The organism is Ruegeria sp. CH6, from assembly GCF_056537005.1.
The window spans coordinates 225,942-675,760 of record NZ_JBQFQS010000001.1 but is presented as its reverse complement, the minus strand read 5'-3'; the positions used below and the strand labels follow the sequence as shown (position 1 = coordinate 675,760).

444 protein-coding genes, 8 tRNA genes and 1 other RNA gene (2 of these 453 cut by a window edge) are annotated in these 449,819 nt (G+C 56.3%); 201 read left to right on the top strand and 252 right to left on the bottom strand.

Going from position 1 to position 449,819, the window contains the following annotated elements; genetic code table 11:
* The 3 genes from preA to ACR0CW_RS03425 form a co-directional block, all read right to left on the bottom strand.
* On the bottom strand, positions 1-1,050 hold the 5' portion of the coding sequence (preA, locus tag ACR0CW_RS03435) for an NAD-dependent dihydropyrimidine dehydrogenase subunit PreA (protein WP_155143503.1). It extends 255 nt beyond the left edge of the window; only the first 1,050 of its 1,305 coding nucleotides appear in the window; it begins with the start codon at positions 1,048-1,050; the stop codon falls past the left edge of the window.
* Positions 1,051-1,115: 65 nt separating this feature from the next.
* Complete coding sequence (locus ACR0CW_RS03430; RefSeq protein WP_480786824.1) at positions 1,116-2,450, bottom strand: NAD(P)-dependent oxidoreductase; 1,335 nt, start codon at positions 2,448-2,450, stop codon at positions 1,116-1,118.
* A gap of 159 nt (positions 2,451-2,609) precedes the next feature.
* Complete coding sequence (locus tag ACR0CW_RS03425) at positions 2,610-3,242, bottom strand: cupin domain-containing protein (RefSeq protein WP_480786823.1); 633 nt, start codon at positions 3,240-3,242, stop codon at positions 2,610-2,612.
* 157 nt (positions 3,243-3,399) lie between these two features.
* On the opposite strand from ACR0CW_RS03425, the gene ACR0CW_RS03420 reads away from it, so the two are divergent.
* The 3 genes from ACR0CW_RS03420 to ACR0CW_RS03410 all read left to right on the top strand — a co-directional run bounded on the left by ACR0CW_RS03420 (position 3,400) and on the right by ACR0CW_RS03410 (position 6,476).
* Positions 3,400-4,395, top strand: a complete 996-nt coding sequence (locus tag ACR0CW_RS03420) for a hypothetical protein (protein WP_480786822.1) — start codon at positions 3,400-3,402, stop codon at positions 4,393-4,395.
* A gap of 73 nt (positions 4,396-4,468) precedes the next feature.
* The gene (locus ACR0CW_RS03415; protein ID WP_155143498.1) at positions 4,469-5,761 is read left to right on the top strand and encodes an O-acetylhomoserine aminocarboxypropyltransferase/cysteine synthase family protein; all 1,293 of its coding nucleotides are present in this window, start codon (positions 4,469-4,471) and stop codon (positions 5,759-5,761) included.
* Positions 5,762-5,765: 4 nt separating this feature from the next.
* Entirely contained in the window at positions 5,766-6,476 is a 711-nt protein-coding gene (locus tag ACR0CW_RS03410; protein WP_480786821.1) for a GNAT family N-acetyltransferase, read from the top strand.
* Positions 6,477-6,478: 2 nt separating this feature from the next.
* On the opposite strand, the gene ACR0CW_RS03405 is transcribed toward ACR0CW_RS03410, so the two are convergent.
* Positions 6,479-7,174, bottom strand: coding sequence for an SIMPL domain-containing protein (locus ACR0CW_RS03405; RefSeq protein WP_155143495.1), 696 nt, complete (start codon positions 7,172-7,174; stop codon positions 6,479-6,481).
* Positions 7,175-7,338: 164 nt separating this feature from the next.
* Here ACR0CW_RS03405 and ACR0CW_RS03400 point away from each other — a divergent pair, with 164 nt between their 5' ends.
* Both ACR0CW_RS03400 and ACR0CW_RS03395 read left to right on the top strand, forming a co-directional pair.
* On the top strand, positions 7,339-9,357 hold the full coding sequence (locus tag ACR0CW_RS03400) for a hypothetical protein (RefSeq protein ID WP_480786820.1): 2,019 nt from the start codon (positions 7,339-7,341) through the stop codon (positions 9,355-9,357).
* A complete protein-coding gene (locus tag ACR0CW_RS03395; RefSeq protein WP_480786819.1) occupies positions 9,350-9,988 on the top strand; it encodes a class I SAM-dependent methyltransferase in 639 nt (212 codons plus the stop codon). The genes ACR0CW_RS03400 and ACR0CW_RS03395 overlap by 8 nt, the downstream gene beginning before the upstream one ends.
* Here ACR0CW_RS03395 and hppD read toward each other — a convergent pair.
* Entirely contained in the window at positions 9,985-11,082 is a 1,098-nt protein-coding gene (gene hppD / locus ACR0CW_RS03390; protein WP_480786818.1) for a 4-hydroxyphenylpyruvate dioxygenase, read from the bottom strand. The two genes, ACR0CW_RS03395 and hppD, sit on opposite strands and share 4 nt — an antisense overlap.
* A gap of 146 nt (positions 11,083-11,228) precedes the next feature.
* On the opposite strand from hppD, the gene ACR0CW_RS03385 reads away from it, so the two are divergent.
* Both ACR0CW_RS03385 and ACR0CW_RS03380 read left to right on the top strand, forming a co-directional pair.
* Positions 11,229-11,684 carry an Lrp/AsnC family transcriptional regulator gene (locus tag ACR0CW_RS03385; RefSeq protein ID WP_155143488.1) on the top strand — a complete coding sequence of 152 codons (456 nt, stop codon included), beginning with the start codon at positions 11,229-11,231 and terminating at the stop codon, positions 11,682-11,684.
* Between the two features lie 19 nt (positions 11,685-11,703).
* Positions 11,704-13,587: a monovalent cation:proton antiporter-2 (CPA2) family protein gene (locus tag ACR0CW_RS03380; RefSeq protein ID WP_155143486.1), complete on the top strand. Its 1,884-nt coding sequence runs from the start codon at positions 11,704-11,706 to the stop codon at positions 13,585-13,587.
* Between the two features lie 31 nt (positions 13,588-13,618).
* Here ACR0CW_RS03380 and cobT (ACR0CW_RS03375) read toward each other — a convergent pair whose 3' ends face one another.
* A complete protein-coding gene (gene cobT / locus ACR0CW_RS03375) occupies positions 13,619-14,629 on the bottom strand; it encodes a nicotinate-nucleotide--dimethylbenzimidazole phosphoribosyltransferase (protein ID WP_170332848.1) in 1,011 nt (336 codons plus the stop codon).
* 79 nt (positions 14,630-14,708) lie between these two features.
* On the opposite strand from cobT (ACR0CW_RS03375), the gene cobS (ACR0CW_RS03370) reads away from it, so the two are divergent.
* On the top strand, positions 14,709-15,473 hold the full coding sequence (gene cobS, locus ACR0CW_RS03370; RefSeq protein ID WP_480786817.1) for an adenosylcobinamide-GDP ribazoletransferase: 765 nt from the start codon (positions 14,709-14,711) through the stop codon (positions 15,471-15,473).
* Here cobS (ACR0CW_RS03370) and ACR0CW_RS03365 read toward each other — a convergent pair.
* The 6 genes from ACR0CW_RS03365 to ACR0CW_RS03340 form a co-directional block, all read right to left on the bottom strand.
* On the bottom strand, positions 15,470-16,231 hold the full coding sequence (locus tag ACR0CW_RS03365; RefSeq protein WP_480786816.1) for an ion channel: 762 nt from the start codon (positions 16,229-16,231) through the stop codon (positions 15,470-15,472). The genes cobS (ACR0CW_RS03370) and ACR0CW_RS03365 overlap by 4 nt on opposite strands.
* A gap of 123 nt (positions 16,232-16,354) precedes the next feature.
* Complete coding sequence (locus ACR0CW_RS03360; RefSeq protein ID WP_155143480.1) at positions 16,355-16,867, bottom strand: CarD family transcriptional regulator; 513 nt, start codon at positions 16,865-16,867, stop codon at positions 16,355-16,357.
* Between the two features lie 281 nt (positions 16,868-17,148).
* Entirely contained in the window at positions 17,149-17,487 is a 339-nt protein-coding gene (gene fdxA / locus ACR0CW_RS03355) for a ferredoxin FdxA (protein WP_155143479.1), read from the bottom strand.
* Positions 17,488-17,551: 64 nt separating this feature from the next.
* Positions 17,552-17,923 carry an RNA-binding S4 domain-containing protein gene (locus tag ACR0CW_RS03350; protein WP_170332844.1) on the bottom strand — a complete coding sequence of 124 codons (372 nt, stop codon included), beginning with the start codon at positions 17,921-17,923 and terminating at the stop codon, positions 17,552-17,554.
* Between the two features lie 6 nt (positions 17,924-17,929).
* Complete coding sequence (locus tag ACR0CW_RS03345) at positions 17,930-20,755, bottom strand: helicase-related protein (RefSeq protein WP_480786815.1); 2,826 nt, start codon at positions 20,753-20,755, stop codon at positions 17,930-17,932.
* Positions 20,756-20,777: 22 nt separating this feature from the next.
* Positions 20,778-21,347: a tetratricopeptide repeat protein gene (locus ACR0CW_RS03340; RefSeq protein ID WP_209016008.1), complete on the bottom strand. Its 570-nt coding sequence runs from the start codon at positions 21,345-21,347 to the stop codon at positions 20,778-20,780.
* Positions 21,348-21,416: 69 nt separating this feature from the next.
* On the opposite strand from ACR0CW_RS03340, the gene ACR0CW_RS03335 reads away from it, so the two are divergent.
* The 4 genes from ACR0CW_RS03335 (at position 21,417) to ACR0CW_RS03320 (ending at position 25,064) form a co-directional block, all read left to right on the top strand.
* On the top strand, positions 21,417-21,707 hold the full coding sequence (locus ACR0CW_RS03335; protein ID WP_155143473.1) for an SCP2 sterol-binding domain-containing protein: 291 nt from the start codon (positions 21,417-21,419) through the stop codon (positions 21,705-21,707).
* A complete protein-coding gene (locus tag ACR0CW_RS03330; RefSeq protein ID WP_480786814.1) occupies positions 21,707-22,684 on the top strand; it encodes an alpha/beta fold hydrolase in 978 nt (325 codons plus the stop codon). Before ACR0CW_RS03335 ends, ACR0CW_RS03330 begins: the two co-directional genes overlap by 1 nt.
* Before the next feature lie 92 nt (positions 22,685-22,776).
* Positions 22,777-24,597 carry a M3 family oligoendopeptidase gene (locus ACR0CW_RS03325; RefSeq protein ID WP_480786813.1) on the top strand — a complete coding sequence of 607 codons (1,821 nt, stop codon included), beginning with the start codon at positions 22,777-22,779 and terminating at the stop codon, positions 24,595-24,597.
* Positions 24,594-25,064 (top strand): hypothetical protein, encoded by a 471-nt coding sequence (locus ACR0CW_RS03320; protein ID WP_480786812.1) that lies wholly within the window; start codon positions 24,594-24,596, stop codon positions 25,062-25,064. Before ACR0CW_RS03325 ends, ACR0CW_RS03320 begins: the two co-directional genes overlap by 4 nt.
* Positions 25,065-25,093: 29 nt before the next feature.
* Here ACR0CW_RS03320 and ACR0CW_RS03315 read toward each other — a convergent pair whose 3' ends face one another.
* The 3 genes from ACR0CW_RS03315 to ACR0CW_RS03305 all read right to left on the bottom strand — a co-directional run bounded on the left by ACR0CW_RS03315 (position 25,094) and on the right by ACR0CW_RS03305 (position 27,320).
* Positions 25,094-25,990, bottom strand: a complete 897-nt coding sequence (locus ACR0CW_RS03315; RefSeq protein WP_480786811.1) for a DMT family transporter — start codon at positions 25,988-25,990, stop codon at positions 25,094-25,096.
* 19 nt (positions 25,991-26,009) lie between these two features.
* The gene (locus ACR0CW_RS03310; RefSeq protein ID WP_480786810.1) at positions 26,010-26,279 is read right to left on the bottom strand and encodes a DksA/TraR family C4-type zinc finger protein; all 270 of its coding nucleotides are present in this window, start codon (positions 26,277-26,279) and stop codon (positions 26,010-26,012) included.
* A 66-nt stretch (positions 26,280-26,345) separates the two neighbouring features.
* Positions 26,346-27,320 (bottom strand): Gfo/Idh/MocA family protein, encoded by a 975-nt coding sequence (locus tag ACR0CW_RS03305; RefSeq protein WP_480786809.1) that lies wholly within the window; start codon positions 27,318-27,320, stop codon positions 26,346-26,348.
* A 164-nt stretch (positions 27,321-27,484) separates the two neighbouring features.
* Between ACR0CW_RS03305 and ACR0CW_RS03300 the strand changes: the two genes are divergently transcribed.
* On the top strand, positions 27,485-28,663 hold the full coding sequence (locus tag ACR0CW_RS03300; protein ID WP_480786808.1) for a dipeptidase: 1,179 nt from the start codon (positions 27,485-27,487) through the stop codon (positions 28,661-28,663).
* A gap of 80 nt (positions 28,664-28,743) precedes the next feature.
* On the opposite strand, the gene rpoH is transcribed toward ACR0CW_RS03300, so the two are convergent.
* Both rpoH and ACR0CW_RS03290 read right to left on the bottom strand, forming a co-directional pair.
* The gene (rpoH, locus tag ACR0CW_RS03295; RefSeq protein WP_480738813.1) at positions 28,744-29,640 is read right to left on the bottom strand and encodes an RNA polymerase sigma factor RpoH; all 897 of its coding nucleotides are present in this window, start codon (positions 29,638-29,640) and stop codon (positions 28,744-28,746) included.
* Positions 29,641-29,787: 147 nt separating this feature from the next.
* Complete coding sequence (locus ACR0CW_RS03290) at positions 29,788-30,822, bottom strand: RluA family pseudouridine synthase (protein ID WP_480786807.1); 1,035 nt, start codon at positions 30,820-30,822, stop codon at positions 29,788-29,790.
* Between ACR0CW_RS03290 and ACR0CW_RS03285 the strand changes: the two genes are divergently transcribed.
* Positions 30,821-31,123 carry a DUF6476 family protein gene (locus tag ACR0CW_RS03285; protein ID WP_155143457.1) on the top strand — a complete coding sequence of 101 codons (303 nt, stop codon included), beginning with the start codon at positions 30,821-30,823 and terminating at the stop codon, positions 31,121-31,123. The genes ACR0CW_RS03290 and ACR0CW_RS03285 overlap by 2 nt on opposite strands.
* A 481-nt stretch (positions 31,124-31,604) precedes the next feature.
* On the opposite strand, the gene ACR0CW_RS03280 is transcribed toward ACR0CW_RS03285, so the two are convergent.
* Positions 31,605-32,213 carry a TetR/AcrR family transcriptional regulator gene (locus tag ACR0CW_RS03280; protein ID WP_480786806.1) on the bottom strand — a complete coding sequence of 203 codons (609 nt, stop codon included), beginning with the start codon at positions 32,211-32,213 and terminating at the stop codon, positions 31,605-31,607.
* A 140-nt stretch (positions 32,214-32,353) separates the two neighbouring features.
* Between ACR0CW_RS03280 and ACR0CW_RS03275 the strand changes: the two genes are divergently transcribed.
* Positions 32,354-32,818, top strand: a complete 465-nt coding sequence (locus ACR0CW_RS03275) for a (2Fe-2S)-binding protein (protein ID WP_155143453.1) — start codon at positions 32,354-32,356, stop codon at positions 32,816-32,818.
* A 3-nt stretch (positions 32,819-32,821) separates the two neighbouring features.
* Positions 32,822-35,008, top strand: a complete 2,187-nt coding sequence (locus tag ACR0CW_RS03270; protein WP_480786805.1) for a xanthine dehydrogenase family protein molybdopterin-binding subunit — start codon at positions 32,822-32,824, stop codon at positions 35,006-35,008.
* Positions 35,009-35,153: 145 nt separating this feature from the next.
* Here ACR0CW_RS03270 and ACR0CW_RS03265 read toward each other — a convergent pair.
* Both ACR0CW_RS03265 and ACR0CW_RS03260 read right to left on the bottom strand, forming a co-directional pair.
* Positions 35,154-35,230 (bottom strand) — tRNA-His (locus ACR0CW_RS03265).
* Between the two features lie 47 nt (positions 35,231-35,277).
* On the bottom strand, positions 35,278-35,760 hold the full coding sequence (locus ACR0CW_RS03260; RefSeq protein ID WP_480786804.1) for a GNAT family N-acetyltransferase: 483 nt from the start codon (positions 35,758-35,760) through the stop codon (positions 35,278-35,280).
* Between the two features lie 79 nt (positions 35,761-35,839).
* On the opposite strand from ACR0CW_RS03260, the gene ACR0CW_RS03255 reads away from it, so the two are divergent.
* Complete coding sequence (locus tag ACR0CW_RS03255; protein WP_155143447.1) at positions 35,840-36,028, top strand: DUF6324 family protein; 189 nt, start codon at positions 35,840-35,842, stop codon at positions 36,026-36,028.
* A 4-nt stretch (positions 36,029-36,032) separates the two neighbouring features.
* Here the strand turns inward: ACR0CW_RS03255 and ACR0CW_RS03250 are convergent, their stop codons facing one another.
* The gene (locus tag ACR0CW_RS03250; RefSeq protein ID WP_480786803.1) at positions 36,033-36,464 is read right to left on the bottom strand and encodes an MmcB family DNA repair protein; all 432 of its coding nucleotides are present in this window, start codon (positions 36,462-36,464) and stop codon (positions 36,033-36,035) included.
* A gap of 113 nt (positions 36,465-36,577) precedes the next feature.
* On the opposite strand from ACR0CW_RS03250, the gene ACR0CW_RS03245 reads away from it, so the two are divergent.
* A complete protein-coding gene (locus ACR0CW_RS03245) occupies positions 36,578-36,898 on the top strand; it encodes an ArsR/SmtB family transcription factor (RefSeq protein WP_155143443.1) in 321 nt (106 codons plus the stop codon).
* The gene (locus ACR0CW_RS03240; protein WP_155143441.1) at positions 36,895-37,320 is read left to right on the top strand and encodes an SRPBCC family protein; all 426 of its coding nucleotides are present in this window, start codon (positions 36,895-36,897) and stop codon (positions 37,318-37,320) included. The genes ACR0CW_RS03245 and ACR0CW_RS03240 overlap by 4 nt, the downstream gene beginning before the upstream one ends.
* A gap of 214 nt (positions 37,321-37,534) precedes the next feature.
* On the opposite strand, the gene ACR0CW_RS03235 is transcribed toward ACR0CW_RS03240, so the two are convergent.
* From ACR0CW_RS03235 to ribB, 4 genes are read right to left on the bottom strand one after another with little or no spacing between them, the layout of a single operon-like run.
* Positions 37,535-37,840: a hypothetical protein gene (locus ACR0CW_RS03235; RefSeq protein WP_480786802.1), complete on the bottom strand. Its 306-nt coding sequence runs from the start codon at positions 37,838-37,840 to the stop codon at positions 37,535-37,537.
* A gap of 59 nt (positions 37,841-37,899) precedes the next feature.
* Entirely contained in the window at positions 37,900-38,382 is a 483-nt protein-coding gene (gene nusB, locus ACR0CW_RS03230) for a transcription antitermination factor NusB (protein WP_170332813.1), read from the bottom strand.
* Positions 38,379-38,930 (bottom strand): 6,7-dimethyl-8-ribityllumazine synthase, encoded by a 552-nt coding sequence (locus tag ACR0CW_RS03225; protein WP_480786801.1) that lies wholly within the window; start codon positions 38,928-38,930, stop codon positions 38,379-38,381. The genes nusB and ACR0CW_RS03225 overlap by 4 nt, the downstream gene beginning before the upstream one ends.
* A gap of 2 nt (positions 38,931-38,932) precedes the next feature.
* Positions 38,933-40,054 (bottom strand): 3,4-dihydroxy-2-butanone-4-phosphate synthase, encoded by a 1,122-nt coding sequence (gene ribB, locus ACR0CW_RS03220; protein WP_480738838.1) that lies wholly within the window; start codon positions 40,052-40,054, stop codon positions 38,933-38,935.
* A gap of 409 nt (positions 40,055-40,463) precedes the next feature.
* Between ribB and ACR0CW_RS03215 the strand changes: the two genes are divergently transcribed.
* Positions 40,464-41,561, top strand: a complete 1,098-nt coding sequence (locus tag ACR0CW_RS03215) for a phosphatase PAP2 family protein (protein ID WP_480786800.1) — start codon at positions 40,464-40,466, stop codon at positions 41,559-41,561.
* Here ACR0CW_RS03215 and ACR0CW_RS03210 read toward each other — a convergent pair.
* Positions 41,519-42,118: a riboflavin synthase gene (locus tag ACR0CW_RS03210; protein WP_155143431.1), complete on the bottom strand. Its 600-nt coding sequence runs from the start codon at positions 42,116-42,118 to the stop codon at positions 41,519-41,521. The genes ACR0CW_RS03215 and ACR0CW_RS03210 overlap by 43 nt on opposite strands.
* Before the next feature lie 151 nt (positions 42,119-42,269).
* Between ACR0CW_RS03210 and ACR0CW_RS03205 the strand changes: the two genes are divergently transcribed.
* The 3 genes from ACR0CW_RS03205 to ACR0CW_RS03195 all read left to right on the top strand — a co-directional run bounded on the left by ACR0CW_RS03205 (position 42,270) and on the right by ACR0CW_RS03195 (position 46,793).
* Positions 42,270-43,568 carry a capsule biosynthesis protein gene (locus ACR0CW_RS03205; RefSeq protein ID WP_480786799.1) on the top strand — a complete coding sequence of 433 codons (1,299 nt, stop codon included), beginning with the start codon at positions 42,270-42,272 and terminating at the stop codon, positions 43,566-43,568.
* Between the two features lie 87 nt (positions 43,569-43,655).
* Positions 43,656-44,789 carry a polysaccharide biosynthesis/export family protein gene (locus tag ACR0CW_RS03200; RefSeq protein WP_480786798.1) on the top strand — a complete coding sequence of 378 codons (1,134 nt, stop codon included), beginning with the start codon at positions 43,656-43,658 and terminating at the stop codon, positions 44,787-44,789.
* Positions 44,790-44,792: 3 nt separating this feature from the next.
* Positions 44,793-46,793 carry a capsular polysaccharide biosynthesis protein gene (locus ACR0CW_RS03195; RefSeq protein WP_480786797.1) on the top strand — a complete coding sequence of 667 codons (2,001 nt, stop codon included), beginning with the start codon at positions 44,793-44,795 and terminating at the stop codon, positions 46,791-46,793.
* Between the two features lie 8 nt (positions 46,794-46,801).
* Here the strand turns inward: ACR0CW_RS03195 and ribD are convergent, their stop codons facing one another.
* From ribD to ACR0CW_RS03170, 5 genes are all read right to left on the bottom strand, one after another.
* A complete protein-coding gene (ribD, locus tag ACR0CW_RS03190) occupies positions 46,802-47,902 on the bottom strand; it encodes a bifunctional diaminohydroxyphosphoribosylaminopyrimidine deaminase/5-amino-6-(5-phosphoribosylamino)uracil reductase RibD (RefSeq protein WP_170332801.1) in 1,101 nt (366 codons plus the stop codon).
* The gene (nrdR, locus tag ACR0CW_RS03185; RefSeq protein WP_155143426.1) at positions 47,899-48,369 is read right to left on the bottom strand and encodes a transcriptional regulator NrdR; all 471 of its coding nucleotides are present in this window, start codon (positions 48,367-48,369) and stop codon (positions 47,899-47,901) included. The genes ribD and nrdR overlap by 4 nt, the downstream gene beginning before the upstream one ends.
* Positions 48,370-48,490: 121 nt before the next feature.
* Positions 48,491-48,904, bottom strand: a complete 414-nt coding sequence (locus ACR0CW_RS03180; protein ID WP_480786796.1) for a secondary thiamine-phosphate synthase enzyme YjbQ — start codon at positions 48,902-48,904, stop codon at positions 48,491-48,493.
* 504 nt (positions 48,905-49,408) lie between these two features.
* Positions 49,409-49,954 (bottom strand): DUF4166 domain-containing protein, encoded by a 546-nt coding sequence (locus ACR0CW_RS03175; RefSeq protein ID WP_480786795.1) that lies wholly within the window; start codon positions 49,952-49,954, stop codon positions 49,409-49,411.
* 3 nt (positions 49,955-49,957) lie between these two features.
* Positions 49,958-50,449, bottom strand: a complete 492-nt coding sequence (locus ACR0CW_RS03170) for a thiol-disulfide oxidoreductase DCC family protein (protein WP_480786794.1) — start codon at positions 50,447-50,449, stop codon at positions 49,958-49,960.
* Between the two features lie 333 nt (positions 50,450-50,782).
* Here ACR0CW_RS03170 and ACR0CW_RS03165 point away from each other — a divergent pair, with 333 nt between their 5' ends.
* Complete coding sequence (locus tag ACR0CW_RS03165; RefSeq protein WP_480786793.1) at positions 50,783-51,811, top strand: helix-turn-helix domain-containing protein; 1,029 nt, start codon at positions 50,783-50,785, stop codon at positions 51,809-51,811.
* Positions 51,812-51,986: 175 nt separating this feature from the next.
* On the opposite strand, the gene rpoD is transcribed toward ACR0CW_RS03165, so the two are convergent.
* The 8 genes from rpoD to ACR0CW_RS03125 all read right to left on the bottom strand — a co-directional run bounded on the left by rpoD (position 51,987) and on the right by ACR0CW_RS03125 (position 63,191).
* Positions 51,987-53,975 (bottom strand): RNA polymerase sigma factor RpoD, encoded by a 1,989-nt coding sequence (gene rpoD, locus ACR0CW_RS03160; protein WP_170332793.1) that lies wholly within the window; start codon positions 53,973-53,975, stop codon positions 51,987-51,989.
* A gap of 114 nt (positions 53,976-54,089) precedes the next feature.
* On the bottom strand, positions 54,090-56,039 hold the full coding sequence (gene dnaG, locus ACR0CW_RS03155; protein ID WP_480786792.1) for a DNA primase: 1,950 nt from the start codon (positions 56,037-56,039) through the stop codon (positions 54,090-54,092).
* Between the two features lie 80 nt (positions 56,040-56,119).
* On the bottom strand, positions 56,120-56,416 hold the full coding sequence (locus tag ACR0CW_RS03150) for a hypothetical protein (RefSeq protein ID WP_155136102.1): 297 nt from the start codon (positions 56,414-56,416) through the stop codon (positions 56,120-56,122).
* A 33-nt stretch (positions 56,417-56,449) separates the two neighbouring features.
* Positions 56,450-56,995 carry a sarcosine oxidase subunit gamma gene (locus ACR0CW_RS03145; RefSeq protein ID WP_480786791.1) on the bottom strand — a complete coding sequence of 182 codons (546 nt, stop codon included), beginning with the start codon at positions 56,993-56,995 and terminating at the stop codon, positions 56,450-56,452.
* Positions 56,988-59,921: a sarcosine oxidase subunit alpha family protein gene (locus tag ACR0CW_RS03140; protein WP_480786790.1), complete on the bottom strand. Its 2,934-nt coding sequence runs from the start codon at positions 59,919-59,921 to the stop codon at positions 56,988-56,990. The genes ACR0CW_RS03145 and ACR0CW_RS03140 overlap by 8 nt, the downstream gene beginning before the upstream one ends.
* Positions 59,918-60,181, bottom strand: a complete 264-nt coding sequence (locus tag ACR0CW_RS03135) for a sarcosine oxidase subunit delta (protein ID WP_170332787.1) — start codon at positions 60,179-60,181, stop codon at positions 59,918-59,920. Before ACR0CW_RS03135 ends, ACR0CW_RS03140 begins: the two co-directional genes overlap by 4 nt.
* Before the next feature lie 48 nt (positions 60,182-60,229).
* The gene (locus tag ACR0CW_RS03130; protein ID WP_480786789.1) at positions 60,230-61,483 is read right to left on the bottom strand and encodes a sarcosine oxidase subunit beta family protein; all 1,254 of its coding nucleotides are present in this window, start codon (positions 61,481-61,483) and stop codon (positions 60,230-60,232) included.
* A gap of 277 nt (positions 61,484-61,760) precedes the next feature.
* Positions 61,761-63,191: a Glu/Leu/Phe/Val family dehydrogenase gene (locus tag ACR0CW_RS03125; RefSeq protein ID WP_170332783.1), complete on the bottom strand. Its 1,431-nt coding sequence runs from the start codon at positions 63,189-63,191 to the stop codon at positions 61,761-61,763.
* A gap of 419 nt (positions 63,192-63,610) precedes the next feature.
* Between ACR0CW_RS03125 and ACR0CW_RS03120 the strand changes: the two genes are divergently transcribed.
* Genes ACR0CW_RS03120 through ACR0CW_RS03110 form a run of 3 tightly spaced genes read left to right on the top strand, consistent with a single transcriptional unit; the run spans position 63,611 to position 66,472 of the window.
* Entirely contained in the window at positions 63,611-65,338 is a 1,728-nt protein-coding gene (locus tag ACR0CW_RS03120) for a pilus assembly protein TadG-related protein (RefSeq protein WP_480786788.1), read from the top strand.
* The gene (locus ACR0CW_RS03115; protein WP_155135486.1) at positions 65,335-65,898 is read left to right on the top strand and encodes a TadE/TadG family type IV pilus assembly protein; all 564 of its coding nucleotides are present in this window, start codon (positions 65,335-65,337) and stop codon (positions 65,896-65,898) included. Before ACR0CW_RS03120 ends, ACR0CW_RS03115 begins: the two co-directional genes overlap by 4 nt.
* Positions 65,885-66,472, top strand: a complete 588-nt coding sequence (locus tag ACR0CW_RS03110) for a TadE/TadG family type IV pilus assembly protein (protein WP_196223222.1) — start codon at positions 65,885-65,887, stop codon at positions 66,470-66,472. The genes ACR0CW_RS03115 and ACR0CW_RS03110 overlap by 14 nt, the downstream gene beginning before the upstream one ends.
* 3 nt (positions 66,473-66,475) lie before the next feature.
* Here the strand turns inward: ACR0CW_RS03110 and ACR0CW_RS03105 are convergent, their stop codons facing one another.
* The gene (locus ACR0CW_RS03105) at positions 66,476-66,958 is read right to left on the bottom strand and encodes a hypothetical protein (protein ID WP_480786787.1); all 483 of its coding nucleotides are present in this window, start codon (positions 66,956-66,958) and stop codon (positions 66,476-66,478) included.
* A gap of 147 nt (positions 66,959-67,105) precedes the next feature.
* On the opposite strand from ACR0CW_RS03105, the gene ACR0CW_RS03100 reads away from it, so the two are divergent.
* Positions 67,106-68,017, top strand: coding sequence for a pirin family protein (locus ACR0CW_RS03100; RefSeq protein WP_480786786.1), 912 nt, complete (start codon positions 67,106-67,108; stop codon positions 68,015-68,017).
* Positions 68,018-68,052: 35 nt separating this feature from the next.
* Here ACR0CW_RS03100 and ACR0CW_RS03095 read toward each other — a convergent pair whose 3' ends face one another.
* Positions 68,053-68,640: a TetR/AcrR family transcriptional regulator gene (locus ACR0CW_RS03095; RefSeq protein ID WP_480786785.1), complete on the bottom strand. Its 588-nt coding sequence runs from the start codon at positions 68,638-68,640 to the stop codon at positions 68,053-68,055.
* 101 nt (positions 68,641-68,741) lie between these two features.
* Between ACR0CW_RS03095 and ACR0CW_RS03090 the strand changes: the two genes are divergently transcribed.
* The 6 genes from ACR0CW_RS03090 (at position 68,742) to ACR0CW_RS03065 (ending at position 73,586) form a co-directional block, all read left to right on the top strand.
* Entirely contained in the window at positions 68,742-68,990 is a 249-nt protein-coding gene (locus tag ACR0CW_RS03090; protein ID WP_170332775.1) for a hypothetical protein, read from the top strand.
* 136 nt (positions 68,991-69,126) lie between these two features.
* Positions 69,127-70,413, top strand: a complete 1,287-nt coding sequence (locus ACR0CW_RS03085; protein ID WP_480738898.1) for a homoserine dehydrogenase — start codon at positions 69,127-69,129, stop codon at positions 70,411-70,413.
* A gap of 71 nt (positions 70,414-70,484) precedes the next feature.
* Positions 70,485-71,462: a class II fructose-bisphosphatase gene (gene glpX, locus ACR0CW_RS03080; RefSeq protein WP_155135498.1), complete on the top strand. Its 978-nt coding sequence runs from the start codon at positions 70,485-70,487 to the stop codon at positions 71,460-71,462.
* 98 nt (positions 71,463-71,560) lie between these two features.
* Positions 71,561-73,303, top strand: a complete 1,743-nt coding sequence (recJ, locus tag ACR0CW_RS03075) for a single-stranded-DNA-specific exonuclease RecJ (RefSeq protein WP_480786784.1) — start codon at positions 71,561-71,563, stop codon at positions 73,301-73,303.
* 109 nt (positions 73,304-73,412) lie between these two features.
* A tRNA-Glu gene (locus ACR0CW_RS03070) sits at positions 73,413-73,487 on the top strand.
* Positions 73,488-73,511: 24 nt separating this feature from the next.
* A tRNA-Glu gene (locus tag ACR0CW_RS03065) sits at positions 73,512-73,586 on the top strand.
* A gap of 71 nt (positions 73,587-73,657) precedes the next feature.
* On the opposite strand, the gene ACR0CW_RS03060 is transcribed toward ACR0CW_RS03065, so the two are convergent.
* The 10 genes from ACR0CW_RS03060 to ACR0CW_RS03015 form a co-directional block, all read right to left on the bottom strand.
* Positions 73,658-75,358, bottom strand: a complete 1,701-nt coding sequence (locus ACR0CW_RS03060; protein ID WP_480786783.1) for a Na/Pi cotransporter family protein — start codon at positions 75,356-75,358, stop codon at positions 73,658-73,660.
* A 4-nt stretch (positions 75,359-75,362) separates the two neighbouring features.
* Complete coding sequence (locus tag ACR0CW_RS03055; protein ID WP_480786782.1) at positions 75,363-76,136, bottom strand: inositol monophosphatase family protein; 774 nt, start codon at positions 76,134-76,136, stop codon at positions 75,363-75,365.
* Between the two features lie 3 nt (positions 76,137-76,139).
* Entirely contained in the window at positions 76,140-76,922 is a 783-nt protein-coding gene (locus ACR0CW_RS03050) for a DeoR/GlpR family DNA-binding transcription regulator (RefSeq protein WP_367646950.1), read from the bottom strand.
* 132 nt (positions 76,923-77,054) lie between these two features.
* Positions 77,055-78,896, bottom strand: coding sequence for a V-type ATP synthase subunit A (locus ACR0CW_RS03045; RefSeq protein WP_480786781.1), 1,842 nt, complete (start codon positions 78,894-78,896; stop codon positions 77,055-77,057).
* Positions 78,893-79,585 carry a hypothetical protein gene (locus tag ACR0CW_RS03040; RefSeq protein ID WP_480786780.1) on the bottom strand — a complete coding sequence of 231 codons (693 nt, stop codon included), beginning with the start codon at positions 79,583-79,585 and terminating at the stop codon, positions 78,893-78,895. Before ACR0CW_RS03040 ends, ACR0CW_RS03045 begins: the two co-directional genes overlap by 4 nt.
* A gap of 1 nt (position 79,586) precedes the next feature.
* Positions 79,587-80,264 (bottom strand): hypothetical protein, encoded by a 678-nt coding sequence (locus ACR0CW_RS03035; RefSeq protein WP_155139176.1) that lies wholly within the window; start codon positions 80,262-80,264, stop codon positions 79,587-79,589.
* Positions 80,264-80,707, bottom strand: a complete 444-nt coding sequence (locus ACR0CW_RS03030) for an ATP synthase subunit C (RefSeq protein ID WP_155139174.1) — start codon at positions 80,705-80,707, stop codon at positions 80,264-80,266. The genes ACR0CW_RS03035 and ACR0CW_RS03030 overlap by 1 nt, the downstream gene beginning before the upstream one ends.
* Positions 80,704-82,500 (bottom strand): V-type ATP synthase subunit I, encoded by a 1,797-nt coding sequence (locus ACR0CW_RS03025; protein WP_480786779.1) that lies wholly within the window; start codon positions 82,498-82,500, stop codon positions 80,704-80,706. Before ACR0CW_RS03025 ends, ACR0CW_RS03030 begins: the two co-directional genes overlap by 4 nt.
* Entirely contained in the window at positions 82,497-83,102 is a 606-nt protein-coding gene (locus ACR0CW_RS03020; protein ID WP_480786778.1) for a V-type ATP synthase subunit D, read from the bottom strand. Before ACR0CW_RS03020 ends, ACR0CW_RS03025 begins: the two co-directional genes overlap by 4 nt.
* Positions 83,080-84,441: a V-type ATP synthase subunit B gene (locus tag ACR0CW_RS03015; RefSeq protein ID WP_155139168.1), complete on the bottom strand. Its 1,362-nt coding sequence runs from the start codon at positions 84,439-84,441 to the stop codon at positions 83,080-83,082. The genes ACR0CW_RS03020 and ACR0CW_RS03015 overlap by 23 nt, the downstream gene beginning before the upstream one ends.
* 279 nt (positions 84,442-84,720) lie before the next feature.
* Here ACR0CW_RS03015 and ACR0CW_RS03010 point away from each other — a divergent pair, with 279 nt between their 5' ends.
* The 8 genes from ACR0CW_RS03010 to ACR0CW_RS02975 all read left to right on the top strand — a co-directional run bounded on the left by ACR0CW_RS03010 (position 84,721) and on the right by ACR0CW_RS02975 (position 92,288).
* Positions 84,721-86,460, top strand: coding sequence for an ABC transporter substrate-binding protein (locus ACR0CW_RS03010; protein ID WP_480786777.1), 1,740 nt, complete (start codon positions 84,721-84,723; stop codon positions 86,458-86,460).
* 82 nt (positions 86,461-86,542) lie between these two features.
* On the top strand, positions 86,543-87,592 hold the full coding sequence (locus ACR0CW_RS03005; RefSeq protein WP_480786776.1) for an ABC transporter ATP-binding protein: 1,050 nt from the start codon (positions 86,543-86,545) through the stop codon (positions 87,590-87,592).
* Position 87,593: 1 nt separating this feature from the next.
* Positions 87,594-88,670: an ABC transporter ATP-binding protein gene (locus tag ACR0CW_RS03000; RefSeq protein WP_480786775.1), complete on the top strand. Its 1,077-nt coding sequence runs from the start codon at positions 87,594-87,596 to the stop codon at positions 88,668-88,670.
* Positions 88,667-89,530 carry a carbohydrate ABC transporter permease gene (locus ACR0CW_RS02995; RefSeq protein WP_480738931.1) on the top strand — a complete coding sequence of 288 codons (864 nt, stop codon included), beginning with the start codon at positions 88,667-88,669 and terminating at the stop codon, positions 89,528-89,530. Before ACR0CW_RS03000 ends, ACR0CW_RS02995 begins: the two co-directional genes overlap by 4 nt.
* Positions 89,527-90,324, top strand: a complete 798-nt coding sequence (locus tag ACR0CW_RS02990; protein WP_480786774.1) for a carbohydrate ABC transporter permease — start codon at positions 89,527-89,529, stop codon at positions 90,322-90,324. The genes ACR0CW_RS02995 and ACR0CW_RS02990 overlap by 4 nt, the downstream gene beginning before the upstream one ends.
* Positions 90,325-90,332: 8 nt before the next feature.
* Entirely contained in the window at positions 90,333-90,740 is a 408-nt protein-coding gene (locus ACR0CW_RS02985) for a DUF2160 domain-containing protein (RefSeq protein WP_480786773.1), read from the top strand.
* A 68-nt stretch (positions 90,741-90,808) separates the two neighbouring features.
* Positions 90,809-91,204 carry a BlaI/MecI/CopY family transcriptional regulator gene (locus tag ACR0CW_RS02980; protein ID WP_480786772.1) on the top strand — a complete coding sequence of 132 codons (396 nt, stop codon included), beginning with the start codon at positions 90,809-90,811 and terminating at the stop codon, positions 91,202-91,204.
* Positions 91,191-92,288: a M56 family metallopeptidase gene (locus tag ACR0CW_RS02975; protein WP_480786771.1), complete on the top strand. Its 1,098-nt coding sequence runs from the start codon at positions 91,191-91,193 to the stop codon at positions 92,286-92,288. The genes ACR0CW_RS02980 and ACR0CW_RS02975 overlap by 14 nt, the downstream gene beginning before the upstream one ends.
* A 19-nt stretch (positions 92,289-92,307) precedes the next feature.
* Here ACR0CW_RS02975 and ACR0CW_RS02970 read toward each other — a convergent pair whose 3' ends face one another.
* Positions 92,308-93,645 (bottom strand): MATE family efflux transporter, encoded by a 1,338-nt coding sequence (locus tag ACR0CW_RS02970; RefSeq protein ID WP_480786770.1) that lies wholly within the window; start codon positions 93,643-93,645, stop codon positions 92,308-92,310.
* A gap of 525 nt (positions 93,646-94,170) precedes the next feature.
* Between ACR0CW_RS02970 and ACR0CW_RS02965 the strand changes: the two genes are divergently transcribed.
* Positions 94,171-96,651, top strand: coding sequence for a coiled-coil domain-containing protein (locus ACR0CW_RS02965; protein WP_480786769.1), 2,481 nt, complete (start codon positions 94,171-94,173; stop codon positions 96,649-96,651).
* A 30-nt stretch (positions 96,652-96,681) separates the two neighbouring features.
* Positions 96,682-97,737, top strand: coding sequence for a TAXI family TRAP transporter solute-binding subunit (locus ACR0CW_RS02960; protein ID WP_254436798.1), 1,056 nt, complete (start codon positions 96,682-96,684; stop codon positions 97,735-97,737).
* Between the two features lie 33 nt (positions 97,738-97,770).
* Here the strand turns inward: ACR0CW_RS02960 and ACR0CW_RS02955 are convergent, their stop codons facing one another.
* Together ACR0CW_RS02955 and ACR0CW_RS02950 are read right to left on the bottom strand one after the other, a co-directional pair.
* A complete protein-coding gene (locus ACR0CW_RS02955) occupies positions 97,771-99,519 on the bottom strand; it encodes an AAA family ATPase (RefSeq protein WP_480786768.1) in 1,749 nt (582 codons plus the stop codon).
* Positions 99,520-99,899: 380 nt separating this feature from the next.
* Positions 99,900-99,989 (bottom strand) — tRNA-Ser (locus ACR0CW_RS02950).
* 202 nt (positions 99,990-100,191) lie between these two features.
* Between ACR0CW_RS02950 and ACR0CW_RS02945 the strand changes: the two genes are divergently transcribed.
* The 8 genes from ACR0CW_RS02945 (at position 100,192) to ACR0CW_RS02910 (ending at position 107,668) form a co-directional block, all read left to right on the top strand.
* Positions 100,192-101,364, top strand: coding sequence for an SPOR domain-containing protein (locus tag ACR0CW_RS02945; protein ID WP_155139146.1), 1,173 nt, complete (start codon positions 100,192-100,194; stop codon positions 101,362-101,364).
* A 14-nt stretch (positions 101,365-101,378) separates the two neighbouring features.
* The gene (locus ACR0CW_RS02940; RefSeq protein WP_155139144.1) at positions 101,379-102,545 is read left to right on the top strand and encodes a D-alanyl-D-alanine carboxypeptidase family protein; all 1,167 of its coding nucleotides are present in this window, start codon (positions 101,379-101,381) and stop codon (positions 102,543-102,545) included.
* On the top strand, positions 102,542-103,168 hold the full coding sequence (gene tmk / locus ACR0CW_RS02935; RefSeq protein ID WP_209015790.1) for a dTMP kinase: 627 nt from the start codon (positions 102,542-102,544) through the stop codon (positions 103,166-103,168). The genes ACR0CW_RS02940 and tmk overlap by 4 nt, the downstream gene beginning before the upstream one ends.
* A gap of 7 nt (positions 103,169-103,175) precedes the next feature.
* The gene (locus tag ACR0CW_RS02930) at positions 103,176-104,297 is read left to right on the top strand and encodes a DNA polymerase III subunit delta' (RefSeq protein WP_480786767.1); all 1,122 of its coding nucleotides are present in this window, start codon (positions 103,176-103,178) and stop codon (positions 104,295-104,297) included.
* The gene (locus ACR0CW_RS02925; RefSeq protein WP_480786766.1) at positions 104,294-105,109 is read left to right on the top strand and encodes a TatD family hydrolase; all 816 of its coding nucleotides are present in this window, start codon (positions 104,294-104,296) and stop codon (positions 105,107-105,109) included. Before ACR0CW_RS02930 ends, ACR0CW_RS02925 begins: the two co-directional genes overlap by 4 nt.
* Positions 105,106-105,903, top strand: coding sequence for an MBL fold metallo-hydrolase (locus ACR0CW_RS02920; protein WP_480786765.1), 798 nt, complete (start codon positions 105,106-105,108; stop codon positions 105,901-105,903). Before ACR0CW_RS02925 ends, ACR0CW_RS02920 begins: the two co-directional genes overlap by 4 nt.
* Before the next feature lie 69 nt (positions 105,904-105,972).
* Positions 105,973-106,905, top strand: coding sequence for an AEC family transporter (locus ACR0CW_RS02915; RefSeq protein ID WP_480786764.1), 933 nt, complete (start codon positions 105,973-105,975; stop codon positions 106,903-106,905).
* Between the two features lie 67 nt (positions 106,906-106,972).
* Entirely contained in the window at positions 106,973-107,668 is a 696-nt protein-coding gene (locus ACR0CW_RS02910) for a CbiX/SirB N-terminal domain-containing protein (protein ID WP_480786763.1), read from the top strand.
* Positions 107,669-107,749: 81 nt separating this feature from the next.
* Here the strand turns inward: ACR0CW_RS02910 and ACR0CW_RS02905 are convergent, their stop codons facing one another.
* From ACR0CW_RS02905 to ACR0CW_RS02885, 5 genes are all read right to left on the bottom strand, one after another.
* Entirely contained in the window at positions 107,750-108,742 is a 993-nt protein-coding gene (locus tag ACR0CW_RS02905; protein ID WP_480786762.1) for a GGDEF domain-containing protein, read from the bottom strand.
* Entirely contained in the window at positions 108,739-109,326 is a 588-nt protein-coding gene (locus tag ACR0CW_RS02900; RefSeq protein ID WP_480786761.1) for a heme NO-binding domain-containing protein, read from the bottom strand. The genes ACR0CW_RS02905 and ACR0CW_RS02900 overlap by 4 nt, the downstream gene beginning before the upstream one ends.
* Positions 109,327-109,461: 135 nt before the next feature.
* Positions 109,462-111,021 (bottom strand): trimethylamine methyltransferase family protein, encoded by a 1,560-nt coding sequence (locus tag ACR0CW_RS02895; RefSeq protein ID WP_480786760.1) that lies wholly within the window; start codon positions 111,019-111,021, stop codon positions 109,462-109,464.
* A 120-nt stretch (positions 111,022-111,141) separates the two neighbouring features.
* On the bottom strand, positions 111,142-111,834 hold the full coding sequence (locus ACR0CW_RS02890) for an HAD family hydrolase (RefSeq protein ID WP_480786759.1): 693 nt from the start codon (positions 111,832-111,834) through the stop codon (positions 111,142-111,144).
* A gap of 28 nt (positions 111,835-111,862) precedes the next feature.
* Positions 111,863-112,147 (bottom strand): DUF3572 domain-containing protein, encoded by a 285-nt coding sequence (locus tag ACR0CW_RS02885; protein WP_480786758.1) that lies wholly within the window; start codon positions 112,145-112,147, stop codon positions 111,863-111,865.
* Between the two features lie 88 nt (positions 112,148-112,235).
* Between ACR0CW_RS02885 and ACR0CW_RS02880 the strand changes: the two genes are divergently transcribed.
* The gene (locus ACR0CW_RS02880; RefSeq protein WP_480786757.1) at positions 112,236-113,636 is read left to right on the top strand and encodes a diguanylate cyclase domain-containing protein; all 1,401 of its coding nucleotides are present in this window, start codon (positions 112,236-112,238) and stop codon (positions 113,634-113,636) included.
* A 5-nt stretch (positions 113,637-113,641) separates the two neighbouring features.
* Here the strand turns inward: ACR0CW_RS02880 and ACR0CW_RS02875 are convergent, their stop codons facing one another.
* From ACR0CW_RS02875 to ACR0CW_RS02860, 4 genes are read right to left on the bottom strand one after another with little or no spacing between them, the layout of a single operon-like run.
* A complete protein-coding gene (locus tag ACR0CW_RS02875; protein ID WP_480786756.1) occupies positions 113,642-114,115 on the bottom strand; it encodes a periplasmic heavy metal sensor in 474 nt (157 codons plus the stop codon).
* Entirely contained in the window at positions 114,112-114,465 is a 354-nt protein-coding gene (locus ACR0CW_RS02870) for a hypothetical protein (RefSeq protein WP_480786755.1), read from the bottom strand. Before ACR0CW_RS02870 ends, ACR0CW_RS02875 begins: the two co-directional genes overlap by 4 nt.
* Positions 114,458-115,072: an RNA polymerase sigma factor gene (locus tag ACR0CW_RS02865; RefSeq protein ID WP_480786754.1), complete on the bottom strand. Its 615-nt coding sequence runs from the start codon at positions 115,070-115,072 to the stop codon at positions 114,458-114,460. Before ACR0CW_RS02865 ends, ACR0CW_RS02870 begins: the two co-directional genes overlap by 8 nt.
* Before the next feature lie 6 nt (positions 115,073-115,078).
* Positions 115,079-115,606 (bottom strand): EF-hand domain-containing protein, encoded by a 528-nt coding sequence (locus ACR0CW_RS02860; protein ID WP_480786926.1) that lies wholly within the window; start codon positions 115,604-115,606, stop codon positions 115,079-115,081.
* Positions 115,607-115,757: 151 nt separating this feature from the next.
* On the opposite strand from ACR0CW_RS02860, the gene ACR0CW_RS02855 reads away from it, so the two are divergent.
* Positions 115,758-116,156, top strand: a complete 399-nt coding sequence (locus ACR0CW_RS02855; RefSeq protein WP_155147542.1) for a DUF983 domain-containing protein — start codon at positions 115,758-115,760, stop codon at positions 116,154-116,156.
* Between the two features lie 25 nt (positions 116,157-116,181).
* Entirely contained in the window at positions 116,182-116,883 is a 702-nt protein-coding gene (locus ACR0CW_RS02850; RefSeq protein WP_480786753.1) for an NUDIX hydrolase, read from the top strand.
* Between the two features lie 13 nt (positions 116,884-116,896).
* Here ACR0CW_RS02850 and ACR0CW_RS02845 read toward each other — a convergent pair whose 3' ends face one another.
* From ACR0CW_RS02845 to ACR0CW_RS02685, 33 genes are all read right to left on the bottom strand, one after another.
* Positions 116,897-118,564 carry a ribonuclease J gene (locus ACR0CW_RS02845; protein ID WP_480786752.1) on the bottom strand — a complete coding sequence of 556 codons (1,668 nt, stop codon included), beginning with the start codon at positions 118,562-118,564 and terminating at the stop codon, positions 116,897-116,899.
* Complete coding sequence (locus tag ACR0CW_RS02840; protein ID WP_155147537.1) at positions 118,561-119,340, bottom strand: type III pantothenate kinase; 780 nt, start codon at positions 119,338-119,340, stop codon at positions 118,561-118,563. Before ACR0CW_RS02840 ends, ACR0CW_RS02845 begins: the two co-directional genes overlap by 4 nt.
* Before the next feature lie 11 nt (positions 119,341-119,351).
* Positions 119,352-120,101: a biotin--[acetyl-CoA-carboxylase] ligase gene (locus ACR0CW_RS02835; RefSeq protein ID WP_480786751.1), complete on the bottom strand. Its 750-nt coding sequence runs from the start codon at positions 120,099-120,101 to the stop codon at positions 119,352-119,354.
* 54 nt (positions 120,102-120,155) lie between these two features.
* Positions 120,156-121,598 carry an NADH-quinone oxidoreductase subunit NuoN gene (gene nuoN, locus ACR0CW_RS02830; RefSeq protein WP_155147535.1) on the bottom strand — a complete coding sequence of 481 codons (1,443 nt, stop codon included), beginning with the start codon at positions 121,596-121,598 and terminating at the stop codon, positions 120,156-120,158.
* Positions 121,599-121,613: 15 nt separating this feature from the next.
* Positions 121,614-123,155, bottom strand: a complete 1,542-nt coding sequence (locus ACR0CW_RS02825; RefSeq protein ID WP_155147533.1) for an NADH-quinone oxidoreductase subunit M — start codon at positions 123,153-123,155, stop codon at positions 121,614-121,616.
* Positions 123,155-125,308, bottom strand: a complete 2,154-nt coding sequence (gene nuoL, locus ACR0CW_RS02820; RefSeq protein ID WP_480786750.1) for an NADH-quinone oxidoreductase subunit L — start codon at positions 125,306-125,308, stop codon at positions 123,155-123,157. Before nuoL ends, ACR0CW_RS02825 begins: the two co-directional genes overlap by 1 nt.
* 6 nt (positions 125,309-125,314) lie before the next feature.
* Entirely contained in the window at positions 125,315-125,620 is a 306-nt protein-coding gene (gene nuoK, locus ACR0CW_RS02815) for an NADH-quinone oxidoreductase subunit NuoK (protein ID WP_005984024.1), read from the bottom strand.
* A 4-nt stretch (positions 125,621-125,624) separates the two neighbouring features.
* Entirely contained in the window at positions 125,625-126,227 is a 603-nt protein-coding gene (locus ACR0CW_RS02810) for an NADH-quinone oxidoreductase subunit J (RefSeq protein ID WP_155147529.1), read from the bottom strand.
* The gene (locus ACR0CW_RS02805; protein WP_480786749.1) at positions 126,224-126,631 is read right to left on the bottom strand and encodes a carboxymuconolactone decarboxylase family protein; all 408 of its coding nucleotides are present in this window, start codon (positions 126,629-126,631) and stop codon (positions 126,224-126,226) included. Before ACR0CW_RS02805 ends, ACR0CW_RS02810 begins: the two co-directional genes overlap by 4 nt.
* Positions 126,631-127,320, bottom strand: a complete 690-nt coding sequence (locus ACR0CW_RS02800) for a DUF4259 domain-containing protein (protein WP_480786748.1) — start codon at positions 127,318-127,320, stop codon at positions 126,631-126,633. The genes ACR0CW_RS02805 and ACR0CW_RS02800 overlap by 1 nt, the downstream gene beginning before the upstream one ends.
* Positions 127,320-127,814, bottom strand: a complete 495-nt coding sequence (nuoI, locus tag ACR0CW_RS02795) for an NADH-quinone oxidoreductase subunit NuoI (protein ID WP_170331439.1) — start codon at positions 127,812-127,814, stop codon at positions 127,320-127,322. The genes ACR0CW_RS02800 and nuoI overlap by 1 nt, the downstream gene beginning before the upstream one ends.
* Before the next feature lie 3 nt (positions 127,815-127,817).
* Positions 127,818-128,444 carry a hypothetical protein gene (locus tag ACR0CW_RS02790; protein WP_480786747.1) on the bottom strand — a complete coding sequence of 209 codons (627 nt, stop codon included), beginning with the start codon at positions 128,442-128,444 and terminating at the stop codon, positions 127,818-127,820.
* Positions 128,444-129,478, bottom strand: coding sequence for an NADH-quinone oxidoreductase subunit NuoH (gene nuoH / locus ACR0CW_RS02785; RefSeq protein ID WP_155147520.1), 1,035 nt, complete (start codon positions 129,476-129,478; stop codon positions 128,444-128,446). The genes ACR0CW_RS02790 and nuoH overlap by 1 nt, the downstream gene beginning before the upstream one ends.
* Before the next feature lie 60 nt (positions 129,479-129,538).
* Positions 129,539-131,560 (bottom strand): NADH-quinone oxidoreductase subunit NuoG, encoded by a 2,022-nt coding sequence (nuoG, locus tag ACR0CW_RS02780; RefSeq protein ID WP_480786746.1) that lies wholly within the window; start codon positions 131,558-131,560, stop codon positions 129,539-129,541.
* Positions 131,561-131,563: 3 nt separating this feature from the next.
* Positions 131,564-131,968: a DUF5333 domain-containing protein gene (locus ACR0CW_RS02775; RefSeq protein WP_480786745.1), complete on the bottom strand. Its 405-nt coding sequence runs from the start codon at positions 131,966-131,968 to the stop codon at positions 131,564-131,566.
* A 98-nt stretch (positions 131,969-132,066) separates the two neighbouring features.
* On the bottom strand, positions 132,067-132,414 hold the full coding sequence (locus ACR0CW_RS02770) for a hypothetical protein (RefSeq protein ID WP_480786744.1): 348 nt from the start codon (positions 132,412-132,414) through the stop codon (positions 132,067-132,069).
* 76 nt (positions 132,415-132,490) lie between these two features.
* Positions 132,491-132,907, bottom strand: coding sequence for an MAPEG family protein (locus ACR0CW_RS02765; protein ID WP_480786743.1), 417 nt, complete (start codon positions 132,905-132,907; stop codon positions 132,491-132,493).
* Positions 132,908-133,238: 331 nt separating this feature from the next.
* Positions 133,239-134,537, bottom strand: coding sequence for an NADH-quinone oxidoreductase subunit NuoF (nuoF, locus tag ACR0CW_RS02760; protein WP_480786742.1), 1,299 nt, complete (start codon positions 134,535-134,537; stop codon positions 133,239-133,241).
* A 7-nt stretch (positions 134,538-134,544) separates the two neighbouring features.
* Entirely contained in the window at positions 134,545-134,772 is a 228-nt protein-coding gene (locus tag ACR0CW_RS02755; protein ID WP_155147510.1) for a DUF5337 domain-containing protein, read from the bottom strand.
* A 42-nt stretch (positions 134,773-134,814) separates the two neighbouring features.
* Entirely contained in the window at positions 134,815-135,933 is a 1,119-nt protein-coding gene (nuoE, locus tag ACR0CW_RS02750; protein WP_480786741.1) for an NADH-quinone oxidoreductase subunit NuoE, read from the bottom strand.
* On the bottom strand, positions 135,933-136,304 hold the full coding sequence (locus ACR0CW_RS02745) for a hypothetical protein (RefSeq protein ID WP_480786740.1): 372 nt from the start codon (positions 136,302-136,304) through the stop codon (positions 135,933-135,935). The genes nuoE and ACR0CW_RS02745 overlap by 1 nt, the downstream gene beginning before the upstream one ends.
* Positions 136,301-137,524, bottom strand: coding sequence for an NADH-quinone oxidoreductase subunit D (locus tag ACR0CW_RS02740; protein WP_196223495.1), 1,224 nt, complete (start codon positions 137,522-137,524; stop codon positions 136,301-136,303). Before ACR0CW_RS02740 ends, ACR0CW_RS02745 begins: the two co-directional genes overlap by 4 nt.
* A complete protein-coding gene (locus ACR0CW_RS02735) occupies positions 137,524-137,646 on the bottom strand; it encodes a hypothetical protein (RefSeq protein ID WP_256372809.1) in 123 nt (40 codons plus the stop codon). Before ACR0CW_RS02735 ends, ACR0CW_RS02740 begins: the two co-directional genes overlap by 1 nt.
* Before the next feature lie 7 nt (positions 137,647-137,653).
* On the bottom strand, positions 137,654-137,827 hold the full coding sequence (locus ACR0CW_RS02730; protein ID WP_010442775.1) for a hypothetical protein: 174 nt from the start codon (positions 137,825-137,827) through the stop codon (positions 137,654-137,656).
* Positions 137,827-138,432 (bottom strand): NADH-quinone oxidoreductase subunit C, encoded by a 606-nt coding sequence (locus ACR0CW_RS02725; RefSeq protein ID WP_155147502.1) that lies wholly within the window; start codon positions 138,430-138,432, stop codon positions 137,827-137,829. Before ACR0CW_RS02725 ends, ACR0CW_RS02730 begins: the two co-directional genes overlap by 1 nt.
* Before the next feature lie 11 nt (positions 138,433-138,443).
* Positions 138,444-138,977: a NuoB/complex I 20 kDa subunit family protein gene (locus ACR0CW_RS02720; RefSeq protein WP_113824919.1), complete on the bottom strand. Its 534-nt coding sequence runs from the start codon at positions 138,975-138,977 to the stop codon at positions 138,444-138,446.
* The gene (locus ACR0CW_RS02715; RefSeq protein ID WP_170332684.1) at positions 138,968-139,333 is read right to left on the bottom strand and encodes an NADH-quinone oxidoreductase subunit A; all 366 of its coding nucleotides are present in this window, start codon (positions 139,331-139,333) and stop codon (positions 138,968-138,970) included. The genes ACR0CW_RS02720 and ACR0CW_RS02715 overlap by 10 nt, the downstream gene beginning before the upstream one ends.
* A 187-nt stretch (positions 139,334-139,520) precedes the next feature.
* The gene (locus ACR0CW_RS02710; RefSeq protein ID WP_480786739.1) at positions 139,521-140,309 is read right to left on the bottom strand and encodes a crotonase/enoyl-CoA hydratase family protein; all 789 of its coding nucleotides are present in this window, start codon (positions 140,307-140,309) and stop codon (positions 139,521-139,523) included.
* Positions 140,310-140,318: 9 nt separating this feature from the next.
* Complete coding sequence (locus tag ACR0CW_RS02705) at positions 140,319-141,173, bottom strand: hydroxymethylglutaryl-CoA lyase (RefSeq protein ID WP_480786738.1); 855 nt, start codon at positions 141,171-141,173, stop codon at positions 140,319-140,321.
* Between the two features lie 75 nt (positions 141,174-141,248).
* A complete protein-coding gene (locus tag ACR0CW_RS02700; protein WP_480786925.1) occupies positions 141,249-143,180 on the bottom strand; it encodes an acetyl/propionyl/methylcrotonyl-CoA carboxylase subunit alpha in 1,932 nt (643 codons plus the stop codon).
* A 308-nt stretch (positions 143,181-143,488) separates the two neighbouring features.
* Positions 143,489-145,093 carry a carboxyl transferase domain-containing protein gene (locus tag ACR0CW_RS02695; protein ID WP_480786737.1) on the bottom strand — a complete coding sequence of 535 codons (1,605 nt, stop codon included), beginning with the start codon at positions 145,091-145,093 and terminating at the stop codon, positions 143,489-143,491.
* Complete coding sequence (locus ACR0CW_RS02690) at positions 145,093-145,590, bottom strand: hypothetical protein (RefSeq protein WP_480786736.1); 498 nt, start codon at positions 145,588-145,590, stop codon at positions 145,093-145,095. The genes ACR0CW_RS02695 and ACR0CW_RS02690 overlap by 1 nt, the downstream gene beginning before the upstream one ends.
* Positions 145,587-147,113 carry an AMP-binding protein gene (locus ACR0CW_RS02685; RefSeq protein WP_480786735.1) on the bottom strand — a complete coding sequence of 509 codons (1,527 nt, stop codon included), beginning with the start codon at positions 147,111-147,113 and terminating at the stop codon, positions 145,587-145,589. The genes ACR0CW_RS02690 and ACR0CW_RS02685 overlap by 4 nt, the downstream gene beginning before the upstream one ends.
* 136 nt (positions 147,114-147,249) lie before the next feature.
* Between ACR0CW_RS02685 and ACR0CW_RS02680 the strand changes: the two genes are divergently transcribed.
* Positions 147,250-147,855, top strand: coding sequence for an OmpW/AlkL family protein (locus ACR0CW_RS02680; protein ID WP_155147490.1), 606 nt, complete (start codon positions 147,250-147,252; stop codon positions 147,853-147,855).
* 53 nt (positions 147,856-147,908) lie between these two features.
* Here the strand turns inward: ACR0CW_RS02680 and ACR0CW_RS02675 are convergent, their stop codons facing one another.
* On the bottom strand, positions 147,909-149,072 hold the full coding sequence (locus ACR0CW_RS02675; RefSeq protein WP_155147487.1) for an isovaleryl-CoA dehydrogenase: 1,164 nt from the start codon (positions 149,070-149,072) through the stop codon (positions 147,909-147,911).
* Between the two features lie 192 nt (positions 149,073-149,264).
* Here ACR0CW_RS02675 and ACR0CW_RS02670 point away from each other — a divergent pair, with 192 nt between their 5' ends.
* A complete protein-coding gene (locus ACR0CW_RS02670) occupies positions 149,265-150,335 on the top strand; it encodes a Hint domain-containing protein (protein ID WP_480786734.1) in 1,071 nt (356 codons plus the stop codon).
* A 4-nt stretch (positions 150,336-150,339) separates the two neighbouring features.
* Here the strand turns inward: ACR0CW_RS02670 and ACR0CW_RS02665 are convergent, their stop codons facing one another.
* Together ACR0CW_RS02665 and ACR0CW_RS02660 are read right to left on the bottom strand one after the other, a co-directional pair.
* Positions 150,340-151,530: a DegT/DnrJ/EryC1/StrS family aminotransferase gene (locus ACR0CW_RS02665; protein WP_480786733.1), complete on the bottom strand. Its 1,191-nt coding sequence runs from the start codon at positions 151,528-151,530 to the stop codon at positions 150,340-150,342.
* A 39-nt stretch (positions 151,531-151,569) separates the two neighbouring features.
* A complete protein-coding gene (locus tag ACR0CW_RS02660; protein WP_480786732.1) occupies positions 151,570-152,241 on the bottom strand; it encodes an HAD-IA family hydrolase in 672 nt (223 codons plus the stop codon).
* A gap of 134 nt (positions 152,242-152,375) precedes the next feature.
* On the opposite strand from ACR0CW_RS02660, the gene glmU reads away from it, so the two are divergent.
* Genes glmU through ACR0CW_RS02640 form a run of 4 tightly spaced genes read left to right on the top strand, consistent with a single transcriptional unit; the run spans position 152,376 to position 156,786 of the window.
* Positions 152,376-153,728 (top strand): bifunctional UDP-N-acetylglucosamine diphosphorylase/glucosamine-1-phosphate N-acetyltransferase GlmU, encoded by a 1,353-nt coding sequence (gene glmU, locus ACR0CW_RS02655; protein ID WP_480786731.1) that lies wholly within the window; start codon positions 152,376-152,378, stop codon positions 153,726-153,728.
* 3 nt (positions 153,729-153,731) lie between these two features.
* On the top strand, positions 153,732-155,555 hold the full coding sequence (glmS, locus tag ACR0CW_RS02650; protein ID WP_170332658.1) for a glutamine--fructose-6-phosphate transaminase (isomerizing): 1,824 nt from the start codon (positions 153,732-153,734) through the stop codon (positions 155,553-155,555).
* 3 nt (positions 155,556-155,558) lie between these two features.
* Positions 155,559-156,101, top strand: a complete 543-nt coding sequence (locus tag ACR0CW_RS02645; protein ID WP_155147474.1) for a pyridoxamine 5'-phosphate oxidase family protein — start codon at positions 155,559-155,561, stop codon at positions 156,099-156,101.
* Positions 156,102-156,108: 7 nt separating this feature from the next.
* Positions 156,109-156,786, top strand: coding sequence for a DNA alkylation repair protein (locus ACR0CW_RS02640; RefSeq protein WP_480786924.1), 678 nt, complete (start codon positions 156,109-156,111; stop codon positions 156,784-156,786).
* On the opposite strand, the gene ACR0CW_RS02635 is transcribed toward ACR0CW_RS02640, so the two are convergent.
* A complete protein-coding gene (locus ACR0CW_RS02635) occupies positions 156,783-157,148 on the bottom strand; it encodes a hypothetical protein (RefSeq protein WP_480786730.1) in 366 nt (121 codons plus the stop codon). The two genes, ACR0CW_RS02640 and ACR0CW_RS02635, sit on opposite strands and share 4 nt — an antisense overlap.
* A gap of 141 nt (positions 157,149-157,289) precedes the next feature.
* On the opposite strand from ACR0CW_RS02635, the gene moaA reads away from it, so the two are divergent.
* Entirely contained in the window at positions 157,290-158,297 is a 1,008-nt protein-coding gene (gene moaA / locus ACR0CW_RS02630) for a GTP 3',8-cyclase MoaA (RefSeq protein ID WP_480739168.1), read from the top strand.
* Position 158,298: 1 nt separating this feature from the next.
* Positions 158,299-159,597 carry a 3-deoxy-D-manno-octulosonic acid transferase gene (locus ACR0CW_RS02625; RefSeq protein ID WP_480786729.1) on the top strand — a complete coding sequence of 433 codons (1,299 nt, stop codon included), beginning with the start codon at positions 158,299-158,301 and terminating at the stop codon, positions 159,595-159,597.
* Positions 159,598-159,659: 62 nt separating this feature from the next.
* Here the strand turns inward: ACR0CW_RS02625 and ACR0CW_RS02620 are convergent, their stop codons facing one another.
* Genes ACR0CW_RS02620 through ACR0CW_RS02600 form a run of 5 tightly spaced genes read right to left on the bottom strand, consistent with a single transcriptional unit; the run spans position 159,660 to position 166,243 of the window.
* The gene (locus ACR0CW_RS02620) at positions 159,660-160,823 is read right to left on the bottom strand and encodes a M20 aminoacylase family protein (protein WP_155147465.1); all 1,164 of its coding nucleotides are present in this window, start codon (positions 160,821-160,823) and stop codon (positions 159,660-159,662) included.
* A gap of 22 nt (positions 160,824-160,845) precedes the next feature.
* Complete coding sequence (locus ACR0CW_RS02615; RefSeq protein ID WP_480786728.1) at positions 160,846-162,009, bottom strand: M20 aminoacylase family protein; 1,164 nt, start codon at positions 162,007-162,009, stop codon at positions 160,846-160,848.
* 17 nt (positions 162,010-162,026) lie between these two features.
* Positions 162,027-163,193, bottom strand: coding sequence for a M20 aminoacylase family protein (locus ACR0CW_RS02610; protein WP_480786727.1), 1,167 nt, complete (start codon positions 163,191-163,193; stop codon positions 162,027-162,029).
* Positions 163,194-163,250: 57 nt separating this feature from the next.
* A complete protein-coding gene (gene argE / locus ACR0CW_RS02605) occupies positions 163,251-164,417 on the bottom strand; it encodes an acetylornithine deacetylase (RefSeq protein WP_480786726.1) in 1,167 nt (388 codons plus the stop codon).
* A 5-nt stretch (positions 164,418-164,422) separates the two neighbouring features.
* Positions 164,423-166,243 carry an ABC transporter ATP-binding protein gene (locus ACR0CW_RS02600; protein ID WP_480786923.1) on the bottom strand — a complete coding sequence of 607 codons (1,821 nt, stop codon included), beginning with the start codon at positions 166,241-166,243 and terminating at the stop codon, positions 164,423-164,425.
* 285 nt (positions 166,244-166,528) lie between these two features.
* Here ACR0CW_RS02600 and ACR0CW_RS02595 point away from each other — a divergent pair, with 285 nt between their 5' ends.
* The 4 genes from ACR0CW_RS02595 (at position 166,529) to ACR0CW_RS02580 (ending at position 173,898) form a co-directional block, all read left to right on the top strand.
* On the top strand, positions 166,529-168,235 hold the full coding sequence (locus tag ACR0CW_RS02595) for a peptide ABC transporter substrate-binding protein (RefSeq protein WP_480786725.1): 1,707 nt from the start codon (positions 166,529-166,531) through the stop codon (positions 168,233-168,235).
* Between the two features lie 94 nt (positions 168,236-168,329).
* Positions 168,330-169,337: an ABC transporter permease gene (locus ACR0CW_RS02590; RefSeq protein WP_155147457.1), complete on the top strand. Its 1,008-nt coding sequence runs from the start codon at positions 168,330-168,332 to the stop codon at positions 169,335-169,337.
* A complete protein-coding gene (locus ACR0CW_RS02585) occupies positions 169,330-170,310 on the top strand; it encodes an ABC transporter permease (RefSeq protein WP_155147455.1) in 981 nt (326 codons plus the stop codon). The genes ACR0CW_RS02590 and ACR0CW_RS02585 overlap by 8 nt, the downstream gene beginning before the upstream one ends.
* Positions 170,311-170,658: 348 nt before the next feature.
* Positions 170,659-173,898, top strand: a complete 3,240-nt coding sequence (locus ACR0CW_RS02580; protein ID WP_480786724.1) for a M10 family metallopeptidase C-terminal domain-containing protein — start codon at positions 170,659-170,661, stop codon at positions 173,896-173,898.
* A 200-nt stretch (positions 173,899-174,098) separates the two neighbouring features.
* On the opposite strand, the gene ACR0CW_RS02575 is transcribed toward ACR0CW_RS02580, so the two are convergent.
* The 5 genes from ACR0CW_RS02575 to ACR0CW_RS02555 all read right to left on the bottom strand — a co-directional run bounded on the left by ACR0CW_RS02575 (position 174,099) and on the right by ACR0CW_RS02555 (position 179,545).
* The gene (locus tag ACR0CW_RS02575; protein WP_480786723.1) at positions 174,099-175,376 is read right to left on the bottom strand and encodes a DUF3422 family protein; all 1,278 of its coding nucleotides are present in this window, start codon (positions 175,374-175,376) and stop codon (positions 174,099-174,101) included.
* Between the two features lie 107 nt (positions 175,377-175,483).
* Positions 175,484-175,840 carry a VOC family protein gene (locus ACR0CW_RS02570; RefSeq protein ID WP_480786722.1) on the bottom strand — a complete coding sequence of 119 codons (357 nt, stop codon included), beginning with the start codon at positions 175,838-175,840 and terminating at the stop codon, positions 175,484-175,486.
* Between the two features lie 84 nt (positions 175,841-175,924).
* The gene (locus tag ACR0CW_RS02565; RefSeq protein WP_480786721.1) at positions 175,925-177,379 is read right to left on the bottom strand and encodes an NAD(P)(+) transhydrogenase (Re/Si-specific) subunit beta; all 1,455 of its coding nucleotides are present in this window, start codon (positions 177,377-177,379) and stop codon (positions 175,925-175,927) included.
* A gap of 13 nt (positions 177,380-177,392) precedes the next feature.
* On the bottom strand, positions 177,393-178,964 hold the full coding sequence (locus ACR0CW_RS02560; protein ID WP_480786720.1) for a Re/Si-specific NAD(P)(+) transhydrogenase subunit alpha: 1,572 nt from the start codon (positions 178,962-178,964) through the stop codon (positions 177,393-177,395).
* A gap of 131 nt (positions 178,965-179,095) precedes the next feature.
* Positions 179,096-179,545, bottom strand: coding sequence for a methyltransferase family protein (locus tag ACR0CW_RS02555; RefSeq protein ID WP_480786719.1), 450 nt, complete (start codon positions 179,543-179,545; stop codon positions 179,096-179,098).
* Positions 179,546-179,842: 297 nt separating this feature from the next.
* Here ACR0CW_RS02555 and kynU point away from each other — a divergent pair, with 297 nt between their 5' ends.
* The gene (gene kynU, locus ACR0CW_RS02550; RefSeq protein WP_170331808.1) at positions 179,843-181,036 is read left to right on the top strand and encodes a kynureninase; all 1,194 of its coding nucleotides are present in this window, start codon (positions 179,843-179,845) and stop codon (positions 181,034-181,036) included.
* Here kynU and ACR0CW_RS02545 read toward each other — a convergent pair.
* Complete coding sequence (locus ACR0CW_RS02545) at positions 181,029-181,607, bottom strand: TetR/AcrR family transcriptional regulator (protein WP_480786718.1); 579 nt, start codon at positions 181,605-181,607, stop codon at positions 181,029-181,031. The genes kynU and ACR0CW_RS02545 overlap by 8 nt on opposite strands.
* A gap of 99 nt (positions 181,608-181,706) precedes the next feature.
* Here ACR0CW_RS02545 and ACR0CW_RS02540 point away from each other — a divergent pair, with 99 nt between their 5' ends.
* Together ACR0CW_RS02540 and ACR0CW_RS02535 are read left to right on the top strand one after the other, a co-directional pair.
* Positions 181,707-182,171, top strand: a complete 465-nt coding sequence (locus ACR0CW_RS02540) for a (2Fe-2S)-binding protein (protein WP_480786717.1) — start codon at positions 181,707-181,709, stop codon at positions 182,169-182,171.
* A 3-nt stretch (positions 182,172-182,174) separates the two neighbouring features.
* Positions 182,175-184,415 (top strand): xanthine dehydrogenase family protein molybdopterin-binding subunit, encoded by a 2,241-nt coding sequence (locus ACR0CW_RS02535; protein WP_480786716.1) that lies wholly within the window; start codon positions 182,175-182,177, stop codon positions 184,413-184,415.
* 73 nt (positions 184,416-184,488) lie between these two features.
* On the opposite strand, the gene ACR0CW_RS02530 is transcribed toward ACR0CW_RS02535, so the two are convergent.
* Entirely contained in the window at positions 184,489-185,268 is a 780-nt protein-coding gene (locus tag ACR0CW_RS02530) for a gamma-glutamyl-gamma-aminobutyrate hydrolase family protein (protein ID WP_155147431.1), read from the bottom strand.
* 175 nt (positions 185,269-185,443) lie between these two features.
* Between ACR0CW_RS02530 and ACR0CW_RS02525 the strand changes: the two genes are divergently transcribed.
* A complete protein-coding gene (locus tag ACR0CW_RS02525) occupies positions 185,444-186,397 on the top strand; it encodes a phosphatase PAP2 family protein (protein WP_480786715.1) in 954 nt (317 codons plus the stop codon).
* Positions 186,398-186,405: 8 nt separating this feature from the next.
* Here the strand turns inward: ACR0CW_RS02525 and ACR0CW_RS02520 are convergent, their stop codons facing one another.
* Together ACR0CW_RS02520 and ACR0CW_RS02515 are read right to left on the bottom strand one after the other, a co-directional pair.
* Positions 186,406-186,831, bottom strand: coding sequence for a GlcG/HbpS family heme-binding protein (locus ACR0CW_RS02520; RefSeq protein WP_480786714.1), 426 nt, complete (start codon positions 186,829-186,831; stop codon positions 186,406-186,408).
* Positions 186,832-186,893: 62 nt separating this feature from the next.
* A complete protein-coding gene (locus tag ACR0CW_RS02515) occupies positions 186,894-189,029 on the bottom strand; it encodes a malate synthase G (RefSeq protein WP_480786713.1) in 2,136 nt (711 codons plus the stop codon).
* Between the two features lie 217 nt (positions 189,030-189,246).
* On the opposite strand from ACR0CW_RS02515, the gene pepN reads away from it, so the two are divergent.
* The 3 genes from pepN (at position 189,247) to ACR0CW_RS02500 (ending at position 193,645) form a co-directional block, all read left to right on the top strand.
* Positions 189,247-191,799 carry an aminopeptidase N gene (gene pepN / locus ACR0CW_RS02510; protein ID WP_480786712.1) on the top strand — a complete coding sequence of 851 codons (2,553 nt, stop codon included), beginning with the start codon at positions 189,247-189,249 and terminating at the stop codon, positions 191,797-191,799.
* 27 nt (positions 191,800-191,826) lie between these two features.
* A complete protein-coding gene (locus tag ACR0CW_RS02505; RefSeq protein WP_480786711.1) occupies positions 191,827-192,255 on the top strand; it encodes a hypothetical protein in 429 nt (142 codons plus the stop codon).
* 130 nt (positions 192,256-192,385) lie between these two features.
* Complete coding sequence (locus ACR0CW_RS02500) at positions 192,386-193,645, top strand: hypothetical protein (RefSeq protein WP_480786710.1); 1,260 nt, start codon at positions 192,386-192,388, stop codon at positions 193,643-193,645.
* Here ACR0CW_RS02500 and ACR0CW_RS02495 read toward each other — a convergent pair.
* The gene (locus tag ACR0CW_RS02495; RefSeq protein WP_480786709.1) at positions 193,632-194,513 is read right to left on the bottom strand and encodes an NAD-dependent epimerase/dehydratase family protein; all 882 of its coding nucleotides are present in this window, start codon (positions 194,511-194,513) and stop codon (positions 193,632-193,634) included. The genes ACR0CW_RS02500 and ACR0CW_RS02495 overlap by 14 nt on opposite strands.
* A 150-nt stretch (positions 194,514-194,663) precedes the next feature.
* Here ACR0CW_RS02495 and gatB point away from each other — a divergent pair, with 150 nt between their 5' ends.
* The 3 genes from gatB to ACR0CW_RS02480 all read left to right on the top strand — a co-directional run bounded on the left by gatB (position 194,664) and on the right by ACR0CW_RS02480 (position 198,082).
* A complete protein-coding gene (gene gatB, locus ACR0CW_RS02490) occupies positions 194,664-196,175 on the top strand; it encodes an Asp-tRNA(Asn)/Glu-tRNA(Gln) amidotransferase subunit GatB (protein ID WP_480786708.1) in 1,512 nt (503 codons plus the stop codon).
* A gap of 149 nt (positions 196,176-196,324) precedes the next feature.
* Positions 196,325-197,581: a peptidase T gene (gene pepT, locus ACR0CW_RS02485; protein WP_480786707.1), complete on the top strand. Its 1,257-nt coding sequence runs from the start codon at positions 196,325-196,327 to the stop codon at positions 197,579-197,581.
* An 81-nt stretch (positions 197,582-197,662) separates the two neighbouring features.
* Complete coding sequence (locus tag ACR0CW_RS02480) at positions 197,663-198,082, top strand: DUF4177 domain-containing protein (protein ID WP_480786706.1); 420 nt, start codon at positions 197,663-197,665, stop codon at positions 198,080-198,082.
* 74 nt (positions 198,083-198,156) lie between these two features.
* Here ACR0CW_RS02480 and ACR0CW_RS02475 read toward each other — a convergent pair whose 3' ends face one another.
* Genes ACR0CW_RS02475 through ACR0CW_RS02465 form a run of 3 tightly spaced genes read right to left on the bottom strand, consistent with a single transcriptional unit; the run spans position 198,157 to position 199,993 of the window.
* A complete protein-coding gene (locus tag ACR0CW_RS02475) occupies positions 198,157-198,864 on the bottom strand; it encodes a hypothetical protein (protein WP_480786705.1) in 708 nt (235 codons plus the stop codon).
* A complete protein-coding gene (locus tag ACR0CW_RS02470) occupies positions 198,864-199,739 on the bottom strand; it encodes a hypothetical protein (RefSeq protein WP_480786704.1) in 876 nt (291 codons plus the stop codon). Before ACR0CW_RS02470 ends, ACR0CW_RS02475 begins: the two co-directional genes overlap by 1 nt.
* Positions 199,739-199,993, bottom strand: coding sequence for a BolA family protein (locus ACR0CW_RS02465; RefSeq protein WP_480739230.1), 255 nt, complete (start codon positions 199,991-199,993; stop codon positions 199,739-199,741). Before ACR0CW_RS02465 ends, ACR0CW_RS02470 begins: the two co-directional genes overlap by 1 nt.
* Positions 199,994-200,100: 107 nt before the next feature.
* On the opposite strand from ACR0CW_RS02465, the gene ACR0CW_RS02460 reads away from it, so the two are divergent.
* On the top strand, positions 200,101-200,727 hold the full coding sequence (locus tag ACR0CW_RS02460) for a J domain-containing protein (protein ID WP_155147403.1): 627 nt from the start codon (positions 200,101-200,103) through the stop codon (positions 200,725-200,727).
* 22 nt (positions 200,728-200,749) lie between these two features.
* Here ACR0CW_RS02460 and ACR0CW_RS02455 read toward each other — a convergent pair whose 3' ends face one another.
* The gene (locus ACR0CW_RS02455) at positions 200,750-201,394 is read right to left on the bottom strand and encodes a cation efflux transmembrane domain-containing protein (RefSeq protein WP_480786703.1); all 645 of its coding nucleotides are present in this window, start codon (positions 201,392-201,394) and stop codon (positions 200,750-200,752) included.
* Between the two features lie 64 nt (positions 201,395-201,458).
* Between ACR0CW_RS02455 and ACR0CW_RS02450 the strand changes: the two genes are divergently transcribed.
* Positions 201,459-201,869 carry a MerR family transcriptional regulator gene (locus ACR0CW_RS02450; protein WP_480786702.1) on the top strand — a complete coding sequence of 137 codons (411 nt, stop codon included), beginning with the start codon at positions 201,459-201,461 and terminating at the stop codon, positions 201,867-201,869.
* 51 nt (positions 201,870-201,920) lie between these two features.
* Here ACR0CW_RS02450 and ACR0CW_RS02445 read toward each other — a convergent pair whose 3' ends face one another.
* Positions 201,921-203,018 carry a hypothetical protein gene (locus ACR0CW_RS02445; RefSeq protein WP_480786701.1) on the bottom strand — a complete coding sequence of 366 codons (1,098 nt, stop codon included), beginning with the start codon at positions 203,016-203,018 and terminating at the stop codon, positions 201,921-201,923.
* Positions 203,019-203,347: 329 nt separating this feature from the next.
* Positions 203,348-204,340 carry a Hint domain-containing protein gene (locus tag ACR0CW_RS02440; RefSeq protein WP_480786700.1) on the bottom strand — a complete coding sequence of 331 codons (993 nt, stop codon included), beginning with the start codon at positions 204,338-204,340 and terminating at the stop codon, positions 203,348-203,350.
* A 296-nt stretch (positions 204,341-204,636) separates the two neighbouring features.
* Here ACR0CW_RS02440 and ACR0CW_RS02435 point away from each other — a divergent pair, with 296 nt between their 5' ends.
* The 9 genes from ACR0CW_RS02435 (at position 204,637) to ACR0CW_RS02395 (ending at position 213,459) form a co-directional block, all read left to right on the top strand.
* A complete protein-coding gene (locus ACR0CW_RS02435) occupies positions 204,637-205,242 on the top strand; it encodes a methyltransferase family protein (protein WP_480786699.1) in 606 nt (201 codons plus the stop codon).
* Positions 205,243-205,390: 148 nt separating this feature from the next.
* Positions 205,391-206,377 carry a cobaltochelatase subunit CobS gene (gene cobS, locus ACR0CW_RS02430; RefSeq protein ID WP_155147392.1) on the top strand — a complete coding sequence of 329 codons (987 nt, stop codon included), beginning with the start codon at positions 205,391-205,393 and terminating at the stop codon, positions 206,375-206,377.
* Positions 206,377-206,874, top strand: coding sequence for a hypothetical protein (locus ACR0CW_RS02425; RefSeq protein WP_480786698.1), 498 nt, complete (start codon positions 206,377-206,379; stop codon positions 206,872-206,874). The genes cobS (ACR0CW_RS02430) and ACR0CW_RS02425 overlap by 1 nt, the downstream gene beginning before the upstream one ends.
* The gene (gene cobT, locus ACR0CW_RS02420; protein ID WP_155147388.1) at positions 206,867-208,744 is read left to right on the top strand and encodes a cobaltochelatase subunit CobT; all 1,878 of its coding nucleotides are present in this window, start codon (positions 206,867-206,869) and stop codon (positions 208,742-208,744) included. The genes ACR0CW_RS02425 and cobT (ACR0CW_RS02420) overlap by 8 nt, the downstream gene beginning before the upstream one ends.
* A gap of 246 nt (positions 208,745-208,990) precedes the next feature.
* Positions 208,991-210,208 carry an alpha/beta hydrolase gene (locus ACR0CW_RS02415; RefSeq protein WP_480786697.1) on the top strand — a complete coding sequence of 406 codons (1,218 nt, stop codon included), beginning with the start codon at positions 208,991-208,993 and terminating at the stop codon, positions 210,206-210,208.
* A gap of 71 nt (positions 210,209-210,279) precedes the next feature.
* Complete coding sequence (locus ACR0CW_RS02410) at positions 210,280-212,070, top strand: aminopeptidase P family protein (RefSeq protein ID WP_480786696.1); 1,791 nt, start codon at positions 210,280-210,282, stop codon at positions 212,068-212,070.
* 63 nt (positions 212,071-212,133) lie between these two features.
* A complete protein-coding gene (locus tag ACR0CW_RS02405; RefSeq protein WP_155147382.1) occupies positions 212,134-212,478 on the top strand; it encodes a DUF427 domain-containing protein in 345 nt (114 codons plus the stop codon).
* A gap of 55 nt (positions 212,479-212,533) precedes the next feature.
* The gene (locus ACR0CW_RS02400; protein WP_480786695.1) at positions 212,534-212,965 is read left to right on the top strand and encodes a hypothetical protein; all 432 of its coding nucleotides are present in this window, start codon (positions 212,534-212,536) and stop codon (positions 212,963-212,965) included.
* Between the two features lie 38 nt (positions 212,966-213,003).
* Positions 213,004-213,459 (top strand): macro domain-containing protein, encoded by a 456-nt coding sequence (locus tag ACR0CW_RS02395; protein ID WP_480786694.1) that lies wholly within the window; start codon positions 213,004-213,006, stop codon positions 213,457-213,459.
* A gap of 38 nt (positions 213,460-213,497) precedes the next feature.
* Here ACR0CW_RS02395 and ACR0CW_RS02390 read toward each other — a convergent pair whose 3' ends face one another.
* The 17 genes from ACR0CW_RS02390 to ACR0CW_RS02310 all read right to left on the bottom strand — a co-directional run bounded on the left by ACR0CW_RS02390 (position 213,498) and on the right by ACR0CW_RS02310 (position 231,558).
* Positions 213,498-215,183: a chloride channel protein gene (locus tag ACR0CW_RS02390; RefSeq protein WP_480786693.1), complete on the bottom strand. Its 1,686-nt coding sequence runs from the start codon at positions 215,181-215,183 to the stop codon at positions 213,498-213,500.
* An 89-nt stretch (positions 215,184-215,272) separates the two neighbouring features.
* Positions 215,273-216,922, bottom strand: coding sequence for a DNA repair protein RecN (recN, locus tag ACR0CW_RS02385; RefSeq protein ID WP_480786692.1), 1,650 nt, complete (start codon positions 216,920-216,922; stop codon positions 215,273-215,275).
* A 36-nt stretch (positions 216,923-216,958) separates the two neighbouring features.
* A complete protein-coding gene (locus tag ACR0CW_RS02380) occupies positions 216,959-217,822 on the bottom strand; it encodes an outer membrane protein assembly factor BamD (RefSeq protein WP_155147370.1) in 864 nt (287 codons plus the stop codon).
* 125 nt (positions 217,823-217,947) lie between these two features.
* Positions 217,948-218,868: a UDP-3-O-acyl-N-acetylglucosamine deacetylase gene (lpxC, locus tag ACR0CW_RS02375; RefSeq protein WP_155147368.1), complete on the bottom strand. Its 921-nt coding sequence runs from the start codon at positions 218,866-218,868 to the stop codon at positions 217,948-217,950.
* 212 nt (positions 218,869-219,080) lie between these two features.
* Positions 219,081-220,706 carry a cell division protein FtsZ gene (gene ftsZ, locus ACR0CW_RS02370; RefSeq protein ID WP_480786691.1) on the bottom strand — a complete coding sequence of 542 codons (1,626 nt, stop codon included), beginning with the start codon at positions 220,704-220,706 and terminating at the stop codon, positions 219,081-219,083.
* A gap of 349 nt (positions 220,707-221,055) precedes the next feature.
* Positions 221,056-221,481: a hypothetical protein gene (locus ACR0CW_RS02365; RefSeq protein ID WP_480786690.1), complete on the bottom strand. Its 426-nt coding sequence runs from the start codon at positions 221,479-221,481 to the stop codon at positions 221,056-221,058.
* Positions 221,468-222,802, bottom strand: a complete 1,335-nt coding sequence (gene ftsA / locus ACR0CW_RS02360; RefSeq protein ID WP_155147583.1) for a cell division protein FtsA — start codon at positions 222,800-222,802, stop codon at positions 221,468-221,470. Before ftsA ends, ACR0CW_RS02365 begins: the two co-directional genes overlap by 14 nt.
* An 8-nt stretch (positions 222,803-222,810) precedes the next feature.
* Positions 222,811-223,818 (bottom strand): cell division protein FtsQ/DivIB, encoded by a 1,008-nt coding sequence (locus ACR0CW_RS02355; RefSeq protein ID WP_480786689.1) that lies wholly within the window; start codon positions 223,816-223,818, stop codon positions 222,811-222,813.
* On the bottom strand, positions 223,806-224,723 hold the full coding sequence (locus tag ACR0CW_RS02350; RefSeq protein ID WP_480739285.1) for a D-alanine--D-alanine ligase: 918 nt from the start codon (positions 224,721-224,723) through the stop codon (positions 223,806-223,808). The genes ACR0CW_RS02355 and ACR0CW_RS02350 overlap by 13 nt, the downstream gene beginning before the upstream one ends.
* Positions 224,724-224,832: 109 nt before the next feature.
* The gene (murB, locus tag ACR0CW_RS02345; protein ID WP_480786688.1) at positions 224,833-225,762 is read right to left on the bottom strand and encodes a UDP-N-acetylmuramate dehydrogenase; all 930 of its coding nucleotides are present in this window, start codon (positions 225,760-225,762) and stop codon (positions 224,833-224,835) included.
* A gap of 52 nt (positions 225,763-225,814) precedes the next feature.
* Positions 225,815-226,096, bottom strand: coding sequence for a hypothetical protein (locus tag ACR0CW_RS02340; protein WP_480786687.1), 282 nt, complete (start codon positions 226,094-226,096; stop codon positions 225,815-225,817).
* Positions 226,096-226,347 (bottom strand): DUF2484 family protein, encoded by a 252-nt coding sequence (locus ACR0CW_RS02335; RefSeq protein ID WP_170331744.1) that lies wholly within the window; start codon positions 226,345-226,347, stop codon positions 226,096-226,098. Before ACR0CW_RS02335 ends, ACR0CW_RS02340 begins: the two co-directional genes overlap by 1 nt.
* A complete protein-coding gene (locus ACR0CW_RS02330) occupies positions 226,344-226,592 on the bottom strand; it encodes a DUF2484 family protein (protein ID WP_480786686.1) in 249 nt (82 codons plus the stop codon). The genes ACR0CW_RS02335 and ACR0CW_RS02330 overlap by 4 nt, the downstream gene beginning before the upstream one ends.
* Before the next feature lie 348 nt (positions 226,593-226,940).
* Positions 226,941-228,347, bottom strand: a complete 1,407-nt coding sequence (murC, locus tag ACR0CW_RS02325; RefSeq protein WP_480786685.1) for a UDP-N-acetylmuramate--L-alanine ligase — start codon at positions 228,345-228,347, stop codon at positions 226,941-226,943.
* Positions 228,344-229,441 (bottom strand): UDP-N-acetylglucosamine--N-acetylmuramyl-(pentapeptide) pyrophosphoryl-undecaprenol N-acetylglucosamine transferase, encoded by a 1,098-nt coding sequence (locus ACR0CW_RS02320; protein ID WP_480786684.1) that lies wholly within the window; start codon positions 229,439-229,441, stop codon positions 228,344-228,346. The genes murC and ACR0CW_RS02320 overlap by 4 nt, the downstream gene beginning before the upstream one ends.
* On the bottom strand, positions 229,441-230,604 hold the full coding sequence (ftsW, locus tag ACR0CW_RS02315) for a putative lipid II flippase FtsW (RefSeq protein WP_155147354.1): 1,164 nt from the start codon (positions 230,602-230,604) through the stop codon (positions 229,441-229,443). The genes ACR0CW_RS02320 and ftsW overlap by 1 nt, the downstream gene beginning before the upstream one ends.
* Before the next feature lie 150 nt (positions 230,605-230,754).
* Complete coding sequence (locus tag ACR0CW_RS02310) at positions 230,755-231,558, bottom strand: arylamine N-acetyltransferase family protein (protein WP_480786683.1); 804 nt, start codon at positions 231,556-231,558, stop codon at positions 230,755-230,757.
* A 150-nt stretch (positions 231,559-231,708) separates the two neighbouring features.
* Here ACR0CW_RS02310 and ACR0CW_RS02305 point away from each other — a divergent pair, with 150 nt between their 5' ends.
* Complete coding sequence (locus ACR0CW_RS02305; protein ID WP_480786682.1) at positions 231,709-232,890, top strand: BaiN/RdsA family NAD(P)/FAD-dependent oxidoreductase; 1,182 nt, start codon at positions 231,709-231,711, stop codon at positions 232,888-232,890.
* Here the strand turns inward: ACR0CW_RS02305 and ACR0CW_RS02300 are convergent.
* The 10 genes from ACR0CW_RS02300 to mraZ all read right to left on the bottom strand — a co-directional run bounded on the left by ACR0CW_RS02300 (position 232,887) and on the right by mraZ (position 242,936).
* Positions 232,887-233,261, bottom strand: a complete 375-nt coding sequence (locus ACR0CW_RS02300) for a glycine zipper family protein (protein WP_155147350.1) — start codon at positions 233,259-233,261, stop codon at positions 232,887-232,889. The two genes, ACR0CW_RS02305 and ACR0CW_RS02300, sit on opposite strands and share 4 nt — an antisense overlap.
* A 106-nt stretch (positions 233,262-233,367) precedes the next feature.
* Positions 233,368-234,768, bottom strand: a complete 1,401-nt coding sequence (gene murD / locus ACR0CW_RS02295; RefSeq protein ID WP_480786681.1) for a UDP-N-acetylmuramoyl-L-alanine--D-glutamate ligase — start codon at positions 234,766-234,768, stop codon at positions 233,368-233,370.
* Between the two features lie 5 nt (positions 234,769-234,773).
* Positions 234,774-235,310, bottom strand: a complete 537-nt coding sequence (locus ACR0CW_RS02290; protein ID WP_480786680.1) for an AAA family ATPase — start codon at positions 235,308-235,310, stop codon at positions 234,774-234,776.
* Positions 235,307-236,389 (bottom strand): phospho-N-acetylmuramoyl-pentapeptide-transferase, encoded by a 1,083-nt coding sequence (mraY, locus tag ACR0CW_RS02285; protein WP_155147344.1) that lies wholly within the window; start codon positions 236,387-236,389, stop codon positions 235,307-235,309. Before mraY ends, ACR0CW_RS02290 begins: the two co-directional genes overlap by 4 nt.
* Positions 236,390-236,425: 36 nt before the next feature.
* Positions 236,426-237,820 carry a UDP-N-acetylmuramoyl-tripeptide--D-alanyl-D-alanine ligase gene (locus ACR0CW_RS02280; RefSeq protein WP_480786679.1) on the bottom strand — a complete coding sequence of 465 codons (1,395 nt, stop codon included), beginning with the start codon at positions 237,818-237,820 and terminating at the stop codon, positions 236,426-236,428.
* Positions 237,817-239,298 carry a UDP-N-acetylmuramoyl-L-alanyl-D-glutamate--2,6-diaminopimelate ligase gene (locus ACR0CW_RS02275; RefSeq protein ID WP_155147340.1) on the bottom strand — a complete coding sequence of 494 codons (1,482 nt, stop codon included), beginning with the start codon at positions 239,296-239,298 and terminating at the stop codon, positions 237,817-237,819. The genes ACR0CW_RS02280 and ACR0CW_RS02275 overlap by 4 nt, the downstream gene beginning before the upstream one ends.
* 21 nt (positions 239,299-239,319) lie before the next feature.
* Positions 239,320-241,107, bottom strand: a complete 1,788-nt coding sequence (locus ACR0CW_RS02270; RefSeq protein WP_480786678.1) for a peptidoglycan D,D-transpeptidase FtsI family protein — start codon at positions 241,105-241,107, stop codon at positions 239,320-239,322.
* A complete protein-coding gene (ftsL, locus tag ACR0CW_RS02265) occupies positions 241,104-241,472 on the bottom strand; it encodes a cell division protein FtsL (protein ID WP_170331727.1) in 369 nt (122 codons plus the stop codon). The genes ACR0CW_RS02270 and ftsL overlap by 4 nt, the downstream gene beginning before the upstream one ends.
* Complete coding sequence (gene rsmH / locus ACR0CW_RS02260; protein WP_480786922.1) at positions 241,469-242,464, bottom strand: 16S rRNA (cytosine(1402)-N(4))-methyltransferase RsmH; 996 nt, start codon at positions 242,462-242,464, stop codon at positions 241,469-241,471. The genes ftsL and rsmH overlap by 4 nt, the downstream gene beginning before the upstream one ends.
* Positions 242,465-242,468: 4 nt before the next feature.
* Entirely contained in the window at positions 242,469-242,936 is a 468-nt protein-coding gene (gene mraZ, locus ACR0CW_RS02255) for a division/cell wall cluster transcriptional repressor MraZ (RefSeq protein ID WP_367646937.1), read from the bottom strand.
* Positions 242,937-243,901: 965 nt separating this feature from the next.
* Here mraZ and ACR0CW_RS02250 point away from each other — a divergent pair.
* Complete coding sequence (locus ACR0CW_RS02250; protein ID WP_155147336.1) at positions 243,902-244,126, top strand: DUF1127 domain-containing protein; 225 nt, start codon at positions 243,902-243,904, stop codon at positions 244,124-244,126.
* Between the two features lie 406 nt (positions 244,127-244,532).
* On the opposite strand, the gene ACR0CW_RS02245 is transcribed toward ACR0CW_RS02250, so the two are convergent.
* Complete coding sequence (locus tag ACR0CW_RS02245; protein ID WP_480786677.1) at positions 244,533-246,929, bottom strand: ATP-dependent helicase; 2,397 nt, start codon at positions 246,927-246,929, stop codon at positions 244,533-244,535.
* 181 nt (positions 246,930-247,110) lie between these two features.
* Here ACR0CW_RS02245 and ACR0CW_RS02240 point away from each other — a divergent pair, with 181 nt between their 5' ends.
* From ACR0CW_RS02240 to ACR0CW_RS02225, 4 genes are all read left to right on the top strand, one after another.
* Positions 247,111-248,901 (top strand): sensor domain-containing diguanylate cyclase, encoded by a 1,791-nt coding sequence (locus ACR0CW_RS02240; RefSeq protein ID WP_480786921.1) that lies wholly within the window; start codon positions 247,111-247,113, stop codon positions 248,899-248,901.
* Positions 248,902-248,940: 39 nt separating this feature from the next.
* The gene (locus tag ACR0CW_RS02235) at positions 248,941-250,101 is read left to right on the top strand and encodes an alpha-hydroxy acid oxidase (RefSeq protein WP_480786676.1); all 1,161 of its coding nucleotides are present in this window, start codon (positions 248,941-248,943) and stop codon (positions 250,099-250,101) included.
* 121 nt (positions 250,102-250,222) lie between these two features.
* Positions 250,223-253,660, top strand: coding sequence for a pyruvate carboxylase (locus ACR0CW_RS02230; protein WP_480786675.1), 3,438 nt, complete (start codon positions 250,223-250,225; stop codon positions 253,658-253,660).
* Positions 253,661-253,738: 78 nt separating this feature from the next.
* Positions 253,739-254,122, top strand: coding sequence for an MAPEG family protein (locus ACR0CW_RS02225; protein ID WP_480786674.1), 384 nt, complete (start codon positions 253,739-253,741; stop codon positions 254,120-254,122).
* Between the two features lie 21 nt (positions 254,123-254,143).
* Here ACR0CW_RS02225 and ACR0CW_RS02220 read toward each other — a convergent pair whose 3' ends face one another.
* Positions 254,144-254,293, bottom strand: a complete 150-nt coding sequence (locus ACR0CW_RS02220; protein WP_480786673.1) for a hypothetical protein — start codon at positions 254,291-254,293, stop codon at positions 254,144-254,146.
* Positions 254,294-254,443: 150 nt separating this feature from the next.
* On the opposite strand from ACR0CW_RS02220, the gene ACR0CW_RS02215 reads away from it, so the two are divergent.
* From ACR0CW_RS02215 to ACR0CW_RS02200, 4 genes are all read left to right on the top strand, one after another.
* Positions 254,444-254,518, top strand: a tRNA-Gly gene (locus ACR0CW_RS02215).
* 36 nt (positions 254,519-254,554) lie between these two features.
* Positions 254,555-254,629 (top strand) — tRNA-Gly (locus ACR0CW_RS02210).
* A gap of 85 nt (positions 254,630-254,714) precedes the next feature.
* Complete coding sequence (locus ACR0CW_RS02205) at positions 254,715-255,581, top strand: GNAT family N-acetyltransferase (protein ID WP_480786672.1); 867 nt, start codon at positions 254,715-254,717, stop codon at positions 255,579-255,581.
* Between the two features lie 50 nt (positions 255,582-255,631).
* Positions 255,632-256,234, top strand: a complete 603-nt coding sequence (locus tag ACR0CW_RS02200; RefSeq protein WP_480786671.1) for a hypothetical protein — start codon at positions 255,632-255,634, stop codon at positions 256,232-256,234.
* Here ACR0CW_RS02200 and ACR0CW_RS02195 read toward each other — a convergent pair whose 3' ends face one another.
* Positions 256,235-256,474 (bottom strand): Lrp/AsnC family transcriptional regulator, encoded by a 240-nt coding sequence (locus ACR0CW_RS02195; protein ID WP_155147317.1) that lies wholly within the window; start codon positions 256,472-256,474, stop codon positions 256,235-256,237.
* A 163-nt stretch (positions 256,475-256,637) separates the two neighbouring features.
* Between ACR0CW_RS02195 and hisB the strand changes: the two genes are divergently transcribed.
* Positions 256,638-257,225 (top strand): imidazoleglycerol-phosphate dehydratase HisB, encoded by a 588-nt coding sequence (gene hisB, locus ACR0CW_RS02190; RefSeq protein WP_155147315.1) that lies wholly within the window; start codon positions 256,638-256,640, stop codon positions 257,223-257,225.
* Positions 257,226-257,864: an imidazole glycerol phosphate synthase subunit HisH gene (gene hisH / locus ACR0CW_RS02185; RefSeq protein ID WP_480786670.1), complete on the top strand. Its 639-nt coding sequence runs from the start codon at positions 257,226-257,228 to the stop codon at positions 257,862-257,864.
* Between the two features lie 4 nt (positions 257,865-257,868).
* Here hisH and ACR0CW_RS02180 read toward each other — a convergent pair whose 3' ends face one another.
* The gene (locus ACR0CW_RS02180; RefSeq protein ID WP_170331709.1) at positions 257,869-258,267 is read right to left on the bottom strand and encodes a DUF2147 domain-containing protein; all 399 of its coding nucleotides are present in this window, start codon (positions 258,265-258,267) and stop codon (positions 257,869-257,871) included.
* Positions 258,268-258,401: 134 nt separating this feature from the next.
* Here ACR0CW_RS02180 and hisA point away from each other — a divergent pair, with 134 nt between their 5' ends.
* Together hisA and ACR0CW_RS02170 are read left to right on the top strand one after the other, a co-directional pair.
* The gene (gene hisA / locus ACR0CW_RS02175; RefSeq protein WP_480786669.1) at positions 258,402-259,124 is read left to right on the top strand and encodes a 1-(5-phosphoribosyl)-5-[(5-phosphoribosylamino)methylideneamino]imidazole-4-carboxamide isomerase; all 723 of its coding nucleotides are present in this window, start codon (positions 258,402-258,404) and stop codon (positions 259,122-259,124) included.
* A gap of 4 nt (positions 259,125-259,128) precedes the next feature.
* Positions 259,129-259,608 (top strand): DUF2867 domain-containing protein, encoded by a 480-nt coding sequence (locus tag ACR0CW_RS02170; RefSeq protein ID WP_480786668.1) that lies wholly within the window; start codon positions 259,129-259,131, stop codon positions 259,606-259,608.
* 1 nt (position 259,609) lies between these two features.
* On the opposite strand, the gene ACR0CW_RS02165 is transcribed toward ACR0CW_RS02170, so the two are convergent.
* Positions 259,610-260,056, bottom strand: coding sequence for a DUF302 domain-containing protein (locus ACR0CW_RS02165; protein ID WP_480786667.1), 447 nt, complete (start codon positions 260,054-260,056; stop codon positions 259,610-259,612).
* A 117-nt stretch (positions 260,057-260,173) separates the two neighbouring features.
* On the opposite strand from ACR0CW_RS02165, the gene hisF reads away from it, so the two are divergent.
* The 3 genes from hisF (at position 260,174) to ACR0CW_RS02150 (ending at position 261,909) form a co-directional block, all read left to right on the top strand.
* Entirely contained in the window at positions 260,174-260,935 is a 762-nt protein-coding gene (gene hisF / locus ACR0CW_RS02160; protein ID WP_480786666.1) for an imidazole glycerol phosphate synthase subunit HisF, read from the top strand.
* The gene (locus tag ACR0CW_RS02155; protein ID WP_155147304.1) at positions 260,932-261,249 is read left to right on the top strand and encodes a phosphoribosyl-ATP diphosphatase; all 318 of its coding nucleotides are present in this window, start codon (positions 260,932-260,934) and stop codon (positions 261,247-261,249) included. Before hisF ends, ACR0CW_RS02155 begins: the two co-directional genes overlap by 4 nt.
* A gap of 84 nt (positions 261,250-261,333) precedes the next feature.
* Positions 261,334-261,909, top strand: coding sequence for a hypothetical protein (locus ACR0CW_RS02150; RefSeq protein ID WP_480786665.1), 576 nt, complete (start codon positions 261,334-261,336; stop codon positions 261,907-261,909).
* Positions 261,910-261,912: 3 nt separating this feature from the next.
* Here the strand turns inward: ACR0CW_RS02150 and ACR0CW_RS02145 are convergent, their stop codons facing one another.
* The 4 genes from ACR0CW_RS02145 to rlmB all read right to left on the bottom strand — a co-directional run bounded on the left by ACR0CW_RS02145 (position 261,913) and on the right by rlmB (position 264,205).
* Complete coding sequence (locus ACR0CW_RS02145) at positions 261,913-262,383, bottom strand: CoA-binding protein (RefSeq protein WP_480786664.1); 471 nt, start codon at positions 262,381-262,383, stop codon at positions 261,913-261,915.
* Positions 262,384-262,580: 197 nt separating this feature from the next.
* Positions 262,581-263,033 carry a YHS domain-containing (seleno)protein gene (locus ACR0CW_RS02140; RefSeq protein WP_480786663.1) on the bottom strand — a complete coding sequence of 151 codons (453 nt, stop codon included), beginning with the start codon at positions 263,031-263,033 and terminating at the stop codon, positions 262,581-262,583.
* 104 nt (positions 263,034-263,137) lie between these two features.
* Positions 263,138-263,419, bottom strand: coding sequence for a hypothetical protein (locus ACR0CW_RS02135; RefSeq protein ID WP_170331834.1), 282 nt, complete (start codon positions 263,417-263,419; stop codon positions 263,138-263,140).
* Positions 263,420-263,431: 12 nt separating this feature from the next.
* Positions 263,432-264,205, bottom strand: coding sequence for a 23S rRNA (guanosine(2251)-2'-O)-methyltransferase RlmB (gene rlmB, locus ACR0CW_RS02130; protein WP_480786662.1), 774 nt, complete (start codon positions 264,203-264,205; stop codon positions 263,432-263,434).
* Positions 264,206-264,321: 116 nt separating this feature from the next.
* On the opposite strand from rlmB, the gene ACR0CW_RS02125 reads away from it, so the two are divergent.
* Positions 264,322-264,405, top strand: a tRNA-Tyr gene (locus ACR0CW_RS02125).
* A 295-nt stretch (positions 264,406-264,700) separates the two neighbouring features.
* On the top strand, positions 264,701-265,540 hold the full coding sequence (locus ACR0CW_RS02120) for an EamA family transporter (RefSeq protein ID WP_209016239.1): 840 nt from the start codon (positions 264,701-264,703) through the stop codon (positions 265,538-265,540).
* Positions 265,541-265,569: 29 nt separating this feature from the next.
* Here ACR0CW_RS02120 and ACR0CW_RS02115 read toward each other — a convergent pair whose 3' ends face one another.
* From ACR0CW_RS02115 to ACR0CW_RS02085, 7 genes are all read right to left on the bottom strand, one after another.
* Positions 265,570-266,694, bottom strand: coding sequence for an alanine racemase (locus tag ACR0CW_RS02115; protein ID WP_480786661.1), 1,125 nt, complete (start codon positions 266,692-266,694; stop codon positions 265,570-265,572).
* Positions 266,691-267,938, bottom strand: coding sequence for a D-arabinono-1,4-lactone oxidase (locus tag ACR0CW_RS02110; RefSeq protein WP_480786660.1), 1,248 nt, complete (start codon positions 267,936-267,938; stop codon positions 266,691-266,693). Before ACR0CW_RS02110 ends, ACR0CW_RS02115 begins: the two co-directional genes overlap by 4 nt.
* 91 nt (positions 267,939-268,029) lie before the next feature.
* Positions 268,030-268,551 carry a DUF2478 domain-containing protein gene (locus ACR0CW_RS02105; RefSeq protein WP_480786659.1) on the bottom strand — a complete coding sequence of 174 codons (522 nt, stop codon included), beginning with the start codon at positions 268,549-268,551 and terminating at the stop codon, positions 268,030-268,032.
* 72 nt (positions 268,552-268,623) lie between these two features.
* On the bottom strand, positions 268,624-269,289 hold the full coding sequence (locus ACR0CW_RS02100) for an NnrU family protein (protein WP_480786658.1): 666 nt from the start codon (positions 269,287-269,289) through the stop codon (positions 268,624-268,626).
* A 108-nt stretch (positions 269,290-269,397) separates the two neighbouring features.
* Positions 269,398-271,464: an ABC transporter permease gene (locus tag ACR0CW_RS02095; RefSeq protein ID WP_480786657.1), complete on the bottom strand. Its 2,067-nt coding sequence runs from the start codon at positions 271,462-271,464 to the stop codon at positions 269,398-269,400.
* On the bottom strand, positions 271,461-272,513 hold the full coding sequence (locus tag ACR0CW_RS02090) for a quaternary amine ABC transporter ATP-binding protein (RefSeq protein WP_368669808.1): 1,053 nt from the start codon (positions 272,511-272,513) through the stop codon (positions 271,461-271,463). Before ACR0CW_RS02090 ends, ACR0CW_RS02095 begins: the two co-directional genes overlap by 4 nt.
* A gap of 9 nt (positions 272,514-272,522) precedes the next feature.
* A complete protein-coding gene (locus ACR0CW_RS02085) occupies positions 272,523-273,473 on the bottom strand; it encodes an ABC transporter substrate-binding protein (protein ID WP_155147283.1) in 951 nt (316 codons plus the stop codon).
* Positions 273,474-273,887: 414 nt separating this feature from the next.
* On the opposite strand from ACR0CW_RS02085, the gene ACR0CW_RS02080 reads away from it, so the two are divergent.
* The gene (locus ACR0CW_RS02080) at positions 273,888-274,550 is read left to right on the top strand and encodes a DNA-3-methyladenine glycosylase I (RefSeq protein WP_480786656.1); all 663 of its coding nucleotides are present in this window, start codon (positions 273,888-273,890) and stop codon (positions 274,548-274,550) included.
* Between the two features lie 42 nt (positions 274,551-274,592).
* Entirely contained in the window at positions 274,593-275,279 is a 687-nt protein-coding gene (locus tag ACR0CW_RS02075) for a hypothetical protein (protein WP_155147279.1), read from the top strand.
* Positions 275,280-275,282: 3 nt separating this feature from the next.
* On the opposite strand, the gene ACR0CW_RS02070 is transcribed toward ACR0CW_RS02075, so the two are convergent.
* A complete protein-coding gene (locus tag ACR0CW_RS02070) occupies positions 275,283-275,687 on the bottom strand; it encodes a c-type cytochrome (RefSeq protein WP_480786655.1) in 405 nt (134 codons plus the stop codon).
* 97 nt (positions 275,688-275,784) lie between these two features.
* Between ACR0CW_RS02070 and ACR0CW_RS02065 the strand changes: the two genes are divergently transcribed.
* A complete protein-coding gene (locus ACR0CW_RS02065; RefSeq protein ID WP_155147275.1) occupies positions 275,785-276,222 on the top strand; it encodes a DMT family transporter in 438 nt (145 codons plus the stop codon).
* Here ACR0CW_RS02065 and ACR0CW_RS02060 read toward each other — a convergent pair.
* Together ACR0CW_RS02060 and ACR0CW_RS02055 are read right to left on the bottom strand one after the other, a co-directional pair.
* A complete protein-coding gene (locus ACR0CW_RS02060; protein ID WP_480786654.1) occupies positions 276,206-276,892 on the bottom strand; it encodes an ABC transporter ATP-binding protein in 687 nt (228 codons plus the stop codon). The genes ACR0CW_RS02065 and ACR0CW_RS02060 overlap by 17 nt on opposite strands.
* Positions 276,885-278,171 (bottom strand): lipoprotein-releasing ABC transporter permease subunit, encoded by a 1,287-nt coding sequence (locus tag ACR0CW_RS02055; protein ID WP_480786653.1) that lies wholly within the window; start codon positions 278,169-278,171, stop codon positions 276,885-276,887. Before ACR0CW_RS02055 ends, ACR0CW_RS02060 begins: the two co-directional genes overlap by 8 nt.
* Positions 278,172-278,567: 396 nt before the next feature.
* On the opposite strand from ACR0CW_RS02055, the gene ACR0CW_RS02050 reads away from it, so the two are divergent.
* Positions 278,568-278,927, top strand: coding sequence for a hypothetical protein (locus ACR0CW_RS02050; RefSeq protein ID WP_480739402.1), 360 nt, complete (start codon positions 278,568-278,570; stop codon positions 278,925-278,927).
* A 125-nt stretch (positions 278,928-279,052) separates the two neighbouring features.
* Here the strand turns inward: ACR0CW_RS02050 and proS are convergent, their stop codons facing one another.
* Complete coding sequence (proS, locus tag ACR0CW_RS02045; RefSeq protein WP_480786652.1) at positions 279,053-280,393, bottom strand: proline--tRNA ligase; 1,341 nt, start codon at positions 280,391-280,393, stop codon at positions 279,053-279,055.
* A gap of 168 nt (positions 280,394-280,561) precedes the next feature.
* Here proS and ACR0CW_RS02040 point away from each other — a divergent pair, with 168 nt between their 5' ends.
* From ACR0CW_RS02040 to ACR0CW_RS02020, 5 genes are all read left to right on the top strand, one after another.
* On the top strand, positions 280,562-281,926 hold the full coding sequence (locus ACR0CW_RS02040; protein WP_480786651.1) for an FAD-dependent oxidoreductase: 1,365 nt from the start codon (positions 280,562-280,564) through the stop codon (positions 281,924-281,926).
* Positions 281,926-282,900: an isopenicillin N synthase family dioxygenase gene (locus tag ACR0CW_RS02035; protein ID WP_480786650.1), complete on the top strand. Its 975-nt coding sequence runs from the start codon at positions 281,926-281,928 to the stop codon at positions 282,898-282,900. Before ACR0CW_RS02040 ends, ACR0CW_RS02035 begins: the two co-directional genes overlap by 1 nt.
* 89 nt (positions 282,901-282,989) lie before the next feature.
* Complete coding sequence (locus ACR0CW_RS02030) at positions 282,990-284,063, top strand: AI-2E family transporter (protein ID WP_155147262.1); 1,074 nt, start codon at positions 282,990-282,992, stop codon at positions 284,061-284,063.
* Complete coding sequence (locus ACR0CW_RS02025) at positions 284,064-284,753, top strand: HdaA/DnaA family protein (RefSeq protein ID WP_480786649.1); 690 nt, start codon at positions 284,064-284,066, stop codon at positions 284,751-284,753.
* Positions 284,754-284,802: 49 nt separating this feature from the next.
* Positions 284,803-286,347: a Ppx/GppA family phosphatase gene (locus ACR0CW_RS02020; RefSeq protein ID WP_480786648.1), complete on the top strand. Its 1,545-nt coding sequence runs from the start codon at positions 284,803-284,805 to the stop codon at positions 286,345-286,347.
* A gap of 11 nt (positions 286,348-286,358) precedes the next feature.
* Here the strand turns inward: ACR0CW_RS02020 and ACR0CW_RS02015 are convergent, their stop codons facing one another.
* From ACR0CW_RS02015 to scpA, 6 genes are all read right to left on the bottom strand, one after another.
* Positions 286,359-286,748, bottom strand: a complete 390-nt coding sequence (locus tag ACR0CW_RS02015) for a hypothetical protein (protein ID WP_480786647.1) — start codon at positions 286,746-286,748, stop codon at positions 286,359-286,361.
* Between the two features lie 37 nt (positions 286,749-286,785).
* Positions 286,786-287,784, bottom strand: a complete 999-nt coding sequence (locus tag ACR0CW_RS02010) for an endonuclease/exonuclease/phosphatase family protein (RefSeq protein WP_480786646.1) — start codon at positions 287,782-287,784, stop codon at positions 286,786-286,788.
* A 4-nt stretch (positions 287,785-287,788) separates the two neighbouring features.
* Complete coding sequence (locus ACR0CW_RS02005; RefSeq protein WP_155145277.1) at positions 287,789-288,469, bottom strand: molecular chaperone DjiA; 681 nt, start codon at positions 288,467-288,469, stop codon at positions 287,789-287,791.
* Between the two features lie 45 nt (positions 288,470-288,514).
* Positions 288,515-289,003 (bottom strand): N-acetyltransferase family protein, encoded by a 489-nt coding sequence (locus tag ACR0CW_RS02000; protein WP_480786645.1) that lies wholly within the window; start codon positions 289,001-289,003, stop codon positions 288,515-288,517.
* Complete coding sequence (locus ACR0CW_RS01995; RefSeq protein ID WP_480786644.1) at positions 289,000-289,602, bottom strand: VOC family protein; 603 nt, start codon at positions 289,600-289,602, stop codon at positions 289,000-289,002. The genes ACR0CW_RS02000 and ACR0CW_RS01995 overlap by 4 nt, the downstream gene beginning before the upstream one ends.
* Positions 289,603-289,711: 109 nt before the next feature.
* Positions 289,712-291,838 carry a methylmalonyl-CoA mutase gene (gene scpA / locus ACR0CW_RS01990; RefSeq protein WP_480786643.1) on the bottom strand — a complete coding sequence of 709 codons (2,127 nt, stop codon included), beginning with the start codon at positions 291,836-291,838 and terminating at the stop codon, positions 289,712-289,714.
* A gap of 168 nt (positions 291,839-292,006) precedes the next feature.
* Here scpA and ACR0CW_RS01985 point away from each other — a divergent pair, with 168 nt between their 5' ends.
* Entirely contained in the window at positions 292,007-292,453 is a 447-nt protein-coding gene (locus ACR0CW_RS01985) for a DUF4174 domain-containing protein (protein WP_170331654.1), read from the top strand.
* A gap of 472 nt (positions 292,454-292,925) precedes the next feature.
* Here the strand turns inward: ACR0CW_RS01985 and ACR0CW_RS01980 are convergent, their stop codons facing one another.
* From ACR0CW_RS01980 to ACR0CW_RS01955, 6 genes are all read right to left on the bottom strand, one after another.
* The gene (locus ACR0CW_RS01980; protein WP_480786642.1) at positions 292,926-294,971 is read right to left on the bottom strand and encodes an ATP-binding protein; all 2,046 of its coding nucleotides are present in this window, start codon (positions 294,969-294,971) and stop codon (positions 292,926-292,928) included.
* A 117-nt stretch (positions 294,972-295,088) separates the two neighbouring features.
* Positions 295,089-295,292, bottom strand: a complete 204-nt coding sequence (locus ACR0CW_RS01975) for a hypothetical protein (RefSeq protein WP_155145288.1) — start codon at positions 295,290-295,292, stop codon at positions 295,089-295,091.
* 457 nt (positions 295,293-295,749) lie between these two features.
* Positions 295,750-296,103 carry a hypothetical protein gene (locus ACR0CW_RS01970; protein ID WP_155145290.1) on the bottom strand — a complete coding sequence of 118 codons (354 nt, stop codon included), beginning with the start codon at positions 296,101-296,103 and terminating at the stop codon, positions 295,750-295,752.
* Positions 296,104-296,239: 136 nt separating this feature from the next.
* Positions 296,240-296,602, bottom strand: coding sequence for a DUF6497 family protein (locus ACR0CW_RS01965; RefSeq protein WP_480786641.1), 363 nt, complete (start codon positions 296,600-296,602; stop codon positions 296,240-296,242).
* Positions 296,603-296,718: 116 nt separating this feature from the next.
* Positions 296,719-297,117, bottom strand: a complete 399-nt coding sequence (locus tag ACR0CW_RS01960) for a cupin domain-containing protein (RefSeq protein ID WP_480786640.1) — start codon at positions 297,115-297,117, stop codon at positions 296,719-296,721.
* Positions 297,118-297,163: 46 nt separating this feature from the next.
* Positions 297,164-298,696: an acyl-CoA carboxylase subunit beta gene (locus tag ACR0CW_RS01955; RefSeq protein ID WP_155145296.1), complete on the bottom strand. Its 1,533-nt coding sequence runs from the start codon at positions 298,694-298,696 to the stop codon at positions 297,164-297,166.
* A 181-nt stretch (positions 298,697-298,877) separates the two neighbouring features.
* Here ACR0CW_RS01955 and ACR0CW_RS01950 point away from each other — a divergent pair, with 181 nt between their 5' ends.
* Positions 298,878-300,083, top strand: a complete 1,206-nt coding sequence (locus ACR0CW_RS01950; RefSeq protein WP_480739430.1) for a multidrug effflux MFS transporter — start codon at positions 298,878-298,880, stop codon at positions 300,081-300,083.
* Positions 300,084-300,147: 64 nt separating this feature from the next.
* Entirely contained in the window at positions 300,148-301,548 is a 1,401-nt protein-coding gene (locus ACR0CW_RS01945; protein ID WP_155145300.1) for a helix-turn-helix domain-containing protein, read from the top strand.
* Between the two features lie 47 nt (positions 301,549-301,595).
* On the opposite strand, the gene ACR0CW_RS01940 is transcribed toward ACR0CW_RS01945, so the two are convergent.
* From ACR0CW_RS01940 to ACR0CW_RS01910, 7 genes are all read right to left on the bottom strand, one after another.
* Positions 301,596-301,835, bottom strand: a complete 240-nt coding sequence (locus tag ACR0CW_RS01940) for an HP1242/YdcH family protein (protein ID WP_155145303.1) — start codon at positions 301,833-301,835, stop codon at positions 301,596-301,598.
* Positions 301,836-301,935: 100 nt separating this feature from the next.
* A complete protein-coding gene (locus ACR0CW_RS01935; protein ID WP_480786639.1) occupies positions 301,936-302,583 on the bottom strand; it encodes a thermonuclease family protein in 648 nt (215 codons plus the stop codon).
* Positions 302,584-302,637: 54 nt separating this feature from the next.
* Positions 302,638-304,296: a choline dehydrogenase gene (gene betA / locus ACR0CW_RS01930; RefSeq protein WP_480786638.1), complete on the bottom strand. Its 1,659-nt coding sequence runs from the start codon at positions 304,294-304,296 to the stop codon at positions 302,638-302,640.
* A gap of 73 nt (positions 304,297-304,369) precedes the next feature.
* Positions 304,370-305,878: a choline-sulfatase gene (gene betC / locus ACR0CW_RS01925; RefSeq protein WP_480786637.1), complete on the bottom strand. Its 1,509-nt coding sequence runs from the start codon at positions 305,876-305,878 to the stop codon at positions 304,370-304,372.
* Entirely contained in the window at positions 305,875-306,447 is a 573-nt protein-coding gene (betI, locus tag ACR0CW_RS01920) for a choline-binding transcriptional repressor BetI (protein ID WP_155145311.1), read from the bottom strand. The genes betC and betI overlap by 4 nt, the downstream gene beginning before the upstream one ends.
* A gap of 95 nt (positions 306,448-306,542) precedes the next feature.
* Positions 306,543-307,451 carry a DMT family transporter gene (locus ACR0CW_RS01915; protein ID WP_480786636.1) on the bottom strand — a complete coding sequence of 303 codons (909 nt, stop codon included), beginning with the start codon at positions 307,449-307,451 and terminating at the stop codon, positions 306,543-306,545.
* A 40-nt stretch (positions 307,452-307,491) separates the two neighbouring features.
* Positions 307,492-308,091 carry a LysE/ArgO family amino acid transporter gene (locus ACR0CW_RS01910; protein WP_480786635.1) on the bottom strand — a complete coding sequence of 200 codons (600 nt, stop codon included), beginning with the start codon at positions 308,089-308,091 and terminating at the stop codon, positions 307,492-307,494.
* Between the two features lie 86 nt (positions 308,092-308,177).
* On the opposite strand from ACR0CW_RS01910, the gene ACR0CW_RS01905 reads away from it, so the two are divergent.
* The 3 genes from ACR0CW_RS01905 to ACR0CW_RS01895 all read left to right on the top strand — a co-directional run bounded on the left by ACR0CW_RS01905 (position 308,178) and on the right by ACR0CW_RS01895 (position 310,853).
* The gene (locus ACR0CW_RS01905; RefSeq protein ID WP_480786634.1) at positions 308,178-309,062 is read left to right on the top strand and encodes a LysR family transcriptional regulator ArgP; all 885 of its coding nucleotides are present in this window, start codon (positions 308,178-308,180) and stop codon (positions 309,060-309,062) included.
* A gap of 37 nt (positions 309,063-309,099) precedes the next feature.
* Positions 309,100-309,789 carry a nitroreductase family protein gene (locus ACR0CW_RS01900; RefSeq protein WP_480786633.1) on the top strand — a complete coding sequence of 230 codons (690 nt, stop codon included), beginning with the start codon at positions 309,100-309,102 and terminating at the stop codon, positions 309,787-309,789.
* A 107-nt stretch (positions 309,790-309,896) separates the two neighbouring features.
* The gene (locus ACR0CW_RS01895) at positions 309,897-310,853 is read left to right on the top strand and encodes a Hint domain-containing protein (protein ID WP_480786632.1); all 957 of its coding nucleotides are present in this window, start codon (positions 309,897-309,899) and stop codon (positions 310,851-310,853) included.
* 40 nt (positions 310,854-310,893) lie between these two features.
* On the opposite strand, the gene ACR0CW_RS01890 is transcribed toward ACR0CW_RS01895, so the two are convergent.
* Together ACR0CW_RS01890 and ACR0CW_RS01885 are read right to left on the bottom strand one after the other, a co-directional pair.
* Complete coding sequence (locus ACR0CW_RS01890) at positions 310,894-312,186, bottom strand: MFS transporter (protein ID WP_155145324.1); 1,293 nt, start codon at positions 312,184-312,186, stop codon at positions 310,894-310,896.
* 135 nt (positions 312,187-312,321) lie between these two features.
* Complete coding sequence (locus ACR0CW_RS01885; RefSeq protein ID WP_480786631.1) at positions 312,322-313,062, bottom strand: YebC/PmpR family DNA-binding transcriptional regulator; 741 nt, start codon at positions 313,060-313,062, stop codon at positions 312,322-312,324.
* A gap of 110 nt (positions 313,063-313,172) precedes the next feature.
* Between ACR0CW_RS01885 and ACR0CW_RS01880 the strand changes: the two genes are divergently transcribed.
* The 4 genes from ACR0CW_RS01880 (at position 313,173) to ACR0CW_RS01865 (ending at position 318,328) form a co-directional block, all read left to right on the top strand.
* The gene (locus ACR0CW_RS01880; protein WP_480786630.1) at positions 313,173-314,945 is read left to right on the top strand and encodes an SLC13 family permease; all 1,773 of its coding nucleotides are present in this window, start codon (positions 313,173-313,175) and stop codon (positions 314,943-314,945) included.
* 44 nt (positions 314,946-314,989) lie between these two features.
* Entirely contained in the window at positions 314,990-315,724 is a 735-nt protein-coding gene (locus ACR0CW_RS01875) for a glutamine amidotransferase (protein ID WP_480786629.1), read from the top strand.
* Between the two features lie 73 nt (positions 315,725-315,797).
* Positions 315,798-316,655 carry a bile acid:sodium symporter family protein gene (locus ACR0CW_RS01870; protein WP_155145332.1) on the top strand — a complete coding sequence of 286 codons (858 nt, stop codon included), beginning with the start codon at positions 315,798-315,800 and terminating at the stop codon, positions 316,653-316,655.
* 11 nt (positions 316,656-316,666) lie between these two features.
* A complete protein-coding gene (locus ACR0CW_RS01865; RefSeq protein ID WP_480786628.1) occupies positions 316,667-318,328 on the top strand; it encodes an FAD-binding dehydrogenase in 1,662 nt (553 codons plus the stop codon).
* 12 nt (positions 318,329-318,340) lie between these two features.
* Here ACR0CW_RS01865 and ACR0CW_RS01860 read toward each other — a convergent pair whose 3' ends face one another.
* The 3 genes from ACR0CW_RS01860 to ACR0CW_RS01850 all read right to left on the bottom strand — a co-directional run bounded on the left by ACR0CW_RS01860 (position 318,341) and on the right by ACR0CW_RS01850 (position 321,861).
* Positions 318,341-319,081 (bottom strand): YbaY family lipoprotein, encoded by a 741-nt coding sequence (locus tag ACR0CW_RS01860; RefSeq protein WP_480786627.1) that lies wholly within the window; start codon positions 319,079-319,081, stop codon positions 318,341-318,343.
* Positions 319,082-319,178: 97 nt separating this feature from the next.
* Positions 319,179-320,957, bottom strand: a complete 1,779-nt coding sequence (locus ACR0CW_RS01855) for an SLC13 family permease (protein ID WP_480786626.1) — start codon at positions 320,955-320,957, stop codon at positions 319,179-319,181.
* 91 nt (positions 320,958-321,048) lie between these two features.
* Entirely contained in the window at positions 321,049-321,861 is an 813-nt protein-coding gene (locus tag ACR0CW_RS01850) for a TIGR00282 family metallophosphoesterase (protein WP_480786625.1), read from the bottom strand.
* Positions 321,862-321,994: 133 nt separating this feature from the next.
* On the opposite strand from ACR0CW_RS01850, the gene ACR0CW_RS01845 reads away from it, so the two are divergent.
* The gene (locus ACR0CW_RS01845; protein ID WP_170331607.1) at positions 321,995-322,225 is read left to right on the top strand and encodes a putative hemolysin; all 231 of its coding nucleotides are present in this window, start codon (positions 321,995-321,997) and stop codon (positions 322,223-322,225) included.
* Between the two features lie 3 nt (positions 322,226-322,228).
* On the opposite strand, the gene ACR0CW_RS01840 is transcribed toward ACR0CW_RS01845, so the two are convergent.
* Together ACR0CW_RS01840 and mgtE are read right to left on the bottom strand one after the other, a co-directional pair.
* The gene (locus ACR0CW_RS01840) at positions 322,229-322,795 is read right to left on the bottom strand and encodes a 5-formyltetrahydrofolate cyclo-ligase (protein ID WP_209016133.1); all 567 of its coding nucleotides are present in this window, start codon (positions 322,793-322,795) and stop codon (positions 322,229-322,231) included.
* Positions 322,792-324,186, bottom strand: a complete 1,395-nt coding sequence (gene mgtE / locus ACR0CW_RS01835; protein WP_480786624.1) for a magnesium transporter — start codon at positions 324,184-324,186, stop codon at positions 322,792-322,794. Before mgtE ends, ACR0CW_RS01840 begins: the two co-directional genes overlap by 4 nt.
* A 139-nt stretch (positions 324,187-324,325) precedes the next feature.
* Here mgtE and guaD point away from each other — a divergent pair, with 139 nt between their 5' ends.
* Positions 324,326-325,621 (top strand): guanine deaminase, encoded by a 1,296-nt coding sequence (guaD, locus tag ACR0CW_RS01830; RefSeq protein WP_480786623.1) that lies wholly within the window; start codon positions 324,326-324,328, stop codon positions 325,619-325,621.
* Position 325,622: 1 nt separating this feature from the next.
* Here guaD and ACR0CW_RS01825 read toward each other — a convergent pair whose 3' ends face one another.
* From ACR0CW_RS01825 to ACR0CW_RS01815, 3 genes are all read right to left on the bottom strand, one after another.
* On the bottom strand, positions 325,623-326,957 hold the full coding sequence (locus tag ACR0CW_RS01825; protein ID WP_480786622.1) for an 8-oxoguanine deaminase: 1,335 nt from the start codon (positions 326,955-326,957) through the stop codon (positions 325,623-325,625).
* Between the two features lie 116 nt (positions 326,958-327,073).
* Positions 327,074-327,865, bottom strand: coding sequence for a histidinol-phosphatase (gene hisN, locus ACR0CW_RS01820; RefSeq protein ID WP_480786621.1), 792 nt, complete (start codon positions 327,863-327,865; stop codon positions 327,074-327,076).
* A 44-nt stretch (positions 327,866-327,909) separates the two neighbouring features.
* Positions 327,910-328,281 (bottom strand): helix-turn-helix domain-containing protein, encoded by a 372-nt coding sequence (locus ACR0CW_RS01815; protein WP_155145353.1) that lies wholly within the window; start codon positions 328,279-328,281, stop codon positions 327,910-327,912.
* Positions 328,282-328,615: 334 nt separating this feature from the next.
* Between ACR0CW_RS01815 and ACR0CW_RS01810 the strand changes: the two genes are divergently transcribed.
* A complete protein-coding gene (locus ACR0CW_RS01810) occupies positions 328,616-329,572 on the top strand; it encodes an NADPH:quinone oxidoreductase family protein (protein WP_155145355.1) in 957 nt (318 codons plus the stop codon).
* Between the two features lie 6 nt (positions 329,573-329,578).
* Here ACR0CW_RS01810 and ACR0CW_RS01805 read toward each other — a convergent pair whose 3' ends face one another.
* Complete coding sequence (locus ACR0CW_RS01805; protein WP_155145357.1) at positions 329,579-330,460, bottom strand: LysR family transcriptional regulator; 882 nt, start codon at positions 330,458-330,460, stop codon at positions 329,579-329,581.
* A 127-nt stretch (positions 330,461-330,587) separates the two neighbouring features.
* Between ACR0CW_RS01805 and ACR0CW_RS01800 the strand changes: the two genes are divergently transcribed.
* From ACR0CW_RS01800 to ACR0CW_RS01790, 3 genes are all read left to right on the top strand, one after another.
* The gene (locus ACR0CW_RS01800; protein WP_480786620.1) at positions 330,588-330,806 is read left to right on the top strand and encodes a DUF1127 domain-containing protein; all 219 of its coding nucleotides are present in this window, start codon (positions 330,588-330,590) and stop codon (positions 330,804-330,806) included.
* Positions 330,807-330,979: 173 nt separating this feature from the next.
* Entirely contained in the window at positions 330,980-331,759 is a 780-nt protein-coding gene (locus tag ACR0CW_RS01795; protein ID WP_480786619.1) for a Bax inhibitor-1/YccA family protein, read from the top strand.
* A 236-nt stretch (positions 331,760-331,995) separates the two neighbouring features.
* Positions 331,996-332,310 (top strand): GNAT family N-acetyltransferase, encoded by a 315-nt coding sequence (locus ACR0CW_RS01790; protein WP_480786618.1) that lies wholly within the window; start codon positions 331,996-331,998, stop codon positions 332,308-332,310.
* Positions 332,311-332,372: 62 nt separating this feature from the next.
* Here ACR0CW_RS01790 and ACR0CW_RS01785 read toward each other — a convergent pair whose 3' ends face one another.
* Together ACR0CW_RS01785 and rpmG are read right to left on the bottom strand one after the other, a co-directional pair.
* Positions 332,373-332,993 carry a hypothetical protein gene (locus ACR0CW_RS01785; RefSeq protein WP_480786617.1) on the bottom strand — a complete coding sequence of 207 codons (621 nt, stop codon included), beginning with the start codon at positions 332,991-332,993 and terminating at the stop codon, positions 332,373-332,375.
* Positions 332,994-333,093: 100 nt separating this feature from the next.
* Positions 333,094-333,261, bottom strand: coding sequence for a 50S ribosomal protein L33 (rpmG, locus tag ACR0CW_RS01780; RefSeq protein WP_007799108.1), 168 nt, complete (start codon positions 333,259-333,261; stop codon positions 333,094-333,096).
* A 296-nt stretch (positions 333,262-333,557) separates the two neighbouring features.
* On the opposite strand from rpmG, the gene ACR0CW_RS01775 reads away from it, so the two are divergent.
* From ACR0CW_RS01775 to ACR0CW_RS01765, 3 genes are all read left to right on the top strand, one after another.
* Positions 333,558-334,193 carry a DUF1326 domain-containing protein gene (locus ACR0CW_RS01775; RefSeq protein ID WP_480786616.1) on the top strand — a complete coding sequence of 212 codons (636 nt, stop codon included), beginning with the start codon at positions 333,558-333,560 and terminating at the stop codon, positions 334,191-334,193.
* Positions 334,194-334,206: 13 nt separating this feature from the next.
* Positions 334,207-335,049 carry a DUF2182 domain-containing protein gene (locus ACR0CW_RS01770; RefSeq protein WP_480786615.1) on the top strand — a complete coding sequence of 281 codons (843 nt, stop codon included), beginning with the start codon at positions 334,207-334,209 and terminating at the stop codon, positions 335,047-335,049.
* 66 nt (positions 335,050-335,115) lie between these two features.
* The gene (locus ACR0CW_RS01765) at positions 335,116-335,448 is read left to right on the top strand and encodes a GYD domain-containing protein (RefSeq protein WP_155145366.1); all 333 of its coding nucleotides are present in this window, start codon (positions 335,116-335,118) and stop codon (positions 335,446-335,448) included.
* Positions 335,449-335,455: 7 nt separating this feature from the next.
* On the opposite strand, the gene rnpB is transcribed toward ACR0CW_RS01765, so the two are convergent.
* From rnpB to gatC, 5 genes are all read right to left on the bottom strand, one after another.
* Positions 335,456-335,872, bottom strand: an RNA gene (gene rnpB, locus ACR0CW_RS01760) — RNase P RNA component class A.
* A 121-nt stretch (positions 335,873-335,993) separates the two neighbouring features.
* Entirely contained in the window at positions 335,994-336,680 is a 687-nt protein-coding gene (locus tag ACR0CW_RS01755; protein WP_480786614.1) for an N-acetylmuramoyl-L-alanine amidase, read from the bottom strand.
* Positions 336,664-337,377: a hypothetical protein gene (locus ACR0CW_RS01750; RefSeq protein ID WP_480739498.1), complete on the bottom strand. Its 714-nt coding sequence runs from the start codon at positions 337,375-337,377 to the stop codon at positions 336,664-336,666. Before ACR0CW_RS01750 ends, ACR0CW_RS01755 begins: the two co-directional genes overlap by 17 nt.
* Before the next feature lie 39 nt (positions 337,378-337,416).
* Positions 337,417-338,904 (bottom strand): Asp-tRNA(Asn)/Glu-tRNA(Gln) amidotransferase subunit GatA, encoded by a 1,488-nt coding sequence (gatA, locus tag ACR0CW_RS01745; protein WP_155145372.1) that lies wholly within the window; start codon positions 338,902-338,904, stop codon positions 337,417-337,419.
* 3 nt (positions 338,905-338,907) lie between these two features.
* Positions 338,908-339,195, bottom strand: coding sequence for an Asp-tRNA(Asn)/Glu-tRNA(Gln) amidotransferase subunit GatC (gene gatC / locus ACR0CW_RS01740; RefSeq protein WP_155145374.1), 288 nt, complete (start codon positions 339,193-339,195; stop codon positions 338,908-338,910).
* Positions 339,196-339,435: 240 nt separating this feature from the next.
* Between gatC and ACR0CW_RS01735 the strand changes: the two genes are divergently transcribed.
* The 3 genes from ACR0CW_RS01735 (at position 339,436) to ACR0CW_RS01725 (ending at position 341,168) form a co-directional block, all read left to right on the top strand.
* Positions 339,436-339,594: a hypothetical protein gene (locus ACR0CW_RS01735; protein ID WP_480739503.1), complete on the top strand. Its 159-nt coding sequence runs from the start codon at positions 339,436-339,438 to the stop codon at positions 339,592-339,594.
* 224 nt (positions 339,595-339,818) lie between these two features.
* Positions 339,819-340,382, top strand: coding sequence for a DUF4202 domain-containing protein (locus tag ACR0CW_RS01730; RefSeq protein ID WP_480786613.1), 564 nt, complete (start codon positions 339,819-339,821; stop codon positions 340,380-340,382).
* A gap of 96 nt (positions 340,383-340,478) precedes the next feature.
* The gene (locus ACR0CW_RS01725) at positions 340,479-341,168 is read left to right on the top strand and encodes an SGNH/GDSL hydrolase family protein (protein WP_480786612.1); all 690 of its coding nucleotides are present in this window, start codon (positions 340,479-340,481) and stop codon (positions 341,166-341,168) included.
* Between the two features lie 17 nt (positions 341,169-341,185).
* Here ACR0CW_RS01725 and ACR0CW_RS01720 read toward each other — a convergent pair whose 3' ends face one another.
* A complete protein-coding gene (locus ACR0CW_RS01720; RefSeq protein ID WP_480786611.1) occupies positions 341,186-341,842 on the bottom strand; it encodes a ceramidase domain-containing protein in 657 nt (218 codons plus the stop codon).
* 56 nt (positions 341,843-341,898) lie between these two features.
* Between ACR0CW_RS01720 and ACR0CW_RS01715 the strand changes: the two genes are divergently transcribed.
* Positions 341,899-342,591 carry a metal-dependent hydrolase gene (locus ACR0CW_RS01715; RefSeq protein WP_155145384.1) on the top strand — a complete coding sequence of 231 codons (693 nt, stop codon included), beginning with the start codon at positions 341,899-341,901 and terminating at the stop codon, positions 342,589-342,591.
* Positions 342,592-342,636: 45 nt separating this feature from the next.
* Here ACR0CW_RS01715 and ACR0CW_RS01710 read toward each other — a convergent pair whose 3' ends face one another.
* Positions 342,637-343,104, bottom strand: a complete 468-nt coding sequence (locus tag ACR0CW_RS01710; RefSeq protein ID WP_480786610.1) for a nucleoside deaminase — start codon at positions 343,102-343,104, stop codon at positions 342,637-342,639.
* Between ACR0CW_RS01710 and ACR0CW_RS01705 the strand changes: the two genes are divergently transcribed.
* The 15 genes from ACR0CW_RS01705 (at position 343,103) to ACR0CW_RS01635 (ending at position 360,106) form a co-directional block, all read left to right on the top strand.
* On the top strand, positions 343,103-343,981 hold the full coding sequence (locus ACR0CW_RS01705) for a pseudouridine synthase (protein WP_480786609.1): 879 nt from the start codon (positions 343,103-343,105) through the stop codon (positions 343,979-343,981). The two genes, ACR0CW_RS01710 and ACR0CW_RS01705, sit on opposite strands and share 2 nt — an antisense overlap.
* 175 nt (positions 343,982-344,156) lie before the next feature.
* On the top strand, positions 344,157-345,074 hold the full coding sequence (locus tag ACR0CW_RS01700; RefSeq protein ID WP_480786608.1) for a 5-bromo-4-chloroindolyl phosphate hydrolysis family protein: 918 nt from the start codon (positions 344,157-344,159) through the stop codon (positions 345,072-345,074).
* Between the two features lie 30 nt (positions 345,075-345,104).
* A complete protein-coding gene (locus ACR0CW_RS01695; RefSeq protein WP_480786607.1) occupies positions 345,105-346,295 on the top strand; it encodes a toxic anion resistance protein in 1,191 nt (396 codons plus the stop codon).
* A 6-nt stretch (positions 346,296-346,301) separates the two neighbouring features.
* The gene (locus ACR0CW_RS01690; RefSeq protein ID WP_480786606.1) at positions 346,302-347,264 is read left to right on the top strand and encodes a DUF2927 domain-containing protein; all 963 of its coding nucleotides are present in this window, start codon (positions 346,302-346,304) and stop codon (positions 347,262-347,264) included.
* Between the two features lie 22 nt (positions 347,265-347,286).
* Positions 347,287-348,435 (top strand): SPFH domain-containing protein, encoded by a 1,149-nt coding sequence (locus ACR0CW_RS01685; protein ID WP_480786605.1) that lies wholly within the window; start codon positions 347,287-347,289, stop codon positions 348,433-348,435.
* Positions 348,436-348,493: 58 nt separating this feature from the next.
* Positions 348,494-349,585 (top strand): TFIIB-type zinc finger domain-containing protein, encoded by a 1,092-nt coding sequence (locus ACR0CW_RS01680; RefSeq protein ID WP_480786604.1) that lies wholly within the window; start codon positions 348,494-348,496, stop codon positions 349,583-349,585.
* Positions 349,586-349,692: 107 nt separating this feature from the next.
* Positions 349,693-350,361 carry a nitroreductase gene (locus tag ACR0CW_RS01675; protein ID WP_480786603.1) on the top strand — a complete coding sequence of 223 codons (669 nt, stop codon included), beginning with the start codon at positions 349,693-349,695 and terminating at the stop codon, positions 350,359-350,361.
* A gap of 34 nt (positions 350,362-350,395) precedes the next feature.
* Positions 350,396-350,833 carry a D-aminoacyl-tRNA deacylase gene (gene dtd / locus ACR0CW_RS01670; RefSeq protein ID WP_480786602.1) on the top strand — a complete coding sequence of 146 codons (438 nt, stop codon included), beginning with the start codon at positions 350,396-350,398 and terminating at the stop codon, positions 350,831-350,833.
* Positions 350,833-351,936 (top strand): glycerate kinase type-2 family protein, encoded by a 1,104-nt coding sequence (locus ACR0CW_RS01665; RefSeq protein WP_480786601.1) that lies wholly within the window; start codon positions 350,833-350,835, stop codon positions 351,934-351,936. The genes dtd and ACR0CW_RS01665 overlap by 1 nt, the downstream gene beginning before the upstream one ends.
* Before the next feature lie 51 nt (positions 351,937-351,987).
* Complete coding sequence (locus ACR0CW_RS01660; protein ID WP_480786600.1) at positions 351,988-353,982, top strand: CocE/NonD family hydrolase; 1,995 nt, start codon at positions 351,988-351,990, stop codon at positions 353,980-353,982.
* Between the two features lie 124 nt (positions 353,983-354,106).
* Positions 354,107-355,690: an ABC transporter substrate-binding protein gene (locus tag ACR0CW_RS01655; protein WP_155145404.1), complete on the top strand. Its 1,584-nt coding sequence runs from the start codon at positions 354,107-354,109 to the stop codon at positions 355,688-355,690.
* Between the two features lie 15 nt (positions 355,691-355,705).
* A complete protein-coding gene (locus tag ACR0CW_RS01650) occupies positions 355,706-356,662 on the top strand; it encodes an ABC transporter permease (RefSeq protein WP_155145406.1) in 957 nt (318 codons plus the stop codon).
* A complete protein-coding gene (locus ACR0CW_RS01645; protein WP_155145408.1) occupies positions 356,659-357,474 on the top strand; it encodes an ABC transporter permease in 816 nt (271 codons plus the stop codon). Before ACR0CW_RS01650 ends, ACR0CW_RS01645 begins: the two co-directional genes overlap by 4 nt.
* A complete protein-coding gene (locus ACR0CW_RS01640; protein WP_155145409.1) occupies positions 357,471-359,108 on the top strand; it encodes an ABC transporter ATP-binding protein in 1,638 nt (545 codons plus the stop codon). Before ACR0CW_RS01645 ends, ACR0CW_RS01640 begins: the two co-directional genes overlap by 4 nt.
* Before the next feature lie 161 nt (positions 359,109-359,269).
* Positions 359,270-360,106, top strand: coding sequence for an alkaline phosphatase family protein (locus ACR0CW_RS01635; protein WP_480786599.1), 837 nt, complete (start codon positions 359,270-359,272; stop codon positions 360,104-360,106).
* A 42-nt stretch (positions 360,107-360,148) separates the two neighbouring features.
* Here the strand turns inward: ACR0CW_RS01635 and ACR0CW_RS01630 are convergent, their stop codons facing one another.
* The 4 genes from ACR0CW_RS01630 to ACR0CW_RS01615 all read right to left on the bottom strand — a co-directional run bounded on the left by ACR0CW_RS01630 (position 360,149) and on the right by ACR0CW_RS01615 (position 365,154).
* Positions 360,149-361,072, bottom strand: a complete 924-nt coding sequence (locus tag ACR0CW_RS01630) for an alpha/beta hydrolase (RefSeq protein WP_480786598.1) — start codon at positions 361,070-361,072, stop codon at positions 360,149-360,151.
* Positions 361,073-361,084: 12 nt separating this feature from the next.
* Positions 361,085-362,974 carry an acyl-CoA synthetase gene (locus tag ACR0CW_RS01625; protein WP_155145415.1) on the bottom strand — a complete coding sequence of 630 codons (1,890 nt, stop codon included), beginning with the start codon at positions 362,972-362,974 and terminating at the stop codon, positions 361,085-361,087.
* Between the two features lie 157 nt (positions 362,975-363,131).
* Positions 363,132-364,952 carry an ABC transporter transmembrane domain-containing protein gene (locus ACR0CW_RS01620; RefSeq protein WP_480786597.1) on the bottom strand — a complete coding sequence of 607 codons (1,821 nt, stop codon included), beginning with the start codon at positions 364,950-364,952 and terminating at the stop codon, positions 363,132-363,134.
* 128 nt (positions 364,953-365,080) lie between these two features.
* Positions 365,081-365,154 (bottom strand) — tRNA-Gly (locus tag ACR0CW_RS01615).
* Between the two features lie 306 nt (positions 365,155-365,460).
* Here ACR0CW_RS01615 and ACR0CW_RS01610 point away from each other — a divergent pair.
* On the top strand, positions 365,461-367,350 hold the full coding sequence (locus ACR0CW_RS01610; protein WP_480786596.1) for a PhoX family protein: 1,890 nt from the start codon (positions 365,461-365,463) through the stop codon (positions 367,348-367,350).
* A gap of 64 nt (positions 367,351-367,414) precedes the next feature.
* Here ACR0CW_RS01610 and ACR0CW_RS01605 read toward each other — a convergent pair whose 3' ends face one another.
* Together ACR0CW_RS01605 and ACR0CW_RS01600 are read right to left on the bottom strand one after the other, a co-directional pair.
* Complete coding sequence (locus ACR0CW_RS01605; RefSeq protein WP_480786595.1) at positions 367,415-367,981, bottom strand: tetratricopeptide repeat protein; 567 nt, start codon at positions 367,979-367,981, stop codon at positions 367,415-367,417.
* Between the two features lie 36 nt (positions 367,982-368,017).
* On the bottom strand, positions 368,018-368,494 hold the full coding sequence (locus ACR0CW_RS01600) for an Lrp/AsnC family transcriptional regulator (RefSeq protein ID WP_217353757.1): 477 nt from the start codon (positions 368,492-368,494) through the stop codon (positions 368,018-368,020).
* Between the two features lie 108 nt (positions 368,495-368,602).
* Between ACR0CW_RS01600 and putA the strand changes: the two genes are divergently transcribed.
* Genes putA through ACR0CW_RS01585 form a run of 3 tightly spaced genes read left to right on the top strand, consistent with a single transcriptional unit; the run spans position 368,603 to position 373,155 of the window.
* Complete coding sequence (gene putA / locus ACR0CW_RS01595) at positions 368,603-372,001, top strand: bifunctional proline dehydrogenase/L-glutamate gamma-semialdehyde dehydrogenase PutA (RefSeq protein ID WP_480786594.1); 3,399 nt, start codon at positions 368,603-368,605, stop codon at positions 371,999-372,001.
* A gap of 42 nt (positions 372,002-372,043) precedes the next feature.
* A complete protein-coding gene (locus ACR0CW_RS01590) occupies positions 372,044-372,787 on the top strand; it encodes a rhomboid family intramembrane serine protease (RefSeq protein ID WP_480786593.1) in 744 nt (247 codons plus the stop codon).
* Positions 372,784-373,155, top strand: a complete 372-nt coding sequence (locus ACR0CW_RS01585) for a GFA family protein (RefSeq protein ID WP_170331516.1) — start codon at positions 372,784-372,786, stop codon at positions 373,153-373,155. The genes ACR0CW_RS01590 and ACR0CW_RS01585 overlap by 4 nt, the downstream gene beginning before the upstream one ends.
* Here the strand turns inward: ACR0CW_RS01585 and ACR0CW_RS01580 are convergent.
* Entirely contained in the window at positions 373,131-373,970 is an 840-nt protein-coding gene (locus tag ACR0CW_RS01580; protein ID WP_480786592.1) for an IclR family transcriptional regulator, read from the bottom strand. The two genes, ACR0CW_RS01585 and ACR0CW_RS01580, sit on opposite strands and share 25 nt — an antisense overlap.
* A gap of 201 nt (positions 373,971-374,171) precedes the next feature.
* Here ACR0CW_RS01580 and bhcA point away from each other — a divergent pair, with 201 nt between their 5' ends.
* Genes bhcA through bhcD form a run of 4 tightly spaced genes read left to right on the top strand, consistent with a single transcriptional unit; the run spans position 374,172 to position 378,521 of the window.
* Positions 374,172-375,362, top strand: coding sequence for an L-aspartate--glyoxylate aminotransferase BhcA (gene bhcA / locus ACR0CW_RS01575; protein ID WP_480786591.1), 1,191 nt, complete (start codon positions 374,172-374,174; stop codon positions 375,360-375,362).
* 11 nt (positions 375,363-375,373) lie between these two features.
* Positions 375,374-376,345, top strand: a complete 972-nt coding sequence (gene bhcB / locus ACR0CW_RS01570) for a beta-hydroxyaspartate dehydratase BhcB (RefSeq protein WP_480786590.1) — start codon at positions 375,374-375,376, stop codon at positions 376,343-376,345.
* Positions 376,346-376,356: 11 nt separating this feature from the next.
* On the top strand, positions 376,357-377,520 hold the full coding sequence (gene bhcC / locus ACR0CW_RS01565) for a 3-hydroxy-D-aspartate aldolase BhcC (protein ID WP_480786589.1): 1,164 nt from the start codon (positions 376,357-376,359) through the stop codon (positions 377,518-377,520).
* Between the two features lie 14 nt (positions 377,521-377,534).
* Entirely contained in the window at positions 377,535-378,521 is a 987-nt protein-coding gene (gene bhcD, locus ACR0CW_RS01560) for an iminosuccinate reductase BhcD (protein WP_480786588.1), read from the top strand.
* 63 nt (positions 378,522-378,584) lie between these two features.
* Here the strand turns inward: bhcD and ACR0CW_RS01555 are convergent, their stop codons facing one another.
* Together ACR0CW_RS01555 and ACR0CW_RS01550 are read right to left on the bottom strand one after the other, a co-directional pair.
* Positions 378,585-379,370 (bottom strand): inositol monophosphatase family protein, encoded by a 786-nt coding sequence (locus ACR0CW_RS01555; protein ID WP_155145437.1) that lies wholly within the window; start codon positions 379,368-379,370, stop codon positions 378,585-378,587.
* Between the two features lie 108 nt (positions 379,371-379,478).
* Entirely contained in the window at positions 379,479-380,384 is a 906-nt protein-coding gene (locus tag ACR0CW_RS01550; protein ID WP_480739570.1) for a LysR family transcriptional regulator, read from the bottom strand.
* Between the two features lie 95 nt (positions 380,385-380,479).
* Between ACR0CW_RS01550 and metF the strand changes: the two genes are divergently transcribed.
* Together metF and ACR0CW_RS01540 are read left to right on the top strand one after the other, a co-directional pair.
* A complete protein-coding gene (gene metF, locus ACR0CW_RS01545) occupies positions 380,480-381,346 on the top strand; it encodes a methylenetetrahydrofolate reductase [NAD(P)H] (protein WP_155145440.1) in 867 nt (288 codons plus the stop codon).
* Positions 381,312-382,235 carry a J domain-containing protein gene (locus ACR0CW_RS01540; RefSeq protein ID WP_480786587.1) on the top strand — a complete coding sequence of 308 codons (924 nt, stop codon included), beginning with the start codon at positions 381,312-381,314 and terminating at the stop codon, positions 382,233-382,235. The genes metF and ACR0CW_RS01540 overlap by 35 nt, the downstream gene beginning before the upstream one ends.
* Before the next feature lie 60 nt (positions 382,236-382,295).
* Here ACR0CW_RS01540 and ACR0CW_RS01535 read toward each other — a convergent pair whose 3' ends face one another.
* A complete protein-coding gene (locus tag ACR0CW_RS01535; protein ID WP_480786586.1) occupies positions 382,296-382,814 on the bottom strand; it encodes a YHS domain-containing (seleno)protein in 519 nt (172 codons plus the stop codon).
* A 245-nt stretch (positions 382,815-383,059) separates the two neighbouring features.
* Here ACR0CW_RS01535 and yghU point away from each other — a divergent pair, with 245 nt between their 5' ends.
* Positions 383,060-383,938, top strand: coding sequence for a glutathione-dependent disulfide-bond oxidoreductase (gene yghU / locus ACR0CW_RS01530; RefSeq protein ID WP_480786585.1), 879 nt, complete (start codon positions 383,060-383,062; stop codon positions 383,936-383,938).
* Between the two features lie 65 nt (positions 383,939-384,003).
* Here yghU and ACR0CW_RS01525 read toward each other — a convergent pair whose 3' ends face one another.
* Both ACR0CW_RS01525 and ACR0CW_RS01520 read right to left on the bottom strand, forming a co-directional pair.
* Positions 384,004-384,792: an SseB family protein gene (locus ACR0CW_RS01525; protein ID WP_480786584.1), complete on the bottom strand. Its 789-nt coding sequence runs from the start codon at positions 384,790-384,792 to the stop codon at positions 384,004-384,006.
* Positions 384,785-385,372, bottom strand: a complete 588-nt coding sequence (locus tag ACR0CW_RS01520) for a uracil-DNA glycosylase family protein (protein WP_480786583.1) — start codon at positions 385,370-385,372, stop codon at positions 384,785-384,787. The genes ACR0CW_RS01525 and ACR0CW_RS01520 overlap by 8 nt, the downstream gene beginning before the upstream one ends.
* 236 nt (positions 385,373-385,608) lie before the next feature.
* Here ACR0CW_RS01520 and ACR0CW_RS01515 point away from each other — a divergent pair, with 236 nt between their 5' ends.
* The 4 genes from ACR0CW_RS01515 to ACR0CW_RS01500 are packed head-to-tail and all read left to right on the top strand — an operon-like array spanning position 385,609 to position 390,177.
* A complete protein-coding gene (locus tag ACR0CW_RS01515; protein ID WP_155145450.1) occupies positions 385,609-386,268 on the top strand; it encodes an ABC transporter ATP-binding protein in 660 nt (219 codons plus the stop codon).
* Complete coding sequence (locus ACR0CW_RS01510) at positions 386,246-387,826, top strand: KpsE/RkpR family capsule polysaccharide export protein (RefSeq protein ID WP_480786582.1); 1,581 nt, start codon at positions 386,246-386,248, stop codon at positions 387,824-387,826. Before ACR0CW_RS01515 ends, ACR0CW_RS01510 begins: the two co-directional genes overlap by 23 nt.
* A 5-nt stretch (positions 387,827-387,831) precedes the next feature.
* Positions 387,832-388,665 carry a 3-deoxy-8-phosphooctulonate synthase gene (kdsA, locus tag ACR0CW_RS01505; RefSeq protein WP_480786581.1) on the top strand — a complete coding sequence of 278 codons (834 nt, stop codon included), beginning with the start codon at positions 387,832-387,834 and terminating at the stop codon, positions 388,663-388,665.
* A gap of 15 nt (positions 388,666-388,680) precedes the next feature.
* Complete coding sequence (locus tag ACR0CW_RS01500; RefSeq protein WP_480786580.1) at positions 388,681-390,177, top strand: phosphomannomutase/phosphoglucomutase; 1,497 nt, start codon at positions 388,681-388,683, stop codon at positions 390,175-390,177.
* A 59-nt stretch (positions 390,178-390,236) separates the two neighbouring features.
* Here ACR0CW_RS01500 and ACR0CW_RS01495 read toward each other — a convergent pair whose 3' ends face one another.
* A complete protein-coding gene (locus ACR0CW_RS01495; protein WP_480786579.1) occupies positions 390,237-392,204 on the bottom strand; it encodes an AsmA family protein in 1,968 nt (655 codons plus the stop codon).
* A gap of 99 nt (positions 392,205-392,303) precedes the next feature.
* Here ACR0CW_RS01495 and rimO point away from each other — a divergent pair, with 99 nt between their 5' ends.
* Positions 392,304-393,692 (top strand): 30S ribosomal protein S12 methylthiotransferase RimO, encoded by a 1,389-nt coding sequence (rimO, locus tag ACR0CW_RS01490; RefSeq protein WP_480786578.1) that lies wholly within the window; start codon positions 392,304-392,306, stop codon positions 393,690-393,692.
* A 504-nt stretch (positions 393,693-394,196) separates the two neighbouring features.
* Here rimO and ACR0CW_RS01485 read toward each other — a convergent pair.
* Positions 394,197-394,553: a diacylglycerol kinase gene (locus ACR0CW_RS01485; RefSeq protein WP_480786577.1), complete on the bottom strand. Its 357-nt coding sequence runs from the start codon at positions 394,551-394,553 to the stop codon at positions 394,197-394,199.
* 142 nt (positions 394,554-394,695) lie between these two features.
* On the bottom strand, positions 394,696-394,884 hold the full coding sequence (locus tag ACR0CW_RS01480) for a hypothetical protein (protein WP_209016144.1): 189 nt from the start codon (positions 394,882-394,884) through the stop codon (positions 394,696-394,698).
* A 228-nt stretch (positions 394,885-395,112) separates the two neighbouring features.
* Between ACR0CW_RS01480 and ACR0CW_RS01475 the strand changes: the two genes are divergently transcribed.
* Positions 395,113-395,355, top strand: a complete 243-nt coding sequence (locus ACR0CW_RS01475) for a CDGSH iron-sulfur domain-containing protein (RefSeq protein ID WP_155145466.1) — start codon at positions 395,113-395,115, stop codon at positions 395,353-395,355.
* Between the two features lie 6 nt (positions 395,356-395,361).
* Here ACR0CW_RS01475 and ACR0CW_RS01470 read toward each other — a convergent pair whose 3' ends face one another.
* The 5 genes from ACR0CW_RS01470 to ACR0CW_RS01450 form a co-directional block, all read right to left on the bottom strand.
* A complete protein-coding gene (locus ACR0CW_RS01470) occupies positions 395,362-395,619 on the bottom strand; it encodes a DUF6455 family protein (protein WP_480786576.1) in 258 nt (85 codons plus the stop codon).
* Entirely contained in the window at positions 395,619-395,885 is a 267-nt protein-coding gene (locus ACR0CW_RS01465) for a DUF6455 family protein (RefSeq protein ID WP_480786920.1), read from the bottom strand. Before ACR0CW_RS01465 ends, ACR0CW_RS01470 begins: the two co-directional genes overlap by 1 nt.
* Before the next feature lie 15 nt (positions 395,886-395,900).
* A complete protein-coding gene (locus ACR0CW_RS01460) occupies positions 395,901-396,152 on the bottom strand; it encodes a DUF6455 family protein (RefSeq protein ID WP_480786575.1) in 252 nt (83 codons plus the stop codon).
* 69 nt (positions 396,153-396,221) lie between these two features.
* Entirely contained in the window at positions 396,222-396,590 is a 369-nt protein-coding gene (locus ACR0CW_RS01455; protein WP_480786574.1) for a YigZ family protein, read from the bottom strand.
* A complete protein-coding gene (locus ACR0CW_RS01450; protein WP_480786573.1) occupies positions 396,587-397,297 on the bottom strand; it encodes a M48 family metallopeptidase in 711 nt (236 codons plus the stop codon). The genes ACR0CW_RS01455 and ACR0CW_RS01450 overlap by 4 nt, the downstream gene beginning before the upstream one ends.
* Positions 397,298-397,416: 119 nt before the next feature.
* On the opposite strand from ACR0CW_RS01450, the gene ACR0CW_RS01445 reads away from it, so the two are divergent.
* From ACR0CW_RS01445 to ACR0CW_RS01435, 3 genes are all read left to right on the top strand, one after another.
* Entirely contained in the window at positions 397,417-397,668 is a 252-nt protein-coding gene (locus tag ACR0CW_RS01445; protein WP_155145476.1) for a hypothetical protein, read from the top strand.
* A 236-nt stretch (positions 397,669-397,904) separates the two neighbouring features.
* Positions 397,905-398,483, top strand: a complete 579-nt coding sequence (locus ACR0CW_RS01440) for a nitroreductase family protein (protein WP_480786572.1) — start codon at positions 397,905-397,907, stop codon at positions 398,481-398,483.
* Entirely contained in the window at positions 398,480-399,178 is a 699-nt protein-coding gene (locus ACR0CW_RS01435) for an EI24 domain-containing protein (RefSeq protein WP_480786571.1), read from the top strand. The genes ACR0CW_RS01440 and ACR0CW_RS01435 overlap by 4 nt, the downstream gene beginning before the upstream one ends.
* 3 nt (positions 399,179-399,181) lie before the next feature.
* On the opposite strand, the gene ACR0CW_RS01430 is transcribed toward ACR0CW_RS01435, so the two are convergent.
* Positions 399,182-399,448: a DUF1467 family protein gene (locus ACR0CW_RS01430; RefSeq protein ID WP_155145482.1), complete on the bottom strand. Its 267-nt coding sequence runs from the start codon at positions 399,446-399,448 to the stop codon at positions 399,182-399,184.
* Positions 399,449-399,470: 22 nt separating this feature from the next.
* Positions 399,471-399,875, bottom strand: a complete 405-nt coding sequence (gene mce / locus ACR0CW_RS01425; RefSeq protein ID WP_109313240.1) for a methylmalonyl-CoA epimerase — start codon at positions 399,873-399,875, stop codon at positions 399,471-399,473.
* 135 nt (positions 399,876-400,010) lie between these two features.
* On the opposite strand from mce, the gene ACR0CW_RS01420 reads away from it, so the two are divergent.
* Entirely contained in the window at positions 400,011-400,730 is a 720-nt protein-coding gene (locus tag ACR0CW_RS01420; RefSeq protein ID WP_480786570.1) for a response regulator, read from the top strand.
* A 210-nt stretch (positions 400,731-400,940) separates the two neighbouring features.
* Here the strand turns inward: ACR0CW_RS01420 and aspS are convergent, their stop codons facing one another.
* Complete coding sequence (gene aspS, locus ACR0CW_RS01415; protein WP_480786569.1) at positions 400,941-402,716, bottom strand: aspartate--tRNA ligase; 1,776 nt, start codon at positions 402,714-402,716, stop codon at positions 400,941-400,943.
* A 206-nt stretch (positions 402,717-402,922) separates the two neighbouring features.
* On the opposite strand from aspS, the gene ACR0CW_RS01410 reads away from it, so the two are divergent.
* A complete protein-coding gene (locus tag ACR0CW_RS01410) occupies positions 402,923-404,149 on the top strand; it encodes a class I SAM-dependent methyltransferase (protein WP_480786568.1) in 1,227 nt (408 codons plus the stop codon).
* A gap of 9 nt (positions 404,150-404,158) precedes the next feature.
* Here ACR0CW_RS01410 and ACR0CW_RS01405 read toward each other — a convergent pair whose 3' ends face one another.
* From ACR0CW_RS01405 to ACR0CW_RS01395, 3 genes are read right to left on the bottom strand one after another with little or no spacing between them, the layout of a single operon-like run.
* Positions 404,159-404,830, bottom strand: coding sequence for a CPBP family intramembrane glutamic endopeptidase (locus tag ACR0CW_RS01405; protein ID WP_480786567.1), 672 nt, complete (start codon positions 404,828-404,830; stop codon positions 404,159-404,161).
* Entirely contained in the window at positions 404,827-405,474 is a 648-nt protein-coding gene (locus ACR0CW_RS01400; protein ID WP_480786566.1) for an aminotransferase class IV family protein, read from the bottom strand. The genes ACR0CW_RS01405 and ACR0CW_RS01400 overlap by 4 nt, the downstream gene beginning before the upstream one ends.
* The gene (locus ACR0CW_RS01395; RefSeq protein ID WP_480786565.1) at positions 405,429-406,562 is read right to left on the bottom strand and encodes an aminodeoxychorismate synthase component I; all 1,134 of its coding nucleotides are present in this window, start codon (positions 406,560-406,562) and stop codon (positions 405,429-405,431) included. The genes ACR0CW_RS01400 and ACR0CW_RS01395 overlap by 46 nt, the downstream gene beginning before the upstream one ends.
* A 172-nt stretch (positions 406,563-406,734) precedes the next feature.
* Here ACR0CW_RS01395 and carB point away from each other — a divergent pair, with 172 nt between their 5' ends.
* Both carB and ACR0CW_RS01385 read left to right on the top strand, forming a co-directional pair.
* Positions 406,735-410,079 (top strand): carbamoyl-phosphate synthase large subunit, encoded by a 3,345-nt coding sequence (gene carB / locus ACR0CW_RS01390; protein ID WP_480786564.1) that lies wholly within the window; start codon positions 406,735-406,737, stop codon positions 410,077-410,079.
* 110 nt (positions 410,080-410,189) lie between these two features.
* A complete protein-coding gene (locus ACR0CW_RS01385) occupies positions 410,190-410,600 on the top strand; it encodes a VOC family protein (RefSeq protein WP_480786563.1) in 411 nt (136 codons plus the stop codon).
* Between the two features lie 19 nt (positions 410,601-410,619).
* Here ACR0CW_RS01385 and ACR0CW_RS01380 read toward each other — a convergent pair whose 3' ends face one another.
* From ACR0CW_RS01380 to ACR0CW_RS01370, 3 genes are read right to left on the bottom strand one after another with little or no spacing between them, the layout of a single operon-like run.
* Positions 410,620-413,661: an efflux RND transporter permease subunit gene (locus ACR0CW_RS01380; RefSeq protein ID WP_480786562.1), complete on the bottom strand. Its 3,042-nt coding sequence runs from the start codon at positions 413,659-413,661 to the stop codon at positions 410,620-410,622.
* Between the two features lie 11 nt (positions 413,662-413,672).
* The gene (locus ACR0CW_RS01375; protein ID WP_170331453.1) at positions 413,673-414,710 is read right to left on the bottom strand and encodes an efflux RND transporter periplasmic adaptor subunit; all 1,038 of its coding nucleotides are present in this window, start codon (positions 414,708-414,710) and stop codon (positions 413,673-413,675) included.
* Positions 414,707-415,174, bottom strand: coding sequence for a MarR family winged helix-turn-helix transcriptional regulator (locus ACR0CW_RS01370; RefSeq protein ID WP_155145503.1), 468 nt, complete (start codon positions 415,172-415,174; stop codon positions 414,707-414,709). The genes ACR0CW_RS01375 and ACR0CW_RS01370 overlap by 4 nt, the downstream gene beginning before the upstream one ends.
* Positions 415,175-415,339: 165 nt before the next feature.
* Here ACR0CW_RS01370 and ACR0CW_RS01365 point away from each other — a divergent pair, with 165 nt between their 5' ends.
* Positions 415,340-416,464, top strand: a complete 1,125-nt coding sequence (locus ACR0CW_RS01365) for a beta-ketoacyl-ACP synthase III (protein ID WP_480739619.1) — start codon at positions 415,340-415,342, stop codon at positions 416,462-416,464.
* Positions 416,465-416,647: 183 nt separating this feature from the next.
* Positions 416,648-417,466: a hypothetical protein gene (locus ACR0CW_RS01360; RefSeq protein ID WP_480786561.1), complete on the top strand. Its 819-nt coding sequence runs from the start codon at positions 416,648-416,650 to the stop codon at positions 417,464-417,466.
* A 255-nt stretch (positions 417,467-417,721) separates the two neighbouring features.
* On the opposite strand, the gene ACR0CW_RS01355 is transcribed toward ACR0CW_RS01360, so the two are convergent.
* A complete protein-coding gene (locus tag ACR0CW_RS01355; RefSeq protein ID WP_155137288.1) occupies positions 417,722-418,183 on the bottom strand; it encodes a hypothetical protein in 462 nt (153 codons plus the stop codon).
* 356 nt (positions 418,184-418,539) lie between these two features.
* On the opposite strand from ACR0CW_RS01355, the gene ACR0CW_RS01350 reads away from it, so the two are divergent.
* A complete protein-coding gene (locus ACR0CW_RS01350) occupies positions 418,540-419,118 on the top strand; it encodes a thymidine kinase (protein ID WP_155137246.1) in 579 nt (192 codons plus the stop codon).
* Here ACR0CW_RS01350 and ACR0CW_RS01345 read toward each other — a convergent pair.
* The 5 genes from ACR0CW_RS01345 to ACR0CW_RS01325 all read right to left on the bottom strand — a co-directional run bounded on the left by ACR0CW_RS01345 (position 419,115) and on the right by ACR0CW_RS01325 (position 422,324).
* Positions 419,115-420,065, bottom strand: coding sequence for a 2-hydroxyacid dehydrogenase (locus tag ACR0CW_RS01345; protein WP_480786560.1), 951 nt, complete (start codon positions 420,063-420,065; stop codon positions 419,115-419,117). The genes ACR0CW_RS01350 and ACR0CW_RS01345 overlap by 4 nt on opposite strands.
* Positions 420,065-420,403 (bottom strand): tRNA-binding protein, encoded by a 339-nt coding sequence (locus ACR0CW_RS01340; protein ID WP_368669505.1) that lies wholly within the window; start codon positions 420,401-420,403, stop codon positions 420,065-420,067. The genes ACR0CW_RS01345 and ACR0CW_RS01340 overlap by 1 nt, the downstream gene beginning before the upstream one ends.
* The gene (gene proC, locus ACR0CW_RS01335) at positions 420,396-421,211 is read right to left on the bottom strand and encodes a pyrroline-5-carboxylate reductase (protein ID WP_480786559.1); all 816 of its coding nucleotides are present in this window, start codon (positions 421,209-421,211) and stop codon (positions 420,396-420,398) included. Before proC ends, ACR0CW_RS01340 begins: the two co-directional genes overlap by 8 nt.
* Positions 421,212-421,250: 39 nt before the next feature.
* Complete coding sequence (locus ACR0CW_RS01330) at positions 421,251-421,751, bottom strand: type III secretion system chaperone family protein (RefSeq protein WP_155137255.1); 501 nt, start codon at positions 421,749-421,751, stop codon at positions 421,251-421,253.
* Between the two features lie 324 nt (positions 421,752-422,075).
* The gene (locus tag ACR0CW_RS01325) at positions 422,076-422,324 is read right to left on the bottom strand and encodes an accessory factor UbiK family protein (RefSeq protein WP_155137258.1); all 249 of its coding nucleotides are present in this window, start codon (positions 422,322-422,324) and stop codon (positions 422,076-422,078) included.
* 97 nt (positions 422,325-422,421) lie between these two features.
* Here ACR0CW_RS01325 and lgt point away from each other — a divergent pair, with 97 nt between their 5' ends.
* The 4 genes from lgt (at position 422,422) to ACR0CW_RS01305 (ending at position 426,644) form a co-directional block, all read left to right on the top strand.
* The gene (gene lgt, locus ACR0CW_RS01320) at positions 422,422-423,309 is read left to right on the top strand and encodes a prolipoprotein diacylglyceryl transferase (protein WP_480786558.1); all 888 of its coding nucleotides are present in this window, start codon (positions 422,422-422,424) and stop codon (positions 423,307-423,309) included.
* Positions 423,306-424,373 (top strand): class I SAM-dependent methyltransferase, encoded by a 1,068-nt coding sequence (locus ACR0CW_RS01315; RefSeq protein ID WP_480786557.1) that lies wholly within the window; start codon positions 423,306-423,308, stop codon positions 424,371-424,373. The genes lgt and ACR0CW_RS01315 overlap by 4 nt, the downstream gene beginning before the upstream one ends.
* Positions 424,370-425,128 (top strand): peptidoglycan editing factor PgeF, encoded by a 759-nt coding sequence (gene pgeF / locus ACR0CW_RS01310; RefSeq protein ID WP_480786556.1) that lies wholly within the window; start codon positions 424,370-424,372, stop codon positions 425,126-425,128. Before ACR0CW_RS01315 ends, pgeF begins: the two co-directional genes overlap by 4 nt.
* A 733-nt stretch (positions 425,129-425,861) precedes the next feature.
* Positions 425,862-426,644 carry a Hint domain-containing protein gene (locus ACR0CW_RS01305; protein ID WP_155137270.1) on the top strand — a complete coding sequence of 261 codons (783 nt, stop codon included), beginning with the start codon at positions 425,862-425,864 and terminating at the stop codon, positions 426,642-426,644.
* 118 nt (positions 426,645-426,762) lie between these two features.
* On the opposite strand, the gene ACR0CW_RS01300 is transcribed toward ACR0CW_RS01305, so the two are convergent.
* The gene (locus tag ACR0CW_RS01300) at positions 426,763-427,263 is read right to left on the bottom strand and encodes an Lrp/AsnC family transcriptional regulator (RefSeq protein WP_155137273.1); all 501 of its coding nucleotides are present in this window, start codon (positions 427,261-427,263) and stop codon (positions 426,763-426,765) included.
* A gap of 227 nt (positions 427,264-427,490) precedes the next feature.
* On the opposite strand from ACR0CW_RS01300, the gene trxB reads away from it, so the two are divergent.
* The 4 genes from trxB (at position 427,491) to ACR0CW_RS01280 (ending at position 432,561) form a co-directional block, all read left to right on the top strand.
* Positions 427,491-428,432 (top strand): thioredoxin-disulfide reductase, encoded by a 942-nt coding sequence (gene trxB / locus ACR0CW_RS01295; RefSeq protein ID WP_155137276.1) that lies wholly within the window; start codon positions 427,491-427,493, stop codon positions 428,430-428,432.
* A 4-nt stretch (positions 428,433-428,436) separates the two neighbouring features.
* On the top strand, positions 428,437-428,907 hold the full coding sequence (locus ACR0CW_RS01290) for an RES family NAD+ phosphorylase (RefSeq protein ID WP_480786555.1): 471 nt from the start codon (positions 428,437-428,439) through the stop codon (positions 428,905-428,907).
* Positions 428,908-428,958: 51 nt separating this feature from the next.
* A complete protein-coding gene (locus ACR0CW_RS01285) occupies positions 428,959-430,650 on the top strand; it encodes an adenylate/guanylate cyclase domain-containing protein (RefSeq protein ID WP_480786554.1) in 1,692 nt (563 codons plus the stop codon).
* 195 nt (positions 430,651-430,845) lie between these two features.
* The gene (locus ACR0CW_RS01280) at positions 430,846-432,561 is read left to right on the top strand and encodes a bifunctional sulfate adenylyltransferase/adenylylsulfate kinase (protein WP_480786553.1); all 1,716 of its coding nucleotides are present in this window, start codon (positions 430,846-430,848) and stop codon (positions 432,559-432,561) included.
* 123 nt (positions 432,562-432,684) lie between these two features.
* Here ACR0CW_RS01280 and ACR0CW_RS01275 read toward each other — a convergent pair whose 3' ends face one another.
* From ACR0CW_RS01275 to ACR0CW_RS01265, 3 genes are all read right to left on the bottom strand, one after another.
* Complete coding sequence (locus tag ACR0CW_RS01275; RefSeq protein WP_480786552.1) at positions 432,685-433,569, bottom strand: PhzF family phenazine biosynthesis protein; 885 nt, start codon at positions 433,567-433,569, stop codon at positions 432,685-432,687.
* Positions 433,570-433,678: 109 nt separating this feature from the next.
* Positions 433,679-433,903, bottom strand: a complete 225-nt coding sequence (locus ACR0CW_RS01270; protein ID WP_155144857.1) for a DUF1150 family protein — start codon at positions 433,901-433,903, stop codon at positions 433,679-433,681.
* Positions 433,904-433,906: 3 nt separating this feature from the next.
* Positions 433,907-434,320 carry an Hsp20 family protein gene (locus ACR0CW_RS01265; RefSeq protein WP_085821398.1) on the bottom strand — a complete coding sequence of 138 codons (414 nt, stop codon included), beginning with the start codon at positions 434,318-434,320 and terminating at the stop codon, positions 433,907-433,909.
* 164 nt (positions 434,321-434,484) lie between these two features.
* Between ACR0CW_RS01265 and ACR0CW_RS01260 the strand changes: the two genes are divergently transcribed.
* The 3 genes from ACR0CW_RS01260 to ACR0CW_RS01250 all read left to right on the top strand — a co-directional run bounded on the left by ACR0CW_RS01260 (position 434,485) and on the right by ACR0CW_RS01250 (position 436,334).
* The gene (locus ACR0CW_RS01260) at positions 434,485-434,709 is read left to right on the top strand and encodes a YdcH family protein (RefSeq protein ID WP_155144859.1); all 225 of its coding nucleotides are present in this window, start codon (positions 434,485-434,487) and stop codon (positions 434,707-434,709) included.
* 76 nt (positions 434,710-434,785) lie between these two features.
* Positions 434,786-435,274 carry a 5-(carboxyamino)imidazole ribonucleotide mutase gene (purE, locus tag ACR0CW_RS01255; RefSeq protein ID WP_155144860.1) on the top strand — a complete coding sequence of 163 codons (489 nt, stop codon included), beginning with the start codon at positions 434,786-434,788 and terminating at the stop codon, positions 435,272-435,274.
* On the top strand, positions 435,267-436,334 hold the full coding sequence (locus tag ACR0CW_RS01250; protein ID WP_480786551.1) for a 5-(carboxyamino)imidazole ribonucleotide synthase: 1,068 nt from the start codon (positions 435,267-435,269) through the stop codon (positions 436,332-436,334). Before purE ends, ACR0CW_RS01250 begins: the two co-directional genes overlap by 8 nt.
* A 12-nt stretch (positions 436,335-436,346) precedes the next feature.
* Here the strand turns inward: ACR0CW_RS01250 and ACR0CW_RS01245 are convergent, their stop codons facing one another.
* The 6 genes from ACR0CW_RS01245 to ACR0CW_RS01220 form a co-directional block, all read right to left on the bottom strand.
* Positions 436,347-437,498, bottom strand: coding sequence for an alpha-D-ribose 1-methylphosphonate 5-triphosphate diphosphatase (locus ACR0CW_RS01245; protein WP_480786550.1), 1,152 nt, complete (start codon positions 437,496-437,498; stop codon positions 436,347-436,349).
* Positions 437,495-438,268: an alpha/beta fold hydrolase gene (locus ACR0CW_RS01240; protein ID WP_480786549.1), complete on the bottom strand. Its 774-nt coding sequence runs from the start codon at positions 438,266-438,268 to the stop codon at positions 437,495-437,497. The genes ACR0CW_RS01245 and ACR0CW_RS01240 overlap by 4 nt, the downstream gene beginning before the upstream one ends.
* Before the next feature lie 38 nt (positions 438,269-438,306).
* Positions 438,307-439,149, bottom strand: coding sequence for a DMT family transporter (locus tag ACR0CW_RS01235; protein WP_155145039.1), 843 nt, complete (start codon positions 439,147-439,149; stop codon positions 438,307-438,309).
* A 190-nt stretch (positions 439,150-439,339) separates the two neighbouring features.
* The gene (gene groL / locus ACR0CW_RS01230; RefSeq protein ID WP_480786548.1) at positions 439,340-440,980 is read right to left on the bottom strand and encodes a chaperonin GroEL; all 1,641 of its coding nucleotides are present in this window, start codon (positions 440,978-440,980) and stop codon (positions 439,340-439,342) included.
* Positions 440,981-441,034: 54 nt separating this feature from the next.
* Positions 441,035-441,322, bottom strand: coding sequence for a co-chaperone GroES (locus ACR0CW_RS01225; RefSeq protein WP_155144864.1), 288 nt, complete (start codon positions 441,320-441,322; stop codon positions 441,035-441,037).
* 167 nt (positions 441,323-441,489) lie between these two features.
* The gene (locus ACR0CW_RS01220; protein WP_480786547.1) at positions 441,490-442,164 is read right to left on the bottom strand and encodes a DUF2161 domain-containing phosphodiesterase; all 675 of its coding nucleotides are present in this window, start codon (positions 442,162-442,164) and stop codon (positions 441,490-441,492) included.
* A gap of 134 nt (positions 442,165-442,298) precedes the next feature.
* Between ACR0CW_RS01220 and ACR0CW_RS01215 the strand changes: the two genes are divergently transcribed.
* The 9 genes from ACR0CW_RS01215 to ACR0CW_RS01175 all read left to right on the top strand — a co-directional run.
* Positions 442,299-443,279 (top strand): TraB/GumN family protein, encoded by a 981-nt coding sequence (locus ACR0CW_RS01215; protein WP_480786546.1) that lies wholly within the window; start codon positions 442,299-442,301, stop codon positions 443,277-443,279.
* A 110-nt stretch (positions 443,280-443,389) separates the two neighbouring features.
* Positions 443,390-444,310: a manganese-dependent inorganic pyrophosphatase gene (locus ACR0CW_RS01210; protein ID WP_480786545.1), complete on the top strand. Its 921-nt coding sequence runs from the start codon at positions 443,390-443,392 to the stop codon at positions 444,308-444,310.
* Between the two features lie 131 nt (positions 444,311-444,441).
* On the top strand, positions 444,442-445,518 hold the full coding sequence (locus ACR0CW_RS01205; RefSeq protein ID WP_480786544.1) for a DUF389 domain-containing protein: 1,077 nt from the start codon (positions 444,442-444,444) through the stop codon (positions 445,516-445,518).
* A gap of 87 nt (positions 445,519-445,605) precedes the next feature.
* On the top strand, positions 445,606-446,481 hold the full coding sequence (locus ACR0CW_RS01200) for a TIGR01459 family HAD-type hydrolase (protein WP_480786543.1): 876 nt from the start codon (positions 445,606-445,608) through the stop codon (positions 446,479-446,481).
* A gap of 102 nt (positions 446,482-446,583) precedes the next feature.
* Positions 446,584-447,027, top strand: coding sequence for a MaoC family dehydratase (locus tag ACR0CW_RS01195; protein WP_420584711.1), 444 nt, complete (start codon positions 446,584-446,586; stop codon positions 447,025-447,027).
* 134 nt (positions 447,028-447,161) lie between these two features.
* A complete protein-coding gene (locus ACR0CW_RS01190; RefSeq protein WP_480786542.1) occupies positions 447,162-447,935 on the top strand; it encodes a Stf0 family sulfotransferase in 774 nt (257 codons plus the stop codon).
* A 48-nt stretch (positions 447,936-447,983) separates the two neighbouring features.
* Positions 447,984-448,916 carry a bifunctional riboflavin kinase/FAD synthetase gene (locus tag ACR0CW_RS01185; protein ID WP_480786541.1) on the top strand — a complete coding sequence of 311 codons (933 nt, stop codon included), beginning with the start codon at positions 447,984-447,986 and terminating at the stop codon, positions 448,914-448,916.
* On the top strand, positions 448,913-449,386 hold the full coding sequence (locus ACR0CW_RS01180) for a YcgN family cysteine cluster protein (RefSeq protein ID WP_480739644.1): 474 nt from the start codon (positions 448,913-448,915) through the stop codon (positions 449,384-449,386). The genes ACR0CW_RS01185 and ACR0CW_RS01180 overlap by 4 nt, the downstream gene beginning before the upstream one ends.
* Positions 449,386-449,819, top strand: the beginning of a protein-coding gene (locus ACR0CW_RS01175; protein WP_480786540.1) for a threonine aldolase family protein. 601 nt of this gene lie beyond the right edge of the window; 434 of the gene's 1,035 nt are visible here — the first part of the coding sequence; the start codon lies at positions 449,386-449,388; its stop codon lies beyond the right edge, outside the window. Before ACR0CW_RS01180 ends, ACR0CW_RS01175 begins: the two co-directional genes overlap by 1 nt.

The window sequence follows — 449,819 nt, the reverse complement described above, 5'->3', positions numbered from 1 at the left end:
GCATTTGATGCACTGATCCTGATCGATCTTGGCCTTGGCCACGTAATTGAGGTTCAGATACTGCCAATCCGTCACGTTGGGGACTGCACGTCCAACAACTTCGGATACATTGCTATAGCCTTTCTCATCCATCCATTCGGACAGGCCAGCTGTCAGTTCATCAATGATCTTGAAGCCGTAAGTCATTGCAGCTGTGCAGACCTGAACGGTTCCGCAGCCCAAAGACATGAACTCTGCCGCATCACGCCATGTGGTGACACCGCCGATGCCGGAAATCGGCAGACCATGCGTTGCTTCGGCCCGTGCGATCTCGGAAACCATAGAAAGTGCGATGGGCTTGACGGCCGGACCGCAATATCCGCCATGGCTACCTTTGCCATCAATCGACGGCTCAGGGCTGAAGGTGTCCAGATTGACGCTGGTGATCGAGTTGATCGTGTTGATCAGCGACACCGCATCCGCACCGCCATTTCTCGCGGCAGCAGCAGGTTTACGAACATCGGTGATATTTGGCGTCAGCTTTACGATCACTGGGCGATCATAATATTTTTTGCACCACCGTGTGACCATTTCGATGTACTCGGGCACCTGCCCGACAGCCGAGCCCATTCCGCGCTCGCTCATCCCGTGCGGACATCCAAAGTTGAGCTCAATACCATCCGCGCCCGTCTCTTCGACACGCGGTAGGATCGCTTTCCAGGCTTCTTCTTCGCAAGGCACCATAATCGAAGCGATAAGCGCACGGTCGGGGTAATCCGCTTTGACCCGCGCCATTTCTTCGAGGTTCACTTCCAGAGGTCTGTCGGTGATCAACTCGATGTTGTTCAACCCGAGCAATCGCCGGTCTGCACCATAGATCGCGCCATAGCGTGGTCCGTTCACATTCACGACCGGAGGCCCTTCGGACCCCAGCGTTTTCCAGACCACACCGCCCCATCCAGCCTCGAATGCACGGCGCACGTTGTATTCCTTATCCGTCGGTGGCGCAGATGCCAGCCAGTACGGGTTCGGGCTTGAGATTCCCAGAAAGTTTGTTGTCAAATCAGCCATTTATCCGGCCTCCCTGATGCAGTTTTGCATCTTGAAAAATTGTGAGCATACTCAGCGGACGGCCACTACGCCGACAGGCTGGCATGTATATCCATCGCGGCGTCCCGACCCTCGGCCACTGCCGTCACGGTCAGATCATCTCCGCCAGCTGCACAATCACCGCCGGCCCATACACCCTCCAGCGACGTACGACCGGTTTCGCTGACAGCGATCTTGCTGCCATCAAGCGTCAGCCCTTCGGGTGCGCCCTCCAGCGTTTGTCCAATCGCTTTCAGAACCTGATCAGCCGGTACGCGAACAGTCTCACCTGTTCCGGTCAGGTTGCCATCGTGGCTTGCAGTATACTCCAGTTCAATCTCGGCCGCTGCACCATTTCCATGAACAGCCACGGGCTGCACGTTGCACATGATCCGAACCCCATGCGAAGCGGCCAGATCCTGTTCATATCGGCTGGCCCCCATGGCATCGCGGTCTCGGCGATAGGCAATGGTCACATGTTCAGCACCCAAAAGCTTAGATTTAACCGCGGCATCCACCGCAGTCATGCCGCCGCCAATGACAACAACATTCCGCCCGACAGGCAGATGCGCCAGATCACCGGCTTGTCGCACATCCGAAATGAACTCGACCGCGTGACGCACGCCATCCTTGTCTGCCCCCTGCGCCCGAAGTGCATTCACACCCGCAAGACCAATAGACAGGAATACCGCATCATAGTTTTCAAGCAGCCCGTCCAGCGAAATGGTCTCACCCAGAACTGATCCGGTTTCGATCGCGATACCACCGATTTTCAGCAACCAGTCCACCTCGGCCTGGGCGAAATCGTTCGTCGATTTATATGCTGCAATGCCATATTCGTTGAGCCCGCCCGGCTTGGGCTTGGATTCGTGAATGACCACATCATGTCCAAACATCGCCAGCCTGTGTGCGCAAGCCAGACCGGCTGGCCCTGCCCCGATTACAGCAACCGTCTTGCCAGTCGGTGCAGCACGCTCGAACGGATGTTCACCTGACGCCATTACATCATCGGTGGCAAAACGCTGCAGTCGCCCGATTTCGACCGGTTTGCCTTCGGCAGCTTCGCGAACACAGGCTTCTTCGCACAGTGTTTCCGTCGGGCAAACCCGGGCACACATGCCACCCAGAATATTCTGTTCGAGAATTGTGCGACCTGCCGCCTGCGGCTGCCCAGCCTGGATCTGACGAATGAACAGCGGGATATCGATGTCCGTCGGACAGGCTGTCACGCATGGCGCGTCATAGCAGAAATAGCAGCGATCTGCCGCAACGGCCGCTTCATGCGGCGCGAGAGGCGGATGCAGATCGGCAAAATTCGAGGTCAGCTCATCGCTGGAAAGCCGCCCGGATACGATACCGGGTGCCATCTGGCCCTGTGCCATCACTCTACTCCCTGTAGATATGTTTGTTATGCCCCCAGCTTGCCACAAACAAATTTTTTATCAATTGGTAAAATTTGTCAAATGGTCAAAAAATGAAAAAACCGGGCTGTTCGACCCGGTTTTCTGGCTATTCTGCCTGTTTATGATGCAGTAAGAGATCTAAACCATGCCATTCAGGTGCCCGGATTTGACCCACACGCGCGCACCTGCCACTCCGGCTACTGCTTTTGATTGCGTCCCGGGCGGCAATCGCAGCCAATCCCATCCGAAAAACTCTTCGCCATCTTCAGCAAAACTGCCTTCGACCACGAACACTTCCAACCCTTTGGTGGCATCCAAATCTATAGTCTCGCCTGCGGCCCAGTTCTGCACCTGTACGTCCTCGCGGTCATCCTTGAACAGACGAACAGTTCCCTCTCCATTTATCGAGCGGCGGATTTCAGTACGGTCATCCGGGTCAAACTGGTGCAGCTTAACCAGAATTGTCGCCCCTTCACTTGCAGACGGGGTATGAGAGGTGGTGGGGGGATTGCGGACATAGCTGCCAACGGGGAAATCTCCGGTTTCATCCTGAAAAACACCATCGAGGACAAGAAACTCTTCTCCCCCATCGTGGGTGTGCGCCGCAAAGGCACTGCCGGGTGCAAACCTTACAATCGTAGTCGCGCGCGCCACTTCATCCCCTATACGATCCAGCATCTTTCGCTCGACGCCTGCAGCCGGCGAAGCGACCCACTCATTGTCGTCGAAATGAACTGCCACTCGTTTGCTGAAATCCGCGTTGACCCGCATGGTCGACCTCCTGATCATTGGCTTGGTTAATACATGTCCCAAAATTTACGATTATCAATCCGTTTCGAAATACGGGTTTTGACGCCCCGGGCAGGTTGCTGTAGTCCCGTTTGAGCAATTAAGTGCAACAACAAGCACCCAATCGGAAAGCACGTGAATGCAGGCGCAACCCCCGAAGTTTAACATTATTATCGTCGGGCAAAACAACCGACTGCAATATGAGGCAGTCCTGTTTGCGGCCTCATTGCGTTATTCTTCGCCGAACTTCCAAGGTCGGCTGTTTGTCGCCGTTCCCCAACCCGGGCCGCGCTGGCATCACGATCCAAGCATCCAGAATCCCGATGTCCTCAAAGCGCTGAAACAACTGGATGCCGAGATACTGCCATTTGAATCGCAGGTATTCGGGGAAAGCTATCCATACGGAAACAAAATCGAATCTCTCAGCGCGCTTCCCGAGGGCGAGCCATTTGTTTTCTTTGACACCGACACGTTGATCACGGGTGAATTGGCCGACGTACCCTTTGACTTTGATCGCCCTGGTGCGTCTCTGAAGGTCGAGGGGAGCTGGCCCAAGCCGACCCTGTATGGGCCAAGCTATGAGGGCATCTGGAGCGCGTTGTATCGCAGGTTCGGGCTGGATCTGGAAAGCTCGTTGGATACCGATCAGCCCGAGGATTACTGGCGGCGCTATTTGTATTTCAACGCAGGCTATTTCTTCTACAAATGCCCGCGCTTGTTCGGAGAGCGCTTTCTGGAATATGCCCGCGTCATTCGCGATGAGAACATTCCCGAATTGACCGGACAGAACCTAGACCCGTGGCTGGATCAGGCTGCATTGCCTTTAGTCATACATTCCTTCGGTGGCGGGCGAGACGCCCTCCCCCCCGGTCTTCTCGATGGCTCTGTGAGTTGCCACTATCGACTGTTCCCTTTGCTCTACGCTCGCGAAAACGATCACGTAATTGATGTGCTGGAAACCGTCGCCGCACCGAACAAGATCAAGAAGGTTCTAAAGAACTATGATCCGATGAAGCGGCTGGTGATACAGGGCAAGGGTTCAAAGATCAGAGACATGTTCGATCGCAATAATCTGCCTCAGCGAGAGCAGGTCATACGAAAGGCGATCAAGGCCAAGGGGCTTTGGCTGCGCTGACGGGATCGTTGTGCGCGGACCAGCAATGCCCTAGAGATTCAGCAACGCGAAGAATCCAACGGGAGATTAAAATATGTCTGATGGCCCCACTTACGGCTTTGATACCCTGCAAATCCACGCCGGAGCCCGCCCTGATCCGGCGACCGGAGCGCGGCAGACACCCATCTATCAGACGACAGCGTATGTCTTCCGTGATGCCGAACACGCAGCCGCGTTGTTCAATCTGCAGGAAGTTGGATACATCTACTCCCGCCTGACCAACCCGACCGTTGCAGTATTGCAGGAACGTGTGGCGACACTTGAAGGGGGCGTTGGTGCGGTCTGCTGTTCCTCAGGTCATGCTGCGCAAATCATGGCCCTGTTCCCTCTGATGGGTCCGGGATGCAATGTTGTTGCCTCGACCCGTCTATACGGGGGCACGGTCACGCAGTTCAGCCAGACCATCAAACGGTTCGGTTGGGAAGCCAAGTTCGTGGACACGGACGATCTGGATGCCGTGAAAGCCGCAATTGACGAAAACACGCGTGCGGTTTTCTGCGAATCCATCGCCAACCCGGGCGGGTATGTCACCGACATTCGCTCACTGGCAGATGTGGCCGACGATGCCGGAATTCCGCTGATCGTCGACAACACCTCGGCCACACCATATCTGTGCCGCCCGATCGAACACGGCGCGACACTGGTTGTGCATTCGACCACCAAATACCTGACCGGCAATGGCACCGTCACCGGCGGCTGCATCGTGGATTCGGGCAAGTTCGACTGGTCGGCCAACGACAAGTTCCCATCCCTCAGCGAGCCTGAAACGGCCTATCACGGTCTCAAGTTTCACGAGACATTTGGCCCGCTTGCCTTCACCTTCCATGGTATCGCGATCGGATTGCGCGATCTTGGGATGACCATGAACCCGCAAGCGGCCCATTATACATTGATGGGCATCGAAACTCTCAGCTTGCGGATGGAGCGTCACGTAGAGAATGCTCAGAAAATCGCGGCTTGGCTCGAAGCAGATGATCGCGTCGATTATGTAACCTATGCGGGCCTGCCATCATCGCCCTATCATGATCGGGTCAAAAAGAATTACCCCAAAGGCGCGGGCGCTTTGTTCACCTTCGCCGTCAAAGGTGGTTACGACTCTTGCGTCAAACTGGTGAACGCGCTCGAAATCTTCAGCCATGTGGCCAATTTGGGTGATGCCCGGTCGCTGATCATTCACTCTGCATCAACGACGCACCGCCAGCTGTCACCGGAACAGCAAGAGGCTGCAGGCGCAGGCCCGAACGTGGTTCGCGTTTCGATTGGCATCGAAGATGCAGATGACCTGATCGCCGATCTGGATCAGGCCCTGTCCAAAGCCAGCGCCTGATACGATGGCAAAGCACGACACCAACGAACTGGGTCAACCTATCGGGTCGCCGGTATCGGGCGATTTCCCGCGCCCGACGCCACCATACACACCGATGGAAGGTCGGTTCTGCACCGTCGTGCCACTGGACATAAATCGGCATTCGCCCGGACTTTACCGGGCGTTTGCGCAAGACGCTGACGGTCACAATTGGACCTACCTGCCTTATGGGCCATTCGGTGCTGAGCTTGAGTTTGAAGACTGGGTTCGAGCCAACTGTGCCGATGCTGACCCGATGTTCCACACTGTACTGGATCGAGACGAGACGCCAGTTGGTCTTGCGTCATATCTCAGAATTGCACCGGCAGCTGGCTCAATCGAGGTTGGCCACATCCATTTCTCACCTCTCCTCCAACGCACTCCTATGTCGACTGAAACCATGTATCTGATGATGCGCCGGGTTTTTGATGAACTGGGCTATCGTCGGTACGAGTGGAAATGTGATGCGTTGAATGCCCCGTCTCGCAACGCGGCAGAACGTTTGGGCTTTACCTTCGAGGGCACATTCCGTCAGGCGACACACTACAAAGGTCGGAACAGAGATACTGCCTGGTATTCGATCATCGATAGTGAATGGCCACGTGTCCGGGATGCGTTCGAAACATGGCTTGAGCCCGACAACTTTGATGCGTCGGGCCAACAACGTCAGTCATTGATGGCCCGCGCACAGACGTAAGTTTATTCGGATATCTCGAAGACCATCGAGATATTGACCGAAACCCCAACTTCGCCGCCCGCCACCGGAACTGATCCTGCATCGGCAAAACTCATTTCGCGCATCTGCATCATTGGGCGCGCACCGCCGCCCTGATCCGTGATCGACACAACAGACCCCAATGTGATCCCGGCTGCTTGCGCAAGCTGTTCTGCCTTGGCGGTTGCATCGGCTACCGCCTCGGCACGCGCTTTGGCCTCCAGCGGTTTCGGTTCCTGCACATCAAAGCTGAGGCCGCCAAAATCGTTGGCACCGTCCCGAATCACGGCATCCATGATCTCACCCAGGTTACTCAGATCCCGCACCCGGACAAAAACGCGATTGGATGCTACAAACCCAGAGATTTTCGGGGCCTCACCGTCAGGATTGTGACGCCCTGCCCAAACCGGCGACAATGACAGATCACGGGTTTGCACATCGCGCGCCTCGATCCCCATGTCATTCAGCCGTGCCAAAATTTGAGCGACTGCGTCAGACGTCGCCTTCATTGCATCAGATGCCTGCGCATTCTCATTCGTCACGCCCAGGGTGATGGTCGCCATATCTGGTTCCGCCAACGCAGTTCCCGTTCCGCTAACGGTGATGCGACGTTCTTCCGCATGCGCCATCCCAACCGAGGTCGCCGCCATCATCGCGGCCAGAAAAGCAAGTGTCTTCAAGGTGATCCCTCCTTTTGCCTTATCCTATACATGGGTTGGCAAGCCTTTGCCGGACAAGGGGAGATTTTGCCTTTTCCTTTCCCTCGGCGGGTTCCTGCTTTAATCTCAGAGGGCAGACGCAAGCGCGTTTGCGCGAATTCTGACAAATATGGTTCTGCCAGATTATGAAACCCGCCTTCGCGCTGTCTTTTGATGATACCGGGATTACCTTACACCATCACTCAGATGGCGAATGGTTTTGTGTGGGAACTGTTCCGGTTGATGCACCTGATCTGAATGACCGCATGCAGGCGCTGCGCGAACAGGGATTCGCACTTGAGAATGACCTGAGCTGCAAAGTGGTCATTCCTTCAGATCAGGTAAAGTATCTCACCTTGGATGCTGAGGGCTTAAGCCCTGAAGATCTGGATCAGAAGGTGGCAAAAACCCTGACGTCCGAAACACCATATTCGCTGGCTGAATTGGAGTTTGCGACACAGCAGCAGGGAGACTCGGTCCGTATTGCGGCGGTGGCCAAGGAAACAATCGAAGAAGCCCGTTCCTTCGCGATGGGTCATGGATTTATCCCAACAACCTTCACCGCCAACGATCTGGAATCGAAAGAGGGTTCCATATCAGAGTATCTGCTTTCTGATGCTGCAAGGCTGACGGAGGCAAGCGCGGACTCAATCGAGTCGGAAACCTCACCCGAACCAACTGAAACCGTGCCGGTCATTCCGTCCGAACCGACCGAAACCACAAAAGCATCGCCTGTGTTGGAAGTCGAAAGCACTGATTCAGAAGATCCGGCTGCCCCAACTGCTCACCCAATCGCAGGAACTGCCGACCCGGACGTGTTTCGATCGCCAGAGATTACTTCTGATGTTCCTGCATCTGCCGGGACATCAACCAAACGTCCAAAGCAACTGATCCCTTTGGCCGCTGCTGTCGTCGCAGTTGGTGTGGCCGTAGGCGCATGGACTTTGACAGGCTCCGAAGGCGACGAAGCCGAAGCGATTTCGGATTTGTCACAGGAAGAGACACCTCAGGAACAGGTCGTCACAACCACCGAGCCCCAAGAAACCATTTCACCCCCCGTCCCCGAACCTGAAACGCAAATCGCTCTGCCGGCGGAAACAGAGCTCGAAAACGTCGCCCCCGATGAAGAACTGGAACTGACCGCGACTGACACTGCGATTCTGGAAGCCCTGAATATCGAACCTCAACCGGTCGAACAGGTCGCTCGGGATCCTGAGAGTGAAGAGGTCTTTTATGAAGTCACCGGGTTGGCTCCTACACCTCCGCAAGCACCGACCGCGCCATCGCTGGAGGAACCCGAAGAGCTTTACCTTGCCTCGATTGATCGTTCGGACCTGTCTCAGGATGCTGTCGCCCTGCCTCCTGTTGAGAGCTTTGATACCGATCTTCCGTTCGAGCAAGCCGGGCAATCCAGCGTCGCAGGTACCCGTTTCGAATTTGACGACCGGGGCTTGGTGATCCCTACCGCAGAGGGCACGCTGAACCCGGATGGCATCGTCGTGTATCTTGGTCGCCCTTCCAAAGTCCCGCCAGAAGTACCGGTGCGTTTCGAAACCGATCCTGATGTGATCGAGGAAGTCGATGTGTTGGCCGACACACGCCCCCGAGCCCGCCCCGGCGATCTGATTGAGCAATTTGAGCGGCAGCAACTTGGTGGGCGGTCTCTCGAAGAACTGGCCGTGCTACGCCCCAAGTTACGCCCCGAATCACTGCAAGATACGCCAAAGGTTGACCATACCCCAACAGCCTTGGCCGTTGTAAGAGTCCCTCGCCCTAAGATCCGACCAGCCTCAATCGCAGTGATTGCCTCGAGGAAAGCAAGCACAGGTACAGCCCCGTTGGGTTCGACGGCTGCTGTTGCACAATCGAGTGAAGAAGCTGGAACATTTCAGCCGAAATCCGTTGCACCCAAAATCCCGACAACAGCCTCTGTCGCCCGGCAAGCGACGCTGGACAATGCGCTGAACCTGCGAAAACTCAACCTGATCGGGGTGTATGGCACACCTGCAAATCGACGCGCATTGGTCCGGCTTCCCAGTGGACGCTACAAAAAGCTGAAAGTTGGGGACCGGGTCGATGGTGGCAAAGTAATCGCCATCGGTGACAGCGAACTGCGCTACCAGAAACGCGGGCGTAGTGTGACGTTGAAAATGCCTCGTGGCTGACTACGCGGATCAGGTCATCCATGGTTATGAGATTGAAGCGCCCTACCTGATTGAGGCTTATGGGCAGCTATGTCCCGAAGATGTTCTGGCACCAGTCGCTGAGTTTCTACCTGACACAGGCAAAGTGCTTGATGTCGGTGCGGGTATCGGCACAAACGCGGCATGGCTGGCTTCGCGCGGATGTCAGGTAGCAGCGGTAGAACCTGCCAAGACATTCCGGGATCATGGGCAAAACGGCTATCCGAGCAGGAACGTGTCATGGGACGATGGCAGACTGCCGACGCTCAGTGGCATAGGTTTCAGCAAAGGGGATTTCGATACCGTTCTTGCCATCGGGGTCCTTCATCATTTGGCACCTACCGATCAAGCAGTTGCCATCGAAACGCTTGCAAGCCTGCTGAAACTATCCGGACGCATGATCCTGTCTCTTCGACATGGTCCCTGCCCTGCATCTCGTCCCGGGTTCTCAGTATCGGCTGATCTGATCACGGAAGTAGCGGTGCAAAGCGGATTTGACGTACGCCATCGGTCTGAGACTGGATCTATCCAGCCAGCAAACCGGCGCGCCGGGGTCACTTGGACCTGGCTGGTGTTGGACGCGCCGGAGTTTCATTTGCAGCCAGGCTGTTAAGCAGCCGAGATTTCACCTGATTCAATCTGCTCGCGCTCGATGGATTCGAAAAGGGCTTTGAAGTTACCTTCACCGAAACCGTCATCGCCCTTGCGCTGGATGAATTCAAAGAAGATCGGGCCAATCACGGTCTTCGAAAAGATCTGGAGCAGAATCTTGGTCTCGCCTCCATCAACGACACCTTCGCCATCGATCAGGATACCGTGCTTCATCATGCGGTCTTTGGGTTCGTCATGACCCGAAACCCGGTCGAACGACATGTCATAGTAGGCTTCGTTCGGGCCGGGCATGAACTTCAGACCCTTCTCCGCAATCGCATCGGTGGATTCATAGATATCGTCACTACCAACCGCGATATGCTGAATGCCCTCGCCGTTGTACTTCTTGAGATACGCCACGATTTGCCCGGTTTCACCCCGATCCTCATTAATTGGAATGCGGATACGACCACACGGCGAGGTTAAGGCACGGCTGTATAGACCCGTGAATTTGCCCTGAATGTCAAAGAACCGGATTTCGCGGAAGTTGAACAGATCGCCATAGAAACGGAACCACTTGTCCATGTTTCCTTTGTAGACGTTGTGGGTCAGGTGATCGAGATAGTAGAAACCATCCCCGCGTGGCTTCGATTGCTTGAGCCACTCGAACTCCTGATTGTAGGGTGACGTTTCATAATACTGATCGATGAAGTAGATCAGCGATCCACCGATGCCTTTGATCGCTGGAACATTGATGGTCTTATCCGCGCCATCATAAGGTTCTGCCCCCTTTGAAATTGCGTGCTCATAAGCCTTTTGGGCATCGACAACACGCCAGCCCATCGCCGGGGCGCAAGGACCATGATCTGCGACGAACTTTGCGGCAAAGCTCTCGGGGTCGGCATTCAGGATGTAAGTCACATCACCCTGCTGCCAAAGCTCAACGGCGGGCTTATCCTTGTGATGCGCAACCAGTTCGAATCCCATCTTTGCAAACAAGTCACGCAGTTCCTGCGGTTCCGGGTGCGCGAACTCGACAAATTCAAAGCCATCGGTGCCGGCTGGGTTTTCTTCACTGATCGTTGATTTCGGGGCGTTATGCGGGAAAGGACCCATGGCGCGTCTCCTCCAAAACAGGAATTTCTTTGCTGATTCAAAAATACGCTTTAACTGGTGCTGTTTCTGCGCATTGTTTTCGTGTAATCTATGATTACGCGCGCGATTGCCGCACACATTGATAGAAAACCGGGAATTCTCCGCATATGCTGGATGCCACCGATACACGTCTGCTGTCAGCACTTCAAAAAGACGCTCACCTTACGGCACATCAATTGGGCGAATTACTGAATCTCTCGCCCAGTCAGGCGGGCCGCCGAAGACAAAGGCTTGAAGCTGATGGGTACATAACTGGATATGCCGCCCGTCTGGACCCACTCAAGCTGGGCTTGCAGGTTCAGGGCTTCATTCAGGTACATCTCGGCACGCATGGCCCTGACCAATCCGCAAGCTTTGCCCGTATGGTCGACAGCCGCAGTGAGATTACGAGCGCCTGGACGATGACAGGTGAGGCAGATTATCTGCTGCACGTCTACTGCGACGACCTTTCCGCCCTCAACCGCTTGCTTCATGAGGTGATCCTGCCGCATCCTGCAGTGGCGCGTGTGCAAAGCCAGATCGTCATGGACCAACTCAAGCGCGACGCCCCGTTGCCGACCTGAAAATCAAGAAAGAACCACTATGGAAGAATTCCTCTACCAAGCCACGATTTACCTGGCAGCGGCAGTCATAGCCGTACCTTTGTCGGCGCGCTTGGGATTGGGGTCCGTGCTGGGGTATCTGGCGGCGGGTATCGCGATTGGACCTATTCTTGGCTTGGTAGGTGCAGAAACCGAAAGCCTGCAGCATGTTGCAGAATTCGGCGTCGTCATGATGCTGTTCCTGATTGGTCTGGAGCTTGAACCGCGCGCCTTATGGGACATGCGTGACAAGCTGTTGGGCTTGGGCGGGCTGCAGGTGGCTATGTCTACCATCGTGATCGCAGCCGTTGCGATCTATACCGGACAACCCTGGTCTGTTGCGTTGGCGGTAGGCTTAACTCTGTCACTCTCATCAACTGCAATCGTTCTTCAAACCCTTTCAGAAAAGGGTCTGATGCAAACAAACGGCGGTCGAGCTACCTTTTCAGTGCTGCTGACACAGGACATTGCGGTCATTCCGATCCTTGCATTTCTGCCATTGCTGGCGCTGCCTGCCAGCATTCATATCGAGGATGATGGCTCGATCGACCGCGGTGGCGATGCGGCGCATGGCGCAGACGCACATCACGCCCTTTCGCTGGTCGAAGGTCTGCCCGGGTGGGCCGTTACTTTGGTCACAATCGGTGCCGTCGCTTTTGTTGTGCTCGCCGGCATCTATCTGACCCGCCCCCTATTCCGTTTCATCCACGCCACCCACCTGCGCGAGATGTATACCGCACTTGCCCTGGTGATTGTGGTCGGCATCTCGTTCCTGATGACCTTGGTGGGGCTCTCACCGGCTTTGGGCGCTTTTTTGGCGGGTGTCGTTCTGGCGAGCTCTGAATTCCGGCACGAAATGGAGAGTGACCTTGAGCCGTTCAAAGGCCTGCTGCTCGGGTTATTTTTCATCACCGTCGGGGCCGGTATCGACGTCGGTTACTTCTTTGCCGACCCGTTCGACCTGATCGGTTTGGCCCTGTTAGTTATTCTGGCCAAGGGCATCATCCTGTTTATCGTTGGCCGTGCGTTCAAGCTGCGGGGACGCGATCACTGGCTCTTTACACTTGGGCTGGCGCAGGCTGGTGAATTTGGATTTGTGCTGCTCGCCTTCTCGACACAACAGAATGTCATTCCGCCCGGACTGTCACAAAAGCTGCTGATGATCATCGCACTGACAATGCTGATCACGCCTCTGCTGTTCATCATCTACGATATGGTTTCTCGCTATATCGGAGACAGCAGCCCAAAGGTCGAGGCGGACACTATCGACGAAAAGGGACCGGTGATCATCGCAGGTATTGGTCGTTTCGGTCAGATCGTAAACCGGCTGGTGCAGGCGAGTGGCTTCAAAACGGTTGTTCTCGACCACAACATCGAGACGATCCAATTGATGCGGCGCTTTGGGGTCAAAGGGTTTCTGGGCGATCCCACTCGCCCAGAACTATTGCGCGCAGCAGGCATTGAAAAGGCTGCGGTACTGGTTGCAGCGATGGATGATCGCAAGCAGGTCACCCGCCTTGTCGGCTATGCGCGGCGCCAACGGCCCGATCTGCATATCGTGGCACGCGCACATGATCGTAACCACGTCTACGAACTGTATCAGGCTGGCGCAAATGACATCGTTCGCGAGATGTTTGACAGCTCATTGCGTGCGGGGCGCTATGTTCTCGAGAATATTGGTCTGAGTGAATACGAAGCCGCGCAGGCCGAGCAGACCTTCTACCATCATGACCGGAAATCGATCCGTGATCTGGCGGAACTATGGATTCCCGGGATGCCTACGGCTGAGAACAAGAAGTACATTGAGCGCGCCCAGAAACTTGAAAAGGATCTGGAAACCGCGTTGCTGGAACTGGCCGAAGAACACGCCAAAAAGTCTGCCTGACCCAAGGCGTTCCTTGGATCAGGACTGGCGTTTATCCGTCTGAAACACCTGCTTCAGCGAACGTTGCCATGCCTGAATGGCAGGCGACCGCACTTTTGACGATGTTGATGGCCAAGGCTCCGCCCGATCCTTCGCCCAGACGCAAACCAAGGCTCAGAAGGGGTTCCTTACCCAGTTTGGCCAAAACGGCACCATGGGCGCCCTCAGCGCTCTGGTGGCCTGCTACGGTGTGGTCCAGAGCGTTGTCCGAAACCTGCGCCAAACACGCCGCAGCCGCAGAACATATGAAGCCATCAAGAACAACAGGGATACGCAACACGCGTGCCGCGGCAATTGCTCCTGCCATGGCGGCAATTTCGCGCCCGCCAAGACAGCGCAGAACTTCCAGACCATCAGAGCTGCCATGCAGCGCCACACCTTCGGCCACAACCCGTGTTTTATTGGCAAGACCTGCATCATCGACACCAGTACCACGCCCGGTCCAATCAGCAGCATCACCGCCGAACAATGCACACGCGATTGCCGCTGCGGGGGTGGTATTGCCGATGCCCATTTCACCAACGACCAGAAGATCCGCCCCGGCGTCCACTGCGTTCCAGCCGGTACGCAGCGCTTCGAGCAACTCCTGCTCGCTCATCGCCGCTTCTTTGGTGAAATCAGCAGTCGGGCGATCCAGTTCAAGCGCATGCACATCCATCTTGGCACCTGCGGCTTTCGCAAGTTGATTGATCGCCGCACCACCGTGTTGGAAGTTCATGACCATCTGCACTGTCACTTCTGACGGAAACGCAGACACCCCTTGCGCCGTCACTCCGTGGTTTCCTGCAAACACGATGACTTGTGGCGACGAGATCTGCGGCCGGGCATCCCCACGCCAGCCTGCATACCAGATCGCCAGATCCTCAAGCCTGCCCAATGCTCCGGGTGGCTTGGTCAATTGACCATTGCGGTCTGTTGCGCCCTGCAGGGCGGACTCGTCAGGTCCAGGCGCCCCTTTCAGGGCTTCCCGGAACGTATTCAGATCATTCAGTTCGGGCAGCATTCAAAGCCTCGTTGCATCAGAGTGGTCCTGCGTGTTTAACCGAAGCAAGCAAACCGACAAGACCCTGAAAGGCCTGGGAGTGCACAAAAACGACACCACCCCGTTTTCCGCGTGGGATATTCCGCTGGCGCTGGTTCTGCTGACGCGTTTGCCGCTGCCACGTTTGCCTGAGCAGGTTTTTACCCGTCAGGCACAAGCGGCATGGGCCTTTCCCCTAAGCGGCCTGGTCGTTGGTTTGATTGCCTGCGCCATCGGCTGGTTGGCCATGGCCTTGAACCTACCTGTTCTGGCATGCGCGACCCTATTGGTCGCAGTACTGGTTGCCACGACCGGGGCCATGCATGAAGACGGGCTGGCGGATACCTTCGACGGGCTATGGGGCGGTTTCACCGTCGAACGCCGTCTTGAGATCATGAAAGACAGCCATATTGGTACGTATGGTGTGCTGGCGTTGGGTATCGCGCAATTGCTGCGCATATCAGCGGTCATGGTTTTGCTGAATAATGGCGCTTTGACCGGCATACTGGCAGCTTGCGTTGTTTCCCGTGCCTCGATGCCCTTGCTGATGAGCGCGTTGCCAAACGCCCGGAAATCGGGACTGAGTCACAGCGTGGGCGCGCCCTCATCCCTTGCCGTTGTTTCCGGGTTGGGGATAGCCGTAATTCTGGCATTGCTGCTGATTGGAAAGCTCGCGTTGTTACCAGCCCTGTGCGCACTAATGGCAGCTGGCATTCTGGCAGTCATCGCAAAGGCCAAGATTGGCGGTCAGACAGGCGATATTCTCGGCGCATCCCAACAGATCAGTGAAATCACGTTTCTACTTACCCTGGCAGCACTGATCTAAGCCACACCGCCGGTTTCAATACGCAAGGTCTCGCCACAGTGTTTGCAATGCACGGCGTCCGGATCATGCCTGTAAAGCCCGCAGCTGGGGCATTTGTGACGAACCTTTTGAGGCATGAAAATAGCCTGCGCGAGGCGTACGAATAGCGCAACGCCGACCACCATGATGAATACCGAGAACAGTTTACCCCCCGGGCTGGGCAGCGTGATGTCCCCGAACCCTGTTGTCGTCAGCGTCGCCATCGTAAAATACAGTGCGTCGATATAAGGCGTCTTGCTATCATCCGGAATGAAAAAAACCAGCACTGCTGTTGAAGTGGCAAATACAAAAACGAGCAGGTTTATCGCAGCTATCACAGCGTCTTCGTGAGTTCTGAAAAAACTGCTGTCCCTCCGAAGATCTCTGAGCAGATGATAGGAATGGATCAACCGCAGGGCACGCAATATCCTGAGGAACGCCAAGCTTCCAGTAAGGAACGGGTCCAGGATCAGGGAAACAATTACCACGATGTCAGCAAGGGTATAAATCTGCCGCAGCAGTTTCCATCTGTCTTTGGCGATCCACATTCGTGCAGAAAAATCCAAGAGGATTACCAGCCCTACGGCCCAACTTGCTGCGATCAAGCCAGGGCCGTGCGGCACATGCGCGGTTGCAACAAAGAATACGATCGTCGCTGCGTCAAACAGGATCAGAAGGTAGCGGAACCGGATCGAGATCGGTTCCTTGCCTATGTACAGGAATTTGACCGTTTGCTTCATCCAAGACCCGATTTCGGCTTCACCTTTCTGGAAAATAACGAAAAACCGTTTTCAGACCAAGCGACACGGTACAAAAAAGGCCGCCCCAAAACTGGAGCGGCCTCAAACTAAAGTGCAGCGATATCAGGCGGCAGCGCGCGACATCAGTACTTCGTCGACCTGCTTGGCAGCAGAGATTTCGTCGGCGCCGGAAACGGCAGCCACTTCACGCGTCAAACGCTCCAGAGCGGCTTCGTACAACTGGCGCTCGGAATAGCTCTGTTCGCGCTGGTCATCGGTGCGGTGCAGATCACGGACCACTTCGGCAATCGAGATCAGATCGCCCGAGTTGATCTTCTGCTCATATTCCTGAGCACGACGCGACCACATTGCGCGTTTGACCTTGGCTTTACCCTTGAGCGTTTTCATCGCCTGGCTGATCACATCCGGTGAGCTCAGCGAGCGAAGGCCGGATTCGGTCACCTTGTTGGTCGGCACGCGCAACGTCATCTTGTCTTTCTCAAAAGAGATGACGAATAGCTCAAGCGAGAATCCCGCAACTTCTTGTTCTTCGATCGAGATGATCTGACCCACGCCATGTGCGGGGTAGACAACATAGTCGTTCGGGCGGAACTCAAGCTTTTTCGACTTTGTCATTCACGTGTATCCTTGGTTGAAGAGCGGGACAGAGGCGACAAAAAACCACAAGCGGGACCGGTCAGGCCCCGTCAGGCGGCTATATTGTCAAAAATTTAGAACCCCAAAGCGAGCATACTTACGGAGCGCATCCCATCTCGGTCATCATGTAAGAGTTAAGTATATCACAAAAAAGCGACACCCGAAAGGTTACGCACTGGCAATTTTAGACAATCGCCACGTTTCCAACGGGTTACAGCACAATCGTGCCAGATTTAGGTCAATTTGACCTGGCGAATCGCTCAGCCGCCCTCGCCCGGCGCTTCGGAGAAGTACTTCTCCATCTTACCTTCTTCGCCATCACGTTCCTCAGCTTCTGGCAGAGGATCCTTTTTGGTAACGATGACAGGCCACTGTTCAGCGAATTTGCGGTTGAACTCGACCCACGTTTCCATCCCAGGCTCGGTATCGGGACGGATCGCATCTGCCGGGCATTCCGGTTCGCATACTCCGCAATCGATGCATTCATCGGGATGAATGACCAGTGTGTTTTCACCTTCGTAGAAACAGTCCACCGGGCAAACTTCGACGCAGTCGGTGTATTTGCAGGCGATGCAGTTTTCGGTGACAACATAAGTCATGGTTATTTCCAGTTTGCGGTTTGGCGTTTAGCTAATCCAGTCTGACCCTGTCTTCAAGATAGGATCAGCCTTCCTGGGTGCGAGAAAGATCAAGTGCCCGCCGATCTTTCTTGGTTGGACGACCTTTTCCCTCAAACCCCGGGTTCTTGGGCGGCGTGTCCTTCTTTTCCGTCATATCGAAGTACAACGTTTGCGCTTCGGGCGCTGGACCTCGTCGTTCCCCTAGTTTTTCGACGCGCACGACCCGGACGATGCGTCCTTGCGGAAAGGTCAGAACGTCGCCGGGCGCCACAGCCTGAGCTGGCTTCAGCACCCGGTTTCCGTTTACACGCACATGACCGCCGCTAACCTGTTTGGCAGCCAGGCTGCGGGTTTTAAAGAACCGCGCCTGCCACAACCATTTGTCAATTCGCAGCTTGGCCTGTGCTTCGGCCATAGTAGGTTAGTTTCCTTCTTTCAAACCCATAAGCGCCGCGGCGAAGGGGTTGTCAGGGTCGATAGCCTTCTCTTTTTTGGGAGGCCGCGACGAGAAAGTCTTGGCGCCTTGAGGCTTGCCACCCTTCTTGCCCTGCGGTTTACCACGCCCTTCCTGAGGTTTGCCTCGCGGTTTGCCTTTGCCCTGCCCCTGCCGCTGTTCGCGACGCGGACCACGGTTGGCCTGACGCTGACGGCCCCAGGTAAAGGTGTAGAACACTTCGACCTCAGGCTCATCGGATGCGGGAGCCTCAGCTGGTGTTTCGGCGCTTTCGGTGGTCTCAGCTGGTACTTCAGCGGGTGAAACGACTTCATCGGTCACGGCTTCAGCTGCCGATGTTTCCGCAGCTACGGATTGCTCCGCAGCTTCTTCCCCAGCGGGTTCAGGTGTCGCGGCCACTTCAGCCGGTACCGCTCTGGCCTTCTCACGCTCGCCCCGTTCGGCCTTGTAACCAAGTCCCTGCATCAAGTCAGCGAACTGCTCCAAAGTCATACCAGTGATGGACAACATGTCGGGCTTGGCTTCGAACCCGCCCCGGCTGTCTTCGGCGCGCAGCATGTCTGCCAGGCGTTCCAGCATGTCGATACGGATCGAACGTTCTCCCGCATCGCGGTAGCCGCACATTGTGTCGTAACCCTCGGGCGCACCTTTGGCGACCGGCACTGTGACCAGACCCGGAGGCGGTGCTTCGGGGAACTCCTGCAAACCGCCAGCCAGCGCCCACAGCACCAAACGCAGGCGCGTCGGAGCGGGTTTCAGCAGTAGCGGCATGAAGATCGTGAATTGTCCAAACCGAATGCCATGCTTGCGCAGCGCACCGCGGGCATCCTGATCCAGATCTTTGACCTCTTGCGCGACACCTGCACGCGGCAGCACGCCCAGCGCCTCGACCATCCGGAACGCAAATCCCTTGGCCAGACCGCTCAGCTCCTCATCACGCGACAGGTTCAACAGCGGCTCGAAAAGCGCTGCGATCTTGCGATCAATGAAATGTTGCAGGCGCCGCTGAACTTTCTGTTCAACTTCCGGGCCTGCAGCCTCATCCACAAATACTTCAACCACGGGCTTGAGCGGTTCGGCACCAGCAACCAGTTTCCCGACTGCGTATTCGCCCCACATCAGGCCGCCCTGATCAGTGAAATCAATTTCGGTATCGGGTGCATTGTAGAAGCGATCGGCACGCAGATGGAATTGCGGCGCGAGTGCTTGCAGGGATGCCGATTTGAGCGCTTTCGCCTCGGTTCCTTGCGCGCTTTTGTCCGGACTAAACCGGAACCCTTCCAGACGACCGACGAATTCACCTTCGACGGTCACTTCACCCTTGTCATTTACTTCGGCCAAAAGGGCCTCCTTCTGTTTGAGCCGGCGCAACAAAACGGACGTGCGCCGGTCCACAAATCTTTGAGTCAAACGTTCGTGAAGAGCGTCTGACAGCCTGTCTTCTACAGTGCGCGTTTCATCACGCCAATGAGATTCGTCACGCACCCAACCATTTCGTTGCGCAACATATGTCCAGGTGCGAATATATGCCAACCTTTTAGACAAAGCATCGATATCTCCGTCGGTTCTGTCGATTCGGCGGATTTGCCGCGCCATGAAATCATCGGGAATCGAGCCACGTTCGTGCAGGTGCCCATAGATCACCTCGAGCAAACCGGCGTGTTCGGCATGGCTGATGCCGCGAAAATCGGGGATTCGGCACACATCCCACAGCAAACGGATCGATGGGCCATCACTGGCACGCGCAGCGACCTCAGTTATCTGCGACAGCGATTTAAGCGCATTCAGATCATCAGCGGGCCTCGCTTTGATCAAATGTTCATCATTCGGACTGATCTCAAGCGAGTCGATCAACGCATCGATCGAACCAAATCGCAAAGCGGCATTCCGCCAGTTCAGCTTTTTCATCGGTGTGAACCGGCTGTCCATGATGGCCTGTGCAACACCTTCATCCAACGGAGGTGCCTCGCCCGTCACGCCAAAGGTTCCGTCAGACATGCCGCGCCCTGCCCGACCGGCGATCTGTGCCAACTCATTCGGGGCAAGCGGACGCATCCGTCGTCCGTCGAACTTGGTTAAGGACGAGAACGCCACATGATTCACATCGAGGTTAAGACCCATCCCGATGGCATCGGTGGCAACAAGATAGTCGACCTCGCCATTCTGATAGAGATCAACCTGTGCGTTCCGAGTCCGCGGGCTAAGCGCCCCCATAACGACTGCCGCCCCGCCCTTTTGGCGACGCAGCAATTCAGCGATGGCATATACGTTTTCCACGGAGAAACCGACAATCGCGCTGCGCGGTGGCATTCGGCTGATCTTTTTTGAACCGGCATAAACCAACTGAGACATGCGTTCGCGGCGAACAAACTGTGCCTCAGGCACCAGTGCCGCGATTGGGCCGCGCATCGTGTCAGACCCCAAAAACAGCGTCTCGTTGGTGCCGCGTGCACGCAACAGGCGGTCAGTAAAGACATGGCCGCGTTCAGGATCGGTACATAGCTGGATTTCGTCGATAGCTACGAAATCAGCGCCCATACCCTCGGGCATCGCTTCGACGGTACACACCCAATATTGGGTGCGAGGTGGAACGATCCGCTCTTCGCCCGTAACCAAAGCGACGACAGACGGCCCTCGGATGGCAACAATCTTGTCATACACCTCGCGCGCCAAAAGACGCAGCGGCAGGCCGATCACACCTGTTCGGTGCCCCAGCATCCGCTCAATCGCGTAATGGGTTTTACCTGTGTTTGTCGGGCCGAGAACGGCCACGATTCGGGATGACCCGTTCACCTTTGCCCCCTGCCCCGGACCTTTAGAGTGCTTTGCCTTCGATCTGAGGCTTCAGCCGATTCACGGCATTGGTTACTTCTTCGTGATGAGGATGTATAGACAATGCACGCGAATAGGCTTCGTACGCCTCTTCAGGCTGGCCGATCACTTCGAAAATCAAACCGAGGCCATAGATAGCTTCGTAATTATTGGGGTTTAGCGTCAGAGCATACTCAAGATCAGCAACGGCCATACCGAACCGTTCCAAACCAAAGAATGCTGATGCCCTAACATGCCAACCTTCGGCAAACTCAGGGGCGTGGTCGGTAAGCGCGGTCAGATGGTCAAGCGCGGCGTCTATATCCCCGTCATTCAGAGCCTCACGCCCTCTTTCCAGTAACAGATCCGCTGATGCGGAACCGGATTGCGACCATAGGGCCTGTAACTGCCGATCAATGCTGATAGCCTGTTCAGGCGTGGCTTGTGAGAGTTGTTCCAACAGCGCTGTCTCGTCCCGCGAATCCGCCTGTTGCGCGAAACAACTGGTGGAAAACGTGACTATGACGGCAAGTGCCGCAACGGTACCTTTGAGATTGGAGATTGCAATGCTCATAACAATGTTCAGTGTAGCGTTGCGACCGGGGATGTCCATTCACGGCGCACAAACAAAATGAGGAAGACCATGAGCGAGATTCTTGAAAAGGCGGCAGCCGCGCTGAACGAAAAACTGGCAGGCGGTGATTTCGACGCATCTGCCAAATTCGCCATCGCGGATCTGGGCGCTATCGTTCTGGATGCGAACGGCGCCCGCGTGAGCGACGAAGAAGCAGACGTAACCCTGAGCGCGGACGCAGATACATTCGAACAAATCCTCAGCGGTGACCTGAACCCGACTGGCGCGTTCATGTCCGGCAAGCTGAGCGTTGACGGAGACATGGGAATCGCCATGAAACTCGCCTCGGTGCTGGCCTGATGGAATTGTCGCCGGCCCCCTTTTTTGAAGATGTGGCCGGCGGTCCTGCCGGTGGCAAAGCCCATTGGCTGACGACATCGGACGGAAAGCGCATCCGTGTGGGCCATTGGATGCCCCAGGGTGAAGTCCAAGGCACGGTGATGATGTTCCCGGGCCGTACGGAATATGTCGAAAAATATGGCAACGCCGCTGGTGAGTTCACTGGTCGGGGATTTGCATTTCTGTCGATAGACTGGCGCGGTCAGGGTCTTGCTGACCGACTTTTGCACGATCATCGTATCGGCCACGTTGAACACTTCCCCGACTATCAGAAAGACGTTCAGGCCGTATTGGGTTTGGCACGCAACCTGGATTTGCCAAAGCCATGGTACGTCATCGGGCATTCGATGGGTGGGGCCATCGGGATGCGCGCGATTCTCGAAAACGATTGCTTCTCGGCTTGCGCCTTTACTGGCCCGATGTGGGGTATCTTTTTTACCCCCATCATGAGGCCGCTCAGTCGGCTGACCGCCTATTGGGGGCCACGTTTTGGATTGGGTGAACGAACACCACCGACGACTTCTTTGGAAAGCTATGTCGTTTCACAGCCTTTCGAAGGCAACGTACTGACCCGCGACCCGGAAATGTACAAAATGATGCAGGATCAGCTGGCCGCACACCCTGAGTTGGCCCTTGGTGCTCCATCTACCATCTGGTTGCGTGAGGCATTGGATGAATGCGCCTATCTGATGGCCCAGCCTGCCCCCAACATGTCTTGCCTGACCTATCTGGGCAGTCACGAACAGATCGTGGATCGAAAAGCGATCCGTGCGCGCATGGCAAACTGGCCTCTCGGCCGGTTGATCGAAATTCCAAATGGCGAGCATGAAGTCATGATGGAAGCCCCCGAGGTGCGCGGCCCGGTCTTTGAGGAGTTGGCGTCTCATTTCCTCTCCAGCCAGACTGAAAGTCAGCCTGAGGGGGCGGCGGCACGCTAACCCGGCTACAAGTCAGCACAAATCGACAGGCCGCTTGTGATCCTTGCGTCCTGTGCCTAGATGTTGCCCAAAGCAATTTTTCGAGGTGATCCATGCGCGACCTTCCCTTTCCCGTCCGTGACGCAAATGCCGCCGGGGGCGCCGACAATCTTGGCAACCTGCCGGAATGGGACCTGACAGATCTCTATACATCGGAAGACGCGCCCGAACTGTCTCGCGACCTGGATTGGCTGGAACAGGAATGCGCATCGTTTGCCGCAGATTACGAGGGCAAGCTGGCCGATCTGGATGCCGAAGGTCTGCTGACCTGCGTTCAGCGCAATGAGAAAATCAATTCCATCGCCGGCCGCATCATGTCGTTCGCTGGTCTGCGCTATTACCAGCTGACCACTGATGCCGAGCGTGCCAAGTTCCTGTCGGACATGCAGGAAAAGGTTACGATCTTCACCACCCCGCTGGTGTTCTTCACGCTCGAGATCAACCGTATCGACGATGACGTTTTGAAGGCCCATTTTGATGCCAACGCAGATCTGGCACGCTATGAGCCTGTCTTCCGCCGCATCCGCGCGATGAAGCCCTACCAGCTCTCGGATGAACTTGAGAAATTCCTGCACGATCTCGGCGTTGTTGGCGACGCATGGGAACGCCTTTTTGACGAGACCATCGCTGGCCTGACCTTCACAGTGGATGGCGAAGAGCTGAATATCGAAGGCACCCTGAACCTGCTGACCGAGCAGGACCGCGCCAAACGTGAGGCCGCCTCTCGCGAGCTGGCCAGCGTGTTTCAGGACAACATCAAGACCTTTGCCCGTGTCCACAACACACAGGCTAAGGAAAAGGAAATCGTCGACCGCTGGCGCAATATGCCGACAGCGCAGACCGGTCGTCACTTGTCTAACGATGTAGAACCCGAGGTGGTTGAGGCCCTGCGCGAGGCCGTCGTTGCCGCCTACCCAAAGCTTAGCCATCGCTACTACGAACTGAAGCGTAAGTGGCTTGGTCTGGACGTCATGCAGGTCTGGGATCGCAACGCGCCGCTTCCGATGGAAGACACCCGCATCGTGGGCTGGGACGAAGCCGAGAAAACCGTGATGAACGCCTATAACGCGTTCGACCCGCGCATGGGCGAAATCGCAGCACCGTTCTTTTCGAAAGGCTGGATCGACGCTGCTGTAAAACCGGGCAAGGCACCGGGCGCATTTGCGCATCCAACGGTCACCGAGGTGCACCCCTATGTGATGCTCAACTACCTGGGCAAACCTCGCGACGTGATGACACTGGCGCACGAACTGGGCCACGGCGTCCATCAGGTTCTGGCCGCTGATCAGGGAGAGATGTTGTCATCGACGCCGCTGACGCTGGCTGAAACTGCATCTGTGTTCGGCGAAATGCTGACTTTCCGCAAAATGCTGGATCAGGCTGAAACCCCGGAACAGCGCAAAGTGCTGTTGGCAGGCAAAGTCGAAGACATGATCAACACGGTTGTCCGCCAGATCGCTTTCTACGATTTCGAATGCAAGCTGCACGCGGCGCGTCGTGAGGGCGAACTGACGCCAGACGACATCAACGCATTGTGGATGAGCGTTCAGGCCGAAAGCCTTGGGCCCGCGTTCGAATTCATGGATGGGTACGAGACCTTCTGGGCCTATATCCCACACTTCGTCCACTCGCCCTTCTACGTCTATGCATATGCGTTCGGCGACGGTCTGGTGAATGCGCTCTATTCCGTTTACGCCAGCGGTTCGGAAGGGTTCGAAGACAAGTATTTCGAGATGCTGCGCGCCGGTGGATCAAAACACCACAAGGAATTGCTTGCCCCGTTTGGCCTTGATGCCAGTGATCCCAAGTTCTGGGATAAGGGCCTGTCCATGATCTCTGGCTTCATTGATGAGCTTGAGGCGATGGAGGGGTGAGAACACCCCTCGCCTTTTTCTTGGTGGCGGCCGCATCAAATGCGGCTGCTGACACACTACTTGGCTCTTGGGTATGCCGTAGCGACTTACAAAATGCTCGCTCACAAGTAGAGGTCAATATTCGTATCAATTTGAACTTTCTTCCGAACGGGAAAATGACAGAGGTTTTCCGGTATCATGCTGTACTACCAGAATCGGATTTGGAATCGACCGTATTGATCAAAACGGAAAAAGAGTGGTCATTCGTCTCGGGGCAACTTACGACCACTGTACAGAAAGTTCTCGCTGCTAATATAAAATCTGGCTCAGATGCAGCAGTACCAATTCCCCAAGACGATCTCCAAGAATATGTTAGCGACTCAGCTGCAACCAATAGTATTCAGTTTGATGGCAACAACAGGTTTATTGTGGCGACCACCGGTTCACTCTTCGAATGCAACCGCGAAAATTTCATGCAAATAGGATGAAAAGACTGTCATCTCCAGGTACACGCTGATCAGCTTTTTGCACTCGATTTAGTCGTGAGAAAAACAGCCAAGACGATCAACGCAGCACCTATTGCGGCCATTGGCGTGATGGATGCCCCCAGAAACAGTGCTGAATTGATGAAGGTGAACACCACCGAAGCGGCGAACATCAAAGTTGCAGTCAGGGTCGATACCCGCGCTGCCGCTTCGTACCAAAGGTAATAGGCCAGCGCCGTCGGTAACACGCCAAGAAGCACCAGAAAAACAACATCGTTTGCCGTCGGCATCTGAAATCCAAACAATGAAAGTGGCAACAGAATAACGCCTGAACAGATGAATATCCCAAACAGGAAATTCAAACGTTCAGGAGTGGATTCAGAGGCTCTCATGGCCCGACTGCTGGAAATCAGGAACACGGCCCAGCTCAATCCCGCACCGATTTCCATGAGGTCGCCAAACAAGGGCTCTCCCCCTCCCTGAAAATCGCGAAATACGGTCAGAAACACCCCGATTATGGCCAGCGCAGTCGCCAACACATCCGTCCTGCCAACTGGTGTGTCCGCAAAGAAATAGAGAAATACCAGAACGAAGAAGGGCGCTGTATTTTCCAGCACCATCGCGTTGGCGGCACCGGTATGCTCCAATCCGATGTGGAACAGAATGTAATTCACCACCGTCGACAACACAGCCAGACGAAAATTCCAATCCCCAAACCGGATCGAAACTGACGCCCCCATCGCACGCAACATGCAGTAGATTGCAAGCGCGGCGATGAACAGCCGGGTCGTTGCGATCTGCATTCCACCCAAATCGCTGGTCAGGTAGCGAACGATGACGCTGTGAGTACCCCACAGGAACGCAGCCAAAAAACCAAGAACCAAACCGTTTTGCAGGAAGGATACGTGCTTGGCAGGGTTATCTTGCAAAGAGCCGCTCCGCTGGAATTTACTTCAACTGGCTGTCTTTTGACCCGCGCCGATTGATGCCGCTGCGGGCTTTGAATGTTCCGTCGCGTTCCTGCTGACAATCCAGACACAGTTTCACACCGGGGATCGCATTGCGCCGCTTCTCGGGAATTGGCTCTTCGCATTCAGCACAATGGGTAAGGCTTTCGCCCACAGGGCGTTTTTGCGCCTGCATCCGTGAAAGCTCATCGGAAATTGACGCCTCAATCTGTTCACTTACCGCGCCATCGCGCGCCCAACCGCCAGCCATAGGGCACCTCCTAAATAGGTACCCGACAGGCTAGCCGAGCCTTGCCACCAAGCGCAAGTGAGTGGATCAGAGCGATACTGCCTGACTGAAAACCTGATCGATCATTTCTTGCGTTCCACGCGAGAACTCAAGCGGGCATGGATACTCCTCCCCCTCGCGAACCGACCTGCAAAACGCCTCGACCTGCAGTTTGTAGTGATCATCACCTGGGAAGCGCGTCACCAGAACCTCCAAACCTGGGCGATGCAGTTCAACCCGCGCCTCGCCAAAGACACGTGCGTTGAAAGGTGCTGTAAGACGGATCAGCCCGCCTTCACCATGAAACACCATTTCCTGATGTGGGTGCATTCTTATGGAGACATAGCTGGAATAGGTAAAATCGGGGAACTGCGCGCGGATTTCGGTGAAGATGTCGATGTCATCCTGCCAGCGGATTGCTGATTGTACCGAAACCGGCTCTTGCCCCATGGCAAAACGTGTACCGCCGATCACATAGACACCAATGTCACGCAATCCGCCCCCACCCGTTTCAGCGCGGTTGCGGATGTTTCCGGTATCTGCCCGGTTGTCGAAGCTAAAGGCTCCGGTGACGTGTACCAGCTTGCCGATCGCGCCGTCTGCAATCAGTTTTCTCACAAACTGCCACTGTGGATGGTGCACGATCATGTATGCTTCTGCTGCGAGCAGACCGGTCTGGTTCCGCTTTGCGATCAGCGTGTCAAACTCCGGCGCCGTCATGGTCATTGGTTTTTCACACAGAACATGTTTTCCAGCCTCAAGCGCCTTCAGGCTCCATTCGACATGCAGGTGATTGGGCAGCGGAATGTAGACAGCTTCGATTTCAGGGTCAGCCAACAAGGCATCATAGCTGTCATGCACCTGCAAATCAGGACAGAAGTCTAGGAATGGTTCGGCCTTCACGGGATCGGAAGTTGCCAGTCCTGCTAACCGCGCGCCACCTGCGGCGTGGATTGCTGGTGCCATGAACTGACGGGCAAATTTAGCTGCGCCAAGAATGCCCCACTGAACCGGTTTTTGCATGATATTCTCCCACGTGCGCTGGCAAAGTTTTTCGCTGCTTCCTTTTTAAAAATCGCAAAAGGACGCTGCGTCGGAACCTCTCTATCAACCAACCGACGCCAAGTCAGGCTTTTCTCGAAAATCTTCAGCCGTAAGCTGCCTTTACGTATTGGGAGGGATAACAGATGCGCAAATTTCTGAAATGGTTGGCAGCCATTGTCGTCTTGGCTGTGGTCGTAGGAGCAATCATATTCTTCGTGTTTCTGCCGCCTTACATCGAAGGCGCCCGGAACAATGTCATTGATCATGATCCCTATCCTGTATCGGATGACGCGAACGCGCTGCACGAAACACTGATTGTCGGCGATTTGCACGCAGATCCGCTCCTGTGGAGTCGCGATCTGACCGAGCGTGGAACACGAGGACAGGTTGATATTCCGCGCCTGATTGAAGGCAATGTAGCGCTGCAGGTGTTTACCGCAGTGACCAAATCTCCGGCCGGGCAAAACTACGAGGCAAACTCAGCAGAAGCATTCGACAACATTACCCTGTTGGCCATCGGCCAGCTCTGGCCCCTGCGCACATGGGACAGCCTGAAAGAACGTGCGATTTATCAGGCGGAAAAGCTGCATCAGTTCGAAGAAGCATCCGATGGTCACCTGAAAGTCATCAAGACCCGCGCAGATCTGGAAGAGGTTCTGCAGGCGCGCGCCAACGGAGAACAGGTTGTCGGAGGCATCTTGGGAATTGAAGGCGCCCATCCGCTTGAGGGCGATTTGAACAACCTCGACCCGATCTTCGACGCCGGTCATCGTGTATTCGGTCTGCAACACTTTTTTGACAACGAACTCGGGGGATCCCTGCATGGGCAAGCGAATTCGGGTCTAACTGAATTCGGGCGCGAGGTCGTAGCTGAGCTTGCGCAACGGCCTGTTGTCATCGATCTTGCTCACTCAAGCCCACAAGTGGCGCGAGATGTGTTGGATATGACTGATGTTCCTCTGATCGTAAGTCATGGCGGGTTGCATGGTTTCTGCCCAGTCAAACGCAACTATCCGGACGATCTGATGCAGGAAATTGCAGCAACCGGCGGTGTTATCGGCATGGGATACTGGGCGGATGTGACATGCGGTGATATTGCCCCGGCTGGAATTGCAAAGATGATCAAAGCGGCCATCGAAACGGTTGGGGAAGATCACGTTTCACTCGGATCAGATTACGACGGGTCGGTCGAGACGGCCTTTGACACTTCTGAACTTGCTGCCCTGACTTCAGCCCTGCTGGACGAAGGCCTGACTGAAGATCAGGTTCGCAAAGTCATGGGGGCAAACATGGTTCGGGTCTTTCGCCAGCAGCTCAACTGAACCCAACTTCCCCATTACATTTGCGCACTAAAAAAACCGGCCTGAAACATCCAGGCCGGTTTCTCTATTTGGGATATATCTCAAACAGTGCCGAGCATACCTTTTTCACGTGCAAGTTCGCGCATCTTTTTCTGAAGCTTTTCAAAAGCACGAACTTCGATCTGGCGAATCCGCTCGCGACTGACGTTGTACTGGTTGCTCAGCTCTTCCAGTGTGACAGGCTGATCCATCAGACGACGCTGAGTCAGAATGTCCTTTTCGCGGTCGTTCAGCACATCCAGCGCAGCAGTCAGCAACTCGCGACGTGCATCCAGTTCATCGCGCGCCTCGTAGTCGCCAGCCTGATCGGCATCTTCATCTTCAAGCCAATCCTGCCACTGCATGGTGCCTTCGCCTTCGGACCCTACAGTCGCGTTCAGCGAAGCATCCCCACCGGACATACGGCGGTTCATGCTGATGACTTCATCCTCGGTCACGCCCAGATCATTCGCGATCTGCTTGACGTTCTCAGGACGCAGGTCACCTTCTTCCAAGGCACCGATGCGGGCCTTGGCTTTGCGCAGGTTGAAGAACAGCTTCTTCTGTGCCGACGTGGTGCCCAGTTTGACCAATGACCACGACCGCAGGATGTACTCCTGAATCGAGGCGCGGATCCACCACATTGCGTAGGTTGCCAGACGGAAACCCTTTTCCGGATCAAAACGTTTCACGGCCTGCATCAGGCCCACGTTGGCCTCGGAAATCACCTCGGCCTGTGGCAGGCCATAGCCGCGATAGCCCATGGCGATCTTGGCCGCCAGACGCAGGTGTGATGTCACCATTTTATGCGCGGATTCAGTGTCTTGCTCTTCGACCCAGCGCTTGGCCAGCATGTATTCTTCTTCCGGCTCCAGCAGGGGAAACTTGCGAATTTCCTGCATATAGCGGTTCAGGCCGCCCTCAGGCGTCGGCGCGGGGAGATTTGCGTAATTTGCCATGTTTCATGTCCCTCCGACAAATGTTTATAGCTTTAACATAGGATATGGGTGTCATACCCGGTCCGTTCAAGAGGTGCTGCTTAACAGTCTGAAATTAAGCTTTGATAAAGGAAAGATAAGAAACTCTTACTCACGTCTGTTTGCGAATTATGACAGTGGTTCGCGCAGCTGAGCAATCAGATTTTCCATATCCGCAGGAAGTTCGGCCTCAAATCGCAAAACCTCGCCAGTTACCGGATGCTCAAAGCCCAAAACGGCGGCATGCAATGCCTGACGAGGGAATCCGCGCACAGCCTCAGCAGTAGCGGTGCTGAAGGCACGGGCAGCCAGCTTTCGCTTACCGCCATAGACGGGATCACCAACCAATCCATGACCGGCATGGGCCATGTGCACGCGTATTTGATGGGTGCGACCGGTCTCAAGCCAGCATTCAATCAGCGATATGGTACTTGGAGCACCAAACGTTTCGACCACGCGCGCTCGTGTGACGGCATGGCGGCCACCATGGAACAATACCGCCTGTTTTTGTCTGTCGGTCTTGTGCCGCGCTAGCTGAGTGGTCAGACGCATGATGTTTCCGGGCTCGAAACTGACGCCTTTCACACCGCGCAAGCGAGGGTCATTGGCATCCGGCACACCATAACAAATGGCGCGATAATAGCGCTCAGCAGTGTGTGCCTCAAACTGAGCCGCCAGACCCTGATGGGCCGCGTCAGATTTGGCAACCACCAGCAACCCGCTGGTGTCTTTATCGATACGATGCACAATACCGGGCCGCTTTACGCCGCCCACACCGGAAAGATCCTCACCGCAATGATGCAGCAGAGCGTTTACAAGTGTACCATTTGGTGAACCGGGCGCAGGATGCACCACCATACCAGCCGGTTTATTGACCACGATCAGGTCAGCGTCTTCGAACACGATGTCCAAAGGAATATTCTCGGGACCGATATGGCTATCTTCTGCCTCGGCTACCGTGATTACCACCAAGGCTCCTTCGGCAATCTTAGCTTTGGGATCGCGGACCTCTGATCCGTCGATAAAAACCGCACCATCTTCGATCAAGCGAACCAACCGCGTCCTGGACAGGCTTTCCTCGGCTGGCACATCCCGCGAAAGCGCCTTATCAAGGCGGGGCGGCGGAGCGGCCGCGATATGAAATTCAATCTGGCGAGTGCCCATGACTGTCCCTTCCGATCCCCAAGAACCGCAGGAAACGCCTCAGCTTCGCCTGCTGAGACGCATGGTCATGTTATTGACCGCGGTGATGATTGGCGGCGTTCTAGTGACATTTGCCTTGATTGTCATCCGCCTATCGGACCGGACACCCGCCCTGCCCGATCAGATCGAATTGCCGGATGGGGCCAAGGCGCAGGCACTGACCATTGGCAACAACTGGTACGCGGTCGTGACAGATGACAACCGCATTCTCATATTTGATAAAACGACAGGTCGTCAGAGGCAGGAAATCACGATCGAATAAAGCGGTGTCCCAAGGCCGATTGTTTCAGTTTTTCAAAGCCAATTTATGAAGCCGGCTGAAACGCCTCACACGCCGCGCGTTGAATAGCTTCGACACCTCCCCAGACAGTGGCCAAATCTCAGGCCAAACGGATGCAGGTCAGTATCATAAGTGACCGCGCGCCCGTGCGATCCTTTCGCACGCCGATAAATGCACCTCTATCTGATTTTACAGATGGTTCCCGTTCACAGCATTGTTCTGGTTCGGTAACTGCACCCGCCTTCTGCTCGAAAAGTCAGAGTTTACTGCCGCATTTTTTGCGAGCGCTCCTTCGACCTCGACACGACGGCTTTCAGATTGTCCAGCTTTTCCAAGAGCTTTCAGTACCTTCAAACAATACTACGTTGACAGCGGCGAGAACAGAACTGATCGGAAAGTAGTTCAAAGCAGGTTGATGCAAGTCGCCATGTATTCATGACGCAGAATGACCAATACCGTGGCTTCACGCGCTACCGCCGTACCGGCACATCATCATTTCGACACTGCTGTCTATTGTCGCCTTCATCTCGGAATGGCTCAGAACTGATCCGCTGAAGACCATGGGCCAGAAAGCCTTGGCCTTGATAAGACCAATGAATTCCTTCCCGGCCTGCTCTGGATCATCGATACTCAGTTGGCCGTCTTCGGCCGCATCGTTCAGCATCGAAATGAAGATAGATGTTTTGTCCAGCTTGCCTTGTGCAGCTGCCGCCAGTTCAGGATTGCGCATGGTTTCGCTGATGATCATACGCGACATGGCCATCACGTCCGGAGACATCAAAACACGCCCTTCGGCCCAAGCCAGCTCGGTCAGTTGCTCGCGAACATCACGCCCTTTCTGATAGCGAATCTCCAGCACTTCCGAAAAACGATTAGAAAGCTCGATCACGATCGATCGAAACAGGTTTTCCTTGCTTTCAAAATACTTATACAACGTACGCTTTGACACTTCGGCGCGTGCCGAAATGCGATCCATACTGGCTGCGACGAACCCCTTTTCCTGGAACTCTGCCACAGCCGCTTCGATGATCTGCGCGTGTTTCGACGCATTCGGAGCGTTGCATTCGTTCATGATCTCCACCTATAGACGTAATTCTCTTCGCTGGTCAAACCATGTGGTAAACTTATCAGTTTACAAACCCATATTCCGGGCTATTGTAAACGCGCCAGTTTACCGATTCAGGAAACCAGCGCGAACAGGAGAGTCCCCTCATGGCTTTGACTTTGAAACTGAATGGCGAGACCCACACGGTTGACGCCGAACCCGGCACGCCCCTGCTTTGGGTGATCCGGGATGAGCTTAAGCTAACCGGAACAAAATTTGGCTGCGGCGTAGCTTCGTGCGGCGCCTGCACCGTTCATATGGATGGCGAACCCATCAGATCCTGCCAGACCTACATCGAAGATGTCGAAGGTTCTGAAATCACGACCATTGAGGCCGTGGGCGAAGACAAGATCGGCGCTGCCGTTCAGCAGGCGTGGGTCGAACTGGACGTCGTCCAGTGTGGCTACTGCCAGTCTGGTCAGGTGATGTCAGCCGTTGGTCTCTTGTCCGAAAACCCGAAGCCATCGGCTGAGGAAATCGACGAGTATATGTCCGGCAACGCCTGCCGTTGTGCCACCTATCAACGTATCCGCGCCGGTATTCAGCGCGCATCAGATATTCTGGAGGCCTGATCAATGACCATCAACACATCTCGCCGCGGCTTCCTGAAAGGCGCAGCTGCAGCGGGGGCTGTCCTGCTGATCGGTGCGCGCACTGACGGGGCATTGGCCGCCGCCTCTTCTGACACTGCACAGCTAAACCCATTCGTGAAAATCGATGCCGATGGCACTGTGACAGCCATCGTAAAGCACTTTGAAAAGGGTCAGGGACCGGCAACCGGCCTGCCTACACTGATCGCCGAAGAAATCGGCCTGCGTATGGACCAGATCGAATACGAATTCGCGCCGTCCAACCCCGAGGTCTACAACAACCTGCTGTTCGGCCCCTTCCAGGGCACCGGCGGTTCAACCGCGATGGCAAATTCGTGGTTGCAATATCGCCAGGCGGGCGCTGCAGCGCGTGAAATGCTGATCGCTGCCGCTGCTGCCGATTGGGGCGTCGATGCATCCGGCATCACAATCGAGGAAGGCATCATCAAGGCAGGAGACAAGTCAGCCCCGATTGGTGACTTCGTTGCTGCGGCAGCTCAGTTGGAGCCACCGGCCGAACCTCGTCTGAAGGATCCGGCAGAATTCAAACTGATCGGGAACGAAGCTGTGCGCCGCAAGGATTCAGCAATCAAAGGTAACGGTCAGGCGATGTATGCCATGGATGTTCATCTGCCAAATCAGATGGTCGCCCTGATCAAACGTCCGGAATCGCGCGGTGGTCTTGTCACCGGCTTCGACGACAGCGCATCGAAAGATGTTAAAGGCTACATCAGCGCTGCTGTGCTTCCCAATCAGGCCGGTGTCGCCGTCTACGCCGAAAACACCTGGGCCGCCATTCAGGCACGAGACGCGCTGGAAGTAGAGTGGGACCTATCCGCTGCCGAAACGCGCGACTCGGATCAGATTGAGGCCGAGATCATGTCGGCACTGGATGCCGAGCCAACCTACAATGTGAACAACGCCGATGTAGCATCTGTTGCAGCCGCCATTGATGGCGCGGATACAGTTGTCGAAAAGACCTTCTACTTTCCGCTTCTGGCTCATGCACCGATGGAGCCGCTCAACTGCACGATCGAACAGACTGCAGATGGTAACATCGTACTGCACGACGGCAGCCAGATGCCGACAGGACCTCATATGGCGTATCAGCAGATCTTTGGTCTGCCGCCGGAGAAAATCCAGATCAATACGATGCTGGCTGGCGGATCGTTCGGGCGGCGCGCAACGCCGGATGCGGACTATCAGGTCGAAGCGGCGCTTGCCTTCGTCGTCACCGACCGTTCTCGCCCGGTCAAGCTCGTCTGGACGCGTGAGGACGATATCCGGAGCGGGTACTATCGCCCAGCCTTCGGCCACAAGGTCCGCATCGGCATTGATGAAGGTGGGAATATCGTCGGATGGCAGCATCAGGTCGCTGGACAGTCCATCATGAAAGGAACCGCATTCGAGTCGTTCGCGGTACATGACGGCGTGGATCACAGCTCGATCGAGGGTATCGCGGACAGCCCGTATCAGATCCCCGGAATGGCACTGGGATTAACCGACACCCCCAAGGCGACCTCGGTCCTGTGGTGGAGATCGGTGGGCCACACGCATACAGCTTATGTGATGGAGACCATGATGGATCTGGCAGCAAACGCGGCTGGCCGTGATCCGGTTGAATTCCGTCTGTCCCATCTGACGGATAGCGGTGACGCCGATCAGCAACGCAAAGCTGGTGTCCTGAAACTGGCAGCGGAAAAAGCCGATTGGGGCAACGTTCCCGAGGGACGATCGCAGGGCATCGCCGTGCATAAGTCGTTTGGTTCTTATGTCGCCGAGGTGGTCGAGGTTTCTGGCGATGCGGAAGAAGGCATTCGCATCGAAAAAGTGACTTGTGCCGTCGATTGCGGAATCGCAGTGAATCCCGATGTCGTGCGTGCCCAGATGGAAGGTGGCATCGGATACGGAATCGGCCATGTCATGCGTGATCAGATCACACTGACAGGTGGTTCTGTGGATCAGTTCAACTTCCCTGATTACGAGCCCCTGCGAATTGGTGATATTGCTGCGATTGACGTGCATATTATCCCATCAGCCGAAGCACCTACCGGCGTAGGAGAACCGGGCACTCCACCTTCTGCACCAGCTCTGGCCAATGCCATCGCCAAACTGTCAGGCGTGCAGGTGACCAACCTGCCAATGGCAGAAAACGGCGTCAGTTTCGCCTGATGCATCATCAACCGCGCCGTATCCAAGGATGCGGCGCGGTAATTCGTTGCCTCGAAAGTTCCGGCAACACCTACAATTTCCTCTAGAAGCAGAACTATACCGATCAAAGCCACGAGGCTTTGTGAGAGCGTTGATATTTGGGAGATGGTACCGCCTCCCTGGCTTGAACAGGGGACCTCTGGATCCACAATCCAGCGCTCTAACCAACTGAGCTAAGGCGGCACTTGTGAGGGGCGATGTACCCAACGCGCACGGGGAATGCAAGAGGATTAAAGCTGAATTTTCCAGCTTTGTTCGACAAGATCGACACCAAAGGAATGGACCGGTTTGCTCTCCATCAACTCCCAACCATTTGCTCTATATAGTGCACAAGCTGCCCGGTGACTTTCATGTGTCCAAAGGGCCATTTCCCGGTATCCCACCTGCCGGGCAAATCTCATGCAGGTCTCCAGCAGGCGCCTACCCAAACCCAATCCTCGCGCTTCGGGAACCAAAAGGAACAACCTCAATTTCGCGGTATTCTTACCGAGTGCGACGCAGAAAATGCTGCCCAGCCGCTCCCCTGCCCGCTCAGCGATCCATCCTTGTTCTCGCTTGGGGTCATGATCTGCAATGAACTCATCCAGAATACGCGCAACAAGGGGACCGAATGTGTGGTCAAATCCTTCATCCTGCGCATAAAGCGTGCCGTGCCTTTCGACCAGCCAAGGCGCATCATCGGCACGAAAAGGTCTGATTACGATATCATCCATGTTCCCATCAGACCCCATAGGCCGCTTGATTCTCAACCCGTTGCGCGCTAGCAGGAACGCTCAGTCCCCGGAGGCGAACATGAGCATCAACACCGAACGCGACATCGAAGCAAACCTGCAGATTGGTCCAACTGACCATGGCATGGTGCGCCTGTTCATCGAGGCGGACAATCTTGAAATCCCCATGGATTTCGACCCCGAAGAAGCCGAAGAAATCGCCGAGGAAATTCGTGCCGCTGCTCAGGCAGCGCGGGCCGTTAAAGACTGACATCTCAGACGCGGGGATCTCGCAGTGTTTGCAACCTGCGTGCCGCATCTGTTGCAAATTTCTGAATCATTTTCTTTCGGCGCGCCGGGGCCACTTTGGTCTCTGGTCCCATACGGATTATCTCTGCGTCATAGGCATCCGCAATGATCAGACCTGTTTCAGGCGGCAGCAGGTCCACCGGAAACTCGGTATCGACGGCCCAAAAGAATCGGTCACACCATTCCAGATAGCCCTGCCATTTGGAATCCGACTGATAATCAGCTCGACCGGATTTACATTCAATCACCCATAGCTCGCCTTTGGGACCCAGCCCCATTACGTCCACGCGCAAGCCGCGGGCAGGAACAAATTCTTCAATCGAAACATAACCATGGGTCGTCAGGTGTCGTGAAACACCTCGGGCCAGTTTTTGTCCAGGTTGCAGATCTAGCATCATCCCCCAAATGTGAACAATTAGTGAACAAAAATCAAGTCTCGACACCCTCTTGACATGATACCATTTAGTATCCCATTAATATGATACCAAATGGTATCTCAATGGGGTTTACCATGAATACACAGACCCAAAACGCGTTCCGCGCTCTTGCGGATCCAACCCGTCGGGACATCGTTCAGATGCTTGCGGTCGAGGATATGACCATCGCGCAACTGACAGATCGTTTCGATATGACCCGTGCCGCTGTCAAAAAGCACCTGACGGTACTGTCGGACGGCGGGCTTATTTCGGTGGAAGCAAGAGGCCGGGAACGCATCAACCGACTTGAACCAAAGGGCATGGCCCCTGTTCTGGACTGGCTCAGCTACTTTGACCAGTTCTGGGATGAACGCCTGGCCGATCTCAAGAAAGCTATTGAAGGAACCCAGAAATGACCCAAGCAGTATTGCAGAAATCGATCTTTTTACGCGCCACTCCGGAAACGGTATGGGATTATCTGACAAAGCCCGAGCGTTTGGCCGAGTGGTTTCACAAACCAGAGCGCCCACTTGCGACAGGACAAAAGCTTGAGATGTACGGGACAACCAGCGGCGACCTTCTGATCTGGGGTGAAGTACGCGAGGCGCGACCGCCGGAATATCTGGAATATACTTTCACAGTTAAACCGATGGGCGACGCCGTTAGCACCGTCAAATGGACACTGGAGCCCGTGGCCGGAGGTACGCGCCTAGGATTGGTGCACGAGGGCCTGCCTCAGGGCGCAGACGCATTTGGTCTGATCCTGTCGCTGGATAGTGGCTGGGATGAGCATTTCGTCAAAATGCGCACTGCCCTACACGAAACCGTTGATGCGTGACCCCTTGTGCAAACCCGCCGCACACCCTACTTAGGCGCGTGGCGGGTTCTGCCCTTCTCGTGACAGGCAGCATTCCGGTGGCCTTAAGCAATTCCGAGGGAGCTGGCTCTGTTCAGGTCCTGGCCTGATTACCTGGCGCCCACCTGTATATACAGGTCCTCGGGAATCAAAGCCCCACGGTTGACTGGTGGTCCCGCCACATTTTCCTTGAAAATCAGCGCGCTGATTTCGCCTCTTGCTTGACGACAGCCGGTTCAAAGTTGTGCACAACAGGCGATCCACGACGCGGTCCGCCGGGCTTTTCGGCCATGCTCATGATCTTGTAGCCGAACTGAACGCCAGCAAAAACGATCCCGTTCATGAACCAGATCATCGCCAACGCGATCAGTCCGATTTCAGAACTGGTGATCAGGTGACGTAGATTTGCGACGTTCAGGGCCAGTAGCACCCCGACAAACACAGCCGAGATAACAAAACCCCAGGCGACTTGCGTGATGTACAGGCGGATCAGTTTGGGCATGATGAACCTCATTGCGCTATGACATTCAGGTTAGCGCATATCTGGTTCGGGTAAAGGTGTCAGAATGCCTCGGGCTGCGCCTCACGCGCCATGTGATCCAGCACCGCGTTGACGAATTTCGGCTCTTTCCCTTCAGGGAAAAACGCGCGTGCGACGTCGACAAATTCTGTGATGACAACTTTGGGGGGCGTGTCGCTCTGTGTCAGCTCGGCCCCGGCTGCCCGGAACAGCGCGCGCAAAGTCGGATCAATCCGGGAAATCGGCCATTTCGCCACCAGCGCTCGGTCGGTCATCTGATCGATCGGCGCCTGATAGTTCACAGCATCATCCACAAGCTTACGGAAGACGCTGATGTCACCATCCAGCATTTCCTCACCCTCATAGACCGCGCCGAACCGGTGATCCAGAAACTCGTTTACAACCTGTTCGGTCGTTTGCCCGGACTGCTCCATCTGGAACAGGGCCTGCACGGCATAGAGTCGCGCGGCAGACTTCATAAGGCGTTTCTGATTGGCCGGCTTCGGCGCGTCTGTCTGGGTCATGCTGTCGTGGGTCCGTTGCTATCGCCCGCCACAAGGATGGACTCGGACGGCGGCTTGAATCCGACGCCCTTTTTGGAAGAGCCCCACTTACGGCTGAGCGCGATCAGATGCAAGGCCGCAGCAGCGGCTCCGCCACCTTTATTCATCTTTTCGGGATTTGCGCGGACTTCAGCCTGATCATCATTTTCGACGGTTAGGATACCATTGCCGATACACAGCCCCTGAAGGCCCATCAACTGGATCGCACGGCTTGAATCGTTACAGACCGTCTCGTAATGCGTGGTCTCACCGCGAATGACGCAGCCCAGCGCGACATAGCCGTCAAAGTTGCACTGGCGATCAGCCATCGCGATGGCAGTGGGGATTTCCAGCGCACCGGGCACTTCAACCACTTCGCATGTGCCGCCCGCCGCTTCGATCTCGGCCTTGGCACCAGCTACCAGATTGTCCGCAACGGCACGATAGAACGGCGCCACAACGATCAGCAGTTTCACCGGCTTGTCGAATGTCGGTGTCGGCAGCACGCCGTGTTTGTCTTGTTCAGCCACGATCAGTCATCCTTGAGAATTGAGCGGGTCCCCACAATCGACAACCCAAAGGCATCGAGGCCCAGATATACGGTTTCCGGCGAGTCGGTCAGCAATACGAGTTCCTGAATGCCCATCTTCGACAGAATCTGCGCACCCAGACCAGTTTGTTTAATAGTGCGCGGTCCTTCGTCATCCGCTGCATAAAGCGAGTTGCGCGGTTGGCGGAAGAGGCACACGACTCCACGCCCTTCGGCAGCAATCTTTTCCATTGCCCTCGGCAGTTCCTGCGGGGATTTCGGCCCGAGCCCCAGAATATCCGGTGCCTCATGCAGGGCGTGGGTCCGGGTCAGCACCGGCTCGGGCGTGGTGATGTCGCCCTTGATCATGACCACATGCTCAATGCCGTGTGTCTGATCGGTGAACAGCCGCATCTCCCACTCGCCGCCATATTCTGAGGTGACCATCTCACGCGATGTCTCAACCACGAGATTGTCGTTGCGGGACCGATAGCTGATCAGATCGCTGATCGTACCGATCTTCATGTCGTGTTCTTTGGCAAAAGCAACCAGATCGGGCAAACGCGCCATGGTGCCGTCAGGTTTCATGATCTCGCAGATCACACCCGAGGGGTTCAGCCCCGCCAGCCGCGAGATATCTACCGCAGCTTCGGTATGTCCTGCCCGAACCAGCACCCCGCCCCGTTTGGCCCGCAGCGGGAAAACATGCCCGGGTGTTGCGATCTGTGCCATGGTGTTCTGTTCATTGATGGCGGTCGCCACAGTCAACGCCCGGTCGGCAGCCGAGATGCCCGTAGACACGCCTTCACGGGCCTCGATGGAAACAGTGAACGCGGTCTCATGGCGGGACGAGTTGTTCACAGCCATCATCGGCAATCCCAGACTGTCAATCCGCTCAGCCGTCATCGGCAGGCAGATGAGCCCGCGGCCATGGGTAGCCATGAAGTTGATGGCATCCGCATCCGCAAACTCTGCGGCAATGACCAGATCGCCTTCGTTCTCACGATCCTCATGATCGACCAGAATGTACATCCGGCCTTTGCGTGCCTCTTCGATGATCTCTTCGATCGGGCTGATCGCATCGCGCAGCTGGGCCTCGACCGGTCCGGGTGTTTCAAAGCTCATTGGGCAGCCTTTCGCAGAGCATGTGTTGCTGCGCGGGATAGACCAGTACGGCGCCAAACACCAGACCACAGACGCAACGGCGGCATATGATCATTGTTTCCAATCGATGCCATCATCACGCGACCAGAGGCATGGGCATCGGACAAGCCCCCACCAGACATGCCGAATGCTCCACAAACGGAACAGTCCGGCAAATAGCAACCGCGCGCTGAACCATCTCTCAACCCAGAATTGGCGACGCATGAAATACTCTGGGTGCAATAGGTAGTGCCCGCAGTACTGTATTCTAAATGGAAACACAGCGTTCTCGCATGCCCCAGAATAGCCCAACTCTGGCCCTCGCCGGGCCAAAGTATGAACGCACCTTAGGCAGGCGTTCAAACTCGGTCGTCATGTGTGGGCATAATAGATGAATAGTGCTGATGTCTTTAACCAGCCATCTCAGGCAAATGGTCTGTTCTCATCTATCCTGCGGAATAGATTGCTATTGATCATAATAGCCCTCCACGTCATCGGAGGTGCCGTCATAAGCCACTTCGCAGGCCTGCCCTACTGGACCGTATTGGGCTTTAGTCTTGTCGAGATCGTGGGACGCCTGATCAAATATGCCATCGTTATTGGGGCTATATTCTTTGTCTTCAGGTTCGTATACGCCGCGATTTGGATCAGACCCGCAAAACCCATTCAATGGATGATGCAGGATACGCGCAAGTACATCGCCAGGAACATAACTCTGGTCGACGGCACCGTGTGTTTTTTGTCGATCGGCTTTTTGATTACCAGCTTCACCTGCCTGAAAAACATCATCGTCCTGATAAACCCGTTTTCGTGGGACCCATTCTTTGCTGAACTGGATCGAACCCTGCACGGTGGCTATGACGTTTGGCAGCTGTTGTGGCCAGTGTTCGGAAACACCACTCTGACGACGGTGCTGAATGTCGCCTATCATCTCTGGTTCGCGCTGATCTATCTGACCTTGTTTGCCGCCTGTTTTGACAAGCGAGACACGCAGCGCGGAATGACCTATCTGGTGGCCTTTGCTTTGGTGTTCATTGTTGGAGGCAACTTGCTGGCCACAGTCTTTGCATCAGTCGGTCCGGTCTACTACGAGCATTTCGGATTTGGGGACACCTACGCCCAGCAAATGCAAAATCTGTATGATCTTGATCGGATAAGCCCCGTCTGGGCCCTGCAGGTTCAGGAAAGGCTATTGGCCGAATTCAGCGGTGGGGGCGTGATAAAGGGCATATCTGCCATGCCCAGCATGCACGTGGCATCCAGCGTGCTCATGGCGCTTTTCGCCTTCCAATATTCTCGCTGGCTGGGCTGGGCATTTACGATTTTCGCCATCATGATCCAGATCGGATCGGTCCACCTAGCGTGGCACTATGCTGTCGATGGCTATCTCGGAGCGATAATCGCGTTGGCGTGCTGGTGGCTCGCCAACGCGTTGACCAAAAGGTATTATTCTGCGCCTGCGTTAGCACTTGCAAGCCGCGCGACATAACGTGCCAGAGTGTCAATCTCCAAATTGATCCGATCACCGACCGCGACATCGCCCCAGGTTGTGACCTCTTTGGTGTGTGGAATAAAGTTGATGCCAAACTCGCGGCCTTCCACGTCGTTCACAGTAAGGGATGTTCCGTTCAACGCCACAGATCCCTTGGGGGCGATAAAGCGGGCCAGATCAGCGGGGGCCCGCAGCACAACCCGTGTACTGTCCCCCTCGTCCTCTACCGACACCACATCAGCTACGCCGTCCACGTGGCCTGAAACGATATGCCCCCCAAGTTCGTCGCCAACCTTCAGGGCGCGTTCGAGGTTTACCCGCTTTCCAACCTGCCATTTGTCGAGATTGGTTTTTGAAACCGTTTCGGCACTGATCTGCACGTCGTACCAGTCATCACCCAGTGCGATGACAGTCAAACAGACGCCATCGCTGGCAATTGACGCGCCGATATCAATCGTTGCCGTGTCATAGTCGGTTCGGATCCGAGCCCGAAGATCGCCCTGCTGCTCCAGCTCGACGATTGTACCGATGTCGGTGACGATCCCTGTAAACATTCTGTTAACCCTCTGAGCCTAGCTTGTTCCCCATATCAACGCCGAGGTAAGGCCATGGCACGTACTGAGCAAGCCCCGGCTTGCCCGGAATGCCGTAAACAGGCATAATTTTATTAATAAACACGAAAAGATCAGAGTTCGAGCAGCAGAAATGCCCTTTGCACAGATCAATCCGGACAGCCGCGTGTTTCTGTTCTTGCAGGGACCACATGGTCCGTTTTTCAGCAAGCTTGGACGATCGCTACGCACCACCGGTGCAAAAGTGTTACGTGTCGGATTCAACGCAGGTGACGAGGCATTCTGGTTTGATCGAGATACCTACATCCCATACCGGAACCCACCCGAAGACTGGCCCGCGACGTTGACGGATCTCATCATCGCGAATGACGTGACTGATATTGTTTTATATGGCGACATCCGTCCCATTCACGCACGCGCTATCGAAATTGCAAAGTCACGGGGCATAACCGTTCACGTTTTCGAAGAAGGGTACCTACGCCCTTGGTGGATAACTTATGAGCGAGGTGGATCGAACGGCAATTCGCGCCTTATGGACCTGAGCGTTGAACAGATGCAGCTCGCTCTTGAACAATCCGACACGCAGACACCCCCGCCGCCTTCTCATTGGGGCGACATGCGCCAGCACATCTTTTACGGTGCTTTGTACCACGGATTTGTCATGTTCCTGAATCACAGGTACCGGAGTTTTCGCCCTCATCGCGAACTGCCGGTGTCCAAAGAATTCAGCTTGTATTTCAAACGCCTGGCCCTGATGCCCATTCATCGCTTGCAGCGCAGCTGGGCGACTGCCCGCGTCAGGCGGGGCGGTTTTCCCTATCACCTCGTGTTGCTGCAATTAGGTCACGACAGCTCGGTTCAGGCGCATTCGGACTATTCCGGCATGTCTGATTTTCTTGAGCAGGTCATTTCCGGGTTCGCTGAAGGTGCCCCGCTTCACCACCATCTGGTCGTCAAAGAACATCCATTGGAAAACCACCGCGAACCGCTGAGAAAACGCGTTCGCGAAATGGCAACAGCACATGGCATATCCAACCGGGTGCATTATGTGCCGGGCGGCAAGCTCGCCAAACTGCTTGATGACGCAAGTTCGGCAGTCACTGTCAACTCGACCGCCGGGCAACAGGTGTTGTGGCGCGGCATTCCGTTACGCATCTTTGGCCGGTCCGTTTATGACAAGCCCGAGTTTGTATCTCAGCAGTCAGTGGCAGAGTTCTTTGCGACCCCCTCAGCTCCTGACAGCGATGCATACAAGCGTTATCGACAGTTTCTTTTGGAAACCAGCCAGGTGCCGGGTGGCTTCTACTCCCGGCGCGGTCGGCGACAGTTGCTGCGTCGCGCCACAGATATGATGCTGCGCGCAAACGACCCATATCAATCCATGATGAACGATACAGCGGCCATGACGCCACAGTTGAAAATCGTTGAGTGACATTGGCAACCTGTCGCTGGATGTTGTGGGCTGAAACAGTTAGCCTGCCCAAAACAGGCAACCAAAGACGTTTGAGGAATATCGGCAGTGCAGCGCTTTGCAATCCGTTGGGTACGGGGAGTATCCTTTGTCGCCGTATGCGGCTTGCTGGCGGCGTGCCAGCTTCCAAAGTCCGGTCCAAACAAGAATGAAATTCTGGCGGGCTCCACTGCAAATGGCGGAAATGCATTTGTTGTCGAAGTGGATGACAGGGTCGCGAAAGCAACATCTGCAATCCCGCAATTTGGTTTTTCTTCCACATTTACAAGCGCGCAAAGTCTTACCGCAGATACAGTTCGTCCCGGTGACGTGTTAGGGCTTTCAATCTGGGAAAACGTCGACGACGGTTTGCTGACCAGCGATCTGGGCGGGGCAACCATCCTCGATCAGGTTCAGGTGGACAGCGATGGGTACATTTTTGTCCCCTACGCAGGCCGTCTCCGTGCAGCGGGCAACACGCCCGAGCAGCTGCGTGCCCTGATTTCCAGCAAACTTGATGAACAAACACCCGATCCGCAGGTTCAGGTGCGCCGCATTGCAGGCGACGGATCAACGGTATCTTTGTCGGGAACAATCGGTGCGCCCGGCATCTACCCGATCGAGCGCCCGAGCCGCACTTTGTCGGGCATGTTAGCTCAGGCAGGCGGTGTGGCAGTCGCCTCAGACATTGCCTTGGTCACCGTGATCCGCGGCAATCAACGCGGTACCATCTGGTACAATGACCTGTTCCGAAACCCCAAGAGCGACATCGCCCTACGCGGCGGAGATCGTATTCTTGTTGAACAAGATTCCCGTTCGTACATTGCCTTGGGTGCGACCGGCGGTCAGTCCCGCGTTGCCTTTGAAAGTCAGGATTTGTCCGCGCTGGAAGCTCTGGCACAGGTCGGCGGTCTGCAATCGTTGTCTTCTGACCCAACCGGTATCTTTGTCTTGCGAGACGAACGTCAGGATATCGCACGAAAAGTTATGGGACGACCCGACCTGCAGGGAGAGCAACGCATGATCTACCTGCTGAATCTTACAGCACCCAACGGGCTTTTTGTTGCACGCGACTTCGTTATTCGCGACGACGACACCATCTATGTAACCGAAGCGCCTTATGCACAGTGGACCAAGTCCATCTCACTCATTGCAGGTGGGTTGACGCCGCTGGCGAACGTAAAAACGCTGACAGGTAATTGATGGATGCATCCAGAGTTGGAACAGTCGGCCGGGAGTGAACGCTCTCGGTTGTTTGTTTATAATGGCGGTTTTCTGAAGCAGCGCCGGGTTCGCCGAATTCTGGCACTGGCAGGATACGATGTTCGGCTAGGCCTGCCAAAAGACGGCGATATCGTAGGGGTTTGGGGCAACAGCCCGACCGCGTATCGCGGATTGAATGTCGCGCAAAAGTACACAAGCCCAATTCTCCGTGTTGAGGATGCCTTTCTGAGGTCACTACATCCGGGGCGAGACGGAGAAGCACCACTTGGTTTGCTGCTTGACCGAAAAGGCGTGCACTTTGATCCAACCAGCCCGTCTGATCTCGAAAACCTGTTGTCAAAACACCCGCTTGATGACACGGCCCTGCTTAATCGTGCACGCGAGGCGATGGAGAGAATAGGTGAGCTTCATTTAAGCAAGTATTCAGCCTTTGACCTGACCCTCGCCCCTCCTGCCCCGGGTTATGTTCTGGTTGTGGACCAGACGCAGGGCGATGCAGCTGTCACTGCGAGCGGAGGTGATTACGCGAAGTTTCGCGAAATGCTGGTCATCGCTCAGGAGGAAAACCCCGGCGCGCGCGTGATCATCAAATCACACCCGGAAACACTTGCTGGACATCGCGCGGGGTATTTCTCTGATCAGGATCTGTCTGATCGCGTGTCGCTGTTACGCGATCCAATTAGTCCTTGGTCACTGCTGGAAGGTGCTGTTGGGGTTTACACCCTTTCTTCTCAACTCGGTTTCGAAGCAATACTGGCCGGTCATAAGCCCCGCGTATTCGGACAGCCGTTTTACGCCGGTTGGGGACTGACACAGGATCAGGATACTTTACCGAACCGCCGACGCACTCTGACTCGAGCGCAGCTATTTGCGGCGGCCATGATTTTGTACCCGACCTGGTACGATCCCTATCGGGACCAGCTTTGCGAAATCGAAACCGTACTGAACACGCTGGAGGCGCAAACAGGTGCCTGGCGGCAAGACTACAAAGGCTGGACTGCGTCCGGAATGAGACTGTGGAAGCGTAAACACCTCCAAAAGATGTTTGGACGGTACCGCAAGCTTCGCTTTACCAGCGGTCCAACTAGATCTTCCGAAAAGCCGCATATGGTTTGGGCCAGTCAGGATCGTGATGCAGAAGATATCGTTCGCATCGAAGATGGCTTTCTGCGATCTCGCGGTCTGGGTGCCAGTCTTGTACCACCCCTATCTCTGGTCACGGATGATCTCGGCATCTACTACGATCCAACCCGGCCCAGCCGGCTTGAAGAGCTGATATCCGCCCGGGAAACACTTCGCCCGGATCAGGAACAGCGCGCTGAGCGCCTTGTCGCCCGCCTGACATCATTGGGCTTAAGCAAATACAACATCGGCAGTTCAGTTCCGTCATTGCCCGAAGGGCATCGCATTCTTGTGGCGGGCCAAGTGGAGGATGACGCATCCATTCTGCTGGGCACCAATACAGTACGCACAAATTTAGATCTACTGCGCACTGTGCGCGAAGCGAACCCTGATGCGGTCCTGATCTACAAACCCCATCCCGACGTCGAAGCTAGCCTGCGCGACGGAAAAGTCGAAGCTCATGAATGGGCGGATGTCATCGCGACCGATGTCGACCCGGCGGTATTGTTGCCCGAGGTTCACGAAGTGTGGACCATGACCTCGCTGTTGGGGTTCGAAGCGTTACTGCGCGGCATCAAGGTGACAACCTTGGGCGCACCATTCTACGCTGGCTGGGGTCTTACAACTGATCTTGGATCTGTTCCCGCCCGACGAGGTGCTCGCCCCTCTTTAATGGGGTTGGTTCATGCATCCCTGATCGACTATCCGCGTTACTATGATCCCGTTACCCGTCAACCGTGCCCCGTCGAAGTGGCTGTGGATCGTCTTGCAGAAAGAAATTCGCCTCAGGCAGGTCCACTGAACCGACTTCTATCTAAGCTGCAGGGTGCATTGGCCACACACGCGCATATCTGGCGTTAGTTGGGTGTTCAGCGCGATGCGCGCCGCCAGCGATGCAGGATATCGCCACCGATCGCCTGCGTTTCAATCAACTCAAAGCGAGGGGCGCTTTCAAGCGTCTCCAGACCGAGTGATCCGACCGCAGGCAGACCCTCTGCACCGATGGTCAAACCAGCGCTGAACCCGACCAACTCATCGACAAGGTCATCAGCCAGTAGGGACGCGGCCAAAGCGGCTCCGCCCTCGCAGAACAACCGGGTCAACCCGGCTTGCCCGAGCTGTTGCAAGAGATCAGAGGCATCTATGTGATGATCACTCAGAGCACAGGGTATCAGACGTGCGCCCAGCCCTTCCCATGCACGTGCGCGTTCGGCATCGGGTGCCGGCCCATGGCATAACCAGACCGGAGTTTCCTTGGCTGTGCGAGCGAGTTGCCCCATCAAAGGCAGATCCAGATGCCGTGAGACCACGACCCGCACGGGTTGCTGAGACACGCCGAGATCGCGCACCGTCAGCGACGGATCGTCTGCGCGAGCAGTCCCCGCACCAACCATCACAGCATCATGTCGCGCACGCATCGCATGCACGGCACGCCTGGCCTGAGGTCCGGTGATCCATTGGCTATGACCAGTGGAGGTAGCGATCCTGCCGTCAAAGCTGCTTGCCAGTTTTAGCGTAACGAACGGACGCCCCTGTTCGGTTTTGAGGAAAAAGCCTGCAAGATCCCATGCGGCTTGCTCCATCAAGACGCCCGTTGTGACCTCGATGCCAGCATCGCGTAGCATCGTAAAGCCCTGCCCGGCTACACGCGGATCACTGTCTTCGATGGCAGAGACAACACGCGCCACCCCAGCATCAATCAGGGCCTGCGCACAGGGAGGTGTCTGTCCATGATGCGAGCAGGGCTCGAGTGAGACGTAGGCGGTTGCACCACGCGCAGCTTCGCCCGCCTGTGCCAAGGCCTCGGTCTCGGCATGTGGACGACCACCTGGCTGCGTCCAACCGCGTCCGATAATCCGACCATCACGAACGAGTACGCACCCGACGGACGGATTGGGCCAACACGTGCCTTGCCCGCGCCGCCCTAATGAAAGGGCCAACGCCATATATCGCTTATCAGTTTCGCTCACTCGTCCGTCGAAGGCTGCGGCGGGCGCAGTTCGTGGACAAACTCCTCGAAGTCATCGGCCGCCTGGAAATTCTTGTAGACACTCGCAAAGCGAACATAGGCTACGGTATCGATCCGCGCCAGCGCCTCCATGACGATTTCACCGATTTTGTTGGATGGAATATCCGTATCGCCCATGCTTTCAAGACGGCGCACGATACCAGAGATCATCTGATCAATCCGGTCCGGCTCAACCGGGCGTTTCTGCATGGAAATGCGGATTGATCGTTCCAGCTTGTCGCGATCAAAATCTTCGCGCTTACCGTTTGTTTTTATCACAACCAGATCGCGCAGTTGAACGCGTTCATAGGTCGTGAAGCGGCCTCCGCAAGCGGGGCAGAACCGGCGCCTGCGGATCGCGACGTGATCCTCTGCCGGGCGTGAATCCTTGACCTGAGTATCGATATTTCCGCAAAACGGGCAGCGCATCCGCCGTCTCCTCGTCCCTTGTTCCGCCTCTTTTTGTAAGCACTACGGCTGACTTATCCACAACTATAGGCGACCCGCTAGGATTTGGGTAGTCGGAATTTTTCAACGCAAGATAAAGGGGTCAGGCGAGGTGCGCTGCCACCTTGCGCGCATGAGGTGCGCTGCGGTGTTCAAACAGATAGATGCCTTGCCATGTGCCCAATACCGGCTGCCCTTTGACAACAGGAATCGACAACGAAACCGGCATCATTACCGCTTTGATATGGGCGGGCATATCATCAGGACCTTCATAGGTGTGCCGCAGATAAGACATTGAAGGATGATCCGAAGGCGGGACCAGACGCTCAAAAAATGCCTGCAAGTCCGACTGAACCTCAGGGTCAGCGTTTTCCTGTATCAGCAATGAACACGAAGTATGGCGGACGAACAGCGTCAACAGCCCGTCCCCACCGACCGAGTTCAGCCAAGCACGAATTTCCGCAGTAAACTCATAGAGTCTTGAACCGCGCGTTTGAACAATGAACTCGGTCTGCATTTCAGCCTTTTACCGATGATTTATCTGTCTATGAAGGGCCGGAGATTGCAACGCCCGTTTGCCCCTTGTACCGACATGCTGTCACCGGGTTGAAAACCGGCAGAGACGAAACTGCCCTGTTGCGGCGCGCCACCAGTTGGGGCCTTAAGCGTAAACTGTACAGCCGTGCGGCGGCCGGTGGTAACACTGGGACCGTAACCTCTCAGTACGTATATTCTCTGCTGCCATCCAGCACCCAGAGTTCGCCGTGCAAAATCAGCGGCAGCACACCAATAGCCATCCACATCTCTTCGAGTTCTTGGAATAACTTCAAAATCGGTGCTGTTGATCGCTTCTGTCCGATAACCGTTCGGGGCTGCACTTACCTCGATAGCTGCGCTCAGCGCCACCGCTGTGAGAACTGAAACTCTAACAATCTGTTTCATCATTAACATCTTTCCTATGTTGACCTGAAACAAAGACTAGTATGTCGCAATTATCAGGACAGTGAAGTTCACAATCATTTCAAACGTCGACCAGTTCCGCGTGAACCGGAGACAACCATCCCTGATATCTTATCAGCATGCCCAATCCGGGCACATCGGCTGAAACATCAAACCGAAATCGTCCCTCATCATCTTGCCATTCAACAGTATTGGAGCGCGGCAGAAGAAATCGCGGACACGGCACCCCAAGAACGTGAAGACGCAGAATTTCTATACTTAGTTTCTCACCACGCATGACGGGCTTCAACCAGATAGACAAAGCCCCGATCCGCTCATGCACACAGTCAAGGCGTGGGTCATAGGTCAGCTGAGATCGGGTTAAATGCGTGCCGAACTTCCGCTCCCAGATCCAGTTCTTTTCCTTGCTTACAACCTCGAGTGAGACTGGCGCGTCCTCTGATGCTGCCGGGAAACCACCAAGTCTGAGCAATAGTGAGATCACCCCCCTCTCACCACGTTCAATCCGGCAACGCCCAACATAAGCGCCTGCCCCACTGTGCAATTGTCTGACGGCGGGTGGAACAGGTTCGCCTGATGCAAGAGACACTAGAAACGGATCATGCATACTTCAGAACCCTTGCGGCACAAATCGGGACCTGATCGCCTGATCAGGCACTATGCAGGTGTCGTACCGACCGAAGAACTCATAACGATTTCGGGCAATTAAATTGTACAATGGATCTTTGAGAATTGACGGCAAGAAGCGACAAATAGAAAGCACCGGCCAAGGACCCGGCAGAACCCTCATGGCAGCGGCAAATGCATCCAGCTTTTGATAAACAACGCCCCTCACGATCACGAGATTGGTTTCGAAATCATCCATTGGCAAGCCCAGCTCTGAATAGAGTTTCTGTCCAACCGGGGATTGCGCCGTGGCAAAGCTAAACCGTTGGTTCTGGTCATGCTTCAGCATGAAGCGGAAAAAGCGCGAACACAAAACGCATTCGCCATCGAATACGATGAGGTCGTCTTTATAACCCGTTATGAGAGATAAACTTTTCGGCAATCCTGATCTCTGCTGCACTACACGCTCAGTCAAAACTGCCACGCCGGTCTGCACCCGGCAATGCGACATGTAGGGCTGCCAAGGCATTGTTTCTTTCAGAGTGGAGACGTGTCGGGGAGCTTCGGACCGGTGATGTCCAGAGCTCAGCCTAATCCCCAAAAGGCACCGACCCGACACATCCTTTCATTTAGGAACCTGACCGTGGATTCTCTTTCTCGAAACTGACAATGATTTGTGAGTATCGGTCAAAATGGCGCAGACACATGATTACCGGGGCTGACGCTCTGCGGTTCAGAGGGAGGAAAAACCACCTCTAACAAAGCCATGTGTCCAAATTTCTCAAACTTGCTAATATGATATCTGGTTAAACAGGGTTCAGACTTCACGATGGATGTCGATGTTTCCAGAATCCACATGCTGATCAAGGCGCTGAATGATCAGGCGCAGGATCAGCCACTTGTCAGTCAGGTCATGAAAAACAGTGGCCTGAAGCAGGAAGACATTGCCCCACCCGCAACTGTCTACAGCGCCCATGGCGAAGCACTGTTTGTCCGATACGCATGCGATGCATTGGATGACATTACATTCGGCGCCAGGTCTGGTTTGTTGGTTTCCTCCTCCTCCAGCCTGACAGCCTATATCAGCAAATACTCGCGCGATCTTCGCCAGGCCATGGAGAATGCAGGCCGGTTTCACAAGTTCATTGATCCGGCCATTGTTTTCAGCCTGCGTGTTTCAGGGAACTTCGCATCGCTGGAGGCTGACTGGAAAGACCCGAGCTTTGCCCGGTATCATCGGAGAACTGAATTTCTGATGTTCGCTGCGCTGGCGCGCATGCGCACGCTCACACAATCTAAAATCTACCCGATTGAGATTCGTTTTCAGCACGAGATCGGACATCACGAAGCGATTTATCAAAAGATCGACGACTTCCCGGTGGTGTTTGGTGCGGAAAAAATGGAGATCGTCCTACCGCTCTCTGCCCTCGACATTGGTATTCCCACGTATGACCCCAGCCTGCGCGCGCATTTGTTGGACTACGGGGAACGCCTGCTTGCTGAAAGCCAATCGACCAAGAACATGGTACGTGCACAAGTCGAGGGTCTGATTACACGTTCAATGCCGGGCCATGTCATTCCCGCCGAAGAAGCAGCAACCCGCCTGGGAATGAGCCCGAGAACACTGACACGCCGCCTGCAATCCGAGGGGACCGGCTATCGCGAGGTCGTGGAAGACCTACGATGCGATCTGGCTCAAACATTTATCAAAAACGGAATGACCCTGTCCGAGATCTCATACTCGCTTGGGTACGCTGATCAGGCAGCGTTTTCGAATGCCTTTAAACGGTGGACTGGACAAGCACCGAGCACATTCAAAAAACGGGTGAGCCACCCCATCAACGTGTCGAAACGGTAACCGGGGGTCATCAGCTAGAATGCCTCGCCCCGGCCAGCCCCATGAGTGGACAGGAGAGACATAAAACCGGGACAACTCAATGCCTTGTGAAATCTCGCCAAAGTGATGTCACAGATGGCCACATATTGGTGTTTGGCCAACAAAAAAAGGCGCCTCAGATGAGGCGCCTTTGTTTTTACTGATCCAGGAAAGATCGTAATTTGCGCGACCGGCTGGGGTGCTTCAGCTTGCGGAGCGCCTTCGCCTCGATCTGACGGATACGTTCGCGGGTCACGCTGAACTGTTGACCAACTTCTTCCAGCGTGTGGTCGGTGTTCATGCCAATGCCAAAACGCATCCGCAGAACCCGTTCTTCACGCGGGGTGAGCGAGGCCAGAACCCGTGTCGTCGTTTCCTTGAGGTTTTCCTGAATGGCGCTGTCCAGCGGCAGCACGGCATTCTTGTCCTCGATGAAATCGCCCAGCTGGCTGTCTTCTTCGTCGCCAATTGGCGTTTCGAGCGAGATTGGCTCCTTGGCGATCTTCATCACCTTGCGAACCTTCTCCAGCGGCATCTGCAGCTTTTCGGCCAGTTCTTCCGGCGTCGGTTCGCGGCCAATCTCGTGCAGCATCTGACGACCGGTCCGGACCAACTTGTTGATCGTCTCGATCATGTGAACCGGAATACGGATCGTACGGGCCTGATCCGCGATCGAGCGCGTGATCGCCTGACGAATCCACCAGGTCGCATAGGTCGAGAACTTGTACCCGCGGCGGTATTCGAACTTGTCCACCGCTTTCATCAGGCCGATGTTACCTTCCTGAATAAGATCAAGGAATTGCAGGCCACGGTTCGTGTACTTTTTGGCGATCGAAATCACCAGGCGCAGGTTGGCCTCGACCATTTCCTTCTTGGCCTGACGCGCCTCTTTCTCACCTTTCTGAACTTGCTGCACGATGCGGCGGAATTCAGGGATATCCAGACCGACATACTGACCGACCTGAGCCATGTCGTTGCGCAGCTCTTCAACTTTTGCAGTCGAGCGTTCGATGAACATCTGCCAGCCCCGGCCCGGCTTCTCGGCCATGTCGGCCAGCCAGTTCGGGTCCAGTTCGCGCCCGCGATAGGCATCGATGAATTCACGACGGTTGATACGGGCCTGGTCGGCCAGTTTCACCATCGAGCTGTCCAGCGACATAATTCGGCGGTTGATGCCATAAAGCTGGTCGATCAGCGCTTCTATACGGTTGTTATGCAGATGTAGACCGTTCACCAGTTCTACGATCTCGGCGCGCAGCTTCTGGTAAGTCGCTTCGTCTTTCTCGCTGAACGAATTGTCTTCATTCAGTGTGGCCGAAATCCGGCTGTCCTGCATCTCAGACAACATCGAGAAGTCGGTCGAGATCCGTTCCAGAGTGGTCAGAACCTGATCTTTCAGCGCGGCTTCCATTGCGGCCAACGACATGTTGGCCTGTTCGTCATCATCGTCGTCGTCATCGTTGTTCAGAGGGTTGCCGTCGGCATCCAGCTCAGGACCCGTATCCTTGGCTGGTTTTGCCGCCTGCACTGCCGAGGTATCCACAACGGGTTCTTCAACATCGCCGTCTTCGTCCATCTGGTTGCCAAATGTGGCCTCCAGATCGATGACATCACGCAGAAGAATATCTTCGGACAGCAATTCGTCGTGCCAGATGGTGATCGCCTGGAAGGTCAGCGGGCTTTCGCACAGACCGGCGATCATGGTGTTCCGACCGGCCTCGATCCGCTTGGCGATGGCAATCTCGCCTTCGCGGCTCAGCAGTTCGACCGAGCCCATTTCGCGCAGATACATGCGCACTGGGTCATCGGTGCGATCCAACTTTTCGGTGGCGGCACCAGCAAGTGCAACCTCACGGTTGCTTTCGGTTGTGACGAGTTCGGTCGAGCCTTTATTCTCTTCCTCCTCGGCCTCTTCATCTTCGATGATGTTGATGCCCATCTCGGACAGCATCGACATAACGTCTTCGATCTGTTCCGAGCTGACCTGATCAGGCGGCAGAACCTGATTGAGCTGGTCGTAGGTGATGTAACCTTTCTCGCGGGCCTCGGCGATCATCTTTTTGACCTGGGCCTGGCTCATGTCCAGCGAGATTTCCTGTTCCTGCTCTTCGGATTTGCGATCCTCAGTCGTGTCCTTGGCGGCCATTCAGTGCTCCTGCAGGGATGGGTGATTCGTTTGAACCGAATCATTAGCGCGAAGAAGTGATTCGGCTACCCGTTTACCCGTTTTTCTTTTCCAGTGCCTTACGAAAACACCACTTTACCGGCGTTTCCGTTCAAAATTGATACCCGACATGATCGCCGCAAACGCGTCTTTCTCGTCTCGGTTGATTCGCGCGCCATTGTCAGCGACATCGAAAACCGCCCTGTCTTCGTTCTGGCTACGGCTTGTGCGGTTACGTTCTTCGGCAGCCTGAGCCAACCGGTACGTCAGCGCCTCATCAGCCAGATCGGACAGTTCTTCCGCAGCTTCGGCAATCTCGGCATCCAACCCCCGGAGCGCTTTGATTTTTGCGAGTTCCTCGGCCAGCGTCATCTCGGCCTTTTCAACGTCGCCTGGTTTGAACACACAGGGGATTACTGCCACATGGCGAAGGCTCAACAGGTTTTCAAGGGCATGCGGGCCCATTGCTGCAATAATGTGGTCTTGCAGGTTGTCCGGATCGTCAATCGCATGCCGCAGTATGGCCTCGCGCAGCGCAGCATGATCGGGATCATGGCATTCCATTTCTTCCAGCTGATGTTCAAACTGAACAACTACCTTTGGGTTCAGTATTGCGATGGCCAGAATGGCTGCTTCACGCAGTTGAATGTCCGCATTCTCGGACGAGGCTAAGAATGAGGTCCTTGCCCCGGGCGACGCAGGTTGAGGTTGGGACTTCCAATTTCCGCGCGGCTGCCAGTTTCGGTTTTGCGATTGGCGCTGTGGCCGGAACAGCTGCCAGCGAAGGTCTTTTATCTCTTGTCCGTAGTGATTGCGGATAGAAGGATCGCGGATCAGTTTGATCTTTTCCCTCAGGGACTTGTCGAGAGCGGCCTTACGTTCAGGACTGTCAAAGACCTTTCCCTCAGTCTCACGCTGCCACAGCAGCTTGACCATGGGAATCGCACCTTCCAGAACCGTCTGAACAGCCCCTGCCCCCTCTGCCCGCAGCAGATCGTCAGGGTCTTTACCCTCTGGCATCAGCGCAAAGCGCAGCGATTTTCCCGCTTCCAGCAACGGCAACGCCAGATCGACCGCCCGCATCGCCGCGCGCAAACCCGCCGTGTCACCGTCCAACGCGATGATCGGTTCGTCTGAGATGCGCCAAAGCAGTTGAAGCTGATGTTCGGTAATCGCAGTTCCAAGCGGCGCAACAGACGCACCGAACCCGGCCTCGGCCAGCGCAATCACATCCATATAGCCTTCGGCGACAATCAACGGCTGGCCCTTGCCCGCAAACTGTCGCGCAGGCCCGTGATTATACAGGCTGCGGCCCTTATCGAACAATTCAGTCTCGGGTGAGTTCAGGTATTTGGCATTGTCGTTGGGGTCCATCGCTCGCCCGCCAAACGCAATGCAACGCCCGCGCGGATCCCGGATCGGGTAAATGATCCGGTTGCGAAACGTATCGTAGGGCTTTTTGCCTTTATTCGAAGGCTTAGCCAGTCCGGCACCAAGGATCAGATCCTCCTCGATGCTCTTGCCGCGCAGGTGATCCCAAAGCCCCTGCCAACCGTTAGGCGCAAATCCGATCTCCCAGCGATCCAGCGCCTTTTCATCCAAACCCCGGCGCGAGAGATAATCCCGCGCATCTGCCCCTGCCGCTGTTTTGAGCTGCAAGCGGAAGAACTGCGCCGCCTGCTCCATCACATCGGCAAGCTGACTGCGGCGATCTTGCTTTTCCTGCGCTTTTGGATCGCGCGCAGGCATAGGCATACCAGCCTCTCGGGCGAGGATTTCAACCGCTTCGATGAACGAAACGTTTTCGGTCTCTTTCACAAAGCTGATCGCGTCGCCTTTGGCGTGACAGCCAAAGCAATAGTAGAACCCTTTTTGGTCATCGACGTGGAATGAAGCGGTCTTTTCATGGTGGAAAGGACAAGGTGCCCACATATCCCCCTTGCCCTGATTGGACTTGCGGGCATCCCACGTGACTTTGCGCCCCACGACTTGAGACAGGCTCAGTCGGGTACGTAGTTCATCCAGAAATCCAGGGGGCAGTGACATGTATCAAACCTGACAGAAACAGAAACGCTCGCCAAGGGATTGACGAGCGTTTGTCCACAGCGAATTCGCAAACCTGTGGATTATTGCTGTAAACACAGCTCCAGCCAGGCAGCACCAAGGTCCTTTTTGCGCACATCGCGCATCTTTTGCTCATAGACCCAAGGCGTAATCAACGGAATTGCCGCGTTGTAGTTCTCGGGCCATGTAGGACCAGTTGCGGCGACCGCCTCGGCCACATCGCGTTCCTTGACCTTGTCGAGTCGTGCCTTTTGGACAGCAGCAACAACATCTGCCTGATACTGACAGCTTTGTTCCTTGGTCTCGGCAGCAGCCAGAGGTGTAGCCAGCAATGCAGCGGCAACGGCAATACGCAACATGGGGTTCTCCCGGAATCGTTTCTTTGCCGTAGCTTACCCTCGCGTGGCCACGCCTTCCATCGCCCTTTTCAAATCGTGAACCAATGTCTCAGCCATCGAGCGAAACACCATGATCTGAAACGCATTTTCACCGACACGCGTGATCGATGCCGTCATGTGAAACAACAGGCTGCGCACCGTATGACCGCGTTTGAAATGCCCAGACCTGAGATCAACAGGCACCAATCGCGCTAATACCTGCTCAGCCCGATCACCTTCCAGCCGGACAACCGCCCAGGCATCAGACTGATCCACCACAGCGGCATGTTTCTCAAGCGATGCATCCGGCTCTGGCCCTATCAGCATCGCATGAGAATGCCCGAGCCAGACCGCGCGTGCGCCAGACTTTCCTGTCGCACGATTGGCGGCGGGATATGCCATCCCATGCGCAGCCTTAAACGCATCGGACAGGGCCTTCTTCTGTCCCTTCAATGGCGAAACTGAAGTGATGGCACCGACATCCTCCTCGCTGACAGAAACCGATCCAACGGTCAGAGGCAAAAGACCGGCACAGGCTGTCTTGGCAATCAGCTTATCCACGAACGCGCCCTCCCTCGGGGTCAAAGAACACCGGATTTACCACTTCGCAAAGCGTGGTTACGCCACGCAGGTGATCCACCATTTTCACAACCTCGCCTTCGCGGTCTGGCCCATCCGCCAGAAACGCCAGCCCGATCATGGTTTCCAGCGTCGGAGAGTAACAAACCGATGTTATGTATCCCTGATCGCTGGTCCGCACGGGTTCGGCTTCTTCATTGTAAAGATGTGCCCCGGCCAGCAGTTGCCTGCTTTCTCCGATTGGCTTGAGGCCGACCAGTCGTTCGCGCCCCGCCTCTTCCAGACCAGGTCGCTCTGACATTGTTTTACCGATACAGTCTTTCTTCTGCGAAACCATCCGGCCCATACCGATGTCATAGGCGGTTGTGCGACCATGGATTTCCGCGTGCGTGATAAAACCTTTTTCGATCCGCAAAACGTTCAAGGCTTCCATACCATACAGGCCTCCACCCAGCGCCTCGGCCCGTTCAATCAGAATATCGAACAGGCTGCCTCCGTAGCGGGCAGGAACCGCTATTTCATAGGCATGTTCACCCGAGAATGAGATGCGGAACAAACGCCCTTTGACACCAAGCACTTCGACTTGCCCACAAGCCATGAAAGGCCAGCTTTCATCGTCAAGTATTTGATCTAAAAGGCCATTCAGCAATTCTCGTGATTTCGGTCCGGCAACAGCGAATTGTGCCCACTGTTCTGTAACTGACGTAAAGGACACATCCAGATCTGGGCATAAACCCTGATGCACAAACTCGAGATGTTTCATCACCTCACCCGCCGCAGCGGTTGTCGTTGTCATCAGGTAGTGGTTTTCACCCAATCGCGCAGTTGTGCCGTCGTCCATCACATAGCCGTCTTCGCGCAGCATCAGGCCATAGCGCACACGCCCGACCTTCAGCGTCGAGAACATGTTGGTATAGACGAAATCCAAAAACTTTCCCGCATCCGGGCCTTGAATATCGATCTTGCCCAGCGTCGAGACATCGCAGACACCGACCGCATTACGCACCTGTTTGACCTCACGATCACAGGATTCCCGCCAAGTGGTTTCGCCCGTTTTGGGGAAGTAGCTCGGCCGATACCACAATCCTGCCTCGATCATCGGAGCATTTCGAGCGACGGAGGCTTTGTGCGAAGTTGTAAAACGCTGAGGCTTGAAGCCCTCGCCTTCTGCACCAGCGCCATAGGCCCCGATAGCAATCGGCGAATATGGCGGGCGGAATGTGGTGGTTCCGGTTTCTGGAATGCCCCGCCCCGTCGCATCCGCCAAAATAGCCAGCGCTGCAACATTCGAGTTCTTACCCTGATCCGTCGCCATACCTTGTGTGGTGTAGCGCTTCATATGCTCTACCGAGCGGAAGTTCTCGGTTGCCGCCTGTTTGACGTCTTTGACTGTCACATCGTTCTGGAAATCCAGCCACGCGCGCCCTTTGCCCGGAACCGCCCAAAGCTGCGTGATCTCGTAAGACGCATCTTCTGCTGCAGGCAATGCCATATCCGGTGCTGTCAGACCAAGCCCTTCCAGCGCTTCACCCGCCGCAGCAATTCCCTCGCGCAAACAGGCCGAAGTCGAGAACGAACCGTTGCAGGCCCCTGCAATCGACATTCCGGGTACTGATCCAGGTGTCGGCACAAACGCTTCGATATCGCGCCGCCACGTGGGTCGCCCATTCATGTGGCAGGTCAGGTGCACCGACGGGTTCCAGCCTCCGGTCATGGCAAGACAGTCTGTGTGAATACGTTCCTCACCGCTTGGGCGCCGTACCGTAATGGATTCAAGCCCTTTTCGGCCCGAACTACCACAAACCTGAGCACCGCGCAGAACCTGATAGTCCTTCGACAGCGGAGCGTCATGACGGCTGTCGATCACGGCCGCAACATGAACACCGGCATCCAGCAAATCACGCGCAGTACGGTGAATGTCATCCGTATTGCCAAAGATCGTGACATTCCGACCCGCGCTGACACCCCAACGGTTCAGATAGGCCCGCACCGCGCCAGCGGTCATGATCCCGGGGCGGTCGTTGTCGCGAAATGCAACCGGGCGCTCCAACGCGCCAGCCGCCAGCACCGACCGCTTAGCCACAATGCGCCAATAGGTCTCCAACGGTGCGCCGTTCGGTCGACGCTCGGTATGATGCAGCACACGTTCAAGGGCGGCGAAAGTGCCCTGATCATAAGCGCCTGCAACCGTCGTCCGTGTCATCAGCCGAACGTTGTCCATCGACTTCAGTTCAGCCAAAACCTCGTCGGCCCAGACATATCCAGGCTTCCCATCGATTTCATAGGTTTCAGCCAGCAGACGCCCGCCCATCCGGTTACTTTCATCGGCTAGAATGACGTCAGCGCCAGCGCGCGCGGCGGTAAGTGCTGCCATCAGTCCTGCGGGTCCGGCACCAATAACGAGCATGTCGCAGAAGGCATAGGCGCTTTCATATTTGTCCGTATTGTCCTGCCCAGACAATGCACCCAGTCCGGCAGCGCGCCGGATCGCGGGTTCATAGACCTTTTCCCAAAAGCTCTTGGGCCACATGAAGGTCTTGTAGTAGAACCCCGCCCCCAAAAACGGGGCCGCCAGATCGTTGAGCGACAAAAGATCAAAGTTCAGGCTGGGCCAGCGGTTCTGACTGCGTGCCTCAAGACCAGGATAGACCTCCTGCATCGTGGCGCGCACATTAGGCTCCTGTGTCGGACCACTTCCAACTGTCATAAGCGCATTGGGTTCTTCGCTGCCCGCCGTCAAAACCCCACGCGGGCGATGATATTTGAAAGACCGCCCCATCAGTCGCTGCTCATTTGCAAGCAGAGCCGAGGCAAGTGTGTCGCCTTCAAACCCGGAATAGCTGATACCGTCAAAGACGAAAGGAACAGGCTTTGAACGATCAATCAGACCTTTACCATTGATCCTCATGATTTCGCCTCCGATGCCAGTTCAGTCTTCAGAACCTCATGCGTAACGGTGTCCCGGGTCACGACGATCCATGCCCCGCAGCCGCCTTCGTGGTACCAGAGGTCGCGCGTCACACCGGCTGGATTATCACGTAGATAAACGAAGTTATCCCATGCCTCTTCACCCGCGTCAGGCGCCGGGCGCTCAAGATCGACCGCTGCGCCGCGATAGTAAAACTCACGCCGGTCCCGTTCTCCGCAATGCGGACAGGTGATCCTCATGACCGCGCCCCTTGCTGTACTTTGTTGTGAAACTGCATCTACCCAACCTCAGTGCAGGTTATGCTGAGAGCCTTTGCCCTCTTCATCTATGATCCCACGCCCTGTCCGGAACCGATCCAGTCGAAAGCCAGTTGCATTCTCGTGGTACTGCCCCGTGGCGATCAGATGCGCGAACACGTTGCCCGATCCTGGTACGGCCTTGAAACCACCGTAGTTCCAGCCGCAATTCAGGTAGAGCCCCTCAATATGCGTTGTATCGATAATCGGAGAACCATCAGGCGACATGTCCATGATCCCACCCCACGATCGCAGAACCTTGGCCTTTGAGATCATCGGCATAAGCGTGACACCGGCCTCCATAACGCTTTCGACCGTCGGCAAATTGCCGCGTGCGGCGTAAGACGCGTAGAAATCAAGATCACCACCGAAGACAAGGCCACCCTTGTCCGACTGGCTGATGTAGAAATGCCCCATGCCGAAGGTGACGACGTGATCGATACAGGGCTTCAGCCCTTCGGTCACAAAGGCCTGCAAAACATGGCTTTCGACCGGCAGTCGCATTCCCGCCATCGCGGCCACCTGCCCCGAACGCCCAGCCGTTACCATAGCGACTTTCTTAGCCCGGATCGGACCGCGAGAGGTCTGCACACCACGAACCACACCGTTTTCGATGTCAATTCCAGTAACCTCGCAGTTCTGAATCAGATCAACACCACGTTGATCCGCCCCGCGCGCGTATCCCCATGCCACAGCATCGTGACGGGCGGTCCCACCACGCGCGTGATAAAGGCCGCCGTAAATCGGAAAGCGCAAATTGTCGTAATTGAGGTACGGCAGCATTGATTTCAGCTCGTCCCGCCCCAGCAATACGGCGTCGTCGCCCTGACTGATCATCATGTTTCCACGACGTGCAGCTGCGTCCCGCTGGCCGTCGGAATGGAACAGGTTGATGATGCCGCGCTGCGAATGCATGACGTTGTAGTTCAGATCTTCTTCCAGCCCTTCCCACAGCTTCAGCGAATGTGAATAGAACTCGGAATTTCCCTGAAGGAAGTAGTTGGCGCGCACGATCGTCGTGTTTCGACCAATGTTGCCGCCACCGATGTAGCCCTTCTCAAGCACCGCAACATTTGTCAGGCCATGTTCCTTGGCCAGATAATACGCGGTGCTCAGACCGTGACCGCCGCCGCCGATGATGACGATGTCATACTCAGCTTTCGGCTCAGGATCGCGCCAATGAGGCGTCCACCCTTTGTTACCAGTCAAACCCTCTTTGAGGACGCGTAAGCCGGAAAAACGCATTCAGATCTCCCTGCGAGTTCGTCGGCATCAAACCAACTCCCGAAAGCAGTAGCAATGCGGTGAAACGGTTCCGCCTCTGTTTTCGACAAGAACTTGTCTATCGGCGACCAAAAAAATGGGCATCACGACTTACGCTTTGCAAGTCAGCATCGAATGAAAGATATATAAATCTGATAGTTAACCACATCAGACAGTATTCTCTGCCTGGTGTTGCGCATAGTTCAAGAAAAACGACAATCGGCTCACCAATTCCAAGCCGATTGTCGCTCGTTTTCAGTTACAGACCTTTTGCGCGGTAGCTTTTCGACACGCGGTCAATCGCCACGATATAGGCAGCAGTCCGCAAATCATCGACGTCAGCCCGGTCATGCCAAACCTCGCTCATCGACTGATAAGCGATCCGCATGGTGTCATCGAGGCCTGACCGCACCAGTTCAAGCTCATCCGCACCTTTCAGATACTTGGCCTTAAAGTCCGGAGACATAGACCATGCATCGCCGAGGTAGCGATCAAGCCGTTCCAGTTCGCTGACGATCAGCTCATGCCGCGCCTCTTCCTGGCGACGCTGCATGCGACCGAACCGGATATGGCTAAGGTTCTTGACCCATTCAAAGTAGGAGACCGTCACACCACCCGCGTTGGCGTACATATCGGGGATAATAACGGTGCCCTTCTTGCGAAGGATCTCATCTGCACCCGCCGTCACCGGTCCATTTGCGGCCTCGATGATCAACGGTGCCTTGATGTTCTCTGCATTGGACAAGTTGATTACACCTTCCAGCGCCGCCGGGATCAGGATGTCACATTCCTGCTCCAGAACTGCACCACCTTCGGCGGTGTGGGTCGCATCCGGATAGTCTTTTACACCGCCATGTTTGACGATCCACTGGCGTACAGCCTCCACATCAATCCCGTCGGGATTATAGAGTGCACCATCCCATTCGATAATACCCACGATGCGAGAGCCGTCTTCTTCGCTCAGAAACTTGGCGGCGTGGTAGCCCACGTTGCCCAACCCCTGCACGATCACGCGCTTGCCATCCAGTTTCCCGGACATTCCCGCTTTCTTGACGTCCTCGGGGTGACGGAAAAACTCGCGCAAGGCGTATTGAATACCGCGACCGGTTGCTTCTACGCGCCCCGCGATACCGCCAGCATTCAACGGCTTACCGGTAACGCAAGCACGCGAGTTGATGTCCGTAGTGTTCATCCGAGCGTATTGGTCAGCGATCCAAGCCATTTCACGCTCACCCGTTCCCATATCAGGAGCAGGCACGTTCTGAGACGGATTGATCAGGTCACGTTTTGCCAGCTCATAGGCGAAACGACGGGTGATCTGCTCCAGTTCATGTTCTTCATACTGACGCGGATCAATACACAATCCACCCTTTGATCCACCAAACGGCGCTTCGACCAACGCGCATTTATACGTCATCAGCGCTGCAAGGGCTTCAACCTCATCCTGATTCACCGCCGTGGCATAGCGAATACCACCCTTTACCGGCTCCATATGTTCGGAATGAACAGATCGATAACCAGTGAAAGTGTGGATTTGCCCGCGCAGGCGAACGCCAAATCGCACGGTATAGGTGGCGTTGCACACCCGGATCTTTTCCTCCAGCCCCGGCGGCAGGTCCATCAGGGACGCAGCCCTGTTAAACATCAGATCAACACTTTCACGAAAGCTGGGTTCATTGATGGGCGTCATAAAATCCTCCGTGCAGGTAAATGACTTACATATTGACGTTTTGTCGCACCCCTAACGGATCACTGCAATCGCCAACTGCACTTTTTTTCATCAAAAAATAAACAACCCGTTTCGCCGCTTACCGGCGAGTCGCTGTGGTTAACAAATAGAAGCGCATTGTCCCTACCGACGAAACAAACGCACAGAGAGCGTGCGAACTAAAGCCAATTTCCATTCAATAATAGCAACATAGTGTCGAATCCGCCCAAATCTCGCCACGTTCCACATCTAAATTATTAAAGTTGCGAAGGTCTGGTTTCAGCGTGCCGTATCCGTGTGCGTGGCCGCCAAGGGGACTCGTTATGAGAAATTTTGATTGGAAGTCTAGATTCAATAAGCCCAGCCTGAAGAGCGCTCGCCCAAAATGGCTGGAGGCATTCATGGCGTCGGAAAGCGGCGCGATGACCATACTCACACTGTTCCTCATAATGATCGTTTTTGTTGCAGCAGGATTTGCCGTGGATGTCATGCGATATGATCGCGAGCGCGCCAAACTGCAGTATGCCCTGGACCGGGCAGTTCTTGCCGCTGCCGACCTTGATCAGGATTTGTGCCCGAAAGACGTTGTGAAAGACTACCTCAAAAAGGAAGGTCTGGATCAGTATCTGGTGGGAGAACCCATAGTCGAGCCGGAGACCTGCGGATCGCAAGCGGTGGTGCTTGAAGGCTATCGCCGCGTCGAAGCGAGCGCGAAGATGGACATCGAAATGCACTTCATGAAGTGGCGCGGTGTTGAAACAATCGCCAGCGTCGCGTCCAGCGTGGCTGAAGAGTCGATCGGCAACGTGGAAATTTCGCTGGTTCTGGACGTCTCGGGCTCGATGCGCGGCACCAAGCTGACCAACCTCAAGAAAGCAGCCAACAATTTTATCGACGAGATGATCAACAAGTCCGAGGACGGCAAATTGTCGATCTCGATCGTGCCCTATTCCGAACAGGTTGCGATACCCAGTTACCTGATGGATCTGCTTAAAACTGAAGGTGAAAACGACATCGCCAACTGTATCGACTTTAACAGCGGTGACTTCACAACAACAACTTTTGACAATTTTGACGCCAAAGATCCAAACAGCGGCCAAGTCGTCCGCGTTGGTACGCCAATTCCCAAAACACTTCACTTTACCGATTCAGGAAATGCAGACTATCGGCCCTCTAACGGCGTGGTAACAAGCTACACATGCTTGCCAAACACAGCCACGAGCCATCGTGAAATCACGATCATGCAAAAGGACGCTCAAAAGCTAAAGGATGAGATTGCCTTGCTGCAGGCGGATGGCTGGACATCTATCGATGTAGGTCTGAAATGGGGTCTGACGCTATTGGACGAGAGCTTCCGTTACCTGACCAATGAAATGTCCAAAGACGGTCATATCCCGACAGAGTTCAAAGCGCGCCCTGCACCAAACAAAAGTGCGGATACGCTGAAAGTTGTTGTGCTGATGACTGACGGGGCAAATACCAAGCAGCATTTGGTCCTCCCGCCATATCATCAGGGTACATCTGACGTCTGGTGGAATGCATCTGACGATATCTATTCCTTCTACGACCGCGATCAAAGCAACTATATTTGGCCTGATGTTGAGATGACGGAATACAACTCTAGCAGAGGTTGGTATTGGGCGAGAGACGAGCGTCAGGATCACGCCTATGGGGAAGGCAATAGGAAGTATATGCAATACCAATGCACATCTTACAGCAACGGTACCTGCTATTCGATGAACCGAAGCCGATCCAGAGAAAAGTCAGAAGGCACCGATGTTGTAGAGCTGTCGTGGCCAGACCTTTGGAAACGTACGACCAAGTATCGTATCTATCAGATGTTCTACGATGCTTACGGTTCAAGCTATGCCTATGACTGGTACTATGCTGCATCGGACGAACTCGATCAGCCGGACAAAGACCCGCGTGTCAGATCCCTGTGTGACAAAGCAAAGGAAGAGAAGGTCATCACGTTCTCAATCGCCTTTGACGCCCCAACAGCGGCTAAAAATCTGCTGAAATACTGCATCAGCGACGACGGTGCATATTACGAGGCATCCAATGAGGATATCGTTGACGTCTTTGCCTCGATCGGTTCGACAATTCAGAACCTGCGGTTGACCCAATGATCCGCCGCGCGACCATATGGCTGCGCCGGTTTCGGCGTCGCGAAGACGGCAGCGCCACGATTGAACTGCTGTTCTGGTTTCCCTTCTTTATCTGGGTAACCTACTCCGGCGTTGATCTGGGTTTAATGTCGTTCCATCACGCAAATCTCGAACGTGCGCTGGACGAAACCATCCGCGAAGTACGGCTGAACCGATTGCCTGCAGGCGAGACCGAGTGGAAGCATGACCTGCTCAAAGATATGATCTGTGACCGCGCTCGACTTCTTCCCGATTGCGGCGCTAACCTGTCTCTGGAGATGAAATCACTCGACCCCTTCTCTTCTTTGGCAGCGCAGAATTTGAATCAAACTCCACTTTGCGCGGACACGCCTGAGGAAGTCCGGAAACCTGAGGATCGGGTCTTTGAAGCGGGTGCATCCAACGAGTTGATGATCATTCGTGCATGTATGGAGGTTGCTCCCGTTTGGATCAGTACAATCCTGGGCCAGGGCGTCAGGGAGAATGCCAGCGGTCAATTCGAATTACATTCCACAACGGTATTCGTCCATGAGCCTGCTTAATAGTTCAATCGTCAGAAAACTACGGATCCACCTCAAGCGTTTCAAACGTAGCGAGGATGGCCTGATTACGATCGAAGCAGTGTTGATGGTGCCGGTCCTGTTCTGGTCTCTGACCGCATCCTACACGTTCTTCAACAGCTATCACCAAAGTGCGAGAAATCTGAAAGCCGCTTATGCAGTAGCAGATATCATCTCTCGTGAACGCGGCACCATTACGTCCACTTATGTCGAAACGCTGTATTCTTTGATGCAGAATATGGTCGAAGAGCGGTCTGACATGAACATGCGCATCTCATTCCTGCGCTACGACAAACCTGACAAGCGCCACTATGTCTTGTGGTCCTGCGCCCGAGGTGCTGACTTTACCACCAAGTGGGACAACGGCAACATTCATCAGCTCGAAGACCGTCTGCCCACTATGCCAGACAATGGCAAGATGATCGTGGTCGAAACAAGCAACCTCTATCGCCCGCCTTTCAAGCTGCTTGTCACGCGCCCGCCCTACTACATGAACAACTTTGTTTTCACGCACCCGCGTGTGTTCGACAACATCAACGCTGAGAACAACTGCTAAGGGTCATCCCCTTTCGGCGAGTATCGCGGACAGAATCTCTGACATGAATTTGGTTTCGGCGGCGGCGGTCATCCCGCCTACGCCGACCCGATGCCCCAGTCGCCACCAAAGGCCGGGTTCCCATCGGGCACCGGTTGACGTCTTGGTACGGATCAGAAATCCATTGGACGGCTTGAACGCGAAAACCCCGCGATCCACGCTCTCAATATCCTGCACATCTGCAATCTTGTGGCCGGAACCTGTTCTGATTTCCGATTGAGTCAATTCGATCCGGTCTGCGGTTGCAAACCACATGCGATAGGCCAGCCAGAACGCAGCCCCACCGACAACAATCAGGAACAATTGCCACCCCAATGCTGGGGGCGAGGCAAGCGCTACGTACAGAACCAACACCCCAACCGTTGTCAGCATCCCTACCCCAATCCAACGTCTGGGCGCGGATGCCTCAACTGTTGCCAGCACTTCGTCCTGCATAGTCGTCTCCATCTGATTTCCTTGTCGTTTAGCGACTTTTGCAGCCGGACAACAGACCTCGAAATGAAACGAACAAATTTGCACAGATGTAGTGCCCGAGTGCAAATTGACCGCACGATTGCACGAAATACATAGTGCTCGTACAAGCAGGAGGTCGCTATGTCCCTCAGACCAACATTAGAAACACGCAAAGCCGTTCCAACCATGGAGGGTGCAGGCGTCAAACTACACCGAGCCTTTGGATTTCAGGACCCTTCCGAGCTGGATCCTTTTCTTCTGTTCGACGATTTCAGAAACGAGCGGCCAGAGGACTATCAGGCAGGATTCCCCTGGCATCCGCATCGCGGGATCGAGACAATAACTTACGTGCTGTCAGGCACGGTCGAACATAGCGACTCGCTGGGCAATAGCGGTTCTCTGGGCGCAGGTGATGTCCAGTGGATGACTGCCGGATCAGGAATCCTGCATCAGGAAATGCCTAGCGGAAACACAAATGGCCAGATGCACGGGTTTCAGCTTTGGGGCAATCTTCCCTCTGCGCAGAAGATGACTGCTCCGCGGTACCAAGACGTTCAAAGCAAAGAAATCCCTGAGGTCACCGATGATGACGGTACTATAGTTCGGATCATCGTTGGGGAATTCTGGGGGCAAACCGGGCCAGTTGATGGGATTGCAGCTGATCCACAATATCTGGACATCTCAATTCCAGCGGGAGTGAAAAAAACTTTCCGCATAGACACTTACCGCCGGGCGTTTGCTTATGTTTTTGAAGGGCAAGCTGCGTTTGCCGATGCATCGCAACCAACTGGTATCCTTCTTGAAAAAGAAGTCGCGGGACAAGAAGTCAACATTCGCGATATGTCCGGCGACCGTACTCTGGTCCGATTTGGAACAGGGGATGAAGTCACGGTTCAGGCCGGGCCCGAAGGCGTTCGATTTCTGTTGATATCTGGTGCTCCGATCAATGAACCGGTGGCATGGCATGGTCCAATTGTCATGAACACGCGATCAGAACTGGAGAAGGCTTTTCGTGAATTGCGAAATGGAACTTTCATTCAGCCTGCGCACTAGAACCCGAATGCCCGGCCATCTTTGGTCGGGCATTTTCAGGATGTGACTGCTTTGCGCACCATATCCCAATAGATCAGCTCAACCTCATCCAACGACAATCGCCCACCCGACCGATACCATGTCATGACGCCGTTCAGCATGGCGATCACCGCCAGAGTGGCGATCTTGGTATCTGCGATCGAGAACAGGCCTTCTTGCTGACCCTCTCGCAGAACATTCTCCAGTGAGTCTTCGTAGCTGCGGCGCAGCGCTTCGATCTCGGTAAAGTTCTCGGGCGAGAGATTCCGCAGCTCCATATAAGCGATGAAAACCTCATCAGGCCGTTCAAGATGGAACCGGATATGAAAGCCCACGAACTGACGTAAAGCGCCAAGGGCATCTGGTTGTTTCTCCAGATCGTTGTAAGCCGCAAGCAGGTCTTGCATATGCTGCTGCATCAGGCGGAAGAGCAGGCTCTGCTTGTCTGGCGTGTAGTTGTACAACGCCCCCGCCTGTACACCGACTTCACCAGCGATCTGACGCATGGAAACCGCAGCATAGCCGTGCCGGGCAAAAAGCCTCAGCGCTGCCTGCCGGATACGCGGGCCTGTTATGTCAGAATGAGAACCTTGAGTACGTGCCATAAGGCCACCGTATATGAACAAATGTTCAGATAGAAGCCTGCTTGAACCAGCTTCGTAAAAGATGCATCACAGAACCCGGACGCATCCCCGAAAGGCTGGTCATGAAACACATATCTCTGCTGACCCTGTTACTGGCATTCGCCGGATGTACGGATATTCCCGAGTTGGAAGGGAAAGAGGCCCCATCCATCCGCAATGCGGCTTATCCCAAGCTCGTCCCGCTTGAGGAAACACTTGGCACCCCTGTTGATCCCGTCAGCGAGGCATCTGAGGTCGAAGAGGAACTGACCTCCCGCAGTGAAGAACTGGCTAAGAAAGCCGCAGCTCTACAGGCCGCTGAAATCAACTGACACACCGATTCTGACACAGAAAATTCACCGGCTTTGCTGGTGCATGACGCATTGCACCCCTGCCCCGAACCCGCTAAGGCAGCCTGCAAAGGACGTTTCGTCTAATACGGCAGATCGAGCGGAAAGGACCCACGGAATGACAAAGGCGCTGCGGCTTGGAATTGCGGGTTTGGGAACCGTGGGCATTGGTGTCGTGAAGATTGTACGCCGTCATGGCGATCTGCTGCAGGCGCGTACGGGCCGCCCCATCGAAATCGTTGCTGTTTCGGCGCGCGACCCAAACAAGGATCGCGGCGTAAGCCTGTCTGAATATGCTTGGGAAACCGATCCTGTGGCGTTGGCCAAACGGGATGACATCGACGTTTTCGTAGAGCTCATGGGCGGTGAAAACGGGCCGGCCAAAGCTTCGGTCGAGGCCGCACTTGCCAGCGGCAAGGATGTCGTGACCGCAAACAAGGCGCTGCTGGCGATCCATGGTCAGGAACTGGCTGAAACCGCCGAAGATGCTGGACGAGTGATCAGGTTCGAGGCAGCCGTCGCAGGCGGCATCCCGATCATCAAGTCCTTGACCGAAGGTCTGGCCGGTAACGAAATCACGCGCGTCATGGGTGTGATGAACGGCACATGCAACTATATCCTGACCCGCATGCAATCGCAGGAACTGGGCTACAACGCGCTGTTCGAGGAATGCGCCGAACTAGGTTACCTCGAAGCTGATCCCAACCTTGATGTAGGTGGTATTGACGCGGCGCACAAGCTGGCTCTGTTGTCCTCAATTGCCTTCGGGACAAAGCCGAACTTCGACGGCATTGAGATCGAAGGTATCCAGCATATCAGCCTCGATGACATCCATCAGGCCGCCGATATGGGCTATCGCATCAAGCTGCTGGGTGTTGCGCAACGCTCTGCCCGCGGCCTGGAACAACGGATGCAGCCCTGCCTTGTCCCAAGCGATTCACCTCTGGGTCAGCTCGAAGGCGGAACGAATATGGTCGTGATCGAAGGTGACGCTGTTGAACAGGTCGTTCTGCGCGGCCCCGGTGCCGGTGAAGGTCCAACTGCCAGCGCCGTTATGGGTGATGTCTGTGATCTGGCGCGTGGCCTGCAAATCTCGACCTTCGGCCGCCCGGCAAACACTCTGACAGAGGCGTTGCCAGCACGGACCGGCCTGCCCGCGCCTTACTATCTACGCCTTGCACTGTTGGACAAACCCGGTGCACTCGCCAAGGTGGCGGCAATTTTGGGCAACGCAGGCGTTTCAATCGACCGTATGCGCCAATACGCACATTCCGAAGCCACCGCACCAGTTCTCATCGTTACACACAAGACCACCCGCGCCACGCTGGATCTGGCGCTTGATGATCTCAGAACCACGGACGTTGTCTCGGGCGAACCTGTCGCACTGCGCATTGAACAGGTCTGAACTCTTGCAGCCTGCACCATGGGCGGGCTATGCCGGACATAATGTCTTCGCTGACCAAAGGATTACATCGCATGAACGCTGCCAAAACCGACTTTAACGACCGCATGCTGTCTCTGGGCCTCGCGCGGGTTGCCGAACAGGCGGCGCTGGCCTCAGCCTCGCTGGTTGGCCGAGGTGATGAAAAGGCTGCCGATCAGGCCGCCGTAAACGCGATGCGCGAACAGCTGAACCTGCTGGATATCTCTGGCGTCGTCGTCATCGGTGAAGGTGAGCGGGACGAAGCACCGATGCTGTATATCGGTGAAGAGGTTGGAACCGGCAACGGCCCCGGCGTTGATATCGCGCTGGATCCGCTGGAAGGCACCACGCTTACAGCCAAGGATATGCCAAACGCGTTGACCGTGATTGCAATGGGTCCGCGCGGCTCGATGCTGCATGCCCCTGACGTCTATATGGACAAATTGGCGATTGGTCCGGGCTTTCCCGAAAACGTCGTAAATCTGGACATGAGCCCGCGCGAACGTGTCGAGGCCCTGGCCAAGGCAAAGGGGTGCGAGCCTGCAGACATCACCGTTTGCATTCTGGAACGCCCGCGCCACGAGGCAATGATCGCCGAGGTGCGCGAGACCGGAGCATCGATCCGCCTGATCACCGATGGTGACGTCGCAGGCGTCATGCACTGCGCTGAAAGTGAAGTGACCGGCATCGACATGTACATGGGTCAGGGCGGAGCGCCCGAGGGTGTTCTGGCCGCTGCCGCACTGAAATGCATGGGCGGGCAGATCTTTGGTCGCCTGCTGTTCCGCAACGATGATGAACGCGGACGCGCAGCCAAGGCCGGGATCACCGATCTGGATCGCGTGTATTCGCGGGATGAAATGGTGACGGCGGACGTGATCTTTGCCGCAACTGGCGTAACTGGTGGTTCGCTGCTACCGCGCATCAAGCGCGAGCCGGGTTGGGTCGAGACAACCACCTTGCTGATGCGTTCGAAGACAGGTTCCGTGCGCCGCATGTCCTACCGCACTCCGATGTGGTCTCACGACTGAGGCTGATGGCTTGAACTCTCGCCTGTCGCGTGAGTATCTGTATTAGATCATAAGGCCGGGTCCGATTGGGTCCGGCCTTGTTTTATCGGGAGCAGACATTGAGCTTTCTTGGAGTTGAGCAGTCACTAACGGGGCGACGCTGGGTCGGCCCTTCCGCAGACGTTGAGCGGGCCGCGGAGATGCTTGTTCAGCAAGCCGACCTTCCTCGTGCTGTAAGTCAGGTATTGGCCCGACGCGGTGTACCGCCGATGGAGGCGCGCGGATTTCTGGAACCCAAGCTCAAGGAACTGCTGCCTGATCCGCGCACCCTCAAGGATATGGAAAAAGCCGCCGAACGGTTTATCCAAGCTGTCCGCGGCAGGCAGCGGATTGCGGTCTTTGCAGACTATGATGTGGATGGCGGCAGTTCCGCAGCACTGTTGATTGTTTGGCTGCGCCAGATGGGCCTGCAGGCCACTCTCTATGTTCCGGATCGTATCGATGAAGGATACGGCCCCAATGTACCTGCGATGCAGGAACTGGCGGCGTCTCACGACCTCATCATCTGTGTCGATTGCGGAACGTTGAGCCATGAACCCATTGCTGCTGCCAAAGGCGCGGATGTCATCGTCTTGGATCACCACCTTGGTGGAGAAACGCTGCCGGATTGCGTCGCGGTGGTGAATCCCAATCGACAGGATGAAAGCGGTGATCTGGGCTATTTCTGTGCAGCAGGCGTCGTGTTCCTGATGCTGGTCGAGGCCGGGCGCCAGATGCGCGAAGCCGGTATCAAAGGCCCAGACCTGATCTCGCTGTTGGATTTAGTGGCGCTGGCAACAGTGGCTGATGTTGCGCCACTGATAGGCGCAAACCGGGCACTGGTGCAGCAAGGCCTCAAGATCATGGCGCGCCGTCAACGCCCCGGTTTGGTGGCCCTGTCAGACGTGTCACGTATGGATTCCGCCCCCAACAGCTATCACCTTGGCTTTCTTCTCGGACCGCGTGTAAACGCCGGCGGGCGGATCGGTCAGGCGGATCTGGGCGCGCGGCTGCTCAGTACAAACTCAATGACCGAGGCCGAAGCCTTGTCGCAGCGGTTGGATGAACTGAACACCGAACGCCGTGACATTGAAAACGCCGTGCGCGCGGCCGCATTGGAACAGGCCGAAGAACGCGGGCTGGATGCACCTTTGGTCTGGGCGGCTGGTGAAGGCTGGCATCCCGGCGTTGTCGGAATTGTCGCCTCGCGTTTGAAAGAGGCCGCCAACCGACCCGCAATCGTCATTGGTTTCGATGGGGATGAGGGCAAGGGGTCCGGCCGGTCTGTCTCTGGTGTGGATTTGGGCGCGTCGATCCAACGGCTGGCGGCCGAAGGGCTCCTGGTCAAGGGCGGTGGCCACAAGATGGCAGCGGGCCTGACAGTTATGCGTGACAAGCTGGAACCAGCCATGGAGCGTCTGAGCGAACTGCTGGCCAAACAAGGTGCTGGTCAAGGCGGCCCTGTCGATCTGAAACTGGATGGCGCCCTCATGCCCGGTGCTGCAACCGTCGATCTGATTGAGCAGATCGAACAGGCCGGCCCGTTTGGAGCAGGTGCCCCTGCCCCACGATACGCGCTGCCTGACCTGCAGGTACGTTTTGCCAAGCGTGTGGGCGAATCTCACCTGAAACTCTCGCTATCCGATGGGATGAACGGCGGAATAGACGCAATCGCCTTTGGCGCTTTCGACGGCCCGATGGGAGAACGCCTGTCAAATCATGGTGGAGCCCGGTTCCATTTTGCTGGTCGGCTCGAGATAAATTCATGGGGTGGACGCCAGAATGTCCAGCTCCGGCTTGAAGACGCCGCCGAGGCGAATTGACAGCGATTCCAGACATAAATTCCATCTGGTAAAAAAGTTTCACATCCCTGCATTTTTCGGCTTGCGGGGGTTCGAGGTAAACCGTAAAAGGCCCTCCACAAGCCAGCGTGGCCCGTTCGTCTATCGGTTAGGACGCCAGGTTTTCAACCTGGAAAGAGGGGTTCGATTCCCCTACGGGCTACCACTTGTGCTTGTGCCATTATCAGATGGCCCGTTCGTCTATCGGTTAGGACGCCAGGTTTTCAACCTGGAAAGAGGGGTTCGATTCCCCTACGGGCTACCATTTTCCCAAACAATCTCGCAGAGTACGGATTTCTCCGGCGATATTGCCCGCCGGAAAAACTGTTCCTCACCCTAGTTATCGGCGCCGTTCAGATCCTCTTCAGCCATCTGAGGCAACTCCTCGATCAGGCGGGTCTCCAGCAACTGACCGTGGCGATAAAGGATCGGGTACGCAACAGCAGAGATATGGCTGTTGAACTCGCGAAACGCCCGCAAGGTTTCCAGATGAATATCGCTGGTCTCAAAGCTCTCGGTCGTACCGTGCTGTAGTCGCCGCAGGTGCCGCTTGCGGCTGTCTCTTTCAGCTCGCTTGATCTCGCTCTTTTCCAAGCTCAGAAGGCGAGCGCTTTCGAGGTCATCGGAAATCAGAACGTTCGAAGCCAGCTTCACATTGGCCAGAATGCTCTCATGCATCTGCAGCAGTTCGGACCAGCCTTCTTTTGAGAACGTGGCCCCCTTCTTACGCATTTCATCTGCCAACTGGGTAAGTCGCTTGGCCACAACGTCACCGGCTGTTTCAAGGCGGATGGCATATTCCATCATATCACGTGCGAGTTTGGCATTCTTTTTGCCAAAGCTATCGGTCGGGATCGTGGCGACAAATGCCCGAATTCCCGACAGGCATTCGTTCACATCGCCGTCCATCGCGCGCACGGCACGTATCTGATCCTTGTCACCCGACCGGTACAACTCGAGTGCTGGCCGGAACATGCCCTCAACCAGATCGCACATGCGCAGCAGCTCACGCTTGAGGCTGGAAACGGCCTGACTGGGGCTTCCGATGTTGCGAGGGTCCAACGCGCTTGCTGGGCGTGCCTGCTGAGCCAGATCAACACTGGTCTGCTGCTCTGGCAATAGACGCTCTGCCAGGGGCTGCAATCGTCCACAGATCGGCAAGGCGAGCAAAAGCAGCGATGCGTTGAACGCAAGATGCGCGCTGACCAGCATCTGCCCTCCACCAGGCGTATCCACCAGCCCCGACCGTAAGGCAAAGTTGCAGGCAAATAGTACGACGATCGCCCACGTGCCGCGCAGAACGAGGTTTGTGTAGGGTATTCTTCGGGCTGGCATTTCCATACCACGGCTCAGCCATACCGGAATGAAAGCCGACCCAAAGTTAGCGCCAAGGACAAGCGACAAACCTGCCTCGAACGGAATTGCTCCGATCTGGACAAGAGTGACACACATCAGGATCGCGGCCACCGAAGAGTGCATGACAAAAGCCAGCGCCCCGCCGACCAAAAAGGCAGTTATGTAGTCGCGGGCCAGATAGTCAGCAACGGCAGGCAGAAACGCGCTGTCACGAATGGGATCCATCGCCTCGCGCAGAAATCGCAGCGATATCAAGATAAAGGCGATCCCCATCAGAATGCGCCCTAACTGTCGGGCTTTCTTGGCTTCTGTTTTGACGAACAGATACCCGCCCACAGCCAACAGAAGTGGAACCAGCCAGTCCATTCGGAATGACAATATCTGAATAACCAACGCCGAGCCGAGGTCGCCGCCCAATACAATCGCCAGACCAACAGGAAAGCTCAGGAGTCCGCTCGCAGCAAAGCCAGACGTCAGCAACGCAACGGCGGCCGAACTTTGAAGGACAACGGCCATTGCAATGCCCACGCCCGAAGCCTGTACATAGTTCTGCTGCCCTGTCATGACGCGCTGGAAGGACGCGCCATAGCTGCGTTCAATCCCCGTACGCACCATCCGTACCGCAAAAAGCAGCAGCATGGTGGCACCGGCCAGTTGAATCAAAAAACTTACTATTGCCATCTTCTTATCCGTGGACGAGCTGCAACATCTGAGTATGCAGTTCCGGCGTTGCTGCCGAGATTACCTTGCCGTCTGAACTCAGATTCAAAGGCTTACCTTCCCAATCTGTCATAATGCCACCTGCAGCTTGAACCAGGGCCGAAACCGGCAGGAAGTCATAGGGTTGAAGATCGTAATCGATCACAGCATCCACATGCCCGGCTGCCAGCAAGGCGTGCGGATAGCAATCATAGGCAAAGCGGCGCGTTTGCCCCGATTGCATCAGTCGATCAAACACAGTCGGATGATCACGATGAAGCTTGTCGCCTTCATTCACATATAAAATCGCTTGTTCAAGCTGGGTCTTTTCCGAGACCGAGATACTCTCGCCGTTCAGTGTTGCACCCTGCCCCTGCACGCCAAGAAACACTTCATTCAGTGCAGGCATTGCGACGACACCCAGATCGGCAATCCCGTCAACGAGATGTCCGAGCAAGAAACCGAACAAAGGATGACCCGACAGAAAAGAACGGGTCCCGTCGATCGGATCGATTATCCACATCTCGCGCCGGTCGCCACCCTGAACACCGTGTTCTTCGCCCACGATCCCGTGATCAGGAAAGTGCTCCTGCAAGTATTCACGCACTTTGGCTTCGACAGCCTTGTCGGCCTGTGTCACCGGGCTTTCGTCCGCCTTGAACTCGATACCAAGGCGCCCGCGGAAATATTCGCGCGCGGTTTCTGATGCTATTTCCGACACACGCACCGCATGTGCCGCATGATCATTACGAACGAGCATCATCTATGCTCCACTTGCTTTTTGAGCTTTCACACCCCAGCCCTCTAACGCGCTGGCCAGCGCGCCTTTGGGAAGTTTGTCGGATACGAGCAGGTCAACATCCCGGGGGTCTGGGCCGACATAAGGGGCTGTTTCACCAAACTTGAAATGCGCCGTTGCGACTACGACCTGATCGGCATTTTCCGCAATCATTGCAGACAGTTCAGCCTCTGCAGCGCTGCGATACATGAAACCTTTTTCTGCCGAGACGGCATCTATACTTAGCAGCACCATGTCAAAGGCATATCGCTGTGCCTGTCTATGGGCGACGTATCCAAAGGTTCCACGTTCATCGCTCTGTAATTCACCACCCAACAGATGCACACGATTTCCGTTGGTTCCCGCCAGCGTCTGACCAATACCGATGGAATTGCTGACGATTGTCAGATTTCCGATCTGCCTCAACTCCTCGGCCACAAAAGCCGTTGTCGAACCGACATCCAGAAAGATGGTCATTCCGCTTTGCACCAGCTTCGCAACATGAACCGCAATTTGCCGTTTTTCATCTGAATGTTGCGATATTCTGCTGAAGAAACTGGGATCCCCCTGTGTTCCCGCCAGATACGCACCACCATGGACGCGCTCGACAGCACCAGTTTTGGACAGGGATTTGATGGTACGCCGGACCGTCTCTTCTGACACATCAAGGGTCTTTGCCAGTTCTGAATTTCGGGCTGTGCCGCCAAGTCGCCGCAGGACATCCAGCAGCTCCAATTCTCGGTGCGTATGAGGTGCGCGATTTTTCACAGGCGGCTCCAAATTCCCAAATATCCCCACATAAGGGCACATAATATGGTCAACAACAACCCGTATCCCGTGATTCAGGCATATCGCTGCCTGATCATCGCGCTGTTACCACATATTTGGTGAATTTTTGCTTCAGATGCCGAATTTTTCGCGGCAGAGTTCTTCGATCTGGGTCCAGATAGACTTGAACTCCGGCGTGTTTTCAGCGGCATAGTGGAAGTTCTTCATCAAACCTGTCAGCTGAGTAAAGACTTGACGCACCTCGGCCTTGTCCGCAAACCCAGCCTTTGACTGAGTAACGTCATAGACAAGCTTGAAGGTCTGTTTCTGTCTCTCAAGCGGGACGGTAGCATCCACCTTATCAAAGGCGTCTTGCTGCAGGTAAACCATATCAACAAACAGTGCTTTTTGCTGAGTCACGAAATCCTCAATCGTGACACCCTCTTCGCCCGTGACCTGCATCATTTGGTCGACCTGCTCACCCTTTTCGATGAGCGACAGCAAGTCCCGCACCTTTCCGGTCCAGCCCGGTTCGGCATTTTTGTCATACCAGTCGGAAAGCTGATCCAGATAGCGTGACCAGCTGAGCATCGGGTCCACCGCCGGGTAAAAGCGTTTGTAGGCGCGCTCGGATGACAATCCGAGGAAACATTTGACTGTGGACAACGTCGACTGAGTGACAGGTTCATCAAAGTTACCACCTGCAGGTGAAACTGTCCCGATCAGGGTCAGACTGCCCAGATCCCCATCATTTGTCTTCAACGCTCCGGCCCGCTCGTACAGTCCTTTGATCGAGCTCTCAAGATAGGCCGGAAACCCCTCCTCACCCGGGATCTCCTCAAGCTTGCCGGAAGTTTCCCGCATTGCCTGTGCCCATCGGCTGGTGCTGTCAGCAATCAAAAGCACGTCATAACCCATCTGGCGGTAATACTCGCCAAGTGTAATCCCGGTGAAGATCGAAGCTTCACGTGCCGCCACAGGCATGGACGACGTGTTACAGATGATGATTGTCCGGTCCATCAGGCTGCCACCAGATGTCGGGTCGGTCATCTTGGGAAACTCGGATATGGTTTCGACCACTTCGCCCGCGCGCTCACCGCAGGCCACCACGATTACGATATCCACTTTGGCATTTCGCGCGATCAGGTTCTGAAGAACGGTCTTCCCCGCCCCAAAAGGCCCGGGGATACAGGCTGTCCCGCCGCGTGCAATAGGGAAGAACGTATCAATCAGCCTCTGCGACGTCAGAACGGGCTCGGTTGGGTACAGCCTCTCTGACAATGTACGTTTCAGGATGTTCTCTGGCAGCGCCCGCCGAACCGGCCACTTCTGCGAAAGGGTTAGCGTGTGTTCCCCGCCCAGCTCGTCCTCTAAGCGGGCGACGATGTCGTGGATCGTCGCCGCGCCCTTCTGTACCCAGACCACTTTGTACTCACCTGCCCAATTGAACGGCAGCATGATCTTGTGGTTGAAACGACCCTCGGGAACTGTCCCGATACTGTCTCCGGCATTAACCGTATCACCAACCTTCACGGATGGCGTAAACGACCATTTCGCCTGATCATCCAGTGGGGCAACATCTGCACCACGCGGCAAGAAGGTTCCGAATTCGGCGGCAACTTTGGGTAAAGGAGACTGCAACCCATCGAACACCTGCCCCAGCAGGCCCGGCCCCAGCTCAACCGAAAGCAATTGACCAGACTGCTCAACCGGATCGCCGACCGCTACACCATCCGTACTCTCATAAACCTGCACATCCGCAGTATCGCCGCGCACCCGCAACACTTCGGCCTTGAGACGCTCCTGACGGCCACCGGGGCCTGCACGTGTTGGAAGGATGAACACGACTTCGTTCTTGACCAACTGTCCTGGCTGGCCCGAAGCATCCTTGTTGGCTTGAATCTGCACAAGGCCTTCCTGCACAGAAACAACGCGCGCGGTTGCGGTCTGGGTCGATGAGGTTGGGGCTGTCATGCGCTTACTCCCTCAAAATCAATATCGGTGACATTGGCCATCGCCTGTTGTGCCAGGGCCTCAAATCTCTTCGCCGCGTCTTCGGCATTACTTTGGGACCAGCGATCAAATATATTCCAGATCAACACGTAGATCGCGACCGCTTCGAAATCGAAGAAATGGCGGGCGGCGTGCCGTTTGAGCTGTTTTTGACTGACCGACAAAAGCAGCCTTTCCAGACCAAGCGGATCATCGCTTTCCAACAACTGATGTGCCTCTTTCACCCAAGGCATGGGTGTTTCCAATCGAAACCCCGGATCGCTCCAGTTCGCAGGAATGTGACGACTCCAGCGGCCCAATCCGAATGCGCCGGAAGGTGCCCCCTCACCCCGTTTACGCAGACGCATCGCAGCAATCACGGTACGCATTTCGATGCGCTCCATGAACAGCTTACGCAGTGTCGGTTGCGGGACCTCTTTGAGCGCCTGTTTACAACGCCCTATGGCCTGCGCATCCGTAACGTCCATGTCATAAGCGCTCCAGCTCAGCGCGTTTTCCAGCACCTTCAAGACACGCGCATCTTCAGGCTTCAAAGCCTTCAGGCGACGATCCAGCCTAAGACGTGACAACGGCGGCTGTTTAGCAATGAACAAACGCTCGGAACCCGGCAGGCTGCAGATCAGCGAGATATAGGCGTCGGGGTTTGACATCTCAGCGGATCACGCCTTCCAGCACTGCACGGAACCTCGGCTGCAGATGCTCCATCAACAACGAGGCTACCGCTTTGTCCGTCAGATCGAGCACAACACCCTGATCTTCGGCCCGAACGCGAATTCCCTCCTGCGTATCATCAGAAGCGTGCAGTTCTACGTTTTCCCGTAACATTTTGGCGGTCAGACCCAGCACGTACTTGGTCAATTTGCCCGACTGAATATCATCTGCGTTTTGCTTGATATCTTCCTGTGTCGCGACCTTGGCTGGCAGAATGACCTGAACCTTGCCATCCAGATTTGCGCCCTCAGCCGCTCGCCCAACGACTTCGAGGATCATCTGCTTCAGCAATTCCGGATCAGCCATGTCCTTGGTGACCAGCCGTTCGACATCTTCTTTGAAACGATCGGTCAATCCAGCTTTCATGGTCAGAACTGCATCTCGCATGGCGGTGTTCAGAGCTTCTTCGCCTGCCGCGCGATAATTGTCAGAATCTGACCGTGCCTTTTTCATGTAATCTTCGGCTTCGCGCTTGGCGTCCGCCACGATTCGGGCCGCCTCAGCCTTGGCGTCCGACCGCAGTTTTTCCGCCTCAGCCTGACCAGCCGCGACCCCATCATTGCGCAACTTGTCAATCAGGGCGTCGACACCATGAGAGATTGTGCCATCCTGTGCCATCAACTGATCCCCGCGCTGATCACCAGAGCGAAGACAAACGCAAACACTCCGAACCCTTCGATGATCGCTGCCGGAGCAAGTGCGAGACCAAAGATCTCGGGTTTCTCTTTGGTAGCATTGATCGCAGCCGCACAGGCACGCCCCTGCCAGATGCCACAATACATCAGTGCGATTCCCGACAAGATCCCAATCCCAAACAAACCGCCCGCGTTTTCGGGCGTTACGTCCCGGTTCAGCGTGAACATGATGACAATGCCATAGATCACCATCGTCGACGGAAAGGCCGAGACGCCAACAAACCGGCCATATCCCCCATCGGTTTCGGTCATCGCGCCAATACTGGCTTGTCCCGCGATGGCACAACCAATGGCACTTGCCGCAGCGCCCAGCGCCATCGGCGCGTAGATGCCCAGCCAACCCAATGTGACAACAAGCTCATTCATTCCTGAACCTCCTTGCGGGCAAACGGACGAAAGATAGTGCCCTCGTCCGGTAGACCCCATTTAAAGAATTCGATGTAATTGAGACGTAGCCCGTGAACGACGCCACTCATGATCGCGAGGGCGAAGTTGAGAACGTGGCCGATGATCAGGATCAGCAACCCGAACAAGATACCCGGCCCTTTGAGTGAATGCATCACCGATACGGCCAGATCGTTGAACGTGATTGCCAAAGAAGCCGATGCAAGGCCCAGCGCAAAGAGACGCATGTAGCTCAGTACATCGCCAAATGCACCCATAGCACCTGCCAGGCTTTGCAAGCCTTCGATCAGGCGCCACACCCAATCCGTTGGCTTTTTGATTTTGCGTTCGCTTGAGAACAGAACGATGGCAATCACACCTACGCACAGGATCGCTGCACCGGGATTTGGGGATTGGCCTTTCATATAGCTAAGCCAGAGGACAAAACCGCCGATCAAAGCAGCAATCCAGCCCAGATTAGCGACCGCCTTGCGTTGCCCCCATGCCGCACGTGCCGCCAGCGCATTGGCCAGGATCAGATGCAACACTCCAACGACGATCGAAACCATCATCATCGCACTGAAGTTATTGATATCCAGAACCTTAAGCTTGGCCCAGATCGAACCCGCATCCGGGGACGCCCCAAAGTAGCTGCCGACCATCACCCCATACAGAATGGTTGCACCTGAAATAATCAGCCCATAGCGACGCCATGATCTCAGAGATACCGTTGAGCCCATCCGCTTCCAGAAGAACAGCAGGCCAAGCAGGATAACGACCCCATAGCCAGCATCAGCGATAATCATCGCAAAAAAGATGGCAAACGAGGCTGATACGATCACACTCGGATCCCAATCCTTATAGCCCGGCACCTGATAAAACAGTGCCAGATCGACGGCAGCTGCGCGTTTGTCAGGTTGCTCCAACAGTGTTGGCGGGGTGTCGTCCGAAGTCGGCTCTTCGATCAGAACTGCCGATTTGTTGGCATTTGCCATATCCAGAACGGCGTCAACGCGATCTTCGGGAACCCAGCCCTGCAACGCGAACATTGCCTCTTCATCGCGAACCTTTTGAGTGGCATGGGCCAACTCAGCAGCACTTTCTGCCACCGAAAGATTGCGCCGCATCAATGTCAGGTATCGGGTCTGAGCAACTCGCTCAGCCTCCAGAGCTTCCAGAGCTATCTCTGCCTCTTCCAGTTGCGCTTCCAGTTCGTGGATCGGCAACGATCCCACATGCGTACGCGGTATGGGCAGGATGTCGTCATCGGGCTCATCCGGTGAGATCAGGACAGCGTAAAGAAACCTGTGATCCTCGTGCAGAACGGCCCAGGGAAGATCGACACTGGATAGTGCGTCGCGGTGTTTCTGCGGCAACTGATAGAACCACAATCGATTACCGGCCAACACATCCGTGGGCGGAAAGTCCAAATCACCCCATGGACGCACCTGCGCGATACGATGCGCCAGAAAATCCCGACGATCCATCATATCGCGGCTTCGCTGCATCAGGTCTCGTACGTCCTTGACGAATGCATCCATTTCAAAGTCGGGATCACGTTGTATCTGACGCCTCGGATCTGAAACCTCGGCCAAGAAACGCAGCGCCTTGTAGGCTTCTCTTGCGCCGCGCTCACTGATCTTCTCGGGTTCGTTGGGGGGCGGTGCAAGGGGCAGCACATGCATGCAGCCAAGATCCTGCAGTGCCTCAAGCGTCGCTGTCTTGTGCGCAGCAGGCCCGACCAATGACAGCTTTTTGAGCCGGGCAACCGTCATGTCAAAGCCTCCTGCGCATGTTTGCGCTTGGAAATCTTCGACCGGACCACAGCCTGCATCTGTTCGTCGCTCAGATAGATGCGGATTTTCTTGATATTGGCCTTGGCGCGCGGGATCAGAACCTTTTCAAACAGATTGACCCGCTGTGTTATTGTCGCCACCGCCTTATCGAATATTCTAACTCGTTCCTCAGCCACTTTGACCCGTAATCGAGCCTCGATCATGTCGTGCAGCAGGCTTGCAGTCGTATCCACCCAATGCGGTTTGGCCAGCGTTGAATATGGGCGCACTACGACCTCGATCCGGTCGAGATCAGGCATTTTGACCCCTACTACGTTGACCTCATTGACCTGGTAATCCTTGAGTTCAACCAACCCGTCCAGATCGATGCCGCGCTGAGCCAACATAGGCAGCTTTTCCCCGACCTGTCGGGCCAGTTCCTGAACTTCATCCTGTAACTTACGAACGTTTTCCCGTGCCTTTACACGTTCTGCCATCAACTGCTGGCGTTTCAGATCCAGCGACGGCAGGAACCGTTCATAGCTTTTCAGCTGCGTCTGCTCGCGTGCGAGCGACGATTTATTCAGCTGCAACCGCGCCATTGGCATCCTTCGGGAAATACTTGTCGATCAGGGATTGCTTCATCAGCAACTGTTCTGGTGCGAAACACTCGGCAAGAGTTTTCCAGCCCAGATCCAGGGCCTCCTCCAGTGGGATGGAAACGTTGATATCCATGAACCTGGTCCGAAACAGATCGCCGAATTTCAGCAACTGGTGGTCATAGTCAGACAGATCAAACGCCATCGCCTGCTTTTGCGCGGCATCACGGCTCTCTGAGTAGAACCGGATCATCGTGTTCATGATCTGCCCGTGATCTTCGCGTGTGGTCTTGCCAATCACATTCTGCTTTAGGCGCGAAAGGCTGCCAAATGGATCAATCACGCCAGAGTGCAAATAAAACTGGCCCTCGGTTATGTAGCCCGTGTTGTCAGGTACAGGATGGGTCACATCATTTCCGGGCATCGTCGTAACTGTCAGCACAGTTACCGATCCGCCCTTGGCATAATCGCAGGCCTTCTCGTACCGACGCGCAAGCTGGGAATAAAGGTCACCCATGTAGCCGCGCTGGGAAGGCACACGTTCCTGACTGATCCCGACTTCTTTCATCGCGTCGGCATAAGCGGTCATGTCGGTCATCAGAACCAGAACACGCTTACCCTCTTCCACCGCGAATTTCTCGGCGACCGCCAGCGCCATATCGGGTACCAACAGACGTTCAACCAAGGGGTCCATTGCCTGATTCACGAACATCACGGTTCTGGAAAACACACCTGCATCCTCAAACGAGGTCCGGAACGTGTGGTAGTCATCAAAGATCAAACCCAGCCCGCCAAACACGACAATATCGGCATCCGCCTGGATACCGATTCGGCTCAGAAATGCGTTGAACGGCTCGCCTGAGACCGAAAAAATCGGAATCTTCTGGCTCTCGACCAATGTGTTGAACACATCGATCATCGGCACATCGGTTCGGATCATCTTGTTGGGCACGGCCCGTTCGGCGGGGTTTACTGTCGGTCCACCGATATCGATCCGAGGCTCCGCAGAAAGATCAGGTCCGCCATCGATCGCAACGCCGGCGCCATCAAAAACGCGCCCCAATATGTTTGCGGAATACGGTGTCTGCATCGGGTGACCAAGAAACGATGCTGTCGCCTCGGTCGAGATCCCCTTGGTCCCCGAGAAGACCTGCAGGGTCACAACATCCCTATCAATGAAAATGACCTGAGCCAGGGTCTTTCGCCCATCAATGGTCTCGATCACGGCCAGATCATTGAACCGAACTTCCGAGTCGGCCGAGCCGTCGACGGGTACGCGAACCTTGATGGTGTCGCCGACAATTTCCAAAACGCGAGTGTACTTCAACAGACTTTGGGACATATCTTATCCTCATTAGTCCAAACGAATTTTTGCGAAATTAGCGCAGTGAAAACCCTTGATTATTCTGCTTAATTTCACGCTCAGCTTACAACGAATTCAATTATAAGCAAGCGAAGATGATTTGCCATGTTCGGGGGCTTTGAAACCATGATCAGGCTAGGCAAAGGCGCTCCAAAATTCATTTACTAAATTTTTAGTTTGACAGATGCGCAACAAATCGCTGATGCTGCCCGCCATCCGGTCCCCACCGGGTAACCATAATTTTTTGGGAGGAAACAGATGCGGAGACATCTACTTTCCGCAGTGGCGGCGGCTGCCGTCATTGCGGGGCACGGTTCTGCTTGGGCCGACGAAGCCGCAGCACAACGTTGGATCGACGACGAATTCCAGCCATCGACCCTGTCGAAAGACGAACAGATGTCGGAAATGCAGTGGTTCATCGAAGCTGCACAACCCTACGCTGGCATGGAAATCAACGTCCTGTCCGAGGGCATTCCGACCCACTCTTACGAATCCGAGGTTCTGACCAAGGCGTTCGAGGAAATCACCGGCATCAAGGTCAACCACCAGATCCTTGGCGAAGGCGAAGTGGTTCAGGCCGTACAGACTCAGATGCAAACCGGCCGGAACCTGTATGACGGCTACGTCAATGACAGCGACCTCATCGGCACCCACTCGCGTCTGCAGCTGGCCTACCCGCTGACTGACATGATGGAAGGCGACTGGGCGGCAACAACTTCACCGACATTGGACCTGAATGACTTCATGGGCATTCAGTTCACGACCGGTCCGGACGGCAAGCTGTACCAGCTGCCCGATCAGCAATTCGCGAACCTCTACTGGTTCCGTAAAGACTGGTTTGACGACGAAGCCAACAAAGCCGCGTTCAAAGAGAAGTACGGCTATGATCTGGGTGTTCCGGTCAACTGGTCAGCCTACGAGGACATTGCTGAGTTCTTCACAAATGACGTGAAAGAAGTCGACGGCGTGGCGATCTACGGCCACATGGACTATGGCAAACGCGCGCCTGACCTTGGCTGGCGCATGACCGACGCCTGGCTGTCAATGGCTGGTGCCGGCGACAAGGGTGAACCAAACGGTGTTCCCGTCGACGAATGGGGGATCCGCATGGAAGCGGGCACCTGTAACCCTGTTGGTGCGTCCGTCTCGCGTGGTGGTGCTGCAAACGGTCCGGCTGCGGTATACGCGATCCGCAAGTGGGATGAATGGCTGCGCAACTATGCACCGCCGGGTGCGGCGTCTTATGACTTCTACCAGTCGCTGCCAGCACTCAGCCAGGGCAACGTGGCCCAGCAGATCTTCTGGTACACTGCCTTTACGGCCGACATGGTGAAGCCGAAGTCCGAAGGCAACAACACCGTGGACGACGAAGGCACACCGCTGTGGCGTATGGCGCCCAGCCCGCATGGCCCCTATTGGGAAGACGGCCAGAAGGTTGGCTATCAGGACGTGGGTTCATGGACCTTCCTGAAGTCGACCCCCGAGGATCGTGCTCAGGCAGCTTGGCTCTATGCGCAGTTCGTGACCTCCAAGACTGTCGATGTGAAGAAGTCCCACGTGGGTCTGACCTTCATCCGCGACAGCTCGGTCAACCACGAGTCCTTCACCGAACGCGCACCCAAGCTGGGTGGTTTGGTCGAGTTCTACCGCTCGCCTGACCGTGTGGCATGGTCGCCGACTGGCATCAACGTGCCGGACTATCCGAAGCTGGCCCAGATCTGGTGGCAGCAGATCGGTGACGTGAACTCGGGTGCCTTTACACCGCAAGAGGCGATGGACCGTCTGGCCGAAGAGATGGACATCACCATGGCCCGTATGCAGGCCGCGGATGAAAGCGCCGGTGTTTACGGTGGCTGTGGCCCGCGCCTGAACGACCCGCAAGACCCTGCTTTCTGGCTGGAAAAAGCGGGCTCGCCCAAGGCCAAGCTTGAGAATGAAAAGCCGCAAGGCCAGACCGTCAACTATGACGAACTGGTTCAGCGCTGGCAGTCTCAGTAAGCCAATGAAACCCGGGGGTGCCGCATCAGGCACCCCCAGCTCAAGACCAGTGCACCGCACTGAAGGACCGGAACCCACGGACATGATCGAACTTCAAGACGCGACCAAAAGGGTCGGCAACGTCATCCATATCAAGCCCACAAACCTGACCCTTCAAACAGGCCACTTCAACGTGCTGCTGGGCGCGACGGGCTCGGGCAAGACCTCTCTGATCAAGATGATGGCCGGACTGGACCCGATCGCCTCGGGCAAGGTCCTGATGGATGGGCAGGACGTCACACGGCTGAATACGCAAAAGCGGAAAATCAGCCTCGTGCACCAGTTCTTCGTGAACTACCCACATATGACTGTATTCGACAATATCGCCTCGCCGCTGCGCGTGGCAGGCATGGCGCAATCCGAGATCGAAGGCCGCGTCGAAGAGGCCGCCGATCTGCTTCAACTGCGCCCGATGCTGCACCGCCGCCCACATGAATTGTCGGGTGGACAACAGCAACGCACCGCTCTCGCGCGTGCCATTGCAAAAGAGAGCCGCGCCGTCTTCCTAGACGAGCCGTTGGCCAACCTTGACTATAAACTGCGTGAAGAATTGCGCGAGCAGCTGCCCGATCTGTTTGCAGGTCGTGGCGCTGTGGTGGTTTATGCCACGTCAGAGCCCGAAGAAGCACTGCTACTGGGTGGATACACGGCCTTGATGGAAGATGGCCGCGTGACCCAATTCGGGCCGACCGCTGACATCTATCGCAACCCTGAGAACATCGCCGCCGCGCGGGTCTTTTCGGATCCGCCGATCAATGTCGCGCGCATCACTGTTTCTGGTGCTCAGGCGCAATTGGCTGGTGGAGGTGGCTGGACTGTCACAGACATGGCCGACGGAGATTACATGGTCGCAGTGCGGCCCCATCGGGTGACCCCGTTTCGCTCTTCCGATGATGATGTGGAGCTTACCGGCCGGGTGATTGTGACCGAACTGTCCGGTTCGGATTCCAGCGCCCATTTCCAACATGGCGATGATGCGTGGGTGTCGCTCGCCACGGGTGTGCATCCGTATCAGGTCGGCGAAGATCACAGCTTCTACATGAACCCGGCCCACTGCCGGTATTTCGGCCAAGACGGCAAAAGGGTGGCCTGACATGGCACAGATCAAGCTTTCAAACCTGCGACACAGCTACATGCCGACGCCGAAAGGCCCGGAAGACTATGCACTGAAGGAAATCGACGTGACTTGGCGCGATGGCGGGGCCTATGCTCTGCTGGGCCCTTCGGGCTGCGGCAAGTCCACGTTGCTGAACATTATCTCGGGTCTTTTGACGCCGTCCGAAGGACAGATTCTGTTTGACGATCGTGACGTGACCGCCCTGCCCCCCGACCAGCGCAACATCGCACAGGTGTTCCAGTTCCCGGTGATCTACGACACGATGACCGTGGGCGAGAATCTGGCTTTCCCACTGAAAAACCGGGGGGTCGACCCGGCGACAATCAAGCGTCGCGTCGATGAGATTGCCGAGATGCTTGACGTCACGGATATGCTGGGTACACGCGCCTCGGGTCTTAGCCCGGATAACAAACAGAAGATCTCGATGGGTCGCGGTCTGGTGCGAGACGACGTGAACGCAGTGATGTTCGATGAACCCCTGACTGTGATCGACCCGCATCTGAAATGGAAACTCCGCTCCAAACTGAAAGAGCTGCACCAACGCGTCAAAGCGACAATGATCTACGTGACCCACGACCAGACCGAAGCCCTGACCTTCGCGGATGAGGTCGTGGTGATGCAGGAGGGCGAAGTGGTACAGATCGGCACCCCGGTCGAACTGTTCGAACGCCCTCAGCACACGTTCGTTGGTCACTTCATCGGCTCGCCCGGCATGAACGTTCTACCCTGTGAGGCGAAAGGTGACCGCGCTGTGTTCGAAGGTCACGAGGTTATGTTGGAAGGCCCCACCCATGGCGACGGAGGTCGCACCGATCTGGGCATCCGCCCAGAATACGTGGGCTTTGGCGACGCGGGCATCCCGGCGCATGTGACTAAAGTTTCAGATATCGGTCGCCACTATGTGGTCAGCGCCATGGTCGGCAACACCGCCCTCAAGGCCGTGACCGAACACAGCGTGCCCGAACCCGGATCACAGGTCTTCCTGCAATTCAAACCTGAACAATCCCGCGTCTACCGTGACGGCTGGATCGCAACCGAGGAGCGGGCGCAATGAGAACGGAAAACCAAAGAGCATGGTTCTTTGTCCTGCCGGTGCTGGCGCTGGTCGCGTTCAACGCGCTGGTGCCAATGATGACGGTGGTGAATTACTCGGTGCAGGAAACCTTCGGCAACAACCAGTTCTTCTGGGAAGGACTGGGCTGGTTCGAACAGATCCTGCGTTCCGACCGCTTCCAAGCCGCGCTGGGTCGGCAATTCCTGTTCACCTTCCTGATCCTGATCATTGAGGTGCCACTTGGTATCATCGTGGCCCTGTCGATGCCGCGCAAAGGTTTCTGGGTGCCTGTCTGTCTGGTCCTGATGGCCCTGCCAATGCTGATCCCGTGGAACGTGGTCGGGTCGATGTGGAACATCTTCACCCTGCCCCAGATCGGTCTTCTGGGATACTTCCTGAATGACGTTCTGGGCATCAACTATGACATGACGCAACAGCCGCTGTCGGCCTGGATCACAGTCGTCGTGATGGATGTCTGGCACTGGACTTCGCTGGTGGTGCTGCTTTGCTACGCGGGTCTCGTCTCGATCCCGGACGCCTATTATCAGGCCGCCAAGATCGACGGTGCCAGCCCCTGGTCGGTGTTCCGCTACATCCAGCTGCCCAAGATGAAGACCGTCCTGACCATCGCCGTACTTTTGCGGTTCATGGATAGCTTCAACATCTATACCGAGCCCTTCGTTCTTACCGGCGGCGGCCCCGGCAACTCAACCACTCTGCTGTCGATCGACCTCGTGAAGATCGCGCTTGGACAGTTCGACCTTGGCCCTGCGGCCGCGATGAGCCTGATCTATTTCGCCATCACGCTGCTGGTCTCATGGCTCTTCTACACTCTGATGACAAAGGATGACGCGCAATGAAGATGCGATCCATCATCCCGATCCTCTATATCGCGTTCCTGATGCTGCCGATCTATTGGCTGGTAGCAATGTCATTCAAGACAACGAACGAGATCCTGTCGGGCTTTTCCCTGTTTCCCCAGACCTTTACGCTGGAGAATTATATCACGATCTTCACCGATCCAACGTGGTATTGGGGCTACATCAACTCGATCACCTATGTGACTCTGAACACTGTACTTTCGGTCTGTGTTGCCTTGCCTGCGGCCTATGCGTTTTCGCGCTATCGGTTTCTGGGTGACAAGCAGCTGTTCTTCTGGCTGCTGACCAACCGGATGGCCCCTGCCGCAGTCTTCGCCTTGCCGTTCTTCCAGCTCTATTCGTCGATCCACCTGTTCGACACCTATCTGGCCGTGGCACTGGCGCACACCCTATTCAACGTGCCGCTGGCAGTGTGGATCCTGGAAGGTTTTATGCGTGGCATTCCGAAGGAACTGGATGAGACGGCCTATGTCGACGGCTATTCCTTCCCGCGTTTCTTCGTGACCATCTTCCTACCCAATATCAAAGCGGGCGTTGGCGTCGCGGCGTTCTTCTGCTTCATGTTCTCTTGGGTGGAAATGCTGCTGGCCAAGACCCTGACAGCGGTCGAGGCGAAACCCATCGCCGCCGTGATGACCCGTACAGCTTCCAGTGCGGGATACGAACTGGGTCTACTGGCCGCCGCCGGAACCCTGACCATCATCCCCGGTGCCATCGTCATCTGGTTTGTCCGCAACTACATCGCGCGTGGTTTCGCGATGGGACGTGTGTGAGGTTCGATATGCGTAAACTTCTTCTCGCCCTCTCCTTTCTTGCCCCATCGACAGCTTTCGCTCAGGCCAAGGCCGGTTGGGGGAATGTCGGCCAACAAGAGGAAAAAGGGTTCTCTTGGACTGATCCGCTCTGGCCTGATTTCTGGATGGCCTGGACACCTGCAACTCTGGCCGTGTTCGTGGGCATCTTTTCGGCCATCGCCCTGATCGGTGTTCTCGAGGTTGTCAAATTCCGCGACGGGCTGGAACGCCGAGGTGTGTTGGGCCTTACAACAACTCTGGGCGACCGGTTGTTCATCACGCTGCTTGGCTCGGCCTATATCTTCCTCGCCTGGCTCGGGTTGGTGGGGCAACCGGTCTGGACGCCGCTTTTCCTGTCGATCGGATGGGGCGTTTTCGTGTTCTGGAAAGTTTAGGCTTTGCGTAAAGGCAAAAGGATGCTTGTCTGGCAGGCACACTAGGTAAAATGGCGACACCGAGATCAATGCGAAAAAGAAAGACGGGAAATCTTCTGACCGAGGTTGAACTTGAGTTCATGAACGAACTCTGGGTCCTCGGGCAAGGCTCGGTACGTGATGTCCTGGATCGTCTGCCGCCAGAGCGCAATCTGGCCTATACATCCGGTGCAACCATCCTGCGGATTCTCGACGAAAAAGGTTTTGTCGAGAGCCGCAAGGACGGCAAGACGCTGATTTACACGCCGCTTCTGGAAAAAGACAGGTATCAGGCAAGATCGCTTCAGAACCTTTCTCGCACTTTGTTTGACGACACACCCGCGACCTTGGTTGCGCGACTGGTCGATGATGCGGGGCTGAGTGAAACCGATTTGGAGGAAATTCGGGCACTGGTAGAGAGGAGACTGCAAAATGACAGCGGTTAAACCGGTTCTCGATGCGTATCTCGAATTGAACATAGTTCTGGCTATGTCGGCTGTAATCTGGCTGGCTGCGCGGGCAGCTTTGTCACGCACTGCGCTGGGCCATAGCTATATTGTGCAACTGCGCGCACTCAAGGCGCTATGTGTATGCGTGTTACTCAGTCCACTGTTGGCATTGGGTGCCACTTTAGTTGCCGGTCAGATCTGGCCCGGTCAAGCGGTTGCCTTTGGGGATATCGCTGTGGCTGCCTATCTGCGTGGCGACATTGCGATGCCCGCAACACAGTTCGAAACACTGCTGAATACACGCCAGCGTTGGATTGAACTGATCTTGTCCGGAGAGCACCGCCTGCTGACTGCGCTTATTGTGAGTGCCGTATTGCTCTCTGCCGTATTTGCCTTTCGGGCCTTCCGTGATGCACTGGCAATCCGGCACACTGTCCGAACCAGCTTTCTGTGGCGGCGTTCTGCCAAAGTAGACATCCGTCTTTCAGATCGCATCAGCGTGCCTTTTGCGGTTCGTGGATTGCGCCGACGCCATGTTGTTCTGCCAAGCCATCTTCTGGACACGCCACGCGACTTGCGGTTTGCCCTCGCTCACGAGTTGCAGCACGTTCGCGCGCATGATGTCGAATGGGAGTTGGGCTTTGAACTGCTGCGTCCGCTGCTATTTTGGAACCCGGCCTACCTGATCCTGAAGTATCAGTTCAGCCGACTGCGTGAGCTGGCCTGCGATCAGTCAGTCGTCACCCGCAAGGGTATCGATACACGCGACTACACTGCGTGTTTGCTGGATTACTGCGCTCGGACCGTGTCGCGCGGCAGCCCTCGTGTTTTGAATGTGGCACTGGTTTCGAGCGGAAAAGCAAAGCGCGTGCTGCGACAGCGGGTCATCGCGTTGGCTGATGCACCGTCAGCCCAATCTCATCTGCCAATGGCCTTTCTTGGACTGACGCTGGTTTTTGCGTTGCTTCTTGCTTTGGGTTCAGCCTCGATCAGGCAAACGCAGGACTGGAGCCATGATCGGCTGATGTTGTCGACCGTCGTCAATCTGGAACGGCTGGAAGCACGCAACCAAGGGAACTAATCGGCCAAACAGTATAGGCTCACCAGCCTCGACGCCCGAACAACGAATGCAGTCGGTTCTGCTCGGTAAATGGCTCGACCTCGGTTGGCCGTGACAGGTTCGAGACCACGCGTCCCACCAGAAACCAACCAATCCCGGCGAAGATCACGCCACCAAAGGCCTGCCCCAACAAAACTCCGGATGCCCCGCCCAGATACGAGCCGATGACGACAAAGATCCATGTTCCGATGGTGTGACGCCCCCAATTTATCCACGTGGAATAGATGGGGTGGCCCAGATTATTGAAACTGGCGTTGGTGACAAAAATGACCCCGTTAAAAAACGCAGCCAACGCCAGCGGTCCGCAGAACAGATAGATCAGTGTCCGCGTTTCACCCTGAGCCTCGAACAAATCCGCGATTGGGGCGCGTAGCAGAAACAGAACCGCTGCCATGATCAACACATATATCCCGGTGAACTGAACCCCGGCGTAAAAGGCAGACCTGACCCGGTCATACCGTCCTGCGCCAAAGTTTTGCCCTATGATCGGGCCAATGGCCCCGGACAACGCAAAAATGACCGAAAATGCGACGGGCAGCAGCCTGCCGATCACCGCCATACCTGCAACCGCATCTGTCCCATAGCTGGCGATTTCCCGAACCACGATCGCATTTCCAATCGGTGTTGCGATATTTGTTAGGATCGCTGGGAAGGCAATTGCACGAACCGCACCAAAGTCGTCAAACACCTGACGAGGTGATGGTCGCGCAAAGCCGTCGTGAACCTTCAAGGCAGGCAACAACGCAGCGCCCAACATTGTGATTCTCGCCAATACTGAGGCAATGGCAGCACCATCCAGTCCAAGTCCAACCGCAAAAATTAACACCGGATCAAGAACGGCGTTTACAATGCCACCATATATCGTTGCCATCATGGATCGACGAGCGTCCCCATGCGCACGCAGTACAGCCATGCTGGTCATGGCAGCGGCCATAACCCACATAGTTGGCAGAATGATCGAAACATAGCGGGACGCCAGTCTCAGAACCTCTCCCTCCGCACCAAGTAACGACAGTAAGAATTCGACATTCATCATCACCAGTGCTGAAAGCACCAAGCCAACTACGATACCCAGGATCGCGACGCTGGACCCGTAGTTTCGCGCCTGTTCAGGCCGCCCTGCCCCCAGTTCACGCGCAACTAACGCTCCGGCCGCGATGGACAGGCCGATATTGACCGCATTGGTAAAGAACAAAAGCGTACCGGCATAACCGACTGCCGCTGCAAGCGCGTCGTTACCCAACATCGAGATGAAGACCATATCAACGAAGTCCACGGCAAAGATCGCCATCAGTCCGATGCTGGTGGTCAACGACATTCTTACGACATGCCGCATTAGGCTGCCGTTTAGAAATACAGCGTGGTTTTCAGATTGGGTTGCCATTCTTGAGATGATTCCTCACTGCCCTGCTCGCAAGCACTCTGCAGAGGTTAACTTACCAACAGCAAGAGGTGCGACAGCTTCTTAGACGCTGTTTGCCATCCAGATCGGATTCATTGCGACCACATTGCCTGCCGAAGAGAGCCATGTCATGTCACATTCCTGGCCCAAAAAGTACAATCCGACGAAGTACATACTGATGACAGGAATTCTGTCTGAACAGATTGGCTCAGGCTTATGGGCGTCGGATTTATCTGATCTCAGCACCCTTAGTTTGCTCATGCTATGATGGCATTTTCTGCTGCTTCGCAGTGGCAGCAACCTATCTCAATGAGTTCCTGCAATGCTTACTCAGAGGACGTTTTGGCACATGAACGGGCGTCCCTGCATGCGGCCCAGATTCGACTTTTTGGCCAATTTGTGAGATGCTTACCTTGCCGTTTTTGTTTGGGGTGTGGGGGTATGTTCCAGCTTCGGCTGTATTGGGTATTGGTTTTTATTCTAGTGTTTGGCAATTGGGCGCCTGTTGTTTTTGCGCAAGGCACCGAAAAGCCTGCAATTAATTCTGAGGGTTCGAAGCAGACAGCCGCCTCGCTTCGACAAATCCTTGCGCTGCTGGAAGAAGAAATCGACCGGGCCCAGTCAACCAGAGACAACATACTCGAAGACATCACCAAAGCCGAAGATGATCTGACCGCGCTGCACGCCCAGATTGCGGAAGTCGATTCTGAGAGGTTGAACCATGCCTCGCGGATCGCCGAGCTGGAAGAAGCCCGGACCCTGCTGACAACTGAGAACGAGGCAAGCGAGGCCGCAATCGTGGCTCGGCAGGCAGAGCTTGTGGATCTTGAGACCAGCAAACAAGAAGCCAGCGTCAGGCTGGCGGAACTCAACGTTCAAATCGAAACCGCTGCAGCAGAGATCGGTAACCTTGAGCAACTGAAACTGGAAATGCGCGACGTAAAGAGCAAGATGGAAGCGGACCAGATGCTGGCCGATCAATTGACAGCAGATGTTGACGAGTTGACGCGAAGCCAACTTCAGGTCAGCGCCGAAGTGGATGCTCTGAACGAGACACTGATCGGGACCAAAGCCAGCCTGGAAACAGTCTCAACTGAACTTTCCCATGAACAAGGCAATCTGGAAACTCTGAAGGCAGCCGTAAGCGAGACGCAGGCTAAGCTTGAGGCGGACCGATCAGGCCTGTCAAAACTCCAGAAAGAAATCGTCGACGTCACGGCGGAACTCAAGCGCGTTCAGGACGCGGTGCAGTCGCGCAAACAAGAGAAAGAAGCGCTGGAGACACAGATCGTCAGTCGCAACAAAGAATATGAAAGCTTGGCTCAGCAAATCGAACAGACGCGCGCTGAAACAACTGATATCGAAGCAACCTCCCAAAAACTGACTCAACTGGCGCAACAGCGCCGCTCTGCCGAAGAAGACCTGAGCGATCTTATGCAGGAACTGGCAGCGACACAGGCTGAGTTCGAACAAACTGATGCTGCGCTGACAGAGCTGGCCGATCGCCGTGACACGATGTCCATCGAGCTTGCAACGCTTTCTGCCGTACGTTCGCGCGCTGAACTGGCTGCCCGTGCCGCAGAAGAAGGAAAGGCAGCTGCAGAATCCGAGCTGACAAAGCTGCAAACCAAGCTTGTTTCTTTGCAGGTGGAAATCACGAACCCCGGACGGGAACGTGCTGATCAAAAAGTTGTCGCAGAGGAAATTGTGCAAGCGCGCGCGACGCTTGAGGATTTGCAAACTGAAATCGCGAATGGGCAGTCTCAGCATTCCAAAGCACAGTCAGCTCTTGCAGAGTTGCAATCCCAGGCTTCATCTTCGCGAAGTGAGCTTTCCCAGAACGAGGCAAGGCTTAGCGAACTGACCTCCGAATTGCAGACGCTAGCTGACCAACTGCAGGAAGACGAGAAAACGAAAGCAGATCTGACTGCATCACTGGATGATTTGCGTAAAGAGCGAGATCGACTGGATGATGATATCGCCAGTTCCGGCGAAGAACTGTCTCAGTCCCGGCAAACAATCACCCAAGCCAACGCTACCCTTACAGAGTTGAAGACTGAAACAGAGGCTGTGACCAAAAAACGTGACCAAATGGTCGCCTCACTTCAGCAGACCAGCGAAGGGGTTTCGGCGGCGAAAGAGGAGTTGGATTCGCTTTTGGGTGAACTTGAATCCCGGCGCACAGAGCTCAGCCAGCTAAATACGGAAGTAGCACAGGCAAATGAGCAAACCGCCGCGACCAAGACCGCATCGCAATCTCTGGAAGAGATCAACACTCAGCTTGCCGACGCCAAATCCGAACTGAGTGAGATACAGCAGGAACTCGCACTCGCCCGTGAGGAACTGAACCGGCTGATCGCAGAGGCGAGCGAAGCCGAAGCACGGCGCGATGCAGCGGCGACTCAAGTTTCCGAACTCGAAGAGGAACGAGCAAAAGCTACACAGGAAGTCGAGAATGCTCGGGCACAGCACTTGGACAATCAGGCTGTTCTTTCGGAATCGGAAACGAATGCAGCCAACGCTCGGGCAGAACTTGATTCGTTGCGACTGCAGGCTGCGGCTTATCGTGACGAGCTTGCAAATCTGGCCGCCAGTCTGGAAGAACTGGAACGTCGTGCTGTCGAAGCGGATTCCAGATTTTCTTCGCTGACCGATGAACCGCAGGAGGATTTGACCTCGCCAGCTGCAGTCGATGCAGCGACCGGCTCCCTGCCCGTTCCAAACATAGGACAATCTACTGATGCCATTCGCGCCATACTGATTGGCGCTCCTGGGCTGAGCGATCTGCCGATACAAACACTTGATAGCCTTATTGCCGATCTCGCCAGCGGAACATGTGCTGTTGATGCACTGGAAGCCGCTACCGGTGAGATCAACCGGCAAACCCTGTTGCATTTGGTCCGGTCCGGAGAATTTTGCTGATTTTTTTTGTTATTTTCGAGGGAGGGTAAGATGAATTTATTCAAACTGGTTAATGTCCTCACCAGAACGGTGTTTCCAATGGTGCTGGGGCTGGCAATACCGGTATCCGCGTCGGCATTTGAGCGGAACATTCTGACCGGTGGCCCCACAGGAACATATATTCAGATCGGCGGCGACATGAGTGACCTTGCTTCCGCTTGTGGTATCGAACTCAATGTCCGCGAAAGTGCGGGATCGCTGGAGAATTTTCTGGGGGTTCGCAAGCGCCGCCACACCCAGCTTGGGATCGTACAGAGTGACGTTCTGGAGTACCTGAAGACCTATTCCAGTGAAGACCCCGAGATCGCCCGCGCGATTTTCGGCGTCCGCATTGCCTTCCCGCTGTATAACGAGGAAGTTCATATTCTTGCTAAGCGTGACATCAACTCCTTATCAGATCTTAACGGTCGCCGCGTGGCGGTTGGCGTAGAGGATAGCGGAACATTTCTGACCGCGTCACTCGTTCTGGATCTCGCTGGCGTGGTGCCTGCCGAGCGTCTCACCATCAATGCCGATACGTCACTGCAGATGCTGCTTGATGGTAGTATCGATGCGTTCTTCTACGTTGCCGGGGCGCCCACCAAGATTTTTCAAACCGATCAGATCGACCCTGAAAAGCTGCATCTTCTGTCGGTCACGGATCCTACTTTGGCAGCGGTTTACACTCCGTCAAAGATCGAGGCTGGTACCTACCCGTTCCAAACCGAAACCATCGACGTGGTCGCGGTAAAGGCCGTTTTGATGACATACGAATACGATCGCGCGCGTAACTCTTACCATCAGGAAAGCTGCAAAGCGGTCGCGGATGTGGCCCATCTGATTGCAAAAGAGTTTCAGACACTGCAGCAATCCGGCCATCCGAAATGGAATGACGTGGACCTGAATGACATACCGCCGGGCTGGAACATTTCGGAATGCGTCAATCTGGGGCTTAGCGAAGACTACGAACTTGCCTGCGGTCCCGTCGTGTCGTCGGGGCAGCCCAGTATCGAAAGCGAGGCAAACACCGCTTATCGCAACAGAATTTGCGCCGTAATCGGCTGTTGATCAATCGAGAAAGGCTCGGCAAAGCGGTAACGCCTAGTTCGCACTGATGTCTACCCAAGGCGATACCGCTTCTTGCCCGCCATGTTCATCAATCGCGGCAACACGCCATTGCTGCGCATCCGTCGGTACCATCAATCGCACCGCTGATAGCTCTAAATCTGGCACGTCGAGGATCACGCTTCCTTCTGGCGAGGCGACCTCGATACGGTAGGCAGACGGATCCGCCCCCTCCCCACTTGTCCAGACAAATTCAGCAACTCCGTCGGCCGACAAGTTCGAAAAAAGCTGCGTTGGTTCTGTCAACGCTCCACTCTCGTAGTTTGAGTGCAGATCGTTGAGCCGATCGACAGCGCCACCTATTTCCGGGGCAGCCATCTTGTACCAAGCCCTGGCCAACGCAAGGTCCACAGGCACGCCTTCACCCGTTTCGTAAATCTGGCCAAGATAATAAGCGGACCTATCATGCCCGGCTAATGCCGCTCGGGCATAGCTAGCGACCGCAGCATCGGCGTCAGTTCCCGCCAGCCGGAGCGCGGCTTGAAACAGGCCGCTGGCGCTGGGATCGACCTCAGCTATTACATCCGACAGTCTTGTGACACGTGCTTGGGCCTCGATAGCCTTCTGAATATCTCCACCGACCTCAACACTATTGCCAGCGGGATTGATTCCCGGAAGATTCTGCGGGGTTGCTTCGCTCTCTCCGATCAATGACGACCGATACTCATCAAAGCCGCTTGCTGACATCAACAGATATGCTGCGGTCGTAACCGTCGCCAACCCTAGCAGACCGGTCACAACTGCTGTGTTTCGGCCAAAAAAACTTGTGATCCCCTGTGTGTCATGAGGTTGGGAAAAACCTGCCTTAGTTGAGAACTGCGCATCAGTTCCAGCATGGTGAGCAATGGCTTGTGCACCTAAGCCCGCGGGCGCCAATGGGCTCAACCCGTTCGATGGAGGATCATCCGCGACCAACTTTCCGGGTTTATTGCTTCTGATGTTGGCAGCAATATTGCGAATGCACTCGCGATCTATTTCGGTCAGATTTCTCTCATCCATAAAATGGCGAATTCCATCGCAGATAATGTTTATTTTGGCAGGGATACCGTTCGTCTGCAGAAACATCTCTCTCACAGCGTCGTCCGTAAGACCGAGATCGCTGAAACCAAGCGCAACCAGATTTGCCCGCGCATATCCTCCCACATCTTCTTCGCTCATCACCTCCAGCATAAATGCAGGACCGGTGAGATCTGGCTGTGTATTCGACAAAATATCAGCTAGATTGGTGCTTCCAACGAGGACGAGCTTCAACTTGGGTCGTGTGCCCGCGCTTTCGTCGCACAGCGAACACAAATTACCGAGATATGTGTCAGTTAACTGGTCAGCATCGTCTACAACCAAAACCGGAAATCTCTGTGCTGCATGAAGCGAGCCCAAAAGACTCGTTAATTCGTTTTGATTGCTTTCAATATCATCGGAGCAAGTTCGCTTGGGGTCAAAAGCCAACAACGCGTCCGAGTGCACGTCACCCGTGAGGTGTCGAGGATCGAGAATTGCTGCGATTGTGAAGCCGGGGGTTTTTGCCGCGATCAATTCTTGAACCAGCCGGGTCCGCCCTGTTCCGGAGCGCGCCCCAAAAATCGTTAGCGGTGCGCGGCTCGTCGCTGCAAAACGCAGTCGTTCGAACGCTAGTTTATGAACTTGGCTCCAATAAATCTTCGCGGAGTTCTCTGGCCCGGACTTCGCGCCTAAAGATAGTTCCGGTTGCGCCTTGGTGCCTTCCATTTCCCCACTCGCTATAAATTCTTAAAAACTCACAAATCTGGCCCATTCTGAGTCGCGGACTTCGCCGCTCCCTAAAAACCGGGGGCGCATCCGTCGATACGGCAAAGATGTGGGTGTCTCACATCCTGCTCATTCTGAATCGTCAGTTTATTATTCTTGGTCGGCAGCGCCGGTTATTTTGCCGGAAAACACGAAAAAAATCTAGGATCGCGATGGTTGTGTTCCAAGCACGCAAATCACAAACGATTCGCGAAGCAAGTCCAGATCCTGAGAGCGCGAAACAGGAACAGGAGGTGGTCTTGGGACAATTTATCGGAAGAAACGCCAATATCGAGCGTCTTGGTGGCTAACTGTGGTCGTAAGCTTCGCCTAGTTTCTTATGGCGGGGAGACAGGGATTCGAACCCTGGGGACGCTCTCACGCCCAACGGTTTTCAAGACCGCCGCATTCGACCACTCTGCCACCTCCCCGCTGCGGGCAGGGTCTAAGGCCAAGTTGAAACGGTGGCAAGTCAAAAGAGGGAATTTTTGCCGAAGCCCGAGCAGCGGTCTTTCCATGCCACAGTACCCGCGTTATGATCCCGGCGAAAGGCCGCAAGAGACTGGCACAAGAACCAGTCGATCAGCGGTTGGGGCTGGGTGAACACAGCCCTTTCAGGCAAGGGATGACAAAATGAAGCGAGCGACAGGGACACGCTTTGGGCCGCATCGGCTAGCGGTTCTGGCAGTGACGTTGACGGCTTTAACTGCGTGTGACGAGGCGTTGATTCCTGGAAATACTTCAACCGATCCGGAATCCGATGAGGCGCAGGCAAACGACGGTACCGTCGAATTGCTACCGGTTCCGAGTGGACCACAACGCGATGTCGAAGCACCCGATGTCTTTCAAACAACCGAAGCAGGACTTTGGGATGGACGCCCATCACTGGGTGGTATCTGGGTAGCGCACCCCGATGCGAAACAGCCCGAACGTGTTCTGATCAAAAATACGGCCAACAACAAAAAAGTGACAGGTGCGTTGTTCCGCAGAGAACGGGACCTGCCCGGACCTGTGCTTCAGGTTTCATCTGCGGCCGCGAGTGAGTTGGGAATGCTGGCAGGGTCGCCGACGCGCTTGCAAGTTGTGGCGCTGCGCCGTGAGGAAACCGAACCGACACCGCCGCCTGCACCCGCCGAAACTGAAGAGAACGAGACCACAGGCGAGGATACTGCGGCAACAGCTGCAGACGCGACTTCGGACACACCAGTAGAAGCCGCCGAAAAGCCGGCCAAACGAAAATGGTGGCAAAAGAAAGAGCCTGAAAACACCGGTGCCGTCGCTGCTGGGGCAGCAGCCGGAGCTGCCGCCGTGGCAGCTTCAGGGGATGCAGCTTCAGGGGATACTGCTGCCGAAGCGGCAGAAGCCGTTGCAGAAACCGCATCTCCAACGGCCGCTCTGTCAGATGCCCCTGTTGCACCGCCGCCTGAAAAACCCGCAAAGCGGAAATGGTGGCAGAAAAAGAAACCAAACGAAATCACTGAAACCCCACTGGACCCGATCGCAGGCGCCGCAGCCGCGATTGAAGCATCCGAGCCAACTCCGGCTGCAGCCAGTACCTCGGGCACGTCAGCCTTGACCAAACCCTATATTCAGGTTGGCACCTTCGGAATCGAGGCCAATGCGAACAGTGCAGCCGACAAGATTCGCAGCAATGGTATGCTTGCCGAAGTGCGTGAGCTAAAATCGGGGGATAAACCCGTTTGGCGTGTGCTGGTCGGCCCAGCCATGACAAGAGCCGAGCGAAAGGCGATCCTCGGCGATGTGAAAGATCTCGGTTTTGCCGATGCCTTCACGGTGAAAAACTAGGAAGGAGGCTCCATATGCTTTCCTCATTACGATCAACTGCTCTGGCTTTTGGGTTGGCCCTTATGGCCCTTCCGGCACAAGCGTTCGACACCACAGCGCGTGCTGCCTATGTCATGGACCAGAAGACCGGCACCGTACTGCTGTCCAAGGATGCGGATCAGCCCCTGCCCCCGGCGTCCATGTCAAAACTGATGACGCTATATGTGGCTTTCGAAGCGTTGCGAGATGGTCGTCTAACTCTGGATGAAACTCTGCCAGTGTCCGAGCACGCCATGAGCTATGGTGGCTCGACCATGTTCCTGAATACGCAAGATCGAGTCCGGGTCGAAGATCTTTTGCGCGGCATTATCGTTCTGTCCGGCAATGACGCCTGCGTTGTGATTGCCGAAGCGCTCAGCCCCGATGGAACCGAAGCAGGGTTTGCCCGCTATATGACCCAACGCGCCAAGCAAATGGGCATGGATAACTCCAACTTTGCTAACTCGAATGGATGGCCAGCGGCTGGGCACATGATGTCTGTGCATGATCTGGCTGTTCTCGCGGATCGACTGATTTCGGATTTCCCCGAATACTACCCGCTGTTTTCCGAAGAGATTTTTGAGTTCGACGGTCGGGCGCCATCGAACGCACGCAACCGAAACCCCCTGCTGAAGCTGGATATCGGCGCTGATGGCCTGAAAACCGGCCACACGCAGGAGGCAGGTTATGGCCTCGTCGGGTCTGCCAAACAAGGGGACCGCAGGGTAGTTTTCGTTCTCTCTGGCCTGGACAGCACAGCCCGTCGCGCAGAGGAGGCTGAGGCCGTGGTTAACTGGTCGTTTCGAAATTTTGTCGAGAGGACAGTTGCCCAAGCCGACACGCCCATAGCAGAGGCCAAGCTGTGGATGGGCGCTCAGAAAACCGTTGGTCTGGTTCCGGAAGAGGATCTGAGCGTATTGTTCCCTGTTCTGACCGATCAGAATGTAGAGGCCGAAGTTGTTTATGAAGGCCCCATCAACGCGCCTGTCGCCAAAGGGCAGCAATTGGCTGAACTGGTGATCAGGCCCGAAGGTTTGCCAGAGATTCGTCGGCCACTGGTCGCAGCTCAGGACGTGCCGCAGGGTGGATTTGTCGTACGCCTGATGACGGTGGGTGGCATAGTACTCAAAGACGTTATCAATATCCCGCTGGAGTCGATGTGACGCGGCGGGGGTTGTTCCTGACATTCGAGGGAATCGACGGATCGGGCAAGTCTACTCAGGCACGTTTGCTGGCTGAGCACTTGCAGGAAGCAGGCCATGAAGTCGTTCTGACCCGTGAACCCGGTGGTTCGCCGGGGGCCGAAGAAATTCGCAGGCTGGTTCTTGAGGGAGATCCTGACCGTTGGTCGGCGGAAACAGAGATTCTGCTGTTCACCGCGGCCCGCCGCGATCATCTGGAACGCACGATTGAACCTGCCTTGGACGCGGGAAAGGTCGTGATCTGTGACCGGTTTGCGGACAGCACCCGCATGTATCAAGGCCTGTCACGCGGTGATCTGCGTGGGATAGTCGATCAATTGCACAGTCTGATGATCGGACGAGAGCCCGATATGACGTTGCTGATCGACATGGACCCGGAAACCGGCCTGTCACGCGCCAAAGGGCGGCAGGGCACCGAAGAACGGTTCGAGGATTTTGGCCCGGAACTACAACGGCAAATGCGCGCGGGTTTTCTGGCTCTGGCTGATGAATTCTCAGAACGTTTTCAGGTTGTGGATGGCAACCGGGACATGGACAGCGTTGCACAAGATGTGACAGATATCGTCTTGCAAGCCTTGCGATAGACGACGGATGAGCGACGATATTCCAACCCCGGATCAGGCGCCCGGCGCCCCCCACCCGCGCGAAACCGAGCAGTTGTTCGGACAAGATGCGGCCGAACAGGCGTTTCTCGACGCCTTTAACTCAGAACGGTTACATCATGGCTGGCTTCTGACAGGCCCAAAGGGTGTGGGTAAGGCGACACTTGCTTGGCGGATCGCACGTTTCCTTCTGGCGACACCTCCTACAGAAGAGAATGGGTTGTTTGGGGCCCCTCCTCCTGTGTCGTCGTTGAATATCGGCTCAGAACATCCCGTTTCGCACCGCATTCTGGCGGGCGCGGAACCCGGTTTGGCTGCGATCACCCGATCCTTGAATGATCAGGGAAAGCTACGGAATGAGATCGTAGTGGATGACATTCGCAAACTTGGTCGGTTCTTTGGCCTGTCGTCTGCGGATGGTGGTCGGCGGGTGGTCATCGTGGATTCGGCGGATGAAATGAACATCAGTGCTGCGAATGCGCTGCTGAAAATGCTCGAAGAGCCCCCGGCCCGAACAACGCTTTTACTGATCTCACACCAGCCATCGCGATTGTTGCCCACGATACGTTCGCGCTGCCGCACACTGCGCCTTTCGCCTCTTGGGCCAGAAGACATGCAAGCTGCGTTGACCCAGACCGGTGCTGAAGCACCAGCGCAGACAGATCATCTGGCCGCGCTCGCTTCTGGTTCAGTTGGCGATGCTGTCCGCCTGATCAATCTGGGTGGTTTGGAGATATACGCCGAACTGATGGCCATTCTGGGCACCCTGCCCCGGCTGGACCGGCAGCGCGCTTTGCTGCTGGCAGAAAGTGCCGCCCAACGCGGTGCGGCAGAACGCTTCGAGCTGCTTCTGACCTTGATTGATATCGCCTTGTCCAGATTGGCACTAACCGGAGCCACCGGCAGCCCGCCTGTTCCCGAGGCCGCCCCAAACGAGGCAGAGACACTGGCTCGCCTGTCCACCTCACCCCAAAAAGCCCGGCAATGGGCCGAAGCTGCGGCGCTGATCACGGCACGGGCGCGACATGGTCAGGCGGTGAACCTTGACCCTGCCGCTCTGGTCCTAGATACGGTGTTCAAGATACAGGAAACCGCCGGTCAGAGCAGATGAGCGATACCACAATTCCCCCGGAGATCACCGATAGCCATTGCCATCTGGATTTCCCGGATTTTGACGGCCAATTGAACGAGATTGTTACCCGTGCAGCCGAGGCCGGAGTGACTCGGATGGTCACAATCTGCACCCGGCTGCGGAATGAGCCAACTGTTCGGGCCATTGCCGAAAACCACGCACCGGTTTTTTATGCGGCGGGTACGCATCCGATGAGTGCGGCTGAAGAGCCAATGGCATCAGTGGAAGAGCTGGTTAACCTGGCAAAACATCCCAAATTCGTGGGTATTGGGGAAACCGGACTGGATTACCACTACACCGCAGAAAGTGCCGAGGTACAAAAAACATCGCTGCGCATCCACATTGAAGCAGCCCAACGCACAGGGTTACCGCTGATCATTCACGCCCGCGCTGCAGACGATGACATGGCGCGTATCCTGGCAGAAGAGCATCGCAACGCATCCTACACATGCGTCATGCACTGCTTTTCTTCCTCGGCCGAGCTTGCAAAAGCCGCGTTGAACCTGGGTTTTTATCTGTCGATGTCGGGCATAGCTGCCTTCCCCAAAAGCCAGGAACTACGCGACATATTTGCGATGGCTCCTGTTGACCGGGTTTTGGTTGAAACGGATGCGCCCTATCTTGCGCCCCCGCCATATCGCGGCAAGCGCAATGAACCTGCTTACACCGCTCATACTGCGCGCAAAGGCGCCGAGGTGTTTGGGATGGACTACCCCGAATTCGCTGCACAAACGCAGGCCAATTTTGACCGGCTCTTTGCAAAGGCCGCATCTTACAAGGTCGCTGCATGAGCGGTTTGCGCTTCACCATTCTGGGTTGCGGCTCGTCCGGTGGTGTCCCCCGTCTGGGTGGACATTGGGGCGATTGTGATCCGGCCAATCCAAGGAACATTCGCCGTCGCTGCTCGATGCTGGTGGAGCGGGATGGGCCGGACGGTACGACCTCGGTCTTGATCGATACCACTCCGGATATGCGCAGCCAGCTGCTGGACACCGGTACCGGGCGGCTGGATGGCGTCGTTTACACCCATTCGCATGCCGATCATGTCCATGGCATCGATGATCTGCGCATGATTGTCTTCAACATGCGGACCCGGGTTCCGGTCTGGGCTGATGGCGACACCCAAAACGCATTGCTCGGGCGTTTCGGCTATGCCTTCATACAGCCAGAGGGCTCTCCGTACCCGCCGATCCTGGATCTGAAATCCATCGACGGGCCGTTTGAAATTGATGGACCCGGTGGCCCGATTCCATTTCGTCCATTCAAGGTCAATCACGGATCAATCGACTCACTGGGTTTCAGGATGAACAATCTGGTGTATCTTCCTGATGTTGCTGAGATTTACGATGACGCCTGGTCGGAATTAGAAGGACTCGACTACCTTGTCATCGACGCGCTGCGCCGTACGCCGCATCCCACACATGCACATCTGGACAAAACACTGGAATGGATCGAACGCCTGAATCCCAAACAGGCCGTTCTGACCAACATGCACATCGATCTCGACTATGCCACGGTCGATGCTGAAACCCCTGATCACATCACCCCTGCTTATGACGGTATGGTGATCCATCAGCCATTATAGGCGGACCGCTGCGCGCTCCCGTCATATCTCCGTCTGCAGCGGACAAGTCAGACTGGCAGGGACGATAAGATGCTCCAAAGCCTGATCAACGTCATTCTGCCGGTCTTCCTTGTGATCGGTGCAGGATATGCTTCCACCCGTTTGGGCTATTTCAAGGAAATCCATATCGATGGGCTGATGAAGTTTACTCAGGGCTTTGCGATCCCATGCCTGTTGTTTCTTGCAATCGCTCACCTCGATCTAAGCGCCAGCTTCGATCCACGACTTTTGGTCAGCTTTTACACAGCAGCCGCCTTCTGTTTCACGGCTGGTATGTTTGGTGCGCGTTTGATCTTTAAACGCGACTGGGAGGATTGCGTTGCCATTGGTTTTTGCTGCCTCTTCTCTAACTCTGTTCTGCTGGGGTTGCCCATCACAGAACGAGCCTACGGCCCGGATAGCCTGACCGGAAACTACGCCATCATCGCCTTCCACTCTCCGTTTTGCTACGACGTCGGGATCACGGTTATGGAGGTCATTCGAAATCGCGGTCATGGAAGTGCACGCATGGTCAAATCCGTGTTTTCAGCGATGTTCAAAAACGCCCTCATTCTGGGCATCGCACTGGGGTTTCTAGTCAACCTTTCCGGAATGATCATCCCGGCCGTTGTGGATGAGGCTTTGGATCTGATCACGCGGGCCGCATTACCCGGCGCGTTGTTCGCATTGGGCGGAGTATTGGTCAAATACAAGCCTGAGGGGGATCTTGTAGCAATCAGTTTTGTCTGCTGCATCTCGCTGATCCTGCACCCGGCTCTGGTATGGATGTTTGGCTCTCTGACTGCTTTGCCGCAAGATCTGTTCCGCTCTGGCGTTCTTACGGCTGCGATGGCGCCAGGATTCAATGGCTATATATTCGCAAGTATTTACGGCCGCGCTAAACGCGTCGCGGCATCATCTGTGCTTATCGGTACAGGGGTTTCAATCCTCTCCGTATGGATGTGGCTAACTTTGCTGGGTTAGGGAAAAATCTCTGTTGACTATGAGCCAAAGCGGTACACTTAACGCTAAATTGTCAGGAGCTTAGCGTATGTCGCACGCTGTTATTGTTGCCCATGGTCAGCCATCTGATCCGGAGCCAGCCGAGGCTGCGCTGGCTGAGTTTGCTTCCGATATCTCAACGCTGGCGAAGCGGGTTTCCGTTCATTCGGCCACACTCGCTGCGCCGGACGCGCTGGAAGCCGTTCTCGACAGCTTGCCCGAAAACAGCGTGATATACCCGCTTTTCATGGCCAGGGGATGGTTCGTGACCAGTGCATTGCCCAAGCGTGTTGGGAATCGGACTATCAGGATACTTGATCCGCTGGGCATAGACCCGGATCTGCCTGATCTCGTTGCGAGCAGCGTACGGAACGCAGTTTCAGAACTTGGCTGGCAGACAGAGTCTACTGATCTGGTGATCGCGGCCCATGGCTCTGGTCGCAGCCGAAACCCGTCAGCTGTGGCCGGTGAATTTGTGGATCAACTGACCAAACGAATGCCATTTCAGAGCATGCGTCTGGGCTTTGTTGAGGAACTCCCATCGATTGCCGAAGCCGCCGCAAATACCGGGGATCAGGCACTTTGCCTTCCTTTCTTCGCCTGTAGAGGTGGGCATGTTTTAGAGGATGTCCCGGAGGAACTGAGTAAAGCGGGTTTCCGCGGGCAGACGCTGCCGGTGATAGGAGAATTGCCCCCAATCAAGCAGCATATTGCGGGAATTTTGGATAAGGCCTTTGCAACCTGACAAGAAATACCAAACTGGCGCCGCCAGATCGCAACTGAGCCAGTATTGCTCTGTTCTTCGCGTTGACCGCAGGGCTGAGTATCACAGCTGAGCGTTGCTAGGGACGGAGTAAAAACAGCTGCAGGAGCGGCCGCTTCTTTTGGCTTCGTACAATGCAAGGTCAGCCGCATGCAGTACCTCTGACACTTTCGGCACCTGAAACTGTGTTGACAATGCTATACCAATACTCGCGGAGACTTCGCAGGATGCGCCCTCGAATGATATCGGCTCCTGTAACCGAGAGATCAGACGCTCGGCAATCCGCACCAATATTTTGCGATCCATCAACCCCTTGAAGATCAACACAAATTCATCGCCACCCACCCTAGCGATAGTGTCGTCTCTGCGGGTTTCCTCCAGCATGATTTGTGAAGCCACCTTAAGAACCTGATCCCCTGCAGCATGACCAAACCTGTCATTGACCAATTTGAAGAAATCCAGATCCAGATGCATCAGCGCGAATGGCAATTTGGAAGCGATCAAATGCTCCAGAACATGATCCATTGCCCGTCTGTTTCTAAGACCTGTCAGCGTATCGGTAACTGCCTGTTCTTCAGCGGCTAACATAGCCCCCTGCAGTCGCAAATTCAGCGATCTAGACGCCTCCATAGCTGCTGATTTTGCTTCGACGAGGTATAGGAGCTCAATGGCCAGATCTGTGCCAGAGAAATCCGCACTGGTCAGAGCGTAGTCGCGAACAGCGTCCAGAATCGAAATCCCAAAAGACAGATTGATGACCGCACCGTTTCCGGTCGGCAATGGTGCAACCAACCCCTTGAGGGCAGTTCGTGGCTCATCATGAAATTTCAGGTGTACCTTTGTGCCCGCCATCGACATGAGTGCCGGAACCGTCGATACATTCCTTGGGCGCAGCAGCTCAAACAGATCAAGAAACCTCGTCCCTGTCATCTGCATATCAGGTCGTAACTTCTGCAACGTTGGCCCAACCTGTTGAATTTCCCCGTCCTTATTCAACAAAAGAAACATCGGGCACAGAGTTTCCAGGAGGGTTGCGAGATCGTTTTGCTCCATCATTGCTTGCGTGCCCCCAGATCAAACCGGCGTCCTTCGGAAAATGCACTTTCAAACAAAGACATCGAGATCACTTCGACGCCGTCCCTATCTCCGTCATGAGACAGCATAACCAATGCACCATAGTCATCCGCCATCGCCCGCAGGACCCCCACCATGACACTGGAGTAACCGGGCAACCCCGGATGGCATTTCAGTTCATATTCGGATGGTGAAAGCTCACACAATTCAAGCGCAGGCAAATTGAGATCGGAGACCGCCAGCCTGACCCGATCTGAGAGATCGTCCAGCGAATGCAGAAACTCGACATAGGTCACACCGCCGAACCTCAACAATCGGCGCAGCCCTTCCATATTTGGGTGTGAGACCAAGTACGTTCCCAAATCCTCAAGGAATTCGGATTTAGGGCGTTTTAGATCAGCACAAAGCGCATCAAGAACGCGGCTGGATAAGCCCTCTTCATAAACCAGCATCGCCTCGAATTCAGCAAAGCCCAATCCTGCTGCCTCAGTCGCGCGCAGCCAGCACGCACGACCATATGTTGCACAGACAAACGACTGTATCGCGCTGTTGATCAACCCGTGCATGGAACGCCTCACTCGAACACATGCACCACTTCAACCGACAAAGCTTAACAAATACCGAAGACAAGCTATGGATTGCAGTAAATGCCCTGCAATCTCAAATTGATACACCAATTGTTCCTGCGCTTGGCAAACAGATCAGAAGTCTGTGGGAGCCCCGCCTTCAGCCTTCCTTCGCGCAACAAAATCTGCCAGTTCCTCTCGCACAGCCTCGTCCATCGGCGGCGCCTCAAAGCTGCCTATGATTTCCTTGAACATGTAGTGCGCACGCTCAGCAGTCCAGATGCCGCCAGCCACTTCCCAACCTTCGTAATTCTTCCAGTCACTCAGGAAGGGTTGATAGAACGCCGTGGTATAGCGATCCTGCGTGTGTTGGATTCCAAAGAAATGGCCATCATTGCCAACTGAGCGGATCGCATCGAGCGCAATTTCGTCAGGACCGGTGGCGTTGATCTGCGGATCCATATAGCGCTGAATTTGCTGCAGGATTTCACAGTCCATGATAAATTTCTCGGGGCTGGCAATCAGCCCGCCCTCAAGCCAACCGGCGGCATGGTAAACCATGTTGGTCCCTGACTGGACAGCGGCCCACAGTGAATTGGACGTCTCCCACATCGCCTGTCCATCCGGCACATTGGCTGCGCAGACACCTGAAGAACGCATTGGAAGGCCATAATACCGCGCCATTTGTCCTGTCATCTGAGTGGATCGCATATATTCAGGTGTACCAAATGCGGGCGCACCGGACTTCATGTCTACATTCGAGGTGAAAGTACCGATCGCACATGGGATTCCAGGCCGTACATACTGAAATAGTGCAATTGCGCACAGACCCTCAGCCAGCGACTGCGCCACCGCGCCGGCCATGGTTACAGGCGCCATCGCGCCGGCAAGTGTAAACGGCGTCACGACAACGGCCTGACCACGACGGGCAAGGCGCAAACAGCCATCGATCATCGGATGGTCATGCTTCAACGGCGAGGTTGAATTGATGTTGGAATACATCCGCGGAGTCGCCTCGAATTCCTCATGACTCAGACCACCGGCGATGCGGACCATCTCCATCACATCCTCGACCCGCTCTTTTCCAAGGCAATAGGCGTGCATTACCTTATCCGTCAGGGTCAGTTTGTCATAGAGAACGTCCAGATGGCGGACACTTGCATGAATATCGACCGGTTCAACCGGATAACCGCCGGCAAAGTGGATGCAATTGAAATATTGAGTCAGCTTCAGTAAGTTCCGGCACATTTCACGGTTGCCCGGAACTTTCTTTCCAATCTCCATATCCCAATAGTTCGGGGGTGAAGACACGTTCCCGAACACCATGGTTTTACCACCGATTTCGATCGTACGGTCCGGGTTTCGGGGCGTGATCGTAAATTTACTCGGGGCCTTGCCAACCATTTCCATAACGAAGTCGCGCCCCATGCGAACGTTATCGCCATTCACGATGCACCCCGCCTCTCGCAGGATAGCTTTGGCTTCTTCGTTATAGAATTCGATCCCGATCTCTTCGAGGATGCGCATTGCCCCCTCGTGAATCGCTTCAACGCCTTCGGGACCCAATGGTTCGGTCGGCCGATCAATGTTCACTGGCGGGTTCCAGGGCATCTGCTCGATGACTTCGGCACCTCTGCGGGCTGCGGCTCCAGCACGGCCGCCGCCGCGGCGCCTGCGTGTCGTGTTGTCGGCCATTTACTCCTCCGGCATTTGCTATTTTTCAAGCAAGCCCCGAAGCGACAGGTTATGGCCGCTCTGTCTGCGACAGGTTGTGTCGGTTTTAATAGATGAAGCGCCGAAACCTGCCCCAGATGATCAGTTTTCTGCAAGCCATCCCGGAATATACCCGATATCGGGCAGCACGACATCCGCCATTGGGGCGAGATCTTCGGCGGTCGCAAGACCGGTCAGCACTCCAATCGTTGTCATACCCGCAGCGCGCCCGGCCTCCAGATCATGCAAGCTGTCACCCACCATCGCGATATTCGATGGATCGACACCTATATGTTCTGAAAATGCCAGCAATTGCCCTGGCCCCGGTTTGAACCCATGGCCGCTGTCATAGCCTGCGACAAAGTCGAAATGATCGCGAATGCCCACCGAGGCCAGATGCTCAAGCGCGGGCATTTCTCCATCATTTGTGGCCAGTCCCACCTTTTTGCCACTGTTTCGAAGTTCCTCGAAAAATGCAGTCAATGGCACCGCCGGAATTTGCGGGGCTTGAGCCGATTCCCTGTTCAGCATTCCTACGAGTTCATCCCGCGAAACATCTCCTAGATGCGGCAACAGCACCTCAGCAATCTCATCAACTGTACCTGCAATGACCACACTGTCCTCAGAGTACTGGCTATTGGCGAGATCGAAGCCGATGACCTGCCCCAGTTCAGCAGCTCGGGTCTCGTCACCTTCGGCAAGGCGCAACAGAACAGCGCGTCCAAATGCTCCCCAAGTCGCAGCGAAATCAAATAGAGTGCCGTCCTTATCGAACAAGAGGGCGTCAATTGGCATTCCTGGTGCTCCTACAAATGCACTGGGTTCAGGTCCAATGGACGTCTGAACCGCCGGATAACTGCATGCGGGCCTGACCGGGAAGATCATACGGCACCGCGTTGGCGTCACAAAAGTCCACGACCCACGAATCGTCAAGCATCAGAAAGTCCAAAACCGAAGACAAAAACTCGGGCTCGCCAGCCCTTTCGCGTAAATCATCGGTCGTCGCACCTGTTGCCCCCAGAAAAACCGGAAGCAGTTCTTCGTTGCCGACAAGCCAGCCAAGTACATATAGCGCCAGTGTTTCCGCGGATTCGGCTGAGATCGCCATCAACTAGCCTCTGATTGGAGTTTGGAAAGGGTTTATTAACCAGAGTCATAAACACTTTGCTAACGCGTGCAATCAACGGTGAACAACTATGTCCGTGCAGGGAACCATCCTTGTCCTCGACGGGGTATCGACCAATCGTATCATGCTGAAGGTTCAGCTGACAGCAGCGTGGTATCACGTCGTGCAGGGTGAAAAGCTCAATGGTCTTGGACCATTGCTTCGGCGAACGCGGCCAGACCTTGTTCTGACATCACAATCGCTACCCGACGGTTCGGCCTCTGACGTCAAAAAACTTATGCTCGCCGACCCCATGCTCAGGGATGTACCGGTGGTTGCAATCGCCCCACATAACGACAAGGCTGCGCGCCTTCGCGCCTTGTCTGACGGGCTGGATGATGTCCTGGCCTATCCTTTTAAGGACACTCTGCTGCTTGCACGAATTCGCAGCTTCTTGCGCATGCGGGCCGATATTCAGGACTTGAGGATCAAGGATGACCCACAAACTATGGGTCTCGCGGAACCCGCAGCTGCGCTGATATCACCACCCTCTGTTGATCAGATCGGCATAGTGACACAAAGCCACCGCACTAGCACACTTTGGCAACGTGCGTTGGCTACGAAAACACGTCACCAGTTGACCTGCCACACTCAATCAAACTTGAAAGGCATTTTGTCAGGTCAGGTTCCTGATGCGATTGTCGTCGAACTGGGTAACGATACCAACGGCCTGAATGTGCTGGCAGATTTGCGATCCCGCGTTACGACTCGACACACCGCTTTGATCGGGGTCCTGCCTGAGGAAGATGGTCAATTGGCAGCCGAGGCACTGGACATGGGGGCCGATGCGGTCTGCATGGGCGAGTTCTGTCCCCACGAACTGTCTCTGAGGGTCGATACACTGGTTGCCCGCAAGTCTCGTGATGATCAAATGCGCGCGTCGCTTCGAAAAGGACTAGCGGATTCATGGATCGATCCGTTGACCGGTCTGCACAATCGCCGATTTGCGATGTCTGCGATGGCGCAGATAGTTCGGCAATCGGTACAAGCCAAACAAGGGTTTGTGCTTATGTTGGCGGATCTTGATCACTTCAAGGCCATCAATGATCAACACGGTCATTCGGTCGGTGATCTGGTTCTGACCGAAACGGGCAAACGCATTCAGGATGCACTTGGCGAAACCGGATTTGTCGCACGTATCGGTGGCGAAGAGTTCATGATTGGAATTCCTGCCGTGACGAGGCAGGGCGCGATGCGCATGGCCGAGAGGATTTGTGATTGTATCTGTGAAAACCCTTTCCTGTTGCCGGGGCGCACGGCCCGGATCGAGGTTACAATCAGCATAGGCCTCAAGGTCGACGAACCTCCGTTCCCAACTGTCTCTGAGGATATGGAAACTGTCGAAGACCTGATGCAGAGTGCCGACAAAGCGCTCTATGCGGCCAAGAAAGCAGGCCGCAACCAAGTCCGTATGAGACAGAGCGCGGCCTGAACTGTTCAGTCTTTCTTCTTATGCCGATGTGGCCCGCGTTCTACCACTTCCTGCAGCCTTTCGGCATAAGCAATCCGCTCGTCGTCGCTCATTTCGACAACGCGCGACAACCATTGCTCTTGCAGAGCTTGCTGCAAATCGGCGGTCGATTGCGCCTGCTGCGCCAACAGGACCTGAACTGCATCAGGATCAAAGGGCACAGTGCGCAAGGCCTGGCTCAACGCTTCAAAGTCCTGCTTACGAGTGTTGGATCCCTTTTTGTGCAGATATGACAACTCACCTCGCAAAGCCTTGCGATCAGCCCCTGGTAACGCCCTGTAGAGAGCAGGCCCGAATCCGGGAGGCGTTTTTGCATGTTCACCACCGCGGAACCTTAGTGCGGTTCCCAGCACGACGCCCACCACCAACAGATTGAGGGCAAGAGAAACCGTCAGCAAAATGGGCATCCAGCGACGTTTTGGCTTGGAATTTTCGCTCATTCCGCATCCTCCAAATAGGCTGTATCCAGACCGAGATCAGCGACCAGATAAGCTGTTTCCTGCGAGATCAGGTAATTCGCAGGATCAGGCAGAAATGACGGTGCTGAAAAGCCGATCCAAACACCAGCAGCACTGGCTGCAAGCAGTCCTCCCATCCCCTGCCATCCACCTACGTTGTCAAACAGGTGCCACCATGATCTGCGTTTCGCCTCGGTTGGCGGCGCAAGCCGGCTCAACCGTACGGACTCAGCGTCTGTCATCATCCGAACAGCCAAATCATCAGGCAGCTGCGAACGCTCCTGTCGCGCCTGGGCGAACAAACGATCCAGTTCTGTATCATCGTCAGTCATTGTCATACCCCAGTTCATCTCGACGCCCGGCCAGTATTGCAGCCAGGGACCGTTTCCCACGCGCGGTCAGGCTCTCGACCGCTTCTACGGAAATGTCCATGATCCCAGCAATTTCGGGGTTAGACAATTCCTCGATATGCCTGAGGACCACGGCTTCCCTCTGCCGTTCAGGCAATTGCGACAAGGCGGACTGCAATGCATCTTTCCGCGCCTCATCCTGCATCTTTTCAACCACGCTTGCAGAGTCATCCTCTGGTTCAGCAACTTCATTCAAAGCGGCGTGGGTCTTTTTACGCCGAAGGTCCACACACAGGTTCAACGTAACCCGATACAGCCAGGTCGAGACCTTTGCCTGCCCCGGAACCCAGTCTGGCGCCATCTGCCAAAGGCGCATCATTGCCTCTTGCGCCACATCCTCGGCCTCAGCTTGATTGCTCAGCATCCTTAGCGCGACCGAGAAACTGCGTGGTCCAAGCCGGTCCGTCAGCAAACGGGCAGCACCAGCATCACCATCAGCAAATTGCCTCAGCAACATATCGTCGCTGAGTTCGGTCGCGGCGAACTGGTCGCCGCGAACCTCGTGCGGTGAGGAAGTCAGATCCTCCATCCTGCATCAGTTGCTGTCTGAATCCGCATTATCACGCTTCTTCTTGTGCCGACCCATCTTGTCTTTTGCATCGGCGAATTCCTGTTCCGAGATCGATCCGTTGCCATCTGCGTCGATCCGGTCAAACATCTTGCCGGCGCGGCGCGGTTTCGGCAGCTCGTCTTCGCTCAGGTAACCATCGCTGTTGGCATCATGCTTTTCAAACAACTTTGTCACGCGGTCACTGGCTTTTTTCTGGGCAGCCGCCTGCATCTCCTCGACACTCAACTGACCGTCACCGTTGGTGTCAGCATTGGTGAATCTCTGGGTGCGATGCGCCTGCATTTCTTCTTTGGTCACTTGACCATCACCGTTGGCATCAAGCTGCTGAAAAGTAACCGGCTCGCGATCGCCTTGCCCTTTCGCCAGGGCTGTTGTGCCCGTGATAGCAACTGCAGACAGAACGATAGCGGACATAAACGTTGCACTTTTCATAACATTCTTCCCTTTTTTGGCGGCCCAGTGCCGCTGCTCATACCTATTCAAACGCAGCACCAATGGATTTCCGTCGCCACCAGAGAGAATTTTTTGCAGATTTGTGTGAGAGCACGTGTTGCAGTCCACCCGCCGCAAAGCGACGCACCCCCCTTTTATACAGCCCAAAACAATAGCAGTATCAGCCCAATTCGAACGCGCGAGTATCAAGATGACAGATCAGACTATCGAAACCATTACGGAAGACGAACGTCCGACATGGCCAGCTGTAGTTAAAGGTTTCAAGTGCCGTTGCCCCAATTGCGGCAAGGGTAAGCTTTTGCACAGCTATCTGAAAGTAAACGACAATTGCTCGAACTGCGGTCAGGAATTGTTCCATCATCGCGCCGATGACGGACCGGCCTATCTGACCATTCTGATCGTGGGTCACTTGCTGGCGCCAGCGCTGCATGTCTCATATGTGCACTGGCGACCCGATCCTTTGACGATGGCCCTGATGTTCTCGGTTGGCTGCGTCGCACTGTCGCTGTACCTTCTGCCGAGGCTAAAGGGAGTCGTCGTTGCCTATCAGTGGGCACGCCGGATGCACGGTTTCGATAAAACCGACTGATCCCTTCCACCAGAGCGGAGGGGACATGACCATCGACAAGACCGCAATTCGCAATGCCGCGACTGTAATCGTTCTGCGCAACCGCCAGAGCGACCCAGCAATCCTGATGGGGCAGCGCGGCGCCTCTGCGGCCTTTATGCCGAACAAGTTTGTGTTCCCCGGCGGTGCCGTTGACCCGGCGGATGCCGAAGTTCCTTTGGCCACTGCCCTGCCCGAAATTTGCCATCAACGACTGGTTGAGAAATCACCGGAAGGATTGCAGAACGCTTTGGCAGCAGCTGCAATTCGCGAACTATGGGAGGAAACCGGATTGGTGCTGGGACAACCGGGCCAATGGTCAGGTGCCCTGCCAGCCGATTGGCAGTCTTTCGCAGACATGGGGTTTGTTCCTTCCGCCGAAGGTTTGCAATTCGTGTTCCGTGCAGTCACGCCACCGGGACGACCACGCCGCTTTGATGCGCGGTTCTTTCTAGTAGATGCCGAAGCCATTCAGGGCGATTTGGACGATTTCACCCATGCGTCGGACGAACTGTCCCATCTGCAGTGGATCAAACTGCACGAGGCGCGCAACTTCGATCTGCCTTTCATCACCGAGGTTGTTCTGGCCGAAGTTGCCGCGCGTGCTGCAGATCGCACCCCGCCGGAGACGGTTCCGTTCTTTTTGAACAACGAAGAGGCGAGCCTGTTTCTGCAGCTCAAGGGCTACCCGATGCCAGAGACCGGATAGCCGGCATGGTCGTTTAGCGCATCCTGCTGATAACGACAGTCACCTCGGGCTTTTTGCCGATTTCCACCTGTGCACTTTGGCGGGCAATCCGGCGCAAGCCTTCCTCCAGCTTGTCGTCATCGCGCAGAGTTTTTGCTTCTGCCCGCATGAGGAACTGGTTCATATCTTCTTCCAGCACTTCGATCAATGCTGCGCGCGAGGTACCAGTTTCAGGCAGTCCCATCGTGTCGCACCATGGCTCGCCCAGCGGTTCGTCTTCTTCATCCAGAATGACAGTGATCGTCACATGCCCGTTCAGCGCCATCCGAATGCGGTCGCGCACGACACCATCCAGCGCACCAATTTTGACGGTGCCGTCCAAATAGGTCCGACCCGTTTCAATATAATCGACGACTTGGGGCGCGTTGCCGGTCAGATCCAGCATCGTACCATTAACCGCCAGAATACCTGTTCGACCTGCAGCCTCGGCCAGCTTGGCGTGTTCGCGCAGATGGCGATGTTCGCCATGCATCGGGATCACCATCTGAGGGTCTACAAGAGCATGAACCTTTTCTAGGTCTGGACGGTTGGCGTGACCGGAAACGTGATAGAGACCCGAACTGTCATCTACGACATCCACACCCTTTTCGCTTAACTGGTTTATGATACGGATCACGCCGCGTTCATTTCCAGGGATCGTTTTGGAAGAGAACAGGAAAAGGTCACCATCCTTGACCTCAAGCCCGCGGTACTTTCCGCGCGCCAACTGCGCGCTCGCAGCACGGCGTTCCCCCTGACTGCCGGTCACGATCAACATCAGGTTTTGACGCGGCAAATCCAACGCCTCTTCTGCACTGATCACACGCGGAAAATCCGTCAGAATTCCTGTCTCAGTAGCTGCCTCAATCATGCGCCGCATAGCGCGCCCTAACAGAACAACCGAGCGGCCGGCCTTTGCCCCCGCCTCTGCCAGAGTTTTCACACGCGCCACGTTCGAAGCAAAGGTGGTCGCAATGACCATGCCCTCGGCCTCTTCAACCAACCTTGTGATTTCAGGTCCGACATCGGATTCCGAGCGCCCCGGATGTTTCGAGAAGACGTTCGTGCTGTCGCAAACTAAAGCCTTAACACCAGATTTTGCCACTTCGGCCCATAGATCCGGATCAAAAGGCTCGCCCACAATCGGGTCAGCGTCCAGCTTGAAGTCACCCGTATGCACAACCCGTCCACTTGGCGTGTCGATCACCAGCCCGGCACTTTCGGGGATCGAGTGCGAAACAGGCAGGAAACCAACTGTGAACGGCCCCGCCTCGATCTGCTCTGGCCAAGATGATGCTGTACGAACGGCTTCGACCGGATGGCCATGTTCATCCATTTTTCGGCGCGCGATATTCGCCGTGAATGCGCGTGCGTATACCGGTGCCCCAAGCGCCTCATAGCAATGCGCTATGGCACCAATATGATCCTCATGCGCGTGAGTGATAAAAATTGCCTCCAGACGATCGGCCCGCTCTTTCAGCCAGCTGATGTCCGCAAAGATGAGATCTACCCCCGGCGAGGTATCCATGTCGGGGAATGCCACACCGAGATCCACAAGGATCAAACGCTCCTGCCCCGGTTTGCCATAGCCATAAACATAGGCGTTCATGCCAATTTCGCCTGCGCCGCCCAGCGGCAGGTAGATCAGTCGTTCGCTGCTCATGTCGAGCCATTATCCTTGTTATAGCGATGTATCACGGTCAGACCGTGCATCGTCAGATCATCTTCGATTGCGTCGAACCCCACGTCGGCCTGATCGAACAAAGGCGCCAGCCCACCGGTTCCAACGACTTTCATCGGCATTCCATATTCAGCCTTGATGCGGGAAATCAGCCCCTCAATCAGCCCGGAATAGCCCCAATACACGCCGGACTGGATGCAGCCAACCGTATTTGTTCCAATCACTTTTTCCGGACGGGTGATGTCGATATGGGGCAACGCAGCGGCCCCCTGGTGCAGCGCCTCAAGGCTCAGGTTCACACCCGGTGCGATGATGCCACCAACATACGCCCCATCCGCCGCAACAACGTCGAAATTCGTGGCGGTTCCAAAGTCAACCACGACGACATTGCCACCATGGCGATCAAACGCACCGGCGGCATTTGCCAAGCGATCCGGGCCGGGCACTGTCCCTTCGTCGATACGGGGATTCACCGGCAACAGACATTCGGGTTTACCGACCACCAGAGGTCGACAACCAAAGAAACGATCCGCAAAAACGCGCAGGTTGAACACAACACGCGGTACGGTTGAGGCAATGATCACATCAGTGATATCCGCTTCGATCCCATAGTGTTTGACCAGCGTCGAGTACCACGTGAAATAGGCATCAGCAGTGCGCGCGTGGTGCGTCGAGGTACGCAGGGTGCACAGGAATGTCTCGCCGTCCCAGATCGAGAAAACGGTATTGGTGTTGCCGCAATCGATTGCCAGAAGCATCTGCGCCCCTTTCAGAAAAACACATCCGCCGCGGGAATGCTGACGCGGCCTTTGGCGGTGTTTAGGACAAGGTTGCCCCCTGCGTCCACCGTTTCAAAGGTCCCGACCGTTTCCGACGCTGCGGTACGCGCGGTTATGACCTCCCCCAACCGTGCCGCCCGCGAGAGCCAGGCAGTCCGTATTGGTTCGAAACCATAGGTGACAAACTGCGTCTCATACCGGGCATAAGCAGCCGCAAGTTCCGTCAAAAAGTCCTCGGGCGTGACATGCGCACCGGTTTCCGACAGTAGTGAGACCGGGCGGACAGCCCCAGCCTCGACCATGTCCGCACCCGGGGCTTCGGCCAGATTCACCCCGATCCCGATCGACAAATGTGAGACGCCTCGCCCCTGCCCGGTGCTTTCCAGCAGAATTCCTGCCAGCTTGCCACCATTCAGCAGGACGTCATTCGGCCATTTCAACGACAGACCACTGGCGCGACCTGTCACAGCGACGCATGCATCAAACAACGCAAGTGCAGCAACGAAGCTGCGAAGGGCAGCCTGCTCGGGGTTGCCCTGTGGACGTAGCAGCAATGTTGCAGCCAGGTTTCCCTTGGGGTTGGCCCATGCCCGTCCCCGCCGACCACGCGCCGCCGTCTGGTGATGGGCCATGATCCAGACTGGCCCCTGCGCAGTGGGCGCAATACGCGCAGCCTCGTTCAGGGTACTGTCCACCTCCTGCACAACGTGCAGTCCATATCCACTTGGCCAGTCGTTCATGTCAAAAAGGCCCGGTCCATTGACCGAGCCCCCTTTTGCTTGAGTTGGGTCGTTTTAGTTGACAAGTGTGACCGCCGCAGCCGCAGCTGCCCCTTCGATACCGAACTGATAGAATACACCGATCAACATCAGCGCTGCTGATCCCATCAGAGCGACCCACAGGACCGGAGAAGGATTGGTTTCAATCGGGTCTTCGTTTTCAGCACCGAAGTACATGTAGAAAACGATCCGCAAATAGTAGAACGCACCGATGACCGAAGAGATTGCAGAAACGATAACCAATCCGGTCAGACCAGCATCGATACCTGCTTGCCAGACGCCGAACTTGGCGAAAAAGCCCAGCATCGGCGGGACACCGGCGAGGCTGAACATCAGGATCAGAACCGCCAGAGCCTTGCCCGGATCGCGTTTCGCGAACTGGCGCAGCGCGTCGATATCCGTCACCGGCTTCCCGTCACGTTCCATCATCAGGATGAAGGCAAACGTACCGATGTTCATCGTGACGTAAATCGCCAGATACATCAGCATGGCCTTGATCCCCAGCTCGGTTCCTGCAGCAAGACCGATCAGGGCGTATCCCATATGTGCAATCGACGAGAAAGCCATCAGCCGCTTGATGTCCCGCTGCCCAATCGCGGCAACGGCGCCAAGCAGCATCGACAACACAGACAACAGCACAATCACCTGCTGCCAGTCCTGCACCACCCCTCCAAAGGCGTCATGCAGCAAGCGTGCAAACAGGGCCATTGCTGCCACTTTGGGTGCTGTCGCAAAGAAAGCGGTGATCGGCGTTGGCGATCCCTCATACACATCCGGTGTCCACATGTGAAACGGAACAGCCGAGACTTTGAATGCCAGACCCGAAATCAGGAAGATCAACCCGAACAGCAGCCCCAACGACACTTCGCCGTGATGAACTGTCTGGACGATGCCCGAAAACAGGGTGGTGCCAGTGAAACCATATACCAGCGACGCACCATACAGCAGCAGACCCGAGCTGAGTGCGCCCAGCACAAAATACTTCAGGCCCGCTTCGGTCGACTTCGCGCTATCGCGCCGCAGTGCCGCCACAACGTAGAGCGACAGCGATTGCAGCTCCAGCCCCATGTAGAGCGACATCAGATCACCTGCGCTGACCATCATCATCATGCCAACGGCTGCAAGTGCCACAAGCAACGGATACTCAAAGCGCAGCAGATCGCGGCGGGTCATGTAGTCTTGGCTCATCACCAGAACCGCCGCAGCAGAGAGCAGGATCGCCACTTTCGCAAACCGGGCGAACCCATCATCGACGAACATGCCGTTGAAAGCTACACGTGTACCGGCACCGTTTGTCACGATCCAGAAGGACAACAGCGCCATAAGGCCCGCTGTCGTCCAGACCAAAACAGGCGCCAGCGCATCCTTGGTTGTATAGACAGCCCCAAGCAGCGCCACCATCGCATAGATTGCCAGAACAATCTCTGGCAGGATTACATTCAGATCAGCTTGGATCATGTCTCCAAAGCTCCCTTAGTGCGAGGCGACCTGGGTCGCGGCCTCAGCCGCGGCCAGAGCCGTGTCGTAGTTCGAAATCAGCGCTGCGGTAGAGTTCCCGATCACATCCGTAACCAGAGATGGATATACCCCAAGCAGTATGGTCATCAGGATCAGCGGTGCGAAGATCAGCCGCTCACGCGAGCTCATATCGGTGATCGACTTGAGGCTTTCCTTGATCAGGTCGCCAAAGACCACCCGCCGATAAAGCCACAGTGCATATGCTGCCGAGAAAATAACACCCGTCGCCGCGACTGCGGTCACCCAAGTGTTAACCTGGAACGTGCCCATCAATGTCAGAAATTCGCCAATGAACCCGCTGGTACCCGGCAAGCCAACATTGGCCATGGTGAACAGCATAAAGACCAGCGCATAGGCGGGCATCCGGATCACCAGACCGCCATAAGCCTCGATATCGCGCGTGTGCATCCGGTCATAGATAACACCGACACAAAGGAAGAGCGCGGCTGAGATGAAACCGTGGCTGAGCATCTGGAAGATTGCACCATCGATACCCTGCTGATTGGCTGCAAAAATACCCATGGTCACAAAGCCCATATGCGCGACCGAGGAATAGGCAATCAGCTTTTTCATATCCTCCTGCACCAGCGCGACAAGTGAGGTGTAGACCACGGCGATCGCCGACATCCACAACACGACATCCGTCATGACCGCCGATCCTACCGGGAACATCGGCAGACTGAACCGCAGGAAACCATAGCCCCCCATTTTCAGCAGGATTGCCGCCAGCACGACCGAACCCGCGGTGGGCGCCTGCACGTGAGCATCCGGCAACCAGGTGTGAACCGGCCACATCGGCATCTTCACGGCAAAGCTGGCAAAGAAAGCGAGGAACATCAGGGTTTGCAGACCACCTACCACATAGATGCCCAGCACGCTGAACCCTTCAGACGAGAACTGATGGTGCATCAGTGCCTCGATATCCGTGGTACCCGCATCCGAGTACATCGCAACCATCGCCACCAACATCAGTACCGAGCCGAGGAAGGTGTAGAGGAAGAACTTGAAGCTGGCATAGATACGATCTTTGCCACCCCAGATACCGATGATCAGGAACATCGGGATCAGACCTGCCTCGAAGAACAGGTAGAACAGCACCAGATCCAGCGCCATGAATACGCCCAGCATCAGCGTTTCAAGCAGCAGGAAGGCGATCATGTACTCTTTGACGCGATCGGTCACTTCCCAGCTGGCCAGAATGGTCAATGGCATGATGAAAGTGGTCAGCAATACGAACAGGACGCTGATACCATCCACACCCATCTTGTATTTCAGCCCCATCAGCCACTGGCCTTCTTCCACCATCTGGAAGCCGGTGTTGGAGGGGTCAAAGTCCGTGTAGATCCCAATCGAGACCAGGAAAGTCACTGTCGTCGCCAACAGCGCGATCCACTTGGCGTTTTTCTGCGCCGCCTCGTCATCCCCATGCAGGAACAGCGCCATAAGAGCTGCCGCGATGGCGGGGATGAACGTAACAATGGAGAGGATATTATCCATTAGTGTGCGCCTCCGCCGATCGACATCCAGGTGACAAGGGCTGCGATGCCCAGAACCATCCAGAAGGCGTAAGTAAAGATGTACCCGGTCTGCGCCTTGCCAGCGAGACGGGTAAAGAAGGGAACAACCCCCATTGCTACTCCATTCAGGAAGCCATCGATCACGTTGCCATCGCCGCGCTTCCACAGGAAACGGCCCAACGCAACGGTTGGTTTGACAAAGACCGCATCGTAGATTTCGTCAAAATACCACTTGTTCAGCAGGAACAGGTACAGCGGACGCTGGTTTGCAGCCAGACGCGCTGGCAACGCTGTATTCTTGATGTAGAACCAGTAAGCGATGACAAAGCCCAGCAGCATCGCGGCAAACGGCGAAACCTTTACCCATTTCGGGGCCGCATGCGCGTCATCCAACACATGGTTGTCAGGAGCGATATAGATCGCGCCTTCGCCCGGCTCACCGGCGAATACGTAGTGGTGATAGCCCTCTTTCGCATCCTTGTCGCCATGCGCAGCGTCATCGGCATGGCTATCATCTGCATGGGCGGTATCGGCATGTGCCGCTTCGTCATCGTGCCCTTCGGCCTTGCCATGATCACCGGCTTCGGCATGTTCTGACGCTTCGGCGACCGGAATGCCGTAGAACTTACCAACTTTGTCTGCGTGACCAAAGAAGTTGCTGTACCAGATCATGCCGGCGAAAACCGCACCCAGAGACAGCACGCCCAAAGGCACAAGCATAACCATCGGGCTTTCGTGCGCGTGGTCATGAGTGTGCTTGTCTCCACGCGGCTCACCATAGAACGTCAGGAAGATCAGGCGCCAGCTGTAGAACGAGGTGAACGCAGCCGCGATCACCAACAGCCAGAAGCCATAAGCCGAACCACCCGCATATGCGCTCTCGATGATCGCATCTTTTGACAGGAACCCGGCGAACCCGATTGTCGTTAGCGGTATGCCCACGCCTGTGATCGCGAGTGTCCCGATCATCATGGCCCAGAAGGTATAAGGAATCTTTTTCCGCAACCCGCCATATTCGGTCATCTCCTGCTCGTGATGCATCGCGTGGATTACCGAACCGGCGCCAAGGAACAACAACGCCTTAAAGAAGGCGTGGGTGAACAGGTGGAACATGGCGGCCGAATACATGCCGACGCCAGCCGCAACAAACATGTAGCCCAACTGCGAACAGGTCGAATAGGCAATCACACGTTTGATGTCGGTCTGAACCAACCCGACAGTCGCCGCAAAGAATGCAGTAGTCGCGCCCAGTACGGTCACGAAACCAGCCGCGCCCGGTGCGAACTCGAACAGCGGAGACATCCGGCAAACAAGGAACACACCCGCAGTAACCATGGTCGCGGCGTGGATCAGCGCAGATACAGGCGTCGGGCCCTCCATCGCGTCCGGCAACCAGGTGTGCAGGATCAACTGCGCAGATTTACCCATCGCGCCGATGAACAGCAGGACGCAGATCACCTCAATCGCGGTCCACTCTCCCCAAAGGAAGTGCAACTTCTCTTCTGCAAGTGCAGGCGCTGATGCAAAGATGTCCGAGAAGTTGATGCTGTCCGTCAGGAAGAACAGCGCGAAAATCCCCAGCGCAAAGCCAAAGTCGCCGACCCGGTTGACGACAAACGCCTTGATTGCGGCCGCGTTTGCAGATGGCTTGCGATAGTAGAACCCGATCAGCAGATAAGACGCGACGCCGACGCCTTCCCAGCCAAAGAACATCTGAACCAAGTTGTCCGCCGTCACCAGCATCAGCATCGCGAAGGTGAAGAAGGACAGATAGGCAAAGAAGCGCGGCTTGTAGCTCTCGCCCTCACGCCACTGCGGATCGTGATCCATGTAGCCGAAGGAATAGAGGTGAACGAGCGCGGAAACAGTCGTTACCACGATCAGCATGATTGCGGTCAAACGGTCCAGGCGAACGGCCCAGCTTGTCGACAGCGATCCGCTCTCGATCCAGCGCATGATTTCGATCTGTTGTGTTACACCGTCGAACGAAAAGAAAACGATCCACGACAGCAGACAGGCCAGAAACAGCAGGCCTGTCGCAGTCCACATGGCGGCTTTCTCACCAATGAACTTCCAGCCGAACCCGCAGAGCAGCGCGCCCACCAGCGGGGCAAAGAGGATGGTGGTTTCCATGTTCTCTTACCCCTTCATCATATTGACGTCTTCAACCGCGATGGTGCCACGGTTGCGGAAGAAGCAGACCAGAATGGCCAGCCCGATCGCCGCCTCGGCTGCCGCCACGGTCAGAACGAACAGCGTAAACACCTGCCCGACGAGATCGCCGAGGAAACTGGAAAACGCCACGAGGTTGATATTCACCGCCAGAAGCATCAATTCGATGCTCATCAGCAGGATGATGACGTTCTTGCGGTTCAGGAAGAGACCGAAGATGCCGATGACGAACAGCGTCGCTGCGACCGTAAGATAGTGTTCAAGTCCGATCATCGTCTCAAAGTCCCTGCCCCGGTTTCACGTCCTTCAGCTCCATCGCCTTGGCCGGATCACGCATCATCTGGCCGACGATGTCCTGACGTTTGATGTCCTGACGGTGGCGTAGCGTCAGAACGATTGCGCCGATCATGGCCACCAGCAGGATCAGACCCGCAAGCTGAAACAGAAGGAAGTATTGATCGTAAAGAATGACACCCAGCGCCTCGGTGTTGTGGCGGTCAGCCGGGGTTGGCTGAGCCAGATTGGCCGCCGCGCCCTGTGCGCTGTCCCAAGCGCCAAAGGCCATGACAAACTGCATCAGTATGACTAGGCCAATCAGCAGGGCCAATGGCATATAGCGCGCCATCTCGGCCTTGAGCTCGGCAAAGTCGACATCCAGCATCATCACGACGAAGAGGAAAAGAACCGCGACCGCTCCCACGTAGACGATGATCAGCAGCATGGCCACGAACTCTGCCCCCAGCAGCACGAACAACCCCGCCGCGGACAGGAAGGACAGGATCAGCCACAGCACCGAGTGCACCGGCTGACGGCTGATCACCGTGAACAGCCCGCCGGTAATCGCGCTGATGGCAAACAGATAAAAGGCAAAGACGGTCATTGATCCTCATCCTCGTTGTCACCCATGACCTCTTGCGCCAAATCCAGCGCGCGGGTCATGGCCGGGATGCCGGCAAAGACCGACATCTGACCGATCGTTTCCACGATCTCTTGTTTCTTGGCGCCAGCTTCCAACGCGTGGCGCACAGTCTGACGCACTGCCGAGTCCGCTTGCGCGCCCTGACAGGTCAGCCCGGCCAACGTCAGCAGCAGGCGGGTCTTGGCATCCAGCCCGTCCTTGTTGACGGTGTTGCCGAACATCATCTCCATGACTTCTTTCGGCATGGTCGGCCACAGCGCCTCGAACCCTTTGGGCGAGAAATTCTCCATCGCCGGATTCATTGCCTTGGCCATGTCCTGAGCCTGCTTCATCATCGCGGCGAATGGGTTGTTGTCATCGGCCATCACAGCTTTTTCTCCAGACCGTCGATACGGTCAGTCAACGCCTCAAGGCTATCGACAACAAAGTACCGCATGTTTGTGATATCCTTGTGGATCAGGTTCATCTTGCGCACGAGATGGCGCAGAACTTCGACCTGAGCGTCCCCAGCGCCGCCGTCCGCGATACGCTCGATCTCGGACATCATGTCGTCGTAGACCTGCTCAACCTGGGTACGCAAAGCAATCTCAGGATCGGCATCAGGTCCATCTGGATCGAAATCCGGATTCAGATTGTTATCTTCGGCAGCTGCATTCAGTCGCGATGTGAGATCGGCGATACTGTCCCGCCAAGTATCGGCTTCGTCAGTCTCGCCCCACAGTTCCACCAGTTCAGACTCGTCCGCCGTCACCCGCCTGACTGCTGCAAGCGCCATACCAACGGTGTCTTCATAGAAGTTAAACGAAGCAGCGAGATCAAAGGGCGCTGCCGTTCCATTCTTTGGATGCCCAAGCGCCGAGGCCACGATTTCGGCCCCCGCCACTGCTGCTGACGCCTCATCAGCGTCCAGGTATTCGTTACCCATCGCAAAGACGTTACCAAAAAGCTCACGCACGGCCTCGGCCTGATCAGCAGGTTGGTCCAAACCACGGATCTGATCCAACAAGTCCGACGCGGTGTCGTTCTCAAAGCTATGTGGTCCCCAGGTTCCCATCAGCGATACGGCGCGTCCATTTCCAGATTGCGGGCAATCTCGGCTTCCCAGCGTTCGCCGTTGTCGAGCAGTTTTTCCTTGTCGTAGAACAGTTCTTCCCGAGTTTCGGTGGCGAATTCGAAGTTCGGGCCTTCGACGATTGCATCGACCGGGCAGGCCTCTTGGCAGAAACCGCAATAGATGCACTTGGTCATGTCGATGTCGTACCGCGTGGTGCGGCGGCTGCCGTCTTCGCGCGGTTCAGCGTCGATGGTGATCGCCTGCGCCGGGCAGACCGCTTCGCACAGTTTGCAAGCGATGCAGCGTTCCTCACCGTTCGGATAGCGGCGCAAGGCGTGTTCACCACGGAACCGTGGGGACAGAGGGCCCTTTTCATGCGGGTAGTTCACGGTGGCCTTGGGGGCGAAGAAATACTTCAGCCCCAGCTTCATGCCGACCCAGAAGTCCTGCAGAAGGAAATATTTGGCGGCACGCGTATAGTCAATTTGTGTCATGTCCTAGAAACCCTTCTCGCAACGGCCAGCGGTATCTTCGAGAATGAACTGAACTTGATCGCTCACATCTGCAGCGCTTGCATCCACTGCCAAAACCCTGCGACCAGCTTCAATCGTGTACATACACTCCGCACTGTTTTGCGCAGAAAGCAGGGATTCTACGTTAACATGGCTGGGTAGATTTCCAGCCTCCACACCCACATCGATGAACTCTGCAAGACGCTTTTCGTCATCCGTTGTTATTCGGAGGCACTCTACCAAGCTCAACAATGCCGACGACTTTTCGCGCGTCGTGTCCGAGATTGTTTTTCCGTTCTTCAGAGCATCTATGTAAGCTGTCATATCTCCGAGTTGCTTGGCGTTTATCACGGATCCAATGACGTATTTATCAAAAGCTAGATGCTGCTCAGCAGATACGAGCGGGTATTTTTGCCCTAGTTCATTTGCGAGGAAGTCCTGAAAACCTTCATCGAATTGAAACACAGTTTTGAACTCAGGCACGCAAATCTCGTGGGCAACATCTAGCAAATTCCTTGCTTCGCCCGGTTCAGTTTCGGCGGCGTAGGCTGCTACGTTCAAAAAGGTAAGCGCAGTGAGCGCGGTAAAAACGTGTCGTATCTTCCGCTCCATCAGCCCACACTCCAACGCGCAAACGCGCCCCAGAACCAGTCGAATTTCGCCGCGAAGGCTACAAAAACCACCCAGGCCAGCGAGAACGGCAGGAACACTTTCCAACCCAACCTCATCAACTGGTCATAGCGGTAGCGGGGTGTGATCGCCTTGACCATCGCGAAAAGGAAGAAGAAGAACGCCATCTTCGCAACCATCCACAGCACGCCATCCGGCAGTCCCGGGATCGGCGACAGCCAGCCGCCGAAGAACAGCAGCGTGGTGAGTGCGCACATCAGGAAAATCGCAATGTATTCACCCGCCATGAACAGCAGGAAGGGCGTGGCCGAGTATTCGACCTGATAACCGGCCACCAGTTCCGACTCCGCCTCGGGCAAGTCAAATGGTGGACGGTTGGTTTCGGCCAATGCCGAGATGAAGAACAGGAACACCATCGGGAAATGCGGCAGCCAGTACCAGCTGAAGAAGCCAAAGCGGCCGTCTTGCGCTTCGACGATATGACCGAAATTCATCGACCCGGTCGAGATGATAACGCCGATGATGATCAGGCCAATCGAAACCTCGTAAGAGATCATCTGCGCGGCAGAGCGCAGAGAGCCGAGGAACGGGTACTTTGAGTTCGACGCCCAACCACCCATAATCACGCCATAAACTTCCAGCGACGATACAGCGAAGACATAAAGAATGGCGACGTTGATATCTGACAGCACCCAGCCGTCATTGAATGGGATCACAGCCCAAGCGATCATCGCCAGAACGAAGGAAGTTAACGGTGCAAGGATGAAAACCGTTCGGTCAGCACCCGCAGGAATGACGACCTCTTTGACCACATATTTCAGCGCGTCAGCCACCGATTGAAGCAAGCCGTAGACGCCCACCACGTTCGGGCCCCGGCGCATCTGAACCGCCGCCCAGATCTTGCGGTCGCCGTAAACAAGGAACAACAGCGAGATCATCACGAACGCAACAACTGCAAGCACTTGCGCCAGAATGATGAGGGCTATTCCGCCTGGGGTGTTAAAGAATTCAGCCATTGGTCCTCACACCGTGGGTCGTCGGGATTGCGCGGGCGCGCAATATTGAAACGGGTCGCATCATTCTGCCGCGATCCTGTCGGTTTTAAGTGCCTGAGCTTGCGCCGATAGCTCTGCCATCAACTGAGAGGCTCGTGCTATCGGGTTGGTCAGATAGAAGTCTTTGATCGCATTTCGGAACGTTGCCTTGCCTAGCGATCCGGCCTCGAGCGGTTGCACCTCGTTCTCGATCACTTCGTCGATACGCGCCAAATGGGGCACTGCCTCGATCAGAGCGCTACGCAGCTGCGCCAGCGAGTCGAAGGGCAATGTCGCCCCCAGTTCGGCGGACAAGGCCCGCAGGATAGCCCAGTTTTCCTTGGCCTCACCCGGTGCGAACCCAGCGCGCATAGCCAGCTGCGGACGCCCTTCGGTGTTCACGAAAAGACCGTTCTCTTCCGTATAGGCAGCAGCAGGCAGGATTACATCAGCGCGGTGCGCACCGCAATCACCATGGCTGCCCTGATAGATCACAAAGGCACCTTCGCCGATTTCGACTTCGTCCGCGCCCAGATTATAGATCACATCCGCAGCGCTGATCGCCTCCATACCGCCTGCATTGGTGGCATCAACATCCATCGCACCAACGCGAGCAGCGGCTGTATGCAGAACGATCAGGCCGCTTTCTGTATTTGCAGCGATGGTTTGCGCCGCAGCCAGAACAGCTGCGCCATCGGCTTCTTGCAATGCACCTTGACCCACAACGACCAGCGAGGATTTTCCCTTGATCTGGTCATCACCGCCCATGTCGACCACTTTCTGCAGGGCAGCGCGGTCATCGCCAACATGGTAGTAATCGTAGGTCAGATCGACAGCCGGACCGACCAAAGCAATGTCAGCACCATGGGCCCATGCTTTGCGGATGCGTGCGTTCAGAACCGGTGCCTCATCTCTCGGGTTGGTCCCGATCAACAGGATACGCTCAGCAGTATCTATGTCTTCGATGGCGGCGGTGCCGGCATAGGCGCCCCGGTTGCTTGCAGGCAGTTTAGCTCCGTCAGTGCGGCATTCAACTACGCCACCCTGCCCTTCGATCATCTGTTTCAGCGCAAAGATAGCTTCGACCGGAGCCAGATCACCAACAATCCCGGCAGGCTTCTCAGCCCCTTTCAATGCGTCAGCTGCTTTGTTCAACGCTTCGGGCCAGGTGGCCGGGCGCAACTTGCCGTTCTCTCGCACATAAGGACGGTCCAACCGCTGACGCCGCAGACCATCCCAGACAAAACGGGTTTTATCGCTGATCCACTCTTCGTTCACACCATCGTGGTTGCGCGGCAGAAAGCGCATCACTTCGCGACCCTTGGTATCCACACGGATATTCGAGCCCAAAGCATCCATCACATCGATGGATTCGGTTTTGGTCAGCTCCCACGGACGTGCAGTGAAGGCATAGGGCTTCGACGTCAGTGCGCCAACTGGACACAGATCAATGATATTGCCTTGCAAATTCGATTGCAGCGTCTCGTTGAGATACGAGGTAATCTCAGCATCTTCTCCACGCCCGGTCTGACCCATCTGCGTGATCCCGGCCACTTCAGTTGTGAACCGCACACAGCGGGTACAACTGATGCAGCGGGTCATCGCAGTGCCAACAAGCGGTCCCAGATCCAGATCATCAACCGCGCGCTTTGCTTCTTTGAAACGCGACCCCGACACACCATAAGCCATGGCCTGATCCTGCAGGTCGCATTCGCCACCCTGATCGCAGATCGGACAGTCGAGCGGGTGGTTGATGAGTAGAAACTCCATCACACCCTCACGAGCCTTCTTGACCATGGGAGAGTTTGTCTTGACCACGGGCGCCTGCCCCTCAGGCCCCGGACGCAAATCACGCACCTGCATCGCGCAAGACGCTGCAGGCTTGGGCGGGCCGCCAACGACCTCCACCAGACACATCCGGCAGTTACCGGCAATCGACAGACGTTCGTGGTAGCAAAAGCGCGGCACTTCAACCCCGGCCTGTTCACAGGCCTGGATCAGGGTCATTGCGCCGTCGACTTCGATTTCCTGCCCGTCGATATTGATCTTGCGGAGGTCAGACATGGTCTAGTTCGCCCTCAAATAAACGCCAATGGCGCTGTTTCTTTCGATTTCCGCGCGTCCCAAAGTACAGAAGGTTTCGGGATTCTCGTAGGTCACACCATGCTGGGCCAGATACGCCTCGCCCATGGATCGCATACGTGCCTTTTCAGCATCCGAGTCCACATAGGCCCGGATTTCCTTGTCCGAGTATCCCAGCTTGTTGGCTTTGGATTTCAGTCCCCAGATCACACCGATTGCTTTCATCCTGCGCCCGCTGATTGATGGGCAGTACTCGGAAATCTCATTTGCGATCGCGATGTAATAGAGTTCATTGTCGATCTCTTTGACATCGCGCAAAGGGGGTTTCGCTTCGGCCGCAACCGGTACCGCCATCAGAGTGGCGAGAGCAAACGTTTTCACAAAAGACATGGTATTTCCTTTCGTCTTGGGTCTCCCAAGACGAAGCACCGAGGCATTGCTATGCAATAACGACACCGAGGCCATGCGCTGATATGCAATAACTTTGCTCATGGTCTTTGGCAGGTACCTGCAAATGTCAACTTGTCATTGTCGATACGCAGGTTCTGAGGCTCGGTCTCAGGTCCCACCTTCCACACTATTTTGGACGTACCAAAGTTCTGAATGCAGAACCGGGTACCCTCGTACCGGCCCGCTTCACGTGCGCCATCCAAAGACGCCGAAACACCATTGATCGTGACCGTAAAATCAGCGCGTGATTCTTTTTTGTTCACATAGTTTGCTTTGGCACGGAAGGCCTGTCCGTCGAACAGAATCCGATCGCTCTTGGATTTACCACATGCAGCAACCAGCGTCAGGGCTGCCAACATGCCTATAACCAGAGAGTTTTTTTTCATTTCCGTATCCCCAGATACCCTTTAGTAACAGTCAGTCGTTTTGTCCGACCGGTGTTACAACGTATTCTGTCCCAATTCAAAACGCGGCTACCAAAGCCATTAAACCCAACACCATCATGCAAGCCCAACCGATGACATAGAGAACAGATCGTAGCCCGCTGTGCGGTTTGCCGACCCCACGAATATGGACGATCAACATCACTACTCGTGCAACCAACGCTATAGAAGCAAGCAGGTTCACCCAGAACGGGCTAGCCCCCAGTAAAATCGCGGCCACAGTGACGGTCAGAAACGCTGGCAGGGTTTCAGTTCCGTTAAGATAAGCGCGGTTTAGGCGATAAGCCTTTTCCGAATAGTCCTGATCAGGCGTCGCACCTGGAGCCAGACCTTTGCTGGCCTTTGCAAGTGCCGAGAAAGGCGACAGAAACAACACGATCAGGGTAAAAATCACCAGCGAGGCGATTGCGTGGGAATACTCAGCATAGACTTCCATTAACTCACCTCTGCGTTAAATCTGCAAAGTATTTCAGTCTGGTGAAAACGCTTAGTTGGCATCCAACAATCTCCTTGCGGCTTTTTGAGCCTGCCAAGTCACCATGGATCCGATAACCGCGATCATTGTGCCAAAAATCGGAGCGTACAACGATCCTTCATAACCGAGGCCGACGGACAGAAACGACAGTGCATACCCGATAACCAAAGGGCTGATGCTCACGCAAATCGCTACGAGTCGGTTGGCCCCGTTCGCTCTCAGCAATGTCGCTAGAGCAAAAACAATCAGGCCTAAACCCAAAACAGCTAGGTATGCTGAAACAACTGTCATCTTATTCCGCTGCCATCGCACCCATGCGGCCCGATTTCTGAGCCTTGATGCGGTCCTCAATCTCTTCCCGGAAATTGCGGATCAGGCCTTGGATCGGCCAGGCCGCAGCATCGCCCAAGGCACAGATTGTGTGGCCTTCGACCTGCTTGGTCACATCGAACAACATGTCGATCTCTTCAAGTTCGGCCTCACCGCGCACCAGGCGGTCCATCACGCGCATCATCCAACCAGTACCTTCGCGGCATGGCGTACACTGGCCACAGCTTTCGTGTTTGTAGAATTTCGACAGCCGCCAGATCGCTTTGATGATGTCGGTGGACTTGTCCATCACGATCACCGCCGCTGTTCCAAGACCCGATCCCAGGTCATTGCGCAGATGGTCGAAATCCATGATTGCGTCTCGCATATCTTCGCCACGCACGCATGGCACTGACGAGCCTCCGGGGATCACAGCCAGCAGGTTGTCCCAACCACCGCGAATGCCGCCGCAATGGGTTTCGATCAGTTGCTCGAACGGGATCGACATCGCCTCTTCCACCACGCACGGGTTATTCACGTGGCCTGAGATGGCAAACAACTTGGTGCCCGCGTTGTTCTGACGACCAAAGCCCGCAAACCAGTCGGCGCCCCGGCGCAGGATGGTCGGTACAACCGCAATGGATTCGACGTTGTTCACAGTGGTCGGACAGCCAAAAAGCCCCGCACCAGCCGGGAACGGAGGTTTCATCCTCGGCATACCCTTTTTGCCCTCAAGGCTTTCAATCAACGCGGTTTCCTCACCGCAGATGTAAGCCCCTGCGCCGTGATGCAGGAACAGGTCGAAATCCCAGCCCGATCCAGCGGCGTTCTTACCCAAAAGACCCGCGTCATAAGCTTCGTCGATCGCAGCCTGCAGTGCCTCGCGCTCGCGGATGTACTCGCCGCGCAGATAGATATAGCAGGTATGCGCATTCATCGCGAAGGAAGCGATCAGGCAGCCTTCGATCAGAGTATGTGGATCATGGCGCATGATCTCGCGGTCTTTGCAGGTTCCAGGCTCGGATTCGTCAGCATTCACAACCAGATAAGCTGGACGGCCATCGCTTTCTTTGGGCATGAACGACCATTTCAGACCGGTGGGGAAGCCCGCGCCTCCGCGACCACGCAGTCCCGAGTCCTTCATCGTCTGGATAATCCAATCACGCCCGTTGCCGATCAGGCCAGCCGTGCCGTCCCAATGCCCCCGGGCTTGCGCGCCTTTCAGCGTACGCTCATGCATCCCGTAGATGTTGGTAAAGATCCGGTCCTGATCCTTCAGCATCGTTAGCTTACCTTTGGCTATCCTGACGCATGCGCCAGAGTTGAAAAATGTTGACGCCCGCGTAAACGAAACCACCCAGAGCGGCGAAATCGAACAGCAGCGCATATCGCCCCGGCAGTCCCAGTGCAGGGCCGATGAACAATGACATCGCAAGCCAAGCCAACATGGTGACGGCAATCACCACTCCGATATGGCGCCCTTTTCGGGCCATGGCCTGTTCTTTGTCTTGGTCCATCTCGTCTGTGTGCCCCTTCAGGCGTACTCATTCCTGTTTGACCTACTCGTCGTAGGTACCGTCTTCCTTAGCGCGCTTGGCGAACTCGGTTTCTTCACCTGCCGCCAGTTTGGCCGCTTGTTCAATCCAGCCGTCACGCTCAATACGACCCTTGAACTTCAGGCGCGCATCGACCCAAGCCACCTGCAACGGTGTCCATGCAGCAACCTGATCAAAGTGGTAGAAACCCAACTCGTTGAGTGTCTGTTCCAGCTTGGGTCCGACACCTTTCAGCAGCTTGAGGTCATCAGGCTTGCCATCCCGCGCCCCTGACAACAGTTCGGGCGCATCTTCCTCGACCTTGGCTTCAGATTTGGCTTTCTTTGCCTCTTCGGCCTGTTTTACCGCAGGCTTCGGAGCTTCTGGCGCTTTCGGAGGTTTAGCCGCAGCACTCGCGCCGGCTTGTTTGCCATCTTTATCCAGCCAAGGGGTCAGGATCGGAACTTCCGTTCCGTCGATGCGCTTGACCGTGTCGTGCAAATCAGTCGCCAGCTCTACGCTTGCATTATAACGCGGTTTGCCAGCGTCATGTTCAACAAGGCTGGTCAGACCCCTCAGCGGCTCCGCTGCATATCGGCCGTTTTGTGGCCCCGGAACCGGAACCTTCCCAGATGTCAGATCATCGAGGATTTTACCAAAACTCTCGGCAGTCAGGTCCTCGTAATAGTCCTTACCGATCTGTGCCATCGGTGCGTTGGTGCAGGAGCCCAGACATTCAACTTCTTCCCAGCTCAGCTTGCCATCAGCGGACAGTTCATGCGGTTTTGACGCGATCTTTTCCTTGCAGACCGCGATCAGATCCTCGGCCCCGCAGATCATGCAGGAGGTCGTGCCGCAGACCTGAATATGTGCCACTGAACCAACCGGTTGCAGCTGGAACATGAAGTAGAAAGATGCAACCTCAAGCACCCGGATGTAGGCCATCCCCAGCATGTCGGCGACAGATTCAATCGCCGGGCGGCTCAGCCAACCCTCTTGTTCCTGAGCACGCCAGAGCAACGGGATGACCGCACTGGCCTGACGACCTTCAGGATACTTGGTAATCTGCGCTTCGGCCCATTGCTGGTTGGCAGCGGTAAAGGCAAAGTTCTCAGGTTGTTCGGGATGCAGACGGCGGAGCATTAGCCTTTGTTCTCCTGCACTGAATTCGGCTGATATTGACCTTCCGGCACAACCCCATCGTACGCGCCATTTACCAAAGGCAGGCAAAGAAAGGAATTGTTCCAAGGCCCAGAAAGGTAGACTGGATTACTTGTTTCAGTTTCAGTTACGTTTAGAAGCCCAACCTGACAAAACGCTGCAGTTTGCTCTTTTTGTACGATAACCAGTAACTCGAAGCCGTTACTTCTCGGCGCACCCACAGTGGAAACAATCTGGAAACCGTTGGCCAGAAAATCGTTTAGGTTACCTTGTGGTGCAGGCTCAGCTGAAAGCCCCGCTCCACAAGCCGCAAAAACAGCTACCGACGCAAAAAATCGCAACCGTCTGCTCACCGATCAATCTCCCCAAACACAACGTCCATCGTGCCAATAATGGCGGCAACATCGGCCAGTTGGTGACCTTTCGCGACGTGATCCATGGCTTGCAGGTGCAGGAACCCTGGCGCGCGCAGTTTGGCGCGGTAGGGTTTGTTGGTGCCATCGGCGACCAGATAGACGCCGAACTCACCCTTTGGGGCTTCGACGGCGGCGTAGACTTCGCCCGCGGGGACGTGGAAGCCTTCGGTATAAAGCTTGAAGTGATGGATCAGGCTCTCCATCGAGGTCTTCATGTCCGAGCGTTTCGGCGGGGTGATCTTGCCGCGCGCCAGAACGTCTCCGGGGCACTCGCGGATTTTGGCGATGGCCTGACGGATGATCAGCAACGACTGCCGCATCTCTTCCATCCGCACCAGATAGCGATCATAGCAGTCGCCATTCTTCCCGACAGGAATCTGGAACTCGAACTCGTCGTAGCATTCATAGGGCTGCGCACGGCGCAGGTCCCATGCCAAGCCCGAACCGCGAACCATGACGCCTGAGAAACCGTATTTCTGAATGTCATCCTCGGTCACGACGCCGATATCAGCGTTGCGCTGTTTAAAGATGCGGTTTTCGGTCAGCAGCCCGTCAATGTCATCCATCACAGCAGGGAATTCATGGCTCCATGCTTCGATATCGTCCAGCAATTCCGGCGGCAGGTCCTGATGCACGCCACCGGGGCGGAAGTAAGCTGCGTGCAGGCGGGCACCACATGCGCGCTCATAAAACACCATCAGCTTTTCGCGTTCTTCAAAGCCCCACAGAGGCGGGGTCAGCGCACCAACGTCCATCGCCTGCGTGGTCACGTTCAGCAGGTGGTTCAGAATACGGCCGATCTCGGAATACAGAACCCGGATCAGCGAGGCGCGCCGGGGCACTTCCACGCCCGTAAGCTTTTCGATGGCCAGACACCAGGCATGCTCCTGATTCATCGGCGCCACGTAATCCAGACGGTCGAAATACGGCAGATTCTGCAGATACGTCCGGCTTTCCATCAGCTTTTCGGTGCCACGGTGCAGCAGACCGATATGCGGATCGCACCGCTCGACGATCTCACCGTCCAGCTCAAGCACAAGACGCAGAACTCCATGCGCCGCAGGGTGTTGCGGGCCGAAGTTGATGTTAAAATTGCGGATCTTCTGTTCTCCGCTCAGCGCATCCGTGCTGCCGTCATCGTATCTTGAGCCGTCCATCAACGCCCCCGTTTCTTTTTTGCTTCGGCCCGCACGCGAACCTTTTCGGCCTCAGCAGCCTTAGCTGCCGCCCCAGCCAGCAGCACGCCCAGTGCGCCAATTACGATCAGTTCCCCCAGCATCAGCATCTCAGCGGCGCTCCAACTCTTGTAGCTTAAGCCCGACCCACCACAGCAACGCGATCGTGCCAAAGGGAACCAAACAGAGCAGACACCAGTACTTGTTGATCCCAAAGAAAGGCAAAATCTTCACCATCGGAATGATGGTCAGCGCAGACAGGATCAGCCACCAGATGCCACCCATTACTCGGTCTCCTGCTTCTCATCCCCTGGTAAAATGTAGTTCGCACCTTCCCAAGGGCTCATGAAATCGAACTGACGGTATTCTTGCACCAGCGATACGGGTTCATAAACCACACGCTTCTGCGCTTCGTCATAGCGAACCTCGGTATAGCCGGTTGTCGGGAAGTCCTTGCGCAAAGGATAACCGCGGAAACCATAGTCCGTCAGGATACGCCGAAGATCCGGATGCCCCGAGAACAGGATACCGAACATGTCATATACTTCGCGTTCGAACCAGTTGGCCGACGGGTGAACCTCAACAATCGAGGGCAGCATGTCCTCTTCGCGAATGGATACGCGTAGTCGAATCCGCTGGTTCTGGTACATCGACAGGAAGTGATAGACGACATCAAACCGCTTGGGACGCTCGGGATAATCGACACCGGTGATGTCCACGAGGGTCGAAAACTGGCACGTACGATCAGCCTTCAGATATTCGACGAATTCAACCAGGTTCGAAGGCGCCACATCAACGTTGAGTTCTCCGTGGGTGACGTCCCATGAAAGAACGCAATCGGCTCGTTTCAATTCCAGCTGCGCGCCAAGTTCTTTGAGTGCTTCACTCATCAGCTTTCTCCTCAGCGCACGATAGTGCCGGTACGGCGGATTTTGCGTTGTAGCTGCATCAAGCCGTAGAGCAGCGCCTCGGCAGTTGGAGGACAGCCGGGAACGTAAATGTCGACGGGCACTACGCGATCACAACCGCGTACGACCGAATAGGAGTAGTGATAGTAACCACCGCCATTCGCACAGGATCCCATCGAGATCACATAGCGCGGCTCGGGCATCTGGTCGTAAACCTTGCGCAGCGCCGGGGCCATTTTGTTGGTCAGTGTTCCCGCCACGATCATCACGTCTGACTGACGAGGGGACGCGCGCGGAGCAATACCGAACCGTTCCGCATCATAACGCGGCATCGAGGTATGCATCATCTCAACCGCGCAACAGGCCAAACCAAATGTCATCCAGTGAAGCGAACCGGTACGCGCCCAGTTGATGATGTCTTCGGACGAGGTCAGCAGAAACCCTTTATCCTGCAACTCGGCATTCAGGGCCTGGGTGGCGACTTCTTTGTCGGCACCTGCGGTGTTTGCGCCCGTCATCACTCCCATTCCAGGGCCCCCTTCTTCCACTCATAGGCAAAGCCGATGGTCAGCACTGCCAGGAACACCATCATCGACCAGAACCCGACATCACTGATGTCGCGGAAACCAACCGCCCAAGGGAACAGGAAGGCGATTTCCAAGTCGAAGATGATGAAAAGAATCGAGACCAGATAGAATCGGACGTCGAATTTCATACGCGCGTCATCAAACGCGTTGAAACCACATTCATAGGCGCTGACTTTTTCGGGGTCGGGATTGCGAACGGCAAGCACGACAGCAGCCAAAATAAGGACAAGGCCAAGGCCTACGGCAACGGCCAGAAACACCAGGATCGGGAGATATTCCCGCAACAGGTCTTCCACGAGTAGCTCCTTTCCTGCGCCCCCATCATCTGGATGCGCCGTCAATTGGCGTGTTGACTGGACATTCTGTATCCGTGTGGGGTCTGAGGGTCAACAGAACACAGGCGCAAAGAGGTGGAATAATCCGTTTGTGACAACCGCAAAATTCACCGCAGTTTCCAGTTCACCGTTAAATTAGGAGATACGGCTAAACCTTACTATTCCATACAGGTTTTCGTTTATCGAAGAATGCGCCGATTCCTTCCTTCGCCTCATCTGTTTCCCATCTGTCAACCAGTGCCTTGATGGTATGATCAATCAAGTCGTCGTCAATAGTAGGACTCAGTGTTCTGACCAATTCTTTCGCTGAAGCAACAGCCCCGGGCGCACAGGAAAGATAGGGTAAGACCTCTGCCTCAACTGCCTCTGCAAGAGCCTCGGCAGGCACGGCTTTTACCAGCAGTCCCAAATCAACCGCTTCTGTCGCGTCAAACAGCCTGGCGGACATAAAGACGCGACGGGCGCGTGCTTCTCCCATTCGGGCGACAACATAGGGGCCGATTGTAGCCGGGATCAGGCCCAAGCGTGTTTCAGTCAGGCCCATTTTCAGGCCGTCCACGCCAATGGCCACATCACAAACCGAGGCCATCCCGACCCCGCCACCGAATGCGTTGCCCTGCAAAGCACCAATCAGGGGTTTCGGCAGTGTGTTCAACGCCTGTAACATCTCGGCCAGCTTACGCGCTTCGACAAAGCGTGTCGCAGGATCCGCGGCCATCTGTGCCTGCATCCACCCCAGATCACCACCAGCACAAAAACTTTTGCCGGCACCTGTCAGGACAACTACCCTTACAGCCTGGTCTTCGCCGAGTTGCCTTGCGGCTTGCGTCAGTTCTGTAATCATCTGCGCCGACATGGCATTGTGCTTGTCCGCGCGGTTCAGCGTCAGTGTTACCACGCCGCGCGCGTCCGTTGTCAGGGTAATTGTTTCAAACATGCTTGCCTCTTAATTCGTTCGCATGGCACGCGCCATTTCCGCGGCCTCTTCCAAAACCGCCATATCCAGACCGGTTTCGTAACCCAAACGCTCCAGATGTGACGCAACCGCTTCGGTCGCCACATTGCCCGCAGCGCCCGGTGCGTAGGGGCATCCCCCCAATCCGCCGACTGCCGCGTCAAATACACGAACGCCCAGCGCGAGGGATGCATCGATGTTATCGATGGCACGGCCATTGGTATCGTGGAAATGACCAGCAAGCCGTGTCACAGGCACCCGTTCGCGAACGGCCAGCAGCATTCGGGCAATCGTGTCGGGCGTTCCTTGTCCGATCGTGTCCCCCAACGAGATTTCATAGCATCCGCGCGCAAAGAGCATATCGGCCACTTCGGCAACTTTCTCGGGCGGTGTTGGTCCGTCATAGGGGCAGTCCGTCACACAGGATACGTAGCCTCGCACCGGCAGATCAATATGACGCGCCGCTTCGAGTATGGGAACGAAACGCTCGATCGATTCAGCGATTGTGGCGTTGATATTAGCTTTCGAGAATCCTTCGGATGCCGACGCAAAGATGGCGATCTCATCAGCCCCGGCCGCCAAAGCATCTTCGTAACCGCGCATGTTCGGGGTCAATGCCGCGTAACGCACACCAGATGCACGATTGATACCGGCCAGCACCTCGGCACTGCCCGCCATCTGCGGTACCCACTTTGGCGAGACAAAGCTGGCCACCTCAATTCTGCTGAACCCGGCGCGGCTCAGGCAATCGACCAGCGCCACCTTTTCGGCCACCGGAATTTCACGTCTTTCGTTCTGCAGCCCATCTCGCGGACCAACTTCAAAAACCTCAACGCGTTCTCCCATGGCCGTCCCTTTCCCGGATCTCTATTTCTATGCTTCACAGCACCACAAGCTGCTGCAAGGCGACAAGCAGAAAGATCATTCCTCTTCCAAACGAACCAGTGCCGCCCCGGCCTCAACCTGCGTGCCAGCTTCTGCAAGAACCTCAGCAACGACACCATCACGCGCAGCCAACAAAGAATGCTCCATCTTCATGGCTTCGAGAATGGCAAGACGATCACCCTCTTTCACCGCATCTCCGGCAGTGGCAAAGACTGCCTTCACCAAACCGGGCATCGGTGCCTCAACCACATTCGTATCGCCTGCCGCGCTGGTGTCCCGATCCAGCGGATCAGCGAACCCAAACACCTGACCGTAACTGTCGAACACCGTAATTTCAGATCCGGACACAGCAACATTTGGCATCGGAGTTCCATCGAGGCTCCAACGCCCATTGGTTCTTTCTGCAACCACAGTCTCAGGACCGACCTGCCAGATCTGCCGTTCAGGGCTTTCAACCTGAACATCCAGATCGACGACCTCACCACCCTGCATCAATTGGACGGCACGATGTAGCGGAGCCCAAAGGGTGAAACCGCTTTCTTCATCTGGATCGTCCAGTTTCAGGGCAACCATGGCCGCGGCCACCAGCGAACATGGTGTCACTGATGCCTCCTGAACCAGATTGTCCAGGTCTCGTCCGATCAGCCCCGTATCCACATCACCTGATGCAAATCCCTGATGCCGTGTCAAAGCGCCGAGGAAGGCAAGATTGGTCACCGTACCCGCGACCTCGGTATGCTTCAGCGCTCGATGCAGCGACTCCAGCGCGACTTCACGCGTGGGCCCATGAACAATCACTTTGGCGATCATGGGGTCATACCAGGGGCTAATCGTATCTCCTGCCCTGACGCCGCTGTCAGCACGGCAATAGGATGGAAACTGCAGATGAGTCAGCGTACCCGTTGCAGGTAAAAAACCTTTGGGCACGTCTTCAGCATAAAGCCGAGCTTCGAAAGCATGGCCGTTGATCGACAGTTCCTGCTGCTGCTTGGGCAGGCTTTCACCGGCTGCAACGCGCAATTGCCACTCGACCAGATCAACACCGGTGATGGCTTCGCTAACAGGATGCTCGACCTGCAGGCGCGTGTTCATCTCCATGAACCAGAACCGATCCGGGCGGAGTCCTTCCGAGGCATCTACGATGAACTCCACCGTACCTGCCCCCTTGTATCCAATGGCCTCAGCCGCGCGCACACCCGCCAGCCCCATCGCCTCACGCATCTCAGGCGTCATTCCGGGTGCCGGAGCCTCTTCGATTACCTTCTGGTGTCGACGCTGTAGCGAACAATCCCGTTCGAACAGATGCACGGCATGGGTGCCGTCGCCAAACACCTGCACCTCGATATGCCGCGGTTTGGCCACGAATTTTTCAACCAGAACCGCATCATTACCAAACGCGGTACGAGCCTCACCACGTGCGCTGTCCAGCGCAGCGGTAAAATCCTCGGGCTCTTCAACAAGCCGCATTCCTTTGCCGCCGCCGCCAGCGACGGCCTTGATGAGCACGGGATAGCCGATGGTATCTGCGGCACCAGACAGATGTTCCGGGTCCTGATTATCGCCATGATATCCTGGCACGACGGGCACACCTGCCTGTTCCATCAGAACCTTCGCTGCATCCTTCAAACCCATCTTGCGGATCGCATCCGCCGATGGCCCGATGAAAGTCAACCCCGCAGCTTCGACGGCATCAACGAAATCAGGGTTTTCAGAAAGAAAGCCATAGCCAGGATGAATTGCACGTGCGCCGGTATCCAGTGCGGCCTGAATTATCACATCTCCACGAAGGTAACTGTCCGCGGGGGCCGCTCCTCCAATATGGACCGCCTCATCTGCGATCTGCACATGCTGTGCCGAGGCGTCAGCGTCTGAATACACAGCAACGCAGGCGACTCCCATCTTCTGAGCCGTTTCCATTACTCGGCAGGCAATCTCACCCCGGTTGGCAATCAGGATTTTGTTGAACATCAGATCATAACCTCTTCTGTTGCCCATATTAGGTGAAGTTCCTCAGGAGCTATCCCTTCCTTATTCCATTCAGCGAAAATGCTTCCGAAGGGAGTACAAGGTCTACCAGTTAGGCAATTCCTCGTGGACGCAACCTGACCGTCTGTAGAATTGCGGCCCAGCTCTTTGATTGTCGCAGATTTACCTGCAATTGATATCTGCATTCCAATCTCAGGTACGCCGTCAATTTGCGTCAAACTAAGAACCAAGCCAGGCCTGTTAGGCAAAAGCCAAGCGTCCTCGATCAATCCGCGAAACGTGGTCATTTCTCACATCCTGAACACGCCAAAACGTGTCTCCTCGATTGGCGCATTCAAGGCTGCATTCAGTGACAGCGACAGCACATCCCGGCTTTTGCGAGGATCGATAATTCCATCGTCCCAAAGTCGGGCTGACGCGTAGAGAGGATGCGATTGTTCTTCGAACATCTCCAGCGTCGGGCGTTTGAATTCGGCCTCTTCCTCGGCTGACCAGGTGCCGCCCTGCCGCTCGATCCCATCACGCTTGACTGTAGCCAGAACACCCGCCGCCTGTTCACCGCCCATGACCGAGATGCGTGAGTTGGGCCAGGTCCACAGGAACCTCGGCTGATACGCGCGACCGGCCATGCCGTAATTCCCCGCACCAAACGATCCGCCGACCAGCATCGTGATCTTAGGCACATTCGTCGTGGCCACAGCCGTCACCATCTTGGCTCCGTGCCGTGCGATGCCTTCGTTTTCGTATTTCCGCCCGACCATGAAGCCGGTGATGTTTTGCAAAAACACCAGGGGGATTTTGCGCTGCGAGCACAGTTCGACAAAATGCGCGCCCTTCTGTGCCGCTTCTGAGAACAGCACGCCATTATTGGCAATGATCCCAACCGGGCAGCCTTTGACATGGGCGAAGCCGGTCACCAACGTTTCACCAAACCGGGGCTTGAATTCGTCAAAGCGCGAGCCATCGACCAGCCGTGCGATCACCTCGCGAATATCATACGGCGTGCGCAGATCAGCCGGAACGACGCCCAGAATTTCCTCGGGATCATAGGCCGGGTCTTCGGGGCTGGCCCAATCCACTGTTTGCGGTTTGCGCCGGTTCAGCGAGCCAACCGCGCGACGCGCCAAGGCGAGCGCGTGGGCATCATCCTCGGCCAGATAATCCGCCACGCCGGACAGGCGGGTATGGACGTCACCACCTCCCAGATCTTCAGAGCTGACCACCTCTCCTGTAGCCGCCTTGACCAGAGGTGGCCCCGCCAAGAAGATCGTGCCCTGTTCTTTGACGATGATCGTCACATCCGACATTGCGGGAACATAGGCGCCGCCCGCAGTACACGACCCCATGACCACTGCGATCTGAGGGATGCCCTTAGCACTCATCCGTGCCTGATTGTAAAAGATGCGGCCAAAATGGTCGCGATCCGGAAAGACCTCATCCTGATTGGGCAGGTTCGCGCCGCCGCTATCGACAAGATAAATACAGGGCAGGTTGTTTTCCTCGGCGATCTCCTGCGCGCGGAGGTGTTTCTTGACTGACATCGGGTAATAGGTGCCGCCTTTCACAGTCGCGTCATTGCACACCACCATGACCTCTTGCCCCTGCACGCGACCTATTCCCGCGATGACACCGGCCGAGGGTGCAGCGTCCCCATACATCCCATGCGCCGCCGTTGCGCCGATTTCGAGGAATGGAGAGCCCGGGTCTAATAGGTTTGCCACCCGTCGCCGAGGCAGCATCTTGCCCCGCGATTCATGTCTTGCGCGGGATTTCTCGCCCCCACCCATCCGAGCTGCGTCGGCTGCATCAGAGATTTGCACCAGCGCGTCGAGATGAGCCGCGCGGTTTTGTTTGAAGCCCTCAGAAGCGGGCACAGCTTTGGAGGTAAGTTTCATTACTCGCGTTTCTCCAACTTCAATAGATTTTGCTCTCGAGCAATTGATCGGGCTTCTGACCATTTGAGGCCTGCCTCAACCATATGGCATTCCAAAGGCACATCCTTGTTGTGCCCCTTCATTTCCGGGCATGGGCTAACGGTTTCATTTGAGAGAAATCGACTCAGCCGAGTCTTGCTAAACGTGTCAGTCTGGTTGTCTAATTGACCGCTTACCTCCTCAAGTTTGCCAATAAGGTCCATTTTAGATGTTTCCACATAGCCAAGGAGATCTTTTCGGCAGGCGATGGTGTCCAAAAACGAGCGGCCCATTGCACAATATTCCACTGCGAGACCAAAGCATTGAATGTCCATTGACATGGCAATGTTACCGTCTGTCAAAGCAGCACAGCCTTTTAGCCACTGCGTGACATCCAGAGGCTCAACCTTTCCATCGGCTAAAACACTTGTTGTCATCATCAATGTGAAAGACGCCGCACCGAGCGCGAGAACTTTCATTGGCCAATCTCCACCACCGCCCGCGCCTTCAACTCCTTCCGGATCACTTTCCCCGTCACCGTCATCGGCAGTTCGTCCAGAAACGCCACCTCGCGCGGGTAGGAGTAATGCGCCAGACGGTCCTTGACCCAATCCTGCAACTCACGCTCCGCCGTTTTGGCTCCCGGTTTCAGCACTACGTATGCCTTGACGATTTCGGTCCGTATCGGGTCAGGCTTGCCGACCACACCCACCGTCGCCACCGCCGGGTGGGTCAGCAGGCAATCCTCGATCTCCGCCGGGCCGATACGATAGCCGGCCGAGGTGATCACATCGTCATCGCGACCAACAAAGCGCAGGTAGTCGCCCTCCCACACGCCGCGGTCGCCAGTGATTAACCAGTCACAGCGGAACTTCTCGGCTGTAGCTGCAGGTCGGTTCCAGTATTCCAGCAGCATTGAAGCGGAGCCGCGCCGGATGGCGACGTCGCCCTCTTCACTCGTCGGAACACCATCCTCGTCGATCACCGCAACCTCATGCCCAGGCACCGGCTTGCCGATGCAGCCGGGTTGGACCGGAAAATCCTCAGCACAAGACGACACGACCATGTTGCACTCGGTCTGGCCATAGAACTCGTTGATCGTCAGACCAAACGCTTTCTCGCCCCAGGCCAGCATCTCCGCGCCCAGTGGCTCACCGCCTGATGCAACCGAGCGCAGACCAGAGATCGACTGATCTGCAGCTTTGAGCATTCGAAGGGCAGTGGGAGGGAAGAACACATTCCGCACGCCACCACGCGCGATCACATCGGCACAGGCATCGGGCGTGAATTTCTCCAGTCGGGCCGCCACGACGGGAACGCCCAGCGCCAGTCCCGGCATCAACACATCAAACAGCCCGCCGATCCAGGCCCAGTCGGCCGGTGTCCAAAGGCAGTCCCCCGCCTGTAAGTGGTTGTGGCTGATGGAAACGCCGGGCAGATGGCCTGTCAAAACCCGATGTCCGTGCAGGGCACCCTTTGGACTGCCAGTAGTACCGGAGGTGTAAATCAGAACCGCAGGATCTTCGGGACCTGTATCTGCGAAGTCTATCGCATCACCATCTTCACCGATCTCATCTACCATCAGTGGCTCAGCCAGAGCGCCAAGCAGAGCGGCTCCTTCCGGGTCGGTCAAGACCAACCGAACACCGGCATCACCCAGACGGGATGCCAGCGCGTTGTGTTTGAACAGCTTGAACAGGGGCACTGAAATTGCGCCGATCTTCCAGATCGCTAGATGCGCCGCCGCACACCACGGCGACTGACTAAGCAACACACCGACGCGATCACCCCGCTGCAGTTTACGCAATAAAGCCCTCGCGATCCCGTCGGTCATTCGGGCGAGTTCGCCATAAGTCACTCGTGCCTCATCAGAACCGGTCAGATCCACGATCGCTATCTGATCCGACGGGTGCGAAAGGCACTGCTGCGCCATATTCAGCCGAGCTGGGATGTCCCAGCCACCCTCAGGGCGCAAACCCGGTATGATCTTAGCGGGACGCATAGCGTTTACCCCATATTTTACAATTACTTGAGCGTCCTTGGATATATCGGCCAATCACTGAAACTTGATGCAGATCAGAGTGAGCAGGCACGCATCCACTCAAAAAGAAGTCATCAACAAATTCAAAGGCCAGATGATGACCAATAAACTCGCCGCTTTGACTCTTTCCACCGCGCTTGTTGCGCTTGCTGTGCCCGCTTTCGCTCAGAACCAGGGTGATTGGACCGTTGGTGTCGGTGTTGGATACCTCGACCCTAAATCCGACAATGGGACGCTGGCAGGCCTGAACGCTGACATCGACTCGGATACCCGTCCGATCTTCACCGCCGAGTATTTCATCCGTGACAACCTGGGTATCGAGCTGCTTGCTGCGACCCCGTTCAAGCACACAGTCACACTGGGTGGAAGCACTGAGGCTGGCACTGTCAAGCACCTGCCGCCCACCTTGTCGCTGAACTATCACTTCCCGACCAACAGCGCGTGGAAGCCCTACGTAGGTGCCGGTCTGAACTACACCGTCTTTTTCGACGAGCAGTCGCCGCTGGGTGATCTGAAGGTCGACAATTCTTTCGGCGTCTCGCTGCAGGCCGGTCTGGACTATATGGTCACTGACAAAGGCGCAGTCCGTCTGAACGTCCGCTGGTTCGACATCGACTCGGACGTCACGCTGAACGGCAACAATATCGGCAAGGCCGAAATTGATCCGTGGCTGGTCGGCGTATCCTACGTCCATCGCTTCTGATCCCTCGATACAAGCGCCTCGCAGTTCCCTCGTCTGCGAGGCGTTTTCTTTTCTCAGAGCATTTTGTTCATCAACTCGCGCCCGATCAGCATCCGGCGAATTTCGCTGGTTCCGGCGCCGATTTCCATCAGCTTGGCATCACGGAAAATCCGGCTGACCGCAGCGTCTGACAGGAACCCGGCCCCGCCCATAGCCTGAACAGCCTGATGTGCCTGTGACATCGCTTGTTCCGAAGCATACAGACAGCACGCTGCCGCATCCTGACGGGTTACATCACCCCGATCACAGGCCTTTGCCACTTCGTATACGTACGCCCGGGCCGAGTTCATCGCAGTATACATGTCCGCGATCTTGCCCTGCATCAGCTGGAAGGTCCCGATGGGTTTGCCGAACTGCTTGCGCTCGGCCAAATAGGGCATGATCTCATCAAGGCAGGCAGCCATGATCCCGGTTCCGATCCCGGCCAGAACGACTCGTTCATAGTCCAGCCCGGACATCAGAACGGCCACGCCCTTACCCTCTTCCCCCAGTACATTTTCGAACGGCACTTCGACGTCTTCGAAAATCAGTTCAGCCGTGTTGGAACCGCGCATACCAAGCTTGTCGAAATGAGGCGAGGTGGAGAAACCCTTCATTTCTTTTTCAACAAGGAAGGCTGTGATCCCTTTTGAACCGGCATCCGGGTCGGTCTTGGCATAGACGACCAAAGTGTCCGCGTCGGGTCCGTTGGTAATCCAGTATTTGTTGCCATTGAGGCGGTAGTGATCATTGCGCTTTTCAGCACGCAGCTTCATCGACACGACATCGGATCCGGCCGAAGGCTCGGACATCGCCAATGCGCCCACGTGTTCGCCTGAGATCAGTCGCGGCAAGTACTTTTGCTTTTGCTCTTCGTTGCCGTTCAGTTTGATCTGATTCACGCAGAGATTCGAGTGAGCACCATATGACAGCGAAACCGAAGCAGATGCGCGAGCGACTTCCTCAACCGCAATGGTGTGAGCCAGATATGACATCCCTGCCCCGCCATACTCTTCAGGCACCGTGACGCCCAGCAACCCGAGATCGCCCATTTCTTTCCAAAGCTCATTGGGAAAGGCATTTGTTTGATCGATCTCGGCCGCCAGCGGCTTAACGCGTTCCTGCGCCCAGCGGTGCACCATCTCGCGCAGCGCGTTCACATCCTCACCTAGATCGAACTTCATCGTGTCCGTGAACATCTGCGCTCTCCTCTTCGCCTTTAATGAACACCCGTTCAAATAACCTGTCACAGAGTCCGGGACGGGTCAAGGCAGACCGCGCAAACCGAGTGCTTACCACAAGCGAAGTTTCGGCTTGAACACTTCTTATTTCTGACACATCACCTCTCTAACCGACTACGGCTGTTTGATTTTTTGAAAGTGAGTGAAAAGATGCCGCCAACCAATGTGATTATAAATGGCGACTTCAATAACGGCAGTGCAAATTGGTCCGGAACAGATATCGAGGCCAACTACACCGAAGGCGCGTATCTGGGAAATGGCTCATCGAACCGCGTGGCAGAGATTGACGGCAACTCTGGTCAGACAACGGTTATGGAGCAAACCTTTACGATCACCGACCCCAATTCGGGAAGGTTGACGCTGGATACCGCACTACGCACAGCCTCGAACAGCAATGCGGGTCAGGAAGGGTTTGTTGTCGAGATTCTGGACAGCGGAGGCAATGTCATCGCTTCAATGACCGTTCTGCCCACGACGAACAGTTTCCAGAGTATTTCGTTGGACGTCAATTTCCCTAGCGCCGGTGACTACACGCTGCGTTTCACAGAGCTGGGGCTGGATGACAGTCTTGGCGCTATCGTCGACAACATCAAACTCATCGTCTGTTTTTGCCAGGGAACGCAGATCGAAACCGAATTCGGTGAACGTCCGGTCGAGACCCTGCGCATAGGTGACAAGGTCTTGACGCAGAAAGGCTTGAAGCCTCTGCAGTGGATCGGAAAACGATCACTAAACGCAACAGATCTGGCAATACATCCAAAGCTTCACCCTGTCAGAATCGGTGTCGGGGCTTTGGGAAACGGGTTGCCTAACCGAGACCTTCTTGTATCGCGCCAACACCGGATGCAGACCTCGTCCGTTGTTGCCAACCGCATGTTCGGCACGCCGGATGTGCTGGTGTCAGCGATCAAACTTACCGAATTACCGGGGATCGAGATCGATCAAGTGCTTGAGAGTGTGACCTACTATCACCTGCTGTTCGACGCACATGAGATCATCTTTGCGAATGGCGCACCTAGCGAGAGTCTGCTGCTTACTGATGCGGCCTTGTCCTCGGTGACCGAGGAAGCAAGAGCCGAGATCGAATTGCTGTTCCCCAACCGGCCTGAGGGCGACGCATCAAATTCGCAACTGCGTATCCCACATGGAAAGCAGCAAAAACGCTTTGTGGAACGGCTGAGCAAAAACAATAAGCCGTTGATAGAATACGAAAGCGCCTGAAGGCTCAGGACTGGTAGACCGCTCCCACCTCTGCACGAATGATACGTGCAATCAGTCGGCAATCGTCCAGCGAGAATGTCAGCGGAACGCGCATGTCCATGATGCCTGCAAGAATGCGGTCGCTCTCAGGCATCTGCTCGGATTCGGCGTAGCGCCAGCTATCATAGCGTGAGGTAAATCCATTTGGCTCAGCCCCGCCAAACCACTTGAGCTCAACGCCGCGCTCTGCGCATCGACGAATAACATCAGCAATGCGCTCAGGCGACCAGCCAAGCAACAGGAATTGAATAGAGGATCCGACATAGGTTTCCTCTTCCGGTCGTTCGACGATCGTCAGACCCGGCGTTCCGCGCAGGCCCTTTTCGATCTCGACATACCGTTCATTCCAACGCTGAACTTGACGATCCAAATCACGCAGTTGCGGCCGAAGGATCGCCGCGCGCAGGTTATCCATACGCCCAGACACGTTTGGCGTGGTGTATTTTATCCTCTCAAACACCTCGGGACCCGGAGCCGCCAGATGACGTTCGTACAGCATGTACGACCCTGACAACATCGTTACCTTAGCCGCCAGTTCTTCATCGTCGGTGATGAGCAACCCGCCCTCGCCCGAATTCACGTGCTTATAGGTCTGGCAAGAATAACATCCGATGGCACCCTGACGACCCGACAACTGACCACGCCACGCAGCACCCATGGTATGCGCGCAATCTTCGATCACGATTACTCCGGCCGCATCACACATCTGCATCAGGCGATCCATGTCACACAGATGACCGCGCATGTGGCTGAGCATCAGGACTTTGGCCTGCCCCAGCTTGGTTTCCAGATCATCCAGATCGATGGTCAGATTTTCGGTCACGCCGACAAAGATCGGACGAGCCCCAACCGATGCGATAGAACCCGGCACCGGCGCCAGAGTAAACGCGTTGGTCAGAACCGGATCGCCGGGCTGAACCCCCACCGCGCGCAGTGCCGTTGCCAGCGCGTAACCGCCAGAGGACACCGCCAGACAGTACTTAGCCCCCATCTGGGCTGCGAATTCCTGCTCGAGCAGAGCTGTTTCGCCCAGCTCACCGGGCAGAACATTGTAGCGATGCAACCGCCCGTGGCGCAGCACGGCCATTGCGGCCTCGATAGCCTCTTCCGGGATGGGTTCCTGTTGGGTGAAGCTGCCAGAAAACGTTTCAGTCATAATGCTGTTGTGGGTCCGCGATGGCTTCGGGTCAAGGGATCACGCTGCCGCACCGATCAGGTCGGTCACAAGCTCTGGCAGGTCGTCGAAGTGATGTAGCAGCGCTTCGGGCTCCAGCGCCGCCATATCGTCACCCGACGGGCCGAAGGTCACCAGAACCGATGGAACGCCGGCAGCTTTTGCGGTGTTTCGGTCGGTATCGGAATCTCCGATCAGAACGCACAGATCCGGATGCCCACCAGCACGCCGCGCTGCCTCACGCAGAGGTTCCGGGTCGGGTTTGCGAACAGGCAGAGTATCGGCACCCACCAGAGACGCGAATTGATCCCGCACCCCTAACCGCGTCAGCAGCAAATCGGCCAGCCCCTCGGGCTTGTTGGTGCAAATACCGACGCCATATCCCGCACCCCGAAGAATATCGACGGCTTCGAGTGCCCCAGGATAAAACTGCGTGTGCGTATCTATCGCCTTTGAATAAGCCTCCAAAAGCATCGGGTAATACTCGAAAACCGTATCTTCAGAATACTCTCCAACACGCTTCAGACCATGTGTCAGCATCATTCTGCCACCGCGCAGGGCAACTGCAGCGTCCTGCCCGTCGATCAGGACATCCCCGTGCCCCATATGACGAAAACAGTGGTTTGCAGCTGCCAGCAAATCCCCAGATGTATCCGCCAAAGTGCCGTCCAGATCAAAGATGACTGTGCGCATTTTTTCTCCTTGCTCGGCAGGTTTCCGCCATGTCGTGTTGCAAACGGCAATCTTGTTTGATGCCCGAACCGCTTGCGCCTTTGCCCTCAGCGGATAAAACGGACGGCAACAAAACACAAAGAGAAAACGATTTCATGAGTATTGCCCTTGTCATCCTTGCAGCCGGAAAAGGCACCAGGATGAATTCGGATATTCCAAAAGTACTGCACCCGATTGCCCAGGTACCTATGCTGGTTCATGCGATGCGCGCAGGTGCAGTTCTGTCGCCCGAGCAAACTGTCATCGTAACAGGGCACGGTGCCGAAGCAGTCGCCAAGGCGGCAGCAGCCGAGGACGACATCGCTCAGATCGCAGTTCAGGAAGAGCAGTTAGGCACCGCGCATGCTGTCGCGCAGGCACGTGATGCACTGAAGGATTTTGAGGGCGATATCGTAGTCCTCTATGGCGACACACCGTTCCTGCAGCCCGACACACTTGAGCGGATGGTTGCAGCACGGTCCGACAACGATCTGGTCATTCTGGGATTTCAGGCAGCAGATCCAGCCCGCTATGGCCGTTTGGTGATGCAGGGTGAAACGCTGGAACGGATTGTAGAATTCAAGGACGCTTCGGAAGAAGAACGCGCCATAACACTCTGCAATTCAGGTCTTTTGGCATGTGATGCAAAAACGTTGTTCTCCCTGATCGATGCGGTTGGCAACGACAATGCTTCGGGCGAATACTATCTGCCTGACGTTGTAGAAATCGCCCGCAAGCGCGGCCTCAAGGTGACCGCTGTTGCCTGTGACGAAGCGCAAACACTAGGCGTGAATTCCCGCGCTGATCTGGCAGTTGCAGACGCAGTATTCCAGAGCCGCGCAAGGGCCGAGTTGCTGGATCTGGGTGTTACAATGATGGATCCGGAAACCGTCTATCTGGCTGCGGATACGGTAATTGGCCGTGATACTGTCATTGAGCCAAATGTTGTGTTTGGCCCGGGTGTCACCGTTGAAAGCGGTGCAACGATCCGGGCATTCTCGCATCTCGAAGGGTGCCACGTCAGCCGCGGCGCGGTCGTTGGCCCCTATGCCCGCCTGCGTCCAGGTGCGGAACTGGCTGAGAACGCCCGCATCGGGAACTTTGTTGAGATCAAAAACGCCGAGATCGCCGAAGGAGCAAAGGTCAATCACCTTAGTTACATCGGTGATGCGACGGTTGGCGCGGCGACAAACATCGGCGCCGGCACCATCACCTGCAACTATGATGGCGTGATGAAACATCAGACCACCATTGGCGAGAACGTGTTTATCGGCTCGAATACAATGCTGGTCGCCCCTGTCACTGTCGGCGACGGTGCGATGACCGCGACCGGTACTGTGGTAACCCGTGACGTGGAACCGGACGCGCTGGCCGTAGCCCGTGCCAAACAGGACAACAAACCCGGTTATGCACGTAAATTGTTTGATATGTTGAAGGCGAAGAAGGCTCGCCGCGACAAAGGAGCCTGATCCATGTGTGGTATCGTCGGAGTTCTTGGACAACACGAAGCAGCCCCAATTCTGGTTGAGGCACTGAAAAGGCTAGAATATCGCGGCTATGACAGCGCGGGCATTGCGACTGTAAACTCGGGCGTCCTGGGGCGTCGCCGGGCGGTTGGCAAGCTGGTCAATCTCAGCGACCTTCTGGTCCATGATCCCCTGCCCGGCAAATCCGGGATCGGTCACACCCGTTGGGCAACCCACGGCGCGCCCACCGTCAACAATGCGCATCCGCACAAGGCTGGCCCTGTAGCCGTTGTGCACAATGGCATTGTCGAAAACTACCGTGATCTGCGTGACGAGTTGTCTGAAAACGGTATAAATTTCGAAACCGATACCGACACTGAAACTGTCGCTCTCATGACTGCCCACTACTTGGATTCCGGGCTTTCGCCGGTTGAGGCCGCGTTCAAAACCATCGACAAATTGCAAGGTGCCTTTGCGCTGGCGTTTCTGTTCGACGGAGAGGACGACCTGATCGTCGCGGCCCGCAAAGGCTCGCCTCTGGCCATTGGCCATGGCGATGGTGAGATGTTTGTGGGCTCGGACGCCATTGCGCTGGCTCCGCTGACCAACCAGATCACCTATCTGGAGGAAGGTGATCGCGCTGTTCTGACCCGTACGTCTCTGGAAATCCGGAATGAGGCGGGTGAGCTTGCAAACCGCGAAAAGCGCAAGATCAAGCTGGACCATGCGCGGGCCGACAAGGGCGAGCATAAACACTTCATGGCCAAAGAGATCGCGGAACAACCGGTGGTGGTTGCCGAAGCGATCCGGTCTTACCTGCCAACCGGTGGCGATCAGGTTGTCCTGCCCGATACCGATTTGGATTTCACCAAACTCGACCGTCTTACCATGGTGGCCTGTGGTACCGCCTTCTATGCCTGTCTGACCGCGAAATACTGGTTCGAAAAACTGGCGCGGATGCCCGTCGAAGTCGATATCGCCAGCGAATTCCGCTATCGCGAACCTCCGATCCCTGAACGATCACTGGCTCTGTTCGTCAGCCAGTCGGGCGAGACTGCGGATACGCTTGCCGCTCTGCGATATTGCGAAGGCAAAGCTGACAAGATCGTGTCGGTCGTCAACGTCCCCGAAAGTTCGATTGCGCGGGAAAGCGATATTGCCCTGCCAATCCACGCAGGTGTTGAGATCGGTGTGGCCTCGACCAAGGCCTTCACCTGCCAGTTGAGCGTGCTGCTGATGCTTGCTCTGAAAGCAGCGGCGGATCGGGGTACACTAACCGATGAGGAGCTGGCCGATCACGCGGCTGCCCTGCGTGGGCTGCCTTCGGTGCTGAATACTGCGTTGGACCAAAACCGCGCCATTCGCAAATCCGCCCAACGCCTCAGTGAAGCGCGGGACGTGCTGTTCCTCGGTCGCGGTCTGATGTTCCCTCTGGCGATGGAGGGAGCGCTGAAACTCAAGGAAATCAGCTACATTCACGCCGAAGGTTATGCATCAGGCGAGTTGAAGCATGGACCCATTGCCCTGATCGACAAACATATGCCGGTCGTCGTCATGGCCCCTCGGGATGAGGTCTTTGATAAGACCGTGTCAAACATGCAGGAGGTGATGGCGCGCAAAGGCAAAGTTATTCTTGTTTCCGATGACGATGGTATCGCAGAGGCCAAAGATGGTGTCTGGAGCACTATCAGAATGCCGCACGTTCATCCCAGCCTCGCCCCGATCCTGTATTCGGTTCCGGCTCAGTTGCTGGCCTATCACACAGCCGTCGCCAAAGGCACCGATGTGGACCAACCCCGCAACCTTGCGAAATCCGTTACGGTGGAGTGACCCATGGCTAAACAGTTCCCGCAGCTTGACCCGCCACATCAAAAGTTCATCGAAGAGCAGCACATGTTCTTCGTCGGCACTGCCGGAACAGACGGGCGCGTCAACATCTCGCCCAAGGGGATGGATTCACTGCGGGTTCTAGGGCCCAACCGAATTGTCTGGATGAATCTGACTGGCAGCGGGAACGAAACCGCTGGTCATCTGCTTGAAGTCAATCGCATGACGCTCATGTGGTGTTCTTTTACGACGCGGCCACTGATCCTGCGGGTTTACGGTTCCGCCCGTACAGTTCATGCGGTGGATAAGGATTGGGCGGAATTGGCCGAGCATTTCCCGAGCCATCGCAGTGCGCGACAGATCTATGACCTAAATGTCGATCTGGTTCAGACCTCTTGCGGCTGGGCAGTACCCTTTATGGAATATATGTCCGAGCGGGACACGATGCAGCAATGGGTTGATGGTAAGTCGGATGATGACTTCCGAACTCATTGGGCTGAAAAGAACCATCAGACGATTGATGGCAAGCCCACAGGCATCCGGGTCTGATCAGACGATGCTCGACGTTTATCTCGATCAGATCAAAGCCCATGCCGATGCTGAACGCGCCGAGCAGCTGGCGGCGTATCATAAGGTGGAACGACCATATCTGGGTGTCACCAACCCCGTTTTGAACGACCTGACCAAAGCCTGGCGACAGGAGTTGGACGTTCCTGCCCGTGTCGAATTGGCCAGTGCCCTGTGGCAGACCAACATTCATGAAGGGCGGCTTGCTGCGGCTAAACTGCTGACGCAGGCCAGAATTCGCCCGGATGAAGCGGTCTGGGAACTGTTGCAGAGCTGGGTACCGGATTTCGATGCTTGGGCAGTGGCGGATCACGCCTGCATGGCGATGCAAAAACGTCTGAGCGCGGACCCGCAGCGCCTCGATCAGATCGAGGACTGGACCAAATCGGATCACATGTGGACACGCCGCGCTGCATTGGTGGCCACCCTGCCCTGGACAAAGCAGAACCATCCAAAACCCAATGACCTGCAACGGCGTGATCGCATCCTTGGCTGGGCCGCCGGATATGTGCCCGACCGGGATTGGTTCATCCAGAAATCCGTTGCCTGGTGGCTTCGGGATCTTTCAAAACACGACCCCGAACGTGTCCGTGCATTTCTGGCAAAGCATGGCGACGCGATGAAGCCATTCGCTCGGAAAGAAGCAGGCAAGTACCTGAAGGATTAGTTGGAATAGACTTCCAGCTCGACGAGTTCGTCAAAGGGTATCAACAAGGCCCGCATTGCATCCACCGACAACCGGCTGCCGCCCCCTTCAGGGCCTGAAACGGGAACCAGAGTGATATAGGCCTGCGCGCCGGTTTTGGGCACCACAACACGCGCAGTCACCTCTGTATTCACCAATGGGGTTTCCAACCACCGACCGCCTTTATTGGGGTCCCCCAACCCGGCAATCGTCGTTTTGGCGCCTGTCCAGCCAACACTGGCAGCCGAAGCAGGCTGTGGCTCTGCAGCGTCTTCAACCACCGTGGGTTCAGCTTGGACAGGCTTGTCTGACCCGCCAAACACACGATCTGACGCCGACCGCACCGTATCGCATCCCGCAAGCAGAACGCATGTTACCAATAACGCATTTCTCATACCCGAAACCTATCGCCCTGCGCGCATCTGCACCAGCCAAAAGCGTAGTTCACACTTGCCGCTGACCAGTCGCCGCTTTACCTATGACGCATGACCGCTCCGCTTATCGACCCATTTGCACGTGCAATCACCTATCTCCGCGTCTCTGTAACGGACCGCTGCGACTTTCGCTGCGTCTATTGCATGTCGGAAAATATGACCTTTCTGCCCAAGAAAGAGCTGCTGACGCTGGAAGAGCTGGATCGCATGTGCTCGACCTTTGTGAAGATGGGAGTTGAAAAACTCCGCATTACTGGCGGTGAACCTTTGGTGCGCCGTAACATAATGACGTTCTTCAACTCCATGACCCGGCATCTGGAAAGCGGTGCTCTCAAAGAATTGACACTGACCACGAACGGATCGCAGCTGTCACGTTTTGCTGATGATCTCTATGCCGCCGGTGTTCGTCGTGTGAATGTTTCGCTGGATACGCTTGACGAAGACAAGTTCGCTAAAGTCACGCGATGGGGGCGGCTAAAGCAGGTGCTCAACGGCATCGATGCCGCTCAGAAAGCAGGGCTTCGGATCAAGATCAACGCTGTCGCCCTAAAGGGGTTCAACGAAGAAGAATTGCCCCGCATCACCGAATGGTGCGCCGAGCGTGACATGGATCTGACATGGATCGAAGTCATGCCTATGGGGGACATCGGCAACGAAGACCGACTGGACCAATACTGGTCCCTCAAGGATGTACGCGCCGAATATGAAAACCACTATCAGGTCACGGATCTGGCAGAGCGCACCGGCGGTCCCGCGCGCTATGTCCGCCTGGAAGATACAGGGCAGAAGATCGGTTTCATTACCCCGCTCAGCCACAATTTCTGCGAAAGCTGCAATCGCGTTCGTCTGACCTGTACCGGTGAGCTTTATATGTGCCTTGGTCAGGAAGATATGGCAGATCTCCGCGGGCCTTTGCGTGATTATCCCGATACGGAAGAACCGCTCGAGAATGCGATCCGGGCTGCGATCAACCTCAAGCCCAAGGGGCATGACTTTGATTATTCCCGCCAGTCGGTCGACGGTCAGATGAGCCGTCATATGAGCCATACAGGCGGCTGAAATGTCAGATCAGGATGGCCGACCCACGCTGCTGTACCAGCTGTACTGCGGCCTGACCTCTGTACTGGCACCCCTGGCATGGCGCACTGTACGCAGCAAGCTGGAAACGGCTGGCGTTTCAAATGATCGCCAACGAGAGCGCCTTGGGTATGCCACCCTACCCCGCCCGAACCAAACGCTGATCTGGTTTCACGCAGCCAGCGTCGGAGAGAGCCTGTCGGTCCTCAGCCTGATCAAACGCCTTGGTCAGCGCCTGCCAGATGCAGAATTCCTGATCACATCAGGCACACCAACCTCTGCGGCGTTGATCGAAAAGCGTATGCCGCCGCGTACGCGCCACCAATATCCGCCGCTGGATACGGGCGGCCCCGTTCATCGTTTTCTGGAGCATTGGAAACCTGACGCTGGCATCTTTGTTGAAAGCGAGATCTGGCCAAGACTCGTTGTTGAAAGTGCCAATAGCGTCACACCGCTCGCGCTGCTGAATGCCCGGCTTTCTGAGAAATCAGTGGAAGGTTGGAAAAAACGCCCCAAAACGGCGCGATACATATTGGATCATTTCCAGCTATTCCTGACGCAAAACGATAGAACCGCGACCAATCTGATTGCAATGGGTGCCCCTGCGGACCGGGTACATCCCGGCACAAACCTCAAGGCCATGTCAGACCCATTACCGGTGGATGAGGAGACGCTGGCCGATATTCGACGTCAGTTGGATGGACGACCCGTGTGGATCGCCAGTTCGACACATGCAGGCGAAGAAGAAACGGTTCTCGCGGCACACAAGGAACTGCTAAAGCTCTGGCCCAATTTGCTGCTGCTGCTGATCCCACGCCACCCAGAACGGCGTGATGAAGTGACCGGGCTTGTAAGTTCCGCCGAATTATCTTTCGCGCTTCGCAGCAAGTGTGATGAGATCACCGCAAACACGCAGGTCTATGTTGCGGATACGCTTGGAGAAACCGGCACATGGTACGCGTTGTGCCCTGTCGTGTTCCTTGGCGGATCGCTTAAGGAAATCGGGGGCCACAACCCATTCGAACCAGCGCAGGCAGGTGCCGCAGTCATCACCGGACCGGGCTATTACAACTTTGCTGAAACCTTCGCCCCGCTGGTCGAAGCCGGAGGAGCGGTCGAAGTACAATCAAGCAAGGAACTGACAGATGCAGTGGCCCATTGGCTATCGGATGACGCTGCACTGATCGACGCCAGAAACGCGGCGGGCGCTTGTGTGAATACCCAGAAATCAGCACTCGATGGTGTCATTGATGCGTTATGCGAGAGACTCGACCTGAAATAGAAAGCCCGGCAACTTCATCAGTTACCGGGCCTGAGTACTGAGGTGAATTCCGCCCCAGACGGTTATGCAGCGGGCATCCGCTGCTCGACGATTTCAGCCCACCAACTGCACCCGGCGGGGATCGCCTCGTCATTAAAGTTGTATTCCGGGTGGTGCACCATGGCCGTGTCGCCATTGCCCACCAAAATATAGGCACCCGGACGCTCCTCGAGCATGAATGCGAAATCCTCGCCCCCCATAACCAGAGGTGCCTCTTCACATTCACCTGCGACCGAGCGGGCAACATCCGCTGCGAAGTCGGTCTGGTCCTCGCTGTTCACCATGACCGGATAACCGCGGATATAAGTGACATCAGCTGTACCGCCAAAGGTCGCTGCGATACCGTTGCAGATTTCGTTGATCCGCTGTTCGGCAAGATCGCGCATATCTTTGCTCATCGTACGCACAGTGCCTTTGATCTGCACTTTTTGCGGGATCACGTTGAACGCCTTAGACGAGGTTTCAAAAGAAGTTACTGAGACGACGACCTGATCGATTGGATCAGCATTACGCGATGCAATGGTCTGCAGCGCCAAAACAGCCTTGGCTGCGATAATTGTCGTATCCACCGTCTCGTGAGGTTTGGCTGCGTGACCACCGCGCCCTTCGAACGTGATATCGAACTGGTCAGTGGCGGCAAAGAACGCCCCCGGGCGGATCGAGAAGCTGCCAACCGGTTTACCCGGCCAGTTGTGCATTCCATAGACTTCCTGAATGTTCCAGCGGTCCATCATGCCGTCTTCGCACATCTCGCGACCACCGCCGCCACCTTCTTCGGCGGGCTGGAAGATCACAACCACAGTCCCGTCGAAATTACGGGTTTCGGCCAGATACTTTGCTGCCCCCAGCAGCATCGCAGTATGTCCGTCATGGCCACAGGCGTGCATTGCGCCTGGCGTCTTCGATGCATATTCAACACCGGTCGCCTCGTGGATCGGCAGGGCGTCCATATCCGCACGCAGACCAATCACCTTGCCCTTGCTATCGGATTTACCCTTGATGACGCCCACAACCCCTGTGCGGCCAATTCCGGAAACAACCTCATCACAGCCGAATTCCTTCAGCTTTTCCTCAACCAATGCGCTGGTACGATGGGTTTCGAACAGGATTTCAGGGTTTTCGTGAATGTCGCGTCGCCATGCAGTGATTTCGTCCTGTAATTCGGCAAAGCGGTTCTTAACTGGCATCTCTTCTCTCTCCTAATTCAGTTCAAGCCGCCGGCATGCGGCGCTCGACCATTTCTGCAAACCACGAGCATCCGATCGGGATGATTTCGTCGTTAAAATTGTATTCCGGATGGTGCAGCCCGGCGCTGTCTCCGTTACCCAAAACAATGAAGGCACCTGGGCGTTCCTCGAGCATGAAAGAAAAATCCTCGCCCCCCATGACCATCGGCGCCTCGGCACAGCTGCCGCCCACAGAAATCGCTGCCTCTTCGGCATAGCCTGTCTGCTCCTCGGCGTTGATCGTGACTGGAACGCCGCGGGTATAAGTCACAGTCGCGGTCCCACCCATGGTGGCGGCAACACCTTCTGTGATCTCTGTCAGGCGCTTTTCGATCAGGTCGCGCATCTCATTGGAATGGGTGCGCACAGTACCCCGCACACGGGCAGATTGCGGAATCACGTTAAAGGCTTTCGAGGAGGTCTCTACAGACGTGACCGACAATACACCTTGCTGGATCGGGTCAGAGTTGCGCGACACAACTGTCTGCAAAGCAACAACAAGTTGAGACAGCATCACAGTGGTATCCACGGTATCGTGTGGTTTGGCAGCGTGACCACCATGACCTTCGAGATGAATGTCGAACTCATCCGCCGCTGCAAGCAATGGGCCTGACCGAATGGCAAATTGGCCTGTCGGTACACCCGGCACGTTGTGCATGGCATAAACTTCCTGAATGCCGAACTGGTCCATCAGGCCATCCTTGCACATCGCTTCGGCCCCGTTCCCGCCTTCTTCGGCGGGTTGGAAAATCACGATCGCCGTTCCGTCGAAGTTTCGCGTTTCTGCCAGATATTTTGCAGTACCCAGAACCATAGCTGTGTGACCATCATGACCACAGGCATGCATGGCATTCGGCGTCTGCGAGGCATAGTCCAGACCGGTCTGCTCCTGCATCGGCAGCGCGTCCATATCAGCACGCAACCCGATAACGCGGCCCTGAGTGTCTGCCTTACCCTTGATCACGCCGACCACGCCGGTGCGACCAATACCGGTGACTACCTCGTCACATCCAAACGCGCGGAGCTTATCGGCCACCAAAGCGCTGGTGCGGTGTGTGTCATATAGAATTTCGGGGTGTTGGTGAATGTCACGCCGCCATCCGGTGATTTCATCGTGCATTTCAGCGAGACGGTTCTTGATCGGCATGTCATTCTCCCCTGTGATTATGCCAGTGGCATTCGTCGTTCCACCAGTTCAGCAAACCAGCTGCACCCGGCGGGAATCGCGTCGTCATCAAAGTTGTATTCCGGGTGATGGCACATCGCCGTATCCCCGTTCCCAATGAAGATGTAGGCTCCTGGCCGTTCTTCAAGCATGTAGGCGAAATCTTCAGAGGGCATGATCGGATCAGTGTTGTCGTTGACTTTGCCCGCCACAGCCTCTGCCGCCTCGGCTGCAAACGCAGTCTCAGCATCTGAATTGACGGTAGCCGGATATCCCGGTGTCCAAGTCACCTTAGCTTCGGCACCAAAGGCCGAGGCCGTATCCTCTCCAATCCTGCGCACGCGCTCTTCTGCAATTTTGCGGTATTCGGGATCCAGCGTTCTGACAGTCCCCTGCAACCGGACCGTATGCGCAATCACATTTGATGCGACGCTGTCAGTGTCAAACGTGCCGACCGTCAGAACAACACGTTTGATCGGGTCAACCGTACGCGACACAACCGACTGCAATGCCACCACGATGTGAGAGGCGACAAGCGTTGTATCCACGGCGTCATGGGGGGCAGCGGCGTGCCCACCCTTCCCGGTCACAATGATCTCGAATTCATCCGAAGACGCAAGCAGAGCACCAGGCCGGATAGCGAACTCACCAACCGGAAGACCCGGCATGTTGTGCATGCCGTAAACTTCCTGAATTCCCCAACGCTCCATAAGCCCGTCCTGACACATTGCCAGACCACCGGCTCCACCCTCTTCTGCGGGTTGGAAAATCAGAACGACCGTGCCGTCAAATTTCCGGGTCTCAGCCAGATATTGCGCGGCCCCCAACAGCATCGAGGTATGGCCGTCATGACCACACGCATGCATCTTACCTGAAACGGTTGAGGCATAGTCCAATCCGGTGGCTTCTTCGATCGGCAGCGCATCCATATCCGCCCGCAGCCCGACCACACGTCCCTTGGTATCAGTCTTGCCCCGGATAACAGCCACAACCCCGGTCTTTCCGATCCCCGGGGTGATCTCATCGACTCCAAATTCTTTCAACCGATCGACCACGAATGCTGCTGTCTCTTGAACGTCATACATCAGCTCGGGATGGGCGTGCAGATGACGGCGCCACTTGGTGATCTCGCCATGCATATCGGCAAGCCTGTTCTTCACGGGCATTGTTCGTCCTCCCTTAAGCTATTGCCTGAATCGAATGCTCAGGCGCTACGTCCCGGTTCAGCCGGTAAGCTTCTCCAGCAGACGTTCCATGAATTTTTGACCTTCGTTAAATTGTGCAATCGTAATGAACTCGTTGGGCTGATGGGCCTGTGCAATGTCGCCCGGACCACAGATGACGGCAGAATACCCGGCCTCCTGAAACTGTCCGGCCTCTGTACCATAGCTCACGACATGGGTCGCGTTGTCACCGGTCAAAGACCGTACAAGCGCCTCAGCCTCGCCATCCTGTTCCGGGACCAAGGCAGGTACCGCAAAGTTCTGAGAAATCTCGATGCGGGCTTCGGGGTGTACTTTCTGCATACGCTCCTCGGCTCTGCGAACCTCTTGCAGATAAGCACTTTCCCATTGCGAGGCCGCCTCTCCCGGCACCATGCGGAAATCCATCATGAACCGGCAGTCCTTGGCGGTGATGTTATGTGCCGTACCGCCTTGAATCATGCCCACGTGGCAGGTGGTCCATGGCGGCTCAAAGATTGCCGCGATGTCACTGGGTTCAGTGGCCATGTTCTTAGCATTCTGATCATTGGCCCAGTCAATCAGAGGCGCGGCCTCCATGATCGCATTGACGCCGGTATGCATAATCGAGCTGTGAACCTCGAACCCAACGATATGGGTATCGAAACCGATACCTCCTTTATGGCCGGTTACCGCCTGCATCATCGAAGGTTCGCCAACGACAACGGCTGAACCTTTGGGCAATACGTCCTGCATCGCCACGATCATCGGCGGTGCGCCGGTACATCCGATCTCTTCATCGAAGCTGAGCGCCAGCTGTAGCGGGCGTTTGACATCAGCGTATTGCGCCTCGACCAAAGCCCAAATGGCCAATGCATCGAAACCCTTCATATCGCAGGTACCGCGACCAAAGTACTTTCCGTCTTTCTCGGTAACGACGAAAGGATCGGTGTCCCAGGGTTGACCATCGACCGGCACAACATCGGTATGCCCCGAAAGAACAACAGCGCCCTCTTCCCACGGGCCGACATGGGCAAATATGGCGGCCTTATGTGGTTGATCCGGGTCAGGCCAGCGATGTGATTTGATCCCGTGGCTGTCCAGATACCCTTCGACCCACTCGACCAACGGCAGGTTGGTGTCGCGGCTCACCGTCGGGAACGAGATCAGCTTGGTCATGATCTCAAGCGGCGTCAGGCGGTTTGACATGGGTTTCAGTACCCGCTGTCTGTTGTCAGAATGAAATGACCCGGTTCCACTTCGTGATAGACCGATGGCTCGGGCTCATATCCAATCGGATGAATTGGCGACGGGATCGGCTTGAAATTCAGATCCTTTTCAGACTTTCGCTTATTGGGGTCTGCGATCGGAACTGCCTTCATCAAGGCCTGAGTGTACGGGTGTTGAGGATTCTCAAAGACGCGCGCACGCGGTCCCAATTCAACGATCCGGCCCAGATACATGACACCTACATGGTGACTGACACGTTCGACCACGGCCATATCGTGTGAAATGAACAGGTAGCTCAGGCCGAGTTCAGACTGAAGCTCCATCATCAGGTTAAGAACCTGCGCCTGAACGGATACGTCCAGCGCCGAAACCGCCTCATCCGCGATGATCAGCTTGGGATTCAGTGCAAGTGCACGCGCAATCGCGATTCTCTGCCGCTGACCACCGGACATCTCATGCGGAAAGCGTCGCATAAAGCTGCGCGGCAGGTGCACTTTGTCGAACAATTGCGCAACACGATCCTGAAGTTCCGTGCCCGAGGCGACGCCATAATTGCGCATCGGTTCTGCCACCTGATCCACCAGTTGCATCTGCGGGTTCAGCGAGGCGAACGGATCCTGAAAGATCATCTGCATATCCAGACGGGCCTTACGCAGTCCGCCCTGATCCAGCTTCATGATATCGACGCCATCCAGATCGACCTCGCCAGACATCGGCTCCACGAGGCGTAGAATAGAACGGCCTGCTGATGACTTGCCGCAGCCGGATTCGCCGACCAAACTCAGCGTTTGTCCCTTGTTCAAAGTGAACGAGACGTCTTCGACCGCGTGCACATTGGAAATCGTACGGCGCAGCAAACCGCCTTTGACCGGAAAGCGCGTCGTCAGATTTTTGACCGTCAGCAGAACCTCTTCGGTGCCGGGGATTGGCGCAATATTCTGGCCTTCGACTCCCAACAGCTTCATTGGTTCAGGCGCGGCCTTGCCTTGCATTTCACCAAGCTTCGGAACCGCAGCCAGCAGCGCTTTGGTATAGTCATGCTGAGGGTTCTCAAAGATCTCTTTGACCGACCCCTCCTCGACCTTGTTGCCGCGGAACATGACGACGACCCGGTCAGCCATCTGGGCCACAACCGCCATATCATGGGTGATGAACATCACGGCCGTGCCGGTTTCCCGCTTGAGACGATCCATGAGGGCCAGAATCTCGGCCTGAATGGTCACGTCGAGCGCTGTCGTCGGCTCATCCGCGATCAAAAGGCGCGGCTCGCAAGCCATGGCCATGGCGATCACAACGCGCTGTCGCATGCCGCCCGACAATTCGTGCGGATATTGCTTCAGGCGGCGTTCGGGTTCGGGGATTCGGACCTGACGCAACAATTCCAGGGCTCGCGTTTCGGCCTCGGATTTGGACATGTTCTTGTGGATGCGCAGCCCTTCGGTCAGCTGGCGTCCGACGGTAAACACCGGGTTCAGGGCGGTCATCGGCTCCTGAAAGATCATTCCGATCTCGTTGCCGCGAATCTGTTTCATCAGATCCTGATCGGCTTTGGACAGGTCCATCTCTTCGCCATCACGCCGGTCGAACAGCAATTGGCCACCCGCGATTTCACCACCGCCAAACTCGACCAACCGCATCAGCGAAAGCGAGGACACCGATTTTCCGGATCCTGATTCGCCAACAATACAAACGGTTTCACCCGGATTTACTTCGAACGAGACGTCTTCGACCCCGACGACGGGTCCATCTTTGGTTTGAAATTCAACCCGCAGTTTTCTGATCTGGGCAATTGGCTGGTCCAGCACGCGCACGCTCCCCTTGGCGGCTTATATTTTTTGATTGCCAAACGCTAAGGCCGCAAAGCGGGAAAAGTCAAACGCATTACCGAATTTCGCAGCGGCAAGGCTTGCAATTTTCAGAAACTCTGTTTCGATACGCCGCGTAACCGTTTTTGGGAGAGGGCGGAAAACACGAAACGTGAATTGCATTTATGTTTCATTTCAGCGCCTTGCACCCAGGTACGGCAACGCCAAATCCGCAGGCCTTGCGGAGATAATCGAGACACGCAAGTGTCCAACATGGAGTGTATGATGAAAATCAAGACCCTTTTGCTTGGTGCGATCGCCAGCACGGCTATGGCCCCGATGGCCTTTGCCGAGCGTGGATCGGACGGCAATGTCAGCATCATCTATTGGCAAGCACCCTCAATCCTGAACCCGTTCCTGTCGGGCGGTACCAAGGATGTGGAATCGGCCTCGCTGGTGATCGAGCCTCTGGCTCGCTACGACCAAGACGGCAACATGGTTCCCTTCCTAGCGTCCGAGATTCCTACGGTTGAAAATGGCGGTGTCAGCGAAGACCTGACCTCGATCACCTGGAAAATCGCACCCGGCATCAAGTGGTCGGATGGAACACCGTTCACCGCTGCGGACGTTGTATTCACTGCTGATTACTGCATGGACCCCGAAGGTGGCTGTGCGCAGGTAACCAAATTCGAAGGCGTTACCTCGGTAGAAGCTGTTGATGATATGACCGTTAAAGTCACATTCGACGCACCTACCCCGTTCCCCTACGGACCGTTTGTTGGCGGCGAGAGCCCCATCATCCAGAAAGCTCAGTTTGAAAACTGCATGGGTGCAAAGGCCCCGGAATGCACCGAGCAGAACTTTAATCCGATCGGCACTGGCCCGTTTGTCGTCACCGAGTTCAAGCCGAACGACGTGATCACCTTCAAGGCCAACGACAACTATCGCGACCCCGCAAAACCTGCCTTTGCGACCGTGACCTTCAAAGGTGGTGGCGACGCAACCGCGGCTGGCCGTGCTGTCATGGAAACCGGCGAGTTTGACTACGCATGGAACCTACAGCTGGCGCCCGAAGTGATTGCGCAAATGCAGGAAGGCGGCAAAGGTACCCCGGTCGCAGGCTTTGGCCCGCTGGTCGAGCGTATCATGATGAACCAGACCAATCCGTCGCCCGAACTGCCGGAAGGCGAGCGTTCGACAGCCAAGCATCCGCATCCGTTCCTGACGGACCCGGCTGTATACAAAGCGATGTCGCTGGCGATCGACCGTCCGCTGCTGGTTGAAATCGGCTACGGTCAGGCCGGTAAGGTCACCTGTAACTGGGTTCCGGCTCCTGCTGCGTTCAACTCGACCTCGATGACCTGTGACCAGCAGGATATCGAAGGTGCGAAGAAACTGCTGGATGACGCAGGCATCGTAGATACAGACGGTGACGGCGTTCGTGAAAAAGACGGTGTTCCGCTGAAAATCGTCTACCAGACCTCGACCAACGCTGTTCGTCAGGACTTCCAGGCGCTGATCAAAGAGTGGTGGAGCCAGATCGGTATCGAATCCGAGCTGCGCAACATCAACGCATCGGTCTTCTTCGGTGGTGACCCGGGCTCGCCGGACACTTTCCAGAAGTTCTATGCTGACGTTGAAATGTATGCCAATACCTTCAACGGCACCGACCCTCAGTCCTATCTGGGCAACGGCCTGTGCGACAAAGCTCCGCGTCCTGACTCCCAGTGGCAGGGTGAGAACATCAGCCGCTTCTGCAACGAGGAATTCGACAAGCTGCATGGTCAGCTGGCCGAGACCGCAGGTCTGGAGCAGCGCGCTGAGATCGCGAAAAAGCTGAACGACATCATGGTTGAAAACGGCGGTATGATCCCGCTGGTACACCGTGGCCGTCTGTCGGCGCATTCGAACACGCTGGGTGGCGTTGTCCTGAACGTCTGGGACAGCGAACTGTGGAACATCGCTGACTGGTACCGCAAGACCGGTTCCTAAGCGTTAGCCTTGCAAAGCCGCGTCCCGATCTTTATCGGGGCGCGGTCTTTCGCATATTCCACCAACAAGAAGACGCATATAAAGGCGCCTTTTAATGCTCAACTTCACTATCAGACGACTGATACTGGCCGTTCCAACGCTTCTGTTCATCAGCCTCGTCATTTTCCTGCTCCTCGAGTTCGCACCCGGCGATCCAATGGCGCAGGTTCCGCTCACTGTTCCTCCCGAAGTCAAAGAAAAGATGCGCGAGGCACTTGGCCTCGGTCAGCCGATGCATATCCGGTTCTGGAAATGGATCGTGCAGTTTTTCTGGATTGAACCGCAGGTGCTGATCGACTCGATCTTTGGCACAACCTTCTCCGAAGGTGATCTGCGCGTGATTTCGTGGCAAACCCGTTCACCCGTCATGGACATCGTCGTTCAGCGTATCCCGCAGACCCTGTGGGTTGTTGGCACTGCCTATGTGGTCGCCATCCTGATCGCCCTGCCCATCGGCATCTATTCGGCCTATCGCCAGTATTCCTGGTTCGACCAGATGGGTACGTTCGTCTCGATGGTCGGCTTCTCGGTCCCACCCTTCTTCTCGGGTGTTCTGGTGATCGTGATCTTCTCGGTTCAACTTGGCTGGTTCCCGTCGATCTATGACACCACCCATGTTGTTGACAGCTGGGACAGCTTTGTCGTTCAGCTGAAGCAAATGATCATGCCTGTCATGGTTCTGGCACTGCAAATCACGGCACAGCTCAGCCGCTTCATGCGCGCCTCGATGCTGGACAACCTCAATCAGGACTATGTTCGCACAGCACGCGCCAAGGGACTGAGCGAATATACCGTCGTCATGGTGCATGTCCTGCGCAACTCGATGATCCCGGTTGTCACGGTCATTGCTCTGGGTATTCCCGCCATCTTCGGCGGTGCAATCATCACCGAGCAGGTGTTCAAGGTAAACGGTATCGGTCAACTGCTGATTGGCGCCATTCAGGCCAACGACCTGCCGATGGTCCAAACCCTGACCTTCATATTTGCTGTGCTGATCGTGCTGTTCAACCTGATCGCCGATGTACTTTACGGCATTCTGGACCCGAGGATTCGCTATGACTGATCATGATCGTACCGACACTCTGGTCCCCGACGAAGGTCTTGCACCTGCATCAACGGCCTTGCCGACCACAGATGTGATGGAAGAGCTGGCTACCCCGCCGCGCAGCCAATGGCGTGACGTTTGGGATCAGTTCAAAACACACAAGGGTGCAATGCTGGGGGCGATGTTGTTCATCTTCATCGTCGCGGCGGTCTATCTCGGCCCCTATATCTGGACGATTGATCCCACCCAGATTGACATCCGGGCGCGGAATCAAGGGCCCAGCCTTGCGCATCCCTTTGGCACAGATCAACTGGGCCGCGATATCATGGCGCGTATGATGGCAGGTGGTCAGACATCGGTTTCCGTGGGCATCACTGCGATGCTGCTGGCACTGCTGCTGGGGTCATTGATCGGGGTGGTCGCCGGGTTCTTCAAACGCCTTGACGGGCCGCTGATGCGCTTGACCGACCTCTTCCTTGCCCTGCCCTTGCTGCCGCTGCTGCTGGTCATGATGTTGCTGTTCCGTGAGCCTCTGTCTGCAGCATTCGGGCTTGAGCGTGGTATCTTCATCCTGATCGTAACAGCGATTGGCGTGACATCCTGGATGCCGACTGCGCGGATCGTTCGTGGTGATGTTTTGGCGATCAAAGAGCGTGAGTTCGTACTGGCCGCACGGTCCATTGGCACGAGCAACACGCAGATCATCACGCGTCACATTCTGCCCAACGTTCTGTCACCCATCATGGTGTCGGCAACACTGGGTATCGCAACGGCGATCATTACGGAAAGTGCCCTGTCGTTCCTCGGTCTCGGGTTCCCGCCCGATTTCCCGACATGGGGACGACTGCTGTTCGATGGAGTCGACTATCTGCAGCAATACCCCGAGCGTGTTTTCTGGCCCGGTCTGGCGATCTCGCTGACCGTGCTCAGCGTCAACTATCTGGGCGATGGCCTGCGCGACGCGCTTGATCCGCGTATTCGCGGGCGCTGACAAAAACTGACCGGTGCGCACCTGCGCACCGGTCTATTCACTGCTCAACATACCAGTTGATGATTCCTGCAAATTCTAGTGACGACTTCGTTTAACGGCTTGCCATTCTCAGCCGCCCATATGTCCGGACTTGTTGTGGATTTGACTGCAATCCCACGATCAAAATACCAAACAACCGAGACCAAAATGCCGCGGTCTGACATCGTGTGCAGTGGCAGTTTCCAAAGCCGCTAGACTTACCATAACAAAAAATTAATTTTGCGCGCAGCAGGCTTTCATCGCCACGAAAATGACAACTTGCGCGTGAATTGTACGCGCAATCAAAATCGCCGAATTTGAGGCAAACACATGGCTACAACGACATATATTCCAAGACCTTCTTCATCCTCGCCAGTCAGCGCGATTCAGGGTACTCGTGCATACGGGGACGGCAACCCGGCAACTGTCACCACCATCACCTATAATTTCGGAAAACTGTCCGACACGCAGAACTGGACCTCCGAATATAAGGCTGAATTCCGTGCCGCCCTTGCGGCAATCGAAGCCGTAGCTAACATTCGATTTGTCGAATCCTCATCATCTTCAGCCGATCTGGTCGAGTATATTGCACCTGCTTCGTCCTTTTCGTCTCCCAATGTCCTGGGTTTTCATTTTGGACCGTCAAGTAGACCTTCGACCGGAGCCTACAACACGAACTACTGGAATGCCGGTCCCGGCGGCAACGGCGATCCAGGCGGGTATTTCTTTACGACACTCATTCACGAGCTAGGTCACGCGCTGGGATTGGGGCATCCACATGACACCGGATTTGGCACGACCGTGATGACTGGTGTTACCTCGCCCTTCAACTCATTTGGCGTTGGCTCGCTCAACCAGGGCGTCTACACCGTCATGTCGTACAATGATGGTTGGACTTCAGCGAGTGGAATTCTGCCTAGCAATTCGACATTTGGCGGATCCACCGGCTTCGGGGCTCTGGACATTGCCGCACTGCAAGCAATGTACGGCGCGAATACCACCACTAACTCCGGCAACAACGTTTATACCCTTCCGTCCGCAAACGTTGCGGGCACAGGGTATCAGGCGATCTGGGATACAGGTGGCAACGATACCATCCAGCATCTGGGCAATTCGGACGCACGGATCGACCTGCGACCCGCAACTTTGGACTACACCGCTACCGGTGGCGGTGTCGTATCATCCGCAGCCGGGGTAAGGGGCGGATTTACGATCGCCCACGGCGTCACCATTGAAAACGCATCAGGCGGGTCCGGCAATGATACGATCTATGGCAACCATGCCCAGAACGTTTTGCGTGGCAACAACGGGAACGACACGATTTACTCGCTTTCCAACGGAAGCAACAACAACACAATCTATGGCGGGCACGGGAACGACACGGTCTATCTCGCGCACGGTACCGGCTCCGATCAGGTATTTGGCGATCAGGGCAACGATATAGCGATCGTGACGAGTAATGACGGCTCGTTTTACGGGGGATCTGGTACGGATACCATCAGGTTTACAACCGCGATCAGCAATTATCTGTTCCTGAGAAACGGAACCAGCTACGAGTTTTTGAACGTCATCACACGTATCACCTTCACCATCGCAAATGATGTTGAGCTGATCCAGTTCCTGAACGGCGTGCAACAGTTAACCTGGTCGAACATCGCATCTGCCATGCAACTGTCTGACGTCGATACAACGGGTACGACGCTGCAGCATGCGGACCACGGTATCTACGTACTGGACTCAGCCGGCTCGAACGTTGCGTTGACCTTGCGCGGTGAGGTGATCGGGGCAGGCTCGATTGCAGGATGGCAAGCCATTCAGGCCGAAGCTTCAGGCGGTGGCTACCGCGTTCTGTGGATAAACGCAGACGGCAGCTTTGGGGAGTGGACGGTCAACAGCGCGGGGCAACACATCTCTGACCGGATTATATCCAACTTTGTGGATGTCGAGACATTCTACAACGCCGACCTGAACGGTGACGGAACAATCGGGCACAAGACCACAAGCATCGAAAGCGATGGCTCCGTGGCGCTCTCCTCGTCGACGCGCAGCGGCTATCTGGTCAATGGCAACATCGAACTGACCCGAGACGGTGCCAATGCCGGACCGAGAAGCATTCCGGGCTGGGAGGCTATCCACGCCGAAGCGATCACAGGTGGCTTCAAGGTTCTCTGGAAAAACGTGGACGGTTCCTACGGCGAATGGATCACTGACGCCAGCGGCGCCTATATCAGCAGCACCGGAATTGGAAATGTCATTGATGTCGAGGCTTTTTATGGTGTCGATCTGAATGGGGACGGTCAGACCGGGCACTTCTCGACCAATATCGAAACCGCCGGGTCGGTTACGCTCGCTTCTTCGACCCGTGGGGTCTACCTCGTCAATGGCAGCATCGAGTTGTCGCGCGACGGTGTCAAAACCGGGCCGGACAGTATCCCGGGTTGGGAGGCCGTTCAAGCTGAAGCGTTCAATGGCGGCTTCAAGGTGCTCTGGAAAAATACAGACGGTTCCTATGGTGAGTGGATCACTGATGCCAGTGGTGCCTATATCAGCAGTGCTAGCCTCGACAACTTTGTGGATGTCGAAACGTTCTACAACGTCGACCTGAACGGTGACGGCACAATCGGGCACAAGACAACCAGCATCGAAACCGCCGGGTCGGTAACGCTCGCATCTTCGACCCGTGGGGTTTACCTCGTCAATGGCAGCATCGAGTTGTCGCGCGACGGTGTCAAAACCGGGCCGGACAGTATCCCGGGCTGGGAGGCCATCCAAGCCGAAGCGTTCAATGGCGGCTTCAAGGTACTCTGGAAAAACGCAGACGGCTCCTACGGTGAGTGGATCACCAATTCGGCCGGTGAATACCTGAGCAGCGCCAGCCTCGACAACTTTGTGGATGTCGAAACATTCTACAATGTCGACCTGAACGGGGACGGCACAATCGGGCACAAGACAACCAGCATCGAAACCGCCGGTTCCGTATCGCTCGCGTCATCAACCCGCGGCGTTTATCTGGTCAATGGCAGTGTCGAGTTGACGCGTGACGGTGTCAAAGCTGGCCCAGATAGCTTCCCCGGCTGGGAGGCCATCCACGCCGAGGCATTCAATGGCGGCTTTAAGGTACTCTGGAAAAACGCCAACGGAGACTACGGTGAGTGGATCACCGACGCTAGTGGTGCCTACATCAGCAGTACGACGATCCCTGATGTCATCGATGTGGAAGCCTTCTATAGCTACGATATCAATGGAAGTGGTACTGTAGGATACGAGCTTCCGAAACTTGCACAGCAATCATCTCCTGCTCAGAAACTCGCACCAGAAGGCGAGATTTCGGGCGAGGCCGGATGGGCGGGTACAGTCGATGTTCTCGAATTTGTGCCGAATGTGACTGCGGAAATCGTTGATGAATTCCTATCCGTCGTGTTCGGTGCAGGCGAAACCAAGATCGCAGGCATTTCTGTTCCGACAAAACTGGTCGATGTGTCGTCGAACAGCGATTTGGCGAACGAGACAGATGCGGTAACAGATCTGATGATTGCGAACCTGCTGGAAGAGGATAGCTTCCTGCTCTGACACCCGCTTCAGATATGAAGTCATCGATGGGCGTGGTTGCGAGTTAATTCGCGACCGCGCCCATTTCACAAATTGAAACCCGATTTGTCGGTGAGTTCTGTTTTTAGGTCCTGCCGATGGCGCTCAATCGGGCCCAAGTTCTATAGTCAGACCAAGGTTATCTGCATTCCTGCAGATGCCTCTGCCAGCAGTCTCTGAGCTTATTCCAACCGGCGGCGTATGCGCCGAATTGCGAACCAGACTGCAAGTACCACCGGCACTGTCACGACTGCCGTCAACATCCCCTTGCTGATTCCAGTTTTGGTGATCGGGTAAAGCAGATAGCTGGCCAGAGAGACTGCATAGTAACTGATAGCTACTACCGACAATCCCTCCACCGTGTGCTGCAGTCTAAGGGCCAGATCGGCGCGGCGATCCATGCTTTCAAGTAATGCCTGGTTCTGCGCACTGCGCTGAACATCTACACGTGTCCGCAGCAATTCACCCGCTCGGATCGCTCGGTCAGACAGGGCTTGCAGACGCCGCTCCGTGGATTTCACGGTGCGAATAGCAGGGTCATATCTGCGCATCATAAAGTCAGCAAAGGTTTGACGACCATAAAAGCGCTGCTCTCGCAGAACCTCGATCCTCTGGTTTACAATCGCTTCATAGGCTCCGGTAGCTCCAAAACGAAACGAGCAACGAGCTGAGAGTGTCTCAAGCTCGGTCGACGTCGACAGGAGTTGGGGCAGCAATTCGTCCGGATGGGTGGCATCGTCCGTCATCTCGACCATCAGATCTGTAAGACGCTTGTCCAATTCACCGATGCGCCCCATGAGGCTTTTAACCCGGGCAAAGCCCAGCATGGACATGGCCTTGTAAGTTTCGATCTCACACAGCCGCTGAATAATACGACCAGTTCTGCGTCGCCCGGTTCCGTCCAAGACAAACAGCGCGAAACGCATGTGCCCTGCCGGATCAATCCGAAAATCACTGGCACAGACTGCTGAGTTGTCCAATACGTTCGCCACGGCCAGACTCTCTGGCTCAAACCACTCCGACAATGCCGCCACCACTTCCTCGTCATCCCGGCGCTTGACCACTCGCAACATGGCCGAGGTAATCCTCTGCCCCGGGCTGCTCATCAACCAATCCTGAGGGAACACTTCGAAATCAGCCGGGTTGAACGGGCGATCACTGACATTCTGCGTGATCGCCGTATAGGTGACGAACTCGGTATGTTGCTCCCACTTTAGCCAGTGACGTCCGATCTGCCCTGCATAGTGTGTGGCCCCTGGCTGAGGGTGCTGTGCGCCATGACGATCTAGCAGATCTATCAGGTGCGCCATATCTTCGTTCCGATCCCGGGCAACTGCCTGGACCGGTTTCTTGACGGCAAGAAAGACGACAGTGCATGGCGCCTTGGCCACCGGAAAGGGGCGTGCGTGCAGTTCATTGGCCAGCGCATAGCGCAGTGGATGGTCGTCGATGGGTGTCATTTTGTGTTCCCTGAGTTCCCGGGAACTATACGCAGCGCCACAAATACATCAATTATCTTTTTATTTCATACACTTACATGGATACCACAGTATACAAGCCTGCTATCTTATTGATTTGGTTGCCACAGCTCGATCGGGTTGCCTTCCGGATCGTGTATTCGAGCGAACTTGCCAACCTCACTATCCCACTCGGCACGGGTCTCTACGGCTATGTCAGCAGATTCTAATTGAGCAATCATGGCCTCCAGATCATCGACACGGAAGTTGATCATCCACTGCTGCTCGGGCCGGCCGAAATAGTCGGTGTCCTGTGCGAAAGGAGCAAAGACTGTGTAGCCTTCGCGCTGTTTCCACGGCACCGGGACATAGTGATTTACGCCTAGGTGCTTTTCGTACCACGCGCTTAACGCTTCCGGGTCACGGGCGCGGAAGAACAGCCCGCCTATACCGTTCACTTTCTCCATTCGGCACCTCCTGTAAGGACAGGGTACACCAAAAACAGAAAAGGCGCCCATGTGGGCGCCTTTCCGAGAGTTATCCGAACCGGATCAGTCGATCATCGGCAGCAGCTTGTCCAGCGACTCCTTGGCGTCGCCGTAGAACATCCGGGTGTTCTCTTTGAAGAACAGCGGGTTTTCGATGCCCGAATAGCCGGTGCCCTGACCGCGTTTGGACACAAAGACCTGCTTGGCCTTCCAGCATTCCAGAACCGGCATGCCGGCGATGGGGCTGTTGGGATCTTCCTGCGCCGCAGGGTTCACGATGTCGTTCGACCCGATGACGATGGCCACATCAGTGTCCAGGAAATCGTCGTTGATCTCGTCCATTTCCAGAACGATGTCATACGGCACCTTCGCTTCGGCCAGCAGAACGTTCATGTGACCCGGCAGACGACCGGCAACCGGGTGGATCGCAAAGCGCACCTCTTTGCCCTTGGCGCGCAGCTTACGGACCAACTCGGAGACAGACTGCTGCGCTTGCGCAACCGCCATGCCATAGCCCGGAATGATGATCACGCTATCGGCATCATTCAGAGCAGCAGCAACACCATCTGCGTCGATCGCCACCTGCTCGCCCTCAACAGCCATTTGCTCGCCCTGGGGACCACCAAAGCCGCCCAGGATCACGCTGACAAAGTGACGGTTCATCGCCTTGCACATGATGTAGGACAGGATCGCACCGGACGAGCCCACCAGCGCACCGACCACAATCAGCAAGTCGTTACCCAGCGAGAAACCAATCGCCGCAGCGGCCCAGCCCGAGTAGCTGTTCAGCATCGACACAACCACCGGCATGTCGGCACCGCCGATGCCCATGATCAGGTGATAGCCGATGAACAGCGCAGCCAGCGTCATCAGGATCAGCGGCAACAAACCACCCGAAGCAGTATACCAGATCAGGCAGATCAACGAGAGACCCGCCGCCGCCGCGTTCAGCGCGTGACCGCCGGGCAGCTTGGTCGCTGCCGAGGTCACCTTGCCCGCGAGCTTGCCATAGGCCACGACCGAACCGGTAAAGGTGATCGCACCGATGAAGATGCCCAGGAACAGTTCGACATGCAGGATCGCTAGTTCGGCCGAGGTTTTCTTGGCGATCAGCTTGGCAAATGCGCCCAGATCAGACAGATCCGCCTGAGACGCGCTGTCGGCGATTGCCATGACCTGAGCCACGTTGCCGATTTCAAAATGCGCGTTGAAGCCGACGAACACAGCCGCCAGACCAACCAGCGAGTGCATGGCGGCAACAAGCTGCGGCATCTCGGTCATCTGCACGCGTTGCGCGACGTACTGACCGATGAAGCCGCCACCGGCGATCAGCAGCAGCGACAGCAACCACAGGCCCGAACCAGGCCCGACCAGCGTGGCAAAGACCGCCAGCGCCATACCGACGATGCCATACCAGACCGCGCGCTTAGCGCTTTCCTGGTTCGACAGACCGCCGAGCGAGAGGATAAAAAGGACAGCCGCAACGACGTAGGCGGCAGTAGTGAAGCCAAATTCCATGTGCCCGGCCTCCTTAAGATTTCTGGAACATGGCGAGCATGCGCCGGGTTACGAGGAAGCCACCGAAGATGTTGATCCCTGCCATAAAGACAGACAACGCCGCCAGCAGGATGACCAGGAAAGACCCCGATCCGATTTGCATCAAGGCCCCGACAATGATGATCGACGAGATCGCGTTGGTGATCGCCATCAGCGGTGTGTGCAGGCTGTGTGCAACGTTCCAGATCACCTGGAAGCCCACAAAGATGGCCAGCACAAAGACGATGAAGTGCTGCATAAAGCTGGCCGGAGCGATCAGCCCCACCAGCAGCATCAGCGCGCCGCCAACACCCAGCAGGGTGAACTGCTGCTTGGTCTGCGCCTTGAAGGCTGCAATCTCCTGCGCCTTCTTCTCTTCCGGCGTTAGTTCTTTGACCTCAGGCTTTTTCTGCGCCGCGATCGCCTGCACTTTGGGCGGAGGTGGCGGGAACGTGATTTCGCCCTCATGGGTCACGGTCGAACCGCGGATCACGTCATCTTCCATGTCGTGATTGATCTGACCGTCTTTTTCAGGGGTCAGGTCGGTCATCATGTGACGAATGTTCGTCGCGTAAAGAGACGAAGATTGCGCGGCCATCCGGCTGGGGAAGTCAGTGTAACCGATGATGGTAACACCATTGTCGGTCACGACCTTTTCGTCCGGCACTGTGCCTTCGACGTTGCCGCCACGCTCTGCTGCCAGGTCAACGATGACCGAACCCGGTTTCATCGCCTCGACCATATCCTCCAGCCACAGCTTGGGCGCCGGACGGTTGGGGATCAGGGCGGTGGTGATGACAATGTCCATCTCAGGCGCAAGCTCACGGAACTTGGCCAGCTGCGCGTTACGGAATTCTTCCGACTGAACCGAGGCATAACCACCGCTGGCTGCGCCGTCCTGCTGTTCTTCTTCGAAATCCAGATAGACAAATTCAGCGCCCATGGATTCGACCTGCTCGGCCACTTCGGGGCGTACGTCGAACGCGTAGGTGATCGCACCTAGCGACGTGGACGTCCCGATGGCCGCCAGACCAGCGACACCCGCACCGACAATCAGAACCTTTGCAGGCGGAACCTTACCCGCTGCCGTCACCTGGCCGGTGAAAAAGCGACCAAAGTTGTTGCCCGCCTCGATCACCGCGCGATAGCCCGCGATATTGGCCATCGACGAAAGCGCGTCCATCTTCTGCGCACGCGAAATACGCGGCACCATTTCCATGGCGATGACGTTCGCGCCTTTGGACTTGGCCAGCTCCATACCTTCTTCGTTACCCGCTGGGTTGAAGAAAGAGATCAGGGTTTTGCCCTTGGTCAGACGTTTGAGTTCTGTCTCGGTGGGCACCCGAACCTTGGCAATGATATCCGCTGTCTTCCACAGCGATGCCGCTGTTTTGATGATCTCAACGCCAACGGCCTCATAAGACGCGTCCGAAAAGCCGGCAGCCTCACCCGCTCCTTTTTCAATGACGCATTCATAGCCGAGTTTCTGCAGCTGCACAGCCGAATCCGGTGTCATTGCGACCCGGTTCTCACCATCCAGTATTTCTTTTGGTGTGCCTATTTTCACCGGCAGGTCCCCCTAATTGTCACTCTGATTGAGCGGGTGGTCGGTATTGTTTGTTAAGCAAAAGATACATCTTGCGCAACATTATTTCGCAGTCGCAGCAATTTTTACGTTGTGTCACGTTCTGATGTACCTCAAACCCAACGGCGTGTTTTCTGTTCGTATCGAGCAAAATCCGCTCGAAATGTCCGGCGCAACCGATCCTCTTCGGGCAGGATGAACCTGCGTTCGATGATCCAGACAAAGATTGGGATCAACACCAGTGAAGCGATTGCATCAAAACGCAAAATCAACCCGGCAAGGATCAAAACGTCGCCAACATAAATTGGATTTCGGCTACGTTTGTAGATACCAGACTGGACGAGTGCGGAAGGCGTTTCATGAGGTATGATCGTTGTGCGGTATCGACGAAACTCGACCGCTGCCAAGACAACGACCAATATGCCTCCACCAATCAATATTCCGCTGAGAAGACCCGTGAATCCACCTTTCAGGGATAAGCCCAAAGGCAGGTATTTGGCCTGTAGCCATGAAAGCAGCACAAAGCCCAGAAGCCAAACGGGCGGGATATCGATCCGGCGCATGAGCATTCCCTGTGAATGACGACATGCACCGACACATGTCGCTTCTGACAGACGTCCTACCGCTTTTGCGCTTATTTGGCAAAACATCAGGTTGTCGCATCGGTTTTTTTCTTTACCTGAAAGCGATAACAACCAAGGCAGAGGCTTTCATACTGTCAAAACGCGCCTGAAATTCGCGATTAGCATTGCTTTCAACCATGCGATCTGCCCATCAGTTCTGCGATAATGGACAGCTAAGGCCCAATCGGATACGTCAAACACAACAATAAATTACGCCTACAACTTCAGGGAGCTTCCATGACAGATTTTGCCGCCACCAAGGCCATGTTCGAACTGCCCGAAGGGGTGCTGTATCTGGACGGTAACTCTTTGGGACCACTTCCAAAAGCCGCCGGGGAGCGCGTTCAGAACATGTTGAGCGCAGAATGGGGGCAGATGCTGATCACCGGCTGGAACAAGGCCGGATGGATGGGGCTGCCAACAGGCCTCGGTGACCGCATCGGCCGACTTATCGGAGCGGAGGCTGGCGCTGTTGTGGTGGGCGACACTTTGTCGATAAAAGTCTACCAGGCGGTCGCCTCAGCGCTGGAACTCAACCCACAGCGCAAGGTTGTGCTGTCAGACAACGGGAACTTTCCTTCAGATCTGTACATGGTTGATGGATTGTTGCGCTCGTTGGGGGCTGACTACGAACTGCGCGTTGTTGATCCCGAACAGGTTGCTGAAAACATCACCGAAGACATCGCCGTTCTGATGTTGACCGAGGTGGACTATCGGACCGGACGCATGCACGACATGAAGGCGCTCACCGAACTGGCACATGCCAATGGCGTCGTTACGGTTTGGGATTTGGCGCATTCCGCTGGTGCGATCCCGGTTGATCTGTCAGGTTGCAACGCCGATTTCGCCGTTGGCTGTACCTACAAATATCTGAACGGCGGTCCCGGCGCGCCTGCGTTTATCTATGTGGCTCCGCGACTGGCTCAATCTGTGCGCCCCGCCCTGTCCGGTTGGCTGGGCCATGAGGCACCGTTTGCATTCGATCTGGATTACCGTCCCGGGAGCGGTATCGAAAGAATGCGCGTCGGTACCCCACCGGTTATTCAGATGACCGCACTGGCCGCAGCGATGGACATCTGGGACATGGCAGACATGGCCGATGTTCGCGCAAAATCCATCGAGCTGACCGAACTGTTCATCAAACGGGTCGAGGCAACCTGCCCGGAGCTGGAACTGGCCAGCCCCCGCAACCCAGAACAACGCGGCAGTCAGGTATCGTTTAAGTTCACCGATGGATACGCCGCCATGCAAGCCCTGATCGCACGTGGTGTGATCGGAGACTTCCGGGCACCAGACATTATGCGATTTGGCTTCACACCGCTTTACGTTGATGAAAACGATGTTGAGCAAGCGGCTGAAATCGTTGCCGACATCATGCGCAACAGATTGTGGGATGTTCCAGAATACAAGGTCCGTCAGCGGGTTACCTGACTTCCAAACCAGCACCTATTAGCGCTGCCAGTTGAGCAGTGCGCTTTTCAAACTCGTCGGCGCTCGAAGCGGTCATCTTGATCCCTTTGAGCGTCGCCGTGATGGTTTTGGCCGTCTCATATGCTTCTTCAAGCAATCGTACCCGCCCGTCTGCGTGTTCCCGGTTTAGCCAGTTTGCGAACAGATCCGTAAGTTCCAATTCGCCCTGTTCGACAATATCGATGGACATGGATTTGGTCGTATCGAGCATCTCAAGACCATGCGGTGACGCCAGAATAGCAGCCATGCCATCAATCTGCGCGTTGATCGCCTTCTCAAAAATCTGCGACACGGTACCTTCACCTTCCAGTGCGTCTGCAACAGAAGCGGTCTTTTCGACGTAGTGCAGCTCGGTAAGCTTACGAACAATCGCCTCTTTGTTCTTGTAGTGCAGATAGACGGCTGGCCGCGACATTCCCGCCCCGCGCGCTATGTCATCCATCGAGGTTTTGCGAAATCCATAAGCTGAAAAGGCCTGAAAGGCCGACGTGAGAATGGCCTTTTGCCGCGTATCGTCGATCAAATCCGTCATATCCGAACCTCTGACATTTTTTGTATATTTTGTCAATTGACACACTGACATTTTTCACCAATTATGTCAGAAACCAGCCACAGCCAAGAGAGGTGCGCCATGGCGACGACCCTGAAGATCAACGGAACATCACATCAGGTCGACCTGCCCGATGATGTGCCCCTTCTCTGGGTGCTGCGGGATGAAGTTGGCTTGACCGGAACGAAATTTGGCTGCGGAGTGGCCGCATGCGGGGCCTGCACCGTCCACATCGATGGCGAGGCGGTACGTTCATGCCAGGTAGCACTGTCTGATGTCTGGGGTGACGTTACCACAATCGAAGGCATCGGCTCTCCGGATTCGATGGCGGCAATTCAGCAGGCCTGGGTTGACCATCAGGTGGCGCAATGTGGCTACTGCCAGTCGGGCCAAATCATGCAGGCGGTCGCCTTGCTTGCCGAGAACCCAAGCCCCTCAGACACTGACATAGATGACGCAATGCAGGGAAACCTCTGCCGCTGTGGCACCTATCCTCGTATTCGCGCAGCGATCCACGACGCCGCTGCAAAACTGAAGGAGGCCTAAGCAATGGCACGCATTGGAAAAATCCTTCGCCGTACATTCCTGATTGGTTCTGCCGCAATCGCCGGAGGCGTGGCCTTTGGCGTCTACTACGTCAATCGCCCTGCACCGAACCCGTTGAAACCAGGCGAAGGTGAGGCCGCACTGAATCCCTTCGTTTTGATTGATCAGAACGGCGTCACCCTATTCGCCCCTCGCGCCGAAATGGGTCAGGGTGTCAAAACCACTTGGGCCGCATTGATTGCTGAGGAGCTGGATGTGGATCTTGACCAGATCACCGTTCTGCACGGCCCCGCAGCAGCCGCCTACTACAACTCGGCCCTGATGGGTGAGAGCCTGCCAAACAAGGGCTACGATATCTCGGACTTCCAGCACAATCTGGGTGAGGCACTGGGTGTTGTCGGCCGGGCGCTTAGTTTGCAGGTCACCGGCGGCTCTACGTCGATGAAGGATGGCTATGAACGCATGCGCGAGGCAGGCGCTTCGGCCCGCGAAACGCTGAAACTGGCGGCGGCAGAACGTCTGGGTGCTGATCCCACGCAGTTGAAAACCGCCTCAGGTCACGTGATTGCACCGAACGGAGACAAAATCGCCTATACCGAACTGGCGGCGGATGCGGCCACACTGGAACCGGTTGAGGCAGCACTGCGCGACCCGTCTGAATGGCGCTATCTGGGCCAATCCCAACCGCGTCTAGACATGACCGAAAAAGCGACCGGTACCGCCGAGTTTGGTGTTGATGTTCGCCTTCCAGATATGAAGTTCGCCAGCGTTCGGATGAATCCAAAACTGGGTGGCACCATGAACGGCTTTGACGACAGCGCGGCAAAAACCATGCCGGGCGTCGAAAAGATCGTCGATCTTGGTAACGGAGTGGCCGTCATCGCCAACAACACATGGCTTGCCAATCAGGCTGTCGAAGCGATTGACGTGGACTGGGGCGATGCGCCCTACCCGCCCGAAACCGACGCAATCTTTGCCAGCATTGCCAAGGCATTCGACGACTCTCCGAACTCCACCATGCGCGATGACGGAGACGTTGATACCTTGCCCGAAGGCGCAACGGAGATCACCGCCGAGTATCAACTGCCTTATCTGGCTCACGCCACGATGGAGCCAATGAATGCCACTGCGCTGTTCACCGGGACAAAGCTGGACCTGTGGTGCGGAAATCAGGCCCCTACACTGATCCGGATGCGGGTGGCAAATGTCGCCAATCTGGACACCGAAGCGGTTGAGATACACACCACCTATCTTGGCGGTGGTTTCGGTCGGCGCGGTGAACTGGATTTCGGCGAGATCGCAACCAAGGTTGCCATGACGATGCCCGGAACGCCGGTGCAAACCACATGGAGCCGCGAAGAAGACATGCGCCACGACTATTACCGCCCCGGAGCGCTGGCTCGGATGCGTGGTGCGGTTAAGGACGGAAAGGCTGTTCTGATTGATGGCAAGGTTGCGGCACAATCCTGTACGCAGCAAGCGGTCGGACGCTACACCGGCTTGCCAGCGGGTGGCCCAGACAAGGTGCTAGTCGAAGGGTTCTTCAATCAGCCCTATGCGGTTCCGAACTACCGCATGAGCGGGCATATCGCAGCGCTTGATATCCCGGTTGGTTTCTGGCGTTCGGTCGGCAACAGCCATAATGGCTTCTTCCACGAGACCTTCATGGATGAGATGGCGCATGCCGCGGGTCGTGATCCACTGGAGTTCCGGCTGGAGCTTATGAAAAACGAGCACGCCCCTTCAGCCGGATGTCTGGAAGCTGTGCGCGAAATGTCAGGCTGGACCGGTAAGACACCCGATGGCGTTGGCCGCGGAGTGGCATTCACCTACAGCTTTGGTACGCCTGTCGCGCAAGTGATCGAGGTCGTAGATGAGGATGGCACCATCCGCATCAACAAAGCCTGGATCGCCTGCGACATGGGTCTTGCGCTGGATCCAGAAAACGTGAAGGCACAGATGTTCGGCGGCATGATGTATGGTCTATCGGCGGCTTGTTTCGGTGAAATCACATTCTCGGAGGGCGAAGTCGAACAGTTCAACTTCCCTGATTATGAGGCCATCCGAATGCACACAGCACCACAGGTCGAAGTACGCGTGCTTGAAACCAATCGCCATATGGGTGGCGCCGGTGAACCGGGCACACCACCATCGATGCCGGCCTTGGGCAACGCTCTGTTTGATCTGACAGGTGAGCGCGCGCGCAGCCTGCCGCTCATCAATCAATTCGACATCTTGATCTAATCTGAACAGATTGCATCGGCTCTACCCTCATCGGGGCCGATGCAAAAAAGCTACTGGTTGCTTGAGAACTAGCTTACGCCATGCGCTTGATCAGCGGAGCTTTCGAGCCTGCAGACCATGCTTGAACAGCAGCGCCGAAGGCTTCGAACAGCGGTCGGGATACCGGGTCATTGGCAGCGTCCCATTCAGGATGCCACTGCACTGACAGAGTAAATCCGGGTGCATCCTTGATGTAAATCGCCTCTGGCGTTCCGTCAGGTGCATGACCGTCAATCACGACCCGTTGACCGACCGTCTTGATGCCCTGTCCATGCAACGTGTTGGTCATGACTTCGCACGCACCGAATATCTGCTGGAATACACCGCCCTCTTCCAACGTAACAACGTGGCGCAGAGCGAACTTTTCTTCCAGCGTACCGTCCGGCGGCATACGGTGGTTCATGCGCCCGGGCAGGTCTCGAATTTCCGGGTACAGCGTGCCGCCCATGGCGACGTTCACTTCCTGAAATCCGCGGCAGATTCCCAGAAACGGCTGGCCCCGTTCGACGCAGGCACGCACCAGAGGCAAGGTGATCGCGTCACGTGCGCGGTCGAACTCACCATGCGCTTCGGTCTCCGCTTCACCATATTCTTCGGGATGCACGTTTGGGCGCCCTCCCGTCAGCAGAAATCCGTCACAAACTTCCAGCAACTCGTCCACCGACACATATCGCGGATCGGCCGGTATCAGCAGAGGAAGGCAATTCGATACATTTGCAACCGCGTCCGAATTCATAGTTCCGCCCGCATGTGTCGGATACTGATCGTTCATCAAGTAAGAATTTCCGATAATGCCGACGACCGGACGCACCATGCAAACCTCGCTAATCTTTGAAACTGCTCAAGCATTCATGCCAGTTTCACACAACTAATCAAAGTGCGTGGGCGCAGCTTGCACTGTGAATTTCTCAACAACTGTCGCCCAGCGCCCAAGATATGCCACAAATTTGGACAATTCAGGCAAAAAGCAAGTGATTGAGCGGAATACGATGACAACCAGCGTCCAAAATCGGAAAGCATCCGAACGGTTTGTGCTCAAAGGGTGCCTCAGTCGACCAGAGATCATTCTCGTCTCGATGCTGGTCTTCTCGGTGCTACTGTCGTTGTTGCTGTCTGTAATGAAATCTCAGCCGATTGCCTGGGGCGGTTTTGCGATGGGTCTGGCGCCTACGGTTGGGTTGCTTGCCGCTGGTCTTTACATTCGCCAATTTAAAAATCAGCCGCGCATCGCACAGCTTGCAATCGCTAACAGCCTGTTTCTGGGTTTCATGGGGATTACAACCCTGCTGATCTATCTGCGCTTTCCGATAGCCGAATTGTCATTCGACAAGCTTTTGATGCAAGCGGATGCGGCACTTGGGTATTCGTGGCCACAATTGCTTGAGGTGCTTGCAGCCTATCCCGATATCGGTCGGGCGCTGAGCTATGTTTATCACAGCTCACTACCCCAACTGTTTATAATGGTTGGCTATCTGGCGTTGACTGGACGGTCCGTCACATTGGACCGGGCCCTGATGGCGGGCACCTTCGGCCTGCTCCTCACAACGCTGATCTGGTGGATTGTACCCAGCGTCGGGCCGTCGGTCTTTTACGACCTGCCTGTTGGGTTGGAAAAAAAGATCGATCTGGTGACCAACAGCACCTACGCACAAATCCTCCGCACGCTATCGGATCAGGGGCTTGCCGTAATTGCACCCTCAGACATCGTCGGGACGATTGCCTTCCCGTCCTATCACACGATCATGGCATTGCTGGTTGTGTGGTATCTGCGCGGTACGGCGCTGTTCATTCCGGCGTTGATCCTGAACGTGGCCATGGTTCCCGCCATCCTGTCACACGGAGGTCATCACCTTACGGACATGATCGGAGGAATAGTCGTTTTTGCTGTTTCAGCGTGGCTTGCGGCGCGTCCCATGTTGCGAGGCGCCGCAGACCAAGACTAAAGGGCGGATCAGATCTCGCCTGTAAGGCCAGCAGCCTCGATACCCGCCATCCCAGCGGCGGCATCATTGTCCGAAGTATCCCCGGTCACACCAACGGCACCGATGATCGCACCCTTGCGATCACGCAACAAAACACCACCAGGGACGGGAATGACTTGCCCGCCATAGACGCCATTCACTGCAGCCATGAAATAGGCCTGGCCTTCAGCACGCTGCATCTGCGCTGTCCCCGCCATGCCCAGCATTACCGATCCATAGGCCTTACCATGTGCAATCGCGAAACGACCCGGCGCTGCGCCATCTTCACGCTCGAACGCGATCACGTGGCCACCCGAGTCCAGAACGACCACGGAAAGAGGCTTCAGCTCCATCTCGCGTCCTTTTTCCAGAGTTTTGCGAATGATGGTGCGCGCCTTGCGAAGTGAAACTGACATGTCCTGCCCTCTTGGATGAAAGTTCTGTTGGTGCTGCGGGGAACTTCCCCCGCAGCCGGGATTTAAGCGCTGGCCGCTTTCAGTTCCAGACGGCGTGCATGAAGTACCGGCTCGGTGTAACCCGACGGCTGCACGCGACCTTTGAAGACCAGATCGCAAGCGGCCTGAAAAGCGATACCGTCAAAGTTCGGCGCCATCGGGTTGTAGGCCGGATCATCTTCGTTCTGACGATCCACTACGGCAGCCATCTTCTGCATCGCCGCCATCACCTGAGTTTCGTCAACGACGTCATGATGTAACCAATTGGCCAGCGCCTGGCTTGAGATACGGCAGGTCGCGCGATCCTCCATCAGACCGATATCGTTGATGTCCGGTACTTTCGAACATCCGACACCCTGATCAACCCAACGCACGACATATCCCAGAATGCCCTGAGCATTGTTCTCGATCTCGCGGGTGATTTCCTCATCGCTCAGATTACGGCCATCCAAAAGCGGAATGGTCAGCAGATCACCCAATGTTCCGCGAGCCCCGCCTGCGGCGATCTCATCCTGCCGCGTCAGTACATTTACCTTGTGGTAGTGGGTCGCATGCAAGGTCGCCGCCGTGGGGGACGGAACCCAGGCACAGGTCGCCCCAGACATCGGATGCCCGATCTTCTGCTCAAGCATATCACCCATACGGTCGGGCATAGCCCACATGCCCTTGCCGATCTGAGCCTTGCCCTTCAGCCCGCAGGCCAGACCGATATCCACATTGCGATCTTCATAGGAAGCGATCCATGGCGTGTTCTTGATGTCCCCTTTGGGCAGCATCGGCCCCGCTTCCATCGAGGTGTGGATTTCATCGCCAGTCCGATCCAGAAAGCCGGTGTTGATGAAGGCTACACGCGATTTTGCGGCTCGGATGCATTCCTTGAGGTTCACCGAAGTCCGACGCTCTTCGTCCATGATACCCAGCTTTACCGTGTTGCGCGGCAATCCCAGAATGTCTTCGACCATGTCGAAGATCTGGGCTGAGAACGCGACCTCTTCCGGGCCGTGCATCTTGGGTTTCACAACATAGACCGACCCGGCGACCGAGTTGCCACCTTCGCGCTGCAGGTCGTGCATCGCGATCAATGTGGTGCAGAGAGCGTCCATCAGCCCTTCGCCAATCTCGTTGCCGTCGGCATCCAGGACCGCGGGGTTGGTCATCAGATGCCCAACGTTACGCACCAGCATCAATGAACGCCCTTTCAGGGTATTCTGAGCTCCGTCAGCGGCGGTGAAGTCAAGATCGCCTGCCAGTTTTCGGGTAAAGGTGTTTCTACCTTTGGTTACTTCCTCGGTCAGGTCGCCTTTCATCAGGCCCAGCCAGTTTCCGTAGGCGACAACCTTATCGGCAGCATCAACACAGGCGACTGAATCTTCACAGTCCATGATCGTGGACAGAGCGGATTCCAGTCGTACGTCCGCGATACCAGCAGGATCAGAGGCGCCGATATTGCTGAAGGCGTCAATCGTGATCTGGATGTGCAGTCCGTTGTTCTTCAGCAGGACGAATTCGGGGGCACTTGCCGAACCTCCAAAGCCAACAAACTTGGCGGGGTCTGCCAACGCAGGTACCAGTGACCCGTCTACGACACTCAGGCCGCTGACATCGGCCCAGGATCCGGAAGCAAGCGGTACTGCATCATCCAGAAACGCTTTGGCCCATGCAATCACGCGCGCGCCACGTTCAGCATCGTAACCGCCACCCGATGGCAAATCGCCCATGGCGTCGGTTCCGTACAAGGCGTCATACAAGCTGCCCCAGCGGGCATTTGCAGCGTTCAGGGCAAAACGGGCATTGGTGATTGGCACAACCAACTGCGGACCCGGTGTGAGCGCGATTTCCGGATCTACACTCTCGGTTTCGATCTGGAATTCATCGCCTTCGTCTACGAGATATCCGATCTCACGCAGAAAAGACTGGTACTCTGCCGGATCAATGTTCTGCCCCTTGCGCGCGATGTGCCAGCCATCGACGCGGCCCTGAATGTCGGCGCGCTTGGCCAACAACTCTCGGTTTTTGGGGCCAAGTTCGGAGACCATCTTTGCAAGGCCAGCCCAGAACACATCCGGAGCTACACCTGTTCCCGGCAGCGCCTGTTGCTCGATAAAATCGGCCAATATCTGATCAACCTGCAGCCCGTTCCGGGTTTCTCTGCCGCTCATATTCCGAATCTCCCGCAATTGTGTGCCGTTGTATGCGCACATCAGTTAGGGCGAAAGTTTCCGATAGGCAACTTGCGCCCTTACGTTTTGATTTTCAGACAGGATTGGAAACTGCTTCAAAAGCAGCAAGGCAATGCCGCACCACAATCGCGTTGGTTGCAGCCACCGGGCGAAGCTCATAACGTCGCGCCAGACATGAACCGATGCGAGGCCCCCGATGCGCGACGCCGCCCCCACCACGATCTATCTGAAAGATTACACGCCGTTCGGTTATTTGGTGGACAGCGTGCATCTGACATTCAACCTTGCTCAGCACGCAACCCGGGTCACATCCCGTATCGCATTCCGTCCCAATCCGGACGCAACCGATCGGACGTTTTTTCTGCATGGCGAAGAGCTGACGTTGATCCGGGCAGCCATCGACGGCGAGGTTATCTCTCCTGACATTTCCGACAAGGGCCTGACCGCTCAGGTTCCTGACGCCCCCTTTATCTGGGAGGCCGAAGTCGAAATCGATCCCGGCAACAACACAGCGCTCGAGGGGCTTTATATGTCCAACGGCATGTACTGCACCCAATGTGAAGCCGAGGGCTTTCGCAAGATCACATACTATCCGGATCGCCCCGATGTGATGTCCACCTTCACAGTCCGCATAAATGGCGATCTTCCGGTTCTGCTGTCCAACGGTAATCCAACCGGCAGCGGCGAGGGCTGGGCCGAGTGGACGGATCCCTGGCCCAAACCTGCATACCTGTTCGCCCTGGTTGCAGGGGAACTGGTTGCACATCCCGATCAATTCACAACGCGTTCCGGGCGCGACGTCGAACTGAACCTGTGGGTCCGCCCCGGTGATGAAGGCAAATGCGCCTTTGGAATGGAAGCGCTGAAACAGTCGATGAAGTGGGATGAGGATGTTTACGGTCGCGAATACGATCTGGACGTGTTCAACATCGTGGCAGTCGACGATTTCAACATGGGAGCGATGGAGAACAAAGGGTTGAATATCTTCAACTCCTCCGCCGTTCTGGCCAGCCCCGAGACCTCGACAGATACCAATTTCGAACGCATCGAAGCCATCATCGCGCATGAGTATTTCCATAACTGGACCGGTAACCGCATCACTTGCAGGGACTGGTTCCAACTATGCCTGAAAGAGGGCCTGACCGTCTTTCGCGACGCCCAGTTTACGTCAGACATGCGCTCTGAGCCGGTCAAACGCATTCATGACGTGATCGACCTGCGTGCCCGTCAGTTCCCCGAGGATAACGGCCCGCTGTCGCATCCCGTTCGCCCAGAGAGTTTTCAGGAAATCAATAACTTCTATACTTCGACGGTCTACGAAAAGGGTGCTGAGGTTATTGGCATGCTCAAGCGGCTGGTAGGTGATGACGCCTATGCCAAAGCGCTTGATCTGTATTTCGAACGCCATGACGGTCAGGCCTGCACCATCGAAGACTGGCTGCAGGTGTTCGAGGATACGACTGGTCGCGATCTGAGCCAGTTCAAACGCTGGTACAGCCAATCGGGCACCCCACGCGTGAAAGTGGCCGAAGATTGGGCCGATGGAACCTACACCCTGACACTCAGCCAATCGACGAACCCGACGCCCGGACAATCGGAGAAGCTGCCGCAGGTAATCCCGGTCGCTGTCGGCCTGCTTGGATCCAATGGTGACGAAGTCAGAGGTACCGAGGTTTTGGAACTGACGGAAGCAGAGCAGAGCTATAGTTTCACAGGCTTGGCTTCAAAACCCGTGGCTTCGATCCTGCGCGGCTTTTCGGCTCCGGTGATCCTGGAACATGACCACGGCAACGCCGAACGCGCGTTTCTGCTGGCGCATGACACGGATCCATTCAACAGGTGGGAAGCCGGGCGTTCACTTGCGCAGGATACGCTGCTGCGGATGATCACGGAAGATGCCGCGCCAAATGCCGATTATCTGGATGGGCTGTTAGCCGTTCTGCGCGACGGCGACCTCGACCCTGCCTATCGGGCGCTCATGTTGGGCTTGCCAACACAATCCGAACTGGCCGCAGCACTGCATGAGAGTGGCACTACACCAGACCCGATGGCGATCTGGGCTTCCGTAGAAACGCTGCGCCAGGCGACGGCGCAACATGTGCAAGACCTACTGCCTCGTCTGCATAGCGAGGCAGTTATCGACGCCCCTTATGACCCCGGCGCAGCACAATCCGGCAAACGCGCATTGGGCGGTGCAGCTCTGGCGCTGACTTCACGGTTGGATGGCGGCGCAAAAGCGGCCGAGGAATATGCCAAGGCCGATAACATGACGCTGCAGCTGACTGCGCTCTCTTGCCTTCTGCGCGCCCGTAAGGGTGAGGCTGAACTGGCAGCGTTCTACGATCAGTGGCAACATGACCGTCTGGTCATGGACAAATGGTTTGCGCTGCAGGTTTCAATGGCAGCGCCAGCGGCAACACCTCAAACTGCCCAATCGCTGACAGAACATGCCGATTTCAATTGGAAGAACCCAAACCGCTTCCGCGCACTGATGGGATCACTGGCCATGAACCATGCCGGCTTCCATCAGGCCGATGGGGCTGCCTATCAGTTGCTTGCGGATTGGTTGATCCGGCTGGATCCGGTGAACCCGCAAACAACTGCCCGCATGTGCTCGGCTTTCCAGACATGGAAACGCTACGACGCCGACCGTCAGGATTTGATGCGTCACCAGCTGACTCGCATTTCGGAAACTCCAAACCTGTCGCGGGATACGACAGAAATGGTCACACGGATATTGGGGGCGTAAGCCCCCGTTCTCGGCGCAACTCAAGAAATGACTCCGTTTACCTTCACTCGCCAGAACCGCTCACCCAGAACCGTGGTGATCCTGATCTGCGTCTACGCGGCGCTCATCGGATTGGTGATCTTTTTCAATGCAGCACTTTGGCTGGTCGGATTGCTGGCGCTTGGCACGCTTCCAGCGGTCTGGGATCTCGTCCAAGACAGCAGCGCGGGCCTGAACCTGGATCAGAATACGCTGAGTTGGCATTCAGGGCGAAGACAGGGCGATATCAGCTTGGATGAAATCGATTTTTTCCGCTTCGATACCCGTTGGGACTTTTCTGTGCGGGCATCCATGGTGCTGAAAACAGGTAAACGCCTGCGCCTGCCGGATGAAGCCTTACCCCCTCATCGGGACTTCGAACAGATACTTCAGCAAGCTGGTTTCAAAGTTGAGCGGCATCATTTCACTGTATTTTGAAACGATCAGCCGCGAATCCCCAAGATTAACTCCAAACACGCAGATTTCCCCCCTAATGCCTTGAATTGGGCGCAAATTGCGGCCAGACTTCGAAGTCAGTTTACGAGTTTGTACAGTTTCGAGTTTCACCATGTTCTGGTCGTTCAGGGCAGCCGCTGCCCGTATATCAGGTTCCCGAAAGCAGATTGCGCCGGACAGACGCGCGCAAAATGCCGTTGCCGCAGCAACCCTTGCGGATACGGGGCAGCTTAACATTCCTGTGGCACAATTAGGTCCAAGTGACCTTATCGGTCGTGATGTAATCGAACGCGGGCGCTATCTAGCCCGTCAGGATCTGTGGACACAATTGTCCGCCGAGATGCACGCAGCCGATGCTGCAAGAGAGGCAGCCCCCGGCGGCCTTCCGATTGCTGATCTGCTGGCCTTTGGTGCACGCTCTGATGTTGTTCTTGCCGCCGAACACGCTCTGACAGATGGCAAAGCGATTTCAGACTATGATCTGCTGGGCGGCATCGCGGAGCTTGAGAACGAACTGCGCGAGCATCCTGACGACCCGATGATTGGACTTGTGGTTGCCTTGGCTCACGTCGATTTGGCCTGGGCATGGCGGGGAACTGCATGGGAGACTACGCTACCTCCGCTGCACAGGTCACGCTGCGCGGCGCATTTTGACCGTGCTGCCGCCATTCTTCCGAATTGCCGTCGTGCCGCGCCTAACAGCCCGGCAGTTGCAGCCGCCGATTGCGCCCTTCTTGCAGGTCAACGCAAAACTCAGGCGCGTGTTGCTGATCAATACGAGAAACTGATCGCGCTCGACCCGCGCAATCATCGCCATATGCGGGCGATGGGCAGTCATTTGCTGCCACGCTGGTTTGGCAGCTATCAGGAGCTGGAGCTGCAGGCTTTGCGTAACGCGGCACAAACGCAGGACATCTGGGGCGCTGGTGGATACACTTGGGTGCAATTCGATGCCATCGCTCTGGACGAAGAGGCCTGCGCGCGCGTGGATGTCGAATACTTCATTGAAGGCCTGCGCGACATCGTTCAACGGCAATCTGATCAGCAAACAATCAACCTTCTGGCCGCCTATTGCGCAATCACGCTGCAAAACGGGCTTGGACTGGATGAACTGGCAGATCTGGCCCGAACTCAGATCGGTGAGGCTGCCGACTGGCTGATCCGTGATCATCTGACAGAGTTGCATCCGCTCATTTGGGCCCACGCTGCTGACGGGTTCAATAACAGCGTCCGTATCAATTCGCCCGAGCGTTTTGCAGCCCGCGGACAGCGCGATGCCCTGCGCGCCATCAGCAACCTGCTGCGTGATGAGCTGGGTAGCGGCAAGAGCGTGACGTTCACGCCAAACGGGTTGCAGTTCACGCACCAATAATTGGTGCGAGGGCCTTTCTGAAATCATCGTAGCGCGGCGTCCAACCAAGATCTTTTAATCGGCGCCCCGAAACCCGTTGGCTGAGCATCGGCCCCTCTGAGGAGTCGTATTTCGCTAGCGCTTCAGACCGTGGAACCACATGCGTCCGGTATGGAACCTCACGCCGGATCGACAAGGCCTGCACGATGTCTTTCACCGCAACCCCTACCTCGGTCACTGCATTGAAATGCCCCGACAGATCGCTGTTTTCGCAAAGCAAAACATAGGCCATCGCCAAATCCTCTACATGAACAAGTGGCCATAGCGTTTCAGCGCTCCCCCAGATTTCAACCGGTTGCCTGTGCTGAATTTGCGCGTCGAAACGTTGGAACATTCCTCGGGCGTTGCTGTCATAAACCAGACCGGGATGCAAAACCGCCAAGTCCACCCAATCATCAGCTGCGAGCACATTTGCTGTTTCCTGCATCCACGAAAACTCAGGGATTGGTGAAAAGGGGCTGGTTTCATCGACAACGTCACCGCCCGTATCCCCATACAGCCAGACACCGCCGGTATAGATGCAACGCGTAGCTTGCCCCCGCCGCTTTGCCGCCCGTCGCAACGCCTCCATCGCCAGAAAATCAACCTGTGCCATTTCTTCATCGAACGTGGCTGCAATCTGCAAAACAACATCCGATGCAACCGCCCGATCAACCCAGCCCTCTGGTTGCCGCAGATCTCCACGACTAACCTGTGCTCCCACTTGCTGCAATTTTGCACAAGATGCAGAGGACCGGCACAAACCGGTCACGCTGTGCCCGCGTGCCAGAAGTTGCGCGGTGACCTGCGAACCAATCAATCCGGTTGCACCCAATACAAATATGTTCATCTGGTTCTCCGAGGGTTTGAATGACTGTGGCCTTCGGTTCTGGCGCCTCAAGTATAGTTGAGATCAAGCACAAATATTCATTCCCCCTTGCCCCCTAGCGCGCACGGGCATAATACGCAGGCCTAGACTTCTGCGGATAAGAGGCGCGCCATGCTCGACCTGACCTATGAAATGCCCAAACCCAAGACCATTGCCGGTGCCAAGCACGACTGGGAGCTGGTGATCGGGATGGAGGTGCATGCGCAGGTCTCATCCAATGCCAAGCTGTTCTCGGGCGCATCGACCCAATTCGGGGCCGAGCCGAACTCGAACGTGGCCTTCGTGGATGCCGCCATGCCGGGGATGCTGCCGGTGATCAACGAGTACTGCGTTGAACAGGCGGTACGAACCGGTCTGGGCCTGAAGGCCGACATCAATCTGAAATCGGCCTTTGACCGCAAGAACTATTTCTACCCTGACCTGCCGCAGGGATATCAGATTTCCCAGCTTTATCATCCGATTGTGGGTGAAGGCGAAGTGCTGGTCGAGATGGGTGACGGCACCGCGCGCATGGTTCGCATCGAACGCATCCACATGGAGCAGGACGCGGGTAAATCGATCCACGACATGGATCCGCATATGTCCTTCGTCGATCTGAATCGGACTGGCGTCTGCCTGATGGAGATCGTGTCGCGCCCCGATATCCGTGGCCCGGAAGAGGCAGCGGCCTATATCGCCAAGCTGCGTCAGATCATGCGCTATCTGGGCACCTGCGATGGCAACATGCAGAACGGCAACTTGCGGGCGGACGTAAACGTGTCGATCTGCCTGCCCGGCGCGTATGAGAAATATCAGGAAACGCAGGACTTCTCGCATCTGGGCACCCGCTGCGAAATCAAGAACATGAACTCGATGCGCTTTATCCAACAGGCGATCGAAGTCGAAGCGCGCCGCCAGATCGCCATTGTCGAAGCTGGTGGAAAGGTCGATCAGGAAACCCGTCTGTACGATCCGGACAAAGGTGAAACCCGTTCGATGCGGTCCAAGGAAGAGGCGCATGACTATCGCTATTTCCCTGATCCCGACCTGCTGCCGCTTGAGATTGAACAGGCATGGGTAGATGACATCGCCGCCAAGCTACCCGAGCTGCCCGACGATAAAAAAGCTCGCTTTATCAGCGAGTTCAGCCTGACAGACTATGACGCGTCGGTGCTGACCGCCGAAGTGGAATCGGCCTCGTATTTTGAGGAAGTTGCCAAGGGCCGTAACGGTAAATTGGCTGCGAACTGGGTGATCAACGAGCTGTTTGGCCGGTTGAAGAAAGAAGATCACGACATCAACGAGTCGCCTGTATCGCCCGCCCAATTGGCCGGCATCATTGATCTGATTTCATCGGATGCGATCTCGGGCAAAATCGCCAAGGACCTGTTCGAGATCGTCTACTCCGAAGGTGGTGACCCGGCACAGATCGTTGAAGAGCGCGGTATGAAACAGGTGACCGATACCGGTGCCATCGAAGCCGCTCTGGACGAGATCATTGCCGCCAACCCCGCACAGGTTGAGAAGGCCAAAGTGAACCCCAAACTGGCAGGCTGGTTCGTGGGTCAGGTCATGAAGGCGACCGGCGGCAAGGCGAACCCGAAGGCCGTTAACCAATTGGTCAGCGCCAAGCTGGGTCAGTAAATCTTGTGTTTTGTACAAACCGGGCGACAGGGTTTGTTCGGTTTGTACAATTCTGATTTTCCCATTTCTTAACGTTTCAAGGGGCTTGCCATGTGCTTGACTCCCCCTTGAATTGCGCTCTTTCTTCCGGATCAGAGAGGTAAGGTTTCATGCAGAAAAGATTTGATCAGGAACTCGAAGATCGCCTGGTTCGCTACGCGTCCATCGACAGCCAGAGCGATGAGAATTCGCCAACTACACCCAGCACGGAAATTCAGCTCAACATGCTGAACCTGCTCAAGCAGGAACTGACCGAAATCGGAGCGCAGGATGTTGAACTGACCGGAGACAGCGTCGTTGTGGCCACCATTCCCGGCACAGTTTCGGGACCAACCGTGGGATTTCTTGCCCATGTCGATACTGCACCGCAGTTCAATGCGACCGGCGTCAAACCGCGGGTGATCAAAGGCTACAATGGTGGAGACATCAGCTTTCCCGATGATCCGGAATTGGTTCTGTCGCCAGAAGAGCATCCCTATCTAGCCGAGAAAATCGGACATGACCTGATCACCGCCTCGGGTACCACACTGCTGGGTGCCGATGACAAAGCGGGTGTTTCAATCCTGATGACGATGACCCGGCATCTGCTTGAAAACAAGGACATCCCGCACGGGCCGATCCGCATTGCATTTACTCCGGATGAAGAGATCGGGCGCGGTGTTACAGAACAATTACCCAAGGATCTAGGCGCTGACTTCGCATACACTCTGGACGGTCAGGAAGTCGGCGAAATCGAATATGAGAGCTTTTCGGCCGACCGTGCCGTGATCCGGATCGAGGGCGTCTCGATCCATCCCGGGCTGGCGAAGGGCAAAATGGTCAACGCTGCCCATCTGGCGGCTAAGATCGTCCAAACCCTTCCGCAGGCCACCATGACCCCCGAGGTCACGGACGGGCGCGAGGGGTTCATCCATATCACCGACATGAATGGCGGTTCCTCTGAGATGGAAATCAAGCTGATCCTGCGCGATTTCGAAATGGAAGCGCTGGAGGCGCAGGGCGATCTGGTCCGGCAAGTCTGTGCCACCGTTCAGGCCACAGAGCCGCGTGCGGTGATCACTTGTGAGACTTACCATCAGTACCGCAACATGCGCTATTGGCTGGAAAAAGACATGACCCCGGTCGATCTGGCGCGCGATGCTTGCCGTGAACTGGGGATCGAGCCGCTTTCCGTACCGATCCGCGGTGGTACCGATGGATCCCGACTGACCGAATTCGGCACACCCTGCCCTAACCTGTTCACCGGTATGCAGTGCATTCACGGGCCGCTGGAATGGGTATCAGTGCAGGACATGGCCCTGGCCACCGAGCTGTGCCTGTCCGTCGTGCAAAAGGCGGCGGGGACTGACGGCAACAGTGCAGGCTGAATTCTGCCGTCCGGCCATGCTCTCTTTTACCCTGCGGCCAACGTGATAAGTTGGCCGCGACAGGCATTTTAGGAACTATTGATGCAGCGCTACGAATACAAAGTTGTCCCCGCCCCGCAGAAAGGCACCAAAGCCAAGGGCGTGAAGACACCCGAAGGACGATTTGCCAATTCGATCGAACAATTGCTGAATCAGATGGGCAAGGACGGCTGGGAGTATCAACGCGCCGAATTGCTGCCGAGCGAAGAGCGGACGGGTCTGACCGGGTCCGCAACGAACTGGCGCAATGTTCTGGTGTTCCGCCGGGCTGTTGAGACCGACATCGATGCCGCATCGCTGGCGACCCCTGCTGCAAAGGATGAGGCCCCATTGGCACAGCCGATTCCCGGGCCGGAAGAGGTCAAGGCACCCGCCCCGATTGCGGAAGAAGCAAAAGATCCACCTTTGTCACTGAAAGGTTCCGAGGAAGAGACGGATCCGTCTGAGAAAAGCAAAGAGTGAAGATAGGTGTCGGGGTCTTACCCGTCGGCGACTACAGGTTTTTGGGCGCTTTCTATCAGTCTAAAGCTAATTGCCTAATCTGAACCATCCTCAGGCAATACGACCATTTTGAAGCTCCAGATTGTCAACTCGATCCAGTCTTTTTCGTGGTAGTCGGAAACCAGAAGGAGCCGGTCGTTGATGAGTCCCCAAGTGAGGATCCCCAATACCTCGTCTTCGGGGAACATAGTGGACAGATCGAGACCAGCAAGTTTTCTGCTGCCGAACCAATTATAAATCTCAGGACTTCCCCCAAGTTGTGCACTGTACCACATCCCTACAGGAGCAAACTGGTCAAGTGGATCTTTGAGCACGAGTTTAGTCGGCACCATAGCGGCAAATCCAAGATCACCCGACAGCGTTACATACCCTGAGCGAACCAGAAAATGCCTGCGGAATGCACATCCTTCAAATTCAAATACAGCCGATAAATTTGCAACTTTATTGGAGCGGCTTTTTGCGATTTTGGTCGAAAGAAGGTGCTCAGAACTTTTAGATTCAACAGAAAAAGTTCCATACTCCCCGAGGTTGATTTCTTTTGAAACTCGTACTGGTCTAAACCGCTCCGGACATGGCTTACTGCCGATTTCCAGCTGCATCGGTTGCAAATTCGCGACAACCAGTTGCTCTTGATCAAATCCCATTTCCCAAGCACGTGCGGAGACACTGTTACCAGATATCGAGACGAACAGGCCAGATACCACCAAAACACCGGAGAGATGCCGAAATACACGAAGTAGCATTATGGAGTTGCCTCGATTATCGAAATTTCAATGACGCTGGACAGCTTCAAATCAGCCAGAACTGTTCCTTTGCCCTGCTTCAGCTCGAAAGGCAGATCTTTGAGGCGCAAAGTAAGATCCAACACGCCAGCAGCCTCGGACGCACCCTCATCTAGATCTGCTTCGCTTGGTCGATGCTCGCTCGTGACATAGCCTAAAGACAGAGCCTGATTGGCGCCCGGACCCAACACATCTTTGTGATGAATGACTAAATTTCCGATTTCACCTTCAAGCTTGTAAGTAAGCCCTACGAATTCAGGGTAGCTATCATAATCGCAAAAGAAAATTGTGGTCAGAAATTCGACGTTGGAATTCGCTACTAGCTGATCAGCAGTGTAGTTCCTCGTTACGAACCGAGCACTTGTATCTTCGTCCCCGTAGTTTTGTTCTATCTGTCCGCCACGTCGCACGGTAACCCGCTTTGTGTTCCTTTCTGCCTGAAAGAGCTTTGCTAACCCGGCCTGTTCCGGTTTCAAGCGATAGCGTATGTCTACCTTGACTGGCCGTTCCGGCTGCTCGCAGGTATACGCCTCGCCCGGGTCGACGGGTTTCATTTGTGTAGAAATATACCCTGTCCGGACCCAAAGCTGGGGCTTTGCAGAGTCGGCGAGAAGCGTCGAACAACATGTACAAGCCGCAAATAGGCCGCCTAACACACGTTTCATTGATTGAGCGTTCATATTCCTAATGAGATAAAAGCTATTGTATTCAAAACAATAGCCTCGCTGTTGAAGTTTGTCGATCTGCCACCGTGCGACCCTGACCTTCAACCGAGTAAAGCTGTTGTCGTGGCGCAAGCGATTTTCGCTGAGTGAAACCAGTCCAAGCAGATACACTAAACTCCGATATCCAGCGCCAGTGCGTGGATGCGTGGGACGATATCGCCCAGCGCTTTGTGCACGGCCCGGTGGCGGGCAACGCGGGACTGGCCCTCGAAGGCAGAGGCGCGGATACGGACGTTGAAGTGGCTCTCACCCCCGTCCTGATATCCGGCATGGCCCCTGTGGCTCTCGCTGTCGTCGACCACTTCCAGCTCGCGTGGATCAAAGGCTGCCTGCAGGCGGTCGCGGATTTCGTCAGTCACGCTCATTTTTACGCTCAACGGCAAAATAAATGCCGCTCCCCTCTTCTACTTTCGGCTGCTTAGATTAAACTGCTGCCTCCGAGTCGAAAAGATGCGTTCGTGAGGATGAGCACATGGTGAAGTCAGACCCCTTCGGATTCGATATGTCCGTTTCCAGCGCTAAGAAAAAGAACCCGCGCGGGCGCCGGGGCATGTCGGGTGCGTCTGAAACTTCGGTCCGAATCTGTGATCATGAAGGTTGCAATGAACCGGGCAAGTTCCGCGCGCCCAAAGCGCCGGATGTTCTGGATGATTTCTACTGGTTCTGTCAGCAGCACGTGCGCGAATATAACCAGAAGTGGAATTTCTTCGACGGCACCACCGAGGCCGAGCTGAACGCGCAGCGGTCCAAGGACAAGGTATGGGAGCGGGAGACCAAACCCATGGGTGATCCCGAGGCCCGCGCATGGGCCAGACTGGGCATCGAGGATCCGCATCAGGTGCTTGGTGCAAACAGCACCCAGAACAAGGGCCGCACCTCTGGCGGCGGCGGTCGTCGCCTACCTCCCACCGAACGCCGTGCAATCGAGATTCTGGAAGCCAACGACAGCTGGACCAAGGCCGAGGTGCGCAAGGCCTACAAGAAGCTGATCAAGGTGTTGCACCCGGACATGAACGGCGGCGACCGTTCGCAGGAAGAGCAGTTGCAAGAGGTCGTCTGGGCCTGGGACCAGATCAAGGACAGCCGGAACTTTAAATAAGTCAGCATGGCCCCTTCCCGTTTTAAGGTGTGGTTGGGGCCTGCGTTTCTTTGTTTGAGTGTTTCAGTTCGCCCAGTGCCTGCCGGATAACAGTGTCTGCACCTTGCAGGGCAAGCAGAGCCATAACACCAGCAACTAAGATATCAGGCCAGCCCGTGCCTGTGCCGAACACGCCCAGAGCCGCAGCGAGGACAGCGCAATTGGCGACCACGTCATTGCGTGAGCAGATCCAGACCGAGCGCATGTTGGAATCGCCGTCGCGCCACGTAAAAAGCAGCGCCAGACAGGCGGCGTTTGCGATCAGGGCCACCATTCCGACAACGCTCATTGTTCCCCATGATGGCACGGTTCCGTTCAGGGTATGCCAAATGACGGTACCAATGACCCACAATCCGAACAGCCCCATTGAGGCGCCCTTGATCAGCGCCGCGCTGGCGCGCCAACGCAGGGACATGCCCAGAACGAACAGGCTGATGCCGTAGTTGGCAGCATCAGCAAAGAAATCCAACGCATCCGCCTGCAAAGCGGCAGAACCGGCGGCGAGGCCGGCAATGATTTCAACCAGAAACATGGTCGCGTTGATCACCAACACGATCCAGAGAACGGTGCGGTACTTACCCGCGGCAACCGCGCCCGAGGCGCAGGTATCATGTGAACAGCAAGGCAAATTGAGGTCCTTTAATCAGGGTTCACATGAGGTATAGTGTCTATAGCAACTATAGGGTCAAGCGATGAAAACCGAGGCCTTCAGAATTGGTGATCTGGCCCGTGACACGGGCACCAAGGTGGTCACCATCCGTTACTATGAGAAGATCGGCTTGCTGCAGAACTCTGGCCGCAGCGAAGGGAATTACCGGATTTATGGTACCGCAGAACTAAACCGCTTGCGCTTTATCCGGCGTTGCCGGGCGCTTGGGTTTTCGCTGGATCAGATTCGGGAACTGGCCGATCTGGCCGAAGATACTGAACGCTCGTGCGCCGAAGTGGATGCACTGACGAGAAGGCACTTGCAGGACATTCAGACCAAGATCGCGGATCTGCAGGCACTGGAAGAAGAACTACAGAGCATTTCCAGCCAGTGTCAGGGAAGCGGCACGATTTCCAGTTGTCGTATCATTGAGGCGATCAGTCCAGCGGCATGACTGCTGCGCCATACTTCAACAGGATCAGCGCCTAAAGAAGCGCAATCCCTGTCAGTCACTTGTTGCGAGTTCCAGAATACTGAGCAGGTTATTGGCGCCTTCAACCAAAGTCAGTCCCGCATCTGCCTTTTCCATCGCGGTCAGGCTTGACCACGTACGACCGGTGTATTCGCCTTTGAGCAGCACGGCATCCGCTTCACCCGTCTCGACATCCATTGTCATGCTGAGATCTTCGGTTTCCATCTGAAGTGCGGCAGAGCCGTGCGTCAGCTGTTTGAGCGCTTCGGTTCTTTCTCGTTGAAGCTCGGCTATACGTTGTTGCCTTTCGGCTTCGTTCAGCTCACGCGCATCGTTCATTTCGTTGCGCCATGCCCGCATCGCGGCAAGCACTGCGCCGCCTGCAGTGAGCGGCAACAGAGGTGGGCACAGAACCCCGACGATTACCCCCAAACCAACGCCAGCGCCTACACCATGTTCCAGAGCGCGACCACTCGCCTTCAATCGCATCGAAATCGGCTTTGATATGTTGTCGGACAGGGTTCCGGACAGTGATTTCTGAAAATTTACGGCCAGTTTAGGAACAGAGGCCGCACGCGACACGGTGTCAGACACCCCCTCTTGCAGATTCCCGACAATACCGGGAACGGCGGTCGCCCCTGACTTGGCACCGTCCCAAACGCTCTCTGAAACCGAAGCAATACTGTCGAAGGCACGCGTGAATCTCGAAGCCTTCTGAAAGGGTTTCGCAGGTTGTGGCGCATATTCAGCCAGCACCTCGATTTCGACTTTGGCATCCGTCAGATTTGCCTGCTCGATACGCTGCCGAGCGTCCTTGGCCAACGAAGCCGCGCGATTTACCGAAGCCAGAACCTGATGCACCTCATCTTCGGTGACCGACGACATCTGATCAATCTCGTCAAGCATCGACATGACCGCGATGAAGCTTGGCACATGAATAAGGTGGAACGCCCGGTTCATGCGCCACGATTCGGGATCATTGCGCAACGTACCAGCGACGAAATCCAGATCTTCCGACAATGTGCCCACGGCCCTTTTGAAGTCACGACTGGATGAAACACGTGCCGTGACAAGCCTGATCAGTGTGTCCAGATTCTCCAGTCTTTCTGGATTGGTAACAGTCTTATTCAATTGCGTTTGGTCCTTGAAAACACTTCGAACAAACAAGTCATATCGGCTGATATCGTGATATTCGAGCGGATAATTTTCATCCAGAGATTTTGGCGCGTGTGCGAGCAGCGTCACCTCATGGTCGGACTGATACCTGAGTGCTTCAACTTGTTAAGAAGCCTTGTTACCGCCTGTCACATGGGTCGCAGACAGGGCCCATATCTGAACTGTACTGGATTGGCCCAAATGGAACGCGATATGGAGCATCTGATTTCGCCGATACATACGACTGCTCTTTTGGTCGCCCTAACCTCGGTTCTTTCCTGCTGAGCTATTAAGGAAATCGGATCTCAAACACAGTGTTCTGCCGCTGAAGTTTCTGAGACCAACACTCTGGCCTCATACGATCTGAGCGCCCGGCGCGCGAGAGACGGGAAACCCTGCTGCAGTCTGTCCAGCTTTGATCCGAATATCTCACCCAGTTCCTGCAGGCCCTCGGAGCTCATGGCAACAAGCGCCTCATCACCAAGATACAGGCTTTCAGACGGTGCGCCCTCGGCGAACAGTATTTCATGATCATCCAGCAAAACATGAACATATGTCACGCCGTCTTGCGGCTTAATCATGCGTATCCCAGGCAGCCCAACCAGATGACAAGCTGCGACCAGCGTTTCCGTTTCCCCAAACAACAGCTCGACAAGGGGACCATTCACCAGCATGCGATGCTGTGGTGATACGCGCAGGGTTCGGGACGGTAAATTTGGACCCAAAGCTCCTTTCGCGATCTCAACCGGGCACAATTTCGGGTTCTCTGCCAAACGCTCCGGGCCGAGATGGGCGGATTCCACCCATCGGATCGGTTGCGCCCCTCGATCCATCGTCAGCACGAGGTCGTCCGGTTCAAGCCGCTCGACAGGTACGGGGCCTATTGGTGTATCGATCAACGTTCCAGATGCGAAACAGACAACCTCGATCTGAATCGTGATTGTTTGAAATGCTTCACCTCCAATAAGATTGCCGCCTGGATTGAGCGCAACCCCTACGCCCCGAACAACAAAGGTATCGGTCACGATATCTCCGGGATCGAGACTATCGTAGTAAGCGGGATCCACTTCATAGGTCCATTCGCCCGTGAAGGGGTTAATCGAAGCTGTACCAAAATCCGGAGGATCCGATATTTCCCAGAATGTTCCGATTGGCGTCCAGTTTTGATTTGGAACACCGATGGTGCCGTCGAGATCTCCGGTCGCAGGCAGCGGGGGGTCGCCGGTTACCGTCCCCGTTGTATCACCTGATATCGTGAGGATCACCGCGTCAAACGGATCAATAGGCGTCGAAACCATGACCAATACCCAACATTACCAGCACCAAGTTTGGGTCGCCGGAAACAACAGCGTCAGGTCGAAGGCATATGTGCCACCACCCCATAACCCAAAAGATTAATCTATTTGAATTTATGATATAGATTTTTAGGCTATTTGACAAATTTGCGCGCATTGTCCGGCGCATACCCGACCGGTTTCAGGTCATCGCCGTAGTCGTCCTCAACTTGTTACAAAGCCTTGTTACGGCCTGTCACATGGGTCGCAGACAAGGCCCATATCCGAACTATACGTGACTGGTCCAAATGGAACGCGATATGGAACATCTGATTTCTCTGGTACATACGACTGCTCTTTTGGTTGCCTTTTGCTCGGCCGTTTTGCTGAGCGGATATCTAGCCCTAAATCTGCGTCTGCCTCGCCTTGGGCTTTGGCCCAGCGCCAGCGGATGGCGGCACCATACGGCCTTTGGTCTGTTCAGGCTGTTTTGCGGAGCGACCGTTGTATTCGCGCTAAGCGAGGTCTGGATGAACGGCTGGGGTCATTGGATACGCTATGTGATCGGAGTTCCGATCATGGTTCTTTCCTTTGGGATTACCCTGTGGGGCTATCGATTTCTGGGGCTCGACAACACCTATTGCGAAAGCGAAGGGCTGGTGACCGGCGGCATGTACGCCTATTCGCGCAATCCCCAATACGTAACCTCGGTCTTGGCCACGGTTGGTTTGGGGATCGCCAGCGGGTCGTGGGTTACCCTGGCGTTGGCGCTGATCCTTTTTGTGATCTATTTCCTGTTCGTGCTGAACGAAGAGCGTTGGTTGCTGCAGGGCTATGGCCGCGCGTTTCAGGATTACATGCGATCGACCCCACGATTTGTCGATGAGCGCAGTCTGGTTCGGGTACGCGAAGCCATTCTTGAATGACCAATATCGCATGACGATAAGGCCAGTTTGAAAGAAACACCCTGCTAGGCCAATGCCTGCGCCGCTTTCCCTTGCCCTTGTCCGCAATATGTTGCACCACACACGGGTTCATACCCGGTGAACGGGCCAAAGGATAAGGACAAGGCATATGGCTGACGGATCGATTGATATCAACGCAAAACCCACCGAAGAAATCTCGGTCCGTGAAGTGTTCGGTATTGATACCGACATGGCAATCAAAGGCTTTGCCGAGCGCAGCGACCGCGTGCCTGCAATTGACCCGACCTACAAGTTCGACCCTGAAACCACACTGGCGATTCTGGCGGGCTTTTCGCACAATCGCCGCGTGATGATTCAGGGCTATCACGGCACAGGTAAATCGACCCATATCGAACAGGTCGCTGCCCGCCTAAACTGGCCCGCCGTGCGCGTGAACCTCGACAGCCACATCAGCCGGATCGACCTGATCGGTAAAGATGCGATCAAGCTGCGCGACGGCAAGCAAGTCACCGAATTCCACGAAGGCATCCTGCCCTGGGCCCTGCGCAACCCAGTTGCCATCGTGTTCGACGAATACGACGCGGGCCGCGCGGACGTGATGTTCGTGATCCAGCGCGTGCTGGAGCATGACGGCAAGCTGACCCTTCTGGACCAGAACGAGATCATCACGCCGAACCCGAACTTCCGCCTGTTCGCCACCGCGAACACCGTTGGTCTGGGCGACACAACTGGCCTGTACCACGGCACGCAGCAGATCAACCAGGCGCAGATGGACCGCTGGTCGCTGGTTTCGACCCTGAACTACCTGAGCCATGATGCGGAAACGATGATCGTTCTGTCGAAGGCGCCGCTTTATAACACCGCCGAGGGCCGCAAGACCGTTAGCCAGATGGTTACCGTTGCCGACCTGACCCGGACCGCCTTCATGAACGGTGACCTGAGCACCGTTATGAGCCCGCGGACCGTGATCAACTGGGCCCAGAACGCCGAGATTTTCCGCGATGTAGGCTATGCCTTCCGCCTGTCCTTCCTGAACAAGTGTGATGAGCTGGAGCGTCAGACCGTGGCCGAGTTCTATCAGCGCTGCTTTGACGAAGAATTGCCGGAAAGCGCGGCGAGTGTCAGCTTGGGATAATGTCGGAAGGTACCTTGGCATCTTCCAGTACCACGTCTTTTTTAATCAACTCACGAGTTCTCTCTGAGTTGGTTGAAGACGGTCTCCTGATCGACATTCGCGTTACGGGTACGACCAAACTGGAATGGAACCGGGTTCTAGAGTTTCTACACACATCAGATCTGACAGACAGAACCAACCAAACGATCGAAGACCAGGAACACCTCGATGTCTCCCGTGTTTTCGAGGATGCTAGCGAAGAAAGCCTTATAAACCTAAGCCTCAAACTTCATGGACCGATAATTCTGACCTGCAATTTCTACTGTGAAGATGAAATCGAGTTTAGTATTGATCCAAGGCAACTCTCGCTGCCGACTGATATCGACAGGGTTCTCAATTTGATGAGACAATTGGGAAACTTACTTAACAAACCAGTTGGCCTTGCTCCTGAGGGCAAGTCTGACACGAACTTGATCTTGTACCAACCTGCTCTGGGGGAGTTTCTTTGCGATGAGTAAACCAAACGACAACCCCGCCGATCCGTTCAAAAAAGCGCTGGCCGAAGCCACCAAGGTCATGGCTGACGATCCTGAGCTGTCGGTAAGCTATACGGTCGACCCGTCGGGCCTGTCGGGTGAATCGATGCGTCTGCCTCAGGTCAGCCGCCGGATGACCCGTGAAGAGGTATTGCTGGCGCGCGGTACGGCGGATGCTCTGGCGTTGCAGCGCAGATACCATGATGACGCGACCCATAACCGCTATGCGCCTCCGGGTGATATGGCGCGGGATCTCTATGAAGCGATGGAGACCGCTCGGTGCGAGGCGATGGGTGCCCGGGATATGCCCGGCACCGCGTCCAACATTGACGTCAAGATCGGGCATGAAGCGTTGCGGCGCGGGTATGACCAGTGCAAGCAGCCTGCCGAGGCGCCTTTGTCCGTTGCTGCGGGCTATCTGATCCGACATCTGGCGACTGGGCGCGACCTGCCCCCTGCGGCTGAGAATGTCATGAACCTGTGGCGTGGTTTCATCGAGGAACAGGCCGGTGGCGTGCTGGAGAACCTTGACGAGGTGCTCTCGGATCAGGCCGAATTCGCCAAATTCGCCCGCCAGATGATCAAGGATCTGGGATACGGCGATCAGCTGGGCGACGACCCGGATGAGCTGGATGAGGATCAGGAGGATCAGGCCGAGGACGACGCCGAAGAACAACCCGATCCAGACAGCACCGGTCAGGACGATCAGGACGAACAGGAAGCCGACGCCTCTCCTGAGCAGACTCAGGAAGAGCAGCAGGATCAATCTCAGGCACAGGTCTCGATGGACGAGATGGCCGAGGATGAGATGGGCGAAGAGGCTGAGATGCCCGAGGGTGAGGCCCCGCTGGAGCCACCTGCCCCGCCGCCAGCATCCGAGGCTGATCCGGACTACAAAGTCTATCTGAGCACCTACGATGAGGAAATTGCCGCTGAAGATCTGGCCGAACCGGCAGAGTTGGAGCGGTTGCGGGCCTATCTGGACCAGCAGCTTGAGCCGCTAAAGGGTGCGGTAAGCCGTTTGGCCAACAAACTGCAGCGCCGGTTGCAGGCGCAACAGAACCGCAGCTGGGAGTTCGACCGCGAGGAAGGCATTCTGGACGCAGGCCGTCTGGCACGTGTCGTGGCGAACCCGACCACGCCGCTAAGCTTCAAGGTCGAAAAAGACACCGAGTTCCGCGATACCGTGGTGACGCTTCTGCTGGATAACTCGGGCTCGATGCGGGGACGCCCGATCTCAATCGCCGCCATCTGTGCCGATGTTCTGGCCCGGACGCTGGAGCGGTGCAATGTGAAGGTCGAGATTCTGGGCTTTACCACGCGGGCGTGGAAAGGCGGTCAGGCGCGTGAGGCCTGGCTGAACGATGGACGCCCACAGCAGCCCGGTCGTCTGAATGACCTGCGCCACATCATCTACAAAGGTGCGGACGCCCCTTGGCGTCGTGCGCGACCCAATCTGGGTCTGATGATGAAAGAAGGCCTGCTGAAGGAAAACATCGACGGCGAAGCCCTGGAATGGGCCCATCGCCGGATGCTAGCGCGGCGCGAGCAGCGCAAGATTCTGATGGTAATCTCAGACGGTGCGCCGGTTGATGATTCAACTCTGAGCGTTAACCCTGCGAATTATCTGGAAAAACACCTACGTGACGTGATTGCGATGGTTGAAAAACGCAAGATGGTCGAACTGCTTGCGATTGGTATCGGTCACGACGTGACCCGCTATTACGATCGTGCGGTCACGATCACCGATGTCGAGCAACTGGCGGGTGCGATGACCGAGCAGCTGGCGGCTCTGTTCGACAGCGACCCGCGGGCGCGAGCTCGGGTTATGGGAATGAAGCGGGCCAGCTAGATCCGTTGACGCCGCCCTGCCGGGCGGGATAGCATCCCAAGTAACCAGCCCCAGATTGACGATCCGTTTGTCGGAGCATTTCGGGGCTGGGTATTATTGTGTCTGTGGCGAACGGCCTTGTGGTGCAATAACGCGATATCGAAGGGTGGCATCATCTGAAGCTCCTGTTTGTTGCCTCTAATTTGGCAACGGCGCTGCCCTCTCGCTTGAAGACAATCCTGAGAAACCCCCGAGAAACCTTTGGGAATGCCATTGAACCTTGTGGCCCCAATCGAAACGGAGTGTATTCAGCCCATGCGCTATGAGTTTGCAGATTGTATTCTGGACGTTGACCGCCACGTGCTGTTGCGCGGGGGCGAAACCGTTCCGGTTGAACCTCAGGTCTTTGATCTGCTGGAGTTGCTGGTTGAAAGCCCCGGCAAGCTGGTTGCACGCGAAGAGATCATCGAGCGGGTCTGGCATGGTCGCTTTGTCTCGGAATCGACCATAAGCGCCCGCATCGCTGCGGCGCGCAAGGCGGTGGGCGATGATGGCAAGACGCAGCGGATCATCCGGACGATCGTGCGTCGTGGCCTGCAGATGGCGGCTGAAGTCAGCCGCGATTCAGAACCTGCACAACACAGCGAACATAAGACACAGCAGCTGAAATACACCCGAGGTCACGATGGTCAGGCAATTGCCTTTGCCGTGTCTGGAGAGGGCCCTCCGGTTCTGAGGGTTGGATCTATCGTCTATGATCTTGAGGCAGAATGGCGACTGGCCTCCGAGCGCGCCTACATTAGTGTGATGGACGCAAAGTTCACGATGTTGCGTTACAACAAAAGCCACCAGTCCCATTGGGGCGATCCATGCCGGGCCAATTACGAGGGGGTGGCAGAGGATATTCTGGCCGTGACGCAGGCCGCAGGCTTTGATCGCTTTGCCATTGCTTCGGAGTTCGGCGGCATCTTCTCAGCCCTGCAGTTCGCCACGAAGTATCCGGAACGCGTCAGCAGGCTGGCAATAGTTGGTGGCTGGGCCGAGGGGCGTGATCACCGCGAAGGCGTCGCTGGGCCGGATTCGATCCGTAACCTGATCATCGAGGGCTGGAAAAACCCCGGCAGCGGATATGCCGTGGGATCACTGCTGAGCTATTTCCCAGAAGGGCCTTTGGAAACCGTTCGTGAAATTGTGGGCGAGATGCAGGCGCTCTATTCTGTCGAGCAGAAACTATATCAGCGTGACAGCGGCAACACGGCCTCGGTTCTGCATCTGTTGCCACAGGTGCAATGCCCTACTCTGGTCCTGCATGGGCGCAACAGTGCGGTACATCCCCTGTCCGAGGCGCGAAAGCTGGCGGCAGGCATTCCCGATGCATCCTTGGTCATTCTGGAAACCGCAAATCACATCCCCCTGCCCGGCAATGACGTCTACGACACCTATATCGAGACGTTGCAAGGCTTTCTGAACGCCGAAGATGAGTGACGGGCCGAGGTGCTGGACATTTGCCGTCGCAGGCCTCAGGTTCGCCGCATCGAGACAAGAATGAGGCCAGCATGTTCCAGTCCTTCGAAGTTACCGCACGCCCGGAACAGGGGCCGCCACGTCTGGCTGCCCTACGCGAAGAACTGGCGCGTGAGGGTCTGGACGGGTTCCTGATTCCCCGTGCGGATGCGCATCAGGGGGAATATGTGGCCCCCCGGGATGAACGGCTGGCCTGGCTGACTGGTTTTACAGGTTCTGCCGGGTTTTGTGCAGCGCTTACACATGTCGCCGGGGTTTTCATCGACGGGCGCTATCGCACTCAAGTCAAGGCGCAAGTAGCCAGCGACTATACGCCCGTGCCATGGCCTGATGTCAGTCTGAGCGCATGGCTGAAAGAACAATTGCCGCAAGGTGGCAAGGTTGGATTTGATCCGTGGCTGCATTCTGCCGGGCAGATTTCTGGCGCGCAGAAAGAGCTGAATGGCACCGGCGTCGAACTGGTCCGCTGTGACAATCTGGTGGACCGGGTGTGGGAAGATCAGCCTGCCCCGCCGATGAACCCGGTCAAGGCGCACCCGATCGAATTCGCCGGAGAAAGCGCTGACAGCAAGATCAGCAGGCTTGCCGCAGCCTTGAAAGAGGACGGGCATTCCGCGGCGGTCATTACGCTGCCTGATTCAATCATGTGGCTGCTGAACATCCGGGGCTCGGATATCCCGCGTAATCCGGTGGCACATGGGTTTGCGATCCTGCATGAGGATGGCCAGGTTGATCTGTTCATGGCCGCGCAGAAACTGGCTGAGCTGGGGGAACATTTCGGCCCCGAAGTGAAGCAACACGAGCCGGGCGAGTTTCTGGATGCCGTCGGCAATCTGGCAGGCAAGGTTCAAGTAGACCTCGGCACCTTACCTCAAATCGTTGCGGACGCACTGGGTGAGCGGATGGTCGATGGTGGCGATCCCTGCGCCCCGCCCAAAGCCTGCAAGAACAAGGCCGAAATTGCCGGCAGTGCCGAAGCGCATCTGCGGGATGCGGCTGCCGTGATCGAGCTGCTGTGCTGGCTGGACAAGCAAGCGCCCGGAACCCTGACCGAGACACAGGTGGTCACCCGGCTGGAAGTAAGCCGCCGCAGAGACAATGCGCTTCAGGACATCTCATTCGAAACGATCGCCGGCACAGGGCCAAACGGGGCGATCATGCATTACCGTGTGACCGAAGAGACCGACAGCCGGCTGGAGAGCGGACATCTACTGGTGCTGGACAGCGGCGGTCAGTATCTGGACGGCACCACCGACATCACCCGAACCATCGCGATCGGCGATGTAGGAGATGAGGAAAAGACCTGCTTCACACGCGTCGTCAAGGGCATGATCGCAATGTCTATGCTGCGCTGGCCTGTTGGTCTGGCGGGCCGGGATATAGAATGTGTCGCGCGACTGCCGCTGTGGCTGGCCGGACAGGATTTCAACCACGGTGTTGGCCACGGTGTCGGAGCCTATCTGAGCGTACATGAAGGACCACAGCGCCTGTCCCGGGTCAGTCACGTTCCGCTGGAACCCGGCATGATCCTGTCGAATGAACCCGGATATTATCGCGAAGGCGCATTTGGCATCCGTATCGAAAACCTTGTAGTGGTCGAAGAGGCGCCGGCCCTGCCAGGTGGCGATGATGAGCGTGCGATGCTGAACTGGCGCACATTGACCTATGTGCCGATAGACCGGCGACTGATCGTGGTGGACATGCTGACACGTGAAGAACGGTCTTGGCTGAACGCCTACCATCAGGTCGTTGCAGAAAAAATCAGGCCAAGGCTGGGCGATGACGCGCAACTGTGGTTGGATGCCGCAACCGCGCCGGTCTGACACCGGGCTGTTACATAGAAAGGGCAAAGGAGAGGCCCTGATACGACGAAGGAAGGAGCAGGAATGACTGATCACATCACGATACGCAAAGCGCCGGGTAAATGGAGTGTACGCTCGGGCGGTGCAATTCTGGGCGAAACGACCAATGCGCTGGAGTTGCTTGAAGGCGATCTTGAACCCGTGATCTATTTCCCGCGCTCGGACATCGCGATGGCCTTTCTGGATCGTACCGACAAGGTGACCCACTGCCCGCACAAGGGCGATGCCGCGCACTTTTCCATCGTGAACAAGTCGTCCGTGACTGAAAACGCCGTCTGGAGCTATGAAGATCCGATCCCGGCGGTTGGTGAAATCAAGGATCATTTGGCCTTTTATGCCGGAGATTCGGTAAAGGTCGAACAGCTGTAGTCTTTATGCACAGTCATAAGGCGGTTTCGCGTCCTATCCGCTTGACGGAGAAACTATGACTGAGTTGACCTTTCTTCACCTCAACGAAACCTGGAACGCTGAACCAAACGCACCCTGCCCCAGAATCCATGCCTCGGGTGCGCTGGTTTCGGTGACATTCTTTTTGAACCCTTTTGCCTATTCAGCCGCTGAAGGCGAGGAAGCAGAGCTTGTTTTCGAGGGCTGTAGCCGTTGGCGCGTCGACCCAACAAACGATGAAGCTTGGTATTCAGGGCGCGGTCGGTATTCAGGAGCAGCCCCTCAATGGGGCGAGTTTTTTGAAATAGAGGGCCATGACCTATCTGAAGACGACCTTGAGTGGAATATCACCAACGAGGACCCCGAGGCCCAAAGGCATTTCATATTCTATTTTCGGGATGAAGCCTTCGAATGCTATGCTCAAGACTGGTCCTTGAAGCGAGCCGGGTCAGAACAACACACCAGTTAGCACAATCATCGCGTTTCGGCTTCAGTAGGGAGATTGTGATGCAGACAGTCAAAGGTGATTTGATCCAACTCGCGCTGGATGGCGAGTTCGACGTCATAATCCATGGCTGTAACTGCTTTCACACGATGGGTGCGGGGATTGCCAAGCCAATTGCGCAGAAATTTCCCGAGGCCTTGGAGGCGGACAAAACGACCCCTTATGGCGAGAGGGCAAAGCTGGGCACGATATCGACAGCTCAGATCCAGAGGGCAGATACCCGGTTCACCATTGTGAACGCCTATACCCAGTTCAATTGGAAAGGGCGCGGACTGAAGGCCGATTACGATGCAATCGAAAACTGTTTTCGCCTAGTGGCACAGAGTTATGCAGACGCGCGGATCGGATATCCATTGATCGGAGCGGGGCTTGCAGGCGGTGACTGGTCGGTCATTGCACCGAGGATCGAAGACGCGCTTGCGGGGCTTGATCACACTCTGGTGGTGTTCTCAGCCTAGAGGTCCGCGAGGGACCTCGCTCATGTTCATCAGTTTTCTTAGGAATGCTCTTCCGCTGCGGTCGCGGCCAATGCGCGATTGTAAGCTTTGAGTGCGTCCACGTGATAGAGTGCGCCTACGGGGTCTTCGGCACCGTCTTCGTCAACGATCACAACCGGGATGCAGGGGATGTCATCGCGGTCGAAATAGGGCATCGCTGCTTCGAGTGTCGCGCTGGCCTGCACGCAGAGACCCTGATCGATCAGTTCCTGCGCCTCTTCCTTGCTGATTGAGCGTGCATCACCCAATGGGCGCATCACGGCACCGGCACGCATCATCGCCAGAAGATAGGCTTGCGGACCGGCCGCAAGGTGGACATTGCGGCGTTCAAGCTGTGTCAGGAAGAAGGACCGGTCCACAAGGCGCGAGGCCAGTGCTGTGGACATCGAAACCGATACCATCACGGCCAGACCAATCTGCCAGTCCCCTGTCAGTTCGAAGACGATCAGCGTGGTCGAGATTGGCGCCCCCAATACTGCCGCGGCAACTGCACCCATGCCAGCGAAGGCATATAGCGTATGGGTGCCAGAGACATCCGGCAGCAACCCGGTGGCAATCAAACCAAAGGCCAGGCCCGTCAATGCACCGATCATCAGCGAGGGTGAGAAGACGCCACCGCCCATGCGCCCGCCCATTGTGATCGCGACGGCCACGGTTTTTATGACTGCAAACAGGATAGCCGTCGTCAGCACAAGATCACCGGTCAGCGCGCGAATCGTGGTCTCATACCCCACGCCAATAATGTGCGGGAACCAGACAGCAAGAACGCCGAGCATTGCACCGGACACCGCCGGGCGAAGCCATCGCGGCAGGGACAGGCGGTTTTGCACATGCGTTCCGATATCTTCGGCAAAGAAGATCGAGCGCATCAGCAGCAAGGATACCAAACCGCAGATCAGGCCGAGGATCAGGAAGGCAGGCAGTTCGACGTAGAATTGCAGCGATCCCGGCGTTTCTAGTGTGAATTCAGTGACGTCACCATATTCGAGACGGTTGATGACCGTGCCTGCTACCGATGCGATCACGATCGGGGCAAATGCATGTACTGCAAAGTGGCGCAGCACCACCTCAAGCGCGAAAAGCGCGCCGGCAATGGGTGCGTTGAAGCTTGCCGAAACGGCAGCGGCGACCGCACATCCCAACAGGTCACGACCGGTGATGCCGTCTGCGTGGATCCGATTGCTGACCCAGGTGGAGATGACCCCTGCCATATGGACCACCGGCCCTTCCCGGCCCGTCGATCCACCCGAGCTGAGCGTGATGAGCGAGGCGAAGAAGGAGGCGATCCCCGCCTTGGTCTCAACCCTGCCATCGGTGACGGCAGCGCCTTCGATCACATCCGCGACCGATCTTACGCGCCCGTCATCGGTAAACCGGTGCAGGATGTTTCCGACAATCAGACCGCCGATTACCGGCGTAATGAAGATCAGGAACCAAGGCAGCTTTTCGGCATGGCTGTGCAGAAGCAGGATATCTTCGGTCTGATAGACATAGGCCTGCAACGAGCGAATGGCTTTGCGGAAGCCGAGCGCCATGAACCCGGCAGCGATCCCAATGGCCAGAGCGATGAACCAGAACTGTATCTGACTGGGGCCACGCCGCCGCATGACCCGCCAAGCGTCCTTGATCGCGGCCAGAGCCTGATTGAGCTGGTTGCGCAGAACGGTGCGGGTCGACTGGGTCATTGGCCCTCTGGGAATACCTTATGACCCTTAGTAAGCTACGGAGCACGCATATAAAAGACGGTTAACGACAGTCTGCGAACCAGGAAACGTCAGGCTTGCAATAATGCACGGGCTGCAGCGCGGGCCTCATCCGTGATGGTGTCCCCGGCAACCATGCGGGCGATCTCATCCACGCGATCCGGGTCGGCCAGAGGAATCACCGTTGAAAGGGTCTGGCCGTCAGTAACCTGTTTTTGCACCCGCCAGTGGTGCGCGGCACGGGCGGCTACCTGCGGCGAATGCGTAACCACAAGCACCTGACCACCCTGAGCCAGTGATGCGAGGCGCCGCCCAACCGCATCCGCAGTCGCGCCGCCAACACCACGGTCAATCTCGTCAAAGATCATGGTTCGGGCGCTGTCGTCACCGCTGAGGCATACTTTCAACGCCAGCAGGAAGCGGCTGAGCTCACCCCCTGATGCGATCTTGTTCAACGGACCTGAGGGGGCGCCGGGATTGGTGGCAACGGTGAATGCAACTGCGTCACACCCCTCGGGGCCGGGCTCTGCCGGGGTGATTTCGGTCTGAAACACTGCGCGTTCCATTTTCAGCGGCGCCAGTTCTGCCATTACAGCCGCGTCCAGCTGACCTGCAGCCGCCCGACGCGCATTGCTGAGACCTGCAGCGGCCGCGTCATAAGCAACCTGAGCCGCTTCGACTGCAGCCCGCTTGTCCACCAGATCGGCGTCACCCGCCTCAAGCCGGTTCAGCCGGTCACGCAGGGTGTCCGCAAATGTCCCCAGTTCATCCGGGGCAACATCATGCTTGCGCGCCAATGCGCGGATCGCGAACAAACGTTCTTCGGCGGCCTCAAGCTCGGTTGGATTGAAATCCAGTGCCTGCAGGCAGGCATTTACGCCTTCCTGTGCCTCGCCCAGCTCGATCATCGCACGCCCAAGAGCCGCGATGGGATCTTCCAACTGGCCACCGGCACTATCGGATACGCCTTCCAGCCAACGTATCGCATCAGACATTGCCCCCTCGGCCCCATCACCGCCCAAGAGGCCAAAGGCTCGGGCAACGTCATCGCGAATACGTTCGGCCCCCTGCATCATGCGGCGGCGCGCATCAAGATCAGCGTCCTCACCCGGTTGCGGATCGAGCTGGTCGAGCTCTGCAACAGCGTGACGCAGGAATTCTTCTTCGCTACGCACGGCCTCAAGCGCGGCTTCGGTTTCAGCTAGCGCCTTTCGGGTGCGTGACATCTGAGACCATGCAGCGCGAACAGCAGCAAGGTGATCCCCCGCCCCGGCATAATCGTCCAGCATCGCGCGGTGACCACGCGGATTGAGCAACCCGCGGTCGTCATGCTGGCCATGCAGCTCGATCAGCGTTTCTGACAAAGCGCGCAGTACCTCGCCCGAGCATCGACGGTCATTGACCCATGCGGTCTTGCGCCCTTCGGCTGTGTTCACACGGCGCAGGATCAATTCCTCACCACCGGGCAAACCGGCCTCGGCCAAAATCTCATGTGCAGGATGATCTTTGGAGAGTTCGAACTCTGCCACGACCTCTCCCTGAGCAGCACCTTGCCGGACAAGTTCGGCTCGACCGCGCCAGCCCAGCACAAAGCCCAGCGAATCCAGAAGAATGGACTTGCCCGCGCCGGTTTCGCCGGTCAGTGCGTTCAGACCCGGCTGAAACGAGAGTTCCAGCCGGTCAATGATCAGCATGTCGCGGATATCAAGGGCGCGAAGCATCGGGTCTTTAGCGTCCCAAGCCTTTAGCCATAGCGACTACAACCACTCACCCTTGACCGTCTGGCGATAGATCTGGCTGAGCCAGTTGTTGCCACGGCTCTTGAGATCCAGACCACGAGAGGTCAGCAGTTTGTAGCCAGCATCGTACCATTCGGAAGACTGGTAGTTGTAACCCAGAATCGCACCTGCCGACTGTGCTTCATCCACCAGGCCAAGGGACAGATAAGCCTCGATCAGTCGATAAAGTGCCTCAGCCGTATGCGAGGTGGTCTGGAAATCCTCGACCACGACGCGGAATCGGTTGATTGCGGCGGTATAATGATCCTGACGCAGATAGTAGCGCCCGATCTCCATTTCCTTGCCCGCCAGATGGTCGAAGGCCAGATCGAATTTCAGGACCGCCGAAGTGGCGTATTCGCTGTCGGGGTAGACTTCGATAACGGTACGCAGCGACTGTAGTGCCTGGAAGGTCAGGCCCTGATCGCGACCAACCTCGTCGATCTGGTCATAATAACTGAGCGCCAGCAGGTACTGGGCGTATGCAGCATCTTCGTCGGTAGGATAGAAATCGATGTAGCGTTGTGCTGATGCACGGCTCTCTTCGTAGTTCTTGTCCGAATGGAACGAGAACGCCTGCATGATCAGCGAGCGCTTGGCCCAATCCGAGTACGGATACAGACGCTCTACTTCGGAGAAATACCACGCGGCATCGTCCGGGCGACTTTGCGCCAATTCGTATTCGCCGCGGGTGTAAATCTGTTCGGGTGTATACCCTTCAAGATTCTGCGTGCGATCTGCGCCTTTATTGCCAAACAGCCCGCCTGCATTGCCGCATGCTGTCAAAGTAGCCGCCAGAAGAATCGCACTCGCAAGCCTGACTGCCGCTTTGCTGCCAACCATACCGCCCATCCTAGTCGTCTTGTCTCTTTGGGTAACCCCGGATTGGGCTTCGGTCTAGCACATAAAATTCCGGTGCAAAACGCCTTATCCGCGCTCTGGCATAATTGTCGCCAGAGTTGATCAGATCACGCTACTTCGGGGATTTCGCCCATAACAAGGCCTTGCCCGGGCAAACGGGCAGCCTGTTCCGGTGTGCAAAGAACCGGACGAACCGCGCCAGGCGTTTCGAACAGCTTACGCAGCAGCGTATTTGTCATCGAATGCCCGGATTTTTCACCGACGAAATGGCCGAGAATCGGTCCGCCCGCCAGATAGAGATCACCCAGCGCATCGAGCATCTTGTGGCGCACCGCCTCATCCGCGTGGCGGAAGCCACCGGGGGTCAGTACTTCGTCACCCTGCACAACGACAGCGTTATCCAGCGTACCACCCAGAGCCAGGCCGTTGTCACGCATTGCTTCGACATCGGTGCGACGGCAGAAGGTCCGGCAATCGGACAATTCGCGTGCGAAAGCGCCGTTGCGCATATCCAGCGTCTTGGTCTGGCTTCCAATCGCGTCATCTTCGAATTCGATGTGGAATTCGATCTCAAGCCCATCGGCAGGGCGGATCGACGCACGCGCACCTTCACGCTCGACCGTAATCGGCTTGAGCACTTCGTAGGCCAGAACCGGGCTGGCCTGACGGCGGACGCCTTTCGACATGATGCCGCGCACAAACTCGATCGACGACCCGTCCATGATCGGAACTTCGGGTCCGTCGATTTCGATCAGCGCGTTGTGCACGCCGCAACCGGCCAGCGCGGCCATGATATGCTCGATTGTTGAAACAGACACACCGGCATCGTTCACGAGGCGGGTGCAGAGCGGGGTCCGCTCAACCACGTCATAAATCGCAGGGATCAGCGCATTGCCCAGTTCGATATCCGTCCGCTTGAACCAGATTCCATGCCCGGCGGCTGCCGGTTTCAGGACCATGGTCGCAGGCTTGCCGCTGTGCAGCCCGATGCCTTTGAACGTGACCGAAGATTTGAGCGTATGTTGCAAAATGAACCTCAGCGAGTGGTGTCCAGCCTGTACGACTGTGTTGGACCCTCAGTTAAGGAAGCGCGGATCAAGGCTCAACTCACTCTTTGTAACTGAATGAAACAGTTCTGCAACAGATCGGCAAAACCCTGCTTACCCCCCCTTACAAGCCTGTAAACAAACAAAAAAGAGCCGCCAAACGGCGGCCCTTTGTTAAGATTTTGTTACCGCGATCAGTTGGCCTGACGACGCAGGAAAGCCGGAATTTCGATACGTTCCTGCTCGGGATCGGCTTCGTCATGCGCAGGTGCCGTAGCGTCAGCCTGGCGCATCACGGGCTGCTGACGCACTGGCTGGGCCGGTGTATCAGCGGCATGACCTGTCATGCGATCGATCAGACGATTGAACCCGAAACGGGGGCGATCATGGCTTTCAGCCTCTGGCTGACGCGGCACGGCATCAGCCACTGGCTGTTGCGCAACCCGCGGGCGATGCCCGTTTGATGGGGCGTTCTGAACCGCTGCCTGCAGACGCTGCAGAGCCTCTGGCGAAGGTGTACCAGGCGCCGGTGCGCGAGGGGCAACATAGCTTTCCGGTTCCGGCTCTACTGCCTCAGGCTGCGGTTCGAATTCAGCTACGCGCGGTTGATAGGCCGGCGGTGGAAGCCCGTCGTCATCCTGCTGCTGAGCAGCTGGAGGCTCGAATTGCGATGTGGTCGGCGCTGGCTCTTCGCTCGCTTCAAACAAGGAAGGCTCACGGTTTACTTCGGGCTGCCGGACCGGATCGGCAACTTCAATGGTTACCTCGTCCTGTACCGGCTCTTCGGCAGAAACGGTACGGGTCAGCGGTGCAGACATCGAGCGGCGCGCGACCGGAACTTCGGCCTGCGTTTCGCTTGCGTCGATACCGGTTGCAACAACCGAAACCCGCATCTTACCTTCCATCTCGGTGTCGAGCGTCGAACCAACGATGATGTTTGCCTCGGGGTCCACTTCCTCGCGGATGCGGTTTGCGGCTTCGTCCAGCTCAAACAGGGTCAGGTCATGCGACCCGGTGATGTTGATCAGCACGCCTTTGGCACCCTTGAGGCTGATCTCGTCCAGCAGCGGGTTGGCAATCGCCTTTTCCGCGGCCTGGATGGCGCGATCTTCGCCCTCGCCTTCACCGGTTCCCATCATGGCCTTACCCATCTCGTCCATCACCGCGCGAACGTCCGCGAAGTCGAGGTTGATCAGACCCGGGCGGACCATCAGGTCGGTTACACCTTTGACACCCTGATGCAGAACGTCGTCCGCCATCGAGAAGGCCTCGGTGAAGGTGGTCTTTTCGTTGGCAAGACGGAACAGGTTCTGGTTGGGGATGATGATCAGCGTATCAACAACCTTTTGCAGCGCCTCAACGCCGTCTTCGGCCTGACGCATGCGCTTTGCGCCCTCGAACTGGAACGGCTTGGTTACGACACCAACGGTCAGAACCCCCAACTCGCGCGCTGCCTGCGCGATGATCGGCGCGGCGCCGGTCCCGGTGCCACCGCCCATGCCGGCAGTGATGAAGCACATATGTGCGCCCGCCAGGTGATCCACGATCTGTTCGATGCTTTCTTCGGCAGCGCTTGCACCCACCGAAGGACGTGCGCCTGCACCCAGACCTTCGGTAACTTTCACGCCCAGCTGCACCCGCGCTGACGAACGGCTTTGCTGCAGTGCCTGTGCGTCTGTGTTGGCGACCACAAAATCGACGCCGTCCAACTGTTTTTCAATCATGTTATTGACGGCGTTTCCGCCCGCGCCGCCAACGCCAAATACTGTAATCCGAGGCTTCAGTTCGTCGTGCCCGGGCATCGAAAGATTCAATGTCATGCTCTGTCCGCCTGTATTTATGTTCCCGCCAAAGCGGTGTTTTTCTTACCTATCCGCCTTTGATTCTACCTTTCGAATCCACAAAGGTCACGCCAAAAATCGCGCGATCCCACAAAATATGGAAGAAATAAGGCCTGATCCGGCGTCATTTTGCTGTGATGCGCAAATGTTGCGGTTTTGCAACCGGACAACACAAAGCAACCGACCGGCGCAGACTGCAAAACCACAGACATGCGACGCTTCGGAGCATCCTATCGTATTGCGGAAAACTGCTCAGTCCTGCCGCCAGGCCTCTGACGGGCCCTGTGGATATCTTGAGGGATAAAATTCGATACCGCAACCCGAATCTTTAGCTGATTGGGGTACTTGGACAGTTCACATCATCCTCGGTGATGCTGCGCACCTCCTGCGTTTCGCTGTTCAGGAACGTGGCCAATCGAACCAGCAGGCGATCTTCGTGCAGGAACGGCCACCAGCAAACCGGGATGCCGTCGGGATCATCATCGTACAGAAAACAGATCTGACCATTCGGGGTGGTGATCTGACCATAGACACATCCCCGCCCCTCCATTCGCCAGACCGAAGTTGATCGGTTCAGAAACTGTTCGGTCCCCACAAGGAAACCGCTGCGAACCTCATAGAACTTGATGGTTTTACCCACGACCGCATCCAGAAACTCGTCCGGTGTTATAACGGTCTGCGCCGACGCATGAGCGGGCAGCAGGGCTGCCAGCAACCCCGCGATGGCCCGACGGATGACCCTACCAGTTGTCACGGAACCAGCGCACGGCGCGCTTGAACGGGCGTGCCGCGTAGGTGTCGACCGGGATCTCGAAATCCCACCATTCATCCTGCGGATGCGCTGCAAACAGGCTGAGACCCACGGCAGACGAAAAACCTGGACCCGTTGCAGACTGAGGAAGCCCATGAACCCGTAGTGGGCGACCAAGGCGAACGCGCTGCCCCAGAATACGGCTGGCCAGACCGTCCAAACCCATAATCTGGCTGCCGCCACCGGTCAGTACGATCTGCTGGCTGGGCATATGTTCGAATCCCGCAGCATCGAGGCGAACACGCACTTCTTCTAGGATTTCCTCGACACGTGGACGCATGATGCCGATCAGCTCGGCACGACTTACTGTGCGGCGATCGTGCTCCCAATCACCGGTGTCACCACCGATATCAATCAGATCGCGGTCATCCGCGCCCGTGGCATGAACCCCGCCATTAAAGGTTTTGATCCGCTCGGCCACCGATGCAGGAACGCCCAGACCCATCGAGATATCCGATGTGACGTGATCACCGCCCATGCGCACGCAATCGGCGTAGATCATGTGTTTCTTCATGAAGATCGACACGCTGGTCGTGCCGCCGCCCATGTCGATACAAGCTGCGCCCAGTTCCTGCTCATCCTCGACCAGCGCCGAGACACCCGAGACATAGGCCGAGTTGGCGATACCCGCGAGCTCCAGATCGCAGCGTTTGATGCAGCGCACGATGTTCTGGATCGCCACGGCGTCAACCGTGAGCATATGCATGTCCACCGCCAGCGACTGGCCCAGCTGTCCGCGCGGATCAATCAGACCCGAACGGTTGTCGAGCGCGAAATTCACCGGTTGCGCGTGCAGCACCTCGCGCCCTGCCCCATAGTCCGGCACGTCGCAGGCGTTCAGCACCCGGCCGATCTCGGCCTCGGTGACCAGCTGACCTTCGAGATCCACCTGCGCATCCAGACCGTAGGAACGCGGGTTGGCACCTGAGAAACAGGCAATGACGTGGTCAACACGAATGTCAGCCATCTTCTGTGCCGCTTGCAGAGCAGTCCGGATTGCGCGTTCGGTTTCCTGCATGGCGGTGACTTCGCCAAATTGCACTCCGCGCGATCGGGTGGTTGCCGCGCCGATGACACGGAACCCCGTCTGACCGGCCATTGAGCCGATCGAATTGTCCTCACTCAGCCGACCGGTCCCGTCGAAGCGCAGCACGAGACAGGCGATCTTGGAACTGCCCACATCAAGAATGGCAACGACCCCGCGTTGCATCGCCTGTCTGCGCATCTGCCGCATAGCCCGCTGGGACTGATAAAGATCGGTCATCATATTCGTTACTGCCCGTTACCCACTGTCACTTTTGTATTCCACCAGTCTTCGCTGGCGGCTTTGGTCATTCTGATCGTCGGTCGCTGTCCGAGGCGCATATCCACAACCGCCACATCGCGCTCCAGAAGGTCCTGTACCTCGTTCACAGCCAGCACCCGTTCGAGCGCACGCACCGGGCGTTCAACCGGCAGCATGATGCGCTGCCCCCGGTCCAGAACCAGATCCCAGCGCCGCTCGCCAATGCGGACGAGACCGCGCACGCGATCCCCAAGGCTGCGCGAAGTCGCGAGGATTTCCATCGCTTCAGAAACGTGCTGATCCGCTCCCTTCCCTGCGATCAGCGGAAGGCCCGCATGATCGGCCCGGGACGTGACCGGCTTTACATGCGCACCTGTTTCGTCCAGCAGCTCGACCCCATTGCGGGTACGCCAGACGATAACCGGCTGACGTTCGACAACATCAACCTGCAGAACACCGCCCGGACGAATACGAACCGTTGCCGATTTCACAGGATCGAGACCGGTGATCACATCGCGGATCTGCTCGACATCCAGATCCCAGGAACTGATCGGGAAATCCAGTGGCACGACCTCACGAATATCCTCGGACAGGCCCGTGCCTGCGCCATCTATGGCCATCAGATTGACCATGAATTCCGGACGTTCCTGAATTGAGGTACGAATATCCGCGATATAGGCGGTAACCGCCTCTCGCCGATCATTGGATGCAAAATACAGTCCCATAGCCGCGGCTATCGCGCAAAGTGGCAGGCCGACCTTCACACCAAGGCGAATGCCCGGCGTCAGCATCCACCGTTGAAAACGATAACTGAAACGCGATGGAGCCGGATCAGAGCGACCGGAGTTGCGACCGAACAGACCCGCACCGCGCAACCGTAGCTTCGGCGCGACAGCACTGTCCGGCTGAGGGGCGTCATTGAAATCTGCGTCCGGCCCTGCCAGCTGTTTGGATCTGTGGATCACGGGGGCCCGGGTGGCGGTCAGCGGTCGCATGAGGCGTCCTCCACCATCCAGGCGCAGAGCTGACCAAAGGTCATACCAAGATGCGCTGCTTGCTCTGGCACCAGAGACGTTGGCGTCATGCCGGGTTGCGTGTTGGTTTCCAGCAGGAACAGCCCATCCGCGCCCATGCTGTCATCCCAGCGATAGTCGGTACGGCTGACCCCCTTGCATCCCAAAGCGTTATGGGCGCGCAGGGCATAGTCCATGCAACGATCAAAAATGTCCTGCGGGATCTCGGCGGGCAATACATGCCACGAGCCGCCGGGCTTGTACTTGGCGTCGTAATCGTACCAACCGCCATCCGTCATGATTTCTGTCACGGTCAGCGCGCGGTCACCCATTACGGTTACGGTCAGTTCACGACCCGCAACGTATTTCTCGACCATCACCTGATCCGGCATATCCTCGGACAGCTGTGGAGGGCCATTCGACCCTTCGTGCACGATGTAGATACCGACGCTCGAGCCCTCGTTATTAGGCTTGGCCACATAGGGCGGCTCCATCACGTGAACTTCGATCACCTCAACCTTGGGGACAATCACGCTGGGCACAACGGGCAGACCTTCGGCCTCGTACACCTCTTTGCTGCGCTGCTTGTCCATGGCCAGAGCCGAGGCCAGAACACCTGAATGCGTGTAGGGGATACGCATCCACTCCAGCAGGCCTTGTACACAGCCATCTTCACCCCATCGGCCATGCAGGGCGTTGAAAACTACATCCGGTTTGATGTCCAAAAGGCGCGCATACAGGTCGGGACCTGCGTCCAGTTCGACCACTTCATAGCCTTCTCCCCTGAGGGCGGCTGCGCATTCGCGCCCGCTGCTGAGAGACACCTCGCGTTCCGCCGAGGGTCCACCCATCAATACCGCCACTTTGGGGTTTGTCCTGCTCGACATACCCAACGTGCGCCTCAATGTCCCTGGACCTTATGTGGTGGTCCATACTGCGTTTATGCCTTTGATCCGTCGCCTTAAATTGCCTGTTATTGGTCTGACGGCCAGGGCTTTATTCTTTCAGCGGTTCACCGACCCGCATGATTTCCCACTCTAGCGTGATGCCGCTTGTTTCGTAAACCTTTTTTCGCACCTCTTCACCCAGACCTTCGAGGTCGGCGGCGGTGGCTTCTCCGGTGTTGATCATGAAATTCGAGTGCTTCGGGCTCATCTGCGCCCCACCTTTGGTCGCACCACGCATCCCCGCATCATCGATTACCTTCCACGCCTTGAGGTCGTGGACGTCGTCGGCCCGGCCAGTAGATGAGAAACCGGCCGGATTTCGGAATGTCGAACCAGCGCTGCGATCTTTGGTCGGTTGCGTCTCGTCACGTTTTTGCAGCTGTGCTGTCATGCGCGCATGCAGTTCTTCCGCATCTCCCGACGGCCCTTCGAGCGTGGCAGAAACCAGAACGGCGCCTTCGGGCAGATCGGACTGACGATAGCGGAAGTTCAGATCTTCGGGGAAAAGATCCACAACCTCTCCCTTTCGGGTGACAATCGTGGCCTTGCGAAGAACGTCCGCTGTGTAGCTACCGTAACAGCCGGCATTCATCCGCACCGCACCGCCGATCGAGCCGGGTATGGTGCGCAGAAAGGTCAGGTCAACACCAGCATCCGCTGCCTTGCGCGCCACATGCGCATCCAATGCGGCGGCACCCGCCGTAACCGTATTGCCTTCGACCGAGATGCCGTTGAAGCCACGACCAAGACGGATCACTACAGCGCGCAACCCACCATCGCGAACAATGAGGTTCGAGCCGACGCCCATTGGAAAGATTGGAACGTCTGTCGGTAAATCGCGCAGGAATTTTTGTAGGCCTTCCAGATCGGCGGGCTGGAACAGGTAATCCGCCGGACCGCCGACCCGCAGCCATGTAAGGTCGTTAAGGTTTTTCTGTTTTGTCAGCTTGCCGCGAACGGTGAGTGTATCGATCGTCATTTTCACCTTCTACCCAAGGCGCAGTCATATGTCATCTTTGCCACTTCGAACATCAGGTTTTCCGCTTTAAAAAACTGATTAGTCCCCCCAGCATGGCTCCAAAGACCGCCGGAATAACCAAAGCCCAGGACAAAATGAAGAGTAAAAAATCATCATTTTCCTGCGGGATAGCGTCTTGAGAAGGAAACCAATACGCAGCGGTTAGAACTGTTATGGCAATCAGGCACATAACGACCCAGCCACAACCTTTCTTTGCTGCAAAGTATGCCAAAGCAGTAACGACAACGAAAACAATCAATGCGACCGCACTGAATGTACCTAGCGTTTCTTCCATTAGATTTTTCGACCGATGCGTCGCAACCACCGCCCCAGATAAATCACCGGCCAGCGCAACATGGACATGCCCATAGCCAGAACGATCAGCCCGATCCAAGGGCCATTCTCATAAGTCACGTAGCCTAAAATAGGTATGCCCACAGCGATCAGAACATAGGCGCGGGTCCAGTGGTTGTCCTTGCTAGGGATCATCGCCAATACGTTGGCCGCAATTCCCCACAGACCGGCTAGCGCGATAGACCAGCTCATTCCATTACCTCCCCACGCACCCATTTGCGCCAGTAATAGCGAAGTGGATTGCGGAACATCGAGGCAAAGGCCGCAAAGGCCAGCATTGATATGATCCAGCCGAAATCAAATCCCAGCCAGATAATCAGCATAGGCGCGCAAATCAGAAGAACGATGCCGGGCGGGAATTGCAACCGCATCGGCAGCATGGCCACAATTGTGGAGCAGATCACCCAAAGGGCGGAAAAGACGACAGATAGTTGCATGCGCGCCTCTGAGACAGTACCAGTATTCGCGGGTGCGAAACTACATCCTGAAGTTGTGCACTTAAATGGCCGGGTGGGTCAAACTACTTGTTTTCTTTACAATCCACGATCATCATTTCGCCCTCGCTAGATACATCCGACGCACGAGCCTACCCATACACCAGCCAATCGCAGTAAACGGCCAAAGGGTTTTTACCGTAAATGCCATCCCCGCAGCATCGCGAGGGGTTCCGAACAGAAGCGGGCGAGATATCGCACCCACAGCGCCCCCAAAACTTCCGTAAAATAGCCACTTTGGAACGACACCCCAAAAGAAGCCCATAGCAAAGGCAATACTGGCTAGTCCGATCACGGTACTTCCGCCCGCAAACGCTCGGGCAATCCGTTGGCCCACGCACTGATCGTACCTGCCCCGAGGCACACAACCATATCGCCCGGGCGGGCCTGTTCGCGCACCAGACGCTCCAAATCATCTTCATTCAGGATCGCCCGCGCGTGGCGGTGGCCATGGCGGATAAGACCTTCGACCAGATCATCGCGGCTTGCGCCTTCGATCGGGTCTTCACCGGCTGCGAATACTTCGGCAATCGCCACGACGTCGGCGTCGTTAAAGCAGGTGCAGAAATCATCAAACAGGTTGGACAGGCGAGAATAGCGGTGCGGCTGATGCACTGCGATGACCCGGCCTTCGGTCGCCTGACGCGCGGCTTTCAGCACTGCTGCAATTTCGACCGGGTGATGACCATAGTCGTCGATGATGGTGACGCCATCGATCTCTCCGACCTTGGTGAAGCGACGATTAACGCCACCAAAGTTAGCAAGGGCTTCGCGAATTTCAGAAGCCTTCATGCCCAGATGACGGGCAACGGCCACGGCACTCAGCGCATTCGAGACGTTATGATCACCGGGCATCGGCAAGGTGCAGCCCTCGATCACTTTATCCTCATGGCGCAGGTGAATGTCGAAATGCGCCACCCCACCCTTGTAGGTCAGGTTCACGGCCCGCACATCGGCCTGTGCATTGAACCCATAGGTCCGGACACGCCGGTCTGAGATGCGACCGACCAGCGTCTGAACTTCGGCATGGTCCGTGCAGCAGACCGCGAGGCCGTAGAACGGAAGATTCGAGACAAACTCATAAAAGCCGTCGCGCAGGGTGTCGAAGTCACCCCAATGCTCCATATGCTCAGGGTCGATATTGGTAACGATAGCGATGGTTGCGGGCAGTCGGTTGAACGAGCCGTCGGATTCGTCCGCTTCGACCACCATCCATTCACCCTGCCCCATCCGTGCGTTCGAGCCATAGGCATGGATGATGCCGCCGTTGATCACGGTGGGATCAAAGTCGCCCGCGACCATCAGTTCAGCCATCATCGTGGTAGTGGTGGTTTTGCCATGCGTCCCGGCGATGGCGATGTTCGATCGCAGGCGCATCAATTCCGCCAGCATGTCGGCGCGGCGCACGACAGGCAAGCCTTGCGCCCGTGCCTCGTCCAGTTCCGGGTTTCCCGGTTTGATTGCAGTCGAAACAACAACTACGGCCGCATTTTTCAGGTTTTCGGCCCGCTGACCAACAAAGATTTCAGCACCCAGTCCTGCCAGACGATCCGTAATCTTGGACGCCTTCAGGTCCGAACCCTGCACCTGGTACCCCAGATTGAGCAGCACTTCGGCAATCCCTGACATCCCGATTCCACCGATCCCTACGAAATGGATCGGCCCTACGTCCTGTGGCAGTTTGGTTGCTGGATTCATGTGGTCTCCTTCTGCGCCAGTTGTTCGACAAGGGCGACCAGACGCTCGGTGGCATCGGGTGCCCCAACCGACAAGGCGGCATGGGCCATTTTCTGTGCGGCTTCGGGGTTCGTTAGAACCGTGGTCATTTGCTCGGTCAGCGAAGGAACGTCAAGCGCGTTTTCTGGTATCATGATCGCGCCACCGGCCTGAACCAGCCCGCGGGCGTTGGCAGTCTGGTGGTCGCCTGCAGCAGCGGCAAACGGGATCAGGATCGACGGGCGCCCGATAACCGAGATGTCAGCGACACTTGACGCGCCTGAGCGTGAGATCACCAATTGCGCCTCGGACATGCGGCGTGGAACATCCTGAAAGAAGGGTTGCACGTCAGCCTTGATACCGTGTTCGGCATAGAAGGCCGAGACCCGCTCACCATCCTCATCGCGTGCCTGATGGGAGACGCGGATATATGAGCGCAGAAACTCTGGCAGAGCGGCAATGGCACCCGGCACCATATCACTGAGAATGCGCGCGCCCTGCGAACCGCCCATCACAAGGACCGACATCGGATATTCGCCCGGCGGGATATAACCTGCCGCTGCACGCTCGAGCACGGCAGCACGAACAGGATTGCCCGTGTGGATACCATTCGCACCTTCGGGCAGGTCCGTCGGCCAGACACCGCAGGCCACATGAGCGACACGTGTTGCAAACAGTTGGTTTACGCGGCCCAGAACGCCATTTTGTTCATGGATCATCCGGGGGATACCCAGCATCGTCGCAGCACTCAGAGCAGGTATCGAAGGATAACCGCCAAAGCCCACGACCACATCGGGTTTGTCACGCATGAGCTGAAACGCCATGCTGGTCACACCACCGGCGATCTTTGGCCCGGCCAGTGCTTTGGCAGCCAAGCCACCACGGGCGAAGGTTGCCGAAGAGGCTTCGACAATCTCGGTCGTGTGCGGGAAGCCGCTGGTATAACGCGCGCCGCGCGCATCGGTGGACAAGCGTACGCGCCAGCCCTTTTGCAGCATCGCCTCGGCCAGTGCCTGTGCCGGGAACATGTGGCCCCCGGTACCGCCAGCCGCAATCAACAGGTAAGGTTTCCCCATTATCCTCTTCCGCGCAGAATATCGCCAAGTTCGCCCTGTGGGCGTGTTCGGGTGAAGGCCAGCAGCATGCCGACCGCGATGCCGCCCGCGATGAGGGAGGAACCGCCATAGCTGACAAATGGCAGCGTCATGCCTTTGGCGGGCAGCAGGCGCACAGCCACGCCCATGTTGATCATCGCCTGAACACCAAACATGCAAGCCAGACCGGTACCGGCCAGACGCACGAACATGTCGCGTTCCCGCATCAACCGCAGCAGCGAACGCACCACGATGATTGAATAAAGCGCGATGATGATCAGAACCAGGATCAGGCCGTATTCCTCTGCCGCAACAGCAATGATGAAATCGGTATGCGCATCAGGCAGCGACCATTTCACCTGCCCCTCGCCCACGCCCACGCCAAACAAACCGCCCTCGCGGATTGCGTTGGTGGCATAGCCAAGCTGGGTGGTCGGGTCGACCTCCTGGTTTAGAAAGCCATCGATGCGGCGAGCGAAGTGTTCAGAATTCGAATACGCGAACATACCGCCCAGCACGACAAAGCCTGCCATACCAACCAGCAGCAGCATCGGCGCCCCGGCAACAAAGTACATCACGCCCCAGCCGAAAAGGATCAGACAGGCCTGACCAAAATCAGGCTGCATCACCAGCATGCCTACGATGGCCATACACAGCGCGAAGGACCAGATCCGCCCCGGAGGGCCGTTGATTTCCTGCGATGCGGCCAGCAGCCATGCGGCAACGACGACAAATCCGGGCTTGAGAAACTCGGACGGTTGCAATGATGCAAAGCCCAGCGAATACCAACGCACCGCGCCTTTGCCGAAATCGGTGCCGAAGATCGGCAAAAAGGCCAGCGCCACAAAGGCTGCCAGAAAGCCCAGCACAGCCAACCGCCGCACCAGCGTGGGCGACATCATCGACGTCAACAGCATCGCGATCAGCGCCAATCCGCCGAAGAATGCCTGACGTTCGACATAGTGGAACGGGTCGAACCCGTTGCGCCCGGCCAGTGGCGGCGATGAAGCCAGCCCCAGCAACAAACCGATGACAAACAGGATCAGAACGCAGGACATTGTCCAGCGATCAATCGTCCGCCACCACTTTGGTAGAATCGGTTCTCCGCGCTGGTCCTGGACCGCGCCATACACCATCTCAGTCATGAGATACCGCCACTCTCTGCCTCGCTCGCGCCCCGTTTTCGGGGTCTGATTGAGACTCTACAGTGATTTTTACGTTTGGGCTAGCGGAATGAGAGGTGATGGATAAATCCGCTCAGCTGTGTAGCCGGTCGCGGATCAGCCATACGGACATCAACTCACAAAGAGGTCTTCGTGCCGTTGCTTGATCCGGGTCCAACTGTTGGCAATTGCCGGAATTTCGAGGCCAAAATCATACTTCAGGCAATCCACCAAGGCTTTTGGTGTCGCAAGTACTTCCTCACGAGTTCCCGCAGAATCCAGAGTGCGCTTGACCAGACCACGAAGGACGACATGCCTGCTGGTGTAACGTCGTTGGGCCGTCAATGTGCGCACAAACGGCGAGTCCGGGTCAGTTTGCAACTTCTTACTGGCGGGCAAAAATACGCTTGGTTCTACTTCATCCAGCGTAAACCAGTAGCCGGCTTCGCTGCCCCCTGCATTCTCTGAATATTGAATGAAGCCATCATGTTGGGCAGCAAGGCTAATGGCATAGGGTCGCTGCGATACCGTATCGGGCCTGAGCGGGACCGGGGCAGACATCGCACCCCCGAAGCCGACATCGACAAGCAATGGCTCACCGCAATCTACCTTTAGCAACATATGATCGGGCGCCTGATCCAAGGTAGGTCGATCCGGGCCGACATAGCCGGCCAGAAAGGACACGTTGAATCCAACCTCCTGCAGCGCCCAACTGAAGAGAGTGTTCAGCTCAAAACACCACCCTCCGCGCTTTTGAAGGACAATCTTCTCATAGATGTCGCGCAGATCTCCTGATACCAACACGCCCATCTGCTGATCGAGATTTTCAAAGGCAACCGTGGCCAATTGGGCTGCGAACAGATCGTCGAGCGTGGCGCGATCAGGTTTCAGAACGCCCGAGTATGCGATGCGTTCGAGGTAGTTTTCCAGATTCATCTCTGCACCTTCCAAGTCTTTTGTGCCGAAACATCGTGACAAGTATCCTTGTAATTCCTCAAGTTGGGTTGAGCTCAAGCTAAAATTTCGGAGCCCTTGCCTCGGCTATGCCCCCTTGCCTTCACCCCCAATCCACGCCATGCGCAGCATATGAGATTTGACACGATCATCCTTGGTGCCGGTGCAGCCGGTATGATGTGCGCCATGCATTGTGGCGGGCGAGTGCTGGTGATCGATCACGCCAAAGCGCCTGGCGAAAAGATCCGCATCTCGGGCGGTGGGCGCTGCAACTTTACCAACATGTATGCGGGACCTGCCAACTTCCTGTCGCAGAACCCACATTTCTGCAAATCAGCGCTTGCCCGCTATACGCAGTGGGATTTCATCGATCTGGTAAACCGCCACGACATCGCGTGGCATGAAAAGACGCTTGGGCAGCTGTTCTGCGATGGGTCGTCGAAGCAGATCGTTTCGATGCTGGTCAATGAGATGCAGCGCGTAGGCGCTGAGCTTTGGTTGCAAACCTCACTGCGCGATCTGCGCAAAGCCGAGGAAGGCTTTGCGCTGGATGTCGAAAGAGAGGGGCAGCGCATTGATCTGACCTGCACCAATCTGGTGCTGGCCACGGGCGGCAAATCGATCCCCAAGATGGGAGCCACAGGGTTGGCTTATGACATCGCAGATCAATTCGGGCTTAGCATGACCGAGACACGCGCAGCGCTGGTTCCGTTCACGTTCTCGAACGGTGAATTCAAGGATCTGTCCGGTGTTTCCCTGCCCGCGCGCCTGTCCAATGACCGTACCAGCTTTGACGAAGCACTGCTGTTCACGCATCGTGGACTGAGCGGGCCATCAGTGCTGCAATTATCATCCTTTTGGCGCGAAGGCGAAACGATCCGGGTCAATCTGATCCCGGATTTACCGCTATTCGACCTGCTGAAGGAGCAACGGCAAAGCGGTGGACGCAAGGCACTGACCACGGAACTGGCAAAACACCTACCCGGGCGACTGGTCGACTATCTGGGCCAGCATATTCCGATGTCAGGTAATCTGGCCGATCAGTCGGATGCAAAACTGACAGATCTGGTCACTGCCCTTTCCGGGTGGAGCCTGCTGCCATCAGGAACGGAAGGGTATCGCACGGCCGAGGTGACCCTGGGCGGCATCGATACCGATAATCTGTCGTCAAAAACGATGGAGGCCAAGGAAATCCCTGGCCTCTATGCAATTGGTGAAGCGGTGGATGTCACCGGCTGGCTGGGCGGTTACAATTTCCAGTGGGCGTGGTCCTCGGGCCATGCTGCAGGAACTGCGATCGCCAGCAAAGCTTAGCCTACGACGTTGTAGCCACGTCCACGCATGCAGTTGCGCACGATCACTTCTCGGTTCTGGTTCTTGGCATAAACGTCTGCACCGGCGCCAAGCAGAGCACCCGCGGCTGCCGCACGACCCAGGTTATCACTGCTGTCCTGAATGATCGCAGTCGTTGCCGCCGCACCTGCCGCGCCAATGGCTGCATTGCCTGCAGTACTTCCGTCGACAGCTGCCTGAGATGCGGCCAGTTGCTGACACTGTGCCAGATCATTGCTGTAGTTTGGTCCGACCGGGCCATCGATAACGGGCTGGTAGTTGGCGCCGGTGTTGGCGCAGGCACCGGCCAGCATAAGCACGGGAAGGATCAGAAAAGACTTACGGTTTGTCATAACGATGACCTCTTGTTGAATTACAGAGAAGCAAAACCAATTCGATTATGGCGTCAAGCTAATCACCTGAAACCTTGGCTGAAACGGCGGTCAATTGCAAACGGAGCTATTCCGCCAGCCGTTTTTTGACCTCAGCAACGAAATCATCGCCGCGCTGTTCGAAATTGTCATACTGATCGAAACTTGCAGCCGCTGGCGCAAGCAGGACCGTTTCTCCGGGTGCGGCATCTTTCATCGCCTGCTCGACTGCTGCGGCCATCGTGGTGCAAACCTCGGCCTCGGCCTCAAGCCGCATCGCGAAACCGGCGGCTTCACGTCCGATAACATAAGCTTTGAGCACCGCATCCCCGGCGCCGTTCAGTGCGGACAGGCCGCCTTCTTTCTCAAGCCCGCCACAAATCCAGCGGATGTTTCGGAACGCGCTTAGTGCTTTGAGCGCGCTGTCAACGTTGGTGGCCTTGGAGTCGTTCACATAGGTGACCCCATCCACCTCGGCTATGATCTGGCTGCGATGCGGCAGCCCTGGATAGCTGTGCAGCGCCTGTTCGATCACACGCGGCGCCAGCCCCAGTGAACGGCAGGCCGCATAAGCTGCACATGCGTTCTGATGGTTATGCGCACCCGGAAGCCCCTTGATTTCACGCAGGTCAATTGAACCTGCCTGACGACCTTTTCGGTATTCCGACAGGAACCCCTTACGCGCAAATACCTGCCAGCCCGGCCCTGTCAGCTTGCGGTCGACCGAGACACGGATGACCCGGTCATCTGCAGGTCCTTCGGCCAGTTGCCCAGCCAAAAACGCTCCTTCGGTTTCATCGATGCCGATGACGGCGCGGTCCGGCCCACCTTCGGCGAACAGCCTGCGCTTGGCGGCAAAGTAGCCGCCCATTCCGCCGTGGCGGTCCAGATGATCCGGTGAGAGATTGGTGAAAACGGCGATATCCGGCGTCAATGACCGCGCCAGTTCGGTCTGATAACTGCTGAGTTCCAGCACCACAACCGATCCATCACCACCGGGATCGATATCCAGAACTCCACGCCCGATATTGCCCGCAAGCTGAGAGTCGCGTCCAGCCTCGGTCAGGATATGATGGATCAGTGCGGCAGTGGTCGACTTGCCATTCGAACCCGTCACCGCAATGACCCGTGGCGGGGTTTCGAGATTGTTCCATTCGGGCCCCGCAAAGGACCGGAAAAACAGCCCGATATCGTTGTCGACGGGAACCCCGGCTTCCAACGCGGCCACCACGACCGAGTTGGGTTCGGGATACAGATGTGGAATGCCCGGCGAGACAATCAGTGACGCGATATCATCAAAGGCGCCCTGGCGTCGCAGATCTGCGCAAGTAAAACCTTCGGCCTCGGCGGCGTCGCGCGCAGCTGGGTTGTCGTCCCAGCAAATAGCCTCGGCCCCGCCCGCGCGCAGCGCCCGCGCTGCGGCCAGCCCTGATCGGCCCAGTCCCAGAACCCCAACTTTTTGTCCTGAAAACCCTTTGACCGGGATCATGCCGCTCACCCTTTTGACAGTTGCTCTTCCAACCAGTTCGCACGAAGGATCACGGCCATTTTCGGGACCACAACCGTAACAAACCCGTATTCAGGTAAGCGGTCGCATAACGCTTGGTATTCTGCAAGGGCCTGCTCGAAATCATGCTGCCGGTCCTGATCCTGCTCGAAAATCTCAGGCCATGGCGGAGTCAGATATACATGACGATCATAACCGACATCCAGTATTGCGCGACGAATATCAGCGTCTAATGGCGTTCCCGTTCGGTCAAACCAGATCAACGCGTCCAGAGCTGAACGGTCGAATATCACCTGATCCTGCTGAGCGTTATGAAAATCCGCCAACGCAGTTTCGATGACACGGAAGCAAAATGCCTTTGGGTCAGACCATGGAAATGCCTGACCATTGTTATGCCGTTCCAGCGCGATCACTCGCCGCCCGGGTTCAGAAACCGTGGCATAGCCGCGCTCTGACATCTCCTGCAGCAGGGTGGACTTACCACCCCCGGAACAGCCTGAGAGAACGACCCTGCGCGGTTTCACCGAACCTTCAACGTTGCCAGACCGATCATCGCGAGGATCAAGGAGATGATCCAGAAACGGATGACGATCGTGGGCTCCGCCCAGCCCTTTTTCTCATAGTGATGATGGATTGGAGCCATGAGGAACACGCGCTTGCCGGTCCGCTTGAAATAGAGGACCTGAATGATCACGCTCAGCGCCTCGACCACGAACAGGCCGCCAACAACCGCAAGGACAAGCTCGTGTTTGGTGGCCACCGCAATCGCGCCCAATGCGCCACCCAGCGCCAGTGATCCGGTATCGCCCATGAACACCGCAGCAGGCGGTGCGTTGTACCACAGGAAACCCAGCCCGGCGCCGAACAATGCAGAGGTGAAGATGAATATTTCGCCCGTGCCCGGCACGTAGTGCACGTCCAGATATTCGGTAAAGTCGACCCGACCAACCGCATAGGCAATGATGCCAAGTGTTGATGCGGCAATCATAGCCGGCATGATCGCAAGGCCGTCAAGACCATCGGTCAGGTTCACCGCATTTGCTGCACCGACGATAACGATGATCGAAAACGGGATGTAGAAGATGCCGAGATTGATCAGAGTATCTTTGAAGATCGGCAGAGCGAGTTGATTTTGCAGTGCTTCGGGATGGTGCAGCGAGGCCCAGAGCGCCGCGAGAACGGCGATCAGGATCCCCAGCGCCAGTCGCATCTTGCCCGAAACGCCCTTGGTATTCTGTTTGGATACCTTGGCATAGTCATCCGCGAACCCGATCGCCGCGTAGGCCAGTGTCACAAACAGCACCATCCACATGTATGGATTATCCCAGCGCGCCCAGATCAGCGTCGAGGTGACCAGAGCACCAACGATCAGTAAACCGCCCATGGTCGGTGTGCCGGCCTTCGAGAAATGCCCCTCGGGGCCGTCATCTCGGATAGGCTGACCCTTACCCTGTTTCTTGCGCAGAACGTTGATCAGCGGCTTGCCAAACAGAAAACCAAAGATCAGCGCAGTCAGAAAGGCACCGCCCGCTCGGAACGTGATATAGCGGAAGAGGTTGAAGAAGTCCCCTCCGTCCGACAGCGCGGTCAACCAATAGAGCATTACAAAACCTTTCTCACACAGAGGTCGCGGGTGCGGTCATTGATCAAGCGCGCCCCCTTGCCCCATTTTACGCAAACCGTCAACAATCCGTGCCAGCGCCATGCTGAGCGATCCCTTGGCCAGCACCACATCCTGATCCTGAATCAATTCAGGCAAATGCGCCGCCATTTCGTCACTTGTTTCAAACCACAGTCCGCGCTTGCCCGCAGGCAAGGCGTCATGCAGCGCCTTCATCAGCGGGCCAATGCAATGCACCTGATCGACGCGAGCCATCGCATCCACATCTGCCATTGCCGCGTGCATCGCCACTTCTGCCGAGCCCAGCTCTTTCATGTCGCCCAGAAACGCGATGCGGCGCTTGCCCTCGGCCGCGGCCAGCACATCGAGAGCTGCAGCCATCGAGGTGGGGTTGGCATTATAGCTGTCGTCCAATAGTTCGATCTGCCCGCCACCGGCCAGAGACAGCGTCTCACGCACGCCCCGCCCCTTGACCGGGGACCACTGCCTTAGCCCAACGATGGCCTGATCCAGATCCACGCCCAATTCGACGCATGCTGCTAGAGCACCCAGTGCGTTCATCGCAAAATGTGTGCCCGCAGACTGAACGTCAAAGGTAATCGGTTTGTCATCTGCACTGGCCGTCGCGCACACGGCATCGGCAGATTGGATCACATCCTTCAGCGCGTAACCTTGTGCCTGAGTGCCGAAATCTACGATCTTTGCGCCGCGTTCACCGGCACAGTCACGCAGAATGTCGGCATGTTCGATGTCGGCATTCACAATAGCTGAGCCGTTATCCGTAAGGCCCTCGAATATAGCCGCTTTTTCTTGAGCAATACCCGCAACAGACTCGAACGCCTCAAGGTGAACAGCGGCCACAGTCGTGACCAGCGCCACATGCGGCTGGGCTTGTCGGGCCAGCGGTCCGATTTCCCCGGGGTGGTTCATGCCGATCTCAATCACGGCATATTCCGTATCGCGCGGCATCCGCGCCAGCGTCAGCGGCACGCCCCAATGGTTATTGTAGCTGGCAACACTTGCGTGGGTTCGCCCCTGACCGGACAGGATCGTGGCCAGCATCTCTTTGGTCGAGGTTTTGCCAACGCTGCCGGTCACGCCGACAACCCGGGCATCACTGCGCGCGCGGGCAGCCTGCCCCAGCGCTTCGAGCCCGGTCTGAACATCCTCAACAATCAGCAGCGGCGCGTCTTCGGACACACCCTCGGGAATACGGGACACCAGCGCTGCCCCAGCGCCCTTTTCAAGCGCCTGCGCCACAAAATCATGCCCATCACGAGCAGCTTTGAGGGCGACAAACAGATCTCCGGGCTGAATGGTCCGGGTATCGATGGAAACACCATTCACGCTCCAATCACCTGTCGCACGTCCGCCTGTTGCCTCAGCGGCTTCGGCTGCAGTCCAAAGTGTCATGCAACCCTCCCATCCAGAGCCGCAACAGCAATGCTGGCCTGTTCCACATCATCGAACGGAAGAACCTGATCACCAACGATCTGGCCCGTTTCATGCCCTTTGCCCGCAATCAGCAGCGCATCGCCGGGTTGCAGCGCATCAATCCCGCGTAGGATAGCCTCGGCGCGGTCTCCGACCTCGGTCGCCTCAGGCGCCCCCCCCATCACAGCTGCGCGAATGATGGCTGGATCCTCGCTGCGGGGATTGTCGTCGGTGACAAAGACAATGTCGGCGTGATCTGCGGCTGCCTTGCCCATCAACGGACGCTTTGTGGCATCGCGATCCCCGCCAGCGCCGACAATGGCAATCAGCCGTCCCATGACGTGTGGGCGCATCGCTTTCAGTGCAGTGGCGACCGCATCCGGAGTGTGGGCGTAGTCGACAAAAACTGCTGCGCCGTTGTCACGGGTCGCAGCCAGTTGCATCCGCCCACGTACAGTCGTCAGATGCGGAAGGGTTTCGAAAACCCGCTCGGGATCTTCACCACCTGCGATGACCAGAGCACAGGCCAGCAGAACATTTTCAGCCTGAAACCCGCCAATCAGATTCAGCCGGGTCTGGAATGTCTTGCCTCGCCATGAAAAGCGCAAATCCTGACCGGTTGCATCAAACCGCTGGTTCAGCAGGCACAGGTCCGCATCCTCTGAGCCGACGGTGAGTACCGTCTGGCCCCGGGCTTCGGCGACCCGGCGCATCTCGGCACCTTTTGGGTCACTGAGGTTGATAACGGCGATGCCATCCTGAGGCAGGACGCGGTCAAACAGCCCGGCCTTGGCGGCAAAATAGGCCTCGAACGTGTCGTGATAATCCAGATGATCCTGCGTGAAGTTCGAAAATCCCGCCGCCGTGAGATGTACACCATCCAGGCGGCGTTGTTCGAGCCCATGAGACGATGCCTCCATCGCGGCATGGGTTACGCCATTGTCCGCCGCGTCCGCCAGACACCGATGCAGTGTGATTGGTTCGGGTGTCGTGTGTGCCAACGGTGCAGTCCATGCCCCTTCAACACCGGTTGTGCCTAGGTTGATTGCAGCGTGGCCAAGCTCGGTCCAGATCTGGCGCACGAATGTCGCAACGGACGTTTTGCCATTGGTTCCGGTCACGGCGATGATGGTCTTGGGCTGCGCACCGAACCACAATGCTGCGGAATAGGCGAGTGCCTGACGCGGATCTTCGACAACGATTAGTGCGGCATCCGAGGCCACCAATTCTTCGGCCGCAATCTCGGCCCCTTTTGCATCTGTCAGGATCGCAGCTGCGCCCATACGCAAGGCAAACTGAATGAATTCGCCGCCATGCACGCGCGTTCCGGGAAGTGCTGCAAAAAGGAACCCGTCCTTGACCTCGCGGCTATCGACCGCCAGCCCGGTTATGTCGGGATTGCTTCCACCCCGCGCGGTCAGGGCCAGTTGGCTGAGTTTCTTTGACCTTGCGCCCATGCCCCACCTGCCTGGTTCTGCCTAGTTTGAGGTCAGCGTTATAGCAGCGCCCGCCTCAGGCTCAAGCCGTGGTCTGAGACCCAGAAGCGGTGCGATGCGTCCGATCAGTTCGGCAGCGACCGGCACCGCTGTCCAGCCTGCTGTACGGCGCTTTTCGCCATAGGCCACGATGGAAGGTTCGTCCAAAGTGACGATCAGCACATATTTAGGATCATAGGCCGGAAACAGAGTGGCGAATGTCGCGATGACCTTGTCATCATAATATCCGCCGCGCGGTTTCGGCTTGTCCGCTGTGCCGGTTTTACCTGCCACATCATAGCCGGGAACATCGCCAAAGCTGGCGGTGCCATCGGTCACGACCTTGCGCAACATCTTCTGTGCCTGCGTTGCGGCATTCTCAGACAGGACGCGCGGGCCGTATTGCGGACCGTTGCGACGCAGAATCGTCGGGCTGACATAATGCCCCCCATTGGCAATCGCCGCATAGCCCGCCGCCAGATGCATCGGACTTGTCGAAAGGCCATGGCCATAGGAAATCGTCACTGTGCTGAGCTCGCCCCATTTCTTGGGTTTGAGCGGCTCACCACCAGCTGCCTCGACAATCTCGAACGGAGTTGGCTCAAACATGCCCAGCGTGCTCAGGAAATCCTGCTGCCGCTGCGCGCCGATCTGCAATGCCAGACGCCCGGTCCCCCGGTTCGAACTGTGAACGATCACGTCGGCAACACTGATCTTGCCGTAGTTTTTGCCGTTGAATTCACCGATCGGAAAGCGGCCGATTTTCATCGGGCCGGATGTGTCGATGATGGTATTCGAGTTCACCAGCCCAATCTCCACCGCCTGAGCGGCGGTGAAAATCTTGAACACAGAACCAAGCTCGTAAACGCCCTGAACATATCGGTTGAACAATGGACTGTCCGACGGATCAAAACCCGAGGTTGGCGGACGCGGACGGTCATTGGGATCAAACGATGGCAACGATGCCGCTGAAATTACCTCGCCGGTGTGCACATTCATAAGCACTGCCGAGGCACCCTTGGCATTCATGATCTTCATGCCGCCGTACAGCACCTGCTCGACCGCGGCCTGAATGGTTAGGTCCAGCGACAGTTGCAGCGGTTTGTTGCCATTGGCGGGGTCGCGCAGGTAGTCATCGAACTGTTTTTCAACGCCCGCAACGCCAATGACCTCGGCGGCGCTGACGCCTTCGCGGCCGAAACCTGCTCCGCCGAGGATATGCGCTGCCAGCCGCCCATTCGGGTAAAGACGCATTTCGCGCGGGCCGAACAAGATGCCCGGATCGCCAATATCGTGTACAGCCTGTTTCTGCTCGGGTGAGATACGTTTCTTGATCCAGAGGAACTTACGTTTACCTGTGAAGTCCTTGACCAGACGCTCTTTTTCAAGATCCGGGAAGATTTTGACCAGCTCATCCGCCGCCGCCTCAGGATCGATCATCAGAGGTGGCTGTGCGTATACCGAATAGGTGTCCAGGTTGGTCGCAAGAATGCGCCCTTCACGGTCCACGATGTTCGCGCGCTGCATGGCAATGGATGCGCCAGGTGCGCTTGCCAGAGGTTCCTGTGCCTCGGAAGTGGCAAGCATGCCCATCCGCACACCGACGACAGAGAACGCACAGAAGAAAAAGAGCCCAAGCACCAACAAGCGCCCTTCGGCGCGGGCGCGGGCGCGGTCTTTCATGTCCTCGTGGCGCTGGCGGATATTCTCACGCTCGATCGCCTTGGGGTTTTCGCCTCGGGCGCGGGCGTCCAGAATACGGGCAAGCGGGCGGAGCGGTGTGCGGGTCATGGGATCTGTACCTCGCCCAGTGCCTGAATGTCTGTGATGGCCTGCAACTCAATCGGATCGACAATCGGCAAGTCAGGATCTTCGGCATAAGCGATCTGATCAGCGCGACCAAACTGCTCGGCCCGCAATGGCAGCAGACCAAGACGTTCAAAATTAAGGTCCGCCAATTCGCGCAGGCGATCAGGCCGATTCAAGTAAGCCCACTCTGCGTTCAGAACAGCCAGCCGCGCCTGAGCGGCGCCAATCTGACGCTGCAGCGACTGGGTTTCCTTCAATACCTGCTGCGTGCGGTAGTTTTCCTGATAGGCCCACAAAGCCAGCCCGAATACGGCCAGGGCGGTCAACACATACAATACACTCTTCATCTTGCCCTTCCCCCAAGTTGCGGCATTCCGATGGCGCGGGCATCAATTTCCCCCGCCGGGGCATCGGTACGAATGGTGACACGCAGCTTGGCTGAACGCGCGCGCGGATTTTCCTGCAGTTCCTGATCATCCGGGCCAACGGCCTTGCGGGTTTTCAAAGTGAACTGCGGCTGTTCCTGCTCAATCTCAGGTGCGTAGCGGTTTGCGCGACCGGTTTTGCCCGCGCGCGACTGGAAGAACCGCTTTACCATGCGATCTTCGATCGAGTGAAAGGTGACAACAGCCAACTGACCGCCGGGTTTCAACGCCCGCTCGGCCGCCATAAGCCCTTGGAAAAGCTCTTCATATTCGGCATTCACCGCGATGCGAATACCCTGAAAACTACGCGTCGCAGGATGAGATTGCCCCGGCTTGGGGCGCGGCAGACAGGATTCGATGATCTCGACCAGACGGAGAGTTGTCGTGATCGGCTCTTCCGTCCGCGCCTTGACGATAGCCTTGGCGATACGCCGGCTGGCGCGCTCCTCGCCATAGTGAAACAGGATATCAGCCAGTTGTGCCTCGGTCGCTGTATTCACCAGATCGGCGGCACTTTCGCCGTCCTGGCTCATCCGCATGTCCAGCGGACCGTCCTTCATGAAGGAAAAGCCACGCTCGGCCTGATCAAGCTGCATGGATGAGACACCAAGATCCAGCACAACACCATCAAGGTCCTGTGCGTATTCATCCATGCGTGAAAATACACCAGACTGCATCACCAGCCGGTCACCATAGCCCTTTGCCCAATCCGCAGCCATTTCGAATGCCAGTGGGTCACGGTCTACACCGATGACCTTGTCAGCCCCGGCCTCCAGTAGTCCGCGTGTATATCCGCCTGCGCCAAAAGTACCGTCCAGCCAGACACCAGATACGGGTGCAACCGCCGCAAGCAACGGGCGAAGCAAGACAGGGATATGGGGCTTATCCGAAGGGGGATGATCCGCGCCGGCCATGCCGTCACGCATCCCCGGGACCGTCGAGGAACTCCATCGGATCGAAATCGTCAGGCAGGTCGTCCAGCCATTCTTCGGCTGCGGCCAGTTCTTCGGCCTCGTAGGTCTCGGGTTTCCAAATCTGAAAAGTATCACCGGCGGCAATAAAGAATGCCTCGCCTTCCAGTTCGATCTTGTTGCGCAGCTTTGCAGGCAGAACCAGACGACCAGTTTCGTCTACGTTGGTCGGGAATGACTGACCATGGAACATGCGCTGCAGCATCTTACGCTGCATCGAACCGCGGGGCAGTGCATCGATCTTGGCATCGACCTCGTCGATCGCCTCCATCGTATAACATTCAAGATATTTGCGGCGGTGATCACCGTAGACAATCACGAGCTCTGGATTGTCGCCGGGCTGCCAGTTGGGATCAGATGCCTCAAGCACACGGCGAAACGAGGCCGGGATCGACACCCTGCCCTTTGTATCCACCTTATGCTGGCTTTCGCCTCTGAACCTGCGCGCCAAGACGACTGTCCCTTTCGCTTGCGCCCCACCTAAATTTCACGTCCCCCGAAGTTAAAAACGGCGGGTTGATCTGCTGCCACTGATCAACCCGCCGCATTCGCCCGCTTTGCGGGATGTCCAGCTGCGCGCGCCACCTGGGGGGATGTCTGCTCGCCCGCGCGCCGGATCTCTTGAGTGATGAAAGCGAGATGCCTGTATGAAACCTGTTCTTGTATTTTTGGTTCGGGGTCGTTTGGTGCCCCTTCTGCCTCGTCCTCATCGGATGAATAAGGGATGCCATGGGAATTCATGGAAATCAATATAATTTTTGAGGCTTGCCCTCAATGAAAACGATCACAAGAGATAAATTACTCACCCCAATCTTGTCAATTCCACACTATATGCAAAAATTTAGTAATAGAACCACTATATATAGACCACATTTCAGCAGGACATTTTTTCCCATAATTTCCCAACTATTTCAAAGATTCGGATCACACGCCTTATTTGATCTTGTTTTGTTCTCAAAATCAGACCCGAATCACCCATAAACCCACCTTCGAGCCATGCTCATCTCTGTGCCGCTTCGAGTATCGAGATACTTACCCATGTATTCCCATAGAAGCGTCCCATGATTTCCCAGGCACATTTTTTAGGCAGAGTCTTCGCTAACAGAACGCACAGAATTTCACAGATTCCGTCCAAAATTCCGGCATCTAAAGTGCAGGCAAAAATCATCGGAAAACGGTGCCCTGCGGTAAAGCAACCTCAAACCTGTATTTTTAAGGTGATTTTTGGGGTTCAAGCAAAAACACCATCCAATCTATGCACTTGCCGCATAGCAGCATTGACGTCGCACCCTATTGTGCAATCGCAGCATTCACCTATTTTCATCCTCAAGCAAACGCCGGAACACACCGGCAGCAACAATAGTAAATCGGGTTACGAAAATGGCTGTAGCAACCAATCACACAGCGCTGAAAAGCGCACCGACATTTGGATTTGCTTCACTGGTTGAGGCGGTAAAGGTCCGTTACGCCCGGCACCGCATGTACCGCCAGACCGTGAACGAACTGTCTTCGTTGTCGAACCGCGAGCTGGCCGATCTGGGCCTGCACCGTTCGATGATCCGCCGCATTGCAATGCAAGCGGCAGAAGAGCAATCCGCGCGCTAAGCGCAACAGAAACAACGAGATCAGACCCATTCTTCCTCCCTTAGGGTCTGTATTTCAGCGGCGGCATCTCTCCTCCTCCCTGATGCTGCCGCACTTTATACCGGCCTCAAATGCCGGAAGCCGATACATCAGGGCTCTCCTCCTCCCTGCCTTGATGTTGAAAGCGCGCGGCGACGCCTCCTCCTCCCTGACGTCGCCGCGTCTTCTCCATACCGGGATCATACCCGGGTTCGAATACATCGGGGCTCTCCTCCTCCCTGTCCTGATGTAGAAAAGAACGGCGGTTCCCCTCCTCCTCCCTGGGAACCGCCGTTTTTCTTTTCCCTGAACAAAACAATGGCGCCACGGTCAGAACCGGGCGCCATACAAAGGATCGAGCATTTGCCGTCAGGCAAATTCCGCTGGATCAGAACGGGACATCATCCTTGGCAGACAGGAATCTGGCCACAACCTTTTTGGTCCCGGCCTTGTCGAATTCAACTTCGACCTTATCCCCTTCGATTCCGATGACCCCGCCATAACCGAACTTCTGGTGGAACACCCGCTCACCCAGCGTGAAACTGGCGACCGCAGTTGCGTCGATCACCGTATTCTTGCTCTCTTTCGGTTGCGACATGCCATACTGGCCCTGCCGCGCCTGCATGCGTTTCCAACCAGGCGAGTTGTAGACGTTGGCCTCAGCCGCGCGGGTTTCAATCCCGGCTGTGGGCTGACCGCCCCCATATAGCCCAGGAGGGGTCAGAACCTCTACGTGATCCTCGGGCAATTCATCTATGAAACGCGATGGCATCGAGTTCTGCCATTGCCCAAACACGCGCCGGTTGGCGGCGAATGAAATGGTGCAGACCTCCTCGGCACGCGTAATGCCGACATAAGCCAGTCGCCGTTCTTCCTCGAGGCCCTTTAGCCCCGATTCGTCCATAGAACGCTGAGAGGGGAATAACCCATCCTCCCACCCCGGCAGGAAAACAGCCGGGAATTCCAGCCCTTTGGCCGCGTGCAGGGTCATGATCGAGACCTTGGCCCCGTCGCTGTCCTGTTCGTTGTCCATCACCAGACTGACATGTTCCAGAAACCCTTGCAGATTCTCGAAATTGTCCAGCTGGTTGACCAGTTCCTTGAGGTTTTCCAACCGCCCGGGTGCTTCGGGTGTCTTGTCGTTCTGCCAATGCGCAGTATAGCCAGACTCATCCAACACGATCTGCGCCAACTCGATGTGACTATGTTCCGGCTCCCCGTAGCGGATCGGAGCAGTACCATCATCGATCACCGAATCGTCATCGAACTCGATCCTTGGGCCTCGCGTCATAGCATTCCAGCGCGCCAGACCATCGACCAACTCGCGAAGCGCTTTGGCGCCCTTGCCTTTTAGCAATCCGTTATCAACGGCTATTCGCGCCCCATCGACCAGAGACACGCCGTTTTCCCGTGCGGTCATCTGGATGGTCTGCTGCGCCTTGTCACCCAGTCCACGCTTTGGCGTGTTTACGATCCGCTCGAATGCCAGATCGTCTTCGAGGCTAACCACCAGCCGGAAATAGGCCATGGCATCGCGAATCTCCATTCGCTCATAGAATCGCGGACCACCGATAACCTTGTACGGCAGACCAATAGTCAGGAAGCGGTCTTCGAAAGCGCGCATCTGGTGCGAAGCACGGACAAGAATGGCGATCTCATCGAGGTTCATGGGCCGCACACCACGGGTGCCACCCTGCATCGCGTCGATCTCTTCCCCGATCCAGCGCGCCTCTTCCTCGCCATCCCAATGGCCAATCAGACGAACCTGTTCGCCATCTTCACGGTCAGTCCAAAGCTCTTTGCCCAATCGGCTTTCATTGCCGCGAATGACATTGGACGCAGCAGCCAGAATATGTGGAGTCGAGCGGTAGTTCTGCTCTAACCGCACAACGAATGCGCCGGGAAAATCTTTCTCAAACCGCAGGATGTTGCCCACTTCGGCCCCACGCCAGCCATAGATCGACTGGTCATCATCACCGACACAACAGATGTTTTTGTGCCCTCCGGCCAACAGGCGCAGCCAGAGATACTGAGCGACGTTGGTATCCTGATACTCGTCCACAAGGATGTAGCGGAACCAGCGCTGATATTGCTCGAGCACATCATGATGGGTCTGGAAGATCGTGACCATGTGCAGCAGCAAATCCCCGAAATCCACCGCATTCAGTTCGCGCAGACGGGTCTGATACTGGGCGTAAAGCTCGATGCCTTTGTTGTTATAGGCTCCAGCGTCTGCAGTAGGGACTTTGTCCGGTGTCAGTGCACGGTTTTTCCAGTCGTCAATGATCCCGGCCAGCATCCGTGCGGGCCAGCGTTTATCATCGATGTTGGCGGCCTGTACCAGTTGCTTGAGCAACCGCAATTGATCGTCGCTGTCCAGAATGGTGAAGTTCGATTTCAGATCGACCAGTTCAGCATGGCGTCGCAGCAGTTTGACGCAGATCGAGTGGAATGTGCCCAGCCAAGGCATGCCCTCGGCAGGCTGCCCCAACAAGCGGCCGACACGTTCCTTCATTTCACGCGCGGCCTTGTTGGTGAAAGTCACCGAAAGGATCTCATTTGGGCGAGCGCGGCCCGTATTCAGGAGATGCGCAATACGGGTGGTCAACGCCTTAGTCTTACCGGTGCCAGCACCCGCCAGCATCAGGACCGGTCCATCCAGCCGCTCAACCGCGTCGCGCTGCGCCGGATTGAGGTCATCCAGATAAGGCATCGGTCGAGCGGCCATCGCCCGCGTCGACAGGGATGCGCCTTCGAAGGCGTCCATTTCATCAAAACTGCTCATGCGCCCAAACTACGCGGGATACGCGTCTAGGGAAAGGGTTTGTTCACGGCTTGTTCACACAGATTTTCAAAATTCTTTCCGACGAATTCTAAACATCTCCACTGATCGCCCCACGCAGGCGTTAACCATCTGTCAAAACTTGACCCTGATGCTTGGCCCATTGTTGTGGGAGCGCGAGATCATGAAAAATCCGGATCGGGGGACTGTCAATCACCGGCTGAAATGGACCGGTATCACCTTTTTGCTGGTCGCTCTGACCATTGCCGCCGGGTGGGGCATTTACAAACTCCCGGCACCTCTGGTCGACCGGATGCTGCAGACGGACATCCTCAAACAGGCCGAACTGTGGAAACGCAGAGTGGTCCTGCATCTGGATGATCCCGAAATGGCACTGCGCACCGGTAACATTGATGATCATGACCTTGAGTTTCTATCATCCATGCCCGAGGCCTCGGATGTCTACCGTTTCAAACTGCTCGATACGGCGGGGCGGGTGGTCTGGTCTACCCGCGCAAATGAGATCGGCAGCATGGAAGAGCGCGCATTTTTTCGCAGCGACGTTGCCCGGGGAATGGTCCACTATATTCAGCAGGTCGTTCCGCTGTCCGAGATCGACGGGCTGGACCTGCACACCGACAATATCCAGAACGCGACGCAGCATCACGTCGCCGAGGTGTTTATGCCGGTTACCAAGAACGGGCGATTTATCGGCGCCATCGAGTTTTTCACCGATTTTTCCGATCTGCGCACCACCTTTATCTCGCGCCTCAGAATCTCACTGGCAATATTAAGCGGGATTGCCCTGTTTGCCCTTGGTGCAGTTTCTCTGGCGACCTACCGGACTAACCGGTTTCAGGTTTTGGCTCTGCAGAAACAGTCGGCGAAAGAAAGGGATCTGATGGATGAACAGCTGCGTCTGGCACGCGAAGTGCGTCTGCTGGGGGAGTTGAATGAATGGCTGCAATCCAGCAGATCACTGGACGAACTGTTCGACATGGTCACCCGGTTCATGACCCATATCCTGCCCGAGGCTGAAGGCAGCGTTTACGTCTATTCCAACTCTCGCGATGTTCTGGATGGCTGTGCCAGCTGGAATGGCGGATCGCACAAGGCGCATATCCATCCCGAAGGATGCTGGGGCCTGCGCCGGGGGCGAACATATGAATTCGGCGCGTCCGAGATCGACTTTGTCTGTGAACATGCCGAACCGCATGATGGCCGACCCTATTTCTGCTTTCCTATTCTGGCGCACGGGGAAACGGTTGGCTTGTTGCATCTGCGCGCGCATGAGGGCAGCGGTGAAGAGTTTCACAGCAGCAAGAAACTGGCGCAACTTTGTGCCGAACAGATCAGCATGGCGATCGCCAATGTCCGCATGCGCGATCAGTTGCATGACCAGTCTGTGCGCGATCCGCTGACGGGACTGTTCAATCGCCGCCACATGACGGAAACTCTGCGCAAAGGCATCAGCCGCAGTCAGCAGACGGGTGCCCCGCTTAGCCTGATTGCCGTGGACGTGGACCATTTCAAGAAATTCAACGACACGCACGGGCACGACGCTGGTGACATGGTTCTGCGCGCCGTTGGTTCAGCGCTGGAACAAGGTTGCGATCGGGACGAAGTTGCCTGCCGCATCGGGGGAGAGGAATTCATGTTGATCCTGCCGGACAACACGCCCGAAGACGCAATGACCAGGGCCGAGAAATTGCGACAGGCAGTCGAGGCCGTCTCAGTCAGGTATGGCGAGAAATCCCTGCCGCGCATCACTATTTCGGTGGGCGTGGCCCACTATCCGGCACACGGGACGATGCCACAGGACTTGATGCGTGCAGCCGATGATGCGCTGTATGTGGCCAAGGACAAGGGACGCAATCAGGTACAGGTTGCACGCGCAGCGCATATCATTAATGCCTCCACTGATAAGGGGCCAACCGGGCCGGGCACAACACAGCCTTCGTCGTCAGCTGCTTGAATACCTTGCCGAATCGCGTTGCAGGTCCGATCAATCCTCATGGACCTGCACAGCACTTATCCGGGTATCGAAGATCTGAAGCGGCGCGCCCGGCGTCGCCTGCCTCACTTTGTCTGGGAATATCTGGACAGCGGCACGGGAGCAGAAGTGGCCCGTCGACGCAATCGCGCAGCGTTGGATCGGATCGGCTTTATGCCATCGATCCTTCACGGGCCGTTGGATTTCGATCTGAGCACTCGGTTTCTGGGGCAGGACTATCCCCTGCCCTTTGGTATTGCTCCAATCGGAATGTCCGGACTGGTCTGGCCTGACGCAGAGGGCATTCTTGCGCGCACCGCTGCTGAAGCGGGAACTCCGTACACGCTTTCTACGGTCGCGAGTCAAAATCCCGAAGACATGGCGCCGCATATCGGACCGGATGCCTGGTTCCAACTTTACCCGCCGAAAGATCCGAAGATTCGGACGGATATCCTGAACCGTGTGAAGGATGCAGGTTTTTCAACATTGGTCCTGACCGTTGATGTCCCTGTTGCATCACGCCGGGAGCGGCAAACGCGATCTGGCCTGACGCATCCGCCCAAGTTGACGCCGCGCCTGCTGACGCAGATCGCCCAACGGCCCGCTTGGGCGCTGGGGATGGCGCGAAATGGCGTTCCCCGAATGCGGACGCTCGACAAATATATCGACAACAACCTGCAACTACCGCCGACCGCGCATATTGGTTACTTGCTCAGAACATCTCCGGGGATGGATTATGTTGAATGGCTGCGCGACCATTGGGATGGGCCTTTCATCATCAAAGGGGTCATGCGCCCAGAAGATGCCGAAAGGTTGGAACGTGTGGGAATCGAGGCGCTGTGGGTCTCGAATCACGGTGGGCGGCAGTTTGACGGTGCACCGGCCAGCATAGACGCCTTGCCCGCCATGCGAGCCGCGACTGATCTGCCTCTGATCTTTGACAGCGGCATCGAAGGTGGGCTGGATATCCTCCGCGCTTTGTCCCGAGGAGCAGATTTCGTGATGCTGGGACGAGGATTTCTCTATGGTCTCGGGGCTTTGGGAATCGGTGGCCCGGCACATGTGATCGACATTCTGAGGCAGGATCTGCAGGCGAATATGGGGCAAATCGGGGCGGCAGACCTTGGTCATCTGCCCCCTTCGATCGATACATTTGATGCTGCATCGCAGCGTGTGTATTAAGAATGCGCTAATAAGCGGCGTTTGCGAGCGATAACATGCCGGTTCTACCCAGAACTACAGATATCACTGCGCGTAATCTCCGCCTATTCATACGGCCACACCAATAAGACCGGGACCTGCCATGACCGACTTCAAGAAAATCCTGATCGCCAACCGCGGCGAAATTGCCATTCGCGTAATGCGCGCCGCGAACGAGATGGGGAAACGCACCGTTGCTGTCTTCGCCGAAGAAGACAAACTGGGGCTGCACCGTTTCAAGGCTGATGAGGCATATCGGATCGGCGAAGGTCTGGGACCAGTTGCCGCCTATCTGTCGATTGACGAAATCATCCGCGTCGCCAAGGAAAGCGGTGCAGATGCGATCCACCCCGGTTACGGCCTTCTCTCGGAGAATCCGGACTTTGTGGATGCCTGTGTTCAGAACGGCATTACATTCATCGGCCCCAAAGCCGAGACCATGCGCGCGCTGGGTGACAAGGCGAGCGCCCGCAAGGTCGCGATTGCGGCAGATGTACCCGTCATCCCCGCGACCGAAGTACTGGGCGATGATATGGATGCGATCCGCAAGGAAGCAGCTGAAATCGGTTATCCACTGATGCTCAAGGCGTCTTGGGGCGGCGGCGGCCGCGGGATGCGCCCGATTCTGTCCGAGGACGAACTGGAAGATAAAGTGCTGGAAGGTCGCCGCGAGGCCGAAGCCGCCTTTGGCAACGGTGAGGGCTATCTGGAAAAGATGATTACCCGCGCACGTCACGTTGAGGTTCAGATCCTCGGCGACAAGCACGGTGAGATCTACCATCTTTATGAGCGCGACTGCTCGGTTCAGCGCCGGAACCAAAAGGTTGTTGAACGCGCCCCTGCCCCATATCTGAGTGAAGAGCAGCGCGCAGAGATTTGCGAACTGGGCCGGCGGATCTGCGCCCATGTGAATTACGAATGTGCGGGCACAGTCGAATTCCTGATGGATATGAACACTGGAAAATTCTACTTCATCGAAGTGAATCCGCGCGTTCAGGTGGAACACACCGTCACCGAAGAAGTCACCGGCATCGATATCGTGCAGGCACAGATCCTGATCGCCGAGGGCAAGACGCTGGCCGAGGCCACCGGCAAGTCCAGCCAGGATGAGATTCGCCTGAACGGACATGCACTGCAAACGCGGGTCACGACTGAAGATCCATTGAACAACTTCATCCCCGACTATGGTCGCATCACTGCCTATCGTTCGGCCACTGGTATGGGCATTCGTCTGGATGGCGGTACTGCCTATGCGGGTGGTGTGATTACCCGTTACTATGACTCACTGCTGACCAAAGTGACCGCTTGGGCGCCGACCCCGGAAAAGGCCATCGCCCGGATGGATCGTGCCCTGCGTGAATTCCGTGTGCGTGGCGTGTCGACCAACATCGCTTTTGTCGAGAACCTGCTGAAGCACCCGATCTTCTTGTCGAATGAATACACCACCAAATTCATCGATGAGACGCCGGACCTGTTCCACTTCAAAAAGCGTCGTGACCGCGGCACCAAGGTTCTGAACTACATTGCTGACATCACGGTAAACGGGCACCCCGAGACCAAAGACCGTCCGATGCCCCGCGAAGATCTGAAAGAGGCCAAGGCCCCTGCGCCGAAGGTTGAACCTCAGATGGGCACCCGCAACCTGCTGGAGCAAAAAGGTCCGCAGGCCGTGGCCGACTGGATGAAGGCCCAGCGTCAGCTGCTGATCACCGACACCACTATGCGTGATGGCCACCAGTCTCTGCTGGCCACCCGGATGCGTTCGATCGACATGATCAAGGTAGCACCAAGCTACGCCGCCAACCTGCCGCAACTGTTCTCGGTTGAATGCTGGGGCGGTGCGACCTTCGACGTGGCCTATCGCTTCTTGCAGGAATGCCCGTGGCAACGTCTGCGCGATCTGCGCGAGGCGATGCCGAACCTGATGACCCAGATGCTGCTGCGTGGGGCGAACGGAGTTGGCTATACCAACTATCCGGACAACGTGGTTCAGGAGTTCGTGCGTCAAGCCTCGAAGAATATTGATGTATTCCGCGTATTCGATTCGCTGAACTGGGTCGAAAATATGCGTGTCGCCATGGATGCGGTCATCGAGAACAACAAGATCTGCGAAGGCACAGTTTGTTACACTGGAGACATTCTGGACCCGGATCGCGCCAAGTATGACCTGAAGTACTATGTCGGAATGGCGAAAGAGCTGCGCGATGCCGGTGCACATGTGCTGGGCCTGAAGGACATGGCAGGCCTTCTGAAACCTGCCTCGGCCCGCATCCTGATCCGCGCGTTGAAGGAAGAGGTCGGCCTGCCCATCCACTTCCACACACACGACACCGCGGGTATCGCCAGCGCCACCATCCTTGCCGCCTCTGAAGCGGGTGTGGACGCGGTCGATTGTGCGATGGACAGCTTCTCGGGCAACACGTCGCAGGCAACCCTTGGTACAGTGGTCGAGGCGTTGCGCCATACGGATCGTGACACGGGTCTGGACATCAAGGCCGTACGCGAAATCAGCGACTATTTCGAAGCTGTGCGCGGTCAGTATGCAGCCTTTGAAACCGGGCTTCAGGCGCCTGCTTCTGAGGTATATCTGCACGAAATGCCCGGCGGTCAGTTCACCAACCTCAAGGCGCAAGCGCGTTCATTGGGTCTGGAGGAGCGATGGCACGAAGTGGCGCAGATGTATGCGGATGTGAACCAGATGTTTGGTGATATCGTGAAGGTGACACCATCGTCCAAAGTGGTTGGGGACATGGCCCTGATGATGGTCAGCCAGAACCTGACACGTTCTGACGTCGAGGATCCGTCGACTGACGTGGCCTTCCCCGACTCGGTCATCGACATGATGCGCGGCAACCTTGGCCAGCCTCCCGGTGGTTTCCCGAACACCATCATCAGCAAGGTGCTGAAGGGCGAGACGCCGAATACCGAACGCCCCGGTAAAGGCGTCGATCCGGTCGATCTGGATGCCACGCGTGCCGATCTGTCCAAGCAGTTGGAAGGCATGGAAATCGATGACGAGGATCTGAACGGTTACCTGATGTATCCCAAGGTCTTCCTGGATTACATGGGCCGCCACCGGACCTATGGACCAGTGCGTACCCTGCCGACGCGCACCTTCTTCTACGGGATGGAGCCGGGCGAAGAAATCACCGCTGAGATCGATCCGGGCAAGACGCTGGAAATCCGCTGTCAGGCCATTGGTGAGACCGATGAAAACGGCGAGGTCAAAGTGTTCTTTGAACTCAACGGTCAACCGCGTGTGATCCGTGTACCGAACCGTCTGGTCAAATCCGCCACAGCCTCGCGCCCCAAAGCCGAAGCAGGCAATTCCAACCATGTCGGCGCGCCCATGCCCGGCGTTGTGGCCATGGTTGCCGTAACTGCCGGCCAGGAGGTCAAGGAAGGCGACATGCTGTTGACCATCGAAGCGATGAAGATGGAAACCGGCATCCATGCCGAGCGTGACGCGACAATCAAAGCTGTCCATGTCCAACCCGGTGGCCAGATTGACGCAAAGGACCTTCTGGTAGAACTGGAATAACCAAAAAAACAGCGTAAGCTCATTCGGGCCGCGTGGGAAACTGCGCGGCCTTTTCTATGACCTCGCGGAGACCTTTACATGCTCGCCATCACACCGATCTACGCCGCCCTGATTGCCATTCTCTATGTCGCACTCAGCGCCAATGTCATCCTGCAGCGTCGCAGTGGTAAAATCTCGGTCGGGGATGGTGGTGACAAGGCCATGATTAAGGCCATGCGCACGCATGCCAACTGTGCCGAATACGCACCGTTTGCGTTGCTGCTGATCGCGATGGCCGAACTACAGGGCGCGGGCTGGCTGATTCCGAACCTGTTGGGGTTGATGCTGCTGGCTGGGCGCTTGCTGCATGCCTATGGCTTTGGCCGTTCCACTCAGATCGTGATTCTGCGCCAGGTCGGCATGCTTCTCACATTTGCAGCCATTCTGATCGCAGCGTTGGCCAACCTGTTTCTGGCGCTCTGAGCCAAATCCGGCAGGCGCTTATCAGGCCAAAACCTGTACTTCGATTTCAGCGGCAGGCATCAGGATCGGCTCGACCTGACCCAGCCTGTCGCTGTCTGCCCGGGAAATTGCCGTTGCCAGCAAAATCATCGCGGCCAGTGCTGCCATCTTAACGTTTTCAACCCTCGCCATTTTTTCACCTCCACCATTATCTTTTCGTAATGCGCTGGTTCTTTAACGGGCGAGCGCGGTGCTTCCGTCGAAAAAGATTTTTTCAGAATTCTGCGTTTTTCCGCTTGCAGCCCTGCGTGGGAATTTATACATCCCTCCTCACTCAACGGCGCGGGCGTAGCTCAGGGGTAGAGCATAACCTTGCCAAGGTTAGGGTCGGGCGTTCGAATCGCCTCGCCCGCTCCATTGAGAGGTCTTAGGACCAAAGCATATGTATCTGATGCGGGCGTAGCTCAGGGGTAGAGCATAACCTTGCCAAGGTTAGGGTCGGGCGTTCGAATCGCCTCGCCCGCTCCAGATACTAACCTTTCTCAACACGCTGGTTCTTTCGCTTCTGTTGCGGCATCCTCTGATTGCAAGCAATCACGACGGAGATCCGCCCATGCCAGAATACGTAATTCGCGCTTTGACAGCGGATGAGGTCCAGACAGCCGTCGACTGGGCCGGACGGGAAGGCTGGAATCCCGGACTGCACGATGCCGTCTGCTTCCGCAGTTCGGACCCCGAGGGGTTCAAGGGCGGGTTTCTGGATGGTCAGATGATCGCGTCGGCATCAGCCGTGAATTACGACGATGCCTATTCCTTCCTGGGCTTTTATATCGTGCACCCTGACTATCGCGGATCGGGATACGGGCTTCAGGTGGCTGAAGCGGTCAAGGCGCATTGCGAGCACCGGAACATGGGCATGGACGGCGTTGTTGAGCAGCAAGACAACTACCGCAAGTTCGGCTTTGATCTGGCCTATGACAACTACCGCTTCTCGGGCTCAGCCGGCAGCATACTGGATCAGCTGGGCCGATCAGAGCATGATCGTATTGCTCCGCTGGATAGCCTGACGGACGAGCTGAGGTCCTATGACAGGGGCCTCTTTCCCGCATCGCGAGATACATTCCTTCACGCCTGGCTGGATGCGCCCAATCATGCCTCTCGGGTGTTTGAAGAAGACGGTCAAATCAAGGGCTACGCGACGCTGCGGCGATGCCTGAGCGGGTACAAGGTCGGCCCGTTATTTGCGGACAGCTCCGAGATCGCCGAGGCCCTTCTGGTATCGCTTCTTATGACTCTTCCCGCTGACCAGTCGGATGCCGAGATATTCATCGACATGCCCAACCCCAACGCACAAGCCATGGCGATGGCGCAACAGTTGGGAATGTCCAAAGTGTTTGAAACCGGCCGCATGTATTCCAGCCATGCGCCGGACATTGATCTGGATCGGATTTATGGAATCACGACGTTTGAGCTGGGGTGATCTCCCCCCCGATACTCCAAGATAATGATCGATTGAGAGGGTTCGAAACCATGCCGGGAAACAACCAGAAGCGATTGCTTCTTGAGATGTTTGAGAACCTTCCGGGCGTGAGTTTCATGGTTCTGTTTCGCGCAACAGGTGACCTGCAACTGGCCGGATGGGTTGGGACGGTTCTGGCGGCAGCGGTGTGCGTTACATATGCCAGAAATGTCCTGCGGCCTCAGCCAATCCTGCTTGGGATCAACATTTTCATGATCACAATCACTCCGTTGATCGAAGGCCTAGTTCTTGCGGGATATCGAGATGCCGCGACGCTTTTGATCGGGAATATCGCAACGCTGGTTCTGATGAGCGTTTTTGTGACCGGTCTGATTTTGACCGCCTTCGCCCCAAATGGGTTTTTAAGCTATCAGCCCAGCAGCACTAATCAAAAGCGCACTCATTCCGTCGTGCTGCTGATTGTTTGCGCATTCGGGGTCGTGTGGTCTCAATTTGCGGGAGACAACTACCTTGTCTCACTTGCTGTTCCGTTGATGGTGCTGTTCGGTGTTCATCAGTTGCTCCGGGCAGGAACAACTGATCAGCAATCACGCAACGGCGCGGTTCTGGCTTGCGCGCCGCAACAAGGTTCGATGTCTGAGGCCTCGATCTAGTCAGAACGCCTTGAAGGTCATGGTGGTCAGCGAACGCTCGATATTCGGGATCACCAGCAGGTTTTCGTTTATGAAATGGCCCACATCATCGGTTTCCGGGATGTAGAGCTTGAGCAACAGATCGTATTCACCGCTGGTCGAATAGAGCTCGGAGTGAATTTCCCGCAAGGCGATATCCTCGGCGACCTTATAGGTGGTGCCAGGCTTGCAACGGATCTGAATGAATACGCAGGTGGACATGATATTGGCCCTGTTTGTTTTGTTGGCGGCAGGCTGACATGGTGGCACTGCGGGCGCAATCCCCTGATTGCGCCGCAACAGTTTGCCGCGAATGGTACGGGCGGTCTGGAAACCTCTGCCCTACCCCGTCTATAAGCGCGCCTGTAGCAAAAGGAATTCGCCCATGCGCAGCGCAAAGATCAGCCGTCAGACCGCCGAGACCGAGATCACGGTCGAGGTCAATCTTGACGGCACCGGTACCTATGACAACCAGACCGGCGTTGGATTCTTCGATCACATGCTGGATCAGCTTGCGCGTCATTCGCTGATCGACATGACGATCCGTGCCAAGGGTGATTACCACATCGATGACCACCACACGGTCGAGGATACCGGTATCGCGCTGGGTCAGGCGCTGACGCAGGCCCTGGGCGACAAGAAAGGTATCCGCCGCTATGGCGAGTGCCACCTGCCCATGGATGATGCACAGGTCCGCTGCGCGCTGGACCTGTCGGGCCGTCCTTTCCTGATCTGGAACGTGGACCTGCCGACGCCCAAGATCGGCAACTTCGATACAGAACTGGTCCGTGAGTTCTTTCAGGCGCTCAGCACACATGGCGGTATCACGTTGCACATCGATCAGTTGCACGGGTTCAACAGCCACCACATCGCCGAAGCCGCGTTCAAGGCGGTCGCCCGTGCATTGCGTCTGGCGGTTGAGACCGATCCGCGTAAGGCCGACGCGATCCCGTCAACCAAAGGCGCGCTATAAATGCTGACTGCCATAATCGATTACGAAAGCGGCAACCTGCACTCCGCCGAAAAGGCGTTTCAGCGCATGGCGAGTGAGATGGATGCGGGCGAAGTTGTTGTGACTTCGGATGCCGATGTGGTCTCAAGAGCTGATCGGCTGGTCCTGCCCGGCGATGGAGCTTTTCCGGCCTGCGCCGCCGAGCTGCGCGGGCACAAGGGCATCTACGACGCTATGGTCGAGGCCGTCGAACAGAAAGGCCGTCCGTTTCTGGGTATCTGCGTGGGCATGCAGCTCATGGCCTCGAAAGGTCACGAGTATTCCGAGACCGATGGGCTGGACTGGGTCGCGGGCGATGTTGTGCGGATTGAGCCGTCAGACAGCACACTGAAGGTGCCGCATATGGGCTGGAATGATCTGGTTCTGGAAAATGCCCACCCTGTATTTGACGGCGTCAAATCCGGGGATCACGTCTATTTCGTTCACTCCTATCACTTCCGGGTCAATAACCCGGCCGAACGTCTGGCTTATGTGGAGTATGGGCAGGAGGTCACGGCCGTGATCGGCCGTGACACGATGGTTGGGATGCAGTTCCACCCTGAGAAAAGTCAGGATGTGGGGCTGCGCATGATCGGGAACTTCCTGACCTGGACCCCGTGACGGGTTATTGAACCCGCGTCCAGGTCTGACCGCGGCAGACCAGCCCACCAGCCACACAGCCTTTGACGGTCAGCTTGTTCTGGCCGTCCAGCGACATTTTCGAGCTGTAGGTCTTGTTCCGGTCCGGCGCCCAGATCTTACCGTCGTCATAGCTGCCGTTACCTTCAGGGACCATGTCCCAGATGATCTGCTTGCCGAGGTTTTCGTAGTTCAGCTGCTCATTGCCATCGGCGTCAAAGGCGGTATCGATTGTGCCGCAGATGGCGCTGCCACAAGGTGCAATCGAAACGTGCAGATAGCCGCCGGTGTCACCAGGCTGGGTTTTCCACAACCCGTCAACCGGATCTGCAAAAGCGCCTGTTGCCATAGCAGCAAATGCAGCTGCGAGTGTAAGCTTCTTCATGATCTTCTCCCTGTTTTGACTTCAGTCTGACCCGCTGAATGCCTTCGGGCAAGATTGACTTAGCGTCGCGTTGCATCCCCTGCCCCGCTTGTGCGATATCCCGCGCGAACAACTGTCATATAGGGCCGCGTCACATGATCCTCTACCCCGCCATCGACCTCAAAGACGGCCAGGCCGTTCGCCTGCTGCGCGGCGAAATGGACAAAGCCACCGTATTCAACGACGACCCGGCAGCACAGGCACGCGCCTTTGTCGAGGCGGGCTGCGAATGGCTGCACCTGGTTGATCTGAACGGAGCTTTTGCGGGTGAGCCTGTGAATGCTGCCCCGGTTGAAGCGATTTTGAAGGAATGCAAAGTCCCTGCACAGCTGGGCGGCGGCATCCGGGACATGGCGACAATCGAGACATGGCTGGACAAAGGCCTGGCACGCGTGATTCTGGGAACCGTTGCCGTCGAAAACCCTGATTTGGTGCGTGAAGCAGCCAAAGCTTTTCCCGGCAAGGTCGCCGTGGGCATCGATGCCCGCAACGGCATAGTCGCAACCAAAGGCTGGGCTGAAGAAACAGACGTACAGGTCACGGATCTGGCCCGCAGCTTTGAAGACGCTGGCGTTGCGGCAATCATCTACACCGACATCAACCGCGACGGCGCGATGCAGGGCCCGAATATCGAGGCGACTGCCGATCTGGCCCGCGCTGTATCGATCCCGGTCATCGCATCGGGTGGCGTTTCCTCAATTGCTGATCTCATCGCCCTGCGCGATTGTGGCGCAGGTCTGAACGGTGCCATCTCTGGCCGTGCGCTGTATGATGGCGCCATTGACCTGAAGGAGGCTCTGGCAACGCTCAGAGCGTAGCCGAATGTTCAAATCACTGGTAAGTCGATCAGCACTACCGACATCAAGCCTGCTGCATAACCGCCTGAAGTCGGGCGATTTCCTGGATTGCTTTAGCGTCCCATCTGATCTGCCGCCTCGTCAGGCGGCAGAGATCATCACGGCGTTTCCGTCCTGGGCCATCGCGCTAGTTCGATTGAGGGGTCTATTGGTTGCACCATTCGGGCTCAGCAACACCGGACCGGACGCGGTGGACAAGGTTGGTATCTTCCCGGTGGAACATGAAGATGAAACCGAGGTGATTGCTGGTTTCAATGACCGGCATCTCGATTTCCGGGTTTCAGTGCACTCTGAGGGTGGTCGGATTTCGCTTGCCACATGGGTCCACCGACACAATCTGGGTGGTAGGCTTTATCTGGCAGCGATTCTGCCCTTTCACATCCTGATCGCCCGAAACGCGCTTGCACGCGTGAGCCGGGCGACCAGATGGCCTGAGCCTGCGTAGATCAGCCAGCGGCAGCAGCCGTAAGCTTGGCAAGCGCGCCGCGCATCTTTTCGATGACCGGGGACTTCTCGACTTCATCGAGCTCGTCCATCGTTTCTTTGGGATCCTCATAGGCCAACCAGACCAGACCGTCCGCGTCCTGATATGCCTGCACCTTGAGCGGCAGGAACAGCCCGGCACGAGGATCGATTTGCATGGCAGGCGTACCCAGCGCGGGGTTGCCAAAGATCAGAACCTGATTGGCCGGAATGCTCAGCCCAACCTTTTCGGCACCGGCCGCGTGATCTACGCGGGCAAAGACGGTTGCACCCGCATTGCCAACCGCCGCCTCAAGCGCATCCATGACCTCCTGCACTGATTTGTCGGTGTTTACCTTGATAATATCGTCCGCCATTGCTGCGACAGTTCCCCCAAGAATGAATGTGGTCGCGAGAAAGAGTTTACGCATCTCATTGATCTCCTGATGAATTTAGGGACAGTTTTCACAGCTTTGAGGGATGTGACAATCACAAGTCTGGCATCGGCGGGGCTTTGCCGGTAGAGGTGCGCCAACAAAGGATGTCTTATGCTGAAAACCCGCATCATTCCCTGCCTCGATGTCGCCGATGGCCGCGTGGTCAAAGGTGTCAACTTTGTCGGCCTGCGCGACGCAGGTGATCCCGTGGAATCGGCCAAAGCCTATGATGAGGCCGGCGCTGACGAGATCTGTTTTCTGGACATCCACGCCACGCATGAGAACCGGGGCACCATGTTTGATGTGGTGCAACGCACGGCCGAACAGTGCTTTGTGCCGTTAACCGTGGGCGGTGGCGTGCGCACCAAAGACGATGTGCGTGCCCTTTTGCTGGCCGGAGCGGACAAGGTCAGCTTCAACTCGGCCGCCGTGGCAAACCCGGATGTCATCGCCGAAGCCGCCGACCAGTTTGGAAGCCAGTGCATTGTCTGTGCGATCGATGCAAAAACCGTTACCCCGGGGAAGTGGGAAATTTTCACCCATGGCGGGCGCAAGCCAACTGGCATTGACGCCGTGGAGTTCGCCAAAACCGTAGTCGCCAAAGGCGCGGGTGAGATCCTGCTGACCTCGATGGACCGCGACGGCACCAAGGCGGGCTTTAACCTGCCCCTGACACGCGCCATTTCCGAAGCCGTGGACGTTCCCGTGATCGCATCAGGTGGCGTAGGCAATCTGGACCACCTGGTTGAGGGCGTTACCGAAGGCGGTGCTAGCGCCGTGCTGGCTGCCTCGATCTTTCATTTCGGCGAATACACAATCCGCGAAGCCAAGGAACATATGGCTGCCGCAGGCATTCCGATGAGGCTGACATGAATATCCTGCAAGAACTGGCTGACACCATTGCGGCCCGCAAGGATGCCGACCCCGAATCCAGCTGGACTGCCAAATTGCTGGCCAAGGGCCCTGAAAAATGCGCCGAGAAGTTCGGGGAAGAGGCCATTGAGGCCGTTATCGAAGCCGTCAAAGGTGATCAGGGCAAACTGACCTCAGAGGCCGCGGATGTGCTGTATCACCTTCTGGTTATGCTGGCCGCGCGGGATGTACCTCTGGATGATGTGCTGACTGAACTGGCAAAGCGTCAGGGCATCAGCGGTATTGCTGAAAAGGCTGCGCGGCCCGACAGCTGATTGGACGGGTTCCGTCACGACATTCCACGCCTTATAGTCACAGATCGAGGCGCTCCGGCGCAGGACCGATCAGAGGACGCGTGAATGATCAGACCCTTTGCCTGTGTGCTGGCTGTGCTTGCGATGGTGACGCTTGGTGCGTGTTCCGCCCCGCCACCCGCAACCGGAGACGAAGTCCAACGCCTCGCTGCAGAAATACAAAGCCTCGGACCTGATATCGACCCCGAAGAAGCCAACCGGGCGGCAAGCATCACATATGCCTACACAGCCCAACTGGTGCAGGAGTACGAGATCACTGATCCGCCCTTGATCCACAATGCCAAGGTCAACAAGGGGCTGCGTCCGCGCGGGCTGTGCTGGCACTGGGCCGAAGATATCGAGCGGCGCCTCAGGCAGGAGAATTTTCAGACCCTCACGCTGCATCGCGCGATTGCAAACGCCGACAATCCGTTCCGAATCGATCACAGCACGGCGATAATCAGCCGAAAGGGTGAATCGATGTATGACGGGATTGTTCTGGATCCCTGGCGCTATGGCGGCGTTTTGTTCTGGGCACCGCTCGTTGAAGATACCCGTTACGAATGGGTCCCGCGTGAGGTTGTTCTGGAAAAGCGACGTCAGGAGCAGTTGGCCGAACTTACACCGGCTTTCAACGAATAAAGGTCAGAGTTTCGACGAAATAATACCGGTCGCAAAACCGCCCATACGAAGCTCACCAAAAAGTCTCTGATACTCGATCTTAGGGCAGCGGTTCATTACCACCTCGACACCACGAGCCTGCGCCGTTTCGGCGGCTTCCGGATTTTCGACACCGATCTGCATCCAGATGGTTTTCAGTTCCGGAAAGGCTTGCAGAGCTTCCTCCACAATCGGCGGGACAGCTTCAGATCTCCGGAATATATCCACCATATCAACTGGTTCCGGAATTTCGCTAAGCGTAGCGCGAACTGTTTGACCAAACAGCTCCTTTCCCGCGTGGCCCGGATTGACCGGAATGACCGTATATCCCTTGAGCGACAGATATCGCGCCACATAGTAGCTGGGCCGCACCGGATTCATGGAGACGCCAACAACGGCGATCACCTTAGTACGCCGCAGGATCGTTTTGAGGAAATCATCTGAATAATCCGGCATAGCTGCACCCTATCCGGTGTCCCCAAAAGAAAAAAGCGCCCAAGAATCTCTTGGGCGCAAGTTTTGGAACGAGGGACAGTGAAATGACCCGCGGCAGTTCCATTCCGCGGTCACTGTGACATTTAAGCATGAGTTTCTCAAAAAAAAGAGGGAGCGCGCATTTTTGTGATGACAGACCGCAAAAAGCAGAAATCCGCCTAGTTCTTATATAGAACTGCCGGCCAGTATTCTTCGGCCATGCGAATATTCTGTGTCAGGTTCCTGTCCCACATCCGTTCGATTGCAGGAGAGTGGGTCAGGTATAGTCTGCCTTCCACGATCTTCCAGGCATTCGGATCAGTGCTGCTGAGCGAACCATAAGTCATGGCATAAGCGCAGTACCCCCCGAACTGAGGCGCAAATGCACGTGGGTTACTTTCGAACCGCTCGCGATTTTCCTGTGAAGAGAAATGCCACTCGGCCCCTTTCCACATTACTGCGATTTCGGGTTGGCCGCGCGTGGGCACACCTTCGTCAAAGTAGGAGACTGCATCATAGCCTGCCATTGCAAGACCATCATCTGCGTAGAACACAGGCCTATCCTGCGCATGCAGCGCAGAAGCAAACAAGGCGGCAGCAAAACTGGCAATCAGGGAACGACGGGATAGCATTGAAACTTTGGATTCTGGATTCTTAGGGTCTCAAAATGCAATTTTTTGGCGCTGGCGGAACCCCTGATGACAAGCTTGTGAACACCCGTGTCGCTGCTGCCGCATCAGTCGAATATATCTTCGATCACGTCCCATGCTTCATCAAGCGCGCGCGAGAAGAGCCCCTTCTTCTTTTTCTTCTTCTTTTTCTTTTCGAACTGCGCCTTGCCCGCGCCGCTGCGCGCAGAGGAACTGTCTGAGACCTTGCTCTTGGGAATCATCTTCATATCGTGCAGCGGGGCGCCGCAGCTTGAACAGCTCAGTTCATGCCGCTGATTACCTTTCAGAACCAGCGCGGCGCGCGTTCCGCAATAGCAGCAGGTGGCGATTTTGGACGGGCTGGAAATGGCGCTCTCCTGTCAATGGTGTCTGGAAGCATATAAGGCGATCGCAGCCGCATTTGAAACGTTCAACGAACCGAATCCGCCTGATGCGTCGATTTTAACCAATTGATCTACTGTCTCTTTGGTCTTTTGACGCAAACCCGGCCCCTCGGCACCTAGGACCAGCGCGACAGGAAGGTCGCGTTTGCCATCCAATGCAGTTTGGATGGTCTCGTGTGCTTCGCCGTCCAGACCCAGGACAAGAAATCCCATCCCCTGCAGTTCCACTATTGCATCTGCCAGATTGCGAACCCGCAAATAAGGCTGACGCTCCAAAGCACCGCTCGCCGTTTTTGCCAAAGCCCCGGTTTCGGGCGCTGAATGATGTCGGGTGCCGATCACAGCAGAGGCACCCAACACTTCGGCTGAACGCAGAATCGCACCAACGTTATGCGGATCAGTAACCCGGTCGAGCAGCAGCACCCTTGGATTTTCCTGACCAATGCAGTTTTCAGCCAGACCACCCCACTCCAGCGGCTTAACTTCAAGCACGGCGCCCTGATGGACAGAGCCGGGATCTATCGGAGCACTAAATTTGCGTGGATCTACCATCTCTGGCTCGATACCTGCAAAATCAATGGCTTCAGCCAGTTTATCTTTGGCATTTCGGGTTACGATCAGGCGTAGTTTCTGCCGGTTCGGGTTCATCAGCGCATCGCGAACCGCGTGCAAACCAAACAACCAGACGGTTTCGGATCCAGCCGCTTTTCGCGTCTGTTCCTTTTCAATCACCCACTTGGGTTTCTTCATTTTGCTGGCCTCCGGGCCGTGGAACATGTTTCCTGCGCCAAAGCGGAATTTTCCTGTTGACGCTCCTTTGGCGCGCTAGTAATCACGCCTCCACGTCAGGTGCAACGCCTGACAGTGGGCGACAGGCCGCAAGGTGTGGCAGGGGACTGTAACTCCCTCGCGGAGACGCACGCCTGGTTCGATTCCAGGGTCGCCCACCACTTTCTTCAGCATCAGATAGTTACTGCACGCTAGACAAAAGTGGTAGGCCATACGCCTTGCTGCATATTCTCAAATCCTACCTGCTTATGCGTCGCCAATGCGCGACATATTCCGAATCAATGTCGCTATTGGAAAAAATGTTTGAGGATTCATCCTAGAATACGCTTATTGCCGGTCGTTAGGCTTCGGACTAACCGAAGAGATTCTGGCGCGGCTTTTCACACAGCGAATCCGTGCACGGAGAACTAACCATCTGGGCCGACTAACAGACGCCCCAATTCGCGAGGTCTGCTGGTGAGCCTGTTTGTGATCTGCATCATCTTGTCGGCGGCACTTTTGCATGCGGTTTGGAATGCGATTGTAAAAACAGCCGCCGACCGCACAACCACGTTGGGTTTGGTGGCTTTTGGCCATGTAATTCCGGCAAGTATCATGATTGCCGTGCTGCCTCTGCCAAGTATGGAGAGCTTTCCCTACATCCTGATCTCGACCGTTGTGCACTTTGGCTACTACTTCATGCTGGGCAAGGCCTATCAGCACGGCGATCTAAGCGTCGTCTATCCGATCGCCCGGGGAATTGTTCCGGCACTGGTTGCCCTCTGGGCGTTTCTGCTTGTGGGCGAAAGCCTGCCCTTGCAAGCCTGGATGGGAATTCTGCTGATTGCATTCGGCATTCAGCTAAGCAGTTGGAAAGCCTTGCGTTCCGGCGTTGATCGAGCTGCATTGTTCTTTGCTCTGTGCACCGGATTTTGTATCTCGATGTATTCAGTAGTGGATGGCATTGGGGTACGTCTGTCCAACAATACGCTCAGCTACTGGGCCTGGGGGGCATTCCTGCATCTGTTCATTGCCGGTTTTGTTGCTGTTCGGAAACGGGCCGTCCTGCGCGAGCTGCCGCTGAAGGTCTGGGGTATAGGTATCCTCGGAGGGCTCGTGTCGATGATCGCATACGGGTTGGTTCTGTATGCCAAGAACTTTGCCCCATTGGGTGCCGTATCTGCCCTGCGCGAGACCTCAGTTATATTTGCTGCGCTAATCGGCTTCATCTTTCTGCGCGAGGGTAACTGGATTCGCCGCCTTGGTGCGGCTGTTCTTATGGCTGCAGGCGTGGCACTGGTCGGGCTATCAGTCTAAACGGCACGCTCTTTTCGCTCGACCCTGCCTTAGTTTGGCAAACATCCCCATTCATGGACGACCTCATTGCCGCGAATGCCAAGTAGCAAGCCGAACTGATTAAGGACCGCTTCGCTCTGGCTTGGGCGCAGCAGTGCAATGTCACCCGGTTGCGCCTGCGTTGCTTTTGGTCCGGTCCAGACCTCCTGATTGCTAGATCGGCCAAAGATGCCAGAATACTTAAACTTTTCGGGATAGGCGGGTTCGGCCAAATAATGTCCGCCGAACACCGCAATATCGGTGCGCCGACGAGGGCCAAGAAAATCCAATCCGGGCATCCGGTTGCCCGGCATTACTTTCAGAATTGGCGTCGCCAGCAACAGCGCCGGTGAAAACGCTTGTGTTGTGGCATGATCGAAGTCTGATGGCTTGACCAGCACAGAACCAAAGGCGACCTCGGTCGCTGATCCACTGGCCATATAACTCTGAAATGTCAGGCTGCCGCCGGTGTTTAGGCAAAGATCACCCCTGCCCGACCCCAAGGTCTCAACCGAACGACGGTACGCTTCCGTGCAGGACTGGGCGGCCGCCCCGCGCAACACCGAAGGAAGCTTTGCCAGATGCGCCTCATACCCCATCACACCGGACAGAACCGCGTGAGGATGCGCGTCGATCTGCATATCAGCCTGCGAGACCTGATCGGGCGTCATACCCCCCCGATGCAGGCCGATGTCCAGCTCGAGCGACAGACGAAGTGTGGTTTCGATCCTCTCAGCCAAATCCAGATACTCTGCCAGGCGCGCGGGGGTATCAATCAGCCACTGCACACGACGGGCGGCAACTGGTTGCACCTGCAGAACGCGCGCTGCCGAAGTTACCGGCAACGGCTTTCCCAACAGATGGTCAATCTCAGGCTCAGCCGCGAGCAGCGCCAGCAGCATCGGCTCCGAGAACGTCATGAGGCCCGATGTGGGTATCTTTGACCGGATGTGATCCAACAAGGGCAGGCAGGGCAGAGATTTTGCCACCAAGCGATAATCGAGCCCCTGATCTGCCCCCTTTGTGGCTGCCGCACAATTCGCATCAAGTCGGTCCAGATCCACCACCGCGACCGGCTTGTCCACACCATGGTGTTTCAGCGTGTCCGAGAGCTGCCGAAGGTAATTGTCGCTCATGGCCGGAACAGCCGTGCCATCGCAGGCGACAGGAATTTCCCGGTCGGGTCCAGTTCCTCTCGCAAGGTGCAGAACCGATCGAAATCGGGATAAAGCCCCGAAAGTTCCTTGTAAGTCAGGCCGTGCATCTTACCCCAATGCGGACGGCCACCCGCTTCGACGAACAGGGGTTCGATGGCATTGAAATAGCGCTCATGATCCTCATCCGCATCGCTGTGAATTGCGATCGAAATACGAGGGCCGCCCTGAAAAGGTGAAAGCGCCGCGTTGTCACCCGCTGTCTGCCGAACCTCAATCGGGAAATAGATATCCCTGTGGTGACGCTCGAGGAGCAGGATGACCTCTTTCAGGACGTCTTCTGCCGTTTGAGGTGGCAGATGGTACTCCATTTCCTTGAAACGGATACGCCGGTCACTGCAAAGCACCTGCCAGCTTTCGCCTACATAATCCTCATCCGACTGCGCCAGTGTTAGCAGGTGCAACAGCCCCCTCCGCAAACCGGCACTGAGATGACCCGCATTCCGCGCCAGTTTCAGAACCTTGACGGCAATCATGTCGAGATCACGCGGGGCCTTGGTTTCGGGCGCGTCAGTCAATTCGTGGCGAATTTCAACGGCCTTGCCTGTGAAGGGGATGTAGAAGAACTCGAAATTCCGGTTCCCGGCCCAATTGTCGTGCATGGTATCCAGGCTGTCCTGTAAGGCAGACAGGCGTACCCGGCGGTGTAGATTGTATTTTGGCACGACGTTGATCTGCGCCTCGGTCAGCACACCAAGCAGGCCGAGCGTGACCTGTGCCATTTCCAGTGAAATATCGTCTGTGGATAACATTTCGCCATTGGCTGCAACAAAGCGTGCGGCAGTGATTTCCGCCGCCAGGCACGGCAACTCACGTCCCGTTCCATGAGTCGCGGTCGAAACCGCACCCGCAAGCGATTGGGTGTTGATATCGCCAAGATTGCGAAAGGCGACCCCATGATTGGCCAGAGCCGGTGAAAGATCACGCAGGCGCGCATTGGCGTTGACCCATGCCTTGTCGCCATCGACCTGCAAAACAGTCGGGACATCGAGATCCGAAAGATCAATGATCCGGTCAGCGCCGGATACGACCGGGGTAAAGGAATGCCCTGCCCCCACCGCGCGCATGGATTGAGGAGCAGCAACCGCCTGCTGCAATGCCGCGACCGATATCGGCCTTGCCGGCGTTATCTGTGCGGTTTCGTTTCCGGCCCAATTGCTCCACATGCTCGTTCTCCTCCCCAATTCCAAGGAGGATTGCAGCGGCAAGACCATGAAACAAGTCTGGTTTTCAGCACATTACGCAGCGTGACTTGGGTTATTCAGCAGCCGGGCGCAGACCGGTGACACGGTCGAACCATGCCTCGATGCTGTCCAGGTCTGGATCCAAAGCCTGAGCCGCGTCATCGGTAAACAGCTGGAACTTGTCATGGTTCAGCCCGTTCACGCCAACCAGTACAGGAATATCCATCGCCAGCGCTTCGCCGATCACTGGGCGAAAACCGCGCCCGTCAGCTTCGTGCTTGCCGAATTTGTTGATGATCAGCAGTTGGGGGGCCTCAGCCAGTGACGCAGTGACATAGCCTACCGCTTGCTCAAGTGCCGTGGGGTCCAGTCTACAGCCACGCGACATCGTACCCAACGACTGGGAAATACGAATGGTCTCTCCATCCGGCAGAACCCGAAGATCCATGTCGCACTTGCTGTTGTCAGCGCATTCCGTATTCGTCTGCACCACTCCGGACAGCTTTGCCCCACGGGCCAACAGGCGCTCGGCCACCGCACTCAGCAGGCGGTCGGTTGCACCCCGATCGGTGGTTGTGACATAGGCCAGATTCATTGAGAGACCCTCATAGTACCAGATGTGACGTTTCAGATAGCACGCATGACCGCTTGCGACCACTCCCCCGCATTACGGCAACGGAGAGAGGCCGATCACAGGTGCGTGCATGTGGAGAAGGACCGCATAGGCCACAATTGCCGTCAGCCAGACCCATGCGCGCGGCAAGGGCTTTGGTATACGGAGCGACAGACGTGCGGTGTTACGCGACAGGCGTTCCCAGTCTTGCCCCAACTGACGCTGTTTCCGTCGATCAATCAGAGCCATACCCATCCATGCAAATCCGGCAAATAGCCCAAACAGGATGACGTGGGACAGGCTGCCATTTGCCAGCATATGCGCAAACGCCCAGAGCATGAGCGCGACTAGGATCGGGTGGCGCGTCGTGCGCAGGATACCGGGGTTGTCCGGATCAAACGGCTTGCGCCCAAGCCCACCGAACGAAAACGGGTTCTGGATTTCCAGACCTGCAACAGCCAACCAACACACCACCGGCATAACCAGCAAAGGAACCCAGCGAAAGACCGCAAGTGGCGGGATGATCTCGACATAGGGCGCCTGCGCCGCGGCTATGATCAACCACGCCAGTACAGCCAGAGAGAACGTGGAATAGGCCGCAAAATATCCGGTTATGCCCAGTGTATCTATCAGACGTTCACGCACAGCGGGGCGCGCAGGGATGACGTGGCTGAGCAGAAAAACAAGAAGTGCTGCAAGAAATGAGCCCCAACCGGCCATGGTAATCTCCGAACTCTTTTCGCCCGAATTACAGCCTGCTGAACACGTCGTCTTTGTTCAAAGTCAAACTCGGGCAAAAGGGGCGGCCGCGCCGCCCCTGCCCTTTTTCTACAGTCCCAGAGCTTTGCGCCGTTCCTCGGCAAAGCCCTGCACCATACGGTCGGCGATCAAAGCAAGGATCGCCATCGCTGCACCAGCTGAAATACCCAGCCCGACATCCGCCTGCCCCAGCGCCAGATAGATCGACTGGCCCAGACCGGTGGTGCCGATCAGCGCCGCGATCACCAGCATGGCGAAGGCGTAGAGGATCGTCTGGTTCAGACCCAACAGGATTGTTGGCGCTGCATAAGGCGCCCGCACATCACGCAGGATCTGCCATTCGGTTGCACCGCTGGAAATCGCTGCCTCCATCATCTCGTCCGGTGTGTTGACCAGCCCATGCCGCGTGTAGCGGATCATGGGGACGATTGCATACGCGCAGATCGCCAGAAACGCCGAGAACTCACCGATCTGGAATACCATGAGAACCGGGATCAGGAAGACGAACAGTGGAATGGTCTGCAACATGTCACAGATCGGGCGAACGATCTTCCAGACGGGGCTCCAGACTGCGCTGGCCAGACCGATCAGCCCGCCTACGACAGCACAGGAAAATACCGCTGCACCGCTAAGATAAAGTGACAGCAATGCCCTTTCCCACAAGCCGGAAACCAGAATCGTGCAAAGCAGCCCCACCGACAGCGCGGCCAGACGCCAGCCACCGGCAACCCAGCCCAGCGCCGCCGCGCCAGTCAGCACGAAGGGCCAGGGCAGGTTTGAGATGCCGGTTTCGAGGATGCCAATCAGAATGAGTACAACCAGCCCGCCAGTCAGATGTCCGCGCCATGCCATAATCAGCGCAATCACTGCACCGGCTGCGAACAGGCCATAGCTCATAGCCGGGGTCCACATGAAACCCCATGTGAATGGCAAGACAGCCTGATCTAGGCCGATGCGCAAAGGCAGCAATACGTAGAACATTGAGTTGTTCTTGAGGCTATCGAGCCAGGGACCGTTGTTCTGGGTAAAGGCCGTCAAGCCGCTGTCCACCGCCTCGGCCAACGGATCCAGCAGCGTCAGGTCGGACGGATTTGGCAGCCATGCCCAGAAGGCGACCGTAAACAGCACGGTGAATGCCAGCATCGCCCAGACAACGCGCCGGTCATAGCGCTTGCGCTCGATCGCCAGCGTACCGCTCATCCGGTCGATCACAACGGCAAACACCACGATGACGAGGCCCGCCAGCAGTGACTCGCCAAACTGCGCCTTACGCATGGTCAGCAGAACTTCCCAACCGATATCATTAAACCCGCCAATGACCGCCGCGATGATAACCATCGACAATGCAGCCATAAGGCATTGGTTCACACCAACCATGATCTGCGTCGCGGCAGATGGGATTTCGACCTGAAACAACTGTTGCAGGCGCGAACCACCGGACATGATGGCGGCCTCTTTCACCTCGTGCTCGACCCGCTCGAGGCCCAGCATCACGTTCCGCGCCATCGGTGGTGCAGCGTAGATCGCCGAAGCGATTAGGCCGACCACAGGGCCAAAACCAAACAGCAGCAATAGCGGCGTCAGATAGGCAAAGGTTGGCACCGTCTGCATGATGTCGAGCACAGCCTGAACAATCGATTTTACCTTCGGCACCTCGTTCGCAAGGATACCGATTGCACCGCCCACGATCAGCGCCACGGGCACGGACACCGCAACCAGCGCGAGGGTATTCATGCTTTCTGCCCAATAGCCGGAAGCCAGAACAAAGCTCAGGCCCAGAAAACCCAGTGCAGCCATTGGCAAGCCACCCAGATACCAACCCAGCGCTGTGACCAATCCGATCAGTACCGGCCACGGCGTGTTGCCAAGCACATAGTTCGCCGCATCCATTGGATAAGTCATGATGTCAGAAAACAACCGGGCAGCCGGTTTGATGCCGTTCAGGAACCAGGCAAGGAATGATCCCACCCATTCTGTTGCAGGCAATTCCCAAGCTGCGGGCCATTTGATTAACCACGGCATCACGGATTCGAGCGCAAGACAGATTGCACCAACAATCAGCGTGATCAGTGCAGCCTGCGCGCCTGCCGTCAGACGGGCCGAACCAGACGTGGGCACATCGGTGACCGCGCTCATGTCTCTTCTACCTGTAGGGCTGCAGCCAGATCCGATGGATGCACCGTGCCTACGATCTCACCCTTTTCATCACGTACCGGGACCGGTTCATACAGCTCCATGCAATGCGCAAGGGCTGCATCCAGTGTCATCGCGGTTGTGAGACCGGGATCATCAGGGCCACGCTCTGCATCGCCTTCGCGCATGACCGAAGCGACTTTGGCGTGCTGACCCTTGGCCACATCTTTCGAGAATTCACGCACATAATCGTCCACGGGTCGAAGAACGATGTCAGATGGCGTACCAATCTGGACAATCTTTCCATCGCGCATGATGGCAATGCGATCCGCAAGCTTCAGCGCTTCGGCGATATCGTGGGTGATAAAGACGATGGATTTCTTCAGTGTCGCCTGAATGCGCAGAAATTCATCCTGCAACTGGCGGCGGATCAGCGGATCAAGCGCTGAAAACGGCTCGTCCAGAAACCAGATATCGGGATTTACGGCCAGTGAGCGCGCGATTCCCACTCGCTGGCGCTGACCGCCGGAAAGCTGACGCGGGAAACTGTCTTCGCGCCCCTCAAGCCCAACAAGCGAGATCACTTCCTGCGCACGGGCACGGCGCTCCTTTCGGCCGACCCCCTGAACCTTGAGCGGATAGGCCACGTTCTCGGCAACGGTCATATGTGGAAACAGACCAAAATGCTGAAACACCATGCCCAGTTTTTTGCGGCGCAGTTCTGTCAGTTTTTTCTTGGATGCTCCGACGACGTTTTCGCCTTCGATCCGAATTTCACCGCCCGTACCGGGCAGCAATTGCGAAATGCAGCGGATCAACGTGGACTTGCCCGAGCCACTGAGGCCCATAATGACGAATAGCTCGCCATCGCGAACTTCGAAATTGGCATCCTGAACGGCCGGGATGAACCCCTGTTCGCGCAGCTCGGCTGCGGCTTTGTCTGCGTCGTTCCCTGACCGAGACAGCGCGTCGGTCAGGGCTTTGTCGGCGCCCGGGCCAAAGACCTGCCAGAGATTCTGGCAGGCAATGGCTGGCGTAGTCGTGTCAGTCACTTATGTGGCTCACTTGGTCGCCGCGTCGACAACGGGACGCCATTTGTCTTCGTTCTCAGCCATCCATGCGGCGACAACTTCTTCGACCTGACCGCCGTCAACGTCGATCGCGCCCATCATTGGCTGTTGGTCTTCGACCGCCAGTTGATAGTTGGACAGGATCTCATAAGCTGCCGGCCACTTATCTTCCATGCCGCTCCAGCTGGCCTTGAAAATGCGCGAAGGCGAGAAGTCACAATCGTTCACAGCGTTCGGGTTCGGGCCCCATGCCGGATCGTTGAAGCATGCTTCTTCACCTGCAGGCAGATCGACAAACTGAACATCATAGGCCGACATCGCCCAGTGCGGCTGCCAGAAGGTGATCAGCAGAGGCGACTTACGCTCGGTCGATGCGCGCAGTTCAGCGATCAGTGCACCTTCGGAACCTGCAGGAACCGCCTTGAACGGAAGCTCAAGACCAACCATGCGGTCCGCACCCGGAGTACCCCAGTCAGCCGGATAATCGACCAGACGACCTGATGGCAGGGTTTCAGCTGTTGCAAACAGCTGCGCACACTCGTTCAGTGCCTCCCATGCCGGCAGTCCGGGGCACAGTTCAGCCACATGCGCCGGATAGGCAATGCCCTCTTTCGCATCCAGACCCAGATCGCCGATTTCAACAACAGTGCCTTCATCGATCTTCTTGGCGTATTCATCGGAAACGTTGGAGGACCAGATTTCCAGCGTCGCGTCGATGTCACCATCCGCCAGTGCCTGGAACTGGTTCATCATTCCTGCGGTGACAAATTCAACATTGTAGCCAGCAGCCTTCAGCATTTCGCCTGCAACATGTGTCGTAACGTGCTGACCTGTCCATTCGTTGATGGCCAGTTTGATCGGCTCGTCCACTGCACCCATATCTGCCGCTTGCGCCGTACCCGCAACTGCAAGGGCCAAAAGGCTTACACTCAGTTTTTTCATGGAATTACTCCCTGTCTTCTTTGTTTTTGCCCACCCCGGCAGGTGTTTGCCCGCCGGCTGACTTGTCTGTCGACAATACCATGTCGCAACATGCACAAATTTGGCCGGAAAAGGAAAGTGAACAGTTTGCTACAGGGCGGAATTATCATCGCCCTTTCGTACCGTTATGCCCCACCAGCACTGCAACTCAATTGTCCAAGCGCGCGAATATCGGGTGATTTTCGGCTCAAGACATTGATTGACGAGTCAATCACAAACCCGAATCCCCTCGTTTGTCGAGCTTTTCTTTTATTTTTTCTCGAAAAATCAGGATGAAGGGTGCTGCAGGAAGTCTAAGCAGTTAGCAGTGACCATAAATTAGCCTCTTGTAACTGCGGCTCAAATTGGCAGCATCTATGGCGGAGGACATGACCCATGCGCAACTTTGACGAAATCTTTGACATCGCGGCAGAGCGCCATGGAGGGCCTGATGCATTGGAGGAAAAGCTGGGCAAACCCAAAAACCCGGCAGAGCTTGCAGACATGCCTGAGGATCGCTGGCTTTCGATCATAACGAAATGTGTGTTTCAGGCCGGTTTCAACTGGAAAGTCATCGAAGCCAAGTGGGATGGGTTCGAGACCGCTTTCGATGGATTCGATGTCGGGCGATGTGCGTTCATGGATGATGAGAAATTCGATTCCTTGCTGCAGGACACCCGCATCGTGCGCAACGGCACCAAGATCGCCACGGTTCGGGAAAATGCGGTTTTCCTGCTGGAATTGCGCGAAGAAGGCGGTGCCGGACAAGTGCTAGGTGGCTGGCCATCAACCGATTATGTCGGGTTGTTGGCGATGCTGGCCAAACGCGGTTCCCGGTTGGGGGGCGCCTCGGCCCAATACGCCATGCGATTTGCCGGGCGTGACAGCTTTATCCTGTCGCAGGACGTGACCGCGCGCCTAATTGCAGAAGGTGTGATCGACAAGGCGCCGACTTCAAAGAAAGCCATGGCAGCGGTGCAGCAAGCCTTCAACATCTGGATGGATCAGTCAAACCGGTCGCTGACGGAAATCAGCCGGGTTCTGGCGATGAGCCTGTGAAAAGCACTTGCAGCGACGGCACGGCACATTAGGCTTTTAAATATGCGTCGTTTCTTGCTGTTTTTTACCATCGTTATGTTCGCGTCATGTGGTCGCCCACTGACGCAGCAGGAACGGGATTTTGCACAGAATATTCACGGCGACACCCTGAATCTGAACCGTGTTCGCCTTGTCGAAGGTGCCCCTGTCACCGAGATCACTTATGAGCGCAAGGCGCGACCGCGTCTGGCTTGTCGCGAGCGTATTCTGCCGCCTGTCAAAGAGGGCATTGTCAGCGGCAAACCGGCGGCCGTTGCGTTGTTCAACCATGTCTATTTTACCAAGGACTGGTATCTGGACGACTACATGTCCAAATATCCCGAACGCATGAATCTGGTCGCGGCCATGTTGCTGGCACACGAACTGACCCATGTCTGGCAATGGCAGAACCGCAAGACCACCGGGTATCATCCGTTGCGCGCGGCGGCCGAACATGGCGGGCGCAAAGACCCCTATCTGTTTGACCTCGACACCTCGCCTGATTTTCTGGCCTACGGTTACGAACAACAGGGCGCCATCGTCGAGGAGTATGTCTGCTGCCGTGCATTGGATCCCGACGCCCCCAGAACGAAACGCCTGCATGAAATGCTCGACAAACACTTTGATCTCTCAACATTGCCCGGAGCCAAACGCGAGCGCGATGTGGTGATCCCATGGAGCGGCGCCAAGATCGAAGGCATTTGCAGATAGGTTTTAGCCTGCCTGGAGAGTTTTCAGATAGGCCACCAGATCAGCGATGGGCTTGCTGGTCAGCACAGGTTGACCTGTCGGCGCTTTGATCGCTGTGTCATTGCCTTCAAAGAAGGGTCCATAGACAGGCATTGGGCTGCCATGGCTGACCAGTGGGTCCCGACCGTCGATGCGTTCGACAACTCGGATGGTCGGGAAAGCACCGCTTTGGTCAACCAGCTCCGTCAGATTAGTTGGTTGAATAATCAGAACACCCGCCATCGGACCATGCCCGGTCGCATCGATACCGTGACAGGTAGCGCAGTGATGCTGGTATAGTTCTGCTCCGGCATCCGCATCCTGCGCTAAGGCCGCGTAGGACGGCAGGATCAACGCAGTGGTGAGAGCGGTAAGTATCGATCGGATCATCGCATTCCTCCATTCAATCACGCAATTGCAGGGTTGCCCGACATGGGTTCAGCCGCAATGATCCAGATCAACGAGATTGGCACAGAGGTTCCGAGCAATGACACAATATGCAGCCATTATGCTGGCCGCCGGGATTGGCGTGCCGATCCTTGCGGCGCTGAACGCAGCCCTGGGAAAACTGATCGGATCCCCAACAACAGCTGCGGTGATCCTCTTTGCAGTCGCATTTGGTGCGTCAGCTCTAGTAATGCTGCTTTTTCCGGGGGTCGAGGCGATCTCGAAGGTCGCGCAGGCCCCAAAGCACCTGTTTCTTGGCGGCGTGCTCATTGCTTTTTACGTTCTGACGATCACCCATGTGGCCCCGCATTTCGGGGTCGGAAACGCGGTGTTCTTTGTTCTGCTTGGGCAACTGATCAGCACCGCCGCGATCGATCATTTCGGCCTATTTGGGGCTCAAGTCACGCCGCTGACCATGATGCGCGCAGGCGGCATCGCGGTCATGGCAATTGGCGTGGCCATCACTCAACTGGCTTGAGAACGCCCGCCTCAAGCCGGACCATCCGATCCATGCGCGCAGCCAGATCAAGGTTGTGCGTGGCGATCAATGCCGACAATCCGGCCTCGCGCACCAAAGACATGAGCGCTGCAAAGACCTGATCCGAAGTGTTCGGGTCCAGATTTCCAGTGGGTTCATCAGCAAGCAACACACGTGGATCATTCGCTAGTGCGCGGCAGAAGGCTACGCGCTGCTGTTCGCCCCCGGACAGGGCCGCGGGCCGGTGATCTGCGCGGGGTGCGACGCCCACGCGATCCAGCAGGGACATCGCCCTGTCGCGCGCGGCTTTCTCAGACACGCCATTGGCCAGTTGCGGCAACGTGATGTTTTCGAGCGCCGTGAACTCTGGCAGCAGATGGTGGAATTGGTAGACAAAGCCCACGTCCTGTCGACGCAGCGCGGTACGGGTCCGGTCACCCCTGCCCGCCACATTCTGACCCGCAATCTCGACCGAGCCATCGTCCGGCGCATCCAGCAATCCCGCGATGTGCAGCAAGGTCGATTTACCTGCCCCCGATGGGGCGACCAAGGCAACGGCCTCACCCGCCCGCAGTTCCAAATCGACACCGCGCAGCACCTGTACTTCACCCGGCGTGCCTTTCAGGTAGGTCTTGGTCAGGCCGTCCAGCCGCAATGTCACATCATTCATAGCGCAGCGCCTCAACCGGGTTCAGCCGTGCCGCGCGGCGGGCTGGAAAGTAAGTGACAAAAAAGGATAGCCCCAGCGACAGTCCGACGGCTTTGAGCACATCCGACAGATGCAACTCTGCAGGCAGCGCATAGATCCCTCGAATAGCGGGATCCCAGACACCACCACCCATGACAAAGTTCACGAAGGAAAAGATCGGATCGATATAGAGCGCGAACAGGCATCCCAAAATCACACCCATCGCCGTACCGATAATGCCGGTGAACGCGCCGCAGATGAAAAAGACCCGCAGCACCGAACCTTCGCTCAGGCCAATTGTGCGCAGGATACCGATGTCACGCCCTTTGTTTTTGACCAGCATGATCAGGCCGGACACGATGTTCATTGCTGCGATCAGAACAAGGATCGACAGGATGATGAACATCACATTGTCTTCGACCTCAAGCGCCCGCAGGAATCCACCCGAGGAATCTTTCCATGTCCAGACCTGGGTCCGCTCACCGGCGGCCTCGAGAATGGGAAACAGCAGAGGATCAAGGTTTTCGGGATTGTCGACCATGATTTCGATTTCATCCGCGACGCCCTCACGGTTGAAGAAGATCTGCGCTTCAGCGAAGGGCATGTATACGCGGGTGCGGTCGATGTCATAACGCCCTGCAGAGAACACATAAACGACTTCGTAGGCATTCACCCGTGGTGAGGTGCCGAATGGAGTCTTAACTCCATTTGGTGAAGTCACTCTGACCGTATCACCTACTGTTGCGCCGATGGCACGGGCCACGCCCGAGCCGATTGCGATCCCTTCGTCAAACCGGGACAGATCACCATAGGCCTGTTTGCTTTCCGCAATACCGGGCAGACTGTACAGATCGCCGGGGCGGATACCGTAGACTTCAACGCCCGTGCTGCGGTCGCGATTGGTAAGCAGAACCTGCCCTTTCACCAACGGAGCAGCGCGCTGCACACCGGGAACCTGTGCAATACGGTCCGCCATGGCATCGAAGTCAGCAATCTTTCGATCTATACGACCCTGTGCATCGACCTCGCCTGCTGAATAGACCGTGACATGAGCGTTGGCCCCCAGGATGGTGCCCACAAATTCGGACCGGAAACCTGAACGCACCGCCAAAGTGGCGATCAATGCGAAAACGGCCAGCGTAATTCCGATCAGCGAAATCCATGTCATTACGCTGACGCCACCTTCGGCGCGCCGAGCGCGCAGATAGCGCCATGCAATCTTCCATTCGAAAGGGGCAAAGGGCGGGGGTGTCTTGGCCATTCCTGCTCCGGCAATGTTTTGCGGGGACATTTTCGGCATTTCACCCAATGGTCAACCCGGTTCTGCGAACTCTCCTTCTGACGCAACCCGAATAAGCTGTCAAAACGGCAAGCCCTTGCGCAAATCTGTCCTCGCTATCCGAATCAATGAGCGAAGGTCCCGGATCGGGTTTCGGTTCAGGGGAGTGCCGATGATCGGAGCTACACCAGAAGTTGTGAAGTCAATCACAGACAAGGCGGCATTGTTTCAGGTATGAAGTCAATGTGAGCTTTTGGTGAAAAACTGAACTCAATTTACAACATTTATTAAGCAATTTTATTTCGTGCTTTGCTTATTTTACGAAACTTTGTCACCCTAGTTATGGGGGAACACATTTTTAAAGAGCGGGGGTCGCTCATGGGTATTGTAAGGGAATTGGAAGGGGTTGGTCCGATCAGGACCACAAATGCATCTCAGGATTTGGATTGTGAAACGGCGGCTTTGCTGCGTGCAGCGATACGACCGTTATTCAGCAACGCCGCAAGTTGGGCGGGTCTGGCCGACATCCTGAAAGAGAAGGGCTATCGTCTGGCTTTTCAGAATGGTCGGCTTTGCATAACGGACCGCACCACGGGTGAGCGGGTCTGTGGCATCAGATTTCTTGGATTTGAACTCGACGATCTGGTTGAACGAATGGGACGCCCCATTGTCGTCGCCAGAGGAGGTCAGGCCGATGGCGATCTGCTGTTGACCCGGCCAGTGGCGGGTTCGGCCTAGCATCGGCTGCAAAGTCAGACTGCGCTCAGCATAGCAGCGTGGCTCTAAAGTTTCGCCGCGCCATTCATATGATGACGCGGCGAAAAAACATCCAGACTTTTGAATGATCAACAAAGAACGCCAGATCAGGCGATGTTTTCGTAAATCTCTGCGATTTTTGTAACGGCCTCTTCCGGGCTCAGCTCTTCGCTTTCACCGGTTCGACGGCTGGTCAGCTCTACCACACCGTTCTTCAGACCACGCGGGCCCACGGTGATGCGCCACGGCAGACCGATCAGGTCCATTGTAGCAAACTTGCCCCCTGCCCGCTCATTACGATCATCATACAGCGGCTCGAGCCCCAGCTCCGTCAGCGCCTTATAGATCTTTTCACAAGCCGCATCCGCTTCTTCGTCACCCTGCTTGAGGTTTACGATACCGCAGTGGAACGGCGTGACGCCTTCGGGCCAGATGATGCCCTTGTCGTCATGGCTTGCCTCGATGATCGCACCAATCAGGCGGCTGACACCGATACCGTGGCTGCCCATGTGGACCGGAACCGGCTTGCCGTCAGGGCCTTGAACGGTTGCACCCAGCGGTTCGGAGTATTTGGTGCCGAAATAGAAGATCTGGCCAACCTCGATCCCGCGCGCCACGCGGCGACGATCTTCGGGGACCTCGTTGAACAGTGCCTCGTCATGGGTTTCATCCGTGCGGGCATATTTTGAGGTGAACTCTTCGAGGATCGCCTGACACTGTTCACGATTGTCATAATCGATCTCACGGTCGCCAAAGGTCAGGTCGGTGACGGCACTGTCATAGAAAACTTCGGACTCGCCGGTATCAGCCAGCACTAGGAATTCATGGGTGTCATCGCCACCAATGGGACCGGAGTCAGCGCGCATCGGGATTGCCTGCAGGCCCATTCGCTCATAGGTGCGCAGGTAGCTCACGAGATGGCGATTATAGGCGTGCAGCGCGTCTTCTTTGGTCAGGTCGAAATTGTATCCGTCCTTCATATAGAATTCGCGGCCGCGCATGACACCGAAACGCGGACGGATCTCGTCGCGGAATTTCCATTGGATCTGGTACAGCGTCAGCGGCAGATCTTTGTAGCTGTTGACGTGACCGCGGAAGATGTCAGTCACCAGTTCTTCGGCGGTAGGTGTAAACAGCATGTCGCGATCGTGGCGATCCTTCATGCGCAGCATTTCCTGACCGTAGTCGTCGTAACGACCGGACTCGCGCCAAAGGTCCGCGGACTGAATGATCGGCATCTGAATTGCGATGTGACCTGCCCGCGCCTGCTCTTCGTGGATGATGTTTTCCAGCTTACGCAGTACTTTGAAGCCCAGTGGCAACCAGGAATAGATGCCTGCAGCGGCTTGCTTGATCATCCCGGCCCTCAACATCAGCCTGTGGCTGACGATCTGGGCCTCGGAGGGGTTTTCCTTGAGAACGGGCAGAAAATAACGGCTGAGGCGCATTGTTTGACCTTCAAAGGTGAGAATTCGACTTCAAAGCTGCTTATGCCAAAGCCCTGCCGGGGGCAATCATGCAATGGTGTTTTTGCGACCTCAGGTCAGTCGGATTTTTGATTGACCCGCCAGTCAGGCACCCCGATGGTGGCGCAAACATGAATTTGCGAGGCGTAAATGCAAACAATTACAGAACCAGCACGCGAGGTTCCGGTCGTCCATAAGACAGATGTGCTGGTGGTAGGCTCAGGCCCCGCCGGATTGGCGGCTGCGCTGGCGGCTGCACGAGCTGGGGCCGAAGTCTCGTTGATGGATCGGTTCGGTTGCATGGGTGGAAACATCACTGCCGTCGGGGTCGAAGGCTTTGCATGGTATCGGCATAAGCAGACCGTCGAAGCAGGCGGCATCGGGATGGAATTCGAGACCCGCGCCAAAGAGATGGGCGCGGCAGTACCGGAAAGTCAGTCGCTGAGTTACGAGCTGGACAGCGAAGGCTTTAAGCTGGTGGCCGACAAGCTGGTTGAAGAAGCTGGTGTGCATCCGATGCTGCATCGCCAGTTCGTCGCTCCGATCATGGATGGGGATCGGATCACCGGGGTCATCACTGAATCCAAGGCCGGACGCGAGGCGATTCTGGCAAGGGTGGTGATTGACGCCACCGGGGATGCAGATGTAGCGCACCGTGCTGGCGCACCGACCCATAAAACACCACGAGAAGACATGATGGCAGCCTCGGTCATGTTTCACCTGGCCGGTGTCGACAAACGCGCTTTCATGGAAGGCGTCAAGGCCGATCCGCAGACCTACAAGGACTGGGGCGGTGGTGGCGAATGGAACATCGAAACCTCGGGCAAGGAGGACGACATGTTCTCGCCCTTCGTACACAAGCCATTCCAGCAGGCAATCGATCAGGGTCTGATCCCGCCGCATCTGAACACGATCGCGGGGACATGGGGCGCCATGCATGACACGGGTGAGTTGACCTATATGAATCTCATCCATCTGGCCGAGATCGACGGCACCGATCCAGGTAGCCTGACAAAGGGTGAAATCGAAGGGCGGCGGCAATCGATGCTGGCCATCGAAGCCCTGCGTCGGTTCATGCCTGGTTGCGAGAATGCGCGCCTGCGGAATTTTGGAATGACCATCGGCATACGCGACACCCGCAAGATCGATGCGGTCTACAACATGACGGAAAACGATGCGCGGCATCAGGGCCGTTTCGAAGACACTATCGGTATCTATCCGGAATTCATCGACGGCTACGGTATCCTGATCCTGCCCACAACAGGACGATATATGCAGGTGCCTTATCGTTCGATGTTGCCAAAAGGGATCAAAGGTCTGCTGGTGGCCGGACGTTCACACGGCGCAGACCGCGTAGCCCACGCCGCCACCCGCAATATGGCATGTTGTGCGGTCATGGGTCAGGGCGCGGGAATTGCAGCTGCACTTGCCCTGAAAAGCAATCAGGACCTGCACAATATGAATCTGGCGCCGGTACACTCCGAACTTGAACGACAGGGTGTAAGGATAAGCTAATGGATCATATTCCAACGATCGACATTTCTCCGCTAACCGATCGCGCGCACCCGTCCTACGACGCAACCGCGCAGCAAATCGTCGAGGCCTGCACCGGGATCGGCTTCCTTTCTATCACCGGCACAGGCGTCTCTCAGGACACCGTTGATCAGGTCCGGTCGAGCGCCCGTACGATTTTTGACATCGAAGAAAGCAGCAAATGGGATCAGGCAATCACCCGCGAAAACTACCGCGGCTATATCCCGATGGGTTTCTTCACGCCCAATGATGGCTCAGGCAAGGCCGACAAATATGAAGGCTACAAACTTCATTACGAAGTTTCCGAAGATGCACAGGTCCGTAAAGACTGCGCCTTATACGGTCCGAACCTGTGGCCGAAAGAGGTGTCCGGGGCACGGGACATAATTCTCGGCTATTGGGCCCAGCTGGACCGGGTAGCGGATATGCTGCTTGGCGCACTCGAAGTTGGACTTGATCTTGAATCGGATGTTTTGCGCGATGCCTTCCGTGAGCCGATGACCAATATGACCCTATTGCACTATCCGCCACAGGCGCCGGATGAGGGTGGGTATGGCATCCACCCCCACAAGGATACAGACGCGCTGACCATCATTGCCCCAGATCCCGTTGGTGGCCTTGAGGTTCAGACCCGGGACGGAGGCTGGATTACTCCGGATTGTCCGCCCGGCGGGTTCGTTGTGAATATCGGTGACATGCTGGAGCTATGGTCCGGTGGGCGGCTGAAATCGACACCGCATCGTGTGGTCAATCGTTCTGGCAAGGAACGTTACTCATTCCCTTACTTTGCTGTCCCTCGGCATGATGTGGTTGTTGAACCCTTGTTGTCGCCCCTGCCCGGATTTGACCGGCCCGCCGTGCATTGCGGTCACTGGTCGGCAGAAGTCTGGCGTACCAACTGGCCTGACGAAACGGCGACCGACGACACGCCCGAACTTGGAACACTGCACGACTGACCAACAAATCCTTTGGCCCATGAAGCGCTTGCATCATGCGGCAGCATGGGCCAAGAACACTGGCAAGAGCTGCAACAAGGGACTGCGCGATGGCTTTGCCGGTAAAAGATCAGCTCAGATATTGGGGCCTTGCAACCGCAATTTTCGTCCTGATTCTGTGGCTGCTAGGGGATGTACTTCTTCCTTTCGTGATCGGGGGCGCAGTTGCCTATTTCCTCGACCCGGTTGCAGACCGCCTTGAAAAACTGGGTCTTTCAAGGGTTGGTGCGACAGCTATCATTACCGTTTTTGGCGTGTTTCTGTTCGTCTTGATGATCTTGCTGGTTGTACCGGCACTGGTTACACAGTTGATCGATTTGATCGACGTTTTACCCAGCCTGTTCAAAGAGCTGCGCGCCTTTATTGAACGACAATTCCCAGCAATTCTGGACGCTGAATCCAGCACGCATCAGTTTCTCGTTTCGTTGGGCGACACGTTGAAATCCAAATCCGGAGATGTGCTGCAAACGGTGGTTACATCCCTTGGGTCAGCCATCAACGTGGTGGTTCTTGTTGTGATCGTTCCCGTTGTTTCAGTCTATCTGCTACTGGACTGGGATCGGATGACCGCACGTATCGACGAACTTCTGCCCCGCGACCACGCTCCGACCATTCGCAAACTTGCGCATGATGTCGACAAGGTCCTTGCCTCATTCGTGCGCGGCATGGGCACGGTTTGTCTGATCCTCGGCACCTATTATGCTGTCGCACTCATGGCTGTTGGTCTGCAATTCGGTCTAGTGGTCGGATTCATCGCCGGACTGGTGACCTTCATCCCTTACCTGGGCGCGTTGATCGGCGGCACCCTGGCGATTGGCCTGGCCTTATTCCAGTTCTGGGGTGACTGGGCCTCAATCGGCCTGGTGGCGGGTATCTTCATTCTGGGTCAAGTCACCGAAGGCAATTTCCTGACCCCGAAACTGGTTGGCAGTTCCGTCGGCTTACACCCCGTCTGGCTGTTGCTGGCATTGTCCGTTTTTGGGGCCCTGTTCGGCTTTGTGGGAATGCTGGTCGCGGTTCCCGTCGCCGCCGCGCTGGGTGTTTTCGCGCGCTTTGCCACATCACAATATCTGTCCAGCCGCCTCTATACCGGGCTTGAAGGGCTGAATCAGGAAAACGACTGAATGGCCAGACAACTGAGCTTTGATCTTCCAGCCAAGACCGCGCTGGGGCGAGAAGATTTTTTTGTATCCCCGGCGAATGCTCTGGCCGTCGCAATGATGTCCGCCAATTCCTGGCCCGGAAACAAACTGGTGCTCAGCGGACCTGCAGGGGCGGGCAAAACTCATCTGGCCCATGTATGGGCAGCGGAAACAGGGGGGCGTATCATTCAAGCTGCGGCCCTGCGCTATGACGATGTCCCCGATCTCTCCAGATCACCCGTCGCTGTCGAAGACGTTCCAATGATCGCAGGCGATCTGGAGCAACAAAAAACGTTGTTCCATCTGCACAACCTTGCACTCGCCGAGGGGCAGACTTTGCTGATGACCGGAAGGTTAGCCCCCAAATTCTGGCAACTGCCATTGGCAGATCTGCAGAGCCGCGTTGAAGGTGCGCATCACGTGGCACTCGACCCGCCTGACGATGCGTTGCTGGGCGCTGTGCTTGCCAAACTATTCGTGGATCGACAATTGAACCCCGGCCCCGAAGTGATCGCCTATCTGGTCAAACACATGGACCGGCGCTTTGAAACGGCTGCAGAAGTCGTTGAGCAGCTGGATCAGGTCGCCTTGTCAGAAAAGCGAGAGATTACGCGTGCTTTAGCAGTTCGCGTACTGAACAAAAGCATAGACGATTCCGAAACCGGCAATTGACCCATCACTGGTGATTTCGCATCCTGACTTTGGAAGTATTGGACAGAACATGGAACAGACCGTCGATTCCAATATCCCGGACTGGGGGCCATTCGGAAAGCCGCTGTTTGACGATCCCGAAGCAAGGGCATTGTCTCGTGTGGGTGTGGTAGACGTCGGGTCAAACTCGGTCCGAATGGTGATTTTTGACGGGGCCGCGCGATCACCGGCTTATTTTTATAACGAAAAGGTCATGTGTGAGCTGGGCGCAGGTCTTTCGGAAACCGGCCGCCTGAACCCGCGTGGCCGCGACCGTGCATTGAAGGCGCTGCGACGGTTTCAATACCTTGCCGATGATCTCGGCCTGCCCGGTTTGCACGTCGTTGCGACCGCTGCGGTGCGAGAAGCCGAAGATGGCCCGGATTTCTGCGCAGAAGTCAAAGCCGAGACTGGTCTAACCATATCTGTAATCAATGGAGCGGAAGAAGCACGACTGTCCGCACAAGGCGTATTACTGGGGTGGCCCGGAGCCTATGGTCTGATTTGCGATATTGGCGGTTCATCGATGGAGCTGGCCGAGATCGGTGAGGGTGAGGTTGGCTTGCGCGTCACGTCACCACTTGGCCCGCTAAAGCTACGTGACATCAAGGGCGGACGCAGGGCCAGAAAGGCCCATATCAAACAAACCATGGAAGAGTTGCGTGACCGCTTGGGACCACAGCGGGATCGTTTATTTCTTGTCGGTGGCAGCTGGCGTGCCTTTGCCCGGTTGGACATGTTGCGTCGCGGATATCCTCTGAACGTCCTGCACGAATATCGCATGACCACCAAGCAGGTGCGTGAGACGATCAAGTTTATTGAAAAGAATGACCCGGACAAGCTGCGCAGTCAGGCTGGCGTGTCCAATTCGCGCATGTCGCTGATCCCGTATGCCATGGACGTTCTGGCCCGGCTGATCCGCACATTCAAACCCAAGGATATCGCGATTTCAAGCTACGGCATCCGCGAGGGATTGCTTTACGAACAGATGCCGCAAGCTCTGCGTGACCGGGATCCGCTGATCGAGGCCAGCCGCTTTTCCGAGGCCAAAGACGCGCGCCTGCCGGGTTTTGGCCGGCATTTGTACGATTTTGTGATGCCCCTGTTCCGCTCGGCGCCCCCTACCCGGGTTCGGTTGATCAAAGCAGCCTGCCTGCTGCATGACGTCAGCTGGCGCGCGCATCCCGATTACCGGGCCGAGGTCTGCTTTGACAACGTCACCCGTGCCAATCTGGGTGGATTGAAGCACTCGGAACGGGTGTTCATCGGGTTGGCACTCCAACATCGTTATCGCAATAAGCGTGAAGGCAACCGGTTCACTCCGCTTTATGAACTGTTGGACGAGAAAGACCAGAAACAGGCCGAGATTCTGGGTAAGGCGATGCGGTTCGGTGCGATGCTGTGGATGCAGAGTGACGCGCCGATGGGTAAGTTGAAATTCTATCCAAAGAAACGAGAGCTTGAGTTGTTTCTGCCCGCCGCAACCGAACCTTTGTTCAATGAAGTTGCGGAGTCGCGCTTGAATTCGCTGGCGAATGCACTGAAATCGGAAACGCGGGTGATCATGCAACGCTAGGCGCTGATCAATCAGATATCCGTAGCGCCCTGTGGTTGTTCTTTTTGTTCTTCCTGATCTTCCGGCAGAATTTCTTCAGGCTGCGGCTGATCCGGCTTTTTACGGATAATGATATCGCCATTAGGCAGTATCTCGGGCGCTTCGTAGGCGCTCCAGTCCTTTACCTGTGCTGTGATTTCAGCCAGCGCTGGCCCCATTTCCTGTATGAACGACTGCATGGCGGGACCGAATTGCTCGGCCAATCCACGCAAATCCTCAAGCGCGGGTTCCATTTCCTGCCGGAGACCTTCGAAGAACAGTTCGGCCCCCTGCTCCATCAGGGATTTCCCGTCATCCTCCTGCGCAGAGACAGGAGCAGTAGCGACGGTGAAAATGGCGGCTATCAAAGCAATGCGATGCATGGACCAAATATAGGACAGGCTCAATGCGCTTGAAAGGTCACAAATCGATATCCAGAGTGACCGGGAAGTGATCTGACGCCGTCAGCAGCGCTTCTCGCAACTCGGGCAATGCCCAACACCCTGTATCGTTGAATGGATGCCAGATGCGCCATTTTGGTTGGCGGTCGCGCAGATCTTCGCTGATCATCATATAGTCAAGCAGGGCCTCCAGAAACCGGCCTTCTTTAGGTTTGGGAAAACGTGCCGTTGACGGAATAGACCCCGGCCGCAAGCTGTTCGCGCTGACGGCATGCGGATCATATAGCCCGGCGTCTAATAATATCTCAACCGACGAGCGCCCGAAGAGATGCTCAAACTCATCCAGACCGGGCCCGTCGTTCAAATCACCCAGCAGGACCACCGGCTCCCCCTCGGCGACATGCGCTTTCACTCGTCGTGAAAGCCATACGGCCTGTGCAAGCTGCTTACGTCGGTTGGCGATCGAGATCCGAATAGCCTCATCGCGGTTATCCGCTCCATGAGGTGCCTTGGATTTCAGATGCGCGCCGATCAGACGGAATTCAAAGCCTGACTTGCTTTTCACCGCCAATTCCATCGGCGGCTTGGAAAAGCGGACAACATCCTCGGTGGCGTCGACGTCCAGATCTATTCTGAACTCATGATCAAATCGAGGGGCTCGATTGTTACTGGTTTCCTTTGGGTCGTGGCGAACGCTCAGTTGTTCAGGATCATATAGCAGCGCAAGTTCCTGATGCGTGTCGTTGGGAAATCCCATGATCGCCTGTGAGGTTCTGAGGTCGAAGGTTTCGGCAAACCCCTGAAGCGCGCGCACTGTGTTCTGACTTTTCCCGGTGTTTGGTGCTTCAACAATCAGGATTGCATCGGCATCAACCGCGCTCAACACCTTGGCAATGGCTTCAATCTGCTGAACCTTGGTGACATTGTGCCGGCCTGACCAGCTGTCATCGGCGATCAGAGTATCATTCTTGTCGAACAGGTTGGCGAACCATTCGATATTGTAGGTCGCCAAGCGCATAACTTCAGACCCGGGCGCCGTTGATCTCGTCCCATGCCCGGTTGATATCGATCATCTTCTTTTCAGCCAGACGGATCGCTTCTTCGGGAACACCACGCGCCATCATCGCGTCAGGGTGCGTGTCACGCACCAATTGACGCCAGGTTTTACGAATCTCCGGCAATGGCGTTTCCCGGGTCACTCCAAGAACCGTGTAGGGATCATTCGGCGCATCCGGCACAAAACGGGCACGTAATGCCATGAACTGCGCTTCGTCCTGGCCGAAAATACGACTGACTTCCTCAAGGAATTCGTTTTCGTTGGGGTGGTAAAACCCATCCGCCATCGCGATGTGGAACAACCCTTCCATCAAATCGCACAGCGTGGTGCTGTCTTCGGAAAACATGCGCGCGATCTTGCGGGCGTAATCCTGATAACCCGCGACATCGGTTCGGGCCATGTTGAAAACGCGTGCCGCGCCATCTTCGTCATCGCGAGCGATCTGGAATACTTCGCGAAAGGCTGTGACCTCATCGCGTGTCACCTGCCCGTCGGCCTTGGCCATTTTTGCGCCCAGCGCAATCACCGCGATTGCAAAGGCAACCGATCGTTCAGGCGGAGTGCGCAGCTTTTCAAAAACTGCGGTCAGGCTTTCGCCTTGGGCAAGCGCGCTCAGCGCATCGGATATGCGGGTCCAGATCGACATGCTTTCACCCTAGCGCGAGGAAACGTGACTGTCAGGTGCGACTAATCATTCCGTGGCAAGAATTTTCTGCATCAGAACAAGGTCCAACCAGCGATTCCATTTTCGGCCAACCTCGGGCATCCGGCCGACTTCGGTGAAACCAAGTGCTGAATGAAATGCGATTGCACCGGGGTTGTCGGATGAAACACCGGCGACCAAAACATGCACATCGTCCGCACGCGCGACGTCTTCAAGAGCAGTCATCAATGCCCGCCCCAATCCTCTACCTCGCGCAGCAGGAGACAGCTGAATGGAGTGCTCACGTGAATGGGCGTAGCCTGGGCCGCCCCGGAATGGGCCATAGGTTGCAAAACCCAGCACTTGACCGTCTGCTTCGGCCACCAGATACCGGTTTCCACGCGCCTCAACATCTGCCGCAATGCTCTCAACACTGCGTTCATCGGTAGTGAAGGTGATCAGCGTCTCGCGGATGATTGCATTCGTTATGTCAGCAATTGCCGGGGCATCCCCAACTTTGGCTGTTCGTACCATCATTCCAACACGCGCATCCCGCGCGGTGTTTCGAATTCGGCTCGCATGGCCACAGGTCCGGAATCAAACTCGATCAGTTCCAGCGGACCCAGCAGTTTCGCCAGATCAAGCGCATCAGGATGAAACACGACAAGGCGGCGCAACCTGCAGCCACTGGCCTGTAACATCTGTGCAGGGTGTAGATCGCCTTGCCACTGAATCAGCGCTGGAAACAGGTTATCAAATGGCAGGCGTCCCGAAGATGGAACAGCCATGCGCCACCTCAGCGCTCCGCGTTCCAGATCTATTGGCTGCCCGGCCCCTTCAGATAAGGAAACAAGGTCAGCTTCAATATCTTCCACACGGCAAATCCAGTTGGTCAGCCGTGGGGTACCTGAAAAACGGTCCAGATCGAACCAACGGGGAAATTCTGGCGCGGGTGCATTCGGATCGACGGCAATGGCCTCGAGGTAAAGACCATCCGCCAGCCCCAACAGCCGGTTATAGGTTCCGAATCTGGCGTGCTTTCCGCCTTCCTGTAGCTTAACGCCCAACGCTTCTTCAACATGAGCGGCAGCTGCTTCAAGCGTTTCGCCCGCGACTGCCAAATGATCCAGAATCATACGCTCTCCCCTTCGGTATGACCTCAAAGAAAAAGCAGCGCGCGGGTGCACGCTGCTTTCAATGTCATCTTCGCCGAAAAATTCCGGATGGCAAGAGTGCCTTGGCACGTTATCCGCGGGCTTCCCCAATCAGGCGCAGGATGTCCTGTGCCGCTTCGGGGATATTGGTACCCGGCCCGAAGATCGCCTTGACGCCGTGATCATAGAGGAACTGGTAGTCCTGTTGAGGGATAACGCCACCACAGATCACGATGATGTCTTCGGCTCCGGCTTTCTTCAGTTCCTCGACCAGTTGCGGTGCCAATGTCTTGTGGCCCGCTGCCTGCGAAGAGATGCCGATGACATGAACGTCGTTGTCCACAGCGTCCTGTGCTGCTTCGGCGGGTGTCTGGAACAGGGGTCCCACATCGACGTCAAAGCCGATATCAGCAAAGGCTGTTGCGATGACCTTGGCACCCCGGTCATGACCGTCCTGCCCCATCTTGACCACCAACAGGCGGGGGCGGCGGCCTTCAGCTTCGGCGAAGTCTTCGATGGACTTCTGGATCGCGGTAAATCCTTCATCACCTTCGTAGGCCGCGCCGTAAACACCGGCCAGGGTTTTTACCTCGGCACGGTGACGGCCGAACTCTTTTTCCATTGCCATGCTGATCTCTCCTACGGATGCGCGGGCGCGGGCGGCCTCGACCGCAGCAGCCAGCAGGTTTCCGCCCTCTTGGGCAGCCTTGGTCAAAGCGTCCAGCGCATGTTGGCAGGCAGCCTCGTCACGGGTCGCACGGATGCGTTCCAAACGCGCGACCTGCGCTTCGCGTACAGCCACGTTGTCGACGTCCAGAATGTCGATCGGGTCTTCCTGTTCCTTGCGGTACTTGTTGACACCGACGATTACCTCTTCACCTCGGTCGATCATCGCCTGACGGCGGGCTGCGCTTTCCTCGATCCGCAGCTTGGGCATACCGCTGGCAACCGCCTTGGTCATACCGCCCATTTCCTCGACCTCTTCCATCAAGGCCCAGGCTTTCTCGATCAGCTCATTGGTCAGGCTTTCGACGTAATACGAACCCGCCAGCGGATCGACCACATCGGTCACTCCGGTTTCCTCTTGCAGCACCAACTGCGTGTTCCGTGCGATACGGGCCGAGAAATCGGTGGGCAGTGCAATTGCCTCATCCAGAGCGTTTGTGTGCAGCGACTGGGTCCCGCCCAGAACCGCGCTCATCGCCTCATAAGCGGTGCGGATCACGTTGTTGTACGGGTCCTGTTCCTGCAAGCTGACGCCCGAGGTCTGGCAGTGAGTGCGCAGCATCTTGGACCGCTCGGACTTTGCACCAAAATCGGTCATCACCCGATGCCACAGCGTGCGCGCAGCGCGCAGTTTGGCGATCTCCATGAAGAAGTTCATGCCGATGGCAAAGAAGAAAGACAGACGGCCAGCGAATTTGTCTACGTCCATGCCGGCCTGCGTCGCGGCACGGACATATTCGCGCCCGTCAGCCAGCGTGTAGGCCAGTTCCTGAACAAGGTTCGCCCCGGCCTCTTGCATGTGATAGCCCGAGATCGAGATCGAGTTGAATTTCGGCATCTCGTTCGACGTGAATTCAATGATGTCCGAGATGATCTTCATCGAAGGTTCAGGCGGGTAGATGTAGGTGTTGCGCACCATGAACTCTTTCAGAATATCGTTCTGAATCGTGCCGGACAGAACAGATTTGTCGTGCCCCTGCTCTTCACCCGCAACGATGAAACTTGCCAAAATCGGGATCACCGCACCGTTCATGGTCATCGAGACAGAGACTTTGTCCAACGGAATGCCGTCGAACAGGATCTTCATGTCCTCGACACTGTCGATGGCCACACCCGCCTTGCCCACGTCACCAACCACGCGCGGGTGATCACTATCATAGCCGCGGTGCGTCGCCAGATCGAAGGCAACCGAGACACCCTGCTGACCCGCTGCCAGATTGCGGCGGTAGAAGGCGTTAGACTCTTCGGCGGTCGAAAAACCAGCATATTGGCGGATCGTCCAGGGGCGACCTGCATACATGGTCGCCTTCACCCCACGCGTGAACGGTCCGATCCCAGGCAGCGACCCCATATGCGGCAGTTCAGCCGTGTCTTCCTGCGTATAAAGCGGCTTGACGTCGATGCCTTCCAGCGTCTCCTTGGTTAGGTCGTCCAACGGGCGACCGCGCAGCTCTTTTTCAGCCAGCGCCTGCCAGTCTTTCGTATCGGTCATTGCGATTTCCTTTTCTCAATTCGGTTCGCGCCGGGCCGCAGCCCGCGCGTTGTGATGTTCGGTGGCACCCTTTCAAGGGTGGTTGAGCGCAACATTTTGAAGGCTGCGCGCATTTCGCCGGTCGCATTCACCGCTGCAGGGGCTATATTCAAACGAACAGGAGGCCCCATGACACGAACGCTTGCCCTTGTTTTATCGGCACTATTCCCGCTGGCAGCCATGGCCGCCGACGGGGCTGCACCCGCTGAAGACGAATTCGTCCGCCCCGCAGGTGAGAGCGATTTGAGCGAATTTCTGTGGGTCAGCCGACCCATCGTTGTCTTCGCCGACACGCCCGCAGACCCGCGATTCCAACAGCAGATCGACATGCTGCTTGATGGTGAAGACGCCATGCGCGACCGGGATGTCGTCGTGTTGACCGACACCGATCCATCCGCTCGTTCTCCGATCCGGTCGCAACTGCGCCCGCGCGGATTCCAGATGGTATTTGTTGACAAGGATGGTGTCGTCAAACTGCGTAAGCCTTCACCTTGGAGCGTGCGCGAAATCGGCCGATCCATCGACAAAACACCATTGCGGGAACGCGAAATCCGCGAACGTCGCGAGGGTGGTTGAAACAATGGCAAAGGGGTGACGCTTAGAACAGGGATCATCTCATGCATCCCTCTAAAGTGTCAGCGTCCCGAGAACGCGGTTCCGGGGGTAATGAGCCCCAAAACCTTAACCAAAAGTAGCCGACCGTCAGAACAACGATCACCGCTGTTAGGATCGCCCACACACCATCAAGTTTCGTTGTCGCTGATAAACGGGCGAGCCACGATGCACCCAAAATGGCTATGACAACACCCGTCGCAAGTCCCATAAGGTCGGGCCAGTTGCGGTAAACCAAGCGAGTGAGCGCCGCATAGGTTATTCCAGCAACAACACCAGAAGTTACAAGAGCCGCATTCACCGTCTCAATTGAGACGCTTTCGCACCGCAAAGGGCACTCCACATAGACGAGTATCAACCATGACAGCACAAATTGCACTGCCATAGTTAGCATGCTGATCCATATATGGTGGATGAAGCTCATGTTAGTTTACGTCTACTCGAACTCGATGATCACATCATCCACAGCAAGGCTGTCGCCGGGGCCAGCATTTACCTTGGCCACAACACCCTTCTTTTCGGCGCGCAGGATGTTTTCCATCTTCATCGCTTCAACGGTGCAGAGTGCCTGACCTTCCTGAACTTCTTGACCCACTTCGACGTCGACTTTGACGATCAGTCCCGGCATCGGGCACAGCAGCATTTTCGACGTATCGGGCGGCAACTTTTCTGGCATCAGCTTGGCCAGCTCTGCCGCGCGTGGGCGGCGGACATGCACCTTGAGATCCGCGCCACGGTTCCGAATGCGGAATCCACCGGACACTTTGCCAGCTTTTAGCACAAGCGGGCTGCCGTCGACGTCCAGGACGGCCAACTGGTCGCCGGGCGTCCAGTCGGATGCGACACGCAGGGTCGATCCATCCTCAAATTTGACAGTCGCGCCTTCTTTGTCCGCGTTGACTTGAACAGCGTATTCCTGTCCTTGCAGCGACACGACCCAACGTTTGCCAACCTTGCGCTCGTGATTATCCATCCGACCCGAAACACGAGTGCGACGGATTTCTGCAACCCGGTGCATGGCTGCACATGACGCTGCAATACGACGCAGATCGGTCTCAGACAGTTCAACGCCTTCAAAGCCGTCTGGATACTCTTCGGCAATGAAAGCCGTAGTCATATCGCCACTGATGAATTTGGGATGATCCATCACGGCCGACAGGAACGGCAGGTTGTGACCGATCCCCTCGACCTCGAAACTGTCGAGCGCCACCCGCATCGCCTCGATGGCTTGCTCACGGGTCGGTGCCCATGTGCACAGCTTGGCGATCATTGGGTCATAGTACATGCTGATCTCACCGCCCTCATAAACGCCGGTGTCGTTGCGCACGGCTGCGTCACCACTTGGGGCCTCACCCTGCCACTTGTCATTGACCAGCAACGGACCCGCCGCGATTTCCTGAGGCGGGCGATAGCGGGTCAGACGACCGATGGATGGCAAGAAGTTACGATAAGGATCTTCCGCATACAGACGGTTCTCAATGGCCCAGCCGGTCAGCGTCACGTCGTCCTGAGTGATGGACAGCGGCTCACCCGCGGCAACACGGATCATCTGTTCAACCAGATCGACGCCTGTGATCAGTTCAGTCACCGGGTGTTCCACCTGAAGGCGGGTGTTCATTTCGAGGAAGTAGAAGTTCTTGTCTCCATCAACGATGAACTCCACCGTACCGGCACTGGCATATCCTACGGCCTTGGCCAGCGCGACGGCCTGCTCACCCATGGCACGGCGAGTATCCTCATCAAGGAAAGGCGATGGCGCTTCTTCCACAACTTTCTGGTTGCGGCGCTGGATCGAACATTCGCGCTCACCCAGATAGATGCCGTTACCGTGACTGTCGCAAAGCACCTGAATCTCGATATGGCGCGGTTGGGTCACGAATTTCTCGATGAAAATCCGATCATCGCCAAAGGAATTCGCGGCCTCGTTCTTGGACGACTGGAAACCTTCGCGTGTTTCTTCATCATTCCATGCGATCCGCATGCCCTTGCCGCCGCCACCGGCACTGGCCTTGATCATCACCGGGTAACCGATCTGTTGGCTGATTTTGACTGCCTCATCGGCGTCTTCAATCAAACCCATATAACCGGGCACGGTGGAAACGTTGGCATCCTGCGCGATCTTCTTGGAAGTGATCTTGTCGCCCATCGCCTCGATGGCGCCTTTCGGTGGGCCGACAAAAGCGACGCCCTCGGCCTCAAGCGCCTCGGCAAACTTGGCGTTTTCCGACAGGAAGCCATAGCCTGGGTGAACAGCCTGTGCACCGCTTTGACGAATGGCATCCATCACCTTGTCGATGACGATATAGGACTGGTTGGCCGGGGGAGGGCCGATATGCACGGCCTCGTCCGCCATTTCCACATGCAGCGCCTGTTTGTCCGCATCCGAATAGATGGCAACCGTGCCGATTCCCATCTTGCGCGCGGTTTTAATGACCCGGCAGGCGATCTCACCCCGGTTGGCGATCAGGATCTTGTTGAACATGGAACGTCCTTTGTCTTGGTGTTCTGGGAACGCAAAAACGCCGCTGCAGGGCGAAAGCCCCACAACGGCGTGATGCGTGATGACGGTCGGGGCAACGGATGCCCCGCAATGTTCTTGTTAGCTGCAGTTCTTCTGTGTCTTGCAGTAGAGCACGTTTCCTGCGGCCCCGACTGCGGCTCCGAATATCGGATCTGCGTTGAGGACGGCCGCACCGACCGCACCGGCGCCGCCACCGAGCAGCGCTTGCTCGCCGGTTGTGTCTCCGCAGGCCGAAACGCCCGCACAGGCGGCCAGTACAAGGATAAGTCGTGAGATTCGCATGATATCTGCCCCTTTGGATTTTTTGTCGCGATCGGGTGCAGATGCCGGAATAGCCCGCTGTTATTCAATATCAGATCCGAAGATCCCGACTTTTGCGCAGATATTTGCTGCTTTAAGACTGATATACGCGCAAAGAAAAACGCGGACAGGACTATGTGGGGAACACAAGCCTGCCCGCGGAAGGAAGGGGTACGGAATAGTAGGTGCATGTGCGGCGCAGGCAAAGTAGAGCCGCACGGCCCGCTCACCTTGCATGGCACAATTCCACCCGCCAACCAGTCATTGTTTCCATTTGAATTTCCGGCTGGTTTCTGCCCATCCGCAGAATTTCCGCGCAGAAATGCGCCGACAGCGGCCTTAGAAGTAAAGGGAAAATGCGCCAAATCACCCAGATAGATGGCGCCTTTTTGTCCCTGAATACTGGACGTTGCGATATGTGCCGCCGTCTGGATCAACTTCAGCCAACCCCATCAAAGATATCGGGAAAGGACTGCCGTGCCGCATCCAGATCAATGACCAGAAGTGCGTCATAACTTTCAGGATCAAACGGGTCTTCTGCCGCGATAACCTCACGCCCGAAAAGCCAGCTCAGACGACCGGCATCCAGATTGCCACGCTCAAATGGCTGATCACCAAAATGCTCCCACAGCGCTTCCATAAACGCTGTATCCGCACGCCGATCTGCCGGTTTGCGATCCCGGAACCGTTCACGTTGAGTTATTGGCGTCACGCCCTTCGGATTGGCGCGCCGGATTGTGAACTGAAAATCAGTGCCGGCTAAACGACCAGGGAATCCGCGATGCTTCAGCATACCTGCACCTCGCCGGGCAAACTGTTAGAATAAAAAAGAAAAAGACTTCCGTTCCGGAACGGGTTATCCATGCGCACCTCCAAAGCCGCATCGTTTCGCTGAAACGCGCCAACAACATGAGATGATCCCCTCATGGTCAGAGCCCCTCCCAGATACACTGGGATTGTTCCAGCCGATAGGCTTCGAAAAACTGCGTGGCATCGGGCGAGGCATTGCCGAATTCGATCGCGCGGTCGGAGAAAGAGATAACCACAAGCGCCGGCTCCAACTGGTGCCTATTTACGTAAGGGACAGCCAGAGTTTCACACAGATGCGCCATGTCCGTCGAAGCCACGTCATAGCCGATCCGCCCTACAGTCGAGCCGATCTTTGGAGCGATGAAACGGAAGCGCAACCACAGCTCGCCCGGATTGTTGTCGAGCAGCACATCGCTCAGTTCGACAGGCTGGCCAGAGGGAACGGGCAAAAGGGCATCGGTTAGCGCGGCAGTAGGTGCCATCAGGGCAAGAGCCAGTACAAGAGCACGGCCCCGGCCCTGCCAATAGCAGGCTCCTCCTTCCGGGGCCGCGTGCGCAGCACCTGTGGTGTGCACGATTCTATGTCTGGCAGAGCAACTCATGGCGCCGATTCGTCGCTGGTGTCAAATTGCGAGGGCGAAGTGATCTCAATCAGCTCCATATCGTCCGAATGTCGGACTTCGCGATGCACGATCCCGGGTGGTTGCAGAATGCAGGACCCTTCTCGCAAAAGATGCTCGCCCTGCCCTTCGTATTCGAAGACCACCCAGCCCTTGGTGACATAGACCATCTGAAAATCCAGATCATGCGAATGCCATGCACCCGGGCTTTCCATCCCGGGAACGGCCCGGATCACATGAGCCCCGAATTTACCCTGTGTCGCGTCTTTGATCCCGAGGTCCCGGTATTCAAAAAAGGCGCGCAATCCCTCGCCGACAAACGGGGACGTGTCGGCATGGGATACGGTAAAGGCTTGGTTTTTCCAGATTCGAAACATCCGTCACCAATGGCTGTTGATCAGGCTTTCAGTTGGACTGCGTACATCACAAAGGAATGTTGTCGTGTTTTTTCCAAGGGTTCTTCAGCTGCTTGTTACGCAGGCTGGCAAAGGCCTTGGACACACGGCGGCGGGTTGATTGTGGCATGATCACCTCGTCGATAAAGCCACGCTCGGCCGCAACAAAGGGATTGGCGAACCGGTCTTCGTAGTCCTGCGTGTGCTGCGCGATCTTCTCAGCATCTCCCAGATCGGCACGGTGGATAATCTCGGTCGCGCCTTTTGCGCCCATCACCGCGATCTCAGCGGTGGGCCACGCATAGTTAAAGTCTCCGCGCAGGTGCTTGGAGGCCATAACGTCATACGCACCGCCATAAGCCTTACGGGTGATCACGGTGACCTTTGGAACCGTGGCTTCGCCATAGGCAAACAGCAGCTTGGCACCGTGTTTGATGACACCGCCATATTCCTGCGAGGTTCCCGGCAGGAAGCCCGGCACATCTACAAAGGTCAGGATCGGGATTTCAAAGCAATCACAGAAGCGTACGAACCGCGCCGCCTTGCGGCTGCTGTCGATATCAAGGCAGCCCGCCAGAACCATTGGCTGGTTTGCGACGACACCAACAGTCTGCCCCTCGAGCCGGATGAAACCAGTGATGATATTCTTGGCGTAATCTTCCTGAATCTCATAAAAATCGCCCTCATCTGCCACTTTGGTGATGAGTTCTTTCATGTCGTAGGGCGTGTTCGGATTTTCCGGGATCAACGTATCCAGCGAAGTTTCAATCCGGTCGGGCTCATCAAAGAATGGGCGAACGGGTGGTTTTTCGCGGTTGTTGAGCGGCAGGAAGTCGACGAGGCGACGAACCTCGGCCAGTGCTTCAACATCGTTTTCAAAGGCGCCGTCTGCGACGGACGATTTCTTGGTGTGGGTCGATGCGCCGCCGAGTTCCTCAGCAGTTACAACCTCATTCGTGACGGTTTTCACAACGTCGGGGCCAGTCACGAACATATAAGAGGTGTCTTTAACCATGAAAATGAAGTCGGTCATCGCAGGGCTGTAGACCGCGCCACCGGCACAGGGGCCCATGATGACGCTGATCTGCGGCACAACGCCCGAGGCCATGATGTTGCGCTGGAACACCTCGGCATAACCCGCGAGCGAGGCCACGCCTTCCTGGATTCGCGCACCACCCGAGTCGTTGATGCCGATCACCGGCGCGCCATTCTGCATCGCCATATCCATGATCTTGCAGATTTTCTGAGCGTGCGTTTCAGACAGCGACCCACCGAAGACGGTGAAATCCTGCGAAAAGACATAGACCATGCGGCCGTTGATCGTGCCCCAGCCGGTCACAACGCCATCACCCGCAGGCTTTTGATTTTCCATTCCGAAATCGGTACAGCGGTGACTGACGAACATATCGAATTCTTCGAAACTGCCTTCGTCCACCAGCAGCTCGATCCGCTCACGCGCGGTCAGTTTCCCACGGGCATGCTGCGCATCGATACGCTTTTGCCCACCACCCAGTCGCGCGGCTTCGCGACGATCTTCGAGCTCGGAAAGGATGTCCTTCATCACGATAGTCCCCTGTGAAATTTTCCGGGACAATATAGGTTGCTGAAGGTGACCCAAAGGCTTTTTCCGCAAATTTGCAAAATTTTGGAAACCAGTCATGTGACAACTGCAAATTTGTTAATTAACGAATTAAGCCATCAATCTGATAGTAATTCCGAAATGCAGGCTCTAAGTGTGAACCATGCAGTTCAGTTCGCGCTCGATCGGGCACACTCCACCAACGCTTGCCACGCTGGTCCTGTTGTCAGGATTGTCAGCGCTGAGCATGAATTTGTACCTGCCCAGCCTGCCCTTCATGGCTGTCTATTTCGACACCGACTACAAGGTGATGCAGCTTTCGATAGCACTGTATCTACTTGTAAATGCACTTATGCAGATCCTGATCGGCCCCATCGCGGACAAAGCCGGTCGCCGACCTGTGCTACTGTGGGGTCTTGGGCTCTTTCTGTTGGCGACGCTCGGCTGCATCTATGCTCCGAATGTCGAACTCTTTCTGTTTTTCAGAATGAGCCAGGCTGTCATCGTTGTTGGCCTTGTCCTGAGCCGGGCCGCGGTTCGCGACATGTTCGAACAGGATCAGGCTGCATCGATGATCGGCTATGTGACAATGGGCATGGCAGTTGTTCCGATGATCGGGCCAGCCATTGGAGGAGTGCTGGAAGAAAGCTTCGGATGGAAGGCTAATTTCTGGCTGCCATTCGGATTGGCCGTTTTGGCATTGGCGCTGACCTATATGGATTTCGGTGAAACTTCGGCCAAAAGCGGCAAGACATTGATGCAGCAATTTCGGGAGTATCCCGAATTGCTGACCTCCCCCCGTTTTTGGGGCTATTCACTGTCCTCGGCTTTGTCCTCGGGCGCTTTCTTCGCCTATCTGGGCGGCGCGCCCTTCATTGGAACCGAAGTGTTCGGACTGACGGCCGCCGAAGTGGGCATCTATTTTGGTGCTCCCGCTGTGGGGTATTTCTTTGGCAACTTCATAAGCGGGCGTTATTCGGTTCGCTTTGGCGTCAACAGAATGGTCCTGTGGGGATGCTGGTTGAATGCAATTGGCGTCGCGCTATCCGCTGCCCTGTTTCTTGTGGGTATGGGAACTGCATTCAGCTTTTTTGGCTTCATGACCTTTGTGGGCCTCGGAAACGGTATGTCCATCCCCAACGCAACTGCTGGTTCCTTATCGGTGCGCCCGCATCTTGCCGCCACGGCGTCAGGATTAAGCGGTGCAATCATGCTGGGTGGCGGCGCGGCTTTGAGCGCACTTGCCGGAGCTTTACTGACCCGTGAAACCGGCGCAATGCCCCTGCTATGGCTGATGCTCGCGACCTCGATCCTGGCCATTATTGCCATCAGCAGTGTCATTTGGCGCGAACGGCAACTGGGACTTTAGGTCGCTTGCACTGAAAGGTTTGCAAAGTTAGCCTGCAGCTTCAGGAAAGCTGCAAAGATTCATCATGGCCACCCAAAAACTCTATGCCGGTGCAAAGTTGCGCGAAATGCGTACACGGCTATCGCTGACCCAAAAGGAATTCGCTGCCAAGCTTGGCGTTTCGCTCCCTTATCTCAATCAGATGGAGAACAATAATCGTCCGATTTCGACGACGGTTGTTCTGGCTCTGGCGCAAGAATTCGGGATGGATGTGACTGAACTGAGCACTGGGGACAGTGAAAGGCTGGTCTCGGACATGCGCGAAGCACTGGCCGATCCGGTATTTGCAGATTCGATGCCCCCTCTGGCTGATCTGCGTCTGACTGCATCAAACGCACCCGCCTTGGCGCGTGCCTTCATCGACTTGCACAAGACCTATCGCCAAACTCATGAGAGGTTGGCTTCGCTGGATGAGGCACTCGGACGCGAAGACGCGCGCACGCAGGCAAGCCCCTGGGAAGAAGTGCGCGACTTCTTCCACTATTGCGATAACTACATCGACGCGGTCGACCGCGCTGCTGAAAGGTTTGCCGAACGTGCCGAAGATCCTGGCGGCATTCGTCAAGCGGCCATCAACAGCCTTTCTGAAAGGGGCATTCAGGTCCGCTTTGCTGACATCGAAGACATGCGCAACTATGATTCCGACACCAGAACGTTGCGCCTGTCCTCACGTGCCGCGCCACAGACTCAGGTGTTTCAGCTGCTTCTGCAAGTGGCCCTGATCAGTCAGGACAAGCTGCTGGAAGCAACACTGGATTTCGCACGCTTTCAAAGCGAAGAGGCCCGTTCAATCGCCAAGATCGGCCTTGCGAACTATTTCGCGGGCGCGTCGCTGATGCCCTACGGGGCATTTCTGGCTGCCGCGCAGGAAGATCGCCACGATCTGGAATTGCTCAGCAACCGGTTCGGCGCATCAATTGAACAGGTCGCCCACCGCCTGTCGACACTGCAACGGCCCGGCGCCAAGGGAATTCCGTTCTTCTTTGTCAGGGTGGATCAGGCAGGAACCATCACCAAACGCCATTCTGCCACACGCCTGCAATTTGCGCGCTTTGGCGGGGCGTGTCCTTTGTGGAACGTCCACCGCGCCTTTGAAACGCCCGGCCATTTTCTGCTGCAACTGGCGGAAACCCCGGATGGAGTAAGATATATCTCGCTGGCGCGGGATGTTTCCAAATCGGGGGGGTCTTTCGGCGCACCCGTACGCAGATACGCCATCGCATTGGGGTGTGAAGTCCGCCATGCCGAGGCTTTGGTCTATGCCGACAACCTCGACATCAATAACGCTAGCGCATACGAGCCTATTGGGATTTCCTGCAGAATTTGCGAGCGCCAGACCTGCCATCAAAGGTCTGTTCCACCGCTGGAGCGTCGCCTGACAATCGATGCCCATACCCGCGGCACGCTGCCCTATGAGGTGACTTAAGCGCTACAATACGTGGCGGGAGCGCTACCCCCGCCCGTGTTTGTTGATCAGGATTTGGACAGGATCGCCCAAATCTCATCCTTGAGTGCTGCCCGTTTTTTGCGCAGCTCCACCTCCGCCAACTCCTCCATCGGTTCGATATTGGTTTCAGCCCGATGTACGGTTCGATTGATTTCGTGATATTCGTCAGACAGTCGGGCGAAATGGGCATCCGATTGCTTGAGCTGGCTCATCAACTCGACCTTGTCGGGAAACTCTTCGGCCAGTTCATGCGGGGTGTGAGACATTGCTGTTCGCTCCTTGATCTATCGTTACAAACCATTGGTAAAGGTGATCGTTCCATACCTCTTTGACCCGGATCAAATTTTGCCGGATTTCATTCAATATTCAACGCTTTGCCGGTCGCCATCCGGCAGATCGGGCTTCTGATGCCGAGCAAAACCATCGCTCACCCTTGCGTCGGCTGATTTTTGTCTTCGCATAGTATTTCTGTCCGGGCACATGGTAGATGCGTTCGCCGCTGGACGAGATGTTTCCTTTGATCTGACAGGGCTGTGAATTCTGGTTGCGCCCTGATGCCCGGTAGACCCAAGGCACCTGCACCTGCCCCGCATGCAACCCCTGATTTGAGGCGACCGCTTTGGTTTCGGCGGCAACATAATCGTTGGAGTACCTGCGATAGGCAAACGCGAGGCCCTCAAGCACCATTACCTGCGCGACATCTGTACCGCGCACGTTGCAACGTGCGACGACCCGATCGTATCGATCCCGGTCACGTGGTACGCAAGCCGCGGTCTTTCCCTCAAAACGCTCTTTGACCTGTTGGGTAGCCCAAGCCCCGCAAGACCAGTTTTGGCCCTGCGCATCCTTGCAGGACTGATCCAGTTCCGGAGCGTCGATCCCATGCAGACGAACGCGGACGCCACCCACATCCCATGTGTCGGCATCCACGACGTGAACACGCCCTTCGATCCGATCCGCTGAAAATGCCGCGACCGGGAAAGCCAGAACAAATGCTAAACAAATCCTTAACATACCTCCGATATGCACCCGACCATGGGTGCTTTCAACGGGGGCTGTTAAGAAAGGTTAACGCTGTGCCACTGCCCAATTAGGATTGATCCACGGACGGTCATTTGCCTTGGGCAATGGGTCCTTGCCCAGCAAATGATCCGAGACCTTCTCACCCACCATGATAGATGGCGCATTGAGGTTTCCGTTGGTGATCTGCGGGAAGACCGAGCTGTCGGCAACGCGCAGCCCATCTACGCCGATCACACGACCTTCGGGATCAACAACCGCGTTTTTGTCATCGGCACGTCCCATCCGGCAGGTCCCACAAGGGTGATAGGCGCTTTCGGCATGTTCCGCGATAAAGCTGTTCAACTCTTCATCCGTCTGTACGCCCGCTCCTGGCTGGATTTCCTTTCCGGCATAAGGTTTGAACGCGTCCTGCCCAAAGATCTCACGGGTCAGGCGAATGCAGGTGCGGAAATCTTCCCAATCCTCTTCATGGCTCATGTAGTTGAACCGGATGACCGGCGCGTCTTCGGCCTTGGCCGAACGCAATGTGACCGCGCCGCGAGACGGCGACCGCATCGGCCCCACATGCGCCTGGAAACCATGCCCTTCAGCTGCTGCCTGACCATCGTAACGCACAGCGATTGGCAGGAAATGGTACTGAATATCAGGATATTCCACGCCGGGCTTCGAGCGAATGAACGCCGCGCTTTCGAATTGGTTCGATGCACCCAGGCCGGTTTTGGTAAACAGCCACTGCGCCCCGATCAGACCTTTGCTGATCAGATTCCAGTGCTTGTAGAGCGTAATGGGCTGCAGTGATGCTTGCTGGATATACAGCTCCAAATGGTCCTGAAGGTTCGCACCAACACCCGGTCGGTCAGCAACAACCTCGATCCCGTGCTCAGCCAAATGCGCTGCGGGACCAATGCCCGATAACATCAGCAACTTGGGTGAGTTGATGGAGGACGCGGCCAGTACCACTTCGCGCCGTGCGCGGATGATTTCTTTCTTGCCGCCTCGGACAAGTTCGACTCCGGTTGCACGACCGTTTTCCATAACAACGCGCGAGGCCAGACCACGAACGACGTCACAGTTTTCTCGTTTGAGGGCGGGTTTCAGATAGGCATTTGCCGCCGACCAGCGCCGTCCTTTCCAGACGGTCTGCTCCATCGGGCCAAAGCCTTCCTGCTTTTCCCCGTTATAGTCACCGGTGACTTCGTAACCCGCCTGTTGACCCGCATCGACGAAGGCCTGGAACAGCGGATTTGCACGCGGCCCACGCGAGACATGCAACGGGCCATTGGTACCACGCCAGGTCGGATCTCCGCCATGGCCACCGTCATGCCATGTCTCCATGCGTTTATAATACGGAAGCACATCAGCATAGGACCAGCCATCTGCCCCCATCTCGGCCCAAGTATCGAAATCGCGGGCATGACCACGCACATAGACCATGCCGTTGATCGAAGATGACCCGCCGATAACCTTGCCACGCGGACAGGCCAGTCGGCGGTTGTTCAGATGCGGTTCCGGCTCGGACTGATAACCCCAGTCATAGCGCGACATGTTCATCGGGTAGCTGAGCGCCGCCGGCATCTGGATGAACGGACCAGCATCTGTGCCGCCATGCTCGATAACCAGAACCGAGGCCCCTGCCTCACTCAGGCGATAAGCCATCGCACAGCCCGCGGATCCTGCGCCAACGATGACGAAATCTGCTTCCATATTCACGACTCCTTGTCCCGCCGGCCCTGATCAGAAGGTGTTCGGCGGGGGTATTTTCAAAACGGTGAAGAGGTCATTCCCCGCGCGGGAAGCGCGCGTTTTCCTCTACGACATTCAGATCCATGTGGTTGCGCATGTAGCGTTCGGACGCCTTCTGCAGCGGCTGATAATCCCACGGGTAGTATCCGCCCTGACGCAGTGCCTCGTACACGACCCAGCGGCGGGCCTGACTGGCGCGCACATCGGAATCGAACTGGTCCAGATCCCAGCGAGCTTCGGACTTTGCCTTCAGCGTTTCCAGCGTGCCTGCATGTTCAGGGGAGTCCGCAAGATTGTTCAATTCGTGAGGGTCGGCCTCAAGATCATACAACTGGTCCGGATCCAGCGCGCACCGGTTGTATTTCCATTTACCATAACGAAGCGAAACCAGAGGTGCATACGACGCCTCAGCCGCATATTCCATCTTCACCGGCGCTGTGCGTTCGGTGCCATTGGCAAGCGGCACAAGGTCTTCACCATCCGTCCACGGCGCAATCTCTGCCATGTCAACGCCAGCCAACGCCCCGAGAGTCGGCGTGACGTCGATTGTTGAGACCGGCGTATCGATACGACCTGCAGGCATATCTGGTGCAGAAATCATCAGCGGCACACGGGCCGAACCCTCGTAGAAGTTCATTTTGAACCACAATCCCCGCTCGCCCAGCATATCGCCGTGATCCGAGACGAACATGATGATGGCTTCCTGACGGGTGGTTTCCAGCACCTCCAAGATCTCACCGATCTTGTCGTCCAGATATGAGATGTTGGCAAAATAAGCTTGCCGCGACTTGCGGATATCTTCTTCGGTGATGTCGAAGCTGCGCCAGTCATTGGCGTCAAAGATGCGCTTGGAATGCGGATCCTGATTGTCATAGCCGAGATCAGCGACCTCAGGCTGCAAATGCTCGCAATCTTCGTAAAGATCCCAGTATTTCCGGCGCGCTACATATGGGTCATGTGGATGGGTGAAGCTTACGGTGACGCACCATGGGCGGTCGTCCTTGCCACGGGCCAGATCATATAACTTGGCCTTGGCGTTGTATGCGACCTCGTCGTCGTACTCCATCTGGTTCGAGATTTCAGCCACCCCCGCGCCCGTCACCGAACCCATATTGTGATACCACCAGTCGATCCGTTCGCCGGGTTTGCGATAATCCGGGGTCCAGCCGAAATCTGCTGGATAGATGTCGGTCGTCAAACGATCCTCGAACCCGTGCAATTGATCGGGACCCACGAAGTGCATCTTGCCGGACAGGCAGGTATAATATCCCGCGCGACGCAAATGGTGTGCATAGGTCGGAATGTCACTGCGAAACTCGGCGGCGTTGTCATAAACGCCTGTGCGGGATGGAAGCTGACCGGACATAAAGCTGGCCCGCCCCGGCGCACACAGCGGCGAGGCCGTGTAGGCATTGGCAAACCGGGTCGATTTGCTGGCCAGTTTCTTCAGGTTCGGAGCATGAAGCCAGTCTGCGGGACCGTCGGGAAAGAGGGTTCCGTTAAGCTGATCCACCATCAGGATCAGAATGTTGGGTTTTGTCATTTTTCAGCCTCAAGCAGGGTATTCAGAACACGCATTGCATGGTTGACGGCCAGTTGCGGTTCTTCGGGTGCGCTGAGTGCAGCGCGGATATAAAGCCCATCGATCAGGGCAATCATGTTTTCAGCTGCTTCGACCGGATCTTTCATGACCGGGCGCAGGGCATCGGTCAGATTCGACCGGATACGTGCCTGATAGATCTGCCACAGGCGCAACGCATCATCATTGGTCTGCGCCAGCACATAAAAGGTCATCCAGGCGGCGATGACGTCGGGCGTAAAGCAAGAAGGCGCAAAACACGCCCGGATGATGGCATGTGCTCGTTCTTTCGGGTCGGCTGCCTTGAGCTCGTTCCGAGCTTCTGCCCCGAAATCCGAGAGAATACGGCGCATTGCCGCCAGAAAAATCTGATCTTTACCGCCAAAATAGTGATGCGCCAGCGCACTGGACATCCCTGCTCGCTTGGCAATCTGGCTGACAGTTACATCAAGGGATTTTTTCGAACCAAGTTCTGCGATTGTCGCTTTGACAATCGCATCACGCCGGATCGGCTCCATTCCGAGTTTTGGCATCGCTGCCCCCCTCAACACAACCTGATGGGAAAACGCTAAGGGGTTTTTATTGACTCGTCAATCAATAACGCACATTTGGCTACGCTCGCCTGTATCTAAAGCTTGGGCGCAATACTCGGAGGCGTCAAGTTTCCTCGCTTTAGGACCGCCTCTCGCCAAGTGATAAATGTCACCGCTGCAAGGATCAAAGTCCCACCCGCGACCACCCACAGGTCAATGCCTTCATGGAACACAAAGGCGCCCAGCAAAGTGGCCCAGATCAGTTGAAGAAAGGTAACCGGCTGCGTCACGGCCACCGGAGCAGCCTGCAACGCAAGCGTCATGAAATAGTGCCCTGCGGTGGCAAAGCTGGCGATGAGAAAGAGCACGCCGATATCGCGCGGGCTGGGCGGGGTCCAAACTGCGATCGCGAAGGGGATCAGGAAAATGGTGGTCCAGATAGACAGATGGGCCACCACCACGGATGGGCGGACATCCTGCACCATCGCCTTGGCGAGCAGATAAGAGCCACCAAGCATCAGAGAAGTGCCAAGCATGGCCAGATGTCCAGTCGATACCTCCCGAAAGCCCGGACGGAGGATGATCGCGGCTCCGATCAGAGCCACCAGTACCGCCGCGATCCGGCGAAACGCCATTTTCTCACCCAGAAAAAGTGCAGCGCCTAGCGTGACATAAACCGGAGTGAGATAATTCATGGCTGTCACTTCAGCCAGTGGGATTTGCGTCATCGCATAGAACCACAGCATGACGCCAACCGCGTGAATCATCCCGCGTACACCAAACAGCTTCAGGTGTCGGCGCGTCAGATGAGTTGTCATGATTGCGCGCATTGCAGGCAACAGAAACACAAGCCCCAGGACATAGCGAAGAAAGGCTGCCTGAATAGGGTCCATCGATGTACCCAGAGACTTGACCAACGCCGTCATCGCTACAAAGGACAGCCCGGCGGAGAACATCCAGAACATGCCGGCAAGCGGGCGGGATTGAATGGCAACCGTTGTCATGGAAACGGTTGAACACCGAAACCCGACGAGGAACAACCCTTCACATCGCAACAAGTTTGTAGGCAATGCCCAGCATGACGATCCCGATGATCATATCCAGCACTTGCCACGCGCGCGGGCGGGCAAAGACAGGGGACAGAATTCCCGCCCCATACCCAAGCGAAAAGAAGAACACAAAGCTGGAGAACATAGCCCCAAGGGCAAAACCCATCCGATCATCATATTGTGCCGAGATCGAACCGATGAGAACGACGGTATCAAGATAGACATGCGGGTTAAGCCAGGTGAAGGCCAGCACCGTGAGCAGAGCGGTGCGCAGGCTGGTGCGTTGGCTCTCACCCACGTCCATGACTGCCCCACCCCGCCAAGCAGATTGCAGGCTACGCAGCCCATACCATGTCAGGAATATCGCGCCCCCATAGCGCATGACAGTTTCAAACCATGGGGCCGCCTCGGCCAGCTTTCCAAATCCCGCTACGCCCGCACCGATCAGGATGGCGTCTGAAACTGCACAGGTCAGGCAAAGTGCAAATACATGCTCGCGCCGCAATCCTTGCCGCAGCACAAAGGCGTTTTGCGCGCCGATAGCGAGGATAAGGCTAAAACCAAGGGCAAAACCGGCAATCATGGATGCGGACATGAGGACTCCTGTTCATTGCCAGTTTGACTAGACGCCTCGGATAGCTTTATCAAATTAAAGAAACTGAAGCCTATTAAGTTCTGCTAATGCAACTGGATCCACATCATCTGTCCGCTCTTTCTGCGATCCTGCGACATGGCAGCTTTGAAATTGCAGCTGCCGAACTTTCGGTGACACCATCGGCAATTTCACAGCGTATCAAAGCCCTTGAAGATCGGGTGGGTGTGGCGCTGGTCCAGCGCGGCGTGCCCTGCACAGGTACACCCGCTGGATTGCGGATTGCCCGGCATGCTGAAGACATCGGACTGCTTGAGGCACAACTGGGTCAGGAACTGGCAATCGACCGGGCGACAGGGTCCGCCAGAGTTAAAATTGCTGTTCCTGCAGACAGCCTTGCGACATGGTTCATTGATGCCATGGCACAGGTTGACGACATGTTGTTCGACCTCGTCGTCGATGATCAGGATCACTCAGCAGAATGGCTGCGCCGTGGAGAAGTGAGCGCGGCAATCACAGTCGGTGGTCAATCCGTTACCGGGTGCGATGCCACTGCATTGGGAGCGCTGCGATATCTGGCCACTGCAAGCCCGGGCTACATGCACAAATGGTTCGCCGACGGTGTCAATCACACCTCACTCGCACGCGCACCGTCTCTGACCTTCAACCAAAAGGACAATCTTCAGCGCGCATGGATCTCGACACAGACAAGTCAACGCATATCGCCCCCTTCGCATTTCCTGCCGTCTACACAAGGATTTGTCGAAGCCGCTGCGGCAGGGTTGGGTTGGGGTATGAACCCCGAAGTTCTCGCGCAGCCATTTATCAATGATGATCGATTGTGTGAGGTCGTGCCCAACTCGCATCTGGACGTGGCATTGACCTGGCAGGTCGGGCGTATTCTGGCCCCTGCCCTTGCGCCATTGACGCGCGCAGTCAAGGATGCAGCAACGCAGGCCTTGATCCGGGCATAAATCCACCCGATAAGGCATAAACCATTGGAGAATTAACATGTTTTCCCGCGACAGCCTCAGCTACGACCCGCTCCCGCTGCCCGATCGCAGCGACCTGACAGATGAACAGATGGCCGCAGCAGCTCAGGAATTCTATGAGGTCATGCGCAAGCGTCATACAGTACGGGACTATTGTGACCGACCGGTGTCGCGAGAAGTCATTGAAAGCTGCATCCGCACTGCGGGAACCGCGCCGTCCGGGGCAAATCACCAGCCCTGGCACTTTGTCGCGATTTCGGATCAGGCGCTGAAGCAACGCATTCGCGAGGAGGCCGAGGAAGAGGAACGCCGGTTCTATGCAGGCGGCGCTGGTGATGAGTGGATCAAGGCGCTGGAGCCAATTGGCACCAATGAGGTCAAAGAACATCTGACCGTAGCGCCTTGGCTGATCGTGGTCTTCGCACAGCGCTGGGGACAGTTCGAAGACGGTACACGTTACAAGAACTACTACGTACCCGAGAGCGTGAATATCGCCACCGGCTTTCTGCTTGCAGCGTTGCACCACGCAGGCCTCAGCACGCTGACACACACGCCCAACCCGATGCGCTTTCTGAACGATGCGCTGGATCGCCCGGCTTCGGAAAAACCGACGATGATCATAGCGGTCGGGCACCCGTCAGACGATGCAACCGTGCCCTCCGTTGCAAAGCTGAAGAAACCGCTTGAAGAGGTTGCATCCTTCTACTGATCACACGTGTGCACCCACCAATTCGGCGTAAAACTTGTCGAAACTTAAAATTCGAATATATTTATCCACCTGTAGTAACTTGTACGCTGGTATAGGTGGGCGCGCGAATGGCCACCGATTATGTGGTTGCAGCATATTATCTCGGGAACACCGGCAGCGACGGTGGCAAAGCGGGTGAGCCCGCTATCGCGACCGTTGTGACTCTGACCGACGAGAACATGGATGACACAATCGCCGAAGGTGAAGACACGATCGACGGCTTCACCATCTCAGCCCTAAAAGACCAATCCACGATTGAGTTGGAAAATGGACTGACCGTAACGGGCTGGTACATCGAACACGAGGACGCCTCGGGTGACAAAGAGATATACTTTGTACCGACAGATGGAACTGTTCCGTCTGACAGCGTGCTCGCTGAAGACTCCGAGCAAAATGGTGATCAGGAGGGCGATCCGGGTGACCTGACACCTATCCCTCCACCGCCCTGCTTTGCAGCTGGGACAAGAATTACAACTGAAACCGGATTTTCAACCATCGAGTCTCTTGGAGTGGGAGATCGTGTCCAGACCAGAGATCACGGAATTCAGAAAATCCGGTGGATCGGACGTGCTACGTTGGATCGCGAAATCTTGAGTAAGGCGAGTTTCACACGGCCGATACGAATTAAGCGGGGCGCACTGGGTCGGAATTTACCCAAACGGGATCTCTATCTTTCGCCTATGCACCGAGTGCTTTCATTTGGTCCCCAAATCAACCTGCTGTTCGCTGAAAACGAGGCCTTTGCTGCAGCAAAGTTCCTGACACCTCTTGAGGGGGTATCTCAACAAAACCCAAAAAGCGTGACTTATTATCATCTGCTTTTTGACCGCCACGAAGTCATCCAATCAGAAGGCGTCTGGACCGAAAGCCTGTATCTGGGAGAAAACAGTGCAGGTGGTTTCGATCAGGACCAGTTGCAGGAACTATGCTGCCTCTTCCCTGAGCTCATTGATGACATCACGGCCCACTCGATGGTTCTGGCCAGAAGAGATCTCAGGAAATTCGAGATGCACGCAGCACTCTGAGATGACCGACCGGCTTGAGCGTGCCATGTGCCAACAACGCTTATTCAGCTGCACCGGTCTGTTGCTCTGCTAATCGGTTCGTTGGCAAGACCACGCGATAGCAGGCATATGCGGCCCATAAACTGCAGATAACGATGAACACGATCGCCAGTGCGACTTCGTGCATATGGGCTACGGCTGCTAAAGCGGCAGAGATTATGACAGCAGATAGTCTGCAGATGCTTTTAATCGCTGCAGACCCTTTGACGCGTTGTTCCTTGGGGGCGACATCAAGGAAGTAAAGCTTCCTTGCACTGCTGATACCCGTCACCGCCACTGTCACGATGAACAAGGCCACCGCGTGCAAGTGTATGTCGTGATCAATGCCGATGTAATGAACAGAAACCAATACTGCGCCGGTCGCCGCCACCATCAATGTCCCGGTAACCATTACCGCGCGATGCGATTTCATGTTTATGAATTGCCACAATGGCGCAGAGATTAGATACCCCGATGCCGATGAAATGATTAGGGCGGTTAAACCCTTGGCAGTCGCATGATGCGCCTCGGCCGCAATCAACGCAAAAAATGGTACGGCCAAAGCAACCACAACCAACGGCAGCCGCATCACCAGATATTGCCGGAACCAGGCCTGATCAAACATTGCACGAATGTCGCCGATGTACTGACCTGCGGACCGGTGTTGCGGGCGTTCAGCCTGCATCCCGGTTTTGTCATCCCGGGCCAGCTCTGCCATCGCAAGAATGGACAGACCGGAAAGAACAAAAAAGGTAACGGCTGCAGCAATTACCGTCGAGTGGCGCGAAAACGGCGGATTTTCCTTGGTAATTTCGTGCAGTATCAAGGTCAGTGCGATTGCACCCAACCCCCCGGCGCCAAGCTGCAGATAATGCATCCACATCCTGGATTTCGACTTCAGATGATCACCCAGTAGATCTGTCAGCATGAGGCTTTGGATCTCTTCCACCAATCCGATGCAAAAAAACGCAGCCACAAACGCCACAGCAATCAGGGGCGTACCTCCAACCGCAGCGACAACAATCGCCACCAACAAACAAGCGCCTATGCCAATTTCAGTGAGCGCTATAGCGCGCTTTTTCTGTTGTTTTGCGGAAATCCGGCCAGCAAGAAAAACATCCGACAGCGTGCCACCGATTTTTCGAACCGACACCAGTGCCCCAGCCAAAAACATCGGCATTTCAAGCGAGACCGCCAGAAAAGGCAGAACAACTGACGGGCTGCCCATTGTCCACGCGACTTGCGACAGAATACTCTGCCCTGCCAATACAGGGACGTTTCGCCTTTCGAGATCGGTCGTGGACTTATCCGCCATTTCCCCATCGTTTTGCCATCTGACCACAAGCCTATAACCTCAAACAATTTCGGCCAAGCGGTAAGTTTAACGCGCAAAAAACGAAAAACCCGGCTCATTGAGCCGGGTTTAAAACAGTCGTCAGGGTCGCAGAATTCAGAGTTGCGCCATGACCTCGTCCGATGCTTCGAAGTTCGTGGTAACGCGCTGAACGTCATCATCGTCTTCCAGCGCATCCACCAGCTTCATCAGCTTTTGCATGTCTTCCAGACCCAGCTCGGTTGTGGTGGTCGGCTTCCACACCAGCTTGGTGGACTCGGTCTCGCCCAGCGCCGCTTCTAGTGCATTGGACACGTCATTCAGATCTGTATCCGCGCACCAGATGATGTGGCCTTCGTCCGAGCTTTCGACATCTTCAGCGCCTGCTTCGATCGCCGCTTCGAACACTACGTCCGCGTCGCCAACAGATGCCGTATAAACAACTTCACCCTTGCGTTCGAACATGAACCCGACTGAACCAGTCTCGCCCAAGTTGCCGCCGTTTTTGGAGAAGGTCGAGCGCACTGTTGATGCAGTCCGGTTGCGGTTGTCGGTCATGGTCTCAACGATCACGGCCACACCGTTCGGGCCATAGCCCTCGTACCGGATTTCTTCGTAATCGTCGCCTTCGCCTGCAACCGATTTCTTGATCGCGCGGTCGATCACGTCCTTGGGGACCGAGTTCGACTTGGCTTCTTTCACTGCCAGACGCAGGCGCGGGTTCTTGTCGGGATCAGGGTCGCCCATCTTTGCGGCAACGGTGATTTCTTTCGACAGTTTGGAAAACAATTTGGACCGCGCGGCGTCCTGACGCCCCTTGCGGTGCTGGATGTTGGCCCATTTGGAATGGCCTGCCATGTTGCGTCCTCGTGATAGTGATTGCGTATTTGGCGCACATATAGACGTTTGCGGGGGCGAGGATCAAGAGAGCGGCTTGTTCGTCGCGAATGCGCGGGTATGGTGGCGGTATGACGACAGATCAGATCATTCTTTTTACCCTTTTCATCACTGTATTTGCTTTGCTGTTGTGGGGGCGATTTCGATACGATCTTGTCGCATTCGCCGCCCTGATGGTTGGCGTGGTTTTGGGCGTCGTGCCCGTCGACAACGCGTTCTCGGGGTTTGGCCATCCTGCCACCATCATCGTTGCGCTCGTTCTGGTCGTGTCGGCCGGATTGGTCCGTTCGGGGGCGGTGTTTCTGATCACACGCACCCTGGTTGACGCATCGCGTGGTCTGGGCGCGCACATCGCGTTGATGGGTGGAATCGGCGCCGTTCTTTCAGCATTCATGAACAACGTCGCCGCCCTTGCCCTGCTGATGCCCGTTGATATTCAGACCGCTCGAAAAGCAGGACGATCAGTCGGACTAACCCTGATGCCGCTGAGCTTTGCGACCATCCTTGGCGGCATGGCGACCCTGATCGGCACCCCACCCAACATCATCATCGCCTCAATCCGGGCAGAGACGCTGGGCGAACCATTTCGCATGTTTGACTTCGCCCCTGTGGGCGGTCTGGCAGCGGTTGCCGGCCTCGCATTTGTGTCGCTGGTCGGGTGGAGGCTGATCCCGAACCGGGGACCTCAAACCGAAACTTCCGAGGCGCTGGCTGAATACATCGCAGAACTGACCATTCCTCCAGAATCCGCTCATATCGGAAAACGAGTTAGCGAGCTCTATGAGGCGTCAGAAAAATCCGATGTTGCGATTATCGGGCTGATCCGGGATGGCAAAAGGCGTTATGGCCGGTCTGCGCATACCAGCTTGCGTGAAGGTGACGCGCTGGTTCTTGAAGCGCGGCCCGAAGCACTGGATGAATTCCGTGCAGCACTGAATCTCGATTTCTCGGACACGCGCCGACAGGAATTGCTGACCGCAGAAGGCGAAGGTCTGGAAGTGATTGAGGTTGTGGCACCCGAAAGTGCGCGTATCACTGGCCGGACGGCGCAGGGTCTTGGACTGGCGTGGCGGCAGAGCACTGTTCTGATGGGCATCTCCCGTCAGGGGCGCAGGATTACGCAACAGGTTCGCAAAACCGAAGTTGAAGCGGGTGATATCCTGCTGTTGCTCTGCCCAAGGGATCGCAGCACCGATGTGACCGAGTGGCTGGGATGTTTGCCTCTGGCCCAACGCGGTCTGAACGTAACCGCAAACGAGAAAGCGTGGCTTGCCATTGGTTTGTTTGCCGCCGCCGTTTTGGCCGCCAGCATTGGTTTGATTTATCTGCCGGTTGCTCTTGGTCTGGTCGTCATCGCTTATGTTTTGACCAAGATCCTGCCAATTGCCGACATCTACAATCACATCGAATGGCCAGTGGTCGTGCTGCTTGGGTCCATGATCCCGCTGGGCAGCGCGCTGGAAACTTCGGGTGGGACAGAACTGATTGCGAATGCTCTGGTTCAGCTCACTGATGGGCTGCCCGCTTGGGCCATTCTGACCGTATTGATGGTTGTAACCATGACCCTGTCGGATGTTCTGAACAATACGGCAACAGCTATCGTTGCCGCACCGGTGGGCATTCAGATGGCTCGCACGCTGGAGGTTTCTCCGGATCCGTTCCTAATGACAGTAGCAGTTGCAGCTTCGGCAGCGTTTCTTACTCCAATCGGGCATAAGAATAACACGCTGGTCCTTGGTCCGGGCGGTTATCGTTTTGGCGACTACTGGCGTATGGGATTGCCGTTGGAAATACTGATCATTGCTGTATCTGTGCCTGCGATCCTTGTGTTCTGGCCACTTTGAGCGACAGCTTGCATGGTGGGGCAAGACCACGGTAAGGGCAGACTATGAAACGTTTTCTGATCCTCCAACTGCGCCCCGAAGCTGATGCGTCCGATGCGGAATTTGCATCCATTCTGGATAAAACAGGTCTGTCCGTCGAGCGCACTTATCGCATCCGGCTGGATTGCGAGGACCTGCCCGAGGGTCTGCAGGTGACCGACTATGCCGGTGTCATCGTTGGTGGCGGTCCCGGCTGTGTCAGCGATGATCCAGCCACCAAATCTGAAATGGACGCGCGGATTGAAAGTGCGATCATGGGCCTTATGCCTCAGATTACGGCGCATGATCACCCTTTCATGGGATGCTGCTACGGGCTGGGCATTCTGGCGGCACATCTGGGTGGAGAGGTCAGCAAGAAACAATACGGAGAGCCTGTCGGCCCATCGACATGCCAGCTGACCACAGACGCAGCCGATGACCCCATGACCGCCGGGCTGCTGCCCGAGTTCGAAGCCTTTGTAGGACACAAAGAAGCGGTGCAGGAATTGCCCGAAGGGTGTGTGCATCTGGTGTCGTCCGCCCCCTGCCCGTATCAGATGATCCGCTGGGGCAAGAATGTCTATGCCACGCAATTTCACCCCGAGGCCGACGCACGGGACTTTGAGCAGCGCATAAACATCTACAAAAACCACGGCTATTTCCCGCCTGAAGATGCACAATCTCTGATCGATATGTGTCATGCAGCTGAGGTGACACAGCCAGGCGAAATCCTGCGCCGGTTTGCCCAACGGTACGAGTGACCCAACGGCGCGGTTGCCTGTTCCAATCTCCCTCGCTTAGGCTGGTCCGAACGGCTTTGGGAGGAGTTGTTTCTTGGATCTGCTAATCAATGTCGGCCTGCCCGTATCGCTGGCCATAATCATGCTGTCTCTGGGTATCGGATTGGAGGTTGCCGATTTCCGGCGCGTCATAAGCCGGCGATACCCATTCGCCATCGGCGCGATATGCCAGGTGATACTGTTACCCGTCGCGGCGTTCATCACCGTCAAACTCTTTGCATTGCCACCGGAAATTGCGGTCGGCTTTATGCTGCTCAGTTTTTGTCCCGGTGGCGTCACCAGCAACATCCTGTCCAAACTTGCGAAAGCTGACGTGGCCCTGTCTGTCAGCCTGACCGCCGTGATCAGCCTGTTGTCCATCATCACCGTTCCTGTGCTGGCGGCGTGGTCGATCAACCACTTTATGGGCGAAGACGCCCCAGAGGTTTCGATCAGCGGACTTGCCATTGCGATGTTCCTGATCACCACGCTGCCAGTGGCAATCGGTGTTAGTCTTCGCCATTTTGCCACGGGATTTGCCAACAGGATCGATACGGGATTGTCCAAGCTGGCAACCGTCCTGTTTGTCCTGATCGTTGTCGCTGCCCTGGCTGGAAACTGGCAACTTTTCGTCGACAATCTCGGGATCATGGGCGCCGGGTTGATTTCACTGAACGTAGCACTTTTACTGATCGGGCTTGGTCTGGCGCGCGCTGCAAATCTGTCGTGGAACGAAAGCAAGACGATCTCGATCGAAACCGGCATTCAAAATTCGACCCTGGGTATCACACTGGCTGCGCTCATCACCGGTACGGAAAGTGGCTTCAGCCCTTTGGCGCTGCCATCGGCCGTTTATGGGATCACGATGTATGCCGTCGCAATCCCGTTTCTTGTCTGGTTCCGTAACCGCTGAAAGGACATCCGATGACCAACAACACAGCAGATGCGATTGTCGTCGGGGGTGGTCTTGCAGGGCTTGCGGCAGCGGCCGAACTTGGGGATCGCGGCAAGAAGGTGATTGTTGTCGATCAGGAGCCTGAGCATTTCCTGGGCGGGCAGGCATTCTGGAGCCTGGGCGGTTTGTTCATGGTCAACACACCGGAACAGCGCCGCATGGGTATTCGCGACAGTCAGGAATTGGCTTTACGTGACTGGATGGGCAGCGCTCAGTTTGATCGCGAGGACGATCTGTGGCCTCGCAAATGGGCTGAGGCGTATGTTGAGTTCGCGGCCGGCGAGATGCGCCCATGGCTGCATGAAATGGGCCTGCGCTGGTTCCCGGTAGTGGGTTGGGCCGAACGTGGCGGATCGTACGCCGATGGCCATGGGAACTCGGTTCCGCGGTTTCACATTACATGGGGCACCGGGCCGGGCGTTCTGGAACATTTCATTCGCCGCGTTCGCGAACATGTCAGTGCTGGCCTCATCGACTTGAAGTTTCGCCATCAGGTCAGTCACATCATTATGCAAAATGGATCCGCCAAAGGCATCTCGGGCGAAGTTCTGGCGGATGACATCGCGCAGCGCGGCGGCAAAACCAACCGGGATGAGGTAGGCGAATTCGAATTCTACGCACCATCCGTCATCGTAACCTCGGGCGGGATCGGAGGGAACTTTGAGATGGTGCGCAAGAACTGGCCTCAGGACCGGCTTGGCAAACCGCCAGAGAATATGGTGGCAGGCGTGCCCTTTCACGTCGATGGCCGGATGATCCCAATCAGCGAAAAGGCGGGCGGGCATATCATCAATGGCGACCGCATGTGGCACTACACTGAAGGCGTCCGAAACTGGGATCCGATCTGGCCCGCACATGGTATCCGCATTCTGCCGGGCCCAAGTTCGATGTGGTTTGATGCCGAAGGCAACCGGCTGCAACCGCCCTGCTTGCCGGGATTTGACACACTAGGGACGCTGCGTGAAATCCTGAAAACCGGATATGAATACAGCTGGTTCGTGCTGACTCAGAAAGTGATCAAGAAGGAGTTCGCCCTTTCGGGTTCAGAACAGAACCCGGATTTCACCTCGGGCAGCTGGAAAGAAGTCATTCGTCAGCGTGTCCTGTCAGGCTCCAAGGCGACTGGTCCGGTCGAGGCGTTCAAGGAGAAAGGCGAAGATTTTGTCGTCGCCAATACGCTGACCGAACTGGTGAGCGGAATGAACCATCTCGGCGGCGGACTGATCGACGAAGCGTATCTGCGCGCTCAGATCGAGGCACGTGATTCACAGGTCGACAATCCATTCTCGAAAGACGCACAGATGATGGCCATCCTTGCGGCGCGCAACTATCGGGGGGACAAACTGATCCGGACGGCGAAACCACACAAGTTCCTTGATCCGGCGAATGGCCCTCTGATCGCGGTAAAACTGCATGTACTCACCCGCAAGACGCTGGGCGGGCTGCAGACCAATCTGGACAGCCAGATGGTCGGTGCCGACGGACAGGTCGTGCCGGGCCTGTTTGCTGCCGGTGAGGTCGCAGGCTTTGGCGGCGGCGGCTACCACGGATACAATGCGCTTGAAGGAACCTTCCTTGGTGGCTGTATTTTCTCGGGCCGGAATGCTGGTCGGTCACGCGCGGTCGCGTGACCAATTGCTGTTCTACTGAGAGAGGGTGAACTGAACCACAGGTTCACCCGCTGCATTCAGGAAAGCGAGCCTTTCCCCCTTCAACGCATATGTTGTCGTGCTTTGCAGCGCCTTGAAGAATTGCCGTTCAACCTCATCAAGCGGAGGCGGGCAAGCCATCAGGGTCGCGGCCATGTTGTCAGGAAAGTCGATACTGCTGCCCGAGATTTCGGCCTGACCGTTAAAGCGATTGCAACCGCTGGTCCCCGAAAACGCGCCACCCGCCGCAAACGATATTTCAGGACGTTTGTCAGTATTCAGTGCTGCACCCTGCAAGACAGCCGCATTCCATGTGGTGTTTTCGAGCATGGCAACCCCTTGAGGTTGTACTTTTACCAAAACCAGATCAGCGGAGTCGCCTGCCCCGTCTGTCAGAACCGGATAGGCGGTATCCGTAGTGAATATCAGTTTCTGACCCTGATAAATCGATCCACGAACCACATAGCGCATGTTGTCCTTGATCAGTGCATCATCATAAGTCAGCTCAAAATCCGCAGGCACACCGGTCAGTGCATATCGCTGAGCCGCCAGTATCTCGGCGGGTGCATCGGCCTTGGATACATCCTGAAGTTCAACATACAGGGTTGCATCGGGTGGAACCGCAATCTTCTCACGATAGGTTGCGGAACCCTGAATTGTTCCAGCGATACCAGCCCCACACAAAGTGGCCCAAATCGCTGTGCTGGCCAGAACGGCCCGTCCGGTCTTGGGCATATCTCAATCCCTTTCTGAAAAGCTCTACTCTAAAAGATCGTGTAATCGCTTTGGTTTACAAGGCTGTTAAACCAGTCTCGGCGATTCCACGCCGGTTTCAGAGCGGCCAAATCAATGGAATTAAGAGCGAGGCCAACAGACCGCAGGTCAGGTTAAGTGGGATACCAACCTTCATGAAATCCAGGAATCGGTATCCGCCGGGGCCATAGACCATCATGTTCGTCTGGTATCCGATCGGCGTGGCAAAAGACGCGGAGGCCGCCACCATGACCGCCACAACCAACGGACGAGGATCAATTCCGACCGCCTGCGCGAGGCCGATAGCGATCGGCGTCACCACAACCGCAACCGCGTTGTTCGAAACCATCTCTGTCAGCACCGATGTGAGCAGATACACCGCCCAAACAATCAGGAACGGTGGGAGCATGCTCAAACCCGGGGCAACAGCTTCGACAATCAACGACACCGCCCCGGAATGATCCAGCGCAGCACCGATAGCCAACATCGCAAAGATCAGCGCCAGCAGGCGACCTTCGACAAAGGAAAACGCTTCATCAGCGTCAATACAGCGGGTCAGCAGGACAACAGCGACCGCGAGAATTGACAGCAGAAGGATCGGTGCAACGCCAAGCGCGGCAAGCACGACGATGCCCGCCAGTGATCCAATAGCGATCGGAGCGTGGCTCCGACGGAAAGCACGCGCTGATGGTTGAGAAACATCCACCATGTCCATATCGGCAGCCAGTTTCTGGATATCGGCGGGCGCGCCCTCTAACAGCAGTGTATCACCAACGCGGACGACCAAATCGTCCAGCTGGCGACCGATATTCTGGTTCCGGCGATGAACCGCAAGTACGTATACACCATACCGCCGACGCAAGCGCAGTGCACCCAGTGTACGCCCCACCATGCGACAACCCGGCGTAATAAGAACTTCGACCGTCTTGGTTTCCACAGCAGAAACCTGATCAACCCGCTTGAGTTCGGGATTGCGCTGAAGGCTCAGCAATTCTGTCATCTCAGTACGTAAAACGACCCGGTCGCCAACCTTCAGGGTAACGCCCTTCAGGTTCCGGCGCAGCGAGTCGTCACCCCTGATAACGTCGATCAGACGAACACCCGGGCGCTTGAACAAACGCACGCCTGTGACTTCGCGATCGATCAGATTACTGTCAGGCGGCACAACGGCTTCGGTAAAGAACTTCATCTTTGATCGGTCGCTGAGCATGCTGGCCATGCTATCGCGATCCGGCAACAGACGCGGTGCGATGAACCGCAGATAGAACATGCCGTAAATCACCAGCGCGATGCCAAGAGGTGTGACCTCGAAGATGGTGAAGGCAGGTAGTCCTTGCGCGCGCGCAACACCGTCAACAAGCAGATTGGTTGATGTCCCGATCAGAGTCAGAGTTCCACCCAGAATGGCCGCATAACTCAGCGGGATCAGCAGTTTCGAAGCCGGGACATTCAGCGTTCGCGCGATCTGTACGAAGACAGGGATCATCACCACAACGACGGGTGTATTCGACACCACCGCTGAGGCGAAAACCACAAATGCCATAAGGGTCGCGATTGCGATCCTGGGATTGACCTGCGCCTGTTTCTGCGCCGTCGACGTAAACGCATCCAGTGCCCCAGTGCGAACCAGCGCGCCCATGATGATGAACATCGCTGCAATCGTCCAAGGCGCCGGGTTTGACAGCACCGCCAATGCGCTTTGATAAGGCAGGATACCGGTGACCAGCATCAGGGCGACACCACCAATAGCTACAACCTCGGTCGGGTAAACTTCGCGCAGGAACATGATGAACATGCCCGCAACAACCACCAGTGCGAGAATTGCACTGCCTGTATCTGTCAGTTGAAGGAATTGCATTCGTGGTATTCTGTCCGAACCCTGGTCTGGCAAAAGCGCCTAGTGGGCAGTTTCACGCATAGAACGCTGCAGGGCAAGCCTGACGTGTTACTTAAGGACCTGCTTGTTCCAGACGCCCACCGACCCGCACCATGCGCACTGACTTGGCCTGACCATCGCGATCATCGGTTTCCACAAACACACCGCTTAAGGTGGCCTCGCCATTCGCGGGTGTAAATCGCGCCTTGGGCATACCGGTGATGAAGCGGCGCATGGGCTCCTGCTTGTCCATACCGATGACGGAGTCGTAGTCGCCGCACATTCCTGCGTCAGTCAGGTAGGCCGTACCCCCCGGTAGAATCTGAGCATCAGCCGTCGGCACATGGGTATGTGTACCCACCACAAGGCTCGCACGTTTGTCGCAATAGTGACCCATGGCCATTTTTTCCGACGTGGCCTCGCAATGCATGTCCACGATGATGGCCTGCGCCTGCCCTCCTCGAGGGTGAGATTTCAGGATTGGTTCAATCGCCGAGAAAGGATCGTCAAATGGCCGTTTCATGAAAACCTGCCCAAGAACCTGAACCACGAGCACTTTGCGGCCGCCAGGCGCGGTAAAAAGACGATGCCCCCGCCCCGGCGCCCCTTTGGCAAAATTCACCGGCCGGACGATGCGCGGCTCTTTCTCGATGAATTGCAGCATATCTTTCTGGTCGAACGCATGATCGCCCAGCGTCACGCAATCTGCACCTGAATCCAGAAGCAGCCTAGCGTGATCCCCGGTCAGCCCCATTCCGTTCGAGGCATTCTCGCCATTCACTACCACGAAATCCAACCGCCATTCGTCACGCAGACGCGGCAGATGCTGCTGGATGGCAGCGCGACCGGCGCGCCCCATCACATCACCCAGAAACAAAATCCTCATAAAAGGCGTCCTAGGGGCTGGAGGCGGCAATAACAAGGCGGAACCGTGCCAATTACGCGCCGTCCTACGGGCTTGCATTCACATGCAAATACACCAATCTGTTTCATGGAAATTGATATCGAAGGAGAATTTGATGAAACCTATTGCGATCGCGACCCTTGCAGCACTCACGGCCACAAGTGCGCTGGCGCAAGCCACCACAAGAACCACAATGGCAAATCCGGCCGCCACATTCTGTATCGAGAACGAGGGCGAGTATCAGATCCGCAAGAATACCGATGGCAGCGAATACGGCGTTTGCATTCTAAAGGATGGTACCGAAGTGGATGCTTGGGACTATCTGCGCAGCCACTTCGAAAAATAGATCTCAGAAAGTCAGAACGCGGCTTTCCGTGATGACCATGTCCAGCGGCTGATCTGTCGGTTCAAGCGGCAGATCTTCGGCTTCCTGCGCGTCAAAGGCGAAACCGATGGCCAGCGTCGGGCGTTTGGCGCGCAACCCTTCCAGCGTCCGGTCATAAAACCCGCCACCATATCCCAGCCGGCCACCTTTCGTATCAAAGGCGACAAGTGGAACGACCAATATCTCGGGATCGAAATAGTCATCAATTTCAGGCACCATAGCCCCGAAGGGGCCGTCTTTTAACGCTCCCTCCGGTGTCCAGCGGGAAAAGCGCAGCGCCTGCCCTGCTGCCTGTATGACAGGCACGCCGACCGGGCCGTAAGCAGCGGCCTCGGCCATCGCTGGCAGGGGGTCAATCTCGGTGCGGATGGGCATGTAACCCGACATTGGAACACCACGGTGACCGGCAAGAACCTCGGACAGGCGCCCAGCCACACCCGGCTGGCGGCCGTCAAAGGCAGCCTTGCGGCGCGCAAATGCCGCCTTGCGTGCAGCGGCCTTTATTTCAGTCAGATCAGTTGTTTCGGTCACAATAGCACCACGCTGGCGAGCCCAAGGAATATGAAGAAACCCATGACATCCGTTGTAGTCGTCACAAAGGTTCCTGACGCCAGCGCCGGGTCAACACCCATACGGTCCAGCACCACCGGTACTACCGTACCTGCAAAGCCTGCGATGATCATATTCACGACCAGCGCCGATCCGATCACGACACCCAGCCACGGAGAGTCAAACCACATCATACCCACGGTGCCCAACACCACAGCAAAACACAGCCCGTTCAGCATACCGACCAATAACTCTCGCCGGATAACGCGCCCAACGTTCGAACCGGTCAGGTCGCGTGTCGCCAGCGCCCGAACAGCAACCGTAAGAGATTGAGTACCCGCATTCCCACCCATCGAAGCCACGATCGGCATCAGAATGGCCAGCGCCACCAGCTGATCGATGGCCCCTTCGAACTGCGAAATCACCAGTGATCCACAGATCGCCGTGCACAGGTTCACCGCCAGCCAGGGCAATCGCCGCTTACTGGTTGCAGCAACACTATCGGACAATGAGCTTTCGTCGCTGACACCCGCAAGACGCAGCATGTCCTCTTCGTATTCCTCGTCCAGAACGACCATGGCGTCATCAATGGTGATCACGCCAACCAGCCGCCCGTCGCCATCGACCACCGGGGCTGAAATCAGGTGGTACTGATTGAAGGCATAGGCCACATCCTCTTCATCCTGATCGACCGGGATGATGTGAAACTCTTCTTCGGCAATGTCGTGAAGCGGAACTTCGCGCCGGGCAGCCATAAGCTTGCCAAGGGTAACCTGGGCAACGGGTTTCAGCCGCGGATCAACAAGAATGACGTGATAGAATTGCTCGGGCAGATCATCATTGGCCCGCATGAAGTCAATCGCCTGTCCCACTGTCCAGTGCTCGGGTGACATGACAACCTCGCGCTGCATAAGGCGACCAGCGGAGTTCTCTGGATAGGACAGTGCCTGCTCGGCGGCGATACGCTCGGAATCCTCAAGCGCATCAAGAATCGTCTCCTGCTGTGGCTCTTCGAGGTCTTCGAGCAAGTCGACGACATCGTCGCTTTCCATGTCGCGCACAGCTTCGGCCAGCACGTCTGGCTTCAGGACGGCAATCACCTCTTCCCGTAGCGCTTCATCGAGTTCCGACAGGATATCGCCGTCGAACTCCTTGTCGTACAATCGGATCAGGCGTGCACGATCATAAGGATTGATCTGTTCCAGAAGATCAGCGATGTCAGCCGCGTGCAGCGGTTCCATCAGCTCGATCAGCTTCATACGGTCATCAACATCAACCGCATAAAGGATCGCCGCAACGGTCCGCCGATCCAGCGCATAGGCGTCGTCGTCCCGGGACTGATCGGGTCTGACCTCATCAGTGCCTGTCGTCATGCGCTGCCCCCTTTGTTTGGTGATTGGCCCCTAAATAGAAGAAGCAGCTACCGGAAAACAATGACAATGGTCTAATTTACCCACATCTTTCCTCCGCCTATGCTGTAACGCGATCCCAAACAGGCGGAGAACAGGGCAAATGGCGCAAAAGACGCTTTTGAAAGGGCGCGTACTGAGTTTTGACGGCTCACCATTCGAGGGTGAACCGACCGACGCAGCCACAGTAAATGAAGCGGTTTTGATCGAAGCAGGGCGTGTCGTTGCCTTGGGCACAGCCAATGATCTGACCCGTGCCAATCCTGATGCCAACGTTAAGGATTATGGTGAGCAACTGATCATGGCGGGTTTTGTTGATCCGCATGTGCACTACCCGCAGACCGCGATGATCGCCAGCTGGGGCAAGCGCCTGATCGATTGGTTGAACACCTACACCTTCCCCGAAGAGATGAAATTCGGCTCGCCCGAGTATGCTTCGGAAATTGCCAACCGCTATCTGGACCTGACCGCTGCACACGGGACCACAACGATGTGCAGCTTCTGCACCATCCATCCCGAAAGCGTTGATGCCTTCTTTACCGCAGCACAGGAGCGCGGACAGCGGGTCGTGGCAGGTAAGACCTGCATGGACCGGAACGCGCCCGAAGGTCTGCAAGACACTGCACAAACAGGGTATGATCAGTCCAAAGCACTGCTGGAAAAGTGGCACGGCACTGGCAGGATCTCTTACGCCATTACACCCCGCTTCTCGCCCACATCCACCCCGGACCAGCTGGAGGCGATGGGCGCACTTTGGGCGGAACATCCCGACTGTCTGATGCAGACCCATCTCAGCGAACAAACGGATGAGATCGAATGGGTCCGGTCTTTGTTCCCGAATGCGCGCGATTATCTCGATACCTACGAGCAATTCGGCCTTCTGGGTGGGCGCGGCCTGTATGGTCATGTCATTCATCTGGAGGATCGTGAACGTGATCGCCTGCGCGAGGTGGACGCAGCGCTGATTCACTGCCCGACCTCCAACACGTTTATTGGCTCGGGACTATTCGACATGAATGGCTTGATTTCCGATGGCCATCGTGTGGGCCTGGCCACGGATACAGGTGGCGGATCCAGCTTCTCGATGCTGCGCACCATGGCCGCTGCCTACGAGATCGGACAGCTGCGTGGTCGTCCCCTGCATCCGGCACAATTGCTGTGGCTGGGTACGGTCGGATCTGCGCGTACGCTGCGCATGGATGACTGCATTGGCAACATCGCACCCGGCATGGAGGCTGATCTGGTTGTTCTGAACCTTGCCTCAACGCCTGCAATCGCCCAGCGTGAAGCCAATGCGGACGATCTGTGGGAAGCCGTATTCCCGACAATCATGATGGGCGATGACCGCGCGATTGCCGATGTCTGGATCAGCGGTCGAGCGGTCACGCACCAAACATAGTTTAGTTCTGCAAGGCCGTGGCCAGCCTGTTCTGGCGTTCGATGACACGAGGCAAATCGATGGTCGTGATCTGACCATCGCGCACAATCTGCCTTCCTTCGACAAACAGGTGTTTGACCTGCATCGGTCCCGCCAACAGCAGAGCGGCGGGATCCCAGCTGCCCGCACTCTCAATACTTCGCATGTCCCAAACGGCGATATCCGCGCGTTTCCCGCGCTGCAGCCGCCCACAATCCGGACGGCCCAGAACATCAGCGCCACCACGGGTCGCGATCTCCAGCGCTTCGCGGGAAGACATCGCATCAGCCCCGTTCGCAACACGCTGCAACAACATGGCCTGTCGCGCCTCAAGCATCAGGTTGCCGTTGTCGTTGCTTGCTGAACCATCAGCGCCCAATCCAACATTTACTCCCTGATCCCGCATCGCACGGACGGGCGCGATACCAGAACCCAACCGACAGTTCGAACATGGGCAATGCGCAACCCCGGTCCCCGTTCTGGCGAACAGATCAATCTCTGCCCCGTCCAACTTGACGCAATGCGCATGCCAGACATCCGGACCGGTCCAGCCCAGCTCTTCGGCATATTGTCCGGGACGACATCCGAACTGCGCCTCGGAATAAGCGATGTCTTCGTCATTTTCGGCAAGGTGGGTGTGCAACATCACACCCTTGTCACGCGCCAACAAAGCGGCGTCGCGCATCAGATCCCGGCTGACCGAGAACGGAGAACAGGGTGCAAGACCCACACGGCACATGGCCCCTTCAGACGGATCATGAAAGGCGTCTACCACGCGGATCATGTCTTCGAGTATGTCCGCTTCTGCTTCGACCAAACTGTCCGGGGGCAAACCACCGTCACTTTCGCCAATGCTCATTGCGCCTCGCGTAGGCTGAAAACGCAGCCCCAATTCGGACGCAGCAGAGATTGTGTCGTCCAGTCTCGATCCATTCGGATAGAGATAAAGATGGTCTGAACTGAGGGTACAGCCGGACAAAGCCAGTTCTGCCAACCCGATCTGCGCCGAGGTGAACATCTCGGCCGGGCCAAAACGCGCCCAGATTGGATAGAGTGTTTTGAGCCACCCAAACAGCAATGCATCCTGTCCGCCGGGAACCGCGCGTGTCAGAGTTTGGTAAAGATGGTGGTGCGTGTTCACGAGGCCCGGTGTGACGACGCAACCGGATGCATCGTGAACCTCTCCCATTGTATTAAGCCCATGGCCGATCTGGGAAATTTGACCATCTCGGATCAAAATATCTGCGCCAGTCAATTCCTGGCGTGTGTCATCCATGGTGAGGATGGTGTCAGCGTTTTTAATGAGGATTTCGGACATTCTTCGCACTCCTGCATATGCCCGTCTCATGCCAAGAATGCGAAGGCCGGTGGAAAACGGGCTTAAGAACCGGCCAAGATATGTTTAGTCGAGCGACTCCGATGCAGCAACAGAATTCAGAAGCTCCGCAAAATCTCTAAGGCAGCAGCGTGAATATCCGGATTTGCCGCCGCAAGCGCTCGCCCGCCATTATGAGCAGGCTCACCTTGCCAATCCGTCACGACTCCGCCTGCTGCCTGGATTAGACCAATCGGTGCCTGAATGTCGTAGGAATTCAACCCGGCTTCGATCACAAGATCCACCTGCCCCGCGGCCAGCAGTGCGTAGGCGTAACAATCCATGCCATAGCGCGTCAGCTTAACGTGTTGGGCGACGGCCCTGAATGCCTCTGCTTCGGTTGGCGTGCCAACTTCGGGAAAGGTGGTGAACAGAATCGCGTCGTTCAGATCGCAGGTGGATCGGGTACCCAATGGAGATTTACCTCGCGGACCAATCATGTGGGCAACATCGCCGCCACCCACAAACCGTTCTCCAATATATGGCTGATCAATGACCCCGAGTATTGGTCCGTTTGCTTCGCTAAGCGCAATCAGCACACCCCATGTGGGTGTGCCGCTGATGAAGCCTCGCGTGCCGTCGATTGGGTCGAGAACCCAGGTTCGACCGCTTGTGCCATCGTTGTGGCCGAACTCTTCGCCCAAAATCCCGTCATTCGGGCGAAATTCAGCCAAAACTGCGCGCATCGCTTTTTCGGCTTCGCGATCCGCAACTGTGACCGGGTCGAAACCGGCAGAAAGTTTGTTGTCTGTTTCCAGATCCGATTGCCGAAAATAAGGGAGTATAGCCGCACGCGCTGCGTCGGCCATTTTGTCGGCAACCTCAAGATCGCTAAGCTGAGTGTTCTGCATGCACTACCCGTGCGTTCAGATCACCCAAGTGTCAAGCGCTTGTCTCAGGCGACGTCGCTAAGCACACGTGCGAGTTCGAACAGACGGCGGCGCTGGTTCTCAGGAATTGCGTAGTACGAACGCACCAGATCAAGCGCTTCTTTGTCGCCCATCAGGTCGGCAGGAACCGATTTCTTGTCGGCATCTTCCTTCTGAACCTCTTCTAGGCCTTCAAAGAAAAAGCTAACCGGAACGTCCAATGCCTCGGCGATATCCCAAAGGCGTGATGCGCTGATCCGGTTGGCACCCGTCTCATACTTCTGGATTTGCTGAAACTTGATACCAACTTGCTGCGCCAACTGCTGCTGGGTCATGCCAATCAGCCAGCGGCGATGCCGGACACGCTTGCCCACATGGACATCGACGGGATGGGTCATTGGTATTCTCCTCTACTACACACACAACCGTCCGGGAAACGCGACATCAGTCATGACCGCTAAGCTAGCGAGTCAGCAATTAAGAACTCCCTAATTCGGATCGTGCCCCCCGAAACAGCACTATGCGCCAATATTGCCGCTTTTAGGATTTTTTTCAAGAAGGTTGAGTCCGTAACAAAGTACAAAGGTTTGTGGTTGTGCCGCGACCGAAATTGCTATCGTCGTTTCCACAAGGGAAACAAAGGGTTTCCTCAGACGCGCGCTGCGTGGCTTTCCCGAACGATTGACAATCCGACCATCTCACCGGCCTATGTCGCCAAGACGGAGAGCATTCATGTTGGCATATCGAATTCAATCAGCCGGTGCTAAGGCCGAGCTTTGTGAGGTAGACCTCCCCACCCCGAGCGAAGGCCAGGTGCGCGTGGCCATTCGCGCATGTGGCCTGAATTTTGCGGATCTGCTGATGCAGAAGGGTACTTATCAGGATACCCCGGCCGCTCCGTTTACGCAGGGCATGGAAGTTGCAGGTGTCGTTGATGAGGTCGGGCCCAATGTCTCTCATCTGAAAACAGGGGATCGCGTCGCAATCTATTCCGGGCAAGGCGGATTGGCAGAGTTTGGTGTCTTTGACGCAAACCGCGCAATTCCCCTTCCCGAATCCACAAGCTTTGAGGACGCTGCAGCCATTCAGATTGCATATGGGACCAGCCACATTGCGCTGGACCATCGCGCACATCTCAGACCGGGTGAAACGCTTTTGGTTACCGGGGCCGCAGGTGGAGTTGGCCTGACTGCCGTAGAAATCGGAAAACTGATGGGCGCCACTGTGATCGCACAGGCCCGGGGTGAGGATAAGCTGGCCGTTGCACAAGCCGCTGGCGCAGATCACTTGATTGATGCGGACGAAGATTTGCGTGAGCGGGTCAAGTCGCTTGGGGGCGCAGACGTGGTTTATGACGCCATCGGCGGCGATGTCTTCAAGGCGGCCTTCCGCGCGACGAATCCCGAAGGGCGCCTGCTGCCCATCGGTTTCGCCGGTGGAGACGTGCCGCAGATTCCGGCCAACCATCTGCTGGTCAAGAATCTGACCGTGATTGGTTTTTACATCGGCGGGTATCTGAATTTTCGCCCTGAAATTGTTCGGAATAGCTTTGACACACTGTTCCGCTGGCACGCAGAAGGACGGATCAAACCGCATATCAGCCACACCCTGCCACTGAAGGACGTGGCTGAAGGCATGACACTTCTGAAAGAGCGCAAGTCTACCGGCAAAATCGTGATTACGCCTTGAGTTCCCTCAGCCGACGACAGCCTTGAGAGGCACTCCGCCAAGCAAACGGAAATTCTGACGAACCAACGAGGCCAACGCCTCGACAACCGCGCCGCGCCCTGCGTCACCGCCATAGAGGTTGATCACATGTGCAGGCAGTTCCGGCAGCACACCTCCGGATTCGATTTTTTCCAGGTGTGCGGCCTCGGTTCCCTCGAGCATTGCGTGAACCGCAAGATCGGCGCTCACAGTTGCTTCGATCGTGCGGTCATTTTCGGTCTCAACCGACAGCTCCCATGGAATACCAGCGGCATCCAGAGCCGAGATCACTTGAGGCCTGAACATGCAGCGACGACCCAGCGCGAGAGGAATCGGGCGACGACGCCATGCCGACCCGCCCGGCGCGCCAATCCAACGCAAAGGCAACTCTGCGACGGTTTCACCTCCGTCTGGGGCCGATGCCTCGGTCGTCAGGATCACGTCACATTCACCGCGCCGGAACATCTCCTTCAGTTGCAGGGTATATGACGACACCAGCTGCACCCTGACGCGCGGAAAATCAGCGTTGAAGCGCTGCAGAACGCGAGGGATAGCCGGATACACGATGTCATGCGGCACACCCAGCACCACCTCACCCTCAAAAGCCTGATCGGTAAGCTTCGAAATCACCTCGTCATTCAGAGCCACCATACGCCGAGCGTAGGCAAGCAACTGCTCACCAGATGCAGTAAGCGCAATCGTCCGACCACTGCGATCCAGCAGTTCCAGCCCCAACAACTCCTCCAGTCGTTTGAGCTGCATCGATACGGCCGACTGTGTCAGGTGCAGGAACCCGGCGGCACGAGTCACGCCGCCATGGTCAGCGACAGCCACGAATGACCGCAGGGTGGTTATGTCCAAATTTCGCATGTTCAAGAATCCTTATGGTTCTCGTCATAAACATTCATTTTTAAAATGTGTCACGTTGCGCCATATAAATCAAGTAAGTTGATGAAAAGCAGATAACACATCACAGAGCAAGGAAAGGACAAAGATTATGACCCAAGTTGCTGTTTCAACGAAATGCGCACACCGGAAACCGTCCAAAGGCCTTGGATTGTGGACCCTTTTAGGCCTGGCCCGGCAGCGTCGCAGCCTTGCCAAACTTGACGACCGCGCCCTTGAAGACATCGGAGTTTCCCGCGCCGAGGCAGATATCGAAGCTGCCCGCCCATTTTGGGATGCCCCTGATAACTGGCACAAACGACTGTATTAAATGGCCTGAAAGCGCAATTTGGCGGCTGCGACACGTCAGCCGCCAAATTTGCTGACAGATTCAACGGGTTTTAAGCGTAAAACTCTTGAAACATGTGTCTCACTCTCCGATATTTGCAGGGAAATCGGTTCGCCATTGCGAACTGAGCAAAGACTTTCGAAGGGAGACCCTTAATGGCACAATTCGATACGATCCGGACGGCGACCGGTGCGCGCGCTGCCGAGATTGACGAGGGCCTGCGCGCCCACATGAACAAAGTCTACGGCACAATGTCCGTGGGTATGCTGATCACGGCATTGGCTGCCTGGGCCATCGCAGGTCTTGCCGTGACCTCTGATCCTAGCAATGCAGTGGCACAGATCGGCGCTGACCGATACCTGACCAGTCTGGGTGGAACTCTGTTTCTGTCGCCGCTGAAATGGGTCGTCATGTTTGCTCCGCTGGCCTTCATCTTGTTCGGCTGGGGCGCCCTGATGCGTCGGGGTTCTGCTGCTACAGTTCAACTGGGCTTCTTCATCTTCGCGGCCGTGATGGGCGTATCGATGAGTTCGATCTTCATGATCTTCACGCCCTACTCGATCACCCAGACCTTCCTGGTGACCGCAATCGCCTTTGCTGGCCTCAGCCTCTATGGCTACACCACCAAGCGCAACCTCAGCGGCATGGGCACCTTCCTGATGATGGGTGTGATCGGCCTGATTGTGGCAATGGTCATCAATCTGTTCCTGCAGTCTGGCGTCATGATGCTGGCTATCTCGGCCATCGGCATTCTTATCTTCGCCGGTTTGACCGCTTTCTACACGCAAGACATCAAGAACACTTATGTTGCGCACGCGGCCCACGGAGATCAGGAATGGTTGGACAAAGCGGCATTTGACGGTGCGCTGAGCCTGTACATCTCGTTCCTGAACATGTTCCAATTCCTGCTTATGTTCATGGGTCAGCAAGAATAGCAACTTGCTCAATACTCTAAAGCGAAAGGGCGGGTCCGAATGACCCGCCCTTTACTTTTGCAGAAAGGAAAAAACATGACGATCAAGAAATCCAGCCGGATCAAACCCATCTGATCTTGCCCCCACTGCATCAGGTCCATGACCTAAATCTGGGCCATCAACCGCAAAGACATGCGCATCTGCCAGAAGATCGAGTCATGATTGCCCATCTGCAAAGCTGACTTTCTCAACATAACATGCATGTCTTGGGTTTTGAGAAGGGTGAAGAGTTGTTGGGATACACCATTATCGAAATCGAACTTCGCGATGCGACTCCGTTCCGTGCATCGGAATCTCGTGCAATGGTCCACCATAACTGCGTCGATTCTGAACAACGCAGACAAGGCATTGGCCTGGCGCTGTTGGAGGCTGCCCGCGCCATGCTGCGTGAAGCTGGCGGGCAGGTTCTGGCGATCACCTATGCCGAGTTCAATTCGGCTTGGGCAGGATTGATGGAACGTGCTGGTCTGCGTCCTGTCATGCATTTCGCAGAGTGGCGCACAGGTAATTGACCGCAAAGAAAAGCCCCTGTCGAAGCTGACAGGGGCCATGCAAGATTAATTTTGGATTCTGCTCAGCTGCAGTTCAGCGGAACAGCGAAACCCGAACTACGTGAGGAATTTCCTTTGCGATAGACATCGCCTGCAGGCAAGCAGCCTGTAAAGCGCTCGGTCTCGCTACCGAAGATTGAGCCGAGGGAGTTGTCTACATGACCGCTCTCTGTACGCAATACCCCGAACAAGGTACCGTTTACGCTGACCGTGCTAAGGAAAAGGTTGATTTGGTCGCCAGACAGCTGCACCGCATTGGATACGTTTTTTCCGCCATTCGTAATCGCCACACCCGCAACCTTGGACAGCTCGGTCTTATCGGTAGCGACCCTGATCGTCGGCAGCTCTGCCAGTTCGGCCGGTACGTTCGTCTCGGGTGGCAGGAAGGCGACCGCCCCATTCACATCCGCAACATCTCGCGGTTCTCCATCAATTCCGGTGAAGCCGATGCCCTCACGGTTGAACGGATCCTCGCAGGCCGAAAGTGTTAGAACTGCAATAGCAGGCAATATGATTTTTTTCATGGCGGTCAACATTTTGTAGCGATTTGCTGAAGCGTAGCGGCAGGTGAACTGAAAATGCAAGCCACGCACGAACAGATTGGCTTGCATGCTGATGCGCTGTTGCAACGGCTTACGGCACATGCGGCGACAGACCAAAGATACCAAAGAGTTCTCAGTCAATTAAAAAAGGGCTCTGCGATCACAGAGCCCTTTCCGAGAAATGTCTATGTAAGACGGCAGATTACTTGATCTTGCCTTCTTTGTACTCGACATGCTTGCGGACAACCGGGTCGTATTTACGAACGGTCATCTTTTCAGTCATGGTGCGCGCATTTTTCTTGGTCACGTAGAAGTGGCCCGTGCCCGCGGTCGAGTTCAGACGGATCTTGATTGTCGTCGGCTTCGCCATGGTTATCTCCTGCGTCCGAAAAGGCAGGGGCCTTTCGGTTGAATTCCTATGAGCGTGCGCTTTTACCTGCTGGCACGCCCGAGTCAACCAGAATCGGCCAACAAGCATCACAAATCATTTGATACGAACTGGCGCTTTCCCGCGCAGTGGTTTGGAGAGTTCACGGATCCGTGATAATCTCTGCCCACTCCACAATGCCAAGAAGCCAATTGCGGGCTCAATTTGCGAGGCATCAGAAACGGGCAACAAACTCTGTCAGCAGGGTTTTTAGGTTCGATTTTTCTTGGGGGGCTATCATGACTGAATGGACTATTCAGGGCGAAGAACTGGCCAATTGCAATTGCAACTTCGGTTGCCCATGCCAGTTCAGCGTTCTTCCAACCCATGGGAACTGTGAGGCTGTTGTGGTCTTTGACATTACGAGCGGGCGGTACGGGGACACGGATCTTGCCGGCGTTCGAGCTGCGGGTGTTTATTACTGGCCTGGCCCTATTCATGAGGGCAACGGCCAGATGCAGCTGATCATTGACGACAAGACCAATGCTGATCAGAGGGCTGCCCTACAAGCCATAATGACGGGCGAAGACACCGATGAGATGGCGACCATGTGGTACGTTTACAGTGCGATGGCACCCACGAAGCATGAAACACTCTTTATCCCAATCGAACTTAACTGGGATCGCGAAGAGCGCAGGGGCTATGCCAGAGCTCCGGGAGTATTTGACGTCGAGGTCAACCCGATCCCGCATATTGTATCGGGCGCACCGCATCGTGCCTCAATCCAGTTGCCAAACGGATTTGAGTATCGCCATGCCGAAGCTGCGTCGGGATCCGCTAAAACCAATGGCGGAGCAATCAGCCTGACATTCGACGCTACGCATGCACATCTGGCTCACCTGAATATCTCGGGCCACGGTGTGATCGGCGCGTAGCCGGAGCGTTCCTGTGTCAGTGAATTCCAAGCCGCCCCAAACCGGGGCGGTCGAAAGCCTGTTAAGGCATGATCGCACAATTGTTCTGTTCAGTGTCTGCCTGATTCTGTTGGGTGCATCCTGGTACACTATTGCGGGCGTTGGCATGGACATGTCCGCCATTCAGATGACACGCATGGCTGGCCCAATAGGCGAACCGATGTCGATGGGTGCTGGACCGCACTGGAGCGCCACCTATTGGGTGCTCATCTTTCTGATGTGGTGGGTGATGATGATCGCGATGATGACACCCAGCGCCGCGCCGACCGTCCTGCTCTATGTTGCGATCAAACGAATGGGGGCTGAAAAGGACCAGGCCGCCCTGCTCGGCCTCGTTTTCCTGTCGGGCTATCTCATAGCGTGGGCTGTCTTCAGCGCGCTTGCTACGGGCGCTCAATGGGGTTTGGAGCACATTGGGCTGTCGGATGGGCCGATGATGACAATCCGGTCTAAGACCTTTGCAGGATTCGTATTAGTTGCAGCCGGCGCCTATCAGCTTTCAAGCCTGAAAACTGCTTGCCTGCACCACTGCCAAAGCCCTGCACAATTCCTCGCGAAGCATCATCGTTCCGGCGCGACAGGAGCGCTTCGCACCGGAACGCTACACGGGCTTTATTGCCTTGGCTGCTGTTGGGCGTTGATGGCCCTTCTCTTTGTGGGTGGCGTCATGAACCTGCTCTGGATCGTTGGGATAGCATTGTATGTGGCGTTGGAAAAACTGCTTCCTCACGCCCAGTGGATTGCTCCTGCGACAGGGATTGTCCTGATCGCGTTTGGTGTCTGGCTGATCTCTACTCCGATCCTTTCAGCAAGCTGAACAAATTATCCGGCCAGGGGACCGGCCCAATCAATGGTCCCACAACCCTCTCGTTAGGAGATCGATATGCCTATTTTCATTACCTACGCGTCATATTCACATGCGGGCGTCAAAGGGATGCTGAAGAAGCCGGAAAATCGCACTGGCCCCGTAAAGGCATTGTTGGAAAAAGTCGGCGGCAGACTGATTTCGTTTTATGTCACGACCGGCAGAAACGATGTGGTTGTCATCAGCGAAGCCCCGGATGGTACGGACGCTGTCGCCGTCGGAATGGCTGTCGCTGCTTCGGGCGCAGTTTCGGATGTAGAAACCGTACGCGCCTGGACCGCAGAGGACTTTGTGGCAATCACCGAAAAAGCTGCTGAACTGACCGGTGTCTACACACCTCCGGGAGGTTGAGGAAAACTTGCGCGGAGGGCCTGTAAGCCGGATCCTGTTCCGGGGTTACCCCCTTCGATGACCATTCATCTAGGCCATGCATTGCTGCACGGCTCCAGCTGCCAACCCGGTCCCTCTCGGCCAAGGCATGCCTAGCGGCGGTATCGGCTGACGCCGACCGGCCCGCGCGGGGACCCTATTCGGCATTGCTCCCGGTAGGGCTTGCCGTGCCATCCCTGTTGCCAGGGATGCGGTGGGCTCTTACCCCACCGTTTCATCCTTACCTTGGTATTGCTGGAGGAGAACCTCTGAAACACCAAGGCGGTTTGTTTTCTGTGGCGCTTTCCGTCGGGTTTCCCCGCCCGGGCGTTACCCGGCACCGTTGCCTTGTGGAGTCCGGACTTTCCTCTCGGGCTTGCACCCCAGCGGCCATCCGGCCCTCCGCGCCGGGAGTGGGTATGCCTAAGGCATGACAACGTCAAGTGTAGACGGCGACGAAGGGGACAGCCCCTTGTTTGCCAACAGCCAATTCAACCCTTTGGCATTTGCAGCTAAGTGAAGCGCAGTCAGGTCCGGCGAATAGTATTGCGAAGCGGAGAAAGATCAGTCGGCTCCAATGGCCCTTTCGCCCAGGGGCGGTATCTTAGCCGAACAGCGGCCAACAGAACCTCGTCATCGGCTTCGGCTGTGAACCCTGCATCATGCGCTAAAGCACGAAACGATTGCATCGCTGCAGCTTGCGGATTTTCACCAAAGCTGCGTTGTTGCGCCAGTTTCTTCCGTTCTAATCTTTGCCAGTCAAAACGTGCTCCGGGATCGAACTTGCGACCGGGCGCCATGTCGGAATGACCAATCACCCCATCAGGAACAATGCCCCACCTATCCATGATGTCCTGAAGCAGATTCTCCAGAGCTGCCATTTGGAGTTCGGAAAACGGGTGATCGCCACGATTGTCGAGCTCGATTCCGATTGAACGGGAGTTGATATCCTTTTGGCCTCGCCATTCCCCTGCGCCAGCGTGCCACGCGCGGTCTTCTTCGCGAACCATCTGCCAAAGGCGCCCATCGCCAGCGATCAGGTAATGCGCCGACACCTCGGCGGCCGGATCGCACAGGCGTTCAAGCGCCGCCTCTGCAGAAGCCATGGCTGTATAGTGGATGACCACCAAAGACGGTTCGAGACCATCCCGGCGTGGTCCGAAATTAGGGGACGGGTGCCAGATCGGCACCAGCGACTCAGTTGTTGACCGCACTGCGGAACGGGCTTGGATCCCAGCTGCACGCAAATCCATCACCGTCAGGATCCAGACCTTTGCGATCCCGCTGCGGGCCACCGTTGGACAGGAATGCGATCTGCGCCTGATCCGATGATGGGTACTGAGCACAGTTCCGTTCAGCTTTGGCCTGCAGGTTAAAACCCGCGCGGCTGTAAAGCTGCGTACCAACCGGGTTAGATGTGCTCAGCGCATATTGAACGATATTGGGCTGACCATCCTGGCTACGCTGAGGCACTGCCGTTGGCGCGACCACTTCATAGGTCTGGCGGTTCTGTTCAATCCGCGCGGCGTCGGATTCGATGCTACGCCGGTTGGATACAGCACCGAAATCCTGTTCGTCAGATATACCGGTGTTGCTCGAAGGAGCTACGGTTGTTGATGGAATCGTCTGCCCCGACGTGCTTGCCAGTGCGGCAGCCGTCTGGTTTGCGATATCATCAGCGCTGTCACCGGTGGTAGGCGGTATCGCTGTCGCCGCCCCTTGCGCCGACAGCGGTTGCTGCGAGACTTCGGACGGAGGCAGAAGCGGATTTCCCGCGACGCCCTGCCCTGCCAGCTGCGCTTCACGCTGCGCCTGATACTGGGGCGTGTTGAAACCTGTCCCGGCAACTGGTGCCACAGTCTCACATCCAGCGATTAACCCAATGGCCGGGATCAGAAGCAATTTGCGCATTTGGCTGCTCCGCTCTGCTTAGTTTTGTTGCCTTGAGGCTTACCACCATTTCCCGGGCTTGGCCACAAACCCTGCGGCCTCTTCAAGGGCGTAGGCGGTGTTAAGCAGGTCACCTTCTTCCCACGGACGACCGATCAACTGCAGCCCCAATGGCAGACCTTGTGTGTCCAGACCAGCAGGCACCGAAATACCGGGCAGACCAGCCAGGTTTACGGTCACCGTGAACACGTCGTTCAAATACATTTGAACAGGGTCAGCCTCGGTCATTTCACCCAGACCGAAAGAGGCCGAAGGCGTGGCCGGGGTCAGGATGGCGTCGATACCTGCGGCAAAGACATCTTCAAAGTCTTTCTTGATCAGGTTACGCACCTTACGTGCACGGTTGTAGTAGGCATCATAGAAACCAGCCGACAGAACATAGGTTCCGACCATGACACGGCGCTGAACTTCGTGGCCAAAGCCCTCGGCACGGGTCTTTTCGTACATCTCGGTGATGCCGTCGCCCTGCGCCAGCGTGGCACGGCGGCCATAGCGCACACCGTCGTAGCGGGCGAGGTTTGAAGAAGCCTCAGCAGGGGCAATCACATAATAAGCGGGCAGTGCATATTTCGTGTGCGGCAGAGAAATATCGACGATCTCGGCACCTGCTGCTTTCAGCATTTCAGCACCGTCGGCCCACAGCTTTTCAATCTCGGCGGGCATGCCCTCCATGCGGTATTCTTTAGGAATCCCGATTTTCTTGCCCTTGATGTCGCCGGTCAGCATCGCCTCAAAATTCGGGACGGCCAGTTCCGCGCTTGTGGAATCCTTCGGGTCGTGACCGCACATCGCTTCGAGCATAATTGCCGCGTCGCGCACGTTCTTGGTCATCGGACCGGCCTGATCCAGCGAAGATGCAAACGCGATGATGCCCCAGCGAGAGCAGCGTCCGTAGGTTGGCTTGATACCGGTGATGCCGGTAAAGGCAGCAGGCTGGCGGATCGAACCACCAGTATCTGTACCAGTGGCAGCAAGGCACAGATCTGCAGCCACAGCAGATGCCGACCCACCGGACGAGCCGCCCGGTGTTAACTGCGCGTCATCATTGCCACGACGCCACGGGCTGACCGCGTTGCCGTAGATCGATGTTTCGTTGGACGAACCCATGGCAAATTCGTCCATGTTAAGCTTACCCAACATTACCGCGCCTGAATCGGCCAGTTGCTGGGAGACAGTGGATTCGTATTCAGGCTTGAAACCTTCAAGAATTTTCGAAGCCGCCTGCGAGGGGACACCCTTAGTGCAGAACAGGTCTTTGATACCAATCGGCAAGCCACACATTGACGGGGCATCACCACCTTTGATCCGCTCATCCGCCGCCTTGGCGCGCTCGAGCGCGATCTCGGGCGTTTTGTGGACAAAAGCGTTCAGCGCATCTGCGTCGTCGATCGCCTTCAGGCAAGATTCTGTCAGCTCGACAGAGGTTACGTCACCAGCGCGCAGCGCGTCACGAGCCTCGGCCAGGCCCAGTTTGTTCAGATCGCTCATGTCTTACTCCACAACCTTGGGAACGGCGAAAAAGCCTTCGCGTGCATCGGGGGCATTGGCCAGAATCTTGTCCTGCTGATTGCCATCGGTGACCACATCCTCACGACGTTTCAGTCGCATCGGCTCGACCGAAACCATCGGCTCAACGCCTTCGACGTCTACTTCGTTCAATTGCTCGATGAACCCAAGAATGGTGTTGAATTCAGATGCCAGCGCCGGCAGCGCGTCATCCTCGACCTTGATCCGGGCCAGTTTGGCCACCTTGGCGGCGGTGCTTTGGTCAATCGACATGGGAACCCTCATATGCGTTACCCGGCATTTACCTGTCTGCCGCAGCAGTCGCAAGACCACTGGCAAACACTGTGCACAACGAACTCCCTGCCCTGTTCGAGTCGTCTTAGAAGTTGACCTAATCAGATTTGAATACCTGCTATGCACAGAAGTGAACCCATTAGTTCACTTTCTCCATTGAAGACCGGCGACACCAACACTTAATGAAGTGAACGGAACAGTTCAGTTTGGAGAACGGCCATGAAATCCCTGATGATCACCCTTTCACTGACACTTGCAACATTGTCTGCGCCAGCAATGGCTCTGGGCATCCCTGATACCAACTTGACCCCCCTGCTGACTTTCCCCGATCAGTCAGCCGATCAGGTAACCCAGGATAAATCTGTCATTCGCAAGTAACCGGATGATGATTGCAAGATGGCCGGGCCATTCCCTCCCCTATGGCCCGGCCCTGATACATTCCTACAAAACTCGCCCCCTACATCCTGCCTGCTTATTTCCTGCATCGCTTCTTTTTGATTGAATGCTGCATTCCGCTCAGCCATTCATGAGCGTGAACAGATCAAGCTATCGCGGTACCATGCGACACCACGCATGAAGCCAAGCAAGGACCGGAGCGAAAAATGAGCGCGCGGATGCAAAATGTGCTGGACGCCATTGATGCGGCCAACTCTGTCGATCCCAATATGGATGATAACCAGCCTGAAACACTGCTCTATGGGAAGCGGATGACTGCAGAGCTGAATCGCCTGTTCCCAGGCGCCTCGGAACCCTTGCAGATCGCAGCACGTGGGCAACATGTCGAACGCTGGAAACTTGCACGATCTGAATATCCGGAAGGTCGGACCGGGTATCTTACATGGCGGCGCGCGCAAGGCGAACATCATGCTCAGGTTGTCGCAGATTTGATGGCGCAGGCGGGATACGAACCGGATCAGATTGATGCAGTGGGACGCATGCTGCGCAAGCAAGGCATCAAAAGAGACGCCGAAGTGCAGGCCCTGGAAGATGTGATCTGCTTTGTCTTCCTGAAATGGTATTTTCAGCCCTTCGCCTCCAAGCATTCGGCTGAAAAGATTCAGAGCATTGTGGAAAAAACAGCACGCAAAATGTCTGATGGGGGTCGCGCGCGCGTCCTTGAAGAATTCGATTTACCCGAACAGCTTGCATCGGCTTTTCGAAACTGAATAAATCACAATCATAGTATCATTTAGAGATTAACTTCGAATTTACCAATTGCCTGTCTTTTCGTTCAAAAGACATTTCCAAGAACTGAGTCTGCCATGTCCAAAAAACTGTTTCTGCTAATTGGCCTGATCAGCTTCCTGATGGGATGCCAGGAAATTCCGTCAAGCACGCCCGACGCAAAAGTAATTGCTGTTGGCGACTCGCTGATGGCGTGGAATTCCATGTCAGGTTCAGCCATTCCGGACGTCGTCGAAGAGAGGATCGGCGCACCGGTATTGGACCGATCAGCTTCGGCGGCATGGATGCAAACAAAATTCACCGATGATGGAAAGCCAACCTCCGGTGTTCAGGCTCAGTTCATCAAGGGTCAGTGGGACTGGGCCATTGTAAACGGTGGCGGCAACGATCTGATGCTTGGTTGCGGATGTTCAAGATGCGGACCCGTTCTGGACAAGATGATTTCAGTCGATGGGCAATCCGGGCAGGTTCCCAGTTTCCTGCGCGAAATCCGCAAGACCGGCACTAAAGTAATTTATGTAGGTTATCTGCGAAGCCCTGAGTTGATTACTCCGATTGAGCATTGCAAAAGCGAAGGTGACGAGTTTGAAGAGCGCATCGCGAAACTTGCAGAGCATGATGATGGCATCATCTATGTCTCTTCACAGGATGTCGCAAAACCAGGCGATGCCTCATATTTCTCGTTCGATCTGATTCACCCGTCCCGAAAGTCGAGCCGTATCATCGGTGAGCGTGTCGCGGAGGTTATCAAGAGTTCCAGCTTCTGACAGCGACTACATCACAGCTATGAAAATCGGCTGCGCACCATAGCTCTGCGATACACCTCGATCATCCATCCCAGCATGATGGCATTGAGAATGTGCCACATAAAATGAGTCCCAAACGGCAAGCGGTTGCACATAGGCTCATCCAATGCGCGGAAAGTGATAGAGGCGATCAGGATCACTGCACCGATAGCTAAACCGCGCGCGGTATGCGGATCTCTTCCGCGCAGCAAAGCAGCGTAGATCAGGATCAAAAGAGGCACGGGCGCATAGGCTGCCGATCCACCGATCCCCGGAATAAATTGGAAAAGCGGAATTGTCAGTGCTGCGTAGGGAAAGAAAAATGCGGTCAATCCCAGAGCCTGCCACGTTTTCAGTTTCCAGATGTCCCGGTTTACAGCGTAGATATAGACCAGAATAAACAACAAAATTGGGGTTGTATCAGCAATCGCGGCCCAAACCCGGGCATGCGTATGGAACAAATAGCTGCCTACCCCAATGATCGCCAGCAACGCTACCAGCAGGTTCGCCAAAGGCATCCCCTGCCCGCGCACACGCAACCACATAATCAAGGCCGCAACCAGAAAAGCAGCATTTGTTACTGCGTTTACCGGCTCGGCCCAATAGGCGGGCGACAACCGTTCGCAGTATCCATCTATTTCACGCATCCATTCCATAGATTTTTACATAGTGGATGCTAGGCTGCGGCTAAACCACTTTCAGGAGGACAATTATGAATATCGTTTGGCTGGGGCATGGCAGCTTTCGTATTGAGGTCGCGGGACAGGTTCTCTTGATCGATCCATGGCTGACCGGGAACCCTTCACTTTCTGAACAACATCATGACGAAGCAGTTCAGGATGCAACTCACATTCTCCTAACCCATGCCCATTTCGATCATGTCGTCGATGTGCTGCCTTTGGCCAAACACCTTAAGATTCCAGTAGTCGGACAATACGATCTGATGGGCTACTGGAGCGAGGCCGAAGGAATTGAGACCATTGGCTTCAACAAGGGGGGGACAGTGAACCTGAACGGCATCAAGGTCACCATGGTACCCGCTTCGCACAGCTCAACTTTTTCAACACCGGACGGGGTGCGCACAGGCGGAACCGAAGTTGGCTTCATGATCGCCGCAGAGGGTCACATGCTCTATGTTTCAGGCGATACTGACATCATGGCAGATATGGATTGGATGGGTGATTATTATAAACCCGACATCGCAATCCTGTCTGCAGGCGGCCACTTTACGATGGACATGAAGGGCGCGGCTTATGCAGCAAAGCGATACTTTAATTTCAAGACCGTAATCCCCTGCCACTACAAGACATTTCCGATCCTGGAACAATCTGCTGAAGACCTGATCAATGGCCTCCCCGGCGTCAATGTGATCGAACCTGAAGTGATGAAGGCCATCAAGATCTGAAGTACTTACGACTAAGGTGTGCGGCGAGCCGACCGGGGCAAAGTATCAGTCGCCGCACCCAGCCTTTCGCTGCGCGAGAAAGAAAGTTCTCAGCAATTCACCGGCTTCATCTGCTGCAATGCCGTCATAGATCTCAGGGGTGTGGTGTGCCTGTGGGTGCGAAAACACCCGCGCCCCATGCGCAACGCCGCCGGATTTCGGATCAGACGCCCCATAGTAAATTCGGCGTATGCGTACGGCGGCCAACGCTGCCGCGCACATGGCACAAGGCTCAAGGGTCACGTAGAGATCATGATCCGGCAGCCGTTCGGAATCAGTCGCGGCGCAGGCCGCGCGCAACGCCAGAATTTCAGCGTGTGCGGTGGGGTCTTTCATTTCCCGGGTCCGATTGCCTGCAGATGCGATGACCTGACCATCCCGCGATACAATGACCGCACCAACCGGGACTTCCCCCCGGTCTGCCGCTGCGCGCGCTTCCTGCAGCGCAAGTTCCATATGCGATCTGAATGTCATGCCTTTGACTGCCCCAGAAACCCGGCTTTCGCAAGTCGCCGGGATGCGTTATGGCCTGAGGATGAGCAACACTCCTCCTCCCGGCGACCGGATCGCCAAAGTACTGGCCCGCGCTGGCATCGCCTCGCGCCGCGAGGCTGAACGCATGATCGAAGCCGGCCGTGTGACAATAAATGGTAAGGCGATTGACAGCCCTGCCCTGAACGTCACAGCCCGGGACAAGATCACGGTCGATGGCAAACCCGTTTCCGAACCCGAGCCCGCCCGGTTGTGGCTGTATCACAAGCCAGTAGGATTGGTAACAACAACACGAGATGAAAAAGGTCGAACAACGATCTTCGACGAGTTGCCCGAGGATATGCCCCGGGTGATGAGTGTCGGGCGACTGGACCTGAATTCCGAAGGCCTGTTGTTGCTGACAAACGATGGCGGCATCAAACGCAAACTGGAACTTCCGGCAACCGGCTGGCTCCGCAAATATCGGGTCCGGATCAATGGCCGCCCGAAAGATGAAGACTTCGCGCCACTTCGCAAGGGCCTTGTGGTTGACGGGCAAAAGTTTCAGCCAATGACGGTTGCACTTGATCGGCAGCAAGGTGCAAACGCCTGGCTGACTATCGGGCTGCGCGAAGGCAAAAACCGCGAAATTCGCCGCGCCATGGAAGACATCGGCTATAGCGTAAACCGCCTGCTGCGCGTATCCTACGGACCTTTCCAGTTGGGAGATCTTAAACCGGGTGAAGTCGAAGAGATCCGGCGTCGCGTGCTGCGTGACCAGCTGGGGCTAGAAGCAGAGCCCGATCAGAAGCCCAAAGCCAAACAGCCACAGCGCCCGCAAAGGAAAAAGGCCTCCGGTGGCAAGAATCCTCGCAATTGACGATGGTTATGCAACCTTCCCCCTAGCGCCGGACCGGTGCTTCCACTAAATTTTCTATAAATGCAGCTACTAGGGGGCGCTATGTCCGGATCCGGAGTGCAAAAACTGGCCTACGCTGCGCTGCTTGTGTTGCTGTTCGGTGTATGTACCGGCTTGTTGGGGGGCTTATAGACGCATGGCTAAACGCTATGGCGGAAAATTCAGCCCCGACGGCGGCGGAGGGTCGTCCGATAATCAACCTGAGCGTGGACAATTCGACGGCGCCCGGGTGAATCCCGCAGGCGCCCGCGCAAATGTTTTGTTCTTGCCCGCTATCCCTTTGATCTTCCTGTCATTGAACGATGGCGCGGTCGGAATGATAATCGGCCTGATCGCAGCCGGTCTGCTAACTGCAGGTGCGCTGTTGTTGAGAGAGGGGCTGAAGGCTGAAGCGGAATACAATGCACGTCGAACGGCAAGACGTCCTGCCTTTCCCCGCAAGATATTCTCCAGCGTTCTGACCGGTTTGGGTGCCGCACTGGCGTCGTATCGATCAGAATTTGTGGATGCTGAAACCGCTTCACAGGTCAGCGTACTGGCGCCTGTACTCTATGGGGTCGCTGCGACTGCTCTGCATTCGGTCTCGTTCGGCATCGATCCGATGAAGGACAAAGGAATGGAAGGCATCGATACCTTCCAGCAGGATCGTGTCGCTCGCGTGGTTGAAGACGCAGAAACGCATTTGACCGAGATGTCGGACGCGATCAAACGCGCAGGTGATCGCAAGATCGAAGCGCGCGTTGAGCGGTTTCAAACCACTGCGCGCGATCTGTTCAGAACCGTCGAGGAAGATCCCCGTGATCTGGCCGGTGCCCGAAAATACCTGACGGTCTATTTGCAGGGCGCGCGAGACGCCACTGTGAAATTTTCCGATGTTTATGCCCGAACCCGCGATGCGCAGGCTTTGGCGGATTACTCTTCTTTGCTGGACGATCTCGAACAGAATTTCGCTGCGCGTACCCGCAAGATGCTTTTGGATGACCGCAGTGATCTGACGGTCGAAATCGACGTGTTGCGCGAAAGACTGCAGCGCGAAGGCGTCCGGTTGGACTGACCGGCTATTATTTGAGCGAGGAACATCTTCATGTCAGATGAAATCAAAAATAAGGCGGTCGAAGCTGAAACACTGGTTCAGGAAATAACTTCCGTGACCCTTCCGGAACCCGCGGCCGAGGTAGTCCCGCTTGAAGAGGCCGACGAACCCGTCAGCGCCGAAATCCGTAAGCGGATGGATGAGATTGACATGGGCAACACGAACTCGATTGTTGCCTTCGGATCATCTGCGCAAGCAGAATTGCAGGAAATCAGCCAGGCAATGCTGGCAGATGTCCGCAACAAGGATGTTGGTCCGGCGGGTGACAGCCTTCGCAACATCGTGACCACGATCCGCGGGTTCTCGGTCAGTGAACTGGATGTACGGCGCGAACGCAGCTGGTGGGAAAGACTGCTGGGCAGGGCCGCACCATTCGCCAAATTTACCGCTCAGTACGAAGCAGTTCAGGGTCAGATCGACAGGATCACGGATGACCTGCTGGGGCACGAGCACACTCTGCTCAAAGACATCAAGTCTCTGGACCTGCTCTACGAAAAGACGCTGGGCTTTTATGATGAACTGGCACTCTACATTGCAGCGGGCGAAGAAAAACTGACCGAGCTAGACAGCCAGGAAATTCCAGAAAAAGAGGCCGAGGTTCAGGCCGCACCCGAAGAAGATCAGGTGATGAAAGCGCAGGAGCTGCGCGATCTGCGTGCCGCACGCGATGATCTGGAACGCCGGGTGCATGACCTGAAACTGACCCGTCAGGTGACAATGCAATCGCTTCCGTCGATCCGTCTGGTTCAGGAAAACGACAAGTCGCTGGTCACCAAGATCAACTCGACGCTGGTGAACACAGTCCCCCTGTGGGAGACTCAGCTGGCGCAGGCCGTCACCATCCAGCGCAGCGCCGAAGCTGCAGCAGCAGTACGCGACGCCAATGATCTGACCAACGAGTTGCTGACTTCGAACGCGGCCAATCTGCGTCAGTCGAACAAGATGATCCGCGAAGAAATGGAGCGTGGAGTGTTCGACATCGAAGCCGTGAAGCAGGCCAACGCAGATCTGATCGGTACGATCAACGAAAGCCTTGCGATTGCTGACGAAGGCAAGGCCAAGCGTGCGGCTGCCGAAGTAGAACTTCAGAAGATGGAAACCGAATTGCGCGACACTCTGGCCGCTGCAAAGGCACGCAAAGATGGAATCGGCGACAACGCCGGAACTGCGGTTCCGGGCTAAGGCGGGTTGATCGTGCGGCGGTACATTTCGGTGAGGCGTGTTCTGGCGGGACTATCACTCTTGGCTCTGGCCAATTGTGATGCAGCGCTGACCACATCTATACCGCCGCAACCCCGGCCTGTGCAGCCACAGGTCCCGGCGAATGCATATGTTGCTCCTTCGGCGGCCAGTCTTGATCTGGCCCGCTACTATGAGAGGGTGCAAAGCAACCTTCTGACGCGCGGCTTGCTCAGAACAGATGGGGGTGGACCAGACACCCCGTATGACGCCGAAGATCTGGCCAAGAACTTTGAGGCCATCGCGTTTTATAGCGAATATCCGGGACAGTCGGTTGCAACCAGCCGGACCCGAACCAGCGGGCAGCTCAGCCGCTGGTCTGGCCCGGTTCGTATTGGGCCGGAATTTGGTCCATCCGTCCCACCTGAGCGCCGCAAAGAAGACACTGCGCGAATTGAATCCTATTCGGCCCGCCTTGCCCGCCTGACCGGGCATTCGGTATCGACTGTCAACAGAAATGCCAATTTCCACGTCTTTGTGGCGGGCGAAGATGATACGGCTTACGTACAGGCGCGACTTAAACAGCTGATCCCGGGCATCGGTCAAAAGCAGCTGGATCTGTTCGATAAGCTGCCCAAATCGTTCTATTGCTTTGTCTTCGCATCGGCCACCAACGGCTCGCCCCACACCTACACGCGCGCGGTTGCGCTGGTGCGTGCCGAGCATCCAGATCTGGTTCGGCTCAGCTGCATTCATGAAGAAATCGCACAAGGATTGGGTCTGCCGAATGACAGCCCGTCTGCACGGCCTTCTATCTTCAACGATGATGACGAGTTCGCCCTGCTGACAAGTCACGACGAAAAACTACTGACACTGCTTTATGATCCGCGTCTGAAACCCGGCATGACTGCTGATGAGGCGCGGCCTGTGGTGCGGATCATTGCACGCGAATTGATGGGTCAGTCGCTCTGACCCCAAGGACAGGAGAACCCAAATGGGAATTTTCGATTTTCTGACCGGAGAATTTATTGATGTCATCCATTGGGTTGATGACACCCGGGACACTATGGTCTGGCGGTTCGAGCGCGAAGGGCATGAGATCAAATACGGTGCCAAGCTAACCGTACGCGAAGGTCAGGCCGCCGTTTTCGTGCATGAAGGGCAATTGGCAGACGTGTTCACGCCGGGTCTATACATGCTTGAAACCAACAACATGCCGATCCTGACCACGTTGCAACACTGGGATCACGGCTTTCAGTCGCCTTTCAAGTCCGAGATCTATTTCGTCAACACCACCCGTTTCAACGACCTGAAATGGGGAACCAAAAACCCGATCATGCTGCGGGACCCGGAATTCGGCCCAACGCGCATTCGCGCCTTCGGAACATATACCGTTCGTGTCAAGGACCCTGCCAAATTCCTAATCGAGATCGTCGGGACCGATGGTGAATTCACCATGGACGAAATCAGCTATCAAATCCGCAATATCATCGTTCAGGAATTCAGCCGCGTTATTGCAGGATCAGGCATTCCGGTTCTGGACATGGCGGCGAACACTGCTGATCTTGGCAAATTGATTGCGGCCGAGGTTTCCCCGGTTCTTGAAGGCTATGGGCTGGAAATGCCCGAATTCTACATCGAAAACATCTCTCTGCCCCCAGCAGTCGAGGCCGCCTTGGACAAGCGTACCTCGATGGGGCTGGCTGGTGATCTGGGTAAGTACACACAGTATTCTGCGGCAGAAGCCATGACAGCTGCGGCCAACAACCCCGGCCAAGGTGGCGGCATGGGTGCAGGCCTAGGCATGGGAATGGGCATGGCAATGGCACAACAGATGTCGAACATGGCAGCGGGTCAGCCAAGCGGCCCGTGGGGATCGCCCGCCCCCGCTGCTCCGCAACCGGCAGCGCATGCGGCCCCGCCTCCTCCGCCACCGGTCGAGCATGTCTGGCATATCGCGGTCGACGGGCAAACCAGCGGGCCATTTTCCAAGGCCAAAATGGGACGCATGGCGACTGATGGGGAAATCACTCGGGACACCCATGTTTGGACCGCCGGTCAGGACGGTTGGAAGAAAGCTGGCGATGTTCAGGAATTGGCACAATTGTTCACGATCCTGCCTCCACCCCCTCCGGGAGCGTGAAGCAGGTTTGGACTGACTTAACGGCATTATCGGCTCTGACCAACAAGGCGATCTGAGGATGAGCGAAAACGAGCACCGCTTTCCCTGCGACCAATGTGGCGCAGACTATCGGTTCAACCCCGGCGATGGCACATTGACCTGCGACCATTGCGGGCATTCAGAACCGATTTCGAGCGGTCCCTGGGGTGGTGCAAGTCTTCGAGAGCTGGATTTCGATGCTGCAATCGCGGATCGACTGCCCGAGACAGAGATCGAGGAGACCCGAGTTCTGAGTTGCCCGAATTGCGCAGCTCAGGTCGAGTTTGATCCTAACACCCATGCAGCCGAATGCCCGTTTTGTGCCACGCCAGTCGTAACCGACACGGGAGTGAACCGACATATCAAGCCTCGGGGCGTTTTGCCTTTTGCGCTTGATGAAAGATCGGCGCACAAGGCGATGGGCGATTGGTTGGGCCGTTTGTGGTTTGCACCAAATGGATTGAAAGACTACGCGCGCAAGGGACGAAAAATGCAAGGCATTTACGTGCCTTACTGGACCTTTGATGCCGATACGAAATCCAGCTATCGCGGCGAACGGGGTGTTGTTTATTATGAAACACGAACCGTTATGCGCGACGGAAAACCAGTCCAGCAGCAGGTTCCCAAGGTACGCTGGACACCAAAATCCGGACGTGTCGCCCGCTTCTTCGACGATGTTCTGGTGCTGGCCTCACGCTCATTACCTAAAAGCTATACCGATGCTTTGGAACCATGGGATCTTCCGGCATTGGAACCCTATCAACCGGAATACCTAGCCGGATTTCGGGCCGAAGCCTACACTGTTGAGCTGCAGGAAGGATACAAGGAAGCCCGTCAATACATGGCGCGAGTCATTGAGCGGGATGTCCGGTTCGACATCGGTGGCGATAGACAAAGGATTCACGCGCTAGAGACCGAAGTGCGGGATGTCACCTTCAAGCACATCCTGCTGCCGGTATGGATGGCAGCGTACAAGTACCGGGGCCAGACCTATCGATTTGTGGTGAACGGCCGTACCGGCCGGGTTCAGGGTGAACGCCCCTGGTCTGCGATTAAGATTACCGTTGCAGTTGTTCTGGGTTTGCTTGTTGCAGCTGGCGTCGGCTACCTGCTGGCCACGGGCCAAAAATAGCCACCGACGACCGAAACACATCAGCTAGGGTTTCGGTCACTTAGCCTCTTGCACATCTCAAATGTCACCTCCATCCTGCCGCGCGTTGGATTGGGGGGAGGCCATCCGTGACATTCGCAGCCTTGAACTCGCTTCTGGATCAGCGCCATTCCTGTCGCGCTTTCCAGCGCGATCCGGTGCCCAAAGCCCAGATCGAACAAATCCTGTCCAGCGCGATGCGTGTTCCCAGTTGGTGTAACGCCCAACCTTGGAAGGTCGTCGTTACCAGCGGCGAGGACACGGATACATTCCGTGAAGCACTTCAGATTGAGGCGGCGACAGGCACCCCTGCCCCGGACCTGCCATTCCCCAGTTCGTATTCCGGTGTTTATCAGGATCGCCGCCGCGCCTGTGGCTGGGCACTATATGAAGCCGTCGGGATCGAAAAAGGCGACCGCGCTGCATCGGCCAGACAGATGATGGAGAATTTTTCTCTGTTCGGTGCGCCGCATTGTGCAATCATCTCGAGCCCTGCCGAACTGGGCGCGTACGGCGCAATGGACTGTGGCGGGTTCGTAACAGCCTTTTCGCTTGCCGCTCAGGCATTGGGAATCGCCACAATCCCACAGGCAGCTGTCGCAGCTTATGGCCCGTTTCTGCACCAGTACTTTCAGATACCGGATGATCGCCTGATCTTGTGTGCGATTTCCTTTGGCTACCCGAACAGAGAACACCCGGCCAACGCGTTTCGAACCGAGCGCGCATTAGTGGAAGAGATTGTCGATTGGCGCGGTTAATCCGCCCGCCCAACCCCCGAAGTGAGGACAAGCTATGCGGGCCTTGATTCAAAGAATCACTCAGGCATCAGTTTCAGTGGATGAGGAAGTCATCGGACGGTCAGGCACCGGGCTGCTGATCCTTGTATGCGCGATGCAGGAAGACGATGAGACAAAGGCAGGACAGCTCGCCGCGAAAATCTCCAAGCTCCGCATTTTCAAGGACGACAACGGCAAAATGAACCGGTCGATACTTGATATCAACGGTTCCGCATTGGTGATCAGTCAGTTCACATTGGCGGCAGATACCTCCCGGGGAAATCGACCGGGCTTCGCCACGGCCGCCCCGCCTGAAACCGGCAAATATCTTTACGAAACATTCGCTCGGCAACTGGCCGCCCTCGGCGTGCCTGTCGAGACCGGGGAGTTTGGTGCCGATATGGCAGTAGAACTGGTCAATGACGGGCCAGTGACAATCTGGATGGAAAGTTAATGACACAAGCAACGCAAGCCGTAGAGATCTGGAAGGCCGGTGTCGCGGCTGTCGACGGATACAATGCGACCCAAAAGGCCTTGGGTTCAGTACCAAAGCCCGATCGCATTCTGGCTGTTGGCAAACCCGCTGCGGCAATGGCCAGCGCTGCATTGGATCACTTTGGACAGGTCCCAACCTTGGTCGTCACCAAGGATGGACATGCTGACGATCTGCCTTCGCACGTCCAGTTGATTGAAGCATCCCATCCTGTGCCCGACGCACGGAGCCTTACCGGAGGTCGTGCACTGCGCGAAGCCGTTGAGGCGATGGGTCAGGAAGAGCACTTGCTGTTACTCGTCTCAGGAGGGGCTTCGTCGTTGGCCGAAGATCTGGTCCCGGGCAAAACCCTTGATGATCTTGCGGCGCTGAATAAGGATCTGTTGTCCAAAGGCTTAGACATTCACGCGATGAATGCTGAAAGGCGCAAAATATCGCAGATCAAGGGAAGCGGCCTGCTGTCACTTTTCTCTGGCAAACGGGTCACTGTTCTGGCGATATCTGATGTTCCGGGCGACGACTTGAATGTGATCGGCTCCGGGATCGGAGCCCTGCCCGATACATCTGCATTTCAGGCAACCGCATCCATTATCGCCTCAAACGCCCATGCTCGGGCCGATGCGGCAGAGGCTGCACAAAAAGCTGGCTACGCGGTTCATCTGAACGAAGAAGCACTACACGACGACTATTTGGCAATTGCCGCCAAGATTGGCGCGCAAATTCGCAATATGGAACCCGGTGCCATGATCTTTGGCGGCGAACCAACAGTCACGTTGCCAGACAAACCGGGACGTGGTGGTCGCAATCAAGCGTTGGGGCTGGCGCTGGCCCGTGAGATTGCGGGCTGCGAGGGCATTACGGTCGTAATCGGAGGAACGGATGGCACCGATGGCCCGACCTCTGCTGCAGGCGCAATGATCGATGGCACCACATGGGCTGAGGGTGCTGAGAGCGCCCTGAACCGCGCGGACAGCGGGAGCTTTCTGGATCAGGCTGGCGCCCTGTTGGTGACAGGTCCGACCGGCACCAATGTTATGGACCTCATTGTCGCTATAAGAGGTTAGATTGACGTTTTTACCCTTCAAGAACATGGCAAACAACCCGAGACTGAACAAATGACGCGCGCACCGAATTCGCTCTGCGACATAGAAGAAATCCCTGACTTAGGTATCCGGCTTTCCGATGGTTGCCGCTTGTCAGCTCGTGTCTGGCGGCCAACCGATGCTGAACAGTCCCCTGTTCCCGCCATTCTTGAGTATCTGCCCTATCGAAAGCGTGATGGCACGACAGCGCGAGATGCGCTTACTCATCCCTGGTTTGCCAAACGTGGTTATGCCTGTATCCGCGTTGACATGCGTGGCAATGGCGACAGCGAAGGGCTGATGGAAGACGAGTACACCCAGCAGGAGCTGGATGATGCTGTCGAGGTCATCGAGTGGCTGTCACAACAACCCTGGTGCAGTGGATCCATCGGCATGATGGGAATCAGCTGGGGCGGCTTTAACGCATTGCAAGTGGCAGCGATGCACCCCGACCCGCTCAAGGCTATTATTACACTCTGCTCAACGGCAGATCGGTACGCGGATGACATCCACTACAAGGGTGGATGTCTTTTGAACGAAAACCTCGGCTGGGGGGCCACCATGTGGTCCTATTCCTCACGTGCACCCGATCCGGAGCTTCGGTCGAACTGGCGCGAACTTTGGCTGGACCGTCTTGAGAATGAACCGTTCCTGCCCTCCGTCTGGTTGCGGCATCAGGCACGTGATGAGTACTGGCAGCATGGATCAGTCTGCGAAGATTTTTCGGCGATCCAGGCGGCAACGCTTGCCGTTGGTGGCTGGGGTGATGCGTACAAGAACACTGTTCCGCTGCTGGTTGAGCAGTTGGAAGCCCCAGCAAAGGGGATCGTTGGCCCTTGGGTGCATAAATATCCACACTTTGCAGTACCCGAACCAAGGATTGGGTTCCTGCAGGAAGCACTTCGTTGGTGGGACCATTGGCTGAAAGGTCTGGACACCGGAGTGGCTGATGATCCGGATTACCGAGCCTACCTGATGGATGGCGTACGCCCTGCCCGCTGGTATGCAGAGCGCCCCGGTCGCTGGGTGGCCGAAACATCGGGTGCAACGTCTCATCTGCCAACGGTGACCATGTCTCTCACAGATGCCGGGTTAGGCAATAGTGGTTCGTTGAGTGCACGCATTCGCTCACCTCACCATTGCGGTATGGATGGCGGAGAGTATTGCGCCATCTGGCTGGGCCCGGATCTGCCGGGCGACCAGCGGGCTGATGATTCTTTGTCAGCCTGCTTTGACAGCTCGCCGTTAGACAATGACATGGACATCGTCGGCGCGCCGCGTATCCGCCTCAAGGTCAGTTCAGACAAGGCGCAAGCGCAAATTGCGGTGCGGTTGAACCATGTCCATCCTGATGGGGCGTCGACAAGAATCACCTACGGTGTATTGAATCTGTCCCATCGTGACAGCCATTCCGACCCGGCCTCGCTCACCTCGGGCGCGATATATGAAATTGAACTGGATCTGGATCAGATCGCTTATCGAGTTCCAAAGGGGCACCGTCTGCGCGTCGCCGTTTCAAGTGCCTACTGGCCACTGATATGGCCATCACCAGAGACAGCAGAGCTGCACCTGACCGAAGGCGAGATCACAATTCCGCGACGAGAAACGGCAATATCGGACGAATGTGCCTTTCCACCACCGGATGCCGAAGAGCCCTGGAAGATCAAAACACTTCGTGCTTCTGCCAATTCACGCCGCGTGGAAACCGATATGAACACTGGAGAAGTCAAACTCATTATCGAGGATGACTTTGGACTGGTTGAAGATTGCGATCATGGCTTGGTCAGTGGTGGATCTGCTCAAGAAATCTGGACGATTCACCCGGATGACCCTCTTTCCGCACGAGGTGCCTGTGATTGGACTCAGGAACAGAAACGCGGCAATCTAAGCCTGAAAACCAATACCAGCTGCGAAATGTGGTCCGACACCGAGAATTTTCATCTTCGTGCAACAATAAATGCCTTTGAAAATGATGTGTTGGTGTTTTCGACAACCAAGGAGGACACCGTAGCACGTAAGCTGATGTAATTTCCGGCGACCAAAAGGCAGGACATTAAACCTTGCCCGGTCGGCCGAAATACGCCAACGTTGACTCACGCGTCAATAAAAAGCCCGCCAAGGGCATAAACACTATCAACTGGGAGATCCTTGGATGAAAGAACAACTCACTCACATGACTGGTCAGGTCACGGCAGGTAAAATGACCCGCCGCGAATTCATGGGTAAGGCCGCCGCGCTCGGCGTTTCCGCTGCCATGGCCAGCACAATGTTTGCCGACGCCGCGCGTGCGGCGGGCCCGAAAAAGGGCGGCGACCTGAAACTGGGTCTGCAAGGCGGTGAGTCGACCAACTCGCTGGACCCGGCGACTTATGCAAGCTCGGTTCCATACATGAACGGCCGCCACTTCGGCGACACGCTGGTCGAAGTTGCTCCGGACGGAACCATCGAAGCACGTCTGGCCGAAAGCGTAGAAGGCAGCGCCGACGCGAAGGTCTGGACCTTCAAGCTGCGTGACGGTGTCGAATTCCACAACGGCAAAACCATGACCAGCGAAGACGTGCTGAAAACCATGGAACGCCACTCGAACGAAGACTCCAAGTCCGGTGCCCTGGGCATCATGAAGGGCATCGAGTCGATGAAGGCCGATGGCAACAACTTCCAGGTCACGTTGACCGAGCCGAACGCCGACCTGCCCTATCTGATGGCTGACTATCACCTGATCATTCAGCCTGATGGTGGCATGGACAACCCTGCTGCGGGTATCGGCACAGGCCCATACAAGCTGGAAGTTGATGAGCCAGGTGTACGTCACCTGTTCAGCAAGTTCGAAAACCATTGGAGCGACTACGGTCACTTCGACAGCGTTGAGAACGTTGTGATCAACGACACCACGGCACGTACTGCAGCTCTGCAGTCCGGTCAGGTTCAGATGGCCAACCGTATTGAACCAAAAGTTGCTGATCTGCTTTCGCGCGCACCGACACTGACCGTGCAGTCCACACCGGGCCGTGGTCACTATGTGTTCATCATGCACTGCGATACCGCACCGTTCGACAACAACGAACTGCGTACCGCTCTGAAATACGCCATCAACCGTGAAGAGATGGTTGAGAAGATTCTGCGCGGCTATGGTTCGGTCGGAAACGACATGCCCATCAACGCGGCCTACCCGCTGTTTGATGAGACGATCCCGCAGCGCGAGTTCAGCATCGAGAAAGCGGCAGAGCACTACAAAAAATCCGGCCACGACGGGTCGCCGATCATCCTGCGCACCGCAGACGGCGCATTCCCGGGTGCGGTGGATGCTGCAGCCCTGTTCCAGCAGACCGCTGCTCAGGCCGGCATTCCGCTGGAAATCGAGCGTGAGCCTAACGACGGTTACTGGTCCGAAGTCTGGAACGTTCAGCCGTTCTGTGCATCGTACTGGGGTGGCCGCCCGGTTCAGGACCAGATGTACGCAACTGCCTATCTGTCGACAGCCGACTGGAACGACACTCGTTTCAAAGTCAAAGAATTCGACGACATGCTGTTCGCTGCACGCGCCGAACTGGATTCCGACAAGCGCAAAGGCATCTACTCTCAGATGGGTATGATGTTGCGTGACAACGGTGGTCTGATCTGCCCGATGTTCAATGACTTCGTCGATGCCGTCAGCAACCAGCTGGACGGATGGGACACCGATCCCAACGGCGAACTGATGAACGGTCAGGTTTCGCGTAAGATGTGGTTCGTCTGATACGGATCCTGACATATGCATCCAATCATCAAACTGGTGTTCCAGCGCTTAGCGCTGGGACTCCTGCTCTTGTTTGGCGCTTCGGCCCTGATTTTTGGCCTGACCGAAGCCCTTCCCGGAGACGCAGCGCAAGCCGTCCTGGGCCAGTCCGCAACCCCCGAAGCCCTGGCGAACCTACGCGAAGAAATGGGCCTCAATCGTCCCGCTCTGACGCGCTATTTTGAATGGCTGGGCGGAATCGTCCAGGGTGATCTGGGCCAATCCCTCACCAACAGACTGGACATTGCCGAATCCGTTGGCAGCCGTCTGGGCAACACTCTTTTCCTGGCATTCTGGGCCGCTATCGTATCGGTTCCATTGGCCATTTTCCTTGGTCTTCTGGCAGTACGCTATCGTAACCGCTGGCCTGACAAGCTGATCTCGGCAGTCACACTCACCACGATCTCGATCCCCGAATTTCTGATCGGCTATGTCCTGGTTTACTTCATCGCGGTGAAGCTGGGCATGTTTTCGCCTCTGGCTATGATCAACGACAGCATGTCGTTCGGACAGAAACTGAACGCGATCGCCCTGCCGGTCATCGTTCTGACCATGGTTGTTCTGGCGCATATGATGCGGATGACCCGCGCCGCGATCCTGAACGTGATGCAATCGGCTTATGTCGAAACTGCTGAACTCAAAGGTCTCAGCAATTTCAAGGTCATCTACCGTCACGCTTTCCCGAACGCGATTGCCCCGATCGTCAACGTCGTCATGCTGAACCTTGCCTATCTGGTGGTCGGCGTCGTCGTCGTGGAGGTGGTGTTCGTCTATCCCGGTATGGGACAGTACCTGGTGGACCACGTGACCAAACGTGATGTTCCGGTGGTTCTGGCCTGTGGTGTGATCTTTGCCGCCATCTATATCGGACTGAACATGATTGCAGACATCGTTGCCATTCTGGCCAACCCAAGGCTGAGGCATCCGAAATGAAGAACATACCTATCTCTGCAATGATCGGACTGGCGTTCACAGGCCTTTACTTCATCATCGCGGTATTTGCGCCTCTGCTGGCCCCTTACGGAATGGCCGAGGTTGTCGGCGATGTCTGGGAACCATCCAGTTCACAGTTCTGGCTGGGCACTGACAACATTGGACGCGATCTTCTCAGCCGTATGATCTACGGTGGACGCACAACGATCTTCATCGCCACGGCTGCAACGATCCTAAGCTTCGTTACAGGCTCGATCCTTGGCTTTCTGGCCGCGGTTCTGGGCGGTTGGGCCGATCAGGTCATGTCGCGGACGGTTGACTTGATCATGTCGATTCCGTCGCTGATTACCGCGCTGGTGGTTCTGGCGATGGTGCCGGTGACCATCCCGGTACTGATCGTCGTCATGGGCCTTCTGGACGCCACGCGCGTCTATCGTCTGGCCCGCGCGGTCGCGGTGGATATCGCGGTAATGGACTATGTCGAAGCCGCAAAACTGCGTGGCGAAGGTCAGACCTGGATCATCTTCCGTGAGATCCTGCCCAACGCACTGTCGCCTCTGGTGGCTGAGCTGGGCCTGCGGTTCATCTTCATGGTTCTGTTTGTCTCTACCCTGTCGTTCCTGGGTCTGGGCGTTCAGCCGCCGCTGGCCGACTGGGGCGGCATTGTGAAGGAGAACAAGGACGGCATCGTCTACGGCATTGGCGCGGCCCTCTACCCTGCTGTCGCCATCGCAACGTTGGCGATCTCGGTCAACCTTGTGGCTGACTGGATCCTGAACCGCACCACATCGCTGAAAGGAGGTCGGGGATGAGTGATACCCTTCTCAAGGTCCGTGACCTCAAAATCGGTGCGACCGTATATCCGCCGGGCGAAAAGCCCCATGACATCGAAATCGTGCACGGGGTCAGCTTTGACCTCGAGCGCGGCAAGGTGTTGGGACTGATCGGTGAATCCGGAGCCGGTAAATCCACCATCGGTCTGGCCTCGATGGCCTATGGCCGCGGTGGTGTGAAGATTACCGGCGGCGAAGTCTGGGTAAACGGCCGCGATATCATGAAGTCCTCTTTGGGGGATATTCGCAATCTGCGTGGCGGTGAGGTGACCTATGTCTCGCAATCCGCCGCGGCATCGTTCAACCCGGCCAAGAAGATCATGGATCAGGTTGTCGAAGCGGCCGTAGAGCACAAGAAATTCTCGCGCAAAGAGGCTGAAGCCCGCGCGCGGGAACTCTTTGCCAAGTTGGGCCTGCCTGATCCGGATAATATCGGTGATCGCTACCCGCACCAGGTTTCGGGTGGTCAGCTGCAGCGTTGCATGACAGCGCTGGCTCTGTGTCCAGAGCCTGATCTGGTTGTGTTCGATGAACCCACCACAGCGTTGGATGTGACCACTCAGATCGACGTTCTGATGGCGATCAAAGAGGCTATCGCTGATACTGGTGTTGCCGCGCTCTATATCACGCATGACCTCGCGGTCGTTGCGCAGGTGAGCGATGACATCATGGTTCTGCGGATGGGTAACACCGTCGAATACGGCCACACCGATCAGATCATCAACAACCCACAGGAAGAGTATACCAAGGCACTGGTCTCGGTTCGCTCGATCGAGCACGAAGAGAAGAAGCCGACGCCTGAACCGGTGTTGAGCGTTGACGGGATCACCGCGCGCTACAAAGGGCTGAACTTCGACGTGCTGCACAACGTCAATGTCGAGCTCCATCCAGGGCAGACGCTGGCGGTTGTGGGGGAATCCGGTTCGGGTAAATCAACGCTTGCACGGGTGATCACAGGGCTGCTGCCTCCACGCGATGGTGAGATCACCTTCGCGGGCCGCAAACTCTCACCCGATCTGGCTGGACGGACCCGCGAAGACCTGCGCGAGCTGCAGATGATCTACCAGATGGCTGACGTAGCGATGAATCCGCGTCAGACGGTTGGCACGATCATCGGTCGACCGCTGGAGTTCTATTTCGGTATGCGCGGCGCTGAGAAGCGTAAGCGGATTATCGAATTGCTGGATGAGATCGAACTGGGTGAAAAGTTCATGGACCGCTATCCAGCGGAACTGTCCGGTGGCCAGAAACAGCGTGTCTGTATTGCGCGATCACTGGCGGCGAAGCCAAAAATGATCATCTGCGACGAGGTCACCTCGGCGCTCGATCCGCTGGTGGCGGACGGTATTCTCAAGCTGCTGCTGGATCTGCAGAAGATCGAGGATGTCGCCTATCTGTTCATCACTCACGATCTCGCAACCGTCAAAGCAATCTCTGACTCGATTGCCGTGATGTATCAGGGCCGTGTGGTTCGCTATGGTTCCAAATCGCAGGTTCTGAGCCCGCCGTTTGACGACTATACTGACCTGCTGCTCAGCTCGGTTCCCGAGATGCATCTGGGCTGGCTGGAAGAGGTTGTTGCACATCGTAAGATGGAGAGCGCGGGGAACTGATCCCTACCCTCTCTGTAACAACCCGATGAAACTTTGAAATCCCGGCGCTTGCACTACAGACAAGCGTCGGGATTTTGCTATTCGGGGCGCGAACGGGCGACCCTGAGCAAGCGAATCCGCTAGGATCACCTGAATAGAAATACTGTCAAAAGGGTCATGAGATGGACCGTAAGCTGCTACTTATCATTCTGGACGGCGTACCATGGCGCAACTTTCGCCGTCTGTTCGGAAATCTTGAAGGCTGGGTCGACAGCGGTGAAGCACAGGTCTGGAAATTGCGGGCTGTTTTGCCATCAATTTCAGCCAGTTGTTATGCCTCGATTCATACGGGCGTTACGCCGCAGGAACATGGTTGCACCGGCAACGGTAACGTCTTCCGACTGGATCATAAGGACATCTTCAGCCAGGTGCGCGAAGCAGATGGCGTAACCGGCGCCGTGACCCACAGCTTCTGGTCGCAATTCTTCAACCGGCATCCGTTCGATTACGTCCGTGACATCGAGTATGATGAACCGGAAAGCAAAACCATCAATCACGGACGGTTTCACAGCATGACCGGCTATGGGAAAGCCAATCAGATGACGCCCTCGGATGTCGATCTGTTCGGAACTCTCACCAATCTTTGCCTGCGGTTCGGGTTGGATTATGGCATCCTGCACACTTGTACGCTGGATAGCATGGGACACCGCTTCTACCACGATTGCGAAGAAATGGATCATGCCTGCTTTGTCATGGACGAAATGCTGGCCCCGTTCATTCCGCGCTGGCGGCAGCTGGGCTACGAAGTGATCGTGACAGCCGATCATGGGCAAGATGAACGCGGCCATCATGGCGGGCGTGGTGCGCTGCAGCAGGAAACAGCACTCTACTACTTTGGAGACGCCAAGGGGCCTGATGCTGACTACGTGATTGACCAACTGCAGCTTGCGCCGACCATCCTGCAGCGCATGGGCGCACCTGTGGCCGACACAATGAAAGCCAAGTCTTTCCTGAGCTAAACACGACTTGAATCAATGATCAGGCTGCGTTTAACAGCCTGATCAGTCATAGTTCCAAAGCCCCTGCCCCAACGCTTCGATTGCGACCGAAATCCGCTCAAAACTGTCGGCGGCACGTTTCACGCTGGTCCGGGCCCTCAGGTAGCCATGGATCAGGCCCGGCTCATTGATCCAATGAGCTTGACCACCAGCCTCAACAATCTTGTTGCAATAATCAGGCCCGTCATCCCGCAAAGGATCACAATCGGCGGTCACTACGACGGTAGGAGGTAACTCAGAAAAATCCGTGTCGTGCAGAGGTGCAAAGGTCGGGTCATTCTCGGGCACATTCCCGTTGCAGCGCACCTTTTCGTAAAACAGGATTTCTTCCCGCGTTAGCAGTGGCGCGTGCGCGTGTTCTATATACGATCCCTTGCTTGGGTCTCCGCCAAGGCCGGGATAGATCAGAACTTGCCCGATGATACCTTCCAGTCGTCCGCGCGCGTAATGTGCAACTGCTGCGGCAAGGTTTCCGCCTGCGCTGTCACCTGCCAGAACAATGGGATCACCAAACTCTCCCATCGCCCAGTTGACGGCTGACCAGGCATCCTGAAACTGCGCAGGGTGCACATGCTCGGGGCATAGGCGATAGTCAACGGCCACGACTCGGTAACCAGTCTGAGAACAGATTTCAGCGCAGACATCATCATGGCTGTCTAATCCGCCGACTACAAAACCGCCGCCGTGAATATAGACGACGGTTCGCGTTGGTATCCCTGATGAATAGAGCCGAACCCCGACGCCATCAGCTGACAGATCCTGTGCTTCGACACCCGCGGGACGAGGTTGGCGAAAATCCCGGCACATCTCATCATAGACGCGGCGTTGATCTGTTATGGACAGATCAACAGCATCATCAGGATAGCTTTCAGCAGTGCGTCTTATGAACGCCCAAGTTTCCTCATCAATCAGACGTTCATAATCCATAGTCCCTCCCGGTCAGGCAGCCCACTCCCACGGCCGGGTGAACGATCCCAGCACTTTGCTGACATCGTCCTCGGACGAGCCGTTCGCGTCAAGCTGTGCGACGAGTCCACGCTTCTTATCGTCGATCACCGACACGACACGTGCAGATACACCTGCGGTCTCCAGCGCTCCGTTGTAGATACGCGTGATCGCCTGCTTGCGCAGTTCGGGTTTGAACACCTTACCAACCGCCGTTTTGGGCAGTTCAGAAAGAATCGTCATGTGCTTGGGCTGCGCGGCACGTTCGTGGACATGCACTTTGCAATACTCCATCAGCTCTTCTTCGGTGGCCGAGGCCCCCTCGACCAATTCGACAAAGGCACAGGGCACCTCGCCAGAATGCGCGTCGGGCTGACCAATAGCACCGGCGAAGGCAACCGCATCGTGACCCAGCAAGGCCTCTTCGATCTCAGCGGGGTCAATGTTGTGACCGCCACGGATAATCAGGTCCTTCGCACGTCCGGTAATCCAGAGGTATCCGTCTTCGTCAAAACGGCCCAGATCGCCCGTCCGCAGGTATTTGTCAAAGTGGTAGAGATTCGTGTTCTTGTCGGCTTCGGTATAGGTGTTGCCGGCATACACCCCAGGGTTCGAAATGCAGATTTCGCCGATCTGGTCAGTGCTGCATTCGGTGGGCCCGTCTGGTCCATCCTGCAGGATTTTGACATCCGTATATGGGAACGGAATACCGATTGAGCCGATCTTTTTCTCGCCATCCACAGGGTTGCACGAAACCAAACAGGTTGCTTCGGTCAGACCGTAGCCTTCGACAATCGTGACACCCGTGGCTTCCTCAAAACGGCGGAACAGTTCAACAGGCAACGGAGCAGAGCCCGAAAAGGCCGTTTTCACGCTGGAGATGTCAGCGTCAACCGGACGCTGCATCTTGGCCGAGATCGCTGTTGGAACGGTGATAATGAACGAGACTTTCCAGCGTTCGATCAGCTTCCAGAAATTGTCGAACACGCCATCGCCGCGATAACCGGCCGGTGTCGGGAAGATGACATGCGCGCCGGACGAAACGGCCGCCATGACGATGACATGCACAGCGAAGACGTGGAACATGGGCAGTGGGCACATGATCACGTCATTCTCGTCAAACAGCAGCGTATTGCCGAGCCAGCCGTTGTAGATCAGGCCAGAATACTTGTGCTGTGCCACCTTCGGCATGCCGGTGGTTCCACCGGTATGGAAATAGCATGCCACTCGATCTTCTTTACTGTCCTCGAAGGTCAGAGTGGTGGGTTGCTTGGCCAATTCCTGATTGAAGTTCTTGTAGTCCGCATGGGCCAGATGCTCTTTGTCGCCCATCTTGGGACGCAGGAACGGGACCAGCCAGGATTTCGGAGGCGTCAGGTATCGGTTCAGGTCAATTTCAAGGATGGTATTGACGTTTGGAGCGTGGCGCACCGCTTCCTCGACCTTTTGGGCCACATCGGTTTTGGGGAAAGACTTCAGCGTTACGACCACTTTGGCCTTGGTCTCACGCAGGATTGCCGCGATCTGCTCAGGCTCAAGCAACGGGTTGATCGGGTTCACGATGCCTGCGATCGCGCCACCCATCATAGTGACCAGCGTTTCATTACAGTTCGGCAAGACGTACGCCACGACATCCTTTTCCCCGACACCCAAGGAACGGAACAGGTTAGCGGCCTGATTTACTTTGCCCAGCAGATCGGACCAGGTCAGCGTCTCAGCTTTGTCCTTCGGTCCCGATAGCAACTGGAAGGAGATCGCCTTGTGGTTTGGAAATTTCTCTGCCGTTCGCGACAACAACTGATGAAAGGTCACGGGGACGTCTCTGTCCTCCCATGCCATTTCCTGCTCGATCCGCGCCTTGTCGTCCAACCCCACAAATGCCATGTGGTTCCTCCCCTTTTTTCTCCCATGTCGTGCACAGGCTATTGATGGCCCCCAAGATGGAAGCAAATTCAAGCCTGCGCAAGCGACGGCTTAGCCGCCGGATGAGAGAAAATGTAGAATGACGCTGCGACGGTTCGTGATTTGCCCGTACGTCACTTCATTCGGCAGCCACGCCATCGGTGAACTGAAGACGCGCGAGACGGGCATAAAGACCGTCCTGCGCCACCAGATCCTCATGGGTACCCTGCGCCACGATCTGTCCGGCTTCCATCACGACTATACGGTCGGCTTTCTTCACCGTGGCCAGACGATGCGCCACGATCAGAGTAGTCCGGCCGGCACGCATTTGATCCACCGCACCCTGCACAGCCCGCTCACTCTCGGCATCGAGCGCCGATGTTGCTTCGTCCAGCAAGAGAACAGGAGCATCCCGCAGAATCGCACGCGCGATTGCGATACGCTGTTTCTGTCCACCTGACAGCATCACACCGCGCTCACCTACGAAACTGTCATAACCCTCAGGCAAGGCTGAAATGAAATCATGCGCCGCGGCAGCCTTTGCCGCTTCTTCAACTTCGGCATCGGTCGCGTCCAGACGACCAAACCGGATATTCTCACGCGCCGAGGCCGCGAAGATCACCGGATCCTGAGGAACCAGCGCCATATGTTGGCGGAAATCGTCGCGTTCAAGATCACGCAGATTCACACCATCCAGACTGACCTGGCCCGCATCCGGATCATAGAACCGCTGGATCATCTGAATAACGGTGGTCTTACCGGCACCAGACGGGCCGACGAAGGCAACGGTTTCACCGGGCTTCACATGCAAAGTCAGATGATCAAGTGCCAGAATGTCGGGGCGGGCCGGATAACGGAATGTGACGTCATCGACCCGGATATCACCGCGTACGGGTTGCGCGAGTTTCTGGGGCCGAGAAGGATCGGTTACAGTATCTTCCGAATTCAACAACTCGACCAGACGCTCGGTTGCCCCTGCGGCGCGCTGCAATTCGCTCCAGATCTCAGAAAGCGCTGCAACTGAACCCGCCATAATGACCGAATAGATAACGAACTGAACCAGAACGCCTTCGGTCATAACACCGTTGCGGACGTCATTGGCACCCATCCACAACACGCCAACAATCCCGGAAAAGACCAGAAAGATAACGATGACGGTCAGCACAGCTCGGGTCTGAATGCGTTTGAGAGAAACCACGTAAGAGGTTTCCGTCATGTCTCCGAACTGTTTCCGGCTGGCCTGTTCATGCGTAAAGGCCTGTACGGTTTGTACCGCGCCCAGCGCTTCGCCCGCGTTACCGGAGGACGCCGCTATCCAATCCTGGTTTTCACGGCTGATGACGCGCAGGCGGCGCCCCAGCACCAAAATCGGCACAACCACAGCCGGGATCAACAACAGCACAAGACCCGTCAGCTTGGCCGAAGTCAGCAACATCAGCACCAATCCACCGACGAACATCAGCATATTGCGCAAGGCGATCGAGACCGAAGATCCGAGGACCGATTGGATCAGTGTCGTATCTGTGGTGATCCGGCTCAAAACTTCGCCCGTCATGATCCGTTCGTAGAACTCGGGGCTCATCCCGATGACACGATCAAACACTGCTTTCCGGATATCGGCGACAACCCGTTCGCCCAGACGCGTTACCAACGCGTAACGGATGCCAGTACCCACCGCCAGAACGGCGGCAATGCCCAGCGCCGCCATGAAGTACCAGTCCAGCAGTTCGCCATCTTCAATACGGAAATTGTCGATCACACGGCGAACCGCCAATGGCAACGTAAGCGACATCCCCGCCGTCACCGTCAACGCCAGTGTCGCGCCGATCATCAGCATCCGATAAGGCTTCATGAATGGCCAGAGCGACGACAACACGCCCAGTTTCTTAGAGCCAGCCCTTTCTTCGCTGGCACCGGGTGCCGGGGTGGTGTCTTGGCTCGCGGACTGAGAATTTGCCATGTCTGGCCCTTGTGTCGTGATCGGGTCTAAGTCAACGCTTCTTGGCGACAGAGGTGATCGGGGTCAAGCAATGCGCGCGATTTACTACCCTTAGCGGGCTATTTGACGCAATCGATATCGGGCTGAGCTGGAGCGGGTAGACGGAATCGAACCGACATAGCCTGCTTGGAAGGCAGGGGCTTTACCATTAAGCTATACCCGCTCAGGTCTGGGCTGAGTAGTCCATGCGTCAGCGGTCGTCAAGAACCGAAATTGCACAATCCGGTCCTTTTGTGAAAGACCCCTGAAAGTTGGTTTGGCAATGGAATGCCCGCAGGATGCGTGACTACCCTCGCCCAATATATCCGGGCCAACAGATACGCGGAAACGAGCAGTAATTCGCGTATCAAAAAGTGATGTGTTTACGGATGTCGGTCGCGACAGGGTTAATTGTGTTGTTATCAACCTGTCACAAACGCGCCCTAAATCCACTTTCAATCAAACCGATTCAGACAGCCAGGAGCCATCCATGAAAGACGTTGATCTTACCACTATCTCCGCCGATGACTGGGACGAACTGCACTTCCCCCGCCCCGAAGAAAACGACTTTGACCGCGTCGTCGAACGCGCCATATCCCGTAGGGGATTTCTGGGCGGTGTGTTGGCATTCGGTTCGGGTGCGGCTGCAATGGGCGCTGGTCTGCTAAACTCGACTTCAGCGCAGGCCCAGACCGCTTCACGTTTCGCCTTTACTCCGATCGCCGCACAAACCGACGGCACTGTCCATGTACCCGAAGGGTATGAATGGAAAATCATGACGCGCTGGGGTGATCCGCTGTTCTCGGACGCCGACGGCTATGACATCACCGACGGTGGTCCTGTTGAAAAGTCGGATCGTATCTTCGGCGAAAACACCGACGGGATGGAAACCTTCGCGTTCCAGGGTCACGAGCTGATCGCGATCAACCACGAATACCCGAACCGCAAGATCAACCTGCCCGCCGCGCAGGAAGGTGTCCCAGCCAACGCCGACGATGTTCTGAAGCTTCAGAACATTCAGGGCGTGACTGTGATGGAAATCACTGAAGGTCCCGATGGCTGGTCGGTCATCAAAGACAGCCCCTTTAACCGTCGTATCCACCACAACACCCCGATGAAGATCGTCGGACCCGCTGCAGGTCACGACCTGCTGAAAACCGAAGCTGATCCAACCGGCACATCCTCGCTGGGTACCATGAACAACTGTGGCGCGGGCAAAACGCCTTGGGGCACATATCTGACCTGCGAGGAGAACTTTAACGGTTACTTCGGCTCTAGTGACGAAAACGCGACCTACGACCAGAAGGTTGCAGACGGGTTCAAGCGCTATGGCGTCAAGGCCGAAAGCTGGAACGGGTATGAGCTGTTCGACCCGCGTTTCGACACGTCGAAAAACCCGAATGAACCACACCGCGCAGGTTGGATCGTTGAGATCGACCCGACCAAGCCGGACAGCACACCGGTCAAGCACACTGGTCTGGGGCGTTTCAAGCACGAAAACGCTGAGGTAACGTTGGCTGCTGATGGCCGTGTAGTTGTCTACATGGGCGATGATGAACGTGGTGAGTATCTGTACAAGTTTGTCTCGAACGGCACCTACCAGCCGGGTAGCGAGACCGAGAGCCTGCTGAATGACGGCACGCTCTATGTTGCAAAGTTCAACGATGACGCAACCGGTGAATGGCTGGCACTGACGCCGGAAACCACTGGCATGGACGACGCTGAGATTGCGATCTTCACTCGTATGGCCGCGTCCAAAGCTGGCGGCACTACCATGGATCGCCCCGAATGGGTGGCGTCCAGCCCGGTTGCAGTTGAAGCCTATTGCTGCCTCACCAACAACAAGAACCGTGGCGTGAAGCCGAACGCTGGCGGTGATGACACATCGGTCAACGGACCAAACCCGCGTGAGGCAAACAAATACGGCCAGATTGTACGCTGGCGTCCGGCGAATGATGACCATGCGACCGAAGCGTTCGATTGGGATCTGTACGTGATGGCTGGTAACCCGACCGTGCATTCCGACGACCGTGCCGGATCTGCCAACGTGAACGAGGGCAACCTGTTCAATTCGCCCGACGGCATGGTTATCGACTCGACCGGCCTGATCTGGATCCAGACGGACGGCAATGACGACAACGAGGAAGATTTCGCGGGTAACGGCAACAACCAGATGCTGGTTGGCGATCCGGTCACTGGCGAGATCGCGCGCTTCATGACGGGACCAACCGGTTGTGAAGTCACCGGTCTGGCGTGGTCCAGCGACCTGCGCACCATGTTTGTCGGCATTCAACATCCGGGCAGCAACTGGCCGGATAGCGGCACACCGCGTTCGTCGGTGATTGCGATCAAGCGAGCCGATAACGGTTTGGTGGGCTAACCAGACTGCTAAAAAACTACGCCTCCGGGATCATGTTCCGGAGGCGTTTCTAAAAACCGGCTTGCTAGATATCTTCCCCTGGCGGGGCCAGTAATCCACCCGGCGCCAGCAAATGCCGCTCTGGAAGCCATGGGTTGAGGACCAATGCTTCGGTTAGGGCCTCCCTTGCTTCTTCGGTGCGCCCCAAACCAAGCAAGGTCAGGGCTCGACCGCTCAGCGCTGCCACGTGATTTGGCGACAAGGCAATCGCAGCATCCAAATCGACCAATGCAGCGCTGAAATTCTGCCTCAGGAAGTTTACAAAGGCTCGTTGATTGTAACCCTCCGCATATGCAGGGCAAAACTCGACAAGCGTGTTGAATGTTTCCAACGCACCAAGCAAATCCCATGCTTCGCGTCTGCGCATCCCCCGATCCAGAAGCGCCTGAGCTTGCTCTCCGGGGGCGTCAGTCCACAACTCCCACATTTGATTTGAAATTGCGCGCGCTTCCTGTTCAGTCTCGGCTTTCTGGATCTGAGCAACCAATGCATCCACTTCGGCTACGTGGTCTGCGGCTTCAGGACAGGTCTGGGCACTCAGAGGGTTGGACAGCGCGACTGCTGCGGAAAGGATGGCTGCAAATCTGAACATTCTTCAATGATGGCGCGATTATGCATTCCGTCAACTTCAGGTGCCGACTGGTCCCGGCAATCCCACCTCCTTCACCGCCTCCATAGCAACGAACGTTGAGGTATTCGCCACATGCGGCAAGGATGAAATCTTTTCGGCCAGAACAGCGCGATACTCTGACATCGATCCTGTCCTCACCTTAAGAAGGTAGTCAAAATTCGAAGCGATCATATGCGCCTGTTCAATCTCGGCGATCCGGCGAACGGCAGCATTGAATTCAGCCAGTGCTTTTTCGCGCGTGTCCGTCAAACGCACCTCGACAAAGGCGACATGATCCAGGCCCAGCCGGATCGGATCGAGCATGGCGCGATAGCCGGTGATGATGCCTTCAGCCTCAAGCCGCTTGAGGCGCGCCTGCGTCGGAGACTTTGAAAGCCCGATCTGCCGGGCAAGGTCTGCCACAGAAATCCGTCCATCCTCAGACAGAATCGACAGTATCGCCTGATCGAACCGATCAAGATCTGGAAAGCCCATTTGGATCGCCTTTTCACAGTTATTAAGGTCTTTAGCCCACTAATTATCACACTTCAGTCCATTGTCCCGGGAAATCGCATGTATACTCGACAAAAGACCGGAGGATACATGTCTCACAGCCTACGTACTCATATCGACAGCCATACTTATGCGGACCAGTCTGCTTTACTGGAGAACCTTGTTTCTCAAGCCGCTCTCAGCCAAGCGGATCGTCACACCATCAGTGATGCAGCGGCGCAGTTGGTCCGGGATATTCGATCCAGCACCTCTCCGGGGTTGATGGAGGTCTTTCTGGCTGAGTACGGGTTATCAACCGACGAAGGTGTCGCACTGATGTGTCTGGCTGAGGCGTTGTTGCGCGTTCCGGATGCCGATACCATCGATGCACTGATCGAGGATAAGATCGCCCCTTCGGATTGGGGCAAGCATCTCGGGCATTCGTCATCTTCCCTTGTGAATGCCTCAACATGGGCCCTGATGCTGACCGGCAAGGTACTGGATGAAGGAAAAACCTCACCCGTCAGCGCATTGCGTGGCGCAATCAAACGGCTGGGCGAACCGGTGATCCGAACTGCCGTCGGCCGGGCAATGAAGGAAATGGGTCGCCAGTTCGTACTAGGAGAGACCATTCAATCCGCCATGGTCCGTGCCAGCGGGATGGAAGCAAAAGGCTACACCTATTCCTACGACATGCTGGGCGAAGCAGCGCGCACCGAGGCAGATGCGGCGCGCTATCATCTGTCGTATTCGCGGGCAATTGCTGCAATCGCCGAGGCCTGCACGCATGATGATATCCGCGCCAACCCCGGCATTTCCGTCAAGCTGTCCGCGTTGCATCCGCGCTATGAACTGGCCCAGGAACATCGGGTGATGGAGGAGCTTGTCCCCCGCCTGCGTGCTCTGGCCCTGCTGGCCAAGGCAGCTGGTATGGGGCTGAACGTGGATGCAGAAGAAGCAGATCGCCTGTCCCTGTCTTTGCAGGTGATCGAAGCCGTGATGTCAGAACCCGCACTCGCCGGATGGGACGGGTTCGGCATCGTTGTGCAGGCCTATGGTCCGCGCGCAGGTCTGGTATTGGATACGCTCTACCAAATGGCTGAAAAGCATGACCGCAAGCTGATGGTGCGCTTGGTCAAAGGGGCCTATTGGGATACCGAAATCAAGCGTGCTCAGGTCGAGGGTGTGACTGGCTTTCCGGTCTTCACTCAAAAAGCCGCCACCGATGTTTCCTACATCGCCAATGCACGCAAGTTGCTGGGTATGACGGATCGGATTTATCCGCAGTTCGCCACTCATAACGCACATACCGTCAGCGCGATCCTTCATATGGCTGACAACCAACCGTTTGAGTTCCAGCGACTGCATGGCATGGGCGAGACGTTGCATCAGATCGTGAAGGACAAGCAAAACACGCGTTGCCGAATCTATGCTCCGGTAGGCGCGCATCGTGATCTGTTGGCCTATCTGGTGCGCCGCCTGCTTGAGAACGGGGCGAACTCCTCATTCGTAAATCAGATCGTCGACGAAAATGTTCCCCCTGAAGAAGTCGCGTCTGATCCGTTCGAGGCCATCGCTGTGCCCGCCAAACCGTTACCGACCGGACCGCAATTGTTCGAACCTGAACGTGTGAATTCCAAAGGCTTTGACCTGCAGCACACGCCAACACTCGACATGATTGATGCAGCGCGGGACCGGTTCAGAGCACATCATTGGTACGCACAGCCATTGCTGTCGGACAACGCGCAGCCAGAAGCGGATCAGGCCGTGATAAACCCGGCCCATCCACAGGATAGGCCCGGTGCAGTAGCGCCCGCCAGCGCCGAGGATGTTGAATTGGCGCTGGCCTCGGCCTCACCCTGGCAGGCACCGTCAGCCGATCGCAAGCGTATCCTGAACGCAGCTGCTGACCTGTACGAAGAGAACTTTGGAGAGCTGTTCGCACTGCTTTCGCGCGAAGCCGGCAAATCGCTGCCCGACGCCATCGCTGAGCTGCGTGAAGCGGTTGATTTTCTGCGCTACTACGCGGCGAACATCCCGGATGCCAAACCGTCGGGTATTTTCACCTGCATCAGTCCCTGGAACTTTCCACTCGCGATTTTCACCGGTCAAATTTCTGCGGCCCTTGCGACCGGCAATGCCGTACTGGCAAAACCCGCCCCGCAAACTCCGCTGATCGGACACCGCGCTGTACAACTGATGCATGAAGCAGGTGTCCCCCGAGATGCACTGCAATTGCTGCCCGGAGGACCGGCAGTTGGCGCGGCGTTGACTTCGGATTCACGTGTCTCAGGTGTTGCATTCACCGGATCAACAGCGACAGCGCTGAAAATCCGTTCAGCGATGGCCGAGAACTTGCAGCCGGGCACACCGTTGATTGCCGAGACCGGCGGTCTCAACGCAATGATCGTCGACAGTACCGCCCTGCCCGAGCAAGCCGTGCAATCCATCATCGAAAGCGCATTCCAATCGGCGGGCCAACGCTGTTCCGCACTGCGGTGCCTGTATCTGCAGGAAGATATCGCTGACGATGTCCTGACCATGCTGCAAGGTGCAATGGACGCGCTTAGCGTAGGGGATCCATGGCTGATTTCGACCGATTGTGGACCGGTGATTGATCAGACAGCATTGCAAGGTATCGCCGACCACGTGGCCAAAGCACGTGCCGAAGGGCGTGTTCTGAAAGAACTCTCGACGCCACCCGAAGGTACATTCATTGCCCCAGCACTAATCGAGATTTCCGGGATCGCTGCTCTGGAACGTGAGATCTTTGGTCCTGTGCTGCATGTCGCCCGTTTCAAAGCACAGGATATCGACAAAGTGATCGGCGATATCAACGCTACGGGCTATGGCCTGACATTCGGCCTGCACACACGGATCGACGATCGGGTGCAGCATGTGACCGAAGCCATCCATGCCGGCAATATCTATGTGAATCGCAATCAGATCGGCGCCATCGTAGGCTCGCAGCCTTTTGGCGGTGAAGGTTTGTCCGGTACAGGCCCCAAGGCCGGCGGGCCCAACTATATGGCGCGCTTCTGCGCTCCTAACCGGCAGGTTGTGAGCGAGGATTGGACAGACAATGCTGACCTTCCAGAGCCCGAAGGCCAACCTATCGGGATCACAACCCAGTCCTTGCCCGGCCCTACCGGCGAATCTAACCGGTTGAGTGAATACCCGCGTCCCCCGGTGCTATGTCTGGGTCCGGGTCCTGCTGCCGCGCAAGCTCAGGCCGACGCGGTCAAGGCCCTCGGTGGATCAGCAATCCGGGCTACCGGTGCGCTCGATCTACACCGTCTGGAAAACCTGACAGGTTTCTCTGGTGTCATGTGGTGGGGTGACGAGACGACCGGACGAGAAATTGAACGGCACCTGTCGCGTCGTGATGGTCCGATATTGCCGTTGATTCCGGGCATGCCGGATCGTGCGCGTGTGCTGGCCGAGCGCCATGTCTGCGTCGACACAACCGCTGCCGGTGGCAATGCTGCACTTTTGGGTGGTGCGGCATAAGCTTGACTTGACGCTGGGCTGCGAAAGGCCCAGCGTCGCGCCATGTTTCCAATTCGCGATCATAACCCCTCGGGTCGAACACCTTTTGTCGTCTATGCGTTGATGGCGGCAAACATCCTGATCTTTTTTAGCTATCTCGGAAACATGGACGACGCCCGGCTGCTTAATCGTTTCTATTTCGACTATGCGATAATACCGGCACGGATCTCGGATGGAGTTGCATTTGAAACCCTGCTGACATCAATGTTCCTGCACGGCGGCTGGATGCATCTGGCTGGAAACATGCTGTTTTTATGGATTTTCGGCGACAATCTGGAAGATGAGATGGGGCACCTGCCCTTTCTGCTATTCTATCTCGCAGCGGGGATTGGCGCTGGGCTGATCCATGTAGTCACGGCACCAGATTCGGTCGTACCCACCATTGGTGCTTCGGGTGCGATCGCAGGGGTTATGGGTGGTTATTTGCTGCTGTTCCCGAAGGCGCGCGTCGATATCCTGCTGATCCTGATCGTCTACTTCCGGGTCTTTACAATTCCGGCCTTCATCATGCTTGGGCTGTGGCTTGCAATGCAGTTTCTGGGTAGCTTTGCAAGCAATCCGGATGAAGGTGGCGTCGCCTACTGGGCGCATACCGGAGGATTTGCCGTCGGGCTGGTCTTGTGTATCCCGCTTTGGCTGAGGCGTGGTGGAACTGATTTCTGGGATCGCACCCATGGTCACCCGCCGCACCCCGAACATAAGTACAAGCTGACCCAATCCCGCATTCCAAAGGTTCCGCGAAAATGACCAGAATGACCGCCTCCTGCCATTGTGGTGCCGTCGAGATCGAAGCCGAGTTTCCTCAAGGCCTGGCTTCGGCTGCGCGATGCGATTGTTCGTTCTGCATTCGCCGCGGGGCCGCAGCAGTCACGGCCACAACCGAAAGTCTACGTGTCCTCAAGGGGTCAGATAATCTGAGCCTTTACACTTGGGGAACTCAGACCGCCAAACACTACTTCTGCAAAACATGCGGCATCTACGTCTACCATCAGAGACGATCAGACCCTGACGAGTGTGGAGTGAACCTTGGCTGTGTCGAAGGTGGAAACCCCAGAACGCATGGAACGATCCCCTGGAACGATGGCGTTAATCACCCGTCAGACAGATCAGATTGATCGGGACCCTGCCCACCGCTCAGATAGGTAATCTCCTGCGCAGCCTGAACGACCAGTTCGGCCAGATCGGTCGCTCGCGCATCATCAAACCTGACGGTTGGACCTGATACAGAGATACCCGCGCAGGGTTCACCTTTGTCGTTGTAGATTGCGGCACCAATGCAAGACATTCCCTCATAGCGTTCTTCCCGGTCATGCGACCAGCCGCGCGCCCGGGTCTCAGACAGATCCCTGAGCAGCATTTCTTCGGATGCCAACGTGCTATCCGTGAACTTCGTCAGGTCCGCAGACTTCAACAGTTTACCAAGAGCAGCCTCTTTCATTGCCGCCAAAATGGCTTTGCCAGTTCCTGACGCATACATCGGTGTCCGCGCGCCGGGCGGGAAAAAAGCGCGGATCGGGTTTGAGGTTTCGACCTGACCGACAAACACAACTTCCCCGCCATCCGGAACAGCCAGATTGGCAGTTTCTCCGCTGTCCTGCATCAGTCGCCTGAGTATCGGACGACCGATCTCAAGAACGCTGTTCCGCCGTAAGAAGGATGCGCCGGTACGGTAGGCTTCGATCCCGATCATCCATTCCTGACGCTCGTCGTCAAATGTGACATACCCATGTTTCTGAAGCGTTGTCAGAATGCGATGAGTGGTAGCTGTGGGTACGCCAATTTCACGGGCGAGATCGCTGAGCGAAGCACGCTCGAACCGCGCCACCGATGTCAGAACACCTAGCGCCCTGTCCAGCGACTGCATGGTTCCGGCCGAGCTTTCCTTGAACAACGATTTGGGCCTGCCGCGTGGTCGCTTCTGAGTCTCCATACCGATCCTTTTGCTTCTTTGACAGCCCGCTTAAAAAACCTGGCCGTGGATTGCGATTTTCAGAATATGAAAATGAGAAACTGAAAACCTTTTAATTTCAGCTTATTGCCAATTTAATTCCATAAATGAAAATATTTTTCAAGAAAATTGCACCTAATGAGGAGTCCGGCGACACTTGTTTCCAAAGTGGAGGACAGAGTGATGTCAAACCAGAACCCGGTCTTTATTCCCGGCCCGACCAACATCCCGGATCGCCTGCGTCTTGCCATGCAAGTACAGACGCAGGATCACCGTGCACCCGATTTCGTGGACACATTCGCGCCCGTTCTCGAGGACACCAAAAAGGTCTTTGGCACTGTACCAGGACAGATCGTAACCTTTCCAGCCAGTGGCACTGGCGGATGGGAGGCTGCGGTAACAAACACGCTCAGCCCCGGCGACAAGGTCCTTGTCGCGCGCTACGGCGTGTTCAGCCATCGCTGGATCGATTTGTGCCAACGGCATGGGCTAGACGTTCAGATCGTGGAATGCCCATGGGGCGAAAGTGCGCCCGCAGACCGTTTTCAAGCGATCCTGGCTGCGGATACTGCGCATCAAATCAAGGCTGTGCTGGTTACACACAACGAGACCGCCACAGGCGTACGATCGGATATCGGCGCAGTACGCCAAGGCATGGATGCAGCCTCGCATCCCGCCATGCTGTTTGTGGATTGTGTAAGCTCTCTGGCCTCGATGCCGTTCGAGTTTGATCGCTGGGGTGTCGATATCGCCGTCTCTGGTTCGCAAAAGGGGTTCATGCTGGCGACTGGCATGGCAATTCTCTGCGTCAGCCCTAAGGCGATTGCGGCCATGGAAACAGCCAAGCTGCCACGGACCTTCTTTGATTTCCGCGACATGATGGCGGCCAATGCCTCAGGCGGGTTTCCCTATACCCCTCCTCTGCAATTGATCTACGGCATGCGTGAAAGTCTTAAGATGCTGTTCGAAGAGGGGCTTGAGAATGTCTACGCACGCCACTTCCGGCTAGCCGAAGGTGTTCGCCGCGCAACCGATGCCTGGGGGCTGAAGCTGGTTGCCCAATCCCCCGAACTCTATTCGGATACAGTCAGCGCCATTTATGTCCCCGAGGGCTTTGACAGCAACGCCCTGACCGATCACGCCTTTAATGCATATGGTGTCTCGTTCGGTATCGGGCTTGGTCAGCTGAACGGCAAGGCCTTCCGCATCGGCCATTTGGGGAGCCTGACGGATGTCATGGTGCTCTCCGGCCTTGCGACTGTCGAAATGGCGATGGCCGACCTGAACTACCCAATCAAACTCGGCAGCGGCGTGGCTGCGGCGCAAGAATACTACCGCAACACTGGCGCAAATCCCGCCAAGGCTGCGGCGTGAGGAGGCCCCACATGTTAGATCAAATCGCAGCGTCCGATCTGACGATCGACGATGTGCGCGCAGCGCATGAACGCATCAAACCTCATATCCGACGCACTCCTGTAATGACGTCAGACTATCTGAACGACCTGACCGGTGCACAATTGTTCTTCAAATGTGAGAATTTTCAGGAGGCTGGCGCTTTCAAAGTTCGCGGGGCCAGCAATGCCGTGTTTGGTCTGAGTGATGAGATGGCCACCAAGGGTGTCTGCACGCATTCCAGCGGCAACCACGCGCTCTCACTGTCTTATGCGGCGGGGCGTCGCGGTATCCCGTGCAATGTTGTGATGCCACGTACGGCACCACAAGCAAAGAAAGATGCCGTTCGCCGGTTTGGCGGCACAATCACCGAATGCGAACCCTCGACGTCGTCGCGTGAGGCAACCTTTGCCGAAGTTCAGGCCCACACAGGTGGCGAATTTGTGCATCCGTATAATGACTTGCGCGTCATCACGGGTCAGGCAACCTGTTCGGCGGAACTACTTGAACAGACCAACGGTGTAGATGCCGTGATTGCACCAATCGGCGGTGGTGGCATGGTTTCAGGTACCTGTCTGACCGTGTCGAACCTGTCTCCTGAGACAGCAATTTACGCGGCAGAACCAGAGCAGGCTGACGACGCTTACCGGTCGTTCAAAGCGGGACACATTATCGCTGACGACGCACCCAAGACGGTAGCTGACGGGTTGCTGGTGCCTCTCAAGGAAAACACCTGGCACTTCGTATCGCACTACGTGACCGACATTTTCACGGCGTCCGAAGATACCATCGTCGAAGCGATGAAACTGACCTGGAAATACTTGCGCGTGGTGATGGAGCCATCATCTGCCGTGCCATTGGCAACAATTCTCAAGAACCCCGACGTGTTCCGGGGCAAGCGCGTCGGGGTGATCATCACCGGCGGCAACGTGGATCTGGACAAGCTGCCCTGGCTCAAAGGGTAAGGAGAAACAGGATGAACAAACCCATGAATATCGATCAACTCGAAGTTGGCTATGACATCCCTGCCGCGATTGGCATGGATGAAACCGAAATTCAAACGCCCTGCCTGATCCTTGATCTGGGCGCGCTGGAGCGGAACATCAAAAAGATGGGCGATTATGCCAAGGCCCACGGAATGCGTCACCGCGTACACGGCAAGATGCACAAGTCTGTGGATGTCGCAAAACTGCAGGAAAAGCTGGGCGATGCCGTTGGCGTGTGCTGCCAGAAGGTGTCGGAGGCTGAAGTGTTCGCGCGCGGTGGCATCAAGGATATTCTGGTTTCAAATCAGGTTCGCGATCCTGTCAAAATCGATCGACTGGCCCAACTGCCCAAACTTGGTGCACGCACCATTGTCTGTGTCGATGACATCAACAACGTGGCCGATCTGTCTGCGGCTGCTGAAAAGCACGGCACCGAGCTGGAAGTGTTTGTAGAAATCGACTGTGGGGCGGGCCGTTGTGGCGTAACCAATACTTCGGACGTCGTTGCAATCGCCAAAGCCGTGCAAGCTGCGCCCAATCTGAAATTCACCGGCATTCAGGCCTATCAGGGTGCGATGCAGCATCTGGATACCTATGAGGCCCGGCAAGAGAAACTCGATACCGCAATCGCCATGGTCAAGGACGCTGTGGATGGGCTGAAAGCTGAGGGTATTGAATGTGAGTTGGTTTCCGGCGGCGGAACCGGTTCCTACTATTTCGAAAGCAACTCTGGCGTTTACAACGAATTGCAGTGCGGTTCTTACGCCTTCATGGATGCTGATTATGGTCGCATTCTTGATAAGGACGGCAAGCGGATCGATCAGGGGGAATGGGAAAACGCCCTGTTCATTCTGACGAGTGTCATGAGCCACGCCAAAGCCGACAAGGCCATCTGTGATGCCGGCCTCAAAGCACAGTCAGTAGATAGTGGCCTGCCCTTCATCTATGGGCGGGACGACGTCGAGTATCTGAAATGCTCGGATGAACATGGGGTGATCGGCGATCCGGACGGTGTGTTGAAAGTCAACGACAAGCTGCGTCTGGTGCCCGGTCACTGTGATCCAACGTGCAATGTCCATGATTGGTATGTTGGTGTCCGCGACGGCAAGGTCGAAACCCTGTGGCCCGTGTCTGCGCGCGGGAAGGCATACTGACAATGAGGGATGGTATGACAACACAAACAGATGGCTTGCTGATCGTCAGTGAAGAGTTGTGCGAAAAACTGGTCGGTCGGCAACAGGCCTTTGACGCCGTTCAGGACGTATTCGCCGCGATGGCACGTAGTGGCGCATGGAACTTTCCCGTTATCCGTGAGGCGCTCGGCTACGCGGATGCGCTTTACGGTTTCAAATCCGGGTTTGACCGCGATGGTCAGGTTTTGGGCGTGAAGTCAGGAGGTTATTGGCCGGGAAACGCGGAACACGGTCTGACCAACCACCAGTCAACCGTGTTCCTGTTCGACCCGGATACGGGACGACTGTCAGCGCTGGTTGGCGGAAACTATCTGACCGCAGTGCGCACTGCTGCGTCCTCGGCCATTTCCATAGCTCACCTGGCCCGAAAGGATGCAAAGGTGCTGGGCATGGTCGGAGCCGGCCATCAATCTGCCTTCCAATTGCGCGCGGCTGCTGAGCAACGCGATTTTGAAAAGGTTGTGGCCTGGAACCCGCACCCAGACATGCTGCCTCGGTTGGCGGCCGTAGCTGACGAGATCGGACTGGAATTCGAAGCAGTCAGTCAACAGGAGTTGGGCGCGCAAGCGGATGTGATCATCACGATCACCTCTGCCTTTGAGCCCTTGCTGCTGAAAGACTGGATCAAGCCCGGCACTCATCTGGCCTGTATGGGCACCGATACCAAGGGAAAGATGGAAGTAGATCCATCCCTGGTTGCCGCTGCCTCAGTGTTCACCGACGAGGTGGCGCAATCCGTCACGATTGGAGAGGCGCAGCACGCCGCGGCAGACGGTTCGATTACCGCTGAAGCGATCACCCCGATTGGTGCGGTTATCAATGGCGACCATTCCGGGCGGACGAGTGACACCGAGATCACTTTGTTCGATGGGACCGGCGTCGGATTGCAGGATCTGGCTGTCGCGTCGGTCGCCGCCAGATTGGCGGATGAAGCCGGATTGGCCCAGCGCGCAACTCTCTAGACAACAAAAAAGCGCGCCTTGTTTCAGGGCGCGCTTTCAAAACTTCGATTCGAAGGTCTCGCGTTAGCCGCGGATCACCTTGGCAAAGCTGTCAAAGATCGGCTCGTTGGCGCAAATCACTTCACCATCTTCCAGCACACTACCTTCGGGATTCAGGGCCTGAACAAAGCCACCTGCTTCCTTGACGATGATGATGCCCGCAGCCAGATCCCAGGCGTTCAGGCGACGCTCCCAGAAGCCTTCGTAGCGGCCGGCGGCGACATAGGCCATGTCCAAAGCAGCGGCGCCCCAGCGGCGAACGCCTGCACATGCAGGCATCAGGCGCGCCAGATCCTGCAAAGTCGCAGGCAAGTCAGAACGACCACCAAAAGGCAAACCTGTAGAAAAGATCGACTCAATCATCCGATGGCGACCTGAAACACGGATGCGGGTGTCATTCATCCACGCGCCCTCGCCTTTTTCGGCAAAGAACATTTCATCCTTGGCAGCGTCGTAGATCACACCGGCAACGATTTTGCCTTTGTGTTCCAGCGCAATCGAAATCGCCCAGTGCGGCAGGCCGTGCAGGAAATTGGTGGTGCCATCCAGAGGGTCGACAATCCAGCGGCGCGTTGGGTCTTCGCCGTCAATCGCTCCGCCCTCTTCGGCCAGCCAACCATAGGTCGGGCGAGCGCCCAGCAATTCCTCTTTCAGGATCGCCTCGGCAGCGATGTCAGCCTTCGATACGAAGTCACCAGCGCCCTTCATCGACACCTGCAGGTTCTCGACCTCACGAAAATCCTTGACCAAAGAACGCCCCGCTTTGCGCGCGGCCTTGATCATGATGTTGAGATTTGCACTGCCAACCATTGTTCTGACGCTCCTGTCCGGTCAAACCGCGCGTATACTGGGGCAAGTCGACCTTGCCAAGAGGCATGATGTGCATATCAGCCCCGCAACCGACGCCGTAGCAGACACCTATTGGGTCTGCAACTTGCGCGCCTCGACCCTTGCAAGTTTAACCAGCTCCTGAACGAACGGTTTTTCAAGGTCTTCAGAGCGTACTGCAGCGTATAGCCTACGGGTGATCCCCTCTTTGGTCAGCGGACGTGTGACGTAATCAGAGTTATACTTAACCTCTCGTACAACCCAGTCAGGCAGCACTGAAATCCCCCGGTTTGACGCCACCAGCAGCAGGATCACAGCGGTCAGTTCAACCTGCCGGATCGTTGCCGGTTCAACCCTTGCTGGGATCAGCAACTGACTGAAAACATCCAGTCGCGTCCGTTCAACCGGGTATGTGATCAGCGTTTGCCCGCGAAAGTCTTCGGCTTCGATATAGGGTTTGTCGGCTAACGGATGAGACGAGGCCGCGACAAACACAGCGTTGTAGTCGAACAATTCAACAAATTCGACACCCGGCAGGTTTTCGGGGTCGGAGGACACAACCAGATCGACCTCTTCTTTCTGCAATGCTGGCAGCGCATCAAATGCTAGGCCCGGTCGGATGTCGACGTCTACGTCTGGCCAGGATTTCCGGAACGCCTCAAGCACCGGGAACAGCCATTCAAAACAGGCATGGCATTCAATAGCGATATGCATGCGGCCCGTCCGTCCGTCGCGGAGCGAAGAGAACTCATCCTGCATCGCTTCGACCTGAGGCAATATTTGCTCGGCAAGACGCAGCAAACGCAGACCCGCAGCAGAGAGCTTCATCGGCTTGGATCGCCGCAGGAACAACTCGACCCCCGCCTGATCTTCGAGCCCTTTGATTTGGTGACTTAACGCCGACTGCGTGATGTTCAATTGATCCGCTGCACGCGCCAACCCACCACATTCGTGAATGGCCTTGATCGTGCGGAGATGTCGGAACTCGATATGCATATTTCGCTGAGCTCATGTTGTTCTTGAATAATATGAGTTTGTCTCACAATGCTTCGCATGGCACAAGGGCCGGGAACAAAAGCTGTGAGGGCCCGATGACCAAGCCTGAAATTTCATTCGAGTTTTTTCCGCCCCAAACGCTGGAGGCCTCGTTTCGTCTTTGGGATACCGTCCAGACTCTGGCGCCGCTTGACCCTCGTTTCGTTTCGGTCACCTACGGTGCCGGTGGTACGACCCGTGAATTGACGCGGGATGCAGTTGCCACATTGCATAAATCTTCGGGCCTGCCCGTTGCGGCGCACCTGACATGTGTTGATGCATCGCGTCAGGAAACGCTGGAGATTGCCGATACCTTCGCACGTGCAGGCGTTCAGGATATCGTCGCGCTGCGGGGTGACCCGCCTAAGGGTCAGGATCGGTTCGTACCGCATCCCGAAGGCTTTACCAGCTCGGTCGAACTGATCGAAGCGCTGGCCGAAACCGAGATGTTCAGCATCCGCGTCGGTGCGTATCCTGACAAACATCCTGAAGCCGGTGATATGGCAGCTGATGTCGAATGGCTGAAGGCCAAATTGGATGCCGGCGCAGATGAAGCGCTGACCCAGTTTTTCTTCGAGGCCGAAACCTTCTTCCGCTTCCGCGATGCCTGCGCAAAGGCCGGAATTGATAAGCCGATCGTGCCGGGCATTCTGCCAATCGAGAACTGGAAAGGTGCACGCAAGTTTGCTCAACGCTGTGGTGCCAACATCCCGACCTGGTTGGAGCAAGCGTTTGAAAAGGCAGTGCGTGATGGTCGCGAAGATTTGCTGGCCACTGCAATCTGCACCGAATTGTGCTCGGACCTGATCGAGGGCGGTGTTGACAAGCTGCACTTCTATACACTGAACCGACCCGAGTTAACGCGAGATGTTTGTTTTGCACTCGGGATTGTTCCGAAAGCTGAACTGCAAAACGTCGCCTGATTTCAAACAAGGACCCCTGTGCTGCCGGGCTGCTTCGTCAGTCCGGCTCTTTTTTTTATCTGGTTTTGCGACAGTACATTACCCTTACCGTGCGAAGACAATCTCACGCGGCTCATCCTATTGTTCGCCCAGCACACCTCAATTCTTTGAGAAATTTGACAAAAAAACGTTAGCCCTCAAACTGGGCACGTGTAGTTTAAAGAGTGTTTTGAGTATGGAGCCAGTTAACAGGATCCAGGCCCGGGTAGATGCGCTCGAGGCTCTTGGCCTCGGCCAATCAGCGGACGCAGAAGAAATTCGTGACGCATGGCGTCGTATCGCATTTCACGCGCATCCGGATCACACCGATGGGGATTATTCCAATTTCTCCACCGCTAAAGCGGCGTATGACTATTTAAGAAAAGAAGGTTTCGCCAGCAAAGAAAGGCAGGGATCGGCGCAGCCGCGGCGGCCCAAGCTGCGTAAACGTGTTGTCGAACTGGATGAAGACCAGATTGAGGCCTGCCATATCTTGCTAAACCCTGATCTGGCCATTCCGTACCGTCCAGATGGAATGGTTCAAAGCAATGAGACCGCTTCCGTTCGCGACAACGCGCGGGCTTCGGATCATGTACCGGATGCCATTGGATGTTACGGACGCGATCTGACATTTTTTGTAGCGACCCCTGTCTGCGAAGGCTCAAACAGGGTTGCTTTGCCAACATCTATACTGTCCAGCTGTCGCCGGAAAGAAACTGAAATCCTTGCGTTTCAGTCAAAGAGTTCAGGCTCGGGTGAAGTGGTTATTCCGGATTCGATCCGTCAGAGTAAATTCCCCGGCGCGCGAAGCGTGAGAATTCGTTTCGAAGCTGACGAACAGATGCGGGATGAGTTCTGGATCGCAAGCTAACCAATGATCGGGTAAAGAGCCCGGCCGATTAAGCCGGGCTTTCGATACTGAACCGTCGGTTTAGTTGGATACAGGGCCTTCGGACGTGAATTTTGGAATGACGCTGGTCGAGGCGTCCGATGTTTCGATACCGGGCCAGTTGCCTTCGGCCAGATTGATGTTGCCCGGAACGTCTTCTTCCCAGAAGCCAACCACAACATCGGTGATGTTCAGGTACAGTTTATCATCGACAATCCGCCACAGGTTCGGGTTGGCCGGAACCTTGCCGCCTTTTGAAACGCCATAGGCGCAGTGGCCATCATATTGCGGCGCGTAATAGGCCGGGTTTTCCAGGAACTTGTCGCGGTTTTCCTCTGTCGAGAACGCCCAAGTGGACCCATTGTATTCCGCAGTAATATCCGACTGACCACGCACCGCTTCTGGTTGCGACTGTCCGACCGGCACCTGAGCAAGATCGCGGTAGGCGACGACGTCGTAACCTGAGACGGCAAATCCGGTTCCGTCAACATATTGCGGGCCAGCAAATACCGGAACGGCCAGCGTCACAGCCGCGGCAAAGGTCAGGGCAAAGCGTTTCATGTGGTCAATCCTCTTATCTCAACTGTTTCCAGGCGCCGTTGTGGCGGGACTGGCATGACAATATGCGATTCTGGTGCACTTCGTAGTCCTGCTCGCGGCGGTGTGACATCCAACGAGGAAACGTGAGGAGATCGTCGCGGAATGTTACAAAGCCAGCGCAACATCGGGGCTTGGACTTTGGCTTTTGCAACATTAGCTGTTGTGGCACCGGGTGCGCAGCCCGACAAAGGCATGAAAGGTAAGAGATGAGCGAGAAAGCGACCTATACACCACCGAAAGTCTGGACCTGGGACAGCGAAAGCGGTGGACGCTTCGCAAATATCAACCGGCCCATTGCCGGCGCGACCCACGACAAGGATCTGCCAATCGGCAAACATCCTATGCAACTTTATTCACTGGCAACTCCCAATGGTGTCAAAGTGACTGTGATGCTGGAAGAACTGTTGGCGCTGGGTCATGAAGGTGCTGAGTACAATGCCTGGCTTATCAATATCGGAGAGGGCGACCAGTTCAGCTCGGGTTTTGTCGAGGCGAACCCTAACTCAAAAATCCCTGCCCTGTGGGACAGATCCGGCGATGATCCCATCCGTGTTTTTGAAAGTGCGTCGATCCTGTTTCATCTGGCCGAGAAGTTCGGTGAGTTTCTGCCAAAATCAGGAACCGAGCGCACCGAGGTTATGAACTGGCTGTTCTGGCAGATGGGCAGCGCACCTTACCTGGGTGGCGGTTTCGGTCATTTCTACGCCTATGCCCCGGAAAAATGGGAATACCCGATTAACCGCTTTGCCATGGAAGCCAAACGTCAACTGGACGTGCTAGAGCGTGAACTGGCAACCAAGACCTACATCGCCGGCGAAGAATACAGCATCGCCGACATGGCAATCTGGCCGTGGTATGGTCAGCTTGTTCTGGGCCGTCTCTACGATGCAGCCGAGTTCCTGGACGTAGAATCCTACAAGAATGTTATGCGTTGGGCCAAGGCGATTGACGAACGGCCCGCTGTTGTGCGCGGTCGCATGGTGAACCGTCCTTTCGGTGAACCTCACATGCAGTTGCACGAACGCCATGACGCCAGTGACTTCGAGACACGCACGCAGGACAAGCTGGAACCTGCGGCCGAGTAAACAGCTTCAAGGGAAAGGCCACGTCGGAGCACTACTCCGCGTGGCCTTTTCATTTTTAGCAATCTCTATTTTAGGATTGGCGGCTTTTCCGGATCACTTCCCGGAATGGGCCTTGAGACTTGCCGGACTTCTAGCTGAGGCAACTCAAAACGCAATCCGACATTGGCAAGCGCTGCGGCCGTTGGCTCGTCTGCATTGAAGAAACCAACATCCAATGCACCGGCTTCAATGCCAGAAAAGGTAAGTGCTTCCGATACGGCTTTGGCGAGCGCGGCCTCGGCCCCATCCGAGGCGCCGACGAACCCAAGCAAATGCCCCTGCCCGCCAAGGTCGTTTTTTGTGCCCACCAGAAACGCAGCACTGACAAGTCCCGCAGCGGTCGCCAATTTGGTGTCCAATGCCGTGAGCAGCGTGTCCGGCAATCCGGAAGGAGGCAGAAACTCCGCCAGTTTCTGTTGTACTTCTTCCGGCCCATGCTGAAGGGTGCTGGCAAGCCAGCCCAAAGCCTCAGCTGGAATCAACATGGATGAAGGGGCCGTATCCAGGTTCAGACCCAGTCCGATCCCCTGCCCGGACAACATCGCTGCCAGTACCCGGCCAGACAGTGCAACATAAGGTGCCGGTCGGCCCGCAAAACCAGCCAGTCGTTCTTCACGATCAAAAGCCAGTACAAAGCTGCCATCCGCCACCTCAAACAGTTCGGGCGATATGTTTTCGTCCCGTGCCTCTTCGGTCAACATCAGGAACAGTTCGCAATCAGCCAGCCGTTCGAAAAACCGCAGCCGCGCTGCATCGTCCTGTGGGTTTGCCTCCATCTCGGCATGGGCAGCATCCAGGGCCGTTGTGTCAGTCATTCAGCACCTCTTGTACCCGCGCACGCAAAACCGGCAACAGTTCAGCTTCGAACCACGGGTTCTTCTTTAACCATGCCGTATTGCGCCACGACGGGTGAGGCAAGGCAAAGACACGCGGCGCATGGTCTCGCCAGTTTCGAACGGTCTCTGTGACAGGCGTTCGGGCGCCCAGGTGATACTTATGTGCATGGCCGCCAACCAACACAGTCAGAGGCACTTCACCCAACTCTTGCATCACCTTGTCATGCCACGTGTGACCACAGACGGGAGGTGGCGGCAAGTCGGCCTTGCGGGCGTTATAGCCTGGAAAACAGAAAGCCATCGGCACAATGGAAACCTGCGCCCTATCATAAAACACGTCCTCATTCAGGCCGAGCCATTCACGCAATCGATCACCCGACGGATCGGTAAACGGACGACCGGATTCGTGGACACGCGCACCGGGAGCCTGGCCTGCGATCAATATTCGTGATCCCGACTGAAACCAGACCACGGGGCGTGGTTCATGAGCCGTAAAGGTTTGCGCAAATGTATCTGCGCATAGACGGCAGGACCGGATCTGATCGGCCAGCAAATTCATGGGATGATAAGGTTTCCTCAATCCAGCTTGTTCATTGCTTGTCATGAAGATAATGGTCCTGCGATTTCGATCCAGTGGTGGAACCACAGGTCACACAATCCTGAACAACGACCGGAACGCATTGATCATTTGTTTCATATTTCGACATAATGTGGCCAACATGGATCGGTAGCAGAAACGCTGGTGATACGATCCGACGAATGACAGACATCAAAGGAACGATCAGCAGGTCGTGAATGCTTGAATTTGAGAACGTCAGCAAATCCTTCTGGACCGGGACGCGCCGAAAGGTGATCCTGGACAATGTCTCTTTTCGGGTCGAGCTGGGCAAATCCCTCGGGGTTCTGGCGCCGAACGGGACAGGAAAGACCACTCTTATCAACATGATGGCCGGGCTTGAGCAACCCGATGAAGGCGTCATACGCCGCGAATGCCGGGTCTCGTTTCCGATGGGGTTCACCGGTGGCGTTTCCAAACGCATGTCCGCTCTGGAAAACGCGCGATACATCGCCAAAATCTACGGTATGGATCCGGACTATGTCGAAGCCTACTGCCGTTGGCTGTGTGGCTTGGGTGAATATTTCAACCAGCCGCTGGCCACTTATTCGGCTGGCATGCGCGCGCGGTTCACATTTTCTCTGATGTTGGCGCTGGACTTCGATATGTACCTTATCGACGAAGGAATGCCCTCTACCACGGACGTGGAGTTCAACAAGAAGGCCGGTGAAATCCTGCAGGAGCGTTTGCGAACCACTACCCTGGTGATCGTTTCGCACAGCCCCAAGATACTTGAAAAATTCGCACGACAAGCGGCTGTGCTTGTCGATGGGCAGCTCTACATGTTTGAAACCTTGGAAGAGGCAAAGCAGCTATATGACTACCAAACCCAAGGCTAAGAAATTCAATTCAGGCGACGCGCCGCAAGGGGAAGGAACCGCTGAAGCACGCTCGGAAGCGATTTCCCGAATCCGGCGGGCAACCCAACCACCCACCGCCACCGGCGAAAGTCAGCCGGGCATTGAATTGGATGCCATCAAACGCGAAGGGCTGACTGGCCGCCAGTTACGAGTAGCTCGTCGATTGGCGCAAAAAAACGGGCTGGCGGCCACATCTGATTACGATGCAGTTCGGTTACTGCGTCAGAAAGGCATTGATCCGTTCCAGCGCACCAATCTGCTGGAACTTGCGGCCTCATCGGATTCTGAAGCAAATAAAGAAACTGACCCTAAGGACACTATAAATATCCAACTGCCCCAAACGGTTAAAAGGGCGCAGGAAAACTTACCAGGGCCAGAGTTGAGCCCCGCCCAACGTCGTGAATATGAGATTGGGCAAATCCAGAAAGACGTCGCCAAACGTCGTCGACGCAAACTCATTGGGCTATTCGCGCGTTTGGCTGTTTTTGTTTTGCTGCCCACGATAATTGTCGGATATTACTTCTACCGCGTGGCAACGCCCATGTACGCAAGCGATTCCGCATTTTCCATTCTGCAGGCAGATGGTGGCGGAGCGATCGGAGGCTTGCTGTCCGGAACGCAATTCGCCACAGCACAGGATTCCGTTGCGACCCAGGAGTTCCTTGAATCCAAAGATGCGCTGCAAAGGCTGGATAAAGATGTCGGGTTTACCGAGATTTTCCAACAGGATTGGATTGATCCAATTCAGCGCCTGTCCCCCGATGCGAGCCTTGAAGAGGCCTATAAGCTATACAAAAAAATGATCACGATCGGGTATGACCCAACCGATGGTATCATTCGGATGGAAGTTGCCGCACCAGATTCTGAAACCTCGGTCAATCTGTCTAACCTGCTGATTTCTTATGCCGAAGAGAGAATTAATGGGCTGACCGAATTGAAGCGCGAAGATCAGATGCGGGACGCCTTGAGGGGCTTCGAAACTGCGCAAGAGGAACGCCGAAAAGCACAAGAGAACCTGATTGAGTTGCAAATGCAGGGCGCCGTGCTTGATCCGGAAAATGTCCTTGCAGGCATGCGCGGGCGCATCAACGAAATCGAAGTTCAGTTACAGGACAAAGAACTGCAACTTGCAGCGCTTCTGGACAATCTTCGACCAAACAAAGCCAAGGTTGACGGCGTCAGGGCAGATATCGAACGACTGGAAGCCGTTCTTGCCGAACTGAATGCCGAAATGCTGGACGCGTCTGCAGGCGAAAATTCGCTTGCCCGATTGAGCGTTCGCATTCAGATGGCTCAAGCCGATCTGGCGGCACGGGATATGATGCTCCAAACCGCTTTGCAGCAGATGGAAACAACACGCACCGAGGCTAACCGAAAGGTTCGGTATCTTACTGTGTCCGTAAACCCGGTGGCTAGTCAGGAACCCACCTATCCACGCAAGTTTGAAAATACGATTTTGGCTTTCCTGTTGTTTGCTGGTATCTACCTGTTGATTTCGCTTACAGCGTCAGTCCTTCGTGAACAGGTATCCTCGTAAGACTCATGAAACATGTAAAAATCGCCGATCTGACAGTTGGCAACGACCTTCCGCTTACCATCATCGCCGGTCCCTGCCAGCTTGAGACCGCGGACCACGCTCAGATGATCGCGGGCACAATGAAAGAAGCCTGCGAAGCCGCTGGCGCACAGTACGTCTTTAAGGCTTCGTATGACAAAGCCAACCGGACCTCGCTATCCGGCAAGCGCGGAATGGGTATTGATGCAGGGCTCAAGGTTCTGGACGATATCCGCAAAACAATGGGCATACCGGTTCTGACCGACGTTCATTCCGAAGCTCAATGCGCCATCGCTGCCGAGGCCGTGGATGTGCTGCAGATCCCGGCCTTCTTGTGCCGCCAGACAGACATGTTGCTGGCTGCGGGGAACACTGGCGCCGTGATCAACGTCAAAAAGGGTCAGTTTCTTGCCCCTTGGGAAATGCAGAACATCGTCACCAAGATCGAAAGCACCGGCAACCATAATCTCCTCCTGACCGAGCGTGGGGCTTCGTTTGGCTATAACACTCTGGTCGCGGACATGCGGTCGTTGCCGATCATGGCACAGACTGGCTACCCGGTCGTCATGGATGCAACGCATTCGGTCCAGCAGCCTGGCGGCCGCGGCGGATCATCGGGCGGGCAACGAGAATTTGCACCCGTTATGGCCCGTGCCGCAGTTGCAGTGGGTGCTGCAGCAATATTCATGGAAACCCATCAGGATCCCGACAATGCGCCCTGTGATGGGCCGAACATGATCTACCTTGATCAGATGCCCAAGCTCGTTGACACGTTGATGCGCTTTGATGCGCTGGCCAAAGCCAACCCAATTCAAATTTAACGATCGAGATATTTGATGACCAAGCCAATCCCCGAGGTGACTCCGAACACCTGGAATTTTCTGCGCGACCCTATGATCACTCCCACCGGGTTTCGCGAATATGACGCCCGCTGGAAATACCCTGAGGAGATCAACCTGCCCGGCATGACTGCCCTTGGTCTGGGACTGGGTACGCAGATGCATAAGCGCGGCATCGAGCCGGTAATCGCGGTTGGCAACGACTATCGTGACTATTCTCTGGCCATCAAGAATGCGCTGATCCTTGGGCTGATGCAGGCCGGTATTCAGGTCAAGGACATCGGCCCGGCTGTCAGCCCGATGGCCTATTTTGCACAGTTCCATCTGGACGTGCCTGCGGTGGCAATGGTCACTGCCAGCCATAACCCCAACGGCTGGACCGGCGTTAAGATGGGCTTTGACAGGCCTTTGACCCATGGCCCTGACGAGATGTCCGAGCTGCGCGATATTGTGCTGAACGGTGAAGGCGTCGCCCGTGAAGGTGGCTCTTACGAATTCGTTGATGGCGTGAAAGAGGCTTACATCAACGATCTGGTGGGCGACTTCAAAATGTCACGTCCGCTCAAGGTGGTTTGCGCCACCGGGAACGGCACAGCTTCGGCCTTTGCCCCCGAGATCTTTGAGCGGATCGGCGTCGAAATCGTACCCAGCCACAACGAGCTGGACTACACTTTCCCCAACTACAACCCGAACCCGGAAGCCATGGAAATGTTGCATGACATGGCCGACACCCTCAAGGCCAGCGGCGCCGATCTGGCGCTCGGCTTCGACGGGGATGGCGACCGTTGCGGCGTCGTTGATGATGAAGGCGAAGAGATTTTCGCCGATAAAGTCGGCGTGATCATGGCCCGCGATCTGGCCAAGCTGCATCCCGGCTCGACCTTTGTGGCGGACGTCAAATCCACCGGCCTGTTCGCCAGTGACCCCGAGTTGCAGGCGCATGGCGTCAAAGCTGACTACTGGAAGACCGGTCACAGCCATATGAAGCGTCGCGTCAAGGAAATCGGCGCGCTGGCCGGGTTTGAAAAGTCAGGACACTACTTTTTGGCCGAACCTATCGGGCGAGGCTATGACTGCGGAATGCGCGTAGCCGTCGAGATCTGCAAACTGATGGACCGCAACCCGGATCAGAGCATGTCTGACCTGCGCAAGGCCCTGCCTAAAACATGGTCGACCCCGACCATGTCGCCCTATGCGGCCGATACCGAAAAGTATGACATCCTTAAACGGTTGGTCGACAAGCTGGTTGCCAAGGCGGATGCAGGCGAGACATTTGCCGGACGTCCTATCAAGGAGGTCGTGACCGTAAACGGTGCTCGGGTCATTCTGGACAATGGCAGCTGGGGCCTTGTGCGCGCGTCGTCGAACACCCCCAATTTGGTTGTCGTCTGCGAAAGCAGCGAAAGCGAAGACGAAATGCGCGCAATTTTTGCGGATATTGATGCCGTCATTCGCACCGAGCCCAATGTCGGTGACTACGACCAGACAATCTGATCACTAAAACAGTACGGGGCACCTTAGGTGCCCCGTTTTCGTTTGGCTCGAAATATAGCTCAGTCGCCACCGAACAATTTCAGAAGACCTTTCTTGGCCTCTTCTTCGAGTTTGCTTTTGAGCGCATCCTCGATCTGATCGCTATCGGTGATAGTGGTATCCAGTTCATCCCCGACCTTCTTCAGGACCTTGTCCTTCGCATCCTGTTCAAGTTCCTTGACCTTACCCTCGGCCGCAGCCTCGATCACTTTGGTCAGGTCAGGCCGGATCGATGGGTCGCTCCATGGTCCGACGATACGAACGGGTACTGCGATACCCTCGCCTGAATTTGCCCTCAGTGCGACAGGTGTGAAGAGATAGTCAATATCACGGGCACCCAGCCCGACACGCCCTTTGCCATCTGCCCTGTAATTCTTGAGGGTCATCAACAGATCTTCATTGGTCAGGTTCCCACCATCCATGGTGAAGCTTGCGGTCAGGCTGTTGAATACCGTGGTCCCTCCCGACACGTTGCCGCGCCCCATCAGGCGATCGAGATCAATGCCCGAGATGACGCCGCTTTCAACATCAAGGCTGCCGGATCCGCTGAGTGAGTTCATAATCTGATTTTCCGTTTGCCCCACACCAAGGAATTTAAGAGAACCTGATCCGGTGCCGGACAGACGTTCTATGCCACCCAAAGTACTCAGGGCCTGCTGGATGTTTATCCCGGTCGCTGTCAGATCTCCCCCGACCGACAATCCGTTTCTGTTGTTCGCAACGACCTGACCATTCAGTTGCCCCGAAAACAAAGTAGCAGGATGCATTTTCAGAACGGCCCGTGATCTATCAAGGCTCATGGTCAAATCACTTGCGCCGAAGGTCATGCCCGGCACGGCGATTGAGTTGGCTTGCAATCGGATATTGCCATTTGCCAGCGACAGAGCGGACGCATCAATCGGGTCATTGGACCAACCCTCTGAAACAGGTGCTGCGGCGCTGTTCCCGCCACCGGTTGAGGTGCTGGTCGCTTCGGTTCCGGCAATCTGTGACAGATCAAGATCCCCGCCATTCAGACGCGCTGTCAGTTGCGGGGGATCAGAAATGACAATGTCGGCCTCTCCATCGAACCGGTTGTTGTCCAGAACAGCGCTCATCCCGCGCAATGAGATGCGACCATCTTTGGTATAGGTCATTTGGCTCGAGACATTCGCAACCTGCCCCAGCCCATATGGGACCGAAACTCCGCCCTGACCAAACGCTGCCAACATCTGTTCGGTGCTGGATGTCTTGATCCGGGTCTTGCCATCCATTTCACCGGCAATGTTCACTCGGCCCGAGAAACTGATATCTCCTCCCGGGGCTGTCATAGTCAGCTCAAGCGGCGTTACCACGCCGGATGCGAATGCCGGCAAATCCGGGATCGTAAGGTCTACTTCAGCGCTCCCGCCGGGTACTGACATGCTTGCCTGCATCTCCATAGGGGCGTCGATTTCAGGCCATCTGGCCGCCAGATCAACATTTGCGAAATCCATCTTAATCTCGCCATTCTCGACATAGATCAGCCTTGCGTTGGTCAGTTCCAGACGATCAAGGGTAATTGCCCCCTGTTCCGTTGCGGGGGGTGTACCCGCCTCACTCGCCGGTACGGTCGCACCCGGCTGCGCCACGGTGAGTTCCCAGTTCCCGCGCCCTTCGGACAGTTCAAGCCGCAACACCGGATCCTCTGCCAACACGCGTTTGATTCGCAGATCGCCTGCCAACAATGCTGATGCGTCCACGCCCACAGCCAGACTATTGGCGCTCAGCATTGGTTGCGGACCAGCCCATGATGCGTTGCCAAAGGTGACCGGACCTGTTTCCATTCCCAGCACAGGCCAGAAGGACAAGCGCACATCGCCGGAAAGGGTCAGTTCACGTCCGGTCTGCGCCCGCACCTGTTCGGCCAGTATGGCGCCGAGTTTATCCCCCGGCATCAACAACAACGCGCCTATGACCAGCCCGAATGCTGCAACCAGTATGAATAGGATTCGCACCAACCATTTCATGTTTTGCCCTCTGCCTTTTCGGCTTGTCTGCTCGATGACAAGTCAGCCCTGTGCGCGCAACATTTGCAAGGGGAAGCGTTCCCCACTATATGCCGCGCCATGACCACGAACCCGCCAAACCTCCGCCCCGACCTGGCCCCTGCCGCCCGGATCACCGAGACGCCACGTTCGAACCAGCCCACCATCGGTATGGTCTCATTGGGCTGTCCCAAAGCACTGGTCGACAGTGAACGCATTCTGACCCGCCTTCGTGCCGAAGGATACGGAATTTCACCCGACTATTCAGGCGCGGATGCCGTGATCGTGAACACATGCGGGTTTCTCGATAGTGCCAAGGCGGAATCGCTGGATGCGATCGGCGAGGCGCTGGTGGAAAATGGAAAGGTCATCGTGACCGGCTGTCTGGGGGCCGAACCGGATTATATTCGCGAACATCACCCGCGCATCATGGCCGTCACCGGCCCGCACCAGTACGAGCAGGTTCTGGATGCGGTACACTCGGCCGTGCCGCCGGACCCGGATCCGTTTGTGGATCTGTTGCCCGCCAGCAGCGTGCAGCTCACCCCGCGCCACTACAGCTATCTGAAGATTTCCGAGGGCTGTAACCACAAATGCAAGTTCTGCATCATCCCGGACATGCGCGGTAAACTCGCCAGCCGGCCAGCACATGCAGTTCTGCGTGAGGCGGAAAAGCTAGTCGATAATGGGGTACGCGAGCTATTGGTCATCTCGCAAGACACCTCAGCCTATGGGCTGGATCGCAAGTATGATGTGAACCCGTGGAAAGACGGTGAGGTGCGTACCCACATAACCGATCTGGCCCGCGAGCTTGGAAAGTTGGACGCCTGGGTCCGGCTTCACTACGTATACCCCTATCCGCATGTGCGCGAACTGATCCCGCTCATGGCTGATGCGGGGTGTAACGTGCTGCCATATCTGGACATTCCCTTCCAGCATGCCCACCCCGACGTCTTGAAACGCATGGCGCGCCCTGCAGCAGCAGCCAAAACCCTGGATGAGATTGCGGCCTGGCGCGCAACCTGCCCGGGCATCACCCTGCGGTCGACCTTCATCGTGGGGTATCCTGGTGAAACCGAGGCAGAGTTCCAAACATTGCTGGACTGGTTGGACGAGGCACAACTGGATCGCGTCGGGTGTTTTCAGTACGAAAACGTGGACGGTGCAAGATCGAATGATCTGCCGGATCATGTCCCCGCCGAAGTCAAACAAGACCGGTGGGAACGTTTTATGGAAAAGGCTCAGGCGATCTCCGAAGCCAAGCTGGCAGCAAAAGTCGGACAAAGGATCGAAGTCATCGTGGACGAGGTTGATGGCGACGCGGCGACCTGCCGGACCAAATCTGACGCCCCCGAGATTGACGGCAACCTGTTCATTGATGAAGGCTTCGAGGCCTTGAAGCCGGGCGATATCGTGACGGTCGAAGTGGATGAGGCCGGTGAATATGATCTGTGGGGCAGAACTGTCTGACATTCTGATCAGACAAACCCACAGTGCCGCTGATGAAGTGCGATAGGCAAAGCGTGACCCAAGTTTATTGGCAAACAGCGCGCCTTTGACCGATCATAGACATGAAACCCTGTCCCAAACGGAGGTTCTCATGTTTCGCATGTTTCGATCTATCCCACGATGCGCTGCTGTCATCGTTACAGCACATCTGCTCTCAGGCCCGGTTTCCGCGCAGAGCTATGACAGTAGTGTTTCCGGCTTCATTACGGTTGGATCAGTCAAGCTGAGTATTCATCAGCGAAGTCAGCATCATGTTCGCAGATATTACTACGCCCCAACTATCCGGCACTACTCAACCAGACCACATGTTAGCTATGGCTCAACCTATAAAGCCCGACCACATCACGGGGTCAAACGTCACAAATACAAAGGCTATTACTATCCAGCGCCAAAACGGTATGTGTTCAAACATCGAAAACACCGGCTCGGGCTGCGGTTTCGACACTAAGAATTGTGGAGCGCTGGCTAAATCAGGCTGAGCAACATAACCAGCCAGGCAACCCCAGCTGCTATCGCGGTCAGGGCCACGGCTGCGCTGGCTGCATCTTTTGCCTGCCCTGCCAAAGTGTGATGTTCGGTTGAGGTGTGATCGACTGCACGTTCGACAGCTGTGTTGAACAACTCAGCCGCCAGAACCAGGATTCCCAACGCTAGAATCATGGCACGTTCGCCCGCAGTCAGCGGCAGCCAAAACGCCAATGCAGCCGAGAACACATTGAGCCATCCCCAGACACGGAACGAGTATTCCTCGCGCCAGGTCGTGATCACGCCCTGCCAGCTCCAGCGTGTTCTGTCACTCAGTCGTTGAAAGAAGTTCAGCATTTGGCCTTCCGGGCGCTTGGTTCAGTTATTGAACAAAACCAGCATTTGCACGTTATGGCCAGAAAAGAAAAAACCGCCAAACGGCGGATCAAACTTTGATCGAATGTGCAGGCGGCCCCCAATAGGACCGCCTGCGGAATGCTTATTGTGTGACCGGGTTACATACGGTCTGACCTGCTTCGGTCGTGGCCAGCTGATAGCCTGCCGAGCAGCTTGCGTTGCCTTGCTTGTCATAGCTAGGCTGTACGTAGATCGGGGTCGGTTCTTCCTGCTGCGAGCACGCGGCCAGAACAACTGCGGTTGCGCAGAGAGCAGCGAATTTGAGTTTCATGTCCATCAATCCTCTATTACTTTTCTGATATTGCCCAGTTTTTCGGGGCCGTCGTCAGAATACGGGCTTGTCACCAATCTGGCAACCGAGTCGATAACGGCTTCGTGATTAGAAGCGAAACCACGCTTGCCCGGCAACCTGCAGGTGCATTGATCGGGCCTGCCGCTACCCTTTTTGCCCGATCAGGCTAAGCTGTGTCATCGACATAAGCCAAATCGGAGTAGCCAGATGTCAGATGCACCCATCATCGCACAGAAATCCCCCTTTCCCGTCGAGGTAACCGAGGGCAAGAGTTATTTCTGGTGCGCATGCGGCAGATCCAAACGTCAGCCCTTCTGTGACGGATCACATAAAGGAACCGGAATCGAGCCAGTCAAATACACAGCGGAATCGAGCAAAAAGGTCTTTTTTTGTGGGTGCAAACAGACTTCCAAGCCCCCTCTGTGTGACGGATCACATCAACAGTTATGAAGGTGTCTATCTCAGCTCGTTGAGGGTTTTGGCATTGGCGCAAAATTCTGGTGCGGCGATCGCCTGAGACTGCTGAATCGATAACCAGATCGCGCAATTTTCGCTGCATTCTGCGGCACGACAGCGCGTCACCATCTCGGCATAATCGTTGGCAGAAAGCCGCCCTTCAACCATCGCTTCGGTAAGGGAAACCCCCATGCACCTGGCGACGGATCGGGTCAGCCAAAAGTGTTTTTCGATGTCGCCAAGCGAAGTTCGAGCCATCAGTTCATCCGCCGCTGATTTGCCTTAAGTGCGGCGAATCGCTTTCGGTTTGGGCAGTTTTCGGGGGCATGCGGCGCATTTTCATTCTGATCCAACCATTCAGGACATGCGCAAGCCCATTCGCACCCCCTGCAGGATTGAATCATCTCGGCCCAGCTTTCCTGGCTCAATCGACCGACCTTATGGGCTGCTACAAGATCAGTTCCCGTGGCCTGCCCCATCCTGAGGATCAGGCGAACATGCGTCATAATTTGACCCAGATGCATCATCGAACAACCGCCTTACGGGATGAGATTTTGCAGTAACTCCCGATTTCTGCAGTATTCCGGAGTTTGATGCGAAGACGCGCTTTTCTGAAGAAAGGCTTCGCAGTGGCTCGGATTGGGGCAGTTGGTGCATTTCAATACGGCGTCAGAAATTTCATCTACCGATACCTGCCCTTCGATGGCAGCGGTTTCCAGATCCACACCCAGCTTTGTGGCCATCTGATCCACGAGGCCGGCATGGTGTCGCAAAGTCTCACGGCTAGTCATACGGTTTCCTTTCCCTGTCGCGCTTTAGGAAAAGGTATCAATCAAACCGATCTTTGCCCTTGATTCAGGTCAAGCACCGATACCGAGGTGATCCAGATAGAACCGCGTGGCATCCTGCACCCTGCGAAAACGATCGCCGCCAAGCTTCTTGCCGCCATACCAGCGTGTCACGATGATAACGTAGTTCTCCATTTCAGCACGCTCCATCATCCGCAAGATCACCATGGCTGCGCCACTTTCACCGTCATCTGCTTTCAGCGCTCCGGTCGGCAAAACAGCGGCCCAAGTGTTGTGCGTAGCCTTGGCGTAATTCTTGTCGGATTTGAGTTCCGCCAGAACGGCGTCAACATCCGCCCGGCTGGATGCAGAGGCACCGGTGACAGCGTATTTTGATCCGCGATCGGTCAGCACCACGCCAAGGCGCGTCAGTTCTGTCATTGTGTCAGTCCCAATTGGGCCGCCGTCTCCAGAACGGCCTGCACGCGCTGCGCGTTGGGAGGGTGTGTCGCCAAAAAGCGGTCACCCGGATCAGGAATACGCTTGAAGTACTCCATTCCGACCAAGGGGTCATAACCCGCTGAATGTGTAATCACTGTACCCAACCGGTCGGCCTCAAGCTCGAACCCCTTGATGTATACCTGCACCCCGACATCCGCACCCAACTTCTGCGCAAGTTCAACACCCTCGTCATCTGCGCCATAATCCCGGGCCAAATTCCCAAAAATCTGCGCGCTTTCCTGCGAGTTTTTAGCCTGACGTGCAATGTGATCCAGAACATGGTGGGCTGCTTCGTGCCCCATGACGAATGCCATTTCATCCGCATTTTGCGTCGATTCGATCATCGTCTGGGTAAAAATAATGTAGGGTCGTTTCTTGTCATCCAGTGTCTGAAACGCATTGACCTCGGCATTTGGATTAGGATCGACAAGGATTCCGAACTCGCAATTCAGGTTTTTGGCCTGACGTCGGCAGGTATCGGTGGCGGCGGCGCTGACGGCGCGGCTGACTTGCCGAAAATCGCTCGCTTTCTGCTGCAGCTCCGGCGTTGAGGGATTCCACTGTTCTGCAGTGATGAAACCAGACCCGCGCGGGCTAAGGCCGCAGGCGGAAACCAGCATGACCAGCAACAAGACATAACGGAGCATTCCGGGTCCTTTCAAAATCATGCCGGAAGGAAACCTTAGCGCGACACCTTCGGGCTTACCACACCTTCTGTTCCGAACAACGGGTTGCATTACCGTATTCGGATCGGCACTCTGACATCATGTTTTCGATTGAACATGAATTCGACTCGACGATCATTACTCTGGTGGACGAAGGCCCCAAGCCTTTGCAAGAGGATATCGTAATCAACAGTTTTGCCGAATGCGTGACGCTTGAGCAGATAGACCCCCGTACGGAACAGGTCCAGAAGATCACGCTGTCACCGGAACAGGTCCGCGATCTGGCCGCTGCCCTCGATTTACCAGAGGGAGTCTATCAGATCCGGGAAACTCCACCTGATCAAAGTGAATAGCAATCGCCAGAAACCGCCTGATGCCGGTTGATCCATCCTAAACACCTGTAGCGGTCTACAGCGTGGCAAGGCTTTGCATCGACTTGTGTTTTGTTCTTTGTGCCTCCATAGCCAATGTGATCTCCCGCCAAGCCGCCGCAAGGTATCAGAGATGTAGGACAGTTTTTTGCATTTGCCCTTGAAAAGGCCATGCACCTGTCCGAGATACACACTGCTGATGTAAAGGAAGTTAACATATGTCCTTGAAAAATCCGGCCGCACTTGAATTTCTGCTGTCGCGCCGATCCCGCCCGGCGAAAACCCTGATCGCACCTGCCCCAACACGGGAAGAACTGGAACCTTTGCTGACAGCCGCTGCACGCAGCCCGGATCACGGCAAGCTTGAGCCCTGGCGCTTTATCGTTCTGCAAAAAGGCGCGATGCCTCGTCTAGCGGACCTGACCGAGAAACATGGGCGGGCATTGGGCAAAAGCCCCGAGGACATCGCCAAAGCCAGAAACCAATTCGATCTGGGACAACTCGCAGTAGCCGTCATCGAAGTGCAAAAGGAATCCCCCAAGATTCCGGCAATCGAACAAACCTATTCCGCCGGTGCAGTGTGTTTGGCGTTGCTGAATGCAGCTCTGGCTGCTGGATGGGGAGCAAACTGGCTGTCGGGCTGGCAAACTCATGACCGTGATTTCTGCAAGGAAGCCCTTGGTCTCGCAGAAAATGAACGTGTCGCTGGCCTGATTCACATCGCAACCGAAGGCACCACACCGCCTGAACGTCCACGCCCGGACGTACCTGTACTGACCGAATGGGTTTCCGAATGATCGTTGTCCAGTCATTTCTCAAAGCCATCGGACAGATCGGGGATCCGCGTTTTCGCAAAGTTCTGCTGCTTGGCGTTGGCCTGACATTTGCCCTGCTAGTGGTCAGCTATGCAGGGTTCCTGTGGCTGATAAACACGCTTGTCGGAGATCAGGTAACCCTGCCGATTTTGGGTGAAGTGACGTGGTTGAACGACCTTCTCAGTGTCTCATCATTCCTGCTGATGATGGTGCTGTCGGTCTTTTTGATGGTGCCGGTGGCCTCAGCCATCACCTCGATGTTTTTGGATGAGGTTGCACAAGCGGTCGAGGACAAACACTATCCCTCCCTGCCCGCAGTCCCGCGCATATCTTTTGGCGACGCTTTGATGGATACGCTCAGTTTCCTGGGCGTCCTTATCGTTGCCAACATGCTAGCTCTGATCCTTTATGCGATTTTCACGCCCTTCGCTCCGTTCATCTTCTGGGCCATGAACGGTTTCCTGTTGGGGCGGGAATACTTCACATTGGCCGCGATGCGGCGGTTGGGCCGTGAAGGAGCGCGCAAACTGCGGGCAAAACATGTCGCAACGATCTGGATGGCCGGAACACTGATGGCCATTCCGCTATCCGTACCTCTGGTGAACCTCCTGATCCCGATCCTCGGGGCCGCGACGTTCACCCATATCTATCACGGGCTGTCAGGGACCAGACCCTGACTGTCAGCCCATCTGGTTCAGCCAGTCGAAATCCCGGACCGAGATCACGCCCGAGATGATAATCCCTGCAATGATCGCCCAGATCACTACCGAGATACCGGTGGTGATCCACATCTTTTTCTTCAGGTGATGCACTTCTGGCGCCCCTGCATGGGTACCCGGAACAATCTCACCCAGATCGCCCTGCGTTTTGATCCGCACGGGCAACACAATCAACAAGGTCAGGAACCAGATTACGGCAAACAGGACCAGAGCTGCTGTAATCGTCATAGTCGGCCCTCCGGCTTAGGGGTTACACCTGCTCCAGTTCGACCAGGCAACCATTGAAATCCTTGGGGTGCAGGAACAGAACAGGCTTGCCATGCGCACCGATTTTCGGCTCTCCGGAACCAAGGACGCGCGCACCGGTTTCCTTGAGGTGATCGCGGGCGGCAATGATATCTTCAACTTCGTAGCAGACATGGTGAATGCCGCCAGCAGGGTTCTTTTCCAGAAACCCATTGATCGGGCTGTCATCGCCCAAGGGATACAGCAATTCGATCTTGGTGTTGGGCAGTTCGATAAACACCACGGTTACACCATGATCGGGCTCGTCCTGAGGCGCGCCAACTTTTGCGCCCAGCGCGTTGCGATACTGCTCGGAAGCCGCTTCAAGATCCGGAACGGCAATCGCGACGTGGTTCAGGCGACCAATCATGGAACTCTCCTCTGTTCAGCGTTGCTGGGGTTATGGGGGTTGCCCCGACAAAGGGCAAGTGCGCCAAATTGCCCATTAACCCTGTGTTAGCCAGAAGTTCCTAGCGTGAGGCATCTGCTGAACAGGAGTTTTGCCATGGACGATTCGGGCCCATTCGCCACCTCTCCCGCCCTTCCCAACGCTACCCGGCCGTTGCTGGGGCAGACCATCCTTGTCGTTGAAGACAGCCGATATGTTTGCGATGCAATGCGGCTGATGTGCATGCACAGCGGGGCAAGAATTCGCCGCGCGGATTGTCTGAAATCGGCACGCCGTCACCTTCAGATCTATCGCCCTTCCGTCATTGTCGTCGACATGGGGCTGCCCGATGGGTCTGGGGATGAGTTGATCACCGAACTGGATCAGGCAACTCCCCGGATCAGCGTCATTCTGGGAATGTCGGGTGATGACGGTACCGAAGCAGCAGCGATGAAGGCTGGTGCGGATGGGTTCCTCGCCAAGCCGCTGACGTCGCTTGCTTATTTCCAGAAGAGTATTCTGGAACTGCTCCCCGAAGATCGCCGCCCGGGGGGCCTCCATGCTGTGCGCGACGAGGTGATCCACCCAGATCCGATGGCCTACCAGGACGACATGGCACATATCGCTGACGTACTGACAGGTCCGACCGACAATCGCACGCTGGACTATGTGGCACAGTTCCTCAGGGCGGTCGCACGGGATGCCGAAGATATGGTTCTGGCTGAAGCCGCACAGCAACTGGCGGCATCACAGTCACGGGGCGCACCCGTTACCGCGCAGACCGCACGAGTAGCAGGTTTGGTGCAAAACCGGCTCAAACACCGGGAGGCCATCTAATATGACGATCGCTTATTTCATCACGGCCACCGTTCTGTGCCTGTGGCTTTACCGCCAGACCAGAAGCACGGCGCGGTCAATTCGCGACAACCGTCAAAGCGTGGACAACCCACTTGATTGAACCTCAAAGCAAAGGCTCTATCGATCTTAATCAGCAGGACTTGAGCTGCACAAAACAGAACCGCCCGCACGTGGCGGGCGGTCTGACTATCAGTCTTGTGGGATGATGCGAAGACCCAGTTCCATCAACTGATCCGAAGTCGGATCTGATGGTGCATCCATCATCAGGTCTTCGGCACGCTGGTTCATCGGGAACATCATGACCTCACGGATGTTGGCCTCATCGGCCAGCAGCATCACGATACGGTCGATACCTGCAGCACAGCCACCGTGTGGCGGCGCCCCGTAGTGGAACGCGTTGAACAAGGCACCAAAGCGGCTTTTGACCTCTTCTTCGCCATAGCCAGCCAGTTCGAAGGCCTTCAGCATAATCTCGGGCTTGTGGTTCCGGATCGCACCTGAAACCAGTTCGTACCCGTTACATGCCAGATCGTACTGATAGCCGCGCACATCCAGCGGATTGCCCTGCAGCGCCTCCATACCGCCTTGCGGCATCGAGAACGGGTTGTGCTCAAAATCAATCGCGCCGGTTTCTTCGTCCTGCTCATAGATCGGGAAATCCACGATCCAGGCAAAGGCAAAACGATCTTTTTCGGTGAGGTTCAGTTCCTCACCAATCACGTCGCGTGCCTTACCAGCAACCTTTTCAAAGGCTTTCGGCTTGCCGCCCAGGAAGAACGCCGCATCACCAACGCCCAGACCCAGCTGCTGACGGATCGCTTCAGTCCGCTCGGGGCCAATGTTCTTGGCCAGCGGGCCTGCCGCTTCCATCCCTTCGCCCTGATCGCGCCAGAAGATGTAGCCCATACCGGGCAGCCCTTCTTTCTGGGCGAAAGCGTTCATACGGTCACAGAATTTACGGCTGCCACCGGTTGGTGCTGGGATCGCGCGGATTTCGGTGCCTTCCTGCTCAAGCAATTTGGCGAATATCGCAAAGCCAGAACCACGGAAATGCTCAGACACAACCTGCATCTTGATTGGGTTCCGCAGGTCGGGCTTGTCGGTGCCGTACCAGAGCGCTGCATCCTTGTAGGAAATCTGCGGCCAGTCCTGATCAACTTTGCGGCCACCGCCGAATTCCTCGAACACACCGGTCAGAACCGGCTGGATCGTGTCGAACACGTCCTGCTGTTCCACAAAGGACATTTCGAGGTCAAGCTGGTAGAAATCGGTGGGCGAGCGGTCAGCACGCGGATCTTCGTCGCGGAAGCAAGGCGCAATCTGGAAGTACTTGTCGAAGCCCGACACCATGATCAGCTGTTTGAACTGCTGCGGAGCTTGCGGCAGCGCGTAGAACTTGCCCGGGTGCAAACGCGAGGGCACCAGGAAGTCACGCGCACCTTCGGGCGAGGATGCGGTGATGATCGGTGTCTGATACTCGCGAAAGCCCTGATCCCACATCCGTTTGCGCATGGATGCAACAACGTCCGAACGCAGGGTCATGTTCTGCTGCATCGCTTCACGGCGCAGGTCCAGATAGCGATAGCGCAGGCGAGTTTCCTCGGGGTATTCCTGATCGCCAAAGACCATCAGCGGCAGTTCGTCAGCGGCACCCAGAACTTCCAGTTCACGCACATAAACTTCGATCTCGCCGGTGGGCAATTTCGGGTTTACCAGCTCGGGATCGCGTGCCTTGACCGTGCCGTCGATGCGGATGCACCATTCGGAGCGGACCTTCTCCAGCTCGGCAAAGGCTGCGCTGTCGCCGTCGCACAGAACCTGCGTCACGCCAAAATGGTCGCGCAGGTCGATGAACAGCACACCGCCGTGATCTCGTACCCGATGCACCCAACCGGACAGGCGAACGGTTTCACCAACATTGGCGGCGGTCAGAGCGGCGCAGGTGTGGCTGCGATAGGCGTGCATGGATCATATCCCTTCGGGCGCAAAATTCGTCGCGCCGATACACCGCGATCGCCCGTAGAAGTCAAGGGTCCGCCGCTCTATCGCATGCGATGTTAAGCAAAAGGCAGACAAATTCTTATTTTTTGGTATGTTTTCCGCATAGTGAACTTGAATAGTTTTTCCCGGTTTACGGGAGCCAGGCCATTTTGAAAGGAGATGTTGGGCAAATGTGGCAAGCTATTTTCGATCGCATTTTGAGCGACTTCATCACCCGTGGGACGCTGCGGATCAGATACCCCGACGGGAGCGAACGCGAATATGGTGACGGGACTTCACCCGCGGCACAAATCTCGCTGCATGAAGCAGCTCTGCTGCCGCGCATGGTCAAGAACCCCGAGATGGCCTTTGGTGAAGGCTATATGGATGGTTCGCTGTCTATAGACGAAGGCGGTTTGGAAAACGCGATGCGGATTGCGATTCGCTCGGCAGCCGCAAACCCATTACCCATCGTTCAACGAATTCAGATGCGCGCCGAATACCTCATGCGCCCTCTGATCCAGCGCAATTCGGTGCCTCTGTCAAAACGCAATGTTGCGCACCATTATGACCTGTCGGATGATTTCTATCGTCTGATGCTGGATCCGGACATGCAGTATAGCTGTGCGTATTTTCAGACGTCGGACATGACGCTCGAGGAAGCGCAGAAGGCCAAGAAGGACCATATCGCCCGCAAGCTGTGCCTTGAGCCGGGGATGAGGGTTCTGGACATTGGTTGTGGTTGGGGTGGCCTCGCTCTGACACTGGCACAGAAGCACGGCGTTCAAGTCACCGGCCTAACACTGTCCGAAAATCAACACAGGACTGCAAACCAGCGCATTCAGGCGGCAGGCCTGCGCAAGCAAATTCAAATCCGGCTTATGGACTATCGAGAGGTTGAGGATCAGTTTGATCGCATCGTGTCCGTCGGCATGCTGGAACATGTGGGTGCACCCCAGTTTCAGACTTATTTCGACCGGATTTCCGATCTGCTGCATCCGGAAGGTGTTGCCCTGATCCATTCGATCGGGCGCAACGGTCCAGCCACCAATCAATCCCCGTGGCTGAGCAAGTATATCTTCCCGGGCGGCTATGTCCCGTCGCTAACCGAGCTGGTGGGCCCGGTATCGCGTACAGGGATGTGGCTTCTGGATATCGAGAGCCTTCGATTGCACTATGCAAAAACACTGCGGTGCTGGCGCGATCGGTTCGAGCACAATCTGGATCAGGTTCGTGCGATGTATGATGACCGGTTTATCCGGATGTGGCGGTTCTATCTGACGGCCTGCATTCTGGTTTTCGAGGAACGCGATCAGACTGTTTTCCAGTTGCAGCTTGGTCACAAACGAGATGCGGCGCCACTGACAAGAGATTACCTCTATCAGTCACCTCAGCCCATGCGTGATGCTGCAGAATAGCCGATCAACTCAGAATGGCCGTTGAACGTTGCCGGAATAAAAGAAAATGCCCAGACCGGCTGCAAAGATGATGTTGCCGGCGATAGCGTGCAACAGAACCGCGTAGAAGAATGACCCCCGCTTGCGATAGGCCCAGGAGAACAGAATCCCGCCAGCAAACGTCATCACTGCAACGATCCAGCTCCAGTACATCAGATGTGCGAATGAAAAGATCGCTGCGTTCAGTACATCCGCTGCGCGCCCCGTTGGCAGTATCCCGTGATACCGGCGGTAGAACAGTGGTCTGAATAGCAGCTCTTGCGGCAAGGCAGACAGCAACGGATAGCCAACCCAAATGAAGGCCAACATCTCCGGCCTATGGATCAGCAAAAAGAATGCCGCATCAGGGCGAGTCGCTTTGACCAACACGGTGCAAACGGCAGCCATTGCCACCGTGAACAGGATTACCTCTCGCCAGGACCAGTTTCGCCATCCATAGCGCAGTTCTGCCCACGAAAATCCCGGAGTGTTATGCAGCAGAATGATCCCAAGACCGGTGAATGCAAACAATGCCGGGAACATCCAGTTGGGTGGAAACAGCAAAGCGATCAACAGTGGCGCCGCGATGAAAAAAGCACCGAATTCCAGTCGCAACCGCATCTCAGGAACAGCGGCTCCGGTCAATTCCCCCTGTTCGCTCACTTTATTGCCAGCTCCACGCGGATCAGCCCCCTCAAGGAATTACCCATATGCACATTCTTCGCCTCATGCAGATCGGTCAAGGTCAGAGTCGCTTCGGTAACCTTTTCTGTTTCCAGCAATTCTTCGCGCAGAATACCGGGTAGCAAGCCTGACGAAAGTGGCGGTGTCAGCCAGCGCGCGTCTTGCATTTCCAGAAAGAGATTGGTTATCGAGCCTTCACAAAGCTCCTCCTTCTCGTTGAGGAACAGTAACTCATCCAAATCATCAGGCAGAGACGCCCGGGCCGTATCATAAATCGCCCGTCGGGTTGTCTTGTACCGCAGCCAAGGATCGGAAGAGTCCAACCGAATATCCGATATCCCAAGCCGCCAGACCGATGGGTTTTCAGCGAGGGGGCCGGTTGTGACTTCGTACTGTCCTGCCCTATCCAAGGTCAGCCTGCAGCGCAGGGGATCATTTCCGGATACCGTGTTCAACGCTTGGATCGCCAAGTCGGAGTCAAATGGAATGCCAAGTGCATCAGTTGACCGCGCCATACGCGCTAGATGCCGCTGCAACCGCACGAAACCTTGCTCAGGCCGAAAGGCCAAGGTTTCGATCAGGCGGAAATCAGGCTCAGTTGGTGGGCAAACCGGGCTTTCCATAGCGCTTCCTCATATTCGGACGGGGCTGTACTGTCCCACACAACGCCGCCACCCACATTCAGAGTGGCCTCGCCGTCTTCGACCATAAGCGTACGAATAGCGACGTTGAATTCAGACCTGCCGTCTGGTGCGGCCCAACCAATCGTGCCGCAATAGATATCCCGCGGCCATGGCTCAAGATCCGACAGAATCTCCATCGCACGAATTTTGGGCGCTCCGGTGATCGAACCGCAGGGAAACAGCGCGGTCAAAATGTCTGACAACCCGGCCCCTACCTGCAGTTGCGCCTGCACCAGTGACACCATCTGATGCACGGTGGCATAAGTTTCGACCTTGAACAGCTCAGGCACTTTAACCGTTCCTGGCAACGCAACCCGACTGATATCGTTGCGCAGCAGATCGACGATCATCAGATTCTCCGCCCGGTTCTTTTCATCCTGCGACAGAAACGCGCGACGCCGGGCATCCTCGGCCAAATCCTCGCTGCGTGGCTGCGTGCCCTTCATCGGGCGGGTTTCAATCCGACCATCGGCGTCGGTTCTGAAAAACAATTCCGGTGAACGGCTGAGGAGGTCGGGCAATCCATCCTGCTGAACCAGCGCACCGTGACCAACGCGCTGACTGGATGTGAGCGCCGAATAGAGAGACGCGCTGTCACCCTCAAGTTTCAGATCGATCGGAAAGGTCAGGTTAGCCTGATAAATATCCCCGGCCCCAATCGCATCGTGAACTGATTGGAAGGCTTTGGTATAGCGCGCTTCATCCCATCGGGGCTGAAATTCCGTAACGCCGGATGATCCTGAAGGCAAATCAAGCTTCGACGGCTGTTCGTACACGCCAAAACACAACAACGGTAGACGACGCCCTTCGGGCAGACGATCAGCAAGGCGGGTCTCCAGCACATAGCCAAGCTCATAACTGGCATATCCTGCCAGCCACTTACCCTGCGCACGCGCATCATCCAGCGCCGCCATAGCCTGGGGCACGTCTTCCGCAGTATCTGCGCGGATCACCTGAACAGGCCGATCAAAACTGGTTCCCGGCCCGGTCGGTCCCTGATCGAAACGAATACGCAATTGCTTCCTCATTTACCGTGTTGCGCGATATAGAGAATACGGTGTCGAGGGAAAGGGGGGAAAGCGGCAAATTCGCTCCTGTTTCCGATACCCCTTGAACCTTTTCGCGCTGTCCCTATAACGCACGACAATTTGGGCGCTTGGGCGGCGCCCGTGACTCGTGCAAAATCGAAGGGGCCAGGCCATGCCGAAGAGAACCGACATTCAGTCGATCATGATCATCGGGGCGGGCCCCATTGTCATCGGACAAGCCTGCGAGTTCGACTACTCAGGCGCACAAGCGTGTAAGGCGCTACGTGAGGAAGGGTACCGGGTTATCCTGGTGAACTCAAACCCGGCCACGATCATGACCGACCCCGGGCTGGCGGACGCCACCTATATTGAACCCATCACGCCCGAGGTTGTCGCCAAGATCATCGAGAAAGAACGTCCCGACGCCCTGCTGCCCACCATGGGCGGACAGACCGGCCTGAACACCTCGCTGGCGCTGGAAGAGATGGGTGTGCTGGAAAAGTTCGGCGTCGAGATGATTGGCGCCAAGCGTGATGCCATCGAAATGGCCGAGGACCGCGCCCTGTTCCGCGAAGCGATGGATCGCCTGGGTATCGAAAACCCCAAAGCCGAGATCGTGACGGCCCCCAAGGATGAGAGCGGAAAGAAAGACCTGGACGCAGGTGTAGCGCTGGCGCTGGATACGCTTGAAACTGTGGGACTGCCCGCGATTATCCGCCCTGCCTTTACGCTGGGCGGTACCGGTGGCGGCGTGGCCTATAACCGCGAAGATTATATCCATATTTGCCGTTCTGGCATGGATGCCTCACCCGTAGGCCAGATCCTGATCGACGAAAGCCTGCTGGGTTGGAAAGAATATGAGATGGAGGTGGTGCGCGACACCGCCGACAACGCCATCATCGTCTGTTCGATCGAGAACGTTGACCCGATGGGCGTGCATACAGGTGACTCGATCACCGTGGCCCCTGCCCTGACGCTCACTGACAAAGAATACCAGATCATGCGCAATCACTCGATTGCCGTGCTGCGCGAGATCGGTGTCGAAACCGGTGGTTCGAACGTGCAATGGGCGATCAACCCGGTCGATGGCCGGATGGTTGTGATCGAGATGAACCCGCGCGTCTCGCGGTCTTCGGCGCTGGCCTCAAAAGCGACCGGTTTCCCGATTGCCAAGATCGCGGCCAAGCTGGCCGTGGGCTATACGCTGGACGAGTTGGACAACGACATCACCAAGGTCACGCCCGCGTCGTTCGAGCCGACCATCGACTATGTCGTGACCAAGATCCCGAAATTTGCATTCGAAAAGTTCCCTGGCTCGGAACCCTACCTGACCACCGCGATGAAGTCGGTGGGTGAAGCCATGTCGATCGGCCGCACGATCCACGAATCGATGCAGAAAGCTCTGGCCTCAATGGAATCAGGTCTGACCGGGTTTGATGAGATCGAAATCCCCGGCCTAAACGTTGGCCTCTGGGAAGAGGCCAGTGACAAAGCTGCCGTGATCAAGGCGATCAGCCAGCAAACGCCTGACCGTCTGCGCACCATTGCACAAGCCATGCGCCACGGCCTTACCGATGACGAGATTTTTGGCGTCACCAAGTTCGACCCGTGGTTCCTTGCCCGTATCCGCGAGATCATCGAGGCCGAGCGTCAAGTCCGCAAACACGGCCTGCCAGTGACCGAGGACGGCATTCGCAAGCTCAAGATGCTAGGCTTCACCGATGCGCGTCTGGGCAACCTGACCGGCCGTGACGAGGACAACGTCCGCCGCGCCCGCCGCAATCTGGGCGTCAATGCCGTCTTCAAGCGTATCGACACCTGCGCAGCCGAGTTCGAGGCACAGACGCCGTACATGTACTCGACCTACGAGGCCCCGATGATGGGCGAGGTTGAGTGCGAAGCGCGCCCTTCCGACCGCAAAAAAGTAGTCATCCTTGGCGGTGGCCCAAACCGGATCGGCCAGGGCATCGAGTTCGACTATTGCTGCTGTCACGCCTGTTTCGCGCTGACCGAAGCCGGGTACGAGACCATCATGGTCAACTGCAACCCCGAGACGGTTTCGACCGACTATGACACCTCGGATCGCCTGTATTTCGAGCCGCTGACTTTTGAACACGTCATGGAAATCCTGACGAAAGAGCAGGAAAACGGCACGCTGCACGGTGTGATTGTACAATTCGGCGGTCAGACGCCACTGAAACTGGCGAACGCGCTGGAAGAAGAAGGTATTCCGATCCTCGGCACCACCCCGGACGCCATCGACCTGGCCGAAGACCGGGAACGCTTCCAGGCACTGGTCAACGAACTGGGCCTGAAACAACCAAAGAACGGCATCGCCTCGACCGATGAGCAGGCGCTGGAAATTGCCGACGAGATCGGCTTCCCGCTGGTGATCCGCCCCTCCTACGTTCTGGGCGGTCGTGCGATGGAAATCGTGCGCGATATGGACCAGCTGAAACGCTATATCAACGAAGCCGTGGTGGTTTCCGGTGACAGCCCCGTTCTGCTGGACAGCTATCTGGCTGGTGCGGTCGAGCTGGACGTCGATGCGCTGTGCGATGGCACCGATGTTCACGTTGCAGGCATCATGCAGCACATCGAAGAAGCTGGTGTGCACTCGGGCGACTCGGCCTGTTCACTGCCGCCTTATTCGCTGTCAAAAGAGATTCTTGGCGAGATCAAGGATCAGGCTTTCAAGTTGGCAAAGGCTCTCAACGTCGTTGGCCTGATGAACGTCCAGTTCGCGATCAAGGACGATGAGATCTTCTTGATCGAGGTAAACCCACGCGCTTCGCGGACTGTCCCATTCGTGGCCAAAGCCACCGACAGCGCGATTGCGTCGATTGCCGCGCGCGTGATGGCTGGTGAGAAGCTGTCGAACTTCCCAATGCGCCCAGCGTATCAGGAAGGTCAGGATACCAAGATCGCCGATCAGATGACGCTGGCCGATCCGGACATGCCGTGGTTCTCGGTGAAAGAGGCCGTGCTGCCTTTTGCCCGTTTCCCCGGCGTCGACACGATCCTCGGCCCTGAAATGCGCTCGACTGGTGAGGTCATGGGCTGGGATCGCGATTTCCCGCGCGCCTTCCTCAAGGCTCAGATGGGTGCCGGGATGGTACTGCCGTCTTCGGGTCGTGCCTTCATCTCAATCAAAGACGCGGACAAGACACCCGCAATGCTCGAAGCCGCACAAGTGCTTGCCGCACAAGGCTTCTCGCTGGTGGCAACCCGCGGGACCCAGACCTGGCTGGAACAACAAGGCGTCGCTTGTGATGTCGTCAATAAGGTCTACGAGGGTCGCCCGGACGTGGTCGACATGCTGAAAGATGGTCAGGTGCAGCTGGTGATGAACACCACCGAGGGTGCTCAGGCCGTTGAAGACAGCAAGGCGATCCGGTCCATCGCGCTCTATGACAAGATCCCCTACTACACCACGGCTGCAGCCAGCCATGCAGCGGCCCTGGCGATCAAGGCACAGGCCGAAGGGGATGTCGCGGTGAAATCCCTGCAGGGATAAATCCCATCATTGTCAGATGATCAAAGCCCCGGTTCCGCCGGGGCTTTTTTTGTTCTTCCACGACCAACCAAGGCGCCGCATGATTGCTACGTCAGTCAGGGAGAAAACCCGTGAAACTTTTCACCACCTACGGATCGAACAACCTGCCGCGAGCTATCCGTTTCTATGACGCAGTCTTCTCGGTCTTAGAACAACCGCGCCTGCCCGGATGGTCAGAAGGCTGGGCAGGATGGGGTACGGAACCCGATGAAGGAGTCGGATTCTGGATATGTGCCCCGTATGACGGAGTGCAAGCAAGCAACGGTAACGGTACAATGATCGCCTTTCCGGCAAAGGATGCGGGTCAGGTTCGCAGGTTCCACGAGGCCGGGCTGGCAAATGGTGGAACAGACGAAGGTGGACCGGGCGTCAGAGATCGGTATGAGCCTGATTTCTATGTGGCTTATCTGCGCGATCCGGATGGCAACAAGCTTTCTTGCTTTTGTTATCACTACGACCCGGAAAAAGATAAGGGCGGCTGAATCAGCCGCCCCTGTTTGTTCAGGCTGCCGCCAGTCTTCGTTTTTCCTCTCGCGAGAAAAAGATCATGTAGAAGACAGGGGCTGCGACCATAGTGAGGATCGTGGCAAAGGCCAGACCACCCATGATCGTCACCGCCATCGAGACAAAGAACGCGTCTGTCAGCAATGGCGCCATGCCAAGGATCGTGGTGATGGCAGCCAGCATGACTGGGCGCAGACGCGAGACCGAGGCTTCAATAATGGATTCGCGCAGGGGCTTGCCCGTTTCGCGTACCAGATCGATTTCCTCGACCAGAACGATACCGTTCTTGATCAGCATACCCGACAGGCTGAGCAGCCCCAGCAGAGCGGTGAAGGTAAAGGGAAGTCCTGTACCCAGCAGACCAATCACAACACCATTCACCGACATCGGCACCAGCAGCCAGATAATGATTGGCTGACGTATCGCGTTGAAAAGCAAAACGGAAATCAGCACCATGATCAGCAGGCTGAGCGGTAGCTGCTTACCCAGGCTTTCCTGCGCATCGCCCGAATCTTCGAACTCGCCACCCCACTCCATCTTGTAGCCAAGTGGGAGTTCCATATCCTCGATTGCACTGCGCACTTCGGAGTGAACCTGAGCAGCCGTCAATTCAGGCGGGATCTCTGCACCCACGGTGATCGTAAGCACCCGGTCACGACGATGAACCAGCGTATTGAGTGATTTGTACTCGAACCCATCCACCATTTGTTCGATTGGTACAAACTTCTGGGACTGGTCAGAATACACCACCTGATCGACGATCGAATAGTCTCCGTCCGCCGGACGGCGCAGGATGATCGGGATCAGGCGATCCCGCTCGCGCAGGACACCTCCGGTGATACCATCGGTTGAGAACTGCAGGGTGGCCGCGATATCTTCACGGGTCACACCGGCAGTCTGGGCGCGTTCGGTCGCGTAGATCGGCTGTACAGCCAGTTCCTGTTCGCGCCAGTCGTGGTGCACGTGCAGGGCATTCTCGGATGCCTCGGACATGCGCTGCACGGCCTCGTCAGCAAGCTGCCGCAACACAACCGGGTCGCTGCCCGAGAAGCGCGCCTGAATCGGATCACCACCACCGGGACCGAAAATCAGCCGCTTGGTGCGGAACTCACCTTCGGGGAACTGCGCCGAACCGAATGCGGCAAGATCAGCCTGCAGCGCCGGAATGTCATCCAGAGACTCTGTCCGGATAATCATGTGGCCGTAGCTGGGGTTGGGCTTTTCTGCTGCGTAGGTCAGCATGAAGCGTGTCGCCCCCTGCCCCACGAAGGTAGCGACGGAGACCACGTCATCACGCTCGGACAGCCATTCTTCGAACACGGCCATATCCTCGGCTGTACGCGCGATGGGCGTGCCCTGAGGCAGTTTGTAGTGAACAAAGAACAGCGGCGTATTCGAATTCGGGAAGAACTGCTGCTTCATCAGGCCAAAACCTGCGAAACAGACAACCGTGACCCCGACGAGACCCACAACAACCAGCCAGCGGAAACGCAAGGCCCAGCTCAGGATGCCCCCATACACACGGAACAGAATTCCGCCATAGGCATCTACCTCACCCTCTTTTCCCTGCTTGAAGAAGTAGTGACCCAGAAGAGGTGTCACCGTGATCGCAAGCACCCAGCTGAGCAGCAGTGAGATGCCGATAACCGCAAAGAGCGAGAACAGGAATTCGCCTGTTGCATCCGGGCTGAGGCCGATACCGGCAAAGGCCATGATGCCGATAACTGTCGCGCCTAGCAGCGGGACTTGTGTTTTCGACGCAACCTCTTCTGCCGCATCACGCGAGGACTTGCCGCGCAGCATCGAGATTTGCATCCCCTCGGCCACAACGATGGCGTTGTCCACGAGCATACCCATGGCAATGATCAGAGCGCCAAGCGAAATACGCTCCATCTCGATCGAGAACAGGGACATGAAGAGCAGCGTGCCGACCACTGTCAGCAACAGGGTCGAGCCCACTACAACAGCCGCGCGCCAGCCCATGAATATAGCGAGCACCAGAACAACGATTGCCACCGACATGGCGAGGTTCACGAGAAAATCGTTCGAGGCCTGCTCGACCACGACATGCTGCTGATAGATCGGCAGGATCTCGACGCCAAAGGGGATTTCATTGTCGAGCTCAGCGAACTTGGCATCTGCACGTTTGCCGACCTCGACAATGTTCTCAGTTGCAAGACCCGCAATCCCGAGGGTGAATGCTTCGGTCCCGTTGAACCGGATCATGATGTCGGGATCGTTCTGGCGACCGCGATAGACATCGGACATGTCGAACAGGTTGATGACCTGTCCCTGCGAACCAACCGACAATCCGGCAATGGCCGAAACACTGTCAGAGCCTTCCGCAGTCAGGATTGTTGTCCGGTCACTGTCGGATCGCAGCGAGCCTGATGCATTCACTGAGTCGGCATTGGCAATCGCCTCGTTGATCGCCTGCAGCGGTACGTTCTGGTTTACGGATATCGACAGGTCGGGTTCGACAAAAATCGCCTCATCCGGCAGGCCCTGCACTTCGACATCGGCAACGCCATCGACGGTCAGTAATTCCCGTCGCAGAAACGTTGCGAGCTCATGCTTTTCCGCATCCGAGAACCCTTCGGCCGTGACTGCGTAAAATAGGCCAAAGACGTCGCCGAACCCGTCGTTTACATAAGGAGTGCCGACGCCAGAGGGCAAACCACGTGCCGCATCTCGCACCTTGGCGCGCAGGCGAGTCCAGATGTCAGGCAGTTCAGAACCGTCATAGGTGGATTTGATTTCCACTTCGATCAGCGACTGGCCCGGCTGGTTGACTGAGGTGATGACATCCACCTCGCCCATTTGCTGGATAGCGGATTCCAGAGGCTCGGACACTTCCAGAGCCACTTGTTCTGCCGTCGCACCGGGATATTGAGTTGCAATGACCGCCTGTTTGATGGTGAAGGCTGGATCCTCGAGCCGCCCGAGGGACGAGAACCCCCAGATGCCTCCGAACAATGCGATCAGGATAACGAGCCAAGTGTAGATTGGCCGGTCTATAGACGCGCGCGCGATATTCATCTGTCCGCCCTTCAGTTCGCAAAGCCGCTAAAGCGGCGTACGGCCTGACCGTCGGTCAGAGTACCACCTCCGGCGACAACGATCTCATCCCCGTCGGACAAGCCCGACAGGACACGAACGTCGCCCGTTTGCGTCGGTTCGATCGTTACCGGAACGCGACGGATGGTGCCTTCCTCAGCGCCAACCGGGGAAAAGACCATCACGCCCAGCTCTCCGTCGGCGCCTGCAACGATTGCAGTGGCCGGGACGACGATGCCGGTGCGCTGATCCTGTACCTGTACATTCACTGTGACAGAGGACCCGGGAAGAATTTGCAAACCTTCCGGCGGGGTCAGGCCGAACTGGATGCGGAAAGTTTGGCCAACGCTGGAGGTTTCAGCGTCGAACTCACGAATCTCGAGCGGGAAGATTTGATCGCTGACAGGGAATTTAGCAGTGATCGTAATGTCATCCTGCTGGCCGGAGCGCTGGAACAGGATTTCAGGCACGTCCACCTCGATCCGCAGTTCGGACATGTCGTGGATCCGAACGATGGGGGTGCCGGCAGAGATGGTGGTGAATGCCTCGACCGCGCGGCTGGAGACCAGCGCATCGAATGGCGCGGTCAGAGTGGCATGCTCCAGCTCGTATTCTGCATCGCGCAGGGCAATCGCGGCTAGTTGAGCGTTGGTTTCGGCATCATCGACGGCGACCTGGCTGGCCGTTGTGCCACGCAGACGTGAAAGACGGGCGACGGTGCGGTCGGCCTGCTCTTTCTGCAGGCGGGCGCGGTCAAGCTGCAACTCGAACGGTTCCTGATCCAGGCTGGCGATCAGATCGCCCTTTGCGATCACGAACCCTTCGGTCACCGGCATATCAACGATTTGCCCTGCGACCTGAAAGGCCAGGTCAACCGTCTGGCGCGCGGCGACACGACCGAAGAACTGGCGCGAGAAACCTGGGGCTGTTTCACGTACCAGCATCAGTTTGACCGGTTTGGGGGTTTCTTGAGCGGCAATTGGTGATGCCAGAACGGCCAGAGCGAGGCCCAAAGACGTCAGGAGTTTCATTTCTTCAATCCCTCGGGAATTCCCGTTTTCAGTATGTTGTCTCTGATTTTGCGCGCCAGACGCGCGAATTCTGCGGTTTCTTCTGCGTTCAGGCCGGAGGCGGTCTGAAACAGCTCTCCGGCTACTGTCACCAGCATGTTGCGGGCTTCTTCGCCCTGCTCGGTCAGGACCAGCAGCCAGGCACGGCGATCTTCGGGATCACGCTGACGCGCGAGATAACCGGCCTCTTCCAGCGCATCTGCGGTGGCAGTGATGGTGGACGGCACGGTCAGCATGTCAGCCGCCAGAATGCCCATGCGCTTGGGCTGATCCAGCTTGATCAGCATGTGACATTCCTGATGGCTCAGGTCGGTTTCGATGCAATCAAAGCTCTCTTCGAGTTTCCAGTATAGCGCATAGACGCCCATCATCGCCTGAATCTCAGGCGTGAGGCGTCCTAGTCGGCTACTGATGTCATCCGGCATGGTGGGGCTCCATGGAAGTTAGGCGCCATATACTTCGAAATCTGAACTATTCAAGATGTGAAGTTGAAATCGGCAAAATACCCCATATTCCGTTAGGTAAACATCTCTTGATCAAATCCTGCGGTGACTGCATTTTGGGCAAATCCGAAACATTCAGGACCCGCCATGTATACGCCCGCCATCACCGGTACCGGTGTTTTCACGCCAGAGAACGTCATCACGAATGCAGAGCTTGTTCAGGCGTTCAACGCATATGCGGACAAGAAGAACACTGAAAACGCCGAGGCAATTGCCGCCGGACGCATGGAACCGATGCAACATTCCTCGGAGGAGTTTATCCTCAAGGCCTCGGGCATCGAAAACCGCTATGTGATGGACAAAACCGGCGTCCTTAACCCGGACATCATGTACCCCTCGTTACGTCAGCGTAATGATGACGAACCCGGGATCATGACCGAGATGGCGGTGGACGCCTGCAAAAAGGCTCTGGCACAGGCCGGACGCACGGCAGAAGATGTCGATCTGGTGATCTGCGCGGCCTCGAACCACGAACGCGCCTATCCGGCAGTTGCGATCGAAATACAGCAGGCGTTGGGCATCAACGGGTTTGGCTTTGACATGAATGTCGCCTGTTCATCCGCAACCTTTGGCATTCAGGCAGCTGCGGACATGGTCCGATCCGGCTCAGTTCGTTCGGCACTTGTGGTGAATCCCGAGATCTGCTCGGGCCATCTGGAATGGCGCGACCGCGATTGCCACTTTATCTTTGGGGATGTGGCGACGGCCACCTTGATCGAACGGATTGAAAATGCAGATGGTCCGCATTTCGAAATCCTGTCGACCCGCTGCGCCACTGAGTTTTCGAACAACATTCGCAACAACAACGGATTTCTGCGTCGCTCACGCCCGGACGGTATGATCGATCGCCGTGACATGCAGTTCATGCAGAACGGCCGCAAGGTGTTCAAGGAAGTGCTGCCAATGGTCAGCCGCCACATCAGTGATCACATGGACGCCGAAGGTGTCGAGAGCGGCGATCTGAAGCGGCTTTGGCTACATCAGGCGAACAAGACGATGAACGATTTCATCGGTAAAAAAGTTCTGGGCCGCGAACCCGAAGCAGGTGAGCAACCCAATATCCTGCAGGATTATGCCAACACCTCTTCTGCCGGGTCGATCATTGCGTTTTCCAAACATTCAGATGATCTTCAGGAAGGTGATATCGGCCTGATCTGCTCGTTCGGAGCGGGTTATTCTGTGGGCTCCGTGATCGTCAAAAGGCATAAATAGGCCAAAGTTCTCAGACATTCTGAATCAACCTAAGGTACGGCGCGTACGTGTCGCGCCATACCTTTCTGCAACCTGATCTCAAGCTTTCTTCAGAAAATCCAAATCGTCTCTTAATTCCCGGTCGCCATGTGAACCCAATGCAATAATGCATATTGGTTCACGCTGCGTAAGGAGAGTTGCGCCATGCGAAAGAGTACGAGAGCTGGAATGGCCGCATTGGTTGCTGCACCGTTCCTTGGGTTAACAGCAGCCGGTAGCGCAATGGCCCAACCAGAGGTTTGCGATGCACGAACCGCACGCATCGCGGCAAACGCCGGTGACTACGCAACGATGTGTGAGTGTACGCATGTCACACCAAGCTTCCTGAAGCGCCTTCAAAAACGCTCGGATTTCGAAACCACCCTATTGAACACTGGGCAAATGTGCCCCGGACTCGCAGGATTGCTGAGCGACCTGCCGACGGCATCCATCAATAGCCCTTCGAGCTTTGAAGGGCGTGAGACCGATTTCGCGGAGTTTGGTTCGTCGACCGAATTTGATTCGGGGTCAGACAACAACGGAGGAAACCCCGGTAACGGCGAAGGTAGTGACGCCCCCGGTGGCGGGGGTGGAAATAATAACCCCGGCAATGGCGGTGGCAATGATGGTCCCGGTAACGGTGGTGGCAACGATGGTCCCGGTGACGGCGGCGGAAACGATGGCCCCGGTGACGGTGGCGGCAATGACGGTCCCGGTGATGGCGGCGGTAACGATGGCCCCGGTGACGGTGGCGGCAATGACGGTCCCGGTGATGGCGGCGGAAACGACGGTCCCGGTGACGGTGGTGGAAACGACGGTCCCGGTGATGGCGGCGGAAAAGGTGGCGGCAAAGGCGGTGACGGCGGTGGCAAGGGTGGCCACGGCGGAGGCAAAGGCGGTCACGGCGGTGGAAAAGGTGGCGACGGCAAAGGTGGTCATGGTGGCGGTAAAGGCGGCCACGGTGGCGGCAAGGGCAATCGTTGATCGCAACCGCCACGATTGGGGGCACCAGATGTGCCCCCACTGCCCAATTCGGCAATGACGAACCGAAAACAAGTAATCGATAGCTTTTCTGGGCAAGCCCTGCCTGCAGCATGGCCGTTGATCAGGCGCCCGATCGATCGAGCACGAGAATTTCAACGTGGTCTGCCGCTGTTTTGCCCCTGTACGAAAATGGTCAGGGAACCCACATGAGGTGTACGAGGATTCAGCCATACCCATTTGGGCAAGGCTGAATTGTCAGCTTACGCTTTCTTCCTCGAGATGCAGCTTCATCTCGATCAGGACCTGCTGCAACATGCTGGTTTCCTTCAGCAGGCGCTTGGCCTCGTTCACCGTGATGATACCGTCCTCAATCGCGGCCTGATACTCGGTCATTAGCATCGCGAACCTCTGACTGAGAGCGATGACATCAGAATTCACACCGCCTGTACGCGGTGCTTCCGTGTTTCTACCATCATATGACAGCGTGATGTTCTTGAGATCAGCCAGCGCCGAAGTCACATGCGGATAGGTCGCTACCGCCTCGAGCCGGGCGACGGCATCAACTGGCATAAACCTGTCGGCATGTTCGGCATTGTCGGAATAATATCTGCCTAGCGTTGCTTTGGATTTTCCGGTGATCTCGCACGCGGCTTCGATTCCGACATCCTTAACCAATGCTTCGGTGTGTTTTTTCAGATAGGCCCCGATATCTGCCATGTTCGTACCTTTGTTACCTGCGATGCCCTTTCCATCTACTCTTGCGGGGGAAAGGGCGGGAAAATTTCCCATACTCGATTCATAATTGAAATGTCATACATTGGCTATCCCTCAGATAAACGAGGGCTTTTGTGAGTGAGTGGCGGCAGTTCATGCCGGTAACGAGTGATTGCAAGGCAGTATTTAAGCCTTGCGCTGTTTTGGCCATATGTTGGCCGACGGCGCCGCTGTTGTGGAAGCGGGGGTATCCATCCCCAAGAGCATCAGCTCGGCCTCTGCGACCGCGACGGCGGCGTCGCTTGGACCAGTTACATTGATCACTTGCCCGATTGGTTTCAGCAATTTAGACCCGCGCCATGGCAAAGCTTTACTTTAACTACTCGACCATGAATGCGGGCAAGTCGACCGTGTTGTTGCAGGCCTCGCACAACTATCGCGAGCGCGGCATGGATACTTACCTGATGACCGCCGCGATCGATGGGCGTGCTGGAGCCGGTCGGATCGCATCCCGCATCGGAATCTCGGCCGAGGCAGATACGTTCCTGCCCGAAGATGACGTGTTTTCCATGATCGATTCCCGGCTGAAGCAGGGGCCCGTGGCTTGTGTCTTTATCGACGAAGCCCAGTTTCTGTCAGAAGAACAGGTCTGGCAACTGGCACGGGCCGTGGATGATCTGAAAGTGCCCGTACTGGCCTATGGGCTGCGCGTCGATTTTCAGGGCAAGCTGTTCCCCGGCTCTGCTGCGCTGCTTGCGCTGGCCGACGAGATGCGCGAGGTCCGGACCATCTGCAAATGCGGTCGTAAGGCAACCATGGTGATTCGCCAGGACGAGAACGGCAATGCCATCACCGAAGGGGCTCAGGTGCAGATCGGCGGGAACGAGACCTATGTCTCGCTCTGCCGCAAACACTGGCGTGAGGCGGTCGGGATTTAGACCGGATTGGGCAGCGGCCGCCCGGCGACAAAGGCCACAACGTTATCCAACGCCATATGGCCCATGTCGGTGCGCACCTCTTCGGTCGCAGTGCCCAGATGAGGCAGCAGCGTGACGTTCTCCATCTCTCGCAACACCTGTGGGACAGTGGGTTCGAATTCATAGACATCAAGTCCCGCCCCCGCGATCTCACGCGCCTGCAGTGCGGTGATCAGGGCAGATTCGTCCACAACTTCGCCCCGGGCAATGTTGATCAGAATGCCCGTGGGTTTCATCGCTTCAAGCACGGGCGCGTTGATCAGATGCCGCGTCTCGGCACCGCCGGGAACAGCCAGAACAAGGAAATCGACCGCAGCGGCAAGTTCAAGCAGATCGGGCATGTAGTCTGCATTAAAGTCGAGCTCTTTTCGACTGCGCGCCAGATAGGCGACCTGCATTTCGAAACCGAAATGACAGCGCCGGGCAATGGCCTGCCCAATCCGACCCATGCCGACGATTCCGACCCGTTTGCCGGTCACGTGATGACCCAGCATCTGCGTCGGGTGCCAGCCCTGCCATTCGCCAGAGCGAACCAACCGTTCCCCCTCGCCCGCGCGCCGTGCAGTGGACAACAACAGGGTCATGGCGATGTCGGCTGTGGCGTCGGTCACTGCTCCGGGCGTGTTGGTTACCTGCACACCGGCCTTATGCGCGGCATCGACATCAATGTGATTGTAGCCAACACCGAAATTGGCGAACAATTTGCAGCGCGGTGACGGAACCTCGGCAAATACCTGATCTGAAAACTGATCACCCAGAGTTGGAACCACGATGTCGAACTCGGACAAAGCGCGCAGCATCTCGTCATGGTTCAAAGCCGCCGTTGATTCGCGAATTTCCACGTCGAAATCCGCTCGTGCACGTGCTTCGACCGCAGGCGTCATCGGTCGCGTAATCCAGAGCTTCATCAGTGCATCCTTCCGCCTACAGGAACCTTGCCATCAGGTCCGATCAGAACGATTTCACCCTTCTCGTCCGGCAGGCCCAGTACCAGAACCTCGGACATGAACTTGCCGATCTGGCGCGGTGGGAAGTTCACCACGGCCATCACCTGCTTGCCCACCAATGTGGAGGGGTCGTAATGCGCGGTGATCTGCGCGGATGTCTTGCGCTCACCAATGTCGCCACCGAAATCGATCCACATCTTGATCGCAGGCTTCCTGGCCTCAGGATATGGCTCGGCGCGGGTAACCTCGCCCACACGGATGTCGACCTTGAGAAAGTCGTCAAAGGAAATCTCACTCACGCGACAGCTCCTTGGATCGGTTGGTTGCGGCTTTGACAGCGCGATGCAGCAGATCGGGAAAGCCCTTTTCCTCATGCATCAGCACTTCGAGCGCAGCCTGAGTCGTCCCGTTTGGCGAAGTTACATTGACCCGCAACTGAGACGGGTCCTCTTCTGCAGCCATGGCCAGCGCCCCTGCCCCGGCGACGGTGGATTTTGCCAGCTTCATCGCCAGCTCGTGTGACAGGCCGTGCGCCTCGCCCGCCTTGGCCAGAGATTCGATGAGGTGGAATACATAAGCCGGACCGGATCCGCTGAGACCCGTTACAGCATCCATCTGCGCTTCATCCGAAAGACGAACAGTTTCGCCGATGGCCGAAAGCAGGTTTTCCGCAAGCGTCAGGTCATCATCGGAGGCACTCTCGTTGCCAATCAGCGCCGTGATCCCCTGACGAATCGCAGCAGGTGTGTTGGGCATCGCCCGGACAATTGGCGTATCCTCCCCCAGAACGCTTTCAAATGTCGCCAGTGAGGTTCCCGCAGCGATAGATACGAACAGGCTGCCACCACCGCCCAGCGCCTGAATGGCCGGCAGCGCTTCGCCCATCATCTGCGGTTTGACCGCAACGAGGACGACAGCGGGGGCTTCGGGCAGTGGCGTGTTGATATTGACGCCCTGCTCTTTCAGCCAATCGGAAGGGAATGGGTCAATCACCCAGACGGATGCGGCGGGCAGACCGTGATCCAGCCAACCCGCCAACATTGCGGACCCCATCTTACCGCATCCCAGAAGCACAAGCCCCTGCTCGGCGACACGTGACATGTCCATGATTGCCCCTCCCCTAAAAGCGTGGTTCGGGGCAAAGCTTTACGCGCGGCCGTAGGCCTCTGCAATGGCGACTTGCATCGCTTCTTCGGGCGTGCGGTTGCCCCAGGTCACCAGCTGGATCGCGGGGTAATACCGCTCGGCGCTCAGCACCGCTGCGCTGATCATGGTATCGATCTGTTCAGGGCTGGCCATCTGACCACCCGCCAGAACCAACCCGTACCGATAAACCATCAGCTTCTGGTTGGCCCAATAGGTAAATGCGCCTGCCCAGCATTGGTCATTCATCTTGTTGAGCAACTCATACAGCTCGTTCTCACGCCCGGCCGGAGGCTCCATCTCGAAGGAGCAAACCATGCGGAGTGTTTCGTCATAGTGGGACCAGGCGAGCGTGATCGAGTAAGTGCGCCACTGTCCTTCGACGGCCATGGCGATCTGATCGTCGCCGATGCGGTCAAAATCCCAGTCGTGATGTTCGGCCAGATGTTCAACAATATCGATTGGATGAAGGTCTTCTTCGAGAAACTGCTCGGAAAGGGCCATAATGCCACCTCACTACTCTCTAGCATTTCGGGGCTGGCAGCGCCCCAGCGCTAGTTGCCTGCTCTACAAGCCGGGCTTCCCCCGTAGGCCTGTACTAAATATGGTGCGACGCGAGCCGGGTTCTGGCAACCCTATTTATTGGGGATAACAGCAATAAGTTGTGGACAGCTGACAACGGCAATCAAAATATTGGCACAAATTGCAGCTTTGTCTTGATTAAATTCTGCGATACGTCAAACTACACCGCACCGCACAACCCGACATTGGATTGCGCGGCGGTTAGTTTTGTCCCGAAAATCTGGATTCTGGTGAGGCGCGCTGGGGTTATTTGTCCAGCTTTGCCTCGAGCGCAGCAATACGCTCTTCGAGCTTGGCATTTTCTTCACGCGCTTTCTGCGCCATGGCGCGCACGGCGTCGAATTCTTCACGCGTGACGAAATCACGATCGGCAAGCCACCGGTCGATCATGGACTTCATCGCGTTTTCGGCTTCTTCCCGCGCACCCTGTGCCACGCCCATGGCGTTGGTCATCAGTTGGGAAACGTCATCAAGAATCTTGTTGCGGGTTTGCATGGCTTTACTCCGATATCGCGATTGGTCTCTATATGGGTAAAGAATGGCCCGGGCTCAAGGTTGACTTGCCCCTCTAACCCCGGGCAATGAGACGCACATGCAGGCTGTTCTGAATTTCCCCGATCTGTCGCCCGAACTCTTCTCGATCTCAGTATTCGGGATGGAGTTCGCCCTGAGGTGGTACGCGCTGGCTTATATCGCAGGCATCCTGATTGCCTGGCGCATGGCAGTGATGGCGTTACGGCGCCCGGCTTTGTGGCGGGACGACACGCCTCCGATGAAGCCCGAACAGGTCGAGGATCTGATCACATGGATCATTCTGGGCGTGATTCTGGGTGGTCGGTTGGGCTTTGTGCTGTTTTACCAGCCCGGCTATTACCTGTCGCACCCGGCAGAGATCGTGAAGGTCTGGCAGGGCGGCATGGCCTTTCACGGTGGCCTGCTGGGCGTTGTGATCGCCTCTTACCTGTATGCGCGACGCCATAAGATACCGCTTCTGTCCCTGGGAGACCTGGTGGCTTACACGGTGCCGCCGGGCCTGTTGCTGGGCCGACTTTCGAATTTCGTGAATGCCGAATTATGGGGGCGACCCAGCGAACTGCCATGGGCGGTGATCTTTCCCGGTATGGCTGCGCAGGACTGCCCTGGCGTCGTGGCCGGAATGTGTGCAAGGCATCCGTCACAGCTGTATGAGGCGGCGCTGGAAGGTGTGTTACTGGGCGCCGCGTTGATCTGGCTGGCCTATCGCCGCGGGGCGTTTCACAAGCCCGGCCTGATCATGGGGCTGTTCCTTGCCGGGTATGGTGTCTCGCGCTTTATCGTCGAATTCTTCCGCCAGCCTGATGCGCAGTTCGTGTCACCGGGCAACCCGCTGGGACTGGCATGGCATGTTAGTGGATATGGCCTGACAATGGGTCAGTTGCTATCCCTGCCCATGATCGCACTTGGCCTGTGGTTCGTGTTGCGCGCCCGGCGGGCTGCATGACACTGCTGGACCACCTGATCGCGCGCATCCGGCAGGATGGCCCGATGAGTGTGTCCGACTATATGGCAGAATGCCTGTTGCACCCCGAATTGGGCTACTACAGCACACGTGATCCGCTGGGCGCCAAAGGGGATTTCATCACAGCCTCGGAAATCAGCCAGATGTTTGGCGAGTTGATCGGATTGTGTCTGGCACAAAGCTGGATCAATCAGGGTCAGCCATCCCCCTTTTCGCTGGCCGAACTGGGACCCGGGCGCGGCACCCTAATGGCTGACATCCTGCGCGCGACGCGAAACGTCGCGGGTTTTCATGAGGCGGCTCAGGTGCTGCTGCTGGAAGCATCTCCAGCGCTAAGGGATGTGCAGGCCAGGACGTTGAACGGGTTTGAGCTGCGCTGGATCGACACCATCTCTGACCTACCTGAACAGCCCTTGTTTCTTGTGGCCAACGAGTTCTTTGATGCCCTGCCCGTGCGCCAGTTCATTCGTGACGGTGAAGGCTGGCGCGAAAGGTTGATCGGCGAAGATAGCGGGGCGCTGACATTCGGACTTGGGCCAGATGCCGCACAAGCCGCTCTGCAGGACAGACTGACGGACACAAAGGATGGTGATCTGGTCGAACTCTGTGCCGCGGCGATTCCCGTTTTGACCTGCATCGCCGAGCGCATTTCCAGCAAAGGTGGAGCAGCTTTGATCGTGGATTATGGCGACTGGCGTTCGCTGGGTGATACGTTGCAGGCCCTGCAGGCCCACGAGCGCTGCGACCCCTTGGGCGACCCGGGTCAGGCTGATCTGACGGCTCATGTGGACTTTGAACCGCTGGCTCTGGCAGCCCGTGCCACAGGCTGCGCGCATTCCCGTCTGACACCGCAGGGTGTGTTTCTTGAACGGCTGGGCATCACCGCGCGGGCGCAGGCATTGGCAAAGTCCCTGAGCGGTTCGGAGCTGGATGAGCTGATTGCCGCACATCGCCGGTTGACGCACCCTGCGGAAATGGGAAACCTGTTCAAAGTGCTGGGCCTTTTTCCGGCACATTCGGCGCCACCACCGGGACTGGAATCATGACACTGGAAATTCTCACCTCGGACATGCTGTCGCCCGTCAGGCATGGTTTCTTTAGCCGTCGCGGCGGCGCGTCATCAGGTATCTTTGCTGGTCTGAACTGCGGCTATGGTTCATCCGACCAAACCGAGGCCGTTGCGCTGAACCGAAAGCGGGTAGCAGATGCCATGGAAGTTGAACCCGAGGCGCTGATCGGAGTGCATCAGGTGCATTCTCCAACAGTTGTGACGGTCGACGGCCCTATCAGTGGTGACAAACCAAAGGCTGATGCAGTTGTGACAGCAACGCCTGGGCTGGCCCTGACGATCCTGACGGCTGATTGCCAGCCGGTCCTGTTTGCAGATCCTGATGCGAATGTGATTGGCGCTGCTCATGCAGGTTGGCGCGGAGCTTTGGATGGTGTTCTCGAAGCCACTCTGGATGCGATGGAAGCCCTGGGGGCACGCCGCGAAAACACACGTGCCGTGATAGGCCCGTCGATCTCGCAACGCGCCTATGAGGTCGGGCCTGAATTTATGGACGATTTCATGGCCGAATCTCAGGAAAACGCCCGTTTCTTTGCAAATGGGCAGGATGACCGGCTGCAATTTGACCTGCCGGCCTTTGGCCTGCACCGGCTCAGACAGGCCGGTGTCGGGCAAGCCGAATGGACAAGGCACTGCACATATTCCGACCCGGACAGATTTTATTCTTACCGTCGCGCGACGCACGCAAGTGAAGCCGATTATGGCCGCCTGATTTCCGCCATAAGATTGTAGAATTTGCGCCAAATAAGGCGGGACCGCCCCTTTTTTGCCACATTTGTTGTGTTTATCAGACTCAGAATCGTATGAAATTTTTGCCAGTGCTCAGATGGTTATCTGATTTTCGGACATTTGAATTCTGGCATCCGAAGTAAAGAGGTGCTGCCAACCTTCATTTCCGTCCTGAATTCTTCCCGGAACAGCCTTATCGCTGCCGCAAATCGGCGCCACGGTTAGTCCAGATGGGAAAAAGGGGCCTTAGACCCCAACAGAGCAGGATCAGTGAAATGAAGACTAAATCTCGCTTTCTCAGCGCCGTTGTCGCGGCCATCAGGGAACAGGAATTGGAGATGCCCTGGAAGCGAGTTTCAAGTCACTCTGTCAGAGTTGCCCGCCGCCTAGCGGCGAAACGCTGACAAAGGACCCCCAAAAGGACCAAGCTGCCGGTCCCGATGGGTAAGACACATCAGACGTTGTTCCGGTCTGGTGTGACCAATGCCACAGAAGTTTGCTTGTGGCAGTGTTACGGAGCATGTGTGCGTAGGCAATTTAGGCTTGCGGGTTACGAGTTTGTCTGGGGGGTCAATGTGTTGACCAATGGAATGCGAAATTCATTCGCTGTGCACCGCCACATCGGCGGTCGCCCGGGGGTTACCCATTTATTTCAAGACAAAGAACTGAAGTCGTCAGGCGAGTTAGCACGGGGGGTGTCGCCGCCTGATCGAAATTTAGAGGGGTCGGAATACATATGACTATTCCAAATACGCTGGCGCGCGCCGCCAGAAATGCTGTTGAGACGTCGGCATTATTGCGGGAAGCCCCGCGGCCGGGAACAAAACAGAAGGCGCAGCTGCGACGCTATGAAGTCAGCACGTTGTTGAAAAACGGGGATGTTTCACAAACGCGCCACATCGCACCTGCCCTGCCAGTCTTTGAAGACGCGTTCTGCGCCTTCACACGCGGATCGCTGGTCGAAACCGAACAAGGGCCTATGGCGATCGAAGATTTGCTGCCTGGCGATACGGTTCTCACACAGGATGGCACGTCTGAAACAGTGTTGTGGAAGGGATCTGTCACTCTGATCCCGGGACGTGAGGATTCACGCGGTCGCACTCGGCCTCTGACCCGTTTCATGGCAGATACATTTGGCATGCAAAAGCCGATGTCAGGTGTGATTGCGGGTCCGGCAGCGCGGCTACTGGGCACACCTTCGCATCTGCGTCATTTGAATGGTGGCGAACCGATGCTGACGCCTGTAGGCGAGTTTCAGGACGGGATGGGTGTTATCGAAACGCAGCCGCCAACGCCGGTCGAGCTGTTTCACATCTGTCTGAAGCGGCATTCGGTGATCCGGGTTGATGGTCTTCAATTCGAGACCTATCACCCCGGCGTAAACGCCATCAGGATGATGAGCCATTCGCTGCGCTCAATCTACATGAACCTGTTTGCGCATGTTGAATCGCTGCACGATTTTGGCCCACTATTGATGCCACGTGCCGGAGATGGAGAGATTGACGCTATATCAGCGTGAATAAGTTAACGATTACTGCAGTGTGGGGGCATTATGCAGATATTACTTGGTTGGGCCATTTCATTGGCCGTTGTAGCGATCCTGCCTGCGTGCAGGGCACCACTTAAACGCGTCGTGTTTACGCCGTCCGGTTCATTCGTTCTTCTAACACATCGAACGGAACCCCGGGCTCATCTTTTGCACCGCGGATAACAAGCGAAGTCTTGACGCTGGCCACGTTCGGCGTGGTCAGCAATTCGCCTGTCAGAAATTGCTGAAAGCTGCTGAGGTCAGGCGCCACGCATTTCAGGATAAAATCAACCTCGCCGTTCAGCATGTGACATTCACGGACCAGCGGCCATTCACGGCATCTTTCTTCGAAGGCGCTCAGTTCCGTTTCGGCCTGACTCTCAAGACCGACCATCGCGAAAACCTGAACCTCAAAACCCAGTTCACGAGAGTTTACTTCGGCGTGGTAGCCGCGGATGTAGCCAGATTCTTCCAGGGTACGAACGCGTCTGAGACACGGAGGAGCCGAGATACCAACACGTTTCGCGAGCTCAACATTGGTCATGCGACCGTCTGCCTGCAACTCCGCCAGAATCTTGCGGTCAATCTCATCCAGCCGTGTCGTGACCATGAAATGCTCCTGAATTTTTCGGTTCTTATATCAGCACCCCGGCGATGCGCAATATTGTTTCGCATTTGCGCAATATTCTTTGTTTTCAATATGGTCGTTTTTGTCGTGGTATTCCGGTAGCGCATGACAGATGCGTGAGCGGAAGGGGCTTTAAGCAGCGCGTCCCGGTCGTTATATCCAAGCGCGGCGGACTAAGGGTCCGCAGAGGCAGATCGAGTGGGGGTACTATGGCCGAAACGAAACACACCAAGGTTCTGATTATCGGATCAGGGCCAGCCGGATACACCGCCGGCGTCTATGCCAGCCGTGCGATGTTGGAACCTATCCTTGTACAGGGTATCGAGCCCGGTGGGCAGTTGACGACAACAACGGATGTCGAAAACTATCCCGGTTTCACCGAGGTCCAGGGCCCCGACCTGATGATCAAGATGCAGGAACACGCCACGGCCATGGGGTGTGAGGTCATCGGCGACATCATCAGCGATCTAGATGTCAGCCAACGTCCGTTCACTGCAAAGGGTGACAACGGAACCACCTATACTGCAGACGCCGTGATCCTTGCGACAGGTGCGCGTGCCAAATGGCTGGGCCTGCCTTCAGAGGACAAGTTCAAAGGATTTGGTGTTTCAGCTTGTGCAACCTGCGATGGTTTTTTCTATCGCGGGCAAGAGATCGTAGTGATCGGTGGCGGCAACACCGCCGTTGAAGAGGCTTTGTTCCTGACGAATTTCGCCAGCAAGGTCACGCTGATCCATCGGCGTGACGAGCTGCGGGCCGAGAAAATCCTGCAGGATCGCCTGTTCAAGAACGAAAAGATCGAGCCGCTGTGGTTCCACGAACTGGACGAAGTGATCGGCACTGATGCTCCGCTCGGCGTCGAAGGGGTCCGCGTGAAGAATGTAAAAACCGGCGAGATAACTGAGATTCCCTGTAAGGGCGTCTTTGTTGCCATAGGCCATGCGCCCGCGAATGAGCTAGTCAAGGACACGCTTGAGACACATATGGGCGGTTATGTCGTGACCAAACCGGGTTCGACCGAAACCTCGGTTCCGGGTGTTTTTGCAGCCGGTGATCTGACCGATCATATTTACCGTCAGGCGGTGACATCAGCTGGCATGGGGTGCATGGCCGCCCTGGATGCCGAGCGATTCCTGGCAGAGCAGGAATAAGCGCGTGATTGAATTCTCCGGCCCGGTCTGGAGAATTCTGTTCCAGTCTCAGGCAGGGTCCCCGCTCGACCCTGCCCGAGCACCCGAAGGCCGGTTTCACCATCATGGTCAATCCGCGCTCTATGCATCGCTCAGTGAAGAAGGGGCCGGAGTTGCAATCCGGCGCTACGTCTCGGCGGGTGATCCGGCACGGGTTATCCAGCGATGTCATGTCACCGCGTCGCTGCATGATTTGCGCGGCCAACCTGAAGTATCCGTGGTCTGGCAGGACATAGCCGCCGCTGACCTCTCCTCGCCAACATGGGCCTATTCTGACAAGGCGCGCGCATATGGCGCTCAGGGGATGCTGTATAGCTCACGATCCCGCCCTGACCTGAGTCATCTGGTGCTGTTCGACATAACACCGACAACCATCCGAACAGTGGGCCAGCCCCACCCCTGGCACCCTGACGGTTACCTCTCTCTTGACCCATGACCGCTGCCAAAGCAGACTTGATGCAAACATGGCAGTAAGCGGGTGGGATCATTGAAGAGTGCTCTTTGGCAGGGCAGCTGGGCAACCCGCATCCGGATCGCAAGCGGTCTGGCCCTTTTCGTCTTTGCCTTTTTTCATTTTATCAACATCGGTCTGGGCCTGTTTCATACCGATTATCTGCATGGAATGCAGGATGGTCGTGTCGCGGTGACGCGGCATCTTATCGTCAGCCTGATCTTGTACACCGCGCTTCTGTCCCATGCTGGGCTGGCATTGGCCTCAGTCGCCCAGCGCCGCACCCTGCGCATGCCCTTCAGTACTGGCCTGCAGATTGTGTTGGGGTTGCTGATCCCATTGCAGCTAATCTCTCACATCATCCAGACCCGTTATGCCAATCTGGCTTATGACGTGAATGACGAGATGGGTTACATCATCATTCTGATGTGGCCCAATTCCGCCATCTGGATGCAGAGCATTCTGTTGTTACTGGTCTGGATCCATGGCTGCATTGGCCTGCACATGTGGCTGCGCATTACAAGTTGGTGGGGAAATCTGGCCCCCTATCTTATTGGCATTGCTGTGTTTGTTCCAAGTTTCGCTTTGACTGGCGTACTAACAGAAGGTCGGCGCATCTGGATGGACTTTGCCGACGAAGATCTGCGCGAGCAGTATATCGAGCACTATAACTGGCCCACGCCGGAACAGTTTCAAACGATGTTCAGCATCAAGGACAACGCCCTGATGGCGTTCTGGTTCTCGCTGGGTGTGACTGCACTGGTTTACATCGGGCGCAAGCTTTGGCGGCGCAGACATTCGGTTCGCATCCGGTATGTGCATGGCCCCGACATCGTGGCCGAAAAGGGTATGACTCTGCTGGAGATGTCTCAGGCCAACGGGATTCCGCATACAGCACTATGTGGTGGCAAGGGCCGCTGCACCACTTGCCGTGTCTTTGTCGAAGACGGTGCTGACAGCCTTCCCCCGCCCAGCGAGGTCGAAGCGCGAAGCCTGTCAGCCGTAGATGCCCCCGAAGGCACGCGTCTGGCCTGCCAGATACGCCCAACTGAACCTATTACGGTGTTCCGAGTGTTCCGCCCCGATGGCGGGCGCAATCGCGCACATGCCAGTCAGGGGCAGGAACGGCAACTGGCGGTTCTGTTCCTGGACATGCGGGGTTTCACGGCCCGAACAACGGGTCAGCTGCCCTATGACATCGTTTTTCTGCTGAATCGTTTCTTTGACGCAATTGTTCCGGCGATCACCGCAGACGGCGGCGTGGTTGACAAATACATGGGTGACGGCCTGCTTGCCGTATTCGAAACGTCAGATACTGAAAGCTCGGCCAAGGCGGGTTTGAAGGCAGCAATGGATGTCGGACGTGCACTGCAACGGTTCAATCAGCAACTGGAGGCCGAGGGCAGCCCCGAAATCCGTATCGGCATGGGATTGCATCTGGGCGATCTGGTTCTGGGGGAAATCGGCGCGGCCGGTCATGCATCGCGCACCATTATCGGCGACGCAGTCAACGTCGCCAGCCGTCTTGAAGCGGAAACCAAAGGGTTGGGTGCAGAGCTACTGGTCTCGGCCGAAGTTTTGCGCGCGGCCGGCATCGATTGTGATCGGCTGGATCTCAGCCTGTTCCAGCTGCGTGGCGTCGCTGATCCGGTTCCTGCGCTGCCCGTCTCACGGGCCACAGAACTGGAAGGGAGTGTTGCCAAACCGGAACAGACCATCTCGGCTTGACGAAATTGTCCGCATTCGGGGGGAAAATGATCGCCCTGAGACCATGAGACTGGAAAATCCTTCCAATCCTAAGAAAAACCGCGCATATCCTCCTTTGTTTCATGAACGCATATGGACTTTGAATAACCACCGGGGCAAATGCCCCAAAACACCCAAGATTCACTGGCAAAGACGCACCACGACAAGAGTATTCCCATGACGATGTTAAGTAATTTGGCCCCGATCCCCGAACTGTATGTGTCTTACGACTCGGCCCAGAAGCTGAAAGTCGAGGCCGCCGATCTGACCAGCTGGGATTTGAGCCCACGTCAGATCTGCGATCTGGAACTGCTGATGAATGGCGGGTTCAACCCGCTGAAAGGTTTCCTGAGCGAAGCGGATTACGACAACGTTGTCGAAAACATGCGCCTGGCCGACGGGACGCTTTGGCCGATGCCCATCACGCTGGATGTGAACGAAGATTTTGCGGCTCAGATCGAGCTGGGTCAGGACATTGCCCTGCGCGATCAGGAAGGTGTCATTCTCGGCACCATGACGGTGACAGACCGTTGGACACCCGACAAATCGCGCGAAGCCGAGAAGGTCTTTGGCGCAGACGATCAGGCGCATCCGGCGGTGAACTATCTGCACAACGTCGCGGGCAAGGTTTATCTGGGTGGCCCAGTCACCGGTATTCAGCAACCCGTTCACTATGACTTCAAAGCGCGCCGTGACACACCAAACGAACTGCGCGCCTATTTCCGCAAGGTGGGCTGGCGCCGCATCGTCGCCTTCCAAACCCGCAACCCGCTGCACCGTGCGCATCAGGAACTGACTTTCCGCGCTGCGAAAGAAGCGCAGGCCAACCTGTTGATCCACCCGGTCGTCGGCATGACCAAGCCGGGCGATGTAGATCACTTCACCCGCGTGCGTTGCTACGAGGCGGTGCTGGACAAGTATCCGGCCTCGACCACCTCGATGTCGCTGCTGAATCTGGCCATGCGTATGGCAGGCCCGCGCGAGGCCGTCTGGCATGGTCTGATCCGCGCCAATCATGGTTGCACGCATTTCATCGTAGGCCGCGATCACGCTGGCCCGGGTAAGAACTCGGCCGGTGAGGATTTCTATGGCCCCTACGATGCGCAGGATCTGTTCCGCAAATACCAGGATGAAATCGGCGTCGATATGGTCGATTTCAAACACATGGTCTATGTGCAGGAGCGCGCGCAGTACGAACCGAACGACGAGATTCTGGATAAGGACAACGTCACAATCCTGAACATTTCGGGCACAGAACTGCGTCGCCGTCTGGCCGAAGGTCTGGAGATACCGGACTGGTTCAGCTTTCCCGAGGTTGTCGCTGAACTGCGCAAGACACGGCCGCCGCGCAGCCAGCAGGGCTTTACCGTGTTCTTCACCGGCTTTTCGGGTTCGGGCAAATCGACAATCGCAAACGCGCTTATGGTCAAGCTGATGGAAATGGGCGGGCGACCGGTCACACTGCTGGATGGTGACATCGTGCGTAAAAACCTGTCATCCGAGCTGGGCTTTTCGAAAGAGCACCGTGACCTGAACATCCGCCGCATCGGTTATGTGGCCAGCGAGATCACCAAGAACGGCGGCATCGCCATCTGCGCCCCGATCGCGCCCTATGCAACCACACGTCGCGCCGTTCGCGAAGACATCGAAGCTTTCGGTGCCTTCTGCGAAGTCCATGTTGCCACCAGCATCGAGGAATGCGAACGCCGGGACCGCAAAGGTCTGTACAAACTGGCGCGTGAGGGCAAGATCAAGGAGTTCACCGGAATCTCAGACCCTTACGATGTGCCCGAAAGCCCGGAGTTGCGTGTCGAAACTGAGAATGTCGAAGTCGACAACTGCGCCCATCAGGTTCTTTTGAAACTGGAAAGCATGGGTCTGATTGCAGGCTAACACCCTGTAAAATCATCAAGAATGCCTCCAGATTCTGGGGGCATTTTTTTGTTGCAAAACGGCGAGTTCGTTCCCCAGAGTCTCGCTCAGGCGATTGTCTCAGCCTACCGGCGCAATCAGGTGCTAAACTATTTGTGGCAGATCGACTTGCCCGCGCATCAGGACATGGCCCTTTCCGGCAACCTTGATGCCGGTCATGGCCTCAGTCGGACCTACGCGCGTGACCGTAGCTTGCCCGGGGCGCCCCATGTCGTGGCCCTGTTCCGCTGTAAAGCTGTCCTTTTGCATCAGGCCATATTTCCACAGATAAGCAGCCATCGCGCCAGTCGCTGATCCGGTGAACGGATCTTCGGGCGGGCTGGGCGGGGCGAGCAACAGGCGTGAGAAGGTATCGCCTGCCTCGGTCGCACCCTGCAAAGTCACCAAAAAGGGTTCGGCCATGTCCGACCCCGAATAGCCGGCCGCCTCTGCCACCTTGCGCAGCGGCCCTTCGACCAGATGTGCGGCGCGCAGGGCCTGATGGTCACGCAGAACGGTGACGCAGAAGGGCAACCCGGTCGAGACCAGTTGCGGCGGCGAGATGATCGCATCTGCAGGCAGACTGATCGCCGAGGCCACCAGATCAATCGGCACATGGACCCCGAATTGCGGGGCAACCTGCGTCATTTCGATCTCATCTCCGATCAGACGGATCGCAACGATCCCTGCCCCGGTTTCAAGCGTCAGTTCATCCCCTTTGAACAGACCGCGCGACCGCATGGCGGCCACCGTCGCAATCGTGGGATGACCGGCAAAGGGAATTTCGCGGCTGGCGAGGAAGTAGCGGACACGAATATCCGCGACATCCGATGGGCCGGTAAACGTGCACTCCACCAGCGATGTTTCGCGGACATAGGCGGTGCAGACATCCACCGGCAAAATGGCCCCGCCGTGGACAACAGCGCAGCCGTTACCTCCGAATGCCCGGTCACTAAAGGCATCCACCCAGTCAAAGTCGAACCAGCTCATGCGGCATCTCCCATATGCACTTCGTCGCGTCAGGGGCGCGCCCTGCCGGTTCGCATGTTTCACCGCTGTAGCGGCGGATGTCACGTATTTTCAGAAAGTCTGGGGCCGTTCAGTGAACGGCCACCGGCGACAGATCGTGCTGTCGCGCCAGCACAAAGGCCAGCTTGCGGTCAGACACCAACGCAAGTTGCTGACCATCGGAGTCGTGGACAGCATAAAGCTGGTCCAGATCTCCGGCCTGATCCTGCAAATCCTGAGGCAGGTCGGCCACATCGACAGCCTTCACATATACGATCCGGTCGCCTTCGGTGTTGATCTCAATCGGTGTATTCATGCCTTACCCCTTTCTTATGTTGATCGTTTGCACCACGGTTTCGGGCACAGCGCGGGTCAGGTCGACATGCAGCAGACCGTTTTCCATAATCGCCTCGCCCACCTCGACACCATCTGCCAGCACGAACATGCGCTGAAACTGGCGCGCGGCGATGCCCCGGTGAAGGAACACTCGTCCTTCACTGTCGTCGCGTTGACGGCCCCGGATAACCAGTTGGCGATCCTCGATCGTGATCGACAGGTCCTCTTCAGCAAAACCGGCCACGGCCAGTGTGATGCGGTAGGAAAAATCCGAGGTCTGTTCGATATTGTAGGGCGGATACCCTTCATTTCCGGCCTTTGCAGACCGTTCAAGAAGGCGTTCCAACTGCTCGAACCCCAAAAGATGCGGGTATGAGCCAAGAGTAAGTTTCGACACGTTATTATCGTCCTTCATTGTCAAAGCGACGTGTTGTGCGGCCCCGTAGCGGCAACCGTACATAATAGAATATGGGAAGAAACCAGGATGTCCACAAGGTCTAGGCGGATTCACCGGAACACACTATTCTGTGTGGAACGCACCACCAGAATACTGAGTCGTCCATGAACGCACCCACCGACCTTTCGATGAAAACCGATGAAGTTCTGCGGGTTGAGCTGGAGGTTTTTCGTCGTCAGCACCGTGATCTCGATGAAGCCATCGAAGCGCTGCAGGCCAAGGGCACAGCCGATCAGCTGACCGTAAAACGTCTGAAAAAGCAGAAACTGCGCCTGAAGGACATCATACGTCTGATCGAAGACCGCCTGACCCCCGATATCATCGCCTGAGGCGCGCGTACCGCATTGCCTGACAGGCGGATTTGGCTATAGTGCGCGCTCTTTCCGAAGGCAGGGACGTAAGCGGATGAGCGATGTGAAGGTGGGGATCATCATGGGCAGCCAGTCGGACTGGCCCACGATGAAAGAAGCAGCAGATATTCTGGATGATCTGGGCGTGGCCTATGAGGCGCGGATTGTCTCGGCCCACAGAACACCCGACCGGCTTTGGGATTACGGAAAGACCGCTGTTGAGCGCGGATTGCAGGTTATTATCGCTGGGGCGGGCGGTGCGGCGCACCTTCCCGGAATGATGGCGTCCAAAACGCGGGTTCCCGTGGTCGGTGTACCGGTGCAGACACGGGCGCTGTCCGGTGTCGACTCGCTGTATTCAATTGTTCAGATGCCCAAAGGCTTTCCTGTGGCGACCATGGCAATCGGTTCCGCCGGTGGTGCAAATGCGGGACTGATGGCTGCGGGTATTCTTGCACTGCAGGATGAAGCGCTGGCCGAACGGCTGGATGCATGGCGCGAGGCGCTCTCAGCCTCAATCCCCGAGGAGCCAAGCGATGACTGAGGCGCTCGCCCCCGGGGCAGTAATCGGAATTCTGGGCGGTGGTCAGCTGGGCCGGATGCTTTCAGTAGCAGCCTCGCGTCTGGGATTTACCACCCATATCTATGAACCCGGTGCAAACCCGCCCGCAGGTCAGGTTGCAGATCGTGTTACGACCGCCGCCTACGATGACGAAGCCGCTCTGACGGCTTTTGCTAAATCCGTGGACGTCATCACCTATGAATTCGAGAACATTCCGACCGAGGCTCTGGATCTGCTCGAGGCGCACTGCCCCATCCGACCGGGACGCGAAGCTCTGCGAGTCAGTCAGGACAGGTTGACCGAAAAGACGTTTCTGCAAGGGCTGGGTCTGAATACGGCGCCTTTCGCTGACATTACCGATCTGGACAGCCTGAACGCGGCGATCGAAGAAATCGGCACGCCTGCGATCCTCAAGACCCGCCGCTTTGGCTATGACGGCAAAGGGCAGGCACGGCTGCACGCGCCTGAAGACGCCGAGACGGCATTGGCTGATATGGCAGGGGCTCCGGCCATTCTTGAGGGGTTCGTGGATTTCTCGCATGAGGTGTCGATCATCGCTGCGCGCGGTCGGGATGGGCAGGTTGCCTGTTTCGATCCGGGCGAGAATGTGCACCGTGACGGTATCCTGCACACCACCACAGTCCCTGCCCGCCTGCCCCCTGCACAACGGACCGACGCGATCCTGTTGGCGGCAAATATCCTTAACGCGCTGGATTATGTCGGTGTGATGGGGGTTGAGCTGTTTGTAACACCGCAGGGCCTGATCGTGAATGAAATCGCACCGCGGGTTCACAACTCGGGGCACTGGACCCAGAATGGCTGTGCCGTCGATCAGTTTGAACAGCATATCCGCGCTGTTGCGGGCTGGCCGCTCGGCGATGGGCAGCGTCATTCAGACGTGGTGATGGAAAACCTGATCGGACACGATATGGACCGGGTGCCGGAACTCGCTCGCGAGCGGGACGTGGCCCTACATCTCTATGGCAAGGCCGAAGTCAAGGCTGGTCGCAAGATGGGGCATTTCAACCGGGTCGTTCGCTGAACGACCCCGGTTTCAGCTAATGAATCGCGTCGCGATGTCACCGGACATATGGCTGATACGACCCGCCGCAACAGTAGCCGCAATCCGATAGGTTTCGGCATCCAGTATCACCAGATCAGCGCGTTTACCGGGTGCCAAAGTGCCACGATCATCCAGGCCCAGCACTCTTGCGGGGCCTTCAGAGACCAAAGCCCAGGCCCCAGCCAGATCAAGCAATCCGGTTTTGGCCACCATCAGCGCGGCACGACGCGGGCTGGGATAGTGATAGTCCGAGGCCAGTGCATCACACAGCCCCATCGTGATCAGGTCCAACGCACTGACATTTCCCTTGTGCGAGCCACCGCGAACCACGTTGGGTGACCCGAGAATGATGTGATCACCATTCGAACGCGCCGCCTCGGCCGCGTCGAGTGTTTCAGGGAATTCAGAGATCGAAACGCCGCGATCACGCCACCATGCCCTTGTTTCTGCGGTGGCATCGTCGTGACTGCCCAGCCGGATACCTTGTTGACGCAGTTCTGCGCACAAAGCGTCAAGCGCGTCCGGGACCTCTTCTTTTCTCGCATGCATATTCAGCAGCATATCAAAATGAGCGTCCGGATTGCGCCCCGCCTTGAGCGCCTGCCCCGTCAGGCGTGGCGGCTTGCGGCCTTCGGCCAGACGGTCATGCGGCAGATGGTCGTTGAAAACGACGTAGGGCACCTGCCATTCGGCGATGCGGCCTGGCAGATCTGCATAATCCTCAAGCATGTGGGTTTCAAACCGCAACTGCGGGATCAGATCGGTCACTGTACTGTCTTTGACAGACGCGATGGCATCAAAAACCTGCGCCGCAAATTCTGGTCCGCGCACGCCGCCTTCCCAGCTATGAAACTGGGCCAGCACAGCTGTCGTAATTCCGTTAGCCGCCAGTTCAGCCTCGACCGAAAGGATGCCTTCGGCCATTTGCTTCATTGCTCCGCGGCGCGGTGCGATATGGCGCTCGAACCCGTCACCATGCAGATCGATGATTCCGGGCAGAACGATATATCCCGACAGGTCAACCTGACGCCCGGTTCGATCCTGTTGAACAAGCCCGTCGCCGATGCTGAGTTCTGCAGGCACAACGCCTTCAGCGGGCAGCAGGACATCCGCGCCCGTGAATGTCAGTTCAAGTGATGTCATCGCGTGGGTTCCGACTCTGGTTCCGAGCAATCCTGCCCGATGCAGATCTCGTCTATTATGTCCATGACCCCATCAAGCCAAGTGATCTGCGGGTCAAACTGACCGTACTCAATAAAGTGTAGCGCCTGCGCCATGACACGCGGGTTGTTCATCATGAATGTATGGGTCACCGGCAGGACGATATGATCAGCCATGCCCTCGACCTTGGTTGTTTCGACCGACACCTTGCCGTCATCCGTGCCATCAATCAGGGATGACCAAATCGGGTTCAGGGAATTCTCGCCTGCAATGACGCCCAGCTCGAAGTCTACCGGCGGCAGGCGGCGCGGCAGACCTTCTGGTCCTGTACCTAACGCAAGACCCGCCGGTCCGTGCAACAGGCCAAACACCTCCCAGTCACCCAGTTCATCAACCAACTGACTGCCCTGGTTCGGCGGGCCCAACATAACGACGCGGCCGAGGTTCTCGGGGTGATTATCCTGCAGCCAATAGCGCAACAGGATACCCCCCATCGAGTGAGCCACGATATTGACCTTGTCATCGCCACATTCGGCGAATGCATCCGGCAGGGTCTGATTGGCCAGCTCCGGGATCGGCAAATCCGTCGAAGGATAACCCGGTCGTACGACGTTGTAGTCGTGAATCCGGAACAACTGCTCCATGACTGAGAACGAGGCTTCGGTGCGCGCAAGTCCATGCAAAAGCACAACGCATTTAGCGCTCGCAACAGCGGGTGTCAGGAACAGGAATATTGCGACCAGAAACCTCATGCCAGCCAGATAAGGCCTATCTTGCGCGGTTGGAACCCCTAGCGGCGCTTCAACCGCACCACGGCCAGTGCGATACCGCCCAGCACCAGCATTGCTCCGACCATCAGTTTCAGACTCGCGATTTCGCCCAGCAGGATCACTCCGGCAATGATCGCAATGATTGGGACGCTGAGTTGGACAACCGCCGCTGCAGCCGGAGCAAGTTGCGGCAGAACCCGATACCAAAGGGCGTAACCCATCCCGGATGTGACCGCGCCCGACAGGATTGCAAGCAGATAACCAACAGAATTGATCTGCCATCCAGCACCAAACCATAGCAGAGCCAAAGCGGTAACCGGCAAAGCCACCACGAAGTTTGCAGCTGTCCCGGCCAAGGCATCCGGCTCGGAGCGTCCGGCCAACGAATAAGCGGCCCAGCCAACTCCGGCGGCGGTCATCAAGGCGGCCCCTGTAAGATCGACCTGCAGCGCACCCGATGGCCACAACACAAACGCTAGGCCCGCAAGCGCTATTGCAGCACCAAGCATTTGCCGGGCGGTAGGGACCGCGCCGAATGCGGTGTTCGCCGCAAACATGGTGATCTGGACCACACCAAACAGGATCAGCGCGCCGAGACCAGCATCCAGTGTCAGATAGGCCACCGAAAACCCGATCATATAGAGCGATAGCGCCCCTGCCCCGATGATCCTTCGCCTGTTCCGCAATGGCAGCTGCGTGCCACGCATAAGGACAAGAAGTGAAAGAACCAAAGCCCCGGACAAGACCCGGACCACAGCAAAACTGGCCGGATCGCTGGCCCCGCTGTCGACCGCCAGACGGTTCAATATCGAATTTGCCGCAAAGGCGCACATGGTCAGGGTGGTCAGCAGGAATAGTCTCATATCAACCGGATAGCGGTTTAACAGAGTTTTGGACACTCACTTTCCTGCGGGCATAAGCTGCAAAAGGAAACGGGGCCGCCCAAAGGCGACCCCGTTCTTATTTCTCAGTGCGGCCCCTTTTCGGCAGCTTGGCCTGTTGGCCAAGCGCCTGTCGGGTTCGTCAGAATTCGCTGGTGCGAACTCGACGTGCTTACATCATGCCGCCCATGCCGCCCATGTCGGGCATGCCGCCTGCAGCAGGTGCGTCTTTCTGCGGCTTGTCAGCAACCATTGCTTCGGTGGTGACCAGCAGGCCAGCAACCGATGCCGCGTCTTCCAGAGCGGTACGGACAACTTTGGCCGGGTCGATCACGCCGAACGAGAACATGTCGCCATATTCTTCGGTCTGTGCGTTGAAGCCAAATGCAGCGTCAGTGGACTCACGGACCTTGCCCGCAACAACCGCACCGTCAACACCCGCGTTCTCGGCGATCTGGCGCAGCGGCGCTTCGATTGCCTTACGAACGATGTTGATGCCTGCGCTTTGATCAGCGTTTGCGCCTTCCAGCGATTCCAGTGCTTTACCGGCCTGAACCAGAGCAACACCACCGCCGACAACAACGCCTTCCTGAACAGCAGCGCGTGTTGCGTTCAGAGCATCGTCCACACGGTCCTTACGCTCTTTCACTTCAACTTCGGTCATGCCGCCGACGCGGATAACAGCAACACCGCCTGCCAGTTTGGCAACGCGCTCTTGCAGCTTCTCACGGTCGTAGTCCGACGAGGTTTCTTCGATCTGAGTGCGGATCTGAGCAACGCGTGCCTCGATCTCGGCTTTCTCGCCAGCACCGTCGACGATGGTGGTTTCGTCTTTGGTGATTTCGATTTTCTTGGCGGTGCCCAGCATGTCCATGGTGACGGACTCGAGCTTCATGCCCAGATCTTCGCTGATGACCTGACCGCCGGTCAGGATTGCGATGTCCTGCAGCATGGCTTTACGGCGATCGCCGAAGCCCGGTGCCTTGACAGCAGCAATTTTCAGACCGCCGCGCAGTTTGTTGACAACCAGAGTTGCCAGCGCTTCGCCTTCAACGTCCTCAGCAATGATCAGCAGCGGCTTTTGCGACTGGATCACCTGCTCGAGCAGCGGAACCATCGGCTGCAGCGAGGACAGTTTCTTTTCGTGCAGCAGGATCATGCAGTCGTCGAGTTCTGCAATCATCTTGTCTGCGTTGGTGACGAAGTAAGGCGACAGGTAGCCACGGTCGAACTGCATACCTTCGACAACGTCGGTCTCGGTTTCCAGACCTTTGTTTTCTTCGACGGTGATAACGCCTTCGTTGCCAACTTTCTGCATCGCGTCTGCGATCTGCTGGCCGATTTCGGCTTCGCCGTTGGCCGAGATGGTGCCAACCTGAGCAACTTCGGCCGAGTCTTTGACTTCGCGCGAGGCGTCTTTGATGCCTTCAACAACCTTGGCAGTCGCCAGGTCGATGCCGCGCTTCAGGTCCATCGGGTTCAGGCCAGCAGCAACCTGCTTCAGACCTTCGCGAACGATTGCCTGCGCCAGAACGGTTGCGGTGGTGGTGCCGTCACCGGCTTCGTCATTGGTGCGGCTGGCGACTTCTTTCACCATCTGCGCACCCATGTTTTCGAACTTGTCTTCCAGTTCGATTTCCTTGGCAACCGAAACACCGTCTTTGGTGATGCGCGGTGCGCCGAAGGATTTGTCCAGAACCACGTTGCGGCCTTTGGGGCCCAGGGTCACTTTAACAGCATCGGCCAGGATGTTCACACCTGCCAGCATGCGGTTACGGGCATCGGTGTCGAACTTGACGTCCTTTGCAGCCATGTCGTTTCTCCTTGAGAAAATGTATTGGAATGAAGATCAGAGAAGCGCGTGGGCTTACTCGATGATCCCCATGATGTCGCTTTCTTTCATCATCAGCAGCTCTTCGCCGCCGACGTTGACCTCGGTGCCCGACCATTTGCCGAACAGGATCTTGTCGCCAGCTTTAACAGCCATTGCGATCAGTTCGCCGCTGTCCTTGCGTGCGCCTTCGCCGGTTGCAACGACTTCGCCTTCGCTGGGCTTTTCTTTTGCACTGTCAGGAATGATCAGGCCGCCTGCGGTTTTCTCTTCGCTTTCGGTACGGCGAACCAGCACACGGTCATGAAGCGGTTTCAATGCCATCTTTGCAGCTCCTTGGGCTCAAAGTTTATCTATCCTCCCCCCGCCGTCTGGCGAGGCGTTAGCACTCAAGGGTAGAGAGTGATAACGACGCATAGCTAGGGGGTCGGTCAGAGCGAGTCAACAATATCGACTGAACTTTTTTGATCTGCCTAATGGCTTTGGCGGGATCAGTTGGTTTCTTCCCAACTGTAGGCCCAGTGTTTCAGGCCTTCGGTCCCGGTCTCTGACAAGGCATAGACACCCTTTTCGACCTTATCGAACCAGCCGTAGTGATTGTCACGCATCAGGCGCGTCGCCGCTGCGACGCCAGTGGCCTTGGCCACGTCGGCCCCTTTGGCCGCACCGCATTCCGCCAGGTGTGCCGCGCATTTCAAGGCATCCTGACGATAGGCTGTGACAATCCCATGCCGTGTAGCGCCACCAGAATTGGGATCGCCTTGCAACCGGTCAAACTCGCGTAAGAGTCTGGCTTTGCGGATATTGGATTTGCGCGGCGCATAAGGACCGGGGTCACATTGCACCTCAACCCTGCCATCTTGCCGAACCGTGATCAGCCCCAGACCCAGACGGCGACACAGGGCCAGATTGTCCCGCAGCGCGCGCCGTGCAGTTTTTCCCGTGGGCTTACACACCGCAATATACACCTGATCCGTCATCTTCAGCCGAGCAATGGCTTGATGAAACAGGGCCAGCGAGAACCGCAGCTTCAGCTCAACGATCACGGGATCCTCTCCCTCGCGCAGCGCGACGATGTCGGCTGCGCCCACTTCACCTTTCACGGCATAGCCCTGACGCTCCAGCAGCGCTTTGACGGGTGGGTAGAGATCCTGTTCGCGGTCCATTCGGCCATGCTAGGCAGTTTGGCCGGGAATGCCAGATGTCACGGGCAAAACCTCTAAATCAAATGGTTGCACCTGCTTACGCAGCAAGGCAACACTGTCCCTGAGCCAATAATCACACTGCCGGGATGGAACCGATGCGCCTGTTCAGCTTTTTCTTCTGCCTATTGCTGCCTCTGTCTGCACATGCAGCCTGCGAAGGGCGCGATCTTCGGCTGGATATGACAGCCGAACAACACCAGCAACTGGATGAAGCCGTGAGCCAAATCCTGTTTCCCGAAGGCAATCATTGGATCGCCCGCAAGGAGGATACGGTCCTGCATCTTATTGGCACCCTGCACACCAATGATGAGCGGATGGGAGAGGTGATCGAACGACTGTCACCCACACTGAGCGAGGCTGACGCGTTCTATTTCGAGATCACGCAGGATCAGATGGAGGCGTTCCAGAAGGACCTTGAAAAGGACTTCAGCCCTGTGCTGATCACCTCCGGGCCAACTCTGATCGACTTGATGGGCGAAGAGGATTGGGCCGTATTTTCCGCAGCACTCGCTGAACGTGGAATTCCGGACTGGATGGCAGCCAAGATGCGCCCATGGTTTTTAAGCATGATGCTGGGCCTGCCACCCTGCCTGATGACCACCCCCGACGCTGATCGCGGCATGGACAAGCGCCTCTCCGAACTGGCTGAGGCGAAAGGCATCCCCCAATACTCGCTGGAACGTGTTGAGGACGTGATGAACATGTTCGACAGCCACCCGATCGAAGAGCAGGTACAATCGCTGGTTCGGCTGGCCGGTGCGTTGCAGGCTGGGGACGATCACCTGATCACGATGGCCAACGCATATCTCGAAGAAAAGCACGCCGAAATTCTGCAGCTTGCCAAGCTTCAGGGGCTTGAAGCATCCGGCCTGACACCGGAGGAATTCGATGCCGAGTGGAAAGGCTTTGAAGACCAGTTGCTGGTGCAGCGCAACGCTAACTGGATGGAGCAGATTCTGGACATCAAGGACCAGACCATCGTGATTGCGGTTGGCGCCGGGCATCTGAGCGATGAATACGGGCTGCTAAACCAGTTGCAGCAGGCCGGGTACACCCTGACGCGCGCTCCGTTCTAGCAGGAACCGGCAGGTCTCAGACCAACCGTCGCAGACGGGCTGCTGCAGGGTGACAAGCGGGATTAGCCGCCCTATAAGGCGCGCAAATTTCCAATCCTCAGGACGCTGATATGACAACCCAAGTATTTGGTCACAAATCCCCCGATACCGACTCGACCGGTTCGCCCATCCTGTGGGCATGGTACCTGAACGAAGTCAAAGGTGAAAAGGCCGAGGCCGTGCTGTTGGGTGAGCCCAATACCGAAGCGGCGTTCATGCTGCAGCGGTGGGACCTGCCCAAGCCGCAAATCATCGAGGACGTAACCGAGGATGCACCGGTTGTCATCGTCGACACCAACAACCCGGCCGAGCTGCCCGCCAGCATCAACAGCGCCGATATCCGCGCCATCATCGACCACCACAAGCTGGTCGGTGGTCTGGAAACCAAAGGCCCGATCGACATCACAGTTCGCCCGCTGGCCTGCACCGCAACCATCATGGTCGATCTGATGGGTGACGACGCCGCAAAGATGCCCGAAGCCATCAAAGGCGCGGCACTGACCTGCATCCTGTCCGACACGCTGGAGTTCCGCTCGCCCACCACCACCGCGCATGACCGCGCCGTGGCCGAAAAGCTGGCAGCTGATCTGGGGCTGGACGTTTCGGCCTATGCCGCCGACATGTTCGCGGCGAAATCAGACGTGTCCTCGTTCTCGGACGCGGAACTGATCCGCATGGACAGCAAGGAATACGAAGTCGATGGCACCAAGTTCCGCGTCTCGGTTCTGGAAACCACCGCGCCGGGCGTTGTTCTGGACCGCAAAGCCAGCCTGGCGAGCTCGATGGTTGACGTTGCCAAGGAAGACGGCGTTGATCAGGTTCTGCTGTTTGTCGTCGATATCCTGAACGAAGAGGCCACCCTGCTGGTTCCGAACGATCTGGTTAAAGGCGTTGCTGAGAAGAGCTTTGGTGCGACCGTTGATGGTGACGCTGTGGTCCTGCCCGGCGTCATGAGCCGCAAAAAGCAGATCATCCCGAACCTGAAGGTTTGATTGCCAGCCAAACCAAACTAAGAGGCGTCCAATCGGGCGCCTTTTTTCATTGCGACTAAGGATTTGCGCGTTAGACATCCATTGATAAGCTGATGTTGTTGGCCCTTCAATGAATTGGACCAGACAACAGCATGAGTGTACGAAGTTTCAGCACCACGCGGGATATCCTGCGATTTGAAGGTAAGGACAAAGCCGCCTATTGGCGCCGCTTTGCCATGCTTCTGACCCTGTCCGTTGTGATTGCCACGATGGGTATGTTGCGCAATTCCGGGGCCGTGGTGATAGCGGCGATGCTGGTTGCGCCCCTGATGACACCCATTCTGGGCGTTGCGGCTGCGATGGTGATGGGTTGGCTGAAACGCGCGTTGACCCTGGCGCTGATCGTGTGCTGCGCTGCGGTTCTGTGCGTTCTCATGGCCTGGTTCATGGTGTATGCGGCCGACGTTCCGCGGGGCGTTCTGATCCCTGATCAGGTTCTGGCGCGCACCGACCCGGGGACCGAGGACCTGATCGTTGCTTTGGCCGCAGGTGTCGCCGGGGCCTATGTTCAGGTCAACCGGTCCGAGCTTAGCTTGTTGCCCGGCGCGGCAATCGGTGTCTCGCTGGTTCCGCCGCTTTCGGCATCGGGAATTCTGCTGTATTTCGGCGAGCCAGCCGAGGCCTATGAAGCCGGTTTGCTGTTTGCAACAAACCTTGGTGCGATCATCCTGTCTGCCTGTGCCGTGTACATCGTTTACGCTGCCCGCTCAGTCGCGTTTGGCAAAGGCAGGCGCAAGCTCAACTTCACGGCAAGTGTGTTCGTGACGCTTGCCTTTCTGGCCGCTGTGGTCATTCAACTGGGGAAATCGACCTACAATCGCTATCTGGAAACCCGCACCGAAGCCGAAGTGGCGCAGGCAATTCGGGATTGGGCCGATCCGGTTTCGGTAGAGATCATCCGCATAGACGTCAACGCAAAGCGGAAGCAGGCCGAAGTTTGGCTGATCGTCGACCTTCCGGCAGAGGCTCAGTTCAAAGTCTCGTCTGTCGCCGGTTTGTTGCCAGAGCAGCTGCGTGAAAACCCCTTGGTCGACGTGCTTCAGGCCGAGCTTGGCCCCGGTTACCTTGCAATCATCCGGTATCAGACACGCATCGGCGCTCAGATCATTCTGGGCACTGAGAACGTGCAACAGGCACCTGATGTCGAAGAGATCACTGAAGACAACTAGCAGCAGCTTATGTGCGATGCGGGATGGTCAAGGCGCAAAAGCTTTGCCATAGCTGTCGCGACTCCGAATTCTGACCCAGAGGCCCTCATGACCCAGATCGTCACCTCGCTTGCCGAGATCTCCGACCGCTACAAGGCACTGTTCGTCGATCTGTGGGGCTGCGTCCACAACGGCATCACCGCCTATCCCGAAGCTGTCGAAGCGCTGAAAGCCTATCGTGAACGTGGTGGCAAAGTGGTTCTGGTCACCAACTCTCCCAAACCGCGGGCGGGTGTTGCCGAACAGTTGACGCATTTTAACGTCCCGGCAGATTCCTATGACACCATTGCCACCAGTGGAGATTCAGCCCGGTCTGCGATGTTCCGCGGTGAAGTGGGCGAAAAGGTCTATTTCATGGGGGAATGGGAACGCGACGCCGGTTTCTTTGAACCTCTGAAACTGCTGGATCACCCGCTGCACGTCGAACGTGTGCCACTGGATGAGGCCGAAGGCATTGTGTGCTGCGGCCCGTTCGATCCTATGGCTGACCCGTCAGTGAACCGTCCTGATTTTCTTTATGCCAAGCAAAAAGGTCTCAAGCTGCTCTGCGCGAACCCCGATATTGTAGTTGATCGCGGTGAAATTCGGGAATGGTGCGCGGGTGCGCTAGCCAAGCTCTATACTGAAATGGGCGGTGAGAGTCTGTATTTCGGGAAACCCCACCCGCCAATCTACGATCTGGCCCGGCGGCGGTTGCACGCCCTTGGGGTGGATGTCGCAGATTCCGACATTCTGGCCATTGGCGATGGCCCTCATACCGACATCGCAGGCGGTATGGGTGAGGGCATTGATTCCCTGTTTATCACCGGCGGTCTGGCTGCATCCGAGACAAAAACGTCGTACCAGCCAGACCCCGATGCTCTAAGCAGCTATATTGAAAAGGAAAAAATCAACCCAACCTACTCGATCGGCCGCTTGCGATAGTTAAAAAGGGGCTTGATTTTCTGCGCCTGCAAAGTAATAAAGTTGCCAACCTGCGGCCATGGGTGATTTTTTGTTTCCCGGCCATCATTGAGTGAGGGCGACATGTTGGACAATCTTCCGCGCGGAACGATCTGCATCGAAGACATCGAAATGGGCATGACCCGGTACCTGCGCAAAGTGGTGACGGACGAAGACATTGAGATGTTTGCTCAGGTTTCAACCGACCGGAATCCTGTGCATCTGGATGATGACTATGCGCGCGACACGATTTTCGAGGGCCGTATCGCACACGGCATGCTGACGGCCGGTCTGATCTCGGCAGTTATCGGCGAACAGCTTCCCGGTCACGGAACAGTCTATATGGGCCAGTCCCTGAAGTTTCTGGCACCCGTTCGTCCCGGAGATATGGTCTACGCAGAGGTTAAGGTGATCGATATCGACTTTGCCAAGCGCCGGGTAAAACTGGACTGCCACTGCGCCGTTGACGGCAAAAAGGTCCTGATTGGTGAGGCAATGGTTCTGGCGCCGTCCAGAAAGTTCGACTGAACCTCAGCCTACCTTCCATGTTCAGAGGGCGCCGGTCACGGCGCCTTTTTTAATTGGCGGGCTTTGCAATCGGTCGAATTGTCGTAGAACTTGCGCATCAAAATTCTTAATTCGAAACGATTTCAGTATCTGCCATGGCCGCCTACCGCTCTTACATGATCTGCAGCAGCCCGCGCAGCGGCAGTACTCTGCTGTGCAAACTGCTCGAGGCGACAGGCATCGCCGGGAAACCTGAATCCTACTTCCATTCGCCCAGCCTTGAAGACTGGCTGGAAAGTTGTGAGCCTAAGATCGGCGACTATCCCAATGTTGATGCAGCGCGGGTTGCTGTCATTCGGGCAGCGCATGCAAAAGGACTGGCGGGCTCGGACGTGTTCGGATTGCGAATGCAGGGAAAGAGTTTGGAGTTCTTTCTGGAACAACTCGGGAAGTTGCATCCCGATCAACCAACTGATGTGGCGCGGTTTCAGGCCCAGTTTGGCAAACCCCTGTTCATTCACCTGACCCGCAGCGACAAGCTTGGTCAGGCGGTCTCGTTCGTGAAGGCAAGACAGACCGGGCTATGGCACAAAAACTCGGATGGCAGTGAGTTGGAGCGCCTCTCTCCTCCAGCTGAACCCGTCTACAACCGGGATGAGCTTGAGCGATGTAAGCATGAGTTCGAGGTGTTAGACGCGAGATGGATGGATTGGTTTGCGCAAGAGGGCATTAGTCCTGTGACCATTCATTATGATCAGCTTGCCCGAGATCCCAAAGGCGAACTTGCAAGGGTGCTTTCTGCTCTGAAACTTGATCCCAGCGTCGCGCGCACAGTGGCCACACCAACCGCAAAACTGGCGGATAGCACCAATCAGGACTGGGTCCGGCGGTTTCGGACAGAAGATGCTGCACCCCGGGCGCGTTATTGACTGAATCAGGTGCTTGAACCCGGCCCCCAGTCCCGCTAGGCAAACGGAATGCAGATCATTCGGGATTTCCAGTTTGTTGAGCCAGAAGACCGAGGCGCCAGTGTTGCGATCGGCAATTTTGATGGCGTTCATATCGGTCATCAGTCGGTGATTGACCTTGCCCGCAATGAAGCACCGGATGCGCCGTTGGGTGTGCTCACATTCGAGCCTCACCCGCGCGAATACTTCGCACCCGACGCCCCGCCATTTCGCCTGATGCGCGGCAATGCCCGCGCCCACCGGCTTGAGAAACTGGGCGTTCAGAAACTATACGAATTGCCGTTCAACGCTGCACTGGCCGGGTTGTCGCCCGAGGAATTTGCCCGAAACGTCATCTGCGACGGTCTGGGGTTGGCACATGTCGTGGTCGGGGCCGATTTCTGTTTCGGCAAGGGTCGCAGTGGAACAGCACAGGATATGGAACGGTTCGGGCGCGAAATGGGCTTTGATGTCACAATCGCCCCCTTGATGGAAAGATCGGAAAACATTGTGTCATCAACTGCTATTCGCACAGCACTGACCGAAGGTCGTCCACGCGACGCGGCTGCGATGCTGGGGCACTGGCACCGGATCGAAGGCGAGGTAGTCGGAGGAGAGCAGCGCGGGCGAGAGCTGGGCTTTCCCACGGCCAACATGTCGATCGAAGGGCTGCACCCGCCAAAATTCGGGGTCTATGCCGTTCTGGTCGACGTTCTGGATGGACCGCATAAGGGCAGCTATCACGGCGCGGCCTCGGTCGGGACCCGGCCGATGTTCAACGGTGAAATCCCCAATATCGAAACATTTCTGTTCGATTTTTCCGGCGATCTTTATGGCTCTACCCTATCTGTTGGTCTCGTCGATTACTTGCGCCCCGAGATGAAATTTGATGGGCTGGATGGGCTGGTTGCCCAGATGGATTCGGATTGCAGCCAGGCGCGCGATATTCTGGCCGAACTATGAGCAAGGACCCGATTGAACGCGCGGGCCTGTCGCCGCGTTTCTGGGAACGCAAACCCATGCGCAAGCTGAACAAGCGCGAATGGGAAGCTTTGTGCGACGGTTGCGGCAAATGTTGCCTGAACAAGTTGGAGGATGAGGACAGCGGCGAGGTTGCCCTGACCTGCGTCGCCTGCCGCTTGCTGGATGATGAGTCCTGCCGCTGCACGCAGTACGAAATCAGGCATCAGTTTGTTCCGGAATGCATCGTAATGACCCCGGACAACATAGATGAACACGCCTACTGGCTGCCCCAAACCTGCGCCTATCGGCTGCTTTGGGAAGGCAAACCCCTTTACGACTGGCACCCGTTGCTGTCTGGTACGCCGAACAGCGTCCATGCCGCCGGCGTATCGGTTCAGGGACGCACCGTCTCGGAGTTCGAAACTCCCGAGGACGAGTGGGAAGAATACATAATTGAGGAGCCTATCTGATGCATTTCGCCTCTGACAATTCCGGACCGGTTCATCCGGAAGTTCTGGCCGCGCTGACCGAGGCCAATCAAGGCTATCAGATGGCCTATGGCGCAGACACGTTGATGAACGAAGTGCGCGATCAGATCCGCGGTATTTTCGAAGCGCCGGGGGCAGCAGTCTATCTTGTCGCCACGGGAACTGCTGCAAACTCACTGGCTCTGGCCACACTAACAAAGCCATGGGAAACGGTGTTCTGTTCACCGGTTGCACATATCCACGAGGATGAATGCAACGCGCCGGAATTCTACAGCGGTGCCAAGCTGACGCTGGTTCCAGGTGAGGACAAGATGACGCCCGAAGCCCTGCGCGGGTCGATCCTTGCCGAAGAAACCCGTGGCGTTCACGGCCCTCAGCGTGGTCCGGTTTCGATTACGCAGGTGACCGAGCGTGG

What these genes read in the sequence shown, in the direction of transcription:
- ACR0CW_RS01395 (WP_480786565.1), bottom strand. Translation starts at nt 406,562, where the DNA reads ATGAGGAAGCAATTGCGTATTCGTTTCGATCAGGGACCGACCGGGCCG.
- ACR0CW_RS01190 (WP_480786542.1), top strand. Translation starts at nt 447,162, where the DNA reads ATGGCCGCCTACCGCTCTTACATGATCTGCAGCAGCCCGCGCAGCGGC.
- ACR0CW_RS02055 (WP_480786653.1), bottom strand. Translation starts at nt 278,171, where the DNA reads ATGGCCAAGACACCCCCGCCCTTTGCCCCTTTCGAATGGAAGATTGCA.
- ACR0CW_RS01655 (WP_155145404.1), top strand. Translation starts at nt 354,107, where the DNA reads ATGAAAGAACAACTCACTCACATGACTGGTCAGGTCACGGCAGGTAAA.
- kdsA (WP_480786581.1), top strand. Translation starts at nt 387,832, where the DNA reads ATGAAACATGTAAAAATCGCCGATCTGACAGTTGGCAACGACCTTCCG.
- ACR0CW_RS01960 (WP_480786640.1), bottom strand. Translation starts at nt 297,117, where the DNA reads ATGTTTCGAATCTGGAAAAACCAAGCCTTTACCGTATCCCATGCCGAC.
- ACR0CW_RS02305 (WP_480786682.1), top strand. Translation starts at nt 231,709, where the DNA reads ATGAGATTTGACACGATCATCCTTGGTGCCGGTGCAGCCGGTATGATG.
- ACR0CW_RS01380 (WP_480786562.1), bottom strand. Translation starts at nt 413,661, where the DNA reads ATGAATATCGCGCGCGCGTCTATAGACCGGCCAATCTACACTTGGCTC.
- nuoL (WP_480786750.1), bottom strand. Translation starts at nt 125,308, where the DNA reads ATGGAAACCACCATCCTCTTTGCCCCGCTGGTGGGCGCGCTGCTCTGC.
- ACR0CW_RS02960 (WP_254436798.1), top strand. Translation starts at nt 96,682, where the DNA reads ATGAATTTATTCAAACTGGTTAATGTCCTCACCAGAACGGTGTTTCCA.
- proC (WP_480786559.1), bottom strand. Translation starts at nt 421,211, where the DNA reads ATGGACATGTCACGTGTCGCCGAGCAGGGGCTTGTGCTTCTGGGATGC.
- ACR0CW_RS02095 (WP_480786657.1), bottom strand. Translation starts at nt 271,464, where the DNA reads ATGAGCGCGGTCACCGATGTGCCCACGTCTGGTTCGGCCCGTCTGACG.
- ACR0CW_RS02170 (WP_480786668.1), top strand. Translation starts at nt 259,129, where the DNA reads ATGTTCAAATCACTGGTAAGTCGATCAGCACTACCGACATCAAGCCTG.
- ACR0CW_RS01500 (WP_480786580.1), top strand. Translation starts at nt 388,681, where the DNA reads ATGACCAAGCCAATCCCCGAGGTGACTCCGAACACCTGGAATTTTCTG.
- ACR0CW_RS01665 (WP_480786601.1), top strand. Translation starts at nt 350,833, where the DNA reads ATGACACAAGCAACGCAAGCCGTAGAGATCTGGAAGGCCGGTGTCGCG.
- ACR0CW_RS01465 (WP_480786920.1), bottom strand. Translation starts at nt 395,885, where the DNA reads ATGCATCTGGGTCAAATTATGACGCATGTTCGCCTGATCCTCAGGATG.
- glmU (WP_480786731.1), top strand. Translation starts at nt 152,376, where the DNA reads ATGAGTATTGCCCTTGTCATCCTTGCAGCCGGAAAAGGCACCAGGATG.
- ACR0CW_RS01260 (WP_155144859.1), top strand. Translation starts at nt 434,485, where the DNA reads ATGAACGCACCCACCGACCTTTCGATGAAAACCGATGAAGTTCTGCGG.
- ACR0CW_RS01585 (WP_170331516.1), top strand. Translation starts at nt 372,784, where the DNA reads ATGACCAGAATGACCGCCTCCTGCCATTGTGGTGCCGTCGAGATCGAA.
- argE (WP_480786726.1), bottom strand. Translation starts at nt 164,417, where the DNA reads ATGTCAAACCGCCTGACGCCGCTTGAGATCATGACCAAGCTGATCTCG.
- ACR0CW_RS03085 (WP_480738898.1), top strand. Translation starts at nt 69,127, where the DNA reads ATGACAAAGGCGCTGCGGCTTGGAATTGCGGGTTTGGGAACCGTGGGC.
- ACR0CW_RS02110 (WP_480786660.1), bottom strand. Translation starts at nt 267,938, where the DNA reads ATGTGGAGCAATTGGGCCGGAAACGAAACCGCACAGATAACGCCGGCA.
- ACR0CW_RS02535 (WP_480786716.1), top strand. Translation starts at nt 182,175, where the DNA reads ATGGCACGCATTGGAAAAATCCTTCGCCGTACATTCCTGATTGGTTCT.
- ACR0CW_RS01355 (WP_155137288.1), bottom strand. Translation starts at nt 418,183, where the DNA reads ATGGCAGATATCGGGGCCTATCTGAAAAAACACACCGAAGCATTGGTT.
- ACR0CW_RS02545 (WP_480786718.1), bottom strand. Translation starts at nt 181,607, where the DNA reads ATGACGGATTTGATCGACGATACGCGGCAAAAGGCCATTCTCACGTCG.
- ACR0CW_RS03240 (WP_155143441.1), top strand. Translation starts at nt 36,895, where the DNA reads ATGACCCAAGCAGTATTGCAGAAATCGATCTTTTTACGCGCCACTCCG.
- ACR0CW_RS01730 (WP_480786613.1), top strand. Translation starts at nt 339,819, where the DNA reads ATGAGCGCGCGGATGCAAAATGTGCTGGACGCCATTGATGCGGCCAAC.
- ACR0CW_RS02565 (WP_480786721.1), bottom strand. Translation starts at nt 177,379, where the DNA reads ATGGAATTTGGCTTCACTACTGCCGCCTACGTCGTTGCGGCTGTCCTT.
- rpoD (WP_170332793.1), bottom strand. Translation starts at nt 53,975, where the DNA reads ATGGCCGCCAAGGACACGACTGAGGATCGCAAATCCGAAGAGCAGGAA.
- recN (WP_480786692.1), bottom strand. Translation starts at nt 216,922, where the DNA reads ATGCTTCGCGCCCTTGATATCCGCGACATGCTGATCATTGACCGGCTG.
- ACR0CW_RS01365 (WP_480739619.1), top strand. Translation starts at nt 415,340, where the DNA reads ATGTATACGCCCGCCATCACCGGTACCGGTGTTTTCACGCCAGAGAAC.
- ACR0CW_RS02395 (WP_480786694.1), top strand. Translation starts at nt 213,004, where the DNA reads ATGCAGACAGTCAAAGGTGATTTGATCCAACTCGCGCTGGATGGCGAG.
- nrdR (WP_155143426.1), bottom strand. Translation starts at nt 48,369, where the DNA reads ATGCGCTGCCCGTTTTGCGGAAATATCGATACTCAGGTCAAGGATTCA.
- ACR0CW_RS02450 (WP_480786702.1), top strand. Translation starts at nt 201,459, where the DNA reads ATGAAAACCGAGGCCTTCAGAATTGGTGATCTGGCCCGTGACACGGGC.
- ACR0CW_RS02245 (WP_480786677.1), bottom strand. Translation starts at nt 246,929, where the DNA reads ATGAGCAGTTTTGATGAAATGGACGCCTTCGAAGGCGCATCCCTGTCG.
- ACR0CW_RS02720 (WP_113824919.1), bottom strand. Translation starts at nt 138,977, where the DNA reads ATGGGAGTGATGACGGGCGCAAACACCGCAGGTGCCGACAAAGAAGTC.
- ACR0CW_RS02925 (WP_480786766.1), top strand. Translation starts at nt 104,294, where the DNA reads ATGAGCGATACCACAATTCCCCCGGAGATCACCGATAGCCATTGCCAT.
- ACR0CW_RS02205 (WP_480786672.1), top strand. Translation starts at nt 254,715, where the DNA reads ATGCCAGAATACGTAATTCGCGCTTTGACAGCGGATGAGGTCCAGACA.
- ACR0CW_RS01810 (WP_155145355.1), top strand. Translation starts at nt 328,616, where the DNA reads ATGTTGGCATATCGAATTCAATCAGCCGGTGCTAAGGCCGAGCTTTGT.
- betA (WP_480786638.1), bottom strand. Translation starts at nt 304,296, where the DNA reads ATGGAAGCAGATTTCGTCATCGTTGGCGCAGGATCCGCGGGCTGTGCG.
- ACR0CW_RS03425 (WP_480786823.1), bottom strand. Translation starts at nt 3,242, where the DNA reads ATGCGGGTCAACGCGGATTTCAGCAAACGAGTGGCAGTTCATTTCGAC.
- ACR0CW_RS03340 (WP_209016008.1), bottom strand. Translation starts at nt 21,347, where the DNA reads ATGAGCATTGCAATCTCCAATCTCAAAGGTACCGTTGCGGCACTTGCC.
- ACR0CW_RS02850 (WP_480786753.1), top strand. Translation starts at nt 116,182, where the DNA reads ATGACCATCGACAAGACCGCAATTCGCAATGCCGCGACTGTAATCGTT.
- ACR0CW_RS01965 (WP_480786641.1), bottom strand. Translation starts at nt 296,602, where the DNA reads ATGGCACCTACTGCCGCGCTAACCGATGCCCTTTTGCCCGTTCCCTCT.
- ACR0CW_RS03135 (WP_170332787.1), bottom strand. Translation starts at nt 60,181, where the DNA reads ATGAGGATCACCTGTCCGCATTGCGGAGAACGGGACCGGCGTGAGTTT.
- ACR0CW_RS03150 (WP_155136102.1), bottom strand. Translation starts at nt 56,416, where the DNA reads ATGTTGCGTATTGCCGTTGCCGCTGCATTGCTGGCTACACCTCTGGCT.
- ACR0CW_RS01245 (WP_480786550.1), bottom strand. Translation starts at nt 437,498, where the DNA reads ATGACATCACTTGAACTGACATTCACGGGCGCGGATGTCCTGCTGCCC.
- ACR0CW_RS01300 (WP_155137273.1), bottom strand. Translation starts at nt 427,263, where the DNA reads ATGGTCACGACACGGCTGGATGAGATTGACCGCAAGATTCTGGCGGAG.
- ACR0CW_RS01195 (WP_420584711.1), top strand. Translation starts at nt 446,584, where the DNA reads ATGTTGGACAATCTTCCGCGCGGAACGATCTGCATCGAAGACATCGAA.
- ftsZ (WP_480786691.1), bottom strand. Translation starts at nt 220,706, where the DNA reads ATGACATTGAATCTTTCGATGCCCGGGCACGACGAACTGAAGCCTCGG.
- proS (WP_480786652.1), bottom strand. Translation starts at nt 280,393, where the DNA reads ATGCGCCTCAGCCGTTATTTTCTGCCCGTTCTCAAGGAAAACCCCTCC.
- ACR0CW_RS02740 (WP_196223495.1), bottom strand. Translation starts at nt 137,524, where the DNA reads ATGGACGGCTCAAGATACGATGACGGCAGCACGGATGCGCTGAGCGGA.
- ACR0CW_RS03040 (WP_480786780.1), bottom strand. Translation starts at nt 79,585, where the DNA reads ATGTCAAACCCCGACGCCTATATCTCGCTGATCTGCAGCCTGCCGGGT.
- ACR0CW_RS01865 (WP_480786628.1), top strand. Translation starts at nt 316,667, where the DNA reads ATGACCAACAACACAGCAGATGCGATTGTCGTCGGGGGTGGTCTTGCA.
- ACR0CW_RS01645 (WP_155145408.1), top strand. Translation starts at nt 356,659, where the DNA reads ATGAAGAACATACCTATCTCTGCAATGATCGGACTGGCGTTCACAGGC.
- moaA (WP_480739168.1), top strand. Translation starts at nt 157,290, where the DNA reads ATGACCGCTCCGCTTATCGACCCATTTGCACGTGCAATCACCTATCTC.
- ACR0CW_RS02330 (WP_480786686.1), bottom strand. Translation starts at nt 226,592, where the DNA reads ATGCAACTATCTGTCGTCTTTTCCGCCCTTTGGGTGATCTGCTCCACA.
- ACR0CW_RS01725 (WP_480786612.1), top strand. Translation starts at nt 340,479, where the DNA reads ATGTCCAAAAAACTGTTTCTGCTAATTGGCCTGATCAGCTTCCTGATG.
- ACR0CW_RS01715 (WP_155145384.1), top strand. Translation starts at nt 341,899, where the DNA reads ATGAATATCGTTTGGCTGGGGCATGGCAGCTTTCGTATTGAGGTCGCG.
- ACR0CW_RS02775 (WP_480786745.1), bottom strand. Translation starts at nt 131,968, where the DNA reads ATGTCTTTTGTGAAAACGTTTGCTCTCGCCACTCTGATGGCGGTACCG.
- ACR0CW_RS02590 (WP_155147457.1), top strand. Translation starts at nt 168,330, where the DNA reads ATGCTCAACTTCACTATCAGACGACTGATACTGGCCGTTCCAACGCTT.
- ACR0CW_RS03165 (WP_480786793.1), top strand. Translation starts at nt 50,783, where the DNA reads ATGGATGTCGATGTTTCCAGAATCCACATGCTGATCAAGGCGCTGAAT.
- hisF (WP_480786666.1), top strand. Translation starts at nt 260,174, where the DNA reads ATGCTGAAAACCCGCATCATTCCCTGCCTCGATGTCGCCGATGGCCGC.
- ACR0CW_RS03005 (WP_480786776.1), top strand. Translation starts at nt 86,543, where the DNA reads ATGATCGAACTTCAAGACGCGACCAAAAGGGTCGGCAACGTCATCCAT.
- ACR0CW_RS03215 (WP_480786800.1), top strand. Translation starts at nt 40,464, where the DNA reads ATGAATAGTGCTGATGTCTTTAACCAGCCATCTCAGGCAAATGGTCTG.
- ACR0CW_RS01700 (WP_480786608.1), top strand. Translation starts at nt 344,157, where the DNA reads ATGGCTAAACGCTATGGCGGAAAATTCAGCCCCGACGGCGGCGGAGGG.
- ACR0CW_RS02035 (WP_480786650.1), top strand. Translation starts at nt 281,926, where the DNA reads ATGGATCATATTCCAACGATCGACATTTCTCCGCTAACCGATCGCGCG.
- ACR0CW_RS01305 (WP_155137270.1), top strand. Translation starts at nt 425,862, where the DNA reads ATGACTATTCCAAATACGCTGGCGCGCGCCGCCAGAAATGCTGTTGAG.
- ACR0CW_RS03330 (WP_480786814.1), top strand. Translation starts at nt 21,707, where the DNA reads ATGGAATTGTCGCCGGCCCCCTTTTTTGAAGATGTGGCCGGCGGTCCT.
- cobS (WP_155147392.1), top strand. Translation starts at nt 205,391, where the DNA reads ATGGCTGACGGATCGATTGATATCAACGCAAAACCCACCGAAGAAATC.
- ACR0CW_RS02945 (WP_155139146.1), top strand. Translation starts at nt 100,192, where the DNA reads ATGAAGCGAGCGACAGGGACACGCTTTGGGCCGCATCGGCTAGCGGTT.
- ACR0CW_RS01880 (WP_480786630.1), top strand. Translation starts at nt 313,173, where the DNA reads ATGACGACAGATCAGATCATTCTTTTTACCCTTTTCATCACTGTATTT.
- ACR0CW_RS03245 (WP_155143443.1), top strand. Translation starts at nt 36,578, where the DNA reads ATGAATACACAGACCCAAAACGCGTTCCGCGCTCTTGCGGATCCAACC.
- ACR0CW_RS02805 (WP_480786749.1), bottom strand. Translation starts at nt 126,631, where the DNA reads ATGGCCGATGACAACAACCCATTCGCCGCGATGATGAAGCAGGCTCAG.
- ACR0CW_RS01435 (WP_480786571.1), top strand. Translation starts at nt 398,480, where the DNA reads ATGATCGTTGTCCAGTCATTTCTCAAAGCCATCGGACAGATCGGGGAT.
- ACR0CW_RS01510 (WP_480786582.1), top strand. Translation starts at nt 386,246, where the DNA reads ATGACTACCAAACCCAAGGCTAAGAAATTCAATTCAGGCGACGCGCCG.
- rpmG (WP_007799108.1), bottom strand. Translation starts at nt 333,261, where the DNA reads ATGGCGAAGCCGACGACAATCAAGATCCGTCTGAACTCGACCGCGGGC.
- ACR0CW_RS02975 (WP_480786771.1), top strand. Translation starts at nt 91,191, where the DNA reads ATGACAGCGGTTAAACCGGTTCTCGATGCGTATCTCGAATTGAACATA.
- ACR0CW_RS01885 (WP_480786631.1), bottom strand. Translation starts at nt 313,062, where the DNA reads ATGGCAGGCCATTCCAAATGGGCCAACATCCAGCACCGCAAGGGGCGT.
- ACR0CW_RS03125 (WP_170332783.1), bottom strand. Translation starts at nt 63,191, where the DNA reads ATGACGCCCATCAATGAACCCAGCTTTCGTGAAAGTGTTGATCTGATG.
- ACR0CW_RS02140 (WP_480786663.1), bottom strand. Translation starts at nt 263,033, where the DNA reads ATGCTATCCCGTCGTTCCCTGATTGCCAGTTTTGCTGCCGCCTTGTTT.
- ACR0CW_RS01275 (WP_480786552.1), bottom strand. Translation starts at nt 433,569, where the DNA reads ATGAGCTGGTTCGACTTTGACTGGGTGGATGCCTTTAGTGACCGGGCA.
- ACR0CW_RS02400 (WP_480786695.1), top strand. Translation starts at nt 212,534, where the DNA reads ATGACTGAGTTGACCTTTCTTCACCTCAACGAAACCTGGAACGCTGAA.
- ACR0CW_RS03035 (WP_155139176.1), bottom strand. Translation starts at nt 80,264, where the DNA reads ATGGCACAGGATGGCACAATCTCTCATGGTGTCGACGCCCTGATTGAC.
- ACR0CW_RS02680 (WP_155147490.1), top strand. Translation starts at nt 147,250, where the DNA reads ATGACCAATAAACTCGCCGCTTTGACTCTTTCCACCGCGCTTGTTGCG.
- hppD (WP_480786818.1), bottom strand. Translation starts at nt 11,082, where the DNA reads ATGGGTCCTTTCCCGCATAACGCCCCGAAATCAACGATCAGTGAAGAA.
- ACR0CW_RS02685 (WP_480786735.1), bottom strand. Translation starts at nt 147,113, where the DNA reads ATGCGTCCCGCTAAGATCATACCGGGTTTGCGCCCTGAGGGTGGCTGG.
- ACR0CW_RS03055 (WP_480786782.1), bottom strand. Translation starts at nt 76,136, where the DNA reads ATGCTCGTTCGTAATGATCATGCGGCACATGCGGTGCGTGTGTCGGAA.
- ACR0CW_RS03100 (WP_480786786.1), top strand. Translation starts at nt 67,106, where the DNA reads ATGTCCCTCAGACCAACATTAGAAACACGCAAAGCCGTTCCAACCATG.
- ACR0CW_RS01250 (WP_480786551.1), top strand. Translation starts at nt 435,267, where the DNA reads ATGACTGAGGCGCTCGCCCCCGGGGCAGTAATCGGAATTCTGGGCGGT.
- ACR0CW_RS02985 (WP_480786773.1), top strand. Translation starts at nt 90,333, where the DNA reads ATGCGTAAACTTCTTCTCGCCCTCTCCTTTCTTGCCCCATCGACAGCT.
- ACR0CW_RS01225 (WP_155144864.1), bottom strand. Translation starts at nt 441,322, where the DNA reads ATGGCATTGAAACCGCTTCATGACCGTGTGCTGGTTCGCCGTACCGAA.
- ACR0CW_RS02145 (WP_480786664.1), bottom strand. Translation starts at nt 262,383, where the DNA reads ATGCCGGATTATTCAGATGATTTCCTCAAAACGATCCTGCGGCGTACT.
- nuoK (WP_005984024.1), bottom strand. Translation starts at nt 125,620, where the DNA reads ATGATCGGACTTGAACACTATCTTACGGTCGCAGCGACGCTGTTCGTC.
- rlmB (WP_480786662.1), bottom strand. Translation starts at nt 264,205, where the DNA reads ATGAAGAAACCCAAGTGGGTGATTGAAAAGGAACAGACGCGAAAAGCG.
- ACR0CW_RS03300 (WP_480786808.1), top strand. Translation starts at nt 27,485, where the DNA reads ATGCGCAAATTTCTGAAATGGTTGGCAGCCATTGTCGTCTTGGCTGTG.
- ACR0CW_RS02230 (WP_480786675.1), top strand. Translation starts at nt 250,223, where the DNA reads ATGACCGACTTCAAGAAAATCCTGATCGCCAACCGCGGCGAAATTGCC.
- ACR0CW_RS02610 (WP_480786727.1), bottom strand. Translation starts at nt 163,193, where the DNA reads ATGCCCGTGAAGAACAGGCTTGCCGATATGCATGGCGAGATCACCAAG.
- ACR0CW_RS03095 (WP_480786785.1), bottom strand. Translation starts at nt 68,640, where the DNA reads ATGGCACGTACTCAAGGTTCTCATTCTGACATAACAGGCCCGCGTATC.
- ACR0CW_RS01360 (WP_480786561.1), top strand. Translation starts at nt 416,648, where the DNA reads ATGCGAAAGAGTACGAGAGCTGGAATGGCCGCATTGGTTGCTGCACCG.
- ACR0CW_RS02695 (WP_480786737.1), bottom strand. Translation starts at nt 145,093, where the DNA reads ATGAAACTTACCTCCAAAGCTGTGCCCGCTTCTGAGGGCTTCAAACAA.
- ACR0CW_RS02660 (WP_480786732.1), bottom strand. Translation starts at nt 152,241, where the DNA reads ATGCGCACAGTCATCTTTGATCTGGACGGCACTTTGGCGGATACATCT.
- ACR0CW_RS03280 (WP_480786806.1), bottom strand. Translation starts at nt 32,213, where the DNA reads ATGAACGAATGCAACGCTCCGAATGCGTCGAAACACGCGCAGATCATC.
- ACR0CW_RS01775 (WP_480786616.1), top strand. Translation starts at nt 333,558, where the DNA reads ATGACTGAATGGACTATTCAGGGCGAAGAACTGGCCAATTGCAATTGC.
- ACR0CW_RS02280 (WP_480786679.1), bottom strand. Translation starts at nt 237,820, where the DNA reads ATGACACTTTGGACTGCAGCCGAAGCCGCTGAGGCAACAGGCGGACGT.
- ACR0CW_RS02200 (WP_480786671.1), top strand. Translation starts at nt 255,632, where the DNA reads ATGCCGGGAAACAACCAGAAGCGATTGCTTCTTGAGATGTTTGAGAAC.
- ACR0CW_RS01890 (WP_155145324.1), bottom strand. Translation starts at nt 312,186, where the DNA reads ATGGCGGATAAGTCCACGACCGATCTCGAAAGGCGAAACGTCCCTGTA.
- ACR0CW_RS01280 (WP_480786553.1), top strand. Translation starts at nt 430,846, where the DNA reads ATGACGATGTTAAGTAATTTGGCCCCGATCCCCGAACTGTATGTGTCT.
- ACR0CW_RS02025 (WP_480786649.1), top strand. Translation starts at nt 284,064, where the DNA reads ATGGCCAGACAACTGAGCTTTGATCTTCCAGCCAAGACCGCGCTGGGG.
- ACR0CW_RS01795 (WP_480786619.1), top strand. Translation starts at nt 330,980, where the DNA reads ATGGCACAATTCGATACGATCCGGACGGCGACCGGTGCGCGCGCTGCC.
- ACR0CW_RS02505 (WP_480786711.1), top strand. Translation starts at nt 191,827, where the DNA reads ATGACTCCGTTTACCTTCACTCGCCAGAACCGCTCACCCAGAACCGTG.
- ACR0CW_RS02930 (WP_480786767.1), top strand. Translation starts at nt 103,176, where the DNA reads ATGAGCGACGATATTCCAACCCCGGATCAGGCGCCCGGCGCCCCCCAC.
- ACR0CW_RS01515 (WP_155145450.1), top strand. Translation starts at nt 385,609, where the DNA reads ATGCTTGAATTTGAGAACGTCAGCAAATCCTTCTGGACCGGGACGCGC.
- ACR0CW_RS02615 (WP_480786728.1), bottom strand. Translation starts at nt 162,009, where the DNA reads ATGCCGATCAAGAACCGTCTCGCTGAAATGCACGATGAAATCACCGGA.
- ACR0CW_RS03290 (WP_480786807.1), bottom strand. Translation starts at nt 30,822, where the DNA reads ATGGGCACTCGCCAGATTGAATTTCATATCGCGGCCGCTCCGCCGCCC.
- pepN (WP_480786712.1), top strand. Translation starts at nt 189,247, where the DNA reads ATGCGCGACGCCGCCCCCACCACGATCTATCTGAAAGATTACACGCCG.
- ACR0CW_RS01860 (WP_480786627.1), bottom strand. Translation starts at nt 319,081, where the DNA reads ATGCCCAAGACCGGACGGGCCGTTCTGGCCAGCACAGCGATTTGGGCC.
- ACR0CW_RS01450 (WP_480786573.1), bottom strand. Translation starts at nt 397,297, where the DNA reads ATGCTCCGTTATGTCTTGTTGCTGGTCATGCTGGTTTCCGCCTGCGGC.
- ACR0CW_RS02080 (WP_480786656.1), top strand. Translation starts at nt 273,888, where the DNA reads ATGCGCAACTTTGACGAAATCTTTGACATCGCGGCAGAGCGCCATGGA.
- ACR0CW_RS01620 (WP_480786597.1), bottom strand. Translation starts at nt 364,952, where the DNA reads ATGGCAAATTCTCAGTCCGCGAGCCAAGACACCACCCCGGCACCCGGT.
- ACR0CW_RS01815 (WP_155145353.1), bottom strand. Translation starts at nt 328,281, where the DNA reads ATGACCCATCCCGTCGATGTCCATGTGGGCAAGCGTGTCCGGCATCGC.
- hisN (WP_480786621.1), bottom strand. Translation starts at nt 327,865, where the DNA reads ATGCAGAACACTCAGCTTAGCGATCTTGAGGTTGCCGACAAAATGGCC.
- ACR0CW_RS03275 (WP_155143453.1), top strand. Translation starts at nt 32,354, where the DNA reads ATGGCTTTGACTTTGAAACTGAATGGCGAGACCCACACGGTTGACGCC.
- ACR0CW_RS02890 (WP_480786759.1), bottom strand. Translation starts at nt 111,834, where the DNA reads ATGCCAATTGACGCCCTCTTGTTCGATAAGGACGGCACTCTATTTGAT.
- nuoF (WP_480786742.1), bottom strand. Translation starts at nt 134,537, where the DNA reads ATGCTGAAGGATCAGGACCGGATCTTTACCAACATCTACGGGATGCAT.
- dnaG (WP_480786792.1), bottom strand. Translation starts at nt 56,039, where the DNA reads ATGTCACTGCCCCCTGGATTTCTGGATGAACTACGTACCCGACTGAGC.
- dtd (WP_480786602.1), top strand. Translation starts at nt 350,396, where the DNA reads ATGCGGGCCTTGATTCAAAGAATCACTCAGGCATCAGTTTCAGTGGAT.
- ACR0CW_RS01430 (WP_155145482.1), bottom strand. Translation starts at nt 399,448, where the DNA reads ATGACGATTACAGCAGCTCTGGTCCTGTTTGCCGTAATCTGGTTCCTG.
- ACR0CW_RS01790 (WP_480786618.1), top strand. Translation starts at nt 331,996, where the DNA reads ATGCATGTCTTGGGTTTTGAGAAGGGTGAAGAGTTGTTGGGATACACC.
- ACR0CW_RS02440 (WP_480786700.1), bottom strand. Translation starts at nt 204,340, where the DNA reads ATGGTTTCGACGCCTATTGATCCGTTTGACGCGGTGATCCTCACGATA.
- ACR0CW_RS02225 (WP_480786674.1), top strand. Translation starts at nt 253,739, where the DNA reads ATGCTCGCCATCACACCGATCTACGCCGCCCTGATTGCCATTCTCTAT.
- murD (WP_480786681.1), bottom strand. Translation starts at nt 234,768, where the DNA reads ATGATCCCGGTCAAAGGGTTTTCAGGACAAAAAGTTGGGGTTCTGGGA.
- ACR0CW_RS03325 (WP_480786813.1), top strand. Translation starts at nt 22,777, where the DNA reads ATGCGCGACCTTCCCTTTCCCGTCCGTGACGCAAATGCCGCCGGGGGC.
- ACR0CW_RS01895 (WP_480786632.1), top strand. Translation starts at nt 309,897, where the DNA reads ATGGCCACCGATTATGTGGTTGCAGCATATTATCTCGGGAACACCGGC.
- ACR0CW_RS02920 (WP_480786765.1), top strand. Translation starts at nt 105,106, where the DNA reads ATGAGCGGTTTGCGCTTCACCATTCTGGGTTGCGGCTCGTCCGGTGGT.
- ACR0CW_RS01330 (WP_155137255.1), bottom strand. Translation starts at nt 421,751, where the DNA reads ATGGCCCTTTCCGAGCAGTTTCTCGAAGAAGACCTTCATCCAATCGAT.
- bhcA (WP_480786591.1), top strand. Translation starts at nt 374,172, where the DNA reads ATGTCAAACCAGAACCCGGTCTTTATTCCCGGCCCGACCAACATCCCG.
- ACR0CW_RS01610 (WP_480786596.1), top strand. Translation starts at nt 365,461, where the DNA reads ATGAAAGACGTTGATCTTACCACTATCTCCGCCGATGACTGGGACGAA.
- ACR0CW_RS01345 (WP_480786560.1), bottom strand. Translation starts at nt 420,065, where the DNA reads ATGAAGCTCTGGATTACGCGACCGATGACGCCTGCGGTCGAAGCACGT.
- gatA (WP_155145372.1), bottom strand. Translation starts at nt 338,904, where the DNA reads ATGAGCGATCTGAACAAACTGGGCCTGGCCGAGGCTCGTGACGCGCTG.
- ACR0CW_RS02475 (WP_480786705.1), bottom strand. Translation starts at nt 198,864, where the DNA reads ATGCTACTTCGTGTATTTCGGCATCTCTCCGGTGTTTTGGTGGTATCT.
- ACR0CW_RS02940 (WP_155139144.1), top strand. Translation starts at nt 101,379, where the DNA reads ATGCTTTCCTCATTACGATCAACTGCTCTGGCTTTTGGGTTGGCCCTT.
- ACR0CW_RS02840 (WP_155147537.1), bottom strand. Translation starts at nt 119,340, where the DNA reads ATGCTTCTGGCAATCGATTGCGGCAACACCAATACCGTTTTCTCGATC.
- ACR0CW_RS02300 (WP_155147350.1), bottom strand. Translation starts at nt 233,261, where the DNA reads ATGACAAACCGTAAGTCTTTTCTGATCCTTCCCGTGCTTATGCTGGCC.
- betI (WP_155145311.1), bottom strand. Translation starts at nt 306,447, where the DNA reads ATGCCAAAACTCGGAATGGAGCCGATCCGGCGTGATGCGATTGTCAAA.
- ACR0CW_RS01550 (WP_480739570.1), bottom strand. Translation starts at nt 380,384, where the DNA reads ATGCATATCGAGTTCCGACATCTCCGCACGATCAAGGCCATTCACGAA.
- ACR0CW_RS03335 (WP_155143473.1), top strand. Translation starts at nt 21,417, where the DNA reads ATGAGCGAGATTCTTGAAAAGGCGGCAGCCGCGCTGAACGAAAAACTG.
- ACR0CW_RS02670 (WP_480786734.1), top strand. Translation starts at nt 149,265, where the DNA reads ATGCCGCCAACCAATGTGATTATAAATGGCGACTTCAATAACGGCAGT.
- ACR0CW_RS03270 (WP_480786805.1), top strand. Translation starts at nt 32,822, where the DNA reads ATGACCATCAACACATCTCGCCGCGGCTTCCTGAAAGGCGCAGCTGCA.
- ACR0CW_RS01855 (WP_480786626.1), bottom strand. Translation starts at nt 320,957, where the DNA reads ATGCAATTCCTTCAACTGACAGATACAGGCAGTGCAATTCTCGCACTG.
- ACR0CW_RS01460 (WP_480786575.1), bottom strand. Translation starts at nt 396,152, where the DNA reads ATGACTAGCCGTGAGACTTTGCGACACCATGCCGGCCTCGTGGATCAG.
- ACR0CW_RS02065 (WP_155147275.1), top strand. Translation starts at nt 275,785, where the DNA reads ATGACACAATATGCAGCCATTATGCTGGCCGCCGGGATTGGCGTGCCG.
- ACR0CW_RS02060 (WP_480786654.1), bottom strand. Translation starts at nt 276,892, where the DNA reads ATGAATGATGTGACATTGCGGCTGGACGGCCTGACCAAGACCTACCTG.
- ACR0CW_RS01695 (WP_480786607.1), top strand. Translation starts at nt 345,105, where the DNA reads ATGTCAGATGAAATCAAAAATAAGGCGGTCGAAGCTGAAACACTGGTT.
- ACR0CW_RS01980 (WP_480786642.1), bottom strand. Translation starts at nt 294,971, where the DNA reads ATGTTCAACAAGATCCTGATCGCCAACCGGGGTGAGATCGCCTGCCGG.
- ACR0CW_RS01400 (WP_480786566.1), bottom strand. Translation starts at nt 405,474, where the DNA reads ATGGAAAGCCCGGTTTGCCCACCAACTGAGCCTGATTTCCGCCTGATC.
- nusB (WP_170332813.1), bottom strand. Translation starts at nt 38,382, where the DNA reads ATGACCCAGACAGACGCGCCGAAGCCGGCCAATCAGAAACGCCTTATG.
- ACR0CW_RS02050 (WP_480739402.1), top strand. Translation starts at nt 278,568, where the DNA reads ATGGGTATTGTAAGGGAATTGGAAGGGGTTGGTCCGATCAGGACCACA.
- ACR0CW_RS02710 (WP_480786739.1), bottom strand. Translation starts at nt 140,309, where the DNA reads ATGTTTGAAACAATTACCCTGACAACGGACGCGCGCGGCGTGGTAACA.
- ACR0CW_RS02885 (WP_480786758.1), bottom strand. Translation starts at nt 112,147, where the DNA reads ATGGCGATCTCAGCCGAATCCGCGGAAACACTGGCGCTATATGTACTT.
- ACR0CW_RS01555 (WP_155145437.1), bottom strand. Translation starts at nt 379,370, where the DNA reads ATGGTTGGCAGTGCAAATCTCAACATCATGATCAAGGCCGCGCGCAAA.
- ACR0CW_RS01850 (WP_480786625.1), bottom strand. Translation starts at nt 321,861, where the DNA reads ATGAGGATTTTGTTTCTGGGTGATGTGATGGGGCGCGCCGGTCGCGCT.
- ACR0CW_RS03420 (WP_480786822.1), top strand. Translation starts at nt 3,400, where the DNA reads ATGCAGGCGCAACCCCCGAAGTTTAACATTATTATCGTCGGGCAAAAC.
- ACR0CW_RS02845 (WP_480786752.1), bottom strand. Translation starts at nt 118,564, where the DNA reads ATGAGCAGCGAACGACTGATCTACCTGCCGCTGGGCGGCGCAGGCGAA.
- nuoI (WP_170331439.1), bottom strand. Translation starts at nt 127,814, where the DNA reads ATGACACAAATTGACTATACGCGTGCCGCCAAATATTTCCTTCTGCAG.
- ACR0CW_RS02000 (WP_480786645.1), bottom strand. Translation starts at nt 289,003, where the DNA reads ATGATGGTACGAACAGCCAAAGTTGGGGATGCCCCGGCAATTGCTGAC.
- hisB (WP_155147315.1), top strand. Translation starts at nt 256,638, where the DNA reads ATGCGCAGCGCAAAGATCAGCCGTCAGACCGCCGAGACCGAGATCACG.
- ACR0CW_RS01785 (WP_480786617.1), bottom strand. Translation starts at nt 332,993, where the DNA reads ATGTGCCGTAAGCCGTTGCAACAGCGCATCAGCATGCAAGCCAATCTG.
- ACR0CW_RS02040 (WP_480786651.1), top strand. Translation starts at nt 280,562, where the DNA reads ATGCAAACAATTACAGAACCAGCACGCGAGGTTCCGGTCGTCCATAAG.
- ACR0CW_RS03020 (WP_480786778.1), bottom strand. Translation starts at nt 83,102, where the DNA reads ATGGCGCGGTTGCAGCTGAATAAATCGTCGCTCGCACGCGAGCAGACG.
- nuoE (WP_480786741.1), bottom strand. Translation starts at nt 135,933, where the DNA reads ATGCTCCGCCGTCTGCATCCCGAACAACCTGAGAACTTTGCCTTTACC.
- ACR0CW_RS01180 (WP_480739644.1), top strand. Translation starts at nt 448,913, where the DNA reads ATGAGCAAGGACCCGATTGAACGCGCGGGCCTGTCGCCGCGTTTCTGG.
- ACR0CW_RS03255 (WP_155143447.1), top strand. Translation starts at nt 35,840, where the DNA reads ATGAGCATCAACACCGAACGCGACATCGAAGCAAACCTGCAGATTGGT.
- ACR0CW_RS03285 (WP_155143457.1), top strand. Translation starts at nt 30,821, where the DNA reads ATGACTGTCCCTTCCGATCCCCAAGAACCGCAGGAAACGCCTCAGCTT.
- ACR0CW_RS02235 (WP_480786676.1), top strand. Translation starts at nt 248,941, where the DNA reads ATGGACCTGCACAGCACTTATCCGGGTATCGAAGATCTGAAGCGGCGC.
- ribB (WP_480738838.1), bottom strand. Translation starts at nt 40,054, where the DNA reads ATGAGCTTTGAAACACCCGGACCGGTCGAGGCCCAGCTGCGCGATGCG.
- ACR0CW_RS03060 (WP_480786783.1), bottom strand. Translation starts at nt 75,358, where the DNA reads ATGGCAATAGTAAGTTTTTTGATTCAACTGGCCGGTGCCACCATGCTG.
- ftsL (WP_170331727.1), bottom strand. Translation starts at nt 241,472, where the DNA reads ATGAAGAGTGTATTGTATGTGTTGACCGCCCTGGCCGTATTCGGGCTG.
- ACR0CW_RS02755 (WP_155147510.1), bottom strand. Translation starts at nt 134,772, where the DNA reads ATGGACCAAGACAAAGAACAGGCCATGGCCCGAAAAGGGCGCCATATC.
- ACR0CW_RS02700 (WP_480786925.1), bottom strand. Translation starts at nt 143,180, where the DNA reads ATGTTCAACAAAATCCTGATTGCCAACCGGGGTGAGATTGCCTGCCGA.
- ACR0CW_RS01945 (WP_155145300.1), top strand. Translation starts at nt 300,148, where the DNA reads ATGGCCACCCAAAAACTCTATGCCGGTGCAAAGTTGCGCGAAATGCGT.
- ACR0CW_RS02410 (WP_480786696.1), top strand. Translation starts at nt 210,280, where the DNA reads ATGTTCCAGTCCTTCGAAGTTACCGCACGCCCGGAACAGGGGCCGCCA.
- ACR0CW_RS01470 (WP_480786576.1), bottom strand. Translation starts at nt 395,619, where the DNA reads ATGGCTCGAACTTCGCTTGGCGACATCGAAAAACACTTTTGGCTGACC.
- bhcC (WP_480786589.1), top strand. Translation starts at nt 376,357, where the DNA reads ATGAACAAACCCATGAATATCGATCAACTCGAAGTTGGCTATGACATC.
- fdxA (WP_155143479.1), bottom strand. Translation starts at nt 17,487, where the DNA reads ATGACTTATGTTGTCACCGAAAACTGCATCGCCTGCAAATACACCGAC.
- ACR0CW_RS01635 (WP_480786599.1), top strand. Translation starts at nt 359,270, where the DNA reads ATGGACCGTAAGCTGCTACTTATCATTCTGGACGGCGTACCATGGCGC.
- ACR0CW_RS02085 (WP_155147283.1), bottom strand. Translation starts at nt 273,473, where the DNA reads ATGAAAAAACTGAGTGTAAGCCTTTTGGCCCTTGCAGTTGCGGGTACG.
- ACR0CW_RS02150 (WP_480786665.1), top strand. Translation starts at nt 261,334, where the DNA reads ATGATCAGACCCTTTGCCTGTGTGCTGGCTGTGCTTGCGATGGTGACG.
- ACR0CW_RS01350 (WP_155137246.1), top strand. Translation starts at nt 418,540, where the DNA reads ATGGCAAAGCTTTACTTTAACTACTCGACCATGAATGCGGGCAAGTCG.
- metF (WP_155145440.1), top strand. Translation starts at nt 380,480, where the DNA reads ATGACCAAGCCTGAAATTTCATTCGAGTTTTTTCCGCCCCAAACGCTG.
- ACR0CW_RS02725 (WP_155147502.1), bottom strand. Translation starts at nt 138,432, where the DNA reads ATGAGTGAAGCACTCAAAGAACTTGGCGCGCAGCTGGAATTGAAACGA.
- ACR0CW_RS02405 (WP_155147382.1), top strand. Translation starts at nt 212,134, where the DNA reads ATGACTGATCACATCACGATACGCAAAGCGCCGGGTAAATGGAGTGTA.
- ACR0CW_RS01495 (WP_480786579.1), bottom strand. Translation starts at nt 392,204, where the DNA reads ATGAAATGGTTGGTGCGAATCCTATTCATACTGGTTGCAGCATTCGGG.
- groL (WP_480786548.1), bottom strand. Translation starts at nt 440,980, where the DNA reads ATGGCTGCAAAGGACGTCAAGTTCGACACCGATGCCCGTAACCGCATG.
- murB (WP_480786688.1), bottom strand. Translation starts at nt 225,762, where the DNA reads ATGACGATCGATACACTCACCGTTCGCGGCAAGCTGACAAAACAGAAA.
- ACR0CW_RS02270 (WP_480786678.1), bottom strand. Translation starts at nt 241,107, where the DNA reads ATGACCCGCACACCGCTCCGCCCGCTTGCCCGTATTCTGGACGCCCGC.
- ACR0CW_RS01765 (WP_155145366.1), top strand. Translation starts at nt 335,116, where the DNA reads ATGCCTATTTTCATTACCTACGCGTCATATTCACATGCGGGCGTCAAA.
- aspS (WP_480786569.1), bottom strand. Translation starts at nt 402,716, where the DNA reads ATGCACGCCTATCGCAGCCACACCTGCGCCGCTCTGACCGCCGCCAAT.
- ACR0CW_RS02390 (WP_480786693.1), bottom strand. Translation starts at nt 215,183, where the DNA reads ATGACCCAGTCGACCCGCACCGTTCTGCGCAACCAGCTCAATCAGGCT.
- ACR0CW_RS02880 (WP_480786757.1), top strand. Translation starts at nt 112,236, where the DNA reads ATGTCCGTGCAGGGAACCATCCTTGTCCTCGACGGGGTATCGACCAAT.
- ACR0CW_RS03365 (WP_480786816.1), bottom strand. Translation starts at nt 16,231, where the DNA reads ATGAAGCAAACGGTCAAATTCCTGTACATAGGCAAGGAACCGATCTCG.
- ACR0CW_RS02500 (WP_480786710.1), top strand. Translation starts at nt 192,386, where the DNA reads ATGTTCTGGTCGTTCAGGGCAGCCGCTGCCCGTATATCAGGTTCCCGA.
- ACR0CW_RS02555 (WP_480786719.1), bottom strand. Translation starts at nt 179,545, where the DNA reads ATGCGCCGGATCGATATCCCGCCCGTTTGGCTTCTGGGCTTTGTGCTG.
- ACR0CW_RS02625 (WP_480786729.1), top strand. Translation starts at nt 158,299, where the DNA reads ATGTCAGATCAGGATGGCCGACCCACGCTGCTGTACCAGCTGTACTGC.
- ACR0CW_RS02580 (WP_480786724.1), top strand. Translation starts at nt 170,659, where the DNA reads ATGGCTACAACGACATATATTCCAAGACCTTCTTCATCCTCGCCAGTC.
- carB (WP_480786564.1), top strand. Translation starts at nt 406,735, where the DNA reads ATGCCGAAGAGAACCGACATTCAGTCGATCATGATCATCGGGGCGGGC.
- ACR0CW_RS03250 (WP_480786803.1), bottom strand. Translation starts at nt 36,464, where the DNA reads ATGATGCTAGATCTGCAACCTGGACAAAAACTGGCCCGAGGTGTTTCA.
- ACR0CW_RS03010 (WP_480786777.1), top strand. Translation starts at nt 84,721, where the DNA reads ATGCGGAGACATCTACTTTCCGCAGTGGCGGCGGCTGCCGTCATTGCG.
- ACR0CW_RS03410 (WP_480786821.1), top strand. Translation starts at nt 5,766, where the DNA reads ATGGCAAAGCACGACACCAACGAACTGGGTCAACCTATCGGGTCGCCG.
- rimO (WP_480786578.1), top strand. Translation starts at nt 392,304, where the DNA reads ATGACCACGAACCCGCCAAACCTCCGCCCCGACCTGGCCCCTGCCGCC.
- ACR0CW_RS02665 (WP_480786733.1), bottom strand. Translation starts at nt 151,530, where the DNA reads ATGACTGAAACGTTTTCTGGCAGCTTCACCCAACAGGAACCCATCCCG.
- ACR0CW_RS01950 (WP_480739430.1), top strand. Translation starts at nt 298,878, where the DNA reads ATGCAGTTCAGTTCGCGCTCGATCGGGCACACTCCACCAACGCTTGCC.
- ACR0CW_RS03310 (WP_480786810.1), bottom strand. Translation starts at nt 26,279, where the DNA reads ATGGCTGGCGGTTGGGCGCGCGATGGCGCGGTAAGTGAACAGATTGAG.
- ACR0CW_RS01580 (WP_480786592.1), bottom strand. Translation starts at nt 373,970, where the DNA reads ATGGAGACTCAGAAGCGACCACGCGGCAGGCCCAAATCGTTGTTCAAG.
- ACR0CW_RS02980 (WP_480786772.1), top strand. Translation starts at nt 90,809, where the DNA reads ATGCGAAAAAGAAAGACGGGAAATCTTCTGACCGAGGTTGAACTTGAG.
- hisH (WP_480786670.1), top strand. Translation starts at nt 257,226, where the DNA reads ATGCTGACTGCCATAATCGATTACGAAAGCGGCAACCTGCACTCCGCC.
- ACR0CW_RS02645 (WP_155147474.1), top strand. Translation starts at nt 155,559, where the DNA reads ATGGCTAAACAGTTCCCGCAGCTTGACCCGCCACATCAAAAGTTCATC.
- cobT (WP_170332848.1), bottom strand. Translation starts at nt 14,629, where the DNA reads ATGCTGCCCGAACTGAATGATCTGAATACGTTCCGGGAAGCCCTGAAA.
- ACR0CW_RS01535 (WP_480786586.1), bottom strand. Translation starts at nt 382,814, where the DNA reads ATGAAACGCTTTGCCCTGACCTTTGCCGCGGCTGTGACGCTGGCCGTT.
- ACR0CW_RS03430 (WP_480786824.1), bottom strand. Translation starts at nt 2,450, where the DNA reads ATGGCACAGGGCCAGATGGCACCCGGTATCGTATCCGGGCGGCTTTCC.
- ACR0CW_RS02070 (WP_480786655.1), bottom strand. Translation starts at nt 275,687, where the DNA reads ATGATCCGATCGATACTTACCGCTCTCACCACTGCGTTGATCCTGCCG.
- ACR0CW_RS01720 (WP_480786611.1), bottom strand. Translation starts at nt 341,842, where the DNA reads ATGGAATGGATGCGTGAAATAGATGGATACTGCGAACGGTTGTCGCCC.
- ACR0CW_RS01210 (WP_480786545.1), top strand. Translation starts at nt 443,390, where the DNA reads ATGACAACCCAAGTATTTGGTCACAAATCCCCCGATACCGACTCGACC.
- lgt (WP_480786558.1), top strand. Translation starts at nt 422,422, where the DNA reads ATGCAGGCTGTTCTGAATTTCCCCGATCTGTCGCCCGAACTCTTCTCG.
- ACR0CW_RS03130 (WP_480786789.1), bottom strand. Translation starts at nt 61,483, where the DNA reads ATGCGTTTTTCCGGCTTACGCGTCCTCAAAGAGGGTTTGACTGGTAAC.
- ACR0CW_RS02335 (WP_170331744.1), bottom strand. Translation starts at nt 226,347, where the DNA reads ATGAGCTGGTCTATCGCGCTAGCCGGTCTGTGGGGAATTGCGGCCAAC.
- ACR0CW_RS01900 (WP_480786633.1), top strand. Translation starts at nt 309,100, where the DNA reads ATGTTTTCCCGCGACAGCCTCAGCTACGACCCGCTCCCGCTGCCCGAT.
- ACR0CW_RS01975 (WP_155145288.1), bottom strand. Translation starts at nt 295,292, where the DNA reads ATGCGAATCTCACGACTTATCCTTGTACTGGCCGCCTGTGCGGGCGTT.
- hisA (WP_480786669.1), top strand. Translation starts at nt 258,402, where the DNA reads ATGATCCTCTACCCCGCCATCGACCTCAAAGACGGCCAGGCCGTTCGC.
- ACR0CW_RS02115 (WP_480786661.1), bottom strand. Translation starts at nt 266,694, where the DNA reads ATGAGCGACAATTACCTTCGGCAGCTCTCGGACACGCTGAAACACCAT.
- ACR0CW_RS01480 (WP_209016144.1), bottom strand. Translation starts at nt 394,884, where the DNA reads ATGAAACTCAAATTCGCTGCTCTCTGCGCAACCGCAGTTGTTCTGGCC.
- ACR0CW_RS03415 (WP_155143498.1), top strand. Translation starts at nt 4,469, where the DNA reads ATGTCTGATGGCCCCACTTACGGCTTTGATACCCTGCAAATCCACGCC.
- ACR0CW_RS02570 (WP_480786722.1), bottom strand. Translation starts at nt 175,840, where the DNA reads ATGGAGAAAGTGAACGGTATAGGCGGGCTGTTCTTCCGCGCCCGTGAC.
- ACR0CW_RS03400 (WP_480786820.1), top strand. Translation starts at nt 7,339, where the DNA reads ATGAAACCCGCCTTCGCGCTGTCTTTTGATGATACCGGGATTACCTTA.
- ACR0CW_RS02495 (WP_480786709.1), bottom strand. Translation starts at nt 194,513, where the DNA reads ATGAACATATTTGTATTGGGTGCAACCGGATTGATTGGTTCGCAGGTC.
- ftsA (WP_155147583.1), bottom strand. Translation starts at nt 222,802, where the DNA reads ATGACCGATCTTTATCAGTCCCAGCGGGCTATGCGGCAGATGCGCAGA.
- ACR0CW_RS02585 (WP_155147455.1), top strand. Translation starts at nt 169,330, where the DNA reads ATGACTGATCATGATCGTACCGACACTCTGGTCCCCGACGAAGGTCTT.
- ACR0CW_RS02790 (WP_480786747.1), bottom strand. Translation starts at nt 128,444, where the DNA reads ATGGAGCGGAAGATACGACACGTTTTTACCGCGCTCACTGCGCTTACC.
- ACR0CW_RS02340 (WP_480786687.1), bottom strand. Translation starts at nt 226,096, where the DNA reads ATGGAAGAAACGCTAGGTACATTCAGTGCGGTCGCATTGATTGTTTTC.
- ACR0CW_RS01940 (WP_155145303.1), bottom strand. Translation starts at nt 301,835, where the DNA reads ATGTCTCACACCCCGCATGAACTGGCCGAAGAGTTTCCCGACAAGGTC.
- ACR0CW_RS03000 (WP_480786775.1), top strand. Translation starts at nt 87,594, where the DNA reads ATGGCACAGATCAAGCTTTCAAACCTGCGACACAGCTACATGCCGACG.
- ACR0CW_RS01660 (WP_480786600.1), top strand. Translation starts at nt 351,988, where the DNA reads ATGACGCGCGCACCGAATTCGCTCTGCGACATAGAAGAAATCCCTGAC.
- ACR0CW_RS01205 (WP_480786544.1), top strand. Translation starts at nt 444,442, where the DNA reads ATGAGTGTACGAAGTTTCAGCACCACGCGGGATATCCTGCGATTTGAA.
- ACR0CW_RS02350 (WP_480739285.1), bottom strand. Translation starts at nt 224,723, where the DNA reads ATGTCGAGCAGGACAAACCCCAAAGTGGCGGTATTGATGGGTGGACCC.
- ACR0CW_RS02010 (WP_480786646.1), bottom strand. Translation starts at nt 287,784, where the DNA reads ATGCGCTTGGCGACCTACAATATCGAATGGTTCGCCAACCTGTTCGAC.
- ACR0CW_RS03105 (WP_480786787.1), bottom strand. Translation starts at nt 66,958, where the DNA reads ATGGAGACGACTATGCAGGACGAAGTGCTGGCAACAGTTGAGGCATCC.
- ACR0CW_RS02905 (WP_480786762.1), bottom strand. Translation starts at nt 108,742, where the DNA reads ATGATGGAGCAAAACGATCTCGCAACCCTCCTGGAAACTCTGTGCCCG.
- ACR0CW_RS01200 (WP_480786543.1), top strand. Translation starts at nt 445,606, where the DNA reads ATGACCCAGATCGTCACCTCGCTTGCCGAGATCTCCGACCGCTACAAG.
- ACR0CW_RS01650 (WP_155145406.1), top strand. Translation starts at nt 355,706, where the DNA reads ATGCATCCAATCATCAAACTGGTGTTCCAGCGCTTAGCGCTGGGACTC.
- ACR0CW_RS01240 (WP_480786549.1), bottom strand. Translation starts at nt 438,268, where the DNA reads ATGAGGTTTCTGGTCGCAATATTCCTGTTCCTGACACCCGCTGTTGCG.
- ACR0CW_RS02415 (WP_480786697.1), top strand. Translation starts at nt 208,991, where the DNA reads ATGCCATTGAACCTTGTGGCCCCAATCGAAACGGAGTGTATTCAGCCC.
- ACR0CW_RS03030 (WP_155139174.1), bottom strand. Translation starts at nt 80,707, where the DNA reads ATGAATGAGCTTGTTGTCACATTGGGTTGGCTGGGCATCTACGCGCCG.
- ACR0CW_RS02530 (WP_155147431.1), bottom strand. Translation starts at nt 185,268, where the DNA reads ATGGTGCGTCCGGTCGTCGGCATTATCGGAAATTCTTACTTGATGAAC.
- ACR0CW_RS02765 (WP_480786743.1), bottom strand. Translation starts at nt 132,907, where the DNA reads ATGGAAGTCTATGCTGAGTATTCCCACGCAATCGCCTCGCTGGTGATT.
- ACR0CW_RS01600 (WP_217353757.1), bottom strand. Translation starts at nt 368,494, where the DNA reads ATGGGCTTTCCAGATCTTGATCGGTTCGATCAGGCGATACTGTCGATT.
- ACR0CW_RS03175 (WP_480786795.1), bottom strand. Translation starts at nt 49,954, where the DNA reads ATGCATGATCCGTTTCTAGTGTCTCTTGCATCAGGCGAACCTGTTCCA.
- gatC (WP_155145374.1), bottom strand. Translation starts at nt 339,195, where the DNA reads ATGTCGATTGACCAAAGCACCGCCGCCAAGGTGGCCAAACTGGCCCGG.
- ACR0CW_RS02195 (WP_155147317.1), bottom strand. Translation starts at nt 256,474, where the DNA reads ATGTCCACCTGCGTATTCATTCAGATCCGTTGCAAGCCTGGCACCACC.
- ACR0CW_RS03090 (WP_170332775.1), top strand. Translation starts at nt 68,742, where the DNA reads ATGAAACACATATCTCTGCTGACCCTGTTACTGGCATTCGCCGGATGT.
- ACR0CW_RS02515 (WP_480786713.1), bottom strand. Translation starts at nt 189,029, where the DNA reads ATGAGCGGCAGAGAAACCCGGAACGGGCTGCAGGTTGATCAGATATTG.
- ACR0CW_RS02965 (WP_480786769.1), top strand. Translation starts at nt 94,171, where the DNA reads ATGTTCCAGCTTCGGCTGTATTGGGTATTGGTTTTTATTCTAGTGTTT.
- ACR0CW_RS02380 (WP_155147370.1), bottom strand. Translation starts at nt 217,822, where the DNA reads ATGGTTGGCAGCAAAGCGGCAGTCAGGCTTGCGAGTGCGATTCTTCTG.
- ACR0CW_RS02465 (WP_480739230.1), bottom strand. Translation starts at nt 199,993, where the DNA reads ATGAGCGTGACTGACGAAATCCGCGACCGCCTGCAGGCAGCCTTTGAT.
- ACR0CW_RS02855 (WP_155147542.1), top strand. Translation starts at nt 115,758, where the DNA reads ATGACAGATCAGACTATCGAAACCATTACGGAAGACGAACGTCCGACA.
- ACR0CW_RS02865 (WP_480786754.1), bottom strand. Translation starts at nt 115,072, where the DNA reads ATGGAGGATCTGACTTCCTCACCGCACGAGGTTCGCGGCGACCAGTTC.
- ACR0CW_RS01325 (WP_155137258.1), bottom strand. Translation starts at nt 422,324, where the DNA reads ATGCAAACCCGCAACAAGATTCTTGATGACGTTTCCCAACTGATGACC.
- putA (WP_480786594.1), top strand. Translation starts at nt 368,603, where the DNA reads ATGTCTCACAGCCTACGTACTCATATCGACAGCCATACTTATGCGGAC.
- ACR0CW_RS01220 (WP_480786547.1), bottom strand. Translation starts at nt 442,164, where the DNA reads ATGGACCGCGAACAGGATCTCTACCCACCCGTCAAAGCGCTGCTGGAG.
- rsmH (WP_480786922.1), bottom strand. Translation starts at nt 242,464, where the DNA reads ATGGCCGGCGCGGATCATCCCCCTTCGGATAAGCCCCATATCCCTGTC.
- ACR0CW_RS03205 (WP_480786799.1), top strand. Translation starts at nt 42,270, where the DNA reads ATGCCCTTTGCACAGATCAATCCGGACAGCCGCGTGTTTCTGTTCTTG.
- ACR0CW_RS01985 (WP_170331654.1), top strand. Translation starts at nt 292,007, where the DNA reads ATGACACGAACGCTTGCCCTTGTTTTATCGGCACTATTCCCGCTGGCA.
- nuoG (WP_480786746.1), bottom strand. Translation starts at nt 131,560, where the DNA reads ATGTCTGACCTCCGCAAGATCAATATCGACGGGCAGGAAATCGAAGTC.
- ACR0CW_RS02250 (WP_155147336.1), top strand. Translation starts at nt 243,902, where the DNA reads ATGGCTGTAGCAACCAATCACACAGCGCTGAAAAGCGCACCGACATTT.
- ACR0CW_RS01955 (WP_155145296.1), bottom strand. Translation starts at nt 298,696, where the DNA reads ATGAAGGACATCCTTTCCGAGCTCGAAGATCGTCGCGAAGCCGCGCGA.
- ACR0CW_RS02770 (WP_480786744.1), bottom strand. Translation starts at nt 132,414, where the DNA reads ATGAAAAAAAACTCTCTGGTTATAGGCATGTTGGCAGCCCTGACGCTG.
- yghU (WP_480786585.1), top strand. Translation starts at nt 383,060, where the DNA reads ATGAGCGAGAAAGCGACCTATACACCACCGAAAGTCTGGACCTGGGAC.
- cobT (WP_155147388.1), top strand. Translation starts at nt 206,867, where the DNA reads ATGAGTAAACCAAACGACAACCCCGCCGATCCGTTCAAAAAAGCGCTG.
- mraY (WP_155147344.1), bottom strand. Translation starts at nt 236,389, where the DNA reads ATGCTCTATTGGTTGACCGCGCTGTCGGACGGAGGGGACTTCTTCAAC.
- ACR0CW_RS02075 (WP_155147279.1), top strand. Translation starts at nt 274,593, where the DNA reads ATGCGTCGTTTCTTGCTGTTTTTTACCATCGTTATGTTCGCGTCATGT.
- ACR0CW_RS01590 (WP_480786593.1), top strand. Translation starts at nt 372,044, where the DNA reads ATGTTTCCAATTCGCGATCATAACCCCTCGGGTCGAACACCTTTTGTC.
- ACR0CW_RS02705 (WP_480786738.1), bottom strand. Translation starts at nt 141,173, where the DNA reads ATGGGAGAACGCGTTGAGGTTTTTGAAGTTGGTCCGCGAGATGGGCTG.
- ACR0CW_RS02220 (WP_480786673.1), bottom strand. Translation starts at nt 254,293, where the DNA reads ATGGCGAGGGTTGAAAACGTTAAGATGGCAGCACTGGCCGCGATGATT.
- ftsW (WP_155147354.1), bottom strand. Translation starts at nt 230,604, where the DNA reads ATGACTGAGATGGTGTATGGCGCGGTCCAGGACCAGCGCGGAGAACCG.
- ACR0CW_RS03180 (WP_480786796.1), bottom strand. Translation starts at nt 48,904, where the DNA reads ATGCAGACCGAGTTCATTGTTCAAACGCGCGGTTCAAGACTCTATGAG.
- ACR0CW_RS02640 (WP_480786924.1), top strand. Translation starts at nt 156,109, where the DNA reads ATGCTCGACGTTTATCTCGATCAGATCAAAGCCCATGCCGATGCTGAA.
- ACR0CW_RS01805 (WP_155145357.1), bottom strand. Translation starts at nt 330,460, where the DNA reads ATGCGAAATTTGGACATAACCACCCTGCGGTCATTCGTGGCTGTCGCT.
- ACR0CW_RS01910 (WP_480786635.1), bottom strand. Translation starts at nt 308,091, where the DNA reads ATGTCCGCATCCATGATTGCCGGTTTTGCCCTTGGTTTTAGCCTTATC.
- ACR0CW_RS01995 (WP_480786644.1), bottom strand. Translation starts at nt 289,602, where the DNA reads ATGATTCTGGATCATTTGGCAGTCGCGGGCGAAACGCTTGAAGCAGCT.
- mgtE (WP_480786624.1), bottom strand. Translation starts at nt 324,186, where the DNA reads ATGACGACAGGCACTGATGAGGTCAGACCCGATCAGTCCCGGGACGAC.
- ACR0CW_RS03015 (WP_155139168.1), bottom strand. Translation starts at nt 84,441, where the DNA reads ATGTCCCAAAGTCTGTTGAAGTACACTCGCGTTTTGGAAATTGTCGGC.
- ACR0CW_RS01525 (WP_480786584.1), bottom strand. Translation starts at nt 384,792, where the DNA reads ATGACTGACACAACGGCCCTGGATGCTGCCCATGCCGAGATGGAGGCA.
- ACR0CW_RS03235 (WP_480786802.1), bottom strand. Translation starts at nt 37,840, where the DNA reads ATGCCCAAACTGATCCGCCTGTACATCACGCAAGTCGCCTGGGGTTTT.
- ACR0CW_RS02435 (WP_480786699.1), top strand. Translation starts at nt 204,637, where the DNA reads ATGGAACATCTGATTTCTCTGGTACATACGACTGCTCTTTTGGTTGCC.
- ACR0CW_RS02870 (WP_480786755.1), bottom strand. Translation starts at nt 114,465, where the DNA reads ATGACTGACGATGATACAGAACTGGATCGTTTGTTCGCCCAGGCGCGA.
- ACR0CW_RS01640 (WP_155145409.1), top strand. Translation starts at nt 357,471, where the DNA reads ATGAGTGATACCCTTCTCAAGGTCCGTGACCTCAAAATCGGTGCGACC.
- ACR0CW_RS02895 (WP_480786760.1), bottom strand. Translation starts at nt 111,021, where the DNA reads ATGGCCGACAACACGACACGCAGGCGCCGCGGCGGCGGCCGTGCTGGA.
- ACR0CW_RS01235 (WP_155145039.1), bottom strand. Translation starts at nt 439,149, where the DNA reads ATGAGACTATTCCTGCTGACCACCCTGACCATGTGCGCCTTTGCGGCA.
- ACR0CW_RS02180 (WP_170331709.1), bottom strand. Translation starts at nt 258,267, where the DNA reads ATGAAGAAGCTTACACTCGCAGCTGCATTTGCTGCTATGGCAACAGGC.
- ACR0CW_RS02005 (WP_155145277.1), bottom strand. Translation starts at nt 288,469, where the DNA reads ATGTCGATCTGGACCCGCATATCCGATGCGCTGAGCGCGCTTGCCCAA.
- ACR0CW_RS01800 (WP_480786620.1), top strand. Translation starts at nt 330,588, where the DNA reads ATGACCCAAGTTGCTGTTTCAACGAAATGCGCACACCGGAAACCGTCC.
- ACR0CW_RS01625 (WP_155145415.1), bottom strand. Translation starts at nt 362,974, where the DNA reads ATGGCATTTGTGGGGTTGGACGACAAGGCGCGGATCGAGCAGGAAATG.
- ACR0CW_RS01935 (WP_480786639.1), bottom strand. Translation starts at nt 302,583, where the DNA reads ATGTTAAGGATTTGTTTAGCATTTGTTCTGGCTTTCCCGGTCGCGGCA.
- ACR0CW_RS01375 (WP_170331453.1), bottom strand. Translation starts at nt 414,710, where the DNA reads ATGAAACTCCTGACGTCTTTGGGCCTCGCTCTGGCCGTTCTGGCATCA.
- ACR0CW_RS03260 (WP_480786804.1), bottom strand. Translation starts at nt 35,760, where the DNA reads ATGGATGATATCGTAATCAGACCTTTTCGTGCCGATGATGCGCCTTGG.
- ACR0CW_RS03195 (WP_480786797.1), top strand. Translation starts at nt 44,793, where the DNA reads ATGCATCCAGAGTTGGAACAGTCGGCCGGGAGTGAACGCTCTCGGTTG.
- ACR0CW_RS01520 (WP_480786583.1), bottom strand. Translation starts at nt 385,372, where the DNA reads ATGAATTTGCTGGCCGATCAGATCCGGTCCTGCCGTCTATGCGCAGAT.
- ACR0CW_RS01970 (WP_155145290.1), bottom strand. Translation starts at nt 296,103, where the DNA reads ATGCTGAAGCATCGCGGATTCCCTGGTCGTTTAGCCGGCACTGATTTT.
- ACR0CW_RS01710 (WP_480786610.1), bottom strand. Translation starts at nt 343,104, where the DNA reads ATGACATTCAGATCGCATATGGAACTTGCGCTGCAGGAAGCGCGCGCA.
- ACR0CW_RS02730 (WP_010442775.1), bottom strand. Translation starts at nt 137,827, where the DNA reads ATGGGTGGCATCTGGTGGCTGATCCTGTCTGCGCTGACCATCATTCCG.
- betC (WP_480786637.1), bottom strand. Translation starts at nt 305,878, where the DNA reads ATGACAAAACCCAACATTCTGATCCTGATGGTGGATCAGCTTAACGGA.
- ACR0CW_RS03115 (WP_155135486.1), top strand. Translation starts at nt 65,335, where the DNA reads ATGATCCGCCGCGCGACCATATGGCTGCGCCGGTTTCGGCGTCGCGAA.
- ACR0CW_RS01875 (WP_480786629.1), top strand. Translation starts at nt 314,990, where the DNA reads ATGAAACGTTTTCTGATCCTCCAACTGCGCCCCGAAGCTGATGCGTCC.
- ACR0CW_RS03210 (WP_155143431.1), bottom strand. Translation starts at nt 42,118, where the DNA reads ATGTTTACAGGGATCGTCACCGACATCGGTACAATCGTCGAGCTGGAG.
- ACR0CW_RS02595 (WP_480786725.1), top strand. Translation starts at nt 166,529, where the DNA reads ATGAAAATCAAGACCCTTTTGCTTGGTGCGATCGCCAGCACGGCTATG.
- murC (WP_480786685.1), bottom strand. Translation starts at nt 228,347, where the DNA reads ATGAATCCAGCAACCAAACTGCCACAGGACGTAGGGCCGATCCATTTC.
- ACR0CW_RS02460 (WP_155147403.1), top strand. Translation starts at nt 200,101, where the DNA reads ATGGTGAAGTCAGACCCCTTCGGATTCGATATGTCCGTTTCCAGCGCT.
- ACR0CW_RS02575 (WP_480786723.1), bottom strand. Translation starts at nt 175,376, where the DNA reads ATGACACCCATCGACGACCATCCACTGCGCTATGCGCTGGCCAATGAA.
- ACR0CW_RS01370 (WP_155145503.1), bottom strand. Translation starts at nt 415,174, where the DNA reads ATGCCGGATGACATCAGTAGCCGACTAGGACGCCTCACGCCTGAGATT.
- ACR0CW_RS02105 (WP_480786659.1), bottom strand. Translation starts at nt 268,551, where the DNA reads ATGAATCTGGCCTATGTCACAACCACCGATCGGGGTGCAACCGACCGC.
- ACR0CW_RS02915 (WP_480786764.1), top strand. Translation starts at nt 105,973, where the DNA reads ATGCTCCAAAGCCTGATCAACGTCATTCTGCCGGTCTTCCTTGTGATC.
- ACR0CW_RS01215 (WP_480786546.1), top strand. Translation starts at nt 442,299, where the DNA reads ATGCGCCTGTTCAGCTTTTTCTTCTGCCTATTGCTGCCTCTGTCTGCA.
- ACR0CW_RS01825 (WP_480786622.1), bottom strand. Translation starts at nt 326,957, where the DNA reads ATGTCCGAAATCCTCATTAAAAACGCTGACACCATCCTCACCATGGAT.
- glmS (WP_170332658.1), top strand. Translation starts at nt 153,732, where the DNA reads ATGTGTGGTATCGTCGGAGTTCTTGGACAACACGAAGCAGCCCCAATT.
- ACR0CW_RS02620 (WP_155147465.1), bottom strand. Translation starts at nt 160,823, where the DNA reads ATGCCAGTTAAGAACCGCTTTGCCGAATTACAGGACGAAATCACTGCA.
- ACR0CW_RS02275 (WP_155147340.1), bottom strand. Translation starts at nt 239,298, where the DNA reads ATGGGCGCAAGGTCAAAGAAACTCAGCCAACTGGCCCTGACCGCGCGG.
- ACR0CW_RS02690 (WP_480786736.1), bottom strand. Translation starts at nt 145,590, where the DNA reads ATGAAAGTTCTCGCGCTCGGTGCGGCGTCTTTCACATTGATGATGACA.
- ACR0CW_RS02540 (WP_480786717.1), top strand. Translation starts at nt 181,707, where the DNA reads ATGGCGACGACCCTGAAGATCAACGGAACATCACATCAGGTCGACCTG.
- ACR0CW_RS02955 (WP_480786768.1), bottom strand. Translation starts at nt 99,519, where the DNA reads ATGGAAGGCACCAAGGCGCAACCGGAACTATCTTTAGGCGCGAAGTCC.
- ACR0CW_RS03045 (WP_480786781.1), bottom strand. Translation starts at nt 78,896, where the DNA reads ATGACAGCCCCAACCTCATCGACCCAGACCGCAACCGCGCGCGTTGTT.
- ACR0CW_RS01705 (WP_480786609.1), top strand. Translation starts at nt 343,103, where the DNA reads ATGCCTTTGACTGCCCCAGAAACCCGGCTTTCGCAAGTCGCCGGGATG.
- guaD (WP_480786623.1), top strand. Translation starts at nt 324,326, where the DNA reads ATGGCGCAAAAGACGCTTTTGAAAGGGCGCGTACTGAGTTTTGACGGC.
- ACR0CW_RS02480 (WP_480786706.1), top strand. Translation starts at nt 197,663, where the DNA reads ATGCAGCGCTACGAATACAAAGTTGTCCCCGCCCCGCAGAAAGGCACC.
- mce (WP_109313240.1), bottom strand. Translation starts at nt 399,875, where the DNA reads ATGATTGGTCGCCTGAACCACGTCGCGATTGCCGTTCCGGATCTTGAA.
- ACR0CW_RS01845 (WP_170331607.1), top strand. Translation starts at nt 321,995, where the DNA reads ATGAAACCTATTGCGATCGCGACCCTTGCAGCACTCACGGCCACAAGT.
- ACR0CW_RS01410 (WP_480786568.1), top strand. Translation starts at nt 402,923, where the DNA reads ATGTGGCAAGCTATTTTCGATCGCATTTTGAGCGACTTCATCACCCGT.
- glpX (WP_155135498.1), top strand. Translation starts at nt 70,485, where the DNA reads ATGAACGCTGCCAAAACCGACTTTAACGACCGCATGCTGTCTCTGGGC.
- bhcD (WP_480786588.1), top strand. Translation starts at nt 377,535, where the DNA reads ATGACAACACAAACAGATGGCTTGCTGATCGTCAGTGAAGAGTTGTGC.
- ACR0CW_RS02015 (WP_480786647.1), bottom strand. Translation starts at nt 286,748, where the DNA reads ATGCATCGCATTGCTTTGATAGCCGCCATTTTCACCGTCGCTACTGCT.
- ACR0CW_RS01685 (WP_480786605.1), top strand. Translation starts at nt 347,287, where the DNA reads ATGGGAATTTTCGATTTTCTGACCGGAGAATTTATTGATGTCATCCAT.
- purE (WP_155144860.1), top strand. Translation starts at nt 434,786, where the DNA reads ATGAGCGATGTGAAGGTGGGGATCATCATGGGCAGCCAGTCGGACTGG.
- ACR0CW_RS01440 (WP_480786572.1), top strand. Translation starts at nt 397,905, where the DNA reads ATGTCCTTGAAAAATCCGGCCGCACTTGAATTTCTGCTGTCGCGCCGA.
- ACR0CW_RS01605 (WP_480786595.1), bottom strand. Translation starts at nt 367,981, where the DNA reads ATGTTCAGATTTGCAGCCATCCTTTCCGCAGCAGTCGCGCTGTCCAAC.
- ACR0CW_RS01915 (WP_480786636.1), bottom strand. Translation starts at nt 307,451, where the DNA reads ATGACAACGGTTGCCATTCAATCCCGCCCGCTTGCCGGCATGTTCTGG.
- nuoH (WP_155147520.1), bottom strand. Translation starts at nt 129,478, where the DNA reads ATGGCTGAATTCTTTAACACCCCAGGCGGAATAGCCCTCATCATTCTG.
- ACR0CW_RS02875 (WP_480786756.1), bottom strand. Translation starts at nt 114,115, where the DNA reads ATGAGCGAAAATTCCAAGCCAAAACGTCGCTGGATGCCCATTTTGCTG.
- bhcB (WP_480786590.1), top strand. Translation starts at nt 375,374, where the DNA reads ATGTTAGATCAAATCGCAGCGTCCGATCTGACGATCGACGATGTGCGC.
- ACR0CW_RS03110 (WP_196223222.1), top strand. Translation starts at nt 65,885, where the DNA reads ATGAGCCTGCTTAATAGTTCAATCGTCAGAAAACTACGGATCCACCTC.
- ACR0CW_RS02030 (WP_155147262.1), top strand. Translation starts at nt 282,990, where the DNA reads ATGGCTTTGCCGGTAAAAGATCAGCTCAGATATTGGGGCCTTGCAACC.
- ACR0CW_RS02910 (WP_480786763.1), top strand. Translation starts at nt 106,973, where the DNA reads ATGTCGCACGCTGTTATTGTTGCCCATGGTCAGCCATCTGATCCGGAG.
- pgeF (WP_480786556.1), top strand. Translation starts at nt 424,370, where the DNA reads ATGACACTGGAAATTCTCACCTCGGACATGCTGTCGCCCGTCAGGCAT.
- ACR0CW_RS02990 (WP_480786774.1), top strand. Translation starts at nt 89,527, where the DNA reads ATGAAGATGCGATCCATCATCCCGATCCTCTATATCGCGTTCCTGATG.
- kynU (WP_170331808.1), top strand. Translation starts at nt 179,843, where the DNA reads ATGACAGATTTTGCCGCCACCAAGGCCATGTTCGAACTGCCCGAAGGG.
- ACR0CW_RS03350 (WP_170332844.1), bottom strand. Translation starts at nt 17,923, where the DNA reads ATGGCCGAAGCACAGGCCAAGCTGCGAATTGACAAATGGTTGTGGCAG.
- ACR0CW_RS02995 (WP_480738931.1), top strand. Translation starts at nt 88,667, where the DNA reads ATGAGAACGGAAAACCAAAGAGCATGGTTCTTTGTCCTGCCGGTGCTG.
- ACR0CW_RS01455 (WP_480786574.1), bottom strand. Translation starts at nt 396,590, where the DNA reads ATGACAGAACTGACGCGCCTTGGCGTGGTGCTGACCGATCGCGGATCA.
- ACR0CW_RS01270 (WP_155144857.1), bottom strand. Translation starts at nt 433,903, where the DNA reads ATGAATACACCGATTGAGATCAACACCGAAGGCGACCGGATCGTATAT.
- ACR0CW_RS03025 (WP_480786779.1), bottom strand. Translation starts at nt 82,500, where the DNA reads ATGACGGTTGCCCGGCTCAAAAAGCTGTCATTGGTCGGGCCTGCTGCG.
- ACR0CW_RS01750 (WP_480739498.1), bottom strand. Translation starts at nt 337,377, where the DNA reads ATGCGCAAATTGCTTCTGATCCCGGCCATTGGGTTAATCGCTGGATGT.
- ACR0CW_RS02520 (WP_480786714.1), bottom strand. Translation starts at nt 186,831, where the DNA reads ATGTCAGTTTCACTTCGCAAGGCGCGCACCATCATTCGCAAAACTCTG.
- ACR0CW_RS01475 (WP_155145466.1), top strand. Translation starts at nt 395,113, where the DNA reads ATGTCAGATGCACCCATCATCGCACAGAAATCCCCCTTTCCCGTCGAG.
- ACR0CW_RS02835 (WP_480786751.1), bottom strand. Translation starts at nt 120,101, where the DNA reads ATGAACGACTGGCCAAGTGGATATGGACTGCACGTTGTGCAGGAGGTG.
- ACR0CW_RS01630 (WP_480786598.1), bottom strand. Translation starts at nt 361,072, where the DNA reads ATGGATTATGAACGTCTGATTGATGAGGAAACTTGGGCGTTCATAAGA.
- ACR0CW_RS02810 (WP_155147529.1), bottom strand. Translation starts at nt 126,227, where the DNA reads ATGACCGTCTTTGCCTTTTATCTGTTTGCCATCAGCGCGATTACCGGC.
- ACR0CW_RS03305 (WP_480786809.1), bottom strand. Translation starts at nt 27,320, where the DNA reads ATGCAAAAACCGGTTCAGTGGGGCATTCTTGGCGCAGCTAAATTTGCC.
- ACR0CW_RS01315 (WP_480786557.1), top strand. Translation starts at nt 423,306, where the DNA reads ATGACACTGCTGGACCACCTGATCGCGCGCATCCGGCAGGATGGCCCG.
- ACR0CW_RS01485 (WP_480786577.1), bottom strand. Translation starts at nt 394,553, where the DNA reads ATGCTGAACTTCTTTCAACGACTGAGTGACAGAACACGCTGGAGCTGG.
- ACR0CW_RS01735 (WP_480739503.1), top strand. Translation starts at nt 339,436, where the DNA reads ATGAAATCCCTGATGATCACCCTTTCACTGACACTTGCAACATTGTCT.
- ACR0CW_RS02425 (WP_480786698.1), top strand. Translation starts at nt 206,377, where the DNA reads ATGTCGGAAGGTACCTTGGCATCTTCCAGTACCACGTCTTTTTTAATC.
- ACR0CW_RS03380 (WP_155143486.1), top strand. Translation starts at nt 11,704, where the DNA reads ATGGAAGAATTCCTCTACCAAGCCACGATTTACCTGGCAGCGGCAGTC.
- trxB (WP_155137276.1), top strand. Translation starts at nt 427,491, where the DNA reads ATGGCCGAAACGAAACACACCAAGGTTCTGATTATCGGATCAGGGCCA.
- scpA (WP_480786643.1), bottom strand. Translation starts at nt 291,838, where the DNA reads ATGACCGATACGAAAGACTGGCAGGCGCTGGCTGAAAAAGAGCTGCGC.
- nuoN (WP_155147535.1), bottom strand. Translation starts at nt 121,598, where the DNA reads ATGATCCAAGCTGATCTGAATGTAATCCTGCCAGAGATTGTTCTGGCA.
- ACR0CW_RS03360 (WP_155143480.1), bottom strand. Translation starts at nt 16,867, where the DNA reads ATGACAAAGTCGAAAAAGCTTGAGTTCCGCCCGAACGACTATGTTGTC.
- ACR0CW_RS03385 (WP_155143488.1), top strand. Translation starts at nt 11,229, where the DNA reads ATGCTGGATGCCACCGATACACGTCTGCTGTCAGCACTTCAAAAAGAC.
- ACR0CW_RS02310 (WP_480786683.1), bottom strand. Translation starts at nt 231,558, where the DNA reads ATGAATCTGGAAAACTACCTCGAACGCATCGCATACTCGGGCGTTCTG.
- ACR0CW_RS02320 (WP_480786684.1), bottom strand. Translation starts at nt 229,441, where the DNA reads ATGGGGAAACCTTACCTGTTGATTGCGGCTGGCGGTACCGGGGGCCAC.
- ACR0CW_RS02100 (WP_480786658.1), bottom strand. Translation starts at nt 269,289, where the DNA reads ATGGCCGGTTGGGGCTCATTTCTTGCAGCACTTCTTGTTTTTCTGCTC.
- pepT (WP_480786707.1), top strand. Translation starts at nt 196,325, where the DNA reads ATGCAGAAAAGATTTGATCAGGAACTCGAAGATCGCCTGGTTCGCTAC.
- ACR0CW_RS03120 (WP_480786788.1), top strand. Translation starts at nt 63,611, where the DNA reads ATGGCGTCGGAAAGCGGCGCGATGACCATACTCACACTGTTCCTCATA.
- ACR0CW_RS02020 (WP_480786648.1), top strand. Translation starts at nt 284,803, where the DNA reads ATGGAACAGACCGTCGATTCCAATATCCCGGACTGGGGGCCATTCGGA.
- ACR0CW_RS02240 (WP_480786921.1), top strand. Translation starts at nt 247,111, where the DNA reads ATGAAAAATCCGGATCGGGGGACTGTCAATCACCGGCTGAAATGGACC.
- ACR0CW_RS01185 (WP_480786541.1), top strand. Translation starts at nt 447,984, where the DNA reads ATGCAGATCATTCGGGATTTCCAGTTTGTTGAGCCAGAAGACCGAGGC.
- ACR0CW_RS02900 (WP_480786761.1), bottom strand. Translation starts at nt 109,326, where the DNA reads ATGCACGGGTTGATCAACAGCGCGATACAGTCGTTTGTCTGTGCAACA.
- ACR0CW_RS02525 (WP_480786715.1), top strand. Translation starts at nt 185,444, where the DNA reads ATGACAACCAGCGTCCAAAATCGGAAAGCATCCGAACGGTTTGTGCTC.
- ACR0CW_RS01420 (WP_480786570.1), top strand. Translation starts at nt 400,011, where the DNA reads ATGGACGATTCGGGCCCATTCGCCACCTCTCCCGCCCTTCCCAACGCT.
- ACR0CW_RS03140 (WP_480786790.1), bottom strand. Translation starts at nt 59,921, where the DNA reads ATGAGGATCAATGGTAAAGGTCTGATTGATCGTTCAAAGCCTGTTCCT.
- gatB (WP_480786708.1), top strand. Translation starts at nt 194,664, where the DNA reads ATGCTCGACCTGACCTATGAAATGCCCAAACCCAAGACCATTGCCGGT.
- ACR0CW_RS01905 (WP_480786634.1), top strand. Translation starts at nt 308,178, where the DNA reads ATGCAACTGGATCCACATCATCTGTCCGCTCTTTCTGCGATCCTGCGA.
- ACR0CW_RS02735 (WP_256372809.1), bottom strand. Translation starts at nt 137,646, where the DNA reads ATGCTGGGGGAACTGATCGTAATTGGCGCACTGGGCGTGCTGCTGGCT.
- ACR0CW_RS02355 (WP_480786689.1), bottom strand. Translation starts at nt 223,818, where the DNA reads ATGCGACCGCTGACCGCCACCCGGGCCCCCGTGATCCACAGATCCAAA.
- ACR0CW_RS02675 (WP_155147487.1), bottom strand. Translation starts at nt 149,072, where the DNA reads ATGTTCACGGACACGATGAAGTTCGATCTAGGTGAGGATGTGAACGCG.
- ACR0CW_RS02800 (WP_480786748.1), bottom strand. Translation starts at nt 127,320, where the DNA reads ATGGGAACCTGGGGACCACATAGCTTTGAGAACGACACCGCGTCGGAC.
- ACR0CW_RS02165 (WP_480786667.1), bottom strand. Translation starts at nt 260,056, where the DNA reads ATGCGTAAACTCTTTCTCGCGACCACATTCATTCTTGGGGGAACTGTC.
- ACR0CW_RS01445 (WP_155145476.1), top strand. Translation starts at nt 397,417, where the DNA reads ATGTTTTCGATTGAACATGAATTCGACTCGACGATCATTACTCTGGTG.
- ACR0CW_RS01680 (WP_480786604.1), top strand. Translation starts at nt 348,494, where the DNA reads ATGAGCGAAAACGAGCACCGCTTTCCCTGCGACCAATGTGGCGCAGAC.
- rpoH (WP_480738813.1), bottom strand. Translation starts at nt 29,640, where the DNA reads ATGGCAAATTACGCAAATCTCCCCGCGCCGACGCCTGAGGGCGGCCTG.
- ACR0CW_RS02155 (WP_155147304.1), top strand. Translation starts at nt 260,932, where the DNA reads ATGAATATCCTGCAAGAACTGGCTGACACCATTGCGGCCCGCAAGGAT.
- ACR0CW_RS02825 (WP_155147533.1), bottom strand. Translation starts at nt 123,155, where the DNA reads ATGGATAATATCCTCTCCATTGTTACGTTCATCCCCGCCATCGCGGCA.
- ACR0CW_RS02970 (WP_480786770.1), bottom strand. Translation starts at nt 93,645, where the DNA reads ATGTCGTTGACCACCAGCATCGGACTGATGGCGATCTTTGCCGTGGAC.